Here is a 383,077-nt window from a genome sequence, read left to right as displayed (position 1 = left end):
GTCGGACTGTCGACCAACGTGGCGTTCCTGCAGCGGCTGGTCAAGTCCGAAGCGTTCCGCACTGCTGATCTGGACACCGGGCTGATCGATCGCAACGAGAAGACCCTGTTCCCGCCGCCGGCCCCGGTCGGCATGGAGATCATCGCGCTGGCGGTCGCCGCGCTGCTGGACCGCGAGGCGCGCGAACTGCGCATCGACGCCGCCGATCCGCACTCGCCGTGGACCCACGGCGGGGCCTGGCGGCTCAATGGCGGCGTTTCGCGCCAGCTGCGCTTCGGCTATGGCGACCAGGTGCTCGACGTGACGCTGCAGGTCAATGCGCGCGGCAGCACGCTGGCCTACGCCGGACAGTCCGTGCCGTTCTCCGCGGTATGCAAGGCCGACGATATCCGAATCGACCTCGGCACGCGCCGCGTGCATGGACATGTTCATGCTGAGGCGGACGACTTCCACGTGTTCTCCGCGGGCCGCCAGGTGCTGCTGGGCTGGATCGATCCGCTGTCCCACGCCGGCGAGGCCGAAGGCGAGGGCGGCAAGCTGACCGCGCCGATGCCGGGCAAGGTCATCGCCGTGATGGTCGAGGCGGGCAGCACGGTCACGCGCGGCACGCCGCTGCTGGTGATGGAAGCAATGAAGATGGAACACACCATCAGCGCGCCGGCCGACGGCGTGGTCAGCGAAGTGCTCTACGGTGTTGGAGAGCAGGTCACCGAAGGCGCCCAGCTGCTGGCGTTCGGTACCTGATACTTTTACGGAGATCCGGCAGATGCATGCGGACAAGGTCAAGGTCGTTGAAGTCGGCCCGCGCGACGGCCTGCAGAACGAGAAGAATCTGATCCCCACCGGGACCAAGGTGGCGTTGATCGACCAGCTCACCGACGCGGGCTTTCCCAATATCGAAGTGGCATCGTTCGTCTCGCCGAAGTGGGTGCCGCAGATGGCTGACGGAGCGCAGGTCATGGCCGCGATCAGGCGGCGCCCCGGCACCATCTACTCCGCGCTGACGCCGAACATGAAGGGCCTGGAAGGCGCGCTTGCAGCAGGCGCCGACGAGGTCGTGATCTTCGGCGCGGCCAGCGAGGCGTTCTCGCAGAAGAACATCAACTGCTCGATCGCCGAGTCGATGGCGCGCTTCGAGCCCGTGGCCGCGGCCGCCAAGGCGAAGGGCGTGCGGCTTCGCGCCAGCGTGTCGTGCGCACTGGGTTGTCCTTACCAGGGCGAGGTGCCGGTCGATGCCGTGGTCGACGTGGTGCGGCGCATGCGCGAGCTGGGCTGCGACGAGATCGATATCGCCGACACCATCGGCGTGGGCACGCCAGACAAGGTAAAGATCGTGATGCTGGCCGCGGCCACCGAATTCCCGCTGGCGCAGCTGTCCGGGCATTTCCACGACACGTATGGCCATGCCCTGGCCAACGTCGAGGCGAGCCTCGAAGCCGGCATCCGTGTCTTCCATGCGTCTGTCGCCGGGCTTGGCGGGTGCCCGTACGCGAAGGGCGCGACCGGTAATGTGGCGACCGAGGCTTTGCTGCTGCGTCTGGCGAGCCTGGGGATGGAGACGGGGGTTGATCTGGATAAGGTCATTGCCGCTGCCGAACTGATTTCCAGGGCTATTGGCAAGCCAGTACTCTAGTAGCGCGGGCGTCCCTCGATGCCGGGCGCTTGTCTCATATTGAGACACCGCCTGCATCAACCTGAGACAGCCCTGGCCAAACCTGCCACGCAACGCTTGAATTCGCCCGGGGGCTCTCTTAAAGTACCTTTCCAGTTCGCGCCGCCGCCACCACTGCAGCACAGTCCGGCGCGCATAGATGACCTGGCCGCAACGACGGCCAGGCTGGCCACCGGCATCGCCGCAGACCGCCGCCTCGCGGCACCGCGCGACGCCGACCACTGGAGACAAGGCAATGCCCCCTGCACCGACAAGCCTGCTGTGCGATGCCAACGTCGCGCGGCGGGACTTCCTCGATGGCAAGGATGTCCCCGCCGGCTTGGTGTCCGACCTGATCGTGCGTTCGTGGCAGCGTGCCGCGCGTGCGGGCGTGCGTCCCGAGCAGCGCATGCTGTTTTCGGATGTCATCACGCACAGCGAAGTCCGCCGCAGCGAAGAAGAGAACCGGACCCTGATCGAACTGGCCGGCGCCGACATGGAAGTGCTGGCCGGCGCCTTTCCGTCGCAGCAGTGGATCGTGCTGTGTACCAATGCCGAAGGCGTGATCGTGTCCTCCCACGGGCGCCTGGGCGCTGGGCCTGGCGGGCCGTCGCCGCTGCAGCATGGCCGGCGCATTTGCGAGACCGGCATCGGCACCAATGCGCCAGGGTGCCTGCTGGCGGAGGGCGGCAGTGCCGTCGAAATCCACCGCGGCGAGCATTTCCTGCATGAACTGGTCGACGTGGTGTGCGCTGCCGCGCCGATCTATGACTGCCATGACCGCCTGATCGGCGTTCTCGATATCACTGGCTTTGGCGTCGACTTGCCGGCCTACGCGATCAGTCATGTGCGCGCGGCGGCCACGTCGATCGGCAACCGCACCTTCGAGCGGCTGCCTGGCTGCTGCATCGTGCGGCTGCACCACGACCGCCGCATGCTGCATACGCCGGCGGAAGGCATCGTCGCGGTGTCGGCCGACGGCGTGATCGTGGCGGCAAACCATACCGCCCGCGACATGCTGCGGCTTGGCAGCGCCGAGATCGGTGCGATCGATATCGGCAGCGTCTTTGCCGAAGGCATGCATGGCCCCGGAGGCGCGGTGCAAAGCGTCGTGCGCACGGTCGCCGGCGGCCGCCTGCATGTGTCGGCGAGTGAAACCGAACGTACGCGCTCTCGCGTCGCCGTACCACGCGCCGACGACACCGGTCCGCTGGCCGGCCACCTCATCGCCGACGCCACGCTGGCGCGCGCCTTCGACAAGGCCAGCATGGCGGTCGGCGCGCAGGTGCCGGTGATCCTGCTGGGCGAGACCGGCACCGGCAAGACCATGCTGGCGCGCGCGCTGCATGAGGCCAGCCGGCCGGACGGCAACTTCGTCTCGATCAACTGTTCGGCCATCCCCGAAGGGCTGGCCGAAGCCGAACTGTTCGGCTATGCCGACGGCGCCTTTACCGGCAGCCGCCGCGGCGGCAGCGCGGGCAAGATCGAGCAGGCCAACCATGGCACGCTGTTCCTCGATGAGATCGGCGACATGCCGCTGGCACTGCAGACCCGGCTGCTGAGCGTGCTGCAGGAGCGCTGCGTCACGCGCGTCGGCGCGGCCAAGCCCATCCCGGTCGACCTGTCGGTGATCTGCGCCACGCACCGCAGCCTGCCGGAACTGGTGCGGCAGGGTGCCTTCCGCGAAGACCTGTATTTCCGCATCAACGGCATGTCGATCCGCGTTCCGGCGCTGCGCGACCGCACCGACCTGCCCGAGCTGATCGCGGCGATGCTGCAGACGCTGGCGCGCGGCCGGCGCAAGGCGCTCGACGCCGACGTGATGGCGCTGCTGATGTCGCATGCCTGGCCCGGCAATGTGCGGGAACTCCAACAGGTTCTGCGCACCGCGGTGGCACTGTCTGGCCTCGGCGAGGAAATCCGGCGCGAGCATCTCGACGAAAGCTGGCTTGACGCGGCGACGCGCGTAACGGTGGCGGATATGCTGCCCGCCGCCGGCCAGCCGATGCTGCTGGCGCAGGCGCAGAATGATCTGATCCAGCGCACCCTCGACGAGCTCAGTGGCAACCGCTCTGAAGCCGCGCGGGCGCTCGGCATCTCGCGCGCAACGCTGTACCGCAAGATGGCGCGCGCCAAGATCCGATAGAACGGTCCTCTCATCCACCATCAACCCCTGCTCGCCATGCCGTGGCAGCGGGGGTTTTTCATTGGGCCGCCTGTCTTGCCTGTATCGAGACACTGGCTCGGATTGCGACACGCCGGACAGCGTTGCGACGACGTTTCAAGCGCAACTGGTGCGGAAACACGCAGCGGTGCGCGATCTGCGCGGCGGGCACGGCGCTTGCGTTGCAAGGCATCGCATACCAACCAGGGTTCGACCCAAGGATCAACATGAGGAGACAAGCGATGCACGGCAATGCAGGACTGCTGATCAACGGAAAAATCGTGCAGGGCAGCGCCACGCTCGACGTGGTCAACCCCGCCACCGGCAAGGTGTTCACCACGGTGTCGCGCGCCACCGAGCGCGAGGCTGCTGCGGCGGTCGCCGCCGCCAAGGCCGCGCAGCCGGGCTGGGCCGCGCTGGAACTGCCGCAGCGGCGCGCGCTGCTGCTGCGCTTCGCCGACGCGCTGCACGGCAACGCGGAGGACCTGGCCGCCACGCTGGTGCTGGAGCAGGGCAAGCCGCTGGCCGAGGCGCGTCAGGAACTGCAGTCCGCCGAAGCCTTCGTGCGCCATATCGCCGGGCTGGAGCTGCCGGTATCGCTGGTGCAGGACGACGCCACCCACCGCATCGAGCTGCACCACAAGCCGCTGGGTGTGGTGGCCGCCATCGCGGCATGGAATTTCCCGGTGCTGATCGCTGCCTACAAGCTCGCGCCGGCGCTGCTGATGGGCAATACCGTGGTGCTCAAGCCCGCGCCGACCACACCTGTGGCAACGCTGCAGCTTGGGGCGATCCTGTCCGACCTGCTGCCGCCGGGCGTGGTCAACATCATCACCGATGCCAATGACCTGGGCAGCTACCTGACTTCGCACCCCGACGTGGCCAAGGTCTCGTTCACGGGCTCGACCGCGACCGGCAAGAAGGTGATGGCAAGCGCCGGCCCGGGGCTGAAGCGCATCACGCTGGAACTGGGCGGCAACGACGCGGCCATCGTGCTCGACGATGCCGACGTGGCGGAAATCGCGCCGAAGATCTTCGGCAGCGCTTTCTACAACTGCGGGCAGGTATGCCTGGCGCTGAAGCGGCTGTACGTGCATGCGTCGGTCCATGACGCGCTGTGCGACGCGCTGGCCGACCTGGCCGGGCGCACGGTGGTAGGCAATGGCGCGGAAGCAGGCGTCACGATGGGCCCGCTGCAGAACGCCATGCAGTACGACAAGGCCGGCCGCTTCCTGGCCAGCGCGCGCCGCGACGGCAAGATCCTGGCGGGTGGCGCCTTGCTCAAGGGCGATGGCTACTTCGTCGCCCCGACCATCGTGCGCGACCTGACCGACCAGAGCGAGCTGGTGACCGAGGAGCAGTTCGCGCCGATCCTGCCGGTGCTGAAGTTCGACAGCATCGACGAGGCCGTGGCGCGCGCCAACGGTACGCCGTATGGGCTGGGTGGCTCGGTGTGGTCCAGCGACGAAGAGCGCGCCTATGGGGTGGCGTGGCGTCTCGACGTGGGTACGGCATGGGTCAACCACCACCTGCATTTCGGCCCGCACATCCCGCTGGTGGGCGCCAAGGAGTCCGGCGTCGGCGTGGAATTCGGGCCGGAAGGGCTGGCCGAGTATGCGCAACTGAGCGTGATCAATATCGCGCGCGCGCAGGCCTGCTGACGCGGCCACGCCCGCTGCGCGGCGGGCGACACAGGCAAGAAGAAAACCGGAAGTCGCGCAGCGCGACCGCGTCTATGCGGGTGGCAACGGCGTCGCCGGCGGCAACCTGGATTCGGACGTAGGCATTATTCGCTATGGGCGCTTCATGGAGGTCGGTGTTCTGACACGCCAAATCAATTAAGAAGACAGAGGAGACCAAGATGCATAGCAACAAGCAACGCCTGCTGGTGAGCATGGTGGCCGCGGCCAGCGTGGCGCTGCCGGCGCCGATGGCATTCGGCGCCGAAGGCAACGCCGCTCCCCGCCCGGCAAAAAAGGCGCACAAGCCGGCGAACGCCGCCGCGCGCGTGGACGGCGCCGCGATCCGCGCCAACGAGGCCGGCACGCCGAACTGGCCCAGCTACGGCCTGGATTACGCCGAGACCCGCTTCAGCAAGCTCGAGCAGGTCAACGCGGGCAACGTCAAGGACCTGGGGCTGGCCTGGTCCTACGACCTGGAATCGACGCGCGGCGTGGAGGCGACGCCGCTGGTGGTCGATGGCGTGATGTACGTCTCCGCACCGTGGAGCGTGGTGCATGCCATCGACGCGCGCACCGGCAAGCGCCTGTGGACCTACGACCCGCAGGTACCGCGCGACCAGGCCTACAAGGGCTGCTGCGACGTGGTCAATCGCGGCGTGGCGCTGTACCAGGGCAAGGTCTTCGTCGGCGCGTTCGACGGCCGGCTGGTGGCGATCGATGCCGCCACCGGCAAGAAGGTGTGGGAGCAGGACACCATCGTCGATCGCAGCAAGTCCTATACGATCACCGGCGCGCCGCGCGTCTACAAGGGCAAGGTGATCATCGGCAACGGCGGCGCAGAGTACGGCGTGCGCGGCTACATCACCGCCTACGATGCCGAGACCGGCAAGCAGCAATGGCGCTGGTACACGGTTCCGGGCGACCCCGCCAGGCCCTTCGAGAACGAAGCCATGGCAAAGGCCGCGGCCACCTGGGACCCCAGCGGCAAGTACTGGGTCAACGGTGGCGGCGGCACGGTCTGGAACACCATGGCGTTCGACCCCGGCCTGAACCTGATGTACATCGGCACCGGCAACGCCGGCCCGTGGAGCCGCAAGCTGCGCAGCCCGAAGGGCGGCGACAACCTCTACGCGGCCTCCGTGGTGGCGCTGAACCCGGACACTGGCGAATACGTCTGGCACTACCAGGAAACCCCGGGCGACAACTGGGACTACACCTCGACGCAGGACATCATCCTGGCCGACCTGAAGATCGACGGCCAGCCGCGCAAGGTGATCCTGCACGCGCCCAAGAACGGCTTCTTCTTCGTGATCGACCGGACCAATGGCAAGTTCATCTCGGCCAAGAACTTCGTCGACGTCAACTGGGCCTCGGGCTATGACAAGGACGGCCGGCCGATCGAGACGCCGCAGTCGGACACTTCGGGCAAGCCGGCGGATATCGTGCCGGGGCCGTTCGGCGCGCACAACTGGCATTCGATGTCGTTCCACCCGAAGCTGGGGCTGGCCTTTATCCCGGCGCAGCACGTGCCGCTGACGCTGGCCGACAACAAGGAGTGGGCCCACAACCAGAAGGACTCTCCCGAGGCGCATCGCGGCGTGGGCTGGAACCTGGGCATGCTGGTCAATGCCGAGCCCCCCAGGAGCAAGCCGATGGGGCGGCTGATCGCGTGGGACCCGCTGGCGCAGAAGGCGGTATGGCACCAGGACCATGCCGGCCCGTGGAACGGCGGCACGCTCGCGACCGCCGGCAACCTGGTGTTCCAGGGCACGGCGGACGGGCGGCTGGTGGCGTATCACGCCGGCACCGGCGAGAAGCTGTGGCAGGCGCCGACCGGCTCCGGCGTGGTGGCGGCGCCGGTGACCTACCTGCTCGACGGCAAGCAGTATGTGTCGGTGGCGGTGGGCTGGGGCGGCGTGTATGGCCTGAGCCAGCGCGGCAGCGACAGGCAGGCGCCGGGACGGGTCTACACCTTTGTGCTCAACGGCAAGAAGCCGATGCCCGAGTCGGCGCCCTACGCGATGGCGCCGCTGCTGAGCGGGGTGAAATACGACCCGGCCAAGGTCGCCGACGGGCAGAAGCTCTACGTCAACAACTGCGTCTTCTGCCATGGCGTGCCGGGTGTCGACAAGGGCGGCAATATTCCCAACCTGGCCTATGTCGGCGCGCCGATGATCGAGCACCTGGACAAGATCCTGTTCAACGGGCCGTTGGTGCAGAAGGGCATGCCGGATTTCACCGGCAAGCTGACGGCGGAGGACGTGGTCAAGATCCAGGCATTTATCCAGGGCACCGCCGACGCGGTGCGGCCGAAGAAGCCCTGACGGAAGTGCGCGCGCGGGCCGGCACTGGCCCGCGCGCTTCGTGCACGCCAAAGTGGCTGTTCGCCAAATCGGAATTGTTTGGGGCCGCGAATCGCGAGGAAATACCGCCTGGACAAATTTAGCCGTGGTGAGCAGTGAAATGAAAATCCAAGCAACGGAAATCGTGATGGAGGGTGGCGCCGGCGGCGGTTTCTCTCTCGACAATCCCGCCCTCGAAAGCATCGGTGTCCGCATCACGCAGTGGCGCCCCGATTACGTGGAGCTTGAACTGCCGGTCACGTCCAGCATGCTGAACCGCAGCCGCGTGGTCCATGGCGGCACGATCTGCACGCTGCTGGACGCCGCCACCGGCTATGCCGGCCTGTTCTCGGCGCCGGGCGAGGCGGCGCGGCATGCGGTGACGCTGTCGCTGACTTCCAACTTCCTGAGCAACGGCACGGGCAGTGTGTTGACGGCCAAGGGCACCGTCGATCGGCGCGGGCGCTCGATTTTCTTTTCGCGTGCCGAGGTCTGGCTTGACCAGGAGTTGCTGGTGGCGACCGGCGTTGCCACGATGAAATACCTGAAGTAGGCCCACGGGGCGTTCGCGCCCCTTTCTCTTCTTCGGAGGCGGAGCCCGTCCGCCCGATCCGTTCCTCCGGTGCTCCGCGCACCACCCTGGCATCCTTCGCGCGTCTACCCCTTGCGCTTGCCTCGATACTGTATAAATATACAGTTATCGTAAATATCCTATTTCCTCGCTTCCCGCGAGCGACACCGACTTCACATGCCTGCGCAATCGTACGCAGCCCCGCCCATGGCGGCGGAGGGCGTTCTTTTCCCTGCGCCGACGCCGGCCAGGTCCGCAGCCCCGGCAGCCCCGGCAGCCCACGCTACCCGGCAGCAGGCGCTGTCGGCGCTCGAGCAGCGCTATCCCGGCCTGTGGCGCGCCGGCCAGCTTGGCCGTGCCGGCAGCGCCGCGGTGTGCCCGACCGGGTATGACGCGCTCTCGGCCGAACTGCCGGGCGGCGGCTGGCCGGCGGGCGGACTGACCGAACTGCTGACCACGCAGGGCGGCGCGGGCGAACTGCGCCTGCTGCTGCCGGCGCTGCGCGTGCTGGCCGGGGCAGGGCGCCGCATCGCGCTGGTGGCGCCGCCTTGCTTGCCCAATGCCATGGGCCTGGCCGCGGCCGGCCTGCCGGCGCGCCAGCTGTACTGGCTGCGCCCGCCAGCCGGCGCGGCCAAGGCTGCGCAACAGGCCGACATGCTGTGGGCGGCCGAGCAGGTGCTGCGCAGCCAGGCCTTCGGCGGCGTGCTGGTGTGGCTGCCCGCGGCCCGGCCCGAGGCGCTGCGCCGGCTGCAGGTGCTGGCCCAAGCCGGCGACGCGGTGGTGTGGGCGCTGCGCCCGGCCGCGGCGCTGCGCGAGTCGTCGCCGGCGGTGCTGCGCCTGCTGCTGGCGCCGCAGCCTGGCAATGTGCTGTCGATCACCCTCCACAAGCGACGCGGGCCGGTGCGCGATACGCCGTTGCTGCTGCGCCTGGGCGGGATGGAGGCAGCCATGCGCACGGCCGCCTGGCCCGTGCCCGCCGGCGCCCCGGCCGCCGCGCCTTCCGTTGTGTCTTCGTCTTCTCAGTCTTCTACCGATGCCGTACTGGATCGCGGTGCACCTGCCGCGCCTGCCCCTGGACGCACTGCAGCCCAACTGGCCTGAGCCGGCTGCCTCCAGCCCATCCTCCGTCACCGGCACGCTGCACCATGCGCTGCCGGTGGCGGTGATGGCGCAGGAGCAGGTGGTGCTGGCCAACGGTCCCGCGATGCAGCTGGGCGTGCGCTACGGCATGCGCCGCGGCGGCGTGCAGGCGCTGTCGGCGGACATCGTGCAGCTGGAACGCGACCTGGTTGCGGAAGAGGCGCTAATGGAAACGGTGGCGCTGGCGCTGCTGCGCTTCACGCCGGCCGTGACCTTCGACGAGGAACCGGAAGCGGCCACCGTGATGCTCGACGTCACCGCCAGCCTGCGCCTCTTTGGCGGCCACCGCGCGCTGTGCCGCGCGGTGCGCGCCTGCGTGCGCCAGCTCGGCACCATTGCCCAGGTGGGCAGCGGCCCGACCGCGCACGGCGCCGCCTGGCTGGCGCGCCAGCCGCTGCGGCGCACCCGCCGCGGCGTGGTGCGGCCCGCGCGCCGGGCGGTGGGCATGGCGCGGCTGCACCGGCTGCTCGACCGCCTGCCGGTCGAGGCGCTGCACACGCTGGCCGACCCGGCCTGGCTCGACGGCATCGGCTGCCGCACGCTGGGCGAGGTGCGGCGCCTGCCGCGCGCCGGCCTGACCCGGCGGCTGGGCCCGGCGCTGCTGGCGCGGCTGGACCAGGCCTATGGCGAGGCCCCGGCGCGCTTTGCCTGGTACGCGGCGCCGCCCACGTTCGCGCAGCGCATGGACCTGCCCGGGCGCATCGAATCCGCCGAAGGCGTGCTGGCCGGCGCGCAGCGCCTGCTGCTGGCGCTGGCCGGCTGGCTGGCGCTGCTGCAGGCCGGCGTCACGCGCTGCGCGCTGGTGCTGGAGCATGAGCGCTACCGGCGCGGCGTCGATACCGAAGGGACGCCGGTCGCGCTCGGCCTCGCCCAGCCCAGCCGCGATCCCGCGCACCTGTCGCGGCTGCTGCGCGAAAAGCTCGACAAGCTCAACTTCCACGCCCCGGTCACCGGCCTGGCGCTGCGCGTGGAAGCGATGCAGGCCTGCGTGCCGCAGAGCGACGCGCTGTTCCCAGAGCCCGGCGGCTCGCCGGAAGACCTGGGCCGCCTGCTCGATACGCTGATGGCGCGGCTGGGCCGTGACAACGTGCTGCAGCCGCGGCCCTTGGCCGACCACCGTCCCGAGCGCGCCAACCGCTGGGTGCCGGTCGACGAACCGCAGCCCGGTGGCAAGGCTGGCGGCATGCCCGGCCCGCTGCCGGAGCGCCCGCTGTGGCTGCTGCCGCAACCGCTGCCGCTGCCGGTGCAGCAGCACCGCCCCAGCCACGGCGGGCCGCTGGCGCTGCTGAGCCGGCCCGAGCGCATCGAGGCCGGCTGGTGGGACGGTGCATTAGCCACGCGCGATTACTTCATCGCCGAGCGCGCCGACGGCCTGCGCTGCTGGATCTATCGCGAGCGCCCCGGCCACGGCGCGGACGAGGGCAGCGAGTACCGCTGGTTCCTGCACGGGCTGTTCGCATGACGCCGGTGATCCCTTCGCTGCCCGGCCTGCTGCCGGCGCTGCCGGACTACGTGGAGCTGCACTGCATCTCCAACTTCACCTTCCTCACCGGCGCCTCGCACCCGGGCGAGCTGATCGAACGCGCCTTCGGCCTGGGCTACCGCGGGCTGGCACTGACGGATGAATGCTCGGTGGCCGGCACCGCGCGCGCGCACGATGCGATCCAGACGCTGCGCAAGCGCCTGCACGACGCGGTGGCACGCAGCGCGGCGCGCGGCGCGGAGGCGGACATCGACGAGCCGCTGCTCGATCCCGAAGGCGACGCCGATACCGGCGAGGACGACCCTGCCGCGCACGCCAGCCGCCACCAGCGGCTGCAGGCGCTGGCCGCCGCCGCCGACGGCTTCGCGCTGCTGATTGGCAGCCGCTTCAGCCTGCCGCCTGCGGATCGCTCCGACCGCCCCGACCGCCCCCCGCTGCGGCTGGTGCTGATCGCCCGGCACCGCGACGGCTTCGGCAACCTGTCCGAGCTGATCACGCTGGGCCGCCGCCGCGCGCAGAAGGGCAGCTACCGGTTGCACCCCGAGGACATCGCCGCGCCGACCGGCGACGAAGCCCACCTGCGCGGCATGCCGGGCTGCCTGGCGCTGCTGCTGCCCGACTATTGCGCCGATCCCGAGCTGCTGCGCGAACAGGCGCAGTGGTGCCGCGACGTCTTCGGCGAGCGCGCATGGATCGCACTGGAACTGCTGCAAGGCCATGCCGACGGCTTGCACCGCGCGCGCCTGGAAGCCGTGTCGGCGCAGACCGGCGTGCCGCTGGCCGCCGCCGGCGCGGTCACCATGCACGTGCGCTCGCGCAAGCCGCTGTCGGACGTGATGACCGCGATCCGGCTCGGCCAGCCGCTGGCCGAATGCGGCATGGCGCTGGCGCCCAATGCCGAGCAGCACCTGCGCATGCGCCAGGTGCTGTCGCGCCTGTACCCGCGCGATGCGCTGGCGCAGACGCTGAAGATTGCCGCGCAGTGTGATTTCTCGCTGGGCATGCTGCGTTATGAATATCCCGAGGAGCTGGTGCCGCCGGGCTTCACGCCGATCTCTTACCTGCGCGAGGAAGTGAAGCGCGGCAAGGCCGAACGTTTTCCAAATGGCCTGAAGCCGGAATGGGAAAAGCAACTGGAGGAAGAGCTGCAGCTGATCGAGGAAAAACAGTACGAGCCCTTCTTTCTCACCGTGCACGACATCGTGCGCTTTGCCCGCGCCAACGGCATCCTGTGCCAGGGCCGCGGCTCGGCCGCCAACTCGCTGGTGTGCTTCTGCCTGTATGTGACCGAGGTCAGCCCCGAGCAGGCCAACCTGCTGTTCGGCCGCTTCCTGTCGCGCGAGCGCGATGAGCCGCCCGATATCGACGTCGACTTCGAGCACCAGCGGCGGGAGGAGGTGATCCAGTACATCTACCAGAAGTACGGCCGCCACCGCGCCGCCCTGGCGGCGTCGCTGATCACCTACCGTTCGCGCAGCGCGCTGCGCGACGTGGGCCGCGCGCTGGGCATCGACGCGAGCGTGGTCGAGCAGGTGGTCAAGGGCCAGGCCTGGTGGGACGGTCCCGGTTTCGTGGAGAAGATCGCGCGCTACGGGCTCGATCCCGACTCGCCGGCAGTGCAGCAGTGGGCCAGCCTGACCGCGCAGCTGCGCGGCTTTCCGCGCCATCTGTCGCAGCACGTGGGTGGCTTCGTGATTGCGCGCCACAAGCTGTCGCGGCTGGTGCCGATCGAGAATGCGGCCATGGCGGACCGCAGCGTGATCCAGTGGGACAAGGATGATCTGGAATCGCTGGGCCTGCTCAAGGTCGATGTGCTGGCGCTGGGCATGCTGTCGGCGATCCGGCGCGCGCTGGAGATGATTCCCAACCCTGACAAGACGCGTGCGGGCTTGCCGGCGCGCATGGAAGACATCCCCAAGGAAGACCCGGAAACCTACGACATGATCTGCAAGGCCGACACCATCGGCGTGTTCCAGATCGAATCGCGCGCGCAGCAGTCGATGCTGCCACGATTGCAGCCACGCGCGTATTACGACCTGGTGGTGGAAGTGGCGATCGTGCGCCCCGGCCCGATCCAGGGCGGCATGGTCCACCCTTACCTGAAGCGGCGCGAGGCGTTCCGCTTGACGAAGAAGCCGCCGGTCTACTTCAACGCCGTGATCGAGAAGGTGCTGGGCCGCACGCTGGGCGTGCCGATCTTCCAGGAGCAGGTGATGCAGCTGGCCATCGACGCAGCCGGTTTCTCGCCGGGACAGGCCGACCAGTTGCGGCGCTCGATGGCCGCGTGGCGCAGGCGCGGCGACCTGCGCCAGCACCAGGACGCGCTGGTGCGCGCGCTGACCGGCAATGGCTATCCGGAATCGTTTGCGCTGGCGATCTGCAAGCAGATCGAGGGGTTTGGCGAATACGGCTTCCCGGAGAGCCATGCGGCCAGTTTTGCCAAGCTGGTGTATGTCAGCTCGTGGCTCAAATGCCACCATCCGGCGGCTTTCCTGTGCGCGCTGCTGAACAGCCAGCCGATGGGATTCTATTCGCCGTCGCAGCTGGTGCAGGATGCGCAGCGGCATGATGTGGTGGTCTTGCCGGTGGACGTCACGTCGAGCCGGTGGGAAAGCACGCTGGAGCCGGTGGAGGCCGATGCCGCGCAAACGCATCCGCGCGTGCGCCTCGGCCTGAGCCGCGCCAAGGGCATGCGCGAGGAGGCCGCGCGGCGGATCGAGGATGCGCGTGCGCAGCGTGCGTTCGACAGTGTGGAAGACCTGGCGCTGCGTGCCGCGCTGGATCGGCATGATATCGACGTGCTGGCCGCTTCAGACGCGTTGGCGCCGCTTGCGGGTCATCGTCGGCAGGCGCGGTGGCAGGCACGCGCGGCGGCCGAGCATGCGGCGCACCGCGATCTGCTGTACGAGGCGCCGCCGGCGGAAGATGCGCTCGTGCTGCCCGCGCCGCGGCTGGGAGAGGATGTGACGGCGGACTACGCCAGCCTCGGGCTCTCGCTCAAGTCGCATCCGCTGGCGTTGCTGCGGGACAGGTTGAAGGCGATGCGGTTTGCTACCGCGAGTCAGCTGCAGCGCTGTGGCAATGGGCGGCGGGTGAGGGCTTGCGGGATTGTCACGGTGCGGCAGCGGCCTGCTACGGCCAGTGGAACTATTTTTGCGACGATCGAGGATGAGACTGGTACGGTCAATCTGATCTTATGGCCGGATCTGGTGGAAAGGCAGCGGAAGGAGGTGTTGGGGGCTACGTTGCTGGGGGTAGTGGGGACCTGGCAGCGGCAGGGGGACGTGCGGCACCTTGTGGCTAAGGAACTGGTGGATCTTAGTCCTTTGCTGGGGAGGTTGATGGTGGGGAGTCGGGATTTTCATTGAGGTCTTTGTTTTTTTGTTTTTTGTCCTGCGGCCTGCATCTGGTAGATATTTGATATGCCCTGGTTTCGCCCCTTTAGGCCGCCGAGGCCGCGGCGCGCGTCGATGCGCAGCACCAGCGGGAATTCCCTGGACACGGCGTATTCCGCAAACAGCTTGCCTTCCGGCGCGGGATTGATATTGCCCATGCCATCCGGGTGCGGCGATTCGTTTTGCCCGCGCCGGCCAAAGTTGTACGACAGCGCAATGCCGGCGCGCCAGTTCTTGCCGCGCAGCACGTTGACACCAATCCCTTCGCCGATCATTGCAAAGGCCAGGTCACGATAGCGGATATCAATGCTGGGACCGCCCACGAAGATATATTCGGACGACCCGTCATAGCGCGGCCGTACCATGGCCGCGGCGCCCAGTCGAATCTGCCAGTCCGGGATGTCGTCCTCGAACAGTTTCTGCAGCGGGACGCCGGCAGAGAATTGCCATTCAGCCAGAGGCGCCGGGGTCTGGGGGCACGCCGCGGCGGGAAAGAGCGCTGCGCAAGAAGCCGCCAGCAGGGCGGCGAGGCACGGGGACGGACGCTTCAGGGCGGGGACGTTCACGGCAGCCTCCAGGCCCGCGGCGCGGACAGACAGGTCGCGGGCACTGGCCCGTGGCGACATCTTTCCATCGGAAGGCCGCTTGCGCAACCATCGGCGTGCCGTCCGGCCGTCAGTCCAGCAGCTTGTCGGGCGTCAGGGGCAGGTCGCGCACGCGCCGTCCGGTCGCGTGGTACACGGCATTGGCAATGGCGGCGGCGACCCCCACGATGCCGATCTCGCCGATGCCCTTGGTGCCCAGCGCATTGATATGCGGGTCGTGCCCGTCCAGCATGTCGACGTCGATCTCGCCCACGTCGGCGCTGACCGGTACATGGTATTCGGCGAGGTTGGCATTGGCCACGCGGCCGGTGGCGAGGTCCAGTTCGCTTTTCTCATGCAGCGCCATGCCGATGCCCCAGACGATGCCGCCCACCAGCTGGCTATGCGCTGTCTTGCGGTTCAGCACGCGGCCCACGTCGTAGCAGCCGGCCACGCGATGCACGCGGACCTCGCCCAGGTCGGGATCGACATGCACTTCGGCAAAGACCGCGCCGAAGGCGTGCATCGAGTACTGCTTGCGCTCATCGCCCGGCCTGGCGCTGGCGTGGGCCTCGACAGGCTGGCCGCCGGCGCGCGTGACGGCGGCGCCGACCGGCTCGCGGCGCGACGGGTCGCTGCGCAGCCGCAGCCAGCCGTCCACGACCTCCACGTCATCCGGGCGAGCGCCGTAGAACGGCGAGGCGGGATCGGCCACGGCCAGCGCCACCAGCTTGCCGCGCGCAGCGGCGCAGGCCTGCTGCACCGCCGGCGCGACGCTGGCTGCCGACTGCGATCCGCCCGAGACCGGCGCCTCCGGAAAATCCGTATCGCCCAGTTCAAAGCGCACGCGCTCCAGCGGCAGGCCGAGCGCGTCGGCCGCCACCTGCGTCATCACGGTATAGGTGCCGGTGCCAAGGTCCTGCGAGCCGCTGCGCACCAGCGCGGTCCCGTCCGGCAGGATGCGCGCCAGCGCGCTCGCGGCCGAACGGTTGGCAGGGTAGGTGGCGGTGGCCATTCCCAGGCCCACCAGCTTGCCGCCGGCCTGCATCGAACGCGGCTTCGGATTGCGGCGCGACCAATCAAAGCGCTCGGCCGCCACGCGATAGCATTCGCGCAGCGATTTGCTGGAGAAGGGCATCTGCTTGTGCGGATCGGTATCGGCGTGGTTGCGCAGGCGCAACTCAAGCGGATCGATGCCGAGCCGATCGGCCAGCTCATCCAGCGCGCACTCCAATGCGAAGCTCCCCGGAGCCTCGCCCGGCGCGCGCATGAAGGTCATGGTGCCGACCTGCAGCCGTACCACCCGGTGGCTGGTCTGCAGGTTGGGGCATGCGTAGAGCGATCGCGTCAGCACGGCGCAAGTCTCGAGCCATTCCTCGAGCTGCGCGCTGCCGATGACGACGTCGTGGCGCATCGCCTGCAGGCGGCCATCGCCGCCGGCAGCGGCGAGTACGCGCTGTTCGGTGACGGGCCGCGCGCCCACCGGCCCGAACATCTGCACGCGCTCGATTACCAGCTTGACCGGCCTGGCGGCCGCGCGCGCCGCCATGGCCGCCAGCACCACGTGCGACCACATCGAACCCTTGCAGCCGAAGCCGCCGCCGACGAAGGGGCAGCGCACGCGCACCTTGCCGGCCGGGATGCCGAACGTGGCCGCTACCGCCTTGCGCACGCCGCTGACGTACTGGGTGGAGTCGTACAGCGTCAGGTTGTCGTCGTCCCAGGCGGCGATGGTGGCATGCGGTTCCATCGGGTTGTGGTGCTCCATCGGCGTGGTGTAAACCGCGTCGACCGTCGCGCTCGCTGAATGCAGCGCGGCGTCGACATCGCCGCGATGGCTGTCGGCCTCGCCAGCGTCTTCGCCCCGCGGCCTGGCGGCGTGCAGGCGCGCCTGCGCGAAATCCAGCACGGCCGGCTGCTCGCGGTAGCGGACCACCAGCCGCGCCGCCGCATCGCGCGCCTGGTCCAGCGTATCGGCCACGACCACGGCGATGGGCTGGTTGTTGTAGTGGACCGCGGTGTCCTGCAGCAGCGTCATTACGTGTCCGGCGGTCGGCGTATCTGCCCCGGCCTTGCCGCCCCTGGGCAGCTTCGGCGCGTTGAAGGGCGTCATGACCAGCCGGACGCCGGGCAACTGCTGGCACGCGGCGCTGTCGATCGATTCCACCTTGCCATGCGGGATAGTGCTGGTGACCATCACCGCGTGGACCAGTCCCGGCAGGACATGGTCGGCCGTGTAGCGTGCGCGGCCGGTGACCTTGAGCACGCCGTCGGTGCGGTCGATGGGAGCGCCGGTAACGCTCATTGCAATGCTCCTTCAGGCGCCTTGCGGGCGGGCTGCCACCTGCAGCGCGCGCACCACGGCGCGTTGCGCCAGCCCGACCTTGAAGGCGTTGTGCTCATACGACCGGGCGCCGTCGAGCAACAGGCGGGCGGCTTCTGCCGCGCTGTGCGCGCTCAGCGGCCGGCCGGTCAGCGCCTGCTCGGCTCCGGGCACGCGCCAGGGCTTGTGTGCCACGCCGCCCAGCGCAATCCGCGCGCTGCGCACGGTATGGCCGGAAAATTCCAGCGCCGCGGCCACCGAGACCAGCGCGAAGGCGAAACTGGACCGGTCGCGCACCTTCAGGTAGTGCGCATGCGCGGCGTAGGGCGAGGGCGGCAGTTCCAGCGCCACGACCAGTTCGCCGGGCGCCAGCGTCGTGTCGATCTCGGGCTTGTCTTCCGGCAAGCGATGGAAGTCGGCGATCCTGATGCGGCGCTCGCCGCCGGGCGCGCGCACGACAATGACGGCCTCCAGCGCGGCCAGCGCCACGCACATGTCGGACGGATGCACGGCGATGCAATGCTCGCTCGCGCCAAGGATCGCGTGCATGCGGTTGATGCCGTCGAGCGCACCGCAGCCCGAGCCTGGCTTGCGCTTGTTGCAGGCCGGGAATCCCGTGTCGTAGAAATAGTGGCAGCGCGTGCGTTGCAGCAGGTTGCCGCCGACGGTGGCCATATTGCGCAGCTGCCCGGACGCGCCGGACAAGAGCGCCTGCGCCAGCAGCGGGTACTGCTCGCGCACCAACCGCAGGTTGGCCGCGTCGGTGTTGGTAAGCGTCGCGCCGATGCGCAGGCCGCCGTCTGGCAGCGCCTCGACCCGCGCCAGCGGCAGGCGGCTCACGTCGACCAGCTGTCGCGGCGTTTCGACACCAGCCTTGACCAGGTCGATCAGATTGGTGCCGCCGCCGATATAGCGCGCGCCCGGCTGGCTGCCCAGCCGCAGCGCTTCGTCAATGGTGTCGGGCCGCGCGTAGGAGAATGGCTGCATGCCGCGGCCTCAGTGCGCGCCTGGCTTGCCGCCGGCCTCGCGGATCGCGGCGACGATCTTGGGATAGGCGCCGCAGCGGCACAGGTTGCCGCTCATGCGCTCGCGGATCTCGTCGTCGCCAAGCGGCAGCGTGGGCGCTGCCAGCGGCCGCACCGCGCTGGCCTCGCCGGCGCGCGCCTCGGCCAGCATGCCGACGGCCGAGCAGATCTGCCCCGGCGTGCAGAAGCCGCACTGCAGTGCGTCATGCGCGACAAAGGCTGCCTGCACCGGGTGCAGCGCGTTGCCGCCGGACAGGCCTTCGATGGTGGTAAGGTCGCGGCCCTCCTGCATCACCGCCAGCGTCAGGCAGGCCTGGATGCGGCGCCCGTCGCTGAGCACCGTGCAGGCGCCGCACTGGCCGCGGTCGCAGCCTTTCTTGGTGCCGGTCAGGTGCATCACTTCGCGCAGCGTGTCGAGCAATGTGGCGCGTGGCTCGAGTTGCAGGGTGTGGGACTGGCCGTTGATCCTGAGCGTGACGGGTCGCGCGGCACTGCCTGCGGGCGCGGTGGCATCGCGCCGGGAGGGCTCCTTGTGTTCGGACATCGTGCTGGCCTCTTGTGGACTGGGCGGCACCACGGGGATGGCGTCGCGCCTGATAGTGCAGCAAGAAGGACAGCAAATTCGGTGCCCGTCGGCGGGGCAGGCTTGTACCAGCAGTGGCAGGGAAGCGGGGCCGCCGCGTGCGTCATAACTCCACGTGGGCTTGTAGAAATTACGCTCGCGCCAGCCGGCCAGCAAAAAGAAAAGCGGCGCACAATGGCGCCGCCCCTGGCATTGTTTGCGAAACCGGAAAGGCTTAGCCCTTCAGCACGCTGCCGATGGCCTTCGCCACGATGCCCACGTTGCGCTCGTTCAGGCCGGCCACGCACATGCGGCCGGAGCGCAGCAGGTAGACACCGTGCTGCTCGCGCAGGCGCTCGGCCTGGTCGGCGCTCAGGCCGGTGTAGGTGAACATGCCGCGCTGCGTCAGGTAGCGCGACAGCGCCTCGCCGCTGACATGGTCGCGCAGGTTGTGGTGGATCGCTTCACGCATGCGCGCGATGCGGCCGCACATCTGGGCCAGTTCTTCTTCCCACAGCTGGCGCAGCTCGGGCGTGGTGAGCACCTTGGCCACCACGCGCGCGCCGTGCGTCGGCGGGTTGCTGTAGTTGGCACGCACCGCGCCGGTCAGCTGGCCGAGCACGTTGGCGGCTTCGCCGGCGGTGTTGCAGAACACGCTCAGGCCGCCGCAGCGCTCGCCATACAGCGAAAAGTTCTTCGAGAACGAATTGGCCACCAGGCACGGCACGTCCTGCGCCACCAGTTCGCGGATCGCAAAGGCGTCGTCCTCCAGGCCGGCGCCGAAGCCCTGGTAGGCCATGTCGACGAAGGGCAGCAGGTTGTTGGCCTTGACCAGCGCGATCAGCTGGCGCCACTGGTCCTGGTTCAGGTCCACGCCGGTCGGGTTGTGGCAGCAGGCGTGCAGCAGCACGATGCTCTGCGCGGGGATGGCGCGCAGCGCGTCCATCATCGCGTCGAACTTCAGGCCGCCGGTGGCGTCGTCGTAGTACGGGTAGGTGTTGACCGTGAACCCCGCGCGCTCGAACACCACGCGATGGTTTTCCCAGCTCGGGTCGCTGATCCAGACCTGCGACTGCGGATAGTAGCGCTTGAGGAAGTCCGCGCCCACGCGCAGCGCGCCGGAGCCGCCCAGCGTCTGCAGCGTGGCGATGCGGCCGGCGGCGCGCGCCGGCGAGTCTTCGCCGAACACCAGCGCCTGCACCGCGCTGCGGTAGCCCGCCAGGCCCGACATCGGCAGGTAGGGGCGCGGGCCCATGTCGGCCAGCAGCGCGGCTTCGGCCTTGGCAACCGCCTGCATCACCGGCAGGCGGCCGTCATCGTCAAAGTAGATGCCGATGCTCAGGTTGACCTTGTCGGTGCGGGGATCTTTCTGGAAGTCCTCGTTGAGCGAGAGGATGGGGTCGCCAGGGAAGGCTTCGATGTGTGCGAACATGGGATGCGATGGAATCAGGTCGGAGAGGGCTGCTGCGTGGCGCAGGCAGGCGCCGGGCACCGCGCAGCAAGGATTCTAACCGGCGGCGCCCGCGGTTTGCAGGCGCCGCACTGGCCGTTCAGCGCAACTGCTGGGCGGCGACGCCGTCCTGCAGCAAGGCGGCTGCTTTCTTCTGGCGCACCAGGTAGCTGACGCCGAGCACCACCAGCCACACCGGGATCAGGTAGACGGAAAGGCGCAGGCCTTCGGTCAGGTACATCACCACCAGGATGCCGCCCAGGAACACCAGGCACAGGTAGTTGGTCAGCGGGTAGCCCCAGCTCTGGAACTTCGTGGCCTGGCCGGCGCGGCGCTTGTCGGCCCGGAACTTCAGGTGGATCAGGCTGATCATGGCCCAGTTGATGATCAGGGCCGACACCACCAGGCCCATCAGCAGCTCAAAGGCCTTGCCCGGCATGAAGTAGTTGATCACCACGCACACCGCGGTGGCCAGCGCCGAGAAGGCCAGCGCCGTCAGCGGGATGCCGCGCTTGTTGACCTTCAGCAGCGCCTTGGGCGCATTGCCCTGCTGGGCCAGGCCGTACAGCATGCGGCTGTTGCAGTACACGCCGCTGTTGTAGACCGACAGCGCCGCGGTCAGCACCACCACGTTCAGCACGTTGGCAACCCAGTTGCTGTTCAGCGCATGGAAGATCAGCACGAACGGGCTGCCCCCGGTGACTACGTTCTCCCACGGGTACAGCGACAGCAGCACTGCCAGCGCGCCCACATAGAAGATCAGGATGCGGTAGATCACCTGGTTGGTGGCCTTGGGAATGGTCTTCTCGGGCGAATCCGCTTCCGCTGCGGTAATGCCCACCAGCTCGAGCCCGCCGAACGAGAACATGATCACCGCCATGGCCATCACCAGGCCGCCCATGCCGTTGGGGAAGAAGCCGCCGTGCTGCCACAGGTTGGCCACGCTGGCCTGCGGGCCGGCATTGCCCGACATCAGCAGGTAGCCGCCGAAGCCGATCATGCCGATGATGGCCGCGACCTTGATGATCGAGAACCAGAATTCCATCTCGCCGAAGGACTTCACGCTCGACAGGTTGATCGCGTTGATCACCAGGAAGAACACCAGCGCCGAGACCCAGGTCGGGATTTCCGGCCACCAGTACTGCACGTAGATGCCGACGGCGGACAGTTCGGCCATGCTCACCAGGATGTACAGCACCCAGTAGTTCCAGCCGGAGAGAAAGCCGGCGAAGTGGCCGCAGTACTTGTCGGCGAAGTAGCTGAAGGAGCCGGCGACCGGCTCGTCCACCACCATCTCGCCGAGCTGGCGCATGATGAAGAACGCCACGATGCCGGCGATCGCGTAGCCCAGCAGGACCGAGGGTCCCGCCATCTTGATGGTCTGGGCGATGCCCAGGAAAAGGCCGGTGCCGATGGCGCCGCCCAGCGCGATCAGCTGGATATGCCGGTTCTTCAGGCCACGCTTGAGCGTGCCGTCATTGCTGCTTGCATGCATTCAGTTGTTTCCTCTACCCATTCTCATGGAATGCGGGCCCGCGCCTCTGGCTGTTTGGAGTCGGACGCTTGGGCCGGGGGACGCAACCACCCGCGCGGCAGGGTGACTGCCGCGTGAGTGGTTCGCTTACCGGAACCGGCTGGTGCCTGGCACAGGCGGCCGGTCAGTGAAGGCCGATCCGGTCAGGCCTCGACCTTGAGCGTGCCGCGCTCGATCTGGTCGCGTTCCAGCGACTCGAACAGCGCCTTGAAGTTGCCTTCGCCGAAGCCTTCGTCGCCGCGGCGCTGGATGAACTCGAAGAACACCGGACCCAGCGCGGTCTTGGAGAAGATCTGCAGCAGCAGGCGGGGCTTGCCGCCTTCCGTGGTGCCGTCCAGCAGGATGCCGCGCGACTTCAGTTGCTCGACGGGCTGGCCGTGGCCGGGCAGGCGCGTGTCCAGCGCTTCGTAGTAGTAGTCGTTCGGCGCGGTCATCAGCGGCACGCCCGCGAGCTGCAGATTGTCGATGACCTCGATCAGGTTGTCGGTCAGGAAGGCGATGTGCTGGATGCCCTCGCCGTTGAAGGCCATCAGGAACTCTTCGATCTGGCCGGCGCCCTTGGACGATTCCTCGTTCAGCGGAATGCGGATTTTACCATCCGGCGCGGTCATGGCCTTGGAGGTCAGGCCGGTGTACTCGCCCTGGATGTCGAAGTAGCGGATTTCACGGAAGTTGAACAGCTTTTCATAGAAGTTGGCCCAATAAGCCATGCGGCCACGGTAGACGTTGTGCGTCAGGTGGTCGATCAGCTTGAGGCCGTGGCCGACCGGGTGGCGGTCGACACCCTCGATGAACTCGAAGTCGATGTCATAGATCGACTTGCCTTCCTCGAAGCGGTCGATCAGGTAGAGCGGCGCGCCGCCGATGCCCTTGATCGCGGGCAGGCGCAGTTCCATCGGGCCGGTCGGGATTTCCACCGGTTGCGCGCCCAGTTCCAGTGCGCGGGCATAGGCCTTGTGCGAATCCTTGACGCGGAAGGCCATGCCGCAGGCGCTCGGGCCGTGCTCGGCGGCAAAGTAGGCGGCGTGGCTGTGCGGCTCGCGGTTGACGATGAAGTTCACCTCGCCCTGGCGGTACAGCACCACGTCCTTGGAGCGGTGCTTTGCCACCAGCGTGAAGCCCATCTGCTCGAACAGCGGCTCGAGCACATTAGGGGTGGGCGAGGCGAATTCCACGAATTCGAAGCCCATCAGTTGCATCGGGTTGTCAAACAGGTCGGCCATGGCTTTCTCACTAAGGGGAAACTAAGGGGAGGTTAATGATTGGATCGGTGCGGCGCCCGCAGAGTGCCGTCGGGCAGGACGGGCGCGCGCCGAAGATCGGGATTCCGGTTCAGCGCTCCGCGCCGTTGGCGCTGGCGCCTGGCGTGCCAGGCTGGGAAGGCAGGTTCATGGTCATGGGGGGCGTTCAGAACCGGTCAGTCGGGAAATATTATTGCAGTGGCGACGCTGCCAGGATCGGGTGGCGCCGCCGCCAGTCATGCCGGCGTACCTGGTCTTGGCGCTGGCTTTATGTCGCTGGCTTGGGATGCAGTGTATATTCTGCCCAGCAAAATTGGATTTCGTTAGCCACGCAGGGAAACCCTAGCTTATGAAATCAAATTGCTTGAATCTCTGAAGTGAGGAAATCAAAGTGCAAACGATCGAGCTGGACCGTACCGATCGCCGACTGCTGGCGGTCTTGCAGGAGCGCGCGCGCGCCTCGAACCTGGAGCTGGCCGAGGCAATTGCGCTGTCTCCGGCACAAACGCTGCGGCGCCACCGCCGCCTGGAAGAGGCCGGGCTGGTCAAGCGCTACGAAGCGCGGCTGGATGCCGCTGCCCTCGGCCTGGGTGTCGTTGCCTTTATCCACGTGACGATGGAGCGCGGGCATATCCGCGAGCTGTCCAACTTCAAGCGGCTGGTGGCGGAACTGGCGCAGATCCAGGAGTGCTTTTCCGTGACCGGCGATATCGACTACGTGCTGAAGGTGGTCGCGAAGGACCTGAAGGCGTTGTCTGACTTCCTGCTCGATACGCTGATGCGCATCCCGGGCGTCAGCGCGGTCAAGTCCAGCGTCTGCCTGGACGAGATCAAGTGCACCAGCGCCGTGCCGGTGGAAGCCTGAAACCGGATGGGTTCCCGTTACTCCGGGACCGTGTCGATCCGGTCGCACGCCACGTTCATTGCGCGGCAAACGGCACACCAGGCCGCACAGGAGCCGGGCTTGCCGGCGTTCGGCGCATCTTCGGCGGGCGGCTCGGATCGCACCGCATGCACCGTCATCGACGGCCGCGGCGGCGGAAGGCGGCCGCTGCAGGCGCGTGCCACCGCTTCGTCCAGATCCTGCAGGCCCACCGGCTTGACGATCACCGCATTCATGCCGGCAGCCAGCGCGGCGGCGTGGTCTTCCGCCACGGCACTGGCGGTGCAGCCGACGATGGGCACGTCGCGGACCGCGTCATCACGGCCCCGCACCGCACGCGCGAACGCCAGGCCGTCCATCACCGGCATCGCGCAGTCGCAGACCACGACGTCGAACACTGCGCCATCGAGCCTGGCCAGCCCGTCACGGCCGTCCTTCGCGGTAGCCACATGGTGGCCCAGGTACTCCAGCTGGCGCTGCAGCAGCAGACGGTTGGGCGCGTGGTCGTCGATCACCAGGATGCGGGCATGGCAGCGCGCGCAGCCCGGCATTGGCACCGGCTGCGCCGGCTCGGCAGCGACGGCGTCGGCCAGCGCCAGCGGCAACGACACCGTCACGCGCGTGCCCTGGCCCGGCTGGCTGGCCAGCGCAATCTGTCCGCCCATCGCGCTCGCCAGGCGCCGGCAGATCGCCAGGCCGAGCCCGGTGCCGCCTGCGTGCGCGCGCGACTGGTCGTGTACCTGCGCGAACGGCTCGAACAGCCGCGCTTGCGCCGCCGGTGGTATGCCGATGCCCGTATCGGTAACAGTCAGCGTCACGCCTTGCTTGCCGTCCTCGGCCGGCTCGGCTTCGAGCTGGATATGGATCGTCCCGCGGTCGGTAAAGCGCACGGCGTTGGACACCAGGTTGCCCAGGATTTGCCGGAAGCGCAGGCCGTCGACCTGGTGCAGCGGCGCGACGCCGGCGCCGGTTTCGCCGGTCAGCGTCAATCCCTTCTGCTCGGCCACGGGACCGAATATCAGCAGGGTGTCGTTGACCAGCGCCGGCAGCGATGCCGGCGCCGGGTGGACGCTGAACTTGCCGGCCTCCATCTTTGACAAGTCCAGGATGTCGTCGATCAGCGCCAGCAGGCCGAGCGCCGACTGATGCGCGGTCACCAGCTGCAGGCGGTCGCGGTCAGGCAGCTGGCATTGCGCCAGTGTCAGCTCCAGCATGCCGGTGATCGCGTTCATCGGCGTGCGGATCTCATGGCTGACCGAAGCCAGGAAGGTGGATTTGGCGCGGTTGGCGGCTTCCGCCTCGGCCTTGGCGAGTGCCAGTTCGGCCAGCATGTCGTGGCGTTCGGTCAGGTCGACGCAGCCGCCCGCGAGGCCCTTGACCTTGCCGTCGGCGCCGCGCAGCGGCGTAATCCAGTTGAGCACATGATGGCTGCGCCCGTCGAGTTGCAGGCAACGGTCCTTTCGCAGCGGCGCGCCATCGTCGAGGACCTTGCGGTAGTCGCGCGCCAGCTCGGCCATGTCGGTGACGATGGGATGCGCATGGCCCGGCGCATCGAGCGGCTGGCCGCGCAGCAGCTCGCGCGTGACGCCGACGAGTTCCTCGTAGCTGCGGTTGCAGGTGATGAGCCGCAGCGAGGCATCGCGCAGGTAGACCGGCTGCGGAATGCCGTCAAGCAGCGCCGACTGGATCGCTATATGGTCGTTCAGCGCGCTCTCGGCCGCGCGGCGCCGGCGAACCTCGCGATGGAGCACGGCGATCCATGCCAGCAGGCATGCACTGAGGCCGCAGAACAGCATCGCGGCCCAGCCGTACAGGCGTTCATGGGCAGGCGACGCGGCGCGCAGCGGCGCCATGGTCTGGCCCACGGCGCCGGTCGAGAAAGCGAACAGGACCATCGCGGCCCAACGATGCAACACGGCAATGGCGTGGCGGGGTGGCGATGGGGCGCGGCATGCCGTGCTGGGGGATTTCGAACGGACCGGCAAGCAGGAAAGGAGGGAAAGGCAGGACAGGCGGGGCAAGGCGAACCAGGAAAATGCGGCTGGTATTCACTCTATGAGCCACGCTGCACCACCTCATTCAGACAATGCCGAAAATGCCTGTGGAAATTTCCGATTCGAGTGCCGACAGTGCCTAACGCGCTGCCAAGGGCGGGCCTGCAGCGGGGATTTAGTGTGCGCCCACGCCGAAGTTATGCATGTCCGGCGACGCTCTCTGCACATTGCGAGTGTGATTGCGGCGCTATGATTCGCCCTGCCAACCGCAATGCCTACGCGCTCCATCCATGCGGCATCGCTCGCGACCGAAACACGGGCCGGCATAGGACAATCAGCACAACCCGCTTGCCCGCTCACGAAGATAGGAAGATTCCTTTCACGCCTCGGAATCTTCAGGTGTATTCGTGGGCAAATGCTGCGCACAATTCTGCAACGCCTGACTTCTTCGCGCCCTTCGCGAAGGCACAGAAAAGTTTGCAATGGAGTAAATGCAGTGGCCACTATCCTGATCGTCGACGATCATCCGCCCGTGCGAGTCGTCCTCAAGACCCACTTGTCCCAGGTGCTGGGCGTCACGCATGTACTGGAAGCACACAATGGCCAGGCCGCCGTGGAAATCGTGCGGCAGTGTGCGCCCGACGTGGTGATCCTCGACCTGGACATACCGAAGATCAACGGCCTTGACGTGATTCCCCGCCTCAAGGCCGTGCATCCGGGCGTGCGCATCCTGGTGATCTCGGGCCAGGACCAGAATACCTTTGCCCCGCGCGCGCGCCAGGCGGGCGCGCATGGCTTCGTGAGCAAGACCCAGGAGATTTCGGAAATCGTGCGCTGCGCCGAATCGGTGCTGGCGGGCTACACGGTAATGCCCGAACTCGAGGGCGGAAAATCCGAGTTCGGCGATGAGGCATTGCGCCTGGCCAGCCTGTCGGACAAGGAGCTGATTATCATGCAAATGCTGGCGAAAGGGATGAGCAACAAGGAGATTGGGGAAGTCCTGTTTATTTCCAATAAGACTGTCAGCACCCACAAGACGCGGATTATGGAAAAGCTGGGGGCGCGCTCGATCGTGGATGTCATCGATTTTGCGCGGCGCCACCATATTGCGATCGGCTAGCATGGCGGGCTTGGTTTCATTCGCATTGCCCAGGGAGTTGCCATGAACTGCGCGCTGCTGATTGCCGCCCTGCACGACGGACAGTGGGCCGCCAGCGTGGCGTCGCTGCTGCAGCGGCTGGGGTTTGCACCGCACCTCGCCGCGCCGGGTTCGGCACTTGCGCAGGCATCGGCCGGCAAGGCCGGGCTGGTCATCGCGGGGCCGGGCGCGCCCGTGCCGCCCACGCTGCTGGAAGGCTGGCATGCCGCCGGCGCGCTGTGCGCGGTCGCGGTACCGCCCGGGAAACCGGCGGACCATGGTGCCTTCGTGGCCCGATTGCCGGTGCCTACAACCGAAGCGGCGATTCTTGCCATGCTGGCCGAGCGCCATTACATTGCGCTCCCTGCGCACGAGGCGGCTGCGATCCCGGCTGCGATTGCCGCGCAGACCCTCGGCGACAAGGGGTTCGCAGCCGAATTGCTGCAGGCGCTGGTGACGTCGGCGCAGGACGACCTGGCACAATTGCGCGCCGCCGGCACCGAACTGGAAACGTGCGGCAGCATCGCACATCGGATGAAATCGTCTGCGCACTATGTCGGTTGCGACTCGCTGCGCGGGCTGGCGCAACGCATGGAAGACGCCGCCCGCGGCGGCGATGCCGGCACGGTGATGGCACTCCGCGCGGTTTTCGAACCGACCTGCGCGCGCCTGGTTGAGTTGCTGGCGGCTCTGGCGGCCAGGACATAAGGCCAGGCCAGTTGATGTGATTATCAGGCACGGTGATTTACCGGATTGGCGCAGGCGCGCCGCTTGATTATGCTGGATTGACGGTGGCTGGTTATTCTGGATATCCGGTAATGAATGCCGCCGATTCATTCCGGGTGGGTATGGAAGGATTTTGGCGCGGCAATTCCAGCCAGATTTTCCCTGGCTGGTCGCCGGCATTTTCCGGGGACGGGTCATGAACCATGCGTTGGCGGCATTGCCGGAATCGGCCTTCTATTTCCACCTGGCTGCGGTGGCCCTGCTGCTGCTGTCGTTCTTTTCCGGCCGCGCCATCTTGCAGGTGCTGGCCACACGCGAGGGGCGCCGCGAACGGGCGCAGCGCCTGGCCCGCGTTGCCATTGGCCGGCTGGCCGCGCTCGGCGCCATCTGGACGGCGATTGTCTATGGGCACGGCGCATGGGAGCGCGCCGGTGCCCACAACTGCCGGCACCTGCCGGCGGTGGATGCGGCTGTGCGCTACGCCGCGGAATATTGTTACCTGCGCCATGACCGGTTGCTGTTGCGCGTGTATGGCGAAGGGCGGGGCGATGGGCGTAGGGACGGGCGCGAGCACTTGCTGGCGCACCGCACCATCACCAGCGTCGGTCCGATCCACGTGAGCTGGGATGGCCAGGCGCTGGTTTACGCGTCCCCGGCCGCGGGAACGCAAGGACGGCTGGCGCTGCCACCCACTTGGCGCGACCGGTTGCTGGCGCGGCTGCCCTGAAGCCCTCGCATAGCCTTGCTCGATCAGCAAGGCTGCGGCGGCTTCGATCAGGGCCCCTGGCGGGTACTCGCGCTGCGCTCGGTCTGGGACGGCATGCCGGCCATTGTAGCAACGTGCCGGAGCCTGCCCCCAGGGGGCGCCGTCAGTGCGGAGCGGCCGCCGGGATATCGGTGCTGCAGCTGGGCGACGCGTCGTCGTGCGAATGCACGTGCAGCGCGCCCGGGACATGTCGGCTCTCCAGGCCCTTGGCCTGCAGCCACCGGGCGGTGGTGGCGGCGGCGCGGTCGATCAGTTCGCCGCAGCGCGTGTAGTCGTAGGGCGAGATATCGAGCGGGCACAGCGGGGGCACCACGCTGATATGCGCCCGGTCGGCAAAGTGCTGCAGGTCGTTCACCAGTTGGCGCGCCACCAGCAGCGACAGCGCATTGAAGGCATGTTCCAGCGCGCCGCGCGGCGCCCGGCGCTCGGCGCAGGTGAAGCCCGCGGGCAGCACGATCACTCGGGTGGCGCCGAGGGCGACCGCGGTGGATACGGGGGTATTGTTGGCCACGCCGCCGTCGATCAGCGTGCGGCCTTCGAACTGCACCGGCGGGAACACGCCGGGAATGGCGGCACTGGCCAGCACCGCATCCACGATGTTGCCGCGCGAGAGCAGCACCTCATCGCCGCTGTTCATGTCGGTCGCGACCACGTGGAGGGGCAGCTCGGCCGCTTCCAGCCGGCGCGGCCCGAAATGCCGCGCCAGCAGCGCACGCAGGCCCGCCGACTCGACCAGGTGTCCGCGGCTGCGCCCGACCATGCCGAGCACGCTGCGCCAGCCCCACGGCATGATGTCGGCGCGGCGGATGCCGCGCCACAACTGGTCCAGCTGGCCGGCGCCGGCAACGCCTGGGTTGCAGGCGAAATAGGCCCCGTTGATCGCGCCTGCCGAGGCGCCAATGACGATGTCGGGCGTCACGCCCCATGCCACCAGCTCGCGCAGCATGCCGACCTGGATTGCGCCGAGGCTGCCGCCGCCGGCAAATACGAAGGCTGTCTTGTCCATGGCTGTCGTGATGGCGCGGTGCGTCCGCGCTGTCTCCCCTTGCATGTCGGCTCGCGTGTCGCGACCCTGGCAAAAGCATAACCGACACCGGACCGGCTCGGCATGATGGTGTCCCCGAAGCGCCGGTCCGTCACGTCGGCGTTCTGTGCCTGAATAATGCAATTAACCGCCAGGCGCAAATTTTCCACAACTTCAGGCACGGCTGGCCTCAGGAGGATCCTCGCTGGCAGTACCCGGGGCCCCGGCAGAGCATGCCGGGACGCGGAAAGTTCTGGGTGCGCTATTCCAGGAATTCGTCGGGAGCAATCCCGAGCTGGCCGGCCATATGGTCGACGAGGGCCTGCAAGCGCGCGACCTTCTCCGAGAGCGCTTGGTGTTCCGCGCGCAGTTGGGCAAGTTCGCCGGTAGTCCCGGCGCCCGCGTCGGCACTACCTTGGCCGCCGCCGTAAGCCGCCTCCTGCGCGGCTTCCAGCCCCGCATCGCCGCCCAGCAGGTGCATCCAGCGGTGCTCGCGCGCGCCGGGCGCACGCGCCAGCCGGACCACGAAGGGCGGCTCGCGCTCGGCCAGTTCATCCAGGAACCCCTCCACCGCCGAAATATCGGCAAACGCGTGCAGGCGCGCCGTGTTCAGGCGCAATTCCGCCGCGGTCTGCGGCCCGCGCAGCAATAGCATTGCAAGCAGCGCGACTGACTGGCTCGGCACGGCCAGCGCGCGCTGCATATTGTGTTCGAAGCGCGGCACGCGGCTGCTGCTGCCCTCGAAGACCAGGCTCAGGTGCTTGAGCCCGTCGATGGCGTCGAGGATCTCGGGCTCGCTCACGTTCATGACGGGCGCGCGGGCGGTCTTCTGGTTGCAGCCGGAGGCGAGGGCATTGAGCGACAGCGGATAGGTGTCGGGGACGGTGTGCTGTTTTTCCACCAGCACGCCGAGCACGCGGCCTTCCACGGCTGACAGGGGCCGCGGCGCGGGGCGGGCGGGGCGTTCGCCAGGCTGGCTGGCGTCGGAGACGGAATCGGGTTGCATCAAGACTCTGGGTTGGACTCGGGCGGCGCCTGCCGGCCTGGCGGCGCGCTCCCATTCAAGCGCAAGGCAGCGCCAGGCGCAACTATGCCATGCCGGCGCTGCCGCGCCGCGGTTTGCGCCTGGTTCGTCCCTCGCATTCTGCGGCGTGCCGTCTAATATCGATAGGCCGCGCTGCCACCGGCTGCGCGCGTACCGACTACTGGGGGGCCAACATGGCGATTTCACAGGCGGAAGCGATGGCAACGGGTGCCACCGATGGCGAGGCTGGCGGAGCGGGCGCAACGTCCGACGGCGCCGGCCTGGAAGCGCCGTACTCCACTCTGGAGTCGCGCTGGCACCAGATGTTCCCGCAGCTTGGCGCCGAAGACATGGCACGGGTGAAGCGCTTCGGCACGCCGCAGCGCTGGCGCGCCGGCGAGAAGCTGTTCTCGATCGGCCAGACCGGGCGTGGCATGTACCTCGTCACCAGCGGCTGCGTGCGCATCGTGCGCCGCGACGGGCTGGGACGCGAGCACACGATCACTGAACAGGGACCTGGCCACTTCCTGGCCGAGGTCGGCACGCTCAGCGGCCGGCCGGCCCTGGTCGACGGCGTCGCCTTGAGCGACACCGACGGCTACGCAATCACGCCCGAGCGCCTGCGCGCGCTGCTGGTGGCCGAGGCCGAGCTGGGCGAGCGCATCATGCGCGCGCTGATCCTGCGCCGCGTCGGCCTGATCGAGTTCGGCAGCGGACCGGTCCTGGTCGGCCACGGCACCGAGCCGCTGCTGCTGGCGCTGCAGGCGTTCCTGCGGCGCAACGGCTACCCGCATACCGTGATCGACATGGACGTGGACGGCGACTGCTCGCTGCTGCTCGAGTACGCCCACGCGCCCGCGAGCGACTTCCCGCTGGTGATCTGCCCCGACGGCCGCGTGCTGCGCGCGCCGGACGAGGGCCAGCTGGCGTCATGCCTGGGGTTGTTGCCGGAGTTCGACCCGCACCATGTCTATGACGTGGTCGTGGTGGGCGCGGGGCCGGCTGGCCTGGCCACAGCGGTGTATGCGGCATCCGAAGGGCTGTCGGTCGCGGTGATCGACTGCCGCTCGCCTGGCGGCCAGGCTGGCGCCAGCGCGCGCATCGAGAACTATCTGGGCTTTCCCACCGGCATCTCCGGGCAGGCGCTGGCCGGACGCGCCTTCGTGCAGGCGCTGAAGTTCGGCGCGCATATCGCCATCCCGCTGGAAGTGAAGGCCCTGCATTGCGGCACCGACCCGATCCGGCTGGAGCTGGTCGACGGACGCATGATCCCGACCCATACGGTGGTGATCGCCACCGGCGCGCAATACCGCCGGCCCGGCATCGAGTCACTGGAGCGTTTCGAAGGGCGCGGTGTTTACTACTGGGCCTCGCCGGTGGAGGCCAAGCTGTGCCGCAACGAACCCGCGATGCTGGTCGGCGGCGGCAACTCGGCCGGGCAGGCCGCGGTCTACCTGGCGTCGAATGCCGCGCACGTGCATATGCTGGTGCGCGGCCCCGGGCTCGCAGCGACCATGTCGCGCTACCTGATCGACCGCATCGGTTCGCTGCCCAATGTCACGCTGCATACCCATGCGCATATCACCGCGCTGATGGGCAATGGCTGGTTGTCTCGGGTGCGCTACGACGCGCCGGGCGAAAGCCCCACGCCGGTGGATATGGACGTGCGCCACCTGTTCCTGTTCATCGGCGCGGACCCTAACGCGAGCTGGCTGCGCACCTGCCATGTCGAGGTCGACGACAAGGGCTTTGTGCGCACCGGAGGCGGCGAACTTGGCTGCGCGGCGGCGGTGCCCTATCCGCTGCAGACCAGCGTGCCGGGTGTCTTCGCCATCGGCGATGTGCGCTCGGGCTCGACCAAGCGCGTCGCGGCCGCGGTGGGCGAGGGCGCTGCGGTGGTGGCGCAGATCCACGACTACCTGGCCAAGGTGCAGCTGGCGGCGGCCCGATAGCGCAAGCTTCAGCCTTTTGCTTCGCGCGCAAGCAAATCGCGCTTGCGCGCAACGCCCCAGCGGTAGCCTGACAGGCCGCCGTCGCTGCGCACGACGCGATGGCAAGGAATCGCCACCGCCAGGTGGTTGGCCGCGCAGGCCTGCGCCACCGCGCGTACCGCCCGCGGCGCGCCGATGCGGGCCGCGATCTCGGCATAGCTGGCGGTGCTGCCCGGCGGGATTTCTTGCAGCGCTTGCCAGACGCGCTGCTGGAAGGCGGTGCCGCGCACGTCCAGCGGCAGCGCCAGGCCGGTCGCTGGCGCCTCGACAAAGCCCACCACCTGCGCCACCAGTTGCTCGAACCGCGCGTCGCCGCCGATCAGGTTGGCGCGCGGAAACTGGTCCTGCAGATCCTGCAGCAGCGCCTGCGGATCGTCGCCCAGCAGGATCGCGCAGACGCCGCGCTTGCTCTGCGCGACCAGGATCGCTCCCAGCGCGGACTGGCCGATGGCGAAGCGGATATCCGTGCCGGCGCCGCCAGCGCGGTAGCGCGACGGCGTCATGCCGAGTACCGCGTCCGCGGTCTCGTAGAAGCGGCTGTTGGAGCCGAAGCCGGCGTCGTAGATGGCCTCCGTCACCGATTCGCTGCTGCCCAGTTGCGTGCGCAGCTTGCTGGCGCGGTGCGCGGCCGCGTAGGCGCGCGGGGTCAGGCCGGTCGCGGCCTTGAAGAGCCGGTGGAAATGGTAGGGGCTGACGCCGGCGGCGCGCGCCAGTTCGGGCAGCGCGGGCAAGGTATCGGCCGCTTCGATGCGGCGGCATGCGTCGGCCACCATGGCGGCGTGCTGTGCGGCCAGCGCGGGCGGCGCGGCGCGGCGGCTTGGCCGGTAGCCTGCGGCTTCGGCCGCCGAGGCGTTGTCGAAGAACTCGACATTGGCCGGATGCGGCAGCCGCGACGGGCTGCTGGGCAGGCAATAGACGCCGGTGGTCTTGACCGCGTAGACAAAGCTGCCGTCGGCGGCGGGATCGCGCGCCAGCACGCGCGCCCAGCGCGGGTCGTTCTCGATGGCGGATTTGTTGTCGGTGCTGCCGGCGTTGTGGCGCGGCCCTGGCATGGATGCAGGCATGTCGATCCTCAGCTGGCGTCGTGAAAGATGATGCCGAGCATGTAGCGCTGGCCCGCATGCAGCCGGCTGACGCCATGCCGCAGGTTGACCCGGTAGCTGCCGCGGCTGCCTTGCACGGGCCGCTGGCTGACGGCGAACACCACTGCATCGCCCTGGCGCAGCGACACCACTTCGGCGCGCGACTGCATGCGCGGGCGCTGCTCGGTCATCACGAACTCGCCGCCGGTGAAATCGCGTCCGGGCTCGGACAGCAGCACCGCCACCTGCAACGGAAACACATGTTCGCCGTACAGGTCCTGGTGCAGGCAGTTGTAGTCCCCCGGGCCGTAACGCAGCAGCAGCGGCGTGGGACGCGACTGGCCGGCCTGGTGGCAACGCGCCAGGTAGTCCGCGTGCACGGCGGGAAAGCGCGTGTCGACGCCCATCGCGGCGTTCCAGCGGTTGGCGACGGGCACCAGGCGCGGGTACAGCGCCATGCGCAAGGCGCCGACGATGTCGGGCAAGGGATAGGCGAAGTACTTGTACTCGCCCTGGCCGAAGCCGTGCCGCGCCATCACGATGCGCGAGCGGTACAGCCCGTCCTGCTGGTAGCGCGCGGCGAGCGCCCGGCATTCCGCTTCGGCGAGCAGGCCCCGGATGGCGGCGCAGCCGTACGCGTCGAGCTCGCGTTCCAGCGTGGCCCAGTCGATGCCATCGACGCGCGCGCCGATGGGCGCTCGCACTGGCGGCTGGCGCCCGATTTCCTGCGGGGCCGGCACGGGGCGGCGTGGCCCGCCTACCGCCATCGCGCGTGGCTGGTGGCGCTGTGCCTGCTTGGTCGTCACTGCCGTTCTCCGGTGTTGGCTTGCATGGTGCCCACTTTAGGCCGGGTAGCCGGCGGTGGCACTCCGGGTCTTGCTTTTGAATTCTGCACGAGAAATCGCCTTGACAAGACAGATCTGTCTACAAATAATGAGACAGGTCTGTATCATTGCAACTCGTTTCGAGCGCCGATCCAGGCCGCCAACCCGTCCACCTTTTGCTTTGCAGGAGAACGCCGATGTCCGCCCAACCCGAAATCCGCCCGCCACTGCCTCCTTTCACCCACGATTCCGCCGTCGCCAAGGTCCGCGCCGCCGAAGATGGCTGGAACAGCCGCGACCCCGAGCGCGTGGCGCTCGCCTATACCGTCGACAGTGCCTGGCGCAACCGTGCCGAGTTTGTTAAGGGCCGCGCGGATATCGTCGCCTTCCTGCAGCGCAAGTGGCAGAAGGAACTGGACTACCGCTTGATCAAGGAGCTATGGGCGCACGACGGCAACCGCATCGCGGTGCGTTTTGCCTATGAATGGCACGACGATTCCGGCAACTGGTACCGGTCGTATGGCAACGAGAACTGGGAATTCGATGAGGCGGGACTGATGCGGCGCCGGTTCGCCTGCATCAACGATGCGCCGATCCGGGAGGCGGATCGCAAGTTCCACTGGCCGCTGGGGCGGCGCCCGGACGGGCATCCTGGGTTGAGCGAACTGGGCCTGTAAGCGAAGAACTGCTGTTGTTTGCTTCCCAACTGCTGTTGTTTGCTTCCCTCTCCCTGTGGGAGAGGAGAGCAAACAAGCGGCTTGCGGGTCAGCCCAGCGCTACTGCATCTTGTCCAGGTTGCCGATCCGCACCAGCATTTCCGTGAACATCTGCATGTCGAGGTTCAGGTCGGGCACTTCCTTGTACTCGCGCGCATTGTGCGCGGTGTACTTCTTGCCCGGCATCGCCGGCCCGAAGTTGATCGCATTGGGCATCAGCTTGGCGGTGGTGCTGCCCGCGGTCGCGACCGGCTTCGCTTCCAGTCCGGTCGTGTCGCCGAAGATATTGAGCAGCGTCGACAGCCAGGCGCCCTTGGGGTCGCGCGCCATCCAGTTGCCCTGGTCGTACTTGATCTCCACCGGCCCGTGCGTCGCGGCCCAGCCGAAGATGCGCTTGGTGATGCGGGCGCCCAGTTCATCAGGCGTGCGTCCGCGCGGCATGCGCACGTTGGTGACCACGTCGACATACTCGCCGCGCTCGCGCACCAGCGTGGGCGACATCGTCAGTGGCCCCATGAAGGTGTCGCGATATGCCAGCTCCATCTTGTTGCCGAGGTAGTCAAGCCCGTACAGGTCGTTCAGGTAGCGCACCGCGTTCAGGTAGTGGTTGTCGGCAAAGCGCATGCCGCTGGCCTGCAGGAACAGCGCCAGCCGCGGCAGCGGGTTGACGCCTTCTTCCGGACGCGAGCCGTGCGCGGAGGCGCCGGTGACCTTGACTTCGACTTCATCGCCCTCGCGCTTCACATCGATCGAGAACTTGCCGCGCGGCGCGTTGCGGCGCACGAAGTCCGCCTTCGCCTGTTCGAGCGCTGCGGCCACCGCGGCGGCATCGCCGCCGGCAATGCGCGCGGTGGCGGTCTCGGGAATGGCATTGGCCGAGGCGGCGCCGCGCATGGCCACGATGGCGGGGCCCTTGCTGTCTGCCTTGCCGCGCTCGGCCTTGCCGTCGGCCGACTTGATGCCGAACGAGACCGTCAGGGTGCCGGCGCCTTTCTCCGCGACCACGGCGGGGTACTTGCTGTCGAGCACGATGTTGTACTCCGGCAGCGTGGTGTGCTGGCGGTAGTACTTCATGCCGTCGCCGCCGGTCTCCTCGGTGGTCTCGATCATCAGGCGGATGGTGCGTTCCAGCGGCACGCCGCTTTCCTTGACGGTCTTCATCGCATACAGCACGGCTGCGATCGAGCCCTTGTCGTCGATGGTGCCGCGCCCGTAGAGCTTGTCGCCCACGCGCGTGAGCCGGAACGGATCGAGGCGGGTGCCGTCGTCCAGCACCCATTCCTCGGCCACGGCGGGAACCACGTCGGCGTGCGTCAGGATGCCGAAGGTGTCCTTGCCGCCGCCAGGCAGCGTGACTTCGAACACGCGGTTGTCCACGTTGCGGTAGGCCAGCCCGAAGTCGCGCGCCATGCCTTCCACCAGCTTGCCGAACTCCACGATGGCGGGGTTGTCGTGCTGGGCGATCTTTTCATCGCGCACGGTGCGCAGCGCCACCATCTTGCCGATGGTGTCGATCACCGCCGTCTCGTTATGGACGCGGTTGTAGACGCCCAGCAGGCGGCCGATATTGACCAGGTTGTCGCCAGCCAGCGGCGCCCTGGCCTGCCAGGCGGCGACGGCCGGGGCGACCGCCGGCTCGGCCTTGGCGGCGGATGCCATGAAGGCCTGCAGGTCGGGCGGCGTGGCGGCGCGGGTGCTGCTCACCAGCGCGTCCAGCGCCGGCTTCTTCAGGGTTTGCGCCTGCCCCGGGTGCGCGATCAGCAGCGATAGCGCAAGCAGGGCAGCCCACCGGCGTGGCGTCGGCCGGTGGTGCGGGCGGCAAGTTGAGGTCATTGCGAAGCAGGGTGTCAGGTTGGATGCCGCATGATAGGGCACTCGCCGGGGTTTGCTGAAGAAATATGGCGTCGAATGCGCGCGCGCGGTGTGCCCCGGGCCGCAATAACCGATTCCAATGCCGTATCAATAGCCAAAGACAATCAGTTCATTTGAAATGATGAATTGTACAAATCACATCCATGTCGACAGAATGAGGCCTTCGCTGCAACACGCAGCCGAACAACCGAATGAACCCAGACCAAGGAGTGATTCCGATGCTGCAATCCCGTGAAGGCCAACGCGTTCCCAATGTTTCTTTCCGCGTCCGTGACGACAACGAGTGGAAGACCATCACCACCGGCGAGCTGTTCAGCGGCAAGACCGTGGTCGTGTTCTCGCTGCCGGGCGCCTTCACGCCCACGTGTTCGTCCACCCACCTGCCGCGCTACAACGAGCTGGCGCCGGTGTTCGCCAAGCACGGCGTCGACGACATCCTGTGCGTATCGGTCAACGACACCTTCGTGATGAACGAATGGGCCAAGGACCAGGAGTCCGGCAACATCACCATGATTCCCGACGGCAACGGCGAATTCACCGAGGGCATGGGCATGCTGGTGGACAAGGCCGACCTGGGTTTCGGCAAGCGCAGCTGGCGCTATTCGATGCTGGTGCGCGACGGCGTGGTCGAAAAGATGTTCATCGAGCCGGAAGAGCCGGGCGACCCGTTCAAGGTTTCCGACGCCGACACCATGCTGAACCACATCGCGCCGGGTGCGCGCAAGCCTGACCAGGTGGTGGTGTTCTCGAAGGTGGGCTGCTCGTTCTGCGCCAAGGCCAAGCAGCTGCTGGACGACAACGGCTTCGACTACATCGACGTGCCGCTGGACAACAAGGTGCGCGGCAAGGTGCTGGGCGCCGTGTCGGGCGAGATGACCGCGCCGCAGGTCTTCATCAACGGCAAGCTGGTCGGCGGCGCCGAGGCGCTGCAGCGGTACCTGGCCAGCTAAGTGGCTAACTAAGTGGCCAACCAAGTGGCCAACTAAGCCGCTCAGATCCCTTCCTTTCCGCTTGCGCGGACCGGCAGTCGCCGGACCCGATGGCACCGTCTTGCCCGCGTTCGCCGGCAAAGGGCGGGGCGGTGCCATCCAGCCCGTTGATTGACCCCTGAATCACGCCATGACAACCAAGGAACCGTACGCCATGACTACCATCCAGACCGACGTCGCCGTGATCGGCGCGGGCACCGCCGGCCTTGCCGCCTACCGCGCCGCGATTGCCGCCGGCAAGCGCGCCGTGATCATCGAAGGCGGCCCGTATGGCACCACCTGCGCCCGCGTTGGCTGCATGCCTTCGAAGCTGATCATCGCCGCCGCCGAGGCCGCGCACGAACTGCGCCACACCGCGCCGTTCGGCGTGCACGTGGATGGCCAGGTCCGCATCGACGGCCGCGAGGTCATGGCGCGCGTGCGCGGCGAACGCGACCGCTTTGTCGGCTTTGTCGTGCGCGGCGTGGAGAATATCCCGGAAGCCGACCGGATCCGCGGCTACGCCCGCTTTATCGACAACACCACGCTGGAAGTGGACGGCCACACGACCGTGCGCGCCAGCCGCGTGGTCATTGCCACCGGCTCCAGGCCTGCGCTGCCGGCACCGTTCAAGGCCTTTGGCGACCGCCTCATCGTCAATGACGATGTGTTCGCATGGGAAGACCTGCCGGGCAGCGTGGTGGTGTTCGGGCCGGGCGTGATCGGGCTGGAGCTTGGGCAGGCGCTGTCGCGCCTCGGCGTGCGGGTGCGCGTGCTTGGCGTCAGCGGTTCGCTCGGGCCGCTGACCGATCCGGCGATTCGCGCCTATGCCGCCAAGGCCTTCAACGATGAGTTCTACCTCGACCCGGAGGCCAGGGTCAGCGAAATGGGCCGCGATGGCGACCAGGTGGTGGTGACCTATGCCGACCGCGAAGGCCACAGCGTGACCGAGCGCTTCGACTACGCGCTGGCGGCCACCGGCCGCGAGCCGAACGTGCGCGGCCTGGGCCTGGAAAACACCGGTCTGGCGCTGGACCAGCGCGGCGTGCCGGTGTTCGATCCCGAAACGCTCCAGTGCGGCAATGCGCCGGTGTTTATCGCCGGCGACGCCAACAACATCCTGCCGCTGCTGCACGAAGCTGCGGACGAGGGCAAGGCCGCCGGCGAGAACGCCGCCAGCTATCCGCAGGTAAGGCGGCTGTCGCGCCGGGCGCCGCTGGCAGTGGTGTTCTCCGACCCGCAGATTGCGATGGTCGGCCAGCGCTATGCCGACCTGGCCGAGGGCAGCTTCGTCACCGGCGAAGTCAGCTTTGAAGACCAGGGCCGCAGCCGGGTAATGCTGAAGAACCGCGGGCTGATGCATGTCTACGCGGACAAGGCGAGCGGTCGTTTCCTGGGCGCGGAATGGATCGGCCCGCGTGCGGAAAACATTGCGCACTTGCTGGCGTGGTCGTACCAGCAGGGCCTGACCATCGAGCAGATGCTGGGCATGCCGTTCTACCACCCGGTGGTGGAAGAAGGCTTGCGCACGGCGCTGCGCGACGCGGCGGCCAGGCTTGCGGCGTGACCGGCGCGCACGATTGCTAGACAGGTCTGTCTGTCATAGTATTGACGTAGCGAGGCCGGCTGGCGTTTCCTCGCCGCCGGCCTGTTTGCCGATACCCCTCACAGACCTTTCGCCGTGCCACCATGGCCAACCCCTCCGCCCGCGACCGCATCCTCGACACCGCCGCCCGCCTGTTCTACCAGGAGGGTTATCGCGCCACCGGCATCGACCGGATCATTGCGGAATCGGGCGTGGCCAAGATGTCGCTGTACCGGCATTTCGCTTCCAAGAACGACCTGATCTCGGCGTTCCTTGAGCGGCGCCATGACGAATGGATGGCCTGGTTCCGCGGCAACGTCGAGGCCCGCCTGGCCGCGCGCCCGCATCTGGACGTGATTGCCGACGCGCTGGCCGACTGGTTCGCCGCGGACTTCCGCGGCTGCGCCTTCATCAACGTGGTCGCCGAGGCCGGCGGCGATGCCCGCGCGGCCGAGCAGGCTGCCGCACACAAGCAAGAACTGGCGTCATTCGTTGCCGATATCGCCACGCGACTCGGGCTGAGCGAGCCAGCACAGGTGGCGCAGGAAGCCATGCTGTGCATCGAAGGCATGATCGTGCGCTACCAGATGCACCGCGACCCGGCTGTGATCGAGGCCGGGCGGCGGTTGCTGGGCAGGTTGCAGGGCGACTGAAAACAGGCTGGCGCCGCGGCGGCATGCGATGCCGCTTGCCTTTCGGTCTGGCCGGGTAGCGCCGGCGTGCCACAAATGCCTTCGCTTTTTCCTGAGGCATCCCTGGAAAAAATGTATCGCCTCTGACACATTCAGGCTACAATCGAAATTTAATTGCGAATTGTTCGTATTCGCAATTAAGAATTTCCAATGGCAAGCCACCGGCGTCTGTGTGCACGCCACGCTACATTTCCGTTCCTGAGTGATGTCCTTCAATCCGATCTCCCGGGCCAGGCCAACCCTTGCCCCTACCCGGCTGGCGCCTCCCCGCGGCCTTTCGCTGACCACCCTGGCCCTGAGCCTGCATGCCGGCGGCGTGTTTGCCCAGTCGGCGGCCACACCGCAGGCTGCCTCCGGCGCGGCCGCCGAATTGCCAGCCGTGACCGTGCGTGCGTCTGCCGCGGATGAAACCGCAACCGGCTCTGTGCACGGCTTCGTTGCCAGGCGCAGCGCCACCGCGACCAAGACCGATACGCCGGTGATGGAGACGCCGCAGTCGATCACGGTGATCACGCGCGACCGGATGGAAGCGCAGGGTGCGCAGTCGGTGCAGCAGGCTATCGGCTATACCGCCGGCGTCTATGCCGGGCCGTACGGCAATGACGCGCGCGGGGACTGGGGCAAGTTCCGCGGCACGGACTTCACGCAGTACCGCGACGGGCTGCTCAACCAGGTCGGCTTCTACAACAACGTGCGCGCCGACGTTTACGGGCTGGAGCGCATCGACGTGCTGCGCGGCCCGTCGTCGATGCTGTTCGGGCAGGGCGCGGTGGGCGGCATCCTGAACCTCGTCAGCAAGCGTCCGCAGGCCGAGGCCGCGCGCGAGGTCGGCGTGCAGTTCGGCAACTACAACCGCAAACAGGTGCAGGCTGACCTGACCGGCCCGCTCGATGCCGAGGGCAAGTGGATGTACCGGCTGGTGGCGCTGGCGCGCGACAGCGACACGCAGGTGGACTACGTGCCCGACAACCGCTACCTGATCGCGCCGTCGCTGACGTACCGTCCCAATGCCGATACCTCGTTCACGCTGCTGACCAATTTCCAGCGCGACGAAAGCGGGACCTCGGTCGGTTTCTTCCCGTGGCGCGGCACGCTCTATCCGAACCCGGGCGGGCAGATTCCCGATCACCTGTTCATCAGCGAGCCGGGCTACGACCGCTACAACGCCGAGCAGACCTCGGTCGGCTACGAGTTCCAGCACAAGGTCAACGATGCGCTGACGGTCCGCCAGAACCTGCGCTACTCGCACAGCACCGTGGATTACCGCAGCATCTACGCCGCCGGTTTCACCGGCGCGACGCACGGCTGGGTGCCCGGCAGCAGCACGCTGATGCGCCGCACGGTCTACCTGAACCAGCCGACGCTGAATGCCTTCGTGGTCGACACGCAGGCACAAGGCAACTTCCGCACGGGCCCGGTCGACCATACGCTGCTGGCCGGCATGGACTACCAGCATGCCGAGATCACCGGCCGTTCGGGCGTAGGCGGCACCGCTGCGCCGCTGGATGTATTCAACCCGGTCTACGGCAATTTCACGCTGCCTGGCACGCGCGACCTGAACCCCAGCAAGCAGATCCAGACCGGCGTGTATGTGCAGGACCAGCTGTCGTGGAACAAGTGGCTGCTGATGCTGGGCCTGCGCTATGACTGGTCGCGCGCGGCGCAGGACAACACGCCTGCGGCCAGCCGCGAAGACAACGAACTGACCAAGCGCGCCGGCCTGATGTACCGCTCGGACATCGGCCTGAACCCGTACGTCAGCTACACCGAGTCGTTCCAGGGCCTGCCCGGTTTCAACCGCTCCAACCAGGCCTTCAAGCCGCTGCGCGGTTCGCAGTGGGAGGCGGGGATCAAGTACCAGCCGCCGGGCAAGAATGCTTCGCTGACCGTGGCGGCGTTCGACATGCGCGAGAAAAACCGGAAGGCGGCCGGGGTGGTCAACGGCATTCCTGACCAGGTGCAGGTGGGCGAGGCCCGCACCCGCGGCATCGAGGTCGAGGCACTGGCCTCGCTGACCAATCGCCTTGACCTGATCGCGACCTATACCTACCTGGATGCGCGCGTGATCGAAGGCAGCGCCGCCGAGGTCGGCAAGCGCCTGGCCAGCACGCCGTCGAACATGGCGTCGCTGTGGGCCAATTACCGCTTCAAGCTGTTCGGGCTGCCGGGCTTCGTGGCCGGCGGCGGCGTGCGCTATGTCGGCCCGAGCTATGACGGCACCGACCAGAACCGCGTCGGCGGCGTTACGCTGTACGACGCCATGATCGCCTACGACCACGGCCCGCTGCGCGTCGCGCTGAATGCCAACAACCTGTTCGACAAGCAGTTCCTGACCACCTGCCTGGCACGCGGCGATTGCTACTTCGGCGCGCGCCGTACCGTGGTCGGCAGCGTGACGTACCGCTTCTGACGCGGCCGGCTAGGCTGCCAGCGCGGTATCGATGGCCCGCTGCAGCCGCTCCATGCCGAAGGTCACATCCTGCACCGTGCCGTTGACGAAGAACGCGGGCGTGCCCCGCACCCGGCAGCGCGTGCCGCCGTGCTGGTCGGCGCGGATGTGCGGCAGGTGCCGGTGTGTGGACATGTCGTTGTCGTAGCGATCGAGATCCAGGCCGGCCATGCCGGCGTAATGGCGCAGGGCGTCGGGCTTCAGCCCCTGCGGGTGCTCGTAGAGCATGCGGTACATCTGCCAGAAGCGATCCTGTGCCGCCGCGGCCTCGGCGCACTCGGCCGCCGGCTCGGCGGAAGGGTGCCAGTTGGCCATCGGGTAGTGCCGGTAGACAAAGCGCACCTGCGGGCCATAGTGCTCCAGCAGGATCTTCATGGCGCCGTAGGCGATGCGGCAGTAGGAGCATTCGAAGTCGCCGTATTCGACGACGGTGACCCTGGCGGTATCGGGGCCGACGGCATGGTCGGCGGCGGTGACGGCGACTTCCAGCATTGGCGTTCTCCGGTGCGTGCGCGGCAAGGCATGCGCGGATTCGCGGTGGGAGGTTCCAGTGTAGACGCCGCAGACGCCAGGCCAAGGGCCCGGCGCCGGCTACGGCACGATCGACAAGAACAGGTAGGCCGCCAGGATCACCAGGTGCACGGCGCCCTGCAGGATTAGATTGGTCAGCCGGGCCCTGGCGGATCGTCCTTGGCAGCGCAAGGCGGCCGGGTGGGCGGGCGCTCGCGTAGCGCCGGATGGTTACGCAGGATCCAGCGCGCGGCAAACAGTAATGCGACAAGGAACCCGAAAAAATACGCGCACAACGCGATGACGTTTTGCATGATGGACTGACCCGGGGATGTCGGCTCTTGTGGCCGGTGTGCGCGGCAGTATGCGCAGCATTCGCAACGTCCGACACCCTCTTGAGGGAGGGCTCGCGGCGTTTGGTGCCGGCCTTGAACCGGATTTGAACCGGATTTGAACCGGACTTACATCGGCCTGGCACCGTCTGCAGGCGGGTCAGTCGGCGTCCGGGATCGGCGCGCCGGTGATCTTGGGCGCCGGTTCTGCCTCCATGGCCGCGGCGGGAAGCAGCTTCAGGAAGGTGCGGGCGACTTCGGGGTCGCGACAGGCAAGCCACTCGTCCCATTGCTCGCGCGGGATGACGACCACTGAACGTTTCTCATCGCCTGGCTTGTGGAAGCGCTCCATCACCGGATGCTGCCCGGAGTTCACCGTCAGCATAGTGAAGGACAGGCTCGCATCGGGCCAGCCGCGCCACAGGCCGGCGATGCCGAAGGCGGGCTCGCCGGGCAGCCAGACGCGCCAGCGCACCGGCTTGCCGGGCGGGCCACCCGGCATCGCGACCTCGGGGTAGGCGTACTCGTAGAACGCCGTAGCCGGCACCAGGCACAGCTGCCCCTGGCGCCAGTAGCGGGCGAAGGCAGGGCGCTCGCCGACGGTTTCGCTGCGCGCGTTGGTGGTGTCGTAGCGGCGCGTGCCGGGCGGGATGCGCTGCCGCGGCACCATGCCGAACGACGCCAGCCCGGCATGCCGCACGCCGTCGTCCGTAGCGCGCACGATCGGCGCCAGGTAATCGGGATAGGTCTCGGCCTTGAAGACGCCCGGCGGCGGCTCCACGCCAAAGATGTCGCGCAGGATCTGGCGCTGGACCGGGGCGTAGTTGGTGCACATGCGCTGCCCTCCTTGCCGTGATGCACGTATCGTCGGCGCCGGGCCGCATGGCGTCAAGCGCACCGCGCGTTGCGTCCGGGGCATGGCAAAAACCGTCAGGCGCGCTGGCGGAATCGGTTATTGCCCGCCGGCCCGGCAGTGCCGCACACTGCTGCGGCAGCCGCGCCACGCGGCACCGATGATCACAGACCATCACAGACGATAACAGGCACCATGTCCCGGGCAGCGTCCGAGGCAGGAGCCGGACAAACTGGAGACACCATGCGCGACTACGCCCAGGCCTACGACGGCTTTTCCTATGACGAGGCGGTGGCCCGGCAACTGCACGGCAGCCTCGATGCGATCAACGCCTGCGTGGAATGCTGCGACCGCCATGCCGAGGCTGGCCGCATCGCGCTGTACTGGGAAGGCCGCGACGGCAGCGCGCGCAGCTGGACGTTTGCCGAACTGCAGGCGCTGTCGGCGCAGTTTGCCGGCTTTTTGAGGGCGCAGGGCGTGCAGCCGGGAGATCGCGTGGCGGGGCTGCTGCCGCGCACGGCCGAGCTGCTCGTGACCATCCTGGGTACCTGGCGCGCCGGTGCGGTGTACCAGCCGCTGTTCACGGCGTTCGGTCCCAAGGCCATCGAGCACCGGCTCAACAGCTCGGGCGCGAAAGTGGTGGTCACGGATACCGTCAACCGTCCCAAGCTCGATGAAGTGGAGGGCGCGCCGCCGGTCGTCACCGTGGCCGGCACCAGCGAGGCGCCCGGGGACGCAGCTTCCGGCGATTTCAGCTTCTGGGCCGAGCTGGCGCGCCAGCCTGCCAGCTTCGAGCCGGTCATGCGCGGCGGCGACGATCCCTTCCTGATGATGTTCACCTCGGGCACCACCGGGCCGGCCAAGCCGCTGCTGGTGCCGCTGAACGCCATTGCCGCGTTTGCCGGGTACATGCGCGACGCGGTCGACCTGCGCGACGAAGACGCCTTCTGGAACCTGGCCGACCCGGGCTGGGCCTACGGCCTCTACTATGCGGTGACGGGGCCGCTGTCGCTGGGGCACGCCACCACCTTCTACGATGGCCCGTTCACCGTGGAAAGCACCTGCCGCGTGATCCGCAAGTACGGCATCACCAACCTGGCGGGATCGCCCACCGCCTACCGGCTGCTGATCGCCGCCGGGCAGGCCGTGTCGGAACAACTGCGCGGGCAGCTGCGCGCGGTCAGCAGCGCCGGCGAGCCGCTGAACCCCGAAGTGATCCGCTGGTTCGCCAGCGAGCTGGACGCGCCCATCCACGACCACTATGGCCAGACCGAACTCGGCATGGTGCTGTGCAACCATCATGCGCTGTCGCACCCGGTGCGCATGGGCGCCGCGGGCTTTGCCAGCCCGGGCCACCGGGTGGTCGTGGTCGACGACGAGCAGCGCGAACTGCCCGCCGGGCAGCCCGGCACGCTGGCGCTGGACCTGGAGCGCTCGCCGATGTGCTGGTTCGGCGGCTACCATGGCACGCCGACCAGTGCGTTCGCCGGCCACTATTACCTGACCGGCGACTCGGCCGAACTCAACGACGATGGCAGCATCAGCTTTATCGGCCGCGCCGACGATGTCATTACCACCTCGGGCTACCGCGTCGGCCCGTTCGACGTGGAAAGCGCGCTGATCGAGCATCCGGCCGTGGTCGAGGCCGCGGTGATCGGCAAGCCGGACCCCGAGCGCACCGAGCTGATCAAGGCCTTCGTCGTGCTCGACCGGCAGCACGCGGCCACGCCCGAGCTGGCCGAGGCGCTGCGCCAGCATGTGCGCAAGCGCCTGGCCGCCCATTCCTATCCGCGCGAGATCGAGTTCGTCGCCGAGCTGCCCAAGACCCCAAGCGGCAAGGTCCAGCGTTTCATCCTGCGCAACCAGGAGGTGGCGCGCGCCCGCGAGGCGGCCGCGGCCTGAGCCCGGACGCCCCTGGACCGCTTCCTATAATGAGGAAGCGGTTGCCAGGTCCCCGGCGGTGATGGAGGCCGCGGCGCCGCGCCAGGCGCGCCCGCAGGCCGGGCGCACGTCTTCTCATCTCCAGACCATTCGGGCGAGGCGATCAAAATGCAGACTAGCGAAGCGGTGCTGACGCAGGCGCGCGCAGCCTTGGCGCATGTGCCTTATCAGGGGCATGTTCTCCATCCCACCATCCAGTTGCGGCTGTCGGACGGCGCGCTGATCCTGGAGGGCGAGGTAGCCGATATCGTCGACAAGACCCGCGCGGCCACCGCGCTGCGGCGCGTGGACGGCGTGACCAGCGTGATCGACCACCTGCGCGTGATGAACGGCAGCGTCACCGTCGGCGACGGCGAACTGCGCGATGCGGTATGCGAGCGCCTGCTCAATGCCATCGAATTCCGTAGCTGCAGGATCTGCGCGCGCGTCAAGGGCCAGCACGAGACCGTGCGGGAGCCCGTGGGCGAACGCAGCGGCTGGATCGAGGTCGAGGCGCATGACGGCGTGGTGACGCTGTGGGGCCAGGTGATCAGCCTGTCGCACATGCGCCTGGCCGGCGTGCTGGCCTGGTGGTCGCGCGGCTGCCGCTGCGTGGTCAATGAGCTGGTGGTGGCACCCGCCGAAGCCGACCGCGACGACGAGATCACCGAGGCGCTGATGCTGGTGCTGGAGACCGATCCCTTTGTCGACGCGGCCCAGGTCAGCGTGCGTACCGAAGATCGCGTGGTCACGCTGGAAGGCTGCGTCGCCAGCGAGAATACGCGCCGGCAGGTCGAGCGCGACGCGTGGTACGTGCAGGGCGTGGAGGACGTGGTCAACCACATCTCGCTGCGCGCCTGACCTTGCCCCTTGCCGCCGCCTAGCCCGGCATGCCGCGCCGGGCCGCCGCATCCTCCATGCGCCAGTAGCGCCGCCGCGCGCGCAGCGCGAAGCGCGCGCGATAGTCCGACATCGACATCGCCGCGATGCGCTGGAACAGCCGCCTGAACGCGGCCGCGTCGCTGTAGCCGCAGGCTTCGGCGATCGCCTGCGTGCCGTGCAGCGTCACCTCCAGCAGCATGCGCGCGCGCTCCACGCGCAGGGTGTGCAGGTAGTCCAGCGGCGTCATGCCGGTGACCTGCCGGAAATGCCGCAGCAGGGTCCGCTCGCTGACCGCCGCGGCCTGCGCCACCGCAGCCAGCTGGTAGGGCTCGGCCACATGTTCCTGCAGCCACTGGACAGCCCGGTAGACCGGGCTGTCCGCCGTGCGGCTGAGCCAGCGCTGCGACACCAGCGCCGGCACGCTGCGCTGGCGTTCGGGCTGGTACAGCATCAGCTGCGCGGCGGCCTGCGCCAGGTCGGGGTCGTGCAGGTGGCCCAGCACGCGCAGCATGAATTCCACCTGCAGCGCGGGCGCCACGCATGAGAACACCTGCCCGTGCACGCTCATGGCCTGGTCCCCGCCCAGGTCCGCGCGCGGGAACTGGTGCGTCATCCAGCTCTGGTACATCCACGGCGCGCCGCTGCGGGCGCCGTCCAGCAGGCCGAGCTGCAGCGGCAACAGCATCCCCGACGAACACGCGGCAAGCCAGCCGCCGGCTGCCACATGGCGCTCGACCATGCGCAGCGCGGCGGTATCGCCGCGGACGATGTCGCCGAGCTGGTGCGCATTGCTGGCCAGCAGGGCCGGGATCACCAGCAGCGAGCGGCTGCCCGCGGCGCGGATGCGGCGCGTGGAGGCTTCCAGGCCCGGCAGGTCGGCCGACAGCATGCGGCCGTTGGCGCCGCACAACTGCCAGCTCAACGTCGGCGCGGCATCGGGGCGCTGCAGGCTGGCCACGCCGGCGACGGTGCGCAGCACGTCGAGCGTGGTGAAGAGGGTGCCGGGCATCGCATGGGGCAGCCATAGCAGGCGGACATGCAAGGGTGTTGCGGACGCGGCGGGGGTGTCGGGGACCAGTGGATCAGTGGGGGCGCGCATGTCAGGGGCAATTGGTGCAGGGTCGATCGCGGGCCAGGCGTGGCGGGATCGGCATTGTGATTGGCGATATTGATCCTCCCCATGCCCGCTTGCAAGGGCTAGCATCTTGCACGTTGTGCCGTGCATGCCGGCGTTGCGACACGGCATGGCCCCAACAAGCTTCCAAGATCCCAACAAGACCAACCCGAGGAGATTCCATGCCGTTTTCCGTTCGACACGTTGCCGTTGCCGCCGCCCTGGCACTTGCCGGCGCAGGCCACCTGGCCGCTGCCGCCCAGCCTGATGCTGCGCTGCTGGCCGCTGCCCGCACCGCCCAGCCGGCGGTGGTGCAGTCGCTCAAGGAGATGGTGTCGATCGAATCCGGCAGCGCCAACGCGCAGGGCCTGGCCCAGATGGCCAGCTACACCGAGAAGCGGCTGCAGGCACTGGGCGCCAGGGTGGAGCGCGTGCCGGTCGCCAAGGGCCCGGGCACCATGGTCAAGGGCACGTTTATCGGCAACGGCAAGCGCCGCATCATGCTGATCGCCCACATGGACACGGTCTATCCGGAAAACACGCTGGCGACGCAGCCGATCCGCGAGGAGGGCAACCGGCTCTACGGCCCCGGCATTGCCGACGACAAGGGCGGCATTGCGGTCATCCTGCATTCGCTGGAGATCCTGAAGAACAAGGGCTGGCGCGACTACGCGCAGATCACCGTGCTGTTCAACCCCGACGAGGAAGTGGGTTCGGTCGGCTCCGGCGAAACCATTGCCACGCTGGCCGCGCAGCATGACGTGGTGCTGTCGTGCGAGCCCACTGCCGCCAAGGACGTGGTCAAGGCCGAGTCGCTGCTGCTGGGCGCGTCCGGCACCGCCACCGCCACCATGCAGGTCAAGGGCCGCGCCGCGCATGCCGGCGCCGCGCCCGAGCGCGGCCGCAATGCGCTGGTCGAGCTGGCCTACCAGCTGCAGCAGACCCGCGACGTCGGCGCGCAGGTGCCCGGCTCGCAGCTGAACTGGACCCAGGCGCAGGCCGGCACGGTGCGCAACCAGATCCCCGAAAGCGCGGTGGCCTATGGCGACGTGCGCACCACGGCCAGCGGCGCCGCCGAGAGGCTGAAAGTCGCGCTGCAGGACAAGGTCAGATCGGGCCAGCTGGTGCCCGACACGCAGACCACGGTGACGATGGAAGAAGGCCGCCCGCCGTTCGTCGCCGACGCCCGCGGCCGCGCGCTGGCCAGGCGCGCGCAGGAGATCTACGCCGAGCTGGACGGCCGCACGCTGGCACTGGCCGAAGGCACCGGCGGCGCCACCGACGCCAGCTACGCCGCGCGCTCGGGCAAGCCGGCGGTGGTGGAGAGCTTCGGCCTGGCGGGATACGGCTACCACGCGCGCGACGAGTACGTCGAGCTGGATTCGATCGTGCCGCGGCTGTACCTGATGACGCGGATCCTGGAGGATATTGGACGCAACTGAGCGGGCGCAACTGAGCGGGGCGCCATCGAGGCCCGGGCCGGTGTGCGGAGCATGGCACCCGCGGGCGCCGAGGTGGCGCGTCAGGTATGAGCCATGCGCCGCCGGCGGCCACAGGCCCCGGCATCCTGCTACAGTGTCAACGCCGCCCGCAAGTGGCGGCCATGACAAGACATAGTGGGGAGACCGCAGCATGAACCGCAAAGGCCTGGTCGATGCCGCCTCGGCATTGGAAGACCTGGCGGCCGGCAATGTGCCGGCTGCCGCGCAAGTCGCGGCAGGCGCCGCCGCGCTGGAGAAGATCCATGCCGATTACCCGGGCTGGCGCGATGTCGGCGATGCCCTGTTCGGCCTCAAGGCGCTTGCCAGCGGCAGTGCCATGGACCTGGACGCCAATGGCCGCCAGCGCGCCGGCCGCCTGGCCGACGTCGTGCGCAGCCTGATCGACCAGATCTGAACGGCCCGGCTACAGCATCGACTCGATCGGCAGGATCGACAGGAACCAGATGCCGAGCCGCCGCCACCAGCTGGTGTTGGGTTCGGTGTCGTAGCGCACCACCTCGTTGCCGCGCCGCTCCAGCCAGTACAGCTTGCCCTGCTCGTCGAGCTTGACCTGGTAGGCCGCTTCCGGCACCACCGTGGCGAAGGTCGATTCGATGCGGCCGGCCAGAGCCGGGCTGTCGATGACGAAGCCCAGCTCGGTATTGAGGTGGGCCGAGCGCGGGTCGAAATTGAACGAGCCGACGAACACGCGGCTGGCATCCACGCCAAAAGTCTTGGCATGGAGGCTCGAGCCGGAACTGCCGAACGGGCCGGCGCGGTTCTCTTTCTTGTCCGGTGTCGCCGACCGCCGCAGCTCATACAGGTCCACGCCTGCCTCCAGCAGCGCCTTGCGGCGCTTGGCATAGCCCGAATGGACGGCGGCGACATCGGTGGCCTCCAGCGCATTGGTCAGCACGCGCACGGCAACGCCTTTTTCGGCCAGCTGCGAGAAATACGCGGTGCCCGCGGTGGAGGGGACGAAGTAGGGCGAGACCAGGTCCAGCTCGCGCTGGGGCTCCCCCAGGATCTCGCGCAGCTGGTGCGCGACCAGCGTGTCGCGTTCCGCCTCGCCAAGGGCCTTGGCGGGATCGTCGCTGACGATGCGCGCCCTGGCCCACTCGAACTCCAGCGTGCCGTCGAGCATGTGCCGCACGTCGGGCACCTCGCGCAGCGCCGCCACGTAGGCCGCAGCGGCCGGGTTCTGCTCCACCGCGCGGGCGTTGCCGGCCAGTTCGTCCAGGCGCTCCATGCTGACCGGCGGCACCAGCCGGTCCACCGGGTATGCCGAAGCGCTCGCCCAGTAGCGGTCGAAGTCGTGCGCCACGTCGGCGGCGGCGGGGCCGATCGCAATCACGTCGAGGTCGGCGAACAGCACGCCGTCCGTGGCCCCGAAGTATTCGTCGCCGACATTGCGCCCGCCGATGATCGTGGCGACGCCGTCGGCGGTGAACGACTTGTTGTGCATGCGCCGGTTCAGGCGCCGGAAATCGGTCAGGAAATTGAGCGCCTTGGGCTGGCGCAGCACGAACGGGTTGAAGATCCGCACTTCGGCCTGCGGGTGCGCGTCCATGGCCGCGAGCAGCTCGTCCATGCCCGACAGCCCGTTGTCATCGAGCAGCAGGCGCACGCGCACGCCGCGGTCGGCGGCCTCGTGCAGCGCCTCCAGCAGCAGCGTGCCGGTCAGGTCGTTGCGCCAGATGTAGTACTGCACGTCGAGCGTGCGCTGCGCCGTGCGTGCCAGGTGGATGCGCGCGGCGAAGGCGGCCTGGGCGTTGTTCAGCGGGTGGATGCCGCTGAGCCCGGGGTGGCCGGCCAGCGCGGCCGCGATCGCGCGGCCCAGCGGCGTGGCCGCGGCCTCGGCGGGCGTGATGGCGGTGGATTCGGTGCGGTTGTCCAGCGGCGGCAGCGCGCAGCCGCCCAGCAGGGCGGCGCAGCACAGCACCAGCGAACTGGCGTGCAGGCGGTGGTGGGGCACGAACGCAGCGTCTGTGGGCAATGGCATGGCGATGGTCGGCGCGTCCCGCGGGCGGGGCCGCGCGTGTCGGCAATGTCCGCCATGTTGCCATGCCCTGACCCTCTCCCGCGAGCGGAGATACTCAGGTGCGAAACACCTGCGACTTACGAAGCCGCCACTACCCCACAGGCAATGCGTCCGCCCGCATTGCCGGTCGGCTGCGTCTTGTAGTCGTCCGGATCCTTGTGCACCACCACTGCGCGCCCGATCACGCTGTTGGCTCCGGTACCCACCGACAGGTCCGGCAGCAGCATGCTGACCCTGGCATTGCCGCTCGAGTCGGCAGTGATGTTGTTCATGTCGCCGGCGTGGTGATCAGGCATGGTCATCTGGCCGTGCGGCTTGCCACCCGGATTGAAATGGCCGCCGGCGCTCATCGCGTCGGGCGCGGAACAGTCGCCCTTTTCATGGACGTGGAAGCCATGGACGGTATTCGGCGGCAGTCCGGTGATCGAGGCGGTCATCAGCACGCCGCCCGGCTGCTGCTGGAAAGTCACGGTGCCGGCGGTATTGGTGCCGCTCTTGGGCTGCAGCGCGGCCGCGGCGCGGGCACCGCTCGTGGTCGACGACGATGCGGCGGCAGCGCTGGCGCTGGCGCCGGTGGCGCTGGATGAGGCCGAGGCGCTCTTGCCGGAACCGGCGCAGCCGGCCAGCACCACGGTGGCGGCAACGCAGGCGGCCAGGGGGATAAGCACTTGTTTCATCGGAATCCTCTTCTCGTCGTGATTTCGGATGAAACAGTATAGGACGGGCAACGCGCTCGCGGCTTCCGGTTTTGTCCTGCCAGGCACGTTTCGGAGGCTCCGGCGCTTGCAACTTGCGCCAGGGCGCGCTCAGGCCGCCACCGCGAGGCGCTGCTGTACCGCACCAAAATGCGGGTGGCGCGAGAACAGGTCCGCCGCCCAGTTGACAAACACCCGCACCTTGGCCGACAGGTGCCGGTTCTGCGGATACATCGCCGAGATCGGCAACTCGTCGGTCTGCCAGTCGGCCAGGATCTCGACCAGCCGGCCGCTGGCCACGTAAGGCTCGGCCATGGCGCGCGAGATGCGGGCGATGCCATGGCCTTCCAGCGTGCAGCCCACGTAGACCTCGGGATCGTTGGTCGAGATCGCCGAGGGCAGCAGTACCTCGCCGCGCTCCGTGCCGCGCGCCATCGGCCACGGCATCTCGCGTCCGGTGCGGTTGGACAGGTAGTTCACCGCCTTGTGCTGCGCCAGCTCGGCCAGGTCGCCCGGCGTGCCGGCGCGGTTCAGGTAGATCGGCGAGGCGTAGAACGCCAGCTTTACATGGCCGATGCGTCGGGCCACCATCGATTCGTCCAGCGGGATCCCCACGCGCAACACCACGTCGACGCCTTCCTGCAGCAGGTCGATGGGCTTGCCGTTGATGGTCAGTTCGAGCTTCAGGTCGGGGTAGGCCTGCAGGAAGTCATTCAGTGCAGGCACGAGAACCAGATTGGCCAGCGGCGCGGTGGTGTCGACCGACAAGGTGCCGCGCGGCGAATTGTTCTGCCGAGTCAGCGACTGCTCGGCTTCTTCCACGTCCGCCAGGATGCGCACGCAGCGTTCGTAGTAGGCCGCGCCGTCGTTGGTCACGCTGATGCGGCGCGTGGTCCGGTGCAGCAGCTTGACGCCGAGGTGCGTCTCCAGGTTCTGGATCAGGCGGGTCAGCGTGGCCTTGGGCAGGTCCAGCGATTCGGCGGCGCGCGCAAAGCTGCCGACGTCCACGACCCGTGTGAATGCCTGCATTGATACGAGACGGTCCATGATGAGGTTCCGACGAGAGATCCGAACGGCGTGCCGCGCGCGCTCGTGACGCGCACGGCGTGGCTTGTGGTTGTGATTGGGGGAGTGCTGCCGGCTGGCTGGCGCCGGATGCGTGGGGCGCGGGCCGGCGTGGGTTTGTCAGGGCGAGCAGCGCCCGCAACGAAGGCAGGGTTGCGGGTCGCCATGCGTGCCAGGAACTGGAGTGAATCACATTTTCGATGACCTTGTCACGCGTGGGGTTTCGGCCATCGGGAGCGGTTCGATTATTCCAATCCCGGAACAGTGCATTGGCGATCTCTCGCTTTATCCCATCCTCGTCAATCACCATAATCCGTTGCATCGCAACACTCAAGCGCATCGTTTTTCCCGTGCGCCGGACGCCATGCCAAACAAGCCAGGCCAACGCCAGAACGCCGCTCCCGCCGCCACCGGCCAGGGCGAGCCGCGCGTGGTCGAGCACACGGTAACGAGCGACGGCCGCGAGATCGCGGTGTGCGTGTGCTACCCGCCGGGCTATCCCGCGCCGGGCGCCGAGGCGGCCACGTGGCTGCCCTGGCTGGTGTACCTGCATGCCGGCGGCTTTGTCGATGGCGGCCTGGAGCGGGCGCGCAAGCTGGTGCAGGACCTGGCCAGGGCGGTGCCGGCCGTGGTGGTGACGCCGGCCTATTCGCTGGCGCCCGAAAACCCGTTCCCGGCCGCGCCTGAAGACGCGCACAGCACGGTGCAATGGGTGCTGCGCAACGCCCGGCGCCTGAAGCTGGACAAGACCCGCTTCGCGCTGGTGGGTGAGGAAGCCGGCGGTAACCTTGCGATCGCGCTGGCGCAGATGCTGCGCGACCGCGGCACCGCGCAGCCGCGCGGCCAGTGGCTGATCCGGCCGGTGACCGACCCCTGCCTGCAGCACGCATCGTGCGCGGGCTTCGGCAGCGGGCAGGTGCTGATGGAAACGTTGCGGCGCATGGCCTGCAACTATCGCGATTACTTGCCGACGCCGGCGGACAGCGTGCATCCCTATGCCGCGCCGGCGATGGCTTCGCGCCTGGCCGGGCTGCCGCCCACGCTGGTCCAGGTCGCGGAACAGGATACGCTGCGCGCTGAAGGCGAGGCCTTCGCGCAGCGGCTGGGCAAGGCCGGTGTGCCGGCCCAGGCCATGATCATGCCCGGCGCCTGTGGCGACGGCGTGGAAGAGACCCATGACGCGTGTCAGGCATGGGTCGACGAAGGTGCGCGGTTCCTGCAGCGATGTCTGGCTGCGGCCGACGATACCTCACCCTGACCGAACGCCAGGCTGGCGCAAGCGCCAGCCGGCCTGGAGCCAAGCCCGCCGGCTGAGCCGCTCCAGCCAATCGCCAGCCGGCTCTGTATCGGCCAGAGCCAGGTCCGCCGGTTTGCATGGGCGGCCCTAAGTCCGACTATCCAATCTGAATCGGTTCCGATCCGCCCTGCGCGGACCGGCAGGCGGCGTTCGGCCATTTGCTTTTCCGGTTGAAGAAAACCCGAACAGGAGTTTGAGAAATGCAGCAGCATAAGCGACGTACCCTGATTGCCCTTGCCATCGTCGTGGTGCTCGGTGCCGGCGTGGCCGGCGCGGTCCTGCGCCCGTGGCACAGCGGCGAGGCCCATGCCAACACCCCGCCGCCGGCCCCGTCGATCGAAGTGGCCGCCGCGGTGGGCCAGACCATCACGGAGTGGGACGAGTTCTCCGGCCGACTGGAGGCGGTCGACCGCGTGGAGATCCGCCCGCGCGTGGGCGGCACCATCGATGCGGTCCATTTCCGCGAGGGCGCGCTGGTGAAGAAGGGCGATCCGCTCTTTACCATCGACCCGCGCCCCTACGCCGCCGAAGTGGCACGCGCCGAGGCCGCGCTGGCCGCCGCGCAAGTCCGCGCGGGGCACGCCAGGAGCGAGGGCGAACGCGCGCAGCGGCTGCTGGACGACAACGCCATCTCGCGCCGCGAGTTCGACGAGCGCATCCACGCCGCGCGCGAAACCAGCGCCAACGTGCGCGCCGCGCAGGCACAACTCGAAGCCGCGCGCCTGAACCTGACCTATACGCGCATCACCGCGCCGGTGTCCGGGCGCGTGTCGCGTGCCGAGATCACCGTGGGCAACCTGGTGGCGCCGGGCACGGCCACGCCGGCGCTGACCACGGTGGTGTCGGTGTCGCCGATCTACGCGAGCTTTGAGATCGACGAGCAGAGCTACCTGCGCTACACCGCGCCGGGCGCCGGCGGCGGGCAGGCCAACCTGCCGGTCTACCTCGGCCTGGCCAACGAAGACGGCCACCCGCACCAGGGCAAGATCCAGTCGGTCGACAACCGGCTCGATACCCGCAGCGGCACCATCCGCGTGCGCGCGGTGTTCGACAACGACGACGGCCGCCTGCTGCCGGGCCTGTACGCCAAGGTCAAGATGGGCGGCGGCGCGCCGCATGCGGCGGTGCTGGTCAACGACCGCGCCGTCGGCACCGACCAGGGCAAGAAGTTCGTGCTGGTGCTCGACAAGGCCAACAAGCTGGTCTACCGCGAAGTCGAGCTCGGACCCAACTACGAAGGCCTGCGCGTGATCCGCAAGGGGCTGAAGCCGGGCGAGAGCATCGTCGTCAACGGGCTGCAGCGGGTGCGGCCGGGCGACACGGTTCAGCCCAAGGCGGTGGCCATGGCATTCCGCAGCGAGCTGGAGCCGCGCCAGGCAACGCCTGACCGCAAGCAGGCCGCCGCCGGAAAAGGCGATGCGGACGCCAAGCCGGTGAGCTGATCCGCCTACCGACAGCAGAAAACCCCTAGCGCCCCCCTGCAGATGTGGATGGCGCCCGCCACGGCGGGCCGCCAGGGGGACCGCTACGCCAACGCAGGCAGAGACCAAGATGAACCTCTCCAAATTCTTTATCGACCGCCCCATCTTCGCCGGGGTGCTGTCGGTGCTGATCTTCCTGATTGGCGCCATCTCGATGTTCAAGTTGCCGATCTCGGAGTACCCGGAAGTGGTGCCGCCGTCGGTGGTGGTGCGCGCGCAGTATCCGGGCGCCAACCCCAAGGTGATCGCCGAAACCGTGGCTTCGCCGCTGGAAGAGCAGATCAACGGCGTCGAGGACATGCTGTACATGTCGTCGCAGTCCAACAGCGACGGCCTGCTCACGCTGACCGTGACCTTCAAGCTGGGCACCGACCCGGACAAGGCGCAGCAGCTGGTGCAGAACCGCGTGTCGCAGGCCGAGCCGCGCCTGCCGGAAGACGTGCGCCGGCTGGGCATCACCACGGTCAAGAGCTCGCCGGACCTGACCATGGTGGTCCACCTGGTCTCGCCCAACGACCGCTACGACATGACATACCTGCGCAACTACGCGGTAATCAACGTCAAGGACCGCCTGGCGCGGATCCAGGGCGTGGGCCAGGTGCAGCTGTTCGGCTCGGGCGACTACGCCATGCGCGTGTGGCTCAACCCCGAGAAGATGGCCGAGCGCCAGCTCGCCACCAGCGATGTCATCAAGGCCATCCGCGAGCAGAACGTGCAGGTGGCGGCCGGCGTGATCGGCCAGTCGCCGTCGCTGCCGGGCGCCGACCTGCAGCTGTCGGTCAATGCGCAGGGCCGCCTGGGCACGGTGGAAGAGTTCGGCGATATCGTCGTGCGCACCTCCGCCGACGGCGCGGTGACCTACCTGAAGGACGTTGCCCGCATCGAGCTGGGCGCGTCCGAGTACGCGCTGCGCTCGCTGCTGGACAACAAGCCGGCAGTGGCCATCCCCATCTTCCAGGCGCCGGGCTCCAACGCCATCCAGATCTCGGATGACGTGCGCAAGACCATGGAAGAGCTGAAGCAGAACTTCCCGGACGGCATCGACTACAGCATCGTCTATGACCCCACGCAGTTCGTGCGCCACTCGATCGAGGCGGTGACGCATACGCTGTTCGAGGCCATCGCGCTGGTGGTGCTGGTGGTGATCCTGTTCCTGCAGACGTGGCGCGCATCGATCATTCCGCTGCTGGCGGTGCCGGTGTCGATCGTCGGTACCTTCGGCCTGATGCATGCGTTCGGCTTCTCGATCAACGCGCTGTCGCTGTTCGGGCTGGTGCTGGCCATCGGTATCGTGGTCGACGACGCGATCGTGGTGGTGGAAAACGTCGAGCGCAACATCGAGGAAGGGCTGACGCCGAAGGAGGCCACCTACAAGGCCATGCGCGAAGTCAGCGGCCCCATCATCGCCATCGCGCTGACGCTGATCGCCGTGTTCGTGCCGCTGGCCTTCATGACCGGCCTGACCGGCCAGTTCTACAAGCAGTTCGCGCTGACGATCTCGATCTCGACCATCATCTCCGCGTTCAACTCGCTGACGCTGTCGCCGGCGCTGTCGGCCCTGCTGCTGAAGAGCCATGACGCGCCCAAGGACTGGCTGTCGCGCGGCATGGACCGCGTGTTCGGCGGCTTCTTCAAGCGCTTCAACAACTTCTTCGGCCGCAGCGCGGAAAGCTATGGCCGCGGGGTGAAGGGCGTGATCCGCCGCAAGGGTTCGGTGTTCGGCGTCTATGCGGTGATGCTGGCGCTGACCTGGGGCGTGTTCCAGCTGGTGCCCAAGGGCTTCGTGCCGGCGCAGGACAAGCAGTACCTGGTGAGCTTCGCCAAGCTGCCCGACGGCGCCACGCTGGACCGCACCGAGGACGTGATCCGCAAGATGAGCGAGATCGCGCTGAAGCATCCGGGCGTGGAATCGGCGGTGGCCTTCCCGGGCCTGTCGATCAACGGCTTCACCAACAGCCCGAGCGCCGGCATCGTGTTCGCCACGCTCAAGCCGTTTGAAGAGCGAAAGAGCGCAGAGCTGTCGGGCGCGGCCATTGCCGCCGACCTCAACCAGAAGTATGGGGCGATCCAGGATGCCTTTATCGCGGTGTTCCCGCCGCCGCCCGTGCAGGGCCTCGGCACCATCGGCGGCTTCAAGCTGATGATCGAGGACCGTGCGGCGCTGGGCTATGACGCGCTGTTCGAGGCAACCAATGCCTTCGCCACCAAGGCGCGCGCCACGCCCGAGCTGACCGGCATCTTCAGCAACTACCAGGTCAACGTGCCGCAGCTCGACGTCAAGCTGGACCGCGTCAAGGCCAAGCAGCTGGGCGTGCCGGTGACGGAGGTGTTCGACACGCTGCAGACCTACCTGGGCTCGGCGTACGTCAACGACTTCAACAAGTTCGGCCGCACCTATCAGGTCAAGGTGCAGGCGGATGCGCCGTTCCGCGCCCATGCCGAGGACATCCTGCAGCTGAAGACGCGCAACGCCGCCGGCGACATGGTGCCGCTGTCATCGCTGGTGCAGGTGAAGCAGGGCTTCGGTCCGGACAGCGTGGTGCGCTACAACGGCTTCACGGCTGCCGACATGAACGGCGGGCCCGCGCCGGGGTTCTCGTCAGGGCAGGCGCAGGCCGCCGCCGAGCGCATCGCCGCGGAAACGCTGCCGAAGGGCATGAAGTTCGAATGGACCGAGCTGACCTACCAGGACATCCTGGCCGGCAATGCGGGCGTCTGGATCTTCCCGCTGTGCGTGCTGCTGGTGTTCCTGGTGCTGGCTGCGCAGTATGAAAGCCTGACGCTGCCGCTGGCGGTGATCCTGATCGTGCCGATGAGCCTGCTGGCGGCGATGACGGGGGTGTGGCTGACGCAAGGCGACAACAACATCTTCACGCAGATCGGTTTCATCGTGCTGGTGGGGCTATCCGCGAAGAACGCGATCCTGATCGTGGAGTTTGCGCGCGAGCTCGAGCATAACGGCCGTACCGTGGTGCAGGCCGCGATCGAAGCGAGCCGCTTGCGCCTGCGTCCGATCCTGATGACGTCGTTCGCTTTCATCATGGGCGTGGTGCCGCTGGTGGTGTCCAGCGGTGCCGGCTCGGAGATGCGCCATGCGATGGGCGTGGCGGTGTTCGCGGGCATGCTCGGCGTGACTTTCTTCGGGCTGTTCCTGACGCCGGTGTTCTACGTGGCGCTGCGTTTGCTGGCCACCCGGGGCCAGCGCCGCGCGGCGGCGCAGGAGCAGGGCGCCGCCCGCCTGACCGCATCGGCTGAATAATGGTGATCAACATGAATGCTGCTGCAATGTCGACAACAAACTACTGGTTGCCGAAGCTGGCTACGCTGGCCGCCGCGCTGATCCTGGCCGGCTGCTCGCTGGCGCCGACCTACAAGGTGCCGGAGACCGCCACGGTGCCGGCCTACAAGGAAGCCGAGGCCGCGCAGGCCGAAGGCGCGCAATGGAAGACCGCGACACCGGCCGAAGGCCAGCATCGCGGCGAATGGTGGAAGATCTTCGGCGACGGCGAACTGGACCGCCTGATGGCCGCCGCCGGCGAATCCAACCAGGATCTCGCCATCGCCGCGGCGCGCCTGAAGCAGGCGCGTGCCTTCACCGGCGCGACCGAGGCGGATCTCTACCCGCAGCTCAGTGTGGGGCTCGATCCGACCCGATCCCAGCCGTCGGCCGCGTCGCAAGGCCTGCCTGATGGCACGCGGGTCTCGCCGCAGACCGTGCTGAAGGCCCGCGCCTTCGCCAGCTATGAGTTGGACCTGTTCGGCCGCGTCGCGTCCAGCGTCAATGCCGCGCGCGCCGATGGCGAGGCGGCCGAGGACCTGTACCGCTCGGTGCAGCTCGCGCTGCAGGCCGACGTGGCGCAGGCGTATTTTGCGCTGCGCACGCTCGACAGCGAACGCGACCTGCTGAATGCGACCATCCGGCTGCGTGAAGACGCGCTGAAGCTGCTGAAGAAGCGCTACGACGCCGGCGAGACCACCGACCTTGACCCGGCCCGCGCCGAGGCCGAGCTTGGCACGGCGCGCGCCGACCTGGCCGGCATCGAGCGCCGCCGCGCCAACCAGGAGCATGCGCTGGCGGTGCTGACCGGCGTGCCGCCCGCGGCGTTCTCGCTGCCGGCGCGGCCGTTCGATGCCGCGCCGATCGCGATCCCGGCCGGGCTGCCGTCCGAGCTGCTGGAGCGGCGCCCGGACATCGCCGCGGCGGAGCGGCAGATGGCTGCGGCCAACGCCCGCATCGGCGTGGCCAAGGCGGCGTTCTTCCCGCGCATCACGCTGACCGGGCTGTTCGGCTTTGAATCGGCCGACCTGTCCAACCTGTTCAAATGGTCGTCGCGCACCTGGATGCTGGGGCCACTGATCGGCTCGACCATCGCGCAGACGGTGTTCGACGGCGGCCGCAACAGTTCCAACCTGGCCGGCGCGCGTGCCGCGCACGAGGAAAGCGTGGCCGCGTACCGGCAGACCGTGCTGGTGGCCTTCCGGGAAGTCGAGGACAGCCTGGCCGATGTGCGCTGGCTGAGCCAGCAGGCAGGCGCGCTGGACAGCGCGCTGGGCGGCGCGCGCCGCGCGGCGCGGATCTCGCGCAGCCGCTACGATGCCGGCGCCGTCGACTACCTGACCGTGATCGATGCCGACCGCACCGTGCTGCAGTCCCAGCGCGAGGCCAATGCGGTGGCGGGCTTGCGCGCTGCCGCAACGGTGTCGCTGATCCGCCGGCTGGGCGGCGGTTGGGGGCCGGTGCCGGAGACGGTGGCGGCAACGCGGCCGGTGACGGCCACCGTGCCCGCGCAATGACGCGCCGCAGCGGCACGCCATGACGCGGTGCAACCGCGCGCCGCAAGGGCGTCGATAAGCGCGACAATAAGCGCACCAACAAGCGCACCAACAAGCGACGCCGATGCTGGCGCGATGCCCCGGAATCACTACACTGGAAGCATCGCGCCACGCGTCAGATTTGCGGGCGCCTGGGTTGCGCCGTCATGCTTCGCTTCAGGAAACCGGTCTGGGGATTGATCTTTGCCGCGCTCACGGTGGCGCTGCTGCTGGTGCCATTGCCGTGGGCGGACCGCACCAGCATCCACGACGAAGTGGTGATCGCCCGGACTCCGGCCGAGGTGTTCGACTACATTGCCACGCCGCAGCACTGGCCGGCGTGGTATCCCGCCTCGGGCGCGGTAGCGGGGGCCACGGACCATCCGCTGGCGCTCGGTGAGCGCGTGGCCGAAAGCTTCGTGGCGGGCGAGCGCAGCGCCGTGGTGATCTGGACCGTCACCATCAACCAGCGTCCGCGCGTCTGGGCGATTGCGGGCGAGGTGCCGGGCGGGCGCCGGGCCGGTACCATCACCTACAAGCTCACTCCGGCCATGACGCCGTCGCTGACGCCATCGGCGGAAAGCACGCGTTTCGAACGGGAATTCAGCTACCAGTCGCCCACGCTGCTCTTTGCGCTGCTCAATCGCCTGATGCTGCGCTCGCGCCTGCAGTCCGAGTCCGCGGAGGCCGTCAGGCGCCTGAAGGCGAGGCTGGAAGCATCGCAGGCGCCATAGCCTTGCACGGCGGGGCGATCGGCACTAAGTTGGAAACAGCGGCCCACGCCGCTGCAGGAGCTTTGCCATCACCATGACGTCCCGTACCCTTGGCCCCGATACCGCAGCGTGGATGTGGCGGCTGGCATTGGGCGCCGCGCTGGCGCTGGCGTTGCTGTTCGGCGCGGGGCCGCTGCGCGCCCAGCCGCATGAGTCGGGTCCGATCACGATCGGCGGATCGGCGCAAGTGCAGGGGCCGGTGCGGGTCCATGGCACCCTGACCGTCGCCGGCCACGTCTATGCCAGCGGCCCGCTGACCGCAGCATTCTTCACCGGCCCGGTCAGCGCCCGCTCGGTGCCGTATCGCGGCGGCTACCTGAAGGTGTTCAAGGGACCGTTGACCGTGCATGGCGACATGGTGGTCAATGGCGACCTGAATGTTGCCGGACCGCTGACCGTCGATGGCCCGCTTGCCGCCAGCGGCGGCATCGATGCCGACGGGCCGATGCGCGAGCGGGACTACGACGACTACCGCCGCTGACTACCGCCGCTGCGGCCGTTGCACCAGCCCCGCTGCGTGGCGTTTCCCTGTTGCACAATACCGGCTTTGCAGTCACTGCAATCCGGACGGGGAACACGCATGGCAAAGCAGGGTGAGGGCGCTCTGGGCCTGAAGGGCATTGCAATGTTCGAGGCGGCCAAGGGCCTGCTGGTGATCGTCGCTGGCCTGGGGCTGGCCGCGCTGCTGCACCGCGATGCGCAGGCGCTGGCCGAAGCCATCATCCAGCGCCTGCACGTCAACCCCGCCAGCCGCTATCCCACCATCTTCCTGTCGCTGCTCGCGCATCCCGATAACGCGCGCCTGTGGGCGATCGGCGGCTCGGCGGCGGTCTATGCGCTGATGCGCTTCGCCGAGGCCTACGGACTTTGGCGCGGGCTCGCCTGGGGCAACTGGATCGGCATCTGGTCCGGCGGCATCTATATCCCGCTGGAGTTGTACGAAGCCTTTGTCCATCCGGGCTGGCTGCATGGCGGGCTGGCGGCGGCCAACCTGCTGGTGGTGCTGTACCTTGCGCAGGGATTGCTGCTGCGGCGCATGTCGGCCGGCTAGGGCGATCCGGCGGCCAGGGCGAGGTCGATCAGCAAGGGGTCGTGGTCGGAGGACCGGTATGCATCGGGGGCGTAGTAGGCCGGCACCGAAGGCGCGCCCGGGGCCGGCGCATAAGAGAACGCCGCCGGCTCGTCGGCATTGATATGCCACGGCTGCACGGCTACGACATGCCTCGCGGCCGCGGCATCCGCCAGCACATGGTCGAGGTAGCCGGCCTGTCCGTTGTAGACGTAGCTGTAGGCCTGCGGCCCCGCCAGCTTCGCCACCATGTCCGCATAGCCGCGCCGTGCCAGCAGCCGCACCGGATCTTCCATTGCATAGCTGTTCAGGTCGCCGATCACCAGCACGCCCGCGCCGGGGGCGCCGGTCGGCACCATGGCAATCCAGTCGGCCAGGGCGCCGGCGGCCTGCACGCGCGAGGGATTCCAGCATCCTTGCCCATCGCCCTGGTCGGCTTGCGCGCCAGCGGCTTCCGCGCAGTTCTTTGACTTGAGGTGGTTGACCACGACCGTCACTGGCGCGCCGCCGGCCTTTGCCCGGAAGCTGGCGGCAAGCGGCTGGCGGCTGCGGGCGCCCAGCCAGGTGGTGGCGGCACGGCCTACGATCTCCGTGGCGCGGGCGTTGTACAGCAGGCCCACCGCGATGGCATCGCCGCCGAGCGCGGGCGTTCCGGGATCGACGACGCGCCAGTCGGGCCCGAGCCGCGCCGCCAGTTGCCGCACGGCGCTGTCCGGGCCAAAGCCGTTGTTCTGCAACTCCATCAGGCCGATCACGTCGGCATCCAGCGCACGCAGTGCGGCGGCCAGCTTGGCCTCCTGCCGGGCCAGCGCCGCGGCGGTCCGCGCGCCGCGGTTGTCGCCCGAAGCGAGGCCACCACTGCCGCCACCGCCGTTAAAGTAGTTCTGCAGGTTGAATGCCGCCACCCGCAGCGTTGCGGCGGGATGGCGCGCCGGCGCGCCCGGGCGCGGATTGGCGGCCTGGAACGCCGGCGCCCGCGCGCCGCGTACCGGCTGCAGGCGCCACTGCCCGTGGCGCTTCTCCAGCACGCCGGCCACGCCGCTGACGGTATCGCCGGTACGCAACGGATGGCTGGCGGCAAGCTGCGGCGGCGGGTACGGCACCACTTCCGGGTACTGGCGCGTCGAGCCATCGTCGAGCAGCAACCGGTTGCGCAAATTGGCCGCCGCGGCTTGCGCTGCGCCCGCGCCTGGCAAGGCGACCTGCGTGGGCGCGAACGGGCGCCCCACGCTCAGCGCCAGCGTGCCATAGCGCGCCAGTTCATGGGTTTCGCTGACCGTCAGCGTCTGCGGCATCCTGACCAGCATGCCGGCGCGGGCACGCAGGTCGGCATCGCTGGCCGGCAACACCAGCGTTGCCGGCGTGACCGGAATGCCGCTGGCGCAGACCGCCGGCGCATCGGACAAGGTCAGCTGTGTTTGTCCGAATTTTTCCTCGACCCTTCCGGACAGGCGCACGAGGTCGCCCGTGCGCGCCACTGCCCGCGGGGCATAGACGAACAGCCCTTCGGAAATGCCCGGCCGCTGCTGGCGCTGGGCGTCGGCCTGCTGCACGAAGAAGCCGCGCAGGCCGCGATCGCCGCTGAAATCCGCGGTGACCACCGCTTCGACCTCGACCATTCGGCCGGACCATGCGCCGCCGTCCTGGACCTGGGCAATGGCCGTCGCCGGCGCGCCGCATGGCTGCACGGCGCCAAACGCCGGCGCGGCACCGGGCAGGCAGAGAAGAATGGTGAGGGCAGGGATGCAAAAACTTCCGGGCAGCGGTCGCAAGCGGGTCGGCATGGCAGCTCTGGCAACGAAGTGGCAAGGTCCACGATGCTAGCCGAGCGGTGTAACGGAATGCTTTCCGCGGCATGCGGCGCCGTCGATCGTGCTAAGGTAGTAAGAACCCGCCGGCGTGCGCCGGCCTCCTACCCAAAGGTAATAGAACCGCCATGATCAAGGAAATCGCTCAACTCACCATCAAGCCCGGCATGGAGCGGCAGCTCGAACAGGGCGTCAGCCAGGCCAAGCCGCTCTTCCTGCGCTCGCGCGGCTGCCATGGCGTGCAGCTGTTCCGCTCGATCGAGCAGCCCGAGCAGTACACGCTGGTGGTCGACTGGGAGACCGTGGAGGACCACATGGTCCACTTCCGCGAATCGCCGGAATTCCAGCAATGGCGTGCGCTGGTGGGCGATACCTTCGCTGCACCGCCGAGCGTGCACCACGTATCGCAGGCCCTGTAAGCGCGCGATGAACACACGGCCGGAGCGTCCCCGCCATTTCTCGATGCTGCGCGAACTGCAGCTTGCCGACGTGTTCACGCTCGGCAATGCAGCCTGTGGCATGGGGTCGGTCTTCTTCGCCATGTTCTACGTGGCGGACCAGCAGCTGTCGCACTTCTACACGGCCGCGGCGCTGGCGCCGCTGGCCTTTATCTTCGACGTGCTCGACGGCCGCATCGCGCGCTGGCGCCATGCCCATTCGGCGCTGGGGCGCGAGCTCGATTCGCTGGCCGACGTGATCTCGTTCGGCGTGGGGCCGGCCACGCTGGCGTTTGCCGCCGGCATGCGCGGCGGCTGGGACCTGGCCATCCTGATCTACTTCGTCTGCTGCGGCGTGAGCCGGCTGGCGCGCTTCAACGTCACCGCCGAAACGCTGGCCGCCGGCAGCGACAGCGGCAAGGTGGCGTATTTCGAAGGCACGCCGATCCCGACCAGCGTGCTGCTCACCGCCGTGCTGGCATGGTGTGCCTGGCAAGGACAGCTGGGTGGCGACCTGCCTGGCGGCGCCTGGGTGCTGGGCCCTGCCGTGCTGCATCCGCTGGCGCTGCTGTTCGCGCTGTCGGGCACGCTGATGGTCAGCAAGACGCTGCGCATCCCCAAGTTCTGAAGAATGACCCGGTGCGTGCGGGAACCCGCGCGCACTGCGTGGGCTCACGCGCGAACGGGCTCCGCCATGCTTGCCGCACGCTTGCGGCTGGCCATCAGCGCCAGCAGCGCCGCCACCAGGCAGGCCGCGCCGGCGGCATACAGCGCCGGCGTATAGGTCAGCAGCAGCGTGCGGGTCATCCCCGCGCCGAACGCCGCCACGGCCGCGCCGATCTGGTGGGCCGCGAAGATCCAGCCGAACACGACCGGCGCGCGCTCGCGCCCGAACGCGGTGGCGGCCAGCTTGACCGTCGGCGGCACGGTGGCGATCCAGTCCAGCCCGTAGAACATGGCAAAGATCGACAGGCCGTACAGCGTGAAGGTCGAATGCGGCAGCCAGAACAGCGACAGGCCGCGCAGCGCGTAGTACCAGAACAGCAGCTTGCGGCTGTCATAGCGGTCCGACAGCCAGCCCGACAGGATCGTGCCGACGAAGTCGAAGGCGCCCATCATCGCCAGTGCCGACGCCGCCGGCACCGGGCCCATGCCGAAGTCGCCGCAGAGCGCGATGAAATGCGTCTGGATCAGGCCATTGGTGCTCAGGCCGCAGATAAAGAAGGTGCCGGCCAGGACCCAGAACGCCTGCGTGTGCGCCGCATCGCGCAGCACCACGAACGGCGCGCGCAGCGTCAGCGGCGCCGGGGGCGCGGACGGCTGCACCGGCGCCGCGGCCGGGACTTCGCCGAACGCCGCCAGGCCCACGTCGGCGGGACGGTTGCGCATCAGGCCCAGCACCAGCATGGCCAGCAGCGCGCACGCGGCCAGCACGGGCAGCACGGCGACGCGCCAGCCCATATGCTCGATCAGCCAGGCGGCCACCGGCAGGAATGCAAGCTGGCCGGTGGCCGAACTGGCGGTCAGCAGGCCGATGACCAGCCCGCGCCGCGCGCTGAACCAGCGGTTGGCGACCACGGCTGCCAGCACCAGCGCGGTCAGCCCGGAGCCGACGCCCAGCATCAGCCCCCACGCCACGAAGAGCTGCCACAGCTCGGTCGACACCGTTGCCAGCGCCATGCCGCCCGCGATCAGCGCCAGCGCCGCGCAGACCACGTTGCGCACGCCGAAGCGCTCCATCAGGATGGCCGAGAACGGCGCCATCAGCCCGAACAGCGCAAAGCGGAAGGCAAGGATCGACGAGATCTCGTCGGTGTTCCAGCCCATCTCGCGCGCCAGCGGCGACAGGAACGCCCCGGGCAGGCCGAGCGCGGCCGAGGTGGTAAGCATCACCAGGAAGGTAAGGGCGGCGACCAGCCACGCGTAGTGGATGCCGCGCCGGTCGAGCCGGCGGGAAAGGGCTTGCGCGAACATTGGGTTTCTCTGACCTCGGAGTTGGGGTGGCGACAGGCGAAAGAGGCCCAGCCCGCCAGCCCATAGGTGGCAGGGGGAAGGGCCCGGCACGTGGTTAAGGGGCGGGCTAGGCGGAACTGCCCAGCAAACGGTTGCGGACGGCGTCGAGCATGGCCTCGGAAAGCGGATCGCCCGCGGTTGCGCGCGCCAGTGTCAGCGCGCCGACCAGCATGGCCATGCGGATCAGGGCTTCTTCCTCGCGTACCCGCGGGTCATCGCTGGCTACGGTCGTGGCCATCTCATCGACCAGTACCTTGAAGCCGTCCAGGTAAGCCTGCCGCACCGGCTTGTCGGCGGGCTCGCGCGCCACGTCCACCGCCAGCGATGAGGCAGCGCAGCCGGCGCCAGGGTTGGCGCAGTGCGCAGCCGTCAGGTACGGCTCGACCAGGTTGGCCAGCATGGTGTGCCGGTCGCCGTTGGCGCGCGCCAGCCGGCGTTCCCAGCGCGCGGCGGATTCTTCAAAGGCGCGCTTGCAGGCCTGCGCGGCGAGCGCGTCCTTGGAAGCAAAGTGGCCATAGAAGCCGCCGTGGGTCAGGCCGGCGCCGGCCATCAGCTCCGCGACGCTGACGCCGTTCAATCCGCGCTCGCGGAACAGCCGCGACGACGCTTGCTCGATCGCCTCGCGGTTCTTGTCGGCTTGTTCGCGTGATGCGCGTGCCATGTGAAGGACTCCTCGGAATTCTGCCTTGACTGCAGTTTAGATGATGGCCATACTTTATTCAATAGATGTCAGTCATCATCTATAGAGCCGGAAAAACAGCAGCCATCCCCATTCAGGAGTTATTCATCATGCACAACCTTTTCGATCTGAGCGGCCGCGTTGCCGTCATCACCGGATCCACCCGCGGCATGGGCCTCGCCATGGCGCGGGCGCTCGGCAACGCCGGCGCCGCCGTGGTGGTATCGGGACGTGACGGCGAAGCCGCGCGCACCGTCGCCGCGCAGCTCGAAGCGGACGGCATCCGCGCCACCGGCATCGCCTGTGACATTGCCGACGTCGACAGCGTGCGCGCCTTCGCCGAGCAGGCTCTGGCCGCGTACGGCCGGGTCGATGCGCTGGTCCTCAACGCGGCGGCCGGCGCCACGCCGGGTTCGATGCTGACGCAAGGCCCCGAGCTGTTCGATGCGGCCATGGCCGGCAATGTGCGCGGCAACCTGATGCTGGTGAACGCGCTGGCGCCGCAGATGGCCGAGCGCCGCGATGGCTCGATCACTTTCATGTCGAGCATCGCGGCGAAGCGCGGCTCGGCGTTCCTTGGCCTGTACAGCGTGACCAAGGCAGCGATCGACCAGGCCATGCGCAGCCTTGCGCTGGAGCTCGGCCCGTCCGGCATCAACGTCAATGCCATTAACCCGGGCCCGGTGCGCACGGAATTCTCGCGCGATGCCTTGTGGGGCGACCCGGAGCGCGAAGCGCGGCTGGCCGCGGGCGTGCCGATGCGCCGCATCGGCGAGGCGGAGGACGTGGCGGGGCTGGCGGTGCTGCTGGCCGCGCCGGCCGGACGCTATATCCATGGCCAGAGCATCGGCGTGGATGGGGGCTTGTCGGCGCAGTAAGGCGATGCGCGGCCAGGCGCAGCGGCGCGATTGAACGGCCATCGGCAAATCACTATGATGAATTTCCCGATGGCCGATAAGGCCTGGAAATGCCGGCGTGGCGCCCCTGGCGAGCCGAGAGAGCGGAGCATTGCATCATGCAGACAACGAGCGCGAGCATTCCGTCGACCCTGGTGGCGGTGCGCCCGGACCGGGAAATCGCCACCAGCCAGAAGCTGCCGTATTTCGTTGGCATTTCCGGCACGACGGCAGGCGCGAGGGCATTGTCGATGCACCTTGTCGTGGTCCCACCCGGCGCGCACGCGGAAGCCCATGTCCATTGCGAGCACGAGACCGCCATCTACGTGCTGGAGGGCAGGGTGGAAACCCGCTACGGCCCCGGCTTGCGAGATTCCGTGGTCACCGGGGCGGGCGAGTTCCTGTTTATCCCGCCCGGTGTTCCGCACCAGCCATTTAATCTCAGCGCCACCGAGCCGGCCCGCGCCATCGTTGCCCGCAACAGCCCGGAGGAGCAGGAGCGGGTACTGCCGTACGATCCTGCCGCGGATACGACTACTCGGTCGCCGTAAAGCCGGAAGCCATGACTACAGGCTTCCACCGCCCCCGCTGGTCCTGGATGGTCTGACGCAGTGCCGCGGCCGGCTGGCCGTTCAGTTCCATGCCCAGCGTCGCCATCCTGTCGCGGAGGTCGCGCGCGCGGACCGCCTCCAGCAGCGCCTTCTCCAACCTTGCAACGGCGGCGGGCGGGGTGCCCGCCGGCACGAACGCAGAGTACCAACCGGAGGCCGTCTCGAAGCCGGGGGCGCCGGCTTCTGCCAGCGTCGGCACGTCAGGCAGCAGCGATGAACGCCTGGTGCCGGTAACGCCGAGGAAGCGGATCTTGCCGGCGCGGTACAGCTCCATCTGCCCGGCAATGGCGTCGATGCCGATGGGCAGCGTGCCGCCGATCTCATCGGTCAGCATCATCACCACGCCGCGGTACGCCGTGGGCGTCAGCGGCACGCCGATTTCCTTGCCGAGGGTGACGACGCCGAAATGAATGCTGCCGCCGAGGGTCACCAGTCCGACGCCGCCTTTCGAGGGATCGCGCTTCACCCACGCCAGGTATTCCTGCATGGTCCGGTACGGCTGGCCGACGCTGGTCGATGCCACCAGCGGCACATCTGCCAGGTACGCGACAGGGACCAGGTCCTTGTCCGGGTCGTAGGGCAGCTGTTTGTAGGTCAGTGGAAAGATCGTGAACGGCGGCGCCGGTGAAATCAGCAACGTCTTGCCGTCGCCGGGTGAGCGCCGGACATTGTCCAGCGCCAGCCGGGCTGAAGCGCCCGGACGATTTTCCACCAGGACCGGCGTGTCGAGGGAGGCGCGCAGCTTCTCGGCCAGCGCACGCGCAAAGATGTCGAGGGCGCCGCCAGGCGCGAATCCAACCACGATGCGCAGCGGGGTATCGGGGGGGGCCGCGAGCGCGGTGGCCGGCAAGACGCCCATGCCCAAGGCAAGGGAAATGCCGACTGCGAGGTTGCGCAGTGCGAATCGGACCGGCATGGTGTCTCCTTTGGGAAGCGAGAATACATCGATCATCAGAACGTCTGGAGCGCGGCGTGTTCGTCCAGCGGATAGATGGGGCGGCTCAGGTTGCGGAAGGGAAACTGGCTGTAGTCCGAGTTGCAGACGCCAGGGCCTGCCACCAGCACGATGTCCTTCGCGATCGGCTCGAAGCCGGCGCGGAAATGCTGGCGCGACTTGATCAGGACATACTTGCGGCGCGACAGGTCGATCCCGGCGTGGGTGAAGACGCCAGTATCGAATGGCTCCTGCGGCTTCTCGCAGACGACGACCAGCGTGCCGTCCACGTCAAGCACCGCTGTCCGGCCGAGGCTGAGCCGCATGCCCGTGAACATCGGCCCGGTCACCTGGTAGGCGCCATCGGTGATGCAGCGAACCTGTCCGGTCAGGCGTAGCGGCTTGCCTTTCAGGCCGAGCGCGGGCATGTCGGTCTTGCCGCCGACGTCGACCGTCACGGTCGTGCCCACACCCGCCTCGATCATCAGGGCTACGGCACCCGGATCCCAGAAGGGCCCGGCGACAACGTCCTTCAGTCCCTGCCGCAGCACCTCACCAAGCACCGTCATCTCGTCGGTCGGCCCGCCCGCACCGCAATTGTCGCCGTGGTCGACGAGGATCACGGGGCCGGCCTTGGCTTCGCGTGCGCGAGCGATGGACGTTTCCATGGGTTCGAGCGGAAAGACGAAGTCGGCGCGGCGCTCCCATGCTGCGGCGCTGAGTTCGTCGAGCAGCTGGGTGCCCGCCTCGGCATGGGCTGCATCGGCGACCACGACCACCGTCAGGCCGACATGTGGAATATCCGCAAGCGGAAAGCCGCCGAAGATCGACACGTTCAGCACCTCGCCATCGCGCTCCGCGGCGATGGCTCGATCCATGATGTCCTTCATCGGTTGCTCGCGCGGTGTCTGGCGCAACATGTGGGTGAGCATCGGCAGCGTGCGCCACAGCATGACCGGGCGGACTTCGCCACGGATTGCCGCCATCAGCGTCTGCGCAGCGCGCGCTCCGGTCTCGTACACGTCCACATGCGGATAAGTCCGGTAGCCGGCAATGACCGTGGCATTGTCCACCAGTGCCTTGCTGAAGTTGGCATGGAAATCGAGCGATACCGCGATCGGCACCTCCGGCGCGGCGGCGCGGATCCGGACAAGCAGTTCGCCTTCGGCATCCGCAAGGCCTTCGGCCACCATTGCACCGTGCAGGTCGAGCATGACGGCGTCGCAGCCTTCGCGCACGGCCTCGATGATGGTGGCCGACATCGATTCGAAGGCTTCCCGTGTCACCACGCCGCTAGGTACGGCATTTGCCATCAGGGGCATCACGAACTGGTCGCCCTGGGCGACCACCAGGTCCATGAACGCCGCCGCAGCGCTGTTGGTGCCCTGGCAGGCGCGCACGGCGTCGTCGCCATACAGCGGACCATCGGTGCTGCTGCCGCGGCTGAAGGCGGACAGCGGCGTGGGAATCGGCGAGAAGGTATTGGTCTCATGCCGCATCAGGGCGATGACGAAGCGCATTGGGCGAGCTCCAGAAAATGGGTCGGACGTGATGTCAGTTGGATTCGAGATTGACCGTGCGAGCGATGGCGCCGTAGCGCACGGTCTCGGCGTGGATCAGGCGACGGCTCTCGGCGGGCGTGGTGAGGACCGGTTCGTAGGCGAGCGACTGCAGCCGCTCGACGAAATCAGGCTCCTGCATGCTGGCGCGCACCTCCCGGTACAGCCGCTCGACGACGGCTTCGGGTGTGCCGGCCTTGGCGACCAGCGCCAGGTTGGCGCGGACGAGCAGGGCATCCTTGCTGTCAGCGACCTGCCGCTGGAGCTTGGGGAACTGCGCGACCGCCGCCGTTTGCAGCACGGCCAGCGGCTTGACTTTGCCGTCGCCGACGTAGCTGATGGAGGAGCCGATGACATCCACATGGGCATCGGTCTGGCCGCCGATCAGGTCCGACATGGCCGGCGGAGAGCCGCGATACGGCACGATGGTGAAGTCCAGTCCGTTGCGTCGCTTCCAGTCCGCCAGGCCGAGATGCGCCGCGCCGGCGACAGCATTGATGCTGATCGAGACCTTGCCCGGGTGCTTGACGATGTAGTCCCTGAGCTCGGTCAGGTTCATCTGCTTGCGGTCCACCCGCGTGACGATCCAGTGCGGCACGGTACTCACGATGGTGACGGGCGTGAAATCCCGGTCGGGGTTGTAGCGCAAGCCCTTGACGGTATGCGGATTGATGTTCAGCGTGCCGTCGCTCGCGAGCAGCAGCGTATTGCCGTCGGCCTTCTCCTTCAGTACCGACATGACGCCCGGCACGGTAGCGCCGCCAGCGATGTTCTCGACCACCACCGGCTGCCCGAGCCGCTGTTCCAGCTTGCGCGCCAGGGTGCGGCCTACGATGTCATAGGAACCGCCCGCGGGAAACGGCACCACCAGCCGCAGCGGCCGATCCGGCCATGCCGCGGCAGCGGCGGGTTGAATCGCGACAAGCATGGTGCCCACCGTGGCGGCTGCCATGACCCCGCGTACGATCCTGGCAATAGTGTTCAGCGTGATCATCGGTTCTCCTCCTGGGGTCTTGCGCCGCCTTGTATTGATGGAATGCCGCCGACTATAAGGGATCGAGGTCTTTACCCAAAAGCGAATAAAAGTCACTGTAGATAAACCAAATGGTTAACTCTTAAAATGCGGCTATCTCCCCGTCACTAGTTTTCCACCGATGCCGAATGATCCTGCCCGCGCCGTCCGGGAATCCGCCCAGTCCATGCTTGGTCGCCTGAAACTTCGTCATCTCCGCCTCGTTCTTGCGCTCAGCGAAGCGGGTACGGCCGCGGCGGTGGCCGAGCGCCTGCACGTCAGTCCGGCTGCGGTGTCGAAGGCATTGGGGGAAATCGAGGATATTGTCGGCACGCCGCTCTATGTCAGGAGCCGACGCGGCCTGGTGCTGACCGAGCCCGGCCGCGAGATGGCGGCTCACGCCAAGGTGCTGCTGGCGCAGTTCGAGCGGCTGGCGGAATCGCTGCACGCGGTGCGTGCCGGCAGCCAGGGCGAGCTGCGCATCGCCTTTCGGACGATCTCGGTGCAGCCGCTGCTGGCGCAGGCCATGACCGATTTCCACCGTGACAATCCGCGCGTGGAAATCAGCGTGATCGAAGGCGGCATCGGCGAAATGACGGAGCAGCTTGTCGACGGCTCGCTCGACCTGCTGTTTGCCTACGACGACCCTCGCCTGTCCCGGCCGGAATTGCGGACCACGCCCGTGGTGCCGGCGCAGAAGGTCGTCATTGTGGCCAGCCGCGACCACCCGCTGCTGGCGCGCCGCAAGATCGCGGCACAGGCCTTGTCTTCAGAGCGGTGGTGCATACCTGCGGCCGGATCGCGCATGCTCCACCTGCTGCACACGGCCTTCCACGCCTTTGGCGTTGCGCCACCGGCATCGGGAATCCGCACGAGCGATGTCGCCGCGACCGCAAGCCTCATGCAGACAGGGCATTACCTGGCAGTCTTCCCCGAGCGCATCGCCGCGCAGCTCTGCGAGGCCAAGGTCGCACGCATTCTGCGCTTCGACCTGCGCAGCCACGTGGAGCCGGTGGTCGTGGTCTGGAATGGCGAAGTCACGCCGCGGCCCGCGGCGCAGCGTTTCCGTGACCTGGTCGTGGAACGGGCCAACCCCGGCGCCTGGCGGCACGAAGGCGTGCCGGTGCTGGGCGCGCGTGCCGTGGCCGCGGCGGGCATGGTGGATCGCGAACCGAAGCCGTCAGCGAATCGTAAGCCGCGCGCGTCCCACTGATGCCCAGATCGTGCCGCCCCAGCGCACGTTTACCCTAGTACGCGCCAGCACAAGTCTTTGGGGCGTATCGCCCTATCGGTCATGCACCGGCTCTTTCTAGTATGGATTCACCGCGCGGCACCGAAAGCACTGCGGCGCGGCATCCGGGCTTCCCTGCCTGGACGTGAATCGCCGGGCTCAATGACGGCGATTCATAAGAAACACGAATAGCCGATATCCCCCTCCCTGCCTGACCGGATACAGCCGATCACCGAGTGAGCGGCTGGGGATGCGGCTGCGAAAAAAATCCAGGAGACGACATGCTGCATGACCTGCCCGCCCGCCCCGAGACCATCCACTGGGGCTATTTCGATGCCACCAAGGCGCCCGCCCTGACCGTGAAAAGCGGGGACCTCATCCGCGCCGAAGCGGTGACCCATCACGCCGGCGATGCGCCAGACCTGATGATGGATGCCGCCATCCGCGAGATCTACCGGACCATCCCGCACGATGACCGCAACCCGGGCGTGCATATCATGACCGGGCCGATCTATGTCGAGGATGCCAGGCCCGGCGATATGCTGGAGGTGCGCTATCTCCAGATGATCCCGCGCTTTCGCTTCGGGGCCAACGTTGCGGCGCACTGGGGGCAGCTCTACCGGGAGTTCGAGAAAGAGCGGGTCACGATCTACGAGCTGGACCAGGCCTCCAACACCGCGCATGCGCTCTATGCCTTCGACTATCCCGGCAAGCTGACCACGCCCGGCAAGGTGGTCGACGACCGCGAATGCTGCCGCCAGCCGGCGCTTGCCGGTGTGCGCGTGCCGGTGCGCCCCCATCTTGGCACGGCCGGGGTCGCGCCCGACAAGCGTGGCCGGGTCACTACCGTCGAGCCCGGGCTGCATGGCGGCAATATCGACAACTGGCGTATCGGCGCGGGGGCCACCATGTACTATCCCGTCCAGGTCGATGGCGCGCTGTTCTCGATCGGCGACCCGCATATCTCGCAGGGCGACGGCGAAATCAGCGGCACGGCGATTGAAGCCTCGCTGAACGTGTTGTTCCAGGTGATCCTGCGCAAGGATTTCCACTTCCCTTCGCCGCTGCTGGAAACGCCCGACTGCTGGGTCGTGCACGGTTTCCACGAGGACCTCGATGAAGCCGGCAAGAACGCGGCCCGCTACATGATCCAGCTGCTGACCGAGCAGCAGGGCCTGTCGCGCGACGACGCCTACTCGCTGATGAGCGTGTCGGCCGACTTCGGCGTGACGCAGGTCGTCGATGGCACGCAGGGCATCCATTGCACCATGCCGCGCGCGATCTTTCCCCCGAAAGGCAAGGGCTGAACTGGCATCCTCATCGAACCCTCGCACCGCCGGACGCCCACCGCCGCAAGGCGGGGAGGGCCCGCGCGGCTGCGGAACCGGAGATACGCGCATGCAATACGTCTACGTAGGACGCAACGAATGGGTGGCCCTGATCGTCGGCCTGGTCACCGGCACCCTGTATTCCTGGCTGGACTTGCCGATTCCCGCGCCCAATGTCACCGGCGGGATCTGCGCCATCCTTTTTACTTACCTCGGCTACCTGATCGTGCAGGCGTTGCGCAGGACGATCGCCTTCGGGCGCCCGCCGCAAGGCAGCCAGGGCAACGGAATTTCCTGAGAGCGGGAGAACGACATGGTCGAAATTGCATTGGGGACGACCGAGTTGCAGGCAGCGGCCGTCGGACTGGTGACTGGTATTGTCTACACTGCTGTTCGTGCGCCGATACCGGCGCCTAACGTGCTCGGCGGCATCTTCGCCATCTTCGGCACATTTGCCGGTTTCGTGCTGGTTGCCGCAATGCGGGGCCAACTGCTGGTCGGATAGCCCGGCGGGCTGAAGGACCTTGCATCAGATGCCTGAAGCGTTGGCGGACAACCATGTCCGCCAATTGCGCTGTTGCAGAACGCTGCCTGGGAGGCTGAATTGCACCTTTTGCGCTTTTCCACCGAAGCCTATCCGCACAACCGGCGCGGCGCCGCCTGGCGCGACGAACTCAGGGTCGCGCGCCTGCATTGCGAAAGCCTGTGCGCGGATCACACCCTGCACGGCACGATCCAGTCGCGGACAACGCCCGCGGGGGTCGAGCTGGCGTGCATCTCGTCGGTTCCACAGACCCTGAGCATTGCCGCGGGAGGCGGGCGCGGCATGATGCTGCTGATGCTGGTCGAAGGTAACGCCACCCTCGCCGCGCCGGACCTGCGCGAGCCGCTGCGGCCGGGCCAGCTGGCATGCGTGCCGCAGCAGGACTCCCCCAAGCTGGTGCTGAGCACCGGCTTCCGTCTGATGGCGGTACACATCGGCCAGGCCTTGCTCGGCGCAAGGATCACGGCCCCGCTGCCGGGCGCCGCGCTGGTGCTTTCCGGTGATTCGGCCGAGCTGTTTGCCCGGCTGCTGCAATCGATGGCGCTCAGTTTCGATACGGTAGTGGCCGCCGAGGGCAAGGCGCTCCAGCCGTTCGAGAACACCATCATTTCGTGCCTGGGCGCGGTCCTTGCGGACAGCCGGGCAACGCCGGCCGCGGACATGACGCCATCGCGGTCCGCCATCTTTGCGCGCGTCTGCAGCCGCATCAACGCCCGCCTTTCGGAACCCGAGCTCAGCCTTGCCGCCATTGCCGCGGACGAGCGCCTGTCGGCCCGCTACCTGCAGAAGCTCTTCGAGAAATCGGGCAGCAGCTTTTCATCCTATCTGCGCACCAGCCGGCTTGACCGATGCCGGGCCGATCTGGCCAACGCGCAGTATGAAAAGCTCTCGATTGCCGATATCTGCTATCGCTGGGGCTTCAACGACCCGTCCTATTTCAGCCACGCGTTTCGCGAACAGTTCGGGATCTCGCCGCGCGCATACCGCGACCAGATGGCGATCGCGCCCGCGCCCCGGCCACCGCAGAAAGTGTCGCGCGGACTTCCCGCGCACGCGAGGCTTGCGCCTGGCATGCGCGCAGCGCCGCCCGGTGATGGCCCGGTTGGCGCGCAACAAGCAGCCCCGGCCGTGGTTTCCATTGCCCAGGCGCGCGCGCATGCCGCACGCCACGAAGGCCGGCACCACTGGCTGCAGGCGACGGACAAGACCGTGCATTGGGGCTACCTGAGCCATGAACTGCAGCCGGTACTGGAGGTACAGTCGGGCGACACGGTCACGATCGAGACGCTGACCCAGCACGCATCGGACGACCGCGAGCGCATGATCGAGGGGGATCCCGGCGCGGAAAGCGTCTTCCACTGGACCGCGGAGCAGAAGAACGTGGACCGGCGCGGCGCCGGGCCGATCGATGCGTCGGTCTATGGCCGTGGTGCCGGAGAAGGCTTCGGCGTCCATATCTGCACCGGCCCGGTCGCGGTTCGTGGCGCCATGCCCGGCGATGTCCTCGAGGTGCGCATCCTCGACGTACGTCCGCGGCGGTGCGCCAACCCGCGCTTTGCCGGCAAGGCCTTCGGCAGCAACGCTTCGACCTGGTGGGGGTTTCACTACCGCGACATGCTGACGGAACCGCGCGAGCGCGAGGTGGTCACCGTGTTCGAGATCGATTGCGAACGTGCCGACGGTTGCGCGCGCGCGGTCTATAGCTTTCGCTGGACGCCGCAGCGCGATCCCTTCGGCGTGCTGCATCCGACCATCGACTATCCCGGCGTGCCGGTCGACCATGCCACCATCAGCAAGAACTACGACGTGCTGCGCGACGTGGCCATACCGGTCCGGCCGCACTTCGGCGTCATCGCCGTGGCGCCGGCGCAGGACGGGCTGATCGATTCCATCCCGCCATCGAGCTTCGCCGGAAACCTGGACAACTGGCGGGTCACGCGGGGCGCTACCGTCTACCTCAGGGTTGGCGTTCCGGGCGCGTTACTGTCGATTGGCGATCCCCATGCCTCGCAGGGAGACTCGGAACTATGCGGAACGGCCATCGAATGCTCGCTCACCGGAGACTTCCAGCTGGTCCTGCACAAGAGCACCATGATTGAACGCGGGGCTCCATTTGCCGACCTGAGCTACCCGTTGGTAGAGACCGCCGACGAGTGGATACTGCATGGCTTCAGTTCACCCAATCACCTGACCGAGCTGGGCAAGACGGCACAGAGCGATATCTACCTGAAATCCACGCTCGACGATGCCATGCGCGATGCCTTCCGCAAGGCGCGCCGCTTCCTGATGACGGTCAAGGGGCTGACCGAAGACGAGGCGGTCACCCTGATATCGGTCGCCGTCGATTTCGGGGTGACGCAGGTCGTCAATGGCAACTGGGGCATCCATGCCATCATCAAGAAGTCGTTGTTTGCCGGCACACCTGCCGGGCGTGATTACGGCCAGGGATGAGCCACGGCGAATCCTGTTCATGGCTTGCCGGTGGGCTTGCCTGCAGGTTTGTCGGCGAGCTTGTCCGCACGGGGCCGGATCAGCGTTTCGGGCCGCAACGCCTCGTCGAGCGCTTCGGCGGTCATCAGGCCCCGCGCCAGCACAACTTCGCGGATGGTGGTGCCCTTGGCATGGGCCTCGGCGGCGACGGAGGTCGCGTTCTTGTAGCCGATCACGGGATTGAGCGCGGTCACCAGGGCGATCGAGCGCTCGATGGTTTCGCGCAAGCGTTCAGGGTTGGCGGTAATGCCGTCGACGCACTTCTGCGCCAGCGTCAGGCAGCCATTGGTCAGGTGCCGGAAGCTGCGTAGCAGGCTGGCGGCAATCACCGGCTCGAAGGCATTGAGCTGCAACTGGCCGGCCTCCGCGGCAAAGGTGATGGTGGTGTCGTTGCCGAACACCTCGAAGGCGATCTGGTTGACAACCTCCGGAATGACGGGATTGACCTTGCCGGGCATGATCGACGAGCCCGCCTGCATCGGCGGCAGGTTGATCTCGCCGAAGCCCGCGCGCGGTCCGCTCGACAGCAGCCGCAGGTCGTTGCAGGTCTTGGACAGCTTGACGGCAATGCGCTTGAGCACGCCGGAGATCTGCACGAAGGCGCCGCAATCCTGCGTGGCCTCCACCAGGTTGGGCGCGAGGCACAGGTCGATGCCCGTGATCCGCCGCAACGCGGCCAGGGCCTTCGGCGCGTAGTCGGGATGCGCGGTGATGCCGGTGCCGATCGCGGTGGCGCCCAGGTTGATTTCGCGGATCAGCAAAGCGGTTTCGCGCAGGCGCGCCATGTCTTCCTCGAGCATGACCGCGTAGGTGGAGAATTCCTGGCCGAGCGTCATCGGGACCGCATCCTGAAGCTGGGTGCGGCCAAGCTTGAGCAGGCCGGAGAACTCCGTCGCCTTGCGGTCGAACGCGGCGCGCAGGACTTCCATCGCTTCGAGCAGGTGCTCGATGGCGAAATACGTGGCGATGCGCAGCGCGGTTGGATAGACGTCGTTGGTGCTTTGCGCCATATTCACGTGCTCGTTCGGGTGCAGGAACTGGTATTCCCCCTTGCGGTGCCCCATGTGCTCGAGCGCGCGGTTGCAGATGACCTCGTTGGCATTCATGTTCGTCGATGTGCCGGCGCCGCCCTGGATCGTGTCGACAATGAACTGGTCGTGCAGCTTGCCTTCGCGCACGTCATGGCAGGCGGCCAGGATGGCGTCGCGCAGCGTGGCGGGCAGCAGGGCGAGTTCGGCATTGGCCTCGGCGGCGGCCTGCTTGACGGAGGCCAGCGCAATGATCAGCTCCGGCCACGATGAGATGGGGGTGCCGCTGATCTGGAAGTTCTCCCAGGCCCTGAGGGTGTGGACGCCGTAGTAGGCATCGGCAGGCACCTGGCGTTCGCCAAGCAGGTCGGCTTCGGTGCGATGGGTATTGGTCATGACGCGATTCGATAAGGGTTGATGCGGCTGCTCAACGTCGCAGGTGCTCCCGGGCCGCCTGCACTTCACTGGCCATCTCCTCCGCACGGCCACGGTAACGCGGCGAGAAATGGAACGGCGTCACCGCGCGGGCGCCAATGCATGACGCGATCCGGCCAGCCTGGGCGGCGGTCAGGTGGTTCTTGCGCAGGGCGTGGGCGCGATCCGCTTCCAGGAACACGCTCTCGATAAAGAGATGGTCGACGCCCTGCATCAGGTTCGACAGCGCCTGCATGTTGTCGCTGGTATCGCGCAGGTCGGTCGCATAGCCGATGCGCTGGCCAGGCGTGGCGTCAAGGATCAGGCGGCTTAGTTCGCCGACCGTTCGCGTTACCGCATGGTCGCCGCCGCTGTCGCGCCATTGCACGGGAATCGGCGTGTCGACGGGGGCACCGGTCAGGACCGCATGCTTAAGCTCGCGCAGCCACGCGCCTTTTGTCATGCCCGATGCGCCAAGGCGCTCCTTGTCGACGCCGAGCCGGACCTTTTCTTCGACGATGTAGGACAGGCAGGGAATGCCGTGGTCGACAAAGCAGGCGCGCACTCGGAATGTTGTCTCGTCATGCACGATATCGCCGCATTGCTCAGTCGTCGCGACTGCCACACTGGCAAAGCGGTCCCGGCTTGAAAACCGCGCGCTGCGGATGTGGCCATCCAGTGCAAGCTCGAACGCCTCAACGACCAACTCCAGGTCATAGCGGTGCACGACATTCCAGGTATAGGCACGCAGCTTATGCCCGACTTGCGCCACGAACCCGGGCCCGCCGTACAGCGCGATGGACGGCTTGCGCCCGAGCAGTACGCGCAGCAGGTGGTCGAAGCCGGAAAAGTGATCCATATGGGTATGCGTGACGAACACATGCGACACGCGCATCAGATTGCGCGGCATCAGCGCCGTGATGTCGCCCAGGTCGAAGAGCAAGGCGCGCCGTTCGTCGAGAAAGTCGACGAACAGGACGGGGTCGCCGAAGACGTCATTGACGAGGCGGGCTTGCAGCAGGGGACGCATGGTCACACGCGCGGGGGAAATCAGGAGAGGCAAGGTGCCTGTGCGGGCACATAGGCCGATTACCGGGCCCTTGTATCAGAATAGGACGCTCCGGTTTGCGGCGCTTCCACCGAATCCCTGTCTCCGACAGGTGGCCTTTTTTTCGCGTGCGCCGGGCGATTTCGCGGGGTTCTCATCCCTCACCGGCAGTGATGGAAGGCATCACCAAAGATGTCTTACGTGAGCGGTCCGGCCACCTGATTTAGGCATACCCAACCTTATCGGCATCCCTGCTGCAGATCAAGACATCACGCCGGCCGGCCCGCTGCATCGCTGACACGGCGGCCGGCACGGCGATGCTAGGCGGCCACGTGTTGCAGGGAGGCCAGGCGCGCGATCGCGTCCCGCAGTTCCGACTGCAGCCGTCCGACCAGTTCGGCCGCGGGCAGCGCTCGCGCCAGCGGCACCGCCTGTCCCGCCCACTGGGCCGCATAGTCGGCGCTTCCCGTGGCCTTGGCGGCAGCGTGGAGCGCCTTGCCGGCGTCATACGTGGTGGGGTAGTCGGGGATGGCGGGCGCGTCCGGATGCTCGCCCAGTGCCGTGAGGCGGTTCGCAAAGCCCCGGGCGGCGCGGCCGGAGATGGCGCGCGTGAGCGTGGTGGGGCGCTTGCTGTCCGCCGCGAGGGCGCTGCGATAGGCGGCGTCGACCGCCGTCTCGGGGCAGGCGATGAATGCGGTGCCAAGCTGCGCCGCTTGCGCGCCGAGCGCCAATACCGCGGCAATGCCCGCGCCATCCATGATGCCGCCGGCTGCGATCACCGGCAGGCTCGTCTTCTGCACCAGGACACGCACCAGCGCCAGCGTGCCGAGGCCCTCGTCGTAGGCGGCCGGATCGAACACGCCACGATGGCCGCCCGCTTCGATGCCCTGCGCGACAATGGCGTCGATGCCCGCCGCTTCGATCTGGCGCGCCTCTTGCAACGAGGTCGCGCTGGCCAGCAGCACGATGCCCGCGCTGCGCAGGGCATCGATCTTCTGCTGCGCGGGAAGGCCGAAATGAAAGCTCACGACTGCGGGTTTCTCTTCCAGCAGCATGCGCAGCATGTCCTCGTCTTCGACGAAGCTCTTGTAGATTTCGCGCAGCGTGGCGGGGGCCGTGCCGCCGTGCTTCAGGAAGTGCGGGGTGAGATAGTCCAGCCAGGTCTTTTCGCGCGCGGGATCGGGCTGGGCCGGCGCATGGCAGAACAGGTTGACATTGAACGGCTTGCCGGTCAGTGCCCGGGTCTCGCGGATCGCCTTGCGCGCGCCCTCGGCGTCCATGGCACCGACGCCGAGCGAACCAAGGCCGCCGGCCTCGGACACGGCAGCCGCCAGCGCGGGCGTGCCGACGCCTGCCATCGGCGCCTGGATGATCGGCGTGGAAATATGCAGGCGCGCAAGCAGGCCGCGGCCGTTGTCCAGGGGCTTCGATGTTTCCATGTGCAGTTCCTATGTTGAATCGCCCGGCGCCTAAACGCTCCGGGCAGAAAGCGGTTGCAGCCCGCAATGGCGCGCAAGCGGGCGCTGGTCAGTCATGGCGCAGTTCGCGCACGATGGCCTCGTATGCGACGGGCTCATGAATGCAGGCGCTGGTCAGGCCCGGTCGCGATCGGTCGACGCACATTCTATCGACATCGGCGACGGTGCCGATAGGGCGGTGGCGCGCGCCTATTTCGATTGCGACGGGTTCGGCCCGCGTTCCAGGATCTTGTACAGGTGCGAGCGGGAAATCCGCAGTTGCTCGGCTGCGCGCTTCTTGTTGCCGCCATGGCGCGCGACCGCGTCCATCACCGCGGCATAGGCCAGTTCCTTCATGCCCGCGGCCGGGGCGCCCGGCGTGCGAAGTGCGGAAGAGGGCGATGGCAGCTCGTCCGCCGCGGAAGCCTCATATCGATGCGCTTGCCCGGCCGCATGCACAGGGGGCTGGCTTTCCAGCCCCGATAGCCCGCGCGCCGATTCGCCGCGTGCGAAGTCCGCTACGCGCAGCGTCCGGCCATCGCAGAAGACCAGCGCTTCCTCGATGCGCTGGCGCAGTTGGCGCACATTGCCGGGCCAGGGCTGGCCGGCGAGGTGGCGCGCCACCTCGTGGTCGATGCCTGGCGCCGGCATGGCGTTGCGCGCGCAGAAGGCGTCGACGAAATGCTGCAGCAGAGCCGGGATGTCCTCGCGCCGCTGGCGCAGCGCGGGAATGCGAAGCACCACGCCGCTGAGCCGGTAGTACAGGTCGAGGCGGAAACGCCCGGCATCGATCAACTCGGGAATGTCGCGGTTGGTGGCCGAGACCAGCCGGAAGTCGACCCGCTGCGCGCGGCGGCTGCCCAGGCGTTCGACCATGTGGTCTTCGAGCACGCGCAACAGCTTGACCTGCATCTCCATCGGGATGTCGGCGACCTCGTCGAGAAAGACCGTGCCGCCCGCTGCCAGCTCGAGCTTGCCCGCCTGTCCCTGGCGCTGGCTCCCGGTAAAGGCGCCGGGCGCATGGCCAAACAGTTCGGATTCGATCAGCGTGGCTGGCAGGGCGGCCAGGTTCAGGCTGACCAGCGGACGGGCGCTGGCCGGCTCGGCTCCGGCGCCGTGGATGGCGCGGGCCACCAGCTCCTTGCCGGTGCCGCTTTCGCCCAGGATCAGCACCGGCACGTCAAGGCGTGCCACGGTCTGGATTTCGCGGCGCAGGCGCTGCATCGGCGCGCTTTCGCCGATCAGGCCAAAGGTCGGCTGCCGCTCGGGCAAGCCGTCGCGCAGGTGATCAAACTCGCGCTGGTAACGCGCCACTTCCGAACGCAGCTCGACCAGTTCCTTGTGCATGCGGCCCAGGGCTTCGGGCCCCTTGAACATGACCTGGCCGATGGCGCCCACCACCTCGCCGTCCTGGCGGATCGGCATGCGGTTGACCACGCGGGTGGCGCCGTCGAGCTGCTGCAGCTGCCCGATCTCCGCCTTCCCGCTGGCCACCACCTGCGGCAGCCGCGAATTGGGGATGACCTCGGCCGCCGGGCGGCCGATGCCGGCACCGGTGTCGAGGCCCAGGAATTTCTCGTGGACGGGGCTGATGAAGCGCACCCGTCCCTCCTTGTCGACCACGGTGATGGCCTGGTAGGGATCGTTCAGGAAGTGGTCCAGGATCGCGCCGGCGAAAGGTACTGTGCCCAGGAAGTCGAGCAGCACGGCCTGTCTGTCGGTGGGATGCAGAAGGATCAGCTGGTGGTCGCCGTCTTCCAGGCTCAGGCCGATGAAGCGCCGCGTGCCTGCCTCGACGGGGAAAAGCCGGCGCCCCCGGTCCGGCGCCTTGGCGTGCGCGCATGCAGCGAGCGCCGCGTCGGCAGTGGCGGGGTCCGTACAGGCTCCGATCGCCGCCAGCCGGGAGCCGTCGCGAGAACAGACCAGCACCCCGAGCGCGATTCCGTCGATGTCATGTGTCGTCAATGAGGACACTTGATGTCTCCATGCGTGCCTCTGCTGCGGACACGTCTGTGTACTTGTGACGGACATCCTAACGGCGGCCCGGTATTTATTCAATGAAATCAAAGCGTAATCGAGCGCCCTGTGGCTGGCACGGCTCCTGCGGAGTGTTGGCGACACATGTGCCGCGCAAAGACACAGGAGAGGACAGTGAGCTGGCAGCCCGAAATCGATGAACTGGCCCACCGCCGGCGGCTTGCCGCCCGGATGGGCGGCGAAGGCAAGGTGGAACGCCACAAGGCGGCCGGCAAGCTGACGGTGCGCGAGCGTATCGATGCCCTGGCCGATCCCGGCTCGTTCCGCGAGGTCGGGGGCCTGACCGGCAGCGGCCGCTATGACAGCAACGGGCGGCTGGTGGACCTGGTTCCCTCGAACCTGGTGATGGGCCGCGCGCAGGTCGGCGGCCGGCCGGCGGTGCTGGTGGGCGACGACTTCACCGTGCGCGGCGGCGCCAACGAAGGCGCAGTGGGCGACAAGCTGATCCACGCCGAAAAGATGGCGCACGACCTGCGGCTGCCGATGATCCGGCTGGTCGACGGCACCGGCGGCGGCGGTTCGGTGCGCAATATCGAGATCAAGGGCCATACCCTCATCCCCACCATGAAGGTCTGGCAGCACGTGGTGGAGAACATGTCCGTGGTGCCGGTGGTGTCGCTGGCATTGGGATCCGTGGCGGGCATGGGCGCGGCCCGCGTGGCCGCCAGCCATTATTCGGTGATGGTCAGGGAAACCTCGCAACTGTTCAACGAGGGCCCGCCGTCGGTGGTGGCCCGCGTGGGCGAGGAACTGAGCAAGAACGAGCTGGGCGGCAGCCAGATCCACACCCGCAACGGCGTGGTGGACGACGAGGTCGGCAGCGAGCAGGAAGCCTTCGCGTGCGCGCGCCGGTTCCTGTCGTATCTGCCGCCTTCCGTTTTCGAGCTGCCGCCGCGGAGCGAGCCCGACGACGACCCGGCGCGCCGCGACGAATGGCTGCTGTCGGCAATCCCGCGGGATAACCGGGCGGACTACAGCATCCGGCCCATCGTGCAGGCGCTGGTGGACGCCGATTCCTTCTTCGAGATCGGCATGCACTGGGGCTGCGCCGTCATCACCGCGCTGGCACGGCTGGATGGCTGGCCGGTGGCGGTGATCGCCAGCGACCCGTCCTTCCATGGCGGCAGCTGGGACAGCGCCAGCGCCGAGAAATTCACGCGCTTCGTCGACATGGCGCAGGCCTTCCACCTGCCGGTGGTCAACCTGGTCGATACGGCCGGGTTCCAGGTCGGCCTCGAGGCCGAAAAGGCGGGAATCATGCGCTACGGCGTGCGCGCGCTGTCGGCGCTCTACCAGGCCACGGTGCCGTGGTGCTCGGTGATCCTGCGCCGTGCCTACGGCGTGTCGGCAGCCGGCCACCAGCACATGGGGCGCTTCAATTTCCGCTACGCGTGGCCCTCCGCCAACTGGGGCGCATTGCCGATCGAAGGCGGCCTCGACGTTGCCTACAAGGCCGAGATCGAAGGCGCCGACGATCCGGTGCAGAAGCGCGCCGAGATCGAGCTGCGCGTGCGCAGCCTGACGTCGCCGTTCCGCAGCGCGGAAGCGTTCGTCATCGAGGACATCATCGACCCGCGCGAGACCCGCACGCTGCTGTGCGAGTTCGCCAACCTGGCGGCGCCGCTGCGCGAAGCCGGCATCAGCCGGTTCGGCATCCGGCCCTGAGCGGCCAGGCACCCACGGCACAGACATCGAAATACAAACGAGGAGACTGCATTGAAGAAGCTGTTGATCGCCAATCGAGGTGAGATCGCGCTGCGCGTGCTGCGTGCCGCACGCGATCTCGAAATCGGGACCGTCGCGGTCTATTCGCAAGACGACCAGGGCGCGCTGCACCGGATCCTGGCCGACGAGGCCGTTGCCCTCGATGGTGCCGGGCCGGCTGCGTACATCGACATCGCAGGCATCATTGCCGCGGCGAAAGCATCCGGTTGCGATGCCATCCATCCGGGCTATGGCTTCCTCAGCGAACGGGCCGATTTTGCCCAGGCCTGCCACGAGGCCGGCATCCGCTTTATCGGCCCCACCGTCGAGCAGTTGGCGCTGTTCGGCGACAAGGGGCGGGCACTGGAACTGGCGGCCGACAGCGACGTGCCGGTCATGCCGGCCACGCGCGGCGCAGCGTCGCTCGAGGAAATCACCAGCTTCTTCGACCAGCAAGGCGGCGCGGGCGTGGTGATCAAGGCGGTCGGTGGCGGCGGCGGGCGCGGCATGCGCGTGGTGCGCCGGCGCGAAGAACTGGCCGAAGCCTATGCGCGCTGCCGCTCCGAGGCGGGCTCGGCGTTCGGCATCGATGCCGTCTACGCCGAGCGGCTGGTGGCCCGCGCGCGCCATATCGAAGTGCAGATCGCCGGCGACGGCGCGCACGTCATTGCCCTCGGCGAACGCGACTGCACCCTGCAGCGCCGCTTCCAGAAGCTGGTGGAAATCGCCCCCAGCCCGGTGCTCAGGCCGCAGCTGCGCGAGCAGATCATCAAGGCGGCGCTCAGGCTGGCGCGCCGCGTCAGCTACCAGAGCCTGGGCACCTTCGAGTTCCTGGTCGAGGAAACCGAATCCGGCGAGCAGAAGGATTTTGTCTTTATCGAAGCCAATCCCCGCCTGCAGGTCGAGCACACCATCACCGAGCAGGTCACCGGCGTCGACCTGGTCGCGCTGCAGATCGGAATCGCCGCGGGACAGACCCTCTCCGATCTCGGCCTGGACCCCGCTGCGCCGCCGCAACCCCGCGGCTATGCCATCCAGGTGCGCATCAACGCGGAAATGACCGACGCGCACGGCCTGGCGCGCCCTGCGCACGGCCGCCTGGAGCGCTTCGATCCGCCTTCGGGCCCCGACGTCCGCGTCGATTCCCATGGCTACGCTGGCTATGAACCGTCGCCCAACTTCGACACCTTGCTGGCCAAGCTGATCGTCAGCAGCGCGGCGCCGAAGTTCGATGCGGCCGTGCGGCGCCTGCAGCGCAGCCTGGCGGAGTTCCGCATCGCCGGCGTGCCGACCAACCTCGACCTGCTGCGCGCGCTGGTGCAGCGCGACGATTTCCTCGCGCAGGATGTCCATACCCGGCACTTCGAAGCGATCGTGCAGGAGCTGACCGCATCGGCGGAGGCCATCGCGCAGGCCGGACGCGCGCAGGAAGCCTTGCTGGGCGGCACGGCCCGTGCTTCGCACGCGCTTGCGCCGCGCCACGCCGATGCGGAAGAGGAGGTCGGCGAGGGATTGGTGGCGATCCGTGCGCCGCTGACCGGCAGGGTGGTGGAGATTGCCGTCGCGCTGGACGAGATCGTCAAGCCGGGGCAGACCCTCGCGGTGCTCGACGCCATGAAGATGGAGCACGCCATCGCCGCGGAATGCGGCGGGCGCGTGGTCGACCTGCGGCTGGAGCCGGGCGCGCTGGCAGCCGAAAACCAGGTGCTGATCGTGCTGGAGCAGCTCGAGGCCGATGGCATCGCCGTGGCTGCCGCCCAGCAGCTCGATCCGAACGCGATTCGCGCGGACCTGCAGCGCGTGCTGGACCGGCATGCCTACCTGGATGACGCCGCGCGCCCCGATGCCGTTGCCAGGCGCCGCTCGCGCGGGCAGCGCACCGCGCGCGAGAACGTCGCCGACCTGTGCGATGCGGATACCTTCGTCGAGTATGGAGCGCTGGCACTCGCCGCGCAGGCTTCGCGCCGCAGCCAGCAGGACCTCATTGCCAACACCCCGGCGGATGGCCTGATCACGGGCATCGGCAATATCAATGGCGAACTGGTCGGCAAGGATCGGGCGCGCAGCGCGGTGATGGCCTACGACGCCACGGTGATGGCCGGCACGCAGGGCAAGCGCAACCATATCAAGACCGACCGCATCGTGGAGGTGGCGCTGCGCGACGAGCTGCCGCTGGTGCTGTTTGGCGAAGGCGGTGGCGGCCGGCCCGGCGACGTGGATTTCCCTTCGGTATCCGGGCTGTACCAGCCGTCGTTCGCCGCCTTTGCCGAGCTAAGCGGCAATGTGCCGGTGGTGGGCATTGTCTCGGGGCGCTGCTTCGCCGGCAACGCAGCCTTCCTCGGCTGCTGCGACGTCATCATTGCCGACCGGTCGGCCAATATCGGCATGGCGGGACCGGCCATGATCGAAGGCGGCGGCCTCGGCATCTTCAGCCCCGAAGAGGTCGGGCCCGCATCGGTGCAGCATGCCAATGGCGTGGTCGATATCCTGGTCGACAACGAGGCCGAAGCCGTGCAGGCAGCGAAGCACTATCTGTCGATGTTCCAGGGCCGCGTGGCGCACTGGAGCGCACCGGAGGCGCTGGCGCTGCGCCATGTCGTCCCCGAGAACCGGCTGCGCGTCTACGACACCCGCAAGGCCATCGAGGGCATTGCCGATGCCGGCAGCGTGCTGATGCTGCGCAGCGGCTTCGGCGCGGGCATCCACACTGCGCTGGCCCGCGTGGAAGGGCAGCCCATCGGCATCATGGCCAACAACCCCTATCACCTTGGGGGCGCCATCGATGCGGATGCCGCGGACAAGGCGTCGCGCTTCATGCAGCTGTGCGATGCGCATGGGCTGCCGATCGTCTCGCTGATCGACACCCCCGGGTTCATGGTCGGGCCGGAGGTCGAGGCCCGCGCACAGGTGCGGCACGTGTCGCGCATGTTCCTGACGGCGGCCAAGCTGCGTGTCGCGCTGCTGGCGGTGACGCTGCGCAAGGGCTACGGGCTTGGCGCCATGGCCATGGCGGGCGGCGGCTTCCGCTCGGCCAGCTTCACCGTGTCGTGGCCGACCGGCGAGTTCGGCCCGATGGGCCTGGAAGGCGCGGTCAGGCTGGGCTTCAAGAAGGAGCTTGAGGCGGTGCCGGATGGCCCCGAGCGCAAGGCGCTGTTCGACCGGCTGGTGGCCCAGTCCTACGAGCGTGGCCACGCGATCAACACCGCGGCCGCCGTCGAGATCGACGCGGTGATCGACCCCGCGCAGACACGGAAGTGGATCGCACAGGGCATCGCCTCCGCGGAAGTGCGCAGCCGCAGGGAGCGCCGCGGCTTCATCGATGCGTGGTAAGCGCCGTGCCTGACGAGCCCACAGACAGAGCCAGGAGTTTTCATGATCAAGCATGGTATTGACCCGGCGCAGCTGGCGCTGGGTGGGTTGCGCGTGCTCGAAGTCGGCAGCGGGCCTGCGCTGGCGTACGCAGGCAAGCTGTTTTCCGATTTCGGCGCCGAAGTCATCAAGGTGGAAAGCCCGTCCGGCGACGCCTGGCGGCGGATGCCGCCCATGGTCAGCGCAGCGGGGGCCGCGCAGCCGGAAAGCGCGCTCTTTGCATGGCTGAACACCAACAAGCGCAGCGTCACCGCGCACGACGGTAACGCCGAGGACCGCGCATGGCTGGCCCATCTGGCGCGCACGTGCGACGTGGTGCTGGATGCCCGTGCGCTGGCTGAAGGCCCGGGCATCCTCGGCACGCCGGTCTGGCAGGGCATGGCCGATGAAGCGCGGGGGCAAGAGCCGATCGAGGTGGCACTCACCTGGTTCGGCGAAAGCGGACCATACAGCCATTACGCTGGCGCTGAAGCAGTATGCCGCGGACTTGCCGGCGCCGTGCATGGCAGCGGCCCCACAGATGGGCCGCCACACATGCCGCACGACGTGCAGTCGGCGATCGTGGTCGGCTTGAGCGCATTCTCGGCCGCCGCCGCGGCGCTGATCGGGAGCGGGCAGGGCAGCCGCCGCTATGTGCTGAGCGCCCACGAATCCATCTTCAGCGTGGTCGAGATGGAAGCGGGCATGGTGCAGGACAAGCGCCATCCGCTCCAGCGCCTTGGCGTCAACCGGTTCTGCGGCACGCATCCGGCCGGGATCTACCAGACCGCCGAAGGGTGGATCGGCATCTTTACGCACACCCTGCCGCAGTGGAAGGGCCTGTGCGAGGCCATCGGGCGTCCGGACCTCGGCAGCGATCCGCGCTACGCAAGCGGCCCGGAGCGGATGGCGCGCGCGGACGAGATCGACGCGCTGCTTCTGCCTGCGTTCCTGGCGCGCACGGCCCGGCAGTGGTTCGAGATCCTGGGCAACAAGAAGCATCCCGCCGTGATCGTGCCGACGATGGAGACCCTGCTCGGCCAGGAAGTGCATCGGCAGCGCGGTGCCTTCGTGCCGGTCGGCGTGGGCGGCGCGTCGCTTGAAGGCCCGGTGGTGCCGCTACGCCTCGACGCGGCGGGTCCGCTGCCCGGCGGGAATGCGCCGGCAAAGGGCGAGCATGACCTGCACTATCGAACCTCGGGGCTGGATCATCGCCCGCGTCTGAGCCTCAGGCGAACGGCAGGGGAGCGCTTGCCGCTGCAAGGTATCCGCGTCATCGACCTGACGATGGGCTGGGCGGGACCGCTTGCGGCGCGGACGCTGGCCGACTTTGGCGCGGAGATCATCAAGGTCGAAAGTACCGGCTATCCCGACTGGTGGCGCGGCGCCAATTTCACCGAGGCTTTCTATCGGGACAGGCTGTACGAGAAGAACTCGAACTTCAACCTGATGAACCGCAACAAGCTGGGCATCACGCTGGACCTGACGCGCCCCGAAGGCAAGCAGTTGCTGCTGCAGCTGGTCGAAGGCGCCGACGCGGTCATCGAGAATTACTCCGCGGAGGTCTTGCCAAAACTAGGGCTGGACTACGAAGCGCTGCGCGCCAGAAACAAACGGCTTGTCATGCTGTCGATGCCGGCCTTCGGGCTCGGCAATGCGTGGAGCAATACCCGCGCCTACGGCGGCACGCTGGAGCAGGCCAGCGGGCTGCCGCTCTACACGGGGCACCCCGATGGCCCGCCGGCGATGACGTCATACGCCTACGGCGACCCGATCGGCGGCCTCAATGGTGGCGCGGCGATCCTGCTCGCGCTGTTTGCCCAGCAAGCGACGGGGCAGGGGCGGCACATCAACCTGTCGCAGGTGGAGGCCATGTTGCCGATGGCCGCGCCGTTCATGCTGGAGCAGTCCATCTCCGGCGCCGTATCGCCGCGCCAGGGCAATCGCCATCCGATGTACGCACCCCATGGTTGCTTCCGCTGCGCTGGCGACGATGCGTGGATCGTGCTGACTGTTACCGACGCGGACTGGCCCGCGCTATGCCGGGCGATCGGACGGGCGGACCTCTCCGCCGATCCGCGGCTGGCGCAGGCAGCGGGGCGGCGCGCCGAGGCGGACAGGATCGAGCAGGCGATCGGGTCCTGGTGCATGGCGCGGGACTCCGAACAGGCAATGCACCTGCTGCAACAGGCCGGGATCGCCGCTGGCGTGGTGCGTCCCATGTCGCAGGTGCTGCAGGACGCCCATCTGCGGTCGCGCGGATTCTGGTGCGAAGTCGAGCGCGCCCATATCGGCACCTACACCAGCAGCACTGCCTGGTTCAGGACCGGGCCAGGCCCTGTGCCCATCCGCAATGTCGCGCCGACGCTGGGCGAACACACCGAAGCGGTGTTGAGCCGCGTGCTTGGACTGGGCGCGGAGCAGATCGCAAGCCTGGAGCGGCAGGGCATCACCGGCACCGTCGCGAAACCAAAGCACGCGAAGGAAACGCCATAGGCCGGCAAGTATTCAGCACACCATTACTACGATACGGAGACGATATGAACAAACCGACATGGATCCAGCGCTGCCAGGCAAGCGCAAAGGCCGGCAAGTTCAGCATGGCGGCAGCCGCGCTGGGCATCCTGGCCGCGACGATGGCCGCGCCGGCTGCGGCGCAGAATAACGGCTGGCCCAGCAAGCCGATCCGCATGATTGTCCCGTTTCCGGCGGGGTCGTTCACGGATACCGTGGCGCGGGTGCTTTCGGAGCGCCTGACCAAATCCCTCGGCCAGCCCGTGGTCGTGGAAAACAAGGCCGGAGCGAACGGGCTGATCGGTGTCGGCGAGGCCGCCAGGGCCGCGCCCGACGGCTATACCTTGCTGGTCACCAACTCCAGCAGCATCACCATCAATCCGCAGATCTACAAGAAAGGGACTTACTCGCCGAAGGACTTCACGCCGGTCACCCTGGTTCTCGAAGCGCCATTCATCCTTGTCACCAATCCGGACTGGTCGCAGAAGAACTCGGTCGGTTCGGTACCGGAGCTGGTGCGCTACGCGACGCAGCATCCCGGCAAGGTCAGCTATGGCTCGGCCGGACCGGGCAATATCGCGCATCTCAGCTTTGCCATGCTGAACAACCGGGCAAAGATCAAGACCACGCACATTCCGTACAAGTCCGCGGCGCAGGCACAACTGGCCGTGATCAGCGGCGAACTGGATACTGCCTTCGATACCTGGACGGCACTGCCGCAGATCAAGGCCGGCAAGCTCAAGCCCATCGCCGTCAGCGCATCGAAGCGCATGGCGCAGTTGCCGGATGTGCCGACGCTGGAGGAACTCGGCATTGCGCCCTTCAACGTGACCTTCTGGATCGGCATGCTGGCACCGGCCGGCACGCCGCCGCAGATCGTCCAGAAGCTCCATTCGGTGATGCAGGGGGTTCTCGAGGACGGCAAGGCGAAGACAGCGCTGGGACAGCAAGGCGATGTCGTGATGATCGATCCGGCCAACTTTGCGAAGCGCGTGGAGAAGGAAGAGGGCAACTGGACGGCGGTGATCCAGCGCGAAGGCATCACGCTGGACTGACCCGGCAGACTGCACGGCGGCGGACGGGAATCCTGCGGGAAATGTGCATACATATGAAGCCCTGTTCAGCACGCTGAAGCGTTTTCCCGTATCGTGTCGGTCTGGTGCTGCCACTGGCGGCCACCGGTAACCGGCAACGACAGTGTCAAGCACAGCGCCCCTTCCCTCCGCGTCTGCCGCCGCCGCAGACAACGCCATGACAGCGCGCGAGCGCCGCGGCATGGCCGCCATCCTGATCGCGGTCGCCCTGGCGACCCTCGATACCGCCATCGCCAATACGGCGCTGCCCTCGATCGCCGCCGACCTGCGCGCCACGCCGGCGGCGTCGGTCTGGGTGATCAATGCGTACCAGCTGGCCATGGTCGCCACGCTGCTGCCGTTCGCGGCGCTGGGCGGCATCCTGGGGCACCGGCGCATCTATCTTGGCGGCGTCGCGGTATTCACCGTCGCGTCGGTCATCTGCGCGCTGGCGTGGTCGTTGCCGACGCTGGCGGCGGCACGTGCGCTGCAAGGCATCGGCGCGGCCGCGATCATGAGCGTCAACACGGCGCTGATCAGCTCGATCTTTCCGATGCACAGGCTGGGGCGCGGGGTGGGATTGAACGCGCTGGTGGTCGGGGTGTCGTTCGCGGTGGGGCCGACGGTGGCGTCGGTGATCCTGTCGTTCGGCACGTGGCCGTGGCTGTTTGCCGTCAACCTGCCGATCGGTCTGCTGGCGCTGGGGATCGCGCGCGGCGCGCTGCCGCAGACGCCGCGCGGCACGCAATCTTTCGACCGGGTCGCGGCGCTCCTCAACGTGGTGGCCTTTGCCGCGCTGATCTTCGCGCTCGGCGAGGGCGCGCAGCGCGCGCCGCTGCACGAATCGCTCGCGGCCGCCGGCGTGTTCGTAGTGGCGTTCGGGCTGCTGGTCTGGCGCGAACGCGGCCGGCCCGCGCCGATGCTGCCGCTGGACCTGTTCCGCCGGCCGATGTTCGCGCTGTCTACGCTGACCGCGGTGTGCTCGTTCGCGGCGCAGGGGCTGGCGTTCGTGTCGCTGCCGTTCTACTTCCAGCATGTGCTGGGGCGAGGGCAGGTCGAGACCGGGTTCCTGCTGACCCCATGGTCGGTGGTGGTGGCGCTGATGGCGCCGCTCGCTGGCCGGCTTTCCGACCGCTATCCGCCCGGCCTGCTGGGTGGCGTGGGACTGGCGGTGCTGAGTGCGGGCATGGTGTCGCTGGCGCTGTTGCCGGACAATCCCAGCGCGCTCGATATCGGCATCCGCATGTGCATCTGCGGGGCCGGCTTTGGCTTTTTCCAGTCGCCCAACCTGAAGGCCCTGATGGCCAGCGCGCCGCGTGAGCGCAGCGGCGGCGCCAGCGGGGTGATTGCCACCGCGCGCCTGCTCGGCCAGGCCACCGGCGCCGCGCTGGTGGCGTTGTGCTTCGGCATCGGCGGAACCCACGGTCCGGGGCTGGCCCTGGCGCTGGGCGCCGCGTTTGCCGCGGTGGCGGCGATAGCGAGCTGGCTGCGGCTGGTCGCGCCCGACCCGCTGGCGCCGGCCTGACCCTTGCCTGACACTTGCATCGAGCATGGCCTTGTGTTTTGTATCGATCGATCTATAATTCGTTTCATAGCGAACGATACAAAATCGAGCGACCATGGCCAGACCCCGCAAATTCGACGAACAGACCGCGCTGACGGCGGCGCTGGATGCCTTCTGGGCGCGCGGCTACGAGGCCACGTCCACGCGCGACCTGACCAGTGCCATGGGTATGACCCAGCCCAGCCTGTACAACGCCTTCGGCGACAAGCGCTCGCTGTTCCTGCTGGCGCTGGAAGGCTATGTCGAAGCCAGCATGCGCGAGCGGATCGCCCGGCTGGGCACGACGCTGCCACCCGGCGCGGCCATTTCGGCGTACCTGTCTGAAAGCCTGGAGCGCTCACTGGCGGATCCGCTGCACCGCGGCTGCCTGCTGGTCAACACCGCACTGGAAGTCACGCCTGACGATCCAGGCCTGCAGCAGAAGGTCGCAGACGCATTCGCCGAAATCCGCGCATTCTTCCGCGACCGTTTCGCCGCCGCGCAGCAGCAGGGCGCGGCCAGCACCGGCGTGTCGGCCGACGACGCTTCGGCACAGCTGCTGGCGACGCTGCTCGGCATGCGCGTGCTGGCTCGGTCCGCCCCACAGCGCGCCTTGCTCGAGGCGGCTGTGCGGCCGACGCTGGCGCTGCTCGGCCTGCCGCCACTGAGCGCGGGCGCGGTGCCCGGCACCGGCTGATTCCCGCCATCCCTGCCTGACCTTTCCCGTTTGTAGTTCCCGGACACGCCGCCCAGGCAGCGTGGCGGGCAGCTGCATGCCCTTTTTCCGGCGCCATGCCTGGCGCCGATGGCCCCGTTTTGCCCGGCGCAAGGGCGGGGGCCACACCGGAGATTCCCATGTCCAGACCTGCCGGCCTCTGCGCCGCCCCCACCGCGCAAGATCCCCTGGCATGGCGCGAGATCTACGCCGCGCTGTGCGGCCTGTGCGCGAGCCTCGTCGCCATCGGCCTGGCGCGCTTTGCCTACACCGCGCTGGTGCCGCCGCTGATCCAGTCGCACTGGTTCCCGGCCTCGCAGACCGTCGCGCTGGGCGCGGCCAACTTCGCCGGCTACCTGGCCGGCGCCTTGCTGGGCCGGCCGATGGTATCGGTCTGGTCCAGCCGCACGGTGCTGCGCGCGTTGATGCTTGCCGCCACGCTGGCATTCTTTGCCTGCGCGTGGCCTTTGTCGGTGGCGTGGTTCTTCGGCTGGCGCTTTGTCTCGGGGCTGGCCGGGGGCGGCATCATGGTGCTGGTGGCGACCTCGATCCTGCCGCATATCCCGGCGCCGCGCCGCGGGCTGGCGATGGGCACGATCTTCGTCGGGCTTGGCCTGGGTATCGCTGCCTCGGGCACGCTCGTGCCGCGCCTGCTGCAGTTCGGCCTGCGCGAGACCTGGCTGGGGCTGGGCGCGTTGGCGCTGGCGCTGACCGTGTTCAGCTGGTTCGGCTGGCCCGGCCCGCTGCCGCAATCCGGTGCGGGCGCGGCGGCAAAGGCACCGCCGGCAGCGGCGCGGCGTCGGCTGCAATGGCTCTACGCGCAATACGCGATCAATGCGTTCGGACTGGTGCCGGCGATGCTGCTGCTGGTCGACCTGGTCGCACGCGGGCTGGGGCGCGGCAGCGAGGTCGGCGCATCGTACTGGGTGCTCTATGGCCTGGGCGCGATCGCCGGGCCGCTGGTGTGCGGCTTTGCCGGCGAACGCATCGGCTTCGGCGTTGCCTATCGCGTCGCGCTGCTGCTGCAGGGACTTGCCGCGGCGATGCTGGCATTGTGCGGCGATCCGCTTGCGCTGGGCGTGGCGGCGGTGGTCCTCGGTGCCTTCACGCCCGGCATTGCGCCGCTCGGACTGGGCGCGATCCAGGAGGCGCTGCCGCACGACCCTGCCGCGCAGCGCGCCGCATGGAGCCATGCCACCAGTGCCTTTGCGCTGTTCCAGGCGCTGGCCGGCTACGGCTATGCATGGCTGTTTGCGCATTCGCATGAGAACTACGCGCTGATCTTCGGCTGCGGCGCGGCGGCGCTGGCACTGGCGCTGGTGTTGAGCCTGGCCGGCCAGCGCCGCGCGGCACCGTGAACGTCGCCGGCAGCAATCCCGGCATCGGCCTAGAATCCAGATTTCCCCCGGCCCCGCTGCGGGCCGGCATGACCTGCAAGGAGCAGCAACGCATGAGCCATCTGTTCGAACCGCTGGAAATCGGCAGCCTCCGGCTCGCCAACCGCATCATCATTGCGCCGATGTGCCAGTACTCGGCGCAGGACGGCAACGCCGGCGACTGGCACATGATCCATCTCGGCACGCTGGCGCTGTCAGGCGCCGGCATGCTGATCGTGGAAGCGACCGCGGTCTCGCCGGAAGGCCGCATCACGCCGCAGGACCTGGGCCTGTATTCGGACGACAACGAGGCGGCGCTGGGGCGCGTGGTGCAGGCGATGCGCGCGCATTCGCCCATCGGCATAGCGATCCAGCTCGGCCATGCGGGCCGCAAGGCGTCGAGCCATGCGCCGTGGGACGGGGGTCAGCAGATCGCGCCGGATGCGCCCGGCGGCTGGCACGCCGTGGCGCCGTCGGCGGTGCCGCATGGCGACGGCGAAGTGCCGCCGGCCGCGCTCGACCGGGCCGGTATGGACAAGGTGCGCGACGACTTTGTCGCGGCGGCGCGGCGCGCGGCACGGCTCGGGCTGGACGGCATCGAGATCCATGCCGCGCATGGCTACCTGCTGCACCAGTTCCTGTCGCCGCTGGCCAACCATCGCGACGACGAATACGGCGGCAGCCTGGAAAACCGCATGCGCTTTCCGATCGAAGTCTTCGACGCGGTGCGCGAAGCGTTCCCAGCGGAGCGGCCGGTGTGGATGCGCATTTCGGCCACCGACTGGGTGCCGGGCGGATGGGACATCGAGGGCACGGTGGCCTTGTCCAAGGCAGTGCAGTCGCGCGGCTGCGCGGCCATCCACGTCACCACCGGCGGCGTCTCGCCGCAGCAGGCGATCAAGCTCGGCCCGGGCTACCAGGTGCCGTACGCACAGCGCGTCAAGGCCGAAGTGGGGCTGCCGACGATCGCGGTGGGCCTGATCACCGAGCCCGAGCAGGCCGAAGCGATCATTGCCAACCAGGAGGCCGATGCGGTCTCGCTGGCGCGCGCCATGCTGTACGACCCGCGCTGGCCGTGGCATGCGGCCGCGCGGCTGGGCGCCAGCGTCCATGCGCCGAAGCAGTACTGGCGCTCGCAGCCGCGCGAACTGAAGGACCTGTTTGCCGGCGCCGCCTTCGGCCAGCGCTAGGCCCACCACATCTGCAGGAGGGTAGTGCCATGAAGCCTCGCATCACACTGGTCACGCTGGGCGTCGACGACCTGGAGCGCGCTGTGCGCTTCTATCGCGATGGCCTGGGACTGTCGACACCGGGAATCGTCGGCCAGCAGTTCGAGCACGGCGCGGTGGCGTTCTTCGACCTGCAGTCCGGGCTGAAGCTGGCACTGTGGCCGCGCGCGAGCCTGGCGCACGACGCCGGGCTGACGGTGACACCGCGCGCGTCCACCGATTTTTCGCTGGCCCACAATGTCGGCGACAAGGCGGAAGTCGATGCCGTGATGGCGCAGGCGAAGGCGGCAGGCGCTACCGTGGTCAAACCGGCGCAGGACACGTTCTGGGGCGGCTATGCGGGCTATTTCCAGGATCCCGACGGGCACCTGTGGGAGGTCGCTTGGAACCCGGAAATGCTGCCCGCCGGCTGACCTGCCGCGCCTCCCTTGCGGCAGCGCACCAGCCGTGGTGCGCCGCCGCAAAGGGATTTCCATGATTGCCACGCCCGCGCGAACTCCCGACTATCCTTGGTAACAGACAGCCTTAGCATGGCGGCGGAGCGACCCCCACGCAGTGCCTTTGCATCACGCTTCGCCGGCAGACCACCAAAGTAAAGCAATAAGAACAAAAGGCCAAGGGAGACGTCCATGCAAGTCTATGACAGCCTGCTGTATGTGACTGCGATGGTGCTGGTGTGCTTGTACGTGTATCTGGGCGTGCTGTCGCGCAGTGCCGCGATTCGCCTGGGCTCGCCGGCGATCGTGGCGGGACTGGTGCTCGCTTACTCGCTGTCCCCGCTGCATTCGGGCGGCTGACGCCCGCAGCGGTGCGCGGCCATCCGGCTTGATGCGGGAGGGCCGTCCTAATCAGCTTCGGCCTGTGAATGGCCGCGGCGTGTTTCGCCCTGCGCGTCCTGCACATTCTGCGCGGGGGCATCGCGCAGCAGCGTGTCGATCGCCGCGTGCAATTCCTGCGGAACCACCGGCTTGTGCAGCAGCAGCGTGCCTGCCGCATGCGCGGTCCGCAGCCGGTCCGCCGCCGTATCTCCCGTGATGATGATCGCCGGCACATGACGGCCCAGCCGCTGCCGGATCGCGTCCAGCGCTTCCTGGCCGGTGCGATGGCCGCGCAGGCGGTAGTCGGCAAGCACCAGTGCAGGCTGGAACGCCGCGAGCATGGTCAGCGCCTCGTCCTCGGATTCGGCCGTGCGGCAGTCGCATTGCCATGCCCCCAGCAGCTCCGACATGGCGGTGCGGATCGCTTCGTCGTCGTCGATCACCAGCACGCGCAGCCCGTCAAGCCCGCCCGGTGCCACCGGGTGCGGCGTGTCTTCCGGCGTGCTCCACGCGCGCGGCATCACGAAGCGGAACACCGACCCCCGCCCCGGCCGCGAGCCCAGCGTGACGTGCGTGCGCATCGTCCGCGCCAGCCCCTCGACGATGGCCAGCCCCAACCCCAGCCCCTTGCGCTGGTCGCGCTCCGGATTGCCGAGCTGGTGAAACTCGCGGAAGATCTCGCGATGCTGTGCGGCGGGAATGCCGATGCCGGTGTCCCATACCTCGATCACGGCATGCAGCCGGCGCTGGCGGCACGCCACCAGCACGCCACCCTCCCGGGTATAGCGGATCGCATTGGCGATCAGGTTGCGCAGCACCAGTTCGACCAGCGTGGGATCGCCGTACAGCGTTGTGGTGGTATCGCGCGTGCGGTACACCAGCCCGCGCGCATCGGCCTGCGGCGCGAATTCGTTCTCGAGCTTGTGCAGCAGCGGCTGCAGCCGGAACGGCCGCGGCCGCGGCGTGACCACGCCGGCTTCGAGCTTGGAGAAGTCCAGCAGCGAGTTCAGCATTTCGCGTGCGGCGCCGGACGATGCCTCCACATGCTCCAGCAACTGGCGCTGGCGCGCATCCAGCGCGGTGCGGCCCAGCGACACCAGGAACAGCCCCATCGCATGCAGCGGCTGGCGCAGGTCATGGCTGGCCGAGGCCAGGAACACCGACTTGGCGCGGCTCGCTTGCTCCGCCGCATGCTGCGCGGCCTCGGCACGCGCGGTCTGCTCGCGCAGCTGCGAGATCAGCTCGATGTTTTCGAAGCGCAGCGCGATCGAATGCCGCGCCACGCGCGAATAGTTGCGTGCGAACATGATCAGCACGAACAGGTACAGCGGTGTGCCGAGGAACATGGGCAGGTATTCGATATCGCCGGTGACCAGGAACGCGATCCAGACCGGCACGATCGACGGAATAAAGAAGCCGATCGCCACCGGCAGGCAGGCGGAGAACACCGCCAGCGCCGCCGCGCTCATGCCGGCGATCAGCGACAGCACGCAGATCACCACCGCCGGCATGCTCACGTCCAGGTAGAGCCATGCCACCAGTCCCCACAGCGCGCCGATCAGCGCGAGCATGGCGGTCATGCCGCGCGCATAGCGGCCCGCGCCTGCCTCGGTCAGCCGTCCGGCCAGCGCCAGCCGCCCGAAGTACGCCACCGCGCAGGCCACTGCCATCGCGCAGGCCCAGGGCAGGGCGCCGGGACGGTCGCCCGACAGCCTCAGGCCCGCGGCGAGGATAAAAGCCGCCAGCGAGCAGCCCAGCATGGCGATGCCGAAGCTCTGGTCGATCAGCGCCATCTGCGCGGCCAGCAGCCGCGGCTCGTCGAAGCGCGGCAGCAGCCGCACGCCCTGCGGGCGATCTCCCCTTACGCGCGGCGGCGCCTGGTCCGCGGTCATCGCGCCGCCTGCACCAGCCCGCGGCGCTGCGCTTCCAGGATGGCTTCGACGCGGCTGACCACGCCGAGGTGGTCGAGGATGGCGGCCACATGAACGCGGACGGTGTTTTCGGACAGGCCCATGTGGTAGGCAATGACCTTGTTGGAGCGGCCCAGCGTGAGCTGGTGCAGCACCTCCAGCTGGCGCGGCGTGAGCGTGCTGGCGGCATACGGCGCCGGCGCGGCGGCACGGCCGGCCGCACTGGCGTCATCGGAGAAATGCATGCCGCCGGCGAGGCAGCAGGCGATCGCTTCCTCGATCTCGCGCGCATCGGCCGACTTGGGCAGGAAGCCGGCGATCTCGCGCCGCACGTCGGCCGGAATGGTTTCCAGTCCGGAAGTGCCGGAAACGATCAGGATGCGCGCCGCGGGGAAATGCCGCCGCAATACCTTGACGCCCTCCAGGCCGTTCAGGCCCGGCATCTGGATATCGAGCAGCAGGATATCGACCGCGGCGCCGGCATGGTCCTGTACCGCCTGCATGACAGAGCCGGCTTCGATGATCTGCCCGACGCTCGGGCTGTCGGCCAGGACCAGGCGCAGGCCGGTGCGGAACAGGGTGTGGTCGTCGATCAGCAGCAGGCGGGCGTGGGGCATGGGGAACAGGCGCCGTGAGCAGCGGGGCGCAGGTCAGTCTGGATGCCGTCGCAGCGGGCAACGGGTCGACTGACATTGGACAAGAATCCATGGAGATTGTCCATGCACCAGACGAGTGGGCGCGACTAGTCCGGAAAGATTATTGGCCCGGCGCGGCGCCGGTGCGAAGATCCTCGTCGTGGACAGTTCCGCGACATGTCCGCACCACTTTTCGTTACCCACTACCACCCGGCTGTGGGTATTTTTTTGTCTGCGGTTTTGCGATCGGCAAAGAAAAGGCCGGCGTCGCGGGGCGGTGCCGGCCTGGAGCGAATCCGGACAACGGATGTCCGGATTCGCCGTGCGGTGGATTACGGACGGTTGAGCGAGATGCTGTAGAAGTTGACGTTGTTCACGCCGATCGACACGTTCACGCCGGTATTGCCCAGCACCATCGCGATCGACTCGGCTGCGGCGGTGCTCGCTTCGCGATAGCGCAGGCCAGGCGCCGGCACGTTCTGCTTCCAGCTGTCGAGGCGGCCGTCTTCGACGCGCTTGCGGGTATAGATGCCAGTCTGCGCGTCGGCCGATTCGACCACCGTGCTCCATTTCTCCGTACCGGTGAAGGTGAGCACAGGCGTGCCACCGCCCGCGGGCCGCAGGTACATCACCGCGTTATCCCAATACGCATTGGAATAGCCGACTGCCGGCAGCGCGCGGTCAACCTGCTTGCTGAAGATCATGAAGCCGTCTTCATGCGGGATCACCGCCATCATCTGACCATCGGTGCCCTTGAAGGTGTAGACGGGCTGCGCGCTGGCATAGAGGTCGTTGAAGCCGAAGATGCCGTTGCCGATTGCGGAGAAGGTCGGCAGCTCGGCTGCCGGCCAGCTTTCGCAGCTGTTGATGCCGGTGCAGTCGGCGCCCGCGGTCGCCTTGCCGTCGGCATCCAGGCTCAGTGTGACGCGGCTGGGCTTGAGTGGCGAGCCGGCGTCCTCACGCTCGTAGCCGAGGCCGTTCCAGTTGCCGGCAAGGTCGGCCAGGGTCAGCGACTGGGCGGGAATCAGCATGGCCACGCCGGGGTTCGGCATCGGCGCTGCCGGCACGGCCAGGCCCACGCCGGACTTCGACATCAGCACGGTCGTGACGCTGCCGCCGGACGAGACGGTGAAGCGGCAGGCTTCGGCGGCATCCGGGGTCAGCGTCACCGACGAACCGGAGGGTGCGTCCGCGGCGAAGCTGGACTTCTGCGTGATCGTCAGCGCGCTGGCATCGACTTCGGCAATGGTGCCGGACGGGTAGCTCAGGCCGACCAGGTGGTACTTGCCCGAGCGCAGGCCCGCGCAGCTTGCCGCCGCCGGTTGCAGCGCGGTCTGGATCGCCGTGGCGCCTGCATTGGAGGCGACTGCCGACGACAGCTCGTCCAGCGAGGTCTGCGACGACTCCAGGCGCTCGCCCAGCTGGTCGAGCAGCTGATCCTGAGCGTTGCCCGCAGTGCTGCCATTGGCCGCTACCAGCGTGCCCTTGAGCGGATCGACGCCGGTCAGGTCGACCACGCCGGTCAGTACCAGCTTCACGGCCTCGGTGGCCGTGTTCAGGCCGCTGGTGGTCAGCTTGGCCTGTGCGCTGGCATCGAACTGGTTGAAGAAGGCGTCGGTGTCGCCGCCGGCCAGCGATGCGGTGATCAGCTCGGTCAGCGGCGTGATGTTGGCCGTGGCGGTGGTACCGCTGCCGGCTTCCACGACCGAATGCAGCGTGGTGCCGTCCGGCGTCGTGACGCTCAGCACGCACGGGCGCGTGGCGTTCGGGATATCGATGGTGAAGGTGCCGTCCGCGGCGGTGGTGGCGGTGCCGCTGCCCGATGCGCACTTGGCCTGCACGCTGGCATTGCCCAGCGCCGCGCCCACTGCGGCCGTGCCGCTGATCTTGGTGGTCGGAGCCGAAGAAGCCGGCGCTTCGCTTTCTCCTCCGCCGCCGCATGCTGTCAGCACGGCGACAGCCAGACCCGTCAGAAACAAGTTTGTGGTTTTCATCCCTGTATTTGGCTTTATGTGGTTCTGGTTATGGCAGGGACCGCGCTGGTCGACCCGTGGCTCATGCAGCCCCGCCAACAGGGTGGCTCGCCCACCCTGCGGGCGCGAGTGTGTGCGAACGGCAGGGTTCAAGGTAACCCGCGTTCTGGTGATTGACACACAAATAAGACATATGGTTTGGCGGCCAGCGCCGCCAAACCTTGACCGCTACAGCTCTGACAGCCCGAAGCTGCGCAAGCGCGGCAGGTCGGTCACGCGGATGCTCTGGTAGGACAGATGCACCATGCCGGCGTCGGCCAGCCGTCGCAGCGCCTGGTTGACGCGTTGCCGCGACAGCCCGGTCAGCAGGCCGATTTCTTCCTGCGACAGCTCCAGCACGGGACTGGTGCGCGGATACAGGTCGGGATGGAACAGCTGCGCGATTGCCTGCGCCACGCGCGCATCGGCGCCGAGGAGGCGGTCGTTCTGCACCGTGGCGATGAACTGGCCCATGCGCTCGTTGAGCTGGCGTACGACAAAGCTTGCAAACGGCAGGCTCTGCGCCAGCAGCGTGTTGAAGACCGGCTCGGGCACCAGCAGCACTTGCGAGTCGCGGATGGCGATCACGTCGTAGCGGCGGTCTTCGCGCTTGATCACGCTGCCTTCGCCGCACCAGCCGCCGGCCGGCACGCCGGAGAAGGTGCAGCCGCGTCCGTCCGGCGTGTACACCGCCAGCTTGATCAGGCCGCTGTCGACCCCGATCCAGTAGCGCGAAGGCTCGCCGCGCCGGGCAATGAAGGCGCCCGCGGCGAAGGACTGCAGCAGTGTCTCGCGCGCGGCCAGCGCCTGGTGTTCCGCCGCCAGCGCGGCGTACCACACATGGCTGGCAAGCATGCTTTCAGGGGCGCGAGTGGGGTTCTGGGATGCGGTCATGACATCGGCGCGAGCGGCTGCGCGGCACTTTGTAAGATTTGCGTAAGCCTTGGCCGGCGCGGGTTTGCGGGAAGTTTGTCGTCCGGACGACAGTGCGCCGGGCGTGTGCGATGATAGCCTTGCCCCAGAAAAAGTGCGACTAGCGGAGACACAGCAATGCCAACCGATTTCGACAGCGGCCTGGCCCGCAATGCGGCCAATTTCGTACCGCTCACACCCATCGACTTCCTGGTCCGCGCCGCGGAGGTGTACGGCGACCGCCTGGCCATCGTGCACGGTCCGGTGCGACAGAACTGGCGCGACACGTATGCGCGCGCGCGCCGCATGGCCAGCGCGCTGGCGCGTGCCGGCGTCGGCAAGGGCGACACCGTGGCCGCGCTGCTGCCCAACACGCCGGCCATGGTCGAGGCGCATTTTGGCGTACCGATGGCGGGCGCGGTGCTCAATGCGCTCAATATCCGGCTCGACGCCGCCAACCTCGTCTTCATGCTGCGCCATGGCGAGGCCCGCGTGCTGCTCGCCGACACCGAGTTTGCCGACGTTGCGCGGCAGGTTGCGCTGGAAATTCCCGGGCTCAAGGTGATCGCGGTCCATGATGCGCTGGGGCCGCAGGCCGAGCCTTTCGGCGAGACCGACTATGAATCCTTCCTGGCTTCAGGCGACCCGGACTATGCGTGGCGCATGCCTGCCGACGAATGGGATGCGATCGCGCTGAACTACACCTCGGGCACCACCGGCGATCCCAAGGGCGTGGTCTATCACCACCGCGGCGCGGCCATCAACGCGATCTCCAACATCCTGGAATGGGACCTGCCCAAGCACCCGGTCTACCTGTGGACGCTGCCGATGTTCCACTGCAATGGCTGGTGCTTCCCTTGGACCATCGCGGCGCGCGCGGGCGTCAACGTCTGCCTGCGCAAGTTCGAACCCAGGCTCGTGTTCGACCTGATGCGCGCGGAAGGCGTCACGCACTACTGCGCCGCGCCGATCGTGCATACCGCGCTGGTCAACGCGCCCGCATCGTGGCGCGAAGGCGTGCGCGGCCCGGTGCGCGGCATGGTCGCCGGCGCGCCGCCGCCGGCAGCGGTGCTGGCGCAGATGGAGGCCATGGGCTTCGAACTCACGCACGTGTATGGCCTGACCGAGGTTTATGGCCCGGCCGCGGTCTGTGCCGAGCAGGACGACTGGCGCACGCTGTCGGAACAGGACCGCGCCGTGCGCAAGGCGCGCCAGGGCGTGCGCTACCACCTGCAGTCGCAGGTGGCGGTGCTCGATCCTGATTCTATGCAGCCCGTGCCCGCCGACGGCGAGACCATCGGCGAGATCATGTTCCGCGGCAACATCTGCATGAAGGGCTACCTGAAGAACGAGAAGGCCACGCGCGAGGCCTTCGCCGGCGGCTGGTTCCATACCGGCGACCTCGGCGTGTGCATGCCCGACGGCTATATCAAGATCAAGGACCGCAGCAAGGACATCATCATTTCCGGCGGCGAGAATATTTCCAGCGTGGAAGTGGAGGACGCGCTCTACCGGCATCCCGCGGTGCTTGCCGCGGCGGTGGTGGCTCAGCCTGACGCCAAGTGGGGCGAGACGCCGTGCGCCTTCGTCGAACTGAAGGATGGCGCCAGTGCCACCGCGGAGGACCTGATCGGGCATTGCCGCACGCTGCTGGCCGGCTTCAAGGTGCCCAAGGCGGTGTACTTCGGGCCGCTGCCCAAGACTTCGACCGGCAAGATCCAGAAGTTCGAGTTGCGCCGCAAGGTGAAATCGGACGCGGCCATCGATGTCTGAACGCGGCGGTTGCTAGGGCTGTACCGCTTCCTCGGCATCGCGCTGTCCGGCGATATCCGAGTCGATGGCTTCGCGGCCCCACGCCATGCCCGCGCGCGTGGCATCGCCGGCACAGCCAAAGCGCGTCTGCATCACGGGGCACGGCCATGGCAGCCGCGTGCCGCGATGCCAGACTTCGGCGCGCAGCGTCCACCAGCCATCGTGCTGGCTGCCATAGCGCAGCGCCGCGACATGGATGCGATAGCCGCGGTAGCTGGCGTTCTCGTCATGCAATCCGCTGGGCATGCGCTATCGGGCGTTCAGCGTGCCCGCGCTTCGTGTGGACTTCCGTGAGGGCGGGGACGGTGCCAGTCCTGGGCAATGTCGGGGACCACCTCGCATTCGCCACGCACGATATTCTCGATGGTGGCGCACACGCATTCAGTGCCGCGCGGCCCTACGCACACCAGGCTGCGCGGATGGTCGGTGTGCTGCGGAATGGCATAGACGCGCATGCCCTCCTGGTACAAGGGATGCTTGCTCAGGCGCTCGTTCATCAGCTCGACGAAGCGCTGCGGAGAGACGACCGGCTTTTCCATTTCATGCTCCTGCGGCCCTGCCACCGCACCGATGCCAAGCGCGGCGAGGCGACCAGGCCAGTTAAGGCCAGGAAGATGACAGGCAGGTGGCAGGGAAGCACCCAGGCTTCGGGAAGGCCCTGGGCGTGGCCGGAACGGAGAATCGCGGGCAAATAGCCTGCCCGCGTTGCCACTGCCACGATTCCAGACTAGGACATGCGCGGCAGCGCGCAAGGATCGGGGCCACCCGGACGCCCGCGCCTGCACATGGCAGCGCGGGCGGCGTGCTTCAGGTGGTGCGCAGTTCGCTCGCCGCGCGCGGGCCATCCAGCATGCCATTGCCGGCGGCCCAGCAGGCTGCCTCGGCCTCGGCATGCGAACTGTATGTGGAAGGCGCTTCAACAGTGCAGTCGGCATCGGCCGCGCCGCAAAGTTCTTCCATGACAATGCGCCAGGTGTACTGGCCGGATGGCTCTTCCAGCACGTGCAGTACCAGCGTGCGGTGATGGTCCGAAAGCGTAAGGGGCAGGGTCGACATTGGCTCCTCCCGTTGGCAGGTGGGACGCATTTGATGCTAGCAACTACAGGCGCATGGTGCCATCGGAGAATTGCAACCGCGGCATGGCAAGATACGCGTGCCGCGGCTTCCCCCGCTGCGCCGAATCCAGTAACCTTCTGCGCCTGGCGCCACGTGGCGCCTGCTTCTCGCCACCGACCATGCTCAATTCGACCGCACTCAACCAACAGGTCGCCGCCTTGACGGCGCACTACGACGCCACGGTGCTGCCGCTGTGGACTGCCAGCGGCTGGAATGCCGGCCTGTTCCTGCCTTATGAGGCCCTCGACGGCGCCACGGCCGCGCCGCTGCCGGCGGCGCGCTACCGTGCCATGGCGTGTGCGCGGCAGCTTTATGTGTTTTCGGTGGCGGGCCAGCATGCGCATGCTGATACGCTGTTCGGCTCGCTGCAGGCGTATTTCGGCGACGGGGCGGGCGGCTGGATCTACAGCGTGGGACCGGACGGTTCGCCGCTGGACACCACGCGCGACCTTTACACGCACGCCTTCGTGATCTTTGCCTGCGCCAGCTACCACGCGCTGCGCGGCAATCCCGATGCGCTCGAAGTGCTCGACGAAACCGTCGACGTCGTCGAGGACTTCTTCACCGAAGATGGCGGGCTGTACCATGCCGCGCTTAACGAGCACTTTCGCCCGAAAGGCGCAGGCGTGCTGCAGAACCCGGTGATGCACCTGACCGAGGCCTACCTGGCGGCGCTCGATGCGACCGGCGACGAATGGTATGCCGAGCGGCTGCGCGAGATCGCGATGGCCGTGTTCGAGCGCTTTGTCGATCCCGCGAGCGGCTGTATCGCCGAGCTGCCGCAGGGCAGTGCCGACAATCGCATCGAACCGGGCCACCAGTTCGAATGGTTCTCGCTGGTCGCAAGCCGGCCGCAGCTGTTCGGCGACCTGCCGCTGGAAGGCGCGCTGCGCCAGGCCTTCGACTTTGCGCAGCGGCATGGCGTGGCGCCCGGCACGCTGGGCGTCAGCGCGGCACTGGACGCGCGTGGCGGGCTGCTCGACGGTACCCAGCGCATCTGGGCGCAGACCGAGTATGCACGCGCACTGGCGCTGCATGGACAACCCGGGTCGCTGGCTACGCTGGAAGCGTGGGCCGGGCAGTTCCGCAATCGCTTCCTGCATGCGCAGGGATGGCACGAATGCCTCGCGCCTTCAGGCGACGTGGTGCGTGCGGAGATGCCGTCGACTTCGCCATACCACCTGGCAACGTCTTACCTGGCGCTGGCACAGGCCGCCGGCCTGTCCTGGCCGAACCAGTGACGCGACGCAATCGTTATCAATTCTTTGCAGTCGCGGCCAGGGGCCGCGACTAGACTCAAGCCCGCGCTCCGCCCGTGCGTTGTCCTTCTTAACTACCTGGTCGTCGTTCTGAAGTCGCGGGCCGGGGCGCACCCGCCTGCGGCGATACCTGCGTGCCTACGCGGACTTCCATCTGCCGTATGCGGGTGGCGGCACGGGTCTCTGCGTGGTCATTGAGGATCAGGCACAGCAGCGTCAGCAAGGCCGCTGCGATCATGCTCAGCGCGATCCAGGCGAGGCAGTGCTTGCGTTCCATGGTGGAATCGATGGGGGCATTATTGGAGCGCGCAGTGTAAGCGCCCCGCCGCAAAGCGATTGTCAACCTTTGCAAACACAGCGGTTATGCCACGTCTGGACGCTCTGGCAAGCTCTCCCGCGATCGTGCCCCATCTAACGATTTAGCGTTTTCGCCAATTCCCGCAATGCCGGCGAAAAGCGCTAATTTGCTGATTCGCTTATTCCATCACGCCGTTCTCGCGCAGCAGCCGTTCGCATTCATCGAGCATGTCGTGCGCAAAGGCAGACTGATAGTTGGGATCGAGCGCTTCCATCATTTCGTGCGCGGCATACAAGCCCGCTTCGCGCGACAGCGTCTCGGCCAGCTGTCGTGCAAACTGGTCGCTAAGTTCCGACAGCAAACGCCGCTCGGACAGCGGCAGCTGCAGCCGCGAGCGCGACAGCCATTCGCCTGCGAGCGTCGCGCCTTGTGCGTCCGTCATCCACTTGCGGTGCTCGTAATAGGCCGACAGGCGCTCGGCGGTCAGCGCGAACAGCAGCGCCTTGCGGGTGTTGAAATCGATGCGGGGCAGTGGGGCGAGGCTCATGGGTACGGCTTGCCGCGCGGGCGTGGCCCTTGCGGCGATCTGTCAGGGTTATCGGCGTTTGATCAGGTCAGGCACCGGCAGGGCCGAAGCGCTCCGCCAGCCATGCGCCGATGGCAACGATCTCTTCCAGGCAGACCGAATGCCCCATCGGGTACGTCTGCCATGTCAGCGGATGCTGGCGCGCCTGGATAAAGTCGCGTGCCGCAACGCCCAGCTGCAACGGCACCACATCGTCCTGCGTGCCGTGCGCGGCAAACACCGGCGTGGCGGCATTCGCGGCGCTGGCCTGCGCTGCCACCGTGCCCGGCGCGGGAATATAGCTGGACAGCGCCACGATGCCGGCAAGCGGTTCCGGATGCGTCAGGCCCGCGGTATAGGCGATGGCGCCGCCCTGTGAAAACCCGGCCAGCACGATGCGGCTGCAGGGGATGCCGCGCGCATTCTCGCGCGCGACCAGCGCGCGGATGGCATTGCACGAGGCCTGGATGCCGGCCTCATCGGCGCGGCGGCCGGCCTCGTCGAGGGAATAGATGTCATACCAGGCCGGCATGACATAACCGCCGTTGCAGGTCACGGAAATCGCCGGCGCGTGCGGAAAGATAAAGCGCACGCCAGGCGAGGCGGGCAGCCGCAATTCTGGCACCACCGGTGCAAAGTCGCTGCCGTCGGCGCCCAGCCCGTGCATCCAGATCACGGCGCAGCGGGGATCGGGCGCGGTTTCGATTTCAATGGCGGGCAGCAGTTCGCTCATGGGGCAGGTTCCTGTGTGACGGCGTGCCCGCGCGCCGATGGGCGCGGCAGGCAGCGCGAGTATCGCACAGGTCAGGCCCGCTGATGCCGCACGCCCGCCATGCGGGCAGGGCGGCACGACTGCCGGTTCAGGCGGCGGACGGAACGATCGGCACGGTGGTCAGCCCCGGCGCGCGCGCATTCTGCGCGGCGGAGGGCAACTCGGCCATTGCCGGCACGGTGGCGCGGCGCTTGTCCACCACGTCCTCCACGCCCTTGGCCGAGACATCTTCCAGGAACGCGACCATGTCGCGGTAGTAGGCCACCTGCATCTGCGCCTCGAGCAACTTCCGCTCGGCCTGGAATAGCGTCAGCCTCATGTCTTGCAGTTCCCTTTCGGCGATTTTTTCCGGGGTCGGCGGACTGAACAAGTTTGCAAGCCAACGCATGGCAGTACCTCCAGTTCTGTCAAAGCGAAATTGCGATGCTTGTGCCACGAGGTCAAATATAGACAAGAAATCGATAAAAGGCCTCTTGGCCTCCTTGCCGTGGTGCCTCGCCCACAAGGATGATTGCCGCTTGCGGGAGTCTGCGGTAGATTGTCCGGCGACTTCGGATCGCCCCCTCACTGCTTGCCTGGCACGCGCATCGGATCGCTGTTTTTGTGCGGGTTTTCGAGCGGATTCCGGCCCTGGCTGCATTCCCCGCCTGCTTCCACGACCTCCACGCGCGCGCCGGTTTCATGCTGCGGGAGGGTGTCCAATTCATGTACGTAACGCACGATCGGCGACCAGAATGCGGCGATATGGTCTGGCTCGATGGCGGCGCCATGCGGCATGGCGTCATGCATCACCAATTGATGCAAGTGCCGCGCGGCGGCGGCCACGCGCTCCGCATGGACGTGCGCGAACACGGCATCGGCGCGGCTATGCACCACCAGCAGCGGACGTTCGAGGCGGCTGGCACGCGCGGCGTTGTTCCAGGGATCCGGCAGCAGCCACGCTGCCCAGGCCGGCACGCGGCCGGTCTGCACCGCGGCGCGCCGCGCCGAGCTGAAGCCGGCGGCAATGACATAGCCGTCGGGCTGCGGCGCGAAGTGCCGCGCCACGTCGAGCAGGATGCCCGAGCCCAGCGAATGGCCCAGCACCACGCGGCGCGACGCCGCGGGCGCGGCCGCAACAAACTGCCGGTATGCAGTCATGGCGTCCTGGCGCAGGTGGCGCACCGAAGGGCGCCCGCTGCTGCGGCCATAGCCGCTGTAGTCGAACACGAAGGATGCGATGCCGGACTCGGCCAGCAGGGCCTGTACCGGCAGCCAGTCGGCCAGGGTTTCATTGTCGCCATGGCAGACCATCAGCGCGGGCGCATCGTGGCGGGCGGCTGGGACAAAGCGGGCATGCAGTTCCCGATCGCCGCTGGCGAACGTGGTATGCCGCACAGGCATGGATGACCAGGGCACGGGAGTCCCGGTGCTTGTTTCATCCGTTCGCGTGACAAATGCTTTGCGCTCCACCGCACGAAACAGTAGATGGCGCGCAACGCCGGCGGCCAGCGCGACGCCCGCCGCCACGGCAAGCCAGCGCAGCGTGCCCGGCGCCGCCGGAGCGGGGACGGTTGCAGCAGGGTCGGGATGCGGCGTGTCGAACATGCTAGGGCGGCGTGCCATGGTCGGGTCCGTGTTATTTCAGGCTAGCAGGCTACGATGAACATGTTAAGAAATGTCCATCCGGGCGGACGGATCTCTGCCCCATGGGCCGTCCTATCGCGCCGATAGGAAAATTTTGTCTTGACTATCTACCTAGTAGTAGATAGCATTCTCTCCATGGAACCGCTGCACCGCCAGCAGCAAAGCAGGAAGGGCGGAGAAGTGGCGATCCCATCGCAATACCGCTATGCGGTCTTTTTTTAGCGCCGTCCATCTATCTACTAGTAGATGGAAGTGCGAGAAAAGCCCAGCAGGAAGCCACTGACACCGATTGACGCGATCCGAAACATCGCCACCAGGAGCCCATCATGACCAAGTTCGCCAAGACCCTGATCACCGCCGCCACCCTTGCCGCCGCCTTCGCAGGTGGCGCCGCCCACGCCGCCGGCGTGCAGGACGGCAGCTTCGCCGGTGACAAGTACGGCTACCAGTTCCGCGTAGGCAAGACCGATGCCTTCACCGACGGTGCCCGCACCGGCAAGTTCGATCCGTTCACCGAAGGCGCGCGTGCCGGCAAGTTCGACCCGTACACCGATGGCCGTGCAGGCAAGGCTGATCCGTACACCGACGGTGCTCGCACTGTCAGCTACCGCAGCGGCCAGTTCGACCCGTTCACCGAAGGTGCACGCGTCGGCAAGTCCGACCCCTACACCGACGGCTTCCGTACCGTAGCCGGGCTGGACCGCAGCGGTGTGTCGTCCGAGCCGTCGCGCAGCTTCGACCCGTACACCGACGGTGCGCGCGTGGGCAAGGCCGACCCGTACACCGACGGCGCGCTCGCCTGATCCCTGCCGGCCACCGGCCGGCGGCTTAACCACCTTTACGGCGGCGGCCAGCAAGGCCGCTGCCCGATGGAGTCCATCATGAGTTTGCGTGACAGCATCCTGCTGCTTGGCGGATGGCTGGTGCTCTGCGTGACGAGTGGCTCGATGATCACCTTCGCCGCGCAGGTCCTGCCTGGCTAAAACCGTAAAGCCGATGCCTCGGCGCTAGGGGATTACCCGGGCGCCGGGGCATTTCAGCTTGAGCGCCTATCTTCGCGTAGATACACTGCCTTTATGAAAACGCAATCCGTACGCGAGCAACTGCTCGAGCACACCCTGGTCCTGATCCGCCGCCGCGGCTTCAACGGCTTCAGCTATCGCGACCTGGCCGAGCTGGTGGGTGTGAAGACTTCCAGCATCCACTATTACTTCCCGACCAAGGACGACCTCGTCCTCGAGGCGGTGAAGGAATACAGCGCCCGCCTCAGCGAGCACCTGCGCGCCATCGACACGAAGCTGCCGGTCACCGAGCAGGCCGCGATCTACCTGGCGCCGTTCCGCAACAGCTGCGGCTCCGACCAGATCTGCCTGTGCGGCATGCTGTCGACCGAAACCCTGTGCCTGCCCGAATCCGTGCACCAGCTGCTGCAGGGCTTCTACCTGATGCACGAGAAATGGCTGACGGGACTGCTGGAGCGTGCCCAGCCGCTGCGCAGCACGCCATTCCCCGTGCCGCCGCCACGGCTGGCGCAGGTGGTGTTCGGTTCGCTGCAAAGTGGCCTGATCGCAGCCCGGTTGTTCGGCACGTCCGACCGCGTCGAGGCAGCGGCCGATACGCTGATGGCAGCCGTGGCTGGCTAAGGGTTAGCGTTCCGATCTATCGCGCTGTCAGTGGCGCGTCCAGAGCCGTCGGGTGGCGAAAGCTGCGCGGCGGCTTTTTTCATTGGCGGCTCGCGTCCGCTTTTTTTCTCGCTATATTCTTTTGGAATCAAAGACTTACTATCGGCTATCAGTCCCATAGAAATATTCTTCCTTGACTATCTACCTAGTAGTAGATAGTATTTGACTCATGGAAGCGCCGCAGCGCCAGCAGCAACGAAGAGCAGGGCCCAGCGACGATCCCATGCATGACCGAAGGCGGTCATTTTTTCAGGGCAGGTGATCTATCTACTAGTAGATAACTACCCCAAAAAAAGCACCGCGAAGCCACTGACACCGATTGACGCGATCCGAAACATCGCCCCCTGGAGCCCATCATGACCAAGTTCGCCAAGACCTTCATCACCGCCGCCACCCTTGCTGCCGCCTTCGCTGGTGGCGCCGCCCACGCCGCTGGCGTGCAGGACAGCAGCTTCGCCGGTGACAAGTACGGTTACCAGTTCCGCGTTGGCAAGACCGATGCCTTCACCGACGGTGCCCGCACCGGCAACTTCGATCCGTTCACCGAAGGCGCACGCGTCGGCAAGGCTGATCCGTACACCGACGGTGCCCGCATCGTCGCCGGCCTGGATCGCAGTGGCGTCTCGGCTTCGCCGGCGCGCAGCGGCCAGTTCGACCCGTTCACCGAAGGTGCGCGCGTTGGCAAGGCTGATCCGTACACCGACGGTGCCCGCATCGTCGCCGGCCTGGATCGCAGCGGCGTCTCGGCTTCGCCGGCACGCAGCGGCCAGTTCGACCCGTTCACCGAAGGCGCACGCGTCGGCAAGGCTGATCCGTACACCGACGGTGCCCGCATCGTCGCCGGACTGGACCGCAGCGGCGTCTCGGCCTCGCCGGCACGCAGCGCCGACCCGTACACCGATGGCGCACGTGTTGGCAAGGCTGACCCCTACACCGACGGTGCACGTGTCGGCAAGGCTGACCCCTACACCGACGGTGCAATCGCCTGAGGCAAGCGTCTGGAAAACGGCCGGCAAGTTGCCGGCCCCCTGTAACCACCGGGCTGCCAGCGAGCAGCCCGGTTCATGGAGTCGATCATGCGTTGGCTTGACACTGCGCTGATCCTGGGCGGATGGGTAGGGCTTTGCCTGGCAAGCGGGTCCCTCATCACGCTCGTCGCACGCGCGCTGCCGGCCTGAGCCGCGCGGTGCAGAACGAAGGAGTTGGAACGATGAAAACCCGGTCCGTACGTGAAGAACTGGTCGAACATGCACTGGTGCTGATCCGCCGTCGGGGGTTCAACGGGTTCAGCTACCGCGACCTGGCGGAACTGGTCGGGGTCAAGACCTCGAGCATCCACTATTACTTTCCGACCAAAGAAGACCTGGTGCTGGAAGCGGTGCGCGAATACAGCGCACGCAAGCAGGCACGGCTGGCGGCCATCGACAGCAGCCTGCCGCCGGCCGAGCAGGCGCGCCAATACCTGGCTCCCCTGTGCGCCGGCGCCGGCACCGACGAAGCGTGCCTGGTCGGCATGCTGGCGGCGGATGTGCTGATGCTGCCGGAGTCCGTGCGCAGCGCGATGCGCGACTTTGTCCGCCTCAACGAGCAATGGCTTGCGCGGCTGTTCGAGCGCGCGGCGGCGCAGCGGCAGGCGCCTTACCCGGCGTCGCCCCAACAACTGGCGGAGATTGCGTTCGGCGCGCTGCAAAACGGCCTGATCAGTGCGCGGCTGTTCGGCACCACCGACCGGCTCGACGCCGCCGCGGGGATGCTGACCGGCCTGATGCGGGCGGAGCGGGCGCTAGCCGTTGCCTGACACCATGCGCGCCACGGCCTCGCACAACCAGCCCGGATCGTCGTGGGGCAGGTCGTGGCCGGCCCAGTGATGCGTCAGCACCGGCGCGTTCCAGGCCTGTCCGATACGTGCGGAGCAGGCCGGGTCGACCAGCCGGTCCGATGACGATGCAATCAGCAGCAACTGGCAGCCAGGCGCGTTCGCCGGTGCCCGATAGCGTGCCGCGGCCACCAGTTGCGCCAGCGCGGCGCAGCGGCTGACCGGCGCGTCGGCGGCAATGGCTTGCCAGGCCGCGATGTCGGCGGCGAGCGTATCCGCGCGCGCGCAGGTGATGGCGTGAATGGTGCGCTCGCAATAGGCGCGGTCGTGCCAGCGCTGCGCGACGCGCAGCAGCTTGCCCCAGTTGCGCGGCCGCAGCCGCTGCATCGGCGTGCAGAAGGGCCGCATGCTGGTGTTGACCAGCACCAGCCCGCCGACTTCGTCCGGATAGCTGCTGGCCCACTCGGTGGCGACCATCGCGCCCAGCGACATGGCCAGCACGCGGTACGGCCCGCGCGCGCCGGCCGTCGACAGCTGCCGGCGCACCGCGCTGACCATGTCGCGCACGCACCAGGGCGCGGGCTGCACCGACAGCGCGCCATTGCCCGGCAAGTCGGGCAGCAGCGGCCGGCCCAGCCCGGCCGCTTCCCATTGCGCGGGCAGGTGCCCCCAATGGCGCGTCTCGCGCGTCAGTCCCCGCAGGAATACCCATCGGCTCATGCGATCCTCAACAGTTCATGGCAACGCCTCTGTCTGCCAGTGCGCGCGCGCCTGCTGCAGCAGTGCCTCGCGCTGCGGCCCGTGCGGCAGCCAGCGTTCCGGCGCAAACGCGACGCGCCCGAGGAAATCGAACAGGCTCACGTGGCGGCGCAGCACGCGCGCGGTGCGGTGCGCCTTGATCGGGTTGAAGATCCCCTCGCGCGAGAACAGCTGGCGCGGGTTTTTCTTGATCCACAGCCACGAGCCCAGCTCCAGCGTCATCGGCAGGAACAGGTTGCCGGCCGGCGTGAGGTCATACGCATGGTCCCACAGGTCGCCATGCAGCAGGTACTGGTGGCTTTGCGGCTCGAAGGTGTAGCCGTGGTGCGGGTGCGCCTGCTCGAACAGGGTCTTGAGCAGGTACATCTCGGGCAGGTGCGCCATCGGCCGGCGCGTGCGCGCGTACGGGAACCAGATGCTGTCGCGCCAGCCGTAGCCGGAGTGGCAGTCCACCGCAAAGCTGAGCGGGCGCGGCAGCAGTTCTTCCTGCACCACGCGCAGCAGCGCGCGGCTCTCCAGCTCCATCGGCCCGCCTTCCGGGCCGCGATACCAGGGCAGCCAGGCGCCAAGGCGCTGCCCGCCGGCCAGGAACGGCACGGGCGCGTCGGCGTCCTGCGGGCCGTTGCGCATCAGGTCGACGCCGTTGGGATTGGCCCGGGTGCCGGCCCACATGCCGCCGGGATTGACGATCGGCATGAACACCAGCCGCACGGCCTGCAGTTCGCGATGCAGCAGTTCGTCCCATGCCAGCCGGCCCAGCACGGAGCGCAGGTAGTCCAGTACCAGCTGCGTGCCAATCCGCTCGAGCCCGTGGATGCCGCCGAAGATGCCGATGGCCGGCGCCTGCGGGTCGCGGCTGCCAAGGGTGGCCACATGCAAGCCGAAGCGGTGGCCCTGCACCACGGCTTCGCCCACCACGCGGCAGTCGAGCACATGGCTGGCGGCGTCGAACAGCGCCAGCAGCTGGTCGTATTCAGGAAAGGCGTCGGCGCGCGCGATCATGCCGCCCGCGGCTCGGCGGCGGCATCGGCATCGGCCGCGGCATCGGTCGCCGTCAAGCAGGCCAGGAAGGCACCCACCAGGCGCGTGCCGCGCCGGCTCTGCAGGCAATACAGGTATTCGTTCAGCACGGGCGCGCCGCGCGCAAACGGCACCACCCGCAGCAGCGGGTCTTGCGGCACTTCGCCCAGCGGCACCACGCTCGCGCCGAGGTTCTGGCGGATCGCTTCGTAGATGGCCTCGCGGCTGCCGATCACGGTATGCCGCGGCAGCTGCTGCGCGCAGGCGGCGAGGGCATCCTCGGTCGCCTTGCGTGTCATCGAGCCATGCTCGCGCACCAGCAGGTGGCAGCCGCGCAGCTGGGCCAGGTCCACCTGCGGCAGGCGCGCCAGCGCATGGTCCGGATGCACCACCAGCACCATCGGCGCGGAGGCCAGGCGGATGCGCGCAAGGCGGTCGTCTTCGACCGGATGCGACGACACGGCCGCGTCGATCCGGTACTCGAACAGTGCTTCCAGCATCTGCTGCGAATTGCCGATGTCCAGGCTCACCTCGATCGCCGGATAGCGCTGCCGGAACGCGGCCACCGCGCGCAGGATGTAGTAGGGACCCGTGGCGCCGAGGCGCAGGCTGCCGAAGCGCAGGTCGCCGGCGTTGCGCAGCAGGTAGTCGGCCTGGCCTTCGTGCTGCATCAGCTGCTCGACCACCGGCATCAGCGCCAGCCCCACGTCGCTCAGGTCGACCCGGCTGGCGCGGCGGTGGAACAGCTCAACGCCATACGATTCTTCGAGCTGGCGGATGCGGCCGGTGACGGTGGGCTGGCTCACGCGCAGCTGTCGGGCCGCCATGGTGATGCTGCCCTGGCGCGCCACTTCGAAAAAGGTCATCAGCAGGTCGCCAAGCATGGTCATCCGCGGTGGTTGGGGGGAGCGCACCGGACAGGTCCGGACGACCGAGCAGTCTAGCGGGGCAATATGACAATACGGCGACGCCCGCCGCGGCGTGGGCCGCGGCGGGGCTGGCGGGCTTGGCATAGGGCAGGCAGGCCTCAGCCGGTCACCCCCATGGCCGGATCCGACACGCTGTCCTTGCCGGTCTCGATACGCCCGGCAAAGCGCCGCGTGAAGCCGCCTTGCGACGCGGTCACGGTGAAGTCGTACCAGTTGCCCTGCAGTCCCACCGGCCAGTGCTGCTGCAGTTGCTTGCCGGCCGGCACTTCGAAACTCCACGGGCCGTCATTGCGGTAGGCATTGGGCCGCACGGTGAATGTGGTGGCCGCGCTGCCGGTGTTGATCAGGTCCAGGTAGACCGCGGCGTTGGCGATGTCATAGCAGACGCGGATCTCGGGCGCGCTGGCGCCCGCTGCGCCGGCCGCTGCAACGTCGCCGACGAAGGCGCGATGGAAGCCGTTCGGACCCAGCACCCACAGGTCGTACTTGCCGGCATCGCTGGCGAATACATCCCAGCTGCCATGCAGTTCCTTGCCCGGCTCGACCATATAGCGGCGCGGCACGCGGTCCAGGTGCAGGCGGTCATAGACATGGAAAACGGCGGCGGCCGTGCCGGTGTTGGCGAACAGCAGCCGCACCACGCGTTCGCGCGCGTCTTCGCGGGCGCTGACATGCAGCTCGTACGGCAATGCGCGCGACGGACGCGTGCCGCGCTCCTGCGGCGGCATCGGCTGGGTGCCGGCCGGGGGCAGCGGCACCTGCGGCAGCACGCCCTGCGCGGTGCGGATGGCATCGGCGCTGGCCTTGTCGCGGTTGGGCAGCGAGGGCAGCGGATTGTCGTTGGGACTGACGAAGTTGAAGGCCGAGACCAGGTCCCCGGCCACCGCGCGACGGAAGCTGCTGATATTGCTCTCCACGACGCCAAAGCGGGCCTCCAGGAAGCGCAGCACCGACGTGTGGTCGAACACCTGCGAGTTTACCCAGCCGCCGCGGCTCCAGGGCGACACCACATACATCGGCACGCGCGGGCCGGGGCCGTACGGGTGCTTGTCGACGTGGTATTCGGCCGCCAGTTCGCCGGCGGGCAGCGTGGTCGCGCCGGCCAGCGTGTCGCCGTCGTAGGCGGGGGCGCACGGCGGCGGCACGTGGTCGAAGTAGCCGTCGTTCTCGTCGAAGTTGATCAGCAGTACGGTCTTGCTCCACACCGCGGGATTGGCGGTGAGCGCGTTGAGCACCTCCTGCGTGTACCACGCACCCTGCACCGGGCTGGACGGCCCGGGGTGCTCGGAATAGGTGGCCGGGGCCACGATCCACGACACCTGCGGCAGCGTGCCGGCGGCAACGTCGTCGCGCAGTGCCTGCAGGAAGCCGCCGTCCGGCATGGTATTGGCCACGCCCTTGAGCAGCGGGCTGATGGCGTCGTCGGCACTGGTGTACGGCGGGTAGGGGCTGCCGTTGGCCAGGTTGCCGCGTGCGGCGTTGGCGTCGCGGTATTGCTTGAAGCCCGCGAGCGGGTTGTCGGTAAAGTTGTCCGGCATGTTCTGGTAGACCTTCCAGCTGACGCCGGCTGCGTTCAGCCGCTCAGGGTAGGTGGTCCAGGTGTAGGGCGTGTTCGAGCCGGTGAAGGAGTCGCCGCTGTTGTCGATGACCGGGCCGCCGTGCGTGCCGGCCGGATCGTTGGTGCCGGTCCAGTGGAACAGCCGGTTCGTGTTGGTGCCGCCGTGGAAGCTGCAGTGGTAGGCATCGCACAGCGTAAAGGCATTGGCCAGCGCCATCTGGAAGTCCAGTTCGGCCTCGGTGTAGTAGCCCATCGACTGGGTCTGCTTGTAGGTGGGCCACTTGTTCATGCGGCCCAGGTCCCAGGCGGCCTGCGCATCGGGATAGGAGTGCGGCGTGCCGCTGACGCGCTGCGCATTGCCGGCACTGCTGTCGAGGTGGTAGGGCAGCACGGTGCGCGTGGTGCCGCCGTTGGTATAGGTCTGCTGCCAGACGTTGAGGCCGCCCGCCAGCGGGATCGGGAAGCGGTCGCCGAAGCCGCGTACGCCGCGCAGCGTGCCGAAGTAATTGTCGAAGGAGCGGTTCTCCTGCATCAGGATGACCACGTGCTCGACGTCGCGGATGGTGCCAGTGGCGTTGTTGGCGGGGATTGCCAGCGCGCGGCGGATGGCTGGCGGGAACGCTGCCAGCGCGGCGGTTGCTGCGGCGCTGCCGCCGGCGAGCTTGAGGAAGTTGCGTCTGCTATGCGAATTCATTGGTTCTGGGCCGGATGGGTTCAGGATAGGCGAGGCGGTAGGCGAGGCGGGCGGCTGCCGGCGTCGGCTCAGGGCGCGCAGCGTAGTTGCGGCGTGACCGCGGGCGGCTGGCCGGGTTCGTTGCCGCCGGCGCCCGGGGTGCCGCCGGGCGTGCCACCCGGCGTGCCGGTGGCCGGGCTGTCGCCGGAATCGCCGCCGCAGGCGGCAAGCGCCAGGCACAGCAGCAGCGCGGCCAGCGTGGAAGATCGGAGAGTCATGGTGTCGTGCTCCTGCAGGGATGGGGCGCGCGGCGCCCCGGAGAGTGGTCGGACGCGGGGTCCGCGGTTCAGGGGTTCAGCGTGGACAGCGGCTGGCGCGCGCCGGTGATGGTCTTCAGCTCGTCGAGCGTCAGCACCCGCGTCCACATCGCCAGGTCGTTGAAGCCCATCACGCCTTTGAGCGCGCCGGGGTTGTTGCCCACGTAGTTGTGCGTGGCGTCGTCGTTGACGCCCCAGCCGGTGCCGAGCCCGGCCAGCTTGGTGACATCGGTGTTGGCGATGGCCTTGTTCTCGGTCTTCTGCAGGCCCAGCACCGGGTCGATGACATAGGCACTGAAGCGCCTGGCCACGGCATCGACCGACAGCGCCAGGTAGGCCCACTGGCTGGCCGATACCTTCATGCCGTTGATATCGTCGCGCTTGCCGCCGCTGCCGAGGTTGAAGCGGAGTTCGCAGCTGCCGAACAGGCCGATGGCGATGCCCGGGTTGCTGCCCGAAAAGTAATTCTTGTTGGCCAGTACCGGCGCACCGGTGCCGTTGCCCTGGGTGCAGTCGGTGCGGAACCAGAAGCCGATGGTGAATTGCGGGCTCAGCGCGATGTCGGCGCCGTTGTGCACCAGCTTGTAGGCGTCGATATTGGAATCGACCCGCAGCGACTTGCCAGTGAAGTTGTCGTCGGCCAGCGAGCCGCCGTCGGTGCCGGCGACCCACGGGCCAAGCGTGGCGCCGCCCTTGCTGTCGGCAAACGGCTTGCTGTCCATGCTGAAGTACGTGGCCAGGCCATCGCGCAGCGTGGGCGCCAGCGTGACGGGCTTGACGTAGTGGATCTGCGCCAGGTACGACACCGGCACGTCGTTGCGTACCAGCGTGTAGTTGAAGCGGTACAGGCCGGTGGGCATGTCGAAGGCGCTGTCGGTAAACTCGCGCGCCCCGGGCGCCAGCGAAGCGATCACCACGCCGTCGCGCAGCACGCGCGTGGTGCCGAAGGATTCGGTGGGGTTCTGCCAGCTCAGCGTGATGGCGTCGCTGTAGCGGCCGACGCTGGCGCCGATCGCCCGCACGCCGGCAGAGGCCGCCTGCAGCGGTGCGCCGTCGAGCCGGCTGGCGGCGGGGTCGGCGGCCACGCCGGCGTGCGCGAGCATCGTCGGCACGAGATCGGCCTCGGTCGGCAGCGCCGACAGCTCTGCCGCGGTGATGGGCGCAGCGGCGCCGGGCCGGGCCAGCGCGGCGTTCAGCGTCTTGTTGGTGGCGAAGAATGCGGTGCGGTTTTCCACGGTCGGCGCCGTGGTGGTGGCGCCGGTGGCATCGAGGCCGTGACTGGTGGTGACCAGCACCAGCCAGTCTTCGCCCGGCTGCGCCTGGCGGCGCGCGGCGACGGCGGCCAGCAGCTCGCCCAGTGCCTTGTCGGTGTCGGCGAGGGCGCGCGCATAGGCGCCGCCGCCGAACCCGCCGCCGAATCCCCCGATTTCCGCCGCGGCAGCCAGGGCGCTGTACTGGGCAAACACCACGCCATAACCGGATTGCAGCTGGCGCAGCGCGTTCTGCGTGACGCAGCTGTCCACGCCGGCACAGTCAACCAGCGTATCGAGCGCCCCGGTTTCCTGTTCGGCCTTGAGCAGGGCCGGCAACACCGGCGAGCTGATGGTGGCGCCTTGCTGAAGCCCCGGCTTGCCGGCATCGCGAAGGTGGCGGAAGACGGTGGGCGCCTGCAGCGGCGTGCCGCCGGTGTCGTCGTTGACGCCGTGGCGGTTGACCCAGGTGCCGGTCAGCACCGTGGCCCAGCTGGGCGCGTCCAGCGTCGGTTGCGCGGTGACGGTGCCCGGCACGCCGCCGGTGGCGGCCGGCACCACGTTCAGCTGCGACAGGTTGGGCAGCTCGCGCCGCAGGATCGCGCCCTGGACCTGCGCATAGGTGGCGCCGTCGATGCCTACCAGCAGCACGCGCGGACCGCCCTGGCCGGCGGGCGCCGGCGCCGTCGTCACGTCGGCCGGCGCGGGCCCGCTCGCCGCGGTGTCATCGCCGCCGCAAGCCGAGAGCGTCGCGGCCATTGCCGCCGCCAGCGCGCCCAGCGCCGCGCGGGCCCGTGCGCGCCCGTTGCCGTGTGCGCTGCGCGCTGCATGCTTTCCTGACATCTGTCATTCCCCTGTCTGTCTGCTGTTCTGCGCCGGCGGCCGGTGCCGCGTGGCGGATTGCGCTTCCCGCAATGCGCTCGCAGAGTAAAAACAGGGGTTGTCACCGCGGTGACAGAGGGCGAAAGAATGCTGATGCGGTTATTCAGATTCTTGCAGGCATTGCAGACAAGGCAGATGTGACAATGCCGCGCGGGGGGAACGCCGCGCGGCATCGGGGGAAAAAGGGGGCCGTCAGCTACGGAAGCCGACGCCCTGCATGATGATGCGCAGCACCCAGGCGGCCACCCCCAGCGCCGCCACGCTCGCCAGCCAGATCAGCGCCAGCCAGCCCAGCCGGCGCAGCCACAACGGCGCGGCCATCAGTGATAGCCCTCGCCGTGGCGGACCTTGCCGCGGAACACGTAGTACGCCCACACCGTGTACATCAGGATGAAGGGGATGATGAACAGCGCCCCGACCAGCGCAAAGCCCTGGCTCTGCGGCGGCCCGGCCGCGTCCCAGATCGATATCCCGGGCGGGATGATATTGGGCCAGACGCTGATCGCCAGGCCGCTATAGCCCAGGAACACCAGCCCCAGCGCGTACAGGAACGGCGCCATGTTCGGCTCGCGGCGCAGCGCGCGCATCAGCATCAGCATGCACAGCGCCACCAGGATCGGCACCGGCGAGAACCAGAACAGGTTCGGCAGGCTGAACCAGCGCTCGGCGATTTCCGGGTGCGTCAGCGGCGTCCACAGGCTGATCACCGCGATCACCGCCAGCAGCAGCCACGCCAGCGCCCCGGCCAGCCTGATCATGCGCTGCTGCAGGTCTCCCTCGGTCTTCATGATCAGCCAGGTGCTGCCCAGCACCGTGTACGCCACCACCAGCCCGACGCCGCAGAACAGCGGGAAGGGCGCCAGCCAGTCCAGCGGGCCGCCGGCAAAGCGATGGCCTTCCATCTTGATGCCGTCGATATAGGCGCCCAGCGCCACGCCCTGGAAGAAGCTGGCGGTGGCGGAGCCCAGGATAAAGGACGCGTCCCACACCGGGCGTTCGCGGTCGTTGGCCTTGAAGCGGAATTCGAACGCCACGCCGCGGAAGATCAGCCCCAGCAGCATCAGCATCAGCGGCAGGTAGAGCGCGCTCAGCACCACCGAGTACGCCAGCGGGAACGCCGCCAGCAGCCCGGCGCCGCCCAGCACCAGCCAGGTTTCATTGCCGTCCCAGACCGGCGCCACCGTATTCATCATCACGTCGCGGTCATGGCGGTCGGGAACGAACGGAAAGAGCATGCCGATGCCCAGGTCAAAGCCGTCCATCACCACATACATCATCACGCCGAAGAAGATGATGACGATCCAGAGAAGGGAGAGATCGATGCCCATGGTGTCAGCTCCGGGTGCGCACGGCGGGGTTGGGGGCAAGGACTTCGTCGTCGTCCACGGCGGAGAGCGGGCGGGCCGGCGTATGCTCGCGTCCCGGGCCGCCTTCCGGCCTTGGCGCTTCCATCACCGGCCCCTTGCGCACCAGCCGCATCATGTAGGCGATGCCGACGCCGAACACGAAGAAGTACGCGATCACGAAGATCCCCAGCGTCAGCGCCAGTTCGGGCACGCCGTGCGGCGAGACCGCGTCGGCGGTGCGCTGCAGCCCGTAGACCACCCACGGCTGGCGGCCCACCTCGGTGGTGTACCAGCCGGCCAGGATCGCAATCACGCCGGCCGGCCCCATCCATAGCGCCATATGCAGGAAGGCGCGGGCGCGGTACAGCCGTTCGCCCCGGCGCAGCAGCAGGCTCCAGGCGCCCAGCGCGATCATCAGCAGCCCCAGGCCCACCATCACGCGGAAAGACCAGAACAGGATGGTCGAATTGGGCCGGTCCTCAGGGGCAAATTCCTTCAGTCCCTGGATCTGCCCATCCCAGGTGTGCGTGAGGATCAGGCTGCCCAGGCGCGGCACTTCGACCGCGAAGCGGGTTTCCTCGCGCTGCATGTCGGGCCAGCCGAACAGCAGCAGCGGCAGCCCTTCGTTGCCGTGGTTTTCCCAGTGGCCTTCAAGCGCGGCGATCTTGGCGGGCTGGTGCTTGAGCGTGTTCAGGCCATGCAGGTCGCCGATCACGGCCTGGATCGGCGCGACGATCAGCAGCATCCACATCGCCATCGACAGCATCTTGCGGATGGCCTGGTTGTCGCGGCCGCGCAGCAGGTGCCACGCCGCCGACGCGCCGACGAACAGCGCCGTGGCCAGGAACGCCGCCACGCTCATATGCAGCAGGCGATAGGGGAAGGACGGGTTGAAGATGACCGCGAACCAGTCGGTGGGGACCACGCGGCCGTTGATGATCTCGAAGCCGGCCGGCGTCTGCATCCAGCTGTTCGACGCCAGGATCCACGTGGCGGAAATCAGCGTGCCCAGCGCCACCATCACGGTGGCAAAGAAATGCAGCCCGGGCCCGACGCGGTTCCAGCCGAACAGCATCACGCCGAGGAAGCCGGCCTCCAGGAAGAAGGCGGTCAGCACTTCATAGGTCAGCAACGGCCCGGTGATGCTGCCGGCGAACTCGGAGAAGAAACTCCAGTTGGTGCCGAACTGGTAGGCCATCACCAGCCCGGAGACGACCCCCATGCCGAAGTTGACGGCAAAGATCTTGGACCAGAAGTGGTAGAGGTCGCGGTAATGCGGGCGCTTGGTGCGCAGCCAGCAGCCTTCCAGCACCGCCAGGTAGGCGGCCAGGCCGATGGTGATCGCGGGAAAGATGATGTGGAAAGAAACGGTAAAGGCAAACTGGATGCGGGCGAGGTCAAGCGCGGTCAAACCAAACATAGTTGTTCTCCGTGGCGCTGGCCTGGCGCACGCCTGCGGACGGCGCGGCGCTGCGGGGGGCAGGCCGGCCAGTCGGCGGGGGCGCGCCGGGGGCGCGGGCCGTAGGCGCGTGCGGTAAGCGTAGTGTACGCCGCGTGCAGCGCGATGGGCAGCATGCCGGGCGAGTGACATTTCGCCGCAGTGGGCGGCGCGGGCACAACCTGGGCCGACTGCCGGAGATCATCCTACCGATCGGTCCTCAGGAATAACAGCATCACCTCCACGAAAAAATACCGTATCAGTTTTGCGCGGTGCAGCAGGTGCCACTGCGGGTGCCGGCGCTGCTGGCGCGGGGCTAGGCCACTTCCGCGGCGGCCTGGCGCAGGCAGGCGAGCATCTGTTCCGCGCTGAGCGACGGCGCGCGTTCGCGCAGCGTGATGATGCCGACCGGCGGCAGTTCCACCGGCACATCGATCGGCAGCACCTGCAGCCTGCCTTCAGCCTGCATGGCCCGCGCCACCGATTGCGCCATGAACCCGGCCGCGCCGCGCTGGCCGACGAAGGTCGCCAGCGCCAGGTAGGACGACGTCTCGATCACGTCCTGCGGCGGATGCAGCCCGTAGCGGTAGAACGCCTGCTCGATCTTCACCCGCAGCGATGCCCACGGCGGCGGCAGCACGCACGGCATCGCGGCCAGGTCGGCCCAGCCCGGCCGCGTCTTGCGCGCGAGCTTGTGGCCGCGCTTGACTACCACCACCATCGGCTCGTCATACAAGGCCTCTGTCACAAGATCGGGCGCGGCGTAGCCTGGCTCCAGCCGGCCGACGATCAGGTCCAGTTCGCGCAGCCGCAGCTTGGGCAGCAGGTGCGTCAGGTCGCCTTCCTCCACCAGCACGGTGGCACGCGCATGGCGGTCCTTGAGCAGCCCCACCGCGCGCGCCACCAGAACAGGCAAGCCGGCGCCCATCGAGCCCACCTGCACGCGTCCCGACGCGCCGCTCTGCACCGCCGCGATTTCATCGCGGGTCTGCTCGTACTGCGCCAGCACCGAGCGCGCGAAGCGCACCAGCGACTCGCCGGCGGGCGTGGGCTCGGTGCCGCGCGTCGAGCGCGTGAACAGCGTCAGCCCCAGCATCTTCTCGACTTCGGTCAGCACCCGCGACACCGCGGGCTGGCTCACCGACAGGAATTCCGCGGTGCGCCCGAGATGGCGGAATTCATCCAGCGCCACCAGCAATTGCAGATGGCGCAGCTTGATATTGGAGCGCAGCGCGCGATCGATCTTGACCATGGCCGCAGTCTACCTAACGAAAACGTTATGAAGCAATGCTGGTTTTTGATTGGATTGTTATGTACGGCGGCGAGAGAATGCCTGGCATGACGACGCCGGGCCCGCACCGGTCGCCCATAATCAAAACACGGAGACACCCGCAAATGACCCAAGGACTCCCCATCGACCTGAAGCGCCGCAACCTGCTCATCGGCGCCGCCACCGGCGTTGCTGCCGGTGCTGCCGGCGTGCTGCTGCCGGGCTCGCGCGCGCTGGCCTCCGCGTATCCAGAGCGTCCGATCACCTTTATCTGCCCGTGGCCGGTCGGCGGCACGGCAGACCAGTCGATGCGCGCGCTGTGCCAGGTGGCCGGCGGCATCCTCAAGCAATCGATCGTGGTGGAAAACCGCGCTGGCGCTTCCGGCATGATCGGCACCAAGGCGCTGGCGCGCGCCACGCCGGACGGCTACACCATCGGCCAGATCCCCATCTCGGTCACGCGCTTTGCCCAGCTCGGCATGCTGCAGCTGGACCCGCGCACCGAGCTGACCTACCTGGCGCGCACCTCGGGCCAGACCTTCGGCATCGCCGTGCCGACCGGCTCGCCCTACAAGACGCTGCAGGACGTGGTCGCGGCAGCCAAGGCGAGCCCCGGCAAGATCACCTATGCGCACGCCGGCATCGGCGGCGCGACCCATGTCGGCATGGAGCAGTTTGCGCTGGCCGCGGGCGTGCAGTTCAACGCGATCGCCTACAAGGGCGGTGCCGCCGCGCTGCAGGACGTGCTGGCGGGCCAGGTGGAACTGCTGGCGGATTCCAGCTCGTGGGCGCCGCATGTGGAAGCCGGCAAGCTGCGCCTGCTGGCGACCTGGGGCGGGCAGCGCGCATCGCGCTTCAAGGACACGCCCACGCTGAAGGAGCTCGGCTACAACGTCGTAGTGGAAGCGCCCAACGGCATCGGCGCGCCCAAGGGCCTGCCGCCCGCCATCGAGAAGACGCTGCGCGATGCCTTCCGCGCCGCGGTGGCGAGCAATGAATTCAAGCAGGTCGCAGCGCGGCTGGATGCGCCGCTGATGTACCTGGACGGTCCCGACTACAAGAAGTACGTGGCCAGCGTCTATGCACAGGAAACCGAGCTGATCAAGCGCCTCAAGCTCAAGGAACTGCTGCAGCAAAGCTGAGCGCAGTTGCACCACCAGCCGTCCAACACAGCGAATCCCAAGTGAAGCCCAATCCCGTCATCCGCCTGCACGCCAACGACAACGTGCTGGTCGCCCGGCATGAACTGTCGCTGGGCCAGCAGCTTGTCGAGCCTGCCGTGCGTGTGCGCGCGCAGGTGCCGGCCGGCCACAAGATCGCGGCGTGCGCCATTGCGGCGGGCACGCCGGTACGCAAGTTCGATACCGTGATCGGCGTGGCCGCGCGCGATATCGTGCCCGGCGAGCACGTGCATTCGCACAACCTGACGCTGGTCGATTTCTACCGCGACCCCGCGTTCTGCCAGGATGTGCGGCCGATCGACTACGTGCCCGAGGCGCAGCGCGCCACGTTCAACGGCTTCGTGCGCGCCGATGGCCGCGTGGGCACGCGCAATTTCATCGGCATCCTGTCTTCGGTCAATTGCTCGTCGACGGTGATCCGGCAGATTGCCGCGCATTTCACCCCGGAGCTGCTGGCGGAGTATCCCAATGTCGATGGCGTGGTCGCGTTTGCGCAGACCAGCGGCTGCGGCATGTCGTCGCCGAGCGAGCATTTCGATGTGCTGCGGCGCACGCTGGCGGGCTATGCGCGCCATCCCAACCTGGCTGGCGTGCTGATCGTCGGGCTGGGCTGCGAGCGCAACCAGGTCGCATCGCTGGTGGAATCGCAGGGCCTGGAACCCGGACCCGCTGTGCATACGCTGGTGATGCAGGACACCGGCGGTACGCGCGCCACCATCGCGGCGGGCATCCGCGCGGTCGAGGCGATGCTGCCCGCGGCCAATGCCGCGGTGCGCCAGCCGGTGCCGGCCAGCCATCTCAAGATCGGCCTGGAGTGCGGCGGCTCGGACGGCTTCTCGGGCATCAGCGCCAACCCGGCGCTGGGCGCGGCCATGGACCTCCTGGTGCGCCACGGCGGCACCGCCATCCTGTCGGAGACGCCGGAGATCCATGGCGTCGAATTCATGCTGACGCGCCGCGCCGTCTCGCCGGAAGTCGGGCAGAAGCTGCTCGACCGGCTGGCCTGGTGGGAGCGCTACACCGCCGGCCAGAATGCGCAGTTCAACGGCGTGGTCGGCCACGGCAACCAGCAGGGCGGGCTCGCCAATATCTTCGAGAAATCGCTGGGCTCGGCGATGAAGGGCGGCACCACGCCGCTGCAGGCAGTGTACGAGTATGCCGAGCCGATCGACCGGGCCGGCTTTGTCTTCATGGACTCGCCTGGCTACGACCCGGTCGCCGTGACCGGGCAGATTGCCAGCGGTGCCAACCTGATCTGCTTCACCACCGGCCGCGGCTCGATGTTCGGCTCCAAGCCCGCCCCGACGATCAAGCTCGCCTCCAACTCCGCCATGTACCAGCGGCTGGAAGAGGACATGGACATCAACTGCGGGCTCGTGCTCGACGGCGAACTGACCGTGCCCGAGATGGGCGAGCGCATCTTCCGGCATATCCTGCGCGCCGCTTCCGGCGAGCCGACCAAGAGCGAGCTGCTGGGTTTGGGCGACAACGAGTTCGTACCCTGGCACCTCGGCATCGTCAGCTGATTGCCGGACCCACCATTTTTGAATCGATTTCCGATGGCCCTGAACCTTGCCGAGCCCGCGCTGCTGCGCACCCAGAACCTGATTGACGACCAATGGCGCGATGCCGGCCTGGGCGCTCGCCTGTCCGTGTCCGATCCCGCCACCGGCGAGACCTTTTCCAGCGTGCCGGACAGCGATGCCGGCGATGCGCGCCTGGCGGTGGACGCCGCCGCCGCCGCATTTCCAGCATGGAGCCGGCGCACCGCGCGCGAGCGTGCGCAGCTGATCAAGCGCTGGCACGCACTGATCCTGCAGCACCAGGAAGACCTGGCGCGCATCATCTCCACCGAGCAAGGCAAGCCGCTCAAGGAAGCACGCGGCGAGGTGCAGTACGGCGCCTCCTACGTCGAATGGTTCGCCGAGGAAGCGACCCGCATCTGCGGCGACATCGTCGCGGAAGCGGTGCCCGGCCGCAAACTGCTGGTCCTCAAGGAGCCGGTAGGCGTGGTCGCCGCGATCACGCCGTGGAATTTCCCGCTGGCGATGATCGCCCGCAAGATCGCTCCCGCGCTCGCCGCCGGCTGCACCGTGGTGGCCAAGCCCGCCGAAGACACGCCGCTGACGGCGCTGGCGCTGGCATGGCTGGCACAGCAGGCCGGCATTCCGGCAGGCGTGCTCAACATGGTCAGCGCCTCGCGCGAGCATACGCCCGCCGTGGTCGATGCCTGGCTGGCCGACAGCCGCGTGCGCAAGGTCACCTTCACCGGCTCCACGCCGGTGGGCAAGCACCTGGCGCGCGAATCCGCCGCCACGCTGAAGAAGCTGTCGCTGGAACTGGGCGGCAACGCTCCGTTCATCGTGTTCGAGGATGCCGACCTGGACGCCGCGGTCGACGGCCTGATGGCGTCCAAGTTCCGCAACGGCGGCCAGACCTGCGTCTGCCCGAACCGCATCTATGTCCATGAGGCGGTCCACGATGACTTTGTCGAGCGGCTGGCGCAACGCGTCGGCGCGCTCCATGTCGGCCCCGCGACGGAAGACGCCGCGCAGATCGGCCCGATGATCAATGCGCGCGCCGTCGACAAGATCGCCCGCCACGTCGACGACGCCGTCGCCCGCGGCGCGCGCGTGGTCACCGGCGGCAAGCGCGTGCGCACGGAAGACGGTCCGCACTACTACGCGCCGACCGTGCTGGTCGACGCCACGCCGGCAATGGAACTGTCGTGCGAAGAGACCTTCGGCCCGGTCGCGCCGATCTTCCGTTTCCGCGACGAAGCCGAAGTGATCCGCGACGCCAACGACACGCCGTTCGGGCTGGCCGCATACTTCTATTCCAACGATGTGCGACGCATCTGGCGCGTCGCACAGGCGCTGGAAACCGGCATGGTCGGCATCAACGAAGGCGCGATCGCCGCCGAGGCGGCGCCGTTCGGCGGCGTCAAGGAATCCGGCTACGGCCGCGAAGGCTCGCGCCACGGCCTGGACGATTACATGCATACCAAGTACCTTTGCCAGGGCCAGCTCGGCTGAAGCGCCGGGCAAACGCCAGATCGAACAGGAACAATTCACATGCCCGCAGACAATCCCTTCAAGACCGCGCTGGCCGCGCGCCAGCCGCAGATCGGCTTGTGGCTGTCGATGGCCACGCCGTACCTGGCCGAAGTCTCGGCCACCGCCGGCTTCGACTGGCTGCTGATTGACGGCGAGCACGCGCCCAACGACCTGCAGACCACTTTGCAGGCGTTGCAAGCGGTAGGCGCCTATCCGTCGCAGCCGGTGGTGCGCGCCGTGTCCGGCGACGTGGCCCTGATCAAGCAACTGCTCGATATCGGCGCCAAGACGCTGCTGGTGCCGATGGTCGACACCGCCGAGCAGGCGCGCGCGTTGGTCAGCTCCACGCGCTACCCGCCGCAAGGTATCCGTGGCGTCGGCAGCGCGGTGGCGCGGGCTTCGCGCTGGAGTTCGCGCACCGATTACCTCGACGTGGCCGATGACGAGGTCTGCCTGCTGGTGCAGGCCGAGACCGTCACCGCGCTGCAGAACCTGGAAGCCATCTGCGCGGTGGAAGGCGTCGACGGCGTTTTCATCGGCCCCGCAGACCTGGCCGCATCGATGGGCCATCGCGGCCGACCCGGCCATCCCGAAGTGCAGGCCGCGATCGAAGGCGCGATGCGCACCATCATCGCCAGCGGCAAGGCCGCCGGCACGCTGACCTCCGATCCCGCGCTGGCGCGCCGCTACCTAGAACTGGGCTGCACCTTCGTGGCCACCGGTGTCGACGTGCTGATCTATGCCAACGCCGCACGCAAGCTGGCGGCATCGTTCCGCGAGCAGCCGGCCGACGCTGCCGCCGTTGCCACCGACACCAAGCCCTCCGCCGCGTACTGACCCGCTTCAGGACAACACATGCAAGCCCCCCAGACCCACGAATCCACGCTGCGCGCGATGGAAGCCATCGTCGGCGCCAGCGCCTGCCGCACCGGCGAAGCCGACACCCAGGCCTACGTCACCGACTACCGCGGCATCTACCGCGGCCAGGCGCAGGTGGTGGTGCTGCCGTCCTCGACCGAGCAGGTCAGCCAGGTGCTGCAGTGGTGCCATGCCAACCGCGTGCCGGTGGTGCCGCAGGGCGGCAATACCTCGCTGATGGGCGGCGCCGTGCCCGACGACAGCGGCACCGCGGTGGTCGTCAACCTGAGCCGCATGAACCGCGTGCTGGAGGTCGACACCATCAACGACACCATGACCGTGCAGGCCGGCGTCACGCTGAGCGCCACACGCAGCGCGGCCGAAGCGCAAGGGCGCCTGTTCCCGCTGCGCATCGGCTCCGAAGGCTCGTGCCAGATCGGCGGCAACCTGTCGACCAATGCCGGCGGCACCGCGGTGCTGCGCTACGGCAATATGCGCGACCTCGTGCTCGGCATCGAGGCGGTGCTGCCCGACGGGCGCATCTTCTCGTCGCTGCGCGGCCTGCGCAAGGACAACACCGGCTACGACCTCAAGCAACTGTTTATCGGCGCCGAAGGCACGCTCGGCATCATCACCGGCGCCGTGCTCAAGCTGATGCCGCAGCCGCGCAGCACCGCCGTGGCCCTGGTCGCGGTCAAGGACCCGGCCGCCGCGGTGGCGCTGCTCGGCGAAGCCAAGCGCCTCTCCGGCCAGGCCGTCAGCGCCTTCGAGCTGATCTCGCGGCCCGCGCTGGAACTGGTGCTGGAATACCTCGGCAACGTCGCCGCGCCGCTGCAGGACCGCCATGACTGGATGGTGCTGGTCGAACTGACCTCCGGCACCGACGCCGAAAGCCTCAACGCCACGCTGATGGAAATCCTCGAGTCCGGCTTCAGCCAGGGGCTGGTGCTCGACGCCGCCGTTGCCTCCAGCCTGTCCGACATCCAGACCTTCTGGCGCATCCGCGAAGAGATCTCCGATGCGCAGACGCGTACCGGCGGCAGCATCAAGTGCGACGTCTCGGTGCCGCTGTCGCGTATCGCGGCGTTTGTCGAAGAGGCTTCGGCCAGGGTGCTGGAGCTGGTGCCGGACGCGCGCATGGTGATCTACGGGCATATGGGCGACGGCAATGTCCACTTCAACCCGCTGCGGCCCAAAGACCAGGCGGCGAAGGATTTCCTGGCGCAGTGGTATGAGCCGGTGTCGACGCTGGTGGATGGGCTGGCACATGCGGGTAATGGTTCGGTGTCGGCCGAACACGGCATCGGCGTGGCCAAGCGGGACGACCTGGTGCGGTACAAGTCGCAGGTCGAGCTGGAACTGATGTGGCAGGTGAAGCGGGCGCTGGATCCGATGAATCTGCTGAATCCGGGGAAGGTGCTGCCGGCGCCCTGAGCCGTCACTCCTGGCAGGTTCTGGCGATTACCGGCCCGTTCGACCGCAACGGGCCGGGCAGGGCGCACAACCGCCGTGGCAAGAATCTGCCGTCTCGGCTAAGGTGAGGGGTATCCAGAACGCCGGAACAGGCGCATGCCGGGCCACCGGCACACGCCCGGCCCCCCCGCCGAGACCAATATGAGCGCCCCTGCCACCGATACCGCCGCCGCCACCAATCCCCTCAAGAAACCCGAACTGGACTATCCCTGCGGCGACGCTCCCGAGCCCGGCCGCGCCAGCGAGATCGTCCCCGGCGTGCTCTGGATGCGCATGCCGATGCCGCTCGGCCTGAACCATATCAACCTGTGGGCCATCCGCGATGGTGCCGGCTGGGCCGCGGTCGACTCCGGCCTGCAGACGCCCGAAACGGCGCAGGCGTGGCGCACGCTGTTTGGCGACGGCGGCGCGCTGGCCGATGGCCTGACGCGGCTCTTCGTCACCCACATGCATCCCGACCATATCGGCATGGCCGGCTGGCTCAGGCGCAAATTTGGCTGCCAGCTGTGGATGACCCGGATGGAATACCTGATGTGCCGCGTGCTGGCCGCCGATACCGGCCGCGCCGCACCCGATGACGCCATCGAGTTCTACCGCCGCGCCGGCTGGGACGACGACGCCATCGAGGTCTACCGGACCCGCTTCGGCGGCTTCGGCAAATTCGTCCACGCCTTGCCGGAGAGCTTCCGGCGCCTGGAAGACGGCGCCACCATCCGCATCGGCGACCACGACTGGACGGTCGTCGTCGGCACCGGCCATTCCCCCGAGCATGCCTGTCTCTATTGCCCCTCACTGAAGCTGCTCGTCTCCGGTGACCAGGTCCTGCCGCGGATCTCGTCCAATGTGTCGGTGTTTCCGACCGAGCCCGACGCCGATCCAATGGAAGACTGGCTGGCATCGCTGGACAAGGTCAAGGCGGCCGTGCCGGACGATGTGCTGGTGCTGCCGGCCCACAATGAGCCATTCCGCGGGCTGCACGCCCGTATCGACTACCTGCGGGCGAGCCAGCTGCAGGCGCTCGACCGGCTGCGCGGGGCGCTGGCGGAGCCGAAGCGGGCGGTGGATGTGTTCGGCGAACTGTTTTCGCGGCCGATCACGGGGGCGGGCGGGTTGCTGGGGATGGCGACGGGGGAGAGCATCGCGCATCTGAACTATCTGTTGCATCGCGGGGAAGCGGTGCGTGAGCTGGCCGCGGACGGGTGCTATTGGTATCGGTTGGGGTAGTCGGCGGCTTGGCTGGCGGGTTGTTGTGCCTGGTGGGTGTTGCTGACGCACAACGATCCCCGACCGCGAACCTTGGCCGAGCGAGAGCAAATCGCCTATTGGATGGCGGCAGATGTCTGCCGCCATTTTTTTCGCCGGATCGAGCCGATTGGCATGTCATCGATGCGGAAGAGCAATCGAGAAAATCCTTATCGGGAGGCTGTCTTTTAAGGGCTTCCACATGCTGCCGACGACCCGGCCCATCAAAAATTGCGGCATGTTCGGGAATGCCTCAACCCGCCCGCGACCCAAGCACGGCAGCCGAAGCTGTGTTCTGCATCCGTAGAAATAGAGGAGGGTTTCTGCTTATTTCTCAGTGACAAGTCCTGAGAACTCTGCGTCGGTTCGATGTCGTACAGACGATGCGCATGCCGGTGCACACGGGCCACCCCCGCGCTAAAGAGCAGCCTCCAGCAGGGCTTTTTACGTGTGCCTTTTTCGGCGCATCCATTTATGCCTGATGCGTCCCATGGATTAATTATTATCTCGCTGGATGGGCTGAGATAATATTTTCTCTGTCTATTTTTCGGCGGGCTCGGATTATTGCCGGTGTGATTGGAATGTTGATTATTAAAGCTTGATGTCAACATCAGAATTTTCTTATTTTGCAGTGCAGCAATGTTGGGGCAAGGAACCCCGGAACCCATGACCGGCGCGGCTTCTACTAGTGCTGAGGTGTCCACCTGGACGCGTTGGAGTGCTCCGAAATGCATCTAAGTTGAAGCAAATGTGATGTCATCCCCCTTCTGGGGGATAGGTGTGGGAAATTGTTACCAGATGTTGCCTTTGCTGCAACCGCACCGTATTATTGCGCGCTGCAAAAGTGGGGGTGACGTAAAACGCCCCCTGGTCAGCAAAAAAAACACAAACGAATAATGCGCGCAGCAAATCGGGAAGCGGTCGCAAGCAGTATGCTCGCGGCCCGAAGGTCATTGGTCGGCCAACAGCCCCTCACGGTTGTGTGGGCGCGGTCTCATCGGGGGGCCGCAATCACCACATCGCGTAGTGTTTGCGTGTGGGCTGCCGCACACAGATCTGACGCTTGCAGCCTTGACGCCCCGGCCCGGAACGACCTCAACCGATGAGCCGGGCCTCCGTCCGGTCGGACGTCTCCGTTGCGGTTTCCGTCTGGAAGGCGCTGTTCCTGCGCGAGGCCACTGGCCGCCTGGCAGGGGGACGTGCGGCCTGGCTCTGGATCCTGCTCGAACCGGCGGCACACATCGTCTTCCTGATGGTGGTCTTTGGCGTGATCCGCCACCAGGTGAGACAAGACGCAAATATCGAAGTCTTCGTGCTCGTCGGCGTGTGGGGATTCTTCCTCGTGCGGAACATTGCCCAACGTGGCATGGATGCCATCAGCGCTAACCAGTCGTTGTTCTCATACCGGCAAGTGCAGCCGGTCGATACGGTGTTGGTGCGCGCCTCTGTCGAGGCATTCCTGAATTTCATCGTCGGCGCCGTGCTGCTGCTCGCGCTGGCGCTGTTCGACATCGATGTAAGGCCGGCCGACCCGCTGCTCGTCATGTGGTCGGGATTTCTTCTATGGGCCTTCGGGCTTGGCCTCGGCCTGATGCTGTCCGTAGTCGGCACCCTGATGCCGGGGCTTGGCAAGCTCATCAAGATCGCTTTCACGCCGCTCTACTTCCTGTCCGCCGTTATGTACTCGGTGTCCAGTCTGCCGCTGGGCATGCGCAATGTCGTCCTGGTGAACCCGATCACGCATGGGCTTGAAGCCATGCGCAGCGGCTGGTTCGCGGCATATCACGGCGAAGCACATATCAGCCTGAGCTTTCTTGCCTTCTGGGCACTCGTTACCGTGTTCCTCGGCCTCGCCCTGCATAAGCGATACGCAACCAGGCTGACTGCGCAATGATCGAAATCACCGACGTCCACAAGCGCTATCGCACCGCCCATGGCTCCAAATGGGTGCTGAAAGGGATATCGCTGTGTATCCCGACCAAGAGCCGCGTGGCGCTGATCGGCGCGAACGGCGCAGGCAAGTCCACGCTGTTGCGGCTGGTCGGCGGGATTGACCAGCCCAACAGTGGGCGCATCGTGCGCAACTGCAGGGTTTCCTGGCCGCTGGGGCTGACTGGCGGATTCCAGGGCTCGCTCAGCGGCCGGCAGAACAGCAAGTTCGTCTGCCGCATCCATGGCGTCAGCGACGGCCTTGCCGACAAGCTCGAGTTCGTGCGTGAGTTTTCCGAGCTGAAGGATGCCTTCGATGAGCCGGTAAAAACCTATTCCTCCGGCATGCGATCGCGACTGGCCTTTGCCATGTCGCTTGCCTTTGATTTCGATACCTACCTGGTGGATGAGCTGACTGCGGTCGGCGATGCTGCGTTCAAGCGCAAGTCGCAGAAGGCCTTTGAAGACCTCGCTGGCCGGGCAGGCCTGGTGATGGTCTCGCACAGCGAATCCACACTGAAAAACTTTTGCCAGTCCGCGGTCTGGCTGCATCAGGGCCGCGCGCATTGGTTCGATTCCGTCGAGGAGGCCCTGGGCCAGTACAGGGAAAGCATTACAGCATGATGAAGACGATCACGTCGGGCGCCGCAGGCCAAATCGGCCGCCTGACACGCATGAACAGCCTGAACCGCATCTGGCAGGTGGCGATCGCCGCCTGCCTCGTCGCCGTTGCGTACTGGAGCGTGATTGCCTCCGACCTCTACGTGTCGGAAGCGCGCGTCGTCATCGAGCGCAGCGACGGCGTGGGTGCCAGCGCGTCCGACTTCACCTCGCTGCTCGTCGGCAATACCGCGCCCCAGGACCTGCTGCTGCTGCGGGAATACCTGCTTTCCGCGGACATGCTCAAGAAACTGGACGAACGCCTGGGGCTGCGCAAGCACTATGCGGACAGCGGCCGGGACCCTTTGTCCCGGCTTTGGTTCGAGGATGCTTCGCTTGAGCGTTTCCATGATTACTACCTTAAACGCGTGAGCGTCGAATACGATGACTTCGCGCGGGTACTTGTTATCAAGGTCCAGGCCTACACCTCGGAAATGGCCCACGCCATCAGCACCGAACTGGTGCGCGACGGCGAACGCTTCATGAACGAAATGACCCACCGCATCGCCAGCGAGCAGGTGGTCTATATCGAGAAGCAGGTCCACGACCAGGGCGAACGCCTGAAGGCGGCACGCCAGGCACTGGTTGCCTACCAGAACGCCAATGGCCTGGTATCGCCGCGCGGCGAAGTCGAAAGCCTCTCGACCGTGGTCGCGAACGCCGAGGCAACGCTTGCCGAACTGCATGTCAAGCGCAATTCCCTCAAGGACGTCTTTACGCCCCAGTCCCCGGCAATCCAGCAGATCGACGCGCAGATCGCCGCAGTCGAGCGCCAGATGGCGGAACAGCGCGGCCGGATGGTGTCCACGAAAGGCCGCGGCCTGAACCGCGTCGTGGAAGAGCATGACCGCCTGCAGGCCGCCGCGGAATTCGCCTTCGATATCTACAAGACCGCCATCGGCGCGCTGGAAAAAGCGCGGATCGAGGCGACGCGCAAACTCAAGAACGTGGCCGTCGTGCAAAGCCCGACGCGCCCGGAATATCCGCTTCAACCCAGGCGCATTTACAACATCGTGGTGTTTGTCCTGATGACGTTGATGCTTGCAGGCGTCGTGCAACTGATGAGTGCCATCATCCGCGACCACCGGGACTAGTCATGCTTAGAAGAATCGTTACCCTTGCAGTGGCCGCCGCAGGTCTCGCGGCCGTCAATAGTGCGCTTGCGCAGGCCGGCACGCGCATGTCGCAGTCGCCCGCCATCGGGCAAATGGACTACGCTGTCATCGCGGCGCAGGGCGGTACGGCGCCTGCCGGATCCGCATTCACTTCGGGCACCGCTGCCGTGCCCATGGTTCCCGGGCGAACCGAAACGCCACTGCCGGAAAGCGCTCCGCAAAACAACGACTACACCGCCAACATGGCGAGCGACGCGTTTGGCGCGCAGCTCTTCACGGGCGCTTTCAGCCGCGACAGCGCATCGATCTTCAACCCCAGCCATGTGATCTCCGTCGGTGACCGCATCCAGCTGCGGATCTGGAATGGCTACAACGTCGACACGGTGCTGACCGTAGACGCGGGCGGCACCATCCTGCTGCCGGAGATCGGCCCGTTCCGTGTGCAGGGCATCACCAACGGCAATCTGCAGACCGCCATCAGCAATGCGCTGCGCCGGGTCTTTGCTAGCAAGGTGGCGATCTATGCCAGCCTGCTGGCAGCGCAACCGGTGCGCGTATATGTGACCGGCGCCGTTCGCCGGCCCGGCATGTATGACGGCACGTCGAGCGACAGCGTCCTGCGCTATCTCGACCAGGCCGGCGGTATCGATCCGGATCGCGGATCGTTCCTGGATGTCGCCATCAAGCGTGGCAACCAGACGCTGGAAGTGGTCAACCTGTATGACTTCCTGCTGAAAGGCGATCTGACTTCCCGGCAACTGAACAACGGCGATGTCATTTTTGTCCAGTCACGCAAGAAGACCGTGAAAGTCAGCGGTCTGGCAGAAAACGCTAAACGATTCGAGTTCATGGGCGACCAGGCCCGCCTCGACCAGATCGTCCGCCTGGCCAAGCCTCTGCCTGAAGCCACCAACGTACGGGTGGTGCGCAATACCGGAACCGTCCGGAACGTCGAGTATTTCCCAATTTCGCAAGGCAACCAGATCGACCTGCGGGATGGCGACGAAATCGAAATTACTGCTGACAAGCGGCCGGGGACCATCACTGTCCGCGTGGAAGGCGAACACACCGGCCCGCAAGAGTTCGTACTGCCATATGGCAGCCGCATGGGCCAACTGCTTAGCCAGGTCCAGTTCACGCCGGAATCGGATCCTGAGAGCATCCAACTGTTCCGCCAGAGCGTAAAGGCGCGCCAGAAGGCGCTGCTTGGCGCCACGCTGAAGACGCTGGAATCGAGCGTACTGACGGCTCGTTCGGGGACCGCGGAGGAAGCGCAACTGCGCAAGGAAGAAGCCGCGCTCGTGCTGCAGTGGGTCGAGCGCGCCAAGAAGATCGAGCCGAGTGGTCAGACGCTGATCGCCAGATCCGCGGCCCGTAACGACTTGCTTCTGGAGAACGGCGACATTCTCCGTGTGCCGGTCAAGGACGGGCTTGTGCTGGTCAGTGGCGAAGTGCTGTTCCCCAATGCCGTTGCCTATGACAAGAGCATAGACCTGGATGAGTTCATCCAGCAGGCCGGTGGCTTCTCACAGAATGCTGACACGTCGCGGATCATCATCGCGCACCGTGATGGCAGCTTCTCGGATGGCAAGAAGGAAGACGCGGTGCGGGCGGGCGACGAGATCATGGTGTTGCCTAAGGTCGATTTCAAGACGCGTCAGTTTGCGAAGGATGTGTTCCAGATTCTTTATCAGATTGCTATTAGCGCGAAAGTGGTTTTGGGTTTATAAAAGATGATAACAATCAATCATGTAATGTCCAATGCCGTTGCGAGCGGCATATTTACCGATATTCTCGGCTACTATAAGGCCTTTTCTCCGGACGCGATTAGGCAAGTCGAGTCGGAGGTTGCCTTGCCCGGCTACTTTATTCGACACTATCACCGGCCTAATCTTGAAAAAGAATTGATTTCGCCTTGCGTCGTCACGGTTCATCATGATCTTCAAGATGACGACGCTTCCCTGGCCGTGGAGAAATTTCTAGATCGCTATCGAGAAGCGACGACGGTTCATTGCTTGAACACCCTTCAGCAACGATTTCTCGCGGATCAAGGAATTACAAATACTGTGGTAATTCCGCACGGTTACAATAAAAAGTATATTTTTCCTAAATATTCCAGCGTCGAGGAAATTGACTCGAAAACTGGTTCGTCGCAAAAAAAACGTATTGGATTAATTTCGAGGCGGTACCCTAGAAAGGTGAAAGGTGAAGCATATATCTACGAGCTTGCCCAACATCTAGATCCTACTGAGTTTGAGTTTGTCCTCATTGGCAAGGGTCGAACATTTGATGCGGCTATTCTTGAGCGATACGGCTATGAGACAACGGCTTACGAAAACCTTCCATATAAGATGGTTGCATCGGTCTATCGGTCGCTTGATTTCCTGCTCATGGCTTCATGGTTTGAAGGAGGTCCGGCTAATATTCCCGAGGCGGTAGGTTCGGCTGTGCCGGTACTGTGCAATCCTATTGGCATGGCGTATGACTTTGTCAGTAATGGCGTGAACGGTTTGCATCTCACAATGGATCCGGTGGTCGACGCCGAGAATATTAGCGATTGGGCGCTGAACGAAAAGAAATTTCTTTCGCTTAGAAAGGGAGCGCTTGAAATGAAACATCGCGGTATTACATGGGAAGAGCACGCGAAAAGAATATTCGAGATTTATAAAAATGTGACTCACGAAATCGTTGGGGGTTTTCGTCATGGCTAAGCGCGCGCTCATAGCGGATCAGCTCCATATTCAAAGCAAGAACTTTCCTAGCTTGCTCGAATATCTAAAGCAGGCACAATTCGAGATGCTTGTGGTGTCGCATCCCGCCCACCTGATCGCAGCCTTTGGCGATTATTCCAGTAGCACGGAAATAGTTCCATATCGTGAGGAACTGAAATCGCTGACCGCTGATGAGGTATTCCGCCTTACTGAGGGGGGGGTAGCGTGTTTCTCTCTTTGCAAAGCAGAGATGCTTTGCTATTTAGCGCCAACCGACTTTTGGGTTGGCAGAGGCGACTATGGTCGTTCAGAGCGAGAGTTGTTCGACCTCGCGTGGGCAGAGAATCGAGACGTTCTTTTGGATAATGTCGCTGCTGTAAGGTATTGGTTCGATCGTTGGCGAAGTATTCTGCAAGAGAAGCCGGTATTTGACCTGGCATTTCTTTTTTCCGGTAGTCTTATTTATGCTCGCGTATTCTCCGTTTTGATGAAGAGGCGTCAGGGCATGCTTTATATTTGCGAGAGCTTCTTTACTGGGAAAGATTACTATCTGGAGGCGCGGCATAGCCCTCTGCCAAATAACTCCGCACTTCGATCCAATGGGGTGTATAAGAGTCTGGATGTGGCTTCGTCCGGTCCAGCACGGAGGGGACGGAGAGCTGCCCTTGCGTTGCGCCTGGCGGAAATGGCAAACAAGAATGTTAAGCAGCCGACTGCGACAGGGAATAAGCTATTTCCTGTTGACACCAAGGTCGTGGCAATCTTCGGTCAGGTGCTAAACGATTTCTCTTTGCTGAATAATGGCGAAACGGGATTTCACAGTGTTAGCTTTTATACGGAATGTATTCGGAAAATTATTTCCGAGACTGACGCATGTGTGATTTTTAAGGCTCATCCATGGGAGCAAAAAAAAGCACATATTAAGAGTGCTTTGACGAAAGATCATTTAATCGAGGTGTTCGGTGAAAATGATCGGTTGAGGGTTGTCGAGGATTATCCGATCTCTGACATTATTAAAGAGGCGGATTTCGTTGTTGGTATCAACTCGCAGAGCCTGATTGAGGCTGCCGTTGGTGGTATAAAGCCGATTCAGTGCGGAAAGGCATTTTACGCTGGTAAGGGGTTCACCCATGATGTGCGGGATACAAATGAAGTAGTCGACTTGATCAAGGCGCTACCTGGCTCGTACTTGACGATTGATGAGTATTTTCATTTAGAAACATTTCTTTTGAAGGCGTTGGATGAATGGTTGATTCCGGAGTCTCCTGCATTGGGAATCCCTCGCCTGGAAAGAAGATTGGGTGCGATAAAGAAGGTTGTTGGAACCAAGCCCGTACCAGCAAAACAAAAACCTCCGGTCGTAAAGAAGGAGAGCGCCGCAAGCATTGTTGTGTCAAAAATCGAGATTGAGCCCAATCGTACTGCAAATTCTAATCTTACGCGGCGCAAGCTTAAAAAGCTTCGAAACGATCCCAAAGCATTTTTCAGAGATGCGAAGAACCCCCTTATTAGGTCAATAGCGAAGATCTTGTAGAGTGTAGACGATGAAGGGCGATACAACGACAAAGAAAGAGGCCGCACGGAAAATGAGGGAACGCTGTGCGGCCCTGGGGGGGCGTATTGCGGAGAGTGCGCAAGTTAATACGGCAATGGTATTTTTCGAGGCGATTGATATCGCCGATGGAGCAATAGTATATGCGCCGACCGAACTTGGCGCATATACCTACTTGAATGTCGGGGCGGTTGTCTTCCCTCACGTAAAAATTGGAAAATTTTGCTCCATTGGTCGAAATGTCCAAATCGGACTTGCCAAGCACCCGACAAGGTTTTTAAGTTCACATCCATTTCAGTTTTCACATAATTTATTCGCAAGGGTCCCTGGGTACACAGCGTTGCAAAAGGAGAAGTGGCAATTCCATACGCCGACGAGTATAGGTCATGATGTATGGATAGGCGCTGGTGCATTGATTTCGTGTGGGGTGACCATCGGCACAGGCGCAGTAATTGGTGCGGGTGCCGTTATAACCAAGGATGTGAAGCCCTACGAGATAGTGGGCGGCGTGCCAGCCAAGAAGATTGGTGAAAGGTTTGATTCGGAAGTCGTGACGCGGTTGTTGGCTACTGAGTGGTGGAATCTCCCCTTTCAGCAGTTATCCACGTTGAATTTTAGCAATATTCATGTCGCGTTGGAGCAGCTCGAAAGGATTCGGAGTGTTGATTTTGTAGAGGCTCGCTGAGTTGAGTACTTTGCAATGGATTTTGCTATTGTTATTTTCGAATATTGTTTATAGCATTTTAAAATAAATATTTTATGCTTAAGATTTCGGATGTTTTCGTTGGTAATCAAAAGCCATTTGTGCTTTTTGGTGGAATCAATGTGCTGGAATCTATTGACCTCGCACGCAAAGCTTGCGAGGAGTATTTGCGTGTAACTAGTAAGCTCGGAATACCCTTTGTTTTCAAGGCGAGCTTCGATAAAGCCAACAGGTCCTCTATTCATTCCTACCGCGGCCCCGGCTTGGAAGCGGGCATGAAGATCTTGGACGCAATAAAGGTTGAGTTCGGAGTACCTGTGATCACCGACGTCCACGAGCCATGGCAAGCTCAGCCGGTTGCAGAAGTAGTGGACGTACTCCAACTGCCCGCCTTCCTCGCCCGGCAGACGGATCTCGTTGTCGCCCTGGCCAAGACCGGCAAGCCAGTGAACATCAAGAAGCCGCAGTTCCTGAGCCCCACACAGGTCGTGAACATCGTCGAGAAGTTCAAGGAGGCCGGGAACGATCAGCTGATCCTGTGCGACCGCGGCACTTGCTTTGGCTATGACAACCTCGTCGTCGACATGCTTGGCTTTGGCGTGATGAAGAAGGTGACGAACGATATGCCGATCATCTTCGACGTGACCCACGCCCTGCAACAACGCGATCCCGGTGGGGCTGCATCGGGTGGCCGCCGACAGCAGGTCGCGGAACTGGCCCGCTCGGGTATGGCGGTTGGCCTGGCCGGCCTGTTCCTCGAAGCGCATCCTGATCCGGCCAATGCCAAGTGCGATGGTCCGAGTGCATTGCCGCTGGACAAGCTGGAGCCGTTCCTTGCCCAGGTGAAGGCGATTGACGATCTGGTGAAGTCGCTGCCCCCGTTGAACATCGATTGACGGAGCTGAATTCGTGTTGAACGGGGAAATGGATCGGGTCGTCATCGTCATTCCGGCACGCTACGGATCGACACGCCTGCCGGGGAAGCCGCTTGCGGATATCCTCGGCAAGCCTATGGTTCAGCACGTCTACGAACGTGCGTGCGAGGTGACGGGCGTTCATGCAGTCCTGGTAGCCACCGACGATTCCCGTGTTGCGGAGGTCGTGAAAGGTTTTGGCGGCAAATGCGTCATGACGTCGCCTGACCATCCGTCTGGCACGGATCGTCTGGCGGAAGTGATGGCGCAGGTGCCTGCGGACATCTACATCAATCTCCAGGGCGATGAGCCCCTGGTACGGCCCGGGGACATTGCGAAGCTTGCCGCCGGCATGCGCGATGACGCATCGGTGCAGGTCGGTACGCTCTGTCACGGCATCGATGCGGACGAGGCACTCAATCCCAATACGGTGAAAGTCGTTCTGGCTTCGAATGGGGATGCCCTGTATTTCAGCCGGTCGCCTGTCCCGTACCCGCGGGACGCCGAGGCGGCCACATACCTCAAGCATGTTGGCGTCTACGCCTATCGCCGCGAGGTACTGGCCGCCTACGCTGAATTGCCCCAGCCAATGGTCGAGCAGGCTGAGAAGCTCGAGCAGCTGCGATTGCTGGCAGCAGGCATGCGAATTCGTGCGTTCGAGGTTGCCCCTACCGGACCGGGCGTGGATACGCCAGAGTGCCTGGCGCGCGTGCGCGCACTGATGGCGGGCAAGCAACCCGAGTTGCCACCATCGTTGGCCGACGCTCGTCTTGTGATTACCGACGTCGATGGCGTGCTGACCGACGGCGGCATCTACTACGACGCCACCGGTGAGTGTCTGAAGCGCTTCCATGTGCGCGACGGCCTTGGTATCCGTCTGCTGGAAGAAAACGGCGTGCGGGTGGCAGTCCTGTCCGGCCGCGACTCGGAAACGTTGCGCAAGCGTGTGGCGGATCTTGGTGTCACGCTCTTCCAGTTTGGCGTGAAGGACAAGTTTGCCGCTTGTCGTGCGCTGATGGCTGAGGCTGGTGTAGCGCCTGAGCAGACCGTGTGTATTGGTGACGACAGCATCGATTTGCCTGCGTTCGCGGCATGCGGTCTGTCGTACGCAGTCGCGGATGCCGCGAGCTATGTGAAGGCGCGGGCTACGGGCGTGCTGTCGACCCGTGGAGGCGAGGGTGCCTTCCGTGAGCTGGCTGACGGCATTCTTCTTGCACAAGGGAAGGGGCACGTTTTTGGTACGGCAGAGGGCTTTGCCACGGTGATGTCTGGCGCCGCGCAATAGTCGTCAGGCACTACTGACAAGCAGAAGCAGGCAGAAACAAGACAAACAATACAAACAACACAAACAACAAGCAGGGAATGAGAGAGATGACTGGGGTCATTACATTGGCACGCAACGTCGTTGCGGCGGAAATGCAGGCACTGGACCGCATGTCGAACCGTATCGACGCGGGTTTTGAACGGGCGATCGACATTATCCTGGGTGCCCGCGGCCGGGTGGTTGTCGTCGGCATGGGCAAGTCCGGACTGATCGGCAAGAAGATCGCTGCCACCATGGCATCGACCGGCACGCCGGCATTTTCGGTGCACCCGGGCGAGGCATTCCATGGCGATCTCGGCATGATCAAGCCCATCGATGTGGTGCTGATGATTTCCAACAGCGGAGAAACGGAAGAGCTGATCCGTATCCTGCCGTTCCTGAAGCATCAGCAGAACCCGGTGATTGCGATGACCGGGAAGGTCAATTCAACGCTGGCCAGGCACAGTGACGTTGTGCTGGATATCTCCGTCGAGCGCGAAGCCTGTAACAACAACCTGGCGCCGACCAGTTCTACGACTGCAACGCTGGTAATGGGCGATGCGCTCGCCGTGGTGCTTTCCGTGAACCGTGATTTCCAGCCGGAAGACTTCGCGCGTTTCCACCCTGGTGGAAGCCTCGGCCGGAGGCTGCTGACTCGCGTGGCCGATGTCATGCACAAGGAGAACCTGCCGATCTGCAGGCCGGATGCCTCGTTCCGCGATGTAGTGCATGTCATCAACCGGGGCCGTCTTGGCATGGCGCTGGTGATGGATGGCGACATGCTCCAGGGCGTCATTACGGACGGGGATGTCCGCCGGGCTTTCGATTCGGACTGGGATTACAAAACGATCCTCGCCCGGCAAATCATGTCGACCGACCCGAAGCAGGCCTCTCCGGATGAGCGCTTTGCCGATGCGGAGGCGCGGATCCATGCTGCGCGGATCGGGGCTCTGGTAGTCAAGGATGATGCCGGGCGCGTAGTCGGCATCCTGCAGATTCATGATCTGGGGACCGATGAGCCTTCCGTCTGAGGGTGCCATCGGCATCCTTTCCCACGGCATTCGCCGCATCGAACACCTCTCTGCCTTTCTTGGCGAAGAGGTGATTGCGGTGCATCCGTTGCAGGGCGTACGTGCGCCGCTCGCAGGCATTGCTGCCTGGGGGCGGCGCCCGACCGCACGCAAGGCGCACGCGTTCGCGCGCTCGCGCGGCATCAAGCGCTTCCTGTGTCTGGAAGATGGATTCCTGCGATCGCTGCATCCCGGGGCGTCGTCTCAGACTTGCTCGCTGGTGGTGGATGACCTTGGCATCTACTACGATGCGTCGGTGCCATCCCGGCTTGAAGCCATGGTTTCCAGGCCCCTCACGCAAATGGAGCATGCACGGGCGCAACGTCTGATCGGGCGCTGGCGTGCAGCAGGCGTTTCCAAGTACAACTATGCGCCGGCGCCGGATGTATTGCCGGCGAAGCCGTACGTCCTGGTCATTGACCAGACCGCCAATGATGCCTCTGTCCGGTTTGGCCAGGCTGACGGCAACAGCTTCCGGCGGATGCTCGAGTCCGCGCTGCTGAATTACCCGGACTGCCAGATTGTCGTCAAGGAGCACCCCGAGGTCGCGCTCGGACGCAAGCGGGGCTATCTCGGCAGCATTCTCGACACGGGCAACTATTCGCGCGTGGTTCGGTTGCAGGATGACGTGCACGTCGTTTCGCTGATACGCGAGGCACAGGCTGTGTTTGTTGTCACATCGCAAGTTGGTTTCGAAGCGCTCCTTCACGGCAAGACCGTTCACACCTTTGGCATGCCTTTCTACGCTGGCTGGGGACTGACCAACGACGATCTGCCGGGGCCGTCCAGGCGCCATTCCGTATCGCTGGAGCAACTCGTGTTTGCCGCCCTGGTCCGATACACGCGGTATGTCCTGCCGCATTCCGGCCAGCGCTGCGAGGCGGAGGATGCGATCGACTATCTGGCGTTACAGCGCCGGATGCGGCAGCAGTTTCCGGGGCAATTGCATGCGGTCGGATTCTCGCGCTGGAAGCGCCCGATCTTGCGGGACTTTCTGCAGGGGAACGAGATCGTCTTTCATCGGAATCTGGGCGCAGTTCCGCATGGCAAGACCGTTGTGCGCTGGGGCCGCAGCATCGACACTTCGACTCGCGCCGATCTTTCCGTGATTACCGTGGAGGACGGCTTCCTGCGTTCTGTGGGATTGGGCGCGCAGTTGATCCGGCCACTGTCATGGGTATTCGACCGTACCGGCATCTACTACGACGCGACCAGGGAGTCGGACCTGGAGCGGCTGCTGGCGAGCGAGGAATTCGATTCTGCGACCCTTGTCCGCGCAGCACGGCTGCGGGAGACCATCGTCAATGCTGGCCTGACCAAGTACAACGTTGGTGCGGGCAACTGGAGCCGTCCGCCTGGCGCCGGCAAAGTCATCCTTGTCGTAGGTCAGGTGGAAGCGGATGCTTCGCTACGGTTCGGCGCCCCCGGCATCCGTACCAATCGGGCGCTGCTTGAAGCAGTGCGCGCACAGGCGCGGGATGCCTACATCGTTTACAAGCCACACCCGGACGTCATGACCGGCTTGCGCGGAGACCGCGATGCGGAGTGCGAACTGGCGGCGCTTTGCGACGAAGTGGTGTCGGATTGCCCCATGGATCGTGTGATCACCGCCGTCGACGGCGTGCACGTGCTGACGTCTCTGGCTGGGTTCGAGGCCCTGTTGCGCGGCAAGCCAGTCACGACGCATGGCGCGCCCTTCTACGCCGGCTGGGGTCTGACTGAAGACAAGTGCGATATGCCGCGTCGCCGCCGACAGCTTTCGCTCGATATGCTCGTGGCGGGAGCGCTGATCCTGTATCCGCGTTACGTGTTGCGCGATGCGCGGGACAGGTATGCGACTCCAGAGCAGGCGGTAGACCATATGTTGTCGTGGCGCGAGGAGTCGCCGGCGGCTGGTGCACGCTTGTTGCAGCGCTGGTTACAGCCACTGCTCAGGCCATGGGTCCGCTGGCGCGATGCTGTGGCCATTGCGGATCCGCAGAGAGCCGGCGACTACGGCGGTGCCGGGCTGGCCCGGAGCGATAGTGGTGTACGGCATCGTCCGATAGCTGCGCCAGAGCAATAGAGCAGTACAAGGCAAAAATCAAAATCAGCTTTAGCGGAAAACTAGCGCAGCACGAGGGCCGGGGAAATGTTGTCGTTCAGGAAGATAGCTGGAAGCATTGACATACCGAATCCGACAGGGGTCAGTCGGGATGCGGCTTCGCAAGATCTTGCGAGGCCGGCTGAGTCCGAGCAGGCCAGCATCGACCAGCTTGCCCGGCATCGACGCATCCTTCTTTTGCAAGGACCGAACGGCCCGTTCTTTTCTCGCCTCCGCGACCTCCTTGTCGCCAAAGGCAGCCACGTCACGAAAGTCAACTTCAATGGTGGCGACGATTTTTTCTACCGGGCGGCAGACGTTGTCCGCTTCACGCAGCCGATGGTGCTGTGGGAGTCGTTTCTGCGCGACTTGCTGGCGCAGCGTCGCATCGATGCGGTGGTCGTCTTCGGTACCAGCCGGCGCCAGCACCGCATAGCCGCTCGGGTCGCGGAAGCGCTGGGCATCGCCTTCTGGGCCTTCGAAGAGGGCTATGTACGGCCGGACTACATCACGCTGGAGCGCGGTGGCGTCAATGCGGATTCACCGCTTGCACCGTTGGCGATGGGAGACATCCCCAAGGTAGCTGTTCCGTCCAGGCCTCGCAAATTCCGGCACTCGTTCCGGAAGATGGCGCTGCATTCATTCTGGTACTTTGCCGGCGGCATGGCTGAATCGCGCCGATACCCTCATTACCGGCATCACAAGCCGATCGGCGTGCATGAGCTTGGTCGATGGATTCGGGCGGCCATTCGCAAGCAGATCTATCGCTGGCGAGAACGAGCGCTGCGCGAGTGGCTGCTGGCAAACGACCATCCCCATTTTTTCCTGGCACCGCTGCAGGTCTACAACGACAGCCAGATCCGCGTGCATAGCCCATGGCGGCGCATCGAGGACTTCATCGAATGGACGGTTTATTCGTTCGCACAGCATGCGCCAGCGGACAGCGTTCTCGTATTCAAGCATCACCCGATGGATCGCGGGCATACTGACTACGCTGCCACCATCGAGGCATGCGCGGCGCGTTTTGGCGCGGGCGGGCGCATTCTTTATATTCACGATGCGCACCTGCCATCGCTTCTGCATCGTTGCATGGGGTTGGTGACTGTCAACTCGACCACCGGGCTGCAAGCCTTGTTTCACCGCGTACCGGTAATTGCGCTTGGCCGCTGTTTCTACGCCAAACCAGGATTGACCTACCAGGGGCCGCTGGATGCCTTCTGGAACGATCCAGGCGCCGTGGACATGAGTATCTTTACGCGGTTCCGCAATTACCTGATTCGTGTCTCGCAGATCAATTCGTCTTTTTATGCCGATGACATGCTGGTATCCGTTCCCGAGCAGCAGCGCTGGAGTTTGCAGCGGCGGCGTCTGGCGCGAGCGCTTTTTGCGGCAGGTCTCGTCACGGCGGATGCCTACAGCGGAAGAGTCTGGGACTTTACCGGGACGGTCAATGTACTCGCCGCGTTGCTGGGATAGGAAGAGGTGCCTGGCCGGATGGCGCCTCGCTCAAATGTGCTCATCGTTCAGATCCTGGGCAGCGGATTCAATGACGGCTAAGACCAGGGAAACAACAGACAGCAAAACGAGACTGATGGTCAGCATGCTAGTCCTTTATGGAGCCGTCACCGGCTATGGGTTATTCAACGGCCGATAGGACCCTGATACAAATAGGAGGAAACCCGCATGTGCTTAGTTGTCCGGTATCAGGGATTGCATCGAACCGCCCGCTGCGAACATGTGAGTCGCGGCCAACCCTGTGTTTCAAAACTACAACATGGCAAACGGTAATACCGGCTCCTTGATTGCTCCGCTGGTGGACGCTCTGATATAGAGGCTGTCTCTCGTTATACTACTGGGCGCCAGCACGCCAGCTGTTTCTTCGACAAAGCAGGCCGGCTGAAAGGCCCGCCAGCGGCGCCCCTCGCCTCGATCGCCCCCAAATCATCAACCTCGCCCCCGCAGTCATGAGAGAACGCATCGCCGGCTTCCTGCTGATGGTCTTCATCGTCCCGCTAGCCGTCCTCGGATACCTTCTGATCGTCTACATCGGCTTCTTCGGTAAAACCGAACGCGGCCGTGCCGGGGTGCGGGCGCTCGATCATTTTGTCAATGCGACGCTGTTCAACGGCTACGCCTGGGAGTCCGTTTCGTCGCATGCGTGGCGCGAGCAACACCGCTGGTGGGCGCGCTTCATTATCTGGTTTACCGACAAGTTCCAGCAGGATCACTGCCGCCGGGCGAACAAGCGTGAACAGCCGGTAGTTGACCTGGTGTTGAAGAAAAAGCTGCACCATCGGACTCAGTGATGAATGCAGTGATTCAGGAAAAGCCTTCGCCCGTCAAAACGAGCGAGGTAGCGCGCCGCAAGGTCTATTACGTCAGCGGTTTCGATCCCCGCGGCGCTGCTTACTATCACCGCTTGTATCGCGAGGAGTCCGCCAGGCAAGCCGTCCATCATGGCGGCGCGGTTACCGTAGGGAAGCGCACCCGGCTGGGCGATCATGTGAGCGGCTGGAACGTGGATGGCGAGTGGCATGGCCATGCGGTGGCCACGCAGTACCAGTTCCTGCATTGGGACGACCTGGTGCGCAGGCACTGGGAGCCGGGCCTTTTGCGATTGGTGCTGTCGACGCTGACCCGATATGGGCGCTATATCGCATGTGGTGCATTTGGGCGCCTGAGCAGCACTTTCCGCGGCCCTTTCTATAGCGCGTTGTATCCACTGGCTTACCTTGCGCTGCTGATGCTGGTGGCTGCCGGATGCGCGATTGGCGTCAAGGCGCTGATCGGCGCCGCTGGAGCAGATGGCTGGCTGGCATGGGCGGGCGGCATTGCCGCCGGTGCTGGTTTGTTTGGTGGCGGCATCGCGCTGGCGAACCGGCTGGCGGTGTTCTGGCTGTTGCAGATCTATCGCTTCGTGCAGGGATGGGGCGAGCGTGAGCCGGAAGACCTCAGGGCCCGCATTGGTGCTTTCGCTGACTGGATCCGGAAGGACCTGGAGACTTCAGACTGCGACGAAGTATTGGTGGTCGGCCACAGCGTCGGATCGATTGTCGGTGTTGCGCTGGCGGCCAAGCTGACGGAAGTGCTGCCGGTCGCTCAGCGTCGCCGCGTGACGCTGATCACCCTCGGCCAATGCATCCCGCTGCTGAGCCTGATGCCTTCCGCCAAAGCCTTCCATCAGGACCTGCAGCGCCTCGCCAGCGAGCGCGACATGCAATGGTTCGACATGAACGCGCGCGCCGATTCCCTGTGTTTCTCGCAGGCAAATCCGCTCGATATTTCCGGCGTTGAGGGTGAGAAAATCGGCCGCCCGATCCGGCAAGTAGTGCGCCCCTTCCGCATGTTCAGCAAGCAGGACTACGCGCGCATGAAGCGCAGCAAGCAGCGCCTGCATTTCCAGTACCTGATGGCAAGCGCATTGCCGAATGAGTACGACTATTTCCGCATGACGGCAGGTCCGCGCCGTATCCAGCCTTATTGATTTCGCCCCCATTGCAATGAATTTCCAGCCGCCTTACCCCAAGCCGCACACGCGCAAGAGTTCGTTCCTGTTGCGCTTCCTGCGCGGCTGGAACTCATGGATCGATGTGCTGTTCGAGCGCAGCTATTCGATGAAGATGGGCAAGATCTCTCAGCCCGGCATGGACATCTTCATGGTGAACGATGCCGACTGGGTGCGTAAGATCCTGGGCGATACGCATGAGTATCCCAAGCACAAGCTGATGCACCGGATGCTGGAGCCGCTGCTGGGCACCAGCATTTTCACCACCAACGGCAAGGTGTGGGAGCGGCAGCGCCGGCTGGTGGAGCCGGCGTTCGCGCAGGCGCGGCTGAAGCTGGTGTTTTCGCTGATGGCCGATTCGGTGGCGGGGATGACGCGGCGGCTGGATGCGGTGGCGGACGGGCGGTCGTATGAGGTGGATGGCGAGATGACGTACGTGACCGCCGACATCATTTTCCGGACGATCCTGTCGGAAAACCTGGAGGAGTCTGCGGCGAAGGAGATCTACGACGCATTCCTGGAGTTCCAGCATCACGCGCAGCGGGCGATGATCCTGATGATCTATCGGTTGCCGCCGGTGATCTCTGCATGGAAGAGCAAGCGTGCGGCCAAAAAGATCCGTGTGATCCTGTCAGAGATCATCACGCGGCGACTGGCCGAGCGTGACAGCGGGCAGGGGAGTGCAACGCAGGACATCCTGGCCGGCATGATGGACGCGGTCGATCCGGTCAACGGCGACCGCTTCACCTATGAAGAGCTGGTCGACCAGGTTTGCATGCTGTTCCTGGCCGGCCATGAGACGTCCGCCAGTGCGCTGACGTGGGCGCTTTACTTGATCTCGCAATGCCCGCACCTGCAGGACAAGATGCTTGCCGAGATCCAGGAGGCCGTCGGTGATCGCGATTTCGAGCTGAGCGACATCAAGAGCCTGCCGGCCGTCGGCAATGTGTTCCGCGAGACGCTGCGGCTGTATCCGCCGGTCGGGTTCTTCGTGCGCGAGGCGGTGCAGTCGCAATGCATTCGCGACAAGTCGGTGAAGGAGGGCTCGCCGATCCTGATTTCTCCGTGGCTGCTGCATCGGCATCGTACGCTGTGGGAGCGGCCGGACGAGTTCGATCCCGACCGCTTCGATACGCAGGCCGGCAAGGAATCGTCGAAGTGCGCGTATATCCCGTTCAGCAAGGGGCCGCGCGTCTGCATCGGGGCAGCCTATGCCACGCAGGAAGCGGTGTTGATCCTCGCCAGCATCGTGCGCCGCTATCGTGTCGAAGCGGATCCCGGCCATGTGCCAAAGGTGGTGGGGCGGGTGACGATCCGGTCCGGCAACGGCGTCCGGGTCCGCCTGCATCGCCGCTGACCGGCGCGCGGCGCACCGCTAGAACCCGCTGATGCGCAGCCCGATCGAGAACAACGCAAATGACCGGTCCAGCTTGCTGGCCGTGACCGGGTTGTAGAGCATCGGCACATATCCCATCAGGCTGTTCTGCACGCCCTGGCCGCGCACGAATACGTCTACGTAGCGGTTGATCGTGTATGCCGCCTGCAGCACGATGGTCTGGTTGAATTGCGACTTGGGCGCGCCATAGGCGGTGTAGCGGTCGTCCAGTTCACGGAAGAAGTACTGCGCGTGGTAGCCGGCCACCAGGCTCCACGCCCCATAGCGCCACCGCCACGAACCGCCGGCGCCGATGAATGCGCCGTCGTCATTGAAGCCCTCGCCCGCGTCCAGGCCGATCTGCCCGGCGTTCATGCGGAAGCCGCCGCTGGAGATGGTGGCGCGGCCGACCCGGCATGGCGCCGCAAGCGTGCCGAGGGCCATGTTATCGGCGCCGACCCTGACGTTGTACAGGCAGGAGCCCTGTTTCAGCGTGCCCTCGATATCGCCGGCGCGAACCCAGCTGTAGCCGGCGCTGAGGAAGCCTGTCAGGAAGTGGTTGGTCCAGGGCTGGCCTGTGTAGATCACGTCGGCCTGTACTTGCGTATCGTTCGGGTGCGCGATGGTGAAGTCGCTGAACTTGCCGGACGAGGCGGAGCCGCTCTTGCTGAGGCTGCCGGTGTAGTTGCCCCACGCGGACAGGCGCAGGGTCAGCTTGCGGCCTGCATCGGGCGTCGTGACGAGGCCATAGCTGGTGGACGCCAGCCAGCTGTCGATGCCGGCGGAATCGTCGCCATACGTGACGTGCCGGCGCCAGTATCCCGCCTCCAGCGACCACGCGGGCGATAACTTGTAGCCCGTGCGGAAATGCCCGCCCTGGTAATGGCCGCCTGCGTCATAGGCCGCTTCCGCGAAGAACCCCCGCGCTGATGGAACCACCGGTTCCGCGCTCAGCAGTGCATCCTCCATGGCGCCGTGCGCCGTTCCCCATGGCGCCAGCATCATGGCACCGATACAGATTGCAGTGAGCCTGCGCTGCGTGTTGGCGGCCATGCTGTTTCCCCGGTAGCACTTGTTGTTCTTGAATCCATCTCTGTGCGGACACCGCAGCGTCTGTCGCGCTGCTTGGCGTTAAATGAATGTTGGAAAGCGGAGCGGGGACAATCAACGTGACTTGGTGCGGTATCGCACTCATTCGCCTCTGACGGCGCGGTACGAGTTGCAGCCATGCGCTTCGCTTCGCACCTGATGCGTCACGCCATCATCAGGTGGGGAAATCCTGACGACGACGGCTTCAGCGGCGGCGGCCCCGATGGCTTCGACAACGAAGGCTCGCGCCGCGGCCGCAAGTTCAGGGCTCAGGAATGTGCCGCTGACTGGCACCTCGATGCTGTGGCTGCGCCCAATTTTTGCGAATGTGCTCATACTGGCCGGCAGAGTCATTTGCCATACTGGCCACGTCGCTGCCACGTAGTGACCGGGTTTAGCGGCCCGAGTGAACAGGCCGAACGACCGCCTTCTGGCGGTCGCGTGCCTGCGCACGCCCTTCCATGGGCGGGCCCTGGCAGGGGAGCCCCCTGGGCTCGCCGGCTCCTGTTCCCCGGTCCGCTAACCCTGCCTTGCGCCCGCCCACCCCGATTTGCGCCTGGGGAGCGGGACTGAACCTGTATGCAAAGGGGGTATTTCCATGCTTCAGTCTTTGCTTGCCCATATTGGGCGATTGGCAATCTCCAGTATCTGCACAATGCATCAGCGCGTGCGAGCCACGCATGCGGAGGGGCGCCATGTATAGCCATAGCCATCACGGCATTACAGCCGAACACAATGGTGTCGACATGCTCGTGACCGCCCACAGCCCCGGCGAAAATCCGCTGAGCCTTGCGACAGAACGCGCAGCACAGCTTCATGGGCTGCTGGTCATGGCGGGCGAACATGGTGCCTCCGGCGAGGATCCGGGCGGCCTGAATCAGGAAGCCTGGGAGAGCCTGCTCTCCCTCGCTGGCCGGCTGGCACATGAAACACAGGTGTTGAGCGAGTTGGCGTTGCTGCAAGGGCAGGTATTGCAGCTCGACTGATGGTGCGCGGTGCGCGGTGTTGTGCCACGGCCGTCGAGCAACCCGGCCCGCCGGGCATCTTGCCCGGCGGGCCAGTGCTAGAAGCCGTTAATGCACAGCCCGGCCATTTGCCGCGTAGCGCCCATCTAATTCGCGAAAGAAATACTGAGCGTTATGGCAGACCACATAGGGCAGGCCACATAGCTGGTTGAGGCAAGCCAACTATCAATGTCGGCGGAGTCTTTCCCATAGCTTCCAAGGGCGGGGATAAACAACCTGGCTTCGCGCGGTAAGGCACGGATCTAGCGCAAGAACGCGGCAATATCCCGGGGTTGACTTTAGATCGTACGATATATATCTTACGATCTATCGTGCGATACACCGGAGGGCTTATGCGCCACCATCATCACCATCCAGGCCACTCATCCGCCACTCACGGCTCGGTACGCCATGCATTCATGCGACTCGCTCCGCACCCCATGCGCCACGCCATGGGCCGAGGCGGCGCCGGCTTCTGGGGCAACCGAGACGACGACGGCTTCAGCGGCGGTGGCCCAGGCGGCTTCGATAACGATGACTGGCGCCGCGGCCGCAAGTTCAGCGCCGACGACCTGCAACTGCTGCTGCTCAGCCTGCTCGAAGAAAAACCCAGCCACGGCTACGAACTGATCAAGGCGCTCGAAACGCGCACCAACGGCTTCTACAAGCCGAGCCCCGGCGTGGTGTACCCCGCGCTCACCTACCTGGAAGAAGTCGGCTACGCCACCGTCGACACCGAAGGCAACAAGAAGCGCTACCAGTTGTCCGAAACCGGCAAGGCGCACCTCGCTGCCAACCGCGAGCGAGTCGATGTGATGGTGGCCAAGCTGCGCCATGTGGCCCGCAAGATGGAGTGGATGCGCCGGGCCATGAGCGGCGAGCCGCAGCCGGAACCGGAGCAGGGCGGCTGGCTGCCCGAGCTGATGCAGGCGCGTGGCGCGCTCAAGCGCGCCATGGTGATGCGCAGCGAAGCCGGCGCCGACGAGCAGCGCCGCATTGCCGCGATCCTGATGCGCGCAGCGGCCGAGATCGAAGCCGGTCCCAAGGCCTGAGCCGTGGCGCTGACGCTGGCATCTGCCATCGGCAACCGGGCCCGGCAAATGCAGGGCCTGCAACCAAGGAATTCCTCTATGACTGCAAACGCTACTGAATCCAATCGCGATCTGTCCGTGCAGCGCGTGCGCCATCCACTGAGGATGCGCCTGCTGCAAGTGGTGCGCACCACGCAGGTCACGCCGCAATTGCTGCGCGTCACGCTGGGCGGGGCCGAGCTCGAGGACTTTGTCTCGGGCTCGTTCGACGACCACGTCAAGGTGTTTTTCCCCGTGGACGGTGCCGACAAGCCGGTGCTGCCGCAGGTGGGCCCGGACGGCATCAGCTTTCCCGAAGGCCAGCCGCGTCCGGCCGCGCGCGACTACACGCCGCGCCGCTACGATGCTGCCGCGCAGGAGCTGGATATCGAGTTCGTGCTGCACGGCGACGGCCCTGCCTCGACGTGGGCGGCGCAGGCGCGGCCGGGCCAGTACCTGGGCGTGGGCGGGCCGCGCGGCTCGTTCGTGGTGCCGACGGGCTTCGACTGGCATCTGCTGATCGGCGACGATACGGCGCTGCCTGCAGTGGGCCGCCGGTTGGAAGAGCTGGGCGCGGAGGCGCGCGCCATCGTCGTCATGGAAGTGGGCGATGCGACCGCGCAGATCGCGCTGCCGAGCCTGGCCAATGTCGAGGTGCACTGGCTGCATCGCGGCGATGCGCCCGAGGGCAGCCTGCTGGAAGGGGCGCTGCGCCAGGTCACGCTGCCTCAGGGCGAAGGCTATGTCTGGGCCGCGGGGGAGGCAGCCGCGATGAAGGCCGTGCGCCAGTACCTGGTCGGCGAGCGCGGCATCGACAAGAAGCGCATCCGCGCATCGGCCTACTGGAAGCGTGGCGACGCGGCGGTGCACGAGACGCTGGACGACTGAGCCACGGCGGCGGCACGGTGTACGCGGGCGCGGCGTTGCCATAAGATGGCAGGCAACGCCACCGCCGGGAGGACTGCCGTGCTGCCTGCATCCAAGCCGTCGCGCATCATCGCCGCCGCCGCGGCATCCGTTGCCATGCTGGCCGCCTGTGCGCCGGACGCCGTGCGCAGCCGCCAGGCCACCGACTTCAATGCCTATCTCGATTCGCTGCGGACCGCATGCCCGAACATGATGGTCGGCACGAACAATATCAGCGAGTGGCTGCGCACCAGCGGCAGCCGCAGCGACGACGATTACGTCTACTGGCTGGACCAGACTTCGCGCCTGTACTACCAGCGCATCTCTGCCCAGCAGTACCGCGATTCGGTCAGTGCGGCGCTGGGCGGGCGCTCCGATTCTCCCGCGCTCGATTGCATCGTACGCCATCTGCCCGCCAACCGCCCGACCGGTCTGCCTGGCGGCAGGCTCTAGTCATCTGCACACACACCCGTTGTGCAACGGTGGCATCCCCGCTAACATGAGTCCCCAGGCAGCCGAAACAGCGGCTGCCGACGTCGCTCGGACGGTTCCGGGCGCTTACGTAAAGGACTCCACATGACTGCCGCTTCCTCCGGCAAGCGCCGCTTCGCGCGCATCGATCGCCTTCCCCCGTACGTTTTCAACATCACCGCCGAGCTGAAGATGGCCGCCCGCCGCCGTGGCGAGGACATCATCGACATGAGCATGGGCAACCCGGATGGCGCCACGCCGGCGCATATCGTGGCCAAGCTCACCGAGGCGGCGCAGCGGCCCGACACGCACGGCTATTCCACATCGAAGGGCATCCCGCGGCTGCGGCGCGCGATCTCGCACTGGTACCGCGAGCGCTATGACGTGGAGATCGATCCGGATTCCGAGGCGATCGTCACCATCGGCTCCAAGGAAGGGCTGGCGCACCTGATGCTGGCCACGCTGGATCGCGGCGACACCGTGCTGGTGCCCGATCCCAGCTACCCGATCCATATCTACGGCGCGGTGATTGCAGGGGCGGATATCCGTTCGGTGCCGCTGGTGCCGGGCATCGATTTCTTTGCCGAGCTGGAACGCGCGATCCGGGGCAGCTATCCCAAGCCCAAGATGATCGTGCTGGGCTTTCCGTCGAACCCGACCGCGCAATGCGTCGAGCTTGATTTCTTCGAGCGCGTGATCGCGCTGGCGCGCAAGCACGATATCTTTGTCGTGCATGACCTGGCGTATGCGGACATCGTCTTCGATGGCTACCAGGCGCCTTCGATCATGCAGGTGCCGGGCGCCAAGGACATCGCGGTGGAGTTCTTCACGCTGTCCAAGAGCTACAACATGGCGGGCTGGCGCATCGGCTTCATGGTCGGCAACCCCGACCTGGTGGCGGCGCTGACGCGCATCAAGAGCTATCACGACTACGGCACCTTCACGCCGGTGCAGATCGCTGCGATCGCCGCGCTGGAAGGCGACCAGCAATGCGTGCGCGAGATCGCCGCGCAATACCAGTCGCGCCGCGACGTGCTGGCGAAGGGGCTGATCGAGGCAGGATGGCCGGTGGAGATCCCGAAGGCGTCGATGTATATCTGGGCGCGCATTCCCGAGCCATACCGCGCGCTGGGCTCGCTGGAGTTCGCCAAGCAGTTGCTGGCGAAGGCCAAGGTGTCGGTGTCACCGGGCATCGGCTTTGGCGACTACGGCGACGAGTACGTGCGTTTCGCGCTGATCGAAAACGAATCGCGCATCCGGCAGGCCGTGCGAGGCATCAAGGCGATGTTCCGCGCGGATGGGCTGATCAAGGCCTGATGTCGTGGCAACCTGCGCCGCGGGGTGCGGCGCAGGTGCTGGCTTGTTGCATTCAGGCCGGAAGGGCCAGCGGCAACGGTTGCTCGCCAGGCGCCCACCATGGCCGGAACAGTGCCTGCGCGTCATCCGGCGCCACCGCCTCATAGCTGGTGGTGCGCCAGCGCGGCGCGTTGTCCTTGTCGACGATCAGCGCGCGCACGCCTTCGATGAAATCCCCTTGCGAGAAGGTGTTGACCACCACTGCCAGCTCCATGCGGAAGCAGTCGGCGAGGTCCATGCGCCGGCCGCGCAGCAGCAGTTCACGTGTGGCACACGCCGACAGCGGCGAGCGCGTACGCAGCACGTCGATGGTGCGCGTGGCCCAGGCGGTGTAGAGCGGATCGTCCTGGCACGCCAGGCCGGCCAGGATTTCCGGCAATGTGGCATGCGCGGGGAAGTGGCGCAGCAGCGCGGGCAGCACCTGCAGCAGCGGTGAGTCGGCGGCGCTCGTCACGGGTTCGCGCACCAGCGCATGGCGCAGGTCGGCGAGCACGTCGCGGCCCCACGTAATGCCGGCCAGTGTCTGCTCCAGCGTGGCCAGCGTGCCGCTGTCGACGGCGGCATCGGCCAGGCCGCACAGCAGCGCATCGGCGGCGCCGATGGTGACGCCGGTCAGGCCGAGATACAGCGCCAGCTGCACCGGCAGCTTCGACAGGAAATGGCTGGCACCGACATCCGGCACCAGCCCGATGCCGGTCTCCGGCATGGCCACGCGCGAGCGCTCGGTGACGATGCGCAGGTGCGCGGCCTGCGCCAGCCCCATGCCGCCGCCCATGACGACGCCGTCCATCAGCGCCACCAGCGGCTTGGGATAGCGGTGCAGGCGGTAGTCCAGCGTGTATTCGTCGATAAAGAAGCGCCGGTGCAGCGGTGTGCCGTCGCGGTAGCTGTCGTACAGGGCGCGGATATCGCCGCCGGCACAGAAGGCCTTGGGACCCGCGCCGCGCAGCACGACGGCGCGGATGGCGTCGTCCTGCGCCCAGGTTTCGAGCTGTGCGCCCAGCGCGACGATCATCGGGTACGACAGCGCATTGAGCTGGCGCGGCCGGTTCAGCGTGGCAATGCCGACGCCGTTGACGACGTCGAACAGGGCCTCAGGCTCGGCGGCATCCTGCGTGCCGGCATGGTGCGGCGAGTTGGCCGATTCGGTCAGGCGCATGCGGGCTCCTAGGCGTTGCGCCATTGCGGCGCGCGTTTCTCGAGGAAGGCGTTGACGCCTTCGCGCTGGTCGGCGCCGTCGAACAGGTCGACAAAGCGCTCGCGCTCCAAGGCCAGCGCTGCCTGGCGCGGCACGCCCTGGCGTGCCAGGTGCACCAGCTGCTTGCTGTACGCCGCGGCGCGCGGGCTGACCTTGCAGGCGCGTTGCGCCATCTCCAGCGCAGTGGCCAGCGCCTGTCCGCGCGGCACCACTTGCTCGACCAGTCCGATGCGCAGCGCGGTGGCCGCGTCGACGCGTTCATTGGTCAGGATCATGCGCTTGGCCCAGCCTTCGCCAACCAGCCAAGGCAGCGTCTGCGTGCCGCAGCCGCACGGCAGCAGGCCCACGGCGGCTTCGGGCAGCGCCATCTGCGCGTGTTCCTCGGCGATGCGGATATCGCAGGCGAGCGCGCATTCCAGGCCGCCACCCATGGCGTAGCCGTTGATGGCGGCGATGACCACGGGGCGCGCGTTCTGCAGCGCTTCGAAGGCGCTGCCGAATTGCTGCGCCATCGCGCGCGCATGGGCGCGGTCGCCGTCGGCGAAGCCGTTCAGGTCGGCGCCCGCGCTGAAGAACTTCTCTCCGGCTCCGGTCACGACAACGGCGCGGATCTCGGGATTGGCATCGATCTTTGCCACCAGATCGCGCAGTTGCTGCAGGCCGTCGGCGGTAAACGCGTTGGCTGGCGGGCGGCTCAGCGTCAGCGTGGCGACGTGGCCATCGAGGGCGAATTCGATCATGGCTGGCGCTCCTTGTCGGTGGCGGACAGGTACTGGCGGATCACGCCGGAGAAATCGAGCTGGCCTTCGCCGGCGTGGCTCATGGCCTGGTAGACCTGCTGCGCCAGCGCGCCCAGGAACAGCGGCTGCTTCACGCTGCGCGCGGCATCGGCGGCGAGGCCCAGGTCCTTGAGCATCAGGTCGGCGCCGAAGCCGCCGCTGTAGCCACGGCCGGCCGGAGCGGTATCGATCACGCCGGGCCACGGGTTGCAGGTATCGGACGCCCAGCAGCGGCCGGTCGAGGTATTGACGATGCCGGCCAGCACGTTGGCGTCGATGCCCAGCTTCACGCCCAGCGCCATCGCCTCGGACACGCCGATCATCGAGATGCCGAGGATCAGGTTGTTGCAGATCTTGGCGACCTGGCCGGTGCCGGTGCCGCCGCAATGGACCAGGTTGCGGCCCATGCCGGCAAGCACCGGGCGCACCTGCTCGAACAGCGCTTCGGTGGAGCCGACCATGAAGGTCAGCGTGCCGGCCTGCGCGCCGACGGTGCCGCCGGAAACGGGAGCGTCGGCCAGTGCATTGCCCTGGGCCTGCGCGGCGGCGGCGAGCTCGCGCACGGTGGCCGGATCGATGGTGCTGGAATCGACCAGCGGCACGCCGGGGCGCACGCCGGCGAGCACGCCGTCTTCACCAAGGTAGGCGCTGCGCACGTGTGCGGCGGCGGGCAGCATGGTGATGACGAAGTCGGCTTCCGCGACGGCCTTGCGTGCCGTATCCGCGCTGGCGGCGCCTTCGGCGCACAGCGCGGCGACGGTGGCGGCATTGAGGTCGAATACGGTCAGGGTATGGCCGGCCTTGAGCAGGTTGCGCGCCATGGGCGCGCCCATGTTGCCCAGGCCGATGAAGGCGATATGCATGGGGTGTCTCCTTCAGCGAAGGTATTTGAACAACGTTTGTTTTCTCCCCTCTCCCGCTTGCGGGAGAGGGGAGTAGACCGTCGGCCGTTGCGACGTGCCACGCCTCACTTCAAACTGATCGTCGTATTCACCCCGTCATTCACCGTCGCATCGTCAAACCACCGCGCCGTCACCGTCTTGGTCTGCGTGTAGAACTGCACTACCTGCTTGCCATACGGCCCCAGATCGCCCAGCTTGGAACCACGCGAGCCGGTGAAGCTGAAATAAGGCACCGGCACCGGGATCGGGATATTGATGCCAACCTGGCCGACGTCAATTTCGCTCTGGAACTTGCGCGCGGCGGCGCCGCTCTGCGTGAACACGCCGGTGCCGTTGCCGAACGGGTTGCGGTTGACCAGCGCGATGGCGTCGTCCAGCGTCTCGACGCCGATCACCACCAGCACCGGCCCGAAGATTTCTTCCGTGTAGATCGTCATGTCGGTGCCGACCTCGGTGAAGATGGTCGGCCCGATGAAGTTGCCCTGCGGATAGCCCGGCACCTGCACGTTGCGGCCGTCGAGCACCAGCTTCGCGCCTTCGCGCTCGCCGGCGGCGATCAGGCCGAGGATGCGTTCCTTCGCTGCCACCGAGACCACCGGGCCGACATCGGTACCGGGCTCCACGCCGGCGCCGATCTTCAGGGTCTTGGCGCGCTCGACCAACTCAGGCACCCAGTCGCGCGCCGCGCCTACCAGCACCACCACGGAGGTGGCCATGCAACGCTGGCCCGCCGCGCCAAAGCCCGCGCCCGCCAGCGCATTCAGCGTCTGTTCCTTGTGCGCGTCGGGCAGCACCACGGCGTGGTTCTTCGCGCCCATCATCGACTGCACGCGCTTGCCATGCGCGCCGGCCAGGTTGTAGACGTGCGTGCCGACCGCGGTCGAGCCGACGAACGACACCGCCTTGATGTCCGGATGCGTGCACAACGCATCGACCACATCCTTGGCACCGTGCACCACGTTCAGCACGCCCGCCGGCACGCCGGCTTCCAGCGCCAGCTTGACCAGTTCCATGGTCGACAGCGGGTCCTGTTCCGACGGCTTGAGCACGAAGGTGTTGCCGCAGACGATCGCCATCGGGAACATCCACAGCGGGATCATCGCCGGGAAGTTGAACGGCGTGATGCCGGCGCAGACGCCGATCGGCTGCTGCAGCGTGTAGGTGTCGACGGTGGAGGCGACGTTCTCGGCAAAGCCGCCTTGCTGCAGCGTGCCGATCGAGCAGGCGTGCTCGACCACTTCCAGGCCGCGGAAGATGTCGCCCTCGGCATCGGCTAGCGTCTTGCCCTGTTCGGCGGTCAGGATGGCGGCGATGCGCTTGCTGTGCTCGCGGATCAGCGCCTGGTAGCGCAGCATGATGCGCAGCCGCGCGCCGATGGGCGTGTGGCGCCACGTGGCAAAGGCGCGGTGCGCGGCGCCGACGGCGGCGGCGACTTCGCTGGCGGTGGCCAGCGGCACGCGCGCCAGCACTTCCTGGGTGGCGGGGTTGACCACCTGGCGGAACTCGGTGGCGGACGATTCCACCCATTCGCCGTTGATCAGCAGCGGTACGGTCGGCACGGCATTGTCGGTCTTGGGCACTGCGCTCATGGTTGTCTCCGGACGGTGTGTTGGTATGAGGTGGGCAAGGGATTACAGGCTGCGCGCGATCAGCATGCGCTGGATCTCGCTGGTGCCTTCGTAGATCTGGGTGATGCGGGCATCGCGGTAGTGGCGCTCGACCGGGTAGTCTTCCAGGTAGCCATAGCCGCCGTGGATCTGCAGCGCCTTGGAGCAGACGCGCTCGGCCAGCTCGGACGCGTACAGCTTGGCCTGCGAAGCTTCGGACAGGCACGGCACGCCCTCGCTGCGCATGCGCGCGGCACGGTGCACCAGCAGGCGCGCGGCGTTCAGCTCGGTGGCCATGTCGGCCAGCATGTTGGCGATGGGCGGATGCTCGCGCAGCGGGCGGCCGAACTGGATGCGCTCCGATGCATAGCGGCACGCGGCCTCGAACGCCGAACGCGCAATGCCGATCGCCTGCGCGGCAATGCCGATGCGGCCGCCTTCGAGGTTGGACAGCGCGATGCGCAGCCCCTCGCCAGGCTCGCCCAGCAATGCGTCGTGCGGCACGGTGCAGTCTTCCAGCGTGATGGCGCAGGTGTCCGAGGCGCGGATGCCGAGCTTCTTCTCCGGCGCGTGGACGACAAAGCCCGGCGTGTCGGTCGGCACCAGGAAGGCCGAGATGCCTTTCTTGCCGCGCTCCGGCTCGGTCGAGGCAAACACTACGGCAACGCCGGCGCGCTGGCCGTTGGTGACGAACTGCTTGCTGCCGTTGAGCACCCAGCCGTTGTCGGTAAAGCGGGCGCGCGTGCGCAGGTTGTGCGCTTCCGAGCCGGCCTGCGGCTCGGTCAGGCAGAAGGCACCGATCAGTTCGCCGCTGGCCAGGCGCGCCAGGTAGCGTTCCTTCTGCGCATCGGTGCCGTAGTGCAGGATCGGGCCGCAGCCGACCGAATTGTGCACGCTCATCAGCGTGGCGCAGGCGGCGCAGCCCGCGGCGATTTCTTCGATGGCGAGCGCGTACGCGACATAGTCGGTGTAGGTGCCGCCCCAGTCCTCCGGCACGATCATGCCGAGCAGGCCCAGCGCGCCCATTTCGGCGACGACCTCTTCGGGCAGGCGGCCGTCGCGGTCCCACTGGGCGGCGCCGGCGGCCAGGCGCTCGCTGGCAAAGGCGCGCGCGCTGTCGCGGATCATCTGTTGCTGTTCGGTGTAGTCGCTGTGCATGGCAGGTTGGCGTGGTGTTGTTCCGCGGGGGGCTTTATGTAAAGCGCGTTGGCGCGGCGCCGCATCTGAGGCAGAATGCGCGCTCGGCGTCGTGGCCTGCGGGCAGTGTAGGAACGCCGCGGGCGGGCTCCTATGCCAAAATCCGCCAATCTTCATGAACTCGTTTGCCACCCGCCGGACCATGGAAAAAGGCAGCGTCGCGCTTTGTTTTGTCCACCATGCCATCGCCGGGCTGCAGGCGCGCGAGATCGACCCGGGGCCGGTGCTGCGCAGCGCCGGCATCGCGCCCGAATTGCTGGCAGTGCCGCAGGCCAGGGTGTCGGCGGCCAGCTACAGCGAACTGTGGCTGGGGGTCGCCGCCGCTCTGGACGACGAATTCTTCGGCCAGGATTCGCGCAGCATGAAGTGCGGCAGCTTTGCCATGCTGTGCCACGCGGTCTTCGGCAGCCGCACGCTTGGGCAGGGGCTGGAGCGCATTACGCGGTATTTCCGGCTGCTGCTGGACGATATCGGCGTGCGCCTGGACCGGCACGGGGACGAGGCCGCGCTGGTGCTGACCGCGCCCAACGCGGCGCTGGGGCGGCAGCCCGGCGTGTTCGCCAAGGAAACCATGCTGATCATGCTGCATGGACTGATGAGCTGGCTGTTGCGCCGGCGCGTGCCGGTGCGGCTCGCGGCGTTCGACTACGCTGAGCCGCCTTACAGCGCCGAATACCGCGTGATGTACTCGCGCCAGCTTGCCTTTGACCAGCCGGCCACGGCGCTGGTGTTCGACGCCGCGCTGCTGGACCAGCCGGTGCGCCAGGACGAGCGCAGCCTGAAGGCGTTCCTGCGCGATGCGCCGCACAACGTGGTGGTGAAGTATTCCGACCGCAGCAGCGTCGGCGCGCGCGTGCGCAGGCTGCTGCGCAACCAGCGGCCCAAACTCTGGCCCACCTTCGAGGCGCTGGCGGTCAGCCTGAACCTGTCGGCTTCATCGCTGCGGCGCCGCCTGATGGACGAGGGCGTGAGCTACCAGGACCTGAAGGACGGGCTGCGGCGCGACCTTGCCATCGAGGCGCTCAGCCATTCGGGCCGCCCGGTGGCGGATATCGCGGCGGAACTGGGGTTTGCCGAGCCGGGCGCGTTCCACCGGGCATTCAGGCGCTGGACCGGCTCGCGGCCCGGCGCTTACCGCCGCGTGGTGGAAGAGGATTGACGGGATTGACGGGATTGACGGGATTGACGGGGGATTGAAGCGACTCAGGCATCGAGCGCCTGCGCGGTCTCCGTTGCCGCCTGCGTAGCTGCGGCAGGCCCGCTGTGCGCCGCGATGCGGTTGCGCCCGCCCACCTTGGCGCGATACAGCGCCGCATCGGCACGCGCGCTCAGCTGCGCCAGCGTCAGGCCCGGATGCCAGCCGGCGGTGCCGCCGCTGACGGTATAGCGCACGGTGTGGGTGCCGCCGTCCGCCGCTGCCGTCGTGACCGCATGGCGCTGCACGCAGGCGCGGATGCGCTCGGCCACCGCGCCTGCGCCGGCCTCGCCGGTGGCGGGCAGCAGTACCATAAACTCTTCGCCGCCGAGACGGCCCAGCAGGTCGCCGGGCCGCAGTTGCGCCGCCACCAGCCTTGCGAACGCCTGCAGCACGGCATCGCCGGCCGCGTGGCCGTAGGTGTCGTTGACCGACTTGAAATGGTCGATGTCGACGATCAGCAGTGCGGGCGCCGGCTTGCCGCCGGCGGCGCGCGCCAGCTCGCGCTGTGCGCCTTCCTCGAACGCCTTGCGCGACAGCACGCCGGTCAGCGTATCGGTATTGGCGACCGCTTCGAGCCGGCGCACGATGGCGTCATGGATCATCAGCACCGCGCCCATGGTCATCGCGGGCATCACCAGCGCACCCAGGGTCAGGAACACCGTGTTGAGGAACATGGATTCCTGCAGGTAGGGATTGCCCAGCCACTGCAGCGCCGACAGCGTGCCGCGCACCGCATGGCCGGCGGCGAAAAACAGCGCGAAGCAGGCGGTCGTGATGAAGAACCGTGCCGATTGTCCGCGCGGGCGGCGGCGCAGCAAGGTCAGCGCGATCAGCGCGCACAGCACCGCATGGAAGACCGAGACAATGACGACGCGCGTGGTGAAGACGTCGACGGCATAGCGCCAGACGATCACGCCTGCAGTCGTCACCGCCGTCGCCGCCAGCAACCGCCGCCACGGCGGCACGCCGCCGCAGAAGCGCACGCTGCCGGCGTAGAACAGGGTCAGCGACCACGCCAGCGCGGCGTTGGCAACGCCAACCGACAACAAATCCGGGATCATGCCGCGCAGCGAGAACAGCACCAGCGCCCCGGTCGCGGTCAGGTTGGCATTGCACCATTCGCCTACACCCGGCAGCCCACAGCGGCGCAGCGACCACACGATGGCCAGCATCATGGCGCTGAGCGCGGTCGTGATGGTGAGGAGGGCAATCGGGACGGACATCGGACAGGGCTGGCTGCGGCGTGACGGTAATGCGCCGGTCCGGCGCGACCCGTAATGATACGGGGCGAGCAGGGCCAGCGGGCGCCGCCAGGGGCGCGCCGTCGTGCCGTCCGTGGGATGTGAGGTTGCCGCCGCTTGTGCCGGCGCTGTCGCGGCGCCTGGCTAGTCGGTTCGTCGTGGCGGTTCGTGCGGCTCGTCGGTGCGCAGCACCGGGTCATTGCGCAACAACCATCGCACCGCGATCAGCAGCGCTGCCAGGCAGCCGAGGATATAGCCGCCGAGGGAGACGACGTGGTTCATGATGTGACCCCATCTTGTTCCGGCTCTGAGGCCGGTCGAGCAGCAATTATGGGATCGGGCCCGGCACCGGGCATCCCCTGAATGGGGGCCGGTGCGGGGCTATGGGTGCGCTTGAGCGCTCAGGCGCTAGAGCTGCCCGGCGTGGTGCCGGATATGGTCGGCGATGAAGGTCGTGATGAAGTAATAGCCGTGGTCGTAGCCGCTGTGCCGGCGCAGCGTCAGCGGCTGGCCCGCCGCCTGGCAGGCGGCCTCGAATGCGTCGGGGTGCAGCTGGGTCTGCAGGAACTGGTCGTCCAGGCCCTGGTCGACCAGGATGCCGGCCGGGAACGGCGCGCCTTGCTGGCGCACCATCAGCTCGGTGGCGTCGTACTGCGTCCATGCCCCACGGTCGATGCCGAGATAGCCGGTGAAGGCCTTCTCGCCCCACGGGCAGCGCATCGGCGCGGCGATCGGCGCGAATGCCGACACCGAGCGGAAGCGCCCGGGGTGGCGCTGCGCCAGCACCAGCGCGCCGTGGCCGCCCATCGAATGCCCGAAGATCCCCACGCGCGACGCCTCGCCCGGCAGCGCGGTGGTGACCAGGTCGAACAGTTCCTCGGCGACATAGCTTTCCATGCGCCAGTGCCGGCTCCAGGGCGCCTCGGTGGCGTCGACGTAGAAGCCCGCGCCCACGCCGAAGTCCCACGCATCGGCCTCGCCCGGCACGCCCGCGCCGCGCGGGCTGGTGTCGGGCGCGACCAGCATCAGGCCGTGTTCGGCGGCAAAGCGCTGCGCGCCGGCCTTGATCATGAAGGTTTCTTCTGTGCAGGTCAGGCCGGCCAGGTAGAACAGCACCGGCACCTTGGCGCCGCCCTGCGCCTGCGGCGGCAGGAACACCGAGAAGCGCATCGGCAGCCCGATCGCCGCCGAATCATGGCGGTAGAAGCGCTGCACGCCGCCATGGCAGCCGTGTTGCGAGATCAGTTCCAACAGTTCCATGTCGGCGCCGTCCTCAGTACAACACCACCGAGCGGATCGACTCGCCGCGCTTCATCAGGTCGAAGCCTTCGTTGATGCGCTCCAGCGGCAGCGTGTGCGTGATCAGGTCGTCGATATTGAGCTTGCCTTCCATGTACCAGTCGACGATCTTGGGCACGTCGGTGCGGCCGCGCGCGCCGCCGAAGGCCGAGCCTTTCCACTCGCGCCCGGTCACCAGCTGGAACGGGCGCGTCGAGATCTCGGCGCCAGCCTCGGCCACGCCGATGATGATCGACTTGCCCCAGCCCTTGTGGCAGCACTCCAGCGCCTGGCGCATGACCTGCGTATTGCCGATGCATTCAAACGAGTAGTCCGCGCCGCCATCGGTCAGCTGGATGATGTGGTCGACCACGTTCTCGACCTGCTTCGGGTTGATGAAATGCGTCATGCCGAACTTGCGCGCCATGGCCTCGCGCGCCGGGTTCAGGTCCACGCCGATGATCTTGTCGGCACCGACCATCTTTGCGGCCTGGATCACGTTCAGGCCGATGCCGCCGAGGCCGAAGACCACCACGTTGGCGCCGGCTTCCACCTTGGCGGTGAACAGCACCGCGCCCACGCCGGTGGTCACGCCGCAGCCGATGTAGCAGACCTTGTCGAACGGCGCATCGGGGCGGATCTTGGCGAGCGCGATCTCCGGCACCACGATGTGGTTGGCGAAGGTCGAGGTGCCCATGTAGTGGAAGATCGGCTTGCCGTCGAGCGAGAAGCGCGAGGTGCCGTCCGGCATCAGGCCCTTGCCCTGCGTGGCGCGGATCGCCTGGCACAGGTTGGTCTTGCGCGACAGGCAGAACTTGCACTGGCGGCATTCCGGCGTGTACAGCGGAATCACGTGGTCGCCGGGCTTGAGCGAGGTCACGCCGGGGCCGACGTCGGTGACGATGCCGGCGCCTTCATGGCCCAGGATCGCCGGGAAAATGCCTTCGGGATCGGCGCCGGACAGCGTGTAGTAATCGGTATGACAGATGCCGGTGGCCTTCACTTCCACCAGCACTTCCCCGGCGCGCGGGCCGTCCAGGTCCACGTCTTCGATGGTCAGCGGGGCGCCGGCTTTCCAGGCGATGGCGGCTTTGGTCTTCATGGGGTCCTCCGGGGAAAAGATGTACGGATGGGCTCGGCGGCGGGCAAAGACACCGGCAACGCAGGCCCGAGCGCAAGAGCAAGACTATACGACCATCCGGTGACACCAGGCCAGTGCCAGGTTCTGAAGCAGGGATCAGCGCGAAGTCGTGGTCGCGCCTTCGGCCCCGGCGTGGCGGCTCGCCTCCCGCGGCGCCAGCTCGGTCTCGTGCCGCCGCCCCAGCCACCATCCCAGTGCTGCCCATGCCAGCGCCAGCCCGGCACCCGCCAGGGCGACCGTGGCGGGTTGGCCGGAAATCGTATCGATGGCGGTCTTGACCCATGCGCTGACCGCATCGCCGGCGCGATAGACCGCGGTGTCGATCACGTTCTTGGCCTTGTACTTGGTCTCGGGATCGACCACCGTGAACAGCATCTCGCGCCCGGGCCGCAGCAGCGCATACTCGCCCACGCGCCGCAGGATCATCACGCCCGCCAGCACGCCGAAGGTCGGCACCAGTGCCAGCACCACGAAGCCCGCCGCGACCGCCAGCGGCACCGCGGTCAGCAGCAGCGTGACGCCGTAGCGCCGCGCCATGCGGCCGGTGAAGAACAGCTGGACCAGGATGGTCAGCGCCTGGACCGTGGCGTCGAGCGCGCTGAAGACCTGGGTTTGCCGTGTGCGCTCGGGGAAGGCCTCGGCCACCAGCCGCGCCTGCTCGAAATACAGGAAGGTGCTGGCCGTGGCCAGCAGGATCACGAACAGCCCGATGCCGAGCAGGTAGCGCGAGCGCAGCAACAACGCCAGCCCCGCCCACAGGCCGCCGCCGACCGGGTTGGCGGGATCGCTGGCGGCATCCGCGGGCACTTCATGGCCCGCGCCGGCTCGGCGGCGCCAGCCGAACAGCCAGCCCACCCCCGGCAGCGTCGCGGCGAGCAGCGCCGCGGACAACAGCATCAGCCCCGTCAGCCCGATGCGCGGCACCAGCCAGCCGCCCAGCACCGGCCCGGCCAGCCCGCCCGCGCTGGCGCCCGCGGCCAGCAGCGCGAACAGCCGCCGCGCCTGCTCCGGCCGGAACACGTCGGCCATCAGGCTCCACGCCACGGACACCACGAACAGGTTGAACACCGACAGCCACACGTAGAACACGCGCGCCAGCCAGACATCGTCCGGCCGTGCGCGCGTGGCGAAGGCAAAGGCGAGCAGGTTGGCGATAAAGAACGCGTAGACCCACGGCACGAAGCGCCGCCGCGGCAGCCGCGCGCACACCGCGCCGTACACCGGGATCGCCGCCAGCATGACGACGAAGGTCGCGGTAAACAGCCATTGCAGGTTCTTCACGCCGCCGGCGATGCCCATGGTCTCGCGCACCGGGCGCAGCATGAAATAGCTGGCGAACAGGCAGAAGAAGAACAGGAAGCCGGCCACCACCGCGCCGGCCTCGCCGGGGCGGATGCCGAAGCCGCGCCGCAGCCGTGCCAGGCCGCCGCCGGCGGATGCGTCGCGATCGGGTTCGTCCATGCGGCCCGTCGCGCCTCAGGCCAGCAGCGCGGCGATGCGCTCGCGCTGGCCCGGATCGGGCATGCGCCCCAGCGCGGCGCCGAGGTTATCGGCCATATTGCGCGGCTTGGAGGTGGCGGGGATGGCGGCGGTCACCGCCGGATGGCTGACGATGAATTTCAGGAACAGCTGGCCCCACGAGCCGCAGTCGATGTCTCCGGCCCACTGCGGCAGCGGCCGGTCCTTGACCACGCGGAACAGGCGGCCGTCCTGGTACGGGCGGTTGACCAGCACCGCGACGCCGCGCTCCTGGCACAGCGGCAGCAGCACGCGCTCGGCATTGCGCTCGGCCACCGAGTAATTGACCTGGACGAAATCGACGCGCTCGTTGCGCACGATCCGCTCCAGCGCCTCGTGCGCGTCGTCGCGGTAATGGGTGATGCCCAGGTAGCGGATGCGGCCCTGTTCCTTCAGCTCCCGCAGGAAGCGCAGGTTGCCTTGCCAGTCGATCAGGTTGTGCACTTGCAGCAGGTCGACCTTGTCCACGCGCAGGTCGGCCAGCGAGCGCCCCCACTGCGCCTGCGCCGGGGCGCCGGACTGGGCCGAGATCTTGGTCGCCAGGAACACGCGCTGCCGGGCGTTGGCCGCGCGCAGCAGGTCGCCGGTCACTGCCTCGGCGTTGCCATAGCTGGGCGCGGTGTCGATGACCGAGCCTTCGGTGCGCAACAGCATCGCCATGACTTCGGCGAGCGGCTTGCGTTCGGTGGCTTCGCTGCTGACGTTGAAGGTGTCGGCCGTGCCCATGCCCACGACGGGCAGGGCCTCGGTGGTGCCGGGGATGTTGCGGCGCAGGGGCACGGCAACGGTGGCGGCCCCGGCGGATAGTGGGGCGATGGCGGCGGCGCTGGCGGTCAGCCCGGCGGCCAGGGCCAGGAATGAGCGGCGGTCGATTGGCATGGAAGCGCTTCGGGACGGGTCATACACTGGTTGACCTTAGGCGCTGGCCGGAGCCTTGTAAACCGTTGCTTCAGTGCGTTATCCGGCACGCCGCGCAGCGCGGGCACCGCCGCGCGCACCCGGCGGACAGGTGCGCGGTACGGCTTTCGCGCCTCAGACCACCGTGGCCAGGCCCAGCGTCAGCAGCAGCGCCACCACCGAGATGATGGTCTCGCACACCGACCAGGTCTGGAAGGTCTGCGTCACGGTCATGTTGAAGTACTCCTTGACCAGCCAGAAGCCGCCGTCGTTCACGTGCGACAGGATCAGCGAGCCGGCGCCGGTGGTCAGCACCAGCAGCTCGGGCCGGGTGCCCGGCACGCTGGCGGCGATCGGCGCGACGATGCCGGCGGCGGTGGTCATGGCGACCGTGGCCGAGCCGGTGGCGATGCGGATCATCACCGCGACCAGCCAGCCCAGCACCAGCACCGACACCTGCGCGCTGGTGGCGACATCGACGATCGCGGTGGAGATCCCCGAGTCGCGCAGGATGCGGCCGAAGCCGCCGCCGGCGCCGACCACCAGCGTGATGATGGCGGTGGGCGCCACGCACTCGTTGGTGAACTTCAGGATGGTTTCGCGGTTGAAGCCGCGCGCCTTGCCGAAGGTGTAGAAGCTCACCAGCGCGGCGATCAGCAGCGCCATCACCGAGTTGCCGATCAGCTTGAGGAAGTCGTTGGCAAAGGTCTTGGGCGTGGTGAAGACGTCGGCCCAGCTGCCGATCAGCATCAGCATCACCGGCAGCAGGATGGTGAACACCGTGATGCCGAAGCCCGGCAGTTCGTGCGATTCCTTGACGCGCTCATCCTCTTCGGTGAACTGGTCGGCCAACGGGTTGACCTCGGGCAGCTTGACATAGCGGTCCATCAGCTTCGCAAACAACGGCCCGGCGATGGCAGCCGTGGGAATGCCCACGATCAGCGCGTACATGATGGTCTTGCCGATGTCCGCGCCGTACGCGGTCACGGCCAGCAGCGCGGCCGGATGCGGCGGGATCAGGCCGTGCACCACCGACAGGCCGGCCACCATCGGGATGCCGACCACCACCATCGACGTGCCGGTGCGCTTGGCCACGTTGAAGGCGATCGGCACCAGCAGCACGAAGCCGACCTCGAAGAACACCGGCAGGCCGACGATAAAGGCGATGGTCGCCATGGCCCAGTGCACGTTCTTGGCGCCGAAGAAATCGATCAGCGTGTTGGCGATGCGTTCCGCGCCGCCCGACTCGGCCATCATCTTGCCGAGCATGGTGCCCAGGCCCACCACCAGCGCGATATGGCCGAGGGTGCCGCCGACACCGGCTTCGAATGACTTGACGATGTCGCCCATCGGCATGCCCACGGCAAAGCCGAGCAGCACCGAGACGACAACGAGGGTAATGAAGGGGTTGAGCTTGTAGCGCGCGATCAGCACCACCAGTGCGATCACGGCGATCAGCGCATACACCAAGAGCGTGGTTCCGGTGACGGGACCCATATTGTCTCCTTGTGTGGAATAAAGGCCGCTTGTGGCGGCAGCAGAGGTTTAGGCTTGTTGTTTTCTTCCCTCTCCCGCTTGCGGGAGAGGGGTTGGGGAGAGGGCGGGCGCGTGGCAAGCACCGTGGCGGCTCACTTCGTGGTGACGCCGGCCCTCTCCCCCGCGCGGGAGAGGGGAGCAAACAGTCGGGAAGCAGTTAATCAACCAGGCAGCAGGCTCAGGCCGCCGGCTTCTTGTACGCGATGCAGTCCACTTCGACCTTGCAGTCCACCACCATGCTCGACTGCACGCAGGCGCGTGCCGGGGGGTTGGCGCCGAAGTATTCCTTGAAGATCTTGTTGAACGAGGCGAAGTCGCGCGCATCGTCCAGCCACACGCCGCAGCGGACCACGTGCTCGGGGCCGTAGCCGGCCTCGGCCAGGATCGCCAGCACGTTCTTGATGGCCTGGTGGGTCTGCGGCACGATGCCGCCATCGATCAGCTCGCCGCCGACCATCGGCACCTGGCCGGAAACGTAGAGCCAGCCGTCGGCCGCCACTGCGCGCGCAAAGGGCATGTGCGCGCCGCCCTGGCCGGTGCCGCCTTCCACGCCGAATCGTTTGATGTCCATGGGTACTCCTGGAATTTGTTGCCGGGAAAAAATTGAAAGAAAAGGGAGAGGGAGCGAATCAGTCGGCGCCGCGCGCCAGGAAGCGTCCTGCGCGGATGCCGGTCGGCTGCCGCTGCTGCCATGACAGCTCGCCATTGACCCAGACCGCGGCAATGCCTTCGGCGGGCTGCATCGGGTCGGTGAAGCTGGCGGCGTCGCGGATGGTCGCGGCGTCGAACAGCACCAGGTCGGCCCAGTAGCCTTCGCGCACGAAGCCGCGGCCATGCAGGCCGAAGCGCTCGGCGGACAGGCCGGTCATCTTGTTCACGGCGACGGTGAGCGGGAACAGCTCGCGGTCGCGCGCATAGTGGCCCAGCACGCGCGGGAACGCCCCCCACAGGCGCGGATGCGGCAGCGGGTCGTTGGGCAGGCCGTCCGAGCCGACCACGGTGGCGGGGTGGCTCAGGATGCGGTCGACGTCTGCATCTTCCATGCAGTGGTAGACGGCGCCGGCGGGCATCAGCCGGCGCGCGGCCTCGTACAGGTCGACCTGCCATTCGGCGGCGATATCGGCCAGCAGCCGGCCGCCCATCTCGGGCGCGCCTTCGGACCACGTCACCATGATGTCGAAGTCGCTGGTGACCTGCTTCAGGTCCAGCGTCGACGAGCTGGCGGTATAGGGATAGCAGTCGCAGCCCACGGGCTGCCAGCGCTGCGCGCCGTCGAGTGCGTCGAGCACTTCGGTGCTGCGGCCCCAGTTGTCCACGCCCGCGCATTTCAGGTGCGAGATCACCACCGGCACGCGCGCATGGCGGCCGATGCGGAAGGCTTCGTCCATGGCGTCGAGGATCTCGGCGAACTCGCTGCGCAGGTGCGTGGCGTAGAGCGCGCCGGCATGGGCCAGCGGCTCGGCCAGCGCCAGCACTTCCTCGGTCGGCGCGTTGAAGGCATTGGCGTAGGCAAGTCCGGTGGACAGGCCCAGCGCGCCGTGCTGCAGCGACTCTTCCAGCTGCGCGCGCATGGCCGCGATTTCCGCGGGCGTGGCGGCGCGGTCGAGCCGGTCCATATGGTTGCTGCGCAGCGCGGTATGGCCCACCAGCGCGGCGACGTTGATCGCGGGCTGCGCGGCATCGACGGCGTCGACGTAGGCCTTGAAGCTGGGGTAGCGGAACGCGTCGGCATGGCCGAGCAGGTTCATCGGGTCGGGCGGCTCGCCGGAGAGCGTCACCGGCGCGGCGCTGATGCCGCAGTTGCCGACGATCACGGTGGTCACGCCCTGCGACAGCTTGGGCGTCATCTCGGGCTGGCGCACCACGTTGGTATCGTCGTGCGTATGCACGTCGATAAAGCCCGGTGCCAGCACCAGGCCGTGGCCTTCGACCACGTGCGCGGCGGCATCGGGATCGATCGCGCCGCCTTCATCGATGCGGGCAATGCGGCCGTCGCGCAGCGCCACGTCGGCCAGGCGCGCGGCGGCGCCGGAGCCGTCGATCAGCGTGACGAGGCGGATCAGGGTATCGAACAGGTGTGGCATGGTCAGTCTCCCAGCGGCTGGCGGCTGTCCGGGCCCAGGGTGGGGCCGCTCTCACCGCGGTGGCTGTCCAGCACGTACTTGAGCCGGCGCAGACGCTCCTTGCTCTGGTCCTGCTGCAGCAGCGCACACTGGGTGGCCAGCACGTCCAGCACCATCAGCATCGCGTAGCGCGACGCCGACGGCTTGAAAATGAAATCCGTCTCCAGCGTGCGCACCGGCAGCAGCACGTCGGCGCGTGCGGCCAGCGGCGAGCCCAGCGCGGTCACCGCGACCAGCTTTGCGCCGTATTCGCGCGCGATCTCGCAGCTGGCCAGCATCTCCGGCACGCGCCCGCTGGCCGAGAACGCCAGCACCACGTCGTCGCGGCTCAGCGTGGCCGCCACCATCTTCTGCAGCAGGCCGTCCTGGTAGCTGGCCACCGGCTGGCCCAGCCGCGCCAGGCGGTGGCGTGCCTCGTCGGCCAGGAACGACGAGCCGCCACCCATGCCAAAAGCGTAGACCATGCGTGCGCCCAGCAACAGGCGCGCGGCGTCTTCGATGCGCTGCGCGTCCAGCAGGCCGCGGTTGACTTCGAGCGCGGTCAGGATGTCGGCATGGATGCTGTCGGCCAGCGTTGCCGGGGCTTCGGCAGCTGCATCGGCGCCGCCGGGTTGCAGGAAACGCGCACCCACCGCGGTGGCCTGTGCCAGCCGCAGCTTCAGGTCGCGCACGTCGCGGCAGCCGATGGCCTTGGCGAAGCGGGTCACGCTCGCCTCGCTGACGCCGGCCTTGCGCGCCAGCTCGTTGATGCTCGCGGCGGCGGCGCCGGCCAGGTCTTCCAGCACCACCTGCGCGACCTTCTGCTCGGCCAGGCGCAGCGCGGGGCCGCGCTCGGCGATGCGGGTCAGGATGTCGAAGGGCGCGGTCATGGTTGGGTGGCTGGGGGCAGGGCCGTGAGGCAAAGTGACGCAGGCGGCGGACGCTGTCCGCAAGGGCTATAACAGTGACGGGCGCGAGCTTGGGCGTTGTCTCTGCGGTTCCCTGTGTGCTGTCAGCGTGTTACTTTATAACAAGGATGAAATATCTTATTTTCAGGGCTATCATTACGTCAATCAGATTTTTTCAGGGTGATGACAAGCATGCGTGAAATAAAGTATCAGGCCGGCGTGATCGATCCGCTCAACAAGGCACTGGGGCGGCTGGAGGCCCCGCTGGCCCCGGACGCCGCCCGCACCGGCTGGAGCCTGCTGCAGGAAGAACTGAGCCTGCCGGCCGCGGTGCTTTACGAAGACCGGCTTGCGCACAACCTGGAATGGATGCGCCGCTTCATGGGCGAGTACGGCGTGCAGCTTGCGCCGCACGGCAAAACCACCATGGCACCCAAGCTGTTCGCGCGCCAGCTTGGCGCCGGCGCGTGGGGCATCACGCTGGCAACCGCGCACCAGACCGCCGCGGCGCATGCGCACGGCGTCAAGCGGGTGCTGATGGCCAACCAGCTGGTGGGCCGCCGCAACATGGAAATCATTGCGGACCTGCTGCGCGACGATCCGGGCTTCGAGTTCTTCGCGCTGGTGGACTCCGCCGCGCTGGTCGACCAGCTCGGCAAGTTCTTCAAGGAGCGCGGCCAGACGCTGCAGGTGCTGCTGGAGCTGGGCGTGGCGGGCGGGCGCACCGGCGTGCGCGACGACGCGCAGCAACAGGCCGTGCTCGACGCGCTGGCGCGCTGGCCGCAGGCGCTGTCGCTGGCGGGTGTCGAGATCTATGAAGGCGTGCTGAAGGAAGAGGCCGATATCCGCGCCTTCCTGCAGCGCACCGTGGCGGTGACGCGGCAGCTGGCGCAGCAGGGCCGCTTCGGCCGCAGCCCGGTGGTGATGTCGGGCGCGGGCTCGGCCTGGTATGACGTGGTTGCCGAGGAATTCGCGCGCACCGACATCGGCACGCCGATCGACATCGTGCTGCGTCCCGGCTGCTACCTGACCCATGACGTGGGCATCTATCGCGCCGCGCAGCAGCGCATCCTGGCCAGCAACCCGGTCGCGCAGACGATGCGCGAGGGCCTGCTGCCGGCGCTGCAGCTATGGGCCTACGTGCAGTCGATCCCCGAGCCGGACCGCGTCATCATCGGCATGGGCAAGCGCGATGCTGCCTTCGATGCCGGCATGCCGACTCCCGCGCAGCTGTACCGCCCGGGCAGCGAGGCGCCGGTCGACGTGCCCGCGCACTGGGAAGTGACCGGCATGATGGACCAGCACGCCTACCTGCAAATCAAGCCGGGCGACGACATCCAGGTCGGCGACATGGTCGCCTTCGATATCTCGCACCCTTGCCTGACCTTCGACAAGTGGCGCCATATCCCGGTGCTGGATCATGACCTGCGCGTGATCGACATTGTGCAAACCTTCTTCTGAGGCGGGCCACCCCATGAGCATCGATATCCTGGCCTACGGCGAGCCGCTGGTGGAGTTCAACCAGCAGCCCGACGATCCCGACCGCTACCTGCAGGGCTTTGGTGGCGATACCTCCAACTTCTGCATCGCCGCGGCGCGGCAGGGCGCCAGCACCGGCTATATCAGCGCGGTGGGCGCCGATACCTTCGGCGAGCGCCTGCGCGCGCTGTGGACGCAGGAGCGGGTCGATACGCGCCACGTCCACGTGGACCCGTCCGCGCCGACCGGCGTCTACTTTGTCTCGCACGACAACCACGGCCACCGCTTCGACTACCTGCGCGAAGGCTCCGCCGCTAGCCGCTACCAGCATGAGCAGCTGCCGCTGGGCGCGATCGCCGCGGCGCGCTATCTGCACCTGTCGGGCATCAGCCTGGCCATCAGCACCAGCGCCTGCGATGCGGGCCTGGCGGCGATGGAGCATGCGCGCAAGGCCGGCACCAAAGTCACGCTCGACACCAACCTGCGCCTGCGGCTGTGGTCGCTGGCGCGCGCGCGCGGCATCATGCGCGAAGCGTTCGCGCTGACCGACGTGTGCCTGCCCAGCTGGGACGACATCACCGTGCTGACGGGGCTGGACGACCGCGATGCCGTCGTCGATTACCTGCTCGGCTGCGGCATCGGCCTGGTGGCGCTCAAGCTGGGCGAGGAGGGCGCTTACGTGGCCACGCCCGAGTCGCGCACGCTGGTGGCGCCGTATCCGGTCAAGCCGGTCGATGCCACCGGTGCCGGCGATTGCTTTGGCGGCAGCTTCGTCGCGCGCCTGGCGGCGGGCGCCGACCCGTTCGAGGCCGCGCGCTACGCCAACGTGGCCGCGGCGCTGTCCACCACCGGCTATGGCGCGGTGGCGCCGATCCCCGATGCGCAGACCGTGATGGCCCGGCTGGCCGAATCGGTTTCGGTGATTGGCGGCTGAGCGGCGGCTAAGCCGGCTGCATTCCCTGACTTTGCTTTCCTGAACCCTTTATCCCGAGACCGACATGCAAAACCAGACTTCCCCGCTGCTCCCCCTGCTGGCCGATGTGCCGGTGATCCCCGTGCTGGAATTCCATTCGGTGGATGAGGCCCTGCACGTCAGCGAGGCGCTGGTCACCGGCGGCCTGCCGCTGCTTGAGATCACGCTGCGCACGCCGGTCGCGCTGGAAGCCATCAAGGCCGTGGCCGCCGCGCTGCCGCAGGCGTACGTGGGCGCCGGCACGGTCCTGACGGTCGAGCAGCTGCATGCCGTGCGCGATGCCGGCGCCAAATTTGCCGTGTCGCCCGGCCTGACCCCGTCGCTGGCGCAGGGCGCGCAGGGCGCGGGGATCTCGCTGTTGCCGGGCGTGGCCACGGCCAGCGAGGCCATGCTGGCGCTGGAGGCCGGCTTCACCTTCCTGAAGTTCTTCCCGGCGCAGGCGGCCGGCGGGGTGCCGATGCTCAAGTCGCTGGGCGGACCGCTGCCGCAGTTGCGCTTCTGCCCGACCGGCGGCATCGATGCCGCGCTGGCGCCGACCTACCTGGCCTTGCCCAACGTGGTGTGCGTGGGCGGGTCGTGGGTGGTGCCCAAGGACGCGGTTGCCGGCAAGGACTGGGGCCGTATCCGTTCGCTGGCCGAGCAGGCACGCGCGCTGCGCAGCAAGGGCTGAGCGCAATGCAAAAACGGCACGCCGCGGGGCGTGCCGTTTTTGCTGCAGACGCGGCCAGGCCGCGTCATTGCGCGGTTGTGGCGGTCCGGCTTACTTGTGCCGGTCCGCCGAGCTTTCCAGCTTCTGGCCGCCGCGCTGAATGTCTTGTCCGAGTCCTGCCATCGTGTTGCAGCCAGCCAACAGGGTGGCAAACAGAACGCACCAGATCCAACCTTTCTTCACGCCGGGCTCCTTTCCATTAGGTTGAGGGTTTGAGGCAGATTTTACCGCCGCTGTCAGCGCGGTTGATATCTGGTATGTGCCAATTTGTAAATCGTGCAATCGGTACAACAGCTGGTACAACAGCTGGCGCCGCTGGCGCCGCTGGCGCCGCCCGGCTTGGCCGCTTCAGCCTGCCGGCGACAGCAGCTCGCGGGCGCGCCGCCGGATAGCGGCGTGCGTCTGCACCAGCCAGGCCGCCGGGAAAGGTTGCGCCAGCAGGTAGCCGGCGCAAGTCTGCAAAGCAATCGAGGATACCGGCGACCGGGGGCACCGCGCTGGCGGGCAGCTCGATGCACAGGCGCTCCGCGGCAATGCCGCCGGTGTCGATGGCCCGTGCCAGGGCACCGACCATTTGCGGGCGGTGCAGCTGCGCGCTTGAGGCCAGCAGCGTAAATTGCAGCGGCGCAAACGCTTCGGTGCTGCGCACCAGCGGCAGCACGCTGTCGAGCAGCCAGCCGCCGAAGCGTTCAACCAGCCCGAGCGTTTCCAGCGCCGGCAGGAAGTCCTGCGGCGCCACGCGCCCCAGCACGGGGCTGCGCCAGCGCAGCAGTCCGGCCGGCCGCGCCGGGGCGTCCGCATCGGATGGCGCTTGTGGGCTTCCCGATGCGCCCAATGGCGTCCCGCCGGGATCGTCGGCATCTGGATACATGAATCGTGCTGCGGGCGGAGGCCGTGCTGGCGGCGCTGTCCCGCGTCTCCCCGTTGTCAGTGGTCCACGTCTGGCAGGACCGCTGGCGCGGGCCGGCTGCTCTCGTCAGGCGTGACTGCGCGCGCCTGCTGCAGCGCAACGGGCTGCAAGGCCAGATCTTAAGCCAAGCCGGGGGCAAGACCTTGCAATTTGCGACAAGTTGCGGACTACGCACCTATCGTTTGACGGGGGGGCAATGTGGTGCTGGCGCTTCACTCAAAGAGGTTGCCTGAACACCGCGCGGCATCAGCCGGTCGTTTCTTCTTCCGGGCCGTCTTCAGGTGGCAGGCGCGAAGCCAGCACCTTGTCGATGCGCTTGCCATCCATGTCGACAATCTCGAAGCGCCAGTCGCCCCACTCGACGCGGTCGGCGATCTGTGGCAGCCGTCCGAGCAGCAGCAGCAGCATGCCCGACAGCGTGTGGTAGCGCTCCTTTTCTTCCTCAGGCACCTGGCGCAGCCCGATGCGGTCCTTCAGTTCGGGGATGGGGATCAGGCCGTCGAGGAGCCACGAGCCATCGTCGCGCTGCACCGCCCATTCCTCGCCGGCGGCCTCGGCCTTGAACTCGCCGGTGATGGCTTCGATCAGGTCCTGCAGCGTCACCAGCCCCAGCACCTCGCCGTATTCGTCGATGACAAAGGCCACCTGGCCGCCCGAGGCGCGGAAGTTTTCCAGCAGCTCCATCCCGGTGACGCTTTCGGGCACGAACACCGCCGGCTGCATCACTGCCATCAGGTCGGCCTCTTCGCCGCGCAGTCGGCGCGCCAGCAGCTGGCGCGCGCTGACCACGCCGACGATGTCGTGCATGCCGCCGCGCACCGCAGGGAAGCGGGAGTGGTCGGATTCCTCGATACGGCGCAGGTTTTCTTCCAGCGGTGCGTCCACGTCCAGGTAGATGACGTCGCCGCGCGGCACCATCAGCGAAGCCAGCTGGCGGTCGTCGAGGCGGAACACGTTGCGCACCATGGTGTGCTCGTGCTGCTCGATCACGCCGGCCTCGGAGCCTTCGACCAGCAGGGCGTGGATTTCTTCCTCGGTCACGCCCGGGCCGCTGTCGGTCTTGGTGCCGAGCAGGCGCAGCACCAGCCGGGTGGAGCTCGACAGCAGCTTGACGAAGGGGGTGGACGCCACCGCGAGCCAGGAGATCGGGCGCGCCACCAGGCGCGCAATCGCTTCGGGGGCCATCTGGCCCAGGCGCTTGGGCACCAGCTCGCCCAGCACGATGGAAAAATAGGTCAGGCCCGCCACCACGATCGCGGTGGCGACGTAGCCGGCGGTGGACTCTGACATGCCAACACTGCTGTGCAGCCAGTCGCCGAAGGGCTGCGCCAGTGTCGATTCGCCGACCACGCCGTTGAGCACGCCGATCGACGTGATGCCGATCTGCACCGTCGAAAGGAAGCGCGTGGGATCCTCGCCCAGCTTGACGGCTTCGATCGCGCCCCGGTCGCCGTTCTCGATCTGCCGCTGCAGGCGCGCCTTGCGCGCGGTGACCAGCGCGATCTCGGACATCGCGAATACGCCGTTCAGCAAGATCAGCGCCAGTAATATGGCAATTTCCATCAAAGTGCGCGCCCTTTGCGCGCCGGGAGTTCAAAGAGGGCAAGCATACCATTCGGACTATTACAGGAAGTCGTCGCTGTGACGCCTGCGTCGCAGCGGCGGCAAGGCAATCACTGACAGGGAATTGCTGCTATTACCTGGCAGGTAGTCGCTCCCAGCACCAGGCCATGCTCTAATAAGTGCATGGAAACGCTGACCCCCGCCTCCGAAACCACTCTCGACTTCCCCGGCCTGCTGCGCTACTGGCGCAGCAAGCGCGGCTACAGCCAGCTGGCGCTGTCGCTGGCCGCCGGGGTGTCGCAGCGCCACATCTCCTTCCTGGAATCCGGCCGCGCCCGCCCCAGCCGCGAAATGGTGCTGGCGCTGGCCGAGCGACTCGGCGTGCCGCTGCGCCAGCGCAACCGCATGCTGCTGGCGGGCGGCTTCGCCCCGGCCTACAGCGAGCATGCGCTGGCCTCGCCGCCGTTGCAGATGGTGCAGCAGGCGATCGCGTTGATCCTGTCCAAGCAGGAGCCGTACCCGGCCGTGGTGCTGGACCGGTTCTGGAACCTGGTCGACGCCAACCAGGCTTACCGGCGCATGCTCGATACGCTGCTCGACGGACGCGCGCCCGCGTCGCTGGAGGACGAAGGCGGGCGGGGCGGCGGGCATGGCGGCGGTCCGCGCCGGGTCAACCTGATGCTGTCGGTGTTCGATCCACAGGGATTGTGGCCGGTGATCGAGAACGCGCGCCAGGTCGGACGCTACCTGCTGCGGCGCGTCTGGCAGGAGTTGCAGAGCCAGGCCCACGACCAGACCGCGCGCGAGATCTTCCGGCGCATCGCCGCGTGGCATCCCGACATGGTCGGCCCCGGCGGCGCACTGCTCCCCGATGACGACGGCGCCGAAGGACCGCCGCCGCCGGTGCTGCCGGTCGTGCTGCATGCGGGCGCGTTCCGTGCGTCGCTGTTCTCGACGCTGACCACGCTTGGCATTCCGCAGGACATCACGCTGCAGGAGCTGCGCATCGAGTCCTTCTTCCCCGCCGATGAAGCCACGCGCGCCCTGTTTGAAACGCTGGGCGCCGCGCAGCCAGCGGCGCTCAGAAGCGGTAGCGCAGATAGAAGACGTGGAAGCTGGTGCCAGGATTGGGCTCCTTGATGCCGGCATTGGACAGGTGCTGGAAGCGGTAGCCCGCGGTAAAGCGCCGGTCCGAGCCGAAGGTTACGCCCAGGCCCGCGTATTCCGAGAACTGGAACGCCGTGGAAATGACATGGTCGTCCGAGGTGCGCGTTCCCGTCAGCAAGCGCGGACCGACCGACAGTTCGAGGAACGGCGCCCACGCGTGCTTCCACCAGCCGATGCGGACCACCGGCGAGGCGCCGAACTCCCACAGGTCATGCGGATTGTTGTCGCTGCTGCTGTTCCAGCGCGCGATATTGACTTCCCATTGGAGGTCGATCAGCCAGCCCTGCGGATTGCCCCACGCAAAGCCTGAATCCCACAGCATGGCCATTTCGACCTTCTGCACGTGATGGGTCTCGTCGAAGCCGTAGCCCAGCTGCACGGCCGGCGCGGCGTGGGCGGTGCCGAGGCAAAGGGGGAGGGCCAGCAGGCTCGCCGCGGCGGTGTGTCGGACGACTAGCGGCATTGAGCGTGCGGCGAAGCGACGCTGCCGGTGCCCCCGACGACCGGTACGCGCTGTGGGCGCGGGAGCGAGATCGCAACAACTTGCATGGCGGTCCTGACAGGCTTCTTGGTCTTGTCGTGGCATGGGAAGCAAGGCTTGGGATGCTGCGTTGCTGTCGGACCTCGCATGGGGCGGCGCCGCAACGGGCGTCGCCACGCATGGCCGGCCTCCATACCTTATTTGTAGTACACGAGTTAGCACATTGCTGGCCCGGAGGGCGGGGCGACGACATTTGCGTGCGTGTGCGCAACCGGTGCATGGCGGCCACATCGTGCCTTTCGTGTGCGACAATGCGGCTCGCTTTTCCCGTCTATACGAGGGCAATTCAATGATGTTCCGTGTTTTTGGGCATGCGGCCGCGCTGGCGGGCTGCATGTTCGGCCTGGCCGTCCCGGCCGCTCATGCCGAAGGCAGCGCCATGCCGGCCCAGCGTCCGGCCGCGGCCGCCGGCCTTTACGAGTGCCAGGCGCCGGACGCCGGCACCGTGTTCCGCTCCACGCCCAGGGAAGGCTGCCGTCTGGTGGCAGCGCCCGACCCTGGTGCACCCGACCCGCAGCGCTGGTTGCCGCTGATGGGGGCCAACGGCGTGGTCTCGTACTTCGACCAGTCGGCGACCCGGCGCCAGGGCACGCAGGTCGGTGTCGTGCTGATGCGCAATTCACCGTCGGGGGTGATCCGCACCGCCAACGGCGAACCGATCCGCTCGTCGCTCAAGCGCATGGTGCTCGACTGTGCCACGTCGATGTTCGCGGTGGTCGAGCAGACGCTGTACAGCAAGCGCTACGCGCGCGGCAATTCGCTCTATACGATCCGCGCGCCGCAGTACGGCACCTTCCAGCCTGCCGGCCCCGGCACGATCGCGGGTGAACTGCTGCGCAGGCTGTGCCGCTGAGTTGAGGCGCTGAGTTGAGCTGGACCCCGCCGGCGGCGTCGATGCTCCTGTCAGGGTTTGTCCCGGTCAACCGCGTGCAAACCGTCCTCGTTGATGCAAATGACCCGGCGCGAATCGCGTGCCGGTCATTGCAGGCATTCCTACACGCAGGGCTCACGAGGAGACCGAAATGAAGAAGTGGATCGTCATGCTGTCGCTGGCAATGTTCGGTGCGGGCGCGATGGCGCAGGCAACGCCGGCCACTCCGGCAACCCCCGCCACGCCGGCGGCACCGGCTGCCGACAAGGCTGCGCCGGCCAAGGCCGACGGCACGCAGAAGGCCAAGGCCAAGAAGACCAGCGCCAAGAAAAACAAGAGCCACGCTCCCTCTACCAAGGACCCGATGACGAAGAAAGGCGCCTGAGCGCGCTGCCGATGGCGGCGGGCGCCCGGTGCCCGGTTCCCCGGCAAGCGGGGAAGCGGCCGGCGTCCGTGCCGCCATGCCGCTGCGCTGCGATGGCGTGGCACGACGGCGGGGCCATGTCCACATGACCCTGCCGCGTGAACAACAGCCCTGTGGCACGCCATGCCGTGCCTTCCGGGGGGAAAGGCAGGGTCGTTGCGGCGGATCGAGACAGGAGGCTACGGCCTCCTTTTTTTCGTTCCTGCGCGACGGCTTTGCGTGCGCAGCTGTGCACGCTATGCTAGCGGGCATCGTGCCGGCCTGGCCTGCAGTGCCGGGCCAGCGCAATGCAACCCTCGGACAGGAGCGTCTATGGCAGCGCTTGCAGCTTGGTGGCGGCGAATCGCAATCCTGTGGACGCTGGCGCTGCTGTGCCTGCCGGCATGGGCGGCCACGCTGGCACCGGCAACGGCACCAGTCCCGATCGCCGTGCCCAGCGGCGAAGTCGCGGAACTGCGGCTGATGGACCGTCCCATCGCCACGCTGCGCGCAGCCATCGGCGGCGCGACGCCGGCCATGCGCGTAGCGCGCGCCCAGCAGTTGTTCGACGGTCTCACCGAAGCCGAACTGGCCCAGCCGCTCGGGCAGCTCAGCGGCACCCTCGGCGACGCGCCGATGATCGCGTTCCGGCTCGGCGACCGGTTGCTGTTCGCCCTGGCCATGCAAGACCTTTCCCCGGAAGACAGCCTCACGCTGGAAGCTGCCGGCGCGCAGGCGGCGGCGGCGCTGCGCCAGGCCATTGCCGCGCGGCGCGCGCACCTGCACTGGCCCAACCTGTTCCGCGGCGGGGCGCTGAGCCTGCTCGGCCTGGGCGTGCTGGCCGCGCTGGCCTGGGGCGTCGCGCGCGCCAGCGTGACGCTGCGCGCGCGCCTGCGCTCGGCATTGCAGCGCCACGTGGCGCTGCACCTCGAACGCCGGGCCGGGCAGTTCGACTGGACCGGCACGCTCTACCAGCTGGTTGCGCGCCTGGTGCAGATCGTTGCCGTCGGCGTGGTCCTGGTGCTGGCCTTTGCCTGGCTGGACTTCGCGCTCGAACAGTTTCCGCTGACGCAGCCGATGGGCGACCGCATGGGCGCGTTCATCCTCCACCTGCTGTCAGGCATTGCCGTGTCGATGGTTGGGGCGGTGCCAGGGCTGGTGACGGTAGTGGTGATCCTGCTAATCACGCGCGCGGTGCAGCGGCTGGTATCGAATATCTTCAAGGCGGTGCAGAAGGGCCAGATCTCGGTGCCCGGGCTGCATGCCGAGACCGCCGGCGCCACGCGGCGCCTGGCCGCGGCGTTGATCTGGGCGCTGGGCTTCACCTTCGCCTACCCGTATATCCCGGGCTCGGAAAGCGATGTGTTCAAGGGCCTGTCGGTGCTGCTCGGCTTTATGGTGACGCTGGGCTCGGCCAACGTGGTCAACCAGCTGATGAGCGGCATGGTGGTGGTGTACTCGCGCGCGCTGCGGCGCGGGGACATGGTATGCATCGGCGATACCGTCGGCACGGTGGCCTCGCTCGATGCGCTGTCGGTCAAGGTCATCAACCTGCGCAATGAAGAGGTGACGCTGCCGAATGCGGTGGTGGTCGGCAGCGCGATCCACAACTACACCCGGCACGGCAGCGTGCGCGATACCGGCACGAAAGAGGTCTGGCAGGCCGCGATGATTTCGACCTCGGTCACCATCGGCTACGACACGCCGTGGCGGCAGGTCCATGCCATGCTGCTGGCCGCGGCCGCGCAGGCCGAGCACGTGGCGGCGTCGCCGACGCCGTTCGTGCTGCAGCGTGGCTTGTCGGACTTCTATGTCGAATACGAACTGTTTGCCGCGCTGGATGACCCGCGCAACCGCTTCTATGCGCTATCCGCGCTGCACGCGGCGATCCAGGATCAGTTCAACACGCACGGCGTGCAGATCATGTCGCCGCACTTCATGGCGCAGCCGGAGAAGACTGTCTACGTGCCTGAAGCAAAATGGTTCGAGCGGCCGGGTAGCGCGCAGATCGATCCGGCTGCGCGGCCGCAGCGGGCGCCGTCGCGCGCCGCATGAGCGTGGCCTAAGCACTGCTCGTGCGCGCGCGGGGCGCCTGCTTCAGCCGTCGACGTGGCGGGCCTTCCATTGCCCGCTGGGCTGCTTGCAGAACCAGCCTTTCCAGTGCTCCTGCGAACTGCCGCGCTTGAGTTCCGACTCCAGCCGCCGGCACTGCTGGCCCTTGTCGGTCTTGCTTTCAACAGGGGTGATGGTGCCATCCACCTGCTGGCGCCGGCCGCTGGCCGGATAGGTCCACGTCACCGACTGGCCGTCGGCGGTATCGTTCAGCGCCTTGCGCACCGATTGCGACAGCGAGGCACCTTCCTTCTCGTTGAGCGTGCCGATGATGGAACCGCTCAGGTAGTTGTCGAAGTACGCTTGGGCCGGCGCGGCCACGGCCAGCAGCAGCGTGGAGCCGAGCACGCAGGCGATGGCGGCACGGATGGCGGCGCGGGTGGCCGGGCGGGCAGTGCGGTCTGTTTGCCGAGGCAGCATGACGATTCCTTTGGCTTCATGTTGGCGTGCCGCGAGCCGACGGAAGGCATTGCGCGGGCAAGCCGGATGGGTCGTTTGGGTGGCATTGTAAGCGCAATGCCGGGCTGGCGACGACCACTTTGCCGCATTGCGGCGGGGCCGGTGCGGTTGACACCGGCGTAGCGCTGACCTAGCGTTGATTGCTGCCCCAACGCTTGCCATCCCCTGTTCCGCAGCGGCTGTCAGCGGTGCGCACCGCAAAGGCAAGCGCCTTTCCCCCGAGAGGAGATTCCATGAAGCTGCGCTATCTCATCATTGGCCTGGCCGGTGCCTGTGCCTTCGGCACACTGCACGCCCAGACCGGCAAGGCCGACAAGTTCAATCCCTACACCGACGGCGCCAAGCAGGACAAATTCAGCACGTACACCGATGGGGCCAAGCAGGACAAGTTCAGCACGTACACCGATGGCGCAAAAAGCGACAACGTGACTTCGCTCAACCCCGGGGCGCGGCCTGACCAGATGGAGCCGATCGAGGGCGGGGCGCAGAAGTTCGATTCATACAGCCAGGGCGGGATGAAGAGCGGCAAGTTCGATACCTATTCCGAAGGCGCAAAGAGCGGCAAGTTCGATCCCTACAGCGAAGGCGCTAAAAAGTAACACCGTATTAAAAGTGTCGAGCGCGGGGTGACGGCCGCACCCCGGCCGATCACGCTGGTCCGGAGGTCCGGCGAGCTTTGCGCTCGCCGGCGCTTGACCCGGTGTGACCTGAACGCCCGCAAAGCCTTGCCCGGAGCGGCTTTCGGGCAACCCCACCAACATTTTGTTTCAAACCTTGCGTGGTCGAAACGTGACTTTGGCGTCTCGAATTGTTATGGTTTATTGCGCATCGCAACAAACCGGACACAGTGCCTCGCGGGCGCCGAGACCCGTGTTCGGGCCACGCCATATTGGACCCGGCCCGCCTCTTGCTGTGTCGTGCCTTGCGGCGCCGCCTGCAAGGCTCTTCGCCCCGACCGCCGATGCCGGTCATTCCGTTTTAACTGTTCCCCTGGCATACATGTCACAGATCGCCACGCCACGCTTGTCCGCAATATTTTCCGCGCCCGCCCCCGGGCCGGCCCGTCGCCGCAGCGCGCGCGCCGGGGTACGGATCGCGGCATGGCTGGGCGGCAGCATCCTGGCACTGTGCGCCATGACGGCGCAGGCGTTCGATTTCGATACCGTCGCCGCGCGCGCCAAGCAACTGGCAGCATCGCCATACAAGGCCCCGCTGCAGAACCTGCCGCGCGAACTGCGCGAACTGTCCTACGAGCGCTACCGCGAGATCGAGTACAAGCCCGAGCGTTTCGCCTGGCGCGGCACGCGCTCGCCGTTCGAGCTGTCGTTCTTCCATGAGGGCATGGTGTTCGACCAGCCGGTGCGCATCCATGAAGTGGTGGGCAACAGCGTGCGTGAATTCCGCTTCGATCCCGCCGCGTTCAACTACGGACCCCACAAGGTCGACGCCGCCAAGCTCAAGGGGCTTGGCTTTGCCGGCTTCCGCATCCTGTATCCGCTGAACCAGGGCAAGCGCAAGGACGAACTGGCGTCGTTCCTTGGTGCCAGCTATTTCCGTGCGCTCGGCAAGGACCAGTGGTATGGCCTCTCGGCGCGTGGCCTGGCGGTGGACACCGCGCTCAATTCCGGCGAGGAATTCCCGCGCTTCGTCGAATACTGGATCGAGCGGCCTGGCCCCAATGCCAAGGAGCTCATCGTCTATGCACTGATGGATTCGCGCCGCATGAGCGGCGCCTACCGCTTCACCATCAAGCCGGGCGCCGAGACCGCGATGGAGGTCAAGTCGCGGCTGTTCCTGCGCGAGAACGTGACCAAGCTGGGCCTGGCGCCGCTGACCAGCATGTATCTGTTCGGCGAGAACCAGCCGTCGCCGGTGCAGGATTTCCGCCCCGAGGTGCATGACTCGGACGGCCTGTCGATCCACCTGGGTACCGGCGAATGGGTCTGGCGCCCGCTGGTCAATCCCAAGCGCCTGCTGGTGACGTCTTTCGCGGCGACCAACCCGCAGGGCTTCGGGCTGATGCAGCGCGACCGCAGCTTCAACAGCTACCAGGAACTGGGCGCATGGTATGAACGCCGCCCGAGCGGCTGGGTGCAGCCGCGCGGCAACTGGGGCTCGGGCCGGGTCGAGCTGGTGCAGATCCCGACGCCGGACGAGACCAACGACAACATCGTCGCGTACTGGGTGCCGGACAACCCGCCCAAGCCGAAGCAGGCCTTCGACTACGAGTACCGGTTGCTGTGGCAGAAGGACGGCGAACAGCTGCCGCCGCTGTCATGGGTGAGCCAGACCCGGCTGGGCCGGGGCCAGTCGGCCAGCAAGGAGGACACGAGCTTTTCGCTGGTGGTGGACTTTGAAGGCCCGGGCTTCCGCAGGCTGCCCGCTGACGTTCGCATCGACCCGGTGGTTTCGGCCGATGCCAACGGTGAACTGCTGAAGACGTCGGTACAGCGCAATGAAGCGACCGGCGGCTGGCGCATGACCATGGTGATGCGCCGCAAGGATGAAACCAAGCCGGTAGAGTTGCGCGGCTATCTTCGCAACGGCAATACAACCCTATCCGAGACGTGGAGCTACATCTTACCCCCAGGCTAAAGCAGCGACCGGCCCAGGCAGCGGCATGCGAGCGCTATGTCGACCGCCTGCCCGTATCGCCTGAAATCCGCAGCGAACTGCTGGCCGACATGCCCGCCGCGGCCGCGGCACCGGTGGCATCGCTGGCACCGGTCAGCACGGTCATGCCGGTCGGCGGCGATGGCCGCGACGGCCGCGACGCGCAGGAAGCGATCTCGCGCCTGCAGTCGCGCCTTGCCGCCAAGGACGCGCCCGCCGCGCAGGGCGGCGGCGCCTACGCGTCGGTCGGCCGCCGTTTCACCATCGCCTACGGCAACCCTCAGGTTGGCGGCGAGCCGCTGCTGCAGCGCCGCGACGATGGCACCGTCAAGGTCGACACCGGCCCCGAGCCGGAGCGCAGCTCGATGGTGCCGCGCCAGTGGCCGCCGCATATCGTCACCGGCTGGCTGCGCAATGCCTGGCGCCGCATGCTGGGCCGCCCGCCCGTGCCCGAGACCTGGGACACGCTGCACGACGGCCCCGATGCCGAAGGCATGTGGCATCCGGCCGGCTCGCACCGGCGCTGGGTCCTGCTGGGCCTGGTCCTGATCCAGACCGTGCTGGCCACCTACTTCATGACCAGCGTGCTGCCATACCACGGGGCCGATCCGCTCGAGATCGCGATCTTGGGCCTGTTCGCCATCCTGTTCTCCTGGGTGTCGGCGGGCTTCTGGACCGCGATGATGGGCTTCCTAGTGCTGGCCAAGGGCGGCGACCGGCATCTGATCTCGCGCTCCGCCGCACCCGAAGGGCCGCTCGCGCCCGAGGCGCGCACCGCGATTATCATGCCGATCTGCAACGAGGACGTGACGCGGGTGTTCGCGGGCTTGCGCGCGACCTATGAATCGCTGGCGCGCACCAGCCACCTGTCCAATTTCGATTTCATCGTCCTGTCCGACAGCGGCAATCCGGACCTGCGCACCGCCGAGCACGACGCGTGGATGGAACTGTGCCGCGCGGTCGGCGGCTTCGGCCGCATCTTCTATCGCTGGCGCCGCCACCGCGTCAAGCGCAAGACCGGCAACGTTGCCGACTTCTGCCGCCGCTGGGGCAGCAAGTACCGCTACATGGTGGTGCTCGATGCCGACAGCGTGATGAGCGGCGAATGCCTGGCCACGCTGGTGCGGCTGATGGAGGCCAACCCCGGTGCCGGTATCATCCAGACCGCGCCGCTGGCCGTGGGCCGCGAGACGCTGTATGCGCGCGTGCAGCAGTTCGCCACGCGCGTGTACGGGCCGCTGTTCACTGCGGGCCTGCATTACTGGCAGCTGGGCGAATCGCACTACTGGGGCCATAACGCCATCATCCGCGTCAAGCCGTTCATCGAGCATTGCGCGCTGGCGCCGCTGCCGGGCCGCGGTCCGCTGTCCGGCGAAATCCTGTCGCACGACTTCGTCGAAGCCGCGCTGATGCGCCGTGCCGGCTGGGGCGTGTGGATCGCGTACGACCTCGAGGGCTCGTACGAAGAACTGCCGCCGAACCTGCTCGACGAAGTCAAGCGCGACCGCCGCTGGTGCCAGGGCAACCTGATGAATTTCCGGCTGTGGCTCAAGCAGGGCTTCCACGTGGTGCACCGCGCGGTGTTCCTGACCGGCATCATGGCCTACCTGTCGGCGCCGCTGTGGCTGTTGTTCCTGCTGCTGTCCACGGCGATGCTGGCCAAGCATGCGCTGGTGCCGCCGGAGTATTTCACGCAGCAGTACCAGCTGTTCCCGACCTGGCCCGAGTGGCACCCGGAGAAGGCGCTGGCGCTGTTCTCGGCGACCGCCACGCTGCTGTTCCTGCCCAAGCTCGCCAGCGTGGTGCTGCTGATGAAGCAGGCGCGGCGCTACGGCGGCGCGGTGCAGCTCTTTGCCAGCATGCTGGTCGAGGTGCTGCTGTCAGCGCTGCTGGCGCCTACGCGGATGCTGTTCCATACCAAGTTTGTGATTGCCGCCTACAGCGGCTGGGGCATCTCGTGGAAATCGCCGCCGCGCGAAGACGCCGAGACCACCTGGGGCGAGGCGTTCCGCCGCCACGGCTGGCACACCGCGCTGGGGTTTGCGTGGGGCGGTCTGGTCTACTGGCTGAACCCGTCGTACGTGCTGTGGCTGCTGCCGATCGTCGGGTCGCTGGCAATGTCGATCCCGTTGTCGGTGATGCTGTCGCGCGTGTCGCTGGGCCGTGCCTCGCGCAATGCGGGCCTGTTCATGATCCCGGAAGAAACGCTGGTGCCGCGCGAGATCGTCGAGACGCAGCAGCATGTCGAGAACGCCGCGGACACGCCTGACTTTGTCGATGCGGTGGTGGACCCGGTCACCAATGCGCTGATGTGCGCGACCGCGACCGCGCGGCCGGTGCAGCCCGAAGCGGCACGCCGGCGCCACGAAACGCTGGTCGAGCATGCGCTGACCCATGGTCCGCGCGCGCTGACACCGGCGCAGAAGCACCTGCTGCTGGGCAACCCGTTCGCGCTGGCCCGGCTGCATGAGCTGGTGTGGGGTTCGCCGCTGGCCGATGCCGGCTGGAAAGATACGCGCATGCTGGTGCGCAGGGCGGCCAACGTGCTGCCATTGCGGCCGCGCGCGGCGTGACGCCGATTGCCTGCTGAACAAGAAATGGCCTGCTGATGCGGGCCATTTTTTTGCTGGCGGCGGTACCGGCACCAACCACCGCCAACCGGCACCCATCGGCATTACCGTGGTGTCATTTGCAATCGATTCTTGTTTCCTGGCGGGTTGCGGCTTCAGCGCAGCGCCGACGTGCAGATCGGCGCATTGATGTAGACATCGCCGATGCGGCGCTCTCCGCGGTCCTTGCGGGTCATGTAGCGGAACATCAGGCTGACGCCGAGCTTGGTCAGGATTTCCACGTCGCGGTTGGCGCAGATATTGCGCTGCAGCGGCGCGGCATAGTTGACCTCGAAGCTGGCGAGATCCAGCATTGGCCCGCGGTAATTGGTCAGTTCCAGCTGGAACAGCACGTGCTTGCCGGGCACCGACTGGCAGCGGCGCAGCCGCGTTTCGCCGTCGATTTCGATCGGCAGGGCATCGTTGAGCTGGCGGCAGGCGCGCGCCAGCACGTTGTCGGGGCGCGTGGTATTGCGCAACAGTTCGGGCACGCCGGCGGCGCCGGTATTCTGGCCCGTGGCCGCCCCCTTGAGCATGCGCGACAGGGGTTCGGCTTCGTCGACCGCGGCAGCCGGCGCCGACGCCGCGGCGGCATTGCGCGCCGGCACCGGCACCGGTGCCGCATGCAGCGCCAGCGGCAACAGCAGCGCGGCCACCCATGCAGGGGTGGCCAGGCCAGGCGAAGCGGAAATCGGCGTGTGTCGTGTTCTCATGCAGGCTAACGTTGCCGGGAGCGGTACTGTCGTCCGTCTCTGCGAGGCCGGCCGCGCATGTCACGCGACACTCACGCCGACAGGCTGGCATTGTACCCTTCACCTTGCCAGGCGTGAAAGGCACGCCACGCCTGCCATCATGGCGTCAGTGCACGCATGGCATGCATTCCGGTCAGATGCTCGCTTGATTCCACCATCTGGCAAGTTTGCCAATCCTGCCAACTTCATCGAACCCGACCTTGGCAGGGCAATATTCCTGAACGAGTGCTTCAAACCTGTGCAACCCGCTGCGGCATCGCTTTCGTTATGTTGTGCAACAATTGCCCCTTTCCAACGGCTTGCAGCCGCGCCCCGGCATCGCCCGCGGCGGTGATCGCCACGCAACCGCATGCACCGGATTTCTTCCATGTCCCGTTCCCCGAGCGCTGCCTCGACCGCGCGCTTTCCCGCCTGGCTTTTGATATGCGGCTCGCTGATGGCGATCGCGCCGCTGTCGATCGACATGTACCTGCCGAGCTTTCCCGCGCTGGCGGGCGACCTTGGCGTCGATATCGGCCAGGTACAGCTGACCCTCGGCACGTTCCTGGTCGGCCTTGCCGTGGGGCAGGCGTTCTACGGGCCGTTCAGCGACCGCTTTGGCCGCAAGCCGCCGCTGTATCTGGGACTGGGACTCTATGTGGTTGCGGCGATCGGATGCGCACTGGCGCGCAATGCCGAGACGCTGATGCTGTGGCGCTTCCTGCAGGCGCTGGGCGGCTGCGCCGGCATGGTGATGGCGCGCGCCGTGATCCGCGACCGGCTCGAGGCCCATGAATCGGCGCGCGCGTTTTCGTCGCTGATGCTGGTGATGGGGCTGGCGCCGATCCTCGCGCCGGTCATCGGCGGCGCGATCCTTACGGCGGCCGGCTGGCGCACGATCTTCTGGGTGCTGGCGGCGGCCGGCCTGGCCATCCTGTTGCTGGTGCACTGGCGCATGGAGGAGTCGCTGGACCGGCGCCAGGCGGCGCCGCTGCGGCTTGGCACCGTGGCCAGGAGCTACGGCGAGCTGCTGCGCGACCGTGAATTCGTCGGCTACTCGATGTCGGCCGGTTTCGGGTCGGCGGGGATGTTCGCGTATATCTCCGGTTCGCCGTTCGTGCTGATCGAGCTGCACGGCATTGCGCCGTCGCACTATGGTTTCGTGTTCGGCGCCAATGCGCTGGGCCTGATCGTCATGTCGCAGCTCAACAGCCGCCTGGTGCACGGTCGCACGCTCGACCAGGTCCTGGGACGGGCGCTGCTGGCGCCTTGCGCCGCGGGCGCGGTGCTGGCCGTGGCGGCGCTGGCCGGACTGGCGACGCTGCCGGTGCTGCTGGCGGCGTTCTTCGTCTTTATCGGTGCGCTGGGCTGCGTCACGCCCAATGCTTCGGCGCTGGCGCTGGCGCACCAGGGGCATCGCGCCGGCACGGCTTCGGCACTGATGGGTACGCTGCAGTTTTCGCTGGGCACGCTCGGCGGCGCGGCCGTGAGCGTGTGGCGCGACGGCACCGCGCTGCCGCTGGCCGTGGTGATGGCGCTATGCGGCGCTGGCGCGGTGCTGATGCGTTACTACGGCAGCTCCGGCGCTGGCCGGGCGGCTGCCTGACGAATCAGGCGGCCTGCTGCAAGGCGGCGGCCTGCTGTACGACCACCATGTGTGCCGGCATGGGCGCGGCATAGCCGGCCTGGCCGAAGCACTCGCGGATGATGCGGTTGGTGTCGAAGTACACCTGCCAGTAATGGTCGTTGTGGCAATGCGGGCGTACCGCCAGCACCGGCCCGACCAGCGTGAATTCCAGGATCTCCACGTCGACCGCGGGTTCCGGCAGCACGTTCGGGATCTGCGCGATGCGCGACTTGAGCAGCGCCGCCGCATCGGCCACGTCGGTGCTGCCCGCGAGCTGGGCCTTCAGTTCCACGCGCCGGTACGGATTGGCGGTGAAGTTCTGGATGGTATCGCTGAAGATCTTGTTATTGCCGATCACGGTCTGCACGTTGTCCGGCGTATCGAGCGACGTGGCGAACAGCCCGATCTCGCGCACCGTGCCGGTGACGCCGCCAATGGTAACGAAGTCACCCACCTTGAACGGCCGCAGCACCACCAGGAACGCGCCGGCCGCGAAATTCGACATCAGTCCCGACCATGCCATGCCAATGGCCACGCCGGCGGCGGCAATCAGCGCGGCGAAGGTGGTGGTCTGGATGCCGAAGTAGCCGAGGATGCCGATCACCAGCACCACATTCAGCGTGACCGTGACGATCGAACCCACATAGCGCAGCAGCGTCGGGTCGACCTTCTGCTTGCCGAGCGCGTTCTGCACCATCCGTACCACAAAATGGATCAGCCATCGGCCGATGACCCAGAACGCTAGCGCTGCCAGGATCTTGACCCCGAACTGCGTGGCATAGGCGACCACCAGGGTCTTGAGGTTGTCGAAAGTCGTGGCATCCATCGGCGTGTCCTCTCGGTTTGGGTGAGTGGTGCAGCCCTGCGCGCTGACGCGGCGCAATACGTGGGCACGGCAATTATTGGAATGCCGTGCCTCGAAGTGCAAGCAAATAATTGTCAAGACAAGCGGGCCGGCAGGCCAGCTTGCCCAGGCGCCGCCGGGCGGCGCAACCGCCTTACCAGTTGGTTTCGCGCTCCGGCGTGGCGGAGATGCGGTGCAGCGTCAGGTCCGCGCCGTTGAACTCGCCTTCGGCATCGAGCCGGATGCCGACCAGCTTCTTGAGCGCGCCGTATACCAGCGTGCCACCCGCCAGCGCCACCACGATCCCCAGCACCGTGCCGATCAGCTGCGCGCCGAGCGACACGCCGCCCAGCCCGCCCAGTGCCCTGGCCCCGAAAATGCCCGCGGCGATGCCGCCCCAGGCGCCGCACAGCCCGTGCAGCGGCCAGACGCCCAGCACATCGTCGATATGCCACCTGTTCTGCGCCAGCGTAAACATATAGACGAAGAGGGCGCCCGCAACTCCGCCCGTGATCAGTGCGCCCAGCGGGTGCATCAGGTCCGAACCGGCGCATACCGCCACCAGCCCGGCCAGCGGGCCGTTGTAGGCAAAGCCGGGATCATTGCGCCCGGCGGCCCACGCCGCCAGCGTGCCACCGGCCATCGCCATCAGCGAATTGATCGCAACCAGGCCGCTGATCTTGTCGACGGTCTGCGCGCTCATCACGTTGAAGCCGAACCAGCCCACTGCCAGGATCCACGCACCCAGCGCCAGGAACGGGATATTGGAAGGCGGATGGGCGCTGATGCGCCCGTCCTTCTGGTAGCGCCCGCGCCGCGCGCCGAGCAGCAGCACCGCCGGCAGCGCGATCCAGCCGCCCAGCGCATGCACGACCACCGAGCCGGCAAAGTCATGGAAGGGCGCGCCGGCAACCTGTGTGATCCAGTCCTGCACCCCGTAGCGCTGGTTCCACGCAATGCCTTCGAAGAAGGGATAGACAAAACCAACCAGAACGAAGGTCGCGACCAGTTGCGGATTGAAGCGCGAACGTTCGGCAATACCGCCCGAGATAATCGCCGGAATGGCGGCGGCAAAAGTCGCCAGGAAAAAGAACTTGACCAGGTCGTAACCGCTTTTCTGGGCCAGCGTTTCTGCCCCGGACATGAATTGCACGCCGTAGGCAATGGTGTAACCGATAAAGAAATAGGCAATCGTGGAAACTGCGAAATCCACCAGAATCTTTACCAGTGCATTGACCTGGTTTTTCTTGCGCACCGTGCCTAGCTCGAGGAAAGCAAAGCCGGCGTGCATGGCCAGCACCATGATGGCGCCAAGCAGGATAAACATGGCGTCGGTGCCGGTCTTCCAGTTGTCCATAGTGACCTCATGCTCAAAATGGGCGCATGGGTATGCAAAAAGCATTCCAGTTGCGGCTGCATCCTGGTGCCGGCTGCACCGGAGTGGGCGGAATCCGCACCGGAATGCCGCGCGCAGGGAACCGGGCCCGCAGGACGTCGGAGCCGGGCGCCGGCGGCCGTGCCTGATATGCGCCAGAATGGCGCTTCGCCGGCATGTTCGGCTGACCCGTTTTGGTGCGACGCCCCAATTCCGGGCGTTTGCCGGGTCCGGGCCCGTGACAGCGTTGCCTTGCGGCGCAACGCCGCAGCCAGCCGAAGCGGGCCCGTGACAAGCGCGAAAAGAGCGGGAAATTGCCCGCTAACCGGCCTCAAGCAAGGATTTGCGGGTTTTTTCGTTGCATTGGTGCCACTGGGGATTGCTCAACGCACAAGGGGCAGATTAGACTGCGCCGATCGATGTTTTGCCGCCAGGCAAGCACATCGGTGACGACGACCAACAAGGGAAATCAGCCATGAATAAAGGTGAACTGGTATCGGCCATCGCCACGGAAGCAGAACTGAGCAACGCCGCCGCTGAGCGCGCGCTCAACGCAGCGCTGGACAGCATCAAGAAGGCAGTGGCAAAGGGTGATTCGGTCACGCTCGTAGGTTTTGGCAGCTTCAGCGCCGGCAAGCGCGCCGCGCGCACCGGACGCAATCCGCGCACCGGCGAAACCATCAAGATCCCGGCCGCCAAGACGGTCAAGTTTTCCGCCGGACAGGGTTTCAAGGACGCGGTGAACAAGAAGAAGTAAGCAGTTTGCGTCCACAGCGTGAAAGAGCGGCCAGGCAGGCCGCTTTTTTGTTTTGCGCGCCGTGCGCGATGACCGGCAACGGCGGGGCCGATCCGGGTTAAACTGCCGGCGCCTGGATGCCGCCAGCCGGCCCGGGCGACCGCCCCCGCAATCCGCACCCCCGATCCGAACTCCCCGCATCATGAACGACCTGTCCCACCAGCTTTCCATGACCGTGCTGATGACGCCGGACATGGCCAATTTCTCCGGCAACGTCCACGGCGGTACCATCCTGAAGTACCTGGACATGGTCGCGTATGCCTGCGCCAGCCGCTATGCGGGCCGCTACGTGGTGACGCTGTCGGTTGACCAGGTGGTGTTCCGCCAGCCCATCCACGTGGGCGAGCTGGTGACCTTCCTGGCCTCGGTCAACTTTACCGGCCGCAGCTCGATGGAGATCGGCATCAAGGTCGTGACCGAGAATATCCGCAGCAAGCTGGTGCGCCACACCAACAGCTGCTACTTCACCATGGTGGCGGTCGACGACAACGGCGCCCCGGCGGAAGTGCCGCCGCTTGAGCCGCGCGATGAAGTCGAGCGCCAGCGCTTTGCCGCCGCCCAGCAGCGCCGTGCACTGCGCCAGGAAATGGAAAAGCGCCACGGCGACATCAAGTCGTCGGTGACCTGACACGTTGCCATCCACCATGATGAAGCGATCCTGCACGATCCTGGCCCTGGCCGCCTGCGCGGCGGCCACGGGCGGCGCGCATGCCGAGGAGATCGGCAGCGTCAGCACCAATTTCCGCGTGACCGGCTCCGACAAGGTCGTCATCGAAGCCTATGACGACCCGCAGGTCGAGGGCATCACCTGCTACGTGTCGCGGGCCCGCACCGGCGGCATCAAGGGCCAGCTGGGCATGGCGGAAGACCCGCCGGAAGCCTCGATCGCGTGCCGGCAGGTGGGGACCATCGCCTTCAAGGGGCCGCTGAAGCAGCAGGACAACGTCTTTTCCGAGCGCATGTCGGTGCTGTTCAAGACCCTGCATGTGGTGCGCGCGGTCGATCGCAAGCGCAATACGCTGGTCTACCTGACCTATTCGGACCGCATCGTCAGCGGCAGCCCGCAGAACAGCGTGACCGCCGTGCCGGTTCCGGCCGGCACGACGATTCCCGTCAAGTAGAGCGCCGCCGGCTGGTGGTTTGCCGCCGGCTGGTCAGGCTGCCTGGTCGAACAGCTTGCGCAGGTTCGACTTGAGGATCTTGCCATTGGCATTGCGCGGCAGCATCTCCCGGTAGAGCAGGATGCGCACCGGCACCTTGAACGCCGCCAGCCGCTCGCGCACGAACTCCTGCAATTCGGCTTCGGTTGCGTGCATGCCTGGCTTGAGGCTGACCACGGCCGCCGGTTCCTCGCCCAGCGTCTTGTGCGCGATGCCGACCACCGCTGCGTCCATCACCGCGGGATGTTCGTACAGCGTGCTTTCCACCTCGATGCAGTAGATGTTCTCGCCGCCGCGGATCAGCATGTCTTTCATGCGGTCGACGATATAGACATAGCCTTCCTCGTCCAGCCGCGCGATGTCGCCGGTGCGCAGCCAGCCGTCGACAAAGGTCTGCGCCGTGGCTTCGGGCTTGTTCCAGTAGCCGCGCACGACGTTGGCGCCGCGTACCAGCAGTTCGCCGGTCTCGCCGGGCGGCAGCGCCTGGCCGCGTCCGTCGACCACCTTCATTTCGCCGATCGGCAGCGCCGGACCGCTGCTGTCGGGCCGCAGCACGTATTCCTCGGCGCTGTGGCTGGTGAAGGTCGAAGAGGTTTCGGTCATGCCCCAGCCGATGCCGGGCGCGGCCGTCGGGAACACGTCGCCGATGCGCCGCACCAGTTCCGGCGACGCCGGCGCGCCGCCGTAGTTGACGTTCTCCAGCGAAGACAGGTCGAAGCGCGCGCGCTCCGGATGCTCCAGGATCTGCCAGGCGATGGTGGGCACGCCGCCGGCGGCGGTGCAGCGCTCGCGCTCGATCAGCTCCATGCCGCGCAGCGCGTCCCAGCGGTGCATCAGCACGATCTTGCCGCCGGTGGCGAGCGCGCCGTTGAGCACCGCCATGCAGCCGGTGACATGGAAGAACGGCACCGCCAGCAGCATGGCCTTTTGCGGGGCCGCGGGATCCGGCGCCGGAATCGGCTCGCCGCGGCGCAGCAGGTTGCGCAGCGGGCTGAAGCTGCCAGCGGCCGCGACCGTGGCGGAGTTGCGGTGCGTGCCCAGCGCCCCCTTGGGTTTGCCGGTGGTGCCGGAGGTATAGAAGATGGTGGCATCGTCCTCGGGGTCGATACCGACCTGCGGCGGCGATTGCTGCGGCAGCGCGGCCCAGTCGGCGCTGGTGCCGATCACGCTTTCCAGTGCGGCGACGCGAGGATCGCCGGCCGCAGCGCCGGTGCGCGAGACGTAGACGCGTTCCAGCGACGGGCAGCCGGGCAGATGCTCGAGGATGCGGTCGAGCCGCTCGGCATCGACGATGGCCACGCGGCTGCCGGAGTCGGCCAAGCCGTATTCCAGCTCGGCGCCGGTCCACCACGCGTTCAGCGGCGTCACGATCGCGCCCGCGAGCAGCGCGCCGTAGAACGCCACCGGCCACTCCGGCAGGTTGCGCATCGCCAGCGCCACGCGGTCGCCCTTGCGCACGCCGTCGCGCACCAGCGCATGCGCCAGCGCGATGGCGGCGCGTCGGAAGGCATCGTAGGAAACGCGCTCGTCCTCGTAGACCACGAAGGTGCGGTCGCCGAAGGCACTGGTCGCGCGGAACAGGTCGTACAGCGTCGCGGGTGCGTGCTTCCAGACTGTGGTGGGGATGCCGCGGATCACGCGCGACTCGGTCTCGAACGGCGAGCCGGGCGCGGTCAGCCGGGCATGGGCCTCGGCCAGGGACATGACCGGCCAGTTGCCGGCCGCTTGCGGATTGCTTGACATGACTGCCTCCCGTAACTGCGCTGCAGGTTGAGGGCAATGCAAAGAAAGCGGCGTGCGCCCGGACAGGCCGGCGCACGCGCAACGCTTGCGTCAGAAGCTCAGGTACAACTCAAGATACCGGTCAGATCGTCACGCCGCCATCGACCACCAGCGCCTGGCCGGTCATGAAGCTGCTCGCGGCGGAGGCCAGGTACACGGCCGCGCCGGCAATCTCGATCGGCTCGCCGATGCGGCGCAGCGGGGCGCCCTGCGTGGACTGCTTGTAGCGCTCCGGATCTTCCCACAGCGCGCGCGCGAAGTCGGTCTTGATCAGGCCCGGCGCGATGCAGTTGACGCGCACGTTGTGCGGCCCGAATTCCACCGCGAGGTTGCGCGCCAGCTGGAAATCCGCGGCCTTGGAGATGTTGTACACGCCGATGGTCGGCGAGCCGCGCAGGCCGCCGATCGACGACACGATGATGATCGAGCCGTCCTTGCGGTCGATCATCTGCGGCGCGACCATCTGGATCAGCCAGTGGTTGGAAATGACGTTGTTGTCCAGCACCTTGCGGAACTGGTCGTCCGAGACGCCGCCCATCGGCCCGTAGTACGGGTTGGATGCGGCATTGCAAACCAGTACGTCGATCTTGCCGAAGGTCCGGTTGGTTTCGTCGACCAGGTGCTGCAGGTCTTCCTTCGACGAGATATTGGCGGGCACCGCGATGGCCGTGCCGGCGCCATGGCGTGCATTGAGCGCGTCAACCACTTCCTGGCAGGCCTCTGCCTTGCGCGAAGAAATCACTACCTTGGCGCCCTGGACGGCCATCTGCTCGGCGATGGCGCGGCCGATGCCGCGCGAGGAGCCGGTGACGATGGCAACCTTGCCCGTCAGATCGAACAATGACATGGAGTCTCCTGTATAGCTGCGCCGGCGTCAGCGGCCGGCTTCATGCAGGCGGCGGGTCTGCCGCGCTGTGGTCCTGGCGATGCGGCGCAAACGCTGCATCGACGGATCATTATGGTGGTGGCGCGCCAGCCGAGTCCACAGCGCAACGGCCCGGATGACGGCCATATCAGCATTCTTTCTGCGGGCAATGCGCGGCGTGCATGAAGGTCTGGTGCAGCGCGGCACGGCAACGCTGCAAGGTGGCGCGCACGCCGCGCATTTCATGCGGTCATGCGTGCGCGTTAGCCGCGAGCAAGGGCGGCAGCGCCGCCATCAGTTCGTGCCGCAGGGCATCGTCGAGCCGTATGCCGAAGCGTTCGTCCAGGACCTGCACCACGGCCTCAGGCGTTTCCAGCCGCTGGCGCCGCACGCTGCCGTCCGGCGCGCGTTCGGCCAGATCGCCATCGGCCAGCGTCACGCGCGTGCCGCCGTCGGTGCGCGCGGCCATCAGCCGGCGCAGGAACACACTGTCCGGATGCGTCGAGACATACCAGTTGCGCGGCCCGAAATCGATCCATGGCTGCGGCGTCAGGTCGAAGCGGTAGACCTTGAGCCAGCCCGTATCGCCGCGCGCCTCCAGGTCGAAGCTGTGGAACGCGCTGCTGGCCGCTTCCGGCGGGGAGCTGGCGAGCCGGTAGGGGAAGTCGTCGTCGGCAGGCGCGGACAGCGCCATCGCGCGAAACGGCGTGGGTCCGCCGAAGCCGACATCGGCGACATAGCTGCGATGCGCCACTTCCACGCGCAGCAGCATGTGCGACGCCACGGTCTCGACCGCATCGGGCACGCCCCAACGCACGCGCGCGGCCAGCGGCGTCACGCTGAAGCCGAACGCTGCCAGCGCCGCCGCCAGCAGCGTGTTGAGTTCGAAGCAGTAGCCGCCGCGCCCGCGCGTGACCAGCTTGTCGAAAACGGCGTCGACATCGATGCTGACCGGCCGCCGCAGCAGCGGGTCGATGTTCTCGAACGGAATGCTGGCCAGCTGCGCGCCGAGCACGGCGTCGAGCGCCTCCAGCGTGGGCGAGGGCGGGGCGGCGATGCCCAGCCGCGCGCAATAGGCGTCGAGTTGGGCGGCTTCTAGCGTGATCATGGCAGGCAGGCCTCCACGGTGGCGGATTCAGTTGAGCACTTCCAGCGCGGCCAGGTCGAGCAGCTCGATACCGCCGTATTCCAGCCGCAGCAGGCCGCGGGCTTCGAGTTCGCGCAGGGCGTGGTTGACGGTCTGGCGCGACAGTCCCAGCATCTGCGCGAGCTGTTCCTGCGGGATGCGCACGCGCAGCACCGCATCGGCACGCGCCGGCAGGTTGCCGTAGCCGTGCGCGATCGCGGCCAGGCGCCGGGCAATGCGTGCCGCGGGCAGCAGCAGCTGTGTCTCCTCGACATAGTCGAAGGCCAGGCGCGTCCTTGCGGCAAGCAGCCGCCCGAACGCCTGCCACCATGCCGGATGCTGCGCCAGGCGCCGCTCCAGCGGCGCGCGCGGCACGTGCCACAGCGCGGCGGCGCTGACCGCGCGCGCGTCGTGCGTGCGCGGCAGGCCGTCGAACAGGCAGATCTCGCCGAACCAGCTGCCGGGCTCGAGCAGCCCCAGCAGCGCCGCCTTGCCCGATTCGCCGCTGGCATGGATCTGCACGGTGCCGCTGGCCACGCAGTACAGGCCGTCGAAGCGGTCGCCTCGGGCAAACAAGGTCTCGCCGGGCACCAGCCGGCGCAGGCAGCCGTCGTCGAGCAGTGCCTGGCGCAACCCCGGCGGCAAGTGGCTGAACCAGGCGCCGGCGCGCACCGCGGCCAGCGGGTCGTCCTCCGGCAGCGAGTTGTGCGGCCGCGCGCGCGCTGGCGCGGCACGGGCCGGCAGCGGGGCGTGGCGGTGCGGCGGGGGCGCGGATCCCATGCCGGTCTCCTGTTTCCTGTTGGGGCGAAAGGTCGTCAAAACCGGTGTGCCGGCAGATTGTCAAAAACCAGACAGACCCGCCGGTATGCGCCCACTACTATAAATCCACATCGCGACCCGAGCGCGGACAGCAGCAGGCGGCAGCTTCCGCGCACGCCTGCGCACACAAGGAGACGCCCCGTGAAAACCCTGATCGAGTACCTGGCCAACTACGCCGCCTACCACCGCGATTCGCGCAATATCGTCACCCATTTCATCGGCATCCCGATGATCGTGCTGGCGGTGACCACGCTGCTGGCGCGGCCGGCCATGCCGCTGGGCGACGGCTCCGCCCACCTGACCCCGGCGATGCTGGTGTATATCCTGTCGTGCCTGTTCTACCTGCGCCTGTCGCTGGGCTTCGGCGTGGCGATGGCGTCGATCCTGGCGCTCTTCCTCTATGCCGGCGCGCACATTGCCGCCATGCCGACCGCTGCGTGGCTGGCCACCGGGGCCGGCCTGTTCGTGGCGGGGTGGATTATCCAGTTCATCGGCCATTACTACGAAGGGCGCAAGCCGGCGTTTGTCGACGACCTGGTGGGCCTGCTGATCGGCCCGCTGTTCCTGGTTGCCGAAACCGCTTTCGCGCTGGGGCTGGCGCGCGACACGCGCGACGCGATGGCGGCACGCGCGCACTGACAGGGCATTGTGAAGCGGATCAGGGCAGGCCTGCCGGCAAGCGCAGACGTGCCGACAGCCCGCCCAAAGGGCTGGTTGCCAGCGTCAGGCTGCCTTCGTACATCGCAGCGATCTCGGTGGCGATCACCAGGCCCAGCCCGCTGCCGGCAGCCGCCTCGTCCAGCCTGCCGAAGCGGGCGGTGGCCAGTTCGCGCGCCTCGGGCGGCATGCCCGGCCCATCGTCCTCGACCGCTATTTCCAGTTCGCCGCCAGCCTCGCGCAGCGTGACGCGCACGCGCGTGCGCGCCCACTGGCCGGCGTTGTCGAGCAGGTTGCCGAGCATCTCGACGAGGTCCTGGCGGTCGCCGGCAAAATGGCCGTTGCCTTCGACTTCCAGCGCCAGTTCGCGCCCGGCTTTCTAGCGAGCGAGGTCAGCACCACCGTCCCGCCGTTGACGGTGACAGTGCCGGCGCGCGGATTCATCCGAACCGGGCCGCATTGCAGCTCCGGCACAGCCATGCCGTGCGCGCACGGATCAGCGCGCAGATGCGCGCCGGCAGCTCTTCCATGCGGAAGGGCTTGGCCACGTAGTCGTCGGCGCCAGCGTCGATGCCTTCGACCTTCTCGGTCCGGTTGTCGCGCGCGGTCAGGATCAGAATCGGCATGTGCGGCAGGCATGGCCGCGAGCGCCAGCAGCGCTGCCAGTGCGGCAGCGGACAGCATGCGGGCGGGGCGCCGCAGCGGCGCGGAAAAGCGCTTCATGGCCCGAAGCTTGCAACAAAAAGCCTGAACGCGGGCTGAACGAAACGCTCAGGCAGGGTTCAGCCAGCGCCGCCGACAATGCCCCGCATCCCATCCAAGGAACCGGACATGTCCCCCACCCGAGACCCTCGCCAGCGATTCGCCGCCCCTTGGCAACAGGCCTCTGCGCACGCTGGCGCTTGCGGCCGTTGCACCGGTTTCGCTGCTGTGCGTGGCCAGCGTGTTCGGCATGCAGGCCAGTCTGCCGGCACTGTCGCACGCATGGGCGCAAGCTGATGCATCGCTGCCGCTGCTCGCGCTCGGCGCGCTGTTTGCAGGCCCGCTGCTTGCGCTTCCGGTGCGCGGCTGAGGCACGCAATCCGGTCCGCATGTTCGCGTCGCGCAGCGTGCGCAAACGCCAAAACGGGGGTACGTAGGCCCTCTTCGCGTTTTCACTGAGGCAAAGCTACGACAAAACCCGGGGTTTTCACGGGGTTTTGCGCTTCGCATGCACGAAAACCCCTTGACTTACGGTTGTTTCCGCTATGATTCAGTGGGCGCCGACAAGGCGTTTTGCGCAGCGCTGCTGAGCGATGCAAAACGATGAAGCCGGCATCCATCGTTCAACTTACGTATATCGATATGGCGACCAAAGCGAAACCGACCGCGAAGACTGCAACCAAGCCCGCTGCCAAGAAGGCCGCGGCAACCAAGGCACCCGTGAAGGCTGCCGCCAAGAAGGCCGCGCCGGCCAAGAAGGCTGCTTCCGCCGCTGCGCCCGTTGCGCGCCCGCTGAAGGACACCTTCAACAAGTCGAGCCTGGTCGCTCACCTGGTAGCCCAGACGGAACTGGAAGCCAAGACCGTGAAGACGGTCCTGGCCCATCTGGAAAACACCATCGTCAGCGCGCTGAACAAGAAGGGCGCTGGTGAATTCACGCTGCCGGGCCTGCTGAAGGTGACGGCACAGCAAGTCCCGGCCAAGAAGAAGCGCTTCGGCAAGGACCCGTTCACCGGTGAAGAGCGTTGGTTCCCGGCCAAGCCGGCCAGCGTCAAGGTGAAGGTGCGCCCGCTGAAGAAGCTGAAGGACGCCGCGGCCTGATCTGCGCCACAGCCTGTCCCAATGAAAAAGGAGCCGCTCGCGGCTCCTTTTTCATTGGGACAATGTGGGCCATTTAATCCAGGTCAATCCGCCAGCGCGGGCGTCCCCCTAGAATCCCAGACGTCATGGGTGCGGGGGCGCTCCCCATGACAGGCTTCGGCGTCTTCCCCGAAGCTGGTGCCCGCGGCCTGAGAGGGTCGCGGGTTTTTTGTTGGCCGGGAATTACTGGCCGGCGATTGCCGGCGCGTTGCCGTGGCTCAGCCAATGACCTGCTTGGCGAAGGTGGCGCGCTGCATCTCGCACACTTCCACCGATACCTGCACCGACTGGCCACCGTCCACGCCCGTGCGCACGGCGTCGGCGATCACGTCGCAGACGGCCTGGCCCAGCGCCTGGCGCACGGCAGTGTCGCGGCCATCGAGGATCGACAGGCGCGCATGGACGAACGCGCGTTCCGCGGCATCCACGCCCTGGCGGTAAGTCGACAGCGTGATGCAGCGCGACTTGATATCGGCCTCCTGGAACTGCCCCGATGCCAGCAGCGCGGCGTTGGCTTCGTCGAGCAACTCTTCCTGCGAGCAGTTCAGGCGGGTGTTTTCCGTGAGTTCGATGACGAGGTGGGGCATGGCGGTATCCTGGATGATCCTGGCGATGGGGCCGGCGGGAATGCCGGCGAGAGCGAGCATGATACGGGAACAAGCGGGGATCGCGCGCCACGTGGAATGCAACGGGGCGCCCGAAGGCGCCCCGCTTGGCTTGCCGCGAAGGTGGCTGCGGATCAGGCGTGGACGTACTCACGCATGACTTGCGCAGCCTGCTCCGTGGCGAAGCGCGCCGGGTTCTCGCGCGCCAGTTGCTGCAGCTGCTCCAGCTTGGCCTTCAGCCCGGCATCGAGCTTGGGCGCGGGCATCACCGTGGACGGGCAGGCCACCCCAAGGATGCTGAGCGCCTGCTGGAAGTTCTCAAGCGTCAGGCCGAGCGCCGGATCGACGCTGACCAGGTGATCGCGCATGGCTTCCGGCATGGACTCGGGCGCGGCGCATGACAGGGTCGCGTAGTGGACGGGCGCCGCAGCCTGCGCAAAATAAGCGGCGATCTCTGCGCCGTGGCCGCCGGTGGCGGCCGGGGTCATGTCCTCGATCTGCAGGTCCAGCTGCTGCAGGATCGCCGCCGGCGTGCCGCGACGCCAGGCATCGGACACCACCACGCGCGCACCGGCGACACCGAACAGGCGGCGGACGAAGCCGAGCGCGATCGGGTCGAAGAACCTGACATCGCGCAGCGTGCCCGAATCCGGAATGCCGCCGAGGCGGGCGCGGGAGCGGTCGGAGTACAGGACGCCGGGCACGTCCAGCATGATCAGTCGTTCAGCCATGGTTTCCTGGGCGGATGCCAGTTCAGTTGGTGTGAGGCAAGATTACTAGGCAGCCAGCGCCCTGCACGTAACCGGCACCGCTTCAGTTGAAACAGTTCTGTAACTTTGTCGAGGAAGTCGTAAATGCCGGTTACTTCCCCATGTCAAATGTTTCGGACAGACACATCTGTCCGACGCATCGCCGATAACGGCGCGCGACAAAGGGCTGTTCAGAAGCGGAAACGCGCCACATCCTCGGCCAGAACCGCGGCCTGGTGATCGAGGCGCCCGGCCTGTCCGCCCAGCTCATCCACCAGCGCGGCGTTCTGCTGGGCGGTCTGGCGCAGCTGCGTGACGGATCCGGCAGCCGCCTGCACACTGGCGGCCTGCTGGTCGGCCAGCGTGCACAGGGTTCCGGCCAGCGCATGGCTGTGCTGGACCGCGGTGGCGATACGCTCCATGGCTGCCACCACGTCGCCGCTCAGGCGCGCGCCCAGGCCGATTTCATGCGTGGCCGTGCCGATGATGCCGCCGATCTCGCGCGCGGCATCGGCGCTGCGCTGGGCCAACGCGCGCACTTCCTGCGCGACCACGGCAAAGCCGCGCCCGGCCGCACCCGCGCGGGCGGCCTCGACGGCGGCGTTGAGCGCCAGGATATTGGTCTGGAACGCGATGCCCTCGATCACGCTGACAATCTCCGCGATATGGCGCGAGTGGCCGTGCAGCGCGTCCATGGCGCCGCGCATCTGCCGCACCACATCCGCGCCGGCATCGGTGGCGGTGCGCGCCTGGTCGGCCAGCAGGCTCGATTCGGTCGCCTGGGCGTGTGCGTCGGCAACGCGGCCCGCCAGCGCCTCCATGCTGGCACCCGCGGCATCGAGTGCGCTGGCCTGCAGCTGTGTGCGGGCCGACAAGGCGTGGTTGTCGGCGGCGATCTGCTGGCTGGCCGCGGCGATCTCCTGCGCGGAGCCATGAATGCGGGCCAGCACGCCGGCGAGCTGGTCGCGCATGCCCGCCACGTGGTGCAGCATGCTGCTGCGATCCGCGGGATGCAGCGCGATCGTGGCGGTCAGGTCGCCGGCGGCAATGCGCCGCGCAATCTCGGCCGCGTCGCGCGGCTCGCCGCCCAGCTCGGCCCGCAGGCTGCGCGCGGCGATCCACGCGAGCCCTGCCGCGGCCAGCAGGCTGGCGCCGAGCAGGGCCACCATCCACGCCTGCGCGCGCAGCTGGCTGCTGGCGACGCTTGCCACGGTGGCGGCGGCCTGCCGCTCCTGCCGCACGCGCACCGCCTCGATACGCTGGCTCAGTGCCTGCAATTGCTCGGTGACAAAGTGGCCCTCGACCGAGACCGCGCTGTCAAACTGGAGCGGATCGAGCGGCTGCTTGCGCAGCAGCGCGACATAGCCCTGCACCAGCTCGGCGGCGCGCTGCCGCGCCTCGAGCAGCGGTCCGGCCTGCGTGGCATTGGCCTGGCGCACGCCGGCCAGCGCCGTGTCGAGCCGCGCCAGCGCCTGGTCGATCTCGGCGGCGGCGGTGTCGCGCTCGGCGCCGCTGGTGGCCATGGTCAGCGCCAGCTGGGCGCGGCCGAGTGCGGCCAGCGCCGAATGCGCGCGCTCGGCCGACATGGCGCCATGCATGTCCTGCTGGTAGAGGGTATCGGTGCGCGCCTTGATCGACACCAGGTTGGCGATACCGGTCAGCCCGACCGCGGCCCCGAACAGGTAGACCAGGGCAAAGGCGGCGCACAGGCGTGCGACCAGCGGCAGGCGGTTCAGGCGCGAGGCCGCCCGGCCCAGCGCGGCAAAAGCCGGGCGGCGGCCCGGCAGGCTTGACTTGATGACGTGCAACACGGAGATGACTCCTGACGGGCGCGCGTCCAGCCAACCGCAGCGGGCGGCAGCGCAGCCCGGGCTTGACCCGGTTTGCCGTCGCGCCTTCCTCGTGCGGGAGGGTCGCTGGCGGCGCACGGATGGTGAACGATCAATGTGACGAAACCGTGACATGACAAGCATGGGACTGTCATCGTGCTGTCATATCAATGTCATGCAATGTGGCCCGCCCTCAGGGCCGTGCTGCCCTGCCCATCTGTTCGCCTCCCGGATCGACTCATGCCCGGCCACGACGCCGCACAGCCACAGTTCCTCCTCATCCCGGGCGTACCGGCCGGGCCGGTGGTGCCACGCGCGCAGATCCCGCCGCTGCATGCGGTGTTCCAGCCGATCGTGCACGCCGGCAATGCCGAACTGCTCGGCTACGAAGCACTGGTCCGCGGCCCCGCGGGATCGCCTTACGCATTGCCGGAAGCCCTGTTCCGCCTGGCGCAGGGCGTGGAGAACACCATCGCGCTGGAAATCGAGGCGGCGCGCACCGCGCTGGCCGCCTGGCGCGGTTTGGAACTGCCGGGCAAGCTGTTCCTGAATTTCAGCCCGATGACGTTGCGGCATCTGCTGGCCGATCGAGAGCGCTTGTCGGGGGCATTGCTGCGCGCCGGTATCGCACCGTCGCGGCTGGCGATCGAGGTCACCGAGCAGACCCCGATCGGCGATGCCGCGAGCTTCGGCACGGCCATGTCGCTGCTGCGCGAGCTGGGCATGCAGTATGCGCTGGACGACTTCGGCTCCGGCCATGCCAACCTGGACCTGCTGGCGCAACTGTCGCCGCAGTTCGTCAAGATCGACAAGTCGCTGATACGCGGCATCGGCTCGTGCTCGCGGCGGCTGGAGATATTGCGTGCGGTGATGCGCATGATGAGCGCCTTTGGCGGGCGCGTCATTGCCGAGGGCATCGAGCATGAGGATGAGCTTGCGGTGGTGCGCGACCTCGGCGTGACCGGTGCGCAGGGCTACTACATCGGCAGGCCGTCGGCGCGCCCGGATACGCAGGTGGCACCGCAGGTGCTGCGCACGCTGGCGTCCCGGCATATCGCGGTGTTTCCGCAGGTGGTGCGCTCGGGCTGGTCCGGCATGACCGCCGGGCGGCTGTTGCGTCCGGCACCGACCGTGTCGCCCGCCGCCAGCAACGACGCGGTGCTGCGCATGTTCCAGAACCAGCCCGAGCTGGATGCCGTGGCGGTGGTCCATGACGATGGACGGCCGCTTGCCATCATCGGCCGCCAGGGCTTTATCGACCGCTACGCCGCGCCGTTCCACCGCGAGCTGTATGGCAAGAAGGCCTGCATTGCCATGGCCAACCGCGAGCCGGCCTGCTTTGAGCGCAGCGCGACGCTGGAGGAAATGGCGCAGATCCTGTCCGGAGAGAACACACGCTCGCTGGCCGATGGCTTCCTGATCACCGAGCAAGGCCGCTATATCGGGCTGGGCACCGGTGCCGACCTGATCCGCGCGATCACCGAAGTGCGCATGGAGGCGGCACGCTATGCCAATCCGCTGACGTTCCTGCCCGGCAATATCCCGCTCAACCAGCATATCGAGCGCCTGATCGACGCCGCCAGCGAGTTCCACGCGTGCTATGTCGACCTGAACCACTTCAAGCCGTTCAACGACAAGTACGGCTACTGGAAGGGCGACGAAATGCTCAAGGGCGCCGCCGCGATCCTGGCCGAGGCGTGCGACCCCGCGCGCGATTTCATTGGCCATGTCGGCGGCGACGACTTCCTGGTGCTGTTCCAGAGCAGCGACTGGCCGGCGCGGATGCGAGAGGCGATCCGGCGCTTCAACGATGCGGCACTCGCCATGTATGCGCCGGGGGATCGTGCCGCAGGCGGCATGCAGGGCGAAGACCGGCGCGGCCTGCCGGTGTTCTTTCCGCCGGTATCGATGGCGGCGGGCGTGGTGTGCGTCAGCGGGGAGGGCGTGGCTGCGCTGCAGCGCCTGGGCAGCCAGCATATCGGCGCCGCCGCGGCAGTCGCCAAGCGCGAGGCCAAGCGTTCGGCCACGGGCATGGCGGTGCTCGAGTTCCTGTCGCTGGCGCCAGCGCTGCAGGCCTAGCAACCAGAGGGCTTGCGCGCGGCCAGCTCACGACCTGTTACCGGCAGCCGCGGCAGGCTGCTTTCCTCCAGCACATCGAGGCGATAGCCATGGGCGTAGACGACGGTGACGATGATGCCGTTCTCGATGCCAAGCCGCAGCGTCTTGCGCAGCCGCGACATCAGGCCCGCCAGCGCCCGCGACAGCGGCGGCAGTTCATGGCGCCATACCGTCTGCTCGATGCGGCTGTTGGGCAGCACCCGGCCGGCGTTGGAAAACAGCAGCATGGCCAGGTCGAATTCCTTCGGCGTCAGTTCGATGCGCTCGTCGCGCAGCGTGGCGAAGCGCCCGACGCTGTTGAGCTGGTACGGGCCGGCCCGCACCACCAACCCCTGGCGCAAACGCTCGCCGGTCACGCGGCGGCGCAGCGCGGCGATGCGCGCCAGCAGCACGCGGTGGCTGAGCGGACGGCACATGTAGTCGTCAGCACCGGCATCCAGCGCGTCGACCAGGCGGTCTTCGCTGCTGTCGCTGCCCAGTATCATGATCGGCACATCGCGCGAGCGCGCGCTGCGCACCGCGCGGATCACGTCGATGGCCGGGATGTCGGCGACTTCGTCGGGAACCAGCAGCATGTCGTAGGTCTGCTGCAGGGCGCTGTGGATCAGGTCGCGGCCCGCGTCGAAGACGCTGCAGCGAAAACCCGAGCGCACCAGCAGGTCGGGAACGTCCTGCAACTGGGGCGACCTGCCCAGCAGCAGCGCAATAGTGATCGGCGACGGCATACGAAGCGAGCGTGACGGGGTGTGAGAACGGCAGGAAGGAGGCGGCTATCGGACAGCGTTGAACGGGATCGGAACCGAAGCGCGGCGCATGCCAGGCTGCGAATGACGGAGCACCTTGCGGCCTCAAAGGGTAAAAAGCCTGATGCCGTGGATCAATCGGACCTTTCCGAACAGTTCGCCGTTTTTGCCCTTTTTGTTCCGGCGCGGTAAGGGGCAGCCAATGATGGCCTGGGGGGAGCGAGAGCGCAGAAGTTGTCCACAGATCCTGTGGACAACGGGCCTGCACCATGCCTGGCGGCCGCATGGCACCGTCATCCCGTCGGCGTGCCAAAAAAGAAGGCAGGCGTGCGACGCGGCATCAACATCCGGCCCGCGGTGTGCCAAAATAGCGCGCATCGTGTTCCGGTCCGGGGACTCAAGCCACCGATGCTGCAGAGCCCGAGTGTCATCGCCTTCATCCTCCTGGCCTTTCACGTCGTCGGCGTGATGGCGGCGCTGCACGCCGTCATGACGGTGCGCACCGCGCCTGGCGCGATCGCCTGGGCGGGGTCGCTGGTGATGATGCCGTACTTCACGCTGGTCCCGTACCTGATCTTCGGGCGCAGCACCTTTGCCGGCTATGTCGATGCGCGGCGCTTCAATGACGACCGGCTGCGCGAGATCCGCCACGGCATGACCCCGCGCGAACGCGAGGCCCGCAGCGCCTGCGTGGTGCACGCGCCGACGCAACTCTGCATGCGCGCGCTGCCGCGGCTGACCGGCATGCCATGCCTGGCCAACAACGACGTGCGCCTGCTGGTCAACGGCACGCAGACCTTCGATGCCATCTTTGCCGCGATCGCCCAGGCCCGGCGGGTGTTGATCGTGCAGTTCTTCATCGTCCACGACGATGCGCTGGGCCGGCGCCTGCAGGCGCTGCTGTGCGAGCGCGCGCGGGCCGGCGTCGAGGTCTACTTCCTGTTCGACAGCATCGGCTGCCATGCGCTGCCGCGCCGCTACGTGCGCACGCTGCTCGAGGCGGGCGTCGATGCGCGGCCGTTTTCCACGCATCGCGGCTTCGTCAACCGCTTCCAGCTCAACTTCCGCAACCATCGCAAGCTGGTCGTCGTGGACGGGCGCGAGGCGTTTATCGGTGGCCACAATGTCGGCGTGGAATACCTGGGAGAGCGTCCGCCGCTGGCGCCGTGGCGCGACACCCATATCGCATTGCGCGGCAGTGCCGTGCTGGACCTGCAGATGTCCTTTGCCGAAGACTGGTACTGGGCCGCGCGCGAAGTCCCGCATCTGCTGATGCCGCCACCCGAGGTGGGCGGCCGCATGACCTGCCAGGTGGTTCCAACCGGTCCCGCGGACTCGCAGGAAACGTGTTCGCTGTTCTTTGTCGAGGCGATCCAGTCGGCGCGGCACCGGCTGTGGATCACGTCGCCGTATTTCGTGCCGGATGAGGCGGTGTTCGCCGTGCTGCGGCTGGCGGTGCTGCGCGGCGTCGATGTCCGCATCCTGATACCGGCGCGTCCCGATCACCTGGTCGTCTACGCCGCGTCGACCATCTATGCATATCAGGCAGTCGCCGCCGGAATAAAGCTGTATCGCTACCAGCCGGGCTTCCTGCACCAGAAGGTGATTCTGATCGACGATGAAGCCGCCGCGGTGGGCACGGCAAACCTCGACAACCGTTCGTTCCGGCTCAACTTCGAGCTGATGGTGATGACGGCGGACAAGGGCTTCGCTGCCGACGTGGCGGCCATGCTGGAAACCGATTTTGCCAACGCCAGAAGGGTCGGGCTGGAAGAGTTCCTGGGCGCGCCCGCGCCGCTGCGCGTGGCCATGCACGTGGCCAAGTTGTTCGCCCCCATCCTCTGATTCCGGCTGCGGATGCCGGCCTGCGGCAAGCCGGTGGCGCTTTGCTTGTGTACACTGTTCACTATAAGCGCCTACAGATAATGAACCGAATCCAGCATCACAGGGGAACCGCATGAAGCCGGCCGTCCCCGCGCCGCCGGCGCGCGCCACTTACCGCCATGGCGACCTGCGCCGAGCCTTGCTTGACGCCGGCATCGACCTGGCCCGCGAAGGCGGCCCCGACGCCATCGTGCTGCGCGAAGCCACGCGCCGCGCCGGCGTCGTTCCCAATGCGGCGTACCGGCACTTTGCCAGCCGGCAGGACCTGCTGCAGGCGGTGCGGGCGTCGGCCTTGTCGTCGCTGGCGATCGCCATGGAGGCCGAGATCGGCGGACTGCGCCCGGGCCGTGGCGCGGCTGCCCATGCGCGCGCATGCCTGCGCGCGATCGGCACGGGGTACCTTCGCTTCGCGCTGGCGGAAACCGGCCTGTTCCGCACGGCATTCTCCGTGCCGGATGAAGTCGAGGATGACGCCGATCCCGCTAAGGCGGGCAACAGCGGACTCAATCCGTTCCAGCTTCTTGGCGCCGCGCTCGACAAGCTGGTGGAGGCCGGTGCCTTGCCACCCGAGCGGCGGCCCGGCGCCGAGTACCTGGCCTGGTCCGCCGTGCACGGCCTGGCGATCCTGCTGATCGACGGCCCGTTACGCAGCCGCGCGCGCGAAATGGCGGAGCCGCTCGGGCAACGGTTGCTGGAAATGGTCGAGAAGGGCCTGTAAGCCGCGCGTCGCGGCCAAAAAAATTGCCACGATGGCGGGGACCATCGTGGCAGTGAAAGGAACCAGGAAGGGGGGCAACCTGGCTCTGTCGGGGCACCCGCGGGCCGGGTGCAAGGGCAATGTAATACGGGCTTTCTCATGCGAATATCGGACAATTCCTAAATATGTCCCTGAATTGTCGTTACTCGCATTGTGCTGGGCACAGTGCTCGCCAAGTCATCGCAAATCGCGGGCCGGGCGCCGGTGCAAGCCGGTTGAATTGCATGCCAGCCGCTGCGGTCTAACCCTGTGCCCGCAATCCAGGCTGGCGATGCAAGGAGGGACCTATGCGTTACGGTTATGGAGTGTTGCTTGCGGCGGCGCTGGTCAGCGGGTGCGTGGCCTATCCCTATCCCTATGCCGGCGACGACTACCTGGCCTATCCCGCATACCCGGTCAGCTCGCCGTACTACAGCGGCTACCCGGTCACGCCCGGCTACCCCTATTACAGCCCCGGATATGGCAGCTACTATGGCAGCTTTGCCTTTATCTATGGCGGCGGTGGTCACGGCTGGAAGCACGGACACCATGGACACCACGGCTGGCATGGCGGCGGCGGTCGTGGCAGAGGCGGCTGGGCCGCTGGCGGACGTGGCGGAGGCAGGGGCCGGTGACAGATGTCCGGCAAGGATGGCTGCGGGGATGACCAGGGCGCACGGCTCCCGGCCATCCCGTTTGAAGACGAGGGGCGCTACCGCCGGGCGCCTGACGCTGTGTCCGGACCAGACGCTACGGCAGCCAAGCAGCTACGGCAGCCAGGCAGCTAAGGCAGCCAGGCAGCTAAGGCAGCTAAGGCAGCTAAGGCAGCTAAGGCAGCTGCCGCAACTGGCCGATCACGGACATCAGGCGCCCGTGCGCCACGATCACGCCCGACTCATCCTGCAATGCTTCCTGGTAGCGCTTGCGAAAACCCGGATCGGCGCCGTCGCTAAAGAGCTTTTCGGCAGCGCGCGCCACGGCGCGGCAGGTGTCGTCGTGATGTTCCCTCGATTCAAGTTCCTCATCGACCTCGATGATCAGCCGCGACAGCGGATCGAGCCAGCGAAAGAAGTTGTCCTCCGTGACCAGCTGGACAAACAGTCCGGCAGGGATCGGGCCGTTCAGCCTTTCGTACTGGCTGCGGTCGTAGCCGATGACTTCCTTGTGAACTTGCAGCAAGGCCGCCCGCAAGGCTTGCAGCCCCGAGCGGCGAGTTTCCTGGGTGGCGAGGAATTGTTCATTGGGCATGCCCATCTCCGTGTTTCCACTGGTATGGCCCGGCAGCCGGCTCGGTCGCTCCGGCACGCTTGCGGCGCACATCGCGGGCTTGTCCGGGCGGGTCGCCATCACGTGGCCCGGATCTCAGGGTGCTGCCGGCCATCGCATCTGGCATTGCCGGCGCGCCTGCCAGTATAGGCACCGGGCGCATCCCGGGCCAGCGCACGGGGATAGCGAAATACCCGCATTTGCGGCGCGTTCTGCGCCCGCTAGCCGTTTTTCTCTTCCGCTTCCCCGAGCAGGTCCGCCGCGCGCGAGCGCTGCATGTCCGCCGCGCGGAAATAACGCACCACCGTGGCGACGCTGGCGTGGCCTGTCATTGCCATGGTCTCGGCCAGCGGCACCTGTTGCGATGCCGCTTCGGTGACGAAACCCGCGCGCAGCGAATGCGCTGAGTAGTCGCCCTCCAGTCCCGCCTGTGCGCAGCGCGCCTTGACGATGCGGCTCACGGCAGCGTCGGACAATCCGTCGGACAGCCCTTCACCCACATGGCCCCCGCGCCGGATGCGCCGGAACAGCGGTCCGCTCGCAATGCCTGATGCGGCCAGCCATGCCTCCAGCGCCTGCCCCGCTGCACCGCTCACGGGCTTGGCGGCATCGGCATGATCGCGGCCTGACTGGTTGGTCTTGGACCAGCCCAGCACGTAGACAAATTCACCCGGTGCGATGCGCGTCAGGTTCTCCACCGTCGCGCGCGCGACCTCGGAACGGCGGCGGCCGCCGCTGGCCCATGCGAACAGCAGCAGCGCGCGGTCGCGCACGCCGCGCAGCGAGTCGTCGCAGGTAGCGAGCAGCCGCAGCAGCGGGTCGCGCGTCAGCGCGGCCTTGCGCGCCTGGCGTTGTCCGCGGCGCGCATAGGCGCGCCGGATGCCGGACATCAGCTCGCGCACCGACGCGTCGGCACACGGATTGGGCAACTGCTGCAAGCGGTGGGCCTTGGCCAGCACCGCAAGGCGGTGCGTCAGCGTGGACAGCGCGGGCGCGCCGGGTCGTGCCTTGTATCCATCAGCGACCAGCGCCTGGTCGATCGCCGGGGGCAGCTCGCAAACAGGCCCGTGCGGCGTCTGCCGCGTAGCGTGGTCGACGATGAACTGAACCACGACGGCAGGAGCAAGCGGAAGGCGGACCGGCTGGCGGTAACGCAACCCGTGCCAGGCAGCCCAGTAGCGCAGGGCTGAGCGGTAGCTCGCCACGGTGTTGGGCGACTCGCCTTCGCGGCGAAGCGCGTTTGCGGCCTGCTCGGCGAGGGGATCCAGTTCAGACGGGCGAAGCGGCGCCGGGAGTTCGACATCGGAGGCAAGCTGGGATGGGTTGGCTGATATCATAATAAATATGATGTATGCTGTATTGTATCATACAGAGACAACGAATAGCGCTCGATAAGCCTCCATTATCGAACCTTATTTTGGCTTTCCCGGACCTGACCATGGAAACACTCCGCTCCCGAGGCATCACCCGCGACGACGTCTGGGCTGCCGCCGACAGCCTGCTCAAGGCAGGCCAGCGTCCGACCATCGAACGCATCCGCTTGCATCTGGGCCGCGGTTCGCCCAACACGGTCAGTCCGCACCTCGACGCCTGGTTTGCCGCGCTCGGCGGGCGATTGGAGGATCCGCAAGGCTTCGCGCCCAAGCCGGGTTGCCCCGAACCCGTCACTGAAGCGGCGCGCTACCTGTGGGAAGCCGCGTTGCAGGTCGCCCGGGCGCAGGCGGAAGCCGCGCTGGCCCAGCGGGAAACGGCGCTGGCCGAGGCGCAGGCGACATTGGCCAGGGAACGGGAAGTGCTGGAGCAGGAGCGGCTGGTCATGCAGGCGCGGCTGGACGGTGCTGAAGCGGCCATGGCGGAAATGACGCGCGCGCGGGACGAGACGCTGGAGCGCGGCGCGCAGGCCGAAGCCCGCGCTACCGCCTTGCAGCAGCAGGTCGAGACGCTGCGCGCCGAGGCGGGCGCCGCGCTGGAGGCCCGGGTCTCGTTGCAGCGTGAATTCGCCGCGGAACGCGCCGCGTGGGACCAGGAGCGCGAAACCATGACCGCCCGCGCCACGGCCAGCGAACGCCGGCTGGCGCTGGAACTGGATGCGGCCCGCGTGGCGGGCAAGGATGCGCAGAAGTTGCTGGAAACAGAGCGCAAGGCCGCGCTGGAGCGGCTTGCGCACGCTGCCGAAGCGGCTTCACGCCAGGGCAGCGAAATGACGCGCCTGAGCCAGTCGATTGCCGTACTGGAGGAACGCGTCCGACAGCGCGAGGCGATGCTTGCCGAATATCGCGAACAGAAGAAGGAGGCAGCCAGCGCGGGCGTGGCCGCCGTGGGCCGGCGTGGGCGCCCGGCCCGGGGCACATTGGCCGGCGGCGCCAGCGGCCTGCTGCGTATCCGCGCGGTGCCGGGCGGCTGAGCTGCGGCGCAGCGCTACGCCGCCTGCGCGCCGGCGCGCAGCATGTGCTTCTGGATCTTGCCGCTGGTGGTCTTGGGCAGCGCGTCCAGGAAGTGATAGCGGCGCGGCCGCTTGTAAGCGGCCAGCCGGTCGCCCTGCAGCAGGAAGGCATCTAGCTGCTCGGCACTGACCGGCGCATCGCCGCGCGCCACCACGTACGCACCCACCACCTGGCCCCAGGTCGGGTCGGGCTCGCCGAGTACCGCGACTTCCAGCACCGCCGGGTGCTCGATCAGCGCGTCCTCGACTTCGCGCGGATACACGTTCTCCGCGCCGGAGTTGATCATGTAGTCGATGCGGTCGCGGATCCACAGGTAGCCGTCGGCGTCGAGGCTGCCGAGGTCGCCGGTGTGGTACCAGCCATGTGCCAGCGCCCGCGCATTGGCGTCGGGCCGGTTCAGGTAGCCCTGCATCATGCAGGCGCCGCGCACCAGCACCTCGCCGACTTCGCCGGGCGCGCACGGTTGCGCGGGATCGGTCGGCGCGCCATCGTCGCGCAGTTTCGCCACCACCAGGTCATGGCCGAGCGCGGGCAGGCCCGCCGAGCCGGCACGGGTCAGCTGTTCGTGCGGGTAGAGCACTGACATGCACGGCCCCATCTCGGTGGTGCCATACACCTGTACCAGGCCGGCGCCGATCTTGCGGTCCCATTCGCGGATCAGGTGCGGCGCCATCGAGGCGCCGCCGTATTCGACCAGCCGCAGCGACGAGAGGTCGCGCGTTTCCGCCCCGGGGTGGTTCAGCAGCATGCCGACCATGGTCGGTGCGGCGAAGAAGTGGGTCACGCGCTCGCTTTCCACCAGTTGCCAGGCTTCGCCCGCATCGAAGCGGCGCTGCAGCACCTGCGTGGCGCCGACCTGCAGCCGCGGCAGGAAGCTGGTGTGCAGCTCGGCGGTATGGTTCAGCGGCGCCACCGACAGGCCCACGTCTTCGCGCGACAGCGTCATGGCCTGGTGCATGATCGCGTTGTGCTGGAGCTTGCTGCGATGGGTGTGCACCACGCCCTTGGGGCGGCCCGTGGTGCCGCTGGTGTACATCAGGATGCAGGGGTCGTCCTCGTGGACGTCGGCCGCTGGCAGCGTGGCCGGCTGGCCGGCGGCGAGCTTGTCGAGGCGGTGCGTGGCAAAAGCCGGAGCCGGGTCCGCGTCGGCATAGATGCGCAGCGCGGTGCCGGGGGCCAGTTCCGTCGCCTTTTCCACGACGGCGGCGCCTTCCTGCTCGAACAGCACCGCCCTGGCAGCCCCGTCGTTCAGGATGTAGGCCAGTTCCTGCGCCGCCAGCCGGTAGTTGACGGGGTTGAACACCGCACCCAGCCGCGCCGTGGCCAGCAGCGTGAAGACGAAGGCCGGCGTGTTGTAGAGGAAGGCGGCCACGACGTCGCCCTTGCCGATGCCCAGCGCCTGCAGTCCGTGGGCGTGGCGGTTGACCTCGGCATCGAACTCCGCATACGACCAGGACCGCCGCGCGGCGCCGATGCCGCTGACCAGCGCGGTCTTGCGGGGCAGGTAGCGTGCCGGCCAGGAAAGGGTATCGCCAAGGGTGAGGCCGCGGTTCAAGGTCATGCTCCAGTCGTGTGCCGGCCGCCGGGTAAAGCAGGCCAGCCGATATTCTTGTGTGAGCCGGAGACTATAGGGCGCAGTACGGAGCACATGGAAATAACGATTTGCTCTTTCCTTATGCCGCCGTTGCCGCGCAGAGCCTGAGAATCGGTCCTGATACTGTATATTCATACAGTCTCAAGCCGTTCCACCCCAGTGTCCGTCGATACACCCGCCGCCCCCGTTCCGGTCCCAGCCCCAGAGCAGGCCCCTGCCTACGTCGTCGCCGTGCGCGCGTTGTGCGATTTCACCGCCAAGGCGGGCGACCTCGACCTGCGCTTCGTGCCGACGCCAACCGCGCAGGAGGGCGTCGCCGGCCATGCGCTGGTGACCGGCAGGCGCGGACCGGGCTACCAGGCGGAAGTGCCGCTGTTCGCGGATTTCGGCCCCTTGCATGTCCGCGGCCGGGCCGATGGTTATGATCCGGACGCCAACCGCCTGGAAGAAATCAAGACCGTGCGCGGCGAGGCCGCCGTGCCGGACAACCACCGCCACCTGCACTGGGCGCAGGCAAAGATCTATGGCTGCCTGATGTGCCGCAAGCTCGGGCTACCCGGGATCGACGTGGCCGTGGTCTATTTCGACATCGTGGGGCAGCGCGAGCACCCGGTGGTGCAGCACTTCAGCGCGGACGATCTCGATGCGTTCTTCGTCCAGACCTGCGAACGCTTTTTGCAATGGGCACAAGCCGAACTGGCACACCGGCAGGCCCGCGATGCTGCGCTGACACAGCTGGCCTTCCCGTATCCGGCATTCCGCACCGGCCAGCGCGAGCTGGCGCAGGCCGTCTACAACGCCAACCGCGCCGGGCGCACCCTGCTGGCCCAGGCGCCGACCGGCATCGGCAAGTCGATCGGCACGCTGTTCCCGCTGCTCAAGGCGATGCCGGGGCAGGCTATCGACAAGGCGTTCTTCCTGTCGGCGCGCTCCACCGGCCGCGGCGTCGCCTTGCACGCGGCGCAGGCGCTGCGCAGCCACGGCGCGCAGCCGCTGCGGGTGATCGAACTGGTGGCGCGCGACAAGGCCTGCGAGCATCCGGAACTGGCCTGCCACGGCGAATCCTGCCCACTTGCGCGCGGCTTCTATGATCGCCTGCCCGCCGCGCGCGAAGCCGCCCGCGAGGTGCCGGTGCGCGACCGTGCCGCTGTGCGCACGCTGGCGCTGGCGCATGGCATCTGCCCCTACTACCTGGCCCAGGAACTGGTGCGCTGGAGCGATGTGGTGGTGGCGGACTACAACTATTACTTCGACCGCAGCGCGCTGCTGTACGCGCTGACCGTCGCCAACGGCTGGCGCGCGGGCATGCTGGTCGACGAGGCGCACAACCTGGTCGAGCGCGGCCGCGCCATGTACACCGCCGAGCTGGATCCGCAGGCGCTGCGCGACGCCCGGCGCGGCGCGCCCGCGGCGGTGGCCAGGCCGCTGGCCCGGCTGGCGCGACACTGGGGCGCACTGGCGCGGCAAGCCGACGTTGCCTATGAGGTCTTGCCGGAAGTGCCCGCGCCCCTGCTGCGCGCGCTCGATGATTGCTGCGCGGCAGTGCTGGCGCACATGACCGAGCAGCCCGCGTCGGTCGACCCGGCGTTGCAGCGGTTCTATTTCGATGCCTTGCATTTCGGCCGGCTGGCGGAGCAGCTCGATGCGAATTCGCTGTTCGATATCCAGCGGCCAACCGCCGCCGCAAAGGCCGGACGCGGCAACCATGCGCTCCTGTGCCTGCGCAATGTCATCCCTGCGTCGTTCCTGCGGCCGCGCTTTGCCGCGGCCCATTCCGTCACGCTGTTCTCGGCCACGCTGGACCCGGCCGCCTACTACCTCGATACGCTGGGTTTGCCCGCCGACTGCGCGCGCGTGGCGGTGCCGTCGCCGTTCAGCGCGGAACAACTGTCGGTACGCATCGCCAGCCGGATTTCGACCCGCTATGCGCGGCGCGGCCAGTCGCTGCCGGCCATTGCCGCGCTGATGGCGGACCAGTTCCGCGCGCGCCGCGGCAACTACCTCGCGTTCTTCAGCAGCCACGAATACCTGCAGCAGGCCGTGTCGAACTTCACGCAGGCGCATCCCGACATTCCGCACTGGGTCCAGTCGCGCGGCATGGACGAAGCGGCGCAGGCCGCTTTCCTGTCAGCCTTTGTCGCGGGTGGCGCAGGCATCGGCTTTGCGGTGCTGGGCGGCGCCTTTGCCGAGGGCGTGGACCTGCCCGGCGAGCGCCTGATCGGCGCCTTCGTCGCCACGCTGGGGCTGCCGCAGTTCAACGCCGTCAACGAGCAGTTCCGAGCGCGCATGCAGGCGGCCTTCGGCCAGGGCTACGACTATGCCTATCTCTATCCGGGCTTGCGCAAGGTGGTGCAGGCCGCGGGCAGGGTGATCCGCACGCAGCAGGACGAAGGCGTGGTCTACCTGATCGACGACCGCTTTGCCGCGCCGGAGGTGCGCCGGCTGCTGCCGGAATGGTGGCAAATCGGCCCGGCGGCGTAGAAATTACACGGCGCGCGGGCTTGGCCTGGCCCTTGCCGACCGCTTGCCGGCCTTGCCGGGGCGGTGCGGATCTGGCACGAATCCGGCAGCAATGCGACCATGCGTGCCGACCGCAAACCGTCGTCATCGAATCAAGGACCCGACCATGCCCATGACCCAGCATTACGCGGCCACCGAGCCGCCCCGTACCGAAGTGGATGCGCTGAACGGCGGCACCGTGCTCGAATTCGGCGCTCCATGGTGCGGCTACTGCCAGCGCGCGCAACCGGCGCTCGCCGAAGCGTTCGCCGTGCATCCCGCGCTGCGCCATATCAAGGTCGAGGACGGCAGCGGACGCCCGCTCGGCCGCTCGTTCCGCATCAAGCTGTGGCCGACTCTGGTGTTCCTGCGCGACGGGCAGGAAGTGGCCAGGCTGGTAAGGCCGACCGAGGCGGATCCGATCCGGGAGGCCATGCGGCGCATCAGTTGATCAGTTCGGGTGGCTAATACTTAATATTGCGGCAATTTTCTGCCAGCGCAGGGCGCTCAACCCTGCTTTGGGAGGGGACAAGCCGGAGCATTTCTGCCGTTTGTGCAGAAGTCGCCTCCGCGCAATGGCCCTGCTGGCTGTGCGGGGCGGCCAGCCCGGCAACGGCCCGCGCGCCCGGCGCGCACGAAACAAGACGGTCTCAACCGCCAATTTCGACAGATGAGCGCCCTAAGCACCGACCGGCGGCCGACAGTCCTGGTCGTCGACGACGTTCCCGAAAACATTGCGGCCATGGTCGCGCTGCTGCAGGACCCATACCGCGTCAAGGTGGCGACCCGGGCGGCCACCGCGCTGCAACTGGCGCGCGAAGCGCCACCCGACCTGATCCTGATGGATGTGTCGATGCCTGGCATGGACGGCTACGAGGCATGCCGCCAGCTCAAGGCCGATGCGCGCACCGCGTGCGTGCCGGTGATCTTCCTGACCGCACGGGCCGAGGCCCATGACGAGGCGCTCGGCTTCGAGGTCGGCGCGGTCGACTACATTATGAAGCCGGTCAGCGCGCCGGTGGCGCGCGCGCGCATTGCCAGCCAGCTGGCGCTCAAGCAGGCGCACGATTTCCTGCGCGACCGCTCGGCCTGGCTCGAGGCCGAGGTGCAGCGCCGCACGCGCGAGATCGAGCAGATCGAGGACGCCACCATCATCGCGCTGGCGGCGCTGGCCGAGACCCGCGATAACGAGACCGGCAACCATATCCGCCGCACCCAGCACTATGTGCGCGCACTGGCGCGCAAGCTGCAGCACGAGCCGCATTTCGCCGGCAGGCTCGACGACAAGGCCATCGACCTGATGTTCAAGTCCGCGCCGCTGCACGATATCGGCAAGGTCGGCATCCCCGACCGCATCCTGCTCAAGCCCGGCAAGCTCACCGCGGAAGAATTCGAGGTCATGAAGACCCATACCACGCTGGGCCGCGATGCCATTGCCGATGCCGAGGCGCAGTGCGGCACCACCAGCTCCTTCCTGCGCTACGCGCGCGAGATCGCGCATCACCACCACGAGAAATGGGACGGCAGCGGCTATCCCGACGGCCTGGCCGGCGAAGCGATCCCGCTGTCGGCGCGGCTGATGGCGGTAGCCGATGTCTATGACGCGCTGATCTCGCGCCGCGTCTACAAGCCCGCGTTTGCGCACGATGACGCGGTGCGCATCATCGGCGAGGGCCGCGGCCGCCATTTCGACCCGCGCGTGATCGACGCCTTCCTGGCGATCACCGGCGAGTTCCATGCGATCGCGCTGGAATATGCCGATCCGTCCGGCGCCGAGCCGGTGCCGGCCCCCGCGCAGGGCTGACCGGCATGCCATCGCTGCGCATGGCACTGCGCCGCCGCGCCGGCGTGCGGCCGTTCGGCCCGCTGCTCGCCTATGCCGCGCTGCTGGCGGTGGCGGTATGGCTGCTCGCGCTCGGTGCAGCGTCGGTGGTGCGCGAGAACGAGCAGGCCAGCGTGGGCGCGCGCCTGGGCGCCACCGTCAACACCACCGCGCGGCTGCTGGAGGTCTGGGCGGGCGAGCAGCGCCGCCGCGCCGTGTCGATCGCCGCAATGGACCACACCGTGCGGCTGGCGCTGCCGCTGCTGGCCAGCCATGGCGGCGCCACCCCGGCGCAGGCTGCCGAATTTGCCCGCTGGATCGCGCCGCTGATGCGTTCGCACGGCTATATCGGCTTTGCGCTGGTGAACGCGGACGACCGCATCGTGGCCTCCGAACTGGCCGACCGCACCGGCCAGCTGCTGTTGCCCGAGTCCGCCCGCACCGCGCAGCGTGCGCGCCACGACGGCGCCGCGGTGTCCGCGCCGTATCCCGGCCCGCAGCCGATCCCCAATGCCAGCGGTCGTGCCGGCGTCCCGACATTCCAGGTGGTATGCGCGCGGCTGTCGGATCTTGCCGGACAGGATGCCAGGCGCGCGGCCGGCACCCTGTGCCTGCGCATCGACCCGCATGTGGTCATGCTGCAGATCGTCATGGCGGCGCGCTATGGCCGCAGCGGCGACCTGTACATGATCGACGGCCAGGGCCGCCTGGTGTCCCCCGCGCGCTTCGATGAAGAACTGGCCGCGCAGGGGCTGCTGGCGCCCGGCATGGCGTCGATGTTCCATACCGTGGCGCGGATTCCCGCGGCTGACGGCAACGGCACCTACCGCCTGCCGCCGGGAGCGCCGCTGACCCGGCTGGCGCAGCAGGTGCTGTCGCACCAGACCCTGCAGCTTGCCTTCGGCTACCGCGACTACCGCGGCCGGCGCGTGGCCGGCGCCGGGCTGTGGGTGCCGGCGCTGGCGAGCGGGCTGATCGTCGAGCAGGACATGGAGGAGGCCTTCCATTCGTACTTGTCGACCCGCACCGTGGTCATCGGCATGGCACTGGCGATCCTCCTGCTGATCGGCCTGGCGGCGTGGGCGCTGCGCCGCGGCCAGCTGCGCCTGGCGCACAGCGAGGAGCGGCTGCGCGCCATGCTCGACCATTCGCCCGCCATCATGCACCTGAAGGACCGCAACCACGCCTTCCTGGCGCTGAACCCGGCCACGCAGGCATTGATCGGACAGCCCGAGCGCGCGGCGCTAGGCCGCACCGACCGCGAATTGCCGGCGATGCCCGATGGCACGCAGGAGCGCTGGGATATCGAAGAGCGGGTGATGGCGAGCGGGCAGGCGGAGGAACACATCTACACGATGCAGGCGGCGGAGGGCGCGCGCGAACTGCAGGTGATGCGCTTCCCGGTGCGCAATCCGGCCACCAACGAAGTGGTCGGCGTGGGTTCGGTCGGCATCGACATCACCAGCCAGGTGCGGGCGCATCGCGAGCTGAAGGAGCTGTCGCAGACGCTGGAGCACAAGGTGTCCGAGCGCACCCGCGAACTTGCCATCGCCAACGCCGAGCTGGCCGAGGCCAAGCACGCCGCGGAATCGGCGGCGCAGGCCAAGGCCAGCTTCCTGGCCAACATGAGCCATGAGATCCGCACGCCGATGAACGCGGTGATCGGCATGGCCCATCTGGCGCTGGGCACGCAGCTCGATCCCAGGCAGCGCGACTATGTCGGGAAGATCGAGCGCTCGGGCCAGCACCTGCTTGGCATCCTCAACGACATCCTCGACCTGTCCAAGATCGAGGCCGGCAAGCTGGAAGTGGAAGAGATCGACTTCTCGCTGGAGCGCGTGCTGCGCACCGTTGGCGACCTCGTGTCGGAGCGGGCCGCGGCAAAGCAGCTCGAGCTGATCGTCGAGGTCGCCCCCGACGTGCCCGACGCGCTGCGCGGCGATCCGCTGCGCATCCGCCAGGTGCTGATCAATTTCACCACCAACGCGGTCAAGTTCACCGAGCGCGGCGAGATCGTGGTGCGCGTGGTGCGCGTGGCGCCCTGTGCCGGCGTCGGCGACAGCAACGGCGACGGCAACCCGCCGCAGGTGCGGCTGCATTTCGCGGTGCGCGACACCGGCGTCGGCATCGCGCCCGCGGCGATCGGGCGGTTGTTCCGGAACTTCGAGCAGGCCGACAGCTCGACCACGCGCCGTTACGGCGGCAGCGGCCTGGGCCTGGCGATCAGCCAGCGGCTGGTGCATCTGATGGGGGGCACGCTGGGCGCGGACAGCACGCCTGGCGAGGGCAGCACGTTCTGGTTCGAGCTGTCGCTGCGGCCGGGCAGCCAGCGCGCCCCGGCGCTGCTGGTGCGGCCAGAACTGGCCGGACGCCGCCTGCTGGTGGTCGACGACCACGGCTACGCGCGCCAGGTCATCGCCGCGATGCTGCGCCGCTTCGGCTTCCGCGCCGACCAGGCCGCCTCGGGCGAAGCGGCGCTGGCGGCGATCCAGGCCGCGGATGCCGAGGGCGATCCTTACCACGCCGCCTTTATCGACTGGCGCATGCCCGGCCTGGACGGCATCGAGACCGCGCGCCGGCTGGCCAGGCTGGCGCTGCGCGGGCCGCGCCCGCGGCCGCTGATGGTGACGGCCAACGGCAGCGAGGCGGGGTTGCGCGCCGGCGAGCAGGGCGGCTTCGACGCGCTGCTGCTCAAGCCGGTCAGCCCGTCGGTGCTGTTCGATGCCACGCTGCGGGTGCTCGCCGCCGAACCCGGCATGCCGCCGCGGGCCGAGCCGGAGCGCGCGGCGCCCGGCCCGGGCTGGTCGCTGCCGCAGCGGCGCGTGCTGCTGGTCGAGGACAACGAAATCAATCGCGAGGTCGCGGTACACCTGCTGCAGCAGGCCGGCATTACGCCGGACACCGCCGGCAACGGGCGGGCCGCACTCGAGCGGCTGGCCACGCATGCGTATGACCTGGTGCTGATGGACATGCAGATGCCGGTGATGGACGGCGTCGAGGCCACGCGGCGAATTCGCGCCGATGCGCGGCTTGCCGCGCTGCCGGTGGTCGCCATGACTGCCAACGCCTTGCCCGAGGACCGCGAACGCTGCCTGGCGGCCGGCATGGACGACCATATCGCCAAGCCGATCAGCCCGCCGGTGTTCTTTGCCACCGTGCATCGCTGGCTGACCCGCGACGGCGAGGTGCCGGCCGTGGCGCCGAAGTGGCCGGCATGGCTTGGCGCGCTCGCCGCGACGGGTGTGCTGGATATCGGGGATGCGCTCGAGCGCGCCGGCGGGCAGCCGGAGACTTACCGGGGTCTGCTGGCGCGGCTGCGCGACCGATACGCCGATGCCGGCACGCAGCTCACGAAGCTCACGCATGGCCATACCGGCGAAGCCGCGCAGCTTGTGCACGAGCTGGCCGGCATGGCGGGCAACCTGGGCGCGATGGCAGTGTCGCGCGCCGCCGCGGCGTTGGAAAGCACGCTGCGCGACGGCGGCGGTGATGAGGGCGGCGTCGCGCTGCAGGCTGCCGCGTTGCAAGCGGCGATGTCGGATCTCCTGGCGGCACTGCGCCTGCACCTGCCGGATGTAACGCCTGCGCCGCCATCCACGGTCCAGCCTTCCGCCGGATCCGCTGCGCGGGCGCTGATCCGGCTGCGGCGGCAGCTGCGCGAAGGCGCCAGCGAAGCCGGATCGACCCTCGCCGCGCAGCGCGCCGCACTGGACGCGGTGGTGCCTGCCGGCATGCTGGCCGAACTGGAAGGCGCGATCGGAGCGTACGACTACGCCACTGCGCTCGCGATCCTCGACGACGTGCTGCCCGTCACGGCATCTGGCCAGGGCTGATACCCGGCCCAGGCCGTCAGCGGCCGGCCGGCAGCACCATCGTCACCAGCACCGATGCATCGGTGTCGGCGGTCAGGTCATAGCGCACGCACGGGCCGACGTAGAGCAGGTCGCCCTGGCGCAGTCCGCGTTCGGCGCCGTCCACGCGCAGGCGGACTTCGCCTTCCAGGCACTGCACCGTCATCGGGCCGTCCACCGCATGGGGCGGCACATGCTTGCCCGCCTTCAGCACCAGCCGCATCACTTCAAGCGGGCCTTCCTTGAACAGGGCTTGGGTGACAGTCTGGTCCAGGCGCGTGCCCAGGGGCAGCACGCTGGCGATCTGTCCGGAAGCTAGGTGAGGGAGGGACATGCGCGGCTCCTCGCTGAAGTGGGGTCGTGGGGTCGTGTGCTATGTGCGTTGTCAGGCGCTGCTGGCTTTTGCCGCCAGCACGCCTTTCCAATCTAGCACCGGAGCGCGCGCCTCAGTAGCGTTCAGCGTGCCGCAGTCGGCGAAGCCGGGGCCGCCGATGCGGGCGCCGCGTGGGCGTTTTGTGCGCACGGAATCGCATGGCGGGCGCGTGCTTCGGCGCGGGCGCGCTCGATCACGGACCAGTCCGGGCCCGCGCTGGCGGGCAGGGATGCGGCAAGGGCGCCAAGGGCGAGCATGGCGATCAGGATGGCTTTCATGGGGATGTCGTCGAAGCGAGTGGGAGGCTTGGGGGGCTGGCCGAAAAGGTCCTTCCGGCCAGCAGTGCCGCCACGGCGAGCGCCGCGGCGGACGGAAGCAAGTTTCAGGCGGCGTGTGCCGGCGGCGCCGAGACGCCGGTGCGGTCCATGCCCGCCAGGTCCATGCCGGCGGCCGGCTGGTTGGCGCCGTCGGTGAACGGGTCGCGCCTGCCGTTGACATGCGCGCCGTCGGTGAACGGATCGCGCTTGCCGTTGACGTGCGCACCCTCGGTGAAGGGATCGCGCTTGCCGTTGTGCTGCAGGTTGTAGCCGTAGCGGGCGGCTTCGTCGGTGCCGTGGTCGCTCAGGCCTTGCGCTGCGGCCGGGCCGCAGGCGAGCATGCCGGCGCCGAGGGCGGCGATGGAGAGTGTCGTGGCAAGGAGGGCTTTGAGATCGTTGTTATGCATGTCTGCTGTGTCTTGGGTAAGGGGACGGCACGGTTTACGCAGCTTGCTGCGGTCCGTGCGGGGTGGGCGGATCTGCCTGCCCGCACGCCGTCCGTTTCGCCTTGTGGGCGGTGCGGGCGCGCAACGCGCGGGGCACGGGACGAAGTGTAGTCACGCCGATCCATTCCGGTGATGATTTAAAAGGACAAAAGTCAGTCGCTTTTTTCATCGTTATGCGAAGCGCCTTCCGACGGTCCTGGCGAGGCTTTGCGGCCGGCCTGCCAGCCGCCGCCCAACGCGAGGAACAGGTCCACCTGGCGGTATGACACCTGTGCTTCGGCCGCGGCCAGCGCGGCCTCGGCATCGGCCAGCGCCAGCTCGGCGTCGAGGCGGTCGAGGAAGGGGATGCGCCCGGCCTGCTGCAGCCGCACCTGCTGGCGCGCGGCTTCGCCGGCCTGCTCGCGCGCGGCATGCAGCGCCTCGCGCCGCTCCAGCGCGCGGATATAGGCGGACAGCGCCGTCTCCGTTTCCTGCAGCGCGCGCAGCACTGTGCCGTCGAAGCGGGCCAGCGCGGCGTCGGCGGCCGCCTCATGGCCGTGGATGCGGTGGCGCACGCCGTTGGTCGGCAGCGACCAGCTCAGCAGCGGACCCAGGCTCCAGCGCGCCGTCGGGCCGCTGCCGAGGTCGCTGAGCACGCCGGTCAGGCCGGCGCTGGCGCCGATGCGGATCGACGGATACAGGTCCGCGTTGGCGACGCCGATGCGCGCGGTCGCCGCGGCCAGTTCGCGCTCGGCCTGGCGGATATCGGGACGGCGCCGCAGCAGCGCGGCACCGTCGCCTACTGGCAGCGGCGCGTGCAGTTCCGGCTCGGCATGGCACTCGACCTCGTCCGGCGCCAGCGCCGACGGCGCCTTGCCCAGCAGCAGCGCCAGGCGGTGATGTGCGGCGGCGCGCTCCGCCGCGAAGGCCGGCAAGGCGGCGCGCAGCGCTTCGGTGCGGGCGCGTTCGCGTGCCACGTGGGGCGGCTGCGCGCGGCCGGCGGCGACCAGCCGGCGGGTAGCGTCCAGTGTTCGCTCCTGCACCGCAAGCTGCTGCGTGGCCACGGCCAGTTCATGAGTGGCGGCGCAACCCTGCACGTAGGCGCGCACGGTCTGCGCGGCAACGCTGACGCGCACCAGGTCGAGGGTGGCTTCGCTGGCTTCGGCGCTGGCGAGCGCGGCCTCGTCGGCACGCGCCAGCTTGCCGAAGAAATCGACCATGTAAGACACGCCGAAGCCGAAATCGCCCAGGTTGAACACCGGCGGCTTGACCGTCTGCAGGAAGCTCTGGGCCGACAGCTGCGCGCGCGCCACGCTGGCGTCGACGCCGCCTTGCGGCAGGTTCTCGGACTCGACTTCATGCAGCAGCGCCACCGCGCGCCGCAGGTTGGCCGAGGCGGCGCGGATGTCGGTGTTGGCCGCCAGCGCCTGCCGCACCAGTTGGTCGAGCCGCGCGTCGTCATAGAGGCGCCACCAGTCGTCCGGGACCGGGCCGATGTCGACGCCATGCGCATTGGCGCCCAGCAGCGCGCCGTTGGCCTGTGGCGCCTTGATTGCGGCGTGCTCCGGCACACGGTAGTCCGGGCCTACCGTGGTGCAGGCGCACAGGCACGCGGCCGCGCACGCCAGCCAGCGACGGCGCGCGCTCATGATCGCGCCGCCGCCTGGCGCCGGGGTTCGCGCACCGACACCGTCGCGGTGCGGCCCGACACCAGCCGGACGTCGGCCGGAACGTCTTCCAGCACGATCCGCACGGGCACGCGCTGCGCCAGCCGCACCCAGTTGAAGGTCGGGTTGACGTTGGGCAGCAGGTTCGAGCCGGCACTGCGGTCGCGGTCCTCGATGCCGGCGGCGATGCTCTGCACATGCCCGCGCAGGTGCCGCGGCTCGCCCATGATATGGACGTCCACCGGGCTGCCGATATGGATGCGGTGCAGCTTGGTTTCCTCGAAATACCCTTCCACATGGAACGACGCCGCGTCGACCATCGACAGCACCGGGCGGCCGGTGGAGACGTAGTCGCCCAGCCGCGGCAGGCGGTCGTTGAGGTAGCCGGCCACCGGGCTGCGCACGCTGGTGCGCTCAAGGTTCAGCCGCGCCAGCCGCACCGTGGCCTCGGCCTGCGCCAGCGCGGCCTCGCCTTGCTCCACGCGGGCGCGGCCCTGTTCGGCGACTTCGCCCGCCACCAGCCCGTCGAGCGCCCGGTTGCGCGTGGCTTCGCGCCGCGCCTGGGCCAGCGTCGCGCGCAGCGTGGCGGCGGTGGCCAGCGACTGCTGCAGCGCCAGCGCGTAGCGGTCGCGGTCGATCTCGAACAGCACCTCGCCGCGCTGCACGTACTGGTTGTCGCGCACCAGCACGCGCGTGACCAGCCCGGAAACGTCGGGCGCGACCTGGACGATATCGGCGCGCACATGGCCGTCGCGGGTCCACGGGGCGGCCGTGTAGTAGTCCCACAGGTGGCGCAGCACCAGCACGGCGGCCAGCACGGCCAGCAGCGTCGGCAGCAAGGGAAGCAGGGGGCGGAGTCGGAGTTTCATGACGGCAGTCCCGGCACCGCGGCGAAGACTGCCGCCACGGCGCCCAGGACGATCACATAGAGGGAAAGGTTGAACAGCGAGCGGTGCCAGATATGCCGGTAGCAGCCCAGCGACGCCAGCGCCATGCGGATCGCGGTGGCGACGGCGAAGGCCAGCACCATCAGCACCAGCACGCCTGGCACGAACACGCCATAGAGATCGATTTCACTGAGCATCGGGGAGCGGCAAGAGCGATGAGTGGGATCAGGCTGCGCGCGCCGGCGGGCACGCGGGCTGCAGCGTTACCTGCAGCACCACCAGCGCGCCCAGCGCGCCCAGCGCACCGCTGTCCTGGCGCGGCAGCGCGGCGATGGCATCGGCGACCCAGCGCTGCAGCGCCGCCGGCGCCGCCACGGCATGGCCGCTGCGCAGCCGTGACCGGTAATGCCGCGCGACTGCCGCCAGCACCCGGCGCACCGGCTTGCGTGCCGCAAGCGGGAGGTTCGGCAGCGCCTTGTGCAGCGCCAGCGCGCAATAGCCGACCTGCAGCGCATGGAAGCCGTCGGCAGAGAGCGGGTCGCCAGCGACCCCCAGGCGCGGCACCAGCTGGCCGAGCCGGTCGAGCATGCGTGCGCCGAGCCCTGCGTCGCCATCAGCCGCGCGCAGCGTGGCCGCCCGCGCCAGGTCCTGCCAGCTCGCGCGCACCAGCCGGTGCGCTGCCGCGCGCGCGCCGAACGGGCGCACCGCCATCGCCCACAGCGGTGCGAACAGCATCGAGGCGGCACTCGCCAGGCAGGCATTGAAGGTGCCGAGGAAATCCGCGTCGAAGACTGCCTGCACATTGGCGAACGAGGCGGTGTTGACCGACAGCAGCATCGCGATCAGCTGGAAGCCCGGCCGCGCCACCAGCAGGCCGATGCCGAGGTAGGGCAGCGCCAGCATCGCCGCCAGCACCTCGAAGGTATGCGCGTGCGGGACCACCACGAAGAGGTAGCCCGAGGCCACCAGCAGGCACACCAGGCTCCAGCGCAGGAAGGGTGCAGCCATGCGGCGCGGTTCGTCGATGGCGGCAAAGAAGCAGCACGCGATCGACGCCACCGCCACCGCGCCGGCGCCGTCTTCCCAGCCCGAGAAAATCCACAGCAATCCGGCACAGAACACCGCCAGCCCGCTGGACGCGGCGCCGAACAGCAGCATGCCGTGGTCATGGTGACGGCCGGTACTATCTGGTGCCGGCTGGCTGCCGGCGGACAGCGCCTCGGGGCCGCGTTCGCCGATGCCACGTTGCAGCGCCAGGCATTCCGCGTACAACGCGCACAGGCGTTGCAACTGGTCGACGGCGGTCGTGGCGAGCCGCGCCGGCCAGTCTTCGTCCGCGCCGTACAGGCGCCAGTCGCTGTGCAGCGGCGGAGCCGGCTGCGCGGCACCGCTGTCCAGCCAGGCGGCGGTCGCATCCAGTGCCTGCCGCAGCGTCGCCGGCAGGCCGCCGGGCAGGCCGCGCAGCGCCTGCAGCACGCTTTCCAGCGACGACAGCAACGGCATCAGCATGGTCATGCGCTGGCGCAGCGCGCGCGCATGGCGCAGCGTGCGGCTGCCTTCGGTGTCATAGGCGAGCTGGGCGATCAGCTGGTCCAGCGCCAGGATGTCGCTGGCAAGCCGATGGCGGCCGTCGTCGGCGCCGGGGCTGCCGCGCAGGATCGCCGCGGCCCAGCCGCTGGCGTCGGCAAGCCAGCTCTGCGCACGCTGGCGCAGCGCGGGGGCTACCTTGGCCGGGAATACGATCGATCCGACCAGCCCGGCGCAGGCAATACCGATCACGATCTCCTCGAGGCGCGCCACGGCAATATCGAAGATCGCCGCCGGCTGGCTGACCGCCGGCAGTGCCACGATCGGCAGCGTGTACGCCGCCAGCAGGAACACATAGCTGCGCGGCGAGCGCTGCAGCAGCGACAGGTACACCAGCACGGTGATCCACAGTGCGATCGCCCCCATCAGCACGATCGGCATGTTGACCAGCTGCGGCACCGTCGCGACCGCGGCCGTCGCGCCGAGCACCGTGCCGGCGACGCGGTACGCTGCCTTGGAGCGGGTCGCGCCGGTCAGCGGATGCGAGACGAAATACACCGTGGCCATGGCCCAGTACGGACGCGGCAGGCCCAGCGACAGGGCGATATAGAGCGCCAGCATCGCGGCGGCGAATGCCTTCAGCGAGAACAGCCACTGTCGTGCATTCGGCCAGCTAGCCATGGAACAGGGTCTTGAAGACAAGGAGTTTGGGGGCGCGCAGCGCCGCCTGCCACTCCACGCTTCATGGCGGCGCAGTCGGGCAGGGGCGATGTGTGGAAGCGAAGTGTAGCCAAACCCTTGGCATTCCATTCATGATTTAATATTGGCTTCACCATTCGCTTTGTTCATGGATGCGGTGCCGCCACGGTCCAGCCTCAGATCCACATGCCTATCGATATCCGCGCGCTGCGCTATTTCGTCGAGACCGCGCGCCTGCACAGCTTCACGCAGGCGGCGGGTTCGCTGTTCGTCACCCAGTCGACCATCAGCAAGATGGTGAAGCAGCTCGAGGACGAGGTCGGGCAGCCGCTGCTGATCCGCGAAGGCAAGAGCGTGCGCCTGACCGACGTGGGGCGCGTGGTCTACGAACGCGGGCAGGAAGCGCTCGGCGTGGTCCACCGGCTGACGCTGGAGGTGGCCGACCTGTCATCGCTGGGCCGCGGACAGCTGACGGTCGGCATCCCGCCGATGGTCAACCTGTTTTTTTCGCCGGCGGTCAGCGCGTTCCGGCAGCGCTATCCCAACCTGCAGCTGACGCTGGACGAGCACGGCGGGCAGGTGGTCGAGCAACTGGTCGCCAGCGGCGAACTGGAGGTCGGCGCCACGGTGCTGCCCGGAGACAGCGGCCTCGCGCTGGAGACAAGGCAGTTCGGCCGGCACCCGATCTGGGCGGTCGGGCCGCGCAAGGCGAAGTGGGCGCGCGGGCGCACGGTCACGCTGGGCGCGCTGCGCGACGAGCCGCTGGTGATGCTGACCGACGACTTTTCGCTGACGCGCAAGCTCAAACAGGCCTTTGTGGAAGCGCGCATCGAGCCGCGCATCGTGGCGCGCAGCGGCCACTGGGATTTCCTGGCGTCGATGGCGGCGGCAGGACTTGGCACCACCTTCCTGCCGCAGCCGCTCGCCGAGCGGCTGCAGGGCCAGGACACGCTCGCCATGGCGCGCCTGACTGAACCGGCGATGGACTGGACCATGGCGCACATCTGGTCGCCGGGACGCTACCTGTCGCACGCGGCGCGCGCGTGGCTGGCGGTCTGCGATGAAGTCCTCGGGGAAGGAGGAAAGCGGTAGCGGCGCCAGTGTGTGCCTCAGTGCGCGCCTATTTGCGCCGGCACTGGTCCGGCGCGATATTCAGCCGCACCAGCGACTGCCGCCCCGCGGTGTAGTGGTACAGCAGCGTCACGCCAAGCTTGCCCAGCACCGGCACGTCCGGATTGCGGCAGATACCGCGCTCAAGGATCGGCTTGGCCGATGCCATGTATTCGCGCGTGCCGTCGCGCGTGGCATCCACGCCCGACACCTTGAGCTGGAACTCGACGATCTTGCCAGGCCGGGTCACGCAGCCCTCGAAGCGCGTGGTGTCGTCCAGGTCCAGCGGGCCGGCGCGCATCAGCTCCTGGCAGGCCATCCGCAATTCGCGGTCGGCATTGCCGGCCGTCAGCCGCGTGACGCCGGTCATGCCGGTCGGCTTGCCGCGCACGGTGCCGAGCAGCAGGGTGGCGAGGCCGGAAAGCTGCTGGCCCTCCACCGGCGGCGCTGCCGGCGCGGCGGTGGCGGCCAGGGATGTGGCCAGGAATGTGGCCAACGCGGCGGCCACGGAAACAAGGACCGGCAGGGAGCGGTGGGGCGTCGCCGTCGAGGCGGCTGGGGTAAAGCGCATAAAGGGGCAGGGTGGGTTAGTTTTTTTGTAGCCTGCTACTTTAGCCCCTGCCCCCTGTTGCCGTTGTCAGGCATTGTCCTACGCGCCACGGCGTTGGCGTCGTGCGACGGGCTGTCGGAAGCACTTTGTGCCGATGCGGTCGCCGCCGTCACAGCTCCAGCACCAGCCGGCATCCGCCGGCCGCACGCGAGCAGCACGCCATCATCCGGTCGTTGGCATCGCGTTCGGTGCGGGTCAGGACCACGTCGCGGTGATCGACCTGGCCGGCCAGCACGCGCACTTCGCACGAGCCGCACAGGCCTTCCTCGCAATCGCTCTGCACGTCGATATTGGCGCCGCGCAGCGCCGCCAGCAGGGTCTGGCCGGCGGGCACCTCCATGACCAGTCCGGAGTCCTTCAGCTCGACGGTGAAAGGCTGTTCCTTCGACGCGTCCAGCGTGCCCAGCCGCGACACGAAATGCTCGACCCGCAGCGCGTCCTCCGGCCACGCCGCGCAGGCATCGGCGAGCGCATCGAGCAGCCGTTGCGGGCCGCAGGCGTAGACGTGGGTGCGCGGCTGCGGCGTGGCCAGCATGGCGGCGAAGTCGGCGCGGCGGCCTTCGTCGCCGGCGTAGACATGCAGGCGCTCGCCATGCAGGGCCTGCAGCGCGTCCAGCATCGCCATCGAGCCGCGCGAACGGCCGCAGTAATGGATCTCGTAATCGATGCCGAGCTGGCGCGCGCGGCGCGCCATCGCGCTGACCGGCGTGATGCCGATGCCGCCGGCGATGAAGATGGCGCGCGCGCAGCCCTCGTCGAAGCGGAAATGGTTGCGCGGGCCGCGGATGCGCAAGCGGTCGCCCGCCGTAACGCTGCCGTGCACCCAGGCCGAGCCGCCGCGGCTGTCGGGCTCGCGCAGCACGGCGATTTCCAGCGCGGCGGCATCGTCGGGGTCGCCGCACAGCGAATACTGACGCGACAGCCCGGTATCGCCACACTCCACGTCGATATGCGAGCCCGGTGCCCAGCGCGGCAGCGGCTTGCCGTCCGGCGCCGCCAGCCGCAGCCGTACCACGCCGGCGGCGGCGGGGGCGATGCTTTCCACCACCACGGTGCGCGCGCTGGTGTGCGCCGACGGCTCGCCGATGCGCACGGGCTGGCGCTGCGCCAGCAGCGCGGGGTCGCGGCGCTCCGGGTTCTGCGCCGGGTCCCATTCGACCAGCAGGTGCTCGGGGCCGCGGAACGACGTGTTGGGCACGTAGGTGAAGGACTGTTCCGCCAGCCGCATATGCGGAAGCCGGCGCGTCAGCTCTTCCAGGAAGATCTGCATCTCCATGCGCGCCAGGTTCTTGCCCATGCACTGGTGCGAGCCGTAGCCGAAGGTCAGCTGCTCGCTGGCGTTGTCGCGGCGGATGTCGAACAGGTCGGCATCGGCGAAGTGGCGCTCGTCATGGTTGGCCGAAGAGGTCACGATCAGCAGCTTGCTGCCGGTGGCCAGGCTGATGCCGCCTACCTCCGTATCGCGCGTGACCAGCCGGCGCCACGCCGCCACCGAGCCGTTGTGGCGCAGGCATTCTTCCACCGCGTTGGGGATCAGCGACGGATCCTCGCAGATCTCACGCCATGTGTCGGGATGCTGCAGCAGCAGCTTGATCGCGTTGGCCGAGGCATTGGCGGTGGTCTCGTGCGCGGCGACGATGCCGGCCATCATCATCGAATGCAGGTAGGAGTCGGTGACGACCTCGGGCAGTGCCTTCTGCTTGCGCAGGCCGTACTGCATCCAGCCCGGACCCGACGGGTCCTCGCGCATCTTGTCGAGGATGCGCCCCGCCAGCTGCCAGAAGTTGCCGACCGCATGCGCGACCGCGACCTGTTCTTCCGGCCGGGGCCGTCCCCACGTGTTGACGGTATGGGCAATGGAGTACTGGCGCAGCAGGTCCATGTCTTCTTCGGGCACGCCGAGGAAATGCAGTGCCACCGTCAGCGGCACTTCCCACAGCATCTGGTCGACCAGGTCGGCGCGGCCGTCGTCGATAAATTGGTCGACGTATTCGCGCGCCAGGCGCCGCACCATCGGCTCGTGATGCGCCAGCTCGGCAGGCGTGAACGGATCCATCAGCGCGCGCCGGCGCGGCATGTGGGCCGGCTCGTCCTCGTTGACCAGCGTGCGGTTCATGGCATAGCCGTACGAGGCCAGCACCGCGTTGGCTTCATCGCCGGTGGGCGTGATCTTCTCCAGCGCGATCGACGGGCTGAAGGTGATGTTGTCGCGGAAGATCGCCTTGATGTCGTCGTAGCGCGTGACCACCCAGTAGCCCAGTTTGGGGCTGTAGAACACCGGTTCTTGCTCGCGCGACCAGCGCACGTATTCGGGCGGATCCTGCTGGTAGCCGTCGCCGAACGGATCGAACTCAGCCGCCTTGTGGCTGACCGGGCAGCCATTGGGGGCGGTGAAGGCGGAATGGTCGACGGGACAGCCGCCGCGCGCGGTATCGGGGGAGGGGATGGCCATGCTGCGTACTCCTGCAAAAACATTGCCGTCCGGGCGGGCCGGACGGCCTCAAAACGATACCCGCTCAGTTGTCCAGCGTGATCTTCAGGTCGCGGATCAGCCTGGTCCAGCGTGCCGACTCGGTGCGCAGCAGTTCGCTGAACTGCGCCGGCGTATTGCCCACCGGCTCCACGCCGAAGTCCACCAGCCGCTTGTTCACCGCCGGCTCGCGGATCGCCGCGACCACGTCCTTGTTCAGCGTGTTGATGACCTCCGGCGGCGTGGCGGCCGGCACCACCATGCCGACCAGCGCGGCAGCTTCGACGCGCGGATAGCCCAGTTCGGCGAAGGTCGGCACGTCGGGCAGCTGCGGCAGCCGGGTGGCATTGGCCACTGCCAGCGGCCGCACCTTGCCGCCCTTGATAAAGCCGGCGCCGGCGGCGTAGTCCACCATCATCGCGGCGACCTGGCCGGCGGCCACGTCGGACAGCGCGGGCGCGGCGCCGCGGTACGGCGCGTGCGTCATCGGCAGGCCACCGGCTTCGACCTTCAGCAGTTCCATCGCCAGGTGGTGCGGGCTGCCGGCGCCGGCGGAGCCATAGTTGACGCCGCCTTGCGTGGACTTCGCCTGCGCGATGAATTCCCTGGCGCTTTTCACCGGGCTGTTGGCGCCGACCACCAGGATCATCGGGAAGCGGCCCAGCAGCGTGACCGGCGCGAGGTCCTTGCCCGGGTGGTAGGAAAGCGTCTTGTACAGGACCGGGTTGAACACCAGTGTGCCGTTGTCGGCGGACAGCACGGTATAGCCGTCTGCGGCCGAGCGCGCCGTCTCGGCCGCGCCGATCGCCGTGTTGCCGCCGGGCTTGTTGTCCACCACGACCGGCTGCCCGACCTTGGCCGACAGGCCCTGGCCGATGGTGCGCGCGAGGAAGTCGGAGCCGCCGCCGGCGGCGTACGGCACGATCCAGCGGATCGGCTTGGCCGGGTAGCTGTCGGCGGCGTGCGCCGGCAGCGTGGACAGCAGGGGCAGGACGAGCGCGCCGAAAGCGGCGATAGCCAGGCGCGGCAGCAGGGGGCGGGGCATGTGGTTGTCTCCGATGAATTTCTGTTTTGCGTAAATCTTATACGCATTGCGTAATCATTGAATGAGGGTTAACCTGCAAGCGACCGCCCTACCGCCGCCAGACGAGGCGTGGCCTAATCGCCTGCCTATGCCAACACCACTGCCATGCCCGCATCCCGCTCCAAGCCCGCCGCCCCCGAAACGCCTGCCGACGCCGCCTCGCCCCGCGCACGGGAGCGCCGCCAGCGCGTGCAGTCCGCTGTCACGGGCATGGCGGTGCTCAAGGGGCTGGCCAGACTGGGCGGGCGCGCCAGCCTGACCGCGCTGGCCGCGCATATCGACGAAAGCCCGGCCAAGGTGCATCGCTACCTGGTCAGCCTGCTGGAAGAGGGGCTGGTTGCGCAGGAATCCGGCACGCAGCAGTACCACCTGGGCTACGAGGCGCTGCAGATCGGCATGGCGGCGATGCGCCAGGCCGACCCGATCCGGCTGGCCGAAGCCTCGCTGGTGCGGCTGCGCGAGGCGCTGGAAGTGACGTGCTTTGTCGCGGTGATGGGCAACAAGGGCCCGACCATCATGCGTTTTGAAGAACCGGGCTTGCCGGTCACGGTGAACGTGCGCGCGGGGTCGGTGATGCCGCTGCTGTGGTCAGCCACCGGGCGCGTATTCCTGGGCCTGCTCGACGAAACCCGGGTGCAGGCGCAAGCGGCGGAAGAACTGGCAGAGGCTAGCCCGGCGCGGCTGGCATCGCTCGACCGGGACGATCCGATCGGCGCGCTGCGCCGCGCCGTGCAGGCCGACGACTGCGCCTGGGTGCGCGACACCAACCTGACCGGCATCAGCGCCGTGGCCGCGCCGGTACGCGACTACACCGGCCGCGTGTGCGCGGTGCTGACAGCGCTGGGCGCCACCGGCGGCTTCGATCCGTCGATCGACGGGCCGGTCGGCACCGCCGTGCGGCACGAGGCCCGCGTGGTCAGCGCCGCGCTCGGCTTCAACCCCGAAGCAGCGTCCTAACGTCCGGCTTAAGCGCCGGACCAGCCTGCGCGGCATTGTGCGGTCCGCGCTCAAACGCGTATATTCCTCGCGGATTGCCGACATTCCTGCCACTGCCTGACATGAAGACCCTTGCCCCCACGCGCCTTGCGGCGCTTGCCGCCGCCGGCCTCCTGTGCACGCCAGCCACGAACGCCGCCGACAAGGCCGACCTGCGCCAGCTCGAACGCGCCGTCAACGAGGCGATCGCGCCGATGATGAAGGCGCACAACGTGCCGGGCATGGCCATCGCGGTGACGGCCGGCGGCAAGCAGTACTTCTTCAACTATGGCGTGACGGCGAAGCGGGGCGGCAAGCCCGTCACCGAGTCGACCCTGTTCGAGATCGGCTCGGTCAGCAAGACCTTCACGGCGACGCTGGCGGGCTACGCGCAGGCGCGCGGTCTCATGTCGCTGTCGGATCCCGCCGGCAAGTACCTGCCTGCGCTTGCCGGCAGCGCGCTGGGCACGACCAGCCTGCTCGACCTTGGCACCTATGCGGCCGGCGGCCTGCCGCTGCAGTTTCCGGAGACGGTCAACAGCCCGCAGGCGATGACCGATTACTTCAAGGCCTGGCGACCGGCGTACGCGGCCGGTACCCACCGGCGTTACTCGAACCCCAGCATCGGCCTGTTCGGCTACCTCGCCGCGCGCAGCCTGGGCGAGCCGTTCGACGACCTGATGGAGAAGACCCTGTTTCCGGCGTTCGGCCTGAAGCGCACCTATATCCGGGTGCCGAAGCCGCTGATGGCGGACTACGCGTGGGGCTATACCAAGGACGACAAGCCGATGCGCGTGACGCCGGGCGTGCTGGATTCCGAGGCCTACGGCGTGAAGACCACGTCTGCCGACATGATCCGCTTCGTCGAGGCCAACATGGCGCCGGCGGGGCTTGACGGCAGCATGCTGCGCGCCATTGCCACCACGCGTACGGGCTACTTCAAGGTCGGCGGCATGGTGCAGGGGCTGGGATGGGAGATGTATGCCTATCCGACGCCGGTCAGCGCCATCCTGGCAGGCAGCTCGCCGCAGATGGTGTTCGAGGCCAACAAGGTCGACAGGCTGGAGCCGCCGCAGGCTCCGGGCGCCGATGTGCTCGTCAACAAGACCGGGTCGACCAACGGGTTTGGCGCATACGTCGTGTTCGTGCCGGCAAAGCGCATCGGACTGGTCATGCTCGGCAACAAGAACATGCCGGTGCCGGCGCGGGTGGAGGCCGCGTACCACATCCTGACAGTGCTGGACGGCGAGCTGGCAGCAAAGCGCTAGGGGAACGACCTCCAGTCGCGCAATAAAAAAAGCGGCCCGAAGGCCGCCTGTGTCTACTACGCTACGCGCTGAAGCGCGGTCAGAACTGCTCCGGCGTCAACGCATTGACCGGCGCGGCACCGCCGACGACGGCATCGCGCAGCGCCGTTGCCTGCGACAGGATGTGCTGTGCGAAGAAATGCGCCGTGGCGATCTTGGCGTCGTGGAAGTTCGGATCCTCGGCGCGCTTCGCATCCGCGGCCAGCATGGCCCGGCCCAGCTGCCAGCCCGAGAACACGATGCCGCACAGCTTCAGGTACGGCACGCTGCCGGCGAACACGGCATTCGGGTCCGACTTGGCATTGGCCACCACAAACTCGACCACCGCTTCCAGCGCCGCGCGGCCATTGGCCAGCTGCGCCTGGACCGCGGTAAAGGCCGCGCCGCCATGCTTGCCCAGCGCGGCCTCGGTCTCGGCGATCTGCGCGCAGATCGCGCGCGCCACCGCGCCGCCGTCGCGCAGGGTCTTGCGGCCGACCAGGTCGTTGGCCTGGATGGCCGTGGTGCCTTCGTAGATCGGCAGGATGCGGGCGTCGCGATAATGCTGCGCGGCGCCGGTTTCCTCGATAAAGCCCATGCCGCCGTGCACCTGCACGCCGAGGCTGGTGACGTCGATCGACAGCTCCGTGCTCCAGCCCTTGACCACCGGCACCAGGAATTCATAGAACGCCTGGTTCTGCTTGCGCACGGCTGCGTCCGGATGCTGGTGCGCGGTGTCGCTGGCGGCCGCGGCCACATAGGCGACGGCGCGGGCGCCTTCGGTCAGCGCGCGCATCGTCATCAGCATGCGCTTGACGTCGGGGTGATGGATGATGGTGACGCCTTCACGCGCCGAGCCGTCGACCGGGCGGCTCTGCACGCGCTCGCGCGCATACGCCACGGCCTGCTGGTAGGCGCGCTCGGACACCGCGACGCCCTGCATGCCGACGGCGAAGCGGGCCGAGTTCATCATGATGAACATGTACTCCAGGCCACGGTTCTCTTCGCCCACCAGCGTGCCGATGGCGCCGCCGTGGTCGCCGAACTGCAGCACGGCGGTCGGGCTGGCCTTGATGCCGAGCTTGTGTTCGATCGACACGCAGTGCACGTCATTGCGCTCGCCCAGGCTGCCGTCGGCGTTGACCAGGTACTTGGGCACGATGAACAGCGAGATGCCCTTGACGCCTTCGGGCGCGTCGGGCGTGCGGGCCAGCACCAGATGGACGATGTTCTTCGCCATGTCGTGCTCGCCGTAGGTGATGAAGATCTTGGTGCCGAAGACCTTGTAGGTGCCGTCGCCCTGCGGCTCGGCGCGGGTGCGCACCGCGGCCAGGTCCGAGCCCGCCTGCGGCTCGGTCAGGTTCATGGTGCCGGTCCACTCGCCGCTGATCAGCCTGGGCAGGATGGTGGCCTTCTGTTCGTCCGAGCCGGCGGTCAGCAGCGCTTCGATGGCGCCGTCAGTCAGCAGCGGGCACAGCGCGAACGACAGGTTGGCGCTGTTCAGCATTTCGATGCAGGCGGTAGAAATCAGCTTGGGCAGGCCCTGGCCGCCAAATTCCTGCGGATGCAGCACGCCTTGCCAGCCGCCTTCGCCGAACTGGCGGAAGGCATCCTTGAAGCCGGGGGTCGTGGTGACCACGCCATCCTTCCAGCTGCTCGGATCCAGGTCGCCGGTGCGGTTGAGCGGCGCCAATACCTGTTCGTTGAACTTGGCGGCTTCGTCGAGCACGGCCCCGGCCGTTTCCGGCGTGGCTTCCTCGAAGCCGGGCAGCTGGCTGACAGCTTCAAGACCTGCGAGCTCGTTCATCACGAACAGCATGTCTTTGAGCGGGGCACGGTAGGTCATGGATGTCTCCTGTCTGTACGTAGTACGTCTTTGTTCCTGGGTGGCGCGCAAGCCATGGCGCCTGGCCGCAATGCGGGCCGTGATGGGTGATTAACGAGATCGTAACGCGGGAAGCGCCGGCCGCGGCTATCCAAAGCTGCCCATTCATTGACGAAACCTGCCGCCCTATGCAAACCGGCGCGCGGGAATGCGCGCTGGCCGGCGGGCCCCGGCCGGGTGGCAGGATTTGTCAGGCGCTCGCGGGCATGGTCCGGTAGGCCTTGGGCGTGCTGCCGGTCCAGTTGCGGAAGGCGCGATGGAAGGCGGTCGGGTTGTCAAAGCCGATATCGAAGGCGATCTCCGCGATCGCGTCCGTGGTGCGCGTCAGCCGCTGGATGGCGATGTCCCGGCGGACCTCGTCCTTGATCGCCTGGAAGGTGGTGCCCTCGGCGGTAAGCCGCCGGCATAGCGTGCGCACGGAGAAGTGCAGGTCCTGCGCCACCGCTTCGATGGTCGGCGTCGCCGGCAGGCAGTCGGCCAGGTACTGGCGCACATGGTGGCACACCATCTGTTCCTCGAACGAGACGAAGATCCAGTCCTCCGGCGCGCGCGCCAGGAACTTCTGCAGGTCGGCCTTGCGTCGGCGCACCGGCATGTCCAGGTAGGCGTGGTCGAACCTGAGCAGCGTCTGGCGGCCGCCGAACTGCACGGGGCCGGGAAACAGGTAAAGCGAATCGCTGGCGCGCGGCGGCCGCGGGAAATCGAACTCCACCCGGGCCAGCGGGATGCGCTTGCCGATCAGCCAGGAGGCGACGCCGTGGACCAGCTTGAGCATCAGCTCGCTGCCCAGCGCGCTGACGCCGGGGCCGGCCGGGTCGGCCTGCAGCACGACCTCGCCGAAGCCGTCCTCGCGCCCGGACTCGAGCCGGAAATCGTCCAGGATCAGGTGGAAGAACTGGCCGAAGCGGTGCAGCGCCACCTCCAGCCGCGGCGCATCGAGCAGGCTCAGGCACAGGAACTTGAGCGTGCCGTTGCGCAGCGGCCGGCTGAAGATGCCGGGCATCTCGTCGTCCAGCTCCATCGCGAGTTCGCGGTAGAGCGTGGAAAACTGTTCCTCGGTCACGCGCGCGGCGGGGGCCTGCAACAGGCCACGCGGGATCCCGGCGCGCTCCGCCAGCCGCGCCATGGCGGCAGGGTCGGCACCGGACAGGAAGCCGTTGACCAGTGAAATCGGGACGGTGGCGGTGAACTGGGTCAATGTCGCGGGACGGGCAAGGCGGTACGGAAGCGGGGCGGTGCGTGGCTTATTTTGTCATAGCCCGGCGGGTGTCGGCGGCGCTACGGATGTCGTTGCTGGCCGTGTCGAGCGTCGCGACTGTGGCCGGTCCTACGCGGACCGTGCCGGTTCCTCCGGCGCGCGCGCGCCGGGGTCCGCCTCCATATGTACGCTGGCCAGGCCGGCGTTGAGCTGGTTCAGGAAATGGACCAGCGAAACCTTGTCGTCGAAGCCGAAACTCGCCAGTGCCTGGCGGTAGAACTCATAGATCCTGGGTTGCAGGCCGTTCCAGAACTCCCGCCCCTTTGGCGTCAGCACAACCTTCTTGGCGCGGCGGTCCACCGTGTCGGCCACACGCTGGACATGCTTTTCCCGCTCCAGCCGCTTGAGCACGCCATCGAGGCTTTGCCGGCTCACCACAAGGTATTCCGTCAGCTCGGAGAACGACATGCCTTCCGATACCTGCGGCCGCGACAGCGCCCCCAGCACGGACCACTGCACGGTAGTGATGCCGAGCGACTTGCTGGTCTGCCGGTCCAGCGTATTGCCGGCCTGGAACAGCCGGAAGAACAGCCGGTTATGGACGGATGCGTCGGACGGGTCGTACGTGGAATCTGGTTTGGTCATGGTGTGGGTTGGACACTGGCGCGCCGTGCGCTTGCCATGGGTGTGCCTATTCTAAGGCGGCGGGGAGCACACACGTGCGCGGGGCGAAGGGTGGGGCGGCGCGGGCCTGGTCCTACCTCAATCGGTCCGGATGTGTGTTGTCGTCCTCTTCTTCTGCATTTGCGCAAGGATCTTGATTATTATTTCTGCCGTTTGACAGGCAGAACCTGGCCTGGTATCGGATATTTCAGTAAATATGAGTAATGATATTGACGTATAGCCGGCGCATACCTAGTATTCTTCGGACTCTTGCTACAAAGGCTCGCTGGAACACAAGACATGGAAGTGGCACAAGCCGCGCGAACCCACCGGTCCACCCAACCGGAAATGGGCATCGCCGACATGCTCCATCGCATCCGCGCCGCGGCCCGGACCATCCCGGCCGAGGCAAGGCGCCAATGGCCCGGCGACGCCAATGCGGTGACACGCCGCCTCAGCCGACTGCTGTCGCTGGCCATGCGCCAGCAATCCGCGCTGGACATTGCGGTGATCCTGGGCAGTGCCGCCGAGCTTCGCTATTTCCCGGACGATGCGGCGCTGGAGCGGTGTACGCGCATGGTCGAGTCCCACGGTGGCAAGGCCATGCGTGCGGTCGTCTGGGCGGTCCGGCATCGCCGCGTGCGGGCCGGCGTAACTATTACCCGCCGTTTTATCGTCGACGCGGTCGACTGACCTCAAAGAAGAAGCGGGCCCTGGCATTGTGCCGGGCCCGCCCTCTATTTCCAGCGGCGCACCGTCGCGCCGCTCGCCAGCAAGACTTTCTCAGGTTCGCGCTTCAGCCACGCCCGGCACCACCGATGCCGGGGCCACGCTTGCCGCCGCATCGGCATGCTGCGCCGATGCCGACAGCCGATGGTTGATGCACGCCAGGGCCAGCGCACCCACGATCCCCGCGGCGCCGATGACCAGGAAGTTCTGCGCCAGCGGCAGCTGCAGCGAAACGATCAGCCCGATCAGCACCGGCGCCGCGATGGCGCCGAGCCGTCCGATGCCCGAGGCCATGCCTACGCCGGTCGAACGGATCGACACCGGATAGAACTGGCCGCTATATGCATAGGCGACGATTTGCGCGCCGGTAGTGCAGGCACCCACCGCGCCGATCAGCAGGTAGAGCATCTCGGTCGAGGTCTTGAACGTCATCAGGTACAGGAACCCGCCGCCCAGCAGGTACATCACCACCAGCACCCACTTGATATGGAACCGGTCGGCCAGCCAGCCGCCGCCGATCGCACCGACCACCGCGCCCACGTTCAGCGCGATCACGAAGCTGAGCGCCGAGCCCAGGCTGTAGCCCGACATCGCCATCAGCTTGGTCAGCCAGGTGCTGAGCGCATAGACCATGAACAGGCCGGTGAAGAAGGCGATCCAGAACATGACCGTGCTGAAGCCGCGCCCGTCCTGGAACAGGCGGGCCACCGGCACACCGGTGGCGCGGTCCTGCTGCGGTACGCGGAAGGTAGCGCCGGCATCCAGACGCAGTTGCGGGTCGATGCGCTGCGCGAGGGTGCGCAGGTCCTTTTCGTTCTGGCGCGACACCAGGAACGACAGCGACTCCGGCATCGTCTTCAGGATGAACGGGATCAGGAGCACCGGCACGCCGGCCGCGAAGAACACGATCTGCCAGCCAAATCCGGCAATGAACTGCTTGCCGATCACCGCGGCCAGGATGCCGCCGATGGCGTAGCCGGAGAACATCACCGTGGTCATGAAGCTGCGGATCCTGCGCGGCGAGTATTCCGTCATCTGCGCGACGATATTCGGCATGACGCCGCCGATGCCGAGGCCGGCGATAAACCGCATCACGCTGAACGTGACCGGATCGCTGGTCAGGCCTGCGGCCGCGGTGAACACGCTGAACAGGAACACGCACAGCGAGATCGTCCAGCGCCGGCCGATCCGGTCTGACAGGGCGCCCAGGAAGATGGCGCCGAACATCATGCCGAACAGCGCCGAGCTCGCCATGAAGCCGGCCGTCGACGCGGTGACGCCCATCTCCTTCATGATCGAAGGCAACGCGGCACCCGCAACGGCGATGTCATAGCCGTCGATGATGATCACCAGCAGGCACCAGGCCAGGACGCGCGCATGGAATCGGTTAAAGCGGGCGTTGTCGGCCAGCTTTTGTACATCAATGTGCTGCATTGTATGTCTCCTTCACCAATCTTCTTTTGAATGCTCAACAAGCGGCGAGGGCCTTGAAGCCGGCTCCCGGCCTGGGCTGGACGGAATATGGTTGAAGCGAGGTTATACGTCAAGATCATTACTTATATATAGACGAAAACCTAGGGTAATTCCGGTAAAAAAGTGCGGAATTGTCGGTTATTCGGTCAATAAGTTGATTTATCAAGGTATGCGGGTGGACGCCAATAGGTCCGGTCGCCGATTGATGCAATGCGCGCACCTGCAAGGGCCCGGCGCGCAGCGCTGAAAGCCGGGACGCGCGGCTGGCCTGGATCGCCTGATGGCCTGCGTCCCGCACCCGTCACGGCATTCAGGCCAGCGTACTGAGCCGTGCCTGCAGCCGCCCGCGCGTGATCGCGCCGATCTGCGCCAACGCCTCGTCCAGCTCCAGCTGCGTGCTGCGGTCGATACGGCGTTCCAGCGCGGCGAAGATGCCGTCGCGCGTGTAGTGCCGCACGCAGATGATGAACGGAAAGCCGTGCCGCGCGTGGTAAGCGGCATTCATGCGGTCGAGCGTGGCTTCCTGCTGCGCCGACATCGCGTCCAGCCCCGCGCTCTTCTGCTCGGCATTGGAATCCGCCGTCATGGTGCCGGAGCGGATATTGCCGGCGGACAGCATCGGGTGCAGGTTCAGGAAATCGCACTGGGCTTTCGCATCCAGCTTGCGGATGACATCCATCATCGCATCGTGCAGCGCGCTGGCCGAGGCAAAGGGCCGCTGCGCCCAGGCGCGTTCGGCGGCCAGCGGAAAATGTTCGAACACACTGCCGAACGCTTGCGTAAAGCCGGACTGGTCCAGCGCATTGACCGGCGCCAGATCGAGTGACTGTGACATGGACTGCTCTCCCGTAAGGCCCGCCGCAGTGGGCCGGGCATGGAAACCGAATACGGGCCGAGTATAGAAAGCAGGCATGGCCGCGGCGAGGGGCCCGGCCGTATAGGACGCATAACAGAATCCGATACCGCTAGGCGCGTCCGGCAGCGCCCAGGTCACGCAGGTCACGCAGCGCCTGCGACGCCGCCGTCAGCATGCCGCGCAGCCACGCATGCGCGGCCGAGCGGTGGCGCGCGGGATGCCACAGCTGGTAGAAGCGCATGAACGGGAACTCGATCGGCGGCCTGAGCACCGCCACCGGCACGTGCTGCGCGTGATAGTTGGCAAAGTGGCGGCCCGTGGTCAGGATCAGGTCAGTATCCGGGATCAGGCTCGGCGCGAGGTTGAAGTAGGGGCAGCTCACGCGGTTGTCGCGGTGCACGCGCATTGTGCTCAGGCCCGTGTCGACCAGCCCGCGCTGGTCGCGCGAGTAGGGCGTGGGCACGATATGCGCAGCGCCCAGGTAGGCCTGCGCGGTGAACTTGCCCGGCTGGTTATGCACGCTGTCCCGCGCCACCATGCAGACCACTTCGTCTTCCAGCAATACCGACAGGTGCAGGTGTTCCGGCGGATTAGGCCAGTTGCCGATCACGATATCGATGGCGCCCTCGGACAGCGCCTGCTCATAGTCGAAAGTGGCGGTCAGCGGAATCGCCGCGAGCCGCGCGTGCGGCGCCACGCGGCGGAACTCCCGCACCACGTGGGCAAAGAACGGCGGCGCGAGGTAGTCCGGCATGGCTACGGTAAAGCTCTGCTCGGTGGTGGCGGGGTCGAAGCGGTCGTCCGACACCAGCAGGTTGTCCAGCGCGCTCAGCGCCGCCTGCGCGTTGCGGGCGATCTGCAGGGCGCGCTCGGTCGGCACCATCACGTTCTTCTCACGCGTGAGCAGCGGGTCGTTGAAGATTGCGCGCAGCCGCTTGAGCGCCGAGCTGATGGCCGGCTGCGACTGGTTCAGGCGGATGGCGGTGCGCGAGACGCTCTGCTCGGCAATCAGGATGCACAGCACGCGCAGCAGGTAGGTATCAAAGGGGTCGTCGGCGCGGATCATGCGGAGTCTCGGGCGTTCTGGTCGGTAAGTAGGCGTGGGCAGCCGGCGGCGCAACCGTCGCATGTTACGTGCTGCCCATGGCGGCTTTGTAGCCTTTTGCGCACCGCACGGCAACGCGGTCGAACCCGCACGCGGGCGGGAGTGCTGCCCACCGGTGCCCCGCGCAGGGTGGCAAAGCCGGCGCCCTAGGGTAATCCATAGGTCTGCCAAGGGACCCGACAAATGACCGGAAACCCGCGCCAGGCAAGGCTTTCCGGGCCATATCCAAGCTGATATAGGGCCTATACCAGCCCCCCCGTTCCGCATTCCGGGCCCGTTCCTATACTTGCACCCAATCCAGACGGAAGGCCGACGCCGCAGCATCCCCGCGGCAGCGGCCGCACCACACAAACCGACAAGACAGGAGACTCCATGTCCATTACAAAACAGGGCGTTCCGCTGTTCGCCGGCACGGCGGACGATGCGGAAGCCAGCGTCTTCCGCAAGGTGTCGTGGCGCCTGCTGCCATTTCTTGGCGTGCTGTGGGTGCTGGCGTGGCTGGACCGCGTCAACATCGGCTTCGCCAAGCTGCAGATGCTGGATTCGCTGCGATTCAGCGAAGCGGTGTATGGCCTGGGCGCCGGCATCTTCTTCCTCGGGTATTTCTTCTTCGAAGTGCCGTCGAACATGCTGCTGCAGAAGATCGGCGCCAAGAAGACCATCATGCGCATCACCATCTGCTGGGGCGTGATCTGCATGCTGCAGACCTATGTCACCACGCCAACGCAGTTCTATATCCTGCGCTTCCTGCTGGGGGCGTTCGAGGCGGGCTTCTATCCCGGCGTGATCCTCTACCTGACCTACTGGTATCCGTCCGAGCGGCGCGCCCGCGCCTTCGGCACCTTCATGTCGGCATCGGCCATCGCTGGTGTGCTCGGCGGCCCGCTGGCCGGCTGGATCATGACCTCGATGGGCGGCGTGCACGGCATGCATGGCTGGCAATGGCTGTTTATCCTCGAAGGCATCCCGTCCGTGCTGGCCGGCATCTTTGCGTGGTTCTACATGACCGACAAGCCGGAGCAGGCCAGCTGGCTGAGCGACCACGAGAAGCGCGTGGTGCTCGATGCCCTGAAGCGCGACAACGCCGCCATGGGCGAGCGTGGGCACGACTGGCGCACGCTGTTCACCAACCGCAAGGTGTGGCTGCTGATCGCCATCTTCTTCTGCCTGCTGTGCGCCAATTCCACGCTGACCTTCTGGATCCCGACCATCATCAAGGAAGTCGGCTTCACCACGCCGATGGCGGTGGGCTGGATCGCGGCGGTGGCCTACCTCTGCGGCGCGGTCGGCATGATCGCCAACGGCGCCCACTCCGACCGCCGCAACGAGGTGCGCTGGCACTTCAGCGGCGCCGCGCTGACCGGCGGGGTAGCGATGGCCGTGCTGGCCGTGATGCTGGGCGCGCAGGCGCTGTCGCCGGTGATCACCTTGCTGGCCATGACCGCCGCGCTGGTCGGCACCATGAGCGCCATCCCCGTGTTCTGGCAACTGCCCAACCGCTACCTGGCGGGCAGCGCCGCCGCGGTGGGCGTGGCCCTGATCAACTCTGTCTCTAACCTCGCCGGCTTTGGCGCGCCCTATGTGATGGGCCTGATCAAGACCGCGACCGGCACGGTCAGCAGCGGCCTGTACCTGGTGGCCGCCATCGAAATCCTGGCTGCGGTGCTGGTTGTGTTCGGCATCCGCCGTCTCCATCACAAGCGCGAGGCCTGACATGCACGACGATCACGATCCCGGCTTCAATGCCGCCCGCCGCCGCTTTGGCCTGCAATCGATCACGCTGGGAGGCAGTGCGCTGCTGGCCGGCAACGCACTGGCCACCGGCCCGGCAACGGCGCCCGCACCCAACCAGACCGCGGGCCCGGTGCAGCAGGGCGGCCTCGGCCCCCGGCTGACCATGCACGCGCTCGACACCTGGCACGGCACGCCCGCCTCCGGCATGCGCGTGGACATGTACCGCGTCGAGAACGGACAGCCACGCCTGCTGCAGACGGTGACGCTCGCCGCCAACGGCCGCAGCGAACCGCCGTTGCTGCTCGGCGACGCCTACCGCACCGGCACCTACGAACTGGTGCTGCACGTGGACGAGTATTTCGCGGCCCGCAAGGCCAGCCTGCCGCAGCCGCTGTTCCTGTCGAAGATCCCGCTGCGCCTGCGCGTGACCGACGCCAGCCAGCGCATCCACCTGCCCGTGCTGTTCGGGCCGTGGAGTTACAACTACTACCGCGGCAGCTGATGCCGTCGCACTGAAAGGAGACAGACCATGGCAGGCATCAGCACCCACGTGCTCGACGTATCGCTCGGCAAGCCGATTGCCGGCATGCACATCGAACTGTTCGACGTCGGCACGCAGCCCCCGAAACTGATCGCAAAGGCGCGCACCAACAACGACGGCCGCACTGACTCGCCCATGCTGCCCGCCGCCCAGGCCCGCACCGGCGACTTCGAGCTGCGTTTCTGGGTGGCGGACTATTTCATGACGCCGGACACGTTCGCCGACATCGTGCCCGTGCGCTTCACCATCGCGGACGCCGCGCAGCACTACCACGTGCCGCTGCTGTGCTCGCCGTGGAGCTTCGGCACGTACCGCGGCAGCTGAAGCGCAAGCTACTGCGTGCCCGTCAGCACCGCATGGGAGGTGGTCGGCGGCGCGTTGCCCTCGACCACCAGCAGCGTGGCGGCGTCGGGCTGCTTCCCGGACAAGGCGGGCACCACCTCGCGCAACGGCCCGATGGCCGTGCCATTGGCGGCGCCTGCGGCATTGGTCCTGAAGCTTGCAACGGGCGTCCGGTGGCCGGACACGTAGACGTCGTAGACAGTCTGCGGCTTGAGCTGGAACAGGAACACTTCCAGCGCATCGACCAGGCCGAGGTTGCGTGCCACGACGAAGCCGCGCCCCGAGCCGGCGGTAGCCTTGAGCGGAATGTTGATGGGATCGCTGTTTGCCCGCGGCGTGAGGTTTGCCTTGCCATCGCCGGCCGGCACGGCGTTGGAGACATAGACCAGGGCCTGCGGTGCCTGTCCCACCGGAGTGCGGGCGATGACGCGCTGGGTGGCGGTGTCGATCACGTCGACGCCGTCGCCGTTTTCCAGGCCGACATACATGCGGCTGCCGTCATCGGACGGCCAGATGCCATGCGGCAGCGCGCCGACGGGGATGGTCGCGACGAGGCGCGGCTCGGCGTCGGTGGTGTAGACCTTGACCGCATTCTCGCCGCCGACCGTCACGTAGGCGAGCGTGCCGCGCGCGGTCCTGGCGAAGCCGAGATGGTTGGTGATAAAGCCGGTATCGAACACGCCCCTGACGCTGAGGTTTTTCGTGTCGATGCGGGTGACCTTGCCCACGTCCTTGTGCGTCATCCACACTTCGCTGAAGTCCGGGGTGAACTGCAGGAAGGGCGAAAACGGGCTGGCGACCGGAATGCGCTTGACCACCTGGTGCGTGGCGACGTCGATCACATCGACCTCGGGCGTAAAGCTGGACACGACGAAGGCGAGCTTGCCGTCGGGATGGAACAGCACCATGCCGGGCCCCGGTGCGGTCGGGATGCGGCGGATCTCCTTGTAGCTGGCCGGGTCGATCACCGAGATATAGTCCTCGCCGCGCACGACCACCCACGCTTCCTTGCCGTCGGCGGTAAAGAAGCCCTCGTGCGGCGAGCGGCCGATATAGGCAACGCCCTTGACCCGGTTCGTGGCGGTATCGATGAACGTTGCCGAGTTCGAGCCGTTGGAGACGACAAGCAGCGTCTTGTGATCCGGCGAGAAGCCCAGGCCATGCACGTTGATCTCGCCCTTGTAGAGCGGCGAAAGGATATCGGGCCGCGCGTTGCCAAGGCGGATCTGGCCGAGCAGCGTATTGGTGGCAGGGTTGATGACCGACACGGTGTTGCTGTTCTGGTCCGCCGTGTAGACGCGGTCGCTGGCGGCCGGTGCCGCGGCGGCAAGCGACGACGCCGTGGCCAGGACCAGCGCAAGCTGCGAGGTCTGCTTCATGTGGGCTTCCTTTAGTGAGAATGGGCAGGTGCCGGGTTGAGGCTCGGCGCGGCCTTCGGATGGCGGGCAAGCCAGGCTTGCATCAGGCGGATCTCGTTCTGCTGGTCGGTGATGATGCCCTGCGCCAGGTTGCGCAGTTCAGGATCCCTGGTGTCGAGCAGCAACGCCTTGGCCATGTCGATGGCGCCCTGGTGATGCGGGATCATCATCGCGACGAAGTCGTGGTCGGGGTCGCCGTTCATGGCGGCGGCGCGCATGCCGGCATCCATGACGGCCATTGCGTCGTCCATCCGTTGTGCGAACGGCTTTGCGGTGCTGGCGACAAAGGGTTCCGGCTGCCGCACCACTGGTGTCTGGCCATGACTATGCGACACCTCGACACCGCCTGCCAGGCAGTTCGATCCGGCCGTCGCCGCAAGGGCGGCGAGCATGAAAGCGGGCAGGGGGAGCTTCATGTGGCGTTCTCCAGGTTGTCGTTGGGCGGGCTACGTTGAAGTAAACACACCTGGAGCCGGCTTTATTCCACGTTGCCGGATTTTTTTTCGCGGTCGTCGAGACACCACCTCAGCCGAGGTCAGTCCGCCTTCACCGTGGCTTCGAAGTAGTCGGCGAATTCGTCGCGCACCACCTCTTCGATCCGCGCGATTTCTTCATCGGACAATTCCGTGAATCTGGCGCGCTTGCGGTTCGACAGCTCGCCGTGGTTCTGGACCACCAGGTCGATCAGGTTGGTGAGGCGCGGCTGGCGCAGGTCCAGCCATCCTTCGATCCGCGCCACGCTGGCGTCGAACGCCTTCAGGTACCGGATCTCCAGCGCGAGGTCTTCCTCGACGCACTGCTGGATGCATTCAAAGACAAACTCGCAAAGGGCGGTCGCATCGAACGACGCATACAGCCAGTTGGGCTGCGGCGACTTGATCAGGATGGTGTCGCTGTCCGAGTCCAGGACATAGTTCAGCAGCCCCGTGCGGGGCGCCGAGTAGTCCTTGAGCAAGCCGGCATAGACCTGCAGGTTCTTCAGCATGCTCGCCGAAACCGGCAATACGACACCCTCCGGCGTCACGCCGGCCTGGCGCAACAGATGGTGGATCAGGAAGCGGTGGATCCGCCCGTTGCCGTCATAGAACGGGTGGATATAGACAAAGCCGAACGAAACGCATGCCGCGATGATCAGCGGGTGCGCCGCCTTCGTCCTGATCAGGTCCGCAACCTGTGCCAGGCCTTCCATCATCGGCTCGACCTGCTGCGGGGGCGGGGGGATGTAGTCGGCAATGTTGCGCAGCCGTCCGCCGCGCGAGAGCCAGTTCTGGCGGTCGCGATAGGCGTACTCCGCCCGGATCGATGCAATGATTTCGTTCTGCCATTCGCAGAACTGCGCCTCGTCGAGCCGCACCGGGGCGCCGGCAAATTCCAGCAGGCGCCTGAACCTGGCGACACGCTGGTTGTCGGGCAGTTCCTTCTCGATCGAATACGTCGATCGGGTTTCAGCGAGATAGAGATAGTCCACCGCGCGGGCGAGCACTTCCGGTTCGAGCCGGTTGATCGCGGCGGCGATTTTTCCCGGCAGGTCGGCGCCGATCAATGCCTCAAGGCGCTCGGTGCGGCGTACCAGGGGGCAGAATGCCGCCGGGCCGAGGTGGTTGTTCAGGATCCCGAACTGTGCGTCGATCTGGCTTGTGCCGGTTACATAGTCCGCTTCGTCAAGCGCTGGAACCCGCGCGGTTCCGGCTGGCAGCTTGTAGTCGAATTCAGCGCCGGCAAGCCACTTCGCGTAGAAGCCGCCCAGCCGTGCATAGCGCGACCCGGGCGAGGACGCCAGCCACTGGGCGACCTCGTCAATCGCCGGCTGGTGCTCGAACAGGGCGGCGAGCACGGTCAGGTTCAACGGCTCCTTGCGCAACGCAAAGGTGAGGTGGTCAACTGTCGTGTCGCCGCCGCGGTAGCGGTTCCTGGGATAGACCGTCTTCACGCTGCCGTCCGCACCGGTATGCGTGCTCAGGACCCCCGTCTTGTCTGAAAGCTCGGAGGTGGAATGCAGGGGCGGTACGCGAAGCCTGAACTTCGCGATCAGGGCGCTGTAGCCGAGTGGAGCGTGAGCCATAGACGGACTGCGGTGTGAATTAATGGATGCATGGGCGGTTACCAGAGTTTATATGCCGCTTACCGATTCGTCTATTTTGGCTGGGTCATCTTACTAAATTGCCTATGCTGGCCGGGCACCCCGGTTTGCGAATTTGCCTATACGACTTACCGATGCAACTATCCTTCGCGATGATGGTTACCAGTTTGCATATAATCAACGGCCGTTTTGCGATTGACGGTGCACGTCAGTACCCGGGAAAAGATCGAGCAGGACGATCTCCACGGTCGCCGAAACCGCATCGTTTGGTTTCGGCGAAACTACAAGCGCTCGCTCGTCGGGCTGGCCGAGCAGGCAATCGGGGGGCAGCGGCGAATGCCGCCGCGTCCCGGTAAAATGATGATGTTTTGACAGGCAGTGATGGACAGTGCACAGCTGAAGGCTGTGGGCTGCGTTGTTCGTAGGGGAGTAAAGTGGTTTTCCTGGATTTGTTCCGCACCAAGAAAAAGGCAATCGCGCCGCGGCCCGCAGCGCTGCGCATGCCGTCTGCGCCGACAGCGCTTGTTCCTGTGCGCGCTTACGACCGGGTTTTCGCGCAAGTCATGGAAACGGTCGAGGGCATTTCCGCTGAAGAGAAATCCCAACTGCGGGACCTGGTGACGGAGACGGGTAGCGATGGGCTCAATCTCGGAGGCTACTTCGAGAAAGGTTATGAAGTCTTCTTCAAGGGCCGCCAGTGGAAGTGGGGCGAATATGAAGAATGGCGCGACACATTCGAGCGGCTGGGGTCCTTCCCGTCCAACTGGATCGATGTCGATCAAATCGCCAGACTCGGCACGCGAAGTACTTCTGACAAGCTGCTGGAGCTAAGGATATTCGAGCTCAGGGAATTCCTGGCCGCCGAGGGAATTTCTTTCGACCCTGACGCCCCCAAGGCTCAACTCGCGTCCTTGGCGGAGCACGCACCAGGTTTGACCGCGTCGTCCCTGTGGGCGCGCCTGCATCGGAACGAAGAAGAGGCGCGGCAGAGGGCAGAAGCGCGTCGGCCAAAGGCGCTCTACGACTTGTTGATGCGGACCATCGCCTATCGGGCCAAGAGTGTTCGCGACCTCGAGCGAGCGCACTCCAACGGAATCCACCGGCACGAAGTCATGCTCGTCCTGGAAGCGGACCGCAAGTTCATCGATCTCGCGCGCAAGAAAAATCCCCAGGCCGTGCCGCCGTACTATCCCAACGACTTCACGCAGCTCAGGCCTATCGTCGACTTCACCAAGCAGTAACCTGCGGGGCGCCTGTTTATGTGCCTCAAGGACGATATTGCGTGTCGCGGCACGACTTTGGCAAAATGCCTATAATCGAATGGCAAATTGCCAAGGTACAGATATGCAGACGATAGAGTTCAAGCCCTCGGGTAGCGTGGCGCCGCGGAACCGCTATCTTGACAGCCTGAGTGACGTTCTCAACGCAGACATTCGCTCAGGCGCCGATCTTGTCGCGCTCGCCGTGGAGCGGCTGCCCGCCGACACCATGGAGCGTTTACTGCATGCAGGCCTGGTGTGGGACGAGATCAGCTTTATTATCCCGCGCCGCACGCTCAGCCACAGGCGCGAGCGCGGCGAGTCGCTCACGGTGGACGAATCGGACAAGGCCATTCGGCTGGCGCGGATTCTCGCGCAAGCCATCTCCACCTTCGGCGAAGCCGATCGGGCACTGGCCTGGCTGAGAGCCGGCCAGCAACGCTTTGCCGGCAAGTCGCCGCTTGAACTGGCGGGCACGGAACAGGGCGCACGCCTGGTCGAGGAAGAACTGCTTCAGATCGATGAAGGGTATTTCGCCTGATGTACCTGTGGCGGATCAGCAATTACGCCGACCTGAAAGGGTTGGGCGGACTTCGGGCGGGCGGCCGGTGGCATTTTCCAGGCCAGCCAGTCGTCTACCTCGCCGAGCATCCGGCGCTGGCATTCCTGGAGATCCTCGTCCATCACGAGGTGGCGAGGATCGAGGACCTGCCGAAGCAATACCAGCTGCTCCAGGTAGAAGTCCCCGAGTCGGTGGCCGTGGCCGAAATTGCGGCATTGCCCGAAGACTGGAAAACCGACAGCCAGTGGTCCAGAAGCGCCGGCACGGAATGGCTTGCCGCTCGCACCAGCTTGCTGCTGAAGGTGCCGAGCGTGCTGGTGCCATACGCCTCCAACTACGTCCTCAATCCCGAACATCCGGATGCGACCGCCGTCAGGATTGTCCTGGCCACGCGCGTCGATCACGATCCCAGGATTCTGTCGCTGCTGACGGAGCCGAAAGCGCAGGGCTAGAAGCCAGGGCACAAGCAACGCGCCCGGCGGTTCGCGGCACTACAGGTAGGGAGTCAGAACCGGTGGCGGATGCCCATCACCGCACCCAGCTGGTTCTGGCCGGGCTGGACGTTAATGACCGCTGTCGACCCGCTGCCGCTGTTGTAGCCGTTGACGCCCAGGTACGACTGGTCCTTGTTCAGGGCGTAGGCCACGGACGCGTACAGATCGGTGCGCTTGCTGAACGTATAGTCGCCCGTCACAACGAACTGCCACGGGTCCGACCCGGTGTGGCGGAAGTCCTGGTAATAGGTTGCACCCATCAGCGAGAAAGCGGGGGTCAGCTTGTAAGTCAGGCCAAGCCAGTAGAGGTTCGCACCGGCATTGGGAGCTTGCGCACCTGGCAGCATGGCGCCGTCGAAAGCCTTGGCCAGGCGATACCCGGCAAAGATCTTGGCCGCGCCCGCCGTGTACGTGCCGGCGATCGCATAGCGCCGCAGCGAGGGCGCCTGGTTGGCCGGCGTGCCGACGTGCACATCGTCATAGCCCACGCCCACCGCAACGGGACCGCTGGCGTAGCTCAGGTAGGCGCCGTAATCGCGGCCGAAGACGTTGCTGCCCGCCACCTCATTGCCATTGTTCTGGAACGAATAAAAGGCTGCGCCGGATAACGCGCCAAAGGTGCCTGCATATTTCACGGCGTTGTCCGCGCGCGCGCCAAACTCCGGCGCGATCCCCAGGATGCCGTAGCGGTCGGCAGTCGCGGCGGGATCATAAAAGGCATTGAAGTCGCGCAGGGCGGTCTGTTGCCGACCGAACAGAAGTGCGCCATATCGGCTTTCCACTCCGACGTATGCATTGCGCCCGAACAGGCGCCCGCCCTGGGCCGAGTTGCCGGTGTCCAGGTCGAAACCGCTTTCCAGCAGGAAGACTGCCTTCAGGCCCGTGCCCAGGTCCTCGGTGCCGCGCAGGCCCCAGCGTGAGCCGGACTGGTTGCCGGAGCTCAGCCTGAACAGGTTGTCGCCCTCGGGACCAACGTGGTTGTTGTATTCGACGCCAATATCGGCAATGCCAAACAGGGCCACGCTGGATTGGGCGTGGGCAGTGCCGGCAGCCAAGGATGCGGCAAGCAGGGCGATTGTCTGTTTCATGGCTCCTCCGGTTTTCTGTTTTTACTCACGGGTCCCTCCGCCCCGACGGCAGGCGGAACGAAGCAGGCCTGCTAAGGCAAGCATAGGCCATGCCCTCGCACCTGGGCACGGTGCGAGACCTGACGGTCGAAGAGGGAAGGTGCGCCGCCGAACTGGCCGCCCTCGACTTGCTGGCGCAGAACCCGGCCGGTACGCCCGCCATAAACGGCCAGTTCACAAACATGTCACTCGATGGACATATCGTCCGAGTGCCCGGAGCCACAGGTCAATATGGGAAGGAAGGGACATGAACCGAAAAGCAAAATTGCTCCCGCTCGTGCAGTCGCGTTCAGGGCTCAGGCGCTATGCGGTTTCACCATAATGCGCCCCGCGATTGGTTTCGCATAATAAACCTTATGTTAAATGCAGGTGAGCCTGACATGCCTCAGGTGCCTTGATTTCCCGGCCATGTCCGCCCTTCAGCGGCTCGTCTTCGGCGCCATCGACACGGCAATCGCTTCTGTGTAGACCGCCTGCACCTGGTCGCCGCGATGGATGGCCTTGAGCTGCTGCGCATCGCTGACATGCACGTCGACCGTTTTCCCCTTTGGGCCCTTGAGCGTCACCATGCCGGTCTTGCGGTCGACGTTCACGACATCCGCGGTCACGGTCACCTCGCGGCCTATGCTGCCGCCGGGCTTGGCTCCGGGCGGCGCGCGTTCGATCGTCTCGCGCTCGATGGCCGAGCGCATGCCGGTCTGACGGGTCATGCTGACGGACAGCGCTCGCTTGTACTCGACGGCCACCACGTCGCCAATGCGGACCTGGTCGAAGTTCCGCACGTCGTCGCCGACCTGCAACTCGGTAACCTTGCCTTGCTTGTCCTTTAACGAGACTGTGCGCGTGGCACTGTCGATGGCCACCACGGTCGCGGTGGTCTTGACTGTCTCGGTCGCCATCATTGCCCCGACGCCGGACGCGACGTGCACGCTGGATTCTGGCTGGGCTGGCGTTGCACCACTGGCTGCGGCCAGCGCGCAGGCTACGAGTAGCTTGTTGAAATGCATGCTCGCCTCCATGGCGCGGAGAAACTTTCGGTTACGTGAGGTTTAGTTCATCCACGCCAAAGTACAAGCCGCGCTGCAAACCTGGACTTGGGGGCGCGAAGCCACAGGACCCTACCAGGCTGTCTTGTTCACCTAGACTAATGGACAGCGGCAAACATAGCGCGCGGTAAGGGAGGAGACATGGAAGCAACCTTCTTTCCCGCCATTCTGGTGGCGGCGGCATTGGCTTGTTTCGTTTGGCAATTGCGAAACCGGTTCCTGCTGTACTGCAAATGGTCCGGTGCGGTCTCGCGACGCGAAAGCCGGTTCATGACCTGCAGCTTCGCTGGGTGGAGTGAAAACATCGGACGGCGCACAGCATACTCGCAATCATTTTTCCCGCTATCGGCCAAAAGGATTAGCTGCATATATACCTTCTCCTCGTTGCCAAGTCCTGGTTTGCGCTGAAGAATTCAGTCATGGACCACGGGAGGCTGACGATGGAAATGCGTTGGGAGAAACTCTACTCAGGCGGCCTGGCCGAATTCCACAAGTCCGAATCCGGGGCCTGCCGCGCGGCGCGGCGCGCAAGCGCGTTGGACGCAGTGTGGCTGGGGGCGCTGTTGACGGTATTGATAATCGGTAGCGCCCTCCTCTTCAAATGACACCGACACGGGGACGCCCGGCCTCATGTCGTCTCCAGTCGGGTGCCAGGCAAGATGGCCACGCCATGCGCTTCGCATCCGCTTGCGTCATGCCCCGCCTCATAGGTATAGTCACCCGCGATGACTCCATCGCGGAGACTTGCCGATGAGCGCCTTCATTGCACGCAGCCGGGCCAGCGCAGTGGCGTACATCAACGCCTGCGCGAAAGGTACTGTCGAGCTGGACTATGAGACAGCGTGGGAGGATGCGATCGAGCTCGGGCGGCTGGGCCAGAAGCTGGGCGTCGATGTCCAGTACCGGACAGTCGAGCATATCTGCGTCGAATCTGCCGACGCCCTGACACGCGGACTGCGTGAAGAGAAGCGGACCTTCCGGCAGCGATACCTCTATTGCAGGTTCGACATGGTTGCACTGCCTGAGACGATCCTGTGCGAACTCGAGTCGCTTGCCATCGAGCATGGCGACTACATCTTGCCCGGCCATTTGCTCGGGGAAACCACCCTGGTCTGGCGCTAGTAATATCCGCGGGATCACTGCGCCCTGCAGTGTGGCGTCGTGGCCTGAGGTGGCGATAGGCAAATTCACCTAAGGATCAATCCCTACAGGCATTATGTCCCCTCGAAAGTAGGATAAGAGGACGAACTATGCGAGGGTTTCCGCTATGCGTCCTCACTATGCTACCGAGGCGGACTGGCCGGACATTAAGGCGCTCCTGCACGCCTCATCATTATCCGTGGCGGGGGTTCAGGACCGGATCGGCCAATATATGGTAATCCGGGATAACGCCGGCCTGCTCGGCTGCGCAGGGCTGGAGCGCTATGAGAATACGGGCGTCCTAAGGGGCCTCGCCGTTGCACAGCGCGCCCGCTCATCCGGCCTCGGCGAACTCCTCATTTCCGCCATTGTCGCGGACGTGCGTCGCGACGGCGTCGAATCTATCGTGCTGCAGACCAGCAATGCCTCCGGCTACTTCGCGCGAATGGGCTTTACGCCTATCAGCTACGCGGAACTCGCTCCGGCGGTTCTTGCCTCCCCGGCCATGCGCCGCGACCAGGTCGAAGCCGGGACACTGATGCAAATCGCGCTGTGAACATAGCGCTGTGAAAATCGCCACCTGTGCCGTGGCCGCGCCCTCCCTCGCTAAGGTATGCTTTCGCCTTCAAAACGGTCTTCGGCAGGGGAAGAAATGCGGCGCGTCGTATTCAATCAAAAAGGCGGAGTTGGCAAGTCAACAATCGTATGCAATCTCGCGGCGATCAGCGCCAGCGAAGGCTTGCGCACTTTGGTCGTTGACCTGGATGCCCAGGGCAATTCGACCCAGTACCTGATGGGCGCGCGCGCCGGCGACGCAAGCCCGAGCGCGGCAAACTTCTTCGAGGCGTCCCTGACCTACAGCTTCAAGCCGGTGGACCTGGCGTCATTTATCCACCCGACGCCTTTTGAGAATCTCGATGTGATGCCCGCGCATGCCGACCTCGACGCGCTGCATGGCAAGCTTGAATCCCGCTACAAGATCTACAAGCTGCGCGATGCCCTGGTCGAGCTGGAGGCGACCTACGACGCGATTTACATCGATACTCCGCCAGCCCTGAATTTCTATACCCGTTCGGCGCTGATTGCCGTGGAGCGGTGCCTGATCCCGTTCGACTGCGATGATTTTTCGCGGCGAGCGCTTTACACGCTGCTCGATAACGTGAAGGAAATCCAGCAAGACCATAACGATGCGCTGGAGGTCGAGGGCATCGTCATCAACCAGTTCCAGCCGCGTGCCAGCTTGCCGGCAAAGCTGGTGGAAGAACTGGTCACCGAGGGACTGCCGGTACTCGAGTCGCGGCTGTCTTCGTCGGTAAAGATCCGGGAATCGCATCAGCACGCCATGCCGATGATCCACCTTGACCCGCGGCACAAGCTGTCGCAGGAGTACCTGGCGCTGCACCGGGAACTGGCGGGCTGAAGGCCGTCATTCCAGCACCTGCACCGGAACCCGTCACCGGAACCCGATGCGCCGCGCTCCCTCCCGGAACAGCGCCTCCCCGTCGGCATCGAACGGGAACGTCATCAGGAAATCCTCGAGCGAGTAGCGCGGCGCGACCTTGTAGATCGCCGCGGCCTGGGCCCGCGCCTGCTCCAGCGAGTCGGCCAGCGCCAGCGTGCAGGCGGCGATGGCGTGGATATGCGGGAAGACGTTGGGCCGCGCGGCGGCCTTGACGGCCCAGCCGGCGGCTTCCTCGAAGCGCCCGAGCCGGACCAGCGCCATCGCCCGCGTGGCCAGCATGCCGAACAGCATCGGGTCGAACGGACTCAACTGGCGCGACAGGTCCGATGAATCGATCGCCGCCTGCGGGTCGCCGGAGATCGAGCGGACGAACGACAGGTTGTAGTGCCCCAGCGCGAAGTTGGGGCTCAGGTCGATGGATTGCTCCAGCTCGCCGACGGACTCTTCCGGACGCCCCCGCAGCCACAGCGCCCGACCCATCGCCCAGTGCACCGCGGGGTCGCGGTCATCCGCCATCATGCCCTGTACCGCGGCTTCGTAGGCCTTGTCGATTTCCGGGCCGCGCTTCTCCCAGTTCTGGAACGCGTCCTGGAAATGCGTGAAGGACAGGCCGGCGTAGGCGCGCGAGAAGGTGGGGTCCAGCCGCAGCGCCGCCTGGAAGAAATGCCGGGCCATCTCGTTGTCGGCGCGGCGATACCGGTACATGTGCCACAGGCCGCAGTGGTAGGCTTCCCACGCATCGAGCGAGCCCGGTGGCTTCAGGATGGCGCGGTTGCGCTCCAGCGTCTCGATCTCGCCAGCGATGGAGGCGACGATGCGGTTGCCGACTTCCTCCAGCACAAGGAACGCATCGTCCAGCTTGTGGTGGAAAGTGTCCGCCCAGACGATCCGGGCGCTGCGTGTCTCGGCCAGTTCGACAGTCACGGTCAGGCGCCCTTCCCGCGTGCTGACGGTGCCGCCCACGACGTAGTCGACATTCAGCGTCCGGCCTGCGGCTTCCGCGCCGACATGGCGCTCATGCAGCGCGAACACGGTGCCCTGCGCGATGACAAACAGGCTGCGCAGCTTGGCAAGCCGCGTGATGATGTCGTGCGCCAGTGCATCGGCAGCGCCGCCGCGCGCCGGCACCGCGGTGGACGGGTCGACGAAAGGCATCACCGCGATGGAGCCGTGCCGGGGACCTGCCGGCGAGGCCTCGGGGGCCTCAGCGGCCTCAGAGGCGCTTGCGACCGCGGTGACTTCGACCACCGCATTGCGCCCCACTGCCCCGCCCGCCGGCGTGGCCATGGCCGCGCGCCAGGCATTGCGGATCGGCCGGCTGTCCAACCCTTCGGCCTCGAACAGCCTGGTGGTTGCGGCGACGTGCTCTTCCCCTTCGCGAAGGCGGCCCTGGCGGGCGAGCGCAGCGAGGATGGTGGCGTGCACCTGCTGGTCGAATGGCGCCAGCTCGCGCCACTTGTCCAGGTAGCCGAACGTCTCCTCCTCGGCAGCGCCCTGCGCGAGCTGCTCCAGCAGCGCGGCGTGGCAGGCCCGGAAGCGCCGCCGTTGCGCGGTGAGCCACGTGCTGAACGCCGGGCACCGCGCAAGCTCGAGGCCTTCGAGAAAATCCCCTTCGAACAGCATCGCCAGGGCGCGCTGCCGCTCCGGCGCGAGGGCGGCGACGCCTGCCTCCATGGCCTGCGAGACCGCCAGCGCATCGACAAACCCGTCTGCCAGGTCCAGCCAGATCGTGTCGCCGCTGGTGCGCAGCCGCTGCCGTGCTGCGGAATCGACCAGCTTGCGGATCCGGCTCAGGCACCAGCGCAGTTCGCCACGTGGATCGTTGGGCACCTCCCACAGCAGCTCGCAGAGCTGGCTGCGCAACACAGGCCGCGGCGCAAGCGACAGGTACGCGAGCAGCGCGCGAACTTTCCTCGACGCCGGCAGCGATAGCGCAACGCCCTGCTGCCGGACGCGGACCGGACCAAGTAGCTGGATCTGCACAGGCGGGATGCCGGCTGCGGGCGGCAGGTTCGATTCCACGGCAATTTCCACGGCGGCTACCACGCCATCTTCCACGCACGCGGCAAAAGATCGGCACCTGAACGACCTGAACGACCTGAACACAGGAAAGGAGACGGGATCATGGACACCACCGTGCATGTGCGCAGCCGCGGTCATCTCACCATCGCGCTCGCGGCCGGAGCGGTTTTCGCGCTGGGGCTGGGCCTGCGCCAGTCGCTGCCGCTCTTCATCAGCTTACTCAACTCTCATACCGGCGTCGGCTATGCCACCGTCAGCCTGGCCTTCGGCGTGTCGCAGCTGATGTGGGGGGTGGCGCAGCCGGTGGCGGGCGCGATCGCGGACCGCTGGGGGCCGCGGCCGGTGATGATCGCCGGCGCCACGCTGTTTGCCGCCGCGGTCGCGGCCACGCCGGCCGCGGACAGTGCCATCGCGCTGATGCTGCTGATCGGGGTGGCCGCCGCTGCGGGCTCTGGCGCGATCGGGCCAGCCATGCTGATGTCGGCGGCGAACCGGCTGATCCCCGAGGCACATCGCGCCCTGGCGAGCGGCATTGTCAACGCGGGCGGCTCGGTCGGCCAGTTCACGATCCTGCCCCTGACCCAGTTGCTGATCGGCTCCGCGGGCTGGCAGCCGGCCCTGGTGCTGCTCGGGGCGGCGGGCCTGGCCGCGATCCCGGCAATCCGGGCCATCACGCGCGCGGCGCCGGCCCATGCCGTCGCCCACACCGGAACCGCTGCCGGCGGCTCGGTTGGCGCGGCACTGAGGGGCGCGGTGCGCGATCCCAGCTTCCTGCTGCTCAACGCGGGCTTCTTCGCCTGCGGCTTCCACATTGCGTTCATTTCGACGCACCTGCCCGGCGTGGTGGCGCTTTGTGGAATGCCCGCCACAGTCAGCGCGTGGTCGCTGTCGCTGATCGGCCTGTGCAACATCCTGGGGAGCCTGTTCATCGGCAAGGCCATCCAGACCGTGTCGATGAAATACGCGCTGACCGCCCTTTACTTCGCACGGGGGCTGCTGATCCTGGCGTTCTTCATGGCGCCCAAGACGCCGGTGACCTTCGCGCTGTTCGCTGCCGGACTCGGCTTCACGTACCTGTCGACGGTCCCGCCGACCGTTGGGCTGGTCGCCAGGTTGCGAGGTGCCCGCTACCTGGCCACGCTGTTCGGCGTCGTCATGCTGTCGCACCAGCTTGGTGGATTCCTGGGCGCCTGGCTTGGTGGCAAGGCCTTCGAGATGACCGGCCGCTACGACTGGATGTGGCTCGCCGACATCGCGCTTTGCCTGCTTGCCGCCATGCTGCACCTGCCGATCCGCGAGGCACGCCCCCTGCCCCTCGCTGCCGCGCAGATCCAACCCACCTGAGGAGACTGTCATGCGTTCATTCCACTCGGCATCCTTGCCTGTGCCCTCCCAGACCTTCTGCCGCGAGGCCGGAGCCGGACCCGGCGTCGTCTGCATCCATGCCAATGCCGGCACCTCCGGACAATGGCGTGCGTTGATGGAACAGCTCGCCCCGCGCTTCCACGTGCTGGCGCCGGATTCCTATGACGCGGGCCAGGGTCCGCGCTGGCCCTCGGACCGGGTCATTTCGCTGCGCGACGAGGTGGCGCTGATCGAGCCGGTGCTTGGCAAGGCTGGCGCATGGCCGGCGCTGGTGGGACATTCGTATGGCGCCGCGGTGGCACTGGTCGCCGCGCTGGCGCAGCCCGGCCGCGTGCGCGCGCTCGTGCTGTACGAGCCCACGCTGTTCTCGCTGCTCGATGCGCAGCAGCCCGCGCCGAATGACGCCGATGGCATTCGCCATACCGTCGCCGCCGCGGCGGCCGCGCTCGACGCCGGCAACGAGGACGCCGCCGCCGAACACTTTATCGACTACTGGATGGGAGCGGGAGCGTGGCGGCAGACCCCCGCGCAACGCAAGGCACCGATTGCCGCGTCGGTGAAGAATGTCCGCCGCTGGGCGCACGCGCTGTTCACCGAGCCCACGCCGCTGCAGGCATTCCGGTCACTCGACGTACCGGTGCTCTGCCTGGTGGGCAAGCGCTCGATGCGGTCAGCGCATGCCGTGGCGCGGCTGCTGGCGGCGGCATTGCCGCGGGTGGAAGTGGTGGAGTTCGCGCAGCTCGGGCACATGGGCCCGTTGACGCATCCGGAGACGGTCAACCCGGTGATCGCGGAGTTCCTCGAACGCCACCGGCAATGAGCCTCGTCCGTTCATCCATCGCGGCTACAAGGCGAGCGTAAACGGCAGCAACAGTGCATTCACCAGCAGCAAGCCGAAGAAAAGGATCGCGATGGCTGCGGAGATGCTGCGTGACCGTGCGCGCCCTGGTCCCGCCGTTCGCCGTGTCCATAGGAAACCTGCCCCCATGCCGAGCACCGCCAGCCCGGAAAACACACTCTCCGCGGTCAGCGCGGCCGGGTAGGACACGGCGGGGGTGGTGTTGAAGCTTTCGATGAACGGGAGCGATTCCATTTCCCGGGCTGCCGGCGCTGGCGCAGCCGCGGGAGCCGGCTGTGCCATCACCTGCGCGATCAGGACCGCTTGCGGAGCAGGCAATGCTGCCGCCGGTGATGGATCCGGCACGGGCTGCGCAGTCGTCTCTTCATGAGCGGCGGTCAGTGCCTGGGGCGGCACCGGGGTCGGCGGGATAGGCGAGATAGGCGAGATAGGCGAGATGACTGCGGTGGCCGGCGTAGCTGGTGTGGACGAGGCCTTCGGCACCTTGGCCCGGGGCGGCGTGGGGACAGGCCGCTCCGAAGCAGTTTTCATCGAGTCCCGTTCCCGCCAGAACTTTGCGAACAGGCTTTCCAGGCAGCGCGCCGAGTCGCACGCATCACGCCGCGCACGCCACGCCGAGATGTCGCCATCGTCGATCCTGCCCTTGCGCAACATCCGCTGCTGCTCGGCGTAGATTTTCTCGTAGCGGTCGGACAACCGGGACGAATCGCAGATCAGCCCGTGGCGCTGGCGCGGCCTGGGCTCGTCAGTGGCAACAATCGTGCATCGCACGCCGGAACCGTCCGGATTGAAGCAGCGGACCGTGGATTCGCCCGGCGGCGACTTGCATGCGATGTCGGAGGCCCATGCACCGCCGACGCCGAAAAGGCACGCAGCAACACCTGCTGCAACCACCGAAACCAGGCGACCAAGGATCCTTTCCATCATGTTGCCCCATCGTGAATCGGCCCAAGGCTTTCAAGCTAGTCGCTAGTTGGTGGGTCATACAAGTGTCGGTTTTCGCAAGGCTGCACAAACGCACATGGTGCCTGGCTACGTGGGCTTTCATGTGGGTGTACGGACCACTTTGCGTGGATGGCACCGGTGATTCAGGCCGGGCGCGCCATCGCGGCGCGTCCGGCCTGCGGGCACTGCCCGGCCGTTATTCGACCGCAATACCCTTGTCGCGGATGACCTTGCCCCACTTGGCATAGTCCGCGCGGATGCGCTGGCCCATCTGCGCCGGCGCCTGGTAGCTGGCGATGGCGCCCGCCTTCAGCAGTTTGTCCTGCACGTCCTTGTCGGCCAGGATCTTGCCGACTTCGCCGGAGATGCGGTCGACCACGTCCTTGGGCGTGCCCGGGGGCGCCAGCAGGCCGCCCCACGACACTGCGTCATAACCCTTGAAGCCCTGCTCCGCAATGGTCTTGACGTCGGGCAGCATGGCGACGCGCTGAGGCGAGCCGACGGCGATGGCGCGCAGCTTGCCGGCCTGGATGTGCGGCAGCGCCGCGACCAGGTCGGCATACATGATGGGCACTTGCCCGCCGATGGTGTCGCTGATCGCCGGCACGCCGCCCTTATAGGGCACGTGCTGCATCTCGAAGCCGCCCATCTGCTTGAGCAGTTCCATGCTCAGGTGGCCGAAGCTGCCGGCGCCCGAACTGGTGTAGTTGAGCTTGCCCGGCTGCGCCTTGGCCTGCGCGATCAGCTTGGACAGGTCGGTCACGTTGGGCAGCAGCGTCGGGTTGACCACCACTACGATGGGCAGGTCATAGACCGTGGCCACCGGCGTGAAATCCTTGGTGGTGTCGTATCCCGCCTTCTTGTACAGGAACGGCGCCAGCAGCGTCGGCGTGGCCAGCATCATCAGCGTGTAGCCGTCCGGCGCGCTCTTGGCGACCTGGGCCGCGGCGATGGAGCCCGACGCGCCGGCGCGGTTTTCCACCACCACCGGCTGCTTGAGGGCTTCGCCCAGCTTCTGGCCGACGATGCGCGATGCGGTATCCGTGGGCCCGCCCGGCGGGAACGGCACGACCAGCTTGATGGGCTTGGCCGGCCACGATTGGGCGAAGGCGCCGCTGGCCAGCAGCGGTGCGGCGGCCAGCGCCAGGAGCGCGCGGCGGCGGGAGTGAACCATACGGGTAATGTCTCGAATACGCACTTTCATGTTCCAGTTGAATCAGCGCAAGGCAATCCAGCCCCCTTGCCGGGCGCGCTGCGCGTGGGCCATGGCCTGCATGGCACGACGCGCGGCGCGAATGCTCAGGCGGACGCGGGCGCGTCCGGCAGCGTCAGCACGCCGCTGGCCTGCAGCGCCTGCAGCTGCTCATCGCTCATCTGCAGCAGGTTTTGCAGCACGGCACGCGTGCCTTCGCCCAGCGTGGGCGGCGCGCTGCGGATCGGCAGGCGCTGGCCATCGAGCCGGTAAGGCGGCGCGAACACATGGGTGGTGCCGGCGACCGGGTGCGGCATCTCGCGCAGCAGGCCGCCCTGGCGCGTGCGCTCGCTGGTGAGGGCCTCGTGCAGCCCGGCCACCTTGCCGCACGGAATGCCGCAGGCGCTCATGCGTTCGAGCAGCAGGTCGCGCGCAAAGCTGCGGATCAGGCCCGTGATCAGCGGGGTCAGCGTCTCGCGGTTCCTGGCGCGCTCCACATTGGTGGCATAGCGCGGATCCTCGACGATGTCCGGACGCTCGATCACCTGGCGGCAGAACTTGTCGAACTGGCTGTTGTTGCCGACCGCAATGATCAGCGGGCCATCGGCGGCCTCGAACATGCCGTAGGGCACGATCGACGGGTGGGCATTGCCGTAGCGGGCCGGATCGCGGCCCAGCAGCATGGCGTCCAGGCCGTAGTAGCCGGTCACCATCAGGCCGCAGTCGTAGAGCGCCATCTCGATCAGCTGGCCCTTGCCCTTGCGTTCGCGGCGGAACAGTGCCGCCAGCACGGCCTGCGCGGCGTACATGCCGGTCATCAGGTCCACCACGGCCACGCCAAACTTCAGTGGCGGCGTGTCCGCTTCGCCGTTGAGCGCCATCAGCCCGGCTTCGCCCTGGATCACCAGGTCGTAGCCGGGGCGCTTGGCCTCGGGGCCGCTGCTGTTGTAGCCGGAGACCGCGCAATAGATCAGCTCGGGTTTGATGGCCTTGAGCTGCTCGTAGCCCAGGCCCAGCTTCTCGGCGCCGCCGGTCTTGAAGTTGTGGATGACCACGTCGAACTGCGGCAACAGGTCATAGACGATCTGCACGCCTTCCTTGCTCTGCAGGTCCAGCGTGATCGACCGCTTGTTGCGGTTCATGCTGTTGAAGTACGTGGTCTCGGTCTTGCCGATGCGCATGCCCCAGTCGCGCGTATCGTCGCCGCGGCCCGGGTGCTCGACCTTGACGACTTCGGCGCCGAAGTCGGCCAGGACCTGGCCGCACAGCGGGCCGGCGAACACACGCGACAGATCGAGTACGCGCACGCCCTCAAGCGGGAAGTCGATGCCTTGGGATGATTCGGGCGTCTGCAAGTCTGTCTCCTTGGGCTGTTTCGGGGTACGAGCCGTCTTTGGGAAATCGTAGCCCATGCCGGGCTGGCGGCACGCATGGCAGGCGTGGCCGTGGTGTGGCGCCATGGTGTGGCGCGTTCAGCCCATCATTCTTGCTTGGATAAATAGCCTATACAATCCCAATCGACATTGACAAAATGTTCAATGGAATTTGACAACGCGCCGAGCCAGGGTCCCAAATGCATGGCGCCCGGGCATCCGACGATGGTCGAATGCCCGGGCGCCATGCTTGCTTCACATTTGCCGGTAGTTACCTGCCTGCTTCAGTGGCTGGCTCCCTCCACCGCGCCGATGCCGGTCTCGGAGCGCAGCTCCTGCGCCTCGAAGCCGGCCTTGTCCACGCGGGCCCGCGTGGACTTGTCGGTCACCGAGAAGAACCAGATCCCCAGGAAACCGGCCGTCATCGAGAACAGCGCCGGCGACGTGTACGGGAACGGCGCGCTGCTGAAGTGGAACACGTCCACCCACACCGCCTGCGACAGGATGGTCAGCACCACCGCCGACAACAGCCCGATAAAGCCGCCAACCGTGGCGCCGCGCGTGGTGCAGCCCCTCCACAGCACCGACATGAACAGCACCGGGAAGTTGGCCGACGCCGCCACGGCAAACGCCAGCGACACCATGAAGGCGATGTTCTGCTTCTCGAACACGATGCCAAGCACCACCGCGACCAGGCCGAGGATGATGGTGGTGATGCGCGACACGCGCAGTTCGACCGAACTCGTTGCCTGTCCCTTCTTGAAGACCGTGGCATAGAGATCGTGCGAGACGGCCGAGGCGCCGGCAAGCGTCAGGCCCGCGACCACCGCGAGGATGGTGGCAAAGGCCACGGCGGAGATGAAGCCGAGGAACACGTTGCCGCCCACCGCGCTGGCCAGGTGCACCGCCGCCATGTTGATGCCGCCCAGCAACTTGCCACTGCCGTCCTGGAAGCTCGCGTTGGTGCCCACCAGCACGATCGCGCCGAAGCCGATGATAAAGGTCAGGATGTAGAAGTATCCGATCCACGTGGTGGCCCAGAACACCGACTTGCGCGCCTCCTTGGCATTGGGCACGGTAAAGAAGCGCATCAGCACGTGCGGCAGGCCGGCGGTGCCGAACATCAGCGCAATGCCGAACGAGATCGCGGAGATCGGGTCCTTGATAAAGTTGCCCGGGCTCATGATCGATTCCTGCTTGGCATGGACCTCCACCGCCTTGGCGAACAGCGCCTCGGGGCTGAAGTGATACTGCGCCAGCACCATGAATGCCATGAACGAGGCCCCGCCCAGCAGCAGGCACGCCTTGATGATCTGCACCCAGGTGGTCGCGGTCATGCCGCCGAACAGCACGTACACCATCATCAGCGCGCCGACGATGACCACGGCGACCCAGTATTCCAGCCCGAACAGCAGCTTGATCAGCTGCCCCGCGCCGACCATCTGCGCGATCAGGTAGAACGCCACCACCACCAGCGTGCCCGATGCCGCGAACGCGCGCACCGGCGCCTGCTTGAAGCGGTATGCGGCGACGTCGGCAAAGGTGAAGCGGCCCAGGTTGCGCAGCCGTTCGGCCATCAGGAACGTAATCACCGGCCAGCCCACCAGGAAGCCGATCGAATAGATCAGGCCGTCATAGCCGTTGGCATACACCGCAGCGGAGATGCCCAGGAACGACGCCGCCGACATGAAGTCGCCGGCGATCGCCAGGCCGTTCTGGAAGCCGGTGATGCCGCCGCCGCCCGTGTAGAACGCAGCGGCCGACTTGGTCTTGGACGCGGCCCACTTGGTGATGTACAGCGTGCCGAGCACGAACACCACGAACATGCCGATGGCGGTCCAGTTGGTCGGCTGGCGCACGGCCTGCCCCATGTCGCCGCCGGCGGCGAACACGCCCGCCGACAGCAGCAGCGCCGCGGCGCCGAGAATTGCGTGGCGGGCGTTCATGCGACCTCCCGCTTGATACGTTCGGTCAGCTCGTCGTAGGTGCGGTTGGCATGCTGCACATACAGCCCGGTGATGAGCACCGTGAACACGATCACGAACAGCCCGATCGGCATGCCCCACGTCATCACGCCCTCGCCCATCTTCCTGGCCAGCAGTTCCTTGTCGAAGGCGATCAACAGCACGTAGCCGTAGTAGATCACCAGCATTGCCGCGGTCAGCAGCCAGCCTAGGCGCGAACGCCTGCGCACCAGCTGCAGATAATTGGGATTGGCCTTCAGTCGCCTGACCAGATCTTCATGCATTCCTGTCTCCTGCCATCTATGCGTGGTCTTGCCGGACGCACCCGCGGCGGGACGCCGCGAGTCCGTGCTGCATAAGGTAATGGCCGCCCCTTACCTGCTTCTTACACGGGACGGAAATCGGCACCGGGTAAACGCTGAGTGAGGCGCGGGACAGGAGGCTCCGTGGCGATGCAGGTTGTTGGTTGGCATGGGCGAAGCATGCGCCGCAAGTCGGGCCGCGCCCAACACTCTTGTCATGGACGAACGGCATTTCCCCGGGTAGCGGGACGTCGGCGGCATTTTCTTCCCGCTGCATCCGGTGGCATGGCTCCTGCGTAAATGCAAGCGGACGCTGCAGCGTTCTGCCCTCTTGTTACCGTTCATCGGAGTACCGCCATGATTCGACAGTTCGCTCACACGTTCCTTGCCACCGCCGCGATCGCAGTGGCCTGCACCGCCAGCATCGCCCATGCCGCCACGCCACGCGACAGCGGGCACGCCGGCGACAAGTACGGCTATTCCTTCCGGGTCGACATGCGTGATGCATATAGCGACAGCGCACGCGCCGGCCGCTTCGACGTGTTCGCCGAAGGCGCCAGCACCGAGGCTCCGTCTGCCAATGCGCAGTCTCTCTCTGGCATGGACCGCAGCGGTGTATCTGCTGATCCGGCGCGCAAGTTCGACGTCTATTCCGACGGTGCACTGGCAGGCATGGACCGCAGTGGTGTATCGGCTGACCCGGCGCGCAAGTTCAACATCTATTCCGATGGGGCATTGGCGTAAGCAATGCCAGTATGGCCTAGCCGTACTTTCCGCCCGGCAGCGCCATCTCGATTGCGCTGATCAGTTCCTGCAGGCGCAGCGGCTTCGCGCACACCGCATCGAAGCCGCTTTCCATTGCCAGGCGCCGGTCCTGCTGGCGCGTGAAGGCAGTCAGGGCGATGGCCGGCACGCGCGCACGCGAGCCGATCACCTCCTGCGCGCGCACTTCGCGGATCAGTTCATTGCCGTCGCGGCCAGGCAAGCCGATGTCGCTGATGATCAGGTCCGGCGTGGCGTTCGCCATCTGCGCCAGGGCGTCGTCGCTGTCGCGCGCGCTGCGGACATGGGCGCCAAAGCCGGCCAGGATGGCAGTGAGGGCGGCGGCCGCATCGCTGTCGTCTTCCACCAGCACGATATCGAGTCCGTCCAGCCGCGTTGCGCTCTCGGGTGCGCCGTGGTCAGTGCCGCCGGCAGCTTCTGCCTCCACTGGCTCGGTGCCCGGCGCCAGCAGCGGGATGGCAATTTCAAAGGTGGCGCCGCGGCCGACCCCCTCGCTGCAGGCCTGCACGATGCCGCCATGCATCTCGGCCAGGCGCTTGACGATCGCCAGCCCGAGGCCCAGCCCGCCCTGCACGCGACGATCGGGGCCGTCGCTCTGGGTAAAGCGGTCGAACAGGAACGGCAGGAATTCCGGATCGATGCCGCGGCCCGCGTCGACCACGGACACGCTCAGCGTTTCCGCATCGGACTTCGCGATCACGCGGACGGTGGCGCCTTCAGGCGAGAACTTGATCGCGTTGGAGATGAGGTTCCACAGGATCTGCTGGAAGCGCGCCGGATCGAGCCACGCAGCCTGCGCCAGGTCCGGGGCGATCTGCGCCTCCAGCGACAACCGCTTCTCGCTGGCCATCAGTTGCATGCTGTCGAGTGCGGCGCGGATGAGGGTGGCCGGGTTCGCCATCTCGCGTTCCAGCTTCATCTTGCCGACATTGAGCAGCGACACGTCGACCAGGTCGGCCACCAGCCGCTGCTGGATGGCGACATTGCGCTCGATCGCGGCCAGCCCGCGGCGTCCTTCGTCCGTGCTCACGTGGCGGCCCAGCACATGGGTCCAGACGGAGATCACATTGAGCGGGTTGCGCAGCTCGTGTGAGAGGATGGCGATGAACTCGTCCTTCATGCGGTTCACGCGTTCGACGCCGGCACGCGCCGCCTGTTCGCGCTCGATCAGCTGCTCCTGCTGGCGTTCAAGGTGCAGCCGAGCGGTAGCATCAGCCACGACCGCGACCCGGTCGCCCGATGGCGTGGTAGGGGAAATGCTCCAGTCGAGGTGGACCGGCGCGCCCTCCGCGTCGAGCAGCGGGAACGATCCCTGCCAGCCCTCGTCCGCGGACACAGTGGCTTCGGCGGCGCGCGCGGCGAAGTCGCCGGGCGCGAGCGCGGTGACGGGCCGCCCGAGCAGGTCAGAGGCGGGCCTGCGCAGGAGCGTCAGCATGGCGGGATTGACGTCGACCAGCTGGCCGCGAGAGTCAAGCACGCAGATGCCGCTGGTGGCCTGCTGGTAGATCGCGCGCAGGCGTGCCTCGCTCTCGCGCAACGAGCGCTCGGCCGCGGCGGCGCGGGCCAGCGCCGAGACCGTGGCAATCAGCACCTCCGGCTCGGCGGGATGGATCAGGTAGGCCGTGGCGCCGGCATTCAGCCCGCGCGCCTTGTCGTAATCCTGCACGTAGGTGGCTGACAAATGGATCACCGGCAGCGTCGCGGTATCCGGGTCGGCACGCAGCTGTTCGCACACCTGGATGCCGTCGATATCGGGCAGGTTGACGTCGAGCACCATCACGGAAATGCCCGGCGTCCGCGCCAGGCGCAATGCGTCCAGCCCGCAATCGGCCTCGATTGTGTGGAACCCGGCGTTCTTGAGCACGCGTACGGTTGAATAGCGAGTGACCGGATTGTCGTCGACGACCAGTACGCGCGGAGGCGACGCGGAGGGTGCTGCCTGCTGCGTGGATAGCGGGTCCATGATCATGCCTTTGCCGCGCCCGCCGCCGGTGCCGCCGGATAGGTGAGCGGCAGCGTGACATAGAAGCGCGAGCCCACATCGACTTCGCTCTCGAAACCGACCCGCCCCCCGAGCACCTCGGCCAGCCGCTTGCTGAGCGCAAGGCCAAGCCCGGAGCCGCGCAGGCGGCGCTGCAGCGGCGAATCGATCTGGATGAAATCCTGGAAGACCGCGCCGTGCATCGCCGCCGGGATGCCGATGCCGGTGTCCTTGACCGAGAACATGACCTCGCCCTCGCCCACCAGCCTCGCGGAAACGCGGACTTCGCCGCGCGGCGTGAACTTGAGCGCGTTGGAGATGAAGTTGCGCAGGATCTGCGACAGCTTGCGGTCGTCGCTGTAGAGGGTCGGCACCTCGTGCGGTTCTTCGAAGATCAGCGACACCTCGGGATTGGTCAGCACCGGCTTGAACATGCCGCGCAGCGTATCGAACAGCGCGACCATGTCGAACCATGCCGGCGACACGTCGACCCTGCCCGCTTCGAGCTTGGCCAGGTCGAGCAGGTCGTTGACCATGTCGGCAAACTCCGCGGCGGTCTCGCGCACGAACATCACCTGCCGTTCCTGCTCGGTGGTGAGCGGACCGTCCACGCGATCGATCAGCAGGCGGGTGATGCTCTGGATCGCGACGATGGGGGTGCGGAACTCATGGCTCATGTAGGCCAGGAAGCGGCTTTTCAGTTCGGTTGCCTGGCGCAGCTGTTCCGCCTGGATGTCCAGTTCCGCATACAGCGCCAGCACGCCGCGGTTGGTTTCCTCCAGTTCCGCGCGCAGGCCCTCGCATTCGCGGGTCTTGACGTCCAGTGCCTCGCGCAGTTCGTCGGGGCTCAGCGGGGTGTCCGGCGGCAAGCGGGAGTAGTCGTGGCTGGCCATGCTTAATCCTCGGCGCGGCGGATCACGAGCACGGTGGCGTCATCCCGGCCCCGGCCGAACTTCCACACGATAAACGCGGCGATCAGCGTGGGGTCGTGCCGCAACAGGCTGGCATCGTCCAGTTGCCAGCGCGACTGCACGCCATCCGAGAACAGGATCACCAGTGCATGGGCCGGCCAATCCAGCACCTGCTCCTGGATGGTATGCACCTGGATTCCGGCGGTGCCATGCTGCGGCAGCAGCGTGCGGTCTGCCGTGCCGGAAATAACGCGGCCCATCACATTGCCGGCCCCGGCGAAATGGATCTGGTTGCCGCGCAGGTCCAGCCGCGCCGCGCTGACCGCCGCGCCGCGCGTGCTGCGCAGTGCCGTGTGGGCGTGTTCGATGACCTGGGACGGGCTGGCGCAGGGCATTTCGGCAAACGCCGCCAGCGCGGCCCTGGCTGCGTCGGCGGCCAGCGGGCCATGACCGAGGCCGTCGGCCAGCACCACGTCGGCGCCGCCATCGTGCTGTGCGATGGCCCAGCCGTCGCCGCTGACCTGCTCGCCGGGTGCGGCCAGGCACACCGCCCCGACCATGCAGCCGCGCACCGGCACCGCGCGCACCGGGCACCCGCCCGGCTCGCGGTCGCGGTAGAACCGCGCCAGGATGACACTGCCCTGGCCGAAGCGGCTGACGATATCGAAGTCGTCGGCCATGCGCTGAACGGCGCCCAGCCCCTGCCCGGCGCTGCCCGCGCTGGAATAGCCGTCGCGCATGCAGGCCTGCGGATCGTGCATGCCGGGCCCGTTGTCCAGCGAGATCAGCTCGATCAGCATGCCGTCGCCAGCGGCGCGGGCGCCAATGAACATCCGGCCGCCGACGGCATGGCGTACCAGGTTGCTGCAAAGCTCGTTCGCCACCACGGCGATCCGGCCCGCCAGCACGCTGTCGAAGGCCAGCCGCGCGCACAGGTCGGCCGCGAGCCGGCGGGCTTCGCCAACCCGGCTGGCGTCGTCCATGGGCAGCACGGCGGCGGGACCCTGTTCGCTACTTCCACCGAGTGACACTGACACAGGTTCCCTCCCCGACTTGGGTGCGGATGGAGAAATCGTTGACCAGCCGGCGGCTGCCGGACAGGCCCATGCCCAGGCCATTGCCGGTGGTCCAGCCATCGGTCAGCGCCAGGTCTACGTCACGGATGCCGGGGCCCTTGTCCTCGAAATGCAGCCGCAGGCCGCGGCGACCGCCTTCGTCGATGAATTCCCAGCGCATTTCGCCGCCATGGCCGTGCACCACGGCATTGCGGGCCAGTTCGCTGGCCGCCGTAATCATCTTAGTCTGCTCGACCAGCGAGAACTGCAACTGGCCGGTCAGCGTACGCACGACGGAACGGGCCTGCACGACATCGCGCTCGTCGCGCAGCGGGATCGTTCCGGTGGTGCCGAGCGCGGATTGCGTCACCTGAGCTCACCTCGCTGCGCCTTTTCCAGCAACGCCATGCCGCGCTCGACGTTGAGCGCGGTCCTGACGCCGCTCAGGGGCAGTCCCAGTTCCACCAGCGTGATCGCCACGGCCGGGCGGATGCCAACCACGACCGTGGCCGCGCCCAGGATGCGGGCGATGTCGGAAATGCCGATGAACATGCGGCCGATAAACGAATCGACCATTTCCAGCGCCGACACGTCGATCAGCACGCCGCGCGCCGTGTTCTGCTCGATGCTGGCCGCCAGGTCTTCCTGCAGCCGCAGCGCGGTCTGGTCCTGCATGTCGATCTGGATCGTGACCAGCAGGTAGGACCCCATCCGCAGGATCGGAATGCGCTCCATGCGTGTGCCTCCGGTCAGGGGACCGGCTGGCGGGACACGGTGTGCCCCGTCAGCCGCATGGCGGTGGCCAGCGCGTCGGCCAGCGTCGCCTTGGTCACGATGTCCTGCAGGTCGATGCCCAGATGCACGATGGTCTGCGCAATCTGCGGCCGGATCCCGCTGATGATGCTCTCCGCGCCCATCAGCCGGATCGCGGTCACCGTCTTCAGCAGGTGCTGGGCCACCAGCGTGTCGACCGTCGGCACGCCGGTGATGTCGATGATGGCCAGCGTGGAGCCGGTTTCGACGATGCGCTGCAGCAGGGTTTCCAGCACCAGCTGGGCACGGCTGCTGTCCAGCGTGCCGATCAGCGGTATCGCCAGCACCCCTTCCCACAGCTTGATCACCGGCGTCGACAGCTCGAGCAGTTCCTGCTGCTGGCGCTGGATCATGTCCTCGCGGCTGCGCTGGTAGGTGGACATGGTCCACTGCGCCATCCGATCGACGATGGCGGACGCTGCCCAGATCACTTCGATCTGCGCTTCCAGGTTGCTGCGGTCGCGCTGCAGCGCCTCGAAGATCGGCCGTTTGAGCGACAGCACGAAGCCGCTGGTCACGTCCGCGGTCTCGCCTTGCGCGGCACGCGAGGCCGACAGGTCGGCGAGCGCCTTGCGCAGGTCGGCGAACGGCGCCTGCTCGAAGCCGCCCGCATCGCCATTGGCGTGCAAGGCTGCCTGGAGGCTTCGCAGGATGGAGCGCTGCTCGCTGGCAAGATTGCCGGTGAAGCCGCGGCCGCCGGACAACGACTGGTATTCGGTAGCCCAGCTATCGGCCAGGTTCTCGGCTTCGGCGTGCAACAGGTCGGCAAGGCGCTGGTTTTCTGGACGCATGGGCATGGCGAAAGTTGTAAGCGATGCACAGGAGACAAAGGACTCGGTGTCAGTGCATTCTAGGAGGGATTGATAGCTCACTCCACGTTACATCGCGCCCTGCAAAACAAAGACGGGCGCAGCCGTGTGCACTGCCGTGCACGGCTGCGCCCGTCCGGGCCTGTCCTATGCCCGATGGCTGATGGCTACTTCAGATCGGCAAACCGCTTGCCGCGCGCCGCCAGGTCCGCCAGCAACGGCGCGGGCCGGAACTCCTCGCCGAGCATTTCCTCGTACTGCCGCAGCGTGCGCACCACCTTGTCCAGCCCGATGGTGTCGGCATAGAACATCGGGCCGCCCCGGTATACCGGCCAGCCATAGCCGTTGTTCCAGATCACATCGATATCGGACGCCCGCAGCGCCTTGCCCTCCTGCAGGATCTTCGCGCCCTCGTTGATCATCGGGAAAACGCAGCGCTCCAGGATTTCCTGGTCGGATACCGCGCGGCGGGTGCGGCCCTGGCGCGTGGCAAAGTCGCGGATCACCCGCTCCACCACCGGCGACGGCCGCGCGTTGCGCTGCGCGTCGTAGTCATAGTAGCCCGCGCCGGTCTTCTGGCCGCGCCGGTCCATCTCGCAAAGGATCTCGCGCAGCGTCGATCCGGTCGAACGCTCGCGCAGCCAGCCCAGGTCCAGTCCCGCCAGGTCGCTCATCGCGAACGGGCCCATCGGGAAGCCGAAGTCATACAGCACGCGGTCGATGTCCCACGGCAGCGCACCCTCCAGCGCCAGCCGTTGCGCCTCGCGCTGCCGCTGCGCCAGCATCCGGTTGCCGACGAAGCCGGGGCAGACGCCCACCAGCGCCGCGACCTTGCAGATCTTGCGGGCCAGTTCCATCGACGTGCGCACCACGGGCTTCGCGGTCTTCTCGCCGCGCACCACTTCCAGCAGCTTCATCACATTGGCCGGCGAGAAGAAATGCAGCCCGATCACGGCTTCGGGACGCGACGTGGCCGCGGCGATCTCGTCGACATCCAGCGCCGAGGTATTGGTGGCCAGGATGGCGCCCGGCTTCACGATCCGGTCGAGCCGGCCGAACAGCTCCTTCTTGACTTCCATGTTCTCGAACACGGCTTCGATCACCAGGTCGGCTTCGGCCAGTTGCTGCAGGTCCAGCGTGGGCGTCAGCAGCGCCATGCGTGCCTCGACCTCGGCGGCGCCCAGGCGCCCCTTCTTCATGGTGTTGTCGTAGTTCGCGCGGATGGTGCGCAGCCCGCGGTCGAGCGCCTGCTGCGTGGTCTCGACGATGGTGACCGGCATGCCTGCGTTGAGGAAGTTCATGGCGATGCCGCCGCCCATGGTGCCTGCGCCGACGATGCCGACCCTGGCCACGGGGGTAGCCGGCACATCGGCGCCGATGTCGGGCACGTTCCAGACCTGGCGCGAGGCAAAGAAGACGTAGCGCTGCGCGGCGGACTGCGTGCCCCCCATCAACGCCTGGAACAGCTCGCGCTCGCGCCGCAGCCCTTCGTCAAAGGGCAGTTCGACCGCCGCCTCGATGCAGCGGATATTGGCCTCGGGCGCCTCGAAGCCGCGGAAGCGGCGCGCGTTGGCCTTGCGGAAGGCGGCGAACAGTTCGCCCTGACCGCGCGCGGGGGCGATCCTGTCGTCAAGGTCGCGCACCTTGCGCAGCGGCCGCTGCTCCTCGACGATCCGGCGCGCGAAGGCGATCGCATCGGCGCGCAGCGTGGCATCGTCGGCAAGCGTGTCGAGCAGGCCCATCTCGGCGGCCTCGGGCGCGGGCACATGGGTGCCGTAGGCGACCATTTCCAGCGCCCTTTCCGCGCCGACCAGCCGGGGCAGCCGCTGCGTGCCGCCTGCGCCTGGCAACAGCCCGAGATGGACTTCGGGCAGGCCGCATTTCGCGCTGCGCGCGGCAATGCGGTAATGGCATACCAGCGCCACCTCCAGCCCGCCGCCGAGCGCGGTGCCGTGGATGGCGGCGACCACGGGCTTGGGGCTGTTCTCGATGGCAGCCTGCACCTCGGGCAGCCCGGGCGGCACGAACGGCTTGCCGAACTCGGTGATATCGGCGCCGGCAATGAAGGTCTTGCCGGCACAGGCCAGCACGATGCCCTGCACAGCCGGATCGGCGATGCAGCGCTCGATTCCCTGCAGGACGCCGGCGCGCACCGCGGCGGACAGCGCGTTGACGGGCGGCGAATCGACGGTCAGCACGGCGATATTGCCGTCCACGGCCAGGCTGGTGACTGCGTTGATGGCGGTCATGCAAGCTCCTTGAACTTTCGGGGAAAGGGGAATCGGCTGGCCAGGCATGCCTCAGTCACGCAGCCCGGCCACGTCGTCGGTGTGGTCCGGCCGGTTCCGGCGCGAGCGCGGATCGGCAATGCGAAATGCCAGTACGAAGGCGGCCAGCTTGACCGCGATGGCCACGACGAAGACCAGCGGGAAGTGCACCGACTGGGCTAGCAGCCCGCCGATCACCGGACCGACGGCCATCATGCTGAACGTGGCCGTGTCGGAAACCGCGAGCAGCATCGGCCGGTCCTTGCGCGCCCCGAACTCCATCACCAGGTTGTCCGCCGAGATAAAGAGGCCGCCGAAGCCCGCGCCCAGCCCGCAGAACGCCAGCAGGAAGCCCGGCAGCGTGGCGCACTCCAGCAGCCACGCCGTGGCGGCGACCCACGTGGCGATACTGGCCAGGAACACCACCCGGTAGCCATGCCTGTCTGCGACGCGGCCCCAGGCGAGATTGCTGCCCGTCTGCGCCAGCAGGTAGGCCAGGCTCAGGTACCCGAGCGTGGCGCCATCCAGCCCCAGCAGCCGGCCGGCGTAGATCGCATAGAACGGCATCGCCATCATGCCCAGTGCCACCAGTGCCCGCGCCAGGAAAAAGCGCACGAAATCCCGGTCGGCTGCCAGCAGCGCCGGCAACTCACGCACGCGCCGGCCGAAGCCCGCGCGCACGCGCACGTCGTGCAGCGCCGGCTCGCGCATGCCCGCCAGCGCCGAGATCCCCAGGCTGGTCAGCACGAAGGCGGCCAGGAAGGTGGCGGCATAGCCGTTGCCGAACACATCGTTGCCGACCAGGTAGCGCCCGCCCATCCACGCCACCGCCGCCGCGGTGAGGCCGCCGAAGAAATTGCGCAGCGCAGTCAGCCGCCCGCGCCGTGCCAGCGGGATGATCTTGGAGGTCAGGTAGTTGAAGCTGACGTTCTGCACGCCGTTGAGCAGCCCGAACAGCAGCAGGAAAGCCGCCGCGGCCACCAGCGCGCCGCGCCCGCTCAGCAGCAGCGCCGACAGCCCCAGCCCCAGGATCTGGCCGCGCACCAGCCAGCCCACCAGATAGATCAGCGGCATCACGCGCTGGCGATGCTCGATCAGCGTCGCGCCCCAGATCGACGAGGCTGCCATGCCGGCATACTGGGCCGCGAGCACGAGGCCGACGGTGAGTTTCGAACCCGACAGCAGGTACAGGTAAGCGGGCACGAAGGTGGGCGCGGTCACCAGCCGGAAACCGGTCATGCCAAGCATCCCATGAATCAGGAACGCCTTCGCGTTGCGCGGCAGGTGGCGGTCGACATGGTCGCGGAAATGCTGTTCGGCGCGCTGCTGCTCCGCCTCCGCGGCTTCGCCCAGCAGCGCGCCGCTTATGCCGGCCTGCGTTGTCACGTTGTCTCCCGCTGTGGGTCCGGCCCAATGGTCGATGCCGGATGTTTTTTCGTATTTTTGGTATGGCTGCGATAAATGCTAGCACATGCGTTCGTTGTTCGAGCATGGCGACATTGAGCAGTTTCGAAACTAGGGAATCGAGGCGGCGAGCTGGCATCGAAAGCGGGGAGGCGAGCCCTTCCAAGGCGGTCGCAATGCGGCACGAGTCCCGCGATTTTGGCCATACATGCCATGAAAATTCCGCATGCTCGTGCACGTTTGCTGCACGGCATTAGCGCGGCGATGCCTTTGCCGTGGCTGCTTCCAGTCCCATCGTGGCTCTTCCCTCCATTTCCTGATGACAGCGCTCTGCCGTCCATTTTAGGTTTTGGAGTATTGACGATGCCAGAAGCCGCTTGTATAAAAGTTCCTGCCGCTGCGTAGCTGTCGACCGTTTTTCGAAAACCAAGACTGCTGTTGCAGTGCCCCTGATTCTGCCGGCCGCCAGGCAACAGCGCAGGACACGGGCCCACAGGCGCACAACTAGGAGACGAGCTTGGACGCACTGGAAACGTTCCGGCAGCAGGCACACGCCTGGCTGGAGGCCAATTGCCCCCCTGAGATGCGCCTGCCGATGCAGGACGAGGACGACATCTGCTGGGGCGGCCACAAGTTCCGCTACCAGTCCGAGGCGCAGCGGCTGTGGCTGCAGCGGATGGCTGAACAGGGCTGGACCGTGCCGGAATGGCCGCGCGAGTATGGCGGCGCCGGATTGAGCGCGGCCGAGGCACGGGTGCTGCGCGCCGAGATGCAGCGGCTGCACTGCCGCGTGCCGCTGCAGAGCTTCGGCATCTCCATGCTCGGGCCCGCGCTGCTGAAATACGGCACCGAGGCGCAGAAGCGCGAACACCTGCCCAGGATTGCGCGCGGCGAAATCCGCTGGTGCCAGGGCTATTCCGAACCCAACGCCGGCTCCGACCTGGCCGCGCTGCAGACGCGCGCCGAAGAGCACGGCGACCATTTTGTGGTCAACGGCCAGAAGATCTGGACCTCGTATGCCGACAAGGCCGACTGGATCTTCTGCCTGGTGCGCACCGATTTCGCGGCGCAGAAGCACACCGGCATCAGCTTCCTGCTGTTCGACATGGCGTCGCCGGGCGTCTCGACCCGCCCGATCGTGCTGATCTCCGGCAAGTCGCCCTTCTGCGAGACCTTCTTCGACGACGTCAAGGTGCCGCGCCACCAGCTGGTCGGCGAGCTTAACGGTGGCTGGGCCATCGCCAAGTACCTGCTGACGCATGAGCGCGAGATGATCAGCGCGATCGGCAGCCGCGGCTTCCGCCAGCCGCTGGGGCGCCATGCCGCCAAGGCAATTGGCGTGGACGAGCGCCACCGGCTCGACGACCCGGTGCTGCGCGCGCAGATCGCCCGCTTCGAGGTCGACGAGGCCGCCTTCGCCGCGGCCGGCGAGCGCGCCCGCGACCTGGCGCGGCAAGGCGAAGGCATGGCCGCGTTCTCGTCCGTGCTGAAGTACTACGGCGCGGAACTGAACAAGCGGCGCTACGAGCTGCTGATGTCGGTCGGCGGCACCGATGCACTCGAATGGGAAGGCCCGCGCAGCCAGGAAGGCGCGCTGGCGCGGGCATGGCTGCGCACCAAGGCGAATTCGATCGAGGGCGGCACCACCGAGGTCCAGCTCAATATCGTCGCCAAGCGCCTGCTCGGCCTGCCCGGCGCCTGAGCCGCCGCGCCATCCTCCACGACCCAACATCTGCCAGACGCCGCCATGCCCATCGTATTGACCGACACGCAGGAGATGCTGCGCGACAGCGCCATGACGTTCCTGCAAGAGAACGCCCCGATCTCCGCGCTGCGCAGGCTGCGCGACACCCGCGACCCCGTCGGCTTCTCGCGCGAGCTGTGGCAGCGCTGCGCCGCGCTGGGCTTTGCCGGGGTAATGATCGACGAGGCCTACGGCGGCAGCGGTCTCGGCGCGGTCGAGGCCGGCGTGATCGCGGAAGCGATCGGCACCACGCTCGCGCCGCTGCCCTTCCTGTCCACCGCCGTGCTTGGCGCATCGCTGGTCGGCCTGTACGGCAACGACAGCCAGCGCAGCGCGCTGCTGCCGGCGCTCGCCGCGGGCCGGCACCTGATGGCTTTGGCGCTGGATGAAACTGCCCGGCACCGGCCCGAGCGCATCGCCACGCAGGCGCGGCGCGACGCGGACGGCTATGTGCTTGATGGCAGCAAGGTCTTCGTGGTCGATGGCCATGTGGCCGATACGCTGGTGGTCGCCGCGCGCACGGGCGCCGCCGGGGCGAGCGACGGCGTCTCGCTGTTCCTGGTCCCGCGCGACCACGCCGGCGTACAGGTGGAACGGTCCGTGCTGGCCGATGCCACCAATGCCGCGCGCATCGTCTTCGACGCCGCGCGGGTGCCGGCCGACGCCCTGCTGGGCGACGAGGGTACCGGGGCGCAAATGCTGGAGCGCGTGCTGGACATCGCCCGCGCGGTGCTGTCGTCGGAACTGCTCGGCATCGCCGATTCCTCGTTCGCGCGCACGCTGGCGTACCTGAAGGAACGCAGGCAGTTCGGCAAGGCCATCGGCGAATTCCAGGCGCTGCAGCACCGCGCCGTGCATCTCTTTGCCGAGATCGAACTGGCGCGCGCCGCGGTGCTGCGTTGCCAGCAGCGGCTCGACGAAGGCAACGCCGACGGTCCTGAGCCGCTGGTCTGCGTGGCCAAGGCCAAGGCCGGCGATACCGCCACGCTGGCGGTGCAGGAAGGCGTGCAGATGCACGGCGGCATCGGCATGACCGACGAATTCGATATCGGCTTCTTCATGAAGCGCGCCCGCACCGCGCAGGAATGGCTGGGCGACGCGAACTGGCAGCTCGACCGCTGGGCCACGCTGCGCGGCTACTGAGCGGCTACTGAGCGGCTGAGAAGCTGAGAGATTCGGCCCCATCCGCAGGGGCCTGCAGGACATCACGCAACATTGAGGCGGCAACGGACGCCCCGGTTGCGGCGCCACGCGCCCGCACCGGCCCGACCGCCAGCAAGGAGGCAGCATGTCGGCAAGTCCCCGGGCACCAGCATTCCCCGCATTCACGCTAGCGACCGCAATGGCTGGCGGCACGCCACCATGCCGGCCCATGCACGGAGGCCGGCCATGAGCGCCTATCTCCTGCGCCGCCTGCTGGCGCTGCTGCCGACGCTGGTCTTCGCCAGCATCATCGTGTTCGCCATCGTGCGGCTGGTGCCGGGCGACGTGGTCGACCTGATGCTGAGCCAGAACGACATCAGCGCCGATACGCGCACCCGCGAAGACCTGGTCCATGCGCTCGGCCTCGACCGCCCGATGTGGGAGCAGTACCTGCACTGGGTCGGCAATATCGTGCTGCATGGCGACCTGGGGCAGTCGCTCTGGCAAGGCGAGCCGGTGCTGAGGATGGTGATGGCGCGCATTCCCGCGACCTTCTCGCTGGGTGTGCTGGCACTGGCCGTGGCGCTGACGGTGGCGCTGCCGATCGGCGTGCTGTCGGCGATCCGCCAGGACACCGCGGCGGACTATGTGGCGCGTTCCTTCTCGATCCTGATGCTGGCAGTGCCCAGCTTCTGGCTGGGCACCATGGTGATGGTGTTCCCGTCGGTGTGGTGGGGCTGGTCGCCCGAAGTGCGCTACGTCCCCTTCCTGGAGGACCCCGTGCAGCATGTCAGGCAGATGCTGGTGCCGGCCATCGTGCTCGGCATGGCGCTGTCGGCGATCACTATGCGCATGACGCGCACCATGATGCTGGAGGTGCTGCGCCAGGACTATATCCGCACCGCGTGGGCCAAGGGCCTGAACGAGCCGCTGGTGATCCTGCGGCATGCGCTGCGCAATGCGCTGATCCCGGTGGTGACGCTGGTCGGCCTGCAGGCGCCGCTGCTGATCGGCGGCGCGGTGGTGATCGAGCAGATCTTCGTGGTGCCGGGCATGGGCTTGCTGCTGCTCGATGCCGTGCACCAGCGCGACTATCCGCTGATCACCGGCATCTTCCTCGTGGTCGGCGTCGCGGTGATGCTGATCAACCTGCTCGTCGACCTGAGCTATGGCCTGTTCGACCCCAAAGTGAGGCACCGCTGATGGCACCCCCGACCGTCGATCCGCACGCCGCTTCCGCCACCCTGCCTGGCGCCCTGCCCCGCTCCGGCCGGCAACGCCAGCCTCGCTTCGCGCTGCTGCGGCGGCTGTTCCGCGACAAGCCCCTGGGCGCCGCCGGCGCGGTGATCTGCGCGGTGTTCCTGTTCTGCGGCGTGTTCGCCGACCTGCTGGCGCCATATGGCATGAACGAGATCAACATGATGGCGCGGCTGCAGCCGCCCTCGTGGGCGCATCCGTTCGGCACCGACAATCTCGGCCGCGACATGTTCTCGCGCTGCCTGTACGGCGCCCGGCTGTCGGTAGTGATAGGGCTCTCGGCGGCAACGCTGGCCACGGCGATCTCGCTCGCGCTGGGCATCCTGACCGGCTACCTGGGCGGCAAGTTCGACCTGGTGGTGCAGCGCATGGTCGATGCCTGGATGAGCTTTCCCGACCTGGTGATCCTGATCGTGGTGGTGTCGGTGCTGGGCCCGGGCAGCTGGCAGATCGTCTGCACGCTGGGCCTGCTGCTCGGCATCGGCGGCTCGCGCATCGTGCGCAGCGCGGTGGTGTCGGTGCGCGAGAACATGTACGTGCATGCGGCGCAGTCGATGGGGGCGTCGACGGGCCGCATCCTGTGGCGCCACATCCTGCCCAACGTGCTGCCGCCGGTGATCGTGCTGTTCACCACGCGCGTGGGCACCGCGATCCTGGCGGAGTCGGGCCTGTCCTTCCTCGGCCTCGGCGTGCCGCCGCCGGCCCCGACCTGGGGCGGCATGCTGTCAGGCGACGGCCGCACCTTTATGTTCCAGGGCCCGTGGCTGGCGCTGGCGCCGGGCGCCTGCCTGACGATCGTCGTCTATGCGATCAACGTGTATGGCGATGCGCTGCGCGACCTGCTCGACCCGCGCATGCGGGGCAGCCGCTGAGAACAGCAGATTGACGAGCGGCCGGCATGACGAGCCGGCACATCATGATCCCCAAAGGAGCAGACGATGGTGCGCAGCGTGAAGACGGACGACAGGATGACGAGGGGGGCTTCCCTGGTGGCGATGGCGACGGCAATGGCCGCGGCCTTCGCCTGCGGCACGGCGGCCGCGCAGGCGGAAGCGCCGAAATATGGCGGCACCATTGAAGTCGGCTCGGTCTACCCCACCATCTCGGCATTGTCGTGGGACCTGGGCGACTGGAACTGGAAGCAGAACTACGACACCGGCCAGGTCTACGAGCAGCTCTTCGCCGCCGACCTGTCCAAGGCCCGCCGCAACGGCGGCAAGTACGCCTTCCAGGCCGACGCCTGGCTGCCCGAGGATGCCATCCGCGGCGAACTCGCCGAAAGCTGGAAATGGACCGACCCGCTTACGCTCGAGGTCAAGCTGCGCAAGAACGTACGCTTCCCGGCCAAGCCTGGCGTGATGGAAGAGCGCGAGCTGACGGCAGAAGACGTGGTGTTCAGCTACAGCCGCCAGAACGCCAGCGCCAAGAAGATTCCCACCTACTTCGACCACCTGAGCAAGGTCGAGGCCGTCGACAAGCATACGGTCGTGTTCCGCTTCAAGGAATTCAATGCGGAATGGGACTACCGCTTCGGCTGGGGCTACTACTCCGGCATCATGCCCAAGGAGGTTGCCACCGCGGGCGCCGCGAACTGGAAGAACGTCACCGGCTCCGGCCCGTTCACGCTGACCCAGTTCGTGCAGGGCAATTCCAGCACGTATGCGAAAAACGCGCAGTACTGGGACACCGAAAAGATCGGCGGCAAGGACTACAAGCTGCCCTTTGCCGACAAGGTGGTGCTGCGCACCGTCAAGGACGAGGCCACCCGCAACACCATGCTGCGCACCGGCAAGCTCGACGTGCTGGAAATGGTGCGCTGGACCGCCGTCGATGAACTGAAGAAGAGCGCGCCGCAACTCAAGTGGTCCCGCTGGCTGTCCTACACCGGGCAGTACCTGGCCCTGCGCGTCGACACCAGGCCGTTCAACGATATCCGCGTGCGCCGCGCGCTGAACATGGCGGTGAACAAGCAGGAGATCGTCAAGCAGTACTACGGCGGCAATGCCGAGTTGTTCGCCTATCCGCAGCACCCGGACTACACCGGCTATTTCGAGCCGCTGAGCGCGATGCCGGAATCGGTCAAGGAGCTGTTCACTTACAACCCGGAGAAGGCGAAGAAGCTGCTGGCCGAGGCCGGCTACCCGAAGGGCTTCAAGTTCAAGGTGCAGGTCTGCGCCTGCAGCCAGGACCATATGGAAATGCTGCCGCTGATCGCAGCGTACCTGGAGCAGGTAGGCGTGCGCATCGAGATCCAGCCGATGGAGTATGGCGCCTTCCTGTCGGCGATGACCACCAAGACCAATGCGCCGGGCTACATGATGAGCAACGGCCATACCAACCCGACCACGACGATCCGCAAGAGCTTCGTCGCCGGACAGGTGTGGAACGCCTCGCAGTGGAACGACCCCAGGTTCGATGCCCGCGTCAACCAGGCCTTCCAGATGCGCGACCTGGGCAAGCGCCAGGAAGCGCTGCGTGCCATGACGCGCGACATCCTGGCCGAAGCGCCGTATATCTGGCTGCCGACGCCCTACCTGTTCACCGCGTGGTGGCCGTGGGTCAAGAACTACGACGGCGAGCTGCGCGCCGGCGCGGTGCGCAATGGGCCCATTTATGCGCGCGCCTGGATCGACCAGGAGATGAAGAAGAAGCTCGGCTTCTGATCTTCCCACCGACAACCGGGACGCAACCATGGCAGAGCCAATCCTGCAGGTGAAGAACCTGACCACGCGCTTCCGCACCGACCGCGGCGTGGTCACCGCGGTGGACCGGGTCTCGTTCGACGTGGCCGCCGGCGAGACGCTGGCGATCGTCGGCGAGTCGGGTTCGGGCAAGAGCGTGACCGCGCTGTCGATCCTCGGCCTGATCCCGCAGCCGCCCGGCGTCATCGAGTCCGGAGAGATCCGTTTCGAGGGACAGGATCTGCTCAGGCTCAAGCCGGCGGCCATGCGCGCCATTCGCGGCAACCGCATCGCGATGGTGTTCCAGGAGCCGATGTCGTCGATGAACCCGGCGCTGACGGTGGGCAAGCAGATCGCCGAGCCGATCCGCGTGCACCAGGGCCGCGCCTGGGGCGATGCCTACGAAGAGGCCGCGGAATTGCTGGCGCAGGTGCATATCCCGGAGCCGCGCAGCCGCGTCCACGCCTATCCGCACCAGTTCTCGGGCGGCATGCGGCAGCGCGCGATGATCGCGATGGCGCTGGCCTGCAAGCCGAAGCTGATCATCGCCGACGAGCCGACCACCGCGCTCGACGTCACCGTGCAGGCGCAGATCCTGGATCTGCTCAAGGGGCTGGCGCAGCAGGCCGGCACGGCGCTGATCCTGATCACGCACGACCTTGGCGTGGTGGCGCGCTATGCCGACCGTGTCGCGGTGATGTACGGCGGGCGGCTGGTGGAGACGGCGACCGCGGATGAGCTATACCGCCATCCGGCGCATCCGTACACGCGCGGCCTGATGGCATGCGTGCCGCGCCTGGATGGCGACACCAGCCAGCCGCTGGTGCCGATCGACGGCCAGCCGCCCGACCTGACCGCGCTGGGCCCGGGCTGCGCCTTCCTGCCGCGCTGCCGGCTGGCGCAGGAACAGTGCCGCCAGGCGCCACCCGAGCTGCGCGCGGTTCCTGGGCGGACTTCCGACCAACACCTCAAGGCTTGCTTCCTCCATGACGCCCATTGACACGCCCCTGGCGCGCAGCGTCGCGCCGCCTGAGCGCACGGATCGCACGCATGGCAGCGCAGGCGCCGAGGCGCCGGCCAGTCGTCAGCCGCCCCAGGCCGGCGACCCGATCCTCCAGGTCGAAGACCTGAAGGTCCATTTCCCCGTGACGCGCGGTGTGCTGCTCAAGCGGCAGGTCGGCTCGGTCAAGGCGGTCGATGGCGTCTCGTTCACGCTGCGCCGCGGCGAGACGCTGGGGCTGGTGGGTGAAAGCGGCTGCGGCAAGTCCACCACCGGGCTGGCCATCATGAAGATGCTGCCCGCCAGCGCGGGCCGGATCGCCTTCGATGGCGAAGACCTGGCCGGCTTCAGCGGCGCGCGCGAAAAGCGCTTCCGCCGCAGCGTGCAGATGGTCTACCAGGACCCGTTCGCGTCGCTGAACCCGCGCATGAAGGTGCGCGACATCATCGCCGAGCCGCTGCACGTCCACGGCCTGGCCGGCGATCGTGCCGCGCTGCAGGCGCGCGTGGCCGAGCTGCTCGACATGGTCGGCCTGCTGCCCTACATGGCCGACCGCTATCCGCACGAATTCTCGGGCGGCCAGCGGCAGCGCATCGGCATCGCCCGCGCACTGGCGCTGAAACCGAGCCTGATCGTCTGCGACGAGCCGGTGTCGGCGCTGGACGTGTCGATCCAGGCGCAGGTGGTCAATGTGTTCATGGCGCTGCAGCGCAGCCTGGGCCTGTCCTACCTGTTCATCGCCCACGACCTGGCGGTGGTGCGCCATATCAGCGACCGCATCGCGGTGATGTACCTCGGCCGCATCGTCGAGATCGCCAGCCGGCACCAGCTCTACGCGGAGCCGCGCCACCCGTACACGCGCGCGCTGCTGTCGGCGGTGCCGGTGGCCGACGTGCGCGCTGAACGCCAGCGCCAGCGCATCGTGCTGCAGGGCGAAGTCCCCAGCCCGATGCATCCGCCTTCGGGCTGCCGCTTCCATACGCGCTGCCCTTCGGCCATGCCCCAGTGCCGCAGCGCCGACCCGGTGCTGCGCGACCAGGGCGACGGCCAGATGGTGGCCTGCCACCTGTACGACTGACATCTCGCGGCAAACCCCCCGGGCGCTGCCGCGCCGGTTCAGCTCAGTTCAGCGCAGCAGGCCCATCATCATGGGCCGCACGAACAGATCGGCGGCGTTGTCGGCGGTCGCGTCGCGGACCCAGCGGCGCAGCTCGACCGCGGCGTTGATCATGCCATGCACCTGCAGCGCGGCGATCGACTGGTCCAGCGGCCGGATCGAGCCGTCCTGCATGCCCTGCACCAGGAAGCGGACAAAGCGCGTGGACAGACGCGCCATGTCCTGCATCTTGGCGATGCGCATCTCTTCCGGCAGCGCGCCGTAGATGGTCAGCCGCAGCAGCGGTCCCTGGCTGGAGAACTGGTAATGCACCAGCGCGCGCGACACCGCGCACAGCTTGTCCCAGCCGGTGCCGGGCATCTCGTCGACCAGCGTCTGGGTATCGCGGATCACCGCCGACATGCGGTCGAAGCATGCGGAGATGAGGTCGTCCTTGTTCTCGTTGTGGTGGTAGAACGCGCCCTTGGTCAGGTTCAGCCGCGCCGAGATCCGGTCCGCCGAGGCGCCACGGTAGCCCTGCTCGTTCAGCAGCTCGGTGGCGGCGCGCAGGAACGCCTGCTGCGTTGTTTCCGGCTGTCCCAGCGTCGGCAGCAGCGCTTCGGCATCCAGCTCCGGCTGCCACGCGGTGCCGGGCGCGGCAATGCCATTGAGCACGATGTCCGCCAGCGTCTGCGCGACCTTGGGGTAGTCCGCCGGTTCGTAGCGTTCGATCCAGCTCATCGCGCCGCTGGTCAGTGACAGTAGCAGGTGGGCCCGCGCGCTCAGCGCGCTGCGCTGTGCCGGGTCGGCGGGCGTGGCATCGCGCAGCAGCCCGCGGATCTGCCGGAACATGTCGTTGTAGGCGGAGAACGCCACGTCGGCATGGCTGGCCGGCAGCGCGCGGATCTCACGGAAACTCATCAGCTCCGGCCGCTCCCCCGCCGCGGTGCGCGCCAGCCGCGCGACGAACAGCGCGATAAAGGCGGCGACGCGCTCGCCGGCGCTGCCGTGCTGCGCAGCCGCGCCGGCCAGGCCGCGCATTTCCTCGATGGTGCGCATCAGGCAGGCCAGCACCAGGTCTTCCTTCTTGCGGAAGTAGTACGTGATGCTGTTGGTGTTCAACCCCACCAGCTGGCCGACGTCCGACAGCGTCGTGCCGCGCACGCCCTTGCGGTTGAACAGCGCCGCGGCGGCATCGAGGATGCCTTCGCGCTTTTCGACATAACGGCGGGTCTGCCTGGCTTCCGACTGGTCCGTGAGCATGAGCGGTCCGGTGCGCGGATGGGCGGACCGGTTTTTCGAAGATACGGTACCAGGGATTATAAGCGGGGGTTTTGCGCGTGAGATATCGGGATGTTCCCGCTTTGCCGCACGTACCTTATTATCCAGACAGTATTCGGCATCTTGGTGGCATCGGCCCCGAAGACCTGAAGCATATGCACCGCGCAAGCCCGTCAGGGGTCGTGCGCCGCAGCCGGTGCCGGAGAGAGGAACACCGGCAGCCGGAACATGAACTCGCTGCCGCCACTGCGGCGGCGCCTGGCCACCAGCGTACCGCCGTGCGCCTCGACGATCGAGCGGCAGATCGCAAGCCCCATCCCCATGCCGTCGTCCTTGGTGGTGAAGAAGGCATCGAAGACGCGCGGCAGCACATCTTCGGCAATGCCGGTCCCGTGATCCTGCACGCTGACCACCACCATCTCCTGGGCCTCCTGCTCGCGGTACGAAGCCACCAGCAGCTCGCGCTGCTCGACCGGCGTGCCGGCCATGGCGTCGAGCGCGTTGGTGACCAGGTTGAGCACCACCTGCTGGAGCTGTACGCGGTCCGCTTCCACCTGCGTGGCGCCGGCAGTCAGCCGGGTCACGGCCCTGACGTGGTGCGCGTCCAGATCGGGCCGCACCATCTCCAGCACCTCGCGCAGTACCTCGTCCGGAGAAAGCGGCGCGAGCACCGCCGGCGCCTGCCGCGCCAGCGCGCGCAGCGCACGCACGATGTCGGCGGCGCGCAGCGCATGCTGGCGGATAAAGGCAAGGCCCTCCAGCGCCTCTCCGAACTCCGGCTGCGGCCGCTTCAGCCAGCGCACGCTGGCATCGGCGGTGGCGACAATGGCTGTCAGCGGCTGGTTGACTTCATGGCCGATCGATGCCGCCAGCGTTCCCATCACGGTCAGGTGCGAGGTGCGGGCCAGCTCGGCGCGCGCATCGCGCAGGCCGATCTCGGCGGCCACGCGGCGGTTGTTCTCGCCGATCAGCTGCTCGTACAGCCGCGCCGTTTCCAGCGAGATCGCGACCTGCGGCGCCAGCATCTCCAGTTCGGCGACATGGTTCGCGCCGAACACGCCCGGAGCGTTGTTGTTCTCCAGGTAGACCGCGCCGATCAGGCTTTGTCCACGCACCAGCGGCAGGCACAGCACCGAGCGCACGCCGCTGTCGATGGCGGCCCTGGTGCGGATCGACGGTGCGTCGACCATGGCGTCGGCTAGCACCAGCGTCTGGCGCGTGCGCAGCACGCTGTTGAGCACCGCCAGCGGCAGCGCGTGCTCGGTAGGCGGCGCCGAGCCAAGTGCCACCGTCACCCTGTCGTCGAGCACCCGGCCCGAGGCCTCGATCATCGGCTCGTCATCCCGCATCAGCACCAGCAGCCCGTAGCGGGCGCCCGCGTGCAGGATCACGGTGCTCAGCAGGCTCTCGACCAGCCGATCCATCACGATCTCGCTGGACAACGCACGCGCCGCCTGCCGGCCGAGTTCCCAGCTGGCGGCCGGCGGTGCCGGCGTGCCGTCGGCCACGGGTGCACCGAGCTGCGGATACTGCGCGGCCAGCAGCGTCGCCTTGTGTTCGGCGCCCCAGCGCTGGTAGCACGCGCGCGCCAGCGCCAGGTGCTGCCGGGCCGCCGTATGCAGGTCGTGCCGGGCGCACAGCATGCCGGCCAGTTCATGCGCCAGCGCCTGCTCATGCACGAAGCCCGCTGCAGCTGCCGCCTCGGCCGACTGCTCGTAGCAGGCCAGCGCGCGCAGCGGATCGCCATCCGCCTGGGCCAGCGCGGCATCGACCAGCAGCAGCTTGTTGCGGAACGTCAGCGGATTGAGCGCTGCCCAGCGCGCGAAGCAGGCGCGGTGTGCCGCAATGTCGGCGGCCGCCTGCGGTGCCTGCGCGTGCGCCAGCGCAATGCCGAGGAACAGGCGGCAGTCGGCCACATTGATATGCGCGGGCGCGGACCAGATCAGTGTCTCGGCCTGGCGCAGGCTGTGCACCGCCTGCGCAAACTGACCGAGGAACACCGCGGCCATGCCGTCGTACAGGTAGATCCAGAAGCGGGTCGGCAACGAGTTGCTGCGTGCCAGCCGCTGCGCGGCGGTGCCGCAGTGTGCGGCGTCCTCCTGCCAGCTGCTGCTTTCGACACCTTCGCCGCCCTCGCCACGTTCGTCGCCGCGTTCGTCGCCAACACGCAGCCGCTGCACGAAATGCAGCTGCGAATGCAAAATCAGCTCGATGTCCCGGTACTGGACCTGGCGCGTCAGCGCCAGGCCGCGCGCGATCTCTTCCGCCACCAGGCACAGGTGCTCCCCCATGACCAGCAGGTCGGACGCGATATGGTTGCAGGCATAGCAGGCCATGCCGATGTCGCCGGAGGCGCGCCCAAGCGTCACGGCTTGCTGCGCGTGGCTCAGCGCATACGACAGCGGACGCGTCCAGGCGCTGACCTGGTCCACGGCGACCAGCGTCGCGATGCGTCCCGCTTCATAGCCATGGTGGTCGATCAGCGCCATCGCCGCCTGCCCGTATGCGAGCCCGTCCTCGTACGCCTCGTACAGGCTGGCGATAAACACGCCGAACCATGACAGGCCGTACGGAGACTCCGGCGTGGCGCCATGGTCGAGGGTCAGCTCGACCATCTTGGCCACATGCAGGAAGCTGATGCCATCGCGCACGAACAGCGAAGAAATCAGCGTGGACAGCAGCCCCATCACGGCATGGATGCGCGGGTCATCGGTGGCGGGCAGCGACGCCAGGGTGGCGATCGGGCGCGTGCCGAGCGCGGCGCGCACGGCGTCGTAAGCGTCGCGCATGCGCTGCGACGACGGCGCGCGCTCCAGGTGTACATCGAGCAGCGCCAGGCCAGACAAGGCCGCATTGATCGCGCCTTCGTAGTCCGAGCGCACGGTCTGCAGGCTGGCGCGCAGGCGGTACACGGCGGCCTGGTCGAGCGCGTCATGCGCGCGAGCGAGCAGTGCATCGATGCCCTCCGACGCGGCATCGAGCCGGGCCTGCGCCAGCAGGCATTCGCAACGCAGCAGGTTGGCGGCGTAGGCCAGGCCATAGTGCGCTTCCCACCAGTCCGGCTGCATCAGCGCCTGGGCCGTGTCCATGTAGTGCAGCGCCTGCCCGATCGCGCCCGAGCGCCAGGCGCGCCGCCCCGCCACCAGCAGCACCTCGACGAAGGCCACCCGCTGCGGCATCGGCAACGCCTGGCTGGCCCGGACGGCTACGCGCTCGATCTGGTTGCAGATCTCGAACGCATGGTCCGCCAGCTGGCCGCGCCAGTGCTCAATCATGATCCGCGCGATGCGCGCGTGCTCGGCGGGGCGCGCATGCGGCTCGATCATCGAATACGCGGATTCCAGTATGCGGTCGTGCTGGAACGCGTAGCCGCACGGCGCCTGCACCAGCAAGCCGGCCTCGACGAACGGCTGCAGCTGGCTGGCCAGCTGTGCGGCGCTGACGCCGGCCACGCGGGCGAGCAGGCCGGCGTCGGCGCGCAGCCCGACGCAGGCCAGCTGCTGCAGCAGTCCGGTACCGGCGCGGGGCAGCCTGGCAAAACGCCGGATCATCAGGTCGACGACGTTGCCGGTGTAATGCTGGTCGTCGACCTCGGCGGCATGCCAGTCCCAGCCGGTGCCGCAGGCCTGCCTGGTCAGTACGCCGTCGTCGACCAGCGTGCGCAGCAACTGGTAGGAAAAGAACGGGTTGCCCGCGGTCCGGTCGTGCACGGCGTGCGCCAGCGCCGCGATACGCGCGGGCGGCTCGTCGAGCGCGGCGCCGACCAGCTCGGCCAGGTCAGCGGGCGCCAGCGGCCTGACGGGGATGCGCGTGACCGCCAGCGCGCCGCCGCGATTGGCATGCAGCAGCCACGAGAAGCGTTGCTCGACGTCCTGGCCGTGGTCCCGGTACGCGGCGATCAGCAGGATGCCGCCCGGACGCTGCACCGTGAAGGCTTCCAGCAGCGCGACGGTGAACGCGTCGGCCCACTGCAGGTCGTCGAAGAACAGTACCAGCGGCTGGCCCGGCGCGGCAAAGGCGGAAAAGGTGGCCAGCAGTGCCCCGAGTGCGCGGGCCTGCGCCTGCTGTGCCGGCACGTTGGCCAGCGGCGCCGTGCGGCCCAGCACCTGTTCGGCCTCCGGCACCAGTTCGGCAACCACCCGGCCCTGGCCCGCCAGCATGCCCAGCCAGCGCTCGCGCTGCGGCGCCAGCGTGGCCGGCGGCGCATCCAGCAAGCCAAGCGTAAGCCCGAGGATGGCCTGCGCCACCGGCGCATACGGAATATCGAGCTGGAGCTGGTCGCTCTTGCCGGCGGCAATGCGGGCGCCGGTCTGCGCCGCGGCCTGGCGCGAGAAGGCATTGGCCAGCGCGGACTTGCCGGTGCCGGCACCGCCGGCGACCAGCACAAGCTCGGACTTGCCGCTCAGGCACACGCGTCCCAGCGCATCGGCCAGCAGCGCCATCTCGCGGGCGCGCCCTACCAGGCGCGCCGGGACTTGCAGCGCCGGTGGCGCCGGCTTACCCGTCACTGGCCGGCCTGGCAGAGGCCCAGCTGCTGTGCCATCAGCACCAGCTCGGCAAAGGTGCGCGCCTTCATCTTGCGCATGGCCTGCCCGCGATGGATCTTGACCGTCACCTCGCTGATGCCGATTTCGGCCGCGATCTGCTTGTTCAGCAGGCCGGACACCGCCAGGCCCATGACCTCGGCCTCGCGTGGCGAAAGGGTCTCGTAGCTGGCGCGCAATTCGTCGGCCTTGCGCGCGCCTTTGCGGCGCAGGCGGTCCCTGGCCAGCGCGGCGCTCACCGCGTCGAGCAGGTCCTGGTCGCGGCACGGCTTGGGAATAAAGTCCACGGCGCCGGCCTTCATCGCGGCCACGCTCATGGCGATGTCGCCGTAGCCCGTCATGAAAATGATCGGCAGCGGCACGCCCATGCGCGCCAGCCGGCCCTGCAGGTCCAGGCCGCTGGGGCCGCGCAGCCTGACGTCGAGCACCAGGCAGCATGGAGTATCGGGCAACGGAAAGGCCAGCAGCTCGGCGGCGGACTCGAACAGCACCGCGCTCAGGCCGACCGAGCGGAACAGGTTGCCGAGCGCATGGCGCACGCCGGCATCGTCGTCGACGACCAGTACGGTCGCGTCATCGCAGGCACTGTCGTCGGCAGGCTCCAGGCTTGGGGATGTCACGGTCTGCTCTCCAGGGCGCGCGTGCGGGGGCGCACGAGCAGCGGATTATAACCAGCAGGCCGCCATCGGCAATGACCGTCATGCCAGCACGGGAGAAGTGCACGTCACTAATACCATTGTATTAGTCAGGCGCGCGCCGGCGCCGAATTGCTCGCCTCGCTTCCGGTGCAAGCGTCGCCGGACCGATTAATACCATCATGCAATGGCGATTCCTGCGCCTGCCGTCTAGTCTTCTTATCCGGGCCGCGCTGCCGTGCCTTGCCGTTCCGCATGCCGGCGGCCGCCGTCGGCCTGCGCCTGCGCTCAAACCCCTGTCCCGAGGATCGACACCATGTCCAACCCAAAGCTCGAAGTCCTGACCCCGCAAAACAGCCAGCTGATCATCATCGACCACCAGCCGCAGATGGCCTTCGGGGTGCAGTCGATGGACCGGCAGGCCATGAAGAACAACGTCGTCGGCCTGGCCAAGGCCGCCAAGATCTTCAATATCCCGACCACCATCACCACGGTCGAAAGCGAATCGTTCTCCGGTTTCACCTATCCCGAGCTGCTCGACGTATTCCCCGGGCAGAAGACGCTGGAGCGTACCTCGATGAACTCGTGGGACGACCAGAAGGTCCGCGACGCGCTCAAGGCCAACGGCCGCAACAAGGTGATCGTCGCCGGCCTGTGGACCGAGGTCTGCAACACCACCTTCGCGCTGTGCGCGATGCTGGAAGGCAACTACGAGATCTACATGGTGGCCGATGCCTCCGGCGGCACCAGCAAGGAAGCGCACGACTATGCCATGCAGCGCATGGTCCAGGCCGGCGCGGTGCCGGTGACCTGGCAGCAGGTGCTGCTGGAATGGCAGCGCGACTGGGCCCACCGCGACACGTATGACGCCGTGATGAAACTGGTCAAGGAACATTCCGGCGCCTATGGCATGGGCGTCGACTACGCTTACACGATGGTGCACAAGGCGCCGCAGCGCACCGCCACGCCGCACGAGTCGGTGGCGCCGGTGCCGGCGCGCTGATCCCGGCATCCCGCAATGACCGCGGCTTGCGCGCGCCCGCTACGGCGGCGCGCAAGCCAACCTGCCAGGCACCGCCAGGGTGCCTTCTTCCACTTCCTGCTTCCAGGAGGGCCTGATCGATGAAAACCATCACCACCCAGGACGGTACCCGCATCTTCTACAAGGACTGGGGCGCGGGCCAGCCGGTCGTGTTCTCGCATGGCTGGCCGCTGCATGCCGATGCATGGGACGCGCAGATGCTGTTTCTCGCGCGCCAGGGCTTCCGCGTGATCGCCCATGACCGCCGCGGCCACGGCCGCTCGGACCAGCCCGCGCAGGGCAACGACATGGACACCTACGCGGACGACCTCGCCGCGCTGATCGAGGCGCTGGACCTGCGCGACGCGGTGCTGGTCGGGCACTCAACCGGCGGCGGCGAGGTGGCGCACTACATCGGCCGCCACGGCACCAGACGCGTGGCCAAGGCGGTGCTGATCGGCGCGGTGCCGCCGCTGATGCTGCAGACCGACGCCAACCCGGGCGGGCTGCCGCTGGACGTGTTCGACGGCATCCGCAAGGGCGTGGCCGAGAACCGCTCGCAGTTCTACCAGGACCTGGCGGTGCCGTTCTTCGGCTTCAACCGCACCGGCGCCAGGGTCTCGCAGGGCACCATCGATGCCTTCTGGGCGCAGGGCATGGCCGGTGGCATCGTCGGGCAGTACGCATGCATCCGCGAATTCTCGGAGGTCGACTACACCGAGGACCTGAAGAAGATCGACGTGCCCACGCTGATCCTGCATGGCGACGACGACCAGATCGTGCCGATCGACGCCTCGGCCCGGCGCGCCGCCGACCTGGTCAAGGGCGCGACGCTCAAGGTCTACCCCGGCGCCTCGCACGGCATGTGCGTGACCAACGCCGACCAGGTCAATGCCGACCTGCTCGCCTTCCTGAAGGGCTGAGTTCGATGTCATTCACGCGCCGGCAATTCATTGGCACCGCGGCCGCGCTCGGCGCGGCCGTTTCCCCGGAGATCTTCGGCATGCAACCCAGCGCCGCACCCAGCCTCATCCTCGTCAACGGCAAGTTCACCACGCTCGACAAGGCCAACCCGCAGGCGGACGCCGTGGCCATCCGCGACGGGCGCTTCGTCGCCGTCGGCACGCGCCAGGACATCATGAAGCTGGCCGGCGCGCAGACGCAGGTCGTGGACCTGAACGGCCGGCGCGGCATTCCCGGGCTGATCGACAGCCACATGCACATCATCCGCGGCGGCCTGAACTACAACATGGAGCTGCGCTGGGACGGCGTGCGCTCGCTGGCCGATGCCATGCGCATGCTCAGGGACCAGGTCGCGCGCACGCCGGCACCGCAATGGGTGCGCGTGGTCGGCGGCTTCACCGAGCACCAGTTCGCCGAGAAGCGGCTGCCGACCATCGACGAACTGAACGCGGTGGCACCCGATACCCCGGTATTCATCCTGCACCTGTACGATCGCGCCATCCTCAACGGCGCGGCGCTGCGCGCGGTCGGCTACACCAAGGACACGCCCAACCCGCCGGGCGGCGAGATCGTGCGCGACGCGCGCGGCAATCCCACGGGCCTGCTGCTGGCCAAGCCGAACGCCACCATCCTGTACGCGACGCTGGCCAAGGGCCCCAAGCTGCCGCCCGAATACCAGAAGAACTCGACGCGCCATTTCATGCGCGAGGTCAACCGGCTGGGCGTGACCGGCGTGATCGATGCGGGCGGCGGGTACCAGAACTACCCCGAGGACTACAGCATCATCGAGGAACTGCACAAGGAAGGCCAGCTGACGGTGCGGCTCGCGTACAACCTGTTCACGCAGAAGCCCAAGGAAGAACTGAACGACTTCAAGACCTGGACCGCCAAGGTCAAGCCGGGCCAGGGCGACGATCTCTACCGCCACAATGGCGCCGGCGAGATGCTGGTCTACACCGCGGCCGACTTCGAGGACTTCCGCGTCGAGCGCCCCGACATGGCGCCGTCGATGGAGGCCGACCTCGAGCCGGTGATCCGCCTGCTCGCGGAAAAGCGCTGGCCGTGGCGGCTGCATGCGACCTATGACCAGACTATCTCCCGTGCGCTGGATGTCTACGAGAAGGTCGCGAAAGACATCCCGTTCAACGGCCTGAACTGGTTCTTCGACCACGCCGAGACCATTTCCGACCGCAATATCGACCGCATCGCCGCGCTCGGCGGCGGCATCGCCGTGCAGCACCGCATGGCCTACCAGGGCGAGTACTTTGTCGAGCGCTACGGCGCACGCGCCGCCGAGGCTACGCCGCCCGTGAAGAAGATGCTGGAAAAAGGCGTCAAGGTGGGCGCCGGCACCGATGCCACGCGCGTGGCCTCGTACAACCCGTGGGTGTCGCTGTACTGGCTGACCACCGGCAAGACCGTGGGCGGCATGGCGATGTACCCGCAGGCCAACCTGCTCGACCGCGAGACCGCGCTGCGGCTGTGGACCGAGGCCAACACGTGGTTCTCCTCGGAAGTCGGCAAGAAGGGCCAGATCAAGGCCGGCCAGCTCGCCGACCTCGCGGTGCTGTCGGCCGATTACTTCAGCGTGCCCGGCGACGACATCCAGGACATCACCTCGGTGCTGACTATCCTGGGCGGCAAGGTGGTCTATGGCGACGCCGACTTCGGCAAGCTGTCGCCGGCACTGCCTCCGCCGATGCCGGACTGGTCGCCGGTGCGCCACGTGGGCGGCTACCAGCCGCGGCCCGAAGCGCGCAAGCTGGCGCTGAACACGGCGTGCGGATGCGCGAGTTCGTGCGGCGTCCATGGCCATGCGCACGCCAGGGCCTGGACCGCCGGCGTGCCGGCCTCGGACGAGAGCACGTTCTGGGGCGCGCTGGGCTGCTCGTGCTGGGCCTTCTGACCTTAGCCAACCGAGACCGGCCATGCCTGAACCGATGACTTCCCTTCCCCAGGCGTCCACCGGCGCCACCGGGCTGCCGCGCTGGATGCATTGGCTGGCCCTGCTGCTGCTTTGTGCGGCCTACCTGCAGGGCGGCCTGTTCAAGCTGGCCGACTTTCCCGGCGCGGTGGCAGAGATGCGGCACTTCGGGCTGAATCCGCCGGTGCCGATGGCGGCCGCCACCATCGTGCTGGAACTGGGCGCCTGCGCCATGATCCTGCTGGGCTGGCGGCGCTGGCTGGGCGCGCTGGCGCTGGCGGCGTTCACGGTCGGCGCGACCTTCATCGCCAACCGCTTCTGGGAAACCCCGCCGGAAGCCCGCTTCATGATAACCAACGCGTTCTTCGAGCACCTCGGCCTGGCCGGCGGCTTCCTGCTGGTAGCCTGGCACGACCTGCACGAGCGCGCAACCCGGCACGGCTGACCAAAATGGCAGAGCAAGCAACACCCTCCCCGTCCCGCACCGCCGACGGCGGCGCCTTCGCGCCGCTGGCGCAGGCGACGTTTGCCGTGCTGTGGGCGGCCACCATCCTCGGCAACGTCGGCAGCTTCATGCGCGACGTGGCCAGCGCCTGGCTGGCCACCGACCTGTCGTCGTCGCCGGCCGCGGTCGCAACGATCCAGGCCGCCGCGACCTTGCCGGTATTCCTGCTGGCGATCCCGGCCGGCGTGCTGTCCGACATCCTCGACCGGCGCCGCTTCCTGATCGCGATCCAGGTCGGGCTGGCGCTGGTCAGCGGCACGCTGGCGATGCTGGCCTGGCGCAATGCGCTGACGATCGAGATCCTGATCGGCATGGCTTTCCTGGGCGGTGTCGGTGCGGCTTTGATGGGGCCGACGTGGCAATCGATCGTGCCCGAGCTGGTGCCGCAGCAAGAACTCAAGCGCGCGGTTGCGCTCAACTCCCTGGGTGTCAACATCGCCCGTGCGATCGGCCCGGCGGCCGGCGGCCTGCTGCTGGCGGCGTTCGGCGCGGCCGTCACCTATGGCATGGACCTGCTCAGCTATGTCTTCGTGGTCGCCGCGCTGCTGTGGTGGAAACGCCCGGTGCGCGCCGCCGACCCGCTGCGCGAGCATTTCCTGGGCGCGTTCCGCGCCGGGCTGCGCTTTACCCGCGCCCACAGCAAGCTGCATGTGGTGCTGGCGCGGGCCGCGGTGCACTTTGCCTTCGGCAGCAGCATCTGGGCGCTGTTGCCGCTGGTGGCCAGGCAACTGCTGAAAGGCGGCGCCAGCCTCTATGGCGTGCTGCTGGGCGCGGTCGGGCTGGGCGCGATCCTCGGTGCGCTGGTCCTGCCGCGGCTGCAGCGGCGGCTGGACGCCGACGGGCTGATGCTGCTGTCTGCCATCACCACCGCGGTGGTGATGGCCGGGCTATGCGTGGCGCCGCCGGTCTGGATCGCCCTGTTGCTGCTGCTGTTCCTGGGCGCGGCCTGGATCATCGCGCTGACGACACTCGGCGGCGTGGCGCAGGCGATCCTGCCCAACTGGGTGCGCGGCCGCGCGCTCGCGGTCTACCAGATGGTGTTCAACGGCGCGATGGCGGCGGGCAGCCTGGTGTGGGGCTTTGTCGCGCAGGCGCTGGGCACGCCCGGCGGGCTGCTGGTGGCGGCGGTCGGCATGCTGGCGGCAGCGCTGCTGCTGCACCGGCTGCGCCTGCCCCGCGGCGAAGAGGACCTGGGGCCGGCACGGCACTGGCCCGAACCCGAAGGCGCCGCCGATATCGCGCATGACCGCGGCCCGGTCATGATCCTGATCGAATACTGCGTGCGCGCGCCGGACCGCGATGCCTTCCTGCGCGCGGTCCACCAGCTTTCCGAAGAACGCCTGCGCGACGGGGCCTTCAACTGGGGAGTGCTGGAAGACCCGGCCAACCCGGAGCTGCTGACAGAGTGGTTCCTGGTCGAATCGTGGGCCGAGCATTTGCGCCAGCACGAGCGCGTGCCTCATGCCGATGCCGACCTGCAGCGCGAGGTCATCCGCTTCCATGCCGGCGACAAGCCGCCGCGCGTGCGGCACCTGCTCGGCGTCGGATTGCCGCCTGCCCCGGCAGCGCGTCACTGATCCTCATGTATTTCTTGCTGGAGGCTTTCCGATGAAGCTTTACCTTGTCTCCCTCGGCGCCGGCATTCTTGTCGGCATCATCTACGCGCTGATGCAGGTCCGTTCGCCGGCGCCGCCCGTGGTGGCGCTGGTCGGCCTGCTCGGCATGCTGATCGGCGAACAGGTGGTGCCGCCGGTCAAGCGCCTGCTCGCCGGCGAGCCGGTCACCATTGCATGGTTCCATTCGGAATGCGTGCCCAAGATCACCGGCACCCCAGGCCCGACGCTGAACGCCGCCAGCAAGGCGCCCGTGGACGGCGCAACGCACTGACCGGCTCCGGTCACGCGCCCGGCCCGGGGAGACCGTGTGAATGCCACGCCGGTCATTGCCATCGTCGACGACGACGCTGCCGTGCGGCATGCCATCGGCAGGCTGGTGCGCGCCTTCGGCATGGCGGTGGAGATGTACGCGGATGGGCCGGCATTGCTGCAGTCGTCGTCGATCGACCGCATCGACTGCGTGATCACCGATGTGCAGATGCCGGGCATGAACGGCTTCGCGCTGTGTGAAGCGCTGCGTGCGCGCGGCTTGCGCGTGCCGGTCATTTTCATGACGGCGTTCGACCTGCAGGATTTCGCGCTGCGCGCACGGGCCGCCGGTGCGGCCTGCTTCCTCGGCAAGCCGTTTGACGAAACCGAGATGCTCCGGTGCATCGAGCGTGCGCTGGCGACGCACCGGGGTTCCTGACGCTCGGGGCCGGCTCAGGCCAGCGCCGGATAGTCGACGTAGCCGTGCGGGCCGTTGCCGCCGTAGAGCGATGCGTCCTCGAACGGCTTGTTCAGCGGCTGGTTTTCGCGGAAGCGGCGCGGCAGGTCCGGGTTGGTGATCATCTTGCGGCCGAACGACACCATGTCGGCGCGGCCGCTGCGGATGGCTTCCTCGGCCATTTCCTTCGAGTAGCCGTTGTTGACCATCCACACGCCGCTGTACAGGCGGTGCAGCGCTTCGTAGTCGAACGGCACGTTGTCGCGCGGGCCGCCGGTGTGGCCTTCCACCACATGGATATACACCGGGTGCAGCTTTTCCAGTTCGCGCACGACGTGCTCGAACAGCGGCTTCGGGTTGCTTTCCAGCGCATCGTTGACCGGCGACACCGGCGCCAGGCGCACGCCGACACGTTCGGCACCGATCTCCGCGATCACCGCGGCCATGACTTCGAGCAGGAAGCGCGCGCGGTTCTCGACGCTGCCGCCGTAGGCGTCGGTGCGCTTGTTGGTGCCGTCGCGCAGGAAGGCATCGAGCAGGTAGCCGTGGGCACCGTGCACTTCGACACCGTCGAAGCCGGCGCGGATGGCGTTGGCCGCGGCGGTGCGGAAGTCATCGACGATGCCGGCAATCTCGCCCGCCTCCAGCGCGCGCGGCAGCGAGCATTCGACGTAGCCCTGGCCGTTGATAAAGGTCTTGGCGTTGGCCGCGATGGCCGACGGCGCCACCGGCGCCTGGTTGTCCGGCTGGAAATGCGTGTGCGACATGCGCCCGGTGTGCCAGATCTGCAGGAAGATCCTGCCGCCCTTCGCGTGCACCGCGTCGGTCACCTGCTTCCAGGCTGCGATCTGCTCCGGCGTATAGATGCCGGGCGTGTTGGTGTAGCCCTGGGCCGTGGTCGAGACCTGCGTGGCCTCGGCAATGATCAGGCCCACGCTGGCGCGCTGGCTGTAGTACTCGACCACCATGTCGGTCGGCACCAGGTCGTCGTCGGCGCGGCTGCGCGTCAGCGGCGCCATGGCCATGCGGTTGGCGAGTTCAAGCTTGCCCAGCCTGACCGGCTGGAACAGCGCATCGGCGAGAAAGGCTTCGTTCTGTGCACCCATGAATGGCTTACTCCGAGGTTGGTGATTGGCCGGCCGCAGCAGAAACAGCAGCGGCCGGCTGGAACAGGTGGTTGAACATCAGGTCGACGCTGCGGCGCAACGGCTCGACCGAGCGTTCGAGCTTCATGCGCAGCAAGGCGCCTTCCCAGGTATCCCAGGCCAGGCCGGACAGTTCGGCGGCCGCGATATCCGTGCGGATGGCGCCATCCGCCTGGGCGTCGGCGATCATGCCGGCCAGGCGCTCGCGCCAGGCCAGTTGCGCCGCCTGCAGCGCCACGCGGCAGGTGTCGCTGGACGAGGCGATTTCCGCGGCGAAATTGCCGACCAGGCAGCCGGCGCGCTCCGTTTTGGCTTCGTGGTGGGCAATCATCCGCTCGAAGACATAGCGGATCGCCGCCATCGGCTGCGGCGGCGCCGCTTCCATCATGGCTTCCCACGACCGCTGCAGGTACGCCGCGTACTGCGCGATGATCGCCGCGGCGAACGCTTCCTTGCTGTCGAAATGGTTGTAGAACGACCCCTTCGGCACGCCGGCATGGTCGGTGATCTGCTGGATGCCGGTGGCGTTGTAGCCGTGGCGCGAAAACAGTTCGCGCCCTGCCTTGGTCAGGCGGTTCGGGATGTCGGTCTTGTCTGCGGTGCGGGCCATGGCTGGAATAATATGACCAGTCGTCTTGAAAAGTCAAACGGCAATTTTGCGCCGATTCCGACACTGTCCGTACAGATTGGCCTGGGAAGGTGCCGTTCCCTCTACCTTGGTTCGGCACGCCGCACTTCATAGAATGAAGTTGATTCCTGGACAAGCGGCCGGGGTTCCGCCGCAGCCACCGCCATGCAAGCTGTCGCCTATCCCTACCAGCCGGTGCCGGAACGGGGCACCATGCGCTGCTTCCTGCTGGCCCTGCTGATGCACCTGCTGCTGGGTGCCCTGCTCTACTACGGCGTGCGCTGGCGCAACGCCGTGCCGGAAGGCGTGACAGCCGAACTGTGGGAGTCCGTGCCTGAAGTGGTCATCCCCCCGCCGGCGGTCACGCCGACGCCGACGCCAAAGCCCGTCGAGGAGGAGGACGCCGATATCTCGCTGCAGGAAAAGCAGCGCAAGGCCGAACGTGCCGCCCGCGACGAAGCGCAGCAGGCCCGGCAGCGTGAAAACCAGGCCCGCGCCGACGCGGCCCGCAAGGAAGCACAACGCAAGGCGCAGGAAGAACTGCGCCAGGCCGACAACACGCGGCGCCAGGGCGAACTGGCGCGGTTGCAGGCACAGGCGGGCCACGCCAACGCGGGGACCGGTTCCGGCACCTCCGCGCGGCCTTCGTCGGGCTATGCAGAACGGGTCCGGCAGCGGGTCAAGCCGAACATCATCTTCAACGAAGACGTCGCCGGCAATCCGGCGGCGGTGGTGGCGGTGCACATGGCGCCGGACGGCTCGGTGCTGTCGACGCGGCTGGCCAAGTCGAGCGGCAACGCCGGGTGGGACAACGCCGTGCTGCGCGCGGTCGCGCGCTCGGACCCGTTGCCGCGCGACGAGAACGGTGTCGCGCCGTCGAGCATCAACATCACGTTCTGGCCAAAGGACCAGGGCGGCTAGCCGCGGCGCCGTGCGGGGCGAAACGAAAAAACAGAAGGGAAACGAAAGGGGGTGGTGCCCATGGGCAGGATCGAACTGCCGACCTCTCCCTTACCAAGGGAGTGCTCTACCACTGAGCCACATGGGCGCACGCTCCGGCGAACACCGGAAGATTTGGAGCGGGAGACGAGTCTCGAACTCGCGACCTCAACCTTGGCAAGGTTGCGCTCTACCAACTGAGCTACTCCCGCGTACTTTGGCTCCCCGACCTGGGCTCGAACCAGGGACCTGCGGATTAACAGTCCGTCGCTCTACCGACTGAGCTATCGGGGAATTCATCGCGTTTTCAGCGAAGCGCGGATTCTACATCAACGTTGGCGGGTTTTGAAAGGGGGCAACGACAAAAATCCGCAGAACGTGCTTCGATCGTCGGGCTTGGTGGCGTTGCTGCTCTCAAGCCAACTGAAATCCTGCTACAGGCCGTTGCAGCATCCCCGCTGCCGGCCGAACCGGAAATTGTGCACATTGTGCACACCGAGCGTCCGTCCGCTTGTCCCCATCCACCCGATACGCTTGAATCGGGTCACCCTTCCGGCAGAGGAAGGATGGAGACAAAGATGCCACTTTCCAACACGGCGCGGCCACCGGTACGCGCTGGCCGCACCGAACTGGCGCAGCTGCTTGAGCCCGCCTCGATCGCCATCATCGGCGCCTCGCGCGATACCAGCCGCATCGGCGGCGTCGCGCTCGACCACCTGCAGCGTCTTGGCTACCGAGGCCAGGTTTACCCGGTCAATCCGCGCTACGCGGAGATCGCCGGGCTGGCCTGCTATCCCGATGTCGAGTCCCTGCCGGCGGTGCCGGACGTGGCGGTGCTGGCGCTCGGCGCCGACGAAGTGTTGCCGCAGCTGCAGCGCTGCCATGCCCGCGGCATCCGCGCCGCCATCCTCTATGCGTCGGGCTTTGCCGAGGCGGGCGAAGCCGGCGTCGCGCGCCAGGCGGCGCTGACCGCTTTCGCGCGCGCAAGCGGCATGGCCATCGCCGGGCCCAACTGCATGGGGCTGGCCAACCTGACCACGCGCGCCATCACCGCCTTTGCCACCACCTTCCGCGCCTACCCGCCGCAGGACGGCCCCGGCGCCGTCAGCCTGCTGACGCAGAGCGGCAATGTGTGCGCCATCGTCTATGCCACCGGCCGGCAGATGGACGTGGGCTTTCACCAGTTCATCAATACCGGCAACGAAGCCTGCCTGGACTATGCCGACTATCTCGGCTACCTCGCCGACGATGCCCAGACCGGCGCCGTGGTCGGCTACGTCGAGGGCCTGCGCAACGGCCCGCGCTTTATCGACGCCGCGGCGCGGATGCGCGCGGCGGACAAGCCGCTGATCGTGCTGAAGGCCGGCGAGAGCGAGGCCGGTTCGGCAGCCACACAATCGCACACGGCGGTGCTGGCCGGCAACCAGGCCATCTACCGCGCCGCTTTCGCCCAGGCCGGCGCGATGCAGGCCAGCGATCCGACCCACCTGACCGACCTGGCCTACCTGTCGGGCCTGCGCCAGCGCAGCGCGGGCCGCCGCGTGGTGGTGGCATCGGTGTCGGGCGCGATGGGTGCGCTCTCCGCCGACCTGCTCAGCGCCGCCGGCCTGGACGTGCCGAGCCTGCCCGGGCCGGTGCAGCAGCGCCTGCAGGCGGCCGTGCCGGAGATCGGCTCGGTGGCGAACCCGGTCGACCTGACCGGCCAGCTGTTCAACCGCAGCGGCCTCGCCTATGCCGTGCTCGACAACCTGGCGGCGTTCGACGGCGTGGATGTGATCTTCCTGTACGCCACCGCTTACCTGCTCGACCGCGTGGCGGATGAACTGATCGACGTGGCGGGCAAGACCGGCCGGCTGATCGTGGTCGCCACCACCGGCGAGCCGGCCAGCCGCGCCCGGCTGGCGGCGGCCGGCGTGGCGCTGTTCCCGGACGTGGCGCGCGCCGCCAGGGCATTGGGCACGTATGTCGACTGGCTCGGCACGCAGGCCCGGACCACGCAGTGGATGGGACTGCGCGCGCGCGCCACCGACCATCCGCAGGCCGCAGAACTGCCCGCTCACGCACTGGACGAGTATCAGGCCAAGCACTGGCTCGCCGGTTTCGGGGTGCCGATCGGCGTGGAAGCGGTCGCGGCCACACCCGCCGACGCCGCACGCGCCGCCGCGAGCCTCGGCTTCCCGGTGGCGGTCAAGGTGCTCAGCCCCGACATCGCCCACAAGACCGAAATCGGCGGCGTGCGGCTGGGACTGCGCGATGCACAGCAGGTGCACGACGCCGCCGCGGAAGTGGTTGCCGCCGCAACGCGCGCCAGGCCGGACGCACGCCAGCGCGGCGTGCTGGTGCAGCAGATGGCCAGCGGCGTCTGCGAGTTGATCGTCGGCGTGACGCGCGACCCGGTGTTCGGCCCGGCCATGACGGTCGGCCTGGGCGGGATCTTTACCGAGGTCTTCCACGACGTGGCGCACCGCTTGCTGCCGGTGGACCGCGCCATGGCCCGCGAGATGCTCGCTGGCCTGCGCGGCTACCGGCTGATGACCGGTTTCCGCGGCAAGCCCGCCGCGGATATCGACGCGGCCGCGGACGCGATTGCCGCGCTGTCCGACGCCGCGATGGCGCTCGGCGACTCGCTCGCTGAAATGGAAGTGAATCCCCTGCTGGTGCGCGAAGCCGGCCGCGGTGCGGTCGCGCTCGACGCACTCGTGCTGACGCAGCAGCCGAACCACGACGGAGACCGGCAATGAGAGACGACACCATCGACACCCGCCGCCGCGACACGCTGGCGCTGCTGGGCCTGGGCGCGCTGGCGCCACTGGGAGCACTGTCCTCCGGCGCGCGGGCGGCCGATTTCCCTATGCGGCCGGTCACGCTGATCGTGCCGTTCGCGGCCGGCGGCGCCACCGATACGCTGGTACGCACGCTGGCCGACAGCGCCGGCAAGACGCTGGGCCAGCCCGTGGTAGTCGAGAACAAGCCCGGCGCCGCCGGCGTGCTGGGCGCCAATGTAGTCGCGCGCGCCAAACCTGACGGCTACACGCTGACGGTGATCCCGGAACCCGTGTTCCGGCTGCCCCACCTGCAGAAGACGCAGTACGACCCGCTGCGCGACTTCACCTACGTGATCCACCTGACCGGCTACACGCTGGGCGTCGCGGCGCGCGCCGACGCGCCGTGGAAATCGTGGCAGGAAATGATCGACGATGCGCGCCGCCGTCCCGGCAAGATCAGCTACGGCAGCACCGGCACCAATGGCACCATGCACGTGACCATGGAAGAGATCGGGCAGAAGCTCGGCGTCCAGTTCAACCATGTGCCCTACAAGGGCGAGGCCGAGATCATCGCCGCGCTGATGGGCGGGCATATCGACCTGGGTGTCACGGCCGGCGGCATCGGCCCTTATGTCGACAGCGCCAAGGCGCGCTGGCTGGTGCTCTGGACCGCCGAGCATTCGCGCCGCTGGCCGCGCGTGCCGACGCTGCGCGATGTCGGCGTCGACATCGTGTCCACCTCGCCGTTCGGCATCGCCGGCCCGCGCGACATGGACGCGCAGGCTGTGCAGGTGCTGCACGACGCCTTCCGCAAGGCGCTCAACGAGCCGGCGATGCAGAAGCTGCTGGAGCGGCTCGACCAGGAGAGCGCCTACCTGAACAGCGCCGACTACGCCGCCTTCGCGCGCCAGCGCTACGAAAGCCAGGGCAAGCTGGTCAAGCGCCTGGGCCTGACTGCCAACCCCTGATGTGCTGATCCCGGAGCCCGCATGCAATATCGATCCGTCTTCCACGCCGGCCTGTTCGCCGGCCGTACCGTGCTGGTCACCGGCGCCGGCAGCGGCATCGGCCGCTGCACCGCGCACGAGCTGGCCAGCCTGGGCGCGCGCGTGGCGCTGGCTGGCCGCAAGCTGGAAAAGCTGGAACAGGTCCGCGACGAAATCCTCGACGCCGAGCCCGACGCCGCAGACCGGCTGACGCTGCACAGTTGCGATATCCGCGACGAGGCGCAGGTGCGCGAGAACGTGGCCGCGGTGCTGGCGGCGCACGGCAGCATCGACGGCCTCTTCAACAACGCCGGCGGCCAGTTCCCGTCGCCGCTGCGCGACATCAGCCAGAAGGGCTGGGAAGCCGTGGTGCGCAACAACCTGACCGGCGGCTTCCTGGTGGCGCGCGAATGCTTCACGCAATGGATGGAAGCCAACGGCGGCGCCATCGTCAACATCATCGCCGACATGTGGAACGGCATGCCGGGCATGGGCCATTCGGGCGCGGCGCGCGCCGGCATGCTGTCGTTCACTGAAACGGCGGCGTGCGAATGGGCCGCCGCAGGCGTGCGCGTCAACGCCGTGGCGCCGGGATGGATCGCGTCCAGCGGCTTTGACACCTATCCGCCCGAATTCCAGGTCAAGATCCGCCAGCTGGCGCGCAAGGTGCCGCTGCAGCGGCTGGGCACCGAGGCCGAGGTCTCCGCGGCGGTGGTGTTCCTGCTGTCGCCGGCGGCGGCCTTCATCACCGGCTCGACCCTGCGCGTCGACGGCGGCGTGCCCAACGCCAAGCACACCTGGGCGCAGCCCCAGCACCAGCGCTCGCAGCCGTACAACGGCTTCCCGCTCTACACGCTGCCGCAATGCCTGGCGCCGTCCAACGAGTAAGCGAACACCATGACCCTGCAACCGCCCAACCCGCGCTACTACAGCGCGGACCATGAAGCATTCCGCGCCAGCGTGCGGCGCTTCTTTGAAAAGGAAGTCGCGCCCAATGCCGAGGCCTGGGACGAAGCCGGCAGCTTCCCGCGCGAGCTGTACCGCAAGGCGGCGCAAGCCGGCCTGCTGGCGCCCGGTTTTCCCGAGGAGTACGGCGGCGCGCCGTGCGATGCCTTCTACCGCATGATCCTGTTCGAGGAGCGCGCCTGGGGCGGCTCGGGCGGGATCGCCTCGGGGCTGTTCTCGCACACCATCGGCGCACCGCCGATCGCCGCGGTGGGCAGCGAGGCGCTGAAGGCGCGCGTGCTGCCGCAGATCCTGTCGGGCGAGAAGATCTCCGCGCTGGCGATCACCGAGCCCGACGCCGGCTCCGACGTGGCCCGGCTGTCGACCAGCGCGCGCCGCGAGGGCGACCACTATGTCGTCAACGGCACCAAGCTCTATATCACCTCCGGCATGCGCGCCGACTACATCACCGTGGCCGTGCGTACCGGCGGCCCGGGTGCGGGTGGCGTGTCGCTGCTACTGATCGAAGGCGATACGCCGGGGCTGAGCCGGACGCCGCTGAAGAAGATGGGCTGGTGGGCGTCCGACACCGCGCAGCTGTTCTTCGAGGACTGCCGCGTGCCGGTGGAAAACCTGGTCGGCGAGGAAGGCAAGGGCTTTGCCGCCATCACCCGCAACTTCAACCACGAGCGCCTGGCGCTGGCGGCGGCTGCCTGCGGCTATGCCCAGGTCTGCTTCCACGATGCGCTGGCGTGGGCGCGCGACCGCCATACCTTCGGCAAGCGGCTGGCCGACCACCAGGTGGTGCGCCACCAGCTGGTCGACATGGCCACGCGCATCGAATCCACGCGCGCCCTGCTCGACGACCTCGCCGCGCGCCTGGACGACGGCGCCGCGCCGGTGGCGCAGATTGCGATGGCCAAGAACATGGCCACGCGGACCTTCCAGTTCTGCGCGGACCGCGCGGTGCAATTGCTCGGGGGGATGGGCTATATGCGCGGCAGCCGCGTGGAGCGGCTGTATCGCGAGGTCAAGGTGATGATGATCGGCGGCGGGGCGGAGGAAATCATGAAGGACCTGGCGGCAAAGCAGTTGGGGCTTTAAACGCCTAGCGCCCGCGGCTTCTGCCGCGGGCGCTTTCCCTACGCAAGTCCTGCTTATTCCAGCTTCACCCCACTCTTCTTCACCACCTCGCCCCAGCGCACCGCTTCCGTCCTGATAAAGGCCTGGAACTGCTCGGGCTTGCCGCCGACCGGATCGATACCGTAGTCGATCAGCCGCGCGCGCACGTCCGGCTGCTGCAGCACCGCGTCCATGTCCGCCGACAGCTTTGCCAGCACCGCCGGCGGCGTCTTGGCCGGCGCCAGCAGGCCGATCCAGCTGCCAGCCGTCACCGCCGGGAAGCCGGCCTCGGCCATGGTCGGCACCTCCGGTGCGGCTGGCCAGCGCGTCGGGCTGGTAATCGCCAGCGCGCGCACCTTGCCAGCCTTCACCTGCGGCATCATGGTCTGCACCGAATCGAAGATCACCGCGACCTGCCCGGAAAACAGGTCGGGCAATGCCGGCGAGATGCCCTTGTACGGCACATGCGTCATCTTCATGCCGACCGCCTGCGCGAGCAGTTCTCCCGCCAGGTGCGCGCCGGAGCCGGTGCCGCTGGACGCAAAGGTCATCTTGTCCGGATTGGCCTTGCCCCAGCCAACCAGTTCCTTAACGGTGGTCGGCGGCAGCTGTGCGCTGCCGACCAGCAGCAGCGGGATCCGGCCGATCATGCTGACGCCGGTCAGGTCCTTGACCGGGTCATAGCTCATCTTGCCGTACAGGCTCGGGTTGATCGCGTGGGCGGCGACCACGACCAGCAGCGAATAGCCGTCCGGCGCCGATCTGGCGACGTTTTCCGAGCCGATCATGCCGTTGGCGCCGGCACGGTTTTCGACCACCACGGGCTGGCCGATGCGCTCGGACAGTTTCTGCATGACCAGCCGCGTCACGGCGTCGGACACGCCGCCAGGCGTATACGGCACCACCACGCGGAGCGGCCGGTTCGGATAGGCGTCGCCCTGCGCCATGGCCGGGATTGCGCCAGCGAGGCTGCTGGCGAGCAGGCTTAGCGTCAGCAGCCGGCGGACAAGCGGGTTGCGCATGGATCGGGTCATGTGTCTCCTCCTTGGTCAGTGTTGGCCGGGTCTATGCCCAGCTGCGCGGTACGGAAAGCGGGAAATCGAGCAGCATCTGCGCGTAGCTCTTGCCAAGCGGGTCGGAGCGCAGGCTGGCCACACCGCCGCCGCCCAGCGCGCCATGCATCAGGAAGTTCAGCGCATGCAGGCCAGGCACGTCGAAGCGCTCGACCTCGCCCGCGACCAGGTGGGCAAAGTACGCGCGCACGGCCTGCGGCGTCAGCTGTTCGCGCAGGAGCGCCAGGTACTCCGGCTTGCGCGCGATCACGCCGATGTTCTCGTCGTCGCCCTTGTCGCCGCTGCGCGCGTAGGCAAGGGCGACCAGCGGCCGTTGCACGCGCGGTTCGTCGGGCACCGGCGGCAGTGGCGGGCCATCGACCAGGGCCGGCGCCTCGGGTGCGCCGCTGGCTGCTGCGCTGGCTGCCGCATGAGGCAGCGCGATCACGCCGCCCTCGAATTCCACCCGCATCGGCACGTCGGCCTTGGGCACCAGGAAGGAGAACACCTTCACCACCGGCTGGATATCGACACGCCCCGCAAACGAGGATCGCGTCCCGGCCGCCATCGACGTTCCCGCCGACGAGCATTCGCGCTGCAGGAAGCTCAGGCCGCGCGCCAGCGGATGGCGCGCGCCGATGCGCAGCACCACCTCGCGCGTCGGCAACTCGCGCGCATGGGCGCCGTATTGCGATTCGCAGCCCAGCAGCTCGACCACGGTGTCGGTGTAGTCGGGCATGCCACGTTCGGCCAGCATGGCGCGGGTGCGCGCCAGCAGCGCCTCGGCGGTGCGCCGCGCCTTGGCCGGGGCGTCGATGCCGCGGATCGCCATCATCAGGCTGATCTGGAAGCCGTCCTGCCAGGTGGCGTTGCCCTTGTAGTGGGTGCCGGGCGCCCTGCCGCGCGCGCCAGCCACGCGCACGCGGCCCGGCCCGACCAGCTCGGTACGCACCATGCGGAAGTCGCAGGTCACGTCCGGCATCAGGTAGCTAGCGGGGTCGCCCACCTCGTACAGCACTTGCTCTGCGACCGCGGCGGGGTCGACCAGCCCGCCGGTGCCGTCCGGCTTGCTCAGCTCGAAACTGCCGTCGTGCGCGCAGTCGATCACCGGGTAACCCATCCGCTCCCAGCCGGGCACGCGCTCCCAGTCGGTGAACAACCCGCCGGTGGCCTGCGCGCCGCACTCGATCACGTGGCCCGCCAGCGTGCCGGCGGCAAGGCGGTCCCAGTCGGTCCAGTCCCAGCCGAACTCGTGCGCCAGCACCCCGACCACCACGGCGCTGTCGACGCAGCGCCCGGCGATGACGATATCGGCGCCCAGCGCCAGCGCGCGGGCAATGCATTGCGCGCCGGTGTAGGCGTTGGCCGACCACGGCTCGGTGGTCGGCACCGGCGCCCCGGCAAGGTCGGTCAGCCCGTCGGCGCACCATTGCGCGAAGCGGGGCTGCACGTCGTCGCCGGTGACCACGGCGATGCGCGGCTTCAGGCCCTGCTGCGCGGCCACCTTGAGCAGCGCGTCGCGGCAGGCTGCCGGGTTGAGGCCGCCGGCGTTGGCGACCACGCGGACGCCGCGCCGCAGGATTTCGGCAAGGTTGGGCGCCATCGCTGCCTGCACGAAATCGGTGGCATAGCCCAGCGCCGGGTCCTTGGCGCGGGCGCGCGCCAGGATCGACATGGTGGTCTCGGCCAGGTAGTCGTAGACCAGGTACTGCAGGCCGGGCACGGACAGCAGCTGCGGCGTGGCAATCGCGGAATCGCCCCAGAAGCCGGAGGCGCCGCCGATGCGAACGGTCTTGCCGGTGTGTGTCGCGGTATTTGCCAGTTCGCTCATGCCGGCTCCTTCGCCACCACATCGGCTTCGACGCGCGCCAGCAGCGAGCCGGCGCTGGCCTGCCCGCCGGCGCGCGCGGCCAGTTCAGCGACCACGCCGGAAAACGGCGCAGCGATGGTGTGCTCCATCTTCATTGCCTCCAGCACCACCAGCGGCTGGCCGGCCTCCACACGCTCGCCCTCGGCCACGTGGACCGCGACGATGCGCGCCGTCAGCGGCGCCTGCAGGACCCCGCCGGCTTCACCGGCATCGCGGCGGCGGCGCGGGTCGTGCAGAGGGAACTGCCAGGCGCGGCCGGACTGGAACAGGTGCAGCACCTGCTTGTCGGCGGCGAACACCAGCGGATAGGCCACGCCGTCGCACTCGACCAGGGCCGTGCCGCTGTCGCCGTCGGCGCGTAGCACGCGCAGCGCGCAGGCAACCGGTTCCTGGCCGGGTTGCTGATCACTTTCGCGCTGCCGCAGCATCACGCGCCAGCCGTCGGCGGCAACGCGCAAGGTCGCTTCCCACGCCGCGCCGGCCGCGTACAGCACCACGCTGGCGGCGGCGCGCGCGAGCGTGGCCGGCTTGCCGTTGTCGCCGAGCAGTCCCGACGTGGCCAGCACGGCGCTGGCCATCACGTGCAGCGGCGGCAGCGGCGCCTGCAGCGCGCCCTGCATATGCGCATCGACGAAGCCAGTGTGCACGTCATTGCCGGCAAAGGCCGGATGCGCGAGGCAGTCGGCCAGGAAACCCTGGTTGCTCGGCACGCCCAGCAACGCGCAGTCTTCCACCGCGCGCAGCAGCTTGCGGCGCGCTTCCTCGCGGTCGGCGCCGTGGGCGACCAGCTTGGCCACCATCGAGTCGTAATGCGTGGGGATGGCGCCGCCCTCCTCCAGCGCGTGGTCGACGCGCACGTCGCGGCCGGCGGCGGGCGGGCGCCAGCGCAGCAGTGGCCCGCCCTGCGGCAAAAAGCCGGCGGGCACGTCTTCGGCGGTCAGACGGACCTCGATGGCGTGGCCCTCGAGCTTCACCTGGCCCTGCGTCACCGGCAGCGGCTCGCCCGCCGCCACGCGCAACTGCCATTCGACCAGGTCGAAACCGGTGATGGCTTCGGTCACCGGATGCTCGACCTGCAGGCGCGTGTTCATCTCCATGAAGTAGAAGTTGCCGTCGGCATCGAGCAGGAACTCCATGGTGCCGGCGCCGACATAGCCGATCGACGTTGCCGCGCGGACCGCGGCCTCGCCCATGCGCGCGCGCAGCGCCGGGCTGACCGCGGGCGACGGCGCCTCTTCGATGACCTTCTGGTGGCGGCGCTGCACCGAGCAGTCGCGCTCGCCCAGGTGGATGACATGGCCCTGCGTATCGGCGAAGACCTGGATCTCCACATGGCGCGGCGCGATCACGGCGCGCTCCAGGATCAGCTCGTCGGAGCCGAACGCGGCCGCGGCCTCGGAGCGCGCGCTGGCCAGCGCGATGGGCAGCGCCGCCGCCTCGCGCACCAGCCGCATGCCGCGCCCGCCGCCGCCGGCCGCGGCCTTCACCATCAACGGAAAGCCGATCGCGCCGGCTTCGGCCAGCAGCGTGGCGTCGTCCTGCGCCGCGCCCTGGTAGCCAGGCACGCAGGGCATGTCGGCGGCCAGCATCAGGCGCTTGGCCTCGGCCTTGTTGCCCATGGCGCGGATCGCCCCGGCGGGCGGGCCGACGAAGACCAGGCCCGCCGCCACCACGGCCTCGGCAAAGCCCGCGTTCTCGGCCAGGAAGCCGTAGCCCGGGTGGATGGCATCGGCACCGCTGGCACGGGCGGCCTCGATGATGGCGGGGATGTTGAGGTACGACTCGCGCGGCGCGGCGGCGCCGATGCAGACCGCGCGGTCCGCGAACGCCACGTGCGGGCTGTGGCGGTCGGCCTCGGAGTAGACGGCCACGGTGGCCAGCCCAAGGCGGCGCGCGGTGCGCATGATGCGCACCGCGATCTCGCCGCGGTTGGCGACGAGCAGCGTATGGAAGGGTCGGCTGGTTGCAGACATGTGGGAATCCTTTGAATTACCGGAAATTGGCAGGCGGCAGCCCTCAGCTCGGCGACTGCGCTGCGCGCACGGCATCGGCATCGAAGCGCACGGTCCAGCTCGCGTCACGCTTCTCGCGGAAGGCCGCCACGCCTTCGGCGCCTTCGCTGCGCATGCACTGGGCGAAAAGCCGCGAGGCTTCGTCCAGCAGCGGTCCCGCCGGCTCCTGGCCGCAGCGGCTGACCAGCGTCTTGAACACGCGGTTGGCATTGGGGGCGCAGCGGCCGATGCGCGTCAGCCATTCGGCGACCAGCGCGTCCAGCTCGGCGCTGTCGGCGGCCAGCTGGTCGACCAGCCCGATCGCCACCGCTGCCTCTCCGCCGATGCGCTCGCCGGTCAGGCCCAGGCGGCGCGTGGCCGCCGCGCCGATGCGCTGCACCACGAACGGCGCGATCTGCGCGGCGATGATGCCGAGCGTGGTTTCCGACAGCGCGAAACGCGCATCCCGCGTGGCCAGCACGATGTCGGCGGCGCACGCCAGGCCCATGCCGCCGCCCATTGCAGCGCCATCCACGGCGGCGATGACCGGCACCGGCAATGCGCCCAGCCGCTGCATGAAATAGCCGAATTCCCGGTTGCGCGTGGCGACCGGGTCTTCCCGGCTGGCTTCGGCATCGAGCCGCGCCTGGAAGTTGCCGACATTGCCGCCGGCACTGAACATGCCGCCGGCGCCGCGCAGCACCAGCGCGCGCACCTCGGGGCCGGCTTCGGCCTGCTCGACCGCCGCCGCCAGCGCGGCAACGACCTCGGGCGCCAGCGCATTGCGCGTGGCCGGGATATTGAGGGTGGCGAACAGCACGCCGCCGGCGCGGCGTACGATCACGGATTCGGTTTGCGTTGGGTCGGTCATGGCGCCTCCTGCCTGTCAGCCGCGCGACATCAGGCCCATCTGCTTGGCGATGACCTGCAGCATCACTTCGTCCGCGCCGCCGCCGATCGAGCCCAGGCGGAAGTCGCGGTACGCGCGCGATGCATGGTTGTCCCACGTGTAGCCCATGCCGCCCTGGAACTGCATGCACCAGTCGGCCACCTCGCGCGACAGGCGCCCGGCCTTGAGCTTGGCCATCGACGCCAGCTCGACCACGTCGCCGCCGGCGATATAGGTCTGCGTGGCCAGGTAGACCAGCGCGCGCAGCGCTTCCATTTCGGTCTTCAGCTCGGCCAGCTTGAACTGGATGAACTGGTTGTCCAGCAGCGGCTTGCCGAAGGCGATGCGCTGGCGCAGGTACTCGGCGGTTTCCTCGATCAGCGCGGTGCAGGCGAGCCGGCGCGCCGCGCCGTTCAGCCGCTCTTCCTGGAATTGCTTCATCTGGTAGATAAAGCCCATGCCCTCCTCGCCGATGCGGTTGCGTACCGGCACGCGCACTTCGTCAAAGAAGATCTGCGCAGTGTCCGAGCACCACATGCCGAACTTCTTGATCTTCTGCACTTCCACGCCGCGCACGCGCTTGCCGTCTTCCTTGATCGGCACCACGATCAGCGACTTGTTCTTGTGCACGGGCCCGTCGGAAGTGTTGCACAGCAGGCAGATCCAGTCCGACTGGGTGCCGTTGGTGATCCACATCTTGGAGCCGGAGATGACATAGTCGTCGCCGTCGCGCACCGCGCGCGTCTTGAGCGAGGCCACGTCGGAACCCGCGCCCGCCTCGGACACGCCGATCGAGCACACCATGTCGCCGGCGATGGCGGGCGCCAGGTAGTTGCGCTTCAGTTCATCGGAGCCGAACGCAGTCAGTGCCGGCGTGGCCATGTCGGTCTGCACGCCCACGCCCATGCCGACGCCTTGTGCGCGCGCATACCCGAGCGCCTCGGCGGCGGCAACGGCATAGGAGAAGTCGAGCCCCATGCCGCCATACTCCACCGGCTTGGTGATGCCGAGGAAGCCGAGGTTGCCCATCTTCTTGAACAGCTCGTGCGCCGGAAACACCTCGGCGGCTTCCCATTCGTCGACGAAGGGATCGATCTCCGCCGAGACGAAGCGGCGGATGCTGTCCATGATGTTGCGGTGGTCTTCGGTGTAAAGCATGCTGGTCTCCCGGATTTCGTTGCGTTCTGGTTGTCTGGAGGCGGCGGCGCTCAGAAGCGCCCGACGCCGAACTGGATGGCATGCGGCCGGCGCAGCGCCGCCTCGCGCGCGGTGACCAGCACGAAGGCGAGCACGGCGCGCGTGTCGCGCGGATCGATCACGCCGTCGTCGAGCAGCAGCCCGCTGGTGACGAATGCGCTCGCCTGCCGCTCGAAGTTGGCGACGATCTCGGCGGTCTGGCCGGCCAGCTGCGCCTCGTCGACCGGCTTGCCCTTGCGCGCCGCCTGCTGGCGCGCCACGATCTCCAGCGTCATGGCGGCCTGCTCGCCGCCCATCACCGCGGTGCGCGCGTTCGGCCACGAAAAGCAGAAGCGCGGCTTGAAGCCCCTCCCGCACATGCCAAAGTTGCCCGCGCCGAACGAGGCGCCACAGTACAGCGTAATCTGCGGCACCCTGGAGTTGGACAGCGCCTGGATCATCTTGGCGCCGTGCTTGATCATGCCGGCCTCTTCCGACGCGCGCCCGACGATAAAGCCGGTGGTGTTCTGCAGGAATATGATCGGCGTGCCGGACTGGTTGCACAGCTGGATGAACTGCGCGGCCTTGGTGGCGCCGGCGGGATCGATCGGGCCGTTGTTGGTGATCAAGCCTACGGTATTGCCCTCGATGCGGGCATGGCCGCACACTGTGCCGGGGCCGTAGTCGGGCTTGAACGGCAGCCACGCCGAATCGTCGACGATGCGCGCGATCACCTCGCGCATGTCGACCGGGCGCTTCATGTCGAGCGTCATGACGCCGTCCAGTTCCGACGGGTCCAGCCGCGGCGGGCGCGCCGGCTGTGCTGGCTGGGGCTCCACACGGGGCCAGTCCAGGCTGGCGACGATGTCGCGCGCGGTGGCGATGGCGTGCTCGTCGTCTTCCGCAAGGTATTCGGCCAGGCCGGTGGCGGTGGCATGCAGGTCGGCGCCGCCCAGTTCCTCGTCAGTGGCGATCTCGCCGGTGGCGGCCTTCAGCAGCGGCGGCCCGGCCAGGAAGGCGCGGGCGCGGTTGCGCACCATCACCACGTAGTCGGACAGGCCGGGCATGTAGGCGCCGCCCGCCGTGGACGAGCCGTGCACGACCGTGATTACCGGCAGCCCGGCCGCCGACAGCCGCGCCAGGTTGTAGAAGATGGCGCCGCCGCGCACGAACTTGTCGACGCGGTACTTGCGCAGGTTGGCGCCGGCCGACTCCACCAGGTGGATGAAGGGCAGCCGGTTTTCCAGCGCGATTTCCTGGCAGCGCACCAGCTTCATGTTGCCGGCCTCGGTCATGGCGCCGGCATCGATGCCGGAATCGGTGGCGAGCACCATGCAGCGCACCCCGCACACGAAGCCGATGCCGGCCACCAGCGAGCCGCCGGGCACCGAGGTCTCCGGATCGGGATCGTCCATGCAGAAGCCCGCCAGCGTGGACAGCGGCAGGAACGGCGCCCCCGGGTCGAGCAGGCGGCCGACGCGCTCGCGCGGCAGCAGCGCGCCACGCTTTGCAAAGGCGGGCCGCGAGCGCTCGGACGCGGCCACGGCGCGCTGCTCCAGGCCGTGCAGGCGGTCGATCAGTGCCTGCATGCCGGCGCGCTGGCCGGCGAAGGTGTCGGAGGACGGGTCAATGCGGGATTCGATGGGGATCATGGCGCGTGCCTGTGGTTCCGTGATGGATGGATTGCAAACCACGGCGCACGGCGCGACAACCGCAATCGCTCAGATTGTGCATAATGTGCACAATCTGCCGAACCAGCGCGGCGCCGCCGGCGCATCCAGCCATGCCCCCCAGATCCCCTGCCCCCGGCGGCGTCCAGAGCCTGGCGCGCGCCTTCACCCTGCTGCAGTTGCTGGCCGAACACCATGACGCCGGGCTGGCGCTGCCCGACCTTGCCGCCATGGCCGGCATCGACCGCACCACCGCCCACCGCATGGCGCGCTTCCTGGAAGCCGGCGCGTATATCGAGCGCGAATCGGCCGGCAAGCGCTATCACCTCGGTACCGCGGCGATGGCGCTCGGGCTGCGCGCGATGAACCGGCCGCCGCCCAACAGCGCCCTCGTCAGCAAGATGAAGGCACTGGCGCGGCTGACCGGCGACGCGGTCTTCCTGATCGTGCGCATCGGCGACCATGGTCATTGCCTGCATACCGAGGAAGGCAGCCACCGCATCAAGACCTTCCACATGCTGACCGGCACCTCGCGCCTGCTGGGCCAGGGCACCGGCAGCATGGCGCTGCTGGCCAAGATGGACAACGACGCGGTCCGCGCGCACTACGAACGCCACCGCGCCGAGTACGAAGCCGGCGGCCTCAGCCTGCTCCGGCTGATGCGCGGCGTCGAGCGCAGCCGCAAGCTGGGCTACGCGCTGGCCGGCGCGGAAGGCGTGGCGGGCGTGGGCTACGCCCTGCCGCTGGCAATGGGCGCGGAGGCGGCCATCAGCATCGTTTCGACTGCGTCGCGGATGTCGGCGGCACGCCGGCATGAAATGGGCGGGATCATCGTGGCGATGTTCGCGTAGCAAGGATGAAGCGGCGCGGCCGCGCGAACTCCCGGCTTTGCGCGACCTGTTGCCGCACTGAGCGGCCGCCCGCCTCGGTTTTGAAACGCGCCTCTGTCAGAGGCCGCACAGAGCCGCACCACGTCAGCGGCGTTCAATGGTGACGCAAGCAGAGATACGCAAGAACGCGCCCGCCGCCCTGGCATCGGCCGGGCCAGGCCGCCTTCACTGGAAGGCGGAATCAGTCCAGGTGCCAGAACAATAAATTCCCCCGCCGGCCAGAGGGAGGGTCGGCATTCCAGGCCACGCCCCGACGTCGGAGCGTGGCTTTTTTTTGTTTTGCCGGAGGGTGGACCAGGTCACGCGCGCCAGCATCATCGCGCCATATCTGTCGCTGGTCATGCAGCTCGATGCTTCGGTCATCGCCGCGCGGTGCCGGGTAACGGGTGCGGATGGCGATGCCACCAGCATGGGATACCGGGGCCAGACGGATCTTCCGGAGGTGCAAGCGGCCCATCAGCCGGTAGAATTTCGTTGCCACCAGCAAACGCCAGAGCCGTGCGCAGTGATCAGATGTCGAAGTACAGATAGAACTCCCACGGGTGCGGGCGTAACTTCAATGTATCGATCTCGTGCGTGCGCTTGTAGTCAATCCAGGTCCTGATCAGGTCTTCAGTAAAGACATCTCCCTTTCGCAGGAATGCAGAATCGGATTCCAGTGCGGAAAGCGACTCTTCGAGAGAACCTGGAACCTGCCGGATGCCGGCGGCTTCCTCCGGTGGCAGATCATAGATGTTCTTGTCGAGCGGGTCGCCGGGGTCCGTCTGGTTTTCAATACCGTCAAGGCCGGCAAGCAGCATTGCCGAGAAGGCGAGATAGGCATTGGCCGACGGGTCAGGGCAGCGGAATTCAACGCGCCTGGCGCTTGGGGAATCAGAAACCATTGGAATCCTGGCGGCGGCAGATCGGTTGCGCTGCGACATGGCCAGATTGACAGGCGCCTCGTATCCGGGCACCAGTCGCTTGTAGGAGTTTGTGCTCGGCGCACAGAACGCCATCAGGGCGGGGGCGTGCCTGAGCAAGCCGCCTATGTACCACCGGCACATCTGGGACGTCTGCGCCCAGCCATTCTCGTCGTAGAAGAGGTTCTCGTCGCCGCGCCAGAGGCTTTGGTGGCAATGCATGCCGCTCGCGTTGTCGGCAAACAGGGGCTTAGGCATGAATGTGGCGACCTTGCCGTGGCGGCGTGCAACATTCTTGCAGAAGTACTTATACATCATCACGTTGTCCGCCATTCGGGTCAGCGGTGCAAAGCGCATGTCGATCTCATTCTGGCCCGCCGTGGCTACCTCATGGTGATGCACCTCGACCCGGACGCCAGCCTGCATCAGCGCGAGTACGATTTCGGAGCGGATATCCTGCAGCGTATCGCTTGGCGGCACGGGAAAATATCCTCCCTTGTAGTGCTGCTTGTACCCAAGATTGCCTCCGCCATAGGCGCCTTCGTCACGGCCGGAGGCCCATTCGCCTTCGGCGGATTCGACATGGTAGTAGCCAGAGTGCTGGTCCTGGCCGAAGCGAATGGAGTCGAAAATGAAAAACTCCAGTTCGGGGCCAATGTAGCAAACCGTGGCAAGACCGGTTTGCTGGAGATAAAGCTCCGCCTTTCTCGCAATGTGGCGCGGATCGCGCGAATATGGCTGGTGCAGGACAGGGTCCAGCACGTCGCAGATCAGGACCAGCGTTGGTGCCGTACAAAACGGATCGATGAATGCCGTGGCCGGGTCAGGCCTGACCAGCATGTCGGATTCGTGTATTTGCTGGAACCCACGAATGGACGACCCGTCGAACCCGATGCCGGCTGAGAATAAATCGTCATTGACTTCCGGCAGCGTGATCGAGAAGTGCTGCCACACGCCGGGCAAGTCCGTGAACCTGAGGTCAATGACCTGGATCGCATGCTCCTTGATCAGAGCGATGACTTCACCAGGGTTTTGCGGCGGTGCAACGTGATAGCTGCCGGGTTCTATTGAGACCGTGCTCATAAGCGCCTCCGTCGTCTGACCCCGGAGCATAGTCCAACATTAGCCTGTCAGGTTCCGATTGCAAAGTGCCTCGCGAACCGTGCAGGCATCTCCGATGCGGCCCCATGTGTGAAATCCGCGCTTTCATCAGCCAGATCGCCGCAATACGGAAACCTGGAAGCAGGTGTTGGGAATGGATCAGTGCGGCTCGCGGAGCACTCGGCAAATCGTCGTCCGGGCAATGGTAGCTGTCACCTTTGGCTACACTGAACGCACTCCGCGCAAAGAGGGCCGCTCCATGCCAGACACGTTCATCTTCAACCGGTACCGCACCTGGCGCTGCTGGCCAGGCCATGCGTTTTGTATTGCACTGCTTGCGGCAGCCGTGGCAGGATGTGAAGCCCCGCCTCGCGATACCTCCATGACTCCGCCGCCGCCACGCTTGCCGATTGCGGCTGGCGACGAGGTATATCCGGCGCCCGGCACGGCGCGCGACACCCGCCCTGCAACGCCCACCCGCTAGCGGAGTCGCGTCGCGCCGGCCGCGCTGGCTCGCCCGCCCATCAAGCGCCGGCCAGCTTGCAAAAGCCGGCGCGCAAGCGCGCCGGCCCCCCGCCCGCTCAGAACGAGCGCGGCAGGCCGAGAATATGTTCCGCGACGTACGAGTAGATCAGGTTGGTCGAGATCGGCGCGACCTGGTACAGGCGCGTCTCGCGGAACTTGCGCTCGACGTCGTATTCGCAGGCAAAGCCGAAGCCGCCGTGGAACTGCAGGCAGGCGTTGCCGGCTTCCCAGCTGGCCTTGGCCGCCAGGTACTTGGCCATATTGGCCTGGGCGCCCATCGGCTCGTGCTTGTCGAACAGTTCGCAGGCCTTCCAGCGCATCAGGTTGGCGGCTTCCAGCTCGATGAAGGACTCGGCGATCGGGAACTGCACGCCCTGGTTCTGGCCGATGGGGCGGCCGAAGACTTCGCGCTCGCTGACGTACTTGGTGACGCGGTCCATGAACCAGTAGCCGTCGCCGATGCACTCGGCGGCAATCAGGGTGCGCTCGGCGTTGAGGCCGTCGAGGATGTACTTGAAGCCCTTGCCCTCTTCGCCGATCAGGTTTTCCTCGGGGATTTCCAGGTCTTCGAAGAACAGCTCGTTGGTCTCGTGGTTGACCATGTTCGGGATCGGCCGCACGGTCAGGCCCTTCTTCTGCGCTTCGTGCAAGTCGACCATGAAGATGGACATGCCTTCGCTCTTCTTCTTCACGTCGGCCAGCGCGGTGGTGCGCGCCAGCAGGATCATGAAGTCGCTGTGCTGCACGCGGCTGATCCACACCTTCTGGCCGTTGACGACATAGCGGCCGTCCTTCTTGACCGCCGAGGTCTTGATCTTGGTGGTGTCCGTGCCGGTGGTGGGCTCGGTTACGCCCATCGACTGCAGGCGCCATTCGCCCGAGGCGATCTTCGGCAGGTACTTTTCCTTCTGCGCCTGGGAGCCGTGGCGCAGCAGCGTGCCCATGTTGTACATCTGGCCGTGGCAGGCACCGGAGTTGCCGCCGCTGCGGTTGATTTCTTCCATGATGACCGAGGCTTCGGTCAGGCCCAGGCCGGAACCGCCGTACTCTTGCGGGATCAGTGCTGCCAGCCAGCCGGCCGCGGTCAGTGCATTGACGAAGGCTTCGGGGTAGGCGCGCTGCTCGTCGACCTTGCGGAAGTACTCATCCGGGAATTCGGCGCAAAGCGCGCGCACGGCATCGCGGATTTCTTGGTAGTTGTTCGATTGGGTCTGTTCGATCATGGCGCGTCGTTGGCTTGGGTACGGACGAAATTGCGGACGGAGTTTGCGGCGCATCGGTCCCACGGAATGCCCGCGGCGACCGCCGATGTTGTCTTGGCCGCAATGGTCGCTGCGATCGCCGCCCCGGGCAATCAACCATTGCGAAAGCGCGCCTTCCACTGCGCTTAAGGCCGGCATCCGGGGCCGCCGAGTGCCGTTTTCGCGAACGCCGAAGCCGACCATTGGCATTGTCAAATAGCGCAAAACCCACTTTGGCGACATCCTCACGGCTATCTCCTGATGAAGACATAGGACCCCCGGACATGGCAGTGAGCTACCAGCACCTCAAGCAGCGACCATTCGCCCCCGTACGCCAGCGCTATACCGAGCGCGACACCATGCTGTACGCACTCAGCCTGGGGCTGGGCAACGATCCGCTGGATGCGGCCGCCCTGCCCTTCGTGTTCGAGGGCGCCGCGGGCGGGCTGCGCACGCTGCCGTCGCAAGCCGTGGTGCTGGGCTATCCGGGCTTCTGGGCGCGCGAGGCCGATACCGGCATCGACTGGGTCAAGCTGCTGCACGGCGAGCAGCGCATGCGGCTGCACCGCCCGCTGCCGGCCAGCGCCGACATCGTCGGCAACAACCGCATCACGCACCTGACCGACAAGGGTGAAGGCAAGGGCGCGATCATGGTGACCGAGCGCCGGCTCGAAACGGCGGACGGCGAGTTGCTGGCGACGGTGCAGCAGGTCAGCTTCCTGCGCGGCGATGGCGGCTACAGCCAGCGCGACGGCGGCCAGCCCAGCGACGAGCCGCTGCCCGCATTGCGCCCCACGCCGGAAGACCGCGCGCCGGACTTCACCGACGCGCAGGCAATCCGCCCCGAGGCCGCGCTGCTGTATCGCCTGATGGGCGACTTCAACCCGCTGCATGCCGACCCGGAAGTTGCCAGGGCCGCAGGCTTCGAGCGTCCGATCCTGCACGGCCTGGCCAGCTACGGGCTGGTCGCGCATGCGCTGGTGCGCCAGTGCGCGGACCACGATCCCGCCCGCCTGCGCGCGCTGGATATCCGCTTCACCGCGCCGGTGTTCCCGGGCGAGACGCTGGTCACCGAGATCTGGCGCACGCCGGACAATCCTAACCACTTCCGGTTACGCGCACGCGTGGCCGAGCGCGACAAGGTAGTGCTCAGCCATGGCTGGGCCGAGATCGCCTGAGCCTGCACCGCCCAATGCATCCTGCTACCGTGGATAACAACGAACTTGGCGCCGCGCTGCAGGCACTGCTGCGCCCCGGCGACCATATCTGGTGGGGCCAGGCCACCGCCGAGCCGCTGACGCTGACGCGCGCGCTGGTCGGGCATCGCCACGCGCTGGCCCAGGGCAGCCGGCTGAGCGTGTTTGTCGGCATCGGCCAGTCAGACACGCTGCAGCCGGCGCAGGCCGACGTGATCGATTTCTTCGGCTATGCCGCCAGCGGTCCGCATCGCGCGCTGGCCAAGGCCGGCGTGCTGGACATCGTGCCCAGCCATTACTCGCATCTGCCTGGCCTGATCCGCCAGGGCGCGCTGCGCGCCGACGTGGTGCTGGTGCAGGTGTCGCCGCCCGACGAGGAAGGCCGCTACAGCATGGGCCTGGTGCATGAGTACATTCCGGCGGCGCTGGACCGGGCCCGCGTGATCGTGGCCGAGGTGAACCCCGACGTGCCGTGGACCTATGGCAGCCGCCATCTCACCGCGGACGAGATCGACCTGCTGGTCGATGCCGCGCATCCACCGATCAGCCTGGACCGCGGCGCCCCCGGCGCGGCTGAGCAGGCGATCGCGCGCCATATCGCCGGCTGGGTCGAGGACGGTGCCACGCTCCAGATGGGCATCGGCAACCTGCCCGAGGCCGTGGTGGCCGCGCTGCACGACCGCCGCGACCTGGGCCTGCACAGCGGCGCGGTGGGCGACGGCATTGCCGCGCTGGCCGAGGCCGGCGTGCTGACCAACGCGCGCAAGACTATCGATACCGGCATCGGCATCGGCGGCATCCTGATGGGCAGCGAGCGGGTGCGCCGCTGGGCCCATCGCAACCCGAAGCTGCAACTGCGCGAGACCAGCTACACGCATCATCCCGAAGTGCTGGCCAGCATCGACAAGCTCACGGCGATCAATTCTGCGATCGAGGTCGACCTGACCGGACAGGTGAATGCCGAAGTGGCGGCGGGCGTCTATGTCGGCGCCGTGGGCGGCGCGGTCGACTTCCTGCGCGGCGCCGCGCGCAGCCGCGGCGGCCTGCCCATCGTCGCCCTGCCCGCGACCGCCAAGGGCGCCAGCCGCATCGTGGCGCAGCTGTCCGGGCCGGTCAGCACGCCGCGCTCGGATGCCGGCCTGATCGTCACCGAACACGGCGTCGCCGACCTGCGCGGCCAGACCCTGTCGCAGCGCGTGCGCCGCATGCTGGACATCGCCGCCCCCGAACACCGCGAGGACCTGGAGCGCCAGGCCCACGCCCTGCTGCGCCAGTGCGGCGCGGTTTTCGTTGCCACGGCGAGCATGGCCTGACCGGGCGCCTGCCTCGCTACCCAACAGAATTTCCAAGGAGACTTCCATGCGCCGAGCCGCAATCGTCACCCCCCTCCGTACTCCCGTCGGCACCTTCGGCGGCAGCCTGCGCCCCGTGTCCGTCGAGGAACTGGCCGCCACCACCGTGCGCGCCGTGGTCGAACGCAGCGGCATCGACCCCGCCCGCATCGATGACGTGGTCTTTGCCCAGTCCTACGCCAACAGCGAAGTGCCCTGCGTGGGCCGCTGGGCCGCGCTGCAGGCCGGCCTGCCGGTTGAAGTGCCGGGCATGCAGCTGGACCGCCGCTGTGGCGGCGGGCTGCAGGCCATCGTCACGGCGTCGATGATGGTGCAGAGCGGCGCTGCCGACGTGGTCATTGCCGGCGGCGTCGAGAGCATGAGCAATATCGAGTACTACACCACCGACATGCGCTGGGGCTCGCGCTCGGGCAACGTCAAGTTCTACGACCGCCTCGACCGCGGCCGCGAGCGTTCGCAGCCGGTCGAGCGCTTCGGCAAGATCTCCGGGATGATCGAGACCGCCGAAAACCTCGCGCGCGACTACGGCATTACGCGCGAGCGGGCCGACGCCTTCTCCGTGCGCAGCCACGAACGCGCCGCGGCCGCTTGGGAAGCCGGCCGCTTCGACGCCGAGATCGTGCCGGTGCAGGTGCCGCAGCGCAAGGGCGACCCGGTCACGTTCGCGCGTGACGAGGGCTTCCGCCCCGGCACCTCGATGGAAAGCCTGGGCAAGCTGCGCGCGCTGATGCCCAACGGCACCGTCACCGCCGGCAATGCCAGCCAGCAGAACGACGCCTCCGCCGCCTGCCTGATCGTGGCCGAAGACAAGCTGGCCGAGCTGGGCCTGACCCCGATGGCGACACTGGTGGGCTGGGCGGCAGCGGGCTGCGAGCCGTCGCATATGGGCATCGGCCCGGTTCCGGCGGTGAAGAAGCTGCTCAAGCGCCTGAACCTGACGCTGGACCAGATGGACCTGGTGGAGCTGAACGAAGCCTTTGCCTGCCAGGTGCTGGCCGTGCTGAAGGGCTGGGAATGGAACGACCAGGACGCGATCGAGCAGAAGCTCAACGTCAACGGCTCCGGCATCTCGCTGGGCCACCCGATCGGCGCCACCGGCGTGCGCATCCTGGCCACGCTGCTGCACGAACTGCAGCGCCGTGGCGGCCGCTATGGCCTGGAGACCATGTGCATCGGCGGCGGCCAGGGGATCGCCGCGGTGTTCGAGCGCTGCTGATCGCATGCACCGTCGTCGAGCCGTCGTCCCTGCGCAGGCGGGGATCCAGTGTCTTCATCCCCGAAGGGGACGTGAAAGTCGCCGCGTGGCCGACCGCGCGGTTCGGATTCTTGGCGGTTCCGGCTATATTTCCGAGTTCGGCATCGAGCGCTTCTACCGCGACGTGCGCCTGTTCCGCCTGTATGAAGGCACCACGCAGATCCAGCAGGTCATCATCGCCCGCAACATGATCTGCGAGGCGCGCGGCGCCTGAGGCGCCGCGCTGCCGATATGCCCCCCCACGCTGCCCGCACCGCGACGGGCAGCAACGACGCAACCGCCACGATTTCCATGACCGATTCCGCCGCCAATTCCCTTCCCGAACTGCCGCCCCCTTCGCCGCGCACGGGCGCGCTGAGCCACCTGCGCGTGCTCGATCTGTCGCGCGTGCTGGCCGGGCCGTGGTCCACCCAGAACCTGGCGGACATGGGCGCCGACGTCATCAAGATCGAAAAGCCCGGCGAAGGCGACGACACCCGCCACTGGGGCCCGCCGTTCCTGTCGGGCGACGATGGCGTGCCCACGCGGCAGGCGAGCTATTTCACCGCGGCCAACCGCAATAAGCGCTCGGTCACCGTGGACATGTCCAAGCCTGAAGGCCAGGCACTGATCCGCGAACTGGCCCGCCACAGCGACGTCGTGGTGGAGAACTTCAAGACCGGCGGCCTCAAGCGCTATGGCCTGGACTACGAGAGCCTGAGCGCGGTCAGTCCGCGCCTGGTCTACTGCTCGGTAACGGGCTTCGGCCATACCGGGCCGTATGCGGCCCGCCCCGGCTACGACCTGCTGATCCAGGCCATGAGCGGCCTGATGAGCATCACCGGCCATGCCGACAGCGAACCCGGCGGCGGCCCGATGAAGGTGGGCGTGGCGGTGATCGACCTGTTCACCGGCATGTACGCCACCACCGCGATCCTGAGTGCGCTCGAAGCGCGCCACTACACCGGCCGCGGCCAGCATATCGACATCGCGCTGCTTGACGTGGCGATGGCCGTGCTCGCCAACCAGGGCGCGGGCTTTCTCAATGCCGACGACGTACCGCGCCGCCAGGGCAATATCCACCCGAGCGTGGTGCCCTACCAGGACTTCCCCACCGCCGACGGCAACATGCTGCTGGCGATCGGCAACGACGGCCAGTTCGCGCGCTTCTGCGAGGCCGCGGGCGTGGACTGGGCCCGCGACGAGCGCTATGCCACCAACACCGGCCGCGTCAACAACCGCAAGGTGCTGATCGCGATGATGATGGAGCTGACGCGCACCCGCACCACCGCCGAATGGGTCGCGCTGCTCGAAGCCAATTCGGTGCCGTGCGGCCCGATCAACAATATCGCCCAGGCGTATGCCGACCCCCATGTGCAGTCGCGTGGGCTGCGCATCGAGCAGTCGCGCTATCCGGGCGCGCAGCCGCCTGCGGGCCAGAGCGTCAATCGGGTCGTCACCGCCGCCAGCCCGCTGCGCCTGTCGGAGACGCCGCCCACGCTGCGCTATGCCCCGCCGGCGCTGGGCCAGCACACCGAGGAAGTGCTGCGCGACTACCTGAAGCTGGACGCGAAGCAGGTTGAAGCACTGCGCACCAGGGGCGTAGTGTAAGCCGATTGCAGCGCAATTGCCGCGCACATACACTGGCGTCGTCCGGTTTGCCGGACGGTTTTCTACCCCGCACAAGGACTTTCCGCGCGATGCCCCCGGACCGAGCCAACCCGCAACGGATCAGCGATATCCCCCGCCACTGGGCCGCCGAGGCCCCAGACCGCGCGGCCGTTTTCGAGGACGGCCGCATCGTGACCTTCGCGCGGCTGTGGCAGGGCATCGAGGCTGCACAAGGCTACCTGCAGGCGCAAGGCGTCGGCACCGGCGACCGGGTGCTGGTCGTGGCGGAGAACTGCCTGGCCGTGATCACGCTGGTGTTCGCGCTGTCCGAACTGGGCGCATGGCCGGTGGTGGTCAACGCGCGCCTGTCGGAGCGCGAGATCGAGGAGATCCGCTCGCACTGCCAGCCCCGGCTGATGCTCTTTACCCACGGTGCCTCGCCCGACGCGCTGCGGCACGGCGTGCGCTACCGTGCCCGCGAAATCGCGCCGGCCGGACTCGGCCCGCTGATGGCCAGCGCCGCCGACAGCGCCAGCGAACGCGAGCCCGAAGCCGTGGCACGCGAGGTCGCCGTGCTGATCTACACCTCCGGCACCACCGGGCAGCCCAAGGGCGTGATGGTGACGCACCGCGGCCTGCTGCACTTTGCCCGTGTCACGGTGGAATCGCGCCGCATGCAGCCGGATGACTGCGCCTATGCGGTCATGCCGATGTCGCATGTGTTCGGACTGGGCACGCTGCTGGTGTCGACCTTCCAGGCCGGCGCCAGCCTGTACCTGAGCGCGCGCTTCAACGCGGCGGACGTCATCGCGGCAATCCGGCAAGGGGCGATCACGCTGCTGCAGGGCGTGCCGACCATGTTCGGCCGCATCCTCGCGCATGTGCGTGCGAGCGGCATGCCGCTGGCGCCCTCACCCAGGCTGCGCTACCTGTACACCGGCGGCGGACCGCTCGACCCGACGCTCAAGCAGGAAGTCGAAGCGATGTTCGGCCAGCCGCTGCACCATGGCTACGGCATGACCGAGTACGCGGGCTCGCTGTTCGTCACGCGCGTGGACCGCCCGCGCGGCGATTGCTCGGCGGGTGAGATCGTGGAAGGCGCCGAACTGCGGGTGGTCGGCCCCGACGGCCAGCCCGTGCCGGCCGGCGAGTCCGGCGAGCTGTGGGTCAGGGGCCCCGGTGTCATGCGCGGCTACTACCGCGCACCGGCGCTGACCGCCGAGGCGCTGCGCCCCGGCGGCTGGCTCAACACCGGCGACCTGGGCCGGCTGGGGCCCGACGGCGCGCTGTTCATCGTGGGCCGGACCAAGGACCTGATCATCCACTCTGGCTTCAACGTCTATCCGATCGAGGTCGAATCGGTGATCAACACGCATCCGTCGGTGCGCGTGTCGGCGGTGGTCGGCCAGCCGGCCGCGGACGGCAACGAGCGGGTCATTGCCTTTGTCGAGATCAAGGACGGCGAGAAGTTCGATGCGCAGGCGCTGCACGACTACCTGGTCGACCGCCTGTCGCCGTACAAGCGCCCGGAAAAGATCCTGCGCGTCGCCAGCATCCCGGCCACTGCCAGCGGCAAGCTGCTCAAGCACCAGCTCAAGCAGATGGTTTCGCAGCAGAATTAGCGGTGGCGATAACGGTGGCGATAGCGGCAGCGGCGGCGCTCAGTCCTGCCGCCCGAGTCCGTCCTCGACGAGCAGGTCGACCAGCTTGCGCGCGAACAGCGGCAATGCGCCCACATCCGCCACGCACACCTGCAGCTTGCGCTCGGCCCATTCGTCGTTGAGCTGGACGATGCGCAGCGCCATCGTGCCGGCGTGCCGCGCAGCCGTGCTCTCGGGCAGCACGCCGACGCCGACATTGGCCTCGATCATGCGGCAGGCGGTCTCGAAGTTGCTGACCTGGACGCGCCAGCGCAGCTCGCGCTGCAGGTCGGCCGCGGCGCGCTTGAGGAAGTTGTGGATGGCGCTGGCTTCCGGCAGGCCGATAAAGTCGTAGTCGAGCGTATCGATGAAATCCACGGTGTCGCGCTCGGCCAGCGGATGGCTCAGTGCGGTCGCAAGCACGAGCCGGTCGCGCCGGTAGGGCATGACCTCCAGCCCTTCGGTGCGCACATTGCCCGCGATGATGCCGATATCGACCATCCCCTCCTGCACCGCACGCACGATGTCCGGGCTGAGCCGCTCCTGCATGTCGATGGTGACGTCGGGATTGCTGACCAGGTAGGTGCGCAGCACCGCGGGCAGGAACTCGCTCATCGCCGTGGTGTTGGCAAAGACGCGCACATGGCCCTTCACGCCGGCCACGTATTCCTGCAGATCGCCGCTGAGCTGCTCCAGCTGGCGGATCACGCGGCGCGCGTGCGCCAGCAGGGTCTCGCCGGCACCGGTGACCTTCACGCCCTGGCTGCTGCGGCTCAGCAGCTTGACGCCGACATACTCTTCCAGGTTCTTGATGCGGGTACTGGCCGCGGCCAGCGACAGGTGGGAACGCTGCGCGCCGCCGGTCAGGCTCTGGGCCTCGGCAATATGCGTGAACAGTTTCAGATCGACCAGATCAAAGCGCATTACATCGTTCCCTAGCGTGGTACGGGATTATCGCGCAAAGGCGGCGCCCGTACACGACGCCGGTGCGAATGCCGCACCGCCGGGGCGAATATCGCCCAGCGTTGGCGCCTTGTCCGCAAGACAGGCAAAGGTTAGCCAATAGTGCCAGGAAGCCGCGCGGGGCTGGAAGGCAGATGCGCCTGGGTGCCGGGCGGCAGCGAAACGAACGCGTCGTTCGGCTCAGGCTACCGAACGGTGCCGTTCCGGGGCGTGATGCAGCGCGAGACGGCGCGCTGCATCCATGGACAGGCCAAAGCGGTCATAGAAGGCGCAGTCGAGGTCGCTATTGGCGGGCCAGCCCGCAAAGCGCGCCAGGTCGGCCGTCGCCACGTGCCCCGACATGGCTTCGAACAGCACGCGCATGAGCCGCTGCGTCCGGCACAGGTCGGTCAGTGCCGTGCCCTGCGCAAACAACGTGCGGCGCACCCGTGCTGCGGAAATGTCGAGCCGTTCGGCGATGAATGCGGCGCTCCAGGCGTATTGCGGCTGCAGGAAAACCCGCTTGGAGACTCGGTGATGCAGCGCCGCCTGTGCCGCCGCCGGCACCACGCCATGCAGTTCGAGATGGCATGCCGCGGGCTGGGCGCCGCTGCCGTCCAGATGCAGATCGATGGCTTCGAACGGCGCGACCGCCATCTCCTGGCCGGCCACCAGCAGCCGATCGAAGCCGCGCCGCCTGACCACCACCCTGCCTTGCGTGACCGCGACCGACAGCGGAAATGCCAGCAGCAGCCGCTGCAGGCTGATATGCATGGGGGACTGCAAATGGACGCGCATGGTGGCTCGGAAAGCGGTCTGTAACGATGACTATCATCGCCGCCCGCGAGAATTCCTGCCTCTGCAATTTCCGAACACCCCATTCGCCGCCACCACATGGGCTCGCTCGCACAGGCTGCCGGGACCGCGGGACTGCCCGCGGAGCCCGGTGACGCAAGCACTCAGGATGCGGCCGCCATGCCGCCATGCCGCCGCTTGCGCGGTCAGGCAGGGAAACGGCTGCCATCGGTGGCGGCATAGTACTTGCCGACCGTGGGATTGTCGGCATCGCCAACGCTGACGACGTAGGCGCCGGGCTCCAGGTCCGTGACCGGCAGGCTCGCGGACGCGCCCGGGCTGGTCTTGCCCGGCGCATCGTCGCCACCGCAGCCGGCAAGTGTCAGCAGTGCCAACAGGGGGAAAGCTGAAATAAGGCGTTTCATCGCGGCACGCCTCACTGGCCAAACAGTTCACCGAGACGCAGGCGCAGCCATTGCTGGCCCGCCGTGCGCTGGTCGAAGCCAACCTGCATGGCCGTCACGGCCACCTTGGTCTTGTAGACCACCGATTCATCTTCGGCCTGCGCGGGCGTCGGCGTACCGCCGCCGGCGCCGATGCCCAGCCCGTACGGAACGCATCCTGTCCGATATTCTCGTCAATTGAGCCGGTGCGCCCCGGACACGCCATGCGAGCCTGCGTTTCTGGCTGCCAGCGTGTGAAGGCCGGATTCTTCCCGATATCCGACGGTCCAACCGGAAGATCGCAGCCGCCGGTGCTGCGGACAGTTCGCATCAATTCCTGATAAGGACTTCCAGATGAAGCCGAACAAAGCCTGTCCGATTGTCCTGAGACGCACGCCGAACGGCCTGGAGATCCTGGCATTCGAGCATCCCCTCTCCGGACTCCAGATCATCAAGGGCAAGATCGAACCGGGTGAACCGCCGGCGGATGCCGCCGTGCGCGAGTTGCGCGAGGAGTCCGGCATTGCTGGCGTAGTGACGGCCGACCTGGGGTTGTGGGAATCCGGTCATGAAGAGCAGATATGGTCGCTGCACCTCTGCGAGCCATCGCAGCCGCTGCCGGACACCTGGGAGCACCTTACCGCCGATGATGACGGCCACGTGTTCAAATTCTTCTGGCATCCCCTGGGCGAGGCTCCATCCGATCGCTGGCATTCGCTGTACAAGGATGCGCTGTCCACCATCGAAATGCGGCTGGCACGGATTGGAAAGTCCTAGAACGACATACAGGCGTTGCTGCGCACCCTGAGCATCGCTTCCTGCCGGAAGCGGGCCTTGTACTCGCTGGCGATGGCACGTACCGCCGCCTCGCTGCGTTCGTCGGGGGCATGCGCCAGGCTGAGCACGCGTGTCGCCTCGCTGACGGCCTTGCCATCCGCGCCGCGCCATTGGCCGGAAGCCGGCCAGACCGTAAAGCCGTCCGGGAAGCGCGGTGCCACGGAGCCTTGCACAAAGGCATCCCATTCTGCCTCGGACACCGTGCCGCCGGGCTTTGCCATGCCGAAGTAGATCAGTTCGCCGATGGCCGCCTGTTCTCCGGCCGCGCATGGCGCAGCCGGTATGGCAGCGCAACCCGAAAGCGCGAATGCCAGCGCCAGCGCGATGGCAGGGGCGATCGCGATGGCATTCCCGGCACGAGACGAAGGCGAGCACCGAATCCGCATCCGTGCAGATTAGTGCAGCGACCGGCCCGCGTAAACGGTAAGGGATGCCGGAGCCGCGAACGTTCCGGCCTCCCCTCGGGCATCAGCGGCTGTCGGCGTCCAGTACCGCCTGCGCAAACGCCACCGGCGCCTCTTGCGGCGGGTTGTGGCCGATCTTGCCGCCCAGCTGGCGGTGCTCATAACGCCCGGTGAACTTGTTCGCATACGAACTGGGCGCCGGGTGCGGCGCGCCGTTCGCGTCGGCTTCCATGGTGATGGTGGGCACGCTGATCGCAGGCGCCGTGGCAAGGCGTTTCTCGAACTCGTCGAAGTGCGACTCGCCGGCCGCAAGGCCCTGTCGCCAGCGGTAGTTGTGGATGGTGATCGCCACGTGGTCGGGATTGTCGAGCGCCACGGCGCTGCGATGGAAGGTGGCATCGTCGAACTCCCACTTCGGCGACGCCAGTTTCCAGATCAGTTTGGCAAACTGGTGCGTGTATTGCTGGTAGCCAGCCTGGCCACGGTCGGTAGCGAAATAGAACTGGTACCACCATTGCAGTTCTGCCTCGGGCGGCAGCGGCTTCTTGCCGGCGGCCTGGTTGCCGATCAGGTAGCCACTGACCGAGACCAGTGCACGGCAGCGGTCCGGCCACAGCGCGGCCATGATGGCGGCGGTGCGCGCACCCCAGTCGAAGCCGGCGACCACGGCGGTCGGGATGCGCAGCGCATCCATCAGCGCGATCATGTCGGCGGCGATGGCCGAGGGCTGTCCGTTGCGCATCGTGCCGGACGACAGGAAGGTCGTCGAACCGAAGCCGCGCAGGTAGGGAACGATCACGCGATAGCCGCGTGCCGCCAGCAACGGCGCTACGTCGACGAAGCTGTGGATGTCATACGGCCAGCCGTGCAGCAGCAGCGCGACCGGGCCGTCGGCCGGCCCGGCTTCGGCATAGCCGACGTTGAGCACGCCGGCATTGACCTGGCGGAGCGCGGCGAACTTCGTATGGGTGCCTGGCGTGGTCGACGGCAACGGCGCGGTCTTGGGCAGGCCGGCTTCGGGACGGGCGGCTTGTGCCAGGCCGGCGTGCGCGGCGGCCAGCGTCAGCGCGGCAGCGCCGAGAAAGCCGCGGCGCGGCAGGTCGATGGTGTTTGACATCTCTCTCTCCTATCTGGTGATCGAACCAGGCACGAGTCTAGGAGGCGCTGGCAAGCGCAATGTGTCGGGAATCCGGCGTCTTGTATCGCTGTGTATCCGGATGTGGATGCCAGATACGCCGATACAAATACGGGCCGGAAAATCAGCCAAAAAAAGGCCGCTCCGAGGAGCGGCCCGAGTCTGGTGATATTCACCTCAGTCATTCCCGCGCAGGCGGGAATCCAGCGTCGTTGAAGTCACCGGGTTCCCGCCTGCGCGGGAACGACAGTCAACCTGGCGTCAGTCGTCCAGCAGCGACAGGTCGCGCACGGCGCCCTTGTCGGCCGACATGACCAGCTTGGCATAGGCCTTCAGCGCGGCCGACACCTTGCGCGGACGCGCCTTGGCCGGCTTCCAGCCGCGGGCGTCCTGCTCCTGGCGGCGGCGCGCCAGTTCCTCGTCGGACACCAGCACGTCGATGGTGCGGTTGGGGATGTCGATGCGGATCTTGTCGCCGTCGCGCACCAGCCCGATCGCACCGCCGGCTGCCGCCTCGGGCGAGCAGTGGCCGATCGACAGGCCCGAGGTGCCGCCCGAGAAGCGGCCGTCGGTCAGCAGCGCGCACGCCTTGCCCAGGCCCTTGGACTTGATGTAGCTGGTCGGGTACAGCATTTCCTGCATGCCGGGGCCGCCCTTGGGGCCTTCGTAGCGCACGATCACCACGTCGCCGGCCTTTACCTTGTCGTTCAGGATGTTCTCGACCGCCTCGTCCTGCGACTCGGTGACATGCGCCGTGCCCTCGAACACCAGGATGCTCTCGTCCACGCCGGCGGTCTTCACCACGCAGCCGTCGAGCGCGATGTTGCCCCTCAGCACGGCCAGGCCGCCTTCCTTGGAGAACGCATGCTCATAGGAGCGGATGCAGCCCTCGGCGCGGTCCAGGTCCAGGCTCGGCCAGCGCGTGTCCTGGCTGAACGCGACCTGCGTCGGGATGCCGGCGGGGCCGGCCATGTAGAAATGGCGGACCGCTTCGTCCTGCGTGCGGCCGATGTCCCACTGCTCCAGCGCATCCTTGAGCGAGGGGGCGTGGACCGTCGGCACGTCGGTATGCAGCTTGCCGGCGCGTTCCAGCTCGCCCAGGATCGCCATGATGCCGCCGGCGCGGTGCACGTCTTCGATGTGGTACTTGTTGGTGTTGGGCGCGACCTTGCACAGCTGCGGCACGACGCGCGAGAGGCGGTCGATGTCGTCCATGGTGAAGTCGATGCCCGCTTCCTGCGCGATCGCCAGCAGGTGCAGGATGGTGTTGGTCGAGCCGCCCATGGCGATATCCAGCGTCATGGCGTTCTCGAACGCCTTGAAGCCCACCGAGCGCGGCAGCACGCGCGCGTCTTCCTGCTCGTAGTACTGGCGTGCCAGCTCCACGATGCGGCTGCCGGCGCGCTTGAACAGTTGCTCGCGGTCGGCGTGGGTTGCCACCACGGTGCCGTTGCCCGGCAGCGAGAGGCCCAGCGCCTCGGTCAGGCAGTTCATGGAGTTGGCCGTGAACATGCCCGAGCACGAACCGCAGGTCGGGCACGCCGAGCGCTCCACCTCGGCCACGTCGGCGTCGGAATAGGCGCTGTCGGCGGCGATCACCATGGCGTCGACCAGGTCGAGCTTCTTGAACTCGACGGCCTTGGTGACGGGATTGGCCAGGCGCGTCTTGCCGGCTTCCATCGGGCCGCCGGAGACGAAGATCACCGGGATGTTGAGGCGCATCGCGGCCATCAGCATGCCCGGGGTGATCTTGTCGCAGTTGGAGATGCACACCATGGCATCGGCGCAGTGCGCGTTGACCATGTACTCGACCGAGTCGGCAATGATGTCGCGGCTGGGCAGCGAGTACAGCATGCCGTCGTGGCCCATGGCGATGCCGTCATCGACCGCGATGGTGTTGAATTCCTTGGCCACGCCGCCGGCTGCCTCGATCTCGCGCGCGACCAGCTGGCCCAGGTCCTTCAGGTGCACGTGCCCGGGCACGAACTGGGTGAACGAATTGACCACCGCGACGATGGGCTTGTTGAAATCGTCGTCTTTCATGCCGGTGGCACGCCACAGCGAGCGGGCCCCCGCCATGTTGCGGCCGGCGGTGGAGGTTTTGGAACGGTATGTGGGCATTGTTTTGCTAAGGAATGTCGCCAGAAAGGTTGCGGGCCACGGGATGAACGGCCCTGCGCGCGCCCGTGCGGACAACCTCTTGAGCTGCGCCCTGGGCAAACCGGGGATTATCCCATAACAGGTCGTGTGTCAGGCTCCGGGTCGGCGGCCGATGCGGGCCGTGGATGGGAGCGCCCCCTCGAAATGCCCGATGACGCACTTCCCTCCAACGTAAGACACCGCCCGATACACCGTATCCGGCGCGCCCCCTAGACTGGAATCGCGGGCGCTCTCGTGGCGCGGCTGAGGCGCGGAAGTCTTATGGCAACGAACCCAAGGGCGACAACGGCCAGGCGCCGCGCTGCGGAGCGGCCGGCCAGCCTTCAGGATTACCAGGAAAAGCGGAATTTCCACATTACCCCCGAGCCCGCCGGCACACGGCGCAGGGGGAAGGCGCAGCCGTTGCGCCAGCCGTTGCATTTTGTGGTGCAGAAGCACTGGGCCCGCCGCCTGCACTACGATTTCCGGCTGGAACTGGACGGCGTGCTGCTGAGCTGGGCCGTGCCCAAGGGACCCAGCTACGACCCTGCCGAAAAGCGCATTGCCATCCATGTCGAGGACCATCCGCTCGACTATGCGGATTTTGAAGGCGAGATTCCACCGAAACAGTACGGCGCCGGCTCGGTCATTGTCTGGGACCGCGGCACGTGGGCGCCGGTCGGCGACGCGCGTGAGGGCATGGCAGCCGGCAAGCTGGTGTTCGACCTGTCCGGCGAGAAGCTGGCCGGCCGCTGGGAACTGGTCCGCATCGCCAGGCCGGGCGACCAGTCGGATCAGTGGATCCTCTTCAAGAAGCGCGACGCGTGGGCGCGGCCGTTGTCGGAGTTCGATGTGCTGGCCGCGCTGCCGGACAGCGTCATCGCCAGGCCACTGGGCGCATTGAACGAATCCGGGCAAGGCCTGGTTGACGACGCGGCCGAGGCGGTCAGGCACGCGCCGCGCGCGCCGCTGCCGGCGAAGCTGGCGCCGCAGCTGGCAACGCCTTCGCCCACGCTACCGGGCGGCACCGGCTGGATCATCGAAACCAAGTTCGACGGCTACCGCATCCTGGCGCGGATCGACGATGCGCGGGTGACGCTCTTCACCCGCAACGGCCATGACTGGACCCGCAAGCTCGGCTCGCTGGCCGCCGAGATCGAGAAGCTCGATATCTCGCAAGGCTGGCTCGATGGCGAGATCGTCGTGCTGCGCGACGGCATGCCGGACTTCAATGCGCTGCAGAACGCCATCGACGGGCAGCGGCACGACGCCATTGTCTTCTTTGCCTTCGACCTGCCTTACTGGGAAGGCCGCGACCTGCGCGGCCTGCCGCTGGCGCAGCGCCGCGAAAAGCTGGCCACGCTGGTCGCCACGGGCACGGAGCGGGTCCGCTTCAGCGAGGCCTTCGATGCGCCTGCCGCGCAGATGTTCCAGGCGGCGTGCAAGCTCGGCCTGGAAGGCCTGATGTTCAAGCGCGCGGATGCGGCCTACGTTTCCGCTCGTACGCAGACCTGGCTGAAGATCAAGTGCAAGCTGCGCCAGGAGTTCGTCATCGGCGGGTTCGCGGACCGCGAAGGGTCGAAGACTGAAATCGGCAGGCTGCACCTGGGTGTCTATGACGAGGGCAACAAGGGCGAACTGCTCTACGTGGGCGGCGTCGGCACCGGCTGGGACAGCGAGATGGCCGCGAAGCTGCACAAGCGGCTGGCGGCATTGCAGGTCGACGACAGCCCGTTCGCCAACGAAGCGCGTGGCAGCCGCCGCTGGGGCCGTGGCCGTCCCGCCGTGTCGCGATGGGTCAAGCCAACGCTGGTGGCGGAGGTCGAGTTTTCCGACTGGACGCCGGAGGGCCAGGTCCGCCATGCCTGCTTCAAGGGCCTGCGCACCGACCGCCCCGCCGGGTCGGTCCGGCGCGAAGCGGTCCAGACCGCCGTGACGCCGCATGGCATGGCCGCCATCAAGGTCACCAACCCCGCGCGCGTCATCGACAAGGCCGGGGGCTTCACCAAGGTCGAACTGGTGCGCTATTACGAGAGCGTCGCCAGCCTGATGCTGCCGCACCTCGCTGAGCGCCCCTTGTCGCTGGTGCGCGCGCCGGAAGGCATCGACGGGCCGACGTTTTTCCAGAAGTATGCGGAAACGGCAATGCCGGGACTGACCGAGCGCCCCGCGTCGCTCTGGCCCGGCCACGGCGCGCTGCTGACGGCCGACTCGGCCGAAGCCATCGTCGCCGCGGCGCAGATGAATGTGGTGGAGTTCCATACCTGGAACTCCACCACACGCGATATCGACCATCCCGACCGGGTCATCTTCGATCTCGATCCCGGCGAAGGCGTGCCATGGGAATCGATGCTCGAAGCAGCCATGCTGGTGCGCACGCTGCTCGATGAGCTCGGCCTGCAGGCATGGCTGAAGACCAGCGGCGGCAAGGGACTGCATGTGGTGGTGCCGCTGGCGCCGCGCCGCTCGTACGATGAAGTCAAGGCATTCTCACGGGCGGCGGTGAAGCACCTGGCCGCCACCCTGCCCCGCCGCTTCACCGCCCGCTCCGGCGCGGCCAACCGCAAGGGGCGGATTTTTGTCGATTACCTGCGCAACGGCTTTTCCCAGACCACCGCGGCGGCGTTCTCGGCGCGGGCCAGGCCGGGGCTCGGGGTCTCGATGCCGGTGTCGTGGGAGCAACTTGGCAAGCTGAAAAGTGGCGCACAGTGGACCATCCGCGATGCCCGCGAGTACCTCAGCTTCCAGGTCGCCGACCCGTGGCAGTCCTATTGGGACAGCCGCCAGACTTTGACCGCCGCCATCGAGCGCTTAAGCTGATTCCAGCCGTACTGCATTGCGGAGACTTCCATGCCTGCCCGATCCCTCGCCTCGCTGTCCCTCTCCTTCGGCCTAGTATCGATCCCCGTCAAGCTCTACACGGCCACCGAAACCAGCTCGGCGGTGCGCTTCAACCTGCTGAGCAAGGAAGGCTCGCGCCTGAAGCAGCAGTACATCTCCGAGCAGACGCAGGAGGTGGTCGAGCGGGCCGACATGGTCAAGGGCTATGAATTCGAGAAGGGCCGCTTCGTGACCTTCTCTCCCGACGAGCTCAAGGCGCTGGAAGAAAGCGCCAGCCACATGGTCGATATCGTCGCGTTCATTCCCGAGCGAAGCGTCGATCCGCTGTACTACGACAAGGCCTATTTCATCGCGCCGGACAAGCGCGGCGGCAAGCCTTACAGCCTGCTGCGCGAAGCCATGGCCAGGACCGGGCGCTGCGCCATCGCCAAGTGGGCCGCCAAGGGCAAGTCGCATATCGTGCAGATCCGGCCGGTCGAAGGCGGGCTGGTGTTCCAGCAGCTGCTGTTCGCCGATGAAGTGCGCAATATCGCGGAACTGCATATCGATGAGGTGGCGGTCTCGGATGCCGAGCTGAAACTCGCGGTCCAGCTGATCGAGCAGGCATCGGAAGACCAGTACGACCCGGCCCAGTACAAGGACGAAGAGAAGGCCAGGGTTCTCGCCGCCATCGACGCCAAGATCGCCGGCAAGCAGATCGTGTCGCCGGAGCCGGCCGAGGTTGCCGCCGGCGGCGAGGTCATCGACCTGATGGATGCACTGCGCGCCAGCCTGTCGAAGAAGGGAGCGCCTGCGGCCAAGGGCAAGGCCGCCGCGGAAACGGCGTCCGCCCGCCGTCCCGGCAAGCGCGCCGCAACGCCGGCAGCGCCCACGCCGATCCGGCGCACCGCGAAGAAATCGGCGTGAACCGCGGCGAAGGCCTGACCACGCGGGCGCTGGAGGCGCGCCTGGGCGTATCGCGCCGGCTGATCGGCAGCCTGGTCAGCGCCGGGCTGGTCACGCCCGCGCGCGGTCCGCGCGGCGAGCATGTGTTCTCGTTCCAGGACGTGGTGCTGATCCGCACCGCGGCCTCGCTGCACCAGGCACGCGTGGCACCGGCGCAGATCCTGCGGGCGCTGCAGCGGCTCGAACGGCTGGCGCCGGACCGGCACCTGTCAGGCATGCGCATGTCCGCCAGCAGCGGCAAGGTCTCGGTGCGCGACCGGCATGGCGCGTGGCTGGTGGAGAGCGGGCAGCGGCTGATGGAATTCGAGCCGGCGCCGGACGATGTGCGCGTGGTGGAACTGGCGCGTGCCGCCGCCGGCGAAACAGCGGCCGGCCAAGCCTTTGCGCGCGCGCAGGCGCTCGAGCCCGTCGATGCCGTCGCCGCGGAAGCCGGCTACCGGCGCGCGCTGTCGCTGGCGCCCGGCATGCTGGACGCCTACCTGAACCTGGGCTGCCTGCTGTCGGACCAGCAGCGCTTCGACGACGCGATCGCGCTCTATGAAGGCGCACTGGGCTGGCTGCCGGACGCGCCGCAGCTGCATTTCAACCTGGGCGTCGCGCTGGAAGATATTGGTGCGCCGCAGTCGGCGCTGGCGGCCTACGATCGCTGCATTGCGCTTGCGCCCGGCGATGCGGATGCACATTACAACGCCGCGCGGCTGCATCATGAACTGGGGCACTTCGAGAAGGCGGTGCGGCACTTCAACCAGTATCGCAAGCTCAACCGGGCGGATTAGCAGTACGGGCGGCCGCACGGGCCGATGGCCGCGAAGTGACGCCCGCTTCAGCTGAAGCGATCCCGCATGACCAGTGCGCTGACCTTGTGGCCGTGCCAGAACATCTGGTGGATGCGGCCCTTGAGCTTGTCCAGGGTCTCGTCGTCGAGCGTGTCGAAGGTCAGCCTGACCGCGGGCCGGGTGCCGTCGCCTTCCATATGTTCGATGCTGTTGTATTCCGGGAAGCCGTACTTCACCAGGAAGGCGCCGATTTCTTCGTCGGTGACGCCGGCATCGATGTTGCTGAGCATGAGAACGGACATGGATCACCTCCGCTGTTGGTACAAGGGCGACGGACATTCCGCCGCCCGGGGCGTCATGGCTTGACCTCGGTCCACCCCGGGCCGGGGTCGAAGGACCGGATCGCAGCGGCCCTTGCCGCACTGTCCGGACCCAGGTCGCGCTCGTAGACGCGGCCGTCGTGGCTCACCATGAAGCTCTTGACGCCGGTATCCCCGTACCGCAGCGGCCAGGCGATCACCGCAAACCCGCCAAAGAGCTTGCCATCGACGACATAGTCATACTTGCCGCCCGGCGCGTGCGCGCCCTGCGACGTCAGCAGCCGGTAGCGGTAGCCATGGTAGCCCGCGCCCGGCGCGCTGCGATGCTCCGCGCTGAGAAAGGCGGGGCCCAGCGGGCTTTCCGGTTCGCCGGGGCGCGTTGGCCAGTACAGGCCATCGTGCTTGCCGGGCGAGCTGACCAGCTTCGAGGCGTACGCTGTCACGCCGCGGTCCTGGCGCATCAGCTGCGCATATTCGTTCTGCGCGTCGCACACGGCGAGCAAGGTCTGCATCACCGACAGTTCGTTGCGGCCGATGCGGCGCAGGCGCATCTCATCGACGCCGGCGCGCGTGTCGAAATGCCAGCCCTTGGCAGTCTTCACCAGCGGCACCGGCATGGTCCAGCCGTCATTGCCCGCGGCAATGCGGGCGCGGTCTGGCCCGTCGGGTCGGATTGCGTGCGACTGGTGCCATGCCTCAAGGAACCTGTAGCGGATCTCGGCGCCGACCGGCGGGATCAGGTCGGTATAGCGGGCGCCGAGCAGCGACTTCATGGCGGCGTCGTCGCTGGTGGCAACCGCTTCGCCGAATGCGTTCATTGCCGCCTCGGGCGTGGCGAAACTCTTCTGCGCGTAGGCCGGCGCCGCCGCCAGGGCGAGCAGCAGCCCTCCAAGGGACAACGCCTTGCGGCAGGGCCAGGCCAGGCCCGATCGTTGCGTGCGCTGCATATCGCTGTCCCCCGCTCAACGCCGTCCGCCACCACGGCCACCGCCACCACCACCGCGGCCACCGCCGAAGCCCCCGCCGCCACGGCCGCCGCCGCCGCCGCTGAAGCCGCCACCGCCGCCACGCTGACCGCCACCGTCGCGGAACGAGGCTGACTGCGTGCTGGCGCGGCCGCGGTCGAAGTCACGCTGCGCGGCCGCGCCTCCGCCGCCTACGCCCTGGAATGCGTTGTCGCGACCACCGCCAGCGGACCGGTCCGAAGCGCGAGCCCGGTCGGACGCCCCGGCGCGATCGGACACCCCTGCCCGGTCGGACACGCCGGCGCGATCGCCCGCACCGCCACGATTGCCACCTCTGTCCGCGACGCTGCCGCGATCGCCAACACCGCCGCGGTCGCCAACACCGCCGCGGTCGCCAACACCGCCGCGGTCGCCAACGCCGCCGCGGTCACCGACGCCGCCGCGCCCACCGCGATCCCCGCCCGCCATGCGGTCGGACACGCCACCCGCGCCTTCGCGGCCGCGGAACTCGTTGCGGCGGTTGGCGGCAGCCGCATCACGCCCGCCAAACCTTTCGCTCGTCGCGTTATCCCGGTACGCCACCCCTTTGCGGTGCGAGGCGTCGTGCTGCCATTTCCCTCCGCCCTGCACCTTGGTGCGGTCGAAATTGCGATCGATATTGGCAGCCTTGTTGACGTTGATGTTGACGTCGCCCCCGCCCCAGTTGCAGTTGCCGAAAATCGCGCCCGCAGCGGCCAGGCCAACGCCCCAGGCAAAGCCGGTCATCAGCGCGGCGCCGGGATAGTAGGCGGGATAAGGGGGCCAGTAATACGGCGGGTAGGAGGGATAGCTCCAGGCGCCATACACCACCGTCGGGTTGTAGGCCGGCACATAGATGACTTCCGGGTTCGCCGGCTCGATCCGCACGATGGTTTGCGCCGGCGCTGCCGACTGCGCTGCCTGTGCCGACGGCGCCGGCGCAGGTTCTACAATGACGTTCTGCTGCTCGTTCGACTTGAGATTGCCCGATTGCTGCGCGCGCGCCCGCAACCGCTGCACGGCGTCGAGCACTTCCTTCTCCTGGCCGATGAAAGCGTCGCCCAGCTTCTGCGTCCAGTCGAGCTTGTCGCTCATGGGCTCCAGCACCTGCGGGAACGCCACCAGCGACTTGACGCTGACATCCCAGCTCTGGCTCTCGACCGCTTTCAGCGCGGCGTCACCCTTCACCTTGGGATTGGCCTTGACCCAGCGTGCCGCCTGCACGATCTCGAGCGGATAGGTGGAGGCCATCAGCACCTGCGACAGCACCGAATCGGGATAGAGGGCGATGGGTGCAACCAGGGCCTCGAGTTCTTCCGGCTTGAACGGTGCCGGCTGGGCTGGCGCATTCTGCGCATGGGCACTCAGCGCCAGCCATGCCAGGCCCGCGCACAGGCAGGCGCCGACACGGCGCCAAAGACGCATTTCCCGCCCCTCCATGGCCGTCTCCCTTGCCCCGTCGCCGAGCGCCGTTACGGGGCTCAACTTCCGGCCTGCCGTCCGCTCCGTGTCCGCGCCAGGCCTGGAAAAGGTAATTAGCGATCACGATGTATTGCCCTGACAAACTATAGGTGCCGGCGCCGCCTCCAGAGATGAAAACTTTGCGAAAGTGAAATAGGAAAAACTTTTGCCGCCCGCCGGTCCGGACAACGCGGCCAATGCCCGCGGTTTTGCTATTGTGATGAGGTGCCGCATGACACAGGCCGGGCCGCCGTATGCCTTGCCACCTCTCCCGATGCTCGAACCCTATGGACCTATGGAGGAGAACCATGGCCAAGCATAAAGACAAGCGCCACGACAAGGACAGGGAGCAGGCCGCGGCCGAGACCGAGCCGCCACGCCCGCGCGATGACGCCGAGGACCGGCAGGACGAAGGGCGGGAGCCGCTGCAGGAACGCATGTCCGAGAAGGACTACCAGAAGGAGCTTCGCCACCTGCACGGCGAACTGGTCAAGCTGCAGCGCTGGGTGCAGGCGAGCGGCACCAAGGTCTGCGTGCTCTTCGAAGGCCGCGACGGCGCCGGCAAGGGCGGCACCATCAAGGCGCTCACCGAACGCGTCAGCCCGCGCGTGTTCCGCGTGGTCGCGTTGCCGGCCCCGACCGATCGCGAAAAGAGCCAGATGTACATGCAACGCTATCTGCCGTATCTGCCCGCGGCAGGCGAGATCGTGATCTTCGACCGCAGCTGGTACAACCGTGCCGGCGTCGAGCGTGTGATGGGATTCTGCACCGAGACCCAGGCCGAGGAGTTCCTGCGCGCCGTCCCGCTGGTGGAGCGGGCCATCGTCAATTCCGGCATTATCCTGATCAAGTACTGGCTGGAAGTCAGCCCCGAAGAGCAGACGCGCCGCCTGAAAGGACGCATCCACGACGACCGCAAGACCTGGAAGCTCACCGACATGGACCTGCGCTCGTACAGCCGCTGGTACGACTATTCGCGCGCGCGCGACGCCATGTTCGAGGCGTCCGACAGCGACTTCGCGCCGTGGTACGTCGCCGATTCCAATGACAAGCGGCGGGCGCGGCTGAACATCATCCGGCACATGCTGGACCGGATCCCGTACCAGGAGATCGAGCGCAAGCCGGTCAAGCTGCCGGCCCGGCAGAAGGCGCACGGATACCAGGAGCCCCACTACCCCTACCGGCATGTGGAGTCGCGGTATTAGTACGAGGAGTACGAGGCAGCCGTCGGCCTAGTCGCGCAGCTTGCGCGACTTCCAGTCGCCGTTCTTCTCCTTGCAATACCAGCCGGTCCAGCTCTCGGACACGCCGGCACGGCGGAACTCGCTGTGCAGCTGCCGGCACCGGTCGCCATGGTCCTGCCGGGAACGCAGCGGCGTGAATGCGCCTTCGACCTTGCGCTCGCGGGTGTCCGGCGGCAGCGTGAACGGCACGCGCGCACCGTCGGCCCCCTGGTCCAGCGTCCTGCGGAAGACGTCGTTCAGCACGTCGAACTGCTTCTGGGTCAGCGTGCCGACAACAGTGCCGGAAAGATAGTGATCAAAGTAGGCAAAGGCCGTCCCTGCCGGCGCCAGCGCGGCAAGGCACGCGCCGGCGCATGCCAGCGCGGGCAAGACCCGGAATCGGCGGTTCATGTAAGGCTCCTTCGACGTGGTGCCCTGGCAAGCGTGGCGTGAGCTGCAGGCGCTGGCGCCGGCCGCGTACGGCATCAGTCTTCCTTGCCAAGGTAATCATCGACCGCGCTGCCCACGGTAGGGTGGAACTTGTCGCCGAACGCTTCCATCAGCTCGAAGCGCTTGAGCTTGTCGCGCACCGGGTCCTTCATCTCGGCGAAATGCAGGTCGATGCCGCGCTCGCGCAAACAGGCGCTCAGATCGCGCAGCATGTCGGCCGACGTGACGTCGACGCTGGTCACCGGTTCGGCGGCGACCACCACGCGGCGCACCGGCGTCGGCGAGGCGTCGATCGCTTCCATCAGGCGTTCCTGGAACAGCTCGGCGTTGGCAAAGAACAGCGGCGCGTCCCAGCGGAACAGCACCAGTCCGTCGATCCGCCTGGCCTCAGGGTAGCGCTCGGTATCGTGGTACCCGCGCAGCCCCTCCACCTTCCCCAGCACGGCATAGTGCGGCCGCCAGCCGTCCCAGAGGAATTCGATCACGGCGATCACCACGGCCAGGAAAATGCCCTGGATGGTGCCGAACACGGCCACCGCAGCGAAGCACACCATGGACAGCCAGAACTCCCATTGCTGGATGCGGTAGATGCGCCTCAGGTCGGCGAACTCGAACAGGCCGATGGCCGCGGCGATCACCACCGCGGCCAGCGCGCTGCTCGGCAGGTACTGCAACAGGTTGGGCGCGAACATCAGCAGCACGGCCACGGCCAGCGCGCCCACCACGCCGGTGACCTGGGTCTTGGAGCCGGCGGCTTCGGCCACTGGCGTGCGCGAGGCGCTGCTGCTGATCGGAAAGCCCTGGAACAGTCCCGCCGCCAGGTTGGCGGCACCCAGCCCCACCATTTCCTGGTTGGGGTCCACGCGGGTATTGGTGCGCGCGGCATAGGTGCGCGACAGCACGCTGGTGTCCGCGAAGGCGATCAGCGCCACCGCGCATCCCCCCAGCACGATCTTCATCAGGTCGGCGCCGTCCAGCCACGGCACGACAAAGGCGGGCAGCCCCTGCGGCGTCTTGCCCAGCACTTTCACCCCATGCTGGTCCAGGCCGAACATGCTCACCGCGAGCGTGGCGAGGACCACCGCGATCAGGATGCCCGGCACGCGCTCGAAGCGCTTCAGGGCCAGGATCAGGGCCAGGCTGCCGGCGCCGACGGCAAAGCTGTACCAGTTGGTCTGCCCGGCCACGATGGCGCTGCCCAGCGCAACCATCTCCCGCAGCGGCCCGGCATCCTCGACCGGGATGGCGAACAGCTTGGGCAGCTGGCTCACCAGCACGGTCAGGGCGATGCCGTTCATATACCCGTAGCGGATCGGCTTGGACAATAGTTCGGCGACGAAGCCGAGGCGCAGCAGCCCCATCACGATGCAGACCACGCCCGAGACCACGGCCATCATGCTGGCCACCAGCACGGCACGCGCCGGATCGCCGCCGGCAACCTGCAGCACCACGGCCAGGATCGGCGCGGCCAATGCCGAGTCCGGGCCCAGCACCAGGATCCGGCTCGGCCCGAACAAGGCGTAGACCAGCAGCGGGACCATGGTGGCGTAGAGCCCGTAGACGCCGGGCACGCCGGAGGCCTCGGCGTAGGCGATGCCGACCGGCATCAGCATGGTGGTCAGCACCAGCCCCGCCGCCAGGTCCCGCGGCAACCAGTCCGGCCGGTAGGACTTCAGCATCCGGACGCCTGGCAGCCAGCGCAGCCACCCGGCGGCCTTGCCATCGTCTCGTCCTGCGAAGGGCGTCAGTTTCCCGGATTCCATGGCAGCCTTAATTGTCCGATACGCATCGAATATAGGCGTTGGCGGCACAGTCTTGCCATGCCGCGGGTGGGTTACTTGCCGGCGGCGCCAGACGCGGGCGGTGCCACGGCTCGCGCCCCGCTCGCCCGCCCTCCTCGTTTTCCCGCACTGTCCCTGAATGCAAAAACGTTGTCCCGGAAAGCCAAACCGGAGACAGCCAATCTTAGATACTTCGCGGGTCGCAACCGACCTGCGCCCGCCGCCTGCAAGAGCATTGCCTCCCCTGCTGGCGTAGCCGTGGCCACTACTGGAAGAGCTTTCATGATCGGGCAACCCACTAACACCCATCGCGCAATTGCAACGCCCTCGGGCAAGGCATCGCAATCCGGCCTCTACGGCTGGATCGTCTTTGCCCTGAGCTTTGGCCTGCTGCTGTCGGACTACATGTCCCGCCAGGTACTGAACGCGGTATTCCCCCTGCTGAAGGCCGAGTGGTCGCTGAGTGACACCGAGCTCGGTGCGCTGGGCGGCATCGTGGCGCTGATGGTGGGCTTGCTGACGTTCCCGCTGTCGATCCTGGCGGACCGCTGGGGCCGGGTCAGGAGCCTGGTGCTGATGGCGGCGCTGTGGAGCCTGGCCACGCTGGGCTGCGCGCTGGCGAACAACTTCGGCGAGATGTTCATCGCGCGCCTGTGCGTGGGCATCGGCGAGGCGGCCTACGGCAGCGTCGGCATTGCCGTGGTGCTGTCGGTGTTTCCGCGCCACCTGCGGGCGAGCCTGAGTTCGGCCTTTATCGCCGGCGGCGCGTTCGGCTCCGTGCTGGGCATGGCGCTGGGCGGTGCGTTGTCGGCCCATTTCGGCTGGCGCTGGGCCTTTGCCGGCATGGCGCTGTTCGGGCTGGTGCTGGTGGCGGTGTTCCGCCTGGTCGTGACCGAACCGCGGCTGCAGGCCCGGCGCAAGGCGCTGGGCGAGGACGCCGAGACCGCATCGCGCGAGCCTGCCCTGGCCATGCGCCCGCTGCTCTCCGCGCTGTTCTCGGCGCGCTCGATCCTCTGCGCCTATGTCGGCAGCGCCATGCAACTGCTGGTGATGGGCGCCCTGATCACCTGGATGCCGAGCTACCTGGCGCGCTACTACGGCATGGCCACCGATCGCGCCGGGGTGGTCGCGGCGGGCTTCGTGCTGGCCGGCGGCGTCGGCATGGTGCTGTGCGGGGCGATGACCGACTGGATCGCCCGCCAGGCGCCTTGCCGCAAGTGGGCGGTCGCGGTGACCTACAGTCTGATCTGCTGCGGCCTGCTGCTGACGGCGTTCCGGCTCCCCGCGGGCAGCCTGCAACTGGCGCTGATCGGTGCGGGCATGCTGTTTGTCGGCGGCACCGCCGGCCCCGCCAGCGCCGCGGTCGCCAACCTGACGCGCCCGGCCATCCATGCCACCGCCTTTGCCACGCTCACGCTGGCCAACAACCTGCTGGGCCTGGCGCCCGGACCGTTCGTCACCGGCCTGCTCGCCGACCACATCGGCCTGCAAGGCGCATTGCAGTGGGTGCCGCTGGCGTCTCTGGTCGCCGCCGCCGCCTTCCTTGCCGGCCGCCGCTACTACGCAGCCGACCTGCGCCGCCTGGAGAGCCGGAACGAAGACGCCGCTCCCGCAACTTCTCACTGATCTGGAACCATGAGCCTTACCCCTGACACCACCGTGCTGCTGGTCCCCGGCCTGCGCGACCACGTTGCCGAGCACTGGCAGACCCTGCTCCAGGCACAGTTGCCCAACGCGCGCTCGGTGCCGCCGCTCGAGCACGACAAGCTCAGCCGCGATGCCCGCGTTGCCGCGCTGGACGCCGCACTGGCCGAGATCGACGGTCCGGTCGTGCTGGTCGCGCACAGCGCCGGCGTCATGATCACCGCGCACTGGGCTGCGCATGCGGCCGCACATTCGGCTGCAGAAAACCGCCGCAAGATCCGCGGCGCACTGCTGGCCACGCCCGCCGACCTGGAAACCCCAATGCCGGCCGGCTACCCGGACACCGCCACGCTGGCGCAGCACGGCTGGCTGCCCATTCCCAGGAGCCCGCTGCCCTTCCCGACCATCCTCGCTGCCAGCCGCAACGATCCGCTGGCGACCTACCCGCGCGCCGCCGAAATGGCCAGCGACTGGGGCAGCAAGCTGGTCGACCTGGGCGAAGTCGGCCACCTCAATCCCGCCGCGGGCTACGGCCCATGGCCGCGCGCGACCGCGTTGATCGATGAGTTGCTGCGCGCCGGCTGATCCAGCGCATTGATTTGTAGTACCCGGCAATACCAAACGAGACGGAAATATCCGCATCCCAAAAACCAAAGGAAACAAGTGGAGAAACAATCCATGAAGATCAGGACCCTGGCTGCAGCCGCAGCGCTTGCCTGCTCGGGCAGCGCCCTCGCGCAGTCATCGACCGTCACGCTGTATGGCGTGGTGGACATCAACGTCGAATACGCCAACCATGTTGGCGCGGTGCCGGTGGCGAGCAACCAGTTCAACCGCGGCCCGGCAAACGACGTGTACCGCATGAACTCGGGTGGCATCTCCGGCTCGCGCTGGGGCATGCGCGGCACCGAGGATCTCGGCGGCGGCCTGAAAGGGCTGTTCGTGCTGGAAAGCGGCTTTAACCTCGATACCGGCACGATGCAGCAAAGCAACCGCCTGTTCGGCCGCCAGGCCTTCGTCGGCCTGCAGAAGGCAGGCATCGGCCAGATCAGCCTGGGCCGCCAGTACACCTCGATGTTCGAGGCGCTGGCGAACTTCTCGCCGGCGGCCTACGCCACCCAGTACGAGCCGGTGGTGCTGCAGTCCGGCCCGAACTTCCGCGCTGACAACACCGTCAAGTACACCGGCCAGTTCGGCCCGGTCACCGCGCTGGCGCACTGGTCCTTCGGCACCGGCCTGGCCCTGCCGGCGACCGTGGGCATTGCCACGCCGATCGGCGGCAACGGCGAAGTGCCCGGGCAGTTCCGGCGCGACACCGCGTGGGGCGCCGCGGTGGCCTACCAGGGCGGCCCGTTCGGCGTGACCGTCGGCTACGACCAGTGGAACCCGACCATCGGCACCAGCAACGGCGAGGTCAAGAAGGCCGTGGTCGGCGCGAGCTATTCGTATGGCCCGGCAAAGATCATGGGCGGCTATCGCTGGGGCCAGAACAAGAACGCCGCGGACGTGGTGATCCAGCGCGACGATTTCTACTGGATCGGCGGCACCTACCAGGTCACCCCGGCCATCGGCCTGACGCTCGAATACGCCTACGACAACGTCAAGACCCTGTATGGCGATACCCATGTCCCCAACCCGTGGCAGGTCGCCTTCATCGCCAACTACGCGTTCTCCAAGCGCACCGACGTGTACCTGACCACGGCCTACGCCAAGAATGCCGGCCTGATGATGGAATCGCTGGCTACGGTCTACGCCAACAGCCTGTCACTGGGCAACAGCTACGCGCTGGCCAACGGGCAGAGCAACATGTTCGGCGCGGCAGTGGGCATCCGCCACAAGTTCTGACAACGCGTCTCGCGGCATCGATCCCGCAAGCGATGCTCTTTGCGGCCGCCCGGTCTTTCCGGGACGGCCGATTTTTTTTGGGACGGTGGAAATGCGGCGTGCGCCAGGCGCACGCCGCCGCTATCGGCGCAGGAAGCCGTGGACGATGCCGGCCGCATGCTCCGGCCCGGTCACCAGGAAGAGGTGGCCATCATCGACCATCTGCAGCGTCGAGCCAGGGATGCGGGCGGCCAGGATCCTGGCATTGACCGCGGGAACGATCGGATCGTCGGTGCCGTGCATGACCAGCGTGGGCTGGCGCAGCGAGCCCAGCCACGGCAGGCTGCTCCAGCCCCATGCCGCGAGCAGCTGGTAAAGATAGCCGCGCCCGGCCGGCGGCTGCATGTGCTGGCCGTGTTCGTCGAGCAGGGAAGGATCACGTCGAAAAGCGCCGCCGTAGAGGTCGGCGCCGACGCGGCGCAGGTATTGCGGGTCGGTATAGCGGCGCACGCCGATCATCCTGGCAAGCACCGACAGGCGGCCCGGCACCATGATCACGCCGGGCGACGTGGCCGCCAGCACCAGGCGCCGGCACCGCGACGAATAAAGACGGGCGAACTCCTGCGCCAGCGCCCCGCCCCACGACACCCCCAGCGCATCGACCTGGCCCGTATAGCCGAGATACGACAGCAGGCGGTCGGCGAGCACGCAAAGACTGGAAAAACGGTACGGCACCATCGGCGCGGGCGAGCCGCCGGCGCCGGGAACGTCGAATAGAATGACTTCGATGCCCGGCAGGGCATCGACAAAGGGGGCGAGCAGTTCGAGATTGGCGCCGATGCCGTTGAATATCAGCAGCGGCGGTCCGGCATCGCTGCCGGGCCGGATGCCGGCACGCACGACCTGGCCGTCCAGGTCCACGGTCAGCACCTGCAGCTTTTGGCCGGCATGCGTGCCGGTGTCTGTTGTTGTCATCAGCTTGTCCTGGAGAGTTTGCGCACGGGCATGGCCGGCGCGCGGCCATGCCCGCCGCAATTTATTGCTTCGGGCGCAGAATCCCCTTCACCTCCTCGACGTTCTCGGCAAGGCGGCGTCCGACCACGGAAATGCTGTCCGCCTGCGCCTTGTACAGCGTGTCGGTCAGGCCGCGCACGCCGGCAACGGCCTTCTGCAGCGAGCGCGGCAGGGCTTCCGCCAGCTTCACGGGCGCCTTGCCATCGACGGCCTGGCCGCCGCGCGACAGCGCCTGCAGATCGGCGGCGGCATCGCACAGGAACTCTGCCTGCTGGCGCACCAGCGATTGCAGGCCTCCGAGCAGCATGACGTTGACGCTGGCGAGCGCCTCGATGTCCTTGCGGCGCGATTCCAGGACCGCGGCCGGGTCCAGGCGGTTGTTGCGCACGAAGTCGAGCAGCTTCTTGTGCGGGGCTTGCGCGGCCGATGTGCCTGCGGTGTTGGTCGATTCCATATTGCTTTCTCCTGAAGGTTGGGTTGGGAAATTCAGATCGCGATGTTGGGTACTGCGATGTTGCGGTGTTGCGATGTTGCGGCGTCTCGCCATGCGCGCTACGCCTCGGTCACATAGCGGCCCGGCGCTTCGCCGCAGGGGGCGAAACGCAGGCTGCCGGGGGCCGCGGGCGCGTTGCGCTTCGGGCCGGAGCGCTTCTTCAGCCACTGGGTCCAATGCTCCCACCACGAGCCCTGCTCGGCGGTGGCGCCGTCCAGCCAGCTTTCGGGGTTCGCATCGGGCGTACCGCTGCGGAAATACTTCGACTTGGCATTGCCGGGCGGATTGACCAGGCTTTGCACGTGGCCGCTGGAACTCAGCACGAACTCGGTGCGCCCGCCGAACGCCTGCGCCGAGCGGTACACCGCCTTCCACGGCGTGATGTGGTCGGTCATGCCCGCCAGCACGTACTTGTCGCAGTCCACGTCGGACAGCGAAATGGCGTGGCCGAGCACCTGCAGCGCACCCGGCGTGGCGAGCTGGTTCAGCGTCAGCATGTCCAGGAATTGGCCATGCAGGCCGGCCGGCAGGCGCGTGGTGTCGTTGTTCCAGTAGAGGACGTCGAACGCGGGCGGCGCATTGCCGAGCAGGTAGTTGTTGACCCAGTAGTTCCACACCAGGTCGTTGGGCCGCAGCCACGCAAACACCCGGCCCAGCGCCTCGCCATCGAGCACGCCACGCGACGCGCTGCCGTGCCGCGCCGCCGTGACCGCCTCGGGCGTGCTGAACAGCCCGAGCTGCGACTCGGCATCGAGGCCGAACACCGCCACCATCAGCGTGACGGCGTGCACGAGCTTCTCGCCACTGGCGGCGCAATAGCCCAGCAGCGCCGCCATCGTCATCGCGCCGGAGCAGGCGCCATGCACGTTGACATCGGCACTGCCGGTGATGTCGCGCATCGCATGGATCGCCTCGACCAGCGCGCCGACATAGGTATCGAGATTCCAGTCGCGCTGTGCCGCCGTGGGGTTGCGCCAGCTGACCACGAAGACCTGCAGTCCCTGGGCCAGCATGTACTCCACCATGCTCTTGCCAGGCGCAAGGTCGAACACGTAGAACTTGTTGACCTGCGGCGGCACGATCAGCTGGGGCCGCGCATGCACTTTCGCGGTGGTCGGGGCGTACTGGATCAGCTCCAGCACCTCGTTGCGGAACACCACCGCGCCAGGCGTGGCAGCCAGGTTCGTGCCGACGCTGAACGCATCCTTGTCGACCTGTGCGGGCATGCCGCCGTTGGTCAGCACATCGCTGGCCAGGTTGATCATGCCGCTGACCAGGTTCATGCCGCACGACTCGAAGGTCTTGCGCAGCGCCGCCGGGTTGCCTGCCAGGGTGTTGGTCGGTGCCAGCGCGTCGGTCAGCAGCGACATGAAGTATTGCGCGCGATGCTTGCTGCGCGGATCCATCACCGAACGCCGCACCGTGCCCTCGAGCGCGTCGCGCCAGGCCTGGTAGCCCTGCAGCGACATGCGGAACAGCGGATGGTCGCGCCAGGCGTCGTCGCCGAACCGGCGGTCGCGCGCCGACGGCATCGGTGCCGAGCCGTCCAGCACGCTGACCAGGTCATGGGTGAGCTGCGCCTGCTGCTCGAGCACCAGCACCGGCTCCTGCACGCACTGCGCGCCGATCTGCTGGGCGGCCGTGATGAGATCCTCGGGACGGATCCCGACAAAGGGATTGGGTCCTGCCAGAAAATCGGTGGGCGCCTCCATGGTGGCTGCATTTGTCATACTGCTCTCCTGTCTCTTTCTTTCCTGCTTCTGCTTTTGCTTCCGCTGTTACCGTTTCATGCCATGACAAGCGCCAGGGCTTCGGCCACCATCGCCGGCTTGGCTTCGCCCTCGATCTCCATCGTGTTTTCCGTGCGCAGCAGCACGCGGCCGTCGCCCTTGTTGTCGGCCGACACCAGCCTGACGCGATTGCGCACGCGCGCCCCGGCCTTCACCGGCGCGAGGAAGCGCGTCTTCTCCACGCCATAGTTGACCGCAGCGCGCGCATCCGCCGGCACCACGCCCATGTCGACCAGCTTCCCTGCCACCAGGGACAGCGTCAGGTAGCCGTGGGCGATGGTGCCGCCGAACGGGCTTTCGCGGCGCGCGCGCTCCACGTCGACGTGGATCCACTGGCTGTCGCCGGTGCATTGCGCGAATGCATCGATGCGCGCCTGGTCCACTTCCATCCACGCCGAAACGCCGAGTTCCTTGCCGACGAATGCGCCGAGCGTGCCCATGCTGTAACCTTCGATTGCCATATGCCTCCTTGCTTGCTTTGGCGTCCGTGCATGCCGACCGTGTCGGCGCACGCATGTTTGTACTGCCGCATCGTAGTGGTGCGGCGCGCAAACACGGCTACCAAAACCGGCCCATTTGCTGACAATGCTTGCCGCTTTGCAGGGCCGTGGCACGGCGTGCGCGCAATGCGCTTCCGCGGGCGCACCGAATGGCAGGATTTGTCAGTCGCGCGGCCGGCATTGCCAGCACCGTTGCTGCGCTAAGGCGTGCGGCGGTAGGTGTTTGGCGTGCTGCCGGTCCAGTGCCGGAAGGCGCGGTGGAAGGCAGTCGGATTGTCGAAACCCACGTCGAAGGCAATGGCCGTGATCGCGTCATCGGAGCGGGTCAGGCGCTGGATGGCAATGTCGCGCCGCACGCCGTCCTTGATCGCCTGGAAGGTGGTGCCCTCCGCGGACAGCCGGCGGCAGAGCGTGCGCACCGAGCAGTGCAGCGCCGCCGCCACGGCTTCGATGGTCGGCGCTACCGGCAGGCAATCCGCCACGTACTGCCTGACGCGATGACAGGTCATGGGCTCGGCAAACGTGACAAAGATCCAGTCCTCGGGCGCGCGTGCCAGGAATTTCTCAAGGTCGGACTTGCGTTGCCGCACCGGCATGTCGAGGAATGCCGCGTCGAAGGCAATGCCGCCGCGCTCGCAGCCGAAATGCACCGGGCCGGGAAACAGGTAGAGATGGTCACTCGCCTGCGCGGGGCGCGCTGACGGCAGCTGCACCGCCTGCAGCGGGATCTTGTGGCGGATCAGCCATGACGCCACGCCATGCACCAGCTTCAGCATCAGCTCGCGTGCCATAGGGCCCACGGCCGGACCGGCCACTGCCTCCACCAGTTCCACATGCGCGGCACTGCCTTCGCGCCGCGACTCCACGCGGAACTCATCCAGCAGCAGCCGGAAGAACTGCCCGAAGCGATGCAGCGCGACTTCGAGCCGTGGCGCATCCAGCAAGCTCAGGCACAGGTACTTGAGCGTGCCGTTGCGCAGCGGACGGCTGAAGATGCCGGGCATCTCATCGTCGAGCTCGTGCGCCAGCAGCCGGTACAAGGTCGAGAACTGCTCCTGCGTCACGCGTGCCGCGGGCTCGTCCATCAGCTCCGTGGCAATGCCGGAACGCGCCGCCAGCTGCGCGATCAGCGCAGGATCGGCACCGGGCAGGAAGCCATGGACGAAGGAAACCGGGACGGTGGGGGACAGGCAATTCACTTGAAAAACCGGCATCGGATGCCGCGGGTGGGAGACGAAAATACGGCGCGTCTGCGCCATCGCCCCGACACTGTGCAACGTTGCCCCGGCCGCGCACATCGTGTTTTCCCTGACTGTCCCGAAATGTCAAGCGATCGTCCCGGATCGTCAAATTGCTTCATGCCGTTCGCCGATACTTCAGGCCATCGAATGACGATGAAAACAGGCCGACGGAACGCGAACCAGCAGGTTCTGCCCGGACCGCCTGCCGACAACACCCAGGAGCAACAGCATGCAATTCCTCGACGATTCCCTGCACCCCGAGAACATGGACAAGGTGGTCATCACCGTGGCGCCGTACGGTCCGGAATGGATGCCGGCAGATTTCCCGGAAGACATCCCCGTGACCATGGAAGAGCAGGTGCAGAAGGCCGTCGACTGCTATAACGCCGGCGCCACCGTGCTGCACCTGCACGTGCGCGAACTGGATGGCAAGGGTTCCAAGCGCCTGTCGAAGTTCAACGAGCTGATCGCCGGCGTGCGCGCAGCCGTGCCCGACATGATCATCCAGGTCGGCGGCTCGATCTCGTTCGCGCCGGAAGACGACGGCCAGGCCGCCAAGTGGCTGTCGGACGACACCCGCCACATGCTGGCCGAACTGGACCCGAAGCCGGACCAGGTCACCGTGGCGATCAACACCACGCAGATGAACATCATGGAGCTGCTGTACCCGGAATACACCGCGGGTACCTCGCTGTCCCATCCGGCCTACGTCGAAGCTTATCGCGAAATGACCGTGCCGGCCGGCCCGGGCTGGGTGGAAGAGCACCTGCGCCGCTTGAGCAACGCTGGCGTCCAGCCGCACTTCCAGCTGACCGGCATGCACGCCCTCGAAACCCTCGAGCGGATGGTGCGCGCCGGCAAGTACATGGGCCCGCTGAACCTGACCTGGATCGGCATCGGCGGCGGCTTCGACGGTCCCAACCCGTTCAACTTCTTCAACTTCATCCACCGCGCGCCCAACGGCTGCACGCTGACCGCCGAGTCGCTGCTGAAGAACGTGCTGCCGTTCAACATGATGGCGATGGCGATGGGCCTGCACCCGCGCTGCGGCATCGAGGACACGATCATCGACCAGCACGGCAACCGCATGACCTCGGTGCAGCAGATCGAGCAATGCGTGCGGGTGGCCAAGGAACTGGGCCGCGAGATCGCCTCGGGCAAGGAAGCGCGCGAGATCTACCGCATCGACACCTGGTACGACAGCGCCGAGGAAACCCTTGCGGCGCACGGCATGGCGCCCAACCGCAAGCCCGGGCAGAAGAACCTGCCGGTGCGCGCCTGACGCGCATCGCCCGGCCGCGGGGCGTCCCGCCCCGGCCGGGCATCGGCGCCCCGCGCGCCTGCCCGAACCACAACACCGCTGAAGCCATGAATCCTGCCCCCGCCGTCGCCAATCCGTGCCTCAACATCTGCCGCCTGGACGTGGCCGGCAAGTATTGCCAGGGCTGCGGCAGGACCCCGCTGGAAATCGGCACCTGGGACCGGATGACCGAGGCCCGGCGCGCCGAGGTGCTGGCCGAGCTGCCCGCCCGCCAGCCCTGGCGCCGCGCGCAAGCCGCGTCCGCCCCCTGATTCCCCTCGCCCGCCGCCAGGCACGCATGCGGCGGCGGGCGCCATCAAGCTGCTGCCATGACCCACCCCACGACGCTTACGGTCGATGCCTACTTCGACCTGATCTGCCCCTGGTGCATGATCGGCAAGAAGCACCTCGAAACCGCCATTGAATGGCTCGCCCGGGAGTACCCGAAAGTTGCCGTCCGGGTCGCCTGGCACTCTTATCCGCTGATCCCGACCACGCCACCGGAGGGCAGACCCTACCGCGAGTTCTACCTCGCGCGGCTGGGAGGCCCCGAGGCCATGGCCGCGCGCCAGGCGCAAGTCTGCGCTGCCGCGCGCGAAGCCGGCATCACGCTGGCGCTGGATCGCATCGAGACCTTTCCCAGCACGCTGCTGGCCCACCGGCTGGTCCGCCACGCCGTCAGGCAAGCCGGCCCCGAGGCCGCTTCGGCGCTGCTGGACGAGCTGTTCACGCGCTACTTCATCCGCGCCGAGAACATCGGCGATCCGCAAGTCCTGCGGCGCGCCGCGGCAGCCTGCGGCATCGCACTGCCTGACGCAGGCGCCGACGGCGACCTGCCCGATCTGGACTGGCTGCCCCCGCTGCACGACCCGGACGCCCCGCCGCTGCGCACCGGCTTCGGCGTGCCGCATGTGGTGTTCAACGGCACGCACAGCGTGTCGGGCGCCCGGCCGCCTTCGGTGCTGGTCGAAGCCATGCAGCGGGCCCTTGCGCGCGCGAAGCAGCGCGCCACGCTCGCTGCCGGCTGAAGCTCCCCCGCCGGTATTCAAACCGGCGCGCGCCCCCATCTCTTCAACCTGAGCCCATGACCATCCCGACAAGAAGGCTGGCATGGGCAAGTTTCATCTCATATCTTTAAACGGAGACAACCATGCCAACCCGCCCCACCCTGTTCCGTCCCCGCCACGCCGCGGTTGCCGCCATGCTGGCACTGGCGATGCCGGCCGCGATGGCCTGGACCAGCAAGCCCGTGCGCATGCTGGTGCCGGCGCCTGCCGGCGGCACCATGGACGTGATCGCACGCCTGCTGGCCGACCAGCTTTCGGCCGACCTCGGCACGCCCGTGGTGGTCGACAACAAGCCGGGCGCCGGCGGCGGCATCGCGATTAGCGCGATGCTGGCCGCGCCGCCCGACGGCCAGACCATCATGGTGACCGCGACCAACGTGCTGACCGAAGTGCCGCACGTGCTGAAGACTCCCTACAACACCATGAAGGACATCCGCCCGCTGGCCGCCGTGGCCCGCTCGCGGCTGCTGCTGGTGGGCTCGCCGACGCTGCCCGCCAAGGACTTCAACGGCCTGGTGAGCTACGCGCGTGCCAACCCCGGCAAGCTCAGCTTCGCTTCCTACAGCGCCGGCACCGCTTCGCACTACGCGGGCGTGATCGTGAACCAGAAGTCCGGCATGGACCTGCAGCACGTGCCGTTCGCCGGCTCGGCGCCAGCGCTGGCCCAGGTGATGGGCGGCCAGATCGCCGTGATGTACGACGGCATGGTGACGTCGCTGCCGATGATCAAGGCGGGCAAGCTGCAGCCGTACGCCGTGGCATCGAAGAACCGCTCGCCGCTGCTGCCGCAGGTGCCGACCTTCGCCGAACTGGGCTATCCCGATGTGGAGTTCAGCAACTGGGTCGGCGTGATCGCATCGGCGCGCGTGCCGGTCGAACTGGCGCAGAAGATCCAGACCGCGACCTACAAGGCCGCGGCGACACCCAAGGTGCAGGAGCGGATGCAGGCGCTGAGCTATGAGCCGATGCAGCCACAGTCGCTGCAGCAGCTCGGGCAGTCGCTGCACGAAGAGTTCGAGCGCAATGGCGCGATTGTGAAGGCGTTCAATATCCAGCCTTGATCGGGCGCTTTTGTTCCACTGGTTTGCTTCCCTTTCCCATAAATGGGAGAGAGGAGAAAGCACTGCCGGCACCAGGCTTCGTCGCACCCACACGCCTCCCTCGGGAGGCGTTTCTCATGTGTGCCGAGCATGCCCAACAGCTCGGTGGTGCAGGTCCCCTATCCAACCTGATGGTGGTGAAGGATTAGCGAAGCGCAAGGGCTCCACCGTGAGGTGGGGTCTGAAGGAAGCGTGGAGCAAAGCCACGACCTGACGAACAGAAATCAGATACGAGGCCTGGTACCTGAAGTCGCACTGGGCTGGGCTACTTCGGCTTCAGTGAGTGGCCAAGCGTGCTGCGCGATCTCGAGTGCTGGCTGCGCCGGCGCTTGCGCTGCTTCCTCCGCTTGCGCGAGAGAGGGTGAGGGCAGGCGCATGGCAAGCATCGCTGCCGGCACCAGGCTTCGTCAGCCCCCGCACGCCTTTCTCGGGAGGCGTTTCTACTTGCCGGCGAAAGCGCGTCGCCCTTTCGCAAGCTCAACAAAAAAAAAGCGCCAGTCCCCGCCCGAGGACTGGCGCCAAGCTCCTTACCTTCCCTTTCAGGCTACGTCTTCCCGCAGCTGCTTCTTGTTGATCTTGCCCACGCTGGTCTTCGGGATCGCCTCGACGAACGTGATGCGGTCGGCTTCAGGCACCGCGTACTTGCTGATGCGCTGCGATTCGACGTGGCCCAGCAGGTGCGCGCGGACCTGTTCCGCATTCACCTCCACGCCCGGCTTGCGTACCACGAACGCCATCGGCCGCTCGCCCCACCTGGCGTCGGGGACACCGATCACCGCGCATTCCAGCACGCCTGGCACTTCGGTGATCAGATTCTCCACCTCGATCGACGACACCCACTCGCCGCCGGTCTTGATCACGTCCTTGATGCGGTCGACGATCTGCACGAAGCCGTCCTGCCCCATCACCGCGACGTCCTGCGTGTGCAGGTAGCCGCCGGCCCACAGGTCTTCCGATGCCGCCGGCTTGCCGAAGTACGCCTTGGTCAGGAACGGCGCACGCAGCACGATCTCGCCGCGGCTCTTGCCGTCGTGCGGCAGGTCCTGCATGTCTTCGCTGACGATGCGGTAGTCCACCAGCGTCACCGGGCGGCCGGTGGAGCAGCGCATGCGCACTTCTTCGGCACGGTCCTTCGGCACGCACCCGGGCGGCAGCTGCGCCAGCGACACGATCGGGCCGGTCTCCGACATGCCGTAGCCGGCGAAGATGTCGATGCCGCGATCCAGGGCCGCCTCGCACAGCGCGGGCGGCAACGCCGAGCCACCGATGATGATCTTCCAGCCCGACAGGTCCGGCTTGCCGTCGGCGGAGGCCTGCAGCAGCATCTGCAGGATGGTTGGCACGCAGTGCGAGAAAGTGACCTTCTCGGTCTCGCGCAATTTCAGCAGCTGGTCGGGCAGGTAGCGGCCCGGCAGCACCGTGCGCAGCCCGAGCATCACGGCGACATACGGGATGCCCCATGCCAGCACGTGGAACATCGGCGTGATCGGCATGTAGACATCTTCACGATGCATGCGCTGTCCTTCGCGCGGCGAGCACAGGCTCGTCGCCGACGCCAGCGTGTGCAGCACGATCTCGCGGTGGCTGTAGCAGACACCCTTCGGATCGCCGGTGGTGCCGGTGGTATAGAAGGTGGCGGCCTTGGTGTTCTCGTCGAAATCCGCGAACTCGAAGTCCGCGGGCGCATGCTCCAGCAGCGCCTCGTACTCGCCGGCGAACGGCACGCTGGACTTCGGCACGTCCTGGCCATCGGCCAGCAGCACGAAGCGCGGGTTGCCGGTGAGCTGCGGGCGGATCTGCTCGATCACCGGCAGGAAATCCGGGTGCACCAGCACGATCGCGGCGCCTGCATCGTTGAGCGTGTAGAGGATCTGCTGGGGCGACAGCCGCACATTGACGGTGAACAGCGTGGCGCCCATCATCGGTACGCCGAAATAGCATTCCAGGTAGCGGTGGCTGTCCCAGTCCATCACGGCCACGGTGCTGCCGTGGCGGATGTCCAGCGCAGCCAGCGCAGACGCCAGCTTGCCGATGCGGCGGCGGAAATCGCGGAAGGTGTAGCGCATTTCGCCGCGGTAGCTGATCTCCTGGTCGCCATAGAGGCTCAGGGCATTGGTCAGCAGCTGCTTGACCAGCAGCGGATAGGCGTAGGCCGACTTGGCCGGCGTGATCAGGTTGTCTTGCATGTTCATTCGCTCGAATCCAGGGTTCAGTACGGCCTGGTGCCGATGATGCCGGCCCGCTCCATCTTGCGGTGGCACGGCGGATAATCCATCACAGCATAGTGCTGCGTCGCGGTGTTGTCCCAGATCGCCACGCTGTCGGGCGCCCAGCGCCAGCGCACCTGGTACTCGGGGATGTACGCCTGGCTTACCAGGTAGCGCAGCAGGTCGGCGGCGCCCGGGTTGGCGTCCTGCCCGAAGCGCACGCGCGCGGCGGTGTGGTAGTTGGTGAAGTGCGTGGTGAAGGCGTTGACGTAAAGCACCTTCTCGCCGGTGTCCGGGTGCGTGCGCACCACCGGATGCTCGGCATCGGGATACTGCGCCTTCAGCGCCAGGCGCTTCTCGACCGGCATGGCGGCGCCGAAGCTCGCTTCGATGCTATGGCGCGCGCGCAGGTCGGCGATCTGCGTCTTGATGTGCTCGGGCAGCCGTTCGTAAGCCAGCGCCATGTTCGCCCACATGGTGTCGCCGCCAACCGGCGGGCATTCCACGCAGCGCAGCACCGCGCCGAACTGCGGCGCCTCGCGCCACGTGGTGTCGGAGTGCCAGGCGTTCTCGTAGCGGTCGTTGGGCTGGTCGGGCGTCTTGTAGATGCGCACCAGGCCGGGGTGTTCCGGGTCGCTGCCGGCCACCGGATGGTCTTCCAGTTCGCCGAAGCGGCTGGCGAAGGCGACATGCTCGGCCCGGCTGAACTTCTGGTCGCGCAGGAACAGCACGCGGTGCTGCAGCAGCAACGCGCGGATCTCGGCGAACAGGCCGTCGTCGCGCACGGCATCGGCCAGGTTGACGCCGCTCAGTTCGGCGCCCAGCGCGCAGGTGAGTTGTTGGACTCGCATGGCTTTTGGCTCCTCAGATGACAAAGATCGACGAACCGGTGGTCTTGCGCGACTCCAGGTCGATATGCGCCTGCACCGCGTCTTCGAGCGCGTAGCGCTGGTTGATCTCGATCCGGATGCGGCCGGAGCCGACATGATCGAACAGTTCCCCGGCCAGTTGCGCCTTCTCGGCCGGATCGAAGATGTAGTCGGCCAGCGCCGGACGGGTCAGGAACAGCGAGCCCTTCATCGCCAGCAGCACCGGGTCGAACGGCGGGATCGGGCCGGAGGCCGTGCCGACGCAGACCATGGTGCCGCGGCGGCGCAGCGAATCCAGCGAAGACGTGAAGGTGCTCTTGCCGACGCTGTCGAACACCACCGACACGCCGACGCCGTCGGTCAGTTCGCGCACGCGCTTGGCCACGTCTTCATGGCTGTAGTTGATGATGTGGTCGCAGCCATGGGCACGCGCCACTTCGGCCTTGGCCTCGCTCGACACCGTGCCGATCACGGTCAGTCCCAGCAGCTTGGCCCACTGCGAAACGATCAGGCCCACGCCGCCGGCTGCCGCGTGCAGCAGGATGGTTTCGCCCGGCTGGAACGCATGGATGCGGCGCATCAGGTACGCCGAAGTCAGGCCGCGCATGGTCATCGCCGCCGCGGTCTCGAAGCCGATGGTGTCGGGCAGGCGGATCAGCGGCGCCGCCGGCACCAGGCGCTCGGTGCTGTAGGCGCCCAGCGTGTTGATAAAGCCGGTATACGTGACGCGATCGCCCACGGCGACGTTGGTCACGCCCGGGCCGATGGCCTGCACCACGCCCGAGGCTTCCACGCCCATGCCGGACGGCAGCGGCACCGGGTAGGTGCCGTTGCGGAAATAGGTGTCTGCGTAGTTCAGGCCCACCGCCACGTGGCGGATGCGCACCTGTCCCGCGCCGGGCTCTCCCACCGCCGCGTCTTCGTAACGCAACACTTCGGGGCCGCCAGTCTCATACATGCGGACGATCTTTGCCATGCAGTTGTCTCCTTGGAACGTTGCGGCACCGATGTGTGCCGCGCATGCTGCCAATGTAGGTCGCCGCGGCCGCGGCAGCTTTGCAATAGGCTCCAGCGGCTTTGCATTTCATGCCAAGCCCGCCTATCATGCCGCTGCAAAGACAATGCGGCGGCCTTCCCAAGGCCAGCCGCCATAAGCGGGAGACAACCTTGGACACCCTGGTACGTGCAGCAGCACTGACCAATTTCTTTGAAGTGGCCGGCGCGCTCGGCCTCAATACTCAGCCTTTGCTGCGCACCGCCAGGCTTAGCCGGGCGCTGCTGGCCGATCCGGACCAGCGCATCCCGGTAGGCGCCTGCGCCGCGCTGCTGGAAGCCGCGGCCAGGGCGGCGGACTGCCCCACCTTCGGCCTGCGCATGGCGGAATCCCGGCAGCTATCGGACTTTGGCGTGATGAGCCTGCTGATCAGCCAGCAGCCAACGCTGCGCGCCGCGCTCGCCACGATCATCCGCTACCGGCACCTGGTCAACGAATCGGTGTCGATCCTGCTGGAAGAGGCCGGCGGCGCGGTCATCATCCGCCAGGAAATCGTGCTCGACCAGCCTTCGCGCCAGGGCACCGAGCTGGCGCTGGGGGTGGTGTTCCGCCTGTGCCGGGCCTTGCTCGGCTCGCACTGGCGCCCGCTCAGCATCAACTTTACGCACCCGGCGCCCGCCGACCTGCGCGTGCACCGGCGCCTGTTTGGCTGCCCGCTCGAGTTCGACAGCGAATTCAACGGCATCGTGTGCCGGGCAGCCGACCTCGACGCGCCCAACCCGACCGGCGATCCGGCGATGGCGCGCTATGCCGAGCGCTTTGTCGACACGCTGCCGCGCATCAACTCGCCCAGCATCGGCCGCGATGTGCGCAATGCCGTCTACCTGATGCTGCCGATGGGCCGCGCCACCTGCGAAGCCGTGGCGCAGGGACTGGGACTGAGCCTGCGCACCATGCAGCGCCAGCTCGACGAAGCCGGCGAAACCTTCACCGATATCCTCAATGAAGTGCGGCGCGAACTGGCGCTGCGCTATGTGGAGAACCCGCAATACGCCATGCTGCGCGTGGCGGAGCTGCTGGGATACAGCTCGGCCAGCACGTTCACGCGCTGGTTCTCGCTCCAGTTCGGCGAGCCGCCGCTGGCATGGCGCCGGCGGCACGCAAACGGCAACACCAGCGGCAACGCAAGCGCTGCCGGTGCCGAGGCCACGCAACGATGAGCCCTTCGCACACCATCGGCGTGCATTTCGCGACAATCGGATAACGCGATGTCTTACTACCTGCGCAGCGCCAGCCTGACCAACTACGTTGAAGTGGCACGTGCCGTCGGCCTCGATCCGCACCAGCAGATGCGTGCGGCCAAGATCAGCCGCGACGTGCTGCTCGATCCCGATATCCGCATCCCTGCCGCGCTGGTGGGACGGCTGCTTGACGCGTCGGCACGCGCCGCGCAGGTGGACGACTTCGGCCTGCGCATGGCGGAGCTGCGCCAGTTCTCCAACCTGGGGCCGCTGGCCTTCGTGGTGCGCGAGCAGCCCACGCTGCGCCGCGCGCTGGAGTCCATGGTGCGATACATGGGCCTGCAGAACGAATCGCTGGCGATGCGCCTGGAGGAATCCGAAGGACTGGTCATCATCCGGCTCCAGGTCCTGAGCGAGGAATCCGGCGTGCTGCGCCAGGCCACCGACCTGGCCGTGGGCGTGATGTTCCGCATGCTGAGCCTGTTCCTGGGGACTTCGTGGCGCCCGCGCAGCATCTGCTTCACGCACCCCGCACCCGCCAGCGTGGCGACCTGCATGCGCGTGTTCGGCATCGACCCGCTGTTCAACCAGGACTTCGACGGCATCGTCTGCGCCGCCGCCGACCTGGAGGCCCCGCTGCCGTCCTACGACCCCGCGATGGCAGGCCAGGTCAAGCGCTACCTCGGCAGCCTGCTGGCCCAGGCCAACGCCACCGCGCCGGACAAGGTGCGCAAGCTGGTTTACGTCCTGCTGCCCACCGGCATGTGCTCGGTCGACCGGGTGGCGCAGCACCTGGGGGTGGACCGGCGCACCATCCACCGCCGCCTGGCGCGCGATCAGACCAGCTATTCCGAGATCCTGAACCAGGTGCGTGCGGGGCTGGTGGTCGGCTATATCGAGAACCCCGACAGGCCGCTGTCGGAGGTGGCCACGCTGCTGGGATTTACTTCACTGAGCACGTTTTCGCGCTGGTTCAGCGGCGAGTTCGGCTGCAGCGTGTCGAAGTGGCGGTCGCAGCAGGCGCAGCAAGCGCAGCACGCGTAGGCTCGAGGCGCGCCGGGATCAGGTTCCGCGCCGGGCCGCCTCGATTTTTGCGATATCGATTTTCCGCATCGTCATCATCGCTTCGAAGGCGCGCTTGGCCGCCGCGGGATCGGAATCGAATACCGCCGCGGTCAGCGCGCGCGGCGTGATCTGCCACGACAATCCCCACCGGTCCTTGCACCAGCCGCATTCGCTTTCCTGCCCGCCGTTGCCGACGATGGCATTCCACAGGCGGTCGGTTTCGGCCTGGTCGTCCGTCGCGATCTGGAAGGAAAACGCCTCGCTGTGCTTGAAATGCGGGCCGCCGTTGAGGCCAAGGCAGGGAATGCCGGCAACGGTGAACTCTACCGTCAGGACATCGCCTTGCTTGCCATCGGGATAGTCGCCGGGGGCGCGGTGGACGGCCTTGACAGCGCTGTCGGGGAAGGTCTCGGCATAGAAGTTCGCGGCATCCAGCGCGTCGCGGTCGTACCACAAACAGATCGTATTCTTGCTCGGCATGTTGTGTCTCCTTGGAAAGGTGAGCACGGGGCATCCGTGGTCGTCGAACACTCAAGGGCGCCGGCCAGGCCGCCCAGACGTCGATATTAGACTTATCTGGCCGCATCCCCAATATGCCGTGGACGCCATAAGCCGGCGCTAGCGTGCCCGCCCATCGCAGCAATTTGATCCGCCCCGCCCCCGAGGGGCGCGACGGTGGCGCCATCCAGACGCACTTGGTGGTCGAGGTACATGTAGTGCCATGAGAGCTTCGCCGCCCCTTTGGTCAGTACGCCTCTCGTCTGAGGAGCACCGGGATAGTGACAGGCGTGCCCATCATCCCGCCACGACTTCGCTAAGACCAACATGACGGTGGACAATCCGATCGGCCACCGTAGCGCCCGGCTATCCCCCCAATGCGGCCGACGCTTTTCCACGAAGGCCGCAATTCCCTCCTTCGCGTCGTCGGTCGCGGCCACCTGGCAGAACGTATCAAAGGCGTGCAGCCCGCCATGAGCCGCCAGGTGTGGATCTGCCGGTCGGCGACGATGCCGGTCACGCTCGCCGCAAGCACGGTGTGGACGCAGTTGCTGGAGATTACCGCCGGGCTGGTCGACGGCGGTGTGTGGCCAGCGCGTTCGGTCCGCAGGCCCGGTTCCTGATCCTGCCCCTTTCGGGGCATGGTTGCGCGGCACATTTCTCATTGTGAAAGCGTCGCTTATTGATCATTGCGGGGATCCATGACCGTCGCCTATCCTGTCCTAACCGGCACGGCGAATCTGTGCGGTACAAGACATAGCCGGACAAGAATTAACAATAACAAGGACAAGGGGAATCTCCCCAAATACGGGCTGATGCGAGAAGCATGCGCCGTCCGCGCGCTCGGCCTGACTGGAATCATGGGGTGAAACCATCGCACGCGGTGCAGTACCGGCCGTGAGCGGGATTCTCCGTTGACAAAACATGGCCGATGCATTCCTGTTCAGCAAACCCTTCACGTTTCTCGCCTGTCCCGGCATGCCGGAAGTCAGGTCCGGCGTCGATGCACTGGAATCGCTGCCCGGACATATGTTCTGGCTCGAGAACGAGGACTTCATCCGCAGCGTCCACGTGCCGGACTTCCTCGCACAGAGCCGCGCCGCCCTCGAGGCGGTGATGCCCGGCGGGGCCGCGCTGGTTGACGCGAAGGCCGACGAGATCCGGCGCAGCACGCATCTCATCTCCGCCCTGCAGCGCCTCGGCCCCGAAGCGGCCGCTGCCGCGCACTCGTACTGCTACTGGCGCTATTCCGCCGACGTACTCGGGCGCTCGCAAGGGATTCCGCGCAGTGCGATCGAGCGCCAGTTCGACCGCGCGGTCGCGCCGCGCGACGGTGCGCACAAGCTGGAATGGATCTGCCCTTGCTGCGATGGCCAGGCGCACTACCAGGTCGACGGACTGCTCGCGTCGCAACGCGTGGCACGGCAGGGCGGGTTCTCGGTGGAATGCCCGCATTGCGGGCATCGGGAGCGCCTGTATGCCGGCTTCCTGCACGCCGGCCGGCTGGAGTGTCAGTGCAGCATCTGCACCGGCTTCATCCAGACGCTGGCAGGCCAGCTTGCCAGGCCCGCTCGCAAGCTGGCGGGCGGGCTGGAAGCGTTTGCCTGGAAGCATGCCGTCGACACCATCGCGGAGATCCACGAACTGAAGGAGGCAGCCTTGCAGCGGCTGGCACGCGGCGATACGCCCTCGGACAACGCGATGGCGTTCGCGCATGCCGTGCAGGCGGATGCCGAACGCCCCCTGCCGGACATCCTCTGCCAGATCGATCCCACGCTCGAAGGCCGGCTCGACAAGAACCCCCGGGTGTGGGCGCTGCTGTGCGAGCTGCTGCAGGAAGGCGTACTCGACTGCGAGTGCACGATCTACGATCAGGACAAGTGCCAGCAGGTCGCGCTGGAGCTTGCGTTGCTCGACGACGACCCGGCAGCGGCCAATCCTGCGGCCCATGATCAGCTCACTACGCTGCTCAAGGGCTACGAGCCATCCAAGCGCGACACTTTCATCAGCTGGCTGCAGGCTCTCAAGCGCTTGCGGCTGTGCGTGGCGCGTTTCAATGTCGCCGTCGACGTGGCCTGGCGGCTCAGCGTGGAGCATTGCCGCATCCTGACCGCGCGGCAACCGGATGGCCCGGGCGCGGCTGGCCCCCATGCCAGCGGGCTGCCACGCTGGCAGCCCGCGCCGCGCCTGCGGCGACCGGACCGGCCGGTCTATCTCGACGCCGAGCTGGAAGCGGTGCAGCTGTTGAAGGCGCTCGGGTATATCGTGTTCAGTCCGGAGGATATCCGCTCGCAGCAGGACAACATGGAAGACATCTCGTAACGCGTTTTCCTGCTGAACCACGATCCCTGGCAACGCCTCTTGCGATGGACGGCTTTGGGCACTAATCCTATGAAGGACGCGTCCCCAAGGAGGCCCCATGGCGCAGTGCACAAAGTGCGGATGCGATAACACCGCGGGTGCCAACTTTTGCCAGCAGTGCGGCAGCGCCCTCGTCCGCCAGTGCCGCAGTTGCGGCCAAGCCCTGGCGCCGGCGGCGCGCTTCTGCAGTGCATGCGGCGAGCCTTGTGGGGAACCGGCACCCGCCGCGTCCACCGCGCCGGTCTCGCCGGTGTCCCCGGTGTCCTATACGCCACCCCACCTCGCCGAGCGCATCCGCAGCGAGCAGGCGGCGCTGGAAGCCCGCGGCGAGCCCGCCGGCGAGCGCAAGACCATCACCGTGCTGTTTGCGGACATGGCCGGCTCGACCGCGCTGATCCACGACCTGGATCCAGAGGACGCCCACCGGCTGATCACGCCGGTGATCGACCTGATGATGGAGGCGGTGCACTACTACGAGGGCTACGTTGCCAAGTCATTGGGCGACGGCATCCTGGCGCTGTTCGGCGCACCGATCGCGCACGAGGACCACCCCCAGCGTGCGCTCTACGCCGCGCTGCGCATGCAGAAGGCAATGCAGCGCCACAGCGACAGGCTCAGGCTGGAGCAAGGCATCTCGCTGCAGATCCGGGTCGGCATCCACACCGGCGAAGTGGTGGTGCGCTCGATCCGCAAGGACGATCTGCACACGGACTACGATCCGGTCGGCCACACCATCCACATCGCGTCGCGGATGGAAACCATGGCGGCGCTCTCGTCGATCTTCGTCAGCGAATCCACGCAGCGGCTTGCCGAAGGGTATTTCGCCTTCAAGCCGCTGGGCGTTGCGCAGGTCAAGGGCATTCCCATGCCGCTGGCCGTCTACGAGCTGACCGGCATCGGGCCGCTGCGTACACGCTTGCAGGTGTCGGCGCATCGGGGCCTGGCGTGCTTCGTCGGGCGCGGCCTGGAGCTGGAGACGTTGCACCAGGCACTGCAGCGATCCGCGGCGGGTCAGGGGCAGATCGTTGCGGTGGTCGGCGAGGCCGGAGTCGGCAAATCGCGGCTGTTCCATGAATTCAAGGCGCGTTCGCCGGGCAGCTGCCTGAAGCTGGAGACGTTCTCGGTGTCCCACGGCAAGGCCTTTGCCTACCTCCCGCTGATCGAGCTGGTGAAGAACTATTTCCAGATCGAGGCTCACGACGACGAACGGAAGGCCCGCGAAAAGGTGGCGGGCCGCGTGGTGATGCTCGACCGGGGACTGGAAGACGTGCTGCCATACCTGTTGCACCTGCTGGGCATCAGCGAGCCGGGCTCGGCGTTGCCGAACATGGATCCGCTGATCCGGCGCCAGCGCACCTTCGAGGCGATCACCACCCTGCTGGCGCGCGAGAGCCGCAACCAGCCGCTGGTGCTGCTGTTCGAGGACCTGCAATGGCTGGACAGCGAGACCGAAGCCTTCCTGGATGTACTCGTCGACCGCCTTGCCAACGCCAGGATCCTGCTGCTGCTGAACTACCGGCCCGAGTACCAGCATGGCTGGAGCCATCTTGACTGCTACACGCCGCTGCGGCTAGACCCGCTGGGCCTGGCGGAAGCCGGGCAACTGCTCACCGCGCTCCTCGGCGACGATCCGGCGCTGGCGGACCTCAAGCGCCTGATCCTGGCAAAGACCGAAGGCAATCCCTTCTTCATGGAAGAAGTGGTGCAAACCTTGTGCGAGGAAAAGGCGCTGCTTGGCGAGCCCGGCCACTACCGCATCGAGAAGACGCCCACGGCGCTCCATATCCCGACCACGGTACAGGGCGTGCTTGCCGCCCGCATCGACCGGCTGTCCCGTGCCGAGAAGGACTTGCTGCAAACCCTCGCCGTGATCGGGAAAGAGTTTACGCTCAGCCTGATCCAGCGGGTGGTCGCGCAACCCGATGAGCAGTTGCGCCCGCTGCTCGCCCAGCTGCAGGCGGGGGAATTTATCTACGAGCGGCCGGCCTTTCCCGACACCGAATACACCTTCAAGCATGCGCTGACCCAGGAAGTGGCCGGCAACAGCCTGCTGACGGAGCAGCGCACCGCGCTGCACCAGCGCACCGCCCAGGCGATCGAGGCCCTGTTCCAGAACCAGCTGAAGGACCACTACGGCGAACTGGCGCGGCATTACAGCCTCAGCGGCAACGACCCGAAGGCGGTGGAATACCTGCAGTACACGGGACAGCAGGCCATCCAGCGCTCGGCCTACCACGAGGCGATCAGCCACCTGAATGCCGCCCTGGAATTGCTCGGCCGCCAGCCGGACACCCCCGAACGCGCACACCAGGAGCTCGCGCTGCGGCTGGCCATCGGGCCGGCACTGATCGCCGCCCGGGGCTTTGCCGCCGCCGAGGTCGAGGCCACCTACAGCCGCGCGCTGGCCCTGTGCGGCCAGGGCGGCGACACGCTACAGCTGTTCCCGACGCTGGTCGGGCTGCGTACCTATTTCTCGCTGCGGGCGGAGCATGCGAAGGCTTACCGGCTGGGCAAGCAACTGCTGCGGCTGGCCGGGCGAACCAACGATCCGGAGCTGTCGGGAGAAGCGCATGTCGCGCTTGGGATGAGCGCGTATTACCTGGGCAGGTTCGGCATCGCGCATACCCATCTGCGCGCTGCCCTCGCGCTCTATGGCGCAGGACCGCATCTCACCCACCTGAATGTCCATGGCGTGGATCCCGAAGTGCGCGCCCTGTCGGCGTCAGCACTCGTGCTCTGGACGCTTGGCTATCCGGACCAGGCCCTCCAGTGCGCGCAGGACGGGCTTGCGCTGGCGCGGCAGATATCCCATCCCTTCAGTTTGGCGCATGCCCTGTGCCAGGCCGCGGAACTGCACCAGTTCCGCCGCGAGCCCCAACTCACGCAGGAATACGCCGATGCCGCCATCACGCTGTCGACCGAGCAGGGTTTCCCGCTGTGGCGCGCGTGGACCACCATCCTTCGCGGTTGGGCGCTAACGGAACAGGGGCAGCAGCAGGCAGGCATCGCGCTGATGCATGAAGGGCTGGACGCCTATCATGCGACCGGTGCGGTCCTGGGGAATTCGCACTTCCACTGCCTGCTGGCACACGCCTACGGACGCCAGGGACAATGGCAGGCGGGGCTGGACGCGCTTGCCGTGGCGAAGGACGCGGTGGACCAGACCGGGGAGCACTATTGCGACGCGGAATGGCACCGCCTGAACGGCGAGCTGGTACGGCAACGGTCGGCTGCCGAGGGGCGGCCTGAAGGCGACGCCGAAGCGCAAGCGTGTTTCGACAAGGCGATGGAAGTGGCTCGCCACCAGCATGCCAGGTCGCTGGAATTGCGGGCCGCGCTGGACCTGGCGCAGCTATGGCGGCAGCAAGGCAAGGAGCAAGCGGCCATCCAGTTGCTGGCGGGCATCCGGGCCGGGCTGACGGAAGGCTTCGACAGCGCGGACATGCAGGCCGTGGCCGCCCGTTGATGCCATGCCAGCGTCCGGGCCGCGGCAACAGGCAGGCGCCGCGACCTTCACGATCCTGTTCGGCGCCTTCGACCGCCACAACTTCGGCGACCTGCTGCTCGCGCATGTGGTGCGGCGCATGATCGGCCAGCACCGCACCAGTGACAAACTCTATTTCGGAGGTCTTGCCGGGCGCGACCTGAGGCGCCATGGCGGCCACCGGGTCCGCGCGCTGGCGCATCTGTCCGCCACCGTGGGCGACGCCGCCGTCGAGGTCATCCACGTGGGCGGCGAAATCCTGACGTGCTCGCCGTGGGAAGCCGCCGTGATGCTGCTGCCGCCTGACGAGGCCGGCGCAGTGGTAGCGCGGCTCGATAGCCATCCGCGCGAGCGCACGGCGTGGGCGCGGCGGCAACTGGGCGTGCCGGACCTTGCTCCCTACCTGTTGCCTGCCACTTTGTTTGCCAATGTCAGGCGCGTCATTGTCCACGCCGCCGGTGGCATTGACCTGGGATCGGTCGAGTCCGGCATGCGGGCCGAAGTGGTGGCCAAGCTCGGCGCCGCCACCAGTGTCGGCGTCAGGGACCGGCAAACCCGGGCCGTGCTCGCCGCGAACGGCATCGATTGCCGCCTGGAGCCGGATCCGGCGGTGCTAGTGGCTGAACTGTTCGGCGATCGCATCCGCCGGCGCGCCGGCCATGGCGAATGCGCCCGCATCGGGTCGGGTTTCCCGGGCGGATACCTGGCGGTGCAGTGCAGCGCCGATTTTGGCGACGACGAAACCCTTGCACAGCTGGCCTCCCAACTCGAGCGCGTCGCCCGGGACAGGCACCTGGGCGTGGTGCTGTTCCGCGCCGGCGCCGCGCCATGGCATGACGACCTGGCTTGCTACCAACGCCTTGCCGCACGGCTGCGCAGCGCGCACGTCGCGCTCTTTGGCTCGCTCGACCTGTGGGACATCTGCGCGTTGGTCGCGCACAGCCAGGGCTTCATCGGCAGCAGCCTGCACGGCGGCATTGTCGCAGGCGCCTTTGGCTTGCCGAGGCTGGGCCTGCTGCGGCCCGGGCAACCGCCCGAAGCCAGCAAGCAGGTTGCGTTCGCCTCGGCCTGGGGCGCGGCCGGCGCGCCGGCGGCCGTACCCGTAGAGAAACTTGCGGCGAGCATGGACCAGGCGTTGGCAATCGGGCTTGCACAGCGCAGCGCGCTGGCCCGCGAATGGGCCGCCGCGTGCCGTGCCGCGTTCAAGCTGGTTCAGGACGGCTAGCACCGGTGGCTCAACGCAAAACGGCGCGACAGGGCAACTGCCCCGTCGCGCCGTCGATCCCTTGCGGGCAGGAGACTCAGTGCCCGGCGCTCTGGCCGCCGTCGACATGCAGGATCTCGCCCGTCACGAACGGCGCGCGGTCAAGGTACAGCACGGCGTCGACGATATCGCGCATCTCGCCCATATGCCCCACCGGATGCAGCGCGCCCAGCGCCTCATGCGTTTCCTTCGGGTGCATCGGCGACTTGATGATGCCGGGCGACACCGCGTTGGCGCGGATGCCGGTCTTCGCATACTCGATCGCCAGCGATTTCGTCGCCGCGCTCAGCCCGCCCTTGGTCAGCGAGGCCAGCACCGACGGCACGCCGCTGATGGCATGGTCGACCAGGCTGGTGGTGATGCTGACCACATGGCCGCTGCGCTGCTTCTCCATTTCGGCAATGGCCAGCTGCGTGATATGGAAGAAGCCCGTCAGGTTGATACCCGTGACAGTGGCATAGTCCTCGTCGGTATAGCTGGTGAACGGCTTGGCGACGAAGATGCCGGCATTGTTGACCAGCGTATCGATGCGGCCGAACTTCGCCACGGCTTCGGCGATGACGCGGCGCGCCGTTGCGGGGTCGGCGATATCGCCGGGAACGGCCAGGATGTCCGCGTCGTCCGACGGCTTGATGCTGCGCGCGGTGGCGACCACGCGATGGCCGCGCTCGCGGAATGCCTTGACCAGTTCCGCGCCGATGCCCTGCGATGCGCCGGTGATGACGACAACCTTCTGTGCTGCACTCATTTTCTTACCTCGATGTCAGTTGATTCGGCCTTCGGGTCCTTCAGGTCCTTCGGGCCGATCGGGCCGACGGCTCCGATGGGCTCAAATCTAGGAGAACCGTCCCGTGGTTCGAAGACCTCGGCGGAACAAACAGTTATGCACGCGCGGAACAAATGGCGCAGGAAGCACCGTTGCCAAGGCGGCGAAACGTCGACTCCCGGCCGCTTTTCCGCACGCTAGACGGCCGCCATCGACTTCTGGCAAAGGCCCACATATGATGGGAACACCGCTTCCCGCCACCCGATGCACCGCCTGATCCGACCCGATGAAAAGGCAATTCGATGACCTCCAGCTCGGCAGCATCGAGCTGTTCTGCCTGGCCGCCGAACTGGGCAGCTTCACCGCCGCCGCGGTCGCGGCCGGCGTGACGCCGCCTGCAGTCAGCCGCACCGTGCAGCGGCTGGAAGAACGGCTGGGGGTACGCCTGTTCGTGCGCACCACGCGGCAGATCCGCCTGACCGACGAAGGCCGGCTGTATTTCGAGCAAAGCCGGGGCGCGCTGGCGCAGCTATTGGATGCGGAGCGGCAGGTCAGCGGCCAGCGCGCAGCGCCCGCGGGCCGCTTGCGGATCAGCCTGCCGACGCCCTATGCCCACTACCGCGTGCTGCCGGTCCTGCCGGCGTTCCGGGCGCAGTACCCGGAAGTCGAGGTCGACGTGCATATCAGCAACCGCAACGTCGATTTCGCGGACGACACCTATGACCTGTCGGTGCGCGGCCGCGCGCCGGACGACTCGAACCTGATTGCGCGCAAGCTGGAGGATGCCGAGCTGGTGGTCGTGGCAACGCCCGCCTACCTGCAGCGCGCCGGCACGCCCCGGTCACTGGAAGACCTGCTCAGGCATGAATGCATCCAGTTCGAACGCCCCAGCAGCGGCCGGCGCATTCCCTGGACCTTCCGCGTCAATGGCGAAGACACCGATATCGTCACCACCGGCGGCTATGCGGCGACCGAGGACATCCTCGGCGGGGCCACGCTGGTCCGCGCCGGAGCGGGCCTGTTCCAGACCTATCGCTTCGTGGTGGAACAGGACCTGCGCGACGGCACGCTGGTGGAAGTCTTGCAGGAATTCAGCGGCAGTACGCGGCCGTTCGTGCTGCTCTACCCGTCGGCGCGGCACGTGACGCGCCGCGTGCGCGTCTTCGTCGACTTCCTGGTGGAGAAGTTTTCCGCGTAAATCTCCACGCGGAGCGCTCACGCAGGCTTGAGCTGCGCAATCACCACGAGGATCACCGCTGCATTGGCGGGCTGCTGGAAATGCGCGGAAATGGTCCGTGCATGGCCGGCCTTGTCCCCCAGCACATCGCGGAACAGGTCCGAAGCCCCGTCGAGGACCGCGGGCTGGTCGAACCAGCCCGGCGCGCTGGCAATGTGGCCGTCGACGCGAACGATATGGTCCAGGCGCTCGAAGCCACCCAGGCAGTCATCGATCTGCGCCAGCACGTTGAGAGCCGCGAGTTCGGCGGCCAGCTTGCCCTGCCCGACCGTCAGGTCCTTGCCGACCTGGCCTTGCCAGGCCACCTTGCCGTCCTGCAATGGCAACTGGCCGGAGATGAAGAGCAGGTCTCCCGCCTGGCTGACGGCGGTATAGCTGCCCAGTGGTTGCGGGGGCCGCGGCAGCGCCAGTCCGCGCGCCGAAAGTCGTTCATGTACGGACATCATGTATTCCAGTCTGGTCGGGTGTGCTGTGAATCGGGAGTGCCGTGCGGCTGGCCTGAATGGCGGCAGCGCAGTCTTCGGCCTTCTCCTGTCAGGCTCAGTTTAGGTGCGCATTGACCGGGAATACAGGCACCGGCGGGAACAGGAATAGAAACGCCATGGAACAAATCCGCGTGCCCGTCGGGGGCCGCTTCGCGAACGAAGGGCCCGGACGGGTCCGGCGGTCAATACCTGCCAATGTCTAATCGTTCGCAGGTTCCCCCTTGGACTTCAGCAGCACATGCCGCCCTTCGCTGACGGTCCCGTTCTTGCCAACGGCGTAGAGCACGTAGTCGCCGGCAATCGCCAGCCCTGGCAGCGGCGGCGCGGTGACCTCCAGCTTGCCGTCGTTGTGAAGCCGCACCGGCAGCTTCACGTACCGGTTTCCCCAGGTCCAGTTGTGCGTGATCGGACCGGTACGAACCAGCGCCACCGACTCGACCTCAGTACCGGAGACGTCGAGCTTGAAGCTGTTGCCGTAGTGGATGCTGTTGGGACTTTGGGTGATGACCGGCTTCGCGCCCTTGAAGAAATACGGCGGCTTGTAGAACTCGATGACCGGTACGGCGGCGTCACGCTGCGCCTGCGTCTGCGGCGATCCCGGTATCAGGTTGACCCGGTTGCCGCCCATCACCCATACACCGCCATTTGGCATCAGCAGCGCAGTGGAATGGTCATGCCGTGGCACCGGCGAAGTGGCCACGTCGGTCCTGCTGCCGTCGGCCGGATTGTACAGCTGGTAGACCAGGCTGTTGACGTCGCCCTCGGCACCACCAACGACCAGCAGCTTCCCGTCCGGCAGCACGACCACATTGTTCTGGGAGACCGGCTGGGCCAGGTTGCTAAGGGACGTCCATTTTGGCGTCGCGCTGGAGAAGTTGATGGTTTCCGCAACCGCCGATCCCGGTGTGTTGCCGCCATTCGATCCGCCGAACAGGAACACGTTTTGCGACCACGTGCCATCCGCGTTGATCGTTACCATGATGGCCCCGGCACCACTGTCGTGGGCATTCTGCGCGGTATCGACATATTGCCAATGGTTTTGCGCCGGCGTGGCGATCAGCGGATCGGCCAGCGCTGCCTGGACATCGAACAGGTAGGTCTTGCCGCTGTAGAAGAACGGGTCATATCCGCGGATGTTGAGGCCGCCCGTTTCCCCGGGCAGGGGCGGCACGACTTCGGATGTCACCGCGACCTTCCAGTCCTTCTCGCCAGGGCCGGTCTGGACCACAAAGGCGCGCGGATACATTGGCAGCAGCTTGCGCGCGCTCTCCAGCGCCACCGTCGTGTCCGTCTTGGGGTCGTACACCTCGGGTACCGCCTGCCGTACCTTGGTGGCGCTCGCGTTGCCCGCCCCCACGCTGGTATCCTGGTCCGAGCCGGACAGCACCAGGATCTTCCCGTCGGGCAGGGTCACGGCGGTGGGGTACCACCGCTGGTACTTCAGGTCCGAGGGGAGCGGCGGGTCGGTATTGTTCTCATCGAGGGGATTGCAATGCGACAAGGTGCCGGTCGGATCCGATTCAAAGCCTGACCTGACGCAGGGCGTGGGCCTGAATACCCATTGCTCGGTCTTGGGGTCGAATATATTGACCTTCCTGCCGCCATTGTTGCCGCCCTTGTCATGCAACCCGACTACATAGATGCGGCCATCGATGCCAGCCACGTGGCCATTGCAGAACAGGTTATATCCCAGTCCCCTGGAAAAGCCTGCGTCCGAAAAGAACGGATCGGTATGGCTGATGTCCGCGCTGGTCAGGTCGGCGATAGCCGTCTTGGTGAATATGCCGGTATCGATCAGGGACTGCAGTCCACAGACATCCACGATCTGGGTGTTTTCACGTTCGAGGTCGGAGCTGTAGCGCGACCAGCCGCTTTCGTCGAGTTGTCCGAGCCCGAAACCGCCCTGTACCAGTTCGATGTACTTCTGGTTGAATCCCGGGAAGCCACCACCCTGCACCGGCGGATTCAGATAGTGCTTCGGCTTGTACTCAGATGGCCGCATCCAGATCAGCATTTTCGGGCATTCCGCGTACTTCTTATTCCATATCAGCGAGGTGTGGATGAAATCCTTGTGCACGGGAATCAGACCGCTGTTTACCCCACATACCGTCGCACCCGCGGCAGGGCATGCCTCCACCGCCGCAGCGGTACCGGCCGGCGCGGCGATAAGCCAGAACGAGCATGTGCCTGTCAGCGCCAGTGACAGGGCCTTACGACGATTTGCCATACGACCACCTTTGAAGCCATCAATGCAGGAAACAGCCGGGAGGACTGCAGCCAGCAGTGCCCCCAGCCCTTGAAAAGCTGTTTCAACCAAGGTACTGGTGGCGCCCTCCTTCTCTGATTTCCGTGGCGCATTTGGCTATGCCCTGG

329 protein-coding genes, 3 tRNA genes and 1 pseudogene are annotated in these 383,077 nt (G+C 67.3%); 170 read left to right on the top strand and 163 right to left on the bottom strand.

Annotation, left to right across the window (positions count from 1 at the left end; all coding sequences use genetic code 11):
* The 9 genes from ACAD63_RS28445 to ACAD63_RS28405 form a co-directional block, all read left to right on the top strand.
* A partial coding sequence (locus ACAD63_RS28445) for a biotin/lipoyl-containing protein (RefSeq protein WP_434034121.1) occupies positions 1 to 744 on the top strand: 744 nt, incomplete at its 5' end.
* Positions 745 to 766: 22 nt separating this feature from the next.
* On the top strand, positions 767 to 1,633 hold the full coding sequence (locus ACAD63_RS28440) for a hydroxymethylglutaryl-CoA lyase (RefSeq protein WP_434034120.1): 867 nt from the start codon (positions 767 to 769) through the stop codon (positions 1,631 to 1,633).
* 274 nt (positions 1,634 to 1,907) lie between these two features.
* Positions 1,908 to 3,797, top strand: a complete 1,890-nt coding sequence (locus ACAD63_RS28435; protein WP_434034119.1) for a sigma-54-dependent Fis family transcriptional regulator — start codon at positions 1,908 to 1,910, stop codon at positions 3,795 to 3,797.
* A 260-nt stretch (positions 3,798 to 4,057) separates the two neighbouring features.
* Positions 4,058 to 5,476 carry an aldehyde dehydrogenase family protein gene (locus tag ACAD63_RS28430; protein ID WP_434034118.1) on the top strand — a complete coding sequence of 473 codons (1,419 nt, stop codon included), beginning with the start codon at positions 4,058 to 4,060 and terminating at the stop codon, positions 5,474 to 5,476.
* A gap of 200 nt (positions 5,477 to 5,676) precedes the next feature.
* Complete coding sequence (locus ACAD63_RS28425) at positions 5,677 to 7,821, top strand: PQQ-dependent dehydrogenase, methanol/ethanol family (RefSeq protein WP_255519678.1); 2,145 nt, start codon at positions 5,677 to 5,679, stop codon at positions 7,819 to 7,821.
* A 139-nt stretch (positions 7,822 to 7,960) separates the two neighbouring features.
* On the top strand, positions 7,961 to 8,392 hold the full coding sequence (locus tag ACAD63_RS28420; RefSeq protein ID WP_240745773.1) for a PaaI family thioesterase: 432 nt from the start codon (positions 7,961 to 7,963) through the stop codon (positions 8,390 to 8,392).
* Between the two features lie 195 nt (positions 8,393 to 8,587).
* Positions 8,588 to 9,511 carry a translesion DNA synthesis-associated protein ImuA gene (gene imuA / locus ACAD63_RS28415; RefSeq protein ID WP_434034117.1) on the top strand — a complete coding sequence of 308 codons (924 nt, stop codon included), beginning with the start codon at positions 8,588 to 8,590 and terminating at the stop codon, positions 9,509 to 9,511.
* A complete protein-coding gene (locus tag ACAD63_RS28410) occupies positions 9,444 to 11,012 on the top strand; it encodes a Y-family DNA polymerase (RefSeq protein ID WP_195427459.1) in 1,569 nt (522 codons plus the stop codon). Before imuA ends, ACAD63_RS28410 begins: the two co-directional genes overlap by 68 nt.
* Positions 11,009 to 14,401 carry an error-prone DNA polymerase gene (locus ACAD63_RS28405; RefSeq protein WP_195427458.1) on the top strand — a complete coding sequence of 1,131 codons (3,393 nt, stop codon included), beginning with the start codon at positions 11,009 to 11,011 and terminating at the stop codon, positions 14,399 to 14,401. Before ACAD63_RS28410 ends, ACAD63_RS28405 begins: the two co-directional genes overlap by 4 nt.
* On the opposite strand, the gene ACAD63_RS28400 is transcribed toward ACAD63_RS28405, so the two are convergent.
* The 7 genes from ACAD63_RS28400 to hppD all read right to left on the bottom strand — a co-directional run bounded on the left by ACAD63_RS28400 (position 14,395) and on the right by hppD (position 23,129).
* Positions 14,395 to 14,994, bottom strand: a complete 600-nt coding sequence (locus tag ACAD63_RS28400; protein ID WP_434034116.1) for a MipA/OmpV family protein — start codon at positions 14,992 to 14,994, stop codon at positions 14,395 to 14,397. The genes ACAD63_RS28405 and ACAD63_RS28400 overlap by 7 nt on opposite strands.
* Positions 14,995 to 15,103: 109 nt before the next feature.
* Positions 15,104 to 17,317: a xanthine dehydrogenase family protein molybdopterin-binding subunit gene (locus ACAD63_RS28395; protein ID WP_195427457.1), complete on the bottom strand. Its 2,214-nt coding sequence runs from the start codon at positions 17,315 to 17,317 to the stop codon at positions 15,104 to 15,106.
* 12 nt (positions 17,318 to 17,329) lie between these two features.
* Positions 17,330 to 18,322 (bottom strand): FAD binding domain-containing protein, encoded by a 993-nt coding sequence (locus tag ACAD63_RS28390; RefSeq protein ID WP_135703859.1) that lies wholly within the window; start codon positions 18,320 to 18,322, stop codon positions 17,330 to 17,332.
* A gap of 9 nt (positions 18,323 to 18,331) precedes the next feature.
* On the bottom strand, positions 18,332 to 18,904 hold the full coding sequence (locus ACAD63_RS28385) for a (2Fe-2S)-binding protein (protein ID WP_135703860.1): 573 nt from the start codon (positions 18,902 to 18,904) through the stop codon (positions 18,332 to 18,334).
* A gap of 253 nt (positions 18,905 to 19,157) precedes the next feature.
* Positions 19,158 to 20,354 (bottom strand): amino acid aminotransferase, encoded by a 1,197-nt coding sequence (locus ACAD63_RS28380; protein WP_135703861.1) that lies wholly within the window; start codon positions 20,352 to 20,354, stop codon positions 19,158 to 19,160.
* Between the two features lie 118 nt (positions 20,355 to 20,472).
* Positions 20,473 to 21,867, bottom strand: coding sequence for an amino acid permease (locus tag ACAD63_RS28375; RefSeq protein WP_133093323.1), 1,395 nt, complete (start codon positions 21,865 to 21,867; stop codon positions 20,473 to 20,475).
* Between the two features lie 182 nt (positions 21,868 to 22,049).
* Positions 22,050 to 23,129 carry a 4-hydroxyphenylpyruvate dioxygenase gene (hppD, locus tag ACAD63_RS28370; protein WP_133093322.1) on the bottom strand — a complete coding sequence of 360 codons (1,080 nt, stop codon included), beginning with the start codon at positions 23,127 to 23,129 and terminating at the stop codon, positions 22,050 to 22,052.
* 409 nt (positions 23,130 to 23,538) lie between these two features.
* Between hppD and ACAD63_RS28365 the strand changes: the two genes are divergently transcribed.
* Positions 23,539 to 24,012 carry an Lrp/AsnC family transcriptional regulator gene (locus ACAD63_RS28365; RefSeq protein WP_063240375.1) on the top strand — a complete coding sequence of 158 codons (474 nt, stop codon included), beginning with the start codon at positions 23,539 to 23,541 and terminating at the stop codon, positions 24,010 to 24,012.
* Between the two features lie 17 nt (positions 24,013 to 24,029).
* Here ACAD63_RS28365 and ACAD63_RS28360 read toward each other — a convergent pair whose 3' ends face one another.
* The gene (locus ACAD63_RS28360; protein WP_240745775.1) at positions 24,030 to 25,946 is read right to left on the bottom strand and encodes a PAS domain-containing sensor histidine kinase; all 1,917 of its coding nucleotides are present in this window, start codon (positions 25,944 to 25,946) and stop codon (positions 24,030 to 24,032) included.
* A gap of 574 nt (positions 25,947 to 26,520) precedes the next feature.
* On the opposite strand from ACAD63_RS28360, the gene ACAD63_RS28355 reads away from it, so the two are divergent.
* The 3 genes from ACAD63_RS28355 (at position 26,521) to ACAD63_RS28345 (ending at position 28,615) form a co-directional block, all read left to right on the top strand.
* Positions 26,521 to 27,144 carry a response regulator gene (locus ACAD63_RS28355; protein WP_434034115.1) on the top strand — a complete coding sequence of 208 codons (624 nt, stop codon included), beginning with the start codon at positions 26,521 to 26,523 and terminating at the stop codon, positions 27,142 to 27,144.
* Positions 27,145 to 27,186: 42 nt separating this feature from the next.
* Entirely contained in the window at positions 27,187 to 27,870 is a 684-nt protein-coding gene (locus tag ACAD63_RS28350; protein ID WP_135703862.1) for an Hpt domain-containing protein, read from the top strand.
* A gap of 214 nt (positions 27,871 to 28,084) precedes the next feature.
* Positions 28,085 to 28,615: a hypothetical protein gene (locus ACAD63_RS28345; RefSeq protein ID WP_135703863.1), complete on the top strand. Its 531-nt coding sequence runs from the start codon at positions 28,085 to 28,087 to the stop codon at positions 28,613 to 28,615.
* 142 nt (positions 28,616 to 28,757) lie between these two features.
* On the opposite strand, the gene ACAD63_RS28340 is transcribed toward ACAD63_RS28345, so the two are convergent.
* Both ACAD63_RS28340 and ACAD63_RS28335 read right to left on the bottom strand, forming a co-directional pair.
* Entirely contained in the window at positions 28,758 to 29,660 is a 903-nt protein-coding gene (locus ACAD63_RS28340; RefSeq protein WP_135703864.1) for a patatin-like phospholipase family protein, read from the bottom strand.
* 280 nt (positions 29,661 to 29,940) lie between these two features.
* Positions 29,941 to 30,684: a YceH family protein gene (locus tag ACAD63_RS28335; protein WP_135703865.1), complete on the bottom strand. Its 744-nt coding sequence runs from the start codon at positions 30,682 to 30,684 to the stop codon at positions 29,941 to 29,943.
* A 212-nt stretch (positions 30,685 to 30,896) separates the two neighbouring features.
* Between ACAD63_RS28335 and ACAD63_RS28330 the strand changes: the two genes are divergently transcribed.
* A complete protein-coding gene (locus ACAD63_RS28330) occupies positions 30,897 to 32,654 on the top strand; it encodes an FAD-dependent oxidoreductase (RefSeq protein ID WP_135703866.1) in 1,758 nt (585 codons plus the stop codon).
* A gap of 8 nt (positions 32,655 to 32,662) precedes the next feature.
* Here ACAD63_RS28330 and ada read toward each other — a convergent pair whose 3' ends face one another.
* Positions 32,663 to 33,757, bottom strand: coding sequence for a bifunctional DNA-binding transcriptional regulator/O6-methylguanine-DNA methyltransferase Ada (gene ada, locus ACAD63_RS28325; protein WP_240745776.1), 1,095 nt, complete (start codon positions 33,755 to 33,757; stop codon positions 32,663 to 32,665).
* Positions 33,758 to 33,765: 8 nt separating this feature from the next.
* The gene (locus ACAD63_RS28320; protein WP_434034665.1) at positions 33,766 to 34,542 is read right to left on the bottom strand and encodes a 2OG-Fe(II) oxygenase; all 777 of its coding nucleotides are present in this window, start codon (positions 34,540 to 34,542) and stop codon (positions 33,766 to 33,768) included.
* Positions 34,543 to 34,796: 254 nt separating this feature from the next.
* Between ACAD63_RS28320 and ACAD63_RS28315 the strand changes: the two genes are divergently transcribed.
* A complete protein-coding gene (locus tag ACAD63_RS28315) occupies positions 34,797 to 35,276 on the top strand; it encodes a DUF1348 family protein (RefSeq protein WP_133093316.1) in 480 nt (159 codons plus the stop codon).
* Between the two features lie 99 nt (positions 35,277 to 35,375).
* On the opposite strand, the gene ACAD63_RS28310 is transcribed toward ACAD63_RS28315, so the two are convergent.
* Positions 35,376 to 37,148 carry a dipeptidase gene (locus ACAD63_RS28310; protein ID WP_434034114.1) on the bottom strand — a complete coding sequence of 591 codons (1,773 nt, stop codon included), beginning with the start codon at positions 37,146 to 37,148 and terminating at the stop codon, positions 35,376 to 35,378.
* A gap of 257 nt (positions 37,149 to 37,405) precedes the next feature.
* Between ACAD63_RS28310 and ACAD63_RS28305 the strand changes: the two genes are divergently transcribed.
* The 4 genes from ACAD63_RS28305 (at position 37,406) to ACAD63_RS28290 (ending at position 42,842) form a co-directional block, all read left to right on the top strand.
* Positions 37,406 to 38,137, top strand: coding sequence for a glutathione peroxidase (locus ACAD63_RS28305; protein ID WP_135703868.1), 732 nt, complete (start codon positions 37,406 to 37,408; stop codon positions 38,135 to 38,137).
* A gap of 193 nt (positions 38,138 to 38,330) precedes the next feature.
* Entirely contained in the window at positions 38,331 to 39,722 is a 1,392-nt protein-coding gene (locus ACAD63_RS28300) for a dihydrolipoyl dehydrogenase (RefSeq protein WP_434034113.1), read from the top strand.
* A gap of 122 nt (positions 39,723 to 39,844) precedes the next feature.
* Complete coding sequence (locus ACAD63_RS28295; protein WP_135703870.1) at positions 39,845 to 40,393, top strand: TetR/AcrR family transcriptional regulator; 549 nt, start codon at positions 39,845 to 39,847, stop codon at positions 40,391 to 40,393.
* Between the two features lie 244 nt (positions 40,394 to 40,637).
* Positions 40,638 to 42,842, top strand: a complete 2,205-nt coding sequence (locus tag ACAD63_RS28290; RefSeq protein ID WP_135703871.1) for a TonB-dependent siderophore receptor — start codon at positions 40,638 to 40,640, stop codon at positions 42,840 to 42,842.
* Positions 42,843 to 42,851: 9 nt separating this feature from the next.
* On the opposite strand, the gene ACAD63_RS28285 is transcribed toward ACAD63_RS28290, so the two are convergent.
* Positions 42,852 to 43,373, bottom strand: a complete 522-nt coding sequence (locus tag ACAD63_RS28285) for a DsbA family protein (RefSeq protein ID WP_135703872.1) — start codon at positions 43,371 to 43,373, stop codon at positions 42,852 to 42,854.
* A gap of 510 nt (positions 43,374 to 43,883) precedes the next feature.
* Positions 43,884 to 44,558, bottom strand: a complete 675-nt coding sequence (locus ACAD63_RS28280; protein ID WP_195427452.1) for an SOS response-associated peptidase — start codon at positions 44,556 to 44,558, stop codon at positions 43,884 to 43,886.
* A 261-nt stretch (positions 44,559 to 44,819) separates the two neighbouring features.
* On the opposite strand from ACAD63_RS28280, the gene ACAD63_RS28275 reads away from it, so the two are divergent.
* Both ACAD63_RS28275 and ACAD63_RS28270 read left to right on the top strand, forming a co-directional pair.
* A complete protein-coding gene (locus tag ACAD63_RS28275) occupies positions 44,820 to 46,478 on the top strand; it encodes an AMP-binding protein (protein WP_434034112.1) in 1,659 nt (552 codons plus the stop codon).
* 147 nt (positions 46,479 to 46,625) lie between these two features.
* Complete coding sequence (locus ACAD63_RS28270; protein WP_434034111.1) at positions 46,626 to 47,357, top strand: BON domain-containing protein; 732 nt, start codon at positions 46,626 to 46,628, stop codon at positions 47,355 to 47,357.
* A gap of 19 nt (positions 47,358 to 47,376) precedes the next feature.
* Here ACAD63_RS28270 and ACAD63_RS28265 read toward each other — a convergent pair whose 3' ends face one another.
* The gene (locus tag ACAD63_RS28265) at positions 47,377 to 48,477 is read right to left on the bottom strand and encodes a helix-turn-helix domain-containing protein (protein ID WP_243736804.1); all 1,101 of its coding nucleotides are present in this window, start codon (positions 48,475 to 48,477) and stop codon (positions 47,377 to 47,379) included.
* A gap of 197 nt (positions 48,478 to 48,674) precedes the next feature.
* Between ACAD63_RS28265 and ACAD63_RS28260 the strand changes: the two genes are divergently transcribed.
* Both ACAD63_RS28260 and ACAD63_RS28255 read left to right on the top strand, forming a co-directional pair.
* Positions 48,675 to 49,934: a M20/M25/M40 family metallo-hydrolase gene (locus tag ACAD63_RS28260; RefSeq protein ID WP_434034110.1), complete on the top strand. Its 1,260-nt coding sequence runs from the start codon at positions 48,675 to 48,677 to the stop codon at positions 49,932 to 49,934.
* 190 nt (positions 49,935 to 50,124) lie between these two features.
* Positions 50,125 to 50,388, top strand: coding sequence for a hypothetical protein (locus ACAD63_RS28255; RefSeq protein ID WP_133093304.1), 264 nt, complete (start codon positions 50,125 to 50,127; stop codon positions 50,386 to 50,388).
* Positions 50,389 to 50,397: 9 nt separating this feature from the next.
* Here the strand turns inward: ACAD63_RS28255 and ACAD63_RS28250 are convergent, their stop codons facing one another.
* The 3 genes from ACAD63_RS28250 to ACAD63_RS28240 form a co-directional block, all read right to left on the bottom strand.
* A complete protein-coding gene (locus tag ACAD63_RS28250) occupies positions 50,398 to 51,975 on the bottom strand; it encodes a phospholipase D family protein (RefSeq protein WP_434034109.1) in 1,578 nt (525 codons plus the stop codon).
* Positions 51,976 to 52,091: 116 nt separating this feature from the next.
* On the bottom strand, positions 52,092 to 52,691 hold the full coding sequence (locus ACAD63_RS28245) for a superoxide dismutase family protein (protein WP_133093302.1): 600 nt from the start codon (positions 52,689 to 52,691) through the stop codon (positions 52,092 to 52,094).
* A gap of 129 nt (positions 52,692 to 52,820) precedes the next feature.
* The gene (locus ACAD63_RS28240; protein WP_133093301.1) at positions 52,821 to 53,756 is read right to left on the bottom strand and encodes a LysR family transcriptional regulator; all 936 of its coding nucleotides are present in this window, start codon (positions 53,754 to 53,756) and stop codon (positions 52,821 to 52,823) included.
* Positions 53,757 to 54,138: 382 nt separating this feature from the next.
* On the opposite strand from ACAD63_RS28240, the gene ACAD63_RS28235 reads away from it, so the two are divergent.
* The 7 genes from ACAD63_RS28235 to ACAD63_RS28205 all read left to right on the top strand — a co-directional run bounded on the left by ACAD63_RS28235 (position 54,139) and on the right by ACAD63_RS28205 (position 63,188).
* Complete coding sequence (locus ACAD63_RS28235) at positions 54,139 to 55,032, top strand: alpha/beta hydrolase (RefSeq protein WP_135703878.1); 894 nt, start codon at positions 54,139 to 54,141, stop codon at positions 55,030 to 55,032.
* Positions 55,033 to 55,271: 239 nt separating this feature from the next.
* A complete protein-coding gene (locus ACAD63_RS28230) occupies positions 55,272 to 56,513 on the top strand; it encodes an efflux RND transporter periplasmic adaptor subunit (RefSeq protein ID WP_135703879.1) in 1,242 nt (413 codons plus the stop codon).
* A gap of 109 nt (positions 56,514 to 56,622) precedes the next feature.
* Positions 56,623 to 59,811: an efflux RND transporter permease subunit gene (locus tag ACAD63_RS28225; RefSeq protein WP_135703880.1), complete on the top strand. Its 3,189-nt coding sequence runs from the start codon at positions 56,623 to 56,625 to the stop codon at positions 59,809 to 59,811.
* Positions 59,812 to 59,822: 11 nt separating this feature from the next.
* Positions 59,823 to 61,346, top strand: a complete 1,524-nt coding sequence (locus ACAD63_RS28220; RefSeq protein ID WP_240745779.1) for an efflux transporter outer membrane subunit — start codon at positions 59,823 to 59,825, stop codon at positions 61,344 to 61,346.
* 185 nt (positions 61,347 to 61,531) lie between these two features.
* On the top strand, positions 61,532 to 62,098 hold the full coding sequence (locus ACAD63_RS28215; protein ID WP_434034108.1) for an SRPBCC family protein: 567 nt from the start codon (positions 61,532 to 61,534) through the stop codon (positions 62,096 to 62,098).
* Between the two features lie 73 nt (positions 62,099 to 62,171).
* Positions 62,172 to 62,618, top strand: coding sequence for a hypothetical protein (locus ACAD63_RS28210; protein ID WP_434034107.1), 447 nt, complete (start codon positions 62,172 to 62,174; stop codon positions 62,616 to 62,618).
* Between the two features lie 99 nt (positions 62,619 to 62,717).
* Entirely contained in the window at positions 62,718 to 63,188 is a 471-nt protein-coding gene (locus ACAD63_RS28205; RefSeq protein WP_135703884.1) for a DUF2127 domain-containing protein, read from the top strand.
* On the opposite strand, the gene ACAD63_RS28200 is transcribed toward ACAD63_RS28205, so the two are convergent.
* Positions 63,185 to 64,990: an ExeM/NucH family extracellular endonuclease gene (locus ACAD63_RS28200; protein WP_434034106.1), complete on the bottom strand. Its 1,806-nt coding sequence runs from the start codon at positions 64,988 to 64,990 to the stop codon at positions 63,185 to 63,187. The genes ACAD63_RS28205 and ACAD63_RS28200 overlap by 4 nt on opposite strands.
* 152 nt (positions 64,991 to 65,142) lie before the next feature.
* Here ACAD63_RS28200 and ACAD63_RS28195 point away from each other — a divergent pair, with 152 nt between their 5' ends.
* Together ACAD63_RS28195 and ACAD63_RS28190 are read left to right on the top strand one after the other, a co-directional pair.
* A complete protein-coding gene (locus ACAD63_RS28195; RefSeq protein WP_133093293.1) occupies positions 65,143 to 65,433 on the top strand; it encodes an antibiotic biosynthesis monooxygenase family protein in 291 nt (96 codons plus the stop codon).
* A 7-nt stretch (positions 65,434 to 65,440) separates the two neighbouring features.
* Positions 65,441 to 66,079 carry a CDP-alcohol phosphatidyltransferase family protein gene (locus tag ACAD63_RS28190; RefSeq protein ID WP_135703887.1) on the top strand — a complete coding sequence of 213 codons (639 nt, stop codon included), beginning with the start codon at positions 65,441 to 65,443 and terminating at the stop codon, positions 66,077 to 66,079.
* Between the two features lie 44 nt (positions 66,080 to 66,123).
* Here the strand turns inward: ACAD63_RS28190 and ACAD63_RS28185 are convergent, their stop codons facing one another.
* Both ACAD63_RS28185 and ACAD63_RS28180 read right to left on the bottom strand, forming a co-directional pair.
* A complete protein-coding gene (locus ACAD63_RS28185; RefSeq protein ID WP_434034105.1) occupies positions 66,124 to 67,425 on the bottom strand; it encodes an MFS transporter in 1,302 nt (433 codons plus the stop codon).
* 106 nt (positions 67,426 to 67,531) lie between these two features.
* Positions 67,532 to 68,125: a TetR/AcrR family transcriptional regulator gene (locus ACAD63_RS28180; RefSeq protein WP_135703889.1), complete on the bottom strand. Its 594-nt coding sequence runs from the start codon at positions 68,123 to 68,125 to the stop codon at positions 67,532 to 67,534.
* A gap of 128 nt (positions 68,126 to 68,253) precedes the next feature.
* On the opposite strand from ACAD63_RS28180, the gene ACAD63_RS28175 reads away from it, so the two are divergent.
* Both ACAD63_RS28175 and ACAD63_RS28170 read left to right on the top strand, forming a co-directional pair.
* A complete protein-coding gene (locus ACAD63_RS28175; protein WP_135703890.1) occupies positions 68,254 to 69,021 on the top strand; it encodes an SDR family NAD(P)-dependent oxidoreductase in 768 nt (255 codons plus the stop codon).
* 137 nt (positions 69,022 to 69,158) lie between these two features.
* Complete coding sequence (locus ACAD63_RS28170) at positions 69,159 to 69,590, top strand: cupin domain-containing protein (protein WP_133093288.1); 432 nt, start codon at positions 69,159 to 69,161, stop codon at positions 69,588 to 69,590.
* Here the strand turns inward: ACAD63_RS28170 and ACAD63_RS28165 are convergent.
* From ACAD63_RS28165 to ACAD63_RS28155, 3 genes are read right to left on the bottom strand one after another with little or no spacing between them, the layout of a single operon-like run.
* Positions 69,574 to 70,566, bottom strand: coding sequence for a tripartite tricarboxylate transporter substrate-binding protein (locus ACAD63_RS28165; protein ID WP_135703891.1), 993 nt, complete (start codon positions 70,564 to 70,566; stop codon positions 69,574 to 69,576). The genes ACAD63_RS28170 and ACAD63_RS28165 overlap by 17 nt on opposite strands.
* A 35-nt stretch (positions 70,567 to 70,601) precedes the next feature.
* The gene (locus ACAD63_RS28160) at positions 70,602 to 72,104 is read right to left on the bottom strand and encodes a M81 family metallopeptidase (protein WP_135703892.1); all 1,503 of its coding nucleotides are present in this window, start codon (positions 72,102 to 72,104) and stop codon (positions 70,602 to 70,604) included.
* A 34-nt stretch (positions 72,105 to 72,138) separates the two neighbouring features.
* Positions 72,139 to 73,137: a Bug family tripartite tricarboxylate transporter substrate binding protein gene (locus ACAD63_RS28155; protein ID WP_195427444.1), complete on the bottom strand. Its 999-nt coding sequence runs from the start codon at positions 73,135 to 73,137 to the stop codon at positions 72,139 to 72,141.
* A gap of 205 nt (positions 73,138 to 73,342) precedes the next feature.
* On the opposite strand from ACAD63_RS28155, the gene ACAD63_RS28150 reads away from it, so the two are divergent.
* From ACAD63_RS28150 to ACAD63_RS28130, 5 genes are all read left to right on the top strand, one after another.
* Positions 73,343 to 74,368, top strand: coding sequence for a LysR family transcriptional regulator (locus tag ACAD63_RS28150; protein ID WP_240745780.1), 1,026 nt, complete (start codon positions 73,343 to 73,345; stop codon positions 74,366 to 74,368).
* 299 nt (positions 74,369 to 74,667) lie between these two features.
* Entirely contained in the window at positions 74,668 to 75,693 is a 1,026-nt protein-coding gene (locus ACAD63_RS28145; protein WP_434034104.1) for an acetamidase/formamidase family protein, read from the top strand.
* A 91-nt stretch (positions 75,694 to 75,784) separates the two neighbouring features.
* On the top strand, positions 75,785 to 76,012 hold the full coding sequence (locus ACAD63_RS28140) for a XapX domain-containing protein (protein ID WP_135703896.1): 228 nt from the start codon (positions 75,785 to 75,787) through the stop codon (positions 76,010 to 76,012).
* A gap of 15 nt (positions 76,013 to 76,027) precedes the next feature.
* Entirely contained in the window at positions 76,028 to 76,219 is a 192-nt protein-coding gene (locus ACAD63_RS28135) for a DUF1427 family protein (RefSeq protein ID WP_063240339.1), read from the top strand.
* Between the two features lie 99 nt (positions 76,220 to 76,318).
* Positions 76,319 to 78,709: an acetamidase/formamidase family protein gene (locus ACAD63_RS28130; RefSeq protein ID WP_434034103.1), complete on the top strand. Its 2,391-nt coding sequence runs from the start codon at positions 76,319 to 76,321 to the stop codon at positions 78,707 to 78,709.
* A gap of 17 nt (positions 78,710 to 78,726) precedes the next feature.
* Here the strand turns inward: ACAD63_RS28130 and aspA are convergent, their stop codons facing one another.
* The 4 genes from aspA to ACAD63_RS28110 form a co-directional block, all read right to left on the bottom strand.
* Positions 78,727 to 80,172, bottom strand: a complete 1,446-nt coding sequence (gene aspA, locus ACAD63_RS28125; RefSeq protein WP_195427441.1) for an aspartate ammonia-lyase — start codon at positions 80,170 to 80,172, stop codon at positions 78,727 to 78,729.
* Positions 80,173 to 80,203: 31 nt separating this feature from the next.
* Positions 80,204 to 81,220 (bottom strand): ribonuclease Z, encoded by a 1,017-nt coding sequence (locus ACAD63_RS28120; RefSeq protein ID WP_135703899.1) that lies wholly within the window; start codon positions 81,218 to 81,220, stop codon positions 80,204 to 80,206.
* A gap of 338 nt (positions 81,221 to 81,558) precedes the next feature.
* Positions 81,559 to 82,677: an NAD(P)H-dependent flavin oxidoreductase gene (locus ACAD63_RS28115; RefSeq protein WP_133093278.1), complete on the bottom strand. Its 1,119-nt coding sequence runs from the start codon at positions 82,675 to 82,677 to the stop codon at positions 81,559 to 81,561.
* Between the two features lie 228 nt (positions 82,678 to 82,905).
* Positions 82,906 to 84,669, bottom strand: a complete 1,764-nt coding sequence (locus ACAD63_RS28110; RefSeq protein ID WP_434034102.1) for a sigma-54 interaction domain-containing protein — start codon at positions 84,667 to 84,669, stop codon at positions 82,906 to 82,908.
* A 177-nt stretch (positions 84,670 to 84,846) separates the two neighbouring features.
* Between ACAD63_RS28110 and ACAD63_RS28105 the strand changes: the two genes are divergently transcribed.
* The 10 genes from ACAD63_RS28105 (at position 84,847) to ACAD63_RS28060 (ending at position 99,031) form a co-directional block, all read left to right on the top strand.
* Entirely contained in the window at positions 84,847 to 86,397 is a 1,551-nt protein-coding gene (locus tag ACAD63_RS28105) for an acyl-CoA carboxylase subunit beta (RefSeq protein WP_434034101.1), read from the top strand.
* A gap of 51 nt (positions 86,398 to 86,448) precedes the next feature.
* Positions 86,449 to 89,766 carry a carboxyl transferase domain-containing protein gene (locus tag ACAD63_RS28100; protein ID WP_434034100.1) on the top strand — a complete coding sequence of 1,106 codons (3,318 nt, stop codon included), beginning with the start codon at positions 86,449 to 86,451 and terminating at the stop codon, positions 89,764 to 89,766.
* A gap of 42 nt (positions 89,767 to 89,808) precedes the next feature.
* A complete protein-coding gene (locus ACAD63_RS28095) occupies positions 89,809 to 92,280 on the top strand; it encodes a CoA transferase (RefSeq protein ID WP_434034099.1) in 2,472 nt (823 codons plus the stop codon).
* A gap of 44 nt (positions 92,281 to 92,324) precedes the next feature.
* The gene (locus tag ACAD63_RS28090) at positions 92,325 to 93,353 is read left to right on the top strand and encodes a tripartite tricarboxylate transporter substrate binding protein (RefSeq protein ID WP_135703904.1); all 1,029 of its coding nucleotides are present in this window, start codon (positions 92,325 to 92,327) and stop codon (positions 93,351 to 93,353) included.
* Positions 93,354 to 93,549: 196 nt separating this feature from the next.
* Positions 93,550 to 94,896 (top strand): MFS transporter, encoded by a 1,347-nt coding sequence (locus ACAD63_RS28085; RefSeq protein WP_195427434.1) that lies wholly within the window; start codon positions 93,550 to 93,552, stop codon positions 94,894 to 94,896.
* A 94-nt stretch (positions 94,897 to 94,990) separates the two neighbouring features.
* The gene (locus ACAD63_RS28080) at positions 94,991 to 95,611 is read left to right on the top strand and encodes a TetR/AcrR family transcriptional regulator (RefSeq protein WP_434034098.1); all 621 of its coding nucleotides are present in this window, start codon (positions 94,991 to 94,993) and stop codon (positions 95,609 to 95,611) included.
* 158 nt (positions 95,612 to 95,769) lie between these two features.
* A complete protein-coding gene (locus tag ACAD63_RS28075) occupies positions 95,770 to 96,987 on the top strand; it encodes a YbfB/YjiJ family MFS transporter (protein ID WP_434034097.1) in 1,218 nt (405 codons plus the stop codon).
* Positions 96,988 to 97,079: 92 nt separating this feature from the next.
* A complete protein-coding gene (locus ACAD63_RS28070; protein ID WP_135703908.1) occupies positions 97,080 to 98,195 on the top strand; it encodes an NADH:flavin oxidoreductase/NADH oxidase in 1,116 nt (371 codons plus the stop codon).
* 29 nt (positions 98,196 to 98,224) lie between these two features.
* Positions 98,225 to 98,647, top strand: a complete 423-nt coding sequence (locus ACAD63_RS28065) for a VOC family protein (RefSeq protein ID WP_135703909.1) — start codon at positions 98,225 to 98,227, stop codon at positions 98,645 to 98,647.
* 216 nt (positions 98,648 to 98,863) lie between these two features.
* On the top strand, positions 98,864 to 99,031 hold the full coding sequence (locus tag ACAD63_RS28060; RefSeq protein WP_165971435.1) for a hypothetical protein: 168 nt from the start codon (positions 98,864 to 98,866) through the stop codon (positions 99,029 to 99,031).
* Between the two features lie 47 nt (positions 99,032 to 99,078).
* On the opposite strand, the gene ACAD63_RS28055 is transcribed toward ACAD63_RS28060, so the two are convergent.
* The 4 genes from ACAD63_RS28055 to ACAD63_RS28040 all read right to left on the bottom strand — a co-directional run bounded on the left by ACAD63_RS28055 (position 99,079) and on the right by ACAD63_RS28040 (position 104,503).
* Positions 99,079 to 100,944, bottom strand: coding sequence for an ATP-binding response regulator (locus tag ACAD63_RS28055; protein WP_434034096.1), 1,866 nt, complete (start codon positions 100,942 to 100,944; stop codon positions 99,079 to 99,081).
* Complete coding sequence (locus tag ACAD63_RS28050; RefSeq protein ID WP_135703911.1) at positions 100,941 to 101,579, bottom strand: response regulator transcription factor; 639 nt, start codon at positions 101,577 to 101,579, stop codon at positions 100,941 to 100,943. The genes ACAD63_RS28055 and ACAD63_RS28050 overlap by 4 nt, the downstream gene beginning before the upstream one ends.
* Positions 101,580 to 101,929: 350 nt before the next feature.
* Positions 101,930 to 103,591, bottom strand: a complete 1,662-nt coding sequence (locus tag ACAD63_RS28045; protein ID WP_135703912.1) for a hypothetical protein — start codon at positions 103,589 to 103,591, stop codon at positions 101,930 to 101,932.
* 207 nt (positions 103,592 to 103,798) lie between these two features.
* Positions 103,799 to 104,503, bottom strand: a complete 705-nt coding sequence (locus ACAD63_RS28040) for a Crp/Fnr family transcriptional regulator (RefSeq protein ID WP_133093265.1) — start codon at positions 104,501 to 104,503, stop codon at positions 103,799 to 103,801.
* A gap of 156 nt (positions 104,504 to 104,659) precedes the next feature.
* On the opposite strand from ACAD63_RS28040, the gene ACAD63_RS28035 reads away from it, so the two are divergent.
* Positions 104,660 to 106,294, top strand: coding sequence for an acyl-CoA synthetase (locus tag ACAD63_RS28035; RefSeq protein WP_434034095.1), 1,635 nt, complete (start codon positions 104,660 to 104,662; stop codon positions 106,292 to 106,294).
* Positions 106,295 to 106,306: 12 nt separating this feature from the next.
* On the opposite strand, the gene ACAD63_RS28030 is transcribed toward ACAD63_RS28035, so the two are convergent.
* From ACAD63_RS28030 to ACAD63_RS28020, 3 genes are all read right to left on the bottom strand, one after another.
* Positions 106,307 to 106,579, bottom strand: a complete 273-nt coding sequence (locus ACAD63_RS28030) for a hypothetical protein (RefSeq protein WP_135703913.1) — start codon at positions 106,577 to 106,579, stop codon at positions 106,307 to 106,309.
* A 14-nt stretch (positions 106,580 to 106,593) separates the two neighbouring features.
* Positions 106,594 to 106,872 carry a hypothetical protein gene (locus tag ACAD63_RS28025; RefSeq protein WP_135703914.1) on the bottom strand — a complete coding sequence of 93 codons (279 nt, stop codon included), beginning with the start codon at positions 106,870 to 106,872 and terminating at the stop codon, positions 106,594 to 106,596.
* Between the two features lie 268 nt (positions 106,873 to 107,140).
* Positions 107,141 to 107,389, bottom strand: coding sequence for a hypothetical protein (locus ACAD63_RS28020; protein ID WP_133093261.1), 249 nt, complete (start codon positions 107,387 to 107,389; stop codon positions 107,141 to 107,143).
* Between the two features lie 179 nt (positions 107,390 to 107,568).
* Between ACAD63_RS28020 and ACAD63_RS28015 the strand changes: the two genes are divergently transcribed.
* Positions 107,569 to 108,690, top strand: a complete 1,122-nt coding sequence (locus tag ACAD63_RS28015) for an AGE family epimerase/isomerase (RefSeq protein ID WP_135703915.1) — start codon at positions 107,569 to 107,571, stop codon at positions 108,688 to 108,690.
* Between the two features lie 88 nt (positions 108,691 to 108,778).
* Here ACAD63_RS28015 and ACAD63_RS28010 read toward each other — a convergent pair whose 3' ends face one another.
* The 5 genes from ACAD63_RS28010 to ACAD63_RS27990 form a co-directional block, all read right to left on the bottom strand.
* The gene (locus tag ACAD63_RS28010; RefSeq protein WP_084402732.1) at positions 108,779 to 108,985 is read right to left on the bottom strand and encodes a hypothetical protein; all 207 of its coding nucleotides are present in this window, start codon (positions 108,983 to 108,985) and stop codon (positions 108,779 to 108,781) included.
* 199 nt (positions 108,986 to 109,184) lie between these two features.
* Positions 109,185 to 109,553, bottom strand: coding sequence for a hypothetical protein (locus tag ACAD63_RS28005; RefSeq protein ID WP_135703916.1), 369 nt, complete (start codon positions 109,551 to 109,553; stop codon positions 109,185 to 109,187).
* Positions 109,554 to 109,620: 67 nt separating this feature from the next.
* A complete protein-coding gene (locus tag ACAD63_RS28000) occupies positions 109,621 to 110,304 on the bottom strand; it encodes an alpha/beta hydrolase (protein ID WP_133093258.1) in 684 nt (227 codons plus the stop codon).
* 127 nt (positions 110,305 to 110,431) lie between these two features.
* Complete coding sequence (locus ACAD63_RS27995; protein WP_133093257.1) at positions 110,432 to 110,731, bottom strand: hypothetical protein; 300 nt, start codon at positions 110,729 to 110,731, stop codon at positions 110,432 to 110,434.
* A 176-nt stretch (positions 110,732 to 110,907) separates the two neighbouring features.
* Positions 110,908 to 111,948, bottom strand: a complete 1,041-nt coding sequence (locus tag ACAD63_RS27990; protein ID WP_240745782.1) for an alpha/beta hydrolase — start codon at positions 111,946 to 111,948, stop codon at positions 110,908 to 110,910.
* Between the two features lie 347 nt (positions 111,949 to 112,295).
* Here ACAD63_RS27990 and ACAD63_RS27985 point away from each other — a divergent pair, with 347 nt between their 5' ends.
* From ACAD63_RS27985 to ACAD63_RS27970, 4 genes are all read left to right on the top strand, one after another.
* Positions 112,296 to 112,772, top strand: coding sequence for a copper resistance protein CopQ (locus ACAD63_RS27985; protein WP_434034094.1), 477 nt, complete (start codon positions 112,296 to 112,298; stop codon positions 112,770 to 112,772).
* Between the two features lie 273 nt (positions 112,773 to 113,045).
* Entirely contained in the window at positions 113,046 to 113,612 is a 567-nt protein-coding gene (locus ACAD63_RS27980) for a TetR/AcrR family transcriptional regulator (protein ID WP_133093255.1), read from the top strand.
* Between the two features lie 395 nt (positions 113,613 to 114,007).
* Positions 114,008 to 114,640 carry a copper resistance protein CopQ gene (locus ACAD63_RS27975; RefSeq protein WP_135703918.1) on the top strand — a complete coding sequence of 211 codons (633 nt, stop codon included), beginning with the start codon at positions 114,008 to 114,010 and terminating at the stop codon, positions 114,638 to 114,640.
* 221 nt (positions 114,641 to 114,861) lie between these two features.
* Positions 114,862 to 115,449 carry a TetR/AcrR family transcriptional regulator gene (locus ACAD63_RS27970; RefSeq protein ID WP_135703919.1) on the top strand — a complete coding sequence of 196 codons (588 nt, stop codon included), beginning with the start codon at positions 114,862 to 114,864 and terminating at the stop codon, positions 115,447 to 115,449.
* Here the strand turns inward: ACAD63_RS27970 and ACAD63_RS27965 are convergent.
* From ACAD63_RS27965 to ACAD63_RS27920, 10 genes are all read right to left on the bottom strand, one after another.
* The gene (locus ACAD63_RS27965; RefSeq protein ID WP_135703920.1) at positions 115,435 to 116,187 is read right to left on the bottom strand and encodes an alpha/beta fold hydrolase; all 753 of its coding nucleotides are present in this window, start codon (positions 116,185 to 116,187) and stop codon (positions 115,435 to 115,437) included. The genes ACAD63_RS27970 and ACAD63_RS27965 overlap by 15 nt on opposite strands.
* 15 nt (positions 116,188 to 116,202) lie before the next feature.
* On the bottom strand, positions 116,203 to 117,228 hold the full coding sequence (locus ACAD63_RS27960) for a M14 family zinc carboxypeptidase (protein WP_133093251.1): 1,026 nt from the start codon (positions 117,226 to 117,228) through the stop codon (positions 116,203 to 116,205).
* On the bottom strand, positions 117,225 to 118,130 hold the full coding sequence (locus ACAD63_RS27955; protein WP_135704038.1) for a LysR substrate-binding domain-containing protein: 906 nt from the start codon (positions 118,128 to 118,130) through the stop codon (positions 117,225 to 117,227). Before ACAD63_RS27955 ends, ACAD63_RS27960 begins: the two co-directional genes overlap by 4 nt.
* Positions 118,131 to 118,273: 143 nt before the next feature.
* Positions 118,274 to 120,427, bottom strand: coding sequence for a phosphocholine-specific phospholipase C (locus ACAD63_RS27950; protein WP_135703921.1), 2,154 nt, complete (start codon positions 120,425 to 120,427; stop codon positions 118,274 to 118,276).
* A 68-nt stretch (positions 120,428 to 120,495) separates the two neighbouring features.
* Entirely contained in the window at positions 120,496 to 120,684 is a 189-nt protein-coding gene (locus ACAD63_RS27945) for a hypothetical protein (protein WP_133093249.1), read from the bottom strand.
* 68 nt (positions 120,685 to 120,752) lie between these two features.
* Positions 120,753 to 122,816: a hypothetical protein gene (locus tag ACAD63_RS27940; protein ID WP_434034093.1), complete on the bottom strand. Its 2,064-nt coding sequence runs from the start codon at positions 122,814 to 122,816 to the stop codon at positions 120,753 to 120,755.
* 231 nt (positions 122,817 to 123,047) lie between these two features.
* Positions 123,048 to 123,176 (bottom strand): DUF2474 domain-containing protein, encoded by a 129-nt coding sequence (locus tag ACAD63_RS27935; protein WP_133093247.1) that lies wholly within the window; start codon positions 123,174 to 123,176, stop codon positions 123,048 to 123,050.
* The gene (gene cydB, locus ACAD63_RS27930; RefSeq protein WP_135703924.1) at positions 123,176 to 124,183 is read right to left on the bottom strand and encodes a cytochrome d ubiquinol oxidase subunit II; all 1,008 of its coding nucleotides are present in this window, start codon (positions 124,181 to 124,183) and stop codon (positions 123,176 to 123,178) included. The genes ACAD63_RS27935 and cydB overlap by 1 nt, the downstream gene beginning before the upstream one ends.
* Positions 124,184 to 124,187: 4 nt before the next feature.
* Positions 124,188 to 125,621: a cytochrome ubiquinol oxidase subunit I gene (locus tag ACAD63_RS27925; RefSeq protein ID WP_135703925.1), complete on the bottom strand. Its 1,434-nt coding sequence runs from the start codon at positions 125,619 to 125,621 to the stop codon at positions 124,188 to 124,190.
* Positions 125,622 to 125,955: 334 nt separating this feature from the next.
* Complete coding sequence (locus ACAD63_RS27920) at positions 125,956 to 126,891, bottom strand: LysR substrate-binding domain-containing protein (protein WP_135703926.1); 936 nt, start codon at positions 126,889 to 126,891, stop codon at positions 125,956 to 125,958.
* A gap of 143 nt (positions 126,892 to 127,034) precedes the next feature.
* On the opposite strand from ACAD63_RS27920, the gene ACAD63_RS27915 reads away from it, so the two are divergent.
* The 21 genes from ACAD63_RS27915 (at position 127,035) to ACAD63_RS27815 (ending at position 153,621) form a co-directional block, all read left to right on the top strand.
* Positions 127,035 to 128,051 (top strand): tripartite tricarboxylate transporter substrate binding protein, encoded by a 1,017-nt coding sequence (locus ACAD63_RS27915; RefSeq protein ID WP_434034092.1) that lies wholly within the window; start codon positions 127,035 to 127,037, stop codon positions 128,049 to 128,051.
* 41 nt (positions 128,052 to 128,092) lie between these two features.
* Complete coding sequence (locus tag ACAD63_RS27910) at positions 128,093 to 129,616, top strand: UxaA family hydrolase (protein ID WP_434034091.1); 1,524 nt, start codon at positions 128,093 to 128,095, stop codon at positions 129,614 to 129,616.
* 33 nt (positions 129,617 to 129,649) lie between these two features.
* A complete protein-coding gene (locus ACAD63_RS27905) occupies positions 129,650 to 131,125 on the top strand; it encodes an NAD-dependent succinate-semialdehyde dehydrogenase (protein ID WP_434034090.1) in 1,476 nt (491 codons plus the stop codon).
* Positions 131,126 to 131,164: 39 nt separating this feature from the next.
* Entirely contained in the window at positions 131,165 to 131,983 is an 819-nt protein-coding gene (gene hpaI, locus ACAD63_RS27900; RefSeq protein WP_434034089.1) for a 4-hydroxy-2-oxoheptanedioate aldolase, read from the top strand.
* Between the two features lie 57 nt (positions 131,984 to 132,040).
* Positions 132,041 to 133,438 (top strand): FAD-binding oxidoreductase, encoded by a 1,398-nt coding sequence (locus tag ACAD63_RS27895; RefSeq protein ID WP_434034664.1) that lies wholly within the window; start codon positions 132,041 to 132,043, stop codon positions 133,436 to 133,438.
* A gap of 180 nt (positions 133,439 to 133,618) precedes the next feature.
* Positions 133,619 to 134,701, top strand: a complete 1,083-nt coding sequence (locus tag ACAD63_RS27890) for an MBL fold metallo-hydrolase (RefSeq protein ID WP_434034088.1) — start codon at positions 133,619 to 133,621, stop codon at positions 134,699 to 134,701.
* Positions 134,702 to 135,821: 1,120 nt separating this feature from the next.
* Positions 135,822 to 136,613: an ABC transporter permease gene (locus tag ACAD63_RS27885; protein WP_434034087.1), complete on the top strand. Its 792-nt coding sequence runs from the start codon at positions 135,822 to 135,824 to the stop codon at positions 136,611 to 136,613.
* Positions 136,610 to 137,272 carry an ABC transporter ATP-binding protein gene (locus tag ACAD63_RS27880; protein WP_195427420.1) on the top strand — a complete coding sequence of 221 codons (663 nt, stop codon included), beginning with the start codon at positions 136,610 to 136,612 and terminating at the stop codon, positions 137,270 to 137,272. The genes ACAD63_RS27885 and ACAD63_RS27880 overlap by 4 nt, the downstream gene beginning before the upstream one ends.
* Entirely contained in the window at positions 137,269 to 138,402 is a 1,134-nt protein-coding gene (locus tag ACAD63_RS27875; RefSeq protein WP_434034663.1) for a chain-length determining protein, read from the top strand. The genes ACAD63_RS27880 and ACAD63_RS27875 overlap by 4 nt, the downstream gene beginning before the upstream one ends.
* A 2-nt stretch (positions 138,403 to 138,404) precedes the next feature.
* The gene (locus tag ACAD63_RS27870; RefSeq protein WP_434034086.1) at positions 138,405 to 140,153 is read left to right on the top strand and encodes an SLBB domain-containing protein; all 1,749 of its coding nucleotides are present in this window, start codon (positions 138,405 to 138,407) and stop codon (positions 140,151 to 140,153) included.
* Positions 140,154 to 140,177: 24 nt separating this feature from the next.
* Positions 140,178 to 141,134 (top strand): glycosyltransferase, encoded by a 957-nt coding sequence (locus tag ACAD63_RS27865; protein WP_434034085.1) that lies wholly within the window; start codon positions 140,178 to 140,180, stop codon positions 141,132 to 141,134.
* Complete coding sequence (locus ACAD63_RS27860; protein WP_434034084.1) at positions 141,127 to 142,668, top strand: capsular polysaccharide biosynthesis protein; 1,542 nt, start codon at positions 141,127 to 141,129, stop codon at positions 142,666 to 142,668. Before ACAD63_RS27865 ends, ACAD63_RS27860 begins: the two co-directional genes overlap by 8 nt.
* Positions 142,669 to 142,678: 10 nt before the next feature.
* Complete coding sequence (locus tag ACAD63_RS27855; protein ID WP_434034083.1) at positions 142,679 to 143,371, top strand: CatB-related O-acetyltransferase; 693 nt, start codon at positions 142,679 to 142,681, stop codon at positions 143,369 to 143,371.
* Positions 143,372 to 143,445: 74 nt separating this feature from the next.
* Positions 143,446 to 144,285, top strand: a complete 840-nt coding sequence (gene kdsA, locus ACAD63_RS27850) for a 3-deoxy-8-phosphooctulonate synthase (RefSeq protein WP_434034082.1) — start codon at positions 143,446 to 143,448, stop codon at positions 144,283 to 144,285.
* A gap of 13 nt (positions 144,286 to 144,298) precedes the next feature.
* Complete coding sequence (kdsB, locus tag ACAD63_RS27845; RefSeq protein WP_434034081.1) at positions 144,299 to 145,588, top strand: 3-deoxy-manno-octulosonate cytidylyltransferase; 1,290 nt, start codon at positions 144,299 to 144,301, stop codon at positions 145,586 to 145,588.
* An 86-nt stretch (positions 145,589 to 145,674) separates the two neighbouring features.
* Complete coding sequence (locus tag ACAD63_RS27840) at positions 145,675 to 146,637, top strand: KpsF/GutQ family sugar-phosphate isomerase (RefSeq protein WP_434034080.1); 963 nt, start codon at positions 145,675 to 145,677, stop codon at positions 146,635 to 146,637.
* The gene (locus ACAD63_RS27835; RefSeq protein WP_434034079.1) at positions 146,606 to 148,741 is read left to right on the top strand and encodes a capsular polysaccharide biosynthesis protein; all 2,136 of its coding nucleotides are present in this window, start codon (positions 146,606 to 146,608) and stop codon (positions 148,739 to 148,741) included. The genes ACAD63_RS27840 and ACAD63_RS27835 overlap by 32 nt, the downstream gene beginning before the upstream one ends.
* Before the next feature lie 66 nt (positions 148,742 to 148,807).
* Complete coding sequence (locus ACAD63_RS27830; RefSeq protein ID WP_434034078.1) at positions 148,808 to 150,235, top strand: capsule biosynthesis protein; 1,428 nt, start codon at positions 148,808 to 148,810, stop codon at positions 150,233 to 150,235.
* 488 nt (positions 150,236 to 150,723) lie between these two features.
* On the top strand, positions 150,724 to 151,065 hold the full coding sequence (locus tag ACAD63_RS27825; RefSeq protein ID WP_342917199.1) for a hypothetical protein: 342 nt from the start codon (positions 150,724 to 150,726) through the stop codon (positions 151,063 to 151,065).
* Positions 151,065 to 152,243, top strand: coding sequence for a hypothetical protein (locus ACAD63_RS27820; RefSeq protein ID WP_434034077.1), 1,179 nt, complete (start codon positions 151,065 to 151,067; stop codon positions 152,241 to 152,243). The genes ACAD63_RS27825 and ACAD63_RS27820 overlap by 1 nt, the downstream gene beginning before the upstream one ends.
* Positions 152,244 to 152,259: 16 nt before the next feature.
* The gene (locus ACAD63_RS27815; RefSeq protein WP_434034076.1) at positions 152,260 to 153,621 is read left to right on the top strand and encodes a cytochrome P450; all 1,362 of its coding nucleotides are present in this window, start codon (positions 152,260 to 152,262) and stop codon (positions 153,619 to 153,621) included.
* Positions 153,622 to 153,639: 18 nt separating this feature from the next.
* Here ACAD63_RS27815 and ACAD63_RS27810 read toward each other — a convergent pair whose 3' ends face one another.
* Positions 153,640 to 154,692 carry a hypothetical protein gene (locus tag ACAD63_RS27810; protein WP_434034075.1) on the bottom strand — a complete coding sequence of 351 codons (1,053 nt, stop codon included), beginning with the start codon at positions 154,690 to 154,692 and terminating at the stop codon, positions 153,640 to 153,642.
* Positions 154,693 to 154,830: 138 nt separating this feature from the next.
* Positions 154,831 to 155,064 carry a hypothetical protein gene (locus tag ACAD63_RS27805; RefSeq protein ID WP_434034074.1) on the bottom strand — a complete coding sequence of 78 codons (234 nt, stop codon included), beginning with the start codon at positions 155,062 to 155,064 and terminating at the stop codon, positions 154,831 to 154,833.
* 359 nt (positions 155,065 to 155,423) lie between these two features.
* Here ACAD63_RS27805 and ACAD63_RS27800 point away from each other — a divergent pair, with 359 nt between their 5' ends.
* From ACAD63_RS27800 to alaC, 5 genes are all read left to right on the top strand, one after another.
* A complete protein-coding gene (locus ACAD63_RS27800; protein ID WP_434034073.1) occupies positions 155,424 to 155,714 on the top strand; it encodes a hypothetical protein in 291 nt (96 codons plus the stop codon).
* A 371-nt stretch (positions 155,715 to 156,085) separates the two neighbouring features.
* Positions 156,086 to 156,784: a PadR family transcriptional regulator gene (locus ACAD63_RS27795; RefSeq protein ID WP_434034072.1), complete on the top strand. Its 699-nt coding sequence runs from the start codon at positions 156,086 to 156,088 to the stop codon at positions 156,782 to 156,784.
* A gap of 78 nt (positions 156,785 to 156,862) precedes the next feature.
* The gene (locus tag ACAD63_RS27790) at positions 156,863 to 157,690 is read left to right on the top strand and encodes a siderophore-interacting protein (RefSeq protein WP_434034071.1); all 828 of its coding nucleotides are present in this window, start codon (positions 156,863 to 156,865) and stop codon (positions 157,688 to 157,690) included.
* 78 nt (positions 157,691 to 157,768) lie between these two features.
* Positions 157,769 to 158,161, top strand: coding sequence for a hypothetical protein (locus tag ACAD63_RS27785; RefSeq protein WP_133093236.1), 393 nt, complete (start codon positions 157,769 to 157,771; stop codon positions 158,159 to 158,161).
* Between the two features lie 123 nt (positions 158,162 to 158,284).
* Positions 158,285 to 159,496: an alanine transaminase gene (gene alaC / locus ACAD63_RS27780; RefSeq protein ID WP_434034070.1), complete on the top strand. Its 1,212-nt coding sequence runs from the start codon at positions 158,285 to 158,287 to the stop codon at positions 159,494 to 159,496.
* Between the two features lie 52 nt (positions 159,497 to 159,548).
* Here the strand turns inward: alaC and ACAD63_RS27775 are convergent, their stop codons facing one another.
* The 5 genes from ACAD63_RS27775 to ACAD63_RS27755 form a co-directional block, all read right to left on the bottom strand.
* Positions 159,549 to 160,694 (bottom strand): enoyl-CoA hydratase/isomerase family protein, encoded by a 1,146-nt coding sequence (locus ACAD63_RS27775; RefSeq protein WP_135702522.1) that lies wholly within the window; start codon positions 160,692 to 160,694, stop codon positions 159,549 to 159,551.
* Between the two features lie 8 nt (positions 160,695 to 160,702).
* Positions 160,703 to 161,473 carry an enoyl-CoA hydratase gene (locus tag ACAD63_RS27770; RefSeq protein ID WP_135702524.1) on the bottom strand — a complete coding sequence of 257 codons (771 nt, stop codon included), beginning with the start codon at positions 161,471 to 161,473 and terminating at the stop codon, positions 160,703 to 160,705.
* Positions 161,470 to 162,375 (bottom strand): 3-hydroxyisobutyrate dehydrogenase, encoded by a 906-nt coding sequence (gene mmsB / locus ACAD63_RS27765; protein ID WP_434034069.1) that lies wholly within the window; start codon positions 162,373 to 162,375, stop codon positions 161,470 to 161,472. The genes ACAD63_RS27770 and mmsB overlap by 4 nt, the downstream gene beginning before the upstream one ends.
* Positions 162,376 to 162,479: 104 nt before the next feature.
* Positions 162,480 to 164,003 carry a CoA-acylating methylmalonate-semialdehyde dehydrogenase gene (locus ACAD63_RS27760; protein ID WP_434034068.1) on the bottom strand — a complete coding sequence of 508 codons (1,524 nt, stop codon included), beginning with the start codon at positions 164,001 to 164,003 and terminating at the stop codon, positions 162,480 to 162,482.
* Positions 164,004 to 164,045: 42 nt separating this feature from the next.
* Positions 164,046 to 165,179, bottom strand: a complete 1,134-nt coding sequence (locus ACAD63_RS27755; RefSeq protein WP_195427400.1) for an acyl-CoA dehydrogenase family protein — start codon at positions 165,177 to 165,179, stop codon at positions 164,046 to 164,048.
* A 181-nt stretch (positions 165,180 to 165,360) separates the two neighbouring features.
* Here ACAD63_RS27755 and ACAD63_RS27750 point away from each other — a divergent pair, with 181 nt between their 5' ends.
* Positions 165,361 to 166,377 carry an AraC family transcriptional regulator gene (locus ACAD63_RS27750; RefSeq protein WP_434034662.1) on the top strand — a complete coding sequence of 339 codons (1,017 nt, stop codon included), beginning with the start codon at positions 165,361 to 165,363 and terminating at the stop codon, positions 166,375 to 166,377.
* 44 nt (positions 166,378 to 166,421) lie between these two features.
* Here ACAD63_RS27750 and ACAD63_RS27745 read toward each other — a convergent pair whose 3' ends face one another.
* The 10 genes from ACAD63_RS27745 to ACAD63_RS27700 form a co-directional block, all read right to left on the bottom strand.
* Positions 166,422 to 167,639, bottom strand: coding sequence for a GGDEF domain-containing protein (locus ACAD63_RS27745; protein ID WP_434034067.1), 1,218 nt, complete (start codon positions 167,637 to 167,639; stop codon positions 166,422 to 166,424).
* Positions 167,640 to 167,801: 162 nt separating this feature from the next.
* Positions 167,802 to 167,939, bottom strand: a complete 138-nt coding sequence (locus ACAD63_RS27740) for a hypothetical protein (protein ID WP_165971434.1) — start codon at positions 167,937 to 167,939, stop codon at positions 167,802 to 167,804.
* 126 nt (positions 167,940 to 168,065) lie between these two features.
* Positions 168,066 to 168,908, bottom strand: a complete 843-nt coding sequence (gene fghA, locus ACAD63_RS27735; protein ID WP_167884568.1) for an S-formylglutathione hydrolase — start codon at positions 168,906 to 168,908, stop codon at positions 168,066 to 168,068.
* Positions 168,909 to 168,930: 22 nt separating this feature from the next.
* Positions 168,931 to 170,037 carry an S-(hydroxymethyl)glutathione dehydrogenase/class III alcohol dehydrogenase gene (locus ACAD63_RS27730; RefSeq protein ID WP_063240278.1) on the bottom strand — a complete coding sequence of 369 codons (1,107 nt, stop codon included), beginning with the start codon at positions 170,035 to 170,037 and terminating at the stop codon, positions 168,931 to 168,933.
* Between the two features lie 135 nt (positions 170,038 to 170,172).
* Positions 170,173 to 171,537 (bottom strand): NTP/NDP exchange transporter, encoded by a 1,365-nt coding sequence (locus ACAD63_RS27725; protein ID WP_135702534.1) that lies wholly within the window; start codon positions 171,535 to 171,537, stop codon positions 170,173 to 170,175.
* 15 nt (positions 171,538 to 171,552) lie between these two features.
* On the bottom strand, positions 171,553 to 172,473 hold the full coding sequence (locus tag ACAD63_RS27720; protein WP_434034066.1) for an aldo/keto reductase: 921 nt from the start codon (positions 172,471 to 172,473) through the stop codon (positions 171,553 to 171,555).
* A 153-nt stretch (positions 172,474 to 172,626) separates the two neighbouring features.
* On the bottom strand, positions 172,627 to 173,988 hold the full coding sequence (locus ACAD63_RS27715) for a GntP family permease (protein WP_133093225.1): 1,362 nt from the start codon (positions 173,986 to 173,988) through the stop codon (positions 172,627 to 172,629).
* A gap of 217 nt (positions 173,989 to 174,205) precedes the next feature.
* Positions 174,206 to 174,598, bottom strand: a complete 393-nt coding sequence (locus ACAD63_RS27710) for a RidA family protein (protein ID WP_063240271.1) — start codon at positions 174,596 to 174,598, stop codon at positions 174,206 to 174,208.
* A 58-nt stretch (positions 174,599 to 174,656) separates the two neighbouring features.
* Positions 174,657 to 176,111: an N-acyl-D-amino-acid deacylase family protein gene (locus ACAD63_RS27705; RefSeq protein ID WP_135702538.1), complete on the bottom strand. Its 1,455-nt coding sequence runs from the start codon at positions 176,109 to 176,111 to the stop codon at positions 174,657 to 174,659.
* A gap of 2 nt (positions 176,112 to 176,113) precedes the next feature.
* The gene (locus tag ACAD63_RS27700) at positions 176,114 to 177,019 is read right to left on the bottom strand and encodes a MurR/RpiR family transcriptional regulator (protein WP_135702540.1); all 906 of its coding nucleotides are present in this window, start codon (positions 177,017 to 177,019) and stop codon (positions 176,114 to 176,116) included.
* Between the two features lie 210 nt (positions 177,020 to 177,229).
* Here ACAD63_RS27700 and ACAD63_RS27695 point away from each other — a divergent pair, with 210 nt between their 5' ends.
* The 3 genes from ACAD63_RS27695 to ACAD63_RS27685 all read left to right on the top strand — a co-directional run bounded on the left by ACAD63_RS27695 (position 177,230) and on the right by ACAD63_RS27685 (position 180,159).
* Positions 177,230 to 178,498, top strand: coding sequence for an amino acid deaminase (locus tag ACAD63_RS27695; RefSeq protein WP_434034065.1), 1,269 nt, complete (start codon positions 177,230 to 177,232; stop codon positions 178,496 to 178,498).
* A gap of 13 nt (positions 178,499 to 178,511) precedes the next feature.
* Positions 178,512 to 179,450 (top strand): sugar kinase, encoded by a 939-nt coding sequence (locus ACAD63_RS27690; protein ID WP_195427395.1) that lies wholly within the window; start codon positions 178,512 to 178,514, stop codon positions 179,448 to 179,450.
* A gap of 64 nt (positions 179,451 to 179,514) precedes the next feature.
* Positions 179,515 to 180,159, top strand: coding sequence for a bifunctional 4-hydroxy-2-oxoglutarate aldolase/2-dehydro-3-deoxy-phosphogluconate aldolase (locus ACAD63_RS27685; RefSeq protein WP_133093220.1), 645 nt, complete (start codon positions 179,515 to 179,517; stop codon positions 180,157 to 180,159).
* A gap of 90 nt (positions 180,160 to 180,249) precedes the next feature.
* On the opposite strand, the gene ACAD63_RS27680 is transcribed toward ACAD63_RS27685, so the two are convergent.
* The 3 genes from ACAD63_RS27680 to ACAD63_RS27670 form a co-directional block, all read right to left on the bottom strand.
* Positions 180,250 to 180,381 (bottom strand): entericidin A/B family lipoprotein, encoded by a 132-nt coding sequence (locus tag ACAD63_RS27680; protein ID WP_010814145.1) that lies wholly within the window; start codon positions 180,379 to 180,381, stop codon positions 180,250 to 180,252.
* Positions 180,382 to 180,397: 16 nt separating this feature from the next.
* Positions 180,398 to 180,937, bottom strand: coding sequence for an EAL domain-containing protein (locus ACAD63_RS27675; RefSeq protein WP_434034064.1), 540 nt, complete (start codon positions 180,935 to 180,937; stop codon positions 180,398 to 180,400).
* A 417-nt stretch (positions 180,938 to 181,354) separates the two neighbouring features.
* Positions 181,355 to 182,671, bottom strand: coding sequence for a hemolysin family protein (locus ACAD63_RS27670; protein ID WP_135702550.1), 1,317 nt, complete (start codon positions 182,669 to 182,671; stop codon positions 181,355 to 181,357).
* Positions 182,672 to 182,854: 183 nt separating this feature from the next.
* Here ACAD63_RS27670 and ACAD63_RS27665 point away from each other — a divergent pair, with 183 nt between their 5' ends.
* Positions 182,855 to 183,811 carry a helix-turn-helix domain-containing protein gene (locus ACAD63_RS27665; RefSeq protein ID WP_434034063.1) on the top strand — a complete coding sequence of 319 codons (957 nt, stop codon included), beginning with the start codon at positions 182,855 to 182,857 and terminating at the stop codon, positions 183,809 to 183,811.
* Here the strand turns inward: ACAD63_RS27665 and ACAD63_RS27660 are convergent.
* Positions 183,753 to 184,301 (bottom strand): acyloxyacyl hydrolase, encoded by a 549-nt coding sequence (locus tag ACAD63_RS27660; protein ID WP_434034062.1) that lies wholly within the window; start codon positions 184,299 to 184,301, stop codon positions 183,753 to 183,755. The genes ACAD63_RS27665 and ACAD63_RS27660 overlap by 59 nt on opposite strands.
* A gap of 367 nt (positions 184,302 to 184,668) precedes the next feature.
* On the opposite strand from ACAD63_RS27660, the gene ACAD63_RS27655 reads away from it, so the two are divergent.
* The 3 genes from ACAD63_RS27655 (at position 184,669) to ACAD63_RS27645 (ending at position 187,708) form a co-directional block, all read left to right on the top strand.
* Positions 184,669 to 185,232 carry a surface-adhesin E family protein gene (locus ACAD63_RS27655; protein ID WP_133093215.1) on the top strand — a complete coding sequence of 188 codons (564 nt, stop codon included), beginning with the start codon at positions 184,669 to 184,671 and terminating at the stop codon, positions 185,230 to 185,232.
* 169 nt (positions 185,233 to 185,401) lie between these two features.
* The gene (locus tag ACAD63_RS27650; protein ID WP_195427393.1) at positions 185,402 to 185,635 is read left to right on the top strand and encodes a hypothetical protein; all 234 of its coding nucleotides are present in this window, start codon (positions 185,402 to 185,404) and stop codon (positions 185,633 to 185,635) included.
* 351 nt (positions 185,636 to 185,986) lie between these two features.
* The gene (locus ACAD63_RS27645; protein WP_434034061.1) at positions 185,987 to 187,708 is read left to right on the top strand and encodes a mechanosensitive ion channel family protein; all 1,722 of its coding nucleotides are present in this window, start codon (positions 185,987 to 185,989) and stop codon (positions 187,706 to 187,708) included.
* A gap of 42 nt (positions 187,709 to 187,750) precedes the next feature.
* On the opposite strand, the gene ACAD63_RS27640 is transcribed toward ACAD63_RS27645, so the two are convergent.
* Positions 187,751 to 188,185, bottom strand: a complete 435-nt coding sequence (locus tag ACAD63_RS27640) for an RT0821/Lpp0805 family surface protein (RefSeq protein ID WP_135702561.1) — start codon at positions 188,183 to 188,185, stop codon at positions 187,751 to 187,753.
* 272 nt (positions 188,186 to 188,457) lie between these two features.
* Here ACAD63_RS27640 and ACAD63_RS27635 point away from each other — a divergent pair, with 272 nt between their 5' ends.
* The 3 genes from ACAD63_RS27635 to mdoH all read left to right on the top strand — a co-directional run bounded on the left by ACAD63_RS27635 (position 188,458) and on the right by mdoH (position 193,410).
* Complete coding sequence (locus ACAD63_RS27635; RefSeq protein ID WP_133093211.1) at positions 188,458 to 188,823, top strand: hypothetical protein; 366 nt, start codon at positions 188,458 to 188,460, stop codon at positions 188,821 to 188,823.
* Between the two features lie 400 nt (positions 188,824 to 189,223).
* Entirely contained in the window at positions 189,224 to 190,819 is a 1,596-nt protein-coding gene (locus ACAD63_RS27630; protein WP_133093210.1) for a glucan biosynthesis protein G, read from the top strand.
* On the top strand, positions 190,792 to 193,410 hold the full coding sequence (mdoH, locus tag ACAD63_RS27625) for a glucans biosynthesis glucosyltransferase MdoH (RefSeq protein ID WP_434034060.1): 2,619 nt from the start codon (positions 190,792 to 190,794) through the stop codon (positions 193,408 to 193,410). Before ACAD63_RS27630 ends, mdoH begins: the two co-directional genes overlap by 28 nt.
* A gap of 152 nt (positions 193,411 to 193,562) precedes the next feature.
* Here mdoH and ACAD63_RS27620 read toward each other — a convergent pair whose 3' ends face one another.
* On the bottom strand, positions 193,563 to 194,159 hold the full coding sequence (locus ACAD63_RS27620; RefSeq protein ID WP_165971433.1) for a hypothetical protein: 597 nt from the start codon (positions 194,157 to 194,159) through the stop codon (positions 193,563 to 193,565).
* A gap of 406 nt (positions 194,160 to 194,565) precedes the next feature.
* Between ACAD63_RS27620 and ACAD63_RS27615 the strand changes: the two genes are divergently transcribed.
* Positions 194,566 to 195,783: a Bcr/CflA family multidrug efflux MFS transporter gene (locus tag ACAD63_RS27615; RefSeq protein WP_133093208.1), complete on the top strand. Its 1,218-nt coding sequence runs from the start codon at positions 194,566 to 194,568 to the stop codon at positions 195,781 to 195,783.
* A gap of 4 nt (positions 195,784 to 195,787) precedes the next feature.
* On the opposite strand, the gene ACAD63_RS27610 is transcribed toward ACAD63_RS27615, so the two are convergent.
* Positions 195,788 to 196,630 (bottom strand): mechanosensitive ion channel family protein, encoded by an 843-nt coding sequence (locus tag ACAD63_RS27610; protein WP_135702566.1) that lies wholly within the window; start codon positions 196,628 to 196,630, stop codon positions 195,788 to 195,790.
* 172 nt (positions 196,631 to 196,802) lie between these two features.
* Positions 196,803 to 198,005: an ammonium transporter gene (locus tag ACAD63_RS27605; RefSeq protein WP_133093206.1), complete on the bottom strand. Its 1,203-nt coding sequence runs from the start codon at positions 198,003 to 198,005 to the stop codon at positions 196,803 to 196,805.
* Between the two features lie 493 nt (positions 198,006 to 198,498).
* Here ACAD63_RS27605 and ACAD63_RS27600 point away from each other — a divergent pair, with 493 nt between their 5' ends.
* From ACAD63_RS27600 to ACAD63_RS27590, 3 genes are all read left to right on the top strand, one after another.
* A complete protein-coding gene (locus ACAD63_RS27600) occupies positions 198,499 to 198,780 on the top strand; it encodes an HU family DNA-binding protein (RefSeq protein WP_029047409.1) in 282 nt (93 codons plus the stop codon).
* Positions 198,781 to 198,961: 181 nt separating this feature from the next.
* Positions 198,962 to 199,447 (top strand): acyl-CoA thioesterase, encoded by a 486-nt coding sequence (locus tag ACAD63_RS27595; protein ID WP_133093205.1) that lies wholly within the window; start codon positions 198,962 to 198,964, stop codon positions 199,445 to 199,447.
* 16 nt (positions 199,448 to 199,463) lie between these two features.
* Positions 199,464 to 199,940: a CreA family protein gene (locus tag ACAD63_RS27590; protein ID WP_371702962.1), complete on the top strand. Its 477-nt coding sequence runs from the start codon at positions 199,464 to 199,466 to the stop codon at positions 199,938 to 199,940.
* A 33-nt stretch (positions 199,941 to 199,973) separates the two neighbouring features.
* Here the strand turns inward: ACAD63_RS27590 and ACAD63_RS27585 are convergent, their stop codons facing one another.
* The 4 genes from ACAD63_RS27585 to ACAD63_RS27570 all read right to left on the bottom strand — a co-directional run bounded on the left by ACAD63_RS27585 (position 199,974) and on the right by ACAD63_RS27570 (position 204,532).
* On the bottom strand, positions 199,974 to 201,722 hold the full coding sequence (locus tag ACAD63_RS27585; RefSeq protein ID WP_434034059.1) for a class I adenylate-forming enzyme family protein: 1,749 nt from the start codon (positions 201,720 to 201,722) through the stop codon (positions 199,974 to 199,976).
* Between the two features lie 121 nt (positions 201,723 to 201,843).
* Positions 201,844 to 202,608 carry an SDR family oxidoreductase gene (locus ACAD63_RS27580; RefSeq protein ID WP_135702570.1) on the bottom strand — a complete coding sequence of 255 codons (765 nt, stop codon included), beginning with the start codon at positions 202,606 to 202,608 and terminating at the stop codon, positions 201,844 to 201,846.
* 268 nt (positions 202,609 to 202,876) lie between these two features.
* Positions 202,877 to 203,734, bottom strand: coding sequence for an arylamine N-acetyltransferase family protein (locus ACAD63_RS27575; RefSeq protein ID WP_434034058.1), 858 nt, complete (start codon positions 203,732 to 203,734; stop codon positions 202,877 to 202,879).
* A 27-nt stretch (positions 203,735 to 203,761) separates the two neighbouring features.
* Positions 203,762 to 204,532, bottom strand: coding sequence for a Crp/Fnr family transcriptional regulator (locus tag ACAD63_RS27570; protein ID WP_135702574.1), 771 nt, complete (start codon positions 204,530 to 204,532; stop codon positions 203,762 to 203,764).
* 180 nt (positions 204,533 to 204,712) lie between these two features.
* On the opposite strand from ACAD63_RS27570, the gene ACAD63_RS27565 reads away from it, so the two are divergent.
* Complete coding sequence (locus ACAD63_RS27565) at positions 204,713 to 205,210, top strand: DUF962 domain-containing protein (protein ID WP_135702576.1); 498 nt, start codon at positions 204,713 to 204,715, stop codon at positions 205,208 to 205,210.
* 19 nt (positions 205,211 to 205,229) lie between these two features.
* Here the strand turns inward: ACAD63_RS27565 and ACAD63_RS27560 are convergent, their stop codons facing one another.
* The gene (locus tag ACAD63_RS27560; RefSeq protein ID WP_434034661.1) at positions 205,230 to 205,586 is read right to left on the bottom strand and encodes an ATP-binding protein; all 357 of its coding nucleotides are present in this window, start codon (positions 205,584 to 205,586) and stop codon (positions 205,230 to 205,232) included.
* Between the two features lie 82 nt (positions 205,587 to 205,668).
* Positions 205,669 to 205,854: a response regulator gene (locus ACAD63_RS27555; RefSeq protein WP_434034057.1), complete on the bottom strand. Its 186-nt coding sequence runs from the start codon at positions 205,852 to 205,854 to the stop codon at positions 205,669 to 205,671.
* 308 nt (positions 205,855 to 206,162) lie between these two features.
* Between ACAD63_RS27555 and ACAD63_RS27550 the strand changes: the two genes are divergently transcribed.
* Together ACAD63_RS27550 and ACAD63_RS27545 are read left to right on the top strand one after the other, a co-directional pair.
* Positions 206,163 to 206,300 carry a hypothetical protein gene (locus tag ACAD63_RS27550; RefSeq protein WP_195427386.1) on the top strand — a complete coding sequence of 46 codons (138 nt, stop codon included), beginning with the start codon at positions 206,163 to 206,165 and terminating at the stop codon, positions 206,298 to 206,300.
* A gap of 272 nt (positions 206,301 to 206,572) precedes the next feature.
* A complete protein-coding gene (locus tag ACAD63_RS27545; protein WP_063241379.1) occupies positions 206,573 to 207,031 on the top strand; it encodes an HU family DNA-binding protein in 459 nt (152 codons plus the stop codon).
* A 257-nt stretch (positions 207,032 to 207,288) separates the two neighbouring features.
* Here the strand turns inward: ACAD63_RS27545 and ACAD63_RS27540 are convergent, their stop codons facing one another.
* From ACAD63_RS27540 to ACAD63_RS27530, 3 genes are all read right to left on the bottom strand, one after another.
* Positions 207,289 to 207,657, bottom strand: coding sequence for a 5-carboxymethyl-2-hydroxymuconate Delta-isomerase (locus ACAD63_RS27540; RefSeq protein WP_133093198.1), 369 nt, complete (start codon positions 207,655 to 207,657; stop codon positions 207,289 to 207,291).
* 152 nt (positions 207,658 to 207,809) lie between these two features.
* Positions 207,810 to 208,406, bottom strand: a complete 597-nt coding sequence (locus ACAD63_RS27535) for an HAD domain-containing protein (RefSeq protein ID WP_434034056.1) — start codon at positions 208,404 to 208,406, stop codon at positions 207,810 to 207,812.
* Positions 208,407 to 208,615: 209 nt separating this feature from the next.
* Entirely contained in the window at positions 208,616 to 210,235 is a 1,620-nt protein-coding gene (locus ACAD63_RS27530; protein ID WP_135702582.1) for a methyl-accepting chemotaxis protein, read from the bottom strand.
* A 258-nt stretch (positions 210,236 to 210,493) separates the two neighbouring features.
* Between ACAD63_RS27530 and ACAD63_RS27525 the strand changes: the two genes are divergently transcribed.
* On the top strand, positions 210,494 to 212,332 hold the full coding sequence (locus tag ACAD63_RS27525; protein ID WP_434034055.1) for an EAL domain-containing protein: 1,839 nt from the start codon (positions 210,494 to 210,496) through the stop codon (positions 212,330 to 212,332).
* Here ACAD63_RS27525 and ACAD63_RS27520 read toward each other — a convergent pair.
* Positions 212,329 to 213,084, bottom strand: a complete 756-nt coding sequence (locus ACAD63_RS27520) for a response regulator transcription factor (RefSeq protein WP_133093332.1) — start codon at positions 213,082 to 213,084, stop codon at positions 212,329 to 212,331. The genes ACAD63_RS27525 and ACAD63_RS27520 overlap by 4 nt on opposite strands.
* A 438-nt stretch (positions 213,085 to 213,522) precedes the next feature.
* Here ACAD63_RS27520 and cls point away from each other — a divergent pair, with 438 nt between their 5' ends.
* From cls to ACAD63_RS27505, 3 genes are all read left to right on the top strand, one after another.
* Positions 213,523 to 214,959, top strand: coding sequence for a cardiolipin synthase (gene cls / locus ACAD63_RS27515; protein ID WP_434034054.1), 1,437 nt, complete (start codon positions 213,523 to 213,525; stop codon positions 214,957 to 214,959).
* Between the two features lie 112 nt (positions 214,960 to 215,071).
* Positions 215,072 to 215,716 (top strand): TetR/AcrR family transcriptional regulator, encoded by a 645-nt coding sequence (locus ACAD63_RS27510; RefSeq protein WP_434034053.1) that lies wholly within the window; start codon positions 215,072 to 215,074, stop codon positions 215,714 to 215,716.
* A gap of 326 nt (positions 215,717 to 216,042) precedes the next feature.
* On the top strand, positions 216,043 to 216,369 hold the full coding sequence (locus ACAD63_RS27505) for a hypothetical protein (protein ID WP_434034052.1): 327 nt from the start codon (positions 216,043 to 216,045) through the stop codon (positions 216,367 to 216,369).
* Positions 216,370 to 216,562: 193 nt separating this feature from the next.
* Here the strand turns inward: ACAD63_RS27505 and ACAD63_RS27500 are convergent, their stop codons facing one another.
* Both ACAD63_RS27500 and ACAD63_RS27495 read right to left on the bottom strand, forming a co-directional pair.
* Positions 216,563 to 216,988 (bottom strand): hypothetical protein, encoded by a 426-nt coding sequence (locus ACAD63_RS27500; protein WP_135702592.1) that lies wholly within the window; start codon positions 216,986 to 216,988, stop codon positions 216,563 to 216,565.
* Positions 216,989 to 217,221: 233 nt separating this feature from the next.
* Positions 217,222 to 218,337 carry a site-specific integrase gene (locus ACAD63_RS27495; RefSeq protein ID WP_434034051.1) on the bottom strand — a complete coding sequence of 372 codons (1,116 nt, stop codon included), beginning with the start codon at positions 218,335 to 218,337 and terminating at the stop codon, positions 217,222 to 217,224.
* Between the two features lie 101 nt (positions 218,338 to 218,438).
* Here ACAD63_RS27495 and ACAD63_RS27490 point away from each other — a divergent pair, with 101 nt between their 5' ends.
* Positions 218,439 to 219,404, top strand: a complete 966-nt coding sequence (locus ACAD63_RS27490; protein WP_135702596.1) for a DNA-binding protein — start codon at positions 218,439 to 218,441, stop codon at positions 219,402 to 219,404.
* Between the two features lie 14 nt (positions 219,405 to 219,418).
* Here the strand turns inward: ACAD63_RS27490 and ACAD63_RS27485 are convergent, their stop codons facing one another.
* Positions 219,419 to 221,005, bottom strand: coding sequence for a fatty acid--CoA ligase (locus ACAD63_RS27485; RefSeq protein ID WP_434034050.1), 1,587 nt, complete (start codon positions 221,003 to 221,005; stop codon positions 219,419 to 219,421).
* A gap of 192 nt (positions 221,006 to 221,197) precedes the next feature.
* Between ACAD63_RS27485 and ACAD63_RS27480 the strand changes: the two genes are divergently transcribed.
* The 4 genes from ACAD63_RS27480 to ACAD63_RS27465 all read left to right on the top strand — a co-directional run bounded on the left by ACAD63_RS27480 (position 221,198) and on the right by ACAD63_RS27465 (position 229,192).
* Entirely contained in the window at positions 221,198 to 223,519 is a 2,322-nt protein-coding gene (locus ACAD63_RS27480; protein WP_434034049.1) for an ATP-dependent DNA helicase, read from the top strand.
* A 145-nt stretch (positions 223,520 to 223,664) separates the two neighbouring features.
* The gene (locus ACAD63_RS27475) at positions 223,665 to 223,988 is read left to right on the top strand and encodes a thioredoxin family protein (RefSeq protein WP_133093187.1); all 324 of its coding nucleotides are present in this window, start codon (positions 223,665 to 223,667) and stop codon (positions 223,986 to 223,988) included.
* Positions 223,989 to 224,207: 219 nt separating this feature from the next.
* Positions 224,208 to 225,341: an HD-GYP domain-containing protein gene (locus ACAD63_RS27470; protein ID WP_135702604.1), complete on the top strand. Its 1,134-nt coding sequence runs from the start codon at positions 224,208 to 224,210 to the stop codon at positions 225,339 to 225,341.
* 5 nt (positions 225,342 to 225,346) lie between these two features.
* On the top strand, positions 225,347 to 229,192 hold the full coding sequence (locus tag ACAD63_RS27465; RefSeq protein WP_434034048.1) for a response regulator: 3,846 nt from the start codon (positions 225,347 to 225,349) through the stop codon (positions 229,190 to 229,192).
* A gap of 16 nt (positions 229,193 to 229,208) precedes the next feature.
* Here the strand turns inward: ACAD63_RS27465 and ACAD63_RS27460 are convergent, their stop codons facing one another.
* The 7 genes from ACAD63_RS27460 to ACAD63_RS27430 form a co-directional block, all read right to left on the bottom strand.
* Positions 229,209 to 229,544 (bottom strand): cupin domain-containing protein, encoded by a 336-nt coding sequence (locus ACAD63_RS27460; RefSeq protein ID WP_133093184.1) that lies wholly within the window; start codon positions 229,542 to 229,544, stop codon positions 229,209 to 229,211.
* A 122-nt stretch (positions 229,545 to 229,666) separates the two neighbouring features.
* Positions 229,667 to 229,861, bottom strand: coding sequence for a hypothetical protein (locus ACAD63_RS27455; protein ID WP_135702608.1), 195 nt, complete (start codon positions 229,859 to 229,861; stop codon positions 229,667 to 229,669).
* A 104-nt stretch (positions 229,862 to 229,965) separates the two neighbouring features.
* On the bottom strand, positions 229,966 to 230,307 hold the full coding sequence (locus tag ACAD63_RS27450) for a hypothetical protein (protein ID WP_135702610.1): 342 nt from the start codon (positions 230,305 to 230,307) through the stop codon (positions 229,966 to 229,968).
* Between the two features lie 191 nt (positions 230,308 to 230,498).
* Positions 230,499 to 231,974, bottom strand: coding sequence for an efflux transporter outer membrane subunit (locus ACAD63_RS27445; protein ID WP_434034047.1), 1,476 nt, complete (start codon positions 231,972 to 231,974; stop codon positions 230,499 to 230,501).
* Complete coding sequence (locus ACAD63_RS27440; RefSeq protein ID WP_434034046.1) at positions 231,971 to 232,861, bottom strand: efflux RND transporter periplasmic adaptor subunit; 891 nt, start codon at positions 232,859 to 232,861, stop codon at positions 231,971 to 231,973. The genes ACAD63_RS27445 and ACAD63_RS27440 overlap by 4 nt, the downstream gene beginning before the upstream one ends.
* Positions 232,858 to 233,076: a DUF1656 domain-containing protein gene (locus ACAD63_RS27435; protein ID WP_135702616.1), complete on the bottom strand. Its 219-nt coding sequence runs from the start codon at positions 233,074 to 233,076 to the stop codon at positions 232,858 to 232,860. Before ACAD63_RS27435 ends, ACAD63_RS27440 begins: the two co-directional genes overlap by 4 nt.
* Before the next feature lie 28 nt (positions 233,077 to 233,104).
* Positions 233,105 to 235,087: an FUSC family protein gene (locus ACAD63_RS27430; protein WP_434034045.1), complete on the bottom strand. Its 1,983-nt coding sequence runs from the start codon at positions 235,085 to 235,087 to the stop codon at positions 233,105 to 233,107.
* A 204-nt stretch (positions 235,088 to 235,291) separates the two neighbouring features.
* On the opposite strand from ACAD63_RS27430, the gene ACAD63_RS27425 reads away from it, so the two are divergent.
* The gene (locus ACAD63_RS27425) at positions 235,292 to 236,197 is read left to right on the top strand and encodes a LysR family transcriptional regulator (RefSeq protein ID WP_135702620.1); all 906 of its coding nucleotides are present in this window, start codon (positions 235,292 to 235,294) and stop codon (positions 236,195 to 236,197) included.
* A 28-nt stretch (positions 236,198 to 236,225) separates the two neighbouring features.
* On the opposite strand, the gene ACAD63_RS27420 is transcribed toward ACAD63_RS27425, so the two are convergent.
* The 3 genes from ACAD63_RS27420 to ACAD63_RS27410 form a co-directional block, all read right to left on the bottom strand.
* The gene (locus ACAD63_RS27420) at positions 236,226 to 236,786 is read right to left on the bottom strand and encodes a hypothetical protein (protein ID WP_135702622.1); all 561 of its coding nucleotides are present in this window, start codon (positions 236,784 to 236,786) and stop codon (positions 236,226 to 236,228) included.
* Positions 236,787 to 236,934: 148 nt separating this feature from the next.
* A complete protein-coding gene (locus tag ACAD63_RS27415; RefSeq protein WP_434034044.1) occupies positions 236,935 to 239,277 on the bottom strand; it encodes a cytochrome P450/oxidoreductase in 2,343 nt (780 codons plus the stop codon).
* 64 nt (positions 239,278 to 239,341) lie between these two features.
* Positions 239,342 to 240,340: a Bug family tripartite tricarboxylate transporter substrate binding protein gene (locus ACAD63_RS27410; protein ID WP_434034043.1), complete on the bottom strand. Its 999-nt coding sequence runs from the start codon at positions 240,338 to 240,340 to the stop codon at positions 239,342 to 239,344.
* A 144-nt stretch (positions 240,341 to 240,484) separates the two neighbouring features.
* Between ACAD63_RS27410 and ACAD63_RS27405 the strand changes: the two genes are divergently transcribed.
* Both ACAD63_RS27405 and ampC read left to right on the top strand, forming a co-directional pair.
* Positions 240,485 to 241,336 carry an IclR family transcriptional regulator gene (locus ACAD63_RS27405; RefSeq protein WP_133093174.1) on the top strand — a complete coding sequence of 284 codons (852 nt, stop codon included), beginning with the start codon at positions 240,485 to 240,487 and terminating at the stop codon, positions 241,334 to 241,336.
* Between the two features lie 101 nt (positions 241,337 to 241,437).
* Positions 241,438 to 242,622, top strand: a complete 1,185-nt coding sequence (gene ampC / locus ACAD63_RS27400; RefSeq protein WP_434034042.1) for a class C beta-lactamase — start codon at positions 241,438 to 241,440, stop codon at positions 242,620 to 242,622.
* 79 nt (positions 242,623 to 242,701) lie between these two features.
* Here the strand turns inward: ampC and ACAD63_RS27395 are convergent, their stop codons facing one another.
* From ACAD63_RS27395 to ACAD63_RS27385, 3 genes are all read right to left on the bottom strand, one after another.
* Complete coding sequence (locus tag ACAD63_RS27395; RefSeq protein WP_434034041.1) at positions 242,702 to 244,486, bottom strand: acyl-CoA dehydrogenase; 1,785 nt, start codon at positions 244,484 to 244,486, stop codon at positions 242,702 to 242,704.
* A gap of 229 nt (positions 244,487 to 244,715) precedes the next feature.
* The gene (locus ACAD63_RS27390) at positions 244,716 to 245,651 is read right to left on the bottom strand and encodes an AraC family transcriptional regulator (protein ID WP_135703936.1); all 936 of its coding nucleotides are present in this window, start codon (positions 245,649 to 245,651) and stop codon (positions 244,716 to 244,718) included.
* Between the two features lie 201 nt (positions 245,652 to 245,852).
* Positions 245,853 to 246,368 carry a MarR family winged helix-turn-helix transcriptional regulator gene (locus ACAD63_RS27385; RefSeq protein WP_135702632.1) on the bottom strand — a complete coding sequence of 172 codons (516 nt, stop codon included), beginning with the start codon at positions 246,366 to 246,368 and terminating at the stop codon, positions 245,853 to 245,855.
* 318 nt (positions 246,369 to 246,686) lie between these two features.
* Between ACAD63_RS27385 and ACAD63_RS27380 the strand changes: the two genes are divergently transcribed.
* Positions 246,687 to 247,079, top strand: coding sequence for a hypothetical protein (locus ACAD63_RS27380; protein WP_135702634.1), 393 nt, complete (start codon positions 246,687 to 246,689; stop codon positions 247,077 to 247,079).
* A 90-nt stretch (positions 247,080 to 247,169) separates the two neighbouring features.
* Here the strand turns inward: ACAD63_RS27380 and ACAD63_RS27375 are convergent, their stop codons facing one another.
* From ACAD63_RS27375 to ACAD63_RS27365, 3 genes are all read right to left on the bottom strand, one after another.
* Positions 247,170 to 248,549 carry an MFS transporter gene (locus ACAD63_RS27375; protein ID WP_135702636.1) on the bottom strand — a complete coding sequence of 460 codons (1,380 nt, stop codon included), beginning with the start codon at positions 248,547 to 248,549 and terminating at the stop codon, positions 247,170 to 247,172.
* Between the two features lie 349 nt (positions 248,550 to 248,898).
* Positions 248,899 to 249,423, bottom strand: a complete 525-nt coding sequence (gene uraD, locus ACAD63_RS27370; RefSeq protein WP_135702638.1) for a 2-oxo-4-hydroxy-4-carboxy-5-ureidoimidazoline decarboxylase — start codon at positions 249,421 to 249,423, stop codon at positions 248,899 to 248,901.
* A 130-nt stretch (positions 249,424 to 249,553) separates the two neighbouring features.
* Positions 249,554 to 250,510, bottom strand: a complete 957-nt coding sequence (locus ACAD63_RS27365; protein WP_133094712.1) for a LysR family transcriptional regulator — start codon at positions 250,508 to 250,510, stop codon at positions 249,554 to 249,556.
* Positions 250,511 to 250,921: 411 nt separating this feature from the next.
* Here ACAD63_RS27365 and ACAD63_RS27360 point away from each other — a divergent pair, with 411 nt between their 5' ends.
* The 3 genes from ACAD63_RS27360 to uraH are packed head-to-tail and all read left to right on the top strand — an operon-like array spanning position 250,922 to position 253,148.
* Complete coding sequence (locus tag ACAD63_RS27360; RefSeq protein ID WP_434034658.1) at positions 250,922 to 252,262, top strand: MFS transporter; 1,341 nt, start codon at positions 250,922 to 250,924, stop codon at positions 252,260 to 252,262.
* 1 nt (position 252,263) lies between these two features.
* Positions 252,264 to 252,785: a hydroxyisourate hydrolase gene (locus ACAD63_RS27355; protein ID WP_135702640.1), complete on the top strand. Its 522-nt coding sequence runs from the start codon at positions 252,264 to 252,266 to the stop codon at positions 252,783 to 252,785.
* 27 nt (positions 252,786 to 252,812) lie between these two features.
* Positions 252,813 to 253,148: a hydroxyisourate hydrolase gene (gene uraH, locus ACAD63_RS27350; RefSeq protein WP_434034657.1), complete on the top strand. Its 336-nt coding sequence runs from the start codon at positions 252,813 to 252,815 to the stop codon at positions 253,146 to 253,148.
* A gap of 8 nt (positions 253,149 to 253,156) precedes the next feature.
* Here the strand turns inward: uraH and ACAD63_RS27345 are convergent, their stop codons facing one another.
* The 3 genes from ACAD63_RS27345 to ACAD63_RS27335 form a co-directional block, all read right to left on the bottom strand.
* Positions 253,157 to 254,545 (bottom strand): hypothetical protein, encoded by a 1,389-nt coding sequence (locus ACAD63_RS27345; protein WP_195427372.1) that lies wholly within the window; start codon positions 254,543 to 254,545, stop codon positions 253,157 to 253,159.
* Between the two features lie 11 nt (positions 254,546 to 254,556).
* Positions 254,557 to 255,000 (bottom strand): DUF305 domain-containing protein, encoded by a 444-nt coding sequence (locus tag ACAD63_RS27340; protein ID WP_135702646.1) that lies wholly within the window; start codon positions 254,998 to 255,000, stop codon positions 254,557 to 254,559.
* Between the two features lie 119 nt (positions 255,001 to 255,119).
* Positions 255,120 to 256,646: a Fic family protein gene (locus ACAD63_RS27335; RefSeq protein WP_434034656.1), complete on the bottom strand. Its 1,527-nt coding sequence runs from the start codon at positions 256,644 to 256,646 to the stop codon at positions 255,120 to 255,122.
* Between the two features lie 452 nt (positions 256,647 to 257,098).
* Between ACAD63_RS27335 and ACAD63_RS27330 the strand changes: the two genes are divergently transcribed.
* From ACAD63_RS27330 to ACAD63_RS27320, 3 genes are all read left to right on the top strand, one after another.
* Positions 257,099 to 257,905 carry a hypothetical protein gene (locus tag ACAD63_RS27330; RefSeq protein ID WP_135702650.1) on the top strand — a complete coding sequence of 269 codons (807 nt, stop codon included), beginning with the start codon at positions 257,099 to 257,101 and terminating at the stop codon, positions 257,903 to 257,905.
* Positions 257,906 to 258,008: 103 nt separating this feature from the next.
* On the top strand, positions 258,009 to 258,464 hold the full coding sequence (locus tag ACAD63_RS27325) for an antitoxin Xre/MbcA/ParS toxin-binding domain-containing protein (RefSeq protein WP_135702652.1): 456 nt from the start codon (positions 258,009 to 258,011) through the stop codon (positions 258,462 to 258,464).
* A complete protein-coding gene (locus tag ACAD63_RS27320; RefSeq protein ID WP_133094703.1) occupies positions 258,461 to 258,937 on the top strand; it encodes an RES family NAD+ phosphorylase in 477 nt (158 codons plus the stop codon). Before ACAD63_RS27325 ends, ACAD63_RS27320 begins: the two co-directional genes overlap by 4 nt.
* Before the next feature lie 53 nt (positions 258,938 to 258,990).
* On the opposite strand, the gene ACAD63_RS27315 is transcribed toward ACAD63_RS27320, so the two are convergent.
* Both ACAD63_RS27315 and ACAD63_RS27310 read right to left on the bottom strand, forming a co-directional pair.
* On the bottom strand, positions 258,991 to 260,067 hold the full coding sequence (locus ACAD63_RS27315) for a porin (protein ID WP_133094702.1): 1,077 nt from the start codon (positions 260,065 to 260,067) through the stop codon (positions 258,991 to 258,993).
* 458 nt (positions 260,068 to 260,525) lie between these two features.
* Complete coding sequence (locus ACAD63_RS27310; RefSeq protein WP_133094701.1) at positions 260,526 to 261,113, bottom strand: hypothetical protein; 588 nt, start codon at positions 261,111 to 261,113, stop codon at positions 260,526 to 260,528.
* A gap of 180 nt (positions 261,114 to 261,293) precedes the next feature.
* Here ACAD63_RS27310 and ACAD63_RS27305 point away from each other — a divergent pair, with 180 nt between their 5' ends.
* The 4 genes from ACAD63_RS27305 (at position 261,294) to ACAD63_RS27290 (ending at position 263,712) form a co-directional block, all read left to right on the top strand.
* A complete protein-coding gene (locus ACAD63_RS27305; RefSeq protein ID WP_135702658.1) occupies positions 261,294 to 261,560 on the top strand; it encodes a hypothetical protein in 267 nt (88 codons plus the stop codon).
* Between the two features lie 342 nt (positions 261,561 to 261,902).
* Entirely contained in the window at positions 261,903 to 262,274 is a 372-nt protein-coding gene (locus tag ACAD63_RS27300; protein WP_133094699.1) for a PHA-granule associated protein 4, read from the top strand.
* A 145-nt stretch (positions 262,275 to 262,419) separates the two neighbouring features.
* Entirely contained in the window at positions 262,420 to 262,848 is a 429-nt protein-coding gene (locus ACAD63_RS27295; protein WP_133094698.1) for a GNAT family N-acetyltransferase, read from the top strand.
* A 96-nt stretch (positions 262,849 to 262,944) separates the two neighbouring features.
* A complete protein-coding gene (locus tag ACAD63_RS27290; RefSeq protein ID WP_133094697.1) occupies positions 262,945 to 263,712 on the top strand; it encodes a ParA family protein in 768 nt (255 codons plus the stop codon).
* Between the two features lie 33 nt (positions 263,713 to 263,745).
* On the opposite strand, the gene ACAD63_RS27285 is transcribed toward ACAD63_RS27290, so the two are convergent.
* Positions 263,746 to 265,776 carry a transcriptional regulator gene (locus tag ACAD63_RS27285; RefSeq protein WP_434034655.1) on the bottom strand — a complete coding sequence of 677 codons (2,031 nt, stop codon included), beginning with the start codon at positions 265,774 to 265,776 and terminating at the stop codon, positions 263,746 to 263,748.
* A 102-nt stretch (positions 265,777 to 265,878) separates the two neighbouring features.
* Between ACAD63_RS27285 and ACAD63_RS27280 the strand changes: the two genes are divergently transcribed.
* Together ACAD63_RS27280 and ACAD63_RS27275 are read left to right on the top strand one after the other, a co-directional pair.
* Positions 265,879 to 267,120, top strand: coding sequence for an MFS transporter (locus ACAD63_RS27280; protein WP_434034654.1), 1,242 nt, complete (start codon positions 265,879 to 265,881; stop codon positions 267,118 to 267,120).
* 10 nt (positions 267,121 to 267,130) lie between these two features.
* Entirely contained in the window at positions 267,131 to 267,961 is an 831-nt protein-coding gene (locus tag ACAD63_RS27275) for an alpha/beta fold hydrolase (RefSeq protein WP_434034653.1), read from the top strand.
* A 24-nt stretch (positions 267,962 to 267,985) separates the two neighbouring features.
* Here the strand turns inward: ACAD63_RS27275 and ACAD63_RS27270 are convergent, their stop codons facing one another.
* From ACAD63_RS27270 to ACAD63_RS27250, 5 genes are all read right to left on the bottom strand, one after another.
* The gene (locus tag ACAD63_RS27270; protein WP_135702666.1) at positions 267,986 to 268,927 is read right to left on the bottom strand and encodes a GntR family transcriptional regulator; all 942 of its coding nucleotides are present in this window, start codon (positions 268,925 to 268,927) and stop codon (positions 267,986 to 267,988) included.
* A gap of 214 nt (positions 268,928 to 269,141) precedes the next feature.
* Positions 269,142 to 270,119, bottom strand: coding sequence for a Bug family tripartite tricarboxylate transporter substrate binding protein (locus ACAD63_RS27265; RefSeq protein ID WP_434034652.1), 978 nt, complete (start codon positions 270,117 to 270,119; stop codon positions 269,142 to 269,144).
* 125 nt (positions 270,120 to 270,244) lie between these two features.
* Entirely contained in the window at positions 270,245 to 271,492 is a 1,248-nt protein-coding gene (locus tag ACAD63_RS27260; protein ID WP_135702667.1) for a CaiB/BaiF CoA transferase family protein, read from the bottom strand.
* Between the two features lie 302 nt (positions 271,493 to 271,794).
* Positions 271,795 to 273,456, bottom strand: coding sequence for a cation acetate symporter (locus tag ACAD63_RS27255; RefSeq protein WP_133094691.1), 1,662 nt, complete (start codon positions 273,454 to 273,456; stop codon positions 271,795 to 271,797).
* Positions 273,453 to 273,758 (bottom strand): DUF485 domain-containing protein, encoded by a 306-nt coding sequence (locus tag ACAD63_RS27250; RefSeq protein ID WP_133094690.1) that lies wholly within the window; start codon positions 273,756 to 273,758, stop codon positions 273,453 to 273,455. Before ACAD63_RS27250 ends, ACAD63_RS27255 begins: the two co-directional genes overlap by 4 nt.
* A gap of 375 nt (positions 273,759 to 274,133) precedes the next feature.
* Here ACAD63_RS27250 and ACAD63_RS27245 point away from each other — a divergent pair, with 375 nt between their 5' ends.
* Entirely contained in the window at positions 274,134 to 274,520 is a 387-nt protein-coding gene (locus ACAD63_RS27245; RefSeq protein ID WP_434034651.1) for a hypothetical protein, read from the top strand.
* Positions 274,521 to 274,536: 16 nt separating this feature from the next.
* Here the strand turns inward: ACAD63_RS27245 and ACAD63_RS27240 are convergent, their stop codons facing one another.
* The 8 genes from ACAD63_RS27240 to ACAD63_RS27205 all read right to left on the bottom strand — a co-directional run bounded on the left by ACAD63_RS27240 (position 274,537) and on the right by ACAD63_RS27205 (position 283,781).
* A complete protein-coding gene (locus tag ACAD63_RS27240; RefSeq protein WP_434034650.1) occupies positions 274,537 to 276,522 on the bottom strand; it encodes a response regulator in 1,986 nt (661 codons plus the stop codon).
* 2 nt (positions 276,523 to 276,524) lie between these two features.
* A complete protein-coding gene (locus ACAD63_RS27235) occupies positions 276,525 to 277,433 on the bottom strand; it encodes a sensor histidine kinase (protein WP_084254608.1) in 909 nt (302 codons plus the stop codon).
* A gap of 2 nt (positions 277,434 to 277,435) precedes the next feature.
* On the bottom strand, positions 277,436 to 278,488 hold the full coding sequence (locus tag ACAD63_RS27230) for a SpoIIE family protein phosphatase (RefSeq protein WP_434034649.1): 1,053 nt from the start codon (positions 278,486 to 278,488) through the stop codon (positions 277,436 to 277,438).
* A complete protein-coding gene (locus ACAD63_RS27225; RefSeq protein ID WP_063239230.1) occupies positions 278,463 to 278,876 on the bottom strand; it encodes an anti-sigma regulatory factor in 414 nt (137 codons plus the stop codon). The genes ACAD63_RS27230 and ACAD63_RS27225 overlap by 26 nt, the downstream gene beginning before the upstream one ends.
* Positions 278,873 to 279,241, bottom strand: coding sequence for an STAS domain-containing protein (locus ACAD63_RS27220; RefSeq protein WP_135702672.1), 369 nt, complete (start codon positions 279,239 to 279,241; stop codon positions 278,873 to 278,875). Before ACAD63_RS27220 ends, ACAD63_RS27225 begins: the two co-directional genes overlap by 4 nt.
* Positions 279,242 to 279,255: 14 nt before the next feature.
* Positions 279,256 to 280,110 (bottom strand): STAS domain-containing protein, encoded by an 855-nt coding sequence (locus tag ACAD63_RS27215; protein WP_434034660.1) that lies wholly within the window; start codon positions 280,108 to 280,110, stop codon positions 279,256 to 279,258.
* 185 nt (positions 280,111 to 280,295) lie between these two features.
* Positions 280,296 to 282,377, bottom strand: a complete 2,082-nt coding sequence (locus ACAD63_RS27210; protein ID WP_434034648.1) for a 3-hydroxyacyl-CoA dehydrogenase NAD-binding domain-containing protein — start codon at positions 282,375 to 282,377, stop codon at positions 280,296 to 280,298.
* Between the two features lie 51 nt (positions 282,378 to 282,428).
* Positions 282,429 to 283,781, bottom strand: a complete 1,353-nt coding sequence (locus tag ACAD63_RS27205) for an MFS transporter (RefSeq protein ID WP_135702676.1) — start codon at positions 283,779 to 283,781, stop codon at positions 282,429 to 282,431.
* Positions 283,782 to 284,316: 535 nt separating this feature from the next.
* Here ACAD63_RS27205 and ACAD63_RS27200 point away from each other — a divergent pair.
* The 7 genes from ACAD63_RS27200 (at position 284,317) to ACAD63_RS27170 (ending at position 292,702) form a co-directional block, all read left to right on the top strand.
* Entirely contained in the window at positions 284,317 to 285,501 is a 1,185-nt protein-coding gene (locus tag ACAD63_RS27200; RefSeq protein WP_434034647.1) for an acyl-CoA dehydrogenase family protein, read from the top strand.
* Positions 285,502 to 285,546: 45 nt separating this feature from the next.
* Positions 285,547 to 286,686 (top strand): acyl-CoA dehydrogenase family protein, encoded by a 1,140-nt coding sequence (locus tag ACAD63_RS27195; RefSeq protein ID WP_434034646.1) that lies wholly within the window; start codon positions 285,547 to 285,549, stop codon positions 286,684 to 286,686.
* 246 nt (positions 286,687 to 286,932) lie between these two features.
* Complete coding sequence (locus tag ACAD63_RS27190) at positions 286,933 to 287,889, top strand: ABC transporter permease (protein ID WP_434034645.1); 957 nt, start codon at positions 286,933 to 286,935, stop codon at positions 287,887 to 287,889.
* Positions 287,889 to 288,815, top strand: coding sequence for an ABC transporter permease (locus ACAD63_RS27185; RefSeq protein WP_135702684.1), 927 nt, complete (start codon positions 287,889 to 287,891; stop codon positions 288,813 to 288,815). The genes ACAD63_RS27190 and ACAD63_RS27185 overlap by 1 nt, the downstream gene beginning before the upstream one ends.
* 135 nt (positions 288,816 to 288,950) lie before the next feature.
* Entirely contained in the window at positions 288,951 to 290,606 is a 1,656-nt protein-coding gene (locus tag ACAD63_RS27180; RefSeq protein WP_135703939.1) for an ABC transporter substrate-binding protein, read from the top strand.
* Positions 290,607 to 290,634: 28 nt separating this feature from the next.
* Positions 290,635 to 291,624 (top strand): ABC transporter ATP-binding protein, encoded by a 990-nt coding sequence (locus ACAD63_RS27175; RefSeq protein ID WP_434034644.1) that lies wholly within the window; start codon positions 290,635 to 290,637, stop codon positions 291,622 to 291,624.
* Complete coding sequence (locus ACAD63_RS27170) at positions 291,611 to 292,702, top strand: ABC transporter ATP-binding protein (protein WP_195429876.1); 1,092 nt, start codon at positions 291,611 to 291,613, stop codon at positions 292,700 to 292,702. Before ACAD63_RS27175 ends, ACAD63_RS27170 begins: the two co-directional genes overlap by 14 nt.
* Before the next feature lie 48 nt (positions 292,703 to 292,750).
* Here ACAD63_RS27170 and ACAD63_RS27165 read toward each other — a convergent pair whose 3' ends face one another.
* From ACAD63_RS27165 to ACAD63_RS27155, 3 genes are all read right to left on the bottom strand, one after another.
* A complete protein-coding gene (locus ACAD63_RS27165) occupies positions 292,751 to 293,983 on the bottom strand; it encodes a TetR/AcrR family transcriptional regulator (RefSeq protein ID WP_133094675.1) in 1,233 nt (410 codons plus the stop codon).
* 191 nt (positions 293,984 to 294,174) lie between these two features.
* Positions 294,175 to 298,509: a trifunctional serine/threonine-protein kinase/ATP-binding protein/sensor histidine kinase gene (locus ACAD63_RS27160; protein ID WP_240745793.1), complete on the bottom strand. Its 4,335-nt coding sequence runs from the start codon at positions 298,507 to 298,509 to the stop codon at positions 294,175 to 294,177.
* Positions 298,506 to 299,165 carry a response regulator transcription factor gene (locus ACAD63_RS27155; RefSeq protein WP_135702690.1) on the bottom strand — a complete coding sequence of 220 codons (660 nt, stop codon included), beginning with the start codon at positions 299,163 to 299,165 and terminating at the stop codon, positions 298,506 to 298,508. Before ACAD63_RS27155 ends, ACAD63_RS27160 begins: the two co-directional genes overlap by 4 nt.
* A 331-nt stretch (positions 299,166 to 299,496) precedes the next feature.
* Between ACAD63_RS27155 and ACAD63_RS27150 the strand changes: the two genes are divergently transcribed.
* From ACAD63_RS27150 to ACAD63_RS27120, 7 genes are all read left to right on the top strand, one after another.
* Positions 299,497 to 300,183: a hydrolase gene (locus ACAD63_RS27150; protein ID WP_135702692.1), complete on the top strand. Its 687-nt coding sequence runs from the start codon at positions 299,497 to 299,499 to the stop codon at positions 300,181 to 300,183.
* A 119-nt stretch (positions 300,184 to 300,302) separates the two neighbouring features.
* Positions 300,303 to 301,124, top strand: a complete 822-nt coding sequence (locus ACAD63_RS27145) for an alpha/beta fold hydrolase (RefSeq protein WP_135702694.1) — start codon at positions 300,303 to 300,305, stop codon at positions 301,122 to 301,124.
* An 80-nt stretch (positions 301,125 to 301,204) separates the two neighbouring features.
* Entirely contained in the window at positions 301,205 to 303,070 is a 1,866-nt protein-coding gene (locus ACAD63_RS27140; protein ID WP_434034643.1) for an amidohydrolase, read from the top strand.
* Between the two features lie 22 nt (positions 303,071 to 303,092).
* Positions 303,093 to 303,533 (top strand): DoxX family protein, encoded by a 441-nt coding sequence (locus tag ACAD63_RS27135; protein WP_133094670.1) that lies wholly within the window; start codon positions 303,093 to 303,095, stop codon positions 303,531 to 303,533.
* Positions 303,534 to 303,538: 5 nt separating this feature from the next.
* Positions 303,539 to 305,170 (top strand): MFS transporter, encoded by a 1,632-nt coding sequence (locus ACAD63_RS27130; protein WP_434034642.1) that lies wholly within the window; start codon positions 303,539 to 303,541, stop codon positions 305,168 to 305,170.
* Positions 305,171 to 305,201: 31 nt separating this feature from the next.
* Positions 305,202 to 305,480 carry a XapX domain-containing protein gene (locus ACAD63_RS27125; protein WP_135702698.1) on the top strand — a complete coding sequence of 93 codons (279 nt, stop codon included), beginning with the start codon at positions 305,202 to 305,204 and terminating at the stop codon, positions 305,478 to 305,480.
* 36 nt (positions 305,481 to 305,516) lie between these two features.
* Positions 305,517 to 305,897, top strand: coding sequence for a response regulator transcription factor (locus ACAD63_RS27120; RefSeq protein WP_195431793.1), 381 nt, complete (start codon positions 305,517 to 305,519; stop codon positions 305,895 to 305,897).
* Positions 305,898 to 305,911: 14 nt separating this feature from the next.
* On the opposite strand, the gene ACAD63_RS27115 is transcribed toward ACAD63_RS27120, so the two are convergent.
* Complete coding sequence (locus tag ACAD63_RS27115) at positions 305,912 to 307,021, bottom strand: alkene reductase (protein WP_195431795.1); 1,110 nt, start codon at positions 307,019 to 307,021, stop codon at positions 305,912 to 305,914.
* Positions 307,022 to 307,028: 7 nt separating this feature from the next.
* Positions 307,029 to 307,670 carry a TetR/AcrR family transcriptional regulator gene (locus ACAD63_RS27110; protein ID WP_135702702.1) on the bottom strand — a complete coding sequence of 214 codons (642 nt, stop codon included), beginning with the start codon at positions 307,668 to 307,670 and terminating at the stop codon, positions 307,029 to 307,031.
* A gap of 183 nt (positions 307,671 to 307,853) precedes the next feature.
* On the opposite strand from ACAD63_RS27110, the gene tolA reads away from it, so the two are divergent.
* Positions 307,854 to 308,609, top strand: coding sequence for a cell envelope integrity protein TolA (tolA, locus tag ACAD63_RS27105; protein ID WP_135702703.1), 756 nt, complete (start codon positions 307,854 to 307,856; stop codon positions 308,607 to 308,609).
* A 52-nt stretch (positions 308,610 to 308,661) separates the two neighbouring features.
* Here the strand turns inward: tolA and ACAD63_RS27100 are convergent.
* The 3 genes from ACAD63_RS27100 to ACAD63_RS27090 form a co-directional block, all read right to left on the bottom strand.
* Positions 308,662 to 308,736 (bottom strand) — tRNA-Thr (locus tag ACAD63_RS27100).
* 27 nt (positions 308,737 to 308,763) lie between these two features.
* Positions 308,764 to 308,839 (bottom strand) — tRNA-Gly (locus tag ACAD63_RS27095).
* Between the two features lie 6 nt (positions 308,840 to 308,845).
* Positions 308,846 to 308,921: transfer RNA gene (locus ACAD63_RS27090), tRNA-Asn, on the bottom strand.
* Between the two features lie 284 nt (positions 308,922 to 309,205).
* On the opposite strand from ACAD63_RS27090, the gene ACAD63_RS27085 reads away from it, so the two are divergent.
* Genes ACAD63_RS27085 through ACAD63_RS27070 form a run of 4 tightly spaced genes read left to right on the top strand, consistent with a single transcriptional unit; the run spans position 309,206 to position 314,427 of the window.
* Positions 309,206 to 311,368: an acetate--CoA ligase family protein gene (locus ACAD63_RS27085; RefSeq protein ID WP_434034641.1), complete on the top strand. Its 2,163-nt coding sequence runs from the start codon at positions 309,206 to 309,208 to the stop codon at positions 311,366 to 311,368.
* Positions 311,365 to 312,360: a tripartite tricarboxylate transporter substrate binding protein gene (locus ACAD63_RS27080; RefSeq protein ID WP_135702705.1), complete on the top strand. Its 996-nt coding sequence runs from the start codon at positions 311,365 to 311,367 to the stop codon at positions 312,358 to 312,360. The genes ACAD63_RS27085 and ACAD63_RS27080 overlap by 4 nt, the downstream gene beginning before the upstream one ends.
* Before the next feature lie 21 nt (positions 312,361 to 312,381).
* Positions 312,382 to 313,266 carry an SDR family oxidoreductase gene (locus ACAD63_RS27075; RefSeq protein ID WP_434034640.1) on the top strand — a complete coding sequence of 295 codons (885 nt, stop codon included), beginning with the start codon at positions 312,382 to 312,384 and terminating at the stop codon, positions 313,264 to 313,266.
* Positions 313,267 to 313,275: 9 nt separating this feature from the next.
* Positions 313,276 to 314,427, top strand: coding sequence for an acyl-CoA dehydrogenase family protein (locus tag ACAD63_RS27070; protein WP_133094660.1), 1,152 nt, complete (start codon positions 313,276 to 313,278; stop codon positions 314,425 to 314,427).
* Positions 314,428 to 314,480: 53 nt separating this feature from the next.
* On the opposite strand, the gene ACAD63_RS27065 is transcribed toward ACAD63_RS27070, so the two are convergent.
* The 6 genes from ACAD63_RS27065 to ACAD63_RS27040 are packed head-to-tail and all read right to left on the bottom strand — an operon-like array spanning position 314,481 to position 323,075.
* Complete coding sequence (locus tag ACAD63_RS27065; RefSeq protein ID WP_135702708.1) at positions 314,481 to 315,479, bottom strand: tripartite tricarboxylate transporter substrate binding protein; 999 nt, start codon at positions 315,477 to 315,479, stop codon at positions 314,481 to 314,483.
* A gap of 31 nt (positions 315,480 to 315,510) precedes the next feature.
* Complete coding sequence (locus ACAD63_RS27060; RefSeq protein WP_434034639.1) at positions 315,511 to 317,328, bottom strand: acyclic terpene utilization AtuA family protein; 1,818 nt, start codon at positions 317,326 to 317,328, stop codon at positions 315,511 to 315,513.
* Entirely contained in the window at positions 317,325 to 319,340 is a 2,016-nt protein-coding gene (locus ACAD63_RS27055) for an acetyl-CoA carboxylase biotin carboxylase subunit (RefSeq protein WP_434034638.1), read from the bottom strand. The genes ACAD63_RS27060 and ACAD63_RS27055 overlap by 4 nt, the downstream gene beginning before the upstream one ends.
* A 43-nt stretch (positions 319,341 to 319,383) precedes the next feature.
* Entirely contained in the window at positions 319,384 to 320,229 is an 846-nt protein-coding gene (locus tag ACAD63_RS27050) for an enoyl-CoA hydratase/isomerase family protein (protein WP_135702711.1), read from the bottom strand.
* Between the two features lie 15 nt (positions 320,230 to 320,244).
* Positions 320,245 to 321,405, bottom strand: coding sequence for an acyl-CoA dehydrogenase family protein (locus ACAD63_RS27045; protein ID WP_133094655.1), 1,161 nt, complete (start codon positions 321,403 to 321,405; stop codon positions 320,245 to 320,247).
* A 50-nt stretch (positions 321,406 to 321,455) separates the two neighbouring features.
* Positions 321,456 to 323,075 (bottom strand): acyl-CoA carboxylase subunit beta, encoded by a 1,620-nt coding sequence (locus tag ACAD63_RS27040; protein ID WP_434034637.1) that lies wholly within the window; start codon positions 323,073 to 323,075, stop codon positions 321,456 to 321,458.
* Positions 323,076 to 323,206: 131 nt separating this feature from the next.
* Between ACAD63_RS27040 and ACAD63_RS27035 the strand changes: the two genes are divergently transcribed.
* Complete coding sequence (locus ACAD63_RS27035; RefSeq protein WP_135702713.1) at positions 323,207 to 323,944, top strand: IclR family transcriptional regulator; 738 nt, start codon at positions 323,207 to 323,209, stop codon at positions 323,942 to 323,944.
* A gap of 548 nt (positions 323,945 to 324,492) precedes the next feature.
* On the opposite strand, the gene glnA is transcribed toward ACAD63_RS27035, so the two are convergent.
* Both glnA and ACAD63_RS27025 read right to left on the bottom strand, forming a co-directional pair.
* Positions 324,493 to 325,968: a type I glutamate--ammonia ligase gene (glnA, locus tag ACAD63_RS27030; protein WP_133094652.1), complete on the bottom strand. Its 1,476-nt coding sequence runs from the start codon at positions 325,966 to 325,968 to the stop codon at positions 324,493 to 324,495.
* 599 nt (positions 325,969 to 326,567) lie between these two features.
* Positions 326,568 to 327,734: an acyl-CoA dehydrogenase family protein gene (locus ACAD63_RS27025; RefSeq protein ID WP_029048285.1), complete on the bottom strand. Its 1,167-nt coding sequence runs from the start codon at positions 327,732 to 327,734 to the stop codon at positions 326,568 to 326,570.
* Positions 327,735 to 328,036: 302 nt separating this feature from the next.
* Here ACAD63_RS27025 and ACAD63_RS27020 point away from each other — a divergent pair, with 302 nt between their 5' ends.
* From ACAD63_RS27020 to ACAD63_RS26995, 6 genes and pseudogenes are all read left to right on the top strand, one after another.
* Positions 328,037 to 328,930, top strand: coding sequence for a MaoC/PaaZ C-terminal domain-containing protein (locus ACAD63_RS27020; RefSeq protein ID WP_135702714.1), 894 nt, complete (start codon positions 328,037 to 328,039; stop codon positions 328,928 to 328,930).
* A gap of 14 nt (positions 328,931 to 328,944) precedes the next feature.
* Positions 328,945 to 330,261 (top strand): acetyl-CoA hydrolase/transferase family protein, encoded by a 1,317-nt coding sequence (locus ACAD63_RS27015; RefSeq protein ID WP_195431802.1) that lies wholly within the window; start codon positions 328,945 to 328,947, stop codon positions 330,259 to 330,261.
* Between the two features lie 46 nt (positions 330,262 to 330,307).
* Positions 330,308 to 331,516, top strand: coding sequence for an acetyl-CoA C-acetyltransferase (locus ACAD63_RS27010; RefSeq protein WP_133094649.1), 1,209 nt, complete (start codon positions 330,308 to 330,310; stop codon positions 331,514 to 331,516).
* Between the two features lie 79 nt (positions 331,517 to 331,595).
* Positions 331,596 to 331,769 (top strand): annotated as a pseudogene (locus ACAD63_RS27005) (acyl-CoA dehydrogenase family protein); the annotation flags it as partial.
* Positions 331,770 to 331,846: 77 nt separating this feature from the next.
* The gene (locus ACAD63_RS27000) at positions 331,847 to 333,145 is read left to right on the top strand and encodes a CaiB/BaiF CoA transferase family protein (RefSeq protein WP_195431803.1); all 1,299 of its coding nucleotides are present in this window, start codon (positions 331,847 to 331,849) and stop codon (positions 333,143 to 333,145) included.
* 89 nt (positions 333,146 to 333,234) lie between these two features.
* Positions 333,235 to 334,767 carry a class I adenylate-forming enzyme family protein gene (locus ACAD63_RS26995; protein ID WP_434034636.1) on the top strand — a complete coding sequence of 511 codons (1,533 nt, stop codon included), beginning with the start codon at positions 333,235 to 333,237 and terminating at the stop codon, positions 334,765 to 334,767.
* Between the two features lie 39 nt (positions 334,768 to 334,806).
* Here ACAD63_RS26995 and ACAD63_RS26990 read toward each other — a convergent pair whose 3' ends face one another.
* From ACAD63_RS26990 to ACAD63_RS26980, 3 genes are all read right to left on the bottom strand, one after another.
* Entirely contained in the window at positions 334,807 to 335,709 is a 903-nt protein-coding gene (locus tag ACAD63_RS26990) for a LysR substrate-binding domain-containing protein (RefSeq protein WP_133094646.1), read from the bottom strand.
* Between the two features lie 219 nt (positions 335,710 to 335,928).
* Positions 335,929 to 336,501, bottom strand: a complete 573-nt coding sequence (locus tag ACAD63_RS26985; protein ID WP_240745794.1) for an AraC family transcriptional regulator — start codon at positions 336,499 to 336,501, stop codon at positions 335,929 to 335,931.
* A gap of 227 nt (positions 336,502 to 336,728) precedes the next feature.
* Positions 336,729 to 336,947 (bottom strand): hypothetical protein, encoded by a 219-nt coding sequence (locus tag ACAD63_RS26980; RefSeq protein ID WP_255519944.1) that lies wholly within the window; start codon positions 336,945 to 336,947, stop codon positions 336,729 to 336,731.
* Positions 336,948 to 337,319: 372 nt separating this feature from the next.
* Between ACAD63_RS26980 and ACAD63_RS26975 the strand changes: the two genes are divergently transcribed.
* Positions 337,320 to 337,742 carry an NUDIX hydrolase gene (locus ACAD63_RS26975; protein ID WP_133094644.1) on the top strand — a complete coding sequence of 141 codons (423 nt, stop codon included), beginning with the start codon at positions 337,320 to 337,322 and terminating at the stop codon, positions 337,740 to 337,742.
* Here ACAD63_RS26975 and ACAD63_RS26970 read toward each other — a convergent pair.
* The 3 genes from ACAD63_RS26970 to ilvD form a co-directional block, all read right to left on the bottom strand.
* Positions 337,739 to 338,023: a DUF3574 domain-containing protein gene (locus tag ACAD63_RS26970; protein WP_240745795.1), complete on the bottom strand. Its 285-nt coding sequence runs from the start codon at positions 338,021 to 338,023 to the stop codon at positions 337,739 to 337,741. The genes ACAD63_RS26975 and ACAD63_RS26970 overlap by 4 nt on opposite strands.
* Positions 338,024 to 338,270: 247 nt before the next feature.
* On the bottom strand, positions 338,271 to 339,323 hold the full coding sequence (locus ACAD63_RS26965; RefSeq protein WP_135702720.1) for an alpha/beta fold hydrolase: 1,053 nt from the start codon (positions 339,321 to 339,323) through the stop codon (positions 338,271 to 338,273).
* Between the two features lie 279 nt (positions 339,324 to 339,602).
* Positions 339,603 to 341,462 (bottom strand): dihydroxy-acid dehydratase, encoded by a 1,860-nt coding sequence (gene ilvD / locus ACAD63_RS26960; protein ID WP_133094641.1) that lies wholly within the window; start codon positions 341,460 to 341,462, stop codon positions 339,603 to 339,605.
* Positions 341,463 to 341,762: 300 nt separating this feature from the next.
* Between ilvD and ligD the strand changes: the two genes are divergently transcribed.
* From ligD to ACAD63_RS26945, 3 genes are read left to right on the top strand one after another with little or no spacing between them, the layout of a single operon-like run.
* Entirely contained in the window at positions 341,763 to 344,300 is a 2,538-nt protein-coding gene (gene ligD, locus ACAD63_RS26955; protein ID WP_135702722.1) for a DNA ligase D, read from the top strand.
* Between the two features lie 30 nt (positions 344,301 to 344,330).
* Positions 344,331 to 345,227 carry a Ku protein gene (locus ACAD63_RS26950; protein WP_135702723.1) on the top strand — a complete coding sequence of 299 codons (897 nt, stop codon included), beginning with the start codon at positions 344,331 to 344,333 and terminating at the stop codon, positions 345,225 to 345,227.
* Entirely contained in the window at positions 345,224 to 346,042 is an 819-nt protein-coding gene (locus tag ACAD63_RS26945; protein ID WP_135702724.1) for a tetratricopeptide repeat protein, read from the top strand. The genes ACAD63_RS26950 and ACAD63_RS26945 overlap by 4 nt, the downstream gene beginning before the upstream one ends.
* Positions 346,043 to 346,089: 47 nt before the next feature.
* On the opposite strand, the gene ACAD63_RS26940 is transcribed toward ACAD63_RS26945, so the two are convergent.
* Genes ACAD63_RS26940 through ACAD63_RS26930 form a run of 3 tightly spaced genes read right to left on the bottom strand, consistent with a single transcriptional unit; the run spans position 346,090 to position 348,770 of the window.
* On the bottom strand, positions 346,090 to 346,344 hold the full coding sequence (locus tag ACAD63_RS26940; protein WP_133094637.1) for an RNA-binding protein: 255 nt from the start codon (positions 346,342 to 346,344) through the stop codon (positions 346,090 to 346,092).
* A 53-nt stretch (positions 346,345 to 346,397) separates the two neighbouring features.
* Positions 346,398 to 347,309: a DUF2950 domain-containing protein gene (locus ACAD63_RS26935; protein WP_135702725.1), complete on the bottom strand. Its 912-nt coding sequence runs from the start codon at positions 347,307 to 347,309 to the stop codon at positions 346,398 to 346,400.
* Between the two features lie 15 nt (positions 347,310 to 347,324).
* Positions 347,325 to 348,770 carry a DUF3300 domain-containing protein gene (locus tag ACAD63_RS26930; RefSeq protein ID WP_240745796.1) on the bottom strand — a complete coding sequence of 482 codons (1,446 nt, stop codon included), beginning with the start codon at positions 348,768 to 348,770 and terminating at the stop codon, positions 347,325 to 347,327.
* Between the two features lie 344 nt (positions 348,771 to 349,114).
* On the opposite strand from ACAD63_RS26930, the gene ppk2 reads away from it, so the two are divergent.
* Positions 349,115 to 350,011: a polyphosphate kinase 2 gene (gene ppk2 / locus ACAD63_RS26925; RefSeq protein ID WP_135702727.1), complete on the top strand. Its 897-nt coding sequence runs from the start codon at positions 349,115 to 349,117 to the stop codon at positions 350,009 to 350,011.
* 27 nt (positions 350,012 to 350,038) lie between these two features.
* Here the strand turns inward: ppk2 and ACAD63_RS26920 are convergent, their stop codons facing one another.
* Positions 350,039 to 350,440 (bottom strand): hypothetical protein, encoded by a 402-nt coding sequence (locus ACAD63_RS26920; protein ID WP_135702728.1) that lies wholly within the window; start codon positions 350,438 to 350,440, stop codon positions 350,039 to 350,041.
* A gap of 74 nt (positions 350,441 to 350,514) precedes the next feature.
* Complete coding sequence (locus ACAD63_RS26915) at positions 350,515 to 352,242, bottom strand: SulP family inorganic anion transporter (protein ID WP_133094632.1); 1,728 nt, start codon at positions 352,240 to 352,242, stop codon at positions 350,515 to 350,517.
* A 300-nt stretch (positions 352,243 to 352,542) separates the two neighbouring features.
* Here ACAD63_RS26915 and ACAD63_RS26910 point away from each other — a divergent pair, with 300 nt between their 5' ends.
* The 3 genes from ACAD63_RS26910 (at position 352,543) to ACAD63_RS26900 (ending at position 355,749) form a co-directional block, all read left to right on the top strand.
* Positions 352,543 to 353,886, top strand: coding sequence for an MFS transporter (locus ACAD63_RS26910; protein ID WP_434034635.1), 1,344 nt, complete (start codon positions 352,543 to 352,545; stop codon positions 353,884 to 353,886).
* A 9-nt stretch (positions 353,887 to 353,895) separates the two neighbouring features.
* Complete coding sequence (locus ACAD63_RS26905; RefSeq protein ID WP_434034634.1) at positions 353,896 to 354,489, top strand: RBBP9/YdeN family alpha/beta hydrolase; 594 nt, start codon at positions 353,896 to 353,898, stop codon at positions 354,487 to 354,489.
* Positions 354,490 to 354,582: 93 nt separating this feature from the next.
* The gene (locus tag ACAD63_RS26900; protein ID WP_133094629.1) at positions 354,583 to 355,749 is read left to right on the top strand and encodes a porin; all 1,167 of its coding nucleotides are present in this window, start codon (positions 354,583 to 354,585) and stop codon (positions 355,747 to 355,749) included.
* Positions 355,750 to 355,869: 120 nt separating this feature from the next.
* On the opposite strand, the gene phaZ is transcribed toward ACAD63_RS26900, so the two are convergent.
* The 5 genes from phaZ to ACAD63_RS26875 form a co-directional block, all read right to left on the bottom strand.
* Positions 355,870 to 356,703 carry a poly(3-hydroxyalkanoate) depolymerase gene (gene phaZ, locus ACAD63_RS26895; RefSeq protein ID WP_133094628.1) on the bottom strand — a complete coding sequence of 278 codons (834 nt, stop codon included), beginning with the start codon at positions 356,701 to 356,703 and terminating at the stop codon, positions 355,870 to 355,872.
* A gap of 61 nt (positions 356,704 to 356,764) precedes the next feature.
* A complete protein-coding gene (locus ACAD63_RS26890; RefSeq protein ID WP_135702731.1) occupies positions 356,765 to 357,196 on the bottom strand; it encodes a phasin family protein in 432 nt (143 codons plus the stop codon).
* A 98-nt stretch (positions 357,197 to 357,294) separates the two neighbouring features.
* Positions 357,295 to 358,965 (bottom strand): alpha/beta fold hydrolase, encoded by a 1,671-nt coding sequence (locus tag ACAD63_RS26885; RefSeq protein WP_434034633.1) that lies wholly within the window; start codon positions 358,963 to 358,965, stop codon positions 357,295 to 357,297.
* A gap of 56 nt (positions 358,966 to 359,021) precedes the next feature.
* Entirely contained in the window at positions 359,022 to 359,486 is a 465-nt protein-coding gene (locus ACAD63_RS26880) for a MaoC family dehydratase (RefSeq protein WP_434034632.1), read from the bottom strand.
* 239 nt (positions 359,487 to 359,725) lie between these two features.
* Positions 359,726 to 360,739, bottom strand: coding sequence for an AraC family transcriptional regulator (locus tag ACAD63_RS26875; protein ID WP_133094624.1), 1,014 nt, complete (start codon positions 360,737 to 360,739; stop codon positions 359,726 to 359,728).
* A 256-nt stretch (positions 360,740 to 360,995) separates the two neighbouring features.
* On the opposite strand from ACAD63_RS26875, the gene ACAD63_RS26870 reads away from it, so the two are divergent.
* The 4 genes from ACAD63_RS26870 to ACAD63_RS26855 all read left to right on the top strand — a co-directional run bounded on the left by ACAD63_RS26870 (position 360,996) and on the right by ACAD63_RS26855 (position 364,194).
* Entirely contained in the window at positions 360,996 to 362,048 is a 1,053-nt protein-coding gene (locus ACAD63_RS26870) for a 3-keto-5-aminohexanoate cleavage protein (protein ID WP_434034631.1), read from the top strand.
* Positions 362,049 to 362,134: 86 nt separating this feature from the next.
* Complete coding sequence (locus ACAD63_RS26865) at positions 362,135 to 362,338, top strand: DUF1289 domain-containing protein (protein ID WP_133094622.1); 204 nt, start codon at positions 362,135 to 362,137, stop codon at positions 362,336 to 362,338.
* Between the two features lie 57 nt (positions 362,339 to 362,395).
* The gene (locus ACAD63_RS26860; RefSeq protein ID WP_133094621.1) at positions 362,396 to 363,094 is read left to right on the top strand and encodes a DsbA family oxidoreductase; all 699 of its coding nucleotides are present in this window, start codon (positions 362,396 to 362,398) and stop codon (positions 363,092 to 363,094) included.
* A 122-nt stretch (positions 363,095 to 363,216) separates the two neighbouring features.
* Complete coding sequence (locus ACAD63_RS26855) at positions 363,217 to 364,194, top strand: tripartite tricarboxylate transporter substrate binding protein (protein ID WP_133094620.1); 978 nt, start codon at positions 363,217 to 363,219, stop codon at positions 364,192 to 364,194.
* A gap of 578 nt (positions 364,195 to 364,772) precedes the next feature.
* On the opposite strand, the gene ACAD63_RS26850 is transcribed toward ACAD63_RS26855, so the two are convergent.
* The 3 genes from ACAD63_RS26850 to ACAD63_RS26840 are packed head-to-tail and all read right to left on the bottom strand — an operon-like array spanning position 364,773 to position 368,285.
* Positions 364,773 to 366,419, bottom strand: coding sequence for a fatty acid--CoA ligase (locus ACAD63_RS26850; protein WP_133094751.1), 1,647 nt, complete (start codon positions 366,417 to 366,419; stop codon positions 364,773 to 364,775).
* A 23-nt stretch (positions 366,420 to 366,442) separates the two neighbouring features.
* Positions 366,443 to 367,291: a TauD/TfdA dioxygenase family protein gene (locus ACAD63_RS26845; protein ID WP_135702733.1), complete on the bottom strand. Its 849-nt coding sequence runs from the start codon at positions 367,289 to 367,291 to the stop codon at positions 366,443 to 366,445.
* Between the two features lie 13 nt (positions 367,292 to 367,304).
* Positions 367,305 to 368,285 (bottom strand): quinone oxidoreductase family protein, encoded by a 981-nt coding sequence (locus ACAD63_RS26840; protein WP_133094618.1) that lies wholly within the window; start codon positions 368,283 to 368,285, stop codon positions 367,305 to 367,307.
* Between the two features lie 191 nt (positions 368,286 to 368,476).
* On the opposite strand from ACAD63_RS26840, the gene ACAD63_RS26835 reads away from it, so the two are divergent.
* Complete coding sequence (locus ACAD63_RS26835; RefSeq protein ID WP_434034630.1) at positions 368,477 to 369,523, top strand: AraC family transcriptional regulator; 1,047 nt, start codon at positions 368,477 to 368,479, stop codon at positions 369,521 to 369,523.
* A gap of 48 nt (positions 369,524 to 369,571) precedes the next feature.
* Entirely contained in the window at positions 369,572 to 370,588 is a 1,017-nt protein-coding gene (locus tag ACAD63_RS26830; protein ID WP_135702734.1) for an AraC family transcriptional regulator, read from the top strand.
* Positions 370,589 to 370,606: 18 nt separating this feature from the next.
* Here ACAD63_RS26830 and ACAD63_RS26825 read toward each other — a convergent pair whose 3' ends face one another.
* Positions 370,607 to 371,089 (bottom strand): VOC family protein, encoded by a 483-nt coding sequence (locus ACAD63_RS26825; protein WP_133094750.1) that lies wholly within the window; start codon positions 371,087 to 371,089, stop codon positions 370,607 to 370,609.
* Positions 371,090 to 371,484: 395 nt separating this feature from the next.
* Between ACAD63_RS26825 and ACAD63_RS26820 the strand changes: the two genes are divergently transcribed.
* From ACAD63_RS26820 to ACAD63_RS26805, 4 genes are all read left to right on the top strand, one after another.
* Complete coding sequence (locus tag ACAD63_RS26820) at positions 371,485 to 371,730, top strand: hypothetical protein (RefSeq protein WP_205751615.1); 246 nt, start codon at positions 371,485 to 371,487, stop codon at positions 371,728 to 371,730.
* Positions 371,731 to 372,031: 301 nt separating this feature from the next.
* Positions 372,032 to 373,429, top strand: a complete 1,398-nt coding sequence (locus ACAD63_RS26815) for a hypothetical protein (protein ID WP_135702735.1) — start codon at positions 372,032 to 372,034, stop codon at positions 373,427 to 373,429.
* 97 nt (positions 373,430 to 373,526) lie between these two features.
* Complete coding sequence (locus tag ACAD63_RS26810; RefSeq protein WP_434034629.1) at positions 373,527 to 376,934, top strand: adenylate/guanylate cyclase domain-containing protein; 3,408 nt, start codon at positions 373,527 to 373,529, stop codon at positions 376,932 to 376,934.
* Positions 376,935 to 376,938: 4 nt separating this feature from the next.
* Complete coding sequence (locus ACAD63_RS26805) at positions 376,939 to 378,177, top strand: polysaccharide pyruvyl transferase family protein (RefSeq protein ID WP_434034628.1); 1,239 nt, start codon at positions 376,939 to 376,941, stop codon at positions 378,175 to 378,177.
* A 76-nt stretch (positions 378,178 to 378,253) separates the two neighbouring features.
* Here ACAD63_RS26805 and ACAD63_RS26800 read toward each other — a convergent pair whose 3' ends face one another.
* Positions 378,254 to 378,964 carry an SDR family NAD(P)-dependent oxidoreductase gene (locus tag ACAD63_RS26800; protein ID WP_135702738.1) on the bottom strand — a complete coding sequence of 237 codons (711 nt, stop codon included), beginning with the start codon at positions 378,962 to 378,964 and terminating at the stop codon, positions 378,254 to 378,256.
* A 304-nt stretch (positions 378,965 to 379,268) separates the two neighbouring features.
* Here ACAD63_RS26800 and ACAD63_RS26795 point away from each other — a divergent pair, with 304 nt between their 5' ends.
* Positions 379,269 to 380,180: a LysR family transcriptional regulator gene (locus tag ACAD63_RS26795; RefSeq protein WP_135702739.1), complete on the top strand. Its 912-nt coding sequence runs from the start codon at positions 379,269 to 379,271 to the stop codon at positions 380,178 to 380,180.
* Between the two features lie 17 nt (positions 380,181 to 380,197).
* Here the strand turns inward: ACAD63_RS26795 and ACAD63_RS26790 are convergent, their stop codons facing one another.
* Together ACAD63_RS26790 and ACAD63_RS26785 are read right to left on the bottom strand one after the other, a co-directional pair.
* A complete protein-coding gene (locus tag ACAD63_RS26790; protein ID WP_135703942.1) occupies positions 380,198 to 380,662 on the bottom strand; it encodes a RidA family protein in 465 nt (154 codons plus the stop codon).
* Between the two features lie 241 nt (positions 380,663 to 380,903).
* Positions 380,904 to 383,021 (bottom strand): galactose oxidase-like domain-containing protein, encoded by a 2,118-nt coding sequence (locus ACAD63_RS26785; protein WP_434034627.1) that lies wholly within the window; start codon positions 383,019 to 383,021, stop codon positions 380,904 to 380,906.
* Positions 383,022 to 383,077 lie beyond the last annotated feature (56 nt).

It is taken from the genome of Cupriavidus sp. a3, assembly GCF_051015765.1.
GTDB lineage: Bacteria > Pseudomonadota > Gammaproteobacteria > Burkholderiales > Burkholderiaceae > Cupriavidus > Cupriavidus oxalaticus_A.
This window is presented reverse-complemented; position numbering and strand designations above follow the sequence as displayed.

Coding starts and splice junctions, on each gene's coding strand:
- ACAD63_RS27790 (WP_434034071.1), top strand. CDS start 156,863: ATGACTGCAAACGCTACTGAATCCAATCGCGATCTGTCCGTGCAGCGC.
- ACAD63_RS28220 (WP_240745779.1), top strand. CDS start 59,823: ATGAATGCTGCTGCAATGTCGACAACAAACTACTGGTTGCCGAAGCTG.
- ACAD63_RS27475 (WP_133093187.1), top strand. CDS start 223,665: ATGCCCATGACCCAGCATTACGCGGCCACCGAGCCGCCCCGTACCGAA.
- ACAD63_RS27860 (WP_434034084.1), top strand. CDS start 141,127: ATGGCTAAGCGCGCGCTCATAGCGGATCAGCTCCATATTCAAAGCAAG.
- ACAD63_RS27425 (WP_135702620.1), top strand. CDS start 235,292: ATGCCTATCGATATCCGCGCGCTGCGCTATTTCGTCGAGACCGCGCGC.
- ACAD63_RS27970 (WP_135703919.1), top strand. CDS start 114,862: ATGAAAACCCGGTCCGTACGTGAAGAACTGGTCGAACATGCACTGGTG.
- ACAD63_RS28255 (WP_133093304.1), top strand. CDS start 50,125: ATGAACCGCAAAGGCCTGGTCGATGCCGCCTCGGCATTGGAAGACCTG.
- ACAD63_RS27570 (WP_135702574.1), bottom strand. CDS start 204,532: ATGGGATCCGCGCCCCCGCCGCACCGCCACGCCCCGCTGCCGGCCCGT.
- ACAD63_RS27660 (WP_434034062.1), bottom strand. CDS start 184,301: ATGCCGCTAGTCGTCCGACACACCGCCGCGGCGAGCCTGCTGGCCCTC.
- ACAD63_RS26975 (WP_133094644.1), top strand. CDS start 337,320: ATGAAGCCGAACAAAGCCTGTCCGATTGTCCTGAGACGCACGCCGAAC.
- ACAD63_RS28385 (WP_135703860.1), bottom strand. CDS start 18,904: ATGTCCGAACACAAGGAGCCCTCCCGGCGCGATGCCACCGCGCCCGCA.
- ACAD63_RS26950 (WP_135702723.1), top strand. CDS start 344,331: ATGCCTGCCCGATCCCTCGCCTCGCTGTCCCTCTCCTTCGGCCTAGTA.
- ACAD63_RS28160 (WP_135703892.1), bottom strand. CDS start 72,104: ATGCGCTTCGTCATCGCCCTGATGCGGCATGAGACCAATACCTTCTCG.
- ACAD63_RS28165 (WP_135703891.1), bottom strand. CDS start 70,566: ATGCCGGTCCGATTCGCACTGCGCAACCTCGCAGTCGGCATTTCCCTT.
- ACAD63_RS27590 (WP_371702962.1), top strand. CDS start 199,464: ATGATGAAGCGATCCTGCACGATCCTGGCCCTGGCCGCCTGCGCGGCG.
- ACAD63_RS27470 (WP_135702604.1), top strand. CDS start 224,208: ATGAGCGCCCTAAGCACCGACCGGCGGCCGACAGTCCTGGTCGTCGAC.
- ACAD63_RS27180 (WP_135703939.1), top strand. CDS start 288,951: ATGGCCGCGGCCTTCGCCTGCGGCACGGCGGCCGCGCAGGCGGAAGCG.
- ACAD63_RS28320 (WP_434034665.1), bottom strand. CDS start 34,542: ATGGCGGTAGGCGGGCCACGCCGCCCCGTGCCGGCCCCGCAGGAAATC.
- ACAD63_RS28420 (WP_240745773.1), top strand. CDS start 7,961: ATGAAAATCCAAGCAACGGAAATCGTGATGGAGGGTGGCGCCGGCGGC.
- ACAD63_RS27710 (WP_063240271.1), bottom strand. CDS start 174,598: ATGGACATCAAACGATTCGGCGTGGAAGGCGGCACCGGCCAGGGCGGC.
- ACAD63_RS27960 (WP_133093251.1), bottom strand. CDS start 117,228: ATGATCGCGCGCGCCGACGCCTTTCCTGAATACGACCAGCTGCTGGCG.
- uraD (WP_135702638.1), bottom strand. CDS start 249,423: ATGTCACAGTCACTCGATCTGGCGCCGGTCAATGCGCTGGACCAGTCC.
- glnA (WP_133094652.1), bottom strand. CDS start 325,968: ATGAGCACGGTCTCAATAGAACCCGGCAGCTATCACGTTGCACCGCCG.
- ACAD63_RS27695 (WP_434034065.1), top strand. CDS start 177,230: ATGCGTGAAATAAAGTATCAGGCCGGCGTGATCGATCCGCTCAACAAG.
- ACAD63_RS27895 (WP_434034664.1), top strand. CDS start 132,041: ATGGAAGCCATCGTCGGCGCCAGCGCCTGCCGCACCGGCGAAGCCGAC.
- ACAD63_RS27610 (WP_135702566.1), bottom strand. CDS start 196,630: ATGGATGCCACGACTTTCGACAACCTCAAGACCCTGGTGGTCGCCTAT.
- ACAD63_RS27580 (WP_135702570.1), bottom strand. CDS start 202,608: ATGTCATTGTTCGATCTGACGGGCAAGGTTGCCATCGTCACCGGCTCC.
- ACAD63_RS27945 (WP_133093249.1), bottom strand. CDS start 120,684: ATGACTCTCCGATCTTCCACGCTGGCCGCGCTGCTGCTGTGCCTGGCG.
- ACAD63_RS27840 (WP_434034080.1), top strand. CDS start 145,675: ATGACTGGGGTCATTACATTGGCACGCAACGTCGTTGCGGCGGAAATG.
- ACAD63_RS27240 (WP_434034650.1), bottom strand. CDS start 276,522: ATGGACCCGCTATCCACGCAGCAGGCAGCACCCTCCGCGTCGCCTCCG.
- ACAD63_RS28020 (WP_133093261.1), bottom strand. CDS start 107,389: ATGTCGACCCTGCCCCTTACGCTTTCGGACCATCACCGCACGCTGGTA.
- ACAD63_RS27985 (WP_434034094.1), top strand. CDS start 112,296: ATGACCAAGTTCGCCAAGACCCTGATCACCGCCGCCACCCTTGCCGCC.
- ACAD63_RS27290 (WP_133094697.1), top strand. CDS start 262,945: ATGCGGCGCGTCGTATTCAATCAAAAAGGCGGAGTTGGCAAGTCAACA.
- ACAD63_RS27870 (WP_434034086.1), top strand. CDS start 138,405: ATGCTTAGAAGAATCGTTACCCTTGCAGTGGCCGCCGCAGGTCTCGCG.
- ACAD63_RS27450 (WP_135702610.1), bottom strand. CDS start 230,307: ATGCATAACAACGATCTCAAAGCCCTCCTTGCCACGACACTCTCCATC.
- ACAD63_RS27750 (WP_434034662.1), top strand. CDS start 165,361: ATGGAAAAAGGCAGCGTCGCGCTTTGTTTTGTCCACCATGCCATCGCC.
- ACAD63_RS26910 (WP_434034635.1), top strand. CDS start 352,543: ATGATCGGGCAACCCACTAACACCCATCGCGCAATTGCAACGCCCTCG.
- ACAD63_RS28180 (WP_135703889.1), bottom strand. CDS start 68,125: ATGGCACGCGCATCACGCGAACAAGCCGACAAGAACCGCGAGGCGATC.
- ACAD63_RS28265 (WP_243736804.1), bottom strand. CDS start 48,477: ATGCGCGCCCCCACTGATCCACTGGTCCCCGACACCCCCGCCGCGTCC.
- ACAD63_RS27745 (WP_434034067.1), bottom strand. CDS start 167,639: ATGTCCGTCCCGATTGCCCTCCTCACCATCACGACCGCGCTCAGCGCC.
- ACAD63_RS27865 (WP_434034085.1), top strand. CDS start 140,178: ATGTCCAATGCCGTTGCGAGCGGCATATTTACCGATATTCTCGGCTAC.
- ACAD63_RS27440 (WP_434034046.1), bottom strand. CDS start 232,861: ATGAAACTCCGACTCCGCCCCCTGCTTCCCTTGCTGCCGACGCTGCTG.
- ACAD63_RS28350 (WP_135703862.1), top strand. CDS start 27,187: ATGAACTGCGCGCTGCTGATTGCCGCCCTGCACGACGGACAGTGGGCC.
- ACAD63_RS28235 (WP_135703878.1), top strand. CDS start 54,139: ATGCCAAACAAGCCAGGCCAACGCCAGAACGCCGCTCCCGCCGCCACC.
- ACAD63_RS27220 (WP_135702672.1), bottom strand. CDS start 279,241: ATGGAGCGCATTCCGATCCTGCGGATGGGGTCCTACCTGCTGGTCACG.
- ACAD63_RS27955 (WP_135704038.1), bottom strand. CDS start 118,130: ATGCTTGGCGACCTGCTGATGACCTTTTTCGAAGTGGCGCGCCAGGGC.
- ACAD63_RS27345 (WP_195427372.1), bottom strand. CDS start 254,545: ATGAAGCAGACCTCGCAGCTTGCGCTGGTCCTGGCCACGGCGTCGTCG.
- ACAD63_RS26850 (WP_133094751.1), bottom strand. CDS start 366,419: ATGCAAGACAACCTGATCACGCCGGCCAAGTCGGCCTACGCCTATCCG.
- ACAD63_RS27265 (WP_434034652.1), bottom strand. CDS start 270,119: ATGGTTCACTCCCGCCGCCGCGCGCTCCTGGCGCTGGCCGCCGCACCG.
- ACAD63_RS26865 (WP_133094622.1), top strand. CDS start 362,135: ATGAATCCTGCCCCCGCCGTCGCCAATCCGTGCCTCAACATCTGCCGC.
- ACAD63_RS26940 (WP_133094637.1), bottom strand. CDS start 346,344: ATGTCCGTTCTCATGCTCAGCAACATCGATGCCGGCGTCACCGACGAA.
- ACAD63_RS28015 (WP_135703915.1), top strand. CDS start 107,569: ATGCTCAATTCGACCGCACTCAACCAACAGGTCGCCGCCTTGACGGCG.
- ACAD63_RS26840 (WP_133094618.1), bottom strand. CDS start 368,285: ATGGCAAAGATCGTCCGCATGTATGAGACTGGCGGCCCCGAAGTGTTG.
- ACAD63_RS27270 (WP_135702666.1), bottom strand. CDS start 268,927: ATGATGGAAAGGATCCTTGGTCGCCTGGTTTCGGTGGTTGCAGCAGGT.
- ACAD63_RS26805 (WP_434034628.1), top strand. CDS start 376,939: ATGCCAGCGTCCGGGCCGCGGCAACAGGCAGGCGCCGCGACCTTCACG.
- ACAD63_RS27445 (WP_434034047.1), bottom strand. CDS start 231,974: ATGAGCGCGCGCCGTCGCTGGCTGGCGTGCGCGGCCGCGTGCCTGTGC.
- ACAD63_RS28095 (WP_434034099.1), top strand. CDS start 89,809: ATGATCAAGCATGGTATTGACCCGGCGCAGCTGGCGCTGGGTGGGTTG.
- ACAD63_RS27305 (WP_135702658.1), top strand. CDS start 261,294: ATGGAAGCAACCTTCTTTCCCGCCATTCTGGTGGCGGCGGCATTGGCT.
- ACAD63_RS27060 (WP_434034639.1), bottom strand. CDS start 317,328: ATGAGCGAACTGGCAAATACCGCGACACACACCGGCAAGACCGTTCGC.
- ACAD63_RS28030 (WP_135703913.1), bottom strand. CDS start 106,579: ATGCCCAGCGGATTGCATGACGAGAACGCCAGCTACCGCGGCTATCGC.
- ACAD63_RS27135 (WP_133094670.1), top strand. CDS start 303,093: ATGCCTGAACCGATGACTTCCCTTCCCCAGGCGTCCACCGGCGCCACC.
- ACAD63_RS27615 (WP_133093208.1), top strand. CDS start 194,566: ATGTCCCGTTCCCCGAGCGCTGCCTCGACCGCGCGCTTTCCCGCCTGG.
- ACAD63_RS26820 (WP_205751615.1), top strand. CDS start 371,485: ATGCGGCCGACGCTTTTCCACGAAGGCCGCAATTCCCTCCTTCGCGTC.
- ACAD63_RS27130 (WP_434034642.1), top strand. CDS start 303,539: ATGGCAGAGCAAGCAACACCCTCCCCGTCCCGCACCGCCGACGGCGGC.
- ACAD63_RS27025 (WP_029048285.1), bottom strand. CDS start 327,734: ATGATCGAACAGACCCAATCGAACAACTACCAAGAAATCCGCGATGCC.
- ACAD63_RS28270 (WP_434034111.1), top strand. CDS start 46,626: ATGCAGACTAGCGAAGCGGTGCTGACGCAGGCGCGCGCAGCCTTGGCG.
- ACAD63_RS27485 (WP_434034050.1), bottom strand. CDS start 221,005: ATGACCTTGAACCGCGGCCTCACCCTTGGCGATACCCTTTCCTGGCCG.
- ACAD63_RS28260 (WP_434034110.1), top strand. CDS start 48,675: ATGCCGTTTTCCGTTCGACACGTTGCCGTTGCCGCCGCCCTGGCACTT.
- ACAD63_RS27315 (WP_133094702.1), bottom strand. CDS start 260,067: ATGAAACAGACAATCGCCCTGCTTGCCGCATCCTTGGCTGCCGGCACT.
- ACAD63_RS28425 (WP_255519678.1), top strand. CDS start 5,677: ATGCATAGCAACAAGCAACGCCTGCTGGTGAGCATGGTGGCCGCGGCC.
- ACAD63_RS28280 (WP_195427452.1), bottom strand. CDS start 44,558: ATGTGCACCAACTACGCCCCGGTCCAGCGCCAGATCCTGCGCGACATC.
- ACAD63_RS28435 (WP_434034119.1), top strand. CDS start 1,908: ATGCCCCCTGCACCGACAAGCCTGCTGTGCGATGCCAACGTCGCGCGG.
- ACAD63_RS27335 (WP_434034656.1), bottom strand. CDS start 256,646: ATGGCTCACGCTCCACTCGGCTACAGCGCCCTGATCGCGAAGTTCAGG.
- ACAD63_RS28085 (WP_195427434.1), top strand. CDS start 93,550: ATGACAGCGCGCGAGCGCCGCGGCATGGCCGCCATCCTGATCGCGGTC.
- ACAD63_RS27375 (WP_135702636.1), bottom strand. CDS start 248,549: ATGCAGCACATTGATGTACAAAAGCTGGCCGACAACGCCCGCTTTAAC.
- ACAD63_RS27975 (WP_135703918.1), top strand. CDS start 114,008: ATGACCAAGTTCGCCAAGACCTTCATCACCGCCGCCACCCTTGCTGCC.
- ACAD63_RS27810 (WP_434034075.1), bottom strand. CDS start 154,692: ATGGCCGCCAACACGCAGCGCAGGCTCACTGCAATCTGTATCGGTGCC.
- ACAD63_RS28230 (WP_135703879.1), top strand. CDS start 55,272: ATGCAGCAGCATAAGCGACGTACCCTGATTGCCCTTGCCATCGTCGTG.
- ACAD63_RS27730 (WP_063240278.1), bottom strand. CDS start 170,037: ATGAAGACCAAAGCCGCCATCGCCTGGAAAGCCGGCGCCCCGCTGACC.
- ACAD63_RS26890 (WP_135702731.1), bottom strand. CDS start 357,196: ATGGAATCGACCAACACCGCAGGCACATCGGCCGCGCAAGCCCCGCAC.
- ACAD63_RS27665 (WP_434034063.1), top strand. CDS start 182,855: ATGGAAACGCTGACCCCCGCCTCCGAAACCACTCTCGACTTCCCCGGC.
- ACAD63_RS27685 (WP_133093220.1), top strand. CDS start 179,515: ATGCAAAACCAGACTTCCCCGCTGCTCCCCCTGCTGGCCGATGTGCCG.
- ACAD63_RS27195 (WP_434034646.1), top strand. CDS start 285,547: ATGCCCATCGTATTGACCGACACGCAGGAGATGCTGCGCGACAGCGCC.
- ACAD63_RS26870 (WP_434034631.1), top strand. CDS start 360,996: ATGCAATTCCTCGACGATTCCCTGCACCCCGAGAACATGGACAAGGTG.
- ACAD63_RS27670 (WP_135702550.1), bottom strand. CDS start 182,671: ATGGAAATTGCCATATTACTGGCGCTGATCTTGCTGAACGGCGTATTC.
- ACAD63_RS26990 (WP_133094646.1), bottom strand. CDS start 335,709: ATGCGCTTTGATCTGGTCGATCTGAAACTGTTCACGCATATTGCCGAG.
- ACAD63_RS27575 (WP_434034058.1), bottom strand. CDS start 203,734: ATGATCACGCTAGAAGCCGCCCAACTCGACGCCTATTGCGCGCGGCTG.
- ACAD63_RS27055 (WP_434034638.1), bottom strand. CDS start 319,340: ATGTCTGCAACCAGCCGACCCTTCCATACGCTGCTCGTCGCCAACCGC.
- ACAD63_RS26790 (WP_135703942.1), bottom strand. CDS start 380,662: ATGTCCGTACATGAACGACTTTCGGCGCGCGGACTGGCGCTGCCGCGG.
- ACAD63_RS27835 (WP_434034079.1), top strand. CDS start 146,606: ATGATCTGGGGACCGATGAGCCTTCCGTCTGAGGGTGCCATCGGCATC.
- ACAD63_RS27770 (WP_135702524.1), bottom strand. CDS start 161,473: ATGATCGAATTCGCCCTCGATGGCCACGTCGCCACGCTGACGCTGAGC.
- ACAD63_RS28200 (WP_434034106.1), bottom strand. CDS start 64,990: ATGCCGACCCGCTTGCGACCGCTGCCCGGAAGTTTTTGCATCCCTGCC.
- ACAD63_RS27065 (WP_135702708.1), bottom strand. CDS start 315,479: ATGACCCGATCCATGCGCAACCCGCTTGTCCGCCGGCTGCTGACGCTA.
- ACAD63_RS27000 (WP_195431803.1), top strand. CDS start 331,847: ATGACCGATTCCGCCGCCAATTCCCTTCCCGAACTGCCGCCCCCTTCG.
- ACAD63_RS28405 (WP_195427458.1), top strand. CDS start 11,009: ATGACGCCGGTGATCCCTTCGCTGCCCGGCCTGCTGCCGGCGCTGCCG.
- ACAD63_RS26845 (WP_135702733.1), bottom strand. CDS start 367,291: ATGCGAGTCCAACAACTCACCTGCGCGCTGGGCGCCGAACTGAGCGGC.
- ACAD63_RS27410 (WP_434034043.1), bottom strand. CDS start 240,340: ATGCCCCGCCCCCTGCTGCCGCGCCTGGCTATCGCCGCTTTCGGCGCG.
- cls (WP_434034054.1), top strand. CDS start 213,523: ATGCTGCAGAGCCCGAGTGTCATCGCCTTCATCCTCCTGGCCTTTCAC.
- ACAD63_RS27965 (WP_135703920.1), bottom strand. CDS start 116,187: ATGAGCCGATGGGTATTCCTGCGGGGACTGACGCGCGAGACGCGCCAT.
- ACAD63_RS27085 (WP_434034641.1), top strand. CDS start 309,206: ATGCCACTTTCCAACACGGCGCGGCCACCGGTACGCGCTGGCCGCACC.
- ACAD63_RS27690 (WP_195427395.1), top strand. CDS start 178,512: ATGAGCATCGATATCCTGGCCTACGGCGAGCCGCTGGTGGAGTTCAAC.
- mmsB (WP_434034069.1), bottom strand. CDS start 162,375: ATGCATATCGCCTTCATCGGCCTGGGCAACATGGGCGCGCCCATGGCG.
- ACAD63_RS28345 (WP_135703863.1), top strand. CDS start 28,085: ATGAACCATGCGTTGGCGGCATTGCCGGAATCGGCCTTCTATTTCCAC.
- cydB (WP_135703924.1), bottom strand. CDS start 124,183: ATGGGCATCGATCTCTCCCTTCTCTGGATCGTCATCATCTTCTTCGGC.
- ACAD63_RS28120 (WP_135703899.1), bottom strand. CDS start 81,220: ATGCGTCCCCTGCTGCAAGCCCGCCTCGTCAATGACGTCTTCGGCGAC.
- ACAD63_RS26905 (WP_434034634.1), top strand. CDS start 353,896: ATGAGCCTTACCCCTGACACCACCGTGCTGCTGGTCCCCGGCCTGCGC.
- ACAD63_RS26825 (WP_133094750.1), bottom strand. CDS start 371,089: ATGCCGAGCAAGAATACGATCTGTTTGTGGTACGACCGCGACGCGCTG.
- ACAD63_RS27825 (WP_342917199.1), top strand. CDS start 150,724: ATGAGAGAACGCATCGCCGGCTTCCTGCTGATGGTCTTCATCGTCCCG.
- ilvD (WP_133094641.1), bottom strand. CDS start 341,462: ATGCCCACATACCGTTCCAAAACCTCCACCGCCGGCCGCAACATGGCG.
- ACAD63_RS28225 (WP_135703880.1), top strand. CDS start 56,623: ATGAACCTCTCCAAATTCTTTATCGACCGCCCCATCTTCGCCGGGGTG.
- ACAD63_RS27385 (WP_135702632.1), bottom strand. CDS start 246,368: ATGACCAAACCAGATTCCACGTACGACCCGTCCGACGCATCCGTCCAT.
- ACAD63_RS26885 (WP_434034633.1), bottom strand. CDS start 358,965: ATGACAAATGCAGCCACCATGGAGGCGCCCACCGATTTTCTGGCAGGA.
- ACAD63_RS27115 (WP_195431795.1), bottom strand. CDS start 307,021: ATGGGTGCACAGAACGAAGCCTTTCTCGCCGATGCGCTGTTCCAGCCG.
- ACAD63_RS27600 (WP_029047409.1), top strand. CDS start 198,499: ATGAATAAAGGTGAACTGGTATCGGCCATCGCCACGGAAGCAGAACTG.
- ACAD63_RS27535 (WP_434034056.1), bottom strand. CDS start 208,406: ATGGCTGAACGACTGATCATGCTGGACGTGCCCGGCGTCCTGTACTCC.
- ACAD63_RS27280 (WP_434034654.1), top strand. CDS start 265,879: ATGGACACCACCGTGCATGTGCGCAGCCGCGGTCATCTCACCATCGCG.
- kdsA (WP_434034082.1), top strand. CDS start 143,446: ATGCTTAAGATTTCGGATGTTTTCGTTGGTAATCAAAAGCCATTTGTG.
- ACAD63_RS27250 (WP_133094690.1), bottom strand. CDS start 273,758: ATGCATGAAGATCTGGTCAGGCGACTGAAGGCCAATCCCAATTATCTG.
- ACAD63_RS27255 (WP_133094691.1), bottom strand. CDS start 273,456: ATGAACGCCCGCCACGCAATTCTCGGCGCCGCGGCGCTGCTGCTGTCG.
- ACAD63_RS27885 (WP_434034087.1), top strand. CDS start 135,822: ATGAGCCGGGCCTCCGTCCGGTCGGACGTCTCCGTTGCGGTTTCCGTC.
- ACAD63_RS28000 (WP_133093258.1), bottom strand. CDS start 110,304: ATGAGCGAACTGCTGCCCGCCATTGAAATCGAAACCGCGCCCGATCCC.
- ACAD63_RS27940 (WP_434034093.1), bottom strand. CDS start 122,816: ATGTCAGGAAAGCATGCAGCGCGCAGCGCACACGGCAACGGGCGCGCA.
- aspA (WP_195427441.1), bottom strand. CDS start 80,172: ATGACCAATACCCATCGCACCGAAGCCGACCTGCTTGGCGAACGCCAG.
- hppD (WP_133093322.1), bottom strand. CDS start 23,129: ATGGCCGACCTGTTTGACAACCCGATGCAACTGATGGGCTTCGAATTC.
- ACAD63_RS27525 (WP_434034055.1), top strand. CDS start 210,494: ATGCCCGGCCACGACGCCGCACAGCCACAGTTCCTCCTCATCCCGGGC.
- ACAD63_RS28315 (WP_133093316.1), top strand. CDS start 34,797: ATGTCCGCCCAACCCGAAATCCGCCCGCCACTGCCTCCTTTCACCCAC.
- ACAD63_RS28430 (WP_434034118.1), top strand. CDS start 4,058: ATGCACGGCAATGCAGGACTGCTGATCAACGGAAAAATCGTGCAGGGC.
- ACAD63_RS27755 (WP_195427400.1), bottom strand. CDS start 165,179: ATGCACAGCGACTACACCGAACAGCAACAGATGATCCGCGACAGCGCG.
- ACAD63_RS26995 (WP_434034636.1), top strand. CDS start 333,235: ATGCCCCCGGACCGAGCCAACCCGCAACGGATCAGCGATATCCCCCGC.
- imuA (WP_434034117.1), top strand. CDS start 8,588: ATGCCTGCGCAATCGTACGCAGCCCCGCCCATGGCGGCGGAGGGCGTT.
- ACAD63_RS27635 (WP_133093211.1), top strand. CDS start 188,458: ATGAAGCTGCGCTATCTCATCATTGGCCTGGCCGGTGCCTGTGCCTTC.
- ACAD63_RS27365 (WP_133094712.1), bottom strand. CDS start 250,510: ATGATCCGCGCCGACGACCCCTTTGATACCTACCTGCTGCGCGTGCTG.
- ACAD63_RS27995 (WP_133093257.1), bottom strand. CDS start 110,731: ATGCGTTGGCTTGCAAACTTGTTCAGTCCGCCGACCCCGGAAAAAATC.
- ligD (WP_135702722.1), top strand. CDS start 341,763: ATGGCAACGAACCCAAGGGCGACAACGGCCAGGCGCCGCGCTGCGGAG.
- ACAD63_RS28070 (WP_135703908.1), top strand. CDS start 97,080: ATGAGCCATCTGTTCGAACCGCTGGAAATCGGCAGCCTCCGGCTCGCC.
- ACAD63_RS28060 (WP_165971435.1), top strand. CDS start 98,864: ATGCAAGTCTATGACAGCCTGCTGTATGTGACTGCGATGGTGCTGGTG.
- ACAD63_RS27325 (WP_135702652.1), top strand. CDS start 258,009: ATGCAGACGATAGAGTTCAAGCCCTCGGGTAGCGTGGCGCCGCGGAAC.
- ACAD63_RS27700 (WP_135702540.1), bottom strand. CDS start 177,019: ATGACCGCGCCCTTCGACATCCTGACCCGCATCGCCGAGCGCGGCCCC.
- ACAD63_RS28205 (WP_135703884.1), top strand. CDS start 62,718: ATGGCAAAGCAGGGTGAGGGCGCTCTGGGCCTGAAGGGCATTGCAATG.
- ACAD63_RS27950 (WP_135703921.1), bottom strand. CDS start 120,427: ATGAATTCGCATAGCAGACGCAACTTCCTCAAGCTCGCCGGCGGCAGC.
- ACAD63_RS27070 (WP_133094660.1), top strand. CDS start 313,276: ATGACCCTGCAACCGCCCAACCCGCGCTACTACAGCGCGGACCATGAA.
- ACAD63_RS28090 (WP_135703904.1), top strand. CDS start 92,325: ATGAACAAACCGACATGGATCCAGCGCTGCCAGGCAAGCGCAAAGGCC.
- ACAD63_RS27705 (WP_135702538.1), bottom strand. CDS start 176,111: ATGCCACACCTGTTCGATACCCTGATCCGCCTCGTCACGCTGATCGAC.
- ACAD63_RS28175 (WP_135703890.1), top strand. CDS start 68,254: ATGCACAACCTTTTCGATCTGAGCGGCCGCGTTGCCGTCATCACCGGA.
- ACAD63_RS27920 (WP_135703926.1), bottom strand. CDS start 126,891: ATGGTCAAGATCGATCGCGCGCTGCGCTCCAATATCAAGCTGCGCCAT.
- ACAD63_RS28065 (WP_135703909.1), top strand. CDS start 98,225: ATGAAGCCTCGCATCACACTGGTCACGCTGGGCGTCGACGACCTGGAG.
- ACAD63_RS28115 (WP_133093278.1), bottom strand. CDS start 82,677: ATGGAAACATCGAAGCCCCTGGACAACGGCCGCGGCCTGCTTGCGCGC.
- ACAD63_RS27890 (WP_434034088.1), top strand. CDS start 133,619: ATGAGCGCCCCTGCCACCGATACCGCCGCCGCCACCAATCCCCTCAAG.
- ACAD63_RS27465 (WP_434034048.1), top strand. CDS start 225,347: ATGCCATCGCTGCGCATGGCACTGCGCCGCCGCGCCGGCGTGCGGCCG.
- uraH (WP_434034657.1), top strand. CDS start 252,813: ATGGCAGGCATCAGCACCCACGTGCTCGACGTATCGCTCGGCAAGCCG.
- ACAD63_RS26920 (WP_135702728.1), bottom strand. CDS start 350,440: ATGAACCGCCGATTCCGGGTCTTGCCCGCGCTGGCATGCGCCGGCGCG.
- ACAD63_RS27795 (WP_434034072.1), top strand. CDS start 156,086: ATGCGCCACCATCATCACCATCCAGGCCACTCATCCGCCACTCACGGC.
- ACAD63_RS27380 (WP_135702634.1), top strand. CDS start 246,687: ATGGAAGTGGCACAAGCCGCGCGAACCCACCGGTCCACCCAACCGGAA.
- ACAD63_RS28055 (WP_434034096.1), bottom strand. CDS start 100,944: ATGACCGCGGACCAGGCGCCGCCGCGCGTAAGGGGAGATCGCCCGCAG.
- ACAD63_RS27650 (WP_195427393.1), top strand. CDS start 185,402: ATGAAGAAGTGGATCGTCATGCTGTCGCTGGCAATGTTCGGTGCGGGC.
- ACAD63_RS27935 (WP_133093247.1), bottom strand. CDS start 123,176: ATGGCCGCGCCGTTGTGGCTGCGCCGGCTGGGCTGGCTGGCGCTGATC.
- ACAD63_RS27295 (WP_133094698.1), top strand. CDS start 262,420: ATGCGTCCTCACTATGCTACCGAGGCGGACTGGCCGGACATTAAGGCG.
- ACAD63_RS27080 (WP_135702705.1), top strand. CDS start 311,365: ATGAGAGACGACACCATCGACACCCGCCGCCGCGACACGCTGGCGCTG.
- ACAD63_RS28335 (WP_135703865.1), bottom strand. CDS start 30,684: ATGCAACCCGATTCCGTCTCCGACGCCAGCCAGCCTGGCGAACGCCCC.
- ACAD63_RS26880 (WP_434034632.1), bottom strand. CDS start 359,486: ATGGCAATCGAAGGTTACAGCATGGGCACGCTCGGCGCATTCGTCGGC.
- ACAD63_RS28050 (WP_135703911.1), bottom strand. CDS start 101,579: ATGCCCCACGCCCGCCTGCTGCTGATCGACGACCACACCCTGTTCCGC.
- ACAD63_RS28080 (WP_434034098.1), top strand. CDS start 94,991: ATGGCCAGACCCCGCAAATTCGACGAACAGACCGCGCTGACGGCGGCG.
- ACAD63_RS27340 (WP_135702646.1), bottom strand. CDS start 255,000: ATGAAGCTCCCCCTGCCCGCTTTCATGCTCGCCGCCCTTGCGGCGACG.
- ACAD63_RS28155 (WP_195427444.1), bottom strand. CDS start 73,137: ATGATCACGCTGAACACTATTGCCAGGATCGTACGCGGGGTCATGGCA.
- ACAD63_RS26815 (WP_135702735.1), top strand. CDS start 372,032: ATGGCCGATGCATTCCTGTTCAGCAAACCCTTCACGTTTCTCGCCTGT.
- ACAD63_RS27015 (WP_195431802.1), top strand. CDS start 328,945: ATGCATCCTGCTACCGTGGATAACAACGAACTTGGCGCCGCGCTGCAG.
- ACAD63_RS27605 (WP_133093206.1), bottom strand. CDS start 198,005: ATGGACAACTGGAAGACCGGCACCGACGCCATGTTTATCCTGCTTGGC.
- ACAD63_RS28330 (WP_135703866.1), top strand. CDS start 30,897: ATGGCGATTTCACAGGCGGAAGCGATGGCAACGGGTGCCACCGATGGC.
- ACAD63_RS27555 (WP_434034057.1), bottom strand. CDS start 205,854: ATGCCGATTCTGATCCTGACCGCGCGCGACAACCGGACCGAGAAGGTC.
- ACAD63_RS28145 (WP_434034104.1), top strand. CDS start 74,668: ATGCTGCATGACCTGCCCGCCCGCCCCGAGACCATCCACTGGGGCTAT.
- ACAD63_RS27905 (WP_434034090.1), top strand. CDS start 129,650: ATGGCCCTGAACCTTGCCGAGCCCGCGCTGCTGCGCACCCAGAACCTG.
- ada (WP_240745776.1), bottom strand. CDS start 33,757: ATGCCTGCATCCATGCCAGGGCCGCGCCACAACGCCGGCAGCACCGAC.
- hpaI (WP_434034089.1), top strand. CDS start 131,165: ATGCCCGCAGACAATCCCTTCAAGACCGCGCTGGCCGCGCGCCAGCCG.
- ACAD63_RS28300 (WP_434034113.1), top strand. CDS start 38,331: ATGACTACCATCCAGACCGACGTCGCCGTGATCGGCGCGGGCACCGCC.
- ACAD63_RS28190 (WP_135703887.1), top strand. CDS start 65,441: ATGAACACACGGCCGGAGCGTCCCCGCCATTTCTCGATGCTGCGCGAA.
- ampC (WP_434034042.1), top strand. CDS start 241,438: ATGAAGACCCTTGCCCCCACGCGCCTTGCGGCGCTTGCCGCCGCCGGC.
- ACAD63_RS27435 (WP_135702616.1), bottom strand. CDS start 233,076: ATGCTCAGTGAAATCGATCTCTATGGCGTGTTCGTGCCAGGCGTGCTG.
- ACAD63_RS27050 (WP_135702711.1), bottom strand. CDS start 320,229: ATGACCGACCCAACGCAAACCGAATCCGTGATCGTACGCCGCGCCGGC.
- ACAD63_RS27110 (WP_135702702.1), bottom strand. CDS start 307,670: ATGGCCCGCACCGCAGACAAGACCGACATCCCGAACCGCCTGACCAAG.
- ACAD63_RS27585 (WP_434034059.1), bottom strand. CDS start 201,722: ATGTCAAGCAATCCGCAAGCGGCCGGCAACTGGCCGGTCATGTCCCTG.
- ACAD63_RS28135 (WP_063240339.1), top strand. CDS start 76,028: ATGGTCGAAATTGCATTGGGGACGACCGAGTTGCAGGCAGCGGCCGTC.
- ACAD63_RS27175 (WP_434034644.1), top strand. CDS start 290,635: ATGGCAGAGCCAATCCTGCAGGTGAAGAACCTGACCACGCGCTTCCGC.
- ACAD63_RS27300 (WP_133094699.1), top strand. CDS start 261,903: ATGAGCGCCTTCATTGCACGCAGCCGGGCCAGCGCAGTGGCGTACATC.
- ACAD63_RS27145 (WP_135702694.1), top strand. CDS start 300,303: ATGAAAACCATCACCACCCAGGACGGTACCCGCATCTTCTACAAGGAC.
- ACAD63_RS27430 (WP_434034045.1), bottom strand. CDS start 235,087: ATGGCTAGCTGGCCGAATGCACGACAGTGGCTGTTCTCGCTGAAGGCA.
- ACAD63_RS28390 (WP_135703859.1), bottom strand. CDS start 18,322: ATGCAGCCATTCTCCTACGCGCGGCCCGACACCATTGACGAAGCGCTG.
- ACAD63_RS27925 (WP_135703925.1), bottom strand. CDS start 125,621: ATGTTTGGTTTGACCGCGCTTGACCTCGCCCGCATCCAGTTTGCCTTT.
- ACAD63_RS26855 (WP_133094620.1), top strand. CDS start 363,217: ATGCCAACCCGCCCCACCCTGTTCCGTCCCCGCCACGCCGCGGTTGCC.
- ACAD63_RS26915 (WP_133094632.1), bottom strand. CDS start 352,242: ATGGAATCCGGGAAACTGACGCCCTTCGCAGGACGAGACGATGGCAAG.
- ACAD63_RS27045 (WP_133094655.1), bottom strand. CDS start 321,405: ATGCTTTACACCGAAGACCACCGCAACATCATGGACAGCATCCGCCGC.
- tolA (WP_135702703.1), top strand. CDS start 307,854: ATGCAAGCTGTCGCCTATCCCTACCAGCCGGTGCCGGAACGGGGCACC.
- ACAD63_RS27980 (WP_133093255.1), top strand. CDS start 113,046: ATGAAAACGCAATCCGTACGCGAGCAACTGCTCGAGCACACCCTGGTC.
- ACAD63_RS27875 (WP_434034663.1), top strand. CDS start 137,269: ATGATGAAGACGATCACGTCGGGCGCCGCAGGCCAAATCGGCCGCCTG.
- ACAD63_RS28375 (WP_133093323.1), bottom strand. CDS start 21,867: ATGCATGCAAGCAGCAATGACGGCACGCTCAAGCGTGGCCTGAAGAAC.
- ACAD63_RS27830 (WP_434034078.1), top strand. CDS start 148,808: ATGTTGTCGTTCAGGAAGATAGCTGGAAGCATTGACATACCGAATCCG.
- ACAD63_RS28170 (WP_133093288.1), top strand. CDS start 69,159: ATGCAGACAACGAGCGCGAGCATTCCGTCGACCCTGGTGGCGGTGCGC.
- ACAD63_RS28150 (WP_240745780.1), top strand. CDS start 73,343: ATGCTTGGTCGCCTGAAACTTCGTCATCTCCGCCTCGTTCTTGCGCTC.
- ACAD63_RS27360 (WP_434034658.1), top strand. CDS start 250,922: ATGTCCATTACAAAACAGGGCGTTCCGCTGTTCGCCGGCACGGCGGAC.
- ACAD63_RS27020 (WP_135702714.1), top strand. CDS start 328,037: ATGGCAGTGAGCTACCAGCACCTCAAGCAGCGACCATTCGCCCCCGTA.
- ACAD63_RS27545 (WP_063241379.1), top strand. CDS start 206,573: ATGGCGACCAAAGCGAAACCGACCGCGAAGACTGCAACCAAGCCCGCT.
- ACAD63_RS26800 (WP_135702738.1), bottom strand. CDS start 378,964: ATGAGTGCAGCACAGAAGGTTGTCGTCATCACCGGCGCATCGCAGGGC.
- ACAD63_RS27815 (WP_434034076.1), top strand. CDS start 152,260: ATGAATTTCCAGCCGCCTTACCCCAAGCCGCACACGCGCAAGAGTTCG.
- ACAD63_RS28140 (WP_135703896.1), top strand. CDS start 75,785: ATGCAATACGTCTACGTAGGACGCAACGAATGGGTGGCCCTGATCGTC.
- ACAD63_RS27310 (WP_133094701.1), bottom strand. CDS start 261,113: ATGCATTTCAACAAGCTACTCGTAGCCTGCGCGCTGGCCGCAGCCAGT.
- ACAD63_RS28040 (WP_133093265.1), bottom strand. CDS start 104,503: ATGACCGCATCCCAGAACCCCACTCGCGCCCCTGAAAGCATGCTTGCC.
- ACAD63_RS27235 (WP_084254608.1), bottom strand. CDS start 277,433: ATGGCCAGCCACGACTACTCCCGCTTGCCGCCGGACACCCCGCTGAGC.
- ACAD63_RS27245 (WP_434034651.1), top strand. CDS start 274,134: ATGATTCGACAGTTCGCTCACACGTTCCTTGCCACCGCCGCGATCGCA.
- ACAD63_RS26965 (WP_135702720.1), bottom strand. CDS start 339,323: ATGTCAAACACCATCGACCTGCCGCGCCGCGGCTTTCTCGGCGCTGCC.
- ACAD63_RS26875 (WP_133094624.1), bottom strand. CDS start 360,739: ATGCCGGTTTTTCAAGTGAATTGCCTGTCCCCCACCGTCCCGGTTTCC.
- ACAD63_RS28035 (WP_434034095.1), top strand. CDS start 104,660: ATGCCAACCGATTTCGACAGCGGCCTGGCCCGCAATGCGGCCAATTTC.
- ACAD63_RS27415 (WP_434034044.1), bottom strand. CDS start 239,277: ATGGCCATCCCCTCCCCCGATACCGCGCGCGGCGGCTGTCCCGTCGAC.
- ACAD63_RS26935 (WP_135702725.1), bottom strand. CDS start 347,309: ATGCAGCGCACGCAACGATCGGGCCTGGCCTGGCCCTGCCGCAAGGCG.
- ACAD63_RS27170 (WP_195429876.1), top strand. CDS start 291,611: ATGACGCCCATTGACACGCCCCTGGCGCGCAGCGTCGCGCCGCCTGAG.
- ACAD63_RS26970 (WP_240745795.1), bottom strand. CDS start 338,023: ATGGCAAAGCCCGGCGGCACGGTGTCCGAGGCAGAATGGGATGCCTTT.
- phaZ (WP_133094628.1), bottom strand. CDS start 356,703: ATGACAACAACAGACACCGGCACGCATGCCGGCCAAAAGCTGCAGGTG.
- ACAD63_RS28410 (WP_195427459.1), top strand. CDS start 9,444: ATGCCGTACTGGATCGCGGTGCACCTGCCGCGCCTGCCCCTGGACGCA.
- ACAD63_RS27215 (WP_434034660.1), bottom strand. CDS start 280,110: ATGCGTCCAGAAAACCAGCGCCTTGCCGACCTGTTGCACGCCGAAGCC.
- ACAD63_RS27715 (WP_133093225.1), bottom strand. CDS start 173,988: ATGGGTCCCGTCACCGGAACCACGCTCTTGGTGTATGCGCTGATCGCC.
- ACAD63_RS27915 (WP_434034092.1), top strand. CDS start 127,035: ATGACCCAAGGACTCCCCATCGACCTGAAGCGCCGCAACCTGCTCATC.
- ACAD63_RS28305 (WP_135703868.1), top strand. CDS start 37,406: ATGCTGCAATCCCGTGAAGGCCAACGCGTTCCCAATGTTTCTTTCCGC.
- ACAD63_RS27640 (WP_135702561.1), bottom strand. CDS start 188,185: ATGCTGCCTCGGCAAACAGACCGCACTGCCCGCCCGGCCACCCGCGCC.
- ACAD63_RS27720 (WP_434034066.1), bottom strand. CDS start 172,473: ATGCCAATCGACCGCCGCTCATTCCTGGCCCTGGCCGCCGGGCTGACC.
- ACAD63_RS28215 (WP_434034108.1), top strand. CDS start 61,532: ATGCTTCGCTTCAGGAAACCGGTCTGGGGATTGATCTTTGCCGCGCTC.
- ACAD63_RS28395 (WP_195427457.1), bottom strand. CDS start 17,317: ATGAGCGTTACCGGCGCTCCCATCGACCGCACCGACGGCGTGCTCAAG.
- ACAD63_RS28240 (WP_133093301.1), bottom strand. CDS start 53,756: ATGGACCGTCTCGTATCAATGCAGGCATTCACACGGGTCGTGGACGTC.
- ACAD63_RS28275 (WP_434034112.1), top strand. CDS start 44,820: ATGCGCGACTACGCCCAGGCCTACGACGGCTTTTCCTATGACGAGGCG.
- ACAD63_RS28295 (WP_135703870.1), top strand. CDS start 39,845: ATGGCCAACCCCTCCGCCCGCGACCGCATCCTCGACACCGCCGCCCGC.
- ACAD63_RS27405 (WP_133093174.1), top strand. CDS start 240,485: ATGCCCGCATCCCGCTCCAAGCCCGCCGCCCCCGAAACGCCTGCCGAC.
- ACAD63_RS27185 (WP_135702684.1), top strand. CDS start 287,889: ATGGCACCCCCGACCGTCGATCCGCACGCCGCTTCCGCCACCCTGCCT.
- ACAD63_RS28310 (WP_434034114.1), bottom strand. CDS start 37,148: ATGACCTCAACTTGCCGCCCGCACCACCGGCCGACGCCACGCCGGTGG.
- ACAD63_RS26985 (WP_240745794.1), bottom strand. CDS start 336,501: ATGCATATCAGCCTGCAGCGGCTGCTGCTGGCATTTCCGCTGTCGGTC.
- ACAD63_RS27800 (WP_434034073.1), top strand. CDS start 155,424: ATGTATAGCCATAGCCATCACGGCATTACAGCCGAACACAATGGTGTC.
- ACAD63_RS27740 (WP_165971434.1), bottom strand. CDS start 167,939: ATGAACCACGTCGTCTCCCTCGGCGGCTATATCCTCGGCTGCCTGGCA.
- ACAD63_RS27040 (WP_434034637.1), bottom strand. CDS start 323,075: ATGATCCCCATCGAATCCCGCATTGACCCGTCCTCCGACACCTTCGCC.
- ACAD63_RS26900 (WP_133094629.1), top strand. CDS start 354,583: ATGAAGATCAGGACCCTGGCTGCAGCCGCAGCGCTTGCCTGCTCGGGC.
- ACAD63_RS27275 (WP_434034653.1), top strand. CDS start 267,131: ATGCGTTCATTCCACTCGGCATCCTTGCCTGTGCCCTCCCAGACCTTC.
- ACAD63_RS27150 (WP_135702692.1), top strand. CDS start 299,497: ATGTCCAACCCAAAGCTCGAAGTCCTGACCCCGCAAAACAGCCAGCTG.
- ACAD63_RS28185 (WP_434034105.1), bottom strand. CDS start 67,425: ATGTTCGCGCAAGCCCTTTCCCGCCGGCTCGACCGGCGCGGCATCCAC.
- ACAD63_RS27990 (WP_240745782.1), bottom strand. CDS start 111,948: ATGGCACGCCGCCCTAGCATGTTCGACACGCCGCATCCCGACCCTGCT.
- ACAD63_RS27075 (WP_434034640.1), top strand. CDS start 312,382: ATGCAATATCGATCCGTCTTCCACGCCGGCCTGTTCGCCGGCCGTACC.
- ACAD63_RS28285 (WP_135703872.1), bottom strand. CDS start 43,373: ATGCTGGAAGTCGCCGTCACCGCCGCCGACCATGCCGTCGGCCCCGAT.
- ACAD63_RS28075 (WP_434034097.1), top strand. CDS start 95,770: ATGTCCAGACCTGCCGGCCTCTGCGCCGCCCCCACCGCGCAAGATCCC.
- ACAD63_RS27140 (WP_434034643.1), top strand. CDS start 301,205: ATGCAACCCAGCGCCGCACCCAGCCTCATCCTCGTCAACGGCAAGTTC.
- ACAD63_RS27760 (WP_434034068.1), bottom strand. CDS start 164,003: ATGAGCGCAGTGCCCAAGACCGACAATGCCGTGCCGACCGTACCGCTG.
- ACAD63_RS28245 (WP_133093302.1), bottom strand. CDS start 52,691: ATGAAACAAGTGCTTATCCCCCTGGCCGCCTGCGTTGCCGCCACCGTG.
- ACAD63_RS27855 (WP_434034083.1), top strand. CDS start 142,679: ATGAAGGGCGATACAACGACAAAGAAAGAGGCCGCACGGAAAATGAGG.
- ACAD63_RS27645 (WP_434034061.1), top strand. CDS start 185,987: ATGGCAGCGCTTGCAGCTTGGTGGCGGCGAATCGCAATCCTGTGGACG.
- ACAD63_RS27805 (WP_434034074.1), bottom strand. CDS start 155,064: ATGAGCACATTCGCAAAAATTGGGCGCAGCCACAGCATCGAGGTGCCA.
- ACAD63_RS27655 (WP_133093215.1), top strand. CDS start 184,669: ATGATGTTCCGTGTTTTTGGGCATGCGGCCGCGCTGGCGGGCTGCATG.
- ACAD63_RS26810 (WP_434034629.1), top strand. CDS start 373,527: ATGGCGCAGTGCACAAAGTGCGGATGCGATAACACCGCGGGTGCCAAC.
- ACAD63_RS27390 (WP_135703936.1), bottom strand. CDS start 245,651: ATGGCGCGGCTGGCGGAGCGCGCCGGGATCCCGCGTGGCCTGTTGCAG.
- ACAD63_RS26980 (WP_255519944.1), bottom strand. CDS start 336,947: ATGAAACGCCTTATTTCAGCTTTCCCCCTGTTGGCACTGCTGACACTT.
- ACAD63_RS26830 (WP_135702734.1), top strand. CDS start 369,572: ATGTCTTACTACCTGCGCAGCGCCAGCCTGACCAACTACGTTGAAGTG.
- ACAD63_RS27880 (WP_195427420.1), top strand. CDS start 136,610: ATGATCGAAATCACCGACGTCCACAAGCGCTATCGCACCGCCCATGGC.
- ACAD63_RS27165 (WP_133094675.1), bottom strand. CDS start 293,983: ATGCTCACGGACCAGTCGGAAGCCAGGCAGACCCGCCGTTATGTCGAA.
- ACAD63_RS28290 (WP_135703871.1), top strand. CDS start 40,638: ATGTCCTTCAATCCGATCTCCCGGGCCAGGCCAACCCTTGCCCCTACC.
- ACAD63_RS27490 (WP_135702596.1), top strand. CDS start 218,439: ATGGAAACACTCCGCTCCCGAGGCATCACCCGCGACGACGTCTGGGCT.
- ACAD63_RS27035 (WP_135702713.1), top strand. CDS start 323,207: ATGCCCCCCAGATCCCCTGCCCCCGGCGGCGTCCAGAGCCTGGCGCGC.
- ACAD63_RS28440 (WP_434034120.1), top strand. CDS start 767: ATGCATGCGGACAAGGTCAAGGTCGTTGAAGTCGGCCCGCGCGACGGC.
- ACAD63_RS27540 (WP_133093198.1), bottom strand. CDS start 207,657: ATGCCCCACCTCGTCATCGAACTCACGGAAAACACCCGCCTGAACTGC.
- ACAD63_RS26795 (WP_135702739.1), top strand. CDS start 379,269: ATGAAAAGGCAATTCGATGACCTCCAGCTCGGCAGCATCGAGCTGTTC.
- ACAD63_RS26860 (WP_133094621.1), top strand. CDS start 362,396: ATGACCCACCCCACGACGCTTACGGTCGATGCCTACTTCGACCTGATC.
- ACAD63_RS27505 (WP_434034052.1), top strand. CDS start 216,043: ATGCGTTACGGTTATGGAGTGTTGCTTGCGGCGGCGCTGGTCAGCGGG.
- alaC (WP_434034070.1), top strand. CDS start 158,285: ATGACTGCCGCTTCCTCCGGCAAGCGCCGCTTCGCGCGCATCGATCGC.
- ACAD63_RS27495 (WP_434034051.1), bottom strand. CDS start 218,337: ATGATATCAGCCAACCCATCCCAGCTTGCCTCCGATGTCGAACTCCCG.
- ACAD63_RS28250 (WP_434034109.1), bottom strand. CDS start 51,975: ATGCCATTGCCCACAGACGCTGCGTTCGTGCCCCACCACCGCCTGCAC.
- ACAD63_RS28210 (WP_434034107.1), top strand. CDS start 62,172: ATGACGTCCCGTACCCTTGGCCCCGATACCGCAGCGTGGATGTGGCGG.
- ACAD63_RS27595 (WP_133093205.1), top strand. CDS start 198,962: ATGAACGACCTGTCCCACCAGCTTTCCATGACCGTGCTGATGACGCCG.
- ACAD63_RS27630 (WP_133093210.1), top strand. CDS start 189,224: ATGTCACAGATCGCCACGCCACGCTTGTCCGCAATATTTTCCGCGCCC.
- ACAD63_RS28010 (WP_084402732.1), bottom strand. CDS start 108,985: ATGGAACGCAAGCACTGCCTCGCCTGGATCGCGCTGAGCATGATCGCA.
- ACAD63_RS27420 (WP_135702622.1), bottom strand. CDS start 236,786: ATGCGCTTTACCCCAGCCGCCTCGACGGCGACGCCCCACCGCTCCCTG.
- ACAD63_RS28025 (WP_135703914.1), bottom strand. CDS start 106,872: ATGGAAAAGCCGGTCGTCTCTCCGCAGCGCTTCGTCGAGCTGATGAAC.
- ACAD63_RS27510 (WP_434034053.1), top strand. CDS start 215,072: ATGAAGCCGGCCGTCCCCGCGCCGCCGGCGCGCGCCACTTACCGCCAT.
- ACAD63_RS27010 (WP_133094649.1), top strand. CDS start 330,308: ATGCGCCGAGCCGCAATCGTCACCCCCCTCCGTACTCCCGTCGGCACC.
- ACAD63_RS28340 (WP_135703864.1), bottom strand. CDS start 29,660: ATGGACAAGACAGCCTTCGTATTTGCCGGCGGCGGCAGCCTCGGCGCA.
- ACAD63_RS27210 (WP_434034648.1), bottom strand. CDS start 282,377: ATGACCGCCATCAACGCAGTCACCAGCCTGGCCGTGGACGGCAATATC.
- ACAD63_RS27500 (WP_135702592.1), bottom strand. CDS start 216,988: ATGGGCATGCCCAATGAACAATTCCTCGCCACCCAGGAAACTCGCCGC.
- ACAD63_RS27395 (WP_434034041.1), bottom strand. CDS start 244,486: ATGACCTACCGTGCCCCGCTCAAAGACATGCTGTTCGTGATGAACGAG.
- ACAD63_RS27620 (WP_165971433.1), bottom strand. CDS start 194,159: ATGAGAACACGACACACGCCGATTTCCGCTTCGCCTGGCCTGGCCACC.
- ppk2 (WP_135702727.1), top strand. CDS start 349,115: ATGGCCAAGCATAAAGACAAGCGCCACGACAAGGACAGGGAGCAGGCC.
- ACAD63_RS27125 (WP_135702698.1), top strand. CDS start 305,202: ATGAAGCTTTACCTTGTCTCCCTCGGCGCCGGCATTCTTGTCGGCATC.
- ACAD63_RS27190 (WP_434034645.1), top strand. CDS start 286,933: ATGAGCGCCTATCTCCTGCGCCGCCTGCTGGCGCTGCTGCCGACGCTG.
- ACAD63_RS27820 (WP_434034077.1), top strand. CDS start 151,065: ATGAATGCAGTGATTCAGGAAAAGCCTTCGCCCGTCAAAACGAGCGAG.
- ACAD63_RS26930 (WP_240745796.1), bottom strand. CDS start 348,770: ATGCGTCTTTGGCGCCGTGTCGGCGCCTGCCTGTGCGCGGGCCTGGCA.
- ACAD63_RS27725 (WP_135702534.1), bottom strand. CDS start 171,537: ATGGACGAACCCGATCGCGACGCATCCGCCGGCGGCGGCCTGGCACGG.
- ACAD63_RS27460 (WP_133093184.1), bottom strand. CDS start 229,544: ATGTCCCTCCCTCACCTAGCTTCCGGACAGATCGCCAGCGTGCTGCCC.
- ACAD63_RS28195 (WP_133093293.1), top strand. CDS start 65,143: ATGATCAAGGAAATCGCTCAACTCACCATCAAGCCCGGCATGGAGCGG.
- ACAD63_RS27775 (WP_135702522.1), bottom strand. CDS start 160,694: ATGCGCCTGACCGAATCGGCCAACTCGCCGCACCATGCCGGCACGCAG.
- ACAD63_RS27355 (WP_135702640.1), top strand. CDS start 252,264: ATGCACGACGATCACGATCCCGGCTTCAATGCCGCCCGCCGCCGCTTT.
- ACAD63_RS28005 (WP_135703916.1), bottom strand. CDS start 109,553: ATGAGCCTCGCCCCACTGCCCCGCATCGATTTCAACACCCGCAAGGCG.
- ACAD63_RS28045 (WP_135703912.1), bottom strand. CDS start 103,591: ATGAAAACCACAAACTTGTTTCTGACGGGTCTGGCTGTCGCCGTGCTG.
- ACAD63_RS27455 (WP_135702608.1), bottom strand. CDS start 229,861: ATGAAAGCCATCCTGATCGCCATGCTCGCCCTTGGCGCCCTTGCCGCA.
- ACAD63_RS28380 (WP_135703861.1), bottom strand. CDS start 20,354: ATGTTCGCACACATCGAAGCCTTCCCTGGCGACCCCATCCTCTCGCTC.